Source organism: Vibrio sp. La 4.2.2, assembly GCF_027586995.1.
GTDB lineage: Bacteria > Pseudomonadota > Gammaproteobacteria > Enterobacterales > Vibrionaceae > Vibrio > Vibrio mediterranei.
In genome coordinates, this window is record NZ_JAPPTJ010000003.1 from 115,344 (window position 1) to 576,716 (window position 461,373).

Here is a 461,373-nt window from a genome sequence, read left to right on the forward strand (position 1 = left end):
AAACTCAATCAAGATGGGCATTCTACCGTATATTGTGAAGGACACTTATCGCTAGGCAGCGAAGTTATCGAAGTTGAAAACCAATTCGACCAAAATCATGATGATTCCACCGCCATCATTATGCTTGCTAATGGCACTCGAATATCCGGAGTCAAAGTCGTCGAATAAGATAAACAAAAAGTAAAAAGGAGGCATGCTTGCCTCCTTTTTAACATCCTCACTCCGTGAGTCACGAACTCGCGTTAGCGTATCTCGCTTGCTGTATCCAAGCTCTTACCTCATTAGGCGACATAATGGCAGGATCACCCAACGATTTGTCATCGGCTTCAGCAAGCTGTTTTGGTAAAATATCAATAAGCAGTTCTAGATCTTTGTGGGAATGAATCTCCTCATCAAAGACCTTTGCCATATCACGACTGTACGACGCATGACGAGCCCTTGCCGCTTTGACTAACCCTTCTAACAGCGTATACCAAGTTGTCATAGGACCTTGCACGATCGAGGCAGACTCTGCTGCTGAATCAATAAAGGCAAATGGCACGGTAGTAATCGGCTTGTTGTATTCCATCGCGGCCAAGATCCAATCGGTATCAAATGAAAAATCATACACTGTTGGATTACGAAGGATAACTTGCAGCGCATCACGGGAATAAAGCTTAAATGCCGCCTGAGTATCTTTAATACCTTGAGAGAATATTTGCTCCCCTATCATTCGCTGCATATGGCGTAGAGTCTTAATGCCGATGCCCCAACGCTCTTCTTGTTTGACCAAAATCGACTCTGGATGTTTGCGATTACCTAAAACCACTTGTTTGGCCTGTTCTAAGTAAGGTTCTAGCAGCAATCCTATTTGCCCTAAATGAACTGAGTTGTCAGCATCGGTATAAACAACGACATCTGCGCCCTCATCTATGGCCTTTTGGCAACCAAGTACAATCGCTCCACCTTTACGAGAGTCGTCAGCACTATTCAGATTAGCTAACGGTCCTTCATCCGTATCCAAATGTTCCGACAGTTTAAATACTGTGACTTTATCGGGCTGCTCTGTGGTCTTAACGATACCTTTCGCAATATCAGCACTATCATGAGGGCATCCATCATCTACTGGGTAAAGATGCCAATCGATGCAACTTCCCGAAGTGATCCAAGCTAGCTGTTCTACCTTCATTCTCAACGAATCTTCACCGTTGGGGTTTTGTTCTGTTTTAGGGTTTAATCGATTGTGCTCTCCCCACATCGCAAACACCACACCAATGCGCAATGGTGTTTGGATTTTTCTTACATAGCGCTTTGAGGCAACCAATTTAACAGCTAAGCGGTATTCCAGTGGCGCTTGGTCTTCTATCGCTAATTGCTTTAAGTCGCCAACAGATAGGCTGCTCAACGCATCTAGTTGCTCTGCTAATTGCAACAAGCCCCTTTGTTGGTGATTATCGGTAAGGTCGAAATGTACGTTCGAGTTTTGGAGAAGCGTAGATGCTTGCTTGAGATCTTGATTGCTAGCCATGGTCCCTGCCCTAGTTAGTGGAAACAAAAGCAGACTAGGATTTATGGGCGTGAGTTCAAATAATTGTCTTCAATATATCTAGCAGGTAATTCTAAACAAACAATATGAAATCGTGTTGTTTACTTACTGGTTTTCTTGCTCTACCGGAACTGGAGCAAAGCTCCTTCGTTGCACAGCCTCGACACCCGAGCTACTCTCTGCGCCAATATTGGCTCTTGGTACTTGCCTCTCTGTGCTGAGGGTACTGTCTAAGCCCCCCAAATCAGCTTCATTTGCCAGAGCATTTATCTCATCTCGTTCTGCGGCTTCGTAATCGAATTCATCAATTGGCGTCGCGATTATCGTAACCTCGTTTTCAGCTGGCGCTGGTGAAGTTTGAATCAAGTGACGATTAGTCACCACTGCTCTAGCTGGGGCGGAGGTTGGAGCTGCATTATTAATACCTTCGGGCGTTTCGTTAGGTTGTGATGCTGGTTTCGGCACAAAGCCTTGAGATTGAGAAAAATTCGATTCAATGCCTTTTAGTTTTTTTTGTCCAGGAACAGTTTGCGTAGCCACTGGTGGTGGCGTGCTCGATGGTAAGCTTGTCTGTGTGCGAGTAGATTTTAGGCCAATCTTGGGACCAGAGAATGCAAAAAGATTGAGTTTTTCCTGCCAAACTTGCAAAACTGCCGCATCATTTTCCCACGATTGGTCATAGCCACCAGCAACATCAAAAGTCTGCATTTGCGTCAGCAGTTGAGTATTTGCTTGTTCGTTTTTTTGATGAAGATACTGCTGCATTTGAGACCATTCCGTCCCTCCAGTCAGTAAATAACGCACACTATTAGCCCAATACTCATACGCTTTCGGGTCATTGTCTAAGTTGGCACACACCGTGGCTAGAGCTTCAGCAAGACCTGCGTATTGCCACATTTTTTCCGTACCCAGTTTTGCTTCCGAGGCTAGTATTTGCAGACTCAGTCTATGGTATTGTTCCGCTGCTTGTTTAAATCTTCCGTTACCAGCCAGTAAGGTTGGCTGACTAAATACCCTTAATTCGACGTCCTGAACCTGTGCACTAGTAGACGTGGCAAAGGAAAACAGGAATAACAACAGCAGAAATCTAATTGTAGTCATCAAACGTCTCCACTAAACACTTACCAGGATGATAGAAACGTGAGTCAAACTGTACATCTCGGTATTCTCGTGTTCCCGATGGTTGATAGAGCTTACCATTCTGCTTGTATAGCAAGGCTTCTAGAACCCCAGCGTTGGTCTTAAGCGTAATACTCTTTTCGTACTTACTGTTTCTTTCATAGCGGCCTTCATACCAACCTCGTTGCGGATCGTAGAGTTCACGCACTAGTACCATCAAGCGGTCGGTATAATCGGTCTTCCACAGCGCCCACATTTGAAAAGCCACACGAGTCGATACCAAAGCAAGCAAATCATGGGAACTTCCATCTTCGGCTAACGTTATCCATGGAGTACCCAAGGCATAGACCGCGTCATAAACAAAATAAGGATCGCCTGCTACTACATGATCACCTCGCGCGGTATAGATTCTATCTACATCCCAACGCGCTTCTTGCACTAAATAAAGAGAATCTGCCATCGCGGACATTACCGGGTCAGAGTGATTCGCATCGTTGGAACTGGAATCCGAAATCTTGTCCCAGTTAAACTCTAACCCCATCCATAAATAAGGAGTGCTGTAGACAGGTCTTAGGACGTCAAAGTCTCTGGGATCTCTGCCATCGAAAAGCAGGTCGATGCCATAAATAGTCGCAACGTCATACGGGTCTATTCGCATCGCTTTGTAAGGTACAACTTGCCAATCTAAGTAACCATAAGAGGTATATTCTTCGACGCCTAAACGCCCCTCTTTGTAACGGGTCACATTGCCGCCATATATTGCACCGCCGAACAACTCACCATCTTCATTGATAAGTTCACAGAAGTTCCAGCGTAATACTGCTTTATCAATGTATTCGGTAAATTCAGGAGAGAATTGCTTAACGATGGCTAGCGCAATAAGTAAACGCCCAGTATCTAACGAGGACCATCCAATATCACTAGGTTGCAAACCATAATCCACTTTCTGTCCCGTCTGGGTGTGATAGACCTTGTGCGGAACTTGTCCCATACTCAAGTTCATGTCATTGAGAAAAGTCAGTACTAAGGTGAGTCGTTCGTCGTATTGTTTGGTTGAGATAAACTCGAACTCTTTCGCTGCGAGCAAGGCGAATAGATAATCGGCAATCCCTGACATATTGGTTGATGGGTAGTTGTCGATGCCATTAACTAATCCAGTTTGAAGCTGGGTGTTGTTCTCAATGTATTTCCAGGCAGTACTTGCCCAAGCCAACTCTTGTTCAGTTAGCTTACCGTAACGTCCCTGACGAAATGTCTGAGAAGTATTGATTGCTTCAACACCAGAACTTACACCTTGGACAATGGTTCCACAGGCATAAAGTAGAGGCAGAGCTAAAAGCAAAACAACCAGCCTTTGCATTCGACGCGCCCCTAAGACTTATTTTTCTTCTTTTTATAGTTCTCGCGTGGCAAGCACTGACCTTCATAACCAAAAGGCGATTCCAATGCTTTTTCCCACAAGCTCGGTGCTATATCGTCATGATACTTGAGTAACTTCCCTTGTTGTTTGTAGAGCAGAATTTCTAAGGTGATACCATTATTGTTCGATGTAAAGGTGTTGATACGACCGGTACCATTCTCAAAAATACCCTCGTAAAACCCTTTATCTCTATCGTAAAGGTGAGAAATATGATCGAATAGTAGATCGGTATACTCTGTATCCCATAAAACCCACATCCCCATCGCGCCCTTTACTGCAACAGCTGAAAACTGCGGTAGATATTCGCCATTCTCAGAAATAGTATTCCAAGCAAAGCCATCGGTATAAATGGTGTCATAAACGAAGTATGGAGGCCCTGCTAATTGGTGCTCGGTACGCGCAGTGATAATACCGGTTTGCTTGTATCGTTCCTCTTGTACACGATAAATTTGTAACGCGAACTCAGCCATCCATTCATTAGTATAACTGTAGTTGTGTCCTGTCCTATCGTCGGTCAAGTCCCACCCTAACTCAATACCATCTAAAACATAACTTTCAGTTACAACGTAACTATGTGCTTTAAGCTTTCTAGGATCTCGGGTATCGTAAGGGACATCATAACCGTACAAATTGATGGTGGCATAAGGCTCTGGATCAGAGGCTTGACTAGTGTCAAACCCCCAGAGTTGGAATCCTTTGGCTGCATACTCTTCGTAACCCAATCTGCCCTCTTGCAGATACTGAACAGGCTTGTCTTTCTCCAGCAACGCACCAAACATAGTGCCGTTCTCGTCAACGACATTACAGAAATTCCATCTCAAAATCGCTTGGTCGATACCGGTCGCATACTCTGGATAACGATGTTTGACGATATATAGCCAGATGAGCAATCGGCCTAAATCGAGAGCAGAATAACCGATTTCCCCTGGTTGGTTACCGTAGTCCACTTTGGCAGCAGTTTGTGTGTTATAAGCCTTGTTAGGTAACTCGCCACGGAATAGGTCCAATCGATTTAACGTCCCTATAAAGGCAATCAAGCGACGGTCCATTTCCTCTTTCTCAATGATTCCTAACTCGTACGCACTCACCATACCTGCTAGGTAAGACGCCGCATCCCACCACGTGACCGATGGGTAGTTATTTACCGCATTAACCAGACCTGTTGGCTCTTGATAATTATTCTCGAAGTACTTCCAAGCAATACGAGCCATATCCATTTCTTTTTCGGTAAGCTCACCTTGTCGAGCCTGCGGAATGCTCCAATGACTTTTACGTTCGACAATATCGTCGGAAAACTGATTATATTTATTACCACAGCCAGCCACTGCAAGCGCAACACATAACGTTGTCAAATAGCGCATGTTATTCTCCCTAATACAACCTTGTCCTTATTTTGCGCCTACGCTTAATAATGGTCCGTTTTCTATGTAGGCCAGCGACTCTAAAACAATGCCATTGGTGTTCGCGGTAATTGCTCTATTAGGTCGTCCATCAACTTCATAGCGACCCGAATACCACCCTTTGGTTTCTGAGAACAGAGGCGATACTTCACTAATTAACAAATCCGTGTATTCATTCTCATACAAGGCGTACCAACCAAACGCAGCCTTGGTAGATAGGGTTTTTAGGTGTGACTGGTCTTTACCATCATCTGAAATTGCGTTCCATTCTTTACCGTCAGAAAAAACCGTGTTGTAAACGAAATAAGGTGGCTCATCGACGTTATCTTCACTTACTGCAGTAACCACGCCAGTATCATCATATCTGCGCTCTTGAGCACTAAACACACGGTGCGCGAAGATTTTCGAGACGCTGTCAGAACCAAACTCTAGCCCATCAAGAATATAAGATTCACTAACCACGTAATTGTGAGCATGGAACTTAGCTGGGTCGCGTTTATCGGTTGGAATTTCAATGCCGTAAATATCAATCAGGTCTAGATAATCAATATATTTCATTGAATTAAATACATCTCGTCCCATCAGGAACAGAGATTTAGACGCGTATTCTTCATAACCAATACGTCCTTCTTGCACTAACTCAAAACCGCCTTGTTCACTTGGTCTAGAACCGTATAGATATCCATCGATTAGCATTTCGCTAATCTTCCAGTGATTAAGAATGTTGTTTACATCTGCGTTGAAATTAGGATATTGCCAGATCAATATATTGAGTGGCACTAGTATTCTACCGATATCAATGGCTGACCATCCTATCCCTTCAGGAGTCGGGTTGTTTTGGTAATCCACCATTTCTAACGTTTGTGTATTGTAAGCTTTATTTGGCAACTTACCTTCAACCAGAGGAAGTCTAGCAAGTGAACGCAACGCTTTCTGCATTCGCATTTCAAACACTTCATCAGTGATCACATTGATTTTTTCCGCAGCAATGAGGCCCATTAAATAAGAGGCGGTATCCCACATAGTCGTCGACGGATAGCCATCAACGGAATTCACCAATCCCGTGTTATCTTGGTAATTGTTTTCAAAGTAGCGCCACGCCGTATTCGCCCAAGTAAACTCTTCATGAGATAACACTCGATTTTCTTTAAGTGGGATCTCTTCGTGAGCTTCAAAGGTGATATTGCCTAACACCTTTCCGTAGTCTCGCGTCTCTATATTGAAAGCGATGACCAATGCAGTACACAGACCAAGAATGAAAACAACGTGGTGCCTTGCAGCCAATAATGCGTCTTTAAACTTCATACTTTAAATCCTCTGTGCTGGTGACTTCTTCTTTGTTTTTCTCTTCTTTTGGAGGCTCCCAAAAAGCGGCAGCTATCATTCCCCACATAGCTAGCATGTTATTGAGAATCCAGAATGTGTTGAACACTAGACCGCCACCGGAATATTCACCCCAAGAGCCCGTGTAGTAACCGACCCAAGCATAAAAAATAGCGAAGAGACTTAAGCCAAACACCACCATTTGAGGCAATACAAGTTTGGCAAAATTACCTGTTTGTCTTTCTTTTGGTGTGGTTGGGAAGCTAATTTTGCGTCCTCTAAGCACTGTCCAAAGCGCACGCAAATTAACTGGGAAAAATGACAAGAAATTTGTCTTACCTTTGTAGCCAGCCACACCCCAAGTGCCCACCATCATCGCGATTTCCGCAGTTAAGATGTACGGCAAGAAATGTAAATAAAAGGTCACATCATAAGCACTAACAGGAGCGATTGAGGTAAGAAAATAGATTATTGGGCAAGCAAGGAAAATGATATTCCAGACTGCCGATAAGTTAGACCAGAAGCTCGCGCCATACATGAGTTTTTGTTTAAAGCTCAAGCCCTTCCGGAAAATCGGATTGTCATTCATAAAGATGTCGATGGAACCACCAGAGTACTTAAAGCGCTGAACCGTCCAAGTTTGCAAGTCTTGCGGTGACAGCATTTTACTTTCTACTCTCGGATGCATTACCGAACGCCAGTTTCGCTCTGTATCTGAATGAAGAACAATCGAAGTGTACAAATCCTCTGATACATGGAATTTATATGGTGTAAATTCCGTATCAAACAAAATCTCATTTCTAAGGTTGTCTGAAATCGACTTATCAACCTCTTTTTCCTTGGTCAGTTTTCGTATCTGCTTTTCAACATCTTGCTGCTCTTTGGTGATCTGTTCAGCGTATGCTCTTAGCGCTGCTTCCATTACCGCCTCGCGTCTATGAATCGAGCCTGCACCACAACAAAATGACGCGTTTACCCAGTTACGACGACGTTGAATAACGTCATAGAACATTTGCGGATCATTGACAAAAGGATCCTGGCCAAAGGTCACTGGCCCGTAAAACTTTTCGACTCCTTTGCCAAGAGCGGCGGCAGCTTTACCAAATTTACGCTCCAGCCAGACCGGAAGACGAACTCCTTCTGGTAAATCAAAGAACCATTGTGGTGTCTGGACCCAAGCCACATTTGGGTCTCGGAAATAACCTAGCGTATTCTCTAGAATCGTAGGTAGTGGCCTAGTGTCAGCATCACAGATAACCACGAAATCACCATAAGTCTGTTCCATGGCATTTCTCAGATTACCGGCTTTGAACCCCACATTTCCCTCGCGAGTGATGTATCCAACATTCATCTCCTCTGCAAGTGCCTTCATCGACTCCCGCTTGCCATCATCAAGAATGAAAATTTTCATCTCGATGTCATGGGGATAAGTAATTCGTTGGGCGTCTTCAATACTCAGTCTGACGAGGTCAGGCTCTTCGTCATAGCTCGGGAAAAAGACATCGACCGCTAACGGCCTGTCCTCGGCGGAGTCTTTAACACATTGATTGATATTTGATGGTGGCTCTTTCTTAGGTTCATCTTTAGTTTTCCATAAGTTAAACGTAAACAATATAGAGCCGATAAATGCACAAGATTCTGCAAAAGCCAATGGAAGTGAAAACCACAATGCATCCATGTTCAGAGCGTAAGTCCAACGCCACCACAGGTACCAAACACCTAACGTTAAATTACACGTCGCTAAATATTGATACAGCAACTCTCTCGGTATACTGTGAGGTACAGGTTCCGGCGGCACTCGATGTTCATACTTTTGAAAATAGTTGTCCATTTGCCTAGCTTCCCTATAGAAAATGAAATTTCCTACTTATTAACCCTAATGTGTCGATTTAAAAACACCTATCATTTAACGCTCTGCACATTAGTAATCTCCTTTGGAATAGTGATTACTGGATATCACTTCTCCATCCCTTGACTTAATATCAATCACAAACTCTGAACCCACCATATTTAGCGGAACTGAAGCAATGTCAGAAATCGAATTTGAAGCGATAATTACGTCGTTTTGTTCCCAACACAGATTGAGTTCATTGTTATTATCGAAACATTCGAGCGACACGGTTGCTTTTGAAAACTCGCTTCTTGAGTCATTGATTACACTGATATTTATAATCTTAGACGACTTGTCATTATTTACACTGGCAATCGCTAAAATAGGCTGAAATGATTCTTTAACTGCAAAATAGGCAGGTTTAGGATTTCGTTCTGCATCAAGAATTGCCCAAGTTACGGCTTGCCAACTATCCACAAACATAAATTGATATATTGCAGCGATGCCTTTATTTTTTTTCAATCTAAGTTGCTCAGCGGCGTATTTATTCACTTGCCTTTGATATTGCTGTGTATTAGCAATATAGTCATTAAGAGAGTTCCCTACTTCCACCCTTGCAATATTGAGCGTTTCATGATGCTGATAATTATGATACGAAAGCTTCTTAAGCTGTGCTTTATTGAGTGGCCAATTAGACTCCCCATTCAATATTGTTTCCACAACATCAACATCAGGGAAAGACTGTGCCCCAAATTCACTGATGATTGGCGGGCCTGCGATTTTACGGTAGTCCTTATAATGACCCGAATACCAACCAAACCATGGATGCTCATGGGTGTAAGACGCTTCTCTTGCAATACGATGGTCGCCCGTTGCTTTTAAAGCCTGATAAACGGCTTTAGTAAGTTCCAAATTATGGTCAGGTTGATAACTTTGGTACTTATATTTCATCCACGTTGCATCCCACGGCGGTTCATTGTGCGCGCTCCAAAATGCGATAGAAGGATGGTTGTATAGCATATCGGTCATATCTCTGGCCTGAGATTCTGCTTCAGAGACCAAACCAATTGAGTCCTCATAACCCCATTGCAATGGGAAGTCTTGCCAAACAATTAGACCGAGCTCATCTGCTTTATCATAAAAACGCTTACCTGCAACATGAGCATGTACTCGAACACTATTGATGTTGGCTTCTCGCATCAACATCAAATCACGTTCATATTCTTCATTCCCCATTTCACCTAGCCACTGACTACCAATGTAATTAGTCCCACGAATAAAATACGGTTGGAAGTTTACGTAGAAATGTTGGTTGTCCTCTGAATATTCAAAATGTCGAAAGCCTATTTTTTCAGAGCGTTGATGAGACAAAATTCTTTCACCTTCGAATACTTCAACACTAAGGTCGTATAAAGTTGGCGTTCCCCAATCATATGGCCACCACAGTTCCCTCTTCATACTAGGAATGGTCCAAAGGATGTCCGATTTTCCTTTATTCACCGAACGAGTAAATTCGTAGCGCTCAATCGTCGCTTCAGATCGATCGGTGTTATGACGTTGCAGTGCGATAACAATGGTTGCGTCAACGGTAATACTGCTATCCAAAGTCAGTTTAAGTTGCCCAGTCGTCTCTCCATCACGACTTATCTCAGGGACAAATTTAAATGCTTTTATCGCTATCGGGCCAGTTCTCTCGAGAGCTACGCTTCCCCATATTCCTCCAGAATTTGCTTCTTGTCCTCTATCGGACCAAGCTCCTCCAGGTCGAGTGTCATGGTGATTTAGAACGCCTTTAATCTCTTTTTTGTTGAGAGACCAATCTTCTACTTTCTGGTCATTTTCGCTCGTTACCACCACAGAGAGTTGATTGTCGTTGGTTTTGATAACATTTGTGACTTCGTAATCAAAGGGGGCGAAATATCCGCTATGAGGCGTGAAAGGAAAATTGTTGAGTGCAACTCGTGCTTGATAATCGACAGCATCAAACTTGAGCCAGTAACGCTTCGATGAGTCATAATTACTGACATCGAAGTTGGTCTGGTACAAAGCACTACCTGAATACTCTACGCCTGAACTGTACCAATTTGATGGAACTGCGATGCTCGTTTGCTCTGCATTTTCGGAACTAAGCTTTTTGAAATCCCAATAGCCATCCAATGACTGGGTGGCATCAGTGTGAGCTAGTTCGGTAGACGTACAGCCTACCAATAGTATTCCAATACTTAACTTTGCAATCCAACGCCACATCCCAGCCACCTATACCACCGCGTCATATGACTTAATTAAATGGAAAGTATTGCGGTTGTCATCGAATGTTAGTTCGACTTTATCAACTAAAGCCGCAAGAATAATAAAGCCTCTGCCTGACGTTACCCACGTGTCGGGATCGTCCGCGTCCGGTTCAATAAAATCGGCCTCAAGCGCAGACGCAAAATCATCTTGAGACATTCCTTCTCCGAAATTGGTGATATCAACGGTGATCGTCGAATCTGTCAACGTACTTACAATTTCTATAACCTCACCCTCACGCTCTTTATAAGCATGCTCAAAAGCATTATTTACCAACTCAACCACGCACAGCTCTAGTTCATCAATAACACTGTTTTTGACCGCTTGTTGAGACCAAAATGCCTTCAGGTCATCGGCAACATTTCTTGATGTAATCAGTGAGCTTTCATAAGTGTGAGTAAATACATTGCTATCAACCATGCTTTCTCCCATCACATTTTATTAATCACATCGGCTAAACGATTTAAAGCTGGGTGTGGGCGCAGGTTAGTCCATTGAGTTTTATCCTCAACCTCACCGTCATGTCCTATGCCAAAATCACCAAAGATAGTCTGTTCCTCGACAACAGCATTGGTATGAATTTGTGTGTAATCAAACACCAGAGAATGTTTTATTGTCGCATTGGCGTCCACTTGACAGTTTGCGCCAATCAAAGCGGGACCAGTGATGGTCGCACCCTCCTTAATTTGACATCCACTACCAATAACAACTGGCGGAACAATATTGCATTTTTCAAGATCGACTTGGGTGTTAATCCCGAGCCAAATACCCGCTTTCACTTGCGTGCCCGGCACTCTATAACCTGGAACTTTTCCGCTCAATACATCCTCGGTAACACCCCAAATATCCTTGATGTTACCGACATCCAGCCACTGAAAGTTCATTTCAACAGCGTAAAACGGTACATGTTGCTCTACGAGTTTAGGGAATAACTCACTACCAATATCAAACTCTTGGTCGCTAGGTATATAGTCGAAAATAGCGGGTTCAAAGATGTAAATACCTGTATTGGCAAGATTAGACAACGCATCTTCGCGAGCGGGCTTTTCCTGAAAACTTTGCACCAAACCTTTATCGCCCGTTACCACAACACCGTATTTTTCGACTTCTTCTTCAAGCACTCGTTTGGTTATAATGGTCGCAATACCTCCGCATTTTTTATGCTTGCGAACCGCCTCTTTCAAATCAAGGTCAATCCACGCATCACCACAAACCACGACAAACGTCTCATCAAAGAATCCTGAAAACTCTTGAATGCGTTTCATCCCCCCAGCCGAACCTAGGGCTTTGCTTTCAAACTTGCCGTCTTTAAGCTCTCCTTCACAAGAATAAGAAAGCTGAACATCAAAATGGTGACCATCGCCGAAATAGTCTTCTATTACCTCAGCCAAGTGACTTGTATTAATGACAATCTTAGTAATATTGTGTTGAGCGAATAACTCAATCATCGACTCCATTACAGGTTTACCCAATATCGGAATCATAGGTTTAGGTATCTGCTGAGTGATGGGTCTAACTCGAGTCCCCTTACCTGCCGCCAATATCATTCCTTTCATTGCCTATCCCCTAGCCTAAATTAGAATTACCACTTAAACCGACGCCGTCATTGCATCTTCAATCGTGTCATAGGTTTTTACTAGCCTATCCATTCGGGTCAACTTCAATAGATCTCTAACAGGTTGTTTAGCGCCAACAATAGCAATTTGCCTATCTCGAAGGAGCTTATAAACCGCCATTACAGCTCCTAGGCCACTGCTATCCATGAAATTTACATTCGATAGATCAAGCAACAAATTAGGTTTAATATCGCCCTGAATATCTTCCATAGATTGCCTAAACGTTGGAGCCAACTTAGCGTCAAAACGCGATTCTTGTACTTCCACAACGGTAAATAGGTCGTTGTTCGACACTTCATAATTCATAGTAATTTTCCTATTGGTTTGGTGCCCATTTACAAACTAAAATACTGATATCATCATCAAAAACGTCACTCTTTTGCCACTCTCTCACCTCTGACACAATGGCATTCGGTTTGTTTTCAAAGTCTGTAGAGGCATGGTGTTGTATCCTCTCTTTTAACCTTTCTTCGGTGTAAAACTCGCCTTCAAATCTAGCTTCAGTGATGCCATCGGTATAAATCCAAACCTCATCGCTAGGACCAAGCGTCACCGACTTTTGCTTGTAGTCTGCAAAATCAAACATACCGACAACAAAGTTATCCTCTCCAAGAAATTCCGTAGACTGCGTTTCATGCTGATACCACACAATTGGTGGATGACCAGCAACGCAATAATCGAGCTGCCCAGTTGCCTGGTTCAATACGGCATATACCATAGTAAAATAAAGGGGGTTCGAATCATCTTGGCTATATATATCATTTAGTTTCGCCACTACCTCATCAGTTCGGCGAATTACTTTTCCTGAGGACGATTCCTTATAAACCACTGAGTTTGGACCACTTGCGATAGACAGCGTTTGTTGAACGGAGAAGGACAACAATGCAGAAGATACCCCATGTCCCGACACGTCTAATAAATAGAAACCAATATGCTGCTCGTCGAGTTCGAAATAACCCAAAATATCACCACCAATCTGCGCACTCGGAATTGATGTGTAATTCATCAACACGTTGTTGAATTCAACTTTCGTTGGTAGCAATTGACGAATAAAATCGCCTGCCGCGTCTAAGTCTTGTCGGATGGTGGCATACGCATTATCAAGCGCCTGATTCTTTTTGAGTAATTCGTTATGAAGATTTAAATTTCTAAAACCAGCTCGAATACGCGCATCTAGTTCGTCTATAGCTGTATTTTTGGCAACAAAATCATCAGCACCTGCATTAATCCCACTGACAATCGAGTCATTATCATCTTTAGCAGATAATAAAACGAAGAATATATAGCGATTGTAATCTGTCGATTTTAGAGCTTGGCACAATTGAACCCCATCCATTTTAGGCATAACCCAATCACTCAATACGAATTGAATATGTTCGCTTTTCTGCAGTATTTCTAAGGCTTCATAACCATGACTGGCTACAGTGACACTATACCCCTTCTTCTTAAGAAGTGAGCTCATTAGAATCTGCGTGGTTTTATTGTCTTCCACCAATAAAACCTCTTTAGATTCTGCTGCGTCTTTGAACTCTTTTTGTGTCATTTACGAGATTCCGTCTCACTTATGAAGCATTATTTACTAGAATAGAAACTGAGAACGAAAAAACAAAAAAATATTTTGCTTTTCTTTACCTTAGAGCAAGGTTGTATATCTGAAGTTAGGACTACGGCTTGCAAGGACGCAATAATAAATGAAGAAATACGTCATTATTGGCTTATCAACCATCACATTTTCCTCGTTGTGTTTTGGTGATGAATATCTATCAAATACTCGCGAGCATGCGCCTGCGCCTATTTCCCCAAACCTGACCAATAGTGACAACTCCATCAATAATAAAGATGAAGACAGTGAATTAGACTTAATTTGGCGAGGCGTAGAAAGCTCCTTCGAACTGCCATTTGGTGAACTAAAAGACCGAGAAGGGTTATCGGGGCTAAGTGGTAACTTTTCACTTAACTTGCCATTAATTCAAACCCAAGATGCCAACTTGCCTTCCGGCGCAACAAATGGCCCTTCCAATGTCAATTACACAGCAAATTTATCGTTGAAATATGTATTAATCGGCAACTGGTTTGCCTCTGGCACTCTTTATTACTATTTCGATAAAGATCAGCAACAAACATGGAACCCAGACTTTACCTATGTTTTTGGTTATAGCGATTGGCGTCCTTACACTTTTAGTCTTTTGTATTCCAATTACGGTGGGAATCGTTTTTCACCTGAACCAGGCGGCTCAAGAACCAATTTTGATGAGGGTACAGTATCGCTTGGATGGAAGTTTCCAATTACCGGAAAGCTACTAGAGTGGACTCGAGTTTCCGAAGACGGGAGCATTGGGTGTCAAGTCGACTACAATTGGACACCCTCTTACTTCGACCTTGCGTCCTCCAGTTACAAGGCTCATCACCGAACCGCATCTCTAGGGTGTAAGTACGCTATTTTCGGGAACTGGTACGTTAACGCCACCGCATTCTATTACTTTGATAAGTCCCAACAACAACCCTGGAATCCCGACTATACCTATGGGTTTGGGTATTTCGATTGGCGGCCAGGAACAATCACTTTGCAATATAACAACTACTCCGGTAACCGTTGGAACCCTAGTAACGCGGCTGAAGGCACTGGCCGTTTCCTAGATGGCTCCATCACCATTGCATATTCATTTGCATTTTGAGTCTCTTAACTTTTTCGTGCAAATTGCGTCGCATATTGGCTTCCACGTAAATCTCAAAATGACACAGAACATCTGCTAAGAATTTTTATTCTAGTTTTCAGATTGTTATAGCCATGAGCAAATTGGCACATATTCTGCTCTACTCCGGTTGCGACGGTTTTGTGGAAAACAGTTCAAAACCTCCTAATTCATATGTTAACGCATCAACGAAATTGGCTAGAGAGAGAATCCCATGGACGGAACAAAAAACGACGACCTGATTACAGGTACTGACCAAGCCGACAATCTAAACGCTAAGTCCGGTAATGATGAAATTCATGCTAAGCAAGGTAATGATTTCGTGGCGGGTGGCGAAGGTTCTGATCATATTCAAGCCGGTGAAGGTGCGGACACGGTGCTAGGTGATGTGGAATACGATTCCTCGTCAAACAGTGAAACTTCAGATAGTAGCAGTGGCGATGATAGTTGGGGAACCACGACAACCGTCTATAGCTATTCTGGTTCAGAGTCGAATTCATCAGAAGAAACCATTGTACATGGTGTACGTCTAGGCAATTACATCATAGAGCAAACGGGCAACCTCACTGCAAACTTCAATGTAAGTGGCACCTACGAGACGGTCATAGTCACAATCAAAGATGACCAAGGTGTCGTCATCCACTCTCAAGAAGCCATTGTTGACGAAAACGGTGATGTCGTCATCGATTTTGAGTTTACTGAATCTCAAGTGTCTGCTGATACACCTGTCTTTTTTTCGTTAGAAAGCGTTGATGGTACTCCCATTGATGACGATCTTGAGAGCGTCAATATCGCCGTTCACAACATCTTTAACGACCAAATTTATGGTGGCGCCGGAGACGACATTCTCAAGGGGCAACAAGGTAACGACACCATTTATGGTGGAACGGGTGACGATTTCTTAGATGGTGATATCAATGACGACCGTTTGTTCGGCGAAGAAGGCAATGACGTTTTAGTTGGTGGTAACGGAGACGACTATTTATCCGGCGGCACCGGAAATGACACCCTACTTGGCAGCGACGGAAACGATACGTTACATGGAGATGAAGGTGACGATACGCTGTTAGGTGAACTTGGTGACGACACTATTCACGGCGGCGACGGTGCAGATATTATCATTGGGGACGACGGCACCGACACCCTATACGGTGATGCAGGTGATGACAAAATCTTTGGTGGCAAAGGTGATGATCTCCTAGAGGGTGGCGAAGGCGCGGACGAGTTACAAGGCGAAGAAGGTAACGATAATATTCTTGGTGGTTCAGGTGCAGATTTTGTTATCGGTGGTGCTGGTAATGACACTATTTCCGGAGGCGACGACAATGATCTCTTGCTCGGCGGCGATGGCGATGACGTAATGCAAGGTGACGCTGGAAATGACGTTCTTGTTGGCGAATTTGGTAACGATACACTCTCCGGCGGTGACGGCAATGACGTGCTTATCGGTGATTCAGGTAATGATGTGCTTGTCGGAGGTCTTGGTAACGATGAGCTCTATGGTGGCGAAGGCAGTGACACAATAGACGCAGGCGATGGTGACGACATAGTGCATTCGAATGAAGGAGCCGATGTTATCGCTACAGGCGCAGGCAACGATCAAGTATATGCAGGTGAAGGCAATGACGTCATCAATACAGGCTCAGGCGATGACATTGTATTTGGACAAAGCGGTAGTAATGTCATTGATACAGGAACGGGGGACGACACTATTTACACCGAATCTGGTGACGATGTCATTTCTTCGGGTGCCGATAACGATACCATTTTTGCCGGCTCCGGACTCAATCAAATAGATTCAGGAGATGGCGACGATACTATCTATGCGGATGATGGCGCAGATAACGTCATTTCTGGGCTTGGAGACGATGTCATCTATGCTGGCGACGGTAACAATACCGTTAAGGCTGGGATTGGTGACGACAAAGTTTACGCGGGGTCAGGTGACGACGATATTGATGCGGGTGACGGACACGATGAAGTTTTTGCGGGCGGCGGCAATGACACCATCAATGCAGGACTAGGAAACGACTCTATTTTTGCAGGCGGTGGCGACGATGTTGTTTTGGGGCAACAAGGGGCCAACAAACTTTTTGGTGAGGCAGGCAATGACACCTTAACTGCGGGCAGCAATGCCAGTGAACTCTTTGGTGGTTCTGGCAATGATGTACTAACAGGTTCTGACGAAAACGATCTACTCGCTGGTGGTTCAGACGACGACCAACTATTTTCTGGCAAAGGTGATGACACCATATTTGCCGGCTCAGGTGCCGATAACGTGGTCACGGGTGAAGGTAATGATACCGTGTTTGGCGAAGCGGGTAGCAACACCATCAGTACTGGTACAGGAGATGATGCAGTTTACGGCGGTACTGGGGCTGATACCGTTGATGCAGGCGAAGGTAATGACGCTATTTATGCCGACCGAGGCAATGATGTTGTGCACGCAGGCTTAGGCGATGACCACATTGATGGTGGTGACGGTGATGACAAGCTCTACGGTCAAGACGGAAACGACGCTATTTTTGGTGGCGACGGTAACGATGAGTTAGTGGGTGGTGACGGCTATGATTTCCTCGCTGGTGGCGCAGGCGATGATGTCATGACCGATGATGGACAAGACACATTATTAGGTGAAGCAGGCAACGATACCCTCACAGCGGCAGCGACTGGCTCACACAATATCTACGGTGGCACGGGTGATGATACGCTGATTGGTAGTGATGCCGCGGACACACTTTACGGAGGAGCCGACAACGACACCATTACTGGCGGCGGCGGCAACGATACCCTATTCGCGGGAGACGGTGCGGACACTGTCACTGCTGGTACTGGGGATGACACGGTTTATGGCGAAGCGGGTAACAATACTGTCGACCTTGGTGAAGGCAACGATACGTTATTCGGCGGTTCTGGAAGTGACCATGCTGTTGGCGGGCTTGGTAACGATAGCCTCTCCGGTGGAGGTGGCGCAGATGTTCTATCAGGAGACGCTGGTGAAGATACGCTGGATGGCGGGGATGGTAATGATGAACTATCCGGCGGGGAAGCAACAGACGTACTTCTTGGTGGCGCAGGCAATGACACCTTAAGTGGTGATGCTGGAAACGACTTTATTTACGCAGGAAGCGGCGACGATACCCTGCTTGGGGGCGATGGTACCGACCAACTATTTGGTGAGTCAGGAGATAACCTGATTGATGGTGGTAGCGGTGACGACATTCTAATGGGTGGCACGGGAAACGACACCATTTTAGGCGGTGACGGTGATGATTTCATCAAAACGGGCGCCGGTAACGACACGGTTTCTGGTGGTGTTGGTAATGACAATATCAGCGCTGAGTCTGGTAGTAATGTGCTATCCGGTAACGCAGGTGACGACACTATCACTTCAGCGGATGGTAATGATACTTTGGATGGGGGCGAAGGTAATGACGCGCTTACTTCCGGAGGGGGACATGACACGGTTCGCGGTGGATTAGGCAACGATACTATCGTCGCTTCGGCAGGTAATAATACCCTTTACGGTGATGAAGGAAATGACACGATTAGTTCCGGTGCAGGTGACGATACCTTGTATGGGGGAAGCGACAACGACTCGCTCATTTCAGGTGCTGGTCATGACAAACTGTATGGAGGCGACGGCAACGACACGCTCAATGCCGGCTCTGGCCATGACGTCTTAGAAGGTAACGAAGGGGATGACAGACTCTACGGCTACGGCGACAACGACCAACTCGACGGCGGTTCCGGTAATGATCAGTTGTTTGGTGGTGATGGCGATGACCAGCTAATTGGTGGTATTGGTAACGACAAGCTCAAGGGTGATAGTGGTGTCGACCTACTCTACGGTGACGAAGGCAATGACCGTTTAGAAGGCGGGTCAGGAAACGATACCCTATTTGGGCAAGATGGTAATGATACTCTCTATGGTCAATCCGGTGACGACCAAATGTTTGGTGAGTTGGGCGATGACAAACTCTTCGGCGGTAGCGGTAACGACAATCTCTCCGGTAAGGAAGGGAACGATACGCTCGATGGCGGAGGTGGTAGTGACTATGTAGATGGCGGTGTGGGTAACGACACCTTACGCGGCGGTAGCGGTGATGATCTTGTCTTTGGTCAAGAGGGCAATGACTCTCTAGATGGAGGGTCGGGTCTTGATCAACTGTTTGCAGGAAGCGGTGACGATACTTTGACATTTGATAGTGAAGAAATGACCTCTGGTGATGCGAACACCGTATATTTTAGCGGGGGTGAAGGGTTTGATGTCCTTGTCGTGGGCAGCGACGGTGACAACCAAACTATAGATATGTCTAAAACTGCATTCCAAGAAATAGAAGGGGTAAGAGTCAACTCTTCCGATACTGACATATCCATTGCATTAGACAAAATAGTAGTTAACGACACCGCTGGAGAGGCGAATGGACAATTCGTGTGTACTGGCGCCAACTCCATCGACCTCACAGGTTGGGGTTGGGAGCTAAAAGGTACGACGACAGACATGGCTCAAGGTTTGAAAGATGCCTACGAAGCACAAAATCTTGATACATCTAACCTATACGGCTACAAGCTCGAAAGCTCCGACGGTAAAGAGGTCACGATTTGGAGCGACCTCGACCAAGACAATATCAACTTCCCAACAGATATTGCTTAACCTTTATCCTTGTGAGTTCCTGACTGTTTGCCCTTCGAAAGAAGGGCTTTTTTTATGCTGCCATTTAAGAGTAAAGCTGGAGTAAATTTAGAGATAGGATCTTGGTTTTAAGAATGGAGATAACCGTATACTTTTTCGTTGCAGTGCTGGCAGTGGTAAGAGTGATGGTGGGTTTTCTGACCACAATGCGGACAAGGAATCATACGTTGATCTTTACTAAGTAGCATAACAACTAACCCTATGGGTCCTAAGACATAACCAAGTAAAATCCCAGCAATTAGTCGACCTTTGAGTGCCCCTACTACCCCACTCGCAATAAAAAACGCGCCATAAAAGCTTAGCCAAAAAAGCATGTCTGAATCCATCTATACTTCCCTCATCGCCCGATAATAGCTAACCGTTAGCGGTGCTGTTAGGTAATCCCAAAGTGTTCGCTGTTCCAAAACAATAAATACTTCAGTTTGCATGCCAGGGTATAGCTCGATGTTTTCTAACTGATGCAGCGCTTCGGCGTTTAACCTCACTTGTACTTTGTAGCCAACGACATTGTCATCAGCATCATCACCCAAACGGTCTGCAGCGACATAAGTCACCTCACCATCCACAGGCGGTGTCTTTCGAATGTTATAAGCGCTTAATCTGACTTTGGCTTCAAGACCGACTCGCACCACATCAATATCTTGTGGAGGTACCAAAGCTTCAATAATCAACTCATCACTGTCAGGGACGATTTGCATTAAGATATCACCAGGATTCACCACTGCACCTACTCCAGCAATATTAACACCAACAACCGTTCCTTGATGTTCACTGCGTATTGTTACCCGTTCGCGCACATCCGACGCCGCTTTCAAGGCTTCTTTGACGTCGCGCGCTTCTTTTTGAGTCGAGGCTAGCTCAGCAGCATAGCTTTGCTGTTGTTCTAGGCGCTGCGCTTTATGGGTTTGCTCTAAAGCGTTTAGCTGCCTGAGTCCAACCTCAATATCGGCATTCACCTCTGCAAGCTCTGCGTCAATTCTTGCCAATGCTCTTTGTAGTTCCAACATTCGAGTCTTTGAGACATAACCTTTATCCACCAGCCCCTTGGTCATATCAATTTCTTGTTTAACTAAGGAGAGTTGTCGTTCCACTGCTCGCTTTTGAAACTGCCCTCCTCGTACTTGCTCATCTAATAAGGCTTTACGCTGTAAGTACTGCCCTTGTGAGAGCTCTGATTTCAAAAGAGCCTGTTGAAACTGGACTTGCTCGTTACTCACGATATTGCTCAATATCTGCGTACGTTCAATGGTGTTAGTGGCTAGTTCAGTCCTATCTCCCATACTCCAATCAACAACACTGCGCTCTTCGAGCAGTGCTTTTAATCGGCGTTTTTGAAACTCTAACGACATAAGCTTGAGATCTAAGCGCTGAAAATCTGCTTCTGCCCTCGAGTTCGATAACTCTACTAGAATTTCGCCGACTTCCACATGCTGACCCTCACGCACAAAAATCTGTTTTACGTATCCACCTTCCAGATGTTGTACAGGTTTACGTTTGCTCTCTACTACCACGACACCTTTTGCGATAGATGCGGAGCTAAGCTCTACACTCGTACTCCACCAGACAAAACCAAACACCGTTAGTAAGGTAAGTACTATCCCTGATTTAATGACTTTCGATGTATCAAAAACCATAAGTCCTCCTACCCTGCTGTTCGCGCTGTTGATGCTGCTGGTTCTGGAGTAGTATCCACACTCGAAGATAAACCGAGGAACTGCTCACTCTTACCAGCTTTCTCGACCTTCCCATCTTTTAAGAGCACAACCCAATCCATTTGACGCAGAAAACCAGGGCGATGACTGATCATCACAACGGTGATTTCGTTCTCTTTACAATGTTGGAGCACAATAGCGAGCGCGACTTCACCTTCTGGGTCAAGGTTTGAGTTGGGTTCATCAAGTACTAGCACTTTAGGGTTGGAGAAAATCGCTCTAGCAAGACCAATTCTCTGCATCTGACCACCAGACAGCTGCAAACCACCTTCACCGCAGTAGGTTTGATACCCTTCAGGAAGCGAGATAATCAGTTCATGTATGCACGCTAATTTTGCCGCTCTAACTACATCCTCATCATCAGCGTCACTGAAACGACAAATGTTGTCTCTCACCGTCCCAGCCAGCAAACCAACATGTTGTGGTAAATAACCAATGTGTTCCCCGAATTGTATATCCGACCATTGGCCTATAGCCGCCCCATCCACTTCTATCATTCCAACACTTGGCTGATAGATCCCCATAATGAGTTTCGCTAAGGTAGACTTTCCGGAGCCTGAATTACCCAGTATGGCAAGTGCTTGACCGGCCCCAAGTTTAAAACTAATGTTCTGCAATATTGGCTCCTGCACATTAGGTAACTTCAGCCCTACATTCTTGAAATGCACTTGCCCTTTAGGATCCGGTAGTTTAATTTTCTGCGTTGCATCTTCGGTGCTTTGTAACACGCTTAAACGTCGCCAAGACTTATACGCAACGTACCAAGATTTCCAACTACCCACCGCCTGTTCAAATGGGGACAACACGCGCCCCATGATAATGGAGCTCGCAATGATCGCTCCTGTACCAAGCTGTTGATTGAGAACTAAATACACGCCTAACGACAGAACTACCACTTGCAGTAAGGTTCTAAAGTATCGACTAAGTGCCAGTAGCTTTCCCGCTTTCGAATTAACTAACCACTGATAGGCAAGCATCTTTTCACTTTTATGTTCCCATACACGGCCAATATTCTCTGACATTCCCATCGCTTTAAGCATTGGGGCATTGCGCAAATAGTCGTTTAGCTCCATGTTGGTGCGATTTGAAAACTGAACAGACTCTTCATTAGTGGTTCTTGACTGAACCAACATGATCATTGCTAACAAGACAAAAGTAACAGTGCCAAATAGAGCAACTAAGCCAATGTATGGGTGAAGCATAAAGAGAATAATGAGGAAAAACGGTGACCAAGGAATATCGAAGATTGCAGACGTCGATGGCGTCACCAGAAAATTACGGATCTCCGATAGATCCTGCAAACCTTGCTTTTCAATTCTGTTGGTTTGGGAGGATTGAGATATGCTTCGAGACAACAATAAGCCGCTTAAAGAAGCATCCAGTTTAAGTCCCGATTTTTGAAGAAGCTCTGTTCGAATATGCTCTAGTAGGAACTGCGCGGTAATAAGAAACAGCACAATCCCCATCAGCGCAAACATGGTTTCCATGCTATAACTCGACAAGACTCGATCGAATAACTGCAAACCATAAATAGGTAAAGACAGAACTAAGAAATTAATCGCAAGACTGAACCAAGCGGCTACCCACAATTCCTTGCGAGCCTGAGAAAACGCTGTTCTGATACGTTCCATGTGTTCTCTATACTGTTGTAATTGCTTCGTACTGGGCAGTATAGGAACTACGTTGGGTATTTCGAGATTATTTGATGATCAAACTCTCTTTAGAAACAAATCCTTAGTATAACGCTCACATCGTTTAGGCAAGTTGTAAAAGACGGCTGATTTCTTGCCCAGTCACAAACTGTCTTTGGCTTTCTTTTAACACCCAATTAATTGGATTTCTCACCCATGGCTGTGGGTCATTTTGCGGAAAGCGGTCTACCGTTCTTAATCCAACCACGTTCAAACCTACTTCCTGACACGTCTCTATACATCGTTTGGCGTGCCATGCTTGCGCAACCACTATCACGTTACGGCCCACGGATTTATCTAACGCTTTTCTTGCTACGTCAGTCGTGGTTTGGTAGTTGTCATCAGCAATTACATGTGCATTGGGCAAAGCCGTAATGTGCTCTGCTACTTCTTGTTGTATATGCGCGTCAAGAAATCCGTTTTCACGAACCAAATCAGTGGCTACATTGGCAAGTCGTTTGTTGACATCTTCGCTATCACCGAAAGAAAATGCCACTACGCTATGTGCATTGAGTGGTGAACCAAAGTTTTCGCTAACGAGCGTTGTAGTTTCTAAATACTGAGCAAGCCTTTGTTTCTGAACGGTATCTAGCTGATAGTCGAGTTGTTCAGATTTAAGAAAATTAGCCAAGATACTGGCTGACTGGCGAACGAGAGAAGCGTTAGATTGAGTGAGTAAGTCGATGAATTTTCGCATAGGAGCACCTTAATTTCAGCTCGCCTATCCGTTGACTTTTGAAGAGTCCTTTGACGCAGAACATATTAACAGAATTATCGAAAAAGAACAGAAAAACGTTCAATTATTATACAAATTACTTCTAATTTAAAACCTCCTGATAAGTATCGTAAAAACTAGATTAGAAAAACATTATTCATGTCTTATCATTTAGTTAAGTATGGAATCTAGAGTAAGGGAGCAATATAAGTGCAAAAGTTGATGGCAAAGCTAGCTCTCTACGTTGCTTTCATTCCCGTGCTCACTTTTGCGTCCGATGAAATAGAAGCACCCAGTTTTTATGGCGGAAGAGGCGTCTCTCAGGGTGATACCTCTGAGGCACCTTCCACTATCGAATACCAAAGAAGGGCGCTCGCTCCCCCAATTATTGTCGAAACGATAATTGATGTCCCTTCAAATGTTGAGCTTAACAAACCATCATTGTCACCAACTAATTCAAGTCAAACTGTTGAACTAGATTTGTCTCGTTTAACGCGCAACGATTGGCTACTTGCAAAAAAATCCATGTACTACTTTGATTTAAATTATCATCCTGAAACTGGGTTCTGGGATTCCGTACAAGGTTATCATCACGCGACCATGTGGGACATTGCGAGTGGAATTTCAGCAACGCTAGCAAGTTATGAACTTCAACTCATTTCCAGAGAAGAAGTAAGAGATAAGCTTGGTCTTACTTTAGATACTCTCGCTACTCTAGCTTTGTATAAAAATACCCTCCCGAATAGGGAATACAGCACCAAACATGGAAAACCATCAGGCAGTTACAGCGACACCCAAAGTAATGGCAATGGTTGGTCGGCGCTTGATATAGGTCGATTACTTATTTGGCTACGCATCACCGAACAAATGCTGCCCGAACTGGCTAGTAAAGTCGCCATCATAGAAAAAAACTGGAAACTGGCATCAGCAGTTCACAAAGGTACCCTTTATGGCACCAAACTATATAAAAACAAAGAACACTACCGACAAGAAGGACGCTTAGGCTATCTGCAATACGCCGCACAAGGGTTTGAGTTATTCGGTTATAACTTAGCGCAGAGCTTTACCAAACAGCACGTAGAAAAAGTGTCGGTCGATGGTATGTCTGTATATGTGGATAATCGAAACGTCCCCTATTTCACTACTGATCCCTATGTACTAACAGCCATAGAAATAGGGGCAAAGAACGTATGGTGGAATCAACTTGATCAACTTTACCAACTGCATAAAAAACGTTCCAAACAGTTAGGACAACCTCAAGTATTTGCTGAAGACGCGATGAGTAAAAGTCCTTGGTTTGCCTATAACAATATTTACTATTATGGCAAACCTTGGCTGAGCGTGAGCCCCGGGGGTAAACCGATCGAGAACCCACAGACGTTCAGTTCAAAGATAGGATTCGGACTAAGTGTTTTATATGCCGACGATTTCTCACAACAACTCTACAACACGGTTGTTAAAACAAGTCTAAGCTCTCGAAGTATCCCAACTGGTCGTTATAAAAATGGCGGCACTAACACCGCCTATAACATCAATACCAACTCTCTTGTGCTTACAGCACTATGGTATAAAGCTCTTGGTAATCATGCTCTCTACCCTTATGCATTAGAGCAGTCAAATTCCGCCAAATAGCCTGCAAGTTCGCCAATGTTGTCACCTAGAGTGTTCTTACGTTAAACACATGCTCTACATTGCTGATAGCTGAAAGGAGTTCATCGTTAGGCTCTTGCTCAATATCGAGAATGGTATACGCGACCTCCTCTCGGCTTTTATTCAGCATATCGAGCACGTTAATATTCAAGTCAGCCAACAGAGACAATACGCTACCCAAGACCCTAGGGACATTATCGTTAGCAAACGTAATTCGGTAGCCCTCTGCCCTTTCTAAACGAATCGTAGGAAAGTTAACTGAATTAGTAATGTTGCCATTTTCCAAGAAATCAATGAGCTGCTCCGCCCCCATGATGGCGCAATTTTCCTCTGCTTCGGACGTCGAAGCGCCAATATGAGGCATGAGGATCACGCCATCACGCCCAATAAGAGAGGGCGTTGGAAAGTCAGTCACATACTGATCAATTTGGTGATTCTCGAGCGCGGTTATTACTGCGTCTGTATCGACAATTTCTTTACGAGCAAAATTCAGCAACACCATACCAGGTTTAGCTGAAGACAATAAATCGTGGTTAATCAATCCTATAGTTGAAGGCAGTGCAGGAACGTGAACGGTCACGAAATCACATTTTGCAATCACCGACACTAAATTCTCCGCTCGCTTAATACGACTTGATAACCGCCAAGCCGCTTCAACACTCAGCGCTGAATCGTAACCAATCACGTTCATACCAAGATCAATAGCGGTGTTAGCGACAGAGGCACCAATTGCGCCTAAACCAATTACACCAAGTGTTTTGCCTTTGATTTCAGAGCCAGAAAAACGCTTCTTTTCCTTCTCTAATAGCTTATCCATCGCCATAGCATCAGTCATATCCGAAAGGGTATGGGAGTAACGAATCCCACCCACGACATCTCTTGCCGATAACAAAAGCCCGGTTAATACCAACTCTTTCACTGCATTGGCATTAGCACCCGGCGTATTAAACACGACAATTCCATTTTCCGTGCAAGATTTTATCGGGATGTTGTTTACCCCTGCTCCGCATCGTGCAATAGCTTTAACGCTTGAAGCAATGGACTCATCAAGGAGTTTATGACTGCGAAGCAAAATTGCATCAGGCTCACCAAACTCACTACATACTTCATATTTGTCGCGTGAAAACTTATCCAATCCTTGATTCGAAATAGCGTTGTAGGTCTTTATTTTCTTCATTGTCGCTTCACCTTAAGTTGAAATTCCATTTCTACTCATCAGCGTACTGTTATTGTCCCAAAGCTGGCTTTTTTCTGTTGTGCCAGAGACAACAAAGCACCTGACCAGCAGGTGCTTTGTAATTATTGTGTGACTTCAGCATAAGCCCAATCTAGCCATGGCAGTAACGCTTCCAAGTCGCTAGATTCAACGGTAGCCCCTGCCCAAATTCTGAGTCCCGCTGGCGCGTCCCGATAAGCGCCGATATCAAACGCGACACCTTCATCATCCAACAATTTAATCATCGCTTTAACTTGCTGCTCCGATGCATCAAGCGTGAGGCATACACTGGTGTTAGAACGTTGTGTTGGTTCTTTAGCTAAGAAGTGTATCCACTCTCGTGATTCAACGAAGTTTGTTAGTACAGCAAGGTTGGATTCCGATTTCTCAATCGCCGCACCTACACCGCCAATATCTGCCACCCAATCTAGAGCGTCAATATAGTCCACTACGCATAACATAGAGGGCGTATTAATCGTCGCACCCTTGAAAATGCCTTCTATGAGCTTTCCACCCTTTGTCAGGCGGAAAATCTTCGGCAGTGGCCACGGCGGTATATAAGTCTCTAATCGCTCGACCGCTTTAGGGCTCAACACAATGACCCCATGAGCCCCTTCTCCACCTAACACCTTCTGCCAGCTGAAAGTGACCACATCCAGTTTTTCCCAAGGCATAGGCATCGCAAACACAGCGGAGGTTGCATCACAAATAGTCACCCCTTCTCTATCATCGCTAATCCAATCACCATTCGGGACTTTCACTCCAGAGGTCGTGCCATTCCATGTAAAGATGGTATCGTGCTGCTGATTAGCCTGTGTTAGATCTGGTAGCGACCCATAATCAGCTAAATAACTATTTACTTGTTCAAGTTTCAACTGTTTGGTGATGTCCGCTAACCAACCTGAGCCAAACGACTCCCAATGGAAAACATCGATTGGACGATGACCTAACATCGACCACATCACCATCTCCATAGCTCCAGTATCGGATGCCGGAACTATGCCAACTCGATAGTCTTCAGGGATACCCAGTATCGCTTTGGTTTTTTCTATCGATTCAGCCAGTACGGCTTTACCTAGAGATGAACGGTGACTACGACCTAATGTGGAAGCATCCAGTTGAGTGAGATCATACCCCGGACGCTTGCTACATGGTCCAGAAGAGAAGTTAGGGTTTTGCGGTTTGAGTTGAGGTTTCATAAGCCTCCCTGCTTGTGAATATTGAATAACTATTCATCACATTGTCGTAAAACAGACGCTAAGGCAAGAGGGTTATGCTGATCGACAATAAATATTTGTATTTACTGTGTGAAATGAGCCGTTTTCTCTGCAAAAACAACAAAAGAATGCTTTGGATTTTTGAGACAACCCAAAATTAAAAAGGCAGTGCTTTTACGCACTGCCTTGAACGGGATACTGTTTGTTTCTTATCCCACAACACCAACAGCAGCTTGCATGATGATACCGCAGATGTAAGCTCCGTACGTCCCTAGCGCATAGCCAAGTACTGCCATCAAAATACCTACTGGTGCTAATGATGGGTGGAAGGCAGCGGCGACAACAGGCGCTGATGCTGCACCACCAACGTTGGCTTGGCTACCTACAGCCATGAAGAATAGCGGAGCACGAATCAGCTTAGCCACAAAGATCATCAGCAATGCGTGAATCGTCAGCCATGTAATACCGATAAAGAAGTAGCCCGGATTATCTAGAATCGCAGTCACGTCCATTTGCATACCGATAGTCGCCACTAGAATATAGATAAACGCTGAACCGATTTTAGAAGCCCCAGCATGTTCTAGTGTGCGCGCGGGTTTGAACATGGAAGCAATCAATGCAAATGTCGTAACAAGAACGATGAGCCAGAAGAATCCTGACGTCAGACTGTATTTCTCTAACTCTGGCGCATTGGTTGCGATCCAAGGAGCAATCAAATCAGAGCCAAAATGTGCGAGACCCGTTAAGCCAAAGGCGATCGCCACGACTTTCATCATATCTGTCGTTGTGATTGGACGAGAGTTTTCCTCTTCGTACTTCGCAACGGTTTCTTTTAGTTCATCGATAGAAGAGGTGTCAGCTTTAAGCCATGCATCCATTTTCTTTTGACGACCAGCCATGATAAGCAAGATAGCCATCCAAATGTTGGCACAAATAACATCAACCGTAATCATCGCAGAAAATAGTTGGTCGCCTACACCGAACACTTCTTTCATCGCAGCTTGGTTAGCACCGCCACCAATCCACGAACCTGCAACTGTTGTTAGGCCACGCCATACATCACCAGAAACGAGGTCTGGATTGATAAAATCTAAAATTACGATTGCGGCTGGTCCACCAATGATGATACCCAATGTACCCGTTAAGAACATAATTACCGCTTTCGAACCTAAGCCGAAGATCTTCTTCAAATCTGCAGAAACGATCAACAGAACCAAAGCGCCCGGCAGTAAGTATCGGCTAGCAACAAAATATAGCTTAGAGTCAGAACCGTCGATAATGCCCGTTGTATTAAGTAAAGACGGGAGGAAATAGCACAGCAACAGACCTGGGACAAAAGAGTAGAATTTTCTCCAGAAAGGATTTTTGCTGCTCTCGGTGATAAATACTCCACCAAGAATGGCAGCAAGTAAGCCCATTATGACTGCGTCATTCGTGATCATTATTGTTAGTCTCCTTAACTTGCATCCATTGAAACATATGGACACATTTGGTCAGTGGCCAGAGACTATACATACATCTCTTTATTGTCACAAATTTTAACAATTTTTACCCAATCGAAATGAATAAATAGAAATTCATCTTTGCCAAAAATCGTTTAGCCTACGCGTTTTGAGTCTGTCGATTGCGTATAGCCATTCACTAGAATTAAGTAAAAACGCTATATTATCAGCAAGTTGTAATACGAACTTTATGTTGTTCAGTAATCATTTCGGCAACAATTCCTTCACCACTAATCATCAACTCCGCAATACAACTAGACGCATAAAAATTGTTAAATCGTACAAATATCAAACAAACATCTATTGATTGTTATTTGATACAAATCACATTTGAGAACATAAAAGTGTTGAATTTTAACGGTGATTTTCACGAAACTTGACACCATGTATCACATTTTCAGCACTATTTGCCGCAACTGAACCAAAAAGAGGAGCAAAGCTCCTCTTTCGTTTACTCGGTAACATTGAGTATAGGTCATTCCATCGTCGGCATTGAGAATGAGCTTGTATGCTGTTCTAATCGAACACTAGCAGGCCAACGACTAGTCACGGTTTTCATCTTGGTATAGAAACGTACGCCATCATTTCCATGAACGTTTAAAGGTCCAAAGATAGAACGCTTCCACCCTCCAAAGCTATGAAATGCCATTGGAACAGGAATTGGCACATTCACACCTACCATGCCAGCTTGAACATCCTCACTAAACTGACGTGCGGTTTCCCCATCACGAGTGAAAATAGCGGTCCCGTTACCATAATCATGTTGATTGATTAATGATAAAGCCGTTTCGTAGTCACTAACACGAACCACGGCTAACACCGGTCCAAAAATCTCTTCCTTATACACTGTCATTTCTGGCGTAACGTTATCAATCAGAGTTGGGCCAACAAAGTACCCTGTTTCATTTCCCGTCACGGTAAAGTCGCGACCATCAACAACAATTTCGGCACCTTGTTCTTCGCCGCTAGTGATGTAGTCGCAAATGGTTTGTTTGTGAAGCGCAGATATCACTGGGCCCATATCGTTTTCAGTACCCTCCACAATACCTGGGCCTACTTTCATTTGTGAAATTTGCTCTATGAGCTTCTCAATCAAACGGTTTGCGGTCTCATCGCCGACTGCCACTGCGACGGACAGTGCCATACAACGCTCACCTGCAGCACCATATGCCGCCCCCATAATGGCGTTGGTCGCCATATCCATATCGGCATCTGGCATCAAGATGCAGTGGTTCTTCGCCCCGCCAAGGGCTTGGCAGCGTTTCCCATGAGCAGAGGCTGTGGCATAAATGTATTCAGCGATTGGCGTAGAACCTACAAAACTAACCGCCTCTACTTTAGGTGACGTAAGCAAGGCGTCTACAACTTCTTTATCACCATTAACTACATTAAAGACACCATCAGGTAATCCCGCTTGTTTTAACAATTCAGCAAGAATCAAAGCCGTTGACGGATCTTTCTCAGACGGTTTCAACACAAAAGTATTACCCGTCGCTATGGCAACTGGAAACATCCACATTGGAACCATGGCTGGGAAATTAAACGGAGTAATACCAACACAAACACCGAGAGGTTGCATTAAAGAGTGGCTGTCAACGCCAGTACCGACATTAGCTGAGTGCTCACCTTTCTGTAAGTGAGGGATACCACAGGCAAACTCCACCACTTCTAACCCACGAGTCACCTCCCCTATCGCATCGGAGTATACCTTGCCATGCTCATTTGAAATGGTGCGAGCTATCCGATCCATATTTGCTTCAAGTAACGCCTTGAATTGAAACATCACTCGCGCACGTTTGAGCGGTGACGTCTTAGACCAAGCTTTAAAGGCTGTACTCGCCGCTTCAACCGCTTGCTCAGCTTCATGAGCGTAACTCAATACCACTTGTTTTGTTTGTTCTCCGGTTGCAGGGTTATAGACCGCACCAAAGCGCTCACTTTCACTGTTAACAATCGCCCCTGCGACATAGTTTTGAATGGTTTCCATAGTATCTCCACAATTCTAATAAATACTCAGGCATCAAATATCACAGCGATGTACTCGGCCTGAGTGCATGTAGTTACATTCGATTTTTCCACGCTGAAACAAGCGTTAGATAGTTCGCCTTTATATTCGCTTTGAATGTGTCGTCATCTAATTGGTTAGCAAGCCACGCTTTCGAAGGCTCACCAAAGATAGTCCGCCCTACAGCAAACCCTTTAACAAGCTTACTGGCTTGAGCGTGTTTAAACCCTTCAGCCAGCGCCTCTTTCGAGGCATCTAATCCAAGTAAGACAACGCCATAGCAATGGCTGTCATTGCTTGACACTAGATCTTCAACCGCTCTCCAGCCTTCAGGTAATAGAGGAGGCAACTTCCACCAATCCGGTTTGATTCCTAACTGATAGAGTCGCTGTATCGTTTCGATATAATAGTTATCACCTTGAGGCATCGAGCTTGGCAGAATGACTTCAATCAGTAATTCATGCCCTGATTGGCAGCATGCAAGATAAACATCACTTAGTAGGCGCTCTTGTTGCTTTTTGAGTTCAAGAGCATCGTCAGGATGATAGAAGACTAAGCACTTCACAATGTGTTCTTTAGGCCAAGACACAAGTTGCGAACCAATATTGCCATGTTCAAGCTCCAAAGGACGAGAGCCTGGCAGCTCGATTGGTCTTCCAATCCACCAACCTTTACCTGTAGCTTCATTGAGTGCAGCTTGTCCATAAGTACTATCACATAACAAACCGGCTCCGCCTTGTAGCCCCTGCTCACGCACTGTTTCTGAATACGCTTCTAGTATCAGCTTCTTGAGCTTGGGCAACTGACTCAATGACGCACCGACATCTTGAGCCATTTGCTCCAATTGAATTCGATGGTCAAAGGCAAGTATGCAAAGGTCGTCCCACTCTTTATCTCGAGTAGTCACACGATGTAAGTGATTCAATCTTGCATCTAAGTCTGGCCTTGGGACTTGCTCTGCACGTGATAAGTAATCGTCCAGCTCCTCTTTCGAAGGCATCGCCGGAGCGCAACCGTGACGAGAGACAACTAGTGCTCCACAAGCATTCGCATAATCACACGCTTGTTGCCAGCTTTCATCATTGAGGTAGCCTCGCAATAGTCCAGACATAAAGGCATCGCCAGCGCCGAGCACATTAAGCACATTAACTCGTACACCCGTTGCGTTAATTGCACCATCAAGGTGGTCTGGAATTTGCGAATCGTAGACCGAACAACCTAAAGCACCTCGTTTGCAAACCAATGTCGCATCAGTGACTTTGCGCACCCCATTAAGTGCTTGTAACGTCACGGTTGAACCACCTGCAATATGGAACTCCTCTTCTGTCCCGACGATCAAATCGAACAGGCCGAGTACCTCTTGTAATTGTTCAGTGACAGCTCCTGATTCAATAAAGCGAGTCTCACCATCACCCAGTGAAGTTAGTCCCCAAAGCACCGGACGATAATCGATATCCAACGCCGTTCTTACGCCGTGCTTTCTTGCATAGCGAAGTGCAGTAAGCACGGCATCTCGGGTCTTAGGATTCGACAAATGCGTGCCCGTGATAGCGAGGCAGCGTGCTGACGCAATATAGTCTTCGTCTATATCGTCAGACGTAATGGCCATATCGGCACAGTTGTCACGGTAGAAGATCAGCGGGAAAGTATCTTCATCTTTGATACCCAATATGACTAAGGCAGTTAGACGTTCTTTATCAGTAATTAAGAAACTGGTGTCTACACCAAGTCTTTCAAGCTCTTCACGAAGAAATCGCCCCATATGTTCATCGCCCACACGAGCCAGCATTGACGACTTTAACCCTTGTCTCGCTGTGCCATACGCGACATTACCAGATGAGCCACCTAGGTATTTCGAGAAGCTGCTCATGTCTTCTAGCCGTGAACCAATTTGCTGACCATAAAAATCGACGGCCACCCTGCCCATGCAAATCACATCAAACTTCTTATCCTTCTGCCTCATTACCTCATCTCCTCCAAGATTAATGAAATGTTTATTTCATTTTATTATAAATTGGAATTATCGATAAAAACCGTGATCGGCCGCCAGTTTTTATGTCCAATCTAATCAACAAACCTAAAAAACGATCGAAATCGAAAATTATTTTTCATTTAACTGAGATCGTTTATCAAATCACCCCACCATGCTCCGATCCATTTATAACTTTTAAAAAACACACGTTACAGATTATTTATTCCATTTAAAAACATATACTTAAAAAGAACATCACCAATAGGCAAGAAAATCAAGTGAGATCGAGATAACACTTTTAACAATTACGACACATTAACAGTGGTGATATTTTGAACATCACCTTATAGTTAAAAACCAACGGATAGTAGAAAATATTTTTCAATCAAGTTTACTGCCACCGTTAGTAAAAAGTCAGAGTGAATACTGAATAAATGCTCTACAGATTTCATCTAATAACGAAATGAAATATTCATATTTATCGATAGATAAGTGTGATGGATACCAAGGAGGCATTTATGCCAACTAAGAAACAAGGGATTACTATGTTGCTGGACAGAATGTTAATACTCGCATCAAACACCAAAGCACTGCTTAAAGGAACGCTATTAGTTCTTGGACTTATTGTTCTTACCGCTTGTGGTCAGGAAGAGAAAAAAGACGATGTAACACGCATTGGAGTAGCGATACCAAACTTCGATGACACCTTCATGGTTTATATGAAAGATGCCATGGATAAATACGCTAAGCAGTTTGATGGCAAAGTCGAACTCACATTTGTGGACGCCAAAGAAGACGCAGCCAAGCAATTAGGCCAAGTAGAGAACTTCATCGTTCAGCAAATGGACGCCATTATTTTGGTTCCAGTTAACACTGATGCCACGCAACCTCTTACAGACCGAATCATCAAGGCAGGGATTCAACTTGTTTATCTGAACCGTCGTCCTGACTATCTGCCCGATAGTGTGTTCTACGTTGGTTCTGAAGAGCTGAAATTTGGCGAAACACAAGCTCAATACATCACAGATTCAGTGGACGGCGGTAATGTTGCCATTCTTATGGGTATGCTGACTCATGAAGCCGCAATCATGCGCACTAAAGGTGTCGAAGACTACTTGTCTAAAAATCCAAACTTCCACGTTGTCAGAAAACAAACCGGTCTATGGCAGCGCTCACAAGGCATGACGGTTATGGAAAACTGGCTCAATTCAGGAGACAAGCTTGATGTCATCGTTGCAAACAATGACGACATGGCTCTAGGAGCAATTCAAGCATTGCGTGCAGCAGGCAAGCTTGATGACACCTTAGTCGTTGGCGTTGACGCAACACCTGATGGTTTGGTTGCGGTAAAAGATGGAGCCCTAAGCGCTACTGTATTCCAAGATGGCGCGGGCCAAGCACGAGGTGCTATCGATGCTGCGGTAGATGCTGTTAAAGGCAAAAAACATCAACAGGTCACTTGGATCCCCGCTGAGCTTGTGACTCAAAGTAATTTAGCAGCATTCGAAGCGAAGCAAAAAGGTTAACCACCCACGCTCCGTGTTCTCCCCCTCTTTAGAATACGGAGCTTTTTTCGGAGTAGTAATAGTATGAGCCAAGTCTTACTAGAAATGCGTGGAATCACCAAAACCTTTCCTGGTGTAAAAGCGCTCGATAATGTGCAGCTCACTTTGAAACAAGGCCGAGTTATGGCGTTGATGGGTGAAAATGGTGCGGGTAAATCAACCCTAATGAAAGTGATGTTTGGTATTTACCAAAGGGACAGCGGTACCATTCGCTACAAGGGAGAAAATGTTGAGTTTCAAGGCGCCAAAGAAGCGTTAGAAGCGGGTATTTCAATGATACACCAAGAGCTATCTCCTATCCTGCATCGAAGCATCGCAGAAAATATCTGGCTGGGTAGAGAACCGCTAAAAGGGCCACTACGCCTTGTAGACCACGCTAAGATGTACAGCGACACCACAGAGTTATTGAGTAAATTGGACTTAAAACTCGACCCCAAAACTCCAATGAGTGAACTGACCGTCGCAACTATGCAAATGGTGGAGATTGCAAAAGCTATCTCCTATCAATCAGAGATCATCATAATGGATGAACCAACTTCCGCACTCACGGATAAAGAAGTTGACCATCTGTTCGAAATCATCGAAATGCTGAAGTCTCGTGGTTGTGCGATTGTTTACATCAGTCACAAGATGGATGAGATATTCAGGATCTGTGACGATATTACTGTCTTTCGTGACGGCTGTTTTGTTGGCGAGCGCGAAGCGAAGCTTACCAACAATGACGAATTGGTACAGATGATGGTAGGTCGAGATTTGGGAGAAGTATTCCCTCCCCCAACCGCCAAACCGGGTAAAACTCGCTTGGAGGTTGAAAACCTCACCGTTGAAGGCGCATTCAGCGATATCAACTTCAAATTACACGAAGGAGAAATTCTTGGTATCGCGGGTCTAGTAGGCGCAGGTAGAACCGAGTTAATTGAAACGCTTTTCGGCGTTAGGCAAAAAGACGCAGGCACTATTCGAATCAATGGTGATTACGTCGAAATTAACACACCACAAGATGCTATCCGACACAAAATGGCATTCCTAACCGAAGATCGACGACATTCAGGGCTTTATCTGATGCTCGATATTTTCGCCAACACCTCTATTGCTCATTTGGACGCCTACCGAAACAAAGTCGTCAACGTGCTCGATGTGAGAAAGATGAAGCAAGACAGCCAAACCCACTGTGAAAAGCTAAAAGTAAAAACGCCGGGAATGTACGAAATGATCGACAATCTGAGCGGCGGTAATCAACAAAAAGTATTGTTGGCTCGCTGGATGCTGACTAAACCTGACATCTTATTCCTAGACGAACCCACAAGAGGAATCGACGTTGGAGCGAAGTCAGAAATCTATAAGCTAATGCGTCTGCTAACCGGCATGGGTAAAAGCTTGGTCATGATCTCATCAGAACTTCCAGAAGTCATGGGAATGAGCGACCGCATCTTAGTTATGCATGAAGGCAAACTCAAAGGTCTTATCGACGGCCCTGATGCGACGCAACAGAAAATCATGTCGATGGCACTCAATTAAACATTGAGACACCCCCAATTTAAAACACCACGAGTCTTTCAAACTAGGACTTGAGGCCAGAGTAGTAACTCAAGGAATGCAGTTATGATTGCTAAACTGATTAAAGCGACCTCACCTGAAGGTCAAGCTCAAACTAATTTCAAGCGCATGGTATCTAAATATGCGATATACGTAGTATTTGTCTTCATGTGTGTTGTAATGTCCATCCTATCGCCCGTTTTCCTATCGGTCGCTAACTTATTGAATGTAATGACTCAAATGGCAAGTATTGGTCTTCTTGCGCTTGGCGTTACTATCATCATCATTACCCGAGGCATTGACTTATCTTCTGGTTCAGTACTTGCGGTAGCGGCCGTAGTCTCAGCCAGTATGGCGCAAACCATCGACTGGTCAATGCGTATGTACCCTGCGATGCCAGAACTACCTATCATCGTTCCTATTCTAGCGGCATTAGCTGTTGGCGCATTATGCGGTTATATCAATGGAGCACTCATTGCTTACACTGGTATTCCTCCATTCATTGCGACTCTAGGTATGATGATCGTTGCCCGTGGCGCTGCCCTGCTTTACTCAGATGGCCGCCCTGTAAGTAGCCTCATTGATTCTTATCAATGGATTGGCCAAGGCAGCATCGTGGGTATTCCTGTTCCTGTTATCATTTTCGCTGTGATGGCTTTCGTGTCATATGTACTACTGAACTACACCCGATTTGGTAAATACGCTTATGCCATCGGTGGTAACGAAACCGCCGCGTACGTCTCTGGCATCAATGTAAAGCGCTATAAGATCTTGGTTTATACCTACGCGGGTTTGTTAGCGGGTATATCTGCGCTGATTTTGGCGGCTCGAATCAACTCTGGTCAACCGGGCCTGGGGATCATGTACGAGCTAGATGCAATCGCAGCAGCGACTGTCGGCGGCGTATCGCACGCTGGGGGCATTGGTACGATACAAGGAACTATTATCGGTACCATGATTATGGGTGTACTTCAAAATGGTCTCGACCTTCTCAACGTTTCGGCCTACTGGCAGCAAGTAGTAAAAGGCTTAGTCATTATCTTTGCCGTTATGTTTGATATGAAGCGCCATAAGAAGAGTAAATAGTGCAACTACAGAATAACTTTGAGTAGGGTACGAGGCGGCTCTTATCTAGGATACCTTGGATGCCTCGGTATAGTCGCTCTCGGTTTGGCTCATCGCGCCTTTTTACAAGGCGCGTTTTTCTTCCTCGTTACACACTCAATGAAACAAATATTTCAAACCACTATAAAATGAGGTATTTTGTACGTCTATCCTTTGATTTTGGCTTTCGGAGAACTCTATGATAGCGGCTGCTACATTAAGTGAACTACAAGAACAAATACGTTTAGAATATTCCGGCTTAAGTAAACGACTTCAACAAGTAGCAAAATATGTGCTTGATAACCCAAATGATATCGCACTGGAAACTGTTGCTATCATTGCGCAGAAAGCCGAAGTTCCACCTTCCACCTTAATTCGATTTGCCAGCGCCTTTGGTTTTAGTGGCTTCAATGAGATGAAACAGTTATTTCGTAACAAAATCGTTGAAGAGACCTCAAGCTATACCGATCGAGCAAGAATCCACAAGCAGCTACACACTGAACCATTAGCACCTGAAAGCCCAAAACAGATACTTCAAGAGTTTGCCAACGCCAACTCACAAGCCATGAATTTCCTAGCAAACCAAACCTCAGAGCACGATCTTAATAGTGCTATCGATATTCTACAGAGCTGTGAAAACATCTATCTAATTGGCTTACGCCGCTCTTTTAGCGTGGCTTCCTACTTCACTTATGCACTACGTCATTTAAACAAACGTGCATTTCTGATTGATGGCCTCGGAGGAATGTATGAAGAACAACTGAGCATGATTGGTCCAAACGATGCCATTGTTGCCATCAGCTTTAGTCCTTATGCCAATGAAACCGTCGCCCTAAGTGAAGTGGCTTCCAAAGCAGGCGCGAAGCAGATAGTGATAACAGATAGTCAGGTAAGCCCCCTCGCTGCTTTTAGCGATGTCAGTTTCGTCATCAAAGAAGCCAAAGTGGACGCCTTTCGCTCTCAATCCGCTTCGCTATGTTTGGTTCAGAGTATTGCCGTTGCCATGGCGATTAATAATGAACACGAATAAAAACAGCGCCCTAAATTGGGCGCTGTTTTTATGACATCGTCAAGAACTAGATAAAGACCGTTCGCTTGCTATTCATTGACTCAATTGCGGCGTCTGCTAAACGCAGTGCAAACTCGCCATCGATACCGGAACAATTAGGCTTACCACCATTAAGAATGTCTACGAAGTGTTGCCACTCCGCAATGTACGCCTCTTTATATCTCTCTAAGAAGAAGTGTAGTGGTTTCGCGCATTCTACTCCTTGAGCAGAAGTCATACTTATCAGGTTCTCACGGACGTTTTCCGCTTGAAGCATGCCTTTCTCGCCGTGCAGTTCAATACGCTGATCGTAGCCGTAACCAGACTTACGACTATTCTGAATCGTAGCGATTGCACCAGACGCAAAGTTCAATACAATCACTCCGGTATCAATGTCACCTGCCTTTCCGATCTCAGGGTCTATTTTACAACTGCCATGAGCAGTGACCGAGACCGGGTCTTCACCCAAAATGAATCTCGCCATATCAAGATCATGGATAGTCATATCACGGAACATGCCACCAGATACTTTACTGTATTCCGCAGGTGGCGGCTCTGGGTCGCGAGAGGTAATCGTTAGTGTCGCTGGCTCACCTACTTCACCTTCAACCACGCGTTGTTTCAGATTAGCAAAGTGAGGGTCAAAACGGCGATTAAAACCGACAAGTAAAGGCACCTTATATTGTTCAACAACACCCAAGCAATCGCGAACTCGGCTTGAGTCGAGATCGATCGGCTTTTCGCAGAAGATCGTTTTACCTGCTTTCGCGCCCAGTTCAATCAAATCAGCGTGAGTATCGGTAGCGGAGCAAATACATACCGCATCAACACTTGAGTCGGCCATTGCTTCTTCAATAGATTGACGTTTAGCACCATATTGGTCGCATAAAAGATTGGCATTGACATCATAAGGGTCAATCACCGAATACAAGTTAGTTTCAGGGTGATTGGCAATGTTCACAGCATGAACTTGCCCAATGCGCCCTGCTCCAAACAGCGCGATATTATACATTCTGCACTCCTTCCTTTGCTTGTCGTTTGTCCAACTCGATGGTGAGTCAAACCAGAATAAGTTGCTCATGAGCGGCATGGTTTCGGTAGGTAGCCATATGACACTCATCGCGATTACATGTAGTCCTCAGAATTAATCCATGCATGAGGACCCTCCCAACTGAACAGCCATTTGCGCTTAGGTCCGGCCATTACATTCAGGTAATAGTTGTCATAACCGGCCATAGTAGCTACAGGGTGGTAACCTTTTGGCACCATGACCACATCTTTGTCATACACCGCCATGCACTCATCTATTTCCCTATCATCGGTGTACACGCGCTGCATACAAAATCCTTGAGACGGGTCTAAGCGATGATAATAAGTTTCTTCTAAATAGGTTTCTTGGCCGTCGATATCTTGGTCGTGTTTATGGCTAGGATAAGAGCTCGTACAGCCCTCTTCAGTAAAGACCTCGACGACGAGCAGGCTGTCCGCGAGTTTGTTATCTGGGAGAATATTGTGTACGTACCTTTGGTTCTGTCGCTTACCTCGGTGCTCAGCATCAACATCTTGAGGGGTGATATGACGAGTCGGAAAAGTACCTTCACTGGGCGCTTCGCAAACCGCCAGTTCCAAATCCGTTTCAGCCAGAATCTGAACACTCTGCAGGGGTGCGACATACACTGAGTGTGGCCTAATACGCTGTTGGTTTTCATCTTTTTCAAATGGCGACATACGTTCACCAATATTACTAAACACCTGATTATTAACCGTCACAGTTGCTCTTCCCGACACCAAGACTAAACACTTCTCGGTAGCCGTTTGATCAAGCATTAACACCTCCCCTTTTGCGATCTCATAAACTGAAAAGCCAACGTATTGCCAATTTGCACTCTCAGGCGTAATCGATTGAACACGGGAATCAACAGATGATTGAGAGTACTTAGAAAGCAGATAAGACATAGGGAGCGCTCCGTTGCCAGTGAGGCTTTGTGAAACATTTAATTCAATTATATTTATATGAAATATTTATTTCGTGACATAGACAGCAAAGTCCACTTAATACGGAGAATATTTAACCGTTAAGTGGACATATCATTTGCTTAGAACAGAGCTTTCATACCTTTAAGCATCTTAGTAGCGACATCGTAATAATCTTGCTCCCACATTTGATCATTTAGATATTCGCCCGAATAGAAGCCTTGGTAACCCGTAGACTGGATGGCATCAACCCACTCAGACAAAGGAATATCGCCTTGCCCAATAAAGTGACCACGTAACTCTCTTTCATCTGGCCAAACTGCTCCTTCTTCAGGGCGAGTACCATCTGAAATATGGACGTTGTAGATAAGGGAGGGATCAATGTTGGCGATTTGCTCGAGACTTGCGCCTCGGCATGCCCAAAAATGCCAGGTATCGAGAACAAAGCCAAAGTTGTCGCGCCCTACAGCATCTAACAAACGATAGTAATCGTCGAGCGAAGCAATGGGAGTCCATGCTGCACCCTCATATTGAAAGCGAATGCCATAATCTTTACCTATATCCGCAATCGAACGTATATTTTGAGCTGTCAGCTCAATGTTTTGCTCTAAAGTGAGTCCGTTCAATGCTTCAAAGGCATTAAGTTGAATGGTAGGTGCACCTATTTGCTGAGCGAACTGACATAACACTTCCGCATCTTGGAACAATTGAGCTTTCGACGCTTTATCCGTCACTTCGATGGCGCCAATAATATCAATCGCTGTAGGCTCTATGTTGAAATGATCTAAACGCTGTTTAAATTGCTCTGCGGATAGGCCGGCTTTAATGTAGCGCCAGAGTTTTTCAGTGTGGATTTCTAACCCTTGATACCCAGTATCATGAGCTAAACGAATGTCAGAAATAACATTGCTGTGGAGTGAACACATTCCATGTAAAGCATAACGCATAGTGGATCTCCTTGAATTTTGGCAACAAGAAGCTAAGCCTTGATGCATTTGCTTTACAAGGCTTACTCTTTAAAAGTCTGGATGTTCATTAATTGTGATTAATTTACTTCGCGGCACATTAAGCTAACCGCTAATGTCTGAGCTAGGTACATTGAACTACTCAACGAGCGGAACCCCATTACCTCGCCTTCTTGCACTTCAAAACACACTTCCATCTTACTGCCTTGAGGTGTCATCTGATTGTCGGTAATGGCGATAATAGGTACGTTCTTTTTGTATGCTTCGTCAATTAGGTCACTGGTTTCTTGCGCGTAAGGGTTGAATGTCACCGTGAACAGCACATCATTTTCGTTCATACGACGCGTCATGGGCGACAACATACCACCATGATCATCTAAGAGCACAACGTTGTTATCCGATTTCATTAACGCATACCAGAGGTAGAACGCTACAGGGTAAGCTCGGCGCATCCCTTGAATGTAGATGGTTTCAGCCCCTTCAAGCATGGCCACAGCACGTTCCAATTTCTGTGGCGACACCATAACTTGAAGTTGTTCAAGCGCCTCAATATTGGCATCACCAAAATCTTGAAAGATGGCTTGTGGAGAATCGTGTGGTACATCTTCCATCTCACGTGCTTTACGAACACGTTCTTTGTAGTCTCTAGGACGATTCAAATACTGATCTCTAAACAATATTTGCATAGACGTGAAGCCATCAAAGCCCATCGCATTGGAGAATCGACTTAGTGTCGACAACGGTACATTGGCTTGTTGCGCGATGGTTGCCATGGTTTCTACGGCGACCAGCATTGGCTGTTCCATGACAAAGTCGGCTACCTGCTGCAGCCTACTGCTCAGGCCGTCATAGCGTTTCACGATAAGCTCGCGTAACGAATCTAAATCAGCGGGTACTTTTACTTCTACATCCATAGTGATAACGCTCTCCTATTCGAACGCAATAAATAGTCAACCGGTCCCCTTCCCAAATTAGGTTGGGGACTCTATTTTATGATAATAATTCAAAGTTGCGAATCGCTTCTTGCTTAACATACGGCATTGCTTTCTGCATAAAGTAGATTCGATCAAATTTCTGCGGTTCATCATTCATATAACCGCGCAAGTTATGACCAAGAGCTTGACGCAAGCAGGTACCAATATTGAATTTTGATACGCGACTCTGTTTCAACTTAAGCATGTCTTCATCGCGAATACCGCTCGTTCCGTGAATGACTAAAGGTACCGTGACCTCATTGGCAATACGATCTAAACGCCCAAAGTCGATAGTACAAGTTGGCTCGGTCAAACGATGAATATTGCCTACCGAGATTGCTACACAGTCAACGCCACTTTCTTGGGCAAATCTAGCAGCATCCTCAGGCTCAGTATAGATAGATTTGATATGGTCGCGTCCCTCTTCGTAAGGTACTGAGCCAATCTCACCTTCTACAGAAGCACCCAGTGCGTGAGCCACTTCGACCACTTTTTTTGTGCGAGCGATGTTTTCATCCAGAGTCAGTTGAGAGCCATCAAACATAACCGAGCTGAAACCCGCTTTAAGCGCACGATAGACAATGTCTTCTTCATAAGTATGGTCCAAATGTAGGCAGACCGGTACGCTGCTCTTGTGAGCGAGGTTGAGGAACATCGCCGCAGCGGTTTCCACACCGTAGAAATCGACAACGTCTTTATTACAAGCCAGAATGACAGGCTTACCAACTTCTTCCGCCGCTTCTACCACTGCTCTTGCGTCTTCGAAACCGAAAATATTAAAGCAAGGTACTGAATAATCAGAAGCCGCCGCATCAGGTAATAGATCATTAAGATTCACTAACATGCATTGTCTCCTATTTGAACTTCGCAATCATATCTTTGATACCTGGAATGGTATTCACTTGATATTCATGGTGAGGGTCAAAATGTTGAATCAGAGACTTGTCAGTCTTCCCAACAATAATGGTGAAGTAATACATCTCATAGCCCGGCGCCGCCACACTTGGGTGGTAACCTTTGTCGATAGCGATTACTGAGCCTGTTTTAACGTGATAAACCGGACCATGGTCATCTTCATGTTCATACAAGAACTGAGCACCAAAACCGAAATCAGGGTTAAAACGGAACTGATACACTTCTTCGTACAGTGTTTCTCGACTGCCATCTTCTTTCACACGATCTTCATCATGCTTATGTGGAGGGAAACCTGACCAACCACCAGCGCCAACCGTAAACAATTCGCTGACTAACAAACGACCGCGTTTGTCAGCATTTGATTGACCAAGAACATGTTTGATTTTACGGTGCGTTTTGGTGTCGTCTGAGCCGTATTGAACGATATCGACATTCTCTTCACGAACGCAGAACGGTTCTAGTGACGCTTCAAACTTACCGCCAGCAATCATGATGTCGGCATTCTCGCTGACACACTCTATTTGCGCTGTGTAACCAAGTGGTACATAAACCGCTTCTGGATTGCCGTCCCACACTGACGCACGTTTACCAATGTTGTCGAACACTTGGGTGTCTTGCCCATTAGTCACTGAAACACTACAAGTGCCACCAGCTAACACGATAACAGACTCATACCCTTCAACCTCATGGTTGAATGTGCCGCCTTGAGTCAAACAAACTTGGTTGAAATAACACAAAGGTGTGACTTCATCATTAATACCTACAATGGGTTCATTTTTATTATCGTAGGGTGGTATGTGTTTACCCATATTCTTTCTCCTCACTGCTCTTTTCTTTGAGCGCAGTTTCAATTCCCTAAACTTGTTCATTAATAAAAAAACCGGGCCACGATGGTGTGTATTTTCGCGAGTATCTGAGGTCGAAATACCGGCCCGGGAGACTAAATACTGTCTTCAATCACATCAGTCGATGCCACTAAACACCTTGGTTTCTTGTCTCAATAAAATCAAAAAGCTGCTCTTTCGTTGGCATAGCTTCGGTACAGCTATCCCCACTGACATTAATCGCAGCCGCAGCGGAGCCATTTCTCACGCCTTCTTGCAGTGTGCCACCATTCACTAAGGTCCAAATCAAACCACCTGCAAAGGAGTCACCAGAGCCAAATGGCTTATTCACTTCAACTCGGAAGATGCCTTGCTGGAACTTAGAGCCATCACGGCAATACACTTTCGAACCAAACTCACCAGCCTTAATCACCACAATCTGGGTGTTGTCGCGCATAAAGCGTTCTGCTGTGGCATCGTCATCCTTATTGCCCGGTGCAATCACCGTTTCCATCATGTCGAACTCTTCACGATTACCGATCACGATATCGGACAGGCTAGAGGCAATCCCGTAATAGATAGAAGCATCAGTATCGGTGCGCCATGAATAAGGACGGTAGTCCACATCCAAGACAACTAAAGTGTTACTGCGACGCGCATGTTGCATCGCGATCAACGTAGCTTCACGACTTGGGCTCTCAGAAAGTGCCGTGCCTGTCACCACCAAAACCTTTGAACTTGCTATATATTCAGGGTCGATTTGCTCTGGCTTTATCGTCAGATCAGAAGCGTTATTTCGATAGATAAGGACCGTACAGTCACTTGGTTTCATCTCAGTGAAAGCGACCGAAGTACGAGAGCCAGAGTTGTCAGTCATCATGCCGTCTAGGTTGATCCCCTGTCCTGACATGTAACCTTTTACATAGCCACCAAACGCATCATCAGCAACACAACCAATGAAACCCACTTTGCCACCTAGTTTGCTCACAGCGACCGCAATATTGGCCGCTGAACCACCAACAAACTTGTTGAAGCCCGACAAATCCGCCATATCGGTTTTTGATTCGCGGGCGTATAGATCCACACCCGCGCGTCCTAAAACGATGGCATCCAACGGTCTGTCATGTTGAAATGCAATTTTTGTCATCGTCGTTCCTATTATTTGTAGCTAACCCAAGCCGCGCCTTGGTCCGCAGACTCAACGCACTTCTCACACAAACGAACCCCTTCGATGCCCGCATCAATACCAGGGAACCAAATACCCGCTAGGGCTTCTTGGTCATCGCGGTCAGCTGCATCAAATGCCATGGCGAAGCGGTGATATAGGTTAGCCCAAGACTCAAAGTAACCTTCAGCATGACCACCACCAACACGGTTAGAGGCAACACCTTCTGCGTCTTGATACAAGTAACCCATGCCACGCTCTAGTACGCGAGGTGCTTCACCTTGTACTTCGTAACGAAGTTGGTTTGGATACTCATCCCACCATTCGATCGATGCTTTAGAGCCGACAATACGGATCTTCTGTTGATGCATCGAACCAGAGTTCACAGCCGATGCCCAAAGCGTACCAACTGCGCCGCCTTTGAACTTGATCATCACATGTGCGTTATCTTCAAGTGGCGCACGAGATTCGATAAAGCTTTGGCGCATACATGCCAAGCTATCAACTTCTAGTCCGGTCATTACCTCGTTGAGATAAAACGCATGGGTACCAATGTCACCTAACACATAAGTTGGACCTGATACTTCAGGGCTCACACGCCATTTCAAACCTGGGTCATTTTTCTCGTATTCTTCATTATGGAAGCCGTGAGCGAACTGCATATTGATGACACGAACCTCACCAAGGTCACCACGTTGCACCATTTCACGCGCCTGTTGGACCATAGGGAAACCTGTATAACCATACATCACACCGATAACACGATTGTTTTGCGCCGCGATAGTTTTTAGCTCTTCCGCTTCTTCCGTCGTAAAGGTGATTGGCTTTTCGCACACCACATGAAGCTTGGCTTCTAGTGCCGCTTTACAGATTTCGTAGTGAGTAGAGTTTGGCGTAGCAATAGAGACAGCTTGAATGCCATCTTCACGCTGTGCTTCTTGAGCAAACAACTCTTTATAGCTTGAGTAACAACGCTCTGGGTCTAGGCCAAGATTGACGCCAAAATCGCGGCAACGATCAGCATCTAGGTCAAACGCACCCGCAACCAACTTAAACAATCCATCACGCTGTGCTGCATTGCGGTGAGAGTAACCAATTTGGCTACCACGACCACCACCTACCATTGCCCAACGAATTGGCTGTTCAAAATGACGCTCTTCATTAAACATGCTTGACTCCTTGTGTGGCTCCTAGTGTCTAGGAGCCGAGATTAAGTGTTAGAAAATTAAATAGAAATCTGAACTAGACACCGCGGCGCTGTGTAGCGCGGCCTTCTTCCCAACTCACCACTTTCTCTGCGACGTGGTCGTTGCGTGTTACTTCTGGTAGACCGACTTCCCACCAGCAATCGCACTTAGACCATGCTGCTGGCGATACTGGGTCAATATCAACCACGATAACGTAAGTACGATCGGCTTCTTTAGCGCGTTGGAATGCTGCATCGAACTCATCTACCGACGTCAGCTTCTCACTGATCGCCCCTTGAGCTTCAGCGTGTTTAGCGAAGTCGACACGAGCCACTTCACCATCAGGACGACGACAGTCTTCAAGTAGGTTGTTAAAAGAGTCGTTACCCGTGTTGTTCTGAAGCTTGTTGATAACAGCAAAGCCACCGTTATCGCACACTACGACTATCATCTTGTGACCAGTAAGGACAGATGAGTAAATGTCTGAGTTTTGAATCAGGTATGAGCCGTCACCGACAAGCACAACCACATCGTTTTCTGGGTTCGCCACTTTAGCGCCCCAACCGCCGGCAATTTCATAGCCCATGCATGAGAATCCAAACTCGATATCAAACTTGCCGATTTGGTAGTTTTGCCAGTTCATCGCTAGTTCAGCAGGCAGGCCACCTGCGGCTGTCAGCACGGTATCACCCGGCTGCATGGATTTGTTCAGCTTACCAATCACTTCTGCGTATGAAGACAGTCCAGGTAACAGGTCGCCCTCTTGAGGGTTGGTACGACGATGAACGACCGCTTTCCACTCATCGGCCTGCTCTTTCGCAGTTTGAGCCCAGGCATTATCACCCTGCCAATCACCAAGTAACTTCGATAACTCAACCAAGCCACGTTTGGCATCACATTTGACTGGCAGCGCGCGGTGTTTTATCGCATCAAAACGGCCAACGTTAATAGTGATAAGTTTCATGTCTGGGTTCTTGAATACACTCCACGAACCTGTAGTAAAGTCTTGCAAACGAGTACCAATTGCGACGACTACATCCGCATGCGCCGCCATGTAGTTGGCCGAATCAGCGCCTGTCACACCAATAGGCCCTGCATTGAGCGGGTTGTCTTGCAACATCGTGGCACGACCCGCGATAGTCTCTACAACCGGAATATTGTGCTGTTTTGCGAATGCCGCGAGCTCATCAGTTGCAAGTGAGTAATGCACTCCACCACCAGATACGATCAGTGGTTTTTCCGCTTTCATCAGTACTGCTTTTGCATCCTCAAGGTCAGCAATTTCTGGCTCTGGTCGACGAATACGGTGAACTTTTTCTTCGAAGAACACTTCAGGGAAATCGTAAGCAACGCCTTGAATATCTTGAGGAAGGCCGATAAATGCAGGTCCACAGGTCTCTGGATCAAGCATGGTGTCAATCGCTTGAGGCAATGAGTGCATCAGCTGTGAAGGCGAGATAATACGATCCCAGTAACGAGTTAGTGGTTTGAAAGCATCGTTACAAGTAATAGATGGGTCGTAGAAATTCTCCGGCTGTTGTAATACTGGGTCAGGTAAACGGCTTACGTATGCGTCCCCTGAAATCAATAGCACAGGAAGTCGGTTAGTGTGAGCAATACCCGCTGCGGTCACCATATTGGTTGCACCCGGACCAATTGAACTTGTCGCGATACCAATACGTCTGCGCTGGTTTGCTTTTGCATAAGCAATCGCCGCCGTCGCCATCGACTGTTCATTTTGACCACGCCAAGTCGGAATTTTGTCTTCAATGTTCTTAAGTTGCTGTCCAAAGCACGTCACGTTGCCGTGACCGAATATGGCAAAAGCGGTGCCGAAAAGTTGCTCTTTTTTTCCATCTATTTCGATCATTTGAGCAGCTAAGTATTGTGCAAGCGCTTCTGCGACAGTTAGGCGTACAGTTTTCATTCTATTCCTCGGTAGTCTCAACTTTGTCCATTCCATGAGTAAGCTACGTTTTGCATCCCTAACCCCGTAGCTTTGTGATGGGGAGCGTGGCTCCCCATCATCCAGAGCTCAATTACAAGCCGTATTTCTTCGCGTAACCTGTGATGTTCTCGTAAGCAGTTTTTGCGTAAGTTAGTGGGTGAGCTTTTGCTGGGTCTTGTTCAGCTTCAACCAATAACCAACCTTGATAGTTACGAGCTTTAAGCGCAGCAAACACGTCGTCATAGTCCACATCGCCCGTACCAGGGACAGTGAATACACCGTCAAGAACAGCATTTAAGAAGGATTTATCAGCTTCGCGAGCCGCTTTCATGACATCAAGACGAAGGTCTTTGAAATGCATGTGACCGATGCGATGACCCCAACGCTCAATCATAGTCACTGGGTTACCGCCACCGTATGTGATGTGGCCAGTGTCCAATGTTAGGAATACAGACTCACCCGTGAATTCCATCATAAGGTTGATGTCATCTTCTGTTTCACAGATAGTGCCAACATGATGGTGGAAAGAGAGCTTAATATCGTGTTCGTTTAGCAGATAGTCAGCGACTTTGGTCAACTTCTCGCAGTACATTTTCCACTCACCCATTGATAAGATGACGCGCTGTGAAAGTGGTGTGTTGATGTCGCCATGGACAGTGTTGCTCACTTCACCATATACCATTGCTTTACAGCCTGCTGCCTTAAGAAGCTTGATGTGGTCTTGCATCGCTGCAATCTCTTCATCAGCCGTCATCGTCATTAGGTTGCCGCTATACCAACCTGACGCGAGTACAAGGCCATGTTCTTTAAGTAGTGGTACTAATACTTCTGGCTCACGTGGATACTTGGTGCCTAGCTCTGTGCCTGTGAATCCAGCTTCAGCCATTTCACTTAAACACGTTTCCAAAGGGATCTCGCCACCAAGCTCTGGCATATCATCGTTGGTCCAAGTCAGTGGGCTAATTCCATATTGCACGTTGCTCATTTTTATTCTCCGACAATGTTTTAAAGATTTTCCAAGTGATTCAAAGCGCTCATGTTGATCAATTCATCGCATTAGCAAACTTTGAACATCTCCTGTTGTTTCACTGAGGACTACTTTAGCCAAAAAAAACACCAATGAAAAATATTTTTCATACCATCCAGTGAGATTTTCAAAACAAGATGAAATTGGAAAAAACCTATATAGCACGCGGCTTACCACTGTTTTTGATCTAGATCTCACTTTTATTAAACATATATTTTTCAGACACTTATAACATTTGTAGGATTTGAAAAAGATTTTTCATAGTTTGATGAAGATAACATTTTTGGACAAAATGACAGTTTAACGGTAGTCGAAACAGAAAAGAGTCAATATGATTAAAACACCAGCAAAATGAAAAATAATTTTCAAATTACACAACTATAACATCTGCTGGACTTATAGAATGCCAATACTCGTACCCTACAAACCGAAGTATTGGGCGTTACCCAACTGGAACTGGTTCGATGGTAAAGGGACAGCTTTGGGGAATCTCAATAAGGAAAATAAAATGGAAGCAACATCCAAGGCAGAAGCACGAAAACACAATATTGCCTATATTGTTCGAATCTGCTGTATTGCAGCACTAGGCGGGATACTACTAGGATATGATACCGCGGTAATTTCAGGCGCCATTGGCCCTATTAGAGAACACTTTGGTTTAACCCCAGCACAAACTGGCTGGGCCGTATCCAGTGTCGTACTAGGCAGTATTATCGGCGCAGTCAGTGCCGGTTGGGCTGCTCTTAAGTATGGCCGTCGCAACACCCTATTCATCGCAGCCGTGCTCTTTATGATTTCGGCCATTGGTTCAGCTTTAGCCGCCACATTTAGCTTCTATGTCATCTTAAGAATTGTCGGTGGTGTTGCCGTCGGTCTGGCATGTGTTGTTTCCCCAATGTATATGTCTGAAGTCGCTCCTAAAGACTTTCGAGGGCGCGCCGTCAGTATGTTCCAACAGTCTGCCGTTATTGGTCAAACAGGTGTTTTCTACGTCAATTATCTTATCGCTAAAGGTATGTCAGAAGCTTGGTTAGTGGATCTAGGCTGGCGTTGGATGCTGGGCTCCGAAGTGATTCCGGCGGCACTGTTTGCAGTGTTACTGTTTATTATTCCAGAGTCCCCTCGTTGGTTGGTACTCAAAGGAAGAATCGATGAAGCGAAAACCACTCTGTCTAAAATCTCTAACCCAAAACATGCAGAACAACTTATTCTGGAAATCCAAGACTCCCTTAAAGACAGTTTAAGCACTGCTAAGAACAAAGTGAGTTTACGCTCTCCTCTCTTATTCGCTATTCTTGTCATCGGTACCTTTGTTGCTGCGGCGCAACAGTTAACGGGTATCAACGTCATCATGTATTACACCCCTGAGATCCTGAAACCGATTACGGGCTCTACAGAAAACGCTCTATTCCAAACTACCTTCGTTGGCGTGGTATTCATTCTAGGTAATGCGCTTGGCATGTATCTTATCGACAAAGTCGGACGTCTACCGCTAATGAAATACGGTACCTTCGGCTGTGCACTTGGTATGTTTGTTGTGGGCTATGTTTTGTATCAACAAACGGAAGGTTATGCCGCCTTGTTCGCGCTATGTCTATACGTTGTTTCCTATGCCACTTCATGGGGCTGCGCATGTTGGACCATGATTTCTGAAATTTTCCCGAACAGCATCCGCTCTAGAGCGATGGCGATCGCCGTCGGTGCTCAATGGTTTACTGGCTTTATCGTCACTCAATCCTTCCCTATGCTCAACGAAAATGCCTATCTAAAAGAGAACTTTAATGGTGCATTTGCGTTCTGGTTATTTGCGATTCTTTCTATCATCTGTATGTACGTTGTTGTTAAGTATGTACCTGAAACCAAAGGCGTCAGTCTGGAAAAAATGGAAGAAGCCATGGCGAAAAAATTGGGCAAAAAAGTGCCACAGTCCACATCTGAAGCACGTGCTTAATCAATAAGACTCCACAACAAAACGGGAACAGGCTAACTTAAGGTCTGTTCCTTTTTTGTTTTTAACCTGGCCAACACAATGAGGCGTTTATGCTCGATAAAATGGCGTTTTTTGTTTACGTGATTCGCTCTGGCTCCATTTCTTCTGCGGCACGACGATTCAATATTTCAGTTTCGGCTGGCAGCCGCTGGTTACAGGAACTTGAAAACCACTTTGGAACCACTTTGTGTCGTCGTTCAAATCGACTTTTGGAAGCCACTCAGGCCGGTCAAACTCTATTCGAAGAATTCTCCCCCCTAGTCGATAGCGCAGAACGCATCAGCAGAAAGCTAGAAGATTACCAGACACAAGAAAAAGGCCATGTCGACATCGTCTGCACGCCTGTCTATGCCAATCATTATTTGATGGATATGATTGCCCAATACTCCAAGGCTCACCCAGACGTGACATTTAATATCAACGTCACGCCTTGGGCGTTAGACCATGCAAGTACCTCTGACTTAATGATCAGCGCCAATGCCAGCTTCCAAGGTTATCGCGAAAAAGATTTACTGCTGGTGAAGCGAGAATTGATGCAATGTCCGTTTATTGTCGTCGCCTCTCCACAATATCTTGAATCGCACAACCTACCTTCTCACCCTAGTGACTTGGCTCAACACCCTTGTTTGATCGCCACCACGCTCACCGGAAGTAACGATTGGATCTTTCGTCAGCAAGCGGAAAATATCATTTTAAAGGTACCGAAAACCGTTGAGGTTAATGATAGTGATTTGTTGCTAAGAGGGGCTTTGAATGGAATTGGTATTGCGTACCTGCCTGAGTTTGTCGCGAGAAGTTACATTGATAATGGTAAGCTAATCGCACTACTGCCCGACTATCAAACCAGTATTTGGAGTTTAAATCTGTATTATCATTCGCCGCAGACCGCCTCTCCCACGGCGACAAAATTTAAGGATTTTTTGCTTGCCAGCAAAGAAGAACGGCATAGCTGACTTATACCATTACGAAGCTTTGTATCGCGTCGTAACATAGCTTCGCACCAGATAAAAATAAGAACGCGTAGCAAAGCTGATAGATTCGCTCCTGACTAACTTTATGAAGTAGCATTACACCAAGTTTCACTCCCACCGGAGCGAACGGAATAAGTAACAATGCGGTGAATAAATTGGTTTCATCAAACTCCCCCAGCGCCACATATGGGACTACTTTTACCACATTGATAATGGCAAACAGCAGCGCCATAGTTGCGATAAGTGTGACTTTCTCTAAGCGCAGTGGCAGCAAGTAAATACTTGCTGGGCCACCACCTGCATGGATAGCCGTACTGGAAAACCCGCCCAATGCACTCCAAAACCACGCGCTCAATTTCCCTGGAGTCGATGACGACTGTTTACCACCAAACCAGTGCTGAAAACAAAAAGCCAAAGACAGCAAACCTATGGTGAGTTTTAGGCCAGTTTCAGGTGTCACACTTAAGAATAACCCCGCGAGCACCACACCTAGAATCGACCCAGGAAGCATTTGCTTTAAAATCCGATAATCAGCGTTCTTGTAATGGTGACGAACGGCGAACGCGTCCATAACAATAAGAATGGGCAGTAAAATTGCCGCTGCCTGAGTAGGAGAGATAATGAGTGCCATTAACGGAACCGCGATGATCCCCAATGCCCCTCCTAGCCCACCTTTACCTATGCCATAAATCAACACAGCAGGTATTGCCATTATGTAAAACCAAGGATCGCTGACTATCGGCATGGTTAGACTCCTAATGAAGCGAGGTAGTTGCGGCTGCGCTGAAGGTCAACTTTTACCTGTTGCGACTGTTTAACGTTGTGCTCGTGTTCCACAACTAACCACCCTTGATAGTCAATTGATTTTAAACTCGCTATGACTTGATTGAGTTTGATATCGCCGTCTCCAAGTGGAGTAACAAGCCCGTCAGAATAGGCATCAAACCACGGCTGTTTGTCTCTAATTGCTACACGTAACTTGTCGATAGATACATCTTTCAAATGAACATGCTCAATTCTATTCGCATACTGTCTGATCAGGCTCAAAGGGTCCATTCCATCTAAAAACGTATGACCAATATCGAGACATAATCCAAGTTCGGAATCGGAAAATTGATGCAATACAAACTCTATCTCATCTTTAAACCCAATATACCCACCAACACCGGGATGCAGTAAACAACGCAATCCATGCTCCTGAGCTAGACTAATGATTTGTCTCATGTTGTTGATGAGGTGATGTTTCTGTTCTGAGGTTAATCGAGGTGCTGTTGCACTTTGACCGAGACTGCCAAAGCGCTCAGGATGATTACCTTCTATAAGCAGTAGCGTACCCACTCCTAGCGCCTTTAAACGAGCGCACGTTTTCTCAGTTTGTTTGAGAATTGCTGGCATTTTTTCGCTGTCACTAAAGGGTTGTTGCAGCTTACCAGCACATATTTCTAGTCCTCGCGTTCGGCACGCACTTTTGGTCAGCATCGACTCCTCTGGAAAGTAGCCGTCTGGCCCCAGTTCAATACCACGATATCCGCAGTCACTTGCCTCCATTAGCACTTTACCCCAACTTGGGTTTAGCCCATTGTCTGGCTCTTCGATACCCCAACAGCAAGGGGCGCAAGCTATTCGATTATGCATAACGTTTTCTCCAATTATCCTGATACCAAGATAAAAGTGTTAATAATGAAAAGACGTGATCAACCACCAATTTGGTATTTGCATTTATGCAAAGCCGCTTTGAATTCTTGTCTATAACACATAGTCGCTGCTCCCTTTTAGACTGAAACAAAGCGCTCAAACAGACGCATCATTTAAGGTATTGGGAGACAGAGATGGAACGAATTTTTATTGTCGCAGCAAAACGTACCCCTATAGGGAGCTTCAATGGTTCACTTAGCTCACTATCCGCAGTTGAGCTTGGTGCACACGCTATTCAAGCCACAATCGAGCAGGCTGATATTGCGCCAGACCTGATCGATGAAGTGATCGTAGGCAATGTGTTAACCGGAGGTTCTGGTATGGGTCCTGCCCGCCAAGCGGCTATTAAAGCGGGGATCCCAGATTCCGTTCCTGCCTACACCCTTAACATGATCTGTGGCAGTGGAATGAAAGTCGTAATGGATGGCGCAAGCCACATTCGAGCAGGCGATGCCGACATCGTCATGGCTTGTGGAATGGAAAGTATGTCCAACGCGCCCTTTATCGCCAACGGTCAAATCCGACGCGGATATAAAATGGGCCATCAAAACCTTGAAGACAGCATCATTAAGGATGGGCTGACTGATGCGTTCCACCAATACCATATGGGTATCACGGCAGAAAACATCGCCAAGAAATTTGAACTAACACGTGAAGAGCAAGATGCTTTTGCACTGGCGAGTCAAAAGAAAGCTGTCCACGCCTTAGAAAGCGGTGATTTCACCAACGAAGTTGCCCCACTCACTATTATAAGCCGCCGGCGTCAAACTGAAGTAAAAAGTGACGAATACCCAAAACCCGATTGCACCTACGAAGCTCTACAAAAACTCAGACCTGCATTCACCGCCGAAGGGACGGTTACCGCAGGTAATGCATCTGGCATCAATGACGGTGGTTCAGCCATTCTATTGGCCTCTGAATCCGCAGTACAACGTCATGGTTTAATACCACTTGCAGAGCTTATTGAATACGGACAAGGGGCTATCGCGCCCGAGGTTATGGGACTTGGTCCAGTTCCCGCGATTGCCAACGCACTAAATAAAGCCAATTTGTCGATAACTGATATTGATGTGTTCGAGCTTAACGAAGCCTTCGCGGCCCAAGCTCTTGGCGTTGCTCATTCATTAGCGGAACAACACAACATTGATGTGCCATGGCTATTAGAGCGAACCAATTTAAGTGGTGGAGCGATCGCACTCGGCCACCCTATCGGGGCGTCAGGTAACCGGATTCTTACCACTCTTGTCTATCAATTGCATCGAACTCAGAGTGATTTGGGTTTGGCTTCATTGTGTATCGGTGGCGGCATGGGCACAGCCGTCATTATCAAACGTTGTTAAAGAGGAAACGACCATGAAAAAAGCAGCATCACCTCAACAACTCAAAGACATTCTTCATGACGGCATGACCATCATGGTAGGCGGTTTTATGGCAACCGGTGCGCCAGAAAAACTTATCGACCTACTAATCGAATTCGACATCAAAGACATCACACTCATTACTACCGATACGGCATCACCCGGTAGAGGTACGAGTCGACTGATTGCTGAAAAGCGAGTCAAAAAGCTTTATGCATCACACATCGGCCTTAACCCAGAAACCGGGACACAAATGAACGAGGGAATCTTGGATGTCGAACTCGTCCCTCAAGGCACTCTTGCCGAACGAATTCGCAGCGGAGGAGCCGGACTCGGTGGTGTTTTGACGCCTACTGGCCTGGGCACTATTGTCGCCGAAGGCAAACAAGTTATTAATGTTCAAGGAAAAGACTACTTGCTAGAAACCCCTTTGAGGGCAGACATCGCACTTATTCGCGGCTCCATCGTCGACCGTCGTGGCAATGTGTTTTACAGCAAAACCACACAAAATTTTAACCCCTTGATGGCAACCGCTGCTGACACAGTAATTGTTGAAGCGGAGTCTCTGGTAGACATAGGCAACATTCAACCTGAAGCCGTGCACACCCCTAGCCTATATGTGGACTATATCTTAACGGAGGACGCGTAATGAGCACTCAACTAGACAAACATACTATTCGCCGTCGCATCGCCTGGCGTGTCGCTCAAGAAATGCGTGACGGAGATATCGTCAATCTAGGCATTGGTCTACCTACTCTAGTGGCTAACGAAGTCGACAAAGATGTCGAAATCCTTCTTCAAGCAGAGAATGGACTGCTTGGTATTGATAATTTAGCTGAAGAACATGAAATAGACGCTGACTTGGTTAACGCAGGCGCACAACCAATTACCGCAATCGAAGGAAGTTGCTATTTCAATAGCGCGGATTCGTTCGCCATTATTCGCGGCGGCCATGTCGATTCCACCGTGTTGGGCGCATTGCAAGTGGATGAAAAAGGTAATCTCGCGAACTGGATTATTCCAGGAAAAATGGTGCCCGGCATGGGTGGCGCGATGGATCTCGTGGTTGGAGCAAAGAAGGTGATCGTTGCGATGGAGCACACTGTCAAAGGCAAAGCGAAGCTATTACGCGACTGTACTTTGCCACTCACGGCTGTAAATCAAGTGGATTTGATTGTCACGGAAATGGGCGTCATAGAACTGACTGAACAAGGGATGCTGCTCACTGAATTAGCTCCAGAGTTTTCTGTTGAAGACGTTCAGCAAGCAACAGAAGCTGAACTTCGTATTTCCCCTGCATTAAAACCAATGCCCATCCCTACCTAATTCTGGTCTTAGAACTCTGAACATAAACCAGACGCCTAGTTGAGTTTAATCACTCACCTAGGCGTTATTTTTACCCTCAACACAAAATACTGGATATTCATACAGCACAAGTCTATACTGGTTGTACATACAGCAATTCATGAGGTGTAGTTATGTTGCAAGAAAAACTAGAACGCATCAATGAGCTTCGCAAACAAGCGATGTCTGATCCTGAATTCATGAAGTCTGCGCAAGCACACGCTGATGCGATTAAACACGAATATCATCCCACTCCAAGCAAACGTAGCAAGAAACCCAAAACATTGTCCGATATCTACCAAGGCTACGATTTTGGAATTTAACTCATAGACAAATACAAAAAAGGAGAGCATAAGCTCTCCTTTTTGATGGTTTGAATAGCCTTAGCACACTGATACCAGTCTTTAAATACAGGACCCTGACTAGGCTATCGTCCCCACTCTAAACGGACGAATTTTTCTGATAGTCATTGGATTTTGACCACCTTGCACAGACAACCTTTTAGCTTGAGTGCGTTTTAATTGAATGTGACAAAGTTCCAATATCAAACCAAACGCCATCGCAAAGTATACGTAACCTTTGTTGATATGAATTGCGAAGCCTTCTGCCATCAACAAGCCACCTAACAACACCAAGAACAATAACGCTAGGGTTTTGAAGCCTGGGTACTGGGTGACAAGGTTATTGATTTTCTCTGCCGTCAACACCATGACCACCGCCGACGCTAATATCGCAGCAACCATGATTGGCACTTCACTTGTTAAACCAACCGCCGTAATGACAGAGTCCATAGAAAAGACCGCATCCACCGCGACAATCTGCAATAACACCACTGCCAAGCCTGCACTTACTCGTGTCGAATGCATACTTTCATCGTGAGTCAGCCAGCTCCAAAGCTCTTTCAGACTCTTGGCCAACAAAAACGCACCACCCAAGATCATAATGACATCTCGTCCGGTGAAGGCGAATTTAGCGATTTCGAATAACGGTTGCGTCAATGACATGACCCAAGTGATCGAAAAAACTAACACGATACGCGCCATAACGGCCAAGCCAATACCCAGGTTTCGAGCCAGTTTACGTTGATATAGTGGAAGGCGCTCACAAAGTACGGAGATAAACACGACGTTATCAACACCGAGTACGATTTCTAAGGCAAATAGTGTAGCAAAAATAGCCCATGCTTCAGGCTGAAGGAAAAGTTCTAACATGATTGCGGCTCCAGGAAAATGGAACCAATGGAATTGTAAAGTCGACTATAGGGGTCGTCCATTTAGGGTTAATACCTCTGTTACTTAGGGATCGCAAGTAAATCACCAAACCCTCTAACGAGCAATATGCCAGAATGTAACCAAACATGTCGTTGATTCATAAATTGATACATGCAACCCCAAACAGTGAATACGCGCCAATATTGCTTAGTTCGTCACAATTCCATCTTTGTATAGCCACTTGTATACAAACTGAAGTATTATTGTTTTATTAGGGACATAAATCATGAGAGTGCTGTAATCAGATGGGAAGCCTGAAAAACTCTGTAAGTAAAAGCGTAAAGACCAAAGTCGCTGGTCAGACGCAAGATGACGTCGTTTATTGTCATATTTTTGATGCCATATTAGAACAACGCCTTCCTCCCGCAACCAAACTAAATGAAGAAGCTTTAGCGGAAATTTTTGGTGTGAGTCGTACCATTATTCGTCGTGCACTGCTTCGATTATCGCTTGAAAAAGTCGTCGATATTCGACCGAATCGTGGCGCTATTGTTTCCGCGCCTTCGGTTGAAGAAGCACAACAGATTTTCAAAGCTAGAGAAGTGCTTGAGCTCGCCATTACTGAACTCGCGGTTGTAAGCGCAACCAAGGCGCAAATTGCTGAGTGCCGTAAATTAGTCGAAGAGGAAAACGCCGCCTTTGCCAAAGACGATTACGGCAGTGGCCTGCGTTTATCTGGTGAGTTTCATATCAAGCTCGCCGAAATGGCAGACAACGCACCTTTGCTAGCATTCCAACGCAGTATTGTCTCGCAGTCGTCACTGCTCATTGCTATGTACGAAACGGGCAACCACTCCAACTGTTCTCAAGATGAACACACCATGTTGCTTGATGCCATTGAGAACGGCGATGAAGAAGTCGCACTTGAGCTTATGAAAGAACACTTAGAACACATTCGTTCTAAATTGAATCTCGATGGAAACAACGCCTCCAACGATCTTCATGTGGTGTTCTCAGACGTGCTTAAGAATAAAGCGAGCTAAGTTGAATAACACGTTATAAGCCAACCAAATACGGTTGGCTTTTTTGATCCTGCTTGTTCCCTCGAAATTTCCGCAGCTTATCGTATTAAACAACGAAATAATCATGACTGATTTTTTGTAACACAGAATCGACGTCTGACTCCACATTTTATTAAATAAAATCATACACATACAATGCCTACTTCATTCTAAAATCGATTAAGAGCCTTAGTTTTGTTGCTATTTTGTAAAATTTTAGTTGACCTCTTGGTCAAATTATCCAATTATTGACCCAAAGGTCAGAAAATTATAAAAACGAACTATCACGGAACAAGGAGGTCTCTTGATTACTTTTCTACTCAATCAAGAAATCAAGCAGGAAGTAAATGTCTCCCCCAACATGACTGTGCTGAACTATCTACGCACTCATGTAAAGAAAACTGGAACAAAGGAAGGTTGTGGTTCTGGTGACTGTGGGGCATGTACTGTCGTATTAGGTGAGCTCGTCGACGGGCAGCTGAAGTACCGCAGCGTCAACTCGTGTCTAACGTTTATTTCTGCTCTACACGGAAAACAGCTCATTACGGTGGAAGACTTACAAGAAAAAGGTCAATCACTCCACCCGGTACAAGAGGCAATAGTCGAGTTTCACGGCTCACAATGTGGTTATTGTACACCTGGTTTTATCATGTCGATGTTTGCATTGACCAAAAATAAACCTAACGCAAGCAAGCCCGATGTTATGGAGTCTCTTGCGGGTAACCTATGCCGTTGTACGGGTTATCGTCCTATCGTCGACTCGGCTTTATCACTTTGCTCAGAAGAACGTATTGTTGACCAATTCTCTGAATTAGAGCGTGCAACCATTCAGAAGCTTGAGAGTATTCAAAATGAAGATGCAAGCTTACGCCTTGGTCATCTCACTGCTTTTTCACCAAAAACTACTGACGAATTGGCCAAGCTTTACAAAGCACATCCCCAAGCCAAATTAGTCGCTGGCGGCACCGATTTAGCGCTTGAAGTAACTCAATTCCATCGTGAAATCGAAACGTTAATCAGTGTGAATCTGGTTGAAGAAATGAAAGTGTGTGAAGAGACGGACCAAACGTTAGAAATTGGTGCTAATCTGCCTATTTCCGATGCGTATCAACTGCTGACTAAGCACTACCCTGATTTCGGAGAACTTCTACATCGCTTCGCCTCACTGCAAGTGCGTAACCAAGGCACGATTGGCGGCAACATTGCCAATGCTTCCCCTATCGGTGACACCCCGCCGCTACTGATAGCGCTTGATGCTAGCATTCAGCTTCGTTGTGGTGATGAAACGCGTGTGATTCCGGTGGAAGAATATTTCATTAGCTACAAAGTGACAGCGCAGCAAGAGAGTGAATTCATCGAAAAGATCATCATTCCAAAACCAAGTAACGACAGCTTCCGAGCGTATAAATTGTCAAAACGTTTAGATGATGACATTTCAGCAGTATGCGGCGCTTTCGCCATTACTGTGGAAGATAACGTCGTGACAGACGCACGAGTCGCTTTCGGCGGCATGGCAGCAACACCGAAGCGCGCCACACTTTGCGAACAAGCGCTTATCGGTCAAGCATGGAATGAAGAGACCATTGCCACCGCGATGGAAGCGGTGAAAAACGATTTCGAGCCGCTTTCCGATTTCCGAGCAAGCCAAGAGTACCGCACTATTTCAGCTGCCAATATGCTTAAGCGCTATTACATTGAAACCAATAACACCAGTAATCTGATCGAAACGAGGGTAACGTCTTATGTCTAACGTGAATCATCAGCAACTGACTCACGAAGAGATGGTTGCCATTGTCAAACAAGATTTGAAAACCGGCGTGGGTAAGAGCGTTAAGCACGACAGTGCACCTAAACAGGTAACCGGTGAAGCGGTCTACATTGACGATCGTCTTGAGTTTCCAAATCAGCTGCATGTGTATGCTCTTTTAAGCACACAAGCGCACGCGAAAATCACCAAATTGGACGTATCGCCTTGTTATGAATTCGATGGCGTTGCCATCGCAATTACGTCCAAAGATGTGCCCGGTCAATTAGATATCGGCGCGATTCTACCTGGTGACCCTCTGTTAGCCGATGGCGTTGTGGAGTATTACGGCCAGCCTGTCATCGCAGTAGCCGCAAACGACCTAGAAACGGCCCGTAAAGCCGCTCATGCCGCCATCGTCGAATATGAAGCACTACCTGCTATCCTTAATGTCAAAGAAGCCCTTGCCAAAGAGCACTTTGTTACTGAAAGCCACCAGCAAAAGCGTGGTGACTCTCAAAAAGCACTCGCAAAGGCCAAACACATCATTGAAGGCGAGCTTGAGATCGGCGGGCAAGAGCACTTCTATCTAGAAACCCAAGTCAGTAGTGTTATGCCAACCGAAGATGGTGGCATGATTGTCTATACCTCAACCCAAAACCCGACTGAGGTTCAAAAGCTTGTCTCGGAAGTGCTCGGCGTTGCCATGCACAAGGTCGTTATCGACATGCGCCGCATGGGTGGTGGCTTTGGTGGTAAAGAGACTCAAGCGGCTGGACCTGCCTGTATGGCAGCGGTTATTGCACACCTAACAGGTCGTCCAACCAAAATGCGCTTGCTGCGTAATGAAGATATGACCATGACGGGTAAACGTCACCCATTCTACAACCAATACAAGATTGGTTTTAACGATGATGGTGTGATTGAGGGAGCTGAAATCATTGTCGCAGGTAACTGTGGTTACTCCCCTGACCTATCGAGCTCTATTGTCGACCGCGCCATGTTCCACTCGGACAACGCCTACTATTTAGGCGATGCAACCGTAACAGGCCATCGTTGTAAAACCAACACGGCATCGAATACTGCATACCGCGGGTTTGGTGGTCCACAAGGCATGATGACTATCGAACACATCATGGACGAGATCGCTCGTTACTTGAAAAAAGATCCCCTCGAAGTGCGCAAAGCCAACTACTACGGTGAAGAAGGTCGTGATGTTACCCACTACTATCAAACCGTAGAAGATAACTTCTTGCCGGAAATTACTGAGCAACTCGAACAAAGCAGTGATTACCACGCACGACGTAAAGAAATTGCCGAGTTCAACCGCAACAGCCCGATTTTGAAAAAAGGCTTATCCATTACTCCAGTGAAATTCGGGATCTCGTTTACCGCGACTTTCCTAAACCAAGCTGGAGCACTAATTCACATATACACCGATGGCAGTATTCATTTGAATCACGGTGGTACTGAAATGGGCCAAGGCTTGAATATCAAGGTGGCTCAAATCGTAGCAGAGGAGTTTCAAGTAGATGTTGACCGTATCCAAATCACTGCAACTAACACCGACAAGGTGCCGAACACCTCGCCCACTGCGGCCTCATCGGGCGCCGACCTCAACGGTAAAGCCGCGCAAAACGCTGCAATAACCATCAAACAGCGCCTCATAGAATTTGCATCGTCACACTTTAAAGTCACGCCAGAGGAAGTGATTTTTAAGAATGGTATGGTACAGATTCGTGAAGAAATTATGACGTTTGCGGACTTTGCTCAGCTGGCATGGATGAACCAAATTTCATTGTCAAGCACCGGCTTTTACCGCACGCCAAAAATCTATTATGACCATGAGAAAGCGCGCGGTCGCCCTTTCTACTACTTCGCTTACGGAGCATCGTGCTCAGAAGTAATTATTGATACGCTGACTGGTGAGTACAAAATCCTGCGCGTCGACATTTTGCACGATGTTGGTGCATCACTAAACCCTGCGATCGATATTGGTCAGGTTGAAGGCGGATTTGTACAGGGTGTGGGCTGGCTAACAACCGAAGAGCTGGTTTGGAATGAACAGGGCCGCCTAATGACTAACGGACCTGCAAGTTACAAGATCCCAGCGATTGCGGATATGCCTATCGACTTTAGAACCCACCTTCTGGAGAACCGCAGCAACCCAGAGGATACGGTGTTTAATTCAAAAGCCGTTGGTGAACCACCATTTATGCTAGGTATGTCAGTGTGGAGTGCGCTCAAAGACGCGATCTCGTATGTCGCTGTGGACGGTGCAATTCCTAAACTCGACACACCAGCAACACCTGAACGTGTATTAATGGCGGTACAAGCCGTCACACAAGGGCAGAAAAATACAACCACTACCACAACGGAAGCAAACTAATAAGAGAGGTCACTATGTTTAAGGACAATTGGATTCATGAACTCGCGAAGCTTGAAGAAAACCACGAGCCTTGTGTCATGGTGACCGTTTTGGAAGACCGAGGCTCTGTGCCGCGTGACGCGGGCACGAAGATGCTGGTAACACGAGACAAGATTATCGCCACTATCGGCGGTGGTCATCTCGAACATGTAGCATCAAAAATGGCACGAGAGATGCTTATTTCAGGAGAGAGCGCACTAAAAGTAGAGCGTTTTAATCTTGGAGCCCGCCTCGGTCAATGCTGTGGCGGAATGGCGACGTTAAGCTTCGAACCTATTGGAACAGCGCAGAAACACTTGGTGTTATTCGGCGCTGGTCATGTCGCAAAAGCACTACTGCACATAGTGTCGACATTACCATTTAGAGTGACCTGGATTGATGAACGAGAGGCAGAGTTCCCAGAAGTACTCCCAGATGGCGTGAAGAAATTGGTGTCAGATGACCCTGTTGGTGAAGTCAAACACATGCCACCGAATAGCTACTATTTGGTCATGACTCATAATCATCAACTCGACTTCGACCTGTCAAAAGCCATCATTGATCGTAATGACAGTGCGTACTTTGGAATGATCGGTTCATTGACCAAACGTAAGAAGTTCGACTTTAGGTTATCTCAGCGCGGCTATACACAAGAGCAGATCAACACTATGACCTGCCCTATCGGTATAGGCGCAATTACCGGCAAACACCCTGCAGAAATCGCTGTATCTGTCGCAGGGGAACTGATCTCACTCTATCAAGGCAATCCAGTAGAGCAAAAACGTCCGGATCCGTCGCAAGCACTGCATGAAGTAAGTTAAATGCTTACTTAAAGGACTCAGAATTTGAAGGCCAATTTGTGAGGAGTTGGCTAAAAGGAAGTACCATGACATCACAGCGTAAGGCCTACAGAGCCAGTATTTTACACAGCATTGCTGACCCGAAAGACGTCGGGTTAGAAAACTCGTATGAGTTTTTTGAAGACGGCATGATTGTCGTTGAACACGGTCATATCATCGATATTGGCTCAGCTACAGACGTACTAGCAAGACACCCAAAGCCACTAAAAGTCACCACCTATAAAGACAAGCTGATTACGTCAGGTTTTATTGATACTCATATCCACTATCCACAAACAGGCATGATTGCCTCTTACGGCGAACAGCTATTGGATTGGTTGGAAAACTATACCTTCCCAGAAGAAAGACGATTCAAAAACCCGGTTTACGCACACAAAGTCGCGAAACTGTTTTTGGATGAACTGGCGAGTAACGGAACCACTACAGCCCTAGTGTTCGGTACTGTACACAAAGAATCGGTCGATGTTTTCTTTGAAGAGGCAGAGAAACGTAAGCTTCGTATGATAGCAGGTAAAGTGCTCATGGACCGCAATGCACCAGACTATCTAACCGACACGCCAGAATCAGGATACCAAGCGTCTAGAGAGCTAATCGAAAAGTGGCATAATCGCGGCCGTTTACTCTATGCCGTCACGCCGAGATTTGCGCCAACCAGCACGCCAGAGCAACTTGCAACCGTAGGCAAGCTGCTTGAAGAATACCCAGACGTTTACATGCATACGCATTTATCGGAAAACAAGAAAGAGATTGAGTGGGTACTTGACCTCTTTCCAGAACGTGAAAGCTATCTTGATGTATACGATCATTACGGACTGCTTCACAAGCGTTCGGTGTTCGCTCATGGCATTCACTTATCTGATTGCGAATGTCAAAGGTTGGCGGATACAGAATCTGCTATCGCTTTCTGCCCTACTTCCAACTTGTTCCTTGGTTCAGGCCTATTTAAGTTGAATAAGCTTGAGGAACATGGCGTGCGTGTTGGTATGGGCACCGATGTGGGTGCGGGAACCAGCTTTTCGATTCTACAAACAATGAGTGAAGCGTACAAAATCATGCAGCTCCAACAAGAAAAGCTGCACCCATTGAAATCGCTCTACTTAGCAACACTAGGCGGCGCTAAGTCTCTTCATTTAGAAGACAAGATTGGTAACTTAGCCGTTGGCAAAGAAGCCGATTTCGTGGTGTTAGATCTTCACGCAACTCAATTGATGCGTTTTAGAATGAAGCAAGCCACTACTCTAGAAGAGAAACTGTTTGTATTGATGAGCCTTGGTGACGATAGAACGGTCTGCGAGACGTATATCTTTGGCGACAAAGCTTATGACGTTCAAGGCGAGCGTGATAAGCGCTTAGTCAGTTAACAAAACATAGCAATAAATCGAAGGCCCTTAGTGGGCCTTTTGTTTTATCTAGATAAACAATTTCGAGAAATAATTTAAAAAAAAGCGCATTTTTTTGTTAGATGAACGAATTCTGAATATTAACTTCAAATCTCGTTAAGATTGACTCAGGCATAGTAGCACCATCAAATGAACACAACGCCTACTTTGAGGTTTTTATGAAAAAAGTAATCATCACTACAGCACTTATCCTTACTTCTGGTTTTGCAGCTGCGAAATCTATGCCTGAGCAAGGTGGTTTTAACGGCCCTATCAAAGGCGCACAAACAACAGTCGCTCAAGCGCTAAGTGCCAATGATGACGCTCCGGTTCAAATCACAGGTAACATCACTCACTCTTTGGGTGACGAGAAATACCAATTTACTGACGGCGCGAACACCATTGTGATTGAAATCGATCGTGAAGATTGGCGCGGTGTAGACGTTACACCAAATGACCGTGTAACAATTACTGGTAGTGTAGACAAAGACACGTTGGAAGATGCAACCGTTGACGTTAAACGCGTTGTCATCGCGGGTTAATAGCCAACAATACTCATCCCATTTTCAAAAGCGGCTGTCATTCAGCCGCTTTTGTTTGGTTGATAGGTTACCAACATCACACCCAATATGATCAATAACGCTCCGCCAATTCGTTGTGGCGTCATTTCAATTGTCGGATATCCCAATAACCCATACTGATCATAGAAAATCGACGCGATAACCTGACCACAGACGATAGAAATCGCCAACGCCAACGCACCAAGTTGCGGTGCTAAGTAGATCGACATAGCGATATTAAAAGCCCCTAAAAGCCCACCTATCCATGCCCACCAAGGTAGCGATGATATAGAACCTTGAGGAAACCAAGGTTTGCCTTCAATCACGACCAGCATGCCTAGCACAGCTGTTCCAACCACAAACGAAACAAACGCCGCTTGTAACGATGAACTCATACCAATTTTCAATTGCGCGTTTACGCCAGCTTGAGACACTAAACCAACCCCAACAACAACGCTGAGTATCACCAGTACGACACTTGTTACGTTCACATCAGTCTCCCGTCAAAACACACTCTTACAAGCGTAGCACTTCATTCATAATAAAATTCATGTACATTAGTACGATAACAACATTGATTTAGGGATATGACATGAGCAAAAAGGTATTCGCAGTTATTGGCACAGGCGCTATTGGAGGTTATTACGGAGCAAGACTCCATCACGGCGGCAATGATGTGCACTTTCTCTTCAACAGCGATTATCAACATGTCATCAAAAACGGCTTAAAAGTCGACTCCCATTATGGTGATTATTCAATTTCAGCTGAAAGCTTAAATGCTTATAATGCAACGCGTGATATGCCCAAAGCCGATGTCGTTCTTGTCGCGCTAAAAACCACCCAAAACCACCTTCTCGAAGCACTGCTTCGCCCTTTATTAAAACCCAATACACTTGTTATGTTGCTTCAAAATGGCATTGGTGCGGAGCGAGAGGTAGCTGAACAATTTAACCTTCCTTTTGTCGGAGGCGGATTGTGCTTTATTTGCTCAAATAAAGTGGCACCTGGACATATTGACCATATTGATTACGGCCGTATCACTATCGGCACTTATGGCGATGCCTGCATTGAAGCACTCGAAGACTTTGCCAATCACCTGACTCAAAGCGGCGTAGAAGTCGATGTCGATCAACGTATCATAGACGCAAGATGGAAGAAGCTGTTGTGGAATGTCCCTTTCAATGGACTGTCGACCGTACTCAACACCGATACTGCTGAAATGATGAGCTGCGAGGAGCTGGTTAATCTCTCAAAAGAAATCATGATTGAAGTTCAACATGCCGCAAAAACCACGGACACTGACATTTCAGACACTTTGATTGATACCATGCTATCAAACACCGCTAAGATGAAGCCTTACCTCACTAGCATGTTACTCGACAGGCGCAACCATCGAGAACTTGAGATTCAATACATGTATAAAAACGCGATTGATTTAGCGAAAGATCAAGGTGTCGCTATGCCAAAAACTCAGATGCTTTATGAACAGCTATGTTTTATCAATAACCAGATAAAAAGCGTGAAATAATCATGGCAAATCCTGAATTTAAAGAAGACTTAGATGCACTGGATAAGCTCAGTGTCTGTCTTTATCGGTTGGGTATATCACTATTTTCCATCGGCTGTTTGCTGGCAGCCGCATTAAGCTACGAAGGTATCACACTCGCCAGTGTCACATCTCCATTTGATCAATGGATATTCTGGATGCTGCTTACATCCACGGTTTTATCCGCCGCCAACATCCACGTTTACGACAAAACGGTAAGAACGGTGATAATGTGGAGTGGCTGGTTAGCACTCCTATTTGTGGTCACAGACCTCCCAACGTGGGTATCCCTTGGCTTTTGCTTTGTGGTGTTTTCCGGCATTGCACTCAAAGAATCATTCTGCTTCAAAGTACCCGGACTCAAACTGATACCTGTTCTTCTCGTTATTGCAGTACTTTGCACTGCCCTGAACAAACTACCAGTTTTAGTTGCGCTCTACATCGCTGTCGGCGGAATTATGGGTTACTTATCATTTAAGAAATGGCAAATGCCGCTTCACTTCGATATTGGCATTAAAGCGAATTATCAGATTTAGTAATTAAATCTCTGCTACACCCTCCCTTGATTAGTGATAATATCTCCGCATCAGAATTATCGAGATACACTATGTTTATCCATCACGTTAACGGCATCGACTGGCTGGTGATTACAGCCTTTGAAGAACTAAAAACCATGTTTATCGAAGATGCAGGAGCGATCCCCTCTTGCTTCTCTAACACCAGCGAATTAAGCCTGATTGACCAAGCCAAACGTACTCATGGATATTTGCCTTCACTCGACGGCGAAATCACCGATACCGGCACATTTCAACGTCAAAATAACGAAGAAGATTTGAACCCACAGCTTGCCTGTCTAGTTGAAGGACGTGGTCGGGTGTTTATCTATCACGGCGGCTTTGTGGCTTTTGTGGATGGTGAACAAACCTTTATTACCCAGATGGACTAAATACTTAGACTACATTCCTGAACGACATTCTTTATGAGGAGCCTACCGTGAATGAATTCCGCTCTTCGAATAGAAGATAAATATTCATTTCGAAAAACGACACAGTGTTCATTTACTACTAAAACACAATTCGTTCGCGGTCTCGAAAGAAGCCACCAGTTGGTCCGTTCACCGGCAGATTTGCGGCCCATACTATTCCTTCGGCCCCTATCGCTATTGGGCGCCCTCCGTTTCCCCCCATGTCAGTAGCTACCCATCCCGGACAGACTGAGTTTACAAGAATACCTCTGCTTTTCAGTTGATTGGCAAACATTAACGTCAATGAATTAAGCGCGATCTTGGACATGCTGTAGGCAGGTGTGCTGCCAGTCTGATTATCAAGCGCACCCGCACCACTGCTGATATTAACAATACGTGCTTGCTGACTGCTTTGGAGTAAAGGTAAAAGTGCTTGTGTCATTCGCCACGCTCCAAACACATTGGTATCCATCGCTTCTTTGACAGTAGTGAGATTAGCATTTGTCACATTTTGCCAAGTGTCATAGTGAATCGCGGCATTGTTGATTAACACATCGACAACGGAAAACCGCTGCTTAACACGCTCAACAAAATGAGTAATGCTACCCTCATCCGTAATATCAAGCTGTGCCGCTAACAAGTTGTCCCAACCTAACTCTTTTACAGCTTGCTGTGCATCACTCATCTGGCGAGCTGTAACAATGACAATGTCACCTTGCGCTGCCAGTTGGCGACTAACTTCTTTACCAAGACCACGGTTTGCCCCCGTAACAATGGCGATTCGCGGTGTTTTACTTCTCATGTCGAGTTCCTTATAAAATCTCTACTGCATCAACGCGGAATTTGGTCACGATGATAGTTTTTACCTTTGCCACCTAAAATCTAGGCAGAGCAAGCTCTAGCAAACGATCAAGTATCCACTTGCTAGGCAATATTGCTCTGACGTATTTATTGGTATATCACTTTAAGCGCTTCGCGAGATTTTAAGTTTTGCGCTGCATAGTTAGGCACCTCTGCCAAGATATCTCGACTACCTTGCTCTGCTTTTCGATTCAATTTCACTGAGGTGATTTGCCAGTTATCGCTTGCCCGTTGCAACTCAAACTCGTATTCACCTGAAACCGCCCAAAAACCTACTGCACCGAGCCAATGACTTGCTGTGAAGTCCACTGTCGCATTCGCTTTATCGCCATCAATAGAGACGTTTAAATTGCTCAAGTCATGGAATGTTGCATCAAACCCGGGAAGGAACCCTGCCCATTGCTTGATCAAGTCTTGGCGTTTGACTAGTTGAGCCTCTCCGCCAAACAGTGTGGTGTAATCCACCGTCAATTCTGGAGCGAATAATCGACCTAAGTATTCAAATGCACCCTGGTCTGCCAAAGCCGAGAAGCTGTTAATGTTGCTACGAATTTTCGCTTCGTCCAAAGGCATGGTTTGAGCATTCACATTCATGGTAATCGCCCCGATAAACAGTAACCACAGTTGTTTAAGTTTCATGGCACGACTCCTTATAGGTTCGCTTCGAAGTGCTCTACCACTTCATCAACAGCCAGTTTTACCGCTTCTGGTTGGTCGTAAAAATCGAACTGGTTAATGTCGTATAACCATACTGCGTTAACGTTGCTACCAGCATTCTCTATGTAACGATGCGCACCTGCAGGCAGAGCCATGGCTTCAGAGGCCACCATAAGAACTGGTTTATCTTGCGTTGCTGCGCTTGCTTGAGCATCGTAGTTCAACCAGCCAGTCCATGATGCAACGTTGTATTGGTTGTCATATTCAGGAATCAATCCACGATCGACTTCGGTGTAGTAAGGTGCTTGATACATCAGTGCACTCTCGTTGGTTGTGCTTGCCGCTTCTATGTAAACCGGAGTCGCTGAACGCGCTGCTTCTTCCGCTGCTACGAGTAGGTATTTCGCGCTTTCTTCTCCGCCATAAATTTCAGTCGCCATCGCTTTGTCGTGCAACCAAGGAGCAACCACTGCTGCTGCGTTTACTTTGGCGTTACCAGCAACCGCATCCAACATGTAACCCGCCGACGCACAAATACCCAGGCCACCAATGCGTGATGCATCAATGCCGTCTAACTGACTCACCGCTTCAATCACTGCGCGAATGTCCGCTGTTTTACGTGAAGGATCTTCTAGGTACATCACCTGGTCTTTGCTTTTACCCCAACCACGGAAATCAAACGTTAATGCCGCATATCCTCGCTCTGCTAATGCTTGAGCGTAAACCGCTGGCATCTGCTCTTTCACCGTTGTCCACGCACCCGTTACGATAACTACTGGGGCATTTTCCGCACCTTTTGGTAGGTAAAGGTTTGCAGCTAGTTGACCAACTTGAGTATTAAGTTCGATGTGTTTCATGGTGGTGTCCTCTATAGCTAGGTTAGTATTGTTATCATCTGCAGAAACTGAGTGAGCAAAGGTGGTGAACGGCAAACTGCTTACTAGTAGTAAAAGCGATTTCTTTAACATGGCATCCTCTCTGTCTCATGTTTTGCCTGAAGCGTCCGGCTAACTTGGGTATAGATTAGCGCTGTGACGCTAGAGAAGATTGAACATTCCTGCCCAAGTTTTTGTACTTTATTGCCCGCTCTAAAAGTTGACGAAATGTACAAAACTCCGCTAACTTCAGCGAGCAAGTGAATGACAACAAAGGAAAGAAAATGAAGTCCGAGCTTAAGTTTTATGACTCTGAATCTAATGTGCTATCAAGCTGTGGCGACGTGCTGGATATTGAGTTTTCAAACCATGGATTAGATTGGTCGGGCGTATTGGTAGAAAAGGGCACGTCCCCTTATTTCTATCCGAAGAATGTCTACACACCCTACTTCTACTTTGCACTGGCACTAGAAAAAGATTTGAATTGGAGCGTCGAAAAAGATGGTACGTTCGCCGATCTAAAAACCAGCCCGGGCAACATCTGGATTAACCCGCCTAAAACTCCGTTTACCCATGATGTGGCAGAGCCTTGCTACTTCGTCATCTTAGCGATTGAAGAGCAGGAGTTTTTCTCACATTGCCCGCTAAATATAGACGGAATTGAGCTGCAATTTTTGAACAACTACAATGTGTTGGATGAAACCATCAAAGGCATCATTGAACTGTTTATGTTAGAAGCAAAAGGCAAAGGGCGAAATGGCAAAGTCTACCTCAATAACCTGGTTTCGTTGCTTGCAACCCACTACATCCAAAACTATTCCAACTACTTTGACCTTAAGAACAACCAACTTGCTGCCTCTAAGTTCGACCAACACCAAGTTAGTAAGATTGACCAATACATCGAAGAAAACATGGGTAACAACATAGCGGTCGATGATTTAGCAGAATTGCTCGGTTGTAGTAAGTTTTATTTCCTGAGAGAGTTCAAAAAGCTCATCGGTGTAACACCTTATCAATACCTGATGAATAAGCGTTTGGAGCAAGCACGAGTGGCACTCTCCTCTGCTCCAGTAAATATAGCTTTAACGGCACACGAGCTTGGCTTTAATGACCAATCCCACTTTACTCGTGCGTTCAAAAACCATTTCGGCATCACACCGGGGCAATACATAAAAAACAATGAAAACTGATAGTTAATTGGAAAAAATCACTTTCGGACTTCATGCCCGTCATAGCTTCTTAGGCATAAATGAGTTGGGAGTCATAAAACCATTCTGAGATTTCGGACTGCTTCCCGTACTGCAACAGCTCGACCAAAATACATCTAGCTAGCCCAATCCGTTTAAACTCTTTAATGACCAATTATTTGGCTGTTAAGTGAAGAAACTGAGTTTGCTCTTACGCTAAGTAAAAAAATGGAGCGATTTCTCGCCCCATCTAGTTCTAGTTACTTGTGGCCGATAACCAGTGCCATCTCATCACCATCCGCAAATACGCTTCCTTTGAGATCGCTATATTTCGCTTTGATCTCTAAACCGTGTGGCTCTAGTTCACTGGCTAGCATTTCCAAGTTGAAGTGCTGTAGCCAGTTATACACTGTCCACTCTCGGGCATCTTCGAAGATGACGTATTTGTCTAGGGTCACCATCTCCGTTTCGTATTTGAAGTTTGATTGCAAACACCAGTAATTATATGCGCTCCAGAAACCACCCATCGCGTTCTTCTCAAGGTTTCTAGATTCAGTTTGAGCCGCAAAGCGAGTCGTAGTGTAAACATCCAGTGCAATCGAGCCACTAGGCGCTAACAGGGATTTGAACTTACCTAACAAGGTCGCACGCTGATCTGGATTTAGAGCGCAAAGGTCACACATCACCAGAGTGATCAAGTCGAATTTGCGAACGTCACCGTACTCAAGATAATTCCCATAGTGATACTCGATATCAAGCTGTGATTTCTTGGCTTGGCTTCTAGCGTATTCAAGCGAGTTATGTGAAAAATCCAGACCAACAACGGTACCAACACCTTTGGATTTTAAGCGCTGGGTATATAGGCCAGGCCCACAACCGAAGTCAATGGTCTTAGAATCTGCACTTAGGCTAAACTCAGAAACTAGCCAGCTAGTAGACGCATCAATAAACTCCGCAGTACGAGATGCAAGGCTAAGTTCTGGGTTTAGATGAAATGCCAGCATCTGCTTTGCGATATGACTATCAGTCCACAATACATCAGCAGTATATGCAGACCATACAACAGGCTTTGCACTAGCCTCGTCGATTTTATTGTACATTTTTTAGTTCCGACAATAAGTTAGATTTATCGTCCTTACTTTCAGATGAAGTTATTTCGTTGAATCCCGTAAGGACGCTTGATAGATAATGTTTGTATAAAATAAGTCATTGCTGGTGCCTCCTTAGTAATGAGTTTAATTCGCCGACAAGTTATCAGCTCTTACAAAGACAAGCAACAAAGAGGGAATTTGGAGAAAAAACAGGATCTGGTAAGGTCTGACGGCTATGACACATACGATTTGGATAAACTCCCAAACAAGCTCTAAATGGATTGGTAGTGGTATTGTAATAAGGCTGAAGAAAGGCACTTCTCAACTACAAAGTGTTAGCTATCATGGTTCTGTACAGAACCTTGTTAGAGTAACTACTTAAATTAGAAAACAAGGATAAGTTTAGGTATCGGAAGGTCGCTTAATATGATGTCCAGTCTTGCTGGAGAAGACCAACTTATATATGGATTTTATCACTCACACCTTCAATATTTTCACAGTAACGGTTATATTTATAAATGATCCATATTGGCATCATTAAACTCAAACCAATTACAACTATGATTGCTACTCCCTTGGATGCATATGAGGTAGTTGCAACTAAAATACAAAAAATATAGTAGTTAAACTATGTATTTTTGATTGACCCAGAAATACCCGAACGACCTTATTTAAAGACAATCCCAGACACAAAAAACTTACTGAGACACTTAAAAAAACCTCCCAATGAGGAAGTAAAAAAATGCAAAAAACATTAACAAAGGAGAGGATATAATTAACTGAGCTCTCCCCCACTTATTTGAGAATATATCAATTTTTTCCAAGTTCATTTCCTTTATTAGTATTTATAGCATCTTCAGCGAACGTTGAAGATACCGTAGAGTATATTCCATTAAGAGTTTTGCCAATGTAGCGAGCTTTTGCATTAGGAAGAGAGTCAATTTGATAATTGATACCCTCACCAATAGTACTTAGGGCAACTTTTCCAAGCCCAAATTCAACAGCAGTTTTGTTATTATCTTCATAAGAATTATATACGTTTACGACATCTGCTCCCAACGATATCGTGCCTGAAATACTAGCACAAGCGCCCAAGCTTACAACTGTACAAACTAGGGGAATTGAACTTGCAGTTTGATCGAGAAACTCTTGATCAGCCTGTCTTAAACTTCCATCAGGGTCACCCAATACTACCGCAATACTCTCTCTTTCTTGCCCGATAGCAATAGATTCATCATGTTTAATGTTACCATCATACGAATCATAATTTGCCTGCGCTAGCGCTAATTGTGATTCACATTCACTAACAGAACCGACTGGGCATGCCACTTGTAATTTTAATGACCAGAATTTGTGATATTCACCCCAGCATCTAATCGGCTCTAATGTAATGAACCATCCCTTTATTGATCTTCCGGGTACTCAAAGTTAGTTATTGCTTTACCATCTTCGGTCATGGTTAAAACCAAAGCCGTCCAGTCTCCGCCTGTATGTGCATTCATTTCTTTATGTAGATCAAGAACCAAATCCATAACAACCCAATCTGGGTCTTCTAGCAAACCATTCTTTGTCTGGTTATCTTTATTGATATAAGAAAATTTCTGACCATAGCTGATCTAAAATGTTAGTTTGTGATTCAATAGGGTTTGACAACTTAACCTCCTGGTTGATTTTTAAAATCTCGTCGGATGGCTTCACCATTGATCGAGTATTCTACTCTTAGAGCATCAGGTCGAGCAGCATTAGGAGCTGAACGTCTAAACCTAACAGTCACAGCCCCCACATCATCTCCCCTTTTAAGAGCATCGCGAATTTCATTTTCCCACTTTTTATATTCACCATTATTGAAGTTTTTATTTTGCGGGAAAAGATTAAAGCGATCACAGGTTCCACCCATTGAACAAGCTTGTATGTGCCCTCCTACATCATCTGGCAAACCTTCTTTACCGACTTGGGTTTGACGACTGTCTCGAGGGGTTTTATTGAGATTTGGTGTGTATGTAACTTCTTCGACACGGCCACCACTATTGGTTCTAAAGGTTGTACCGTTATCTAACTCATAGCGAGTGTTGGGTGGATGCGTCTACTAACGGACCGTTGATATCGATGTTCTGTTTGGTCATTAACTGATAGAAGTCGAGCGCGGACTCACTGTCACCAATGATGTCATAGTGACTATCCGCATTATCAGGCAATGTCGCGTTATTAATCACCAACCCATGGGGTGCACACCCTGCACGGCTCTCACTGCAATCTGATAAGGCTAATTCATCGTTTTCAGCACTTAGCGCAAGGGTTTCTTTAACAACCTTTTGCTCGCAACTCGGTTCTCCTTCACAGCTCGTAAACCGCTCCAGTGCTAACTGGATATCAGTGTGTGCGAGATAGTTATTCTGATGAACACTGCTCCCTGCCATTTGACCGGTGTACGCGCCTTCGGCATCGCCTGTTACGGCTACACCGGCTACTGCCCCCGCTAAACCTGCGACGCCCACTTGTGTGGTCTCTTCTAGTTCAGAGCCACCCAGCGCATCACCAATCAGCTCAGAGGCAGCACCTAAGTCGCCAATGGTATTCGCAGCGACTTCCCCTAAGTTATTGGCGAGTGCGCCGCGAAGACTTTGTGTCAGTCCATCGGCAAAATCCGAACCATGATGGCGTGTAGATATTAGAGTTACCTGAGGCCAGTTGCGTGTTACTCACACTCGGCATCTTGTTGGCTACCGGAAAAACTCAAGTTGAAATAGTACTTCGTTAAATTCCCTTACTATTTCTACACACTTTTATAATTTCACTCCTTTCTTTCTCTGTGACATTTTCTCCGTTATTTTTATACATCGCCTTAAACTCTTCTATAGCTACGAGTTCGTTGTAAAAATCTATCACTTTCCTAGTTAGGTAGATCGAAAGCAACGGAAGGCAGATAATGCTTAGTGGTATGTATATCAATATAATTAGAGCTGATGCTAGTACTGATTTTACTACTAGTTTTCGATACTCTACACATTCCACTAATGTATATCTCATCTCACTTGACTTCAAAAACAATAACGCTCCTAACAGCGCATACACTAATAACATTGGTGAAGGAGTTTTAATCAATAAACCTAGACTTAAAATGCATAAAGAAACACCAATAGAAGTTGAATAAATACCAAAAATCCGTCCACGATCAGATGATAGTATTCGCGTTAGTTTTTTATTCCTTCTCATTATCTACTACCTTGTCTATTACGATACCGAACCCTGCGTTCGCTCCTTGTAAGAGCATCTCTGCCCTTGGTGGTAACGGCAGTTTACTTATTTCATTCGAGATATTTTCATTCAAGACTCCGATGATAGGCTTTCCTCCTAAAGGAGAATCTGTACTTATTTTACCATCTTCTAATCCGGAAAAATAATCTAAAACTTCCATACTTATCTCTCCAGCTCCAGCTACAGTAGCACACCCACCGAGGAGTAAAACAGAGCAACCAGCTCCAACAACCATTGCTGTATTGGCAGGTAAATCATCTAGAAATTGTTGATCTTTTAGTCTTTTGCTTCCATCAGGGTCACCCAATACTACCGCAATACTCTCTCTTTCTTGACCAATAGCAATAGATTCATCATGTTTAATGTTACCATCATACGAATCATAATTTGCCTGTGCTAGCGCTAACTGTGATTCACACTCACTAGCAGACCCGACTGAGCAAGCCACTTGTAAGGATTGATCTCGCTCATAATCCAAGCGATTCAATTCATTTCTTTTTTCACAGGACGCATTGTCCCCATTTGCACATCGAGATTTTGCCATCTCTAGTTCTGTTTTTTCAGTATGGTTCAAGTGGTTATTCTGATGGACACTGCTTCCTGCTGTTTGACCAGTGTACGCCCCCTCGGCATCGCCTGTTACCGCTACACCGGCTACTGCCCCAGCTAAACCTGCCATGCCTACTTGTGTGGTCTCTCCTAGTCCTGAGCTGCCCAGCGCATCACCAATCAGCTCAGAGGCAGCGCCCGCTGCCGCACCCGCCGCAAACTCTCCACCTGCAAGCTCAGCTGCTGCGCCCTGAGTAACGGCATGAAGCGCCGTCTTTGTTAGACTGCCATTCTCAAAGCTCACCCCCTCAATCACATTGCCAGCACCTAAGTCACCAATGGTATCCGCCGCGACAGCTCCCAAGTTATTGGCGAGTGCGCCACGAAGGCTTTGTGTCAGTCCATCGGCAAAATCCGAACCATTAATGGCAGAGTCCACACCGGCTTGGACCGTTGAGCGTCCCGCTTGTCGTAACAACGATTCCGGGGTGAAGACCGGAGATGGCGTGTAGATATTAGAGTTACCTGAGGCCAGTTGCGTGTTACTCACACTCGGCATGTTATCCGTTGGGAAAGTACCATCACTAAAGCCGGTCACCACATCAAAGCCTGCTAACGCACCTGCGGTCACCATGGCCGTCGCAAGATGTCTGAGTTTATCAGAGGAGCCGAGCTCTTTAAGCGCTGCCCCAATATCGCCTTGATTGTTGGCGAGCGCGAGCGCGCCTTGTGTCATTAAGGTCGAGGAGGCGGCAGTGCCAACCGCTGCCACAGTGGTGCCAGCGGCGGTGGTGGCAGTCCCTGTAGCGCTGACCAAGGCCGCCCCTGCTGAGCTCGCTGCGCCTGCACTGACCACGGTGACAACGATCGCAATAATCGCTGCCGCGGGGGCACTGAGATTACTCTCACTGTACTCCCAGCTATCAAAGGCCTCATTCACTTCATTCCAGTTCACCTTTGGATTATCTTTAAGTGCGGTCATCCATGCGGTCTGCGAATTCGCTGGAATGTCATTAAGGGCTTTCGCGAGGTCATTATCCGTTCTGACGTAATCGACATTCATGCCAAGGGCGCTGGCGAGGGTAATGTCACCATCACTCTGCATCTGCGTCACCACTTGGATGGTCTTGGTGTGACCTTTCCCTTCCATGGTGACCATCAAGCCGCTACTGACGCTTTCTTGGCGTACGTTTTCATACTCCGTCGCTGAGGTAAAGTTGAGCGTACCATCCTCTGAGTTCAGTGCAATGTCATCTCCCGCATGAAAGATGGACGCTTGGTGGGTTTGGTTACCTTGACTGTTAAGGGTGAGTGAGCCTCCGGCACTTAAGTCTGTGCCATTCACTGTTTGGTGAGTACGTTCCACATCATTGGAGTCGGTGCCCCAAAATCCACTGCTCTCTCGGTATTGACGGCTATAGTGACTGTCGATGGCCGCCAGTGTGGAAAGCGCACCCCCCGCACCAACGCTTAACGCATCATTGGCACTTAGCTCGGAAGCGATAAGCGTGGTGTCACCGCCACTTTGCAGCCCAATATCTTGGGCCCAAAGGGTAGTACCTTGATGGGTAGTGGTTTGCGTTATGTCTTTACGCTTTGATGATTCCTGTCGGTCTAATTGCACAGTCTCATCGGTTAACAATGCAATATCCCCTAACGCGTTGAGGCTCGCCGTTTTTTTCGCGCTTAATGCCGCGCCAATGGCGGTGATGTCATTCCCTGCGCTTAGCGTTACGTTACCGCCACTCTCTAGAACACTTTGTGTCGCGTGGCTATCGAGCGTTTCAAAGACGGTGCCCACTTTATTCATGGTTTGGTATTGAACGCTGTCAACGCTGCCAAGCGTGATGTCGTCCATCGCGGCTAAAGTCATGTCGCCAGCGCTCTCCAGCGTTGCCCCAATATTGGAAAGGTTGCCGCCCGCCTGCAGGGTCAGATTGCCTGTGGCAGTAATCTCAGCAAAATCATCCAAAACCGTTTGTGTTAGCGTAATATTGCTCGCGTCACTGTCCACAAATCGGCCATTGGCATCAATACTAAACTGATTCTTGAGGGTTTCGTTAACAATGTCACCCTCTTGACTTATCAACGTGACATTGTCTCCGGCAAGTTGACCACTATGATTGACGATATCCCCAGTGGCCAATACGGTTAAATCTCCACCCGCTAACAGTTCGCCGTGACGATTGACAATGCTTTGTTCACTGACCAAGGTTAACGCGTCATCGGCCGCTATTTGACCAGAGTTTTGAATGGCACCTGCGGTAATCAACACATTTTCACCAGAGATGACCCCGCCTTGATGTAGGTCTCGAGTATCAAGATTGGCAAGGTAGAGTTTGGGAGCCAGGACCTCTTCCCCGTTGATGATGACGCGCTCATACCAGAGAATGTCTTGTGAGAGTCCTGCAATTTGTTCAGCGCTTAATGCGATGCCCGCTTCTAGGCTTAGAGCTTGCTGCTCATTGGCCGCTGCGTCCATCAGGGCGCGCATTTGCGCCAAATCGGTGCCAATATCTTGACTTAAATATCGCTGCCCGGTTTGTGCCATGATGGCTTGGGTAATCACTTTGGTGTCGTAATACGCATCCCCCAAGAACGTGATGTCGTTTTCAGGGTGGTAGTTCAAACTATCAAGAAAATAACCAGAACCTAAGAACTGGTCTTTTTGTGTCAACAGCGGATTGGTTTCAATCACATACTCACTGCTTGGCCCATCACTGTAGATAAATAAACCGTTAGGGCTGGTTGGCAGCCGGTAATCGGGGAAGTCCACCTCATTGTAGGTCGGCGTTTCAAGTGTGACTGTGCCTATTGATGGGCGCTCAGGCCCAGTCACACTGGCAGTGCGACTGGTTTCCCGCGTTTTATCAGCTATGGTCACGTCCGTTGTTAGCGTCACGTCCTCTAACTGGGCCATCGAGACGTTGCTCGGCCCCGTCAATGCCGCGCTGTCGTTGCTTAGGGCTGTTACGGATTGAGGTTGCGAGCCAATGGCGGCATGGCTTACCTGTAACGTATCATTGTTCACCGTATTGGCCACATTCATCGTCAGGTTGTGAGTGGCGGTAATACTGGAGGTTAAACGACCTTCGTTAGTGAATGTGGTGCGCGAATCTTGAAGATAGAAGATATACCCTCGTCCCCCGCTTGAATTAAACCCAAAGCCCGCGCGCGGTAGTTCGTAATCCAGTGTCGTTGTGGTCGTCCCAAATTCATATCCCGTATTGGTTAATGAGTTCGCTTGAATGTGAACATTTGAGGCGGCGATATGGCTGGCATGGTTGTTCACATTATCAGCCTCAATGTGAACATTGTTGCCTGCCAGTAGGCTGGACGCCTGGGAAGCGCTATTTAGCCTTAGCGTTTCGTTAAAGACCTCAACAGAAAAATGGTCTGGGGTTAACAACTCATAATGAGTGATTCGATGGTTACCATGCCCTTTAGAATTTTGACGATGTTCAACCCAGGTATCGTACTCAGGTTGATACTGCGTTCCTCTGGCATCAAACTCGGTGGAAAATTGACCGCGCTGGTCTTGGTGTGTCGTGTGCGTCACATCCAGCGTGGTACGCTCGTTGGTCAACGTTTGCGTTGCTATCGTCATATTGCCATGGGTCGCTTCGATGTGACCTGAGCGATTGGTGATGGCGCTGTTTTTCTCAAGCGCGGCGTTTTTGGCCAGTATCATATGGCGACCAGCTAAGAGGTCCCCTTGGTTATCCAGAGAGTGGCTGTAAAGCATGGCATTGTTGGCGGCGTACATCAGTGCCATGTTGGTGAGTGCGCCCGATAGCTGAGCCGTTAAGTCTCCAAACGAGGCGAGGGCACCTTGGTTGTGTAGGGTATCGGCATTTAAGCCTAATGATGAAAGTGCCTGAATGGTGCCCTGATTGGTTAAGGTCTTTGCGGTCAACGTCGTGTGATTGCCCACAATATCCGAACGATTGGTCAGTGTTGTGGTGGCGCTCAGACTCAGGTTTTCCTTAGCACTGAGACTCGCTCGGTTATCAATACGGCTCGCAGACACCGATAAGTCACCACCTGCGGTGATGTCATGCGTATTGACCCAATCACTTGTTATGGTTAGCGCAATGTCGTCATTGGCCGCCAGGATGCCTTGATGGTTCAAGGTGTCTGTATTGAGCGTCATGCCTTGTAGGCTATTGAGGGTACCTTGGTTGGTCACCGTTTGCGCTTGGATAGCACTGTTTCCACCACTTAACCAATCCCCCTGATGATGCAACGTTCCAGCATTCACCGTCAGCTCTTGATGACTGGTGAGATTGGCGGTATTGGTGATGGTTAATGCTTCTTTGGTGTCAATGGTGAGGCTCCCAACCGACTGTACCTGTCCTTGCAAATTGGCCTCACGAGTATCGAGTGACAAAGCATCCAGTACGAGCATATCGCCAGTTTGGGTCAGCGAATCACTTTGTACGTCCAGCGTGCCATTACTCACGGCAACACCTGACAGAGCGAGATGGCCATCAGCGCGTAATGTCATGGCCTGTCCAGAGACCAGTTTTTGTGTGCTACTTAGTGTGCCCGCTTGAATATCGAGCATCTTGTCGGCTTGAATGTCGCCATCAATTCGAGTGTGAGCGCGCTGGCGCAGCGTCACATTCTGACCTTGCAGCGAACCTTGCTGCGAGAGAGAATCGCTGATTAGGGTAATATCGCCATGACTGGCCATCTGACCGGATTGATTTAGCGATGTCGCAGTGACGGTCACCGCGTCTTTCGCCATCACGCGGCCGTCAAGATGTATTGAATCGGCTAAGAGTGTCAGGTTTTGCTGTGAGGTGATGGCCCCATCTTGGGTCATTGAAAGCGCATCGCTGGACGTCACAGATAGCGTCCCTGCACTTTGAATGTGGTCACTGATGGCTATCTCTTGACCATCAAGTGTCATATTGTCTGTACTGACCACACTGCCATCTAGAGTTTGCTCTTGTGCGTCAAGGGTTAACGTTCCTTGGCTGGCAAGTGAGCCAGAGTGAGTGAGGGTATCGGAGGTCAGCGACAGCTGTCCGTCGCCGCTCTCGGCCATAACCGCAATCAACCCCTGGTTATCGAGGACGTCGTCTGCCCTTAACCATGCTTGGCTAAAACTGAGCACCTCGCCATGGTTAGTTAGATCCTCTGTCGTGAGGCTTAGTGTCTTCAGTGCCTGCAAAGTAGCCGTAGCCGTATTTGAGAGCGTTGTCGTTTCTAAGGTGACGTGTTGTCCGGATAAGAGCGCCTGGTTGGTCAGCACATTCGCCGTCAGCGTTAATGTATGGCCTGCCGATAATTCACCTTGGTTCGTCACACTATCTCCGGTGAGCGACAAGTGACGACCTGCGACCATATCACCTTGAAGGACAGTGGGGGTGTTCACCTCGAAGGTTAAGTCACTGCCCGCCTCTAATAGACCGTGATGCTCCAGTGATGCACTTTGTCCCTTAAGGTGATTGGCAGCCTGCACGCTTCCTTCGTTAGTCCATGACGCCGCGTCAATCGACACATCGTTGGCGCTGAGCACTCGCCCTTTATGATGCCAGTCGTCGCTGTCTATTTGAACGTGGTTTTGTGCCAGTAGTGCGCTGCTGGCGGTGGTATCAAGCGCCGCTGACGACACCATCAGGTCGCGACCGGCATAGGTTTGTCCGTCGAGCGTACTGTGATTCGCCGCTAGGCTCACATCGCGACTGGCGGTGAGCGCTCCCTGTTGTGTGAGCGTCTTTGTTGTCAGCGACATGTCCTTGGTACTCAACGAACCCGCTAATGCCATCGTGTCAGCGGTTAGCGTTATTGATTCGTTCGCGTTTAACTCGCCCGACGAGGTCAGCGTTTTTGTCTCTGCGGTGATGGAAGAGGCACCCTGGACTTGCCCATCCAGAATAGCAGATTCAGATTGAGTGAGCGTGATGTCACCATTGGAAGCTAGGCGACCTTGCTGTAATAACGTATCACTAACAATAGAGATATCGTTTTGACTCAAGATTTGACCGGTAAGTTGAACCGTTGTGCCCTGTAGCGTCAGTGCCGGGGTGTTAGCCATCACGCTGTCTTGTCCTGCAACGTGGCTCGTGACATTCACAGCGCCCCCTAAATCCACGGTGTTTCCCGTGATGGCCATGACGTTGGCATCGCTGCGCCCCGTCTGAGTCACAGATTGATGACCCGTCATGTTGAGCGTGCTTGCCTGAACGTGGCCAGATTGCGTGATGTCCTCCGCCGTAAGGCGAGCCGACTGACTAACTTGGACAGGAGTGGTGTCGGTAATGGTAAGCGTCTCTTGAGCCGTTACGACAACGTCATCAGCTTGCACGGCACCGTCTAACGTGACGTGACGTCCTGAGACACTCAAGGTAGGGGTAGTGAGTGTCCCACTCCCGGTAAGCATCACGGTATCGCCTGACAACGCGGCATCGGACGAGATGCTTATGTCACCTTGATTGGATAAGGTATTGAGTGAGGTTAGGGTCGCAGTGTCAGCCGTCAGAGTACTGCCTTGGCCTAGATGCAACGAGGTTATTTCACCACTGAGTGTCGGCGCTTCAACAGACGACTCAGTCAACGAAACGTGGCGCGCTTGCACGCTGACCTCTTCACCGCTCACCCATTGACTGTGATGCGCATCCACAGTTTCTGCCTCAAGCGTCAGTGACTGTCCGGCTACTTGCTGACCTTGAGTGCGAATACCTTCACGACTGGTCACCGTTAAGGCCTGCGTGGCACTGGCACTGCCCAGTTCAATGCGGCCATCGGCCGTTAATGACACACTTTGCCCTGACAGGTTGCCTACATTGACGCCTACACCAGACTCTGTCGCTACAAGCGCGATTCGACCGGCATACATGCCGCCTAACGCAGAAGAGTCAATGGCGACGCGAGGTGCGTCTGCTTGTCCTGTCTTTGTCTCCAGTACGTTATTATCGCCATACCGAACGCGGTTTGGTCCTGTCACGACATTAAGCGCTTCGCCGTGAAGCTCGCCGTTAACACGTGCTGCTCGGCTGATAATGTCAAAATAATCCTGATTCGTGGCATCAAGCCCCGCTTCGCCAATCAGCACATTACCTTGAGACACATCAAACCCGGTCAACACCCCATGGCTTATCTCAGGGCTGCCCGTCGAAAGCGTGACCCTCGGGGTGTTAATAAAACCGCAGCCATTACAGGTAATGCCATACGGGTTGGTCAGGATGACCGGAGCGCTATCCCCAAACACTTCGGTGTAACCTTGAAGCTCACTTCGAGAAGCGCCAGTCACTTCATTTAAGATGACACTCGCGGCGCCATTGGTGAGGTTGGGATTGTTGGATAAATAGCCGCCAAGCTCAGACACCTCAAGCTGCTCGGTGGAGTTATTCAAAATAAGTCCGGTGCTGTCCACATCAAATTGCTGATAGCGATTGTGCGACAATCCTTTTTCATTGGGCGTGGCAATATTGACCACTTCCACGCCGTTACCCGCGTTAATCACTTTGGTATTGCCTGAACTGACCACCACACTGGCGAGCGCTGGCTGTACATTGATAAGCACGCAAAGACCATACGTCAGCGTGCGCTGCCAAGTTGTGAGGGGAGTGAGGCGTTCTTCCATGAAAACCGTCCTTAATTACAGCAATACAGTGAGTTGATAATAGGCGACGTAGTCATCCGCCTTTAGGCGCTCTGGGTAATACAAAGGGGCGGCGAACATCAGCTGGCTTTGAAAATAACGATGATGGGTACGAAGACTCACCCCCATTCCTGCCAATGTCCCACCTTCCAAAGCGTCGCGGGCGTCGTCGACTATATGACCCGCATCTAGCGCCATACGCGCACTAAACTGACCAAAATACGGGGCACTTCCTAAAGGCCACTCGGCCTCATTACGCCAATAGAACCCTTGGTCACCCGACAATGAGGCGCCTTTAAAGCCTCGGACCGAGTACTCCCCACCGATACTCAATCTTTCAGTGCCATACAGCTCGTCGTGAGTCCATTGACCAAACAGCGTACTGGTGAGGCTGCCTTGGGTGGGCAGTAAATAGGTCACACTCCCTGTTAATGAGCCTTTGATATACTGTGCCTTTGGCTCATGTAGCGCTTTTTGCCCATCATCTTCGCCCCCAAACCAATCCACACCCAAACCAAGGGAAGGCGACAACGTCCAGAAACTTCGGCCGACTCGCTGACTGTGGTCTGCCGTCAATGACACTCCAGACAGGTTGCGAGAGTTGCCTTCCAATAGGCTGCCTAGTAAATAATTCTTCTCTCGGCGGTGTGTCAGCCCTAGATTCAGTGACGTCTTACTTACCGAGTCTCGAAGCGCTAGCCAACGAAGGTTAAAGGTGTGTGTATTGGTTTGCCCTGAGGAGTCAAACAGATAATGTTGATGAGTAAATTCCCGGTAATACCGACTGTAACTGGTCCGAAAATTGGCGCTCCAATAGCCAAAGGGAACCCCAAGCGACAACGTCAAGTTTTCAGAGTCGAAGCTGCTTGCAAACGCGCTGCTTTTGTTACCAGATAAAGACCATTGTTCTAACCAATCCAAAAGGTTATCCGCACGCACACTGGCGCTAAGCTGCGTTTCTCCTGTGGAGGGCTGACCGCCATTATTAAAACCGAGACTGGCGTTCACTGCCCGGCCTTCACGGGTTTGGATATTCACGATGGTGTGACCTTGAGTTTGACCGGGGAGCAGTTCAATCTGTGCGTTATAACGAGACAGTCGATTGATTTGGTCCAGTCCTTGCTCGATATCTCTAAGGTTTAGCACTTGACCTACTGCATTGGGAAACGCATGCCTAAGAAAAAGCTCAGGCTGACCATTCATTAATAGTGCCTCTAATCGCCCTTCGACTATCACCACTTCGAGCACGCCCGAGGTTAAATCTTGAGGCACTAGATAGGCTCTAGAGGTGACATACCCTGCCTCCAGATAATGATTACTGACACGGCGAAGTAAGGCATTCATCTCCCCTAAATTGAGGCAGGACGGGGTAAAGCCCGATACATCGAGCAGTTTCTCATCATCAAAAACCGTGTTGCCTGACCATACGATAGTATGGAGCTCAAAACAGACGCCGCTCTTAGCCGCGTCATTTGGTGGCAAAGTTGGAATGGGGGTTAGCGTCAGGGCGCTGTCTTTGGCTTGCTCGATGCGTTGTAGACGTTCCGCTTGGGCTTGCTCGATATCAGACTGAGTTGCTGGAGACGTTAAGTCGTTCGCCCAAGCGCTTCCAACAGATAGCCACAAACACCCCAACAACGCCAATCGCACTGTAAATTCCTTACTTCAATAATGCCACTCATGACCCTTTGGGTAGGTTGTCACGCCTAAAACCTTATCATTAGTGTGCTCAATATGTCATGCGATTGATATTAAATGAATTTAATATAAAGACAATTTTATAAAATGATTGACTGAACATTTTGTGAGTGGCATTCCAGAAAATCCCGTTTCACACCCATCAAGGAATTTGATGATTAAAATTTCCAATATACAAGGCAACTTTATCCTCTCTGTCTCTTTTTTCAACTCAAAGAAAACAGGGCGAAGAAATAGCTCAAGACCAATTGCTATTTGTCTATGTGCAATACTCAGAGCTGCTTCTTTTATTTTCTGATCCTCAAAGCACTTTTTGCAAAGTTCATTCGCTTTTACGTCAAATTTAAAAGTAGATTGCAGTCTTGGTATTGAATGTTATTAATACAAGTGCGCAGCTGCACTTTATGAACGTATAAGCTTCAGCATCAAGTCATTATGTTAGCTCGGTCAGCAGAGCGCCTTGTTTTGCTGGATTTGGATAACTTTTAATAGGGCAAACGCACGCCTACTAAATGACAAAGAGTGTTTGCTCTAAATGATCTTGGGGCACTTTTGAGTTCCAAAAGTGCCAACTGTGAAGACTCTGGACAAATGGGGTTAATGTAAGGCTCTATCGAGTTGTTAATTGAGCCCCGTTTTATCGCTGTTCAAGCACTTATCTCAGCGTTAAGGAAGCGTTCTAGTATAAGAATAATAAAGCGCTTTCTTGAGTGATTATTTGTTAAAAAAACTAGCCACTGCATTTGCTGAAAGCGTTACTGCTTCTGGTTTGTAGTAAAAATCAACGTGGCTAAACTTACCTAAAGCCAGTACTTCATGCTCATTGGTTAACTTTTCAATAAACGCTGTTGAGCAAATTGCGGTTGGCGCATCCTGACCATAAACAACTAGCGTTGGCTGTACTATTTTGTCAGCGTAGTGCTCACAAAGAGAGAATAAGGATTGCATTGGTTGATCTGCCACATGTATGTTGGTGAAATTCTCGACTGCTACAGGACCTCGATAGCCATCACGACCATAGTAATCATATGTTTCACCTGCCATTTCCGGAAAGGCAGCTTCTCCAACAAACTCCTCTTTTGACTGTTCGTCATTTAAGCCAAATGGGGCCACATAGTCAGCTTTACCGGTTTCAAACATTTTCTGCTTAGAATCGTTTGCAGCTGCAATCATTTGATGAACGGTTGCTTTATCTGTCCATTGGAATGCATCCGCTGCCATCATGCCTGAAACAAGCGCCATCTTATTAATACGATGGTCCGTCACCGCTGAAGAAGCCATAATTGAACCGCCCTGACAGACACCCAGACCGTAGATTTCATCGACATACGGTAGCGAGCTTAAGAATGAAACCGCATCCCACGTATTTTCTATTAAACGGAACATGTAACGAGACTGCATATACTCACCAGGAAGTGACGGAGAGTCACCCATACCTAGGTAATCAAATGCAAGGAAGATAAAACCACGCTCTGCCATTTCAGCACCATAAGTTGCTAGCACTTGCTCTTTCACTTGTGGAAACGGGCTTGCACCTAGGATAGCTTTGTACTTCTTGTTTACGTCAAATCCCGCAGGTACATAGAGATTACCAACCAGATCTACACCAAATGATTTGAAAGTTACTTGTTTAATATTCATATTCCTACCTTTTGTTTCTGCTACTTTATTGAATTTGCATTATTCGCTTTCAAACACTGGAATTAATTCTAGTGTTGCCGCTTCGTGCTTTTTTGTGTCAAACGTTAGACGCATTATTGGATATAGAAGCCCCAGTAACTTCCGATAAGCTGAGTTGACTCGGGACGTCACCATCGATAGGTCATTAGGAACTTTGCCATTGACTAACACCTCTAGGTCACCGACTCTCATCGCTCCATTGGGTTCGCCGTCCAAGCTTGGATTATTGATAAATGCGTCATACCAACTCCGCTCGTTGAACTTATACTGTCTGACAAAAAAACGGCCTTCGGTTTGTACAATGGTGATATCTATAAAACGGTGATCACCACATCTAATCTGATGAACTTTTTTCCTGTCAACGGCTTGAATCAATTGACTTAATTGTTCTTCCTTTTGTCGTATAGTTATCACCTCATAAGCTGTCTGGTAATTGATAAGGCTATCTTAGGTGGTACGCTTCGATATAGCAGTGCACAAAACTGCAAGACTTGTATACAGAATAACGAGGCAGAGTTAATACATCTGGTGATGCGGGAAGTGTTAATATTCAGCACTTGCTATTTCGAGCATAGCCTTCTCAAGGCTTTGATAGTATGGGTTCCAAGTCAATCGAGCATGCACCTTACCCTCCTCTTCATAACCCCAAGCCGACAACCACACTTCACCTCCTTTCTCGCAATAGGCTAGCGCGTCACTGTCCATGCTATTCATACACATCGTGTAGGTTGCATCTTGTCCGTAATAAGCATTGCTTGGAGCAAATAAAGGACTCATGTGAGATGCCGTACTAATCCTCAACCCATCCAACTTCATACTCGATACCGTCACGGTTTCCTGCCCAATATTAGACTCACCATACCAAAGCAGTTGATTACTCGGATGTGTAAAGCGTTGTTGATATAGAGCATTTACCGCTTCTGGGTCGATAATACTGTCCGCCTCACTCAACACAATTAGAGTGGGGATCTCCACTTGATTCTCTTTCAATAACTCTCTTAGCTTTGCTGCACTTTGTGAGTATGCTATTGCTCCATTTAGCGGTGCAGAGTTATAGCGAGCAAAGTTGTCCTCATCAGTGGTGTAGCCATCAAAAAAGATGGAAGCGATAGGTGCTAACTTTTCAAGATATGGCGTTTGAGACTGAAAGCCTGGAGAGAACAGTAACAAGCCATCAATACCTCCATTTTCGATAGCATGAATTGTGACGAGGTTGCCTCCTGTAGAAAAACCGCCCAACCAGACCTCTTCGTATTGTTGTTTCAATAAACCAGCGTAATGATCAACGATAGTTTGCCAATCGTTATAGCTTGGCAGGGTTAAGTCACTTGGCTTGCTCCCATGACCTGGAAGTAGCAACACTTCCACATGAAACCCTTGTACACGCAACGAAGGAGCAATGTCCGAAAAGCTATATGGTGAATCACCCAAACCGTGTACCAGTAAAACGGCCTTGTTTGTCTTGTGTTTCGGTGTCAATTCGAATGGCATGTTCATAGTGATTTCCTTATCGTGGTCATCACTGATGTAACTACGATTTTCCGCTAGCCACTTCTCTGTCACCATTAAATAATCGGAAAATGACGGCTGAATATAATCATAATAATCCTGAGACTGACTTAGCGAAGTTGAAGAACCAGAAATACAACCGGCTAATGAAAAAACAACGCTAAGTAACAGCAACTTGTATAGATTTGCAGACATACCTTTGGAAAACCTCTCTTGTCAGAGCGCAATTGCTCCGTCGATTAGAAGGTCATAATAAGTGGTGGCTATAATTTAAGCAGTGCACAAAACCACGAGAGTTGTATACAAATCCCCGAAATTGATCATTTCGTTGTTTTGTATACATATTACGGAGTTTTATATACTGTATTTCTGCTTAGACTGACGCATAGTAGTTATCGCAATGATCAACCTTATCGTCAGCCATTGTTTATGACATATGCCAGCATTGCGTTACACCATGAGGTTCAATAATGAAAAAATTCCACTTTGAAACGATTGCAGAACAAAATGCGGCACTTGGTTTACGTCCACCAGAGCATCCTCTTGTTGATGTAATAAAAATGAGCTCAAACAATGATGATAACCAGCTCAATTGTGAACAAGAGTTGGCGCTATCCACCAGTTTCTATTCGATATCGCTCAAACACATTATTTCTGGTGAACTCATGTATGGCCGCACAAAGTACGACTGCTCCAATGGTACTATGCTGTTTTTTGCACCTAATCAAGAAGTATCAGCAAGTGGGATTAAAGTTGATGCAGTAGCTCGAACAATCTGTTTCCATCCGGACTACATTCGTGGCCACAAACTACAAGATGAACTGAAGCAATATCAGTTCTTCAATTATTCCGTCAATGAAGCGCTGCACCTTTCTCCAAAGGAAGAGCGACATATGGCAAATATGTTTGATACGCTTGAGATTGAAAACAGCAATTGCTTAGATGCCTTCAGTAAAGACCTAATTCTCTCGCAAATCAGTACGTTATTGATGTATGCCAATCGTTACTATCACCGACAGTTCTTGATGCGCAAAGAAACAGATACATCGGTATACGATAGGTTTTCAAATCTATTGGAGGCTCGATTAGAAGCTGTTATTAGTCAATCGGAAACTATTCCTGAAGTTGAAGATATGGCGCGAGATATGAATATGACGAGTCGCTACTTAAGTGATGCCCTTAAGGCAGAAACCGGAAAGACAACCAAAGACTGGATTCATTACGCTTTGATTGAAAAGTCAAAGGATCGCTTGCTTTCAAGTAAGGATTCTGTCGCGACTATTGCATATAGTCTTGGCTTTGAATATCCACAGTATTTTTCGCGTTTATTCAAAAACAAAGTAGGAATGACACCATCTGAATATCGAGCAGAGAACATTCGTCATTAATCGGAATTTTGGATGACGAATGTCCTAAGGTAGATACGAAACACGAAAAGGGACATAAACTCGTTAATCTTTCACAAAACCACGATAGGTGATTGGCTGATATAGCTTAAAAGCACTAAGAACTCTTTATTGTTTCCATCTATTATCAACAAAATCTATAAAGTATTTCCTTAACAATGTGACTTGTCGAAGAGTCCGGCTAACATTACAGTGACCAAATCGATTGGGCAGTTTGTTGTTATGTGCCAGTCCATGACAAGAATTTATCTGTTGTTATTCAGATAAAAATCTATTGAATAACTAGGAGCTTAGAATGAGCAAAGTGATCTTAATTACTGGAGCAACCGATGGTATTGGGTTAGCAACTGCCAAGGATTTAATAAAGCTAAATCATACAGTTATCATTCACGGTCGAACCCCAGCCAAAGTTTCAGACGTCGTTGATCAGTTACTGGAATTGAATTCAGATGCGAAAGTAGAAACGATCATTGCTGATTTATCTGATCTCAACCAAATAAACAAAATGGCTGATGAGGTTTCTCAGCGATTCTCTCAAATCGATGTCCTCATTAATAATGCCGGCGTATTTACAGCTCCCGCAACTAAGACTGAAGATAATCTCGACATTCGTTTTGTCGTCAATACTATTGCCCCTTATCGTCTTACACAGGCTTTAATTCCATTGCTTGCTGCTAACGGACGTGTGGTTAACTTATCTTCGGCAGCACAAGCCACTGTCAACTTGGATGCATTGCGAGGAAACAAGCCACTCGGTGATTCAGATGCATACGCGCAAAGTAAACTCGCTCTTACTATGTGGTCTCGCGCGTTGGGATTACGCTATGAGCAAACAGGACCAATGATTGTGTCTGTTAATCCGAAGTCGTTTTTGGGAAGTAAAATGGTGAAAGATGCATATGGTATTGCAGGAAATGACTTAGCTCTCGGTGCTGATATTCTAGTTCGAGCATCGCTGTCCGATGAATTCGCGCATGCACATGGCAAGTATTTTGATAATGATTTAGAAAGCTTTGCCGCACCGCATCCTGATGCATTAAATGAAACGAAAACTGAACAAGTATTATCCGTTATTGAAATGTTATCTGCTAGATAGACTCATATAGGAATAAAAAGGTTAGCCAACAATATCGTGTCGAAAGGTTAACCTTTTCTATTATTAATATTCAGGATAGGCAGCAACTATAAAAATAGAGCAATAGACCTAGCCATTATCGCAATTCTTGACAAAACCATGACAAAACATCGACTGTGGTAACCAGCTGATTCCTATAACCTTCCCGCTCCGTTCAAACCCAAAATAAAAACTATGATTATATTTACCATTGATTCTTTTAAAGAGGTTTTTCATATTCATACCTCAATGAAGAATAACCAGTTTAGTACTCAATATTTCAACGATGGCAACAAGCTTCATAAGTTGAAAGGAATAAGTATTAAAAAAGACGTGTTTGATGTATCGGGAATGTACCATGAGGTTATTACTGGCTGCACATTTGAGTTTTACAGTCGATCTGACATCAAAGTTAAAATCGTCGAAGGTGAGTTTCACGTCGAAGACATAGAGCTTTCACGACAAACTACGACAGATTATGGTGTCTGTACCTCAGCATCTGAGTTCTGCTTTTAGCTAAACCATAAAAAAACTGACTAGCAGTGCTAGTCAGTTTAAACGTATTAAAGATGACTTCATCAGTTATTGAATCTGAGCACCTTGTTCTACCCATTCTCCAATTAACATACGTTCCTCATCTGTCATCTGAGTTAGATTACCTAACGGCATTACCTTCGTCGTCACGGTTTGCGCGACAATGCGTGGTACATTCACTTTGATCTCTTCAGGCGTATCCAGAATCACGCCAGCTGGAGCGGTTTGGAATGCAGCATGTGTTGGCGTTGCAGAGTGACATACCGAACAGCGCTCTTGAATGACATCATTAATTTGTGCAAAGGCAATTGTGCCATCATCTGCTTGAGCCGCAATATCGGCTGAGGCTTGCATGTCTGCATGATGATCACCAGCTTCAACCACAGGTGCTTTTGCGACAGGGGCTGCTGGTTTGTTGGCATAAGGCGATGTAACAAAGGCTAGCGTTACCATACCCAAAGCAGCAGCAGGTATTGTCCATGCGAACTTCTGGCTACCATGACGTGTATTAAAGTAGTGACGGACCAAGATACTAAATACTGATAGCGCAGCCAAAATTGCCCAGTTGTATTCAGAACCATATGTGCTTGGGAAATGGTTGCTGATCATGATGAACAACACTGGCAAAGTCAGATAGTTATTGTGTCGTGAACGTAACAGGCCTTTTGCTGGCAATGTAGGGTCCGGCTCTTGATTGTTTTCAATCGCTTTCACTAAAGCACGTTGCGCAGGCATGATGACGAAGAACACGTTACCAACCATGATGGTACCAATGATAGCGCCTACGTGGATGTAAGCACCACGTCCACTGAACACCTGCGACAAACCATAGGCTGCACCTACCAACCCTAGGAACAACACGATACCTAACAGTACCGGCGTTTTGCCCAAAGGCGAGTTACACAGTAGGTTGTAGATTACCCAACCAGAGATAAGCGCAGCAATACCGATCATAATCGCTGTTGTTGAGTCGATGCCCGAACCTGGAGCTACTAGATAGATTTCAGCATTGAGGTAATACACTACGCCCAATAGCAGTACACCCGTAATCCACGTAAAGTAAGCTTCCCACTTAAACCAGTGAAGGTTTTCTGGCATTTTTGGTGGTGCCAGTTTGTATTTCTCAAGATGGTAAATACCACCGCCGTGAATCGCCCACAAATCGCCAGATAGGCCGTCTCTAGGGTTAGTACGGTTGAGATTGTTCTCAAGCCAAACGAAGTAGAAAGACGCTCCAATCCATGCGATACCTACAATCATATGGGCCCAACGAATCATCAGGTTGAGCCATTCTGTCATGTGCGGATCCATAACACACTCCTCAAAAGCAGCTTAGACAGTCGCTTGCTGCTTGTCCTTATCTTGTTTCGTCTTATCGATGTCTTGCGGCAAATCCTTCAAGTCCAACTGTACAAGGTTCTCTTCAAAGAACACTTCATCACAGTTATGCCCTTCCCCAGCTCTATCGACGATCAGAAATTTATCTTGGTCGGTCAGAGCCAGAACCGGATGGTGCCAAACTCCTTTGTGATAGTTGACCCCTTGTCGACCGTTACTATAGAAAGCTCGGCAGTCAGTCAAAGAAGGATTGTCGCCTTTTGGTGCGACAACGATAAGATACGGTTGACCAAGCAATGGTATAAACGCCTGTGACCCCAGCGGGTGTCGCTCTAACATCGAAATGGTGAGCGGATACTGAAGCGGGGTCGCTTGGAAGATACTCATGATCGCACGCCCCCCATGCTCTTCAACATCGGCTTCAGCTAGCTTATGGTAGCGACGAGTTGACCCATTATTGATCATAAAATAGTCACTATTTTCAACTTCAATCACATCACCAAACTGCTCAAATGCGGCCTTGGTGAGTGGCTCAATAGTTAGATGACGAATACCATTACTCATAAAAATTCCCTCTATTAAGTTTAGTCTGCTTTTGTACCAAATAGGCGTAAGCGACTAATACCACCATCAGGGAAAATGTTTAGTCTTACATGGGTAACTGGGCCAATCTCATTAACCTCAGAGACAAACTCGTGAATATCGTGCGCGTTTAGTTTTTGAGAAGGAAGTAGCTCCTTCCAAAACAAACTCTGAGTGGCGACTTGATCATCTGTTCCACCTTTCACGTAAGCGGCTTGAATTGAGCAGCTATCTGGGTAGTTACCTTTGAAGTGCGCTGTATCAACAACAACACGACCAACATTACCCGCATGTCCAAGTGCCACAATCACCCAGTCGTTACCCGGTGTTCTGCGTCGAGCGGTCTCCCAACCATCACCCATGTTTTCACCACGACCAGGGCCAAGGATATTTGACTTGTTGCCATAGTGCTCATCACTACAAGCCAACGCACGACCACCATTTTCTACGGCCGCCAAGTCAACTTGTTGCAACTCGTCGATAGCATTCCAATCTACACTAGGGCTTCCGTAGACACGAAGACGCGCTACACCACCGTCTGGATAGATGTTAAGACGAACATGGGTATATACTTTGTCGCTGTCAATTTCGTTTAGATGGTGCTTGTCACCTTCTAGACTTTGTGATGGTAGAATTTCTTCCCAGCCTTCCGCATGAGTGGGATCAGCATCTGGGCTATAAATGGCGTCAACAGACGCTGACGGAGGGAAGTTACCTGTGAAAAATGAGGTATCGATATCAAGGCCTGCAATCGTTCCTGCTAAACCGAGCTTAACCACACAGAAGTCATAACCTTCGCCACGTTTACGGCGGCTTTCCCAGCCGTCCATCCATTTGCCATTGTCATCATAAAGGTCGTCTTTCCACTCTGGTGCTTCTCGACGAAGTAAACGACTCTTGTCAGCAAAAAAGTCATCGGTAGCGTATAGCGCTTCTGCGCCTAGTTTGTCATCTGCAAGGTTGATGTATTGTTCAATATTCAAAGACATTTCCTGTCATCCAGTTCAATTAATCCAATTAATAATAAAATGAGTACCTGCTTGCTCGTCGCCATTATCGGCCTCTGCCGACGCGCTCATTGCTTAGATTTTCCAGCTTAGGCTTTCGAGCTTAGGTTAATAAAAGAGATAGTCGCCTTTCCTTTGACTTACATATCTCTCAAGCGAAATAACGCTATCTTGTTGATTTCGTTAAGCGCAGTAGCAAACTCAGTTTCACTATCATTGCCTAATCGCATCTCGAACGATTCAAGAATTTGGTAACGATTGGCCCCTTTAACCGCCATGATAAAGGGAAAGTTGAAGCGATTTTTGTAGCTGTTGTTGTAAGTAGTAAATTTGGCAAATTCCTCTTCGGAGCACTGGTCAATACCAGCACCAGCCTGCTCGGCTGTAGATGCCGCGGTAAGTTCTCCATTGACCGCTGCTCTACCGGCTAAATCTGGGTGAGCGTTGATCAAGTCGAGTTGTTTTTGCTCAGACGCATTAAGCAGCGTCATCGACATTTTCAAATGTAAACTTTCTATATGGTTGTCATCTGCATCCAGTCCAGCGTCAAAAACGGACTCAGCCACCCAAGGACTGTGCTCATAAATGTCAGCAAAGCTTGAGACAAACTCATCACGTACCATAGTTGTCGGTGTGCATGATTTGAATTGTGTCATTATTGAGCTCCTTGCTGTTCATCGGGTTGATATGGGTGGTGTTCATGCCAGTGTTTGGCAATATCGATGCGGCGACATAGCCACACATCTTCATGTTGACTGACGTAATCTAAAAAGCGTTTTAGCGAGGCGATACGTCCCGGACGTCCAATTAATCGGCAATGTAAGCCTACAGACATCATTTTTGGTGCAGTTTCACCTTCTTCATACAGAGTATCGAAGGTATCTTTTAGGTATTGGAAGAACTGCTCACCGGAGTTGAATCCTTGGGCGGTAGCAAATCTCATATCATTTACGTCAAGCGTGTACGGTATAACTAACTGAGGTCTCCCCGCCTCTGTGTGCCAGTAAGGAAGATCATCATCATAGGCATCAGAGTCGTAAAGGAATCCGCCTTCTTCTGCCACAATACGTCGTGTATTTGGACCGGTTCTTCCGGTATACCAACCAAGCGGACGTTCACCCGTCACCTGCTTAATAATCTCTATCGCCTTGATCATATGATCGCGCTCTTGCGATTCATCAGTATATTGGTAGTCGATCCAACGATAGCCGTGACTGCATATCTCATGCCCCGCTTCTTTCATTGCCACAGCGACTTCAGGATAGCGCTCAACCGCCATCGCAACCGCGAAAATGGTTAGTGGAATATCATACTGCTCGAACAACCTAAGCACACGCCATACACCTGCACGGCTTCCGTATTCGTAAATCGATTCCATACTGATGTGACGCTCACCTTTTATTGGCATAGCACCCGGAATTTCCGATAGGAATGATTCCGATTCATCATCTCCGTGCAGTAAGCAACGCTCACCGCCTTCTTCATAATTCAATACAAAGGAAACCGCGATTCGTGCGTTATTTGGCCACTTAGGGTGAGGGGGATTCGCTCCGTAGCCGATGAGATTGCGCGAATAATCCTTATTCATCCACAGACTCCTTCTTGGTTCTTTTCTGCACTCTCTTTGGAGTGCGCTTTCACTCTTTGGTTTACTTAATTGTATACAATAATTTATCTCAATGTAAAGATTTTGTTTATCAAATTACATTTTGGAAACATAATGCTATTTTTCAACAAGTTATAATTGAATGATTTTTAACCATCACTATTTTAGTGCATGTTCCGCTCATATTTAGCACTGTTTTGATGCAACATTTTCATAACATAAACCTTTACTAATGGCGTAAATTGTGTACATATTAATATCAATAGAATTAAACAGACCTGATTTTTGTATACAGAATTACAAGATGACATTAAAGGAGCGTGTTTAAGCACGAAGCAATTATGGGACGACTAACAACGCATGTACTAGACACCGCAAATGGTGTGCCTGGGTCAGAGATCCAAGTGGATCTTTTCCGTATTGAAGGTGAAGAAAGTCAGTTTATTAAGAGCGTAATGACGAACTTCGATGGCCGAACTGATTCTCCTATTCTTGAAGGCGATGACTTTGTCGCTGGAAAATATCAACTCATTTTTCATGTCGCTCCTTACTTTGAACGTAAAGGTGTCGAGCTAGACCAAGTTCCTTTCCTTGACGATATCGTAATTCGCTTTGGATTGAATGATGAGGATGCGCATTATCATGTGCCTCTGCTCGCCTCCCCTTACAGTTTTTCAACCTACAGAGGCAGTTGATCGCTGTAGCAACCTTCTCCTAGCAAGTGCAAGACAACAACAGGCAGCCTTGCACTTCTAAGAGCTCGCTCTTTTGCGAAAGAGCAATAAGTAAATTGGAATGAACCTACTCTCTTTGGAGAATGGCACTAGTGCTGGAGTGACTCTGCAGCAAGGTGTCATGGGTACTGCTGTTTTCAATTTAAGGAAAAGCAACAAACTTTATACCCAATTTCTACATTAAGGGTATTGTGTAAAGGACTTACTCAAATGAATGAAAGCAAAGCAGAAGTGCTCAACGAATCGGCTGGAAATGGCGTGCTTGAACGCTTTTTCAAGATAAAGCAACACGGTTCGAGCGTTAAAAATGAGCTCGTCGGAGGTGTAACGACCTTTGCTACTATGGCGTACATTATTTTCGTCAACCCAAGCATTATGGCGGCCTCTGGAATGGATCAGGGAGCGGTCTTCGTCGCCACCTGTATTGGTGCAGCCATTGGCTGTTTACTCATGGGGCTGTTTGCTAACTGGCCCGTTGGACTCGCGCCCGGTATGGGTCTTAACGCTTTCTTCTCTTTCACTGTCGTCAGTGAAATGGGATACAGCTGGGAAGTGGCACTCGGAGCGGTATTTATCTCCGGTATTCTCTTTGTCGGTATGAGCTTCTATAAGATACGACAGTGGATCATTGAGAGTATTCCTGAAAGTTTACGTTACTCGATGACGGCAGGTGTCGGTCTCTTCTTGGGTCTTATCGGCCTGAAAACCGCAGGTATTGTTGTTGAAAACCCAGCAACGTTGGTCTCTCTAGGTGACTTCACTAAACCAGATGCGCTTTTGGCTGCTATTGCCTTCTTGATCATTGCGGTGCTCAGTGAGCGTCGCGTGTTCGGTGCGGTATTAATCGGTATTCTGAGCGTTACTATTGTTGGCATGATGTTGGGTCTTGTTCAATACAATGGCTTCTTCTCTGCACCACCAAGCATTGCCCCAACCTTTATGGCGATGGACATTTCAGGCGCACTTAACGTTTCTATGGTCAGTGTGATTCTTGCTTTCCTTTTTGTGAACATGTTCGACACAGCAGGTACGCTAATGGGTGTCGCTGAGCGAGCTCACCTAATCAACAAAGAAACAGGCAAAATTGAAGGGCTAAGCAAGGCACTTAAAGCCGATAGTATTTCTAGTGTTGCTGGTGCATGTGTGGGTTGTCCACCAGTGACCAGTTATGTAGAAAGTGCCGCAGGTGTAGCTGCAGGCGCTAGAACTGGTCTATCCGCGATTGTCGTTGCCGCTCTTTTCCTAGCAGCAATTTTCCTTTCTCCATTAGCCGGTATGATTCCTTCTTATGCTACAGCTGGCGCTCTTATTTATGTCGCGTTCGTCATGATGAGTAGTATGCAGCATGTTGATTGGAAAGACTTTACCAATGGTGCTCCAGCAGCCATAACAGCGCTAATGATGCCACTTACTTTCTCTATCGCTAATGGTATCGCTCTTGGTTTTATCACTTACACCGTTCTTAAAGTAGCAACGGGCAAAACCAAAGATGTCTCTATTTCAATGTACCTATTAAGCGCCATTTTCGTTGCCAAACTGGTATTCATTGGCTAACCCAAAATCAAGCGGTAATCGTGCCTTAAGGGTTACCGCTTGTTTTTAACCCTGCCGTTTAGGTCAGCACAAAGGACGAGCAGGATTACTATCACTACGCAGTTTGTAGAAGTCACCATGTCACCACCAAGGAAGAGTCGATTCATCGCTCTCTAAAGGAATAAGTATGAAACTTCTGTACACCCTGAACCAAAAACCGCCTCACGGCATGACCTTTTTACTGGCCGTCCAACATATGCTGGCCTCTATTGGTGGTATCGTCGCTGTACCATTAATTGTTGGCGCTTCCATTGGCCTACCTAACGACGAAATTGTCTCCCTCATTAACGCCGCCTTACTGGCATCTGGTATCGTCACCATCGCACAATGTGTCGGTTTCGGCCCTATCGGAATTAAGCTACCAGTTGTTATGGGTTCAAGCTTTGCCTTTCTTGGTGTTGCCATCTCCATAGGTAAAGATTCTGGCGTATCCGGCATTATGGGTGCAGCGTTGGTTGGCTCGTTTGTCGTCATATTAGCTAGCTTCTATATGGACAAAGTTCGTAAGCTCTTCCCAACTGTTGTAAGTGGAGTCGTGGTCACCCTAATCGGGCTCACCATACTCCCCGTTGCCATGAACTGGGTCGGAGACGCCCCCGCCGTTAGCAGTGAATTTGCTACCTTGCCTAAGCTGTTTCTTGCCGCTGTGTCACTTGGTATTGTGATTGCGGTATCGGTTTATTGTAAAGGTGCGGTTGCGGCTTCAGCTATTGTTATCGGCCTTGCCGGTGGTTACATCGTAGCGCTGTCCATGGGAATGGTTGATCTCGACCAAATAAGCACCGCTGAATGGGTAGGTGGTCCAGAACCGTTTAAATATGGTCTTACGTTCTCAGCCAGCGCCATTGTTAGTATGAGTTTGGTTTATATAGTTGTCATCGCCGAAGCGACTGGTGACTTTATGGCACTCGCAAACAACTGTCACACCAAGATTGATGGTAAAGACCTTAAGCGCGGATTGCTTGGCGATGGTCTGGGCAGCACACTTGCGTCATGCTTAACAGCTATGCCACTGGCATCATTCAGTCAAAACGTAGGTATTGTTGGCATTACAGGTGTTGCAAGCCGTTACGTTGTTGCAGCAACAGGTGGACTGCTCATCTTGGGTGGTTTGTTCCCGAAACTGGCAGCGATTGCAGTAACGATTCCAAAACCGGTGCTAGGCGGTGTGGGTTTTGTCATGTTTGGCATGATAGCTTACGCGGGTATTCGCATGCTTATTAAAGCGGCTGATACTAAACGTAATGCCCTTGTCATCTGCGTTGGTTTAGCATCAGGACTGGCAGTCACGTTTGAGCCACGCTTACTTCAACATTTCCCTCATGAACTTTCAAACTTCCTTCACTCAGGGATTACAACTGGTACGATCGTCACCGTACTTTTGCATCAGTTCTTGCCAAAATCAAGCAAGCGCGAAGAGCAAGAAGCACACGAAGAAAGCCGTGCTATGGTTAAGCAAGAGATTCATGAACTTCAGCAACAAGAAGAAAACCAAGAAATATCACAGACAGAGCTGTCTGCAAAAGGTAATAATTAAGAACAGCTAACAATACAGTGGCTACAACTGTCGTGCTCTAAGACATGGCTTAATCAATGACATAGAGCACCTTACATCAACTAAAAACTTAAAAAAGACCCTCTTCCCTGAAAAGGCTGAGATGGCTAAGGATTACTATGAATGGAAACCGTATGGATTAAGAATCCACTTGCTATTTACACTGGCACTACAGAAGACTCTGGCGGCGGTATCGTTGTACAAGGCAGTCGAATTGTCGAGCTAGTAGCAAGCAACCAAGAACCCACCACAACCATTACGGCGGTTATCGACGCATCACAACATGTCGTCACTCCAGGGCTCGTGAATGCCCACCATCATTTTTATCAAACGCTAACTAGAGCTTACCCCGATGCGCTCAACAAAGAGCTGTTTCATTGGCTAAAAAGCTTGTATCCAGTATGGGCAAATCTCGACGAAGAGATGATGAGTGTCGCTACAGAATTGGCACTTGTTGAGCTATTGCTCTCTGGCTGTACAACAGCCTCGGATCACCACTATTTAATCCCGACTGGCCTTGAACATGCGATAGATTTGCAAGTTGAAGCCGCGCAAAAGCTCGGAATAAGAGCCATATTTACTCGCGGTTCGATGAGTTTAGGGGAAGATGATGGCGGACTACCACCGCGTCACACAATACAAACTGAACAGACCATCGTTGATGACAGCTTGCGCTTGATCAATAGCTATCATCAACGTGATGATGGAGCGATGACTCAAATCGCGCTCGCACCTTGTTCGCCATTTTCTGTGACCACTGATTTAATGAAAGAAACGGCACGAATCGCCAAAAATGAATCGGTGATGACACATACGCATCTCTGCGAAACATTGGACGAAGAAGATTTCTGTCTTGAGAAGTTTGGTATGCGTCCGGTAGATTACCTTGAGGACGTAGGTTGGCTTAATGAGCGCACTTGGTTAGCTCACGGTATCCATTTTAACAGTGAAGAGATTCGCAGACTTGGTAAAGCAGAGGTAGGAATAAGTCACTGCCCTACTTCTAATATGATGTTAGCGTCCGGTATCTGTAAAAATAACGAGCTTGAGAAAGCTGGCGTGAAAGTAGGCTTGGGTGTAGATGGTTCAGCCTCCAACGACGGTTCAAACCTAATAGCTGAGGTTCGTATGGCGATGTATTTGCAACGCCTTCGCTATGGCTCTAACAACGTAACACACTTTGACGCGCTTCGCTGGGCAACATCAGGATCAGCGCGCGCCATGGGTCGCACAGATATAGGCGAACTCTCCGTCGGCAAACAAGCAGATATTGCCATGTTTAAGCTCGATGACATTCGCTTCTCTGGCAGCCACGATCCACTCGCTGCTCTACTATTGTGCGGAGCTCAACAGGCAGACCGTGTGATGGTGGCTGGTCAATGGCGAGTTCACGATGGTGCTGTTATGGGCGTGGATATGCCACAGCTCATTGAGCGACATAAAGCCGCCGCACTTCGCTTAAGACAAGCAGCATTAAGTATGTAGCTTATTCATTGAGTTATCACGATAGCAAAGGGGCTCACTATTAGTGAGACCCTTTTTATTCACATCAATAACTTCTAACGAGATGTGATGCGTTAAATTTCTTGCATCAACTGAATATAGTTACCGCAGGTATCATCAAGTACTGCAATCATCACAGTGCCTGTTTCTCTTGGCGCAATGGAGAACTCAACACCAAGGGCAGACATTCTTTCGTATTCCGCAGCAATATCGTCAACAACAAACGACGTCCAAGGGATACCTGCCTCTTTAAGAGATTGTTGATACAACTTGGCAGGTTCAAATGCCATGGGTTCAAGTAGTAGTTCAACACCCGATTGTTCCTGTGGAGATACTACGGTTAACCATTTGTGCTCACCTACAGGTACGTCCGTCTTCTTCACAAAGCCCAACATGTTGGTGTAGAAGTCTAATGCTTTGTCCTGATCGTTGACAGGAACACTCGTTAAAGCAATTTTAATCATTCATATTTACCTTAGATGTAATGGAATAACTAAAAGATAGCCAAGAAGTCATAGGAAAACTTATTCTAGATTGCTTTTATTGCGCTTTTGAAACTCCCTTGGTGAATAACCCGTACACTTTTTAAACACCGAGGAAAACGTCGCTACGCTTTCGTACCCCACTTCAAAGCAGGTATAGGTAATCTGGTGCCCCTCTCGCAACAGTGCTTTCGCTTTGGCAATGCGCATATCCCTGAGATAGCTTCGGGGTGTGACACCATAAAGCTTTTTAAAAATGCGCACATAGTGAAAGCGCGACATCAACGCCGCTTTAGCTAAGTCGTTCAACTCAATATTCTCTGAGTGAAATTTTTCCATGAAGGCTTTGGATTGGCGAATGAGTAAATACTGCTTGGCCTTTATGGGAGATTTACTGTAGAGACGGTCAATCTCTTGTTCATAGAATGTTTTGTTAGAAGGTGCCACTTGGACTCTGTCCCTTTCCAAAATACTCATCAAAGTCTAACACACGACTTGGCCTTAATTGCTAGGCAAACAAATCTCAATCGGTATGATTTATGAGTACGAGCAAGTGTGTATAATCGTCGGCAGACTCTTGCTGTCAGCATGAGAAAGACAGCGAACTAAAATGGATGGAAGATGAAATTACAAACTATCGATAAGCAGTTATACCGATCTCGTTTAAACATAGTCATAATCGCTTGTATCGCGACCTTAGCAATTTCAAGTTTAGCGATTTCACAAACCCTGATTTATCTCTTCCCTTCTCCTTCTGGCTCTCACTTTCACTGGAACCTTCTAGGCGTCATAGTTAGTGCTATTGGGCTTGTTATTGTTCTTCTAAAACTCAAAGCCCAACCCAAGATGAAAGAGGTCGTTTATGTTTGGGAACTGAAACAAGCACTGAACCTCATTTATCGCAAAAATCGCAAGCTGCTAGCCGCCGCCGAACAAGGCAACGCTGATGCGATGTTAGCGCTGCAGTTCAGCTACGAAGGGTCGCGCCAACTTTGGCAACTTGATGACAACACCATCACCATAAGTAGCTTAAACACTGCACAGGAAAATCTTGACGAATGGATACAAAGGTACGGCGTAACAATCAATGTCAGCGACTATGACTCAGCAATATTGAAGCAATTTTAATATTCACCTAGCCACATACAATTATCATCATCAATTAAAAATCGCCTTTAAATAATATATTTAATAGGCGATACTTTCTAAAGAAACACTCTGTTTCAATCACAAACAAATCCTCAGACTTTTATTAAAACCCCCATAGAACAGTGCCAACCAACTAACACACAGGTCATTTTGAAATATAATCTAACTAATTAATACACAATGACCAATATATTAAATAAGTCATTGATTTATATATGACATACTTAATTTTACTTTGATTTAACCTTCAGGAAACATCTATTTTTAATTTATCCACTTCATTGGCACTTTGAAAGTAAATCCAACCCAGTACCCACAAAGAAACTATGGGATATATTAGTTTCAATATTAAAAGTTCCGTTAATTAGTTTCTAGCTGTGTGACTGTTTGTATCAATAGATTTCTGGCACATTGATATAACGAACTTATATAACTATATTCACAAACCATAATAACTATATAAATATTTGTGCACTGGTTAATAACCTTTGTTGAAGTCAAAGTCGTTATAATACTCAAGGAAATCTCATGATTGAAATCCATTGGTCGGTCGCGCTCGCAATGAGCTTTTGCAGCTTTCTAGGCATTCTAAGAGTGTATGGAAGGCGTGTTGATCGATTTATGAAGCGTGTTTCTGCTCAGATGTTAAAAATTCTCAATGGCTCTATGAAAGCCTCTAACTACGCTCAACAACGAACAGAAACAGAGTTGTATCAAATTGGTAGTCAGGAACGTAAATACGAATTTGGTGACTATATTCGCCAGCAAACCACCCGAAATAAAGACCTTTAGCATATCTATTAGACACAGCTGCTTCTATTCCGCTCTATATCGATGGAGCAGCTGTACGTCATCTCTACCTTGTAAAAGTGCACTTATACCCGACTCTTAACACCACAACCTTGTATAACTAAATTGGTGAGAAACGTCGCCGCCTGTTCATAATCTGCGTCGTCTAATTCGGGTTTATCCAATACACTGCAAATCTGCCAATTAAAATCAGCGTAGGTCTGAGTCGCAGACCAAATCGCAAACATAAGATGATGCGGTGGTACTTCATCCATAAAGCCTTGTTTCGACCAAGTAGCAAACTTGGAAATGATCATCTGCGATTGTTCAAACAGCTTGTCTCGAATGGATTCTGGCAACACCTTTGCCCCGGACATTACTTCACTAGCGAACACACGAGAAGCATGAGGATAATCACGGGAAATCGTCAGTTTGGTACGAATGTATTGAGTCAACGCTTCGACGGGATCATCTAACTGTTCGATAGGTAATGACGCAGCAAGCAATGGCTGAGTGACGGTTTCGAGCACGGCATAGTAAAGTTTGTCTTTGGAGCTAAAGTAGTAAAAGACGTTAGGCTTGGGAATATCTGCCGCTTTTGCTATATCGGCCATCTTGGTGGCAGCGTAACCATGCATAGCAAACTGTTCACTGGCAACCTCGATAATAAGGTCTTGGTTCTTTCGTCTGATTCGCGACATACTCTTCCCTGATCTCATGTGCTACTTAGTTAATCTTAATGAAAACAAAGAATAAGTCCAAAACTTATGGGGAATACTGAGAGGTAAAAAATCCCAAAACCGATACAAACAGCGCCTGTTAATGTTGAAGTTAGAAGCCCTTTAACTCCAATAACTGCCTGCACGATTTCGGGAACGCGTATAAAAGGAGACAAAACTACGCGATTTATGCGGAAATCATGGCCCTAAGTAATCATTATTCGTTACGGATTGAATGATTAGAGCGAGCCTCTATTGCTTTAATTAGTGCAGAGTGGTCCCAGTTTTCACCACCTAAGTCGGCACACTCACCAAACAGTGCTTGCGCGTTTTCAGTGTTGGGTAACGCGACTTCAAGTTCTTGAGCTCCAGTTAGCGCAAGGTTTAGATCTTTTTGGTGAAGCGCAATCTTAAAGCCAGGGTCAAATGTGCCTTCTACCATACGCTCGCCATGCACTTCTAAAATCTTAGAACTCGCAAAGCCTCCCAATAGCGCCTGTCTCACACGCGCTGGATCCGCACCGGCTTTCGATGCAAAAACAAGGGCTTCCGACACTGCCTCAATATTAAGTGCAACAATGATTTGGTTAGCGACTTTACATGTTTGGCCTGCGCCACTATCACCAACAAGCGTGATGTTTTTGCCTAGTTTCTCAAACAGTGGGCGAGCTTGATCAAATGCTTCTTGGTCGCCGCCTACCATAATGCTCAGTGTTGCATTAACAGCACCCACTTCACCACCTGACACCGGAGCATCTAGATACTGTGCACCACTTTCTTTAATGCGTTTAGCAAATGACTTAGTCGCGATTGGCGAAATTGAACTCATATCAATCACTAACTTATGAGACGTGCTTGCCGCTAACCCCTCTTCCACTCCGCTTGCTCCGAACAATACGTCTTCAACTTGTGGTGTATTTGGCACCATTAGAATGATAACGTCAGCGAGCTCAGTCGCTTCTTTCGGTGAGTGACATACTGTTGCGCCGCGAGTAACCAGTTCAGCCGGTGGAGCATTGAAGTGATCCGACAATACCAATTCGTAACCTGCCGCTTGCAGGTTTTTAGCCATTGGCTGACCCATAATTCCGGTACCGATGAATGCAATTTTCATGATGTGTTCTCCTTAACGTATCGAATTATTGAAAAGCGTTTAACCAAGAAAGACCTTCTTCAGTGGTCGTCTTCGGTTTGTATTCACAGCCCACCCAACCTTGGTAGCCCATTGCGTCAAGTTCTCTCAATACAAAGTCATAATTGATTTCACCGGTACCTGGCTCATGACGCCCCGGGTTGTCAGCCAGTTGAATGTGAGAAATTTGCGATAAGTTATTGGTGATGGTCGGAATTAAGTCGCCTTCCATAATTTGCATGTGATAGATGTCGTATTGAACCGATAGGTTCGCACTACCGACTTCTTCAATAATGGATTTCGCTTGTTCTGTGGTGTTCAAGAAGAAGCCTGGAATATCACGTGTATTAATCGCTTCAATCACCAACTTGATGCCTGCCGCTTCCAGTTGCTGAGCAGCATAACGAAGGTTGATTACGAACGTTGTTCTCGCGTCTTGCTCAGTCACACTTGCCGGAACAATGCCTGCCAAGCAGTTGATTTGCTTACAGCCCAAAGTCTGGGCGTAGCTTATCGCTTGGCTCACCCCTTGTTGGAACTCTTCGATGCGACTTGGGTCGACCGCAATACCACGATCTCCCGCATTCCAGTCACCAGCAGGAAGGTTAAACAAAACCTGCTCTAGATTATTGTCATCCAACACCGACTTAATAGTTTCTGCTGTGAAATCGTAAGGAAACAGATACTCTACTCCGTGAAACCCTGCATTAGCCGCTTTTTCAAATCGACTCAGAAAGTCAACTTCATTAAACAGCATCGATAGGTTAGCTGCGAATTTTGGCATAATTTTCTCCTTAAGACTGTGAGTTTGACGAATCTAGTGACGACAGTGCAGTTGGTGCATCCGTTGCATTTTCAGCTAGTGGTTCAAATTCATTGATAGCGTTGATTTCGACACCCATTGAGATGTTAGTGACACGCTCTAGAATTATTTCAACCACAACAGGGACCTTGTGTTTCGCCATCAGCTCTCTTGCCTGAACGAACGCATCTTGGATGTCTTCTGGCTGTGTTACACGAATCGCTTTACAGCCTAACCCTTCCACCACTTTCACATGGTCAACACCATACCCTTCAAGTTCTGGAGAGTTCTGATTGTCGAACGCAAGCTGCACGCAATAATCGATGTCAAACTGACGTTGTGCCTGACGAATTAGGCCAAGATACGAGTTGTTAACGACTACGTGGATATACGGAAGATTAAACTGCGCACCCACAGCTAACTCTTCAATCATAAATTGGAAGTCATAGTCACCTGATATTGCGACAACATCACGGTTTGGATCCGCGGCTTTCACACCCAGCGCAGCGGGAGCAGTCCAGCCTAAAGGACCCGCTTGGCCACAGTTAATCCAATGGCGTGGCTTGTATACATGAAGGAACTGAGCCGCCGCGATTTGCGATAGACCAATCGTGCTGACGTAACAAGTCTCACGACCAAATGCTTTGTTCATCTCTTCATAAACACGCATTGGTTTAATTGGCGTTTCCGTGAAGTGCGTTTTACGCAACATACTGGATTTGCGCTGCTGGCATTCACCAACCCAAGACGCACGATTAGGTAAAGTACCTTTTGATGAACGTTCGCGAGCAACATCGACTAATAGCTCCAATGCAGATTTGGCATCCGACACAATACCAAGATCCGGGCAGAATACGCGTCCAATTTGAGTCGGCTCAATGTCTACGTGGACAAACTTGCGGCCTTCGGTATACACATCCAATGAACCGGTGTGACGGTTAGCAAAGCGGTTACCAATTCCGAATACAAAATCAGAGTTCAAAAGCGTTTCGTTACCATAGCGGTGTGCTGTCTGAAGACCCACCATACCTGCCATCAACTCGTGATCATCAGGGATAGTACCCCAGCCCATCAGCGTTGGAATCACTGGCACACCAGTCAGTTCCGCAAACTGTTGTAGCAATTCTGATGCGCCTGCGTTGATAACACCGCCACCTGAAACAATGACCGGTTTTTCGGCAGCACACAGCATATCGAGTGCTTTTTCTGCCTGCTCGCGAGTTGCGGTTGGTTTGTATGCCGCAAGTGGCTCGTAGGTATCGATATCAAATTCGATTTCAGCTAGCTGTACGTCTAGTGGCAAATCGATAAGAACCGGGCCAGGCCTACCTGAACGCATTAAATGAAATGCTTTTTGAAATGCGCGTGGCACTTGAGCGGGTTCCAGTACTGTGGTCGCCCACTTCGTTACTGGTTTGGCAATAGATTCTATATCTACCGCCTGAAAATCTTCTTTATGCAGTCTTGCTCGAGGGGCTTGCCCAGTAATACATAGAATCGGAATCGAGTCCGCCGACGCAGAATAGAGTCCCGTGATCATATCCGTTCCAGCGGGTCCCGATGTACCAATACAAACACCAATATTACCTTGGTTAGTTCGTGTGTAGCCTTCTGCCATGTGTGATGCGCCTTCAACGTGGCGGGCTAACACATGGTCAATACCACCTAGGTGTTTCATCGCCGCATACATGGGGTTGATTGCTGCGCCCGGAACACCAAACGCAATGTCTACTCCCTCTTTCTTTAGTACGGCTACAGCTGCTTCAATTGCCTTCATTTTCGCCATTCTAATATCCCTCTCAGATTGTATACAATTCAAATCTATATTGTGTACTATGAACCATATCCAGAGAATCGCAACCCCAAAATCAACATTTTTGCAACATAGAGTTAAAGCACTAAGTAACCACTTACGCCGTAGTTCCTAACAGATAATGTTTTATATAAAATATCTTTACGTAAAAATATTTTCAGAAAAATTCGATGATAAATTAATGTTAAATACCCTTTGATCATTTGTTTGTTTTCCAATATAAGTAAATACACGGATACAGTTTTGTATACAAAATAAGAAAGTATTGTTTAAAGGAGACGAACAATGGCACTTAATGAAGTTATGGACGCAGCACAAGCAGATTGTCTTAAGGTAATTGGAGATACCCAGTCCACAGCTTATCAAGCGATCCTAAATTCCGACGCCCTAACCTTCCTAGAGACGTTAGTGGCGCACTTTGGCAGTCGACGCACTCAACTGCTACAAGACCGTGAAACCAAACAAGCCGCCTTTGATGCGGGCGAGCTGCCAGATTTTCGCAAGGACACCAAATCAATAAGAGATGACAAGAGTTGGAAGGTTAGCCCGCCGCCAGCTCCGCTATTAGATCGTCGCGTTGAAATTACAGGTCCTGTTGATAGAAAGATGGTCATTAATGCACTGAACTCCGGCGCAAAAGTATTTATGTGTTGCTTTGAGGATGCTTCCTCCCCGACCTGGCAAAACATGGTAGAGGGACAGATCAACTTACGCGACGCCAACCTTGGAACCATCAGTTATTACGACGACACCAAAGACAAGCAATACTCATTGAATAGTGATCCAGCACTATTAATTGCTCGACCTCGCGGACTTCATTTACCAGAAAAATCTATTCAATATCAGGGCCAGCCGATTGGCGGGTGCTTAATGGATTTTGCGTTGTATTTCTTCCACAACTATCAGTCTCGTGCAGACAAAGGCTTAGGTGTTTATTACTACATTCCAAAGTTGGAAAGCATGGAAGAAGCGAAATGGTGGGATGACGTATTTGCCTTTACTGAACGCTACTTCGGGGTACCAACAGGAACAATTCGAGCGACCGTGCTTATCGAAACACTACCTGCTGTATTCCAAATGGAAGAGATGTTGTATGCAATGAAGGACCACATTGTGGCCATGAACTGTGGTCGATGGGACTATATATTCAGCTACATTAAGACGTTGAAGAACCACAAAGACCGAATTTTACCAGACCGACACGGCATCGGTATGGACCAAGAGTTCCTAAACGCCTACAGCCAATTACTGGTTAAAACCTGTCATGCACGAGGTGCACTTGCGATGGGCGGGATGTCTGCCTTCATTCCGGCAAAAGATCCTGAAGAAATGGAACGTGTAACAGCGAAAGTCATTGAAGATAAAAAACGCGAGTCGAATAACGGTCACGACGGCACGTGGGTCGCGCACCCTGCATTGGTTGATCTTGCGATGTCGGTGTTTGACGAGCAGCTTCAGGGGAAAACAAATCAACTTGATTATGTTAGTCCATCGGAAGACATTACTGCCGAGACGCTATTAAAACCTTGCGAAGGTACGCGTGATGAAGCGGGTGTGCGCAAGAATATTCGTATTGCTCTCTACTACATTGAAGCATGGATACAGGGGCACGGTTGCGTACCAATTTATGGACTGATGGAGGATGCCGCAACGGCTGAGATCTCTCGTGCCAACATTTGGCAGTGGATCCACCACGGTGTCACTCTGGATGATGGCCAAGTATTTACATCATCACTCTTTCACACTTGGCTCTACCAAGAGCTAAAAACGATTAAACAGGAAGTTGGCGATGCACGTTATGCTGCAGGACGCTTTGATGAAACAGCTGACCTTTTTTATGAGCTTTCTACAGCAAAACAGTTCGCTAACTTCCTGACCCTTCCAAGCTATTCGTTACTTTAACCAAACTGTTGGCAAAGTACGCCTAAATCCTGCTGACTTAATCCGAATAAGTGCTTAAGGCAGCAGGTACGAATAGCGCAAGCTATGAGACGAGGAGATAACATGGGAAGTTTAACTCTACAACAAGCACTGACCATTATTGATGGCACATTTGAAGCTGGACTGTCTGACGACTGTGCGCCTTTGACTGTTGCCGTTCTTGATAATGGAGGAAAACTGATTTCTTTGCAGCGACAAGATGGGTCTAGCATGATGCGACCTGACATTGCAATTGCCAAAGCATGGGGCGCATTGGCGCTAGGTTGTTCCTCCCGAAAACTAGCGCAAGACGCTGATTCTCGTCCTGCATTTATCTCCGCGGTTAACGTACTTGCCCACGGTAACATGGTTCCCGTTCCGGGCGGACTGCTTATTCGAGACGAAGAGAAAAACGTGATTGGCGCTATTGGCGTGAGTGGCGATCTCTCTGATATTGATGAGCGCTGCGCTATTCAAGGGATTAACTGTGCCAACTTATACAGCGATGAGGTAGCCGCTTAACGTATAAGGCCCTAACGAATTAGGGCCTTAATGCTTATTCATATTGGCTTAACCAAGTTTTAAACAACTGATTTGCCTGTTTTTTCTGAGAAGCCGAAAGAGATTTCACCAGTCCATCTTGCACTTCGACGTGTTCTTCGATCATTTTATCAATCAGCACTAAGCCATCTTGAGTCAATTGCACCGTAACGCTTCGACGGTCCGCCTTGCTGTGCTCTCTCGAAATTAATCCTTTGGACTCCAACTTATCCAATCTATTGGTCATCGCTCCTGACGTAAGCATCATCGTGTTAATTAGCTCTGACGGCGTTAAACGATAAGGCTTACCACTACGTCGCAAGGTTGCCAAGACATCAAATTCACCAAGTTTTAAGCCGTATTTTTTATGTAAATCCGCCACTTTGGTTTCCATATATTTGGCAATGCGCATTAGCCGCCCCATCATGGCCATAGGTTCTGTGTCCAGCTCAGGCTTCTGTTTTGCCCACTGCTCTACTACGCGATCAATCGCATCCATGTCTTATTCATCCACTGGTTAATCATCAAGAAAAATTAGTTTAACATAAAGATACTTTACAGGCAGCCAATTTGTCGTTAGAGTGTGCGCAAATATCTTAACGTAAAGATAAATTAAATGAACATACTTTTGGCAATGATCCCCGCCTTTTTCTGGGGTACAACTTATGCCGTAACCAAATTTACGCTACCAGACTGGCCGCCGATTTTGTTAGGGGCTCTGCGAGCGCTACCAGCAGGTTTATTATTACTGTTGGTTAAGCCGACTTTACCTAAAAAAGGTGAATGGCAAGTATTACTAACGCTTGGTCTTATCAACATCGCCACCTTCTTTGGTTTGATATTTGTGATGGCGCAAACCTTGCCGTCTGCCATTTCAGGCGTAGGTATGGTTTCGGTGCCTGTTTTCGCAATGTTATATCAATGGCTGGTAAAAAAACACCGTCCGAGCTGGTCACAAGCATTGAGTGGTCTAGCACTGGTATCACTGGCATTTTTCTTGTTTTCGCCAGGTTCGATCAGCCTTAACCCAATAGGTTTAGGCGCAATGCTTGCAGCGATTATGTGTATTGTCGCGGGTAGTAGTATCACTAAGTCATTGGGCACTAGAATTCACTGGTGGACAATATTAACTTGGCAGCTAATCTTAGGCGGCGCAATCTTAGCGATTGCTTCTGGCTTTCACGCCGCAATTGCACCGGAAACTTATGTCTCGGTCATCGAGAACTTTGATGGTCGAAACCTGTTTGGTTTAAGTTGGGTCGTTGGTCTCAATACCGCACTAAGTTACGGCATGTACGTATGGCTGTTACAGCGGATGACAGTGGTAGATTTCACTTTCGGTGGTATCGCAAACCCAATAGCAGGCATTGTTTGTGGCCTAATGCTACTTGGTGAGTCGTTCACGCATACTCAATACATTCTGATGATGGGTATGATAATAACCTCACTGATTCCACAAATGATCATGGCGATAAAACAGCATCGTGTGACGCGACTAGCCAACCGATAATTACAAGATACCGTTTTCCCAAAAGCGTTTAATACAATGCTCGGCACCTTCTACCGAGCATTGTTGTTTCCGAGGCTAACACTTTACAAACATAGTCAGAACCGTACTATAGGCGGCTGTTTTTACCAAAAGAGAATCCTTGTGAAACGATTAGTACTGTATGTCTCAGACAAATGCCCTCACTGTAAAGATGCTCAGCGTTATTTGGACAGCAAGGGTTATAAATACCGCCTGACCAATGCAAAGATGCAGCGTGGTCGCAAAGAGTTAGATGCGATTGGAGCTCGTTCTCTTCCTGTACTGAAAATTGGTGACCAATATATGGTTGGTTGGAACCCGAAGAATTTCGAACGTATGTACAAAAGCAATTAATCCTTCATTTCCTATACTGCTTCTGTCAATGTCGAGAGGCAGTATAGTATGAACAATTGGTGGACATTTTTAATTGGATTCGTTACCGCTTTCAGCCATGCGGACAGTTTAGAAATCTTGGATGAAGCGAGGATCATTAATCAACGACTGTATTTAGTTCATATTGGCAGTCAGCCTTCGCCGATACACACTTGTTTCGCCACCCAAATTGCCAACCAAACGTTAATCACACCGGCTCATTGTATCTACGATTATACCTCTCGCAGTTTCTACCCACTTAGAGATATTCGGCTAACCGCGCTATTTGGCCAAGATGAACGTTATGACTTTGCTCACGCGACTTCAGTAAAGACCGATCACCAGAACGTCGAAAAGATGACGGCGCGAGATGACTGGGCCATTCTTGAAGTGGGTTCTCAGTTAGGCTGTCATCAGGATATCGCCGCTCTTGTCGACACCTCTACCGTTCAATGGGAGAACGAGCCGATTCAATTGTTGGTTTATGATCAAGCTCGTGCAGCACTTGCCATTGAAACCTGTTTTGTTGACTCATCTAATCTGAGCGACATGACCATAAGTCAATGCAGTGATATGACTCAGGTGTTTTCTGGCACACCTATTTACGTCCAAATAGGTGTGAATATGGCTTTGATTGGTATGGTCACCAATAAACAACAAGACATAAACCATTCTGTTTATTCCGCAACGTCTATCGGGCAAGTGCTCACTCGGCTACCTACTTCGAGTACTTGCATCAAAGATGCTTCTTAACAAAGTCTATAAAAGTCCTATCAGCGCGCGATAAGTACCCATCTTTACGCCAAGCTAGAGCAAGGTCGACGAATACTGGCGGCTCAAACGACAACCCCTTAAGTTCTGGTTCATGCCCTGTGACCAACTCCAATAATGCCGTAATAGCAAACTCACGCTTTACTATAGATAAAATCATTGGGAGAAGATTAGTTTCAAACGAGAACTTCGCTTCGATATTACGGCGTTCACACTCCTCATCAATAAAGTCGCGGTGGAAATATCCGGGTTTAAACATCACCAGTTCTTCATCGAAAAACTCGTCAAAATCTAATGATTGTTTATTTGCAAATGGGTGGTTTTGACTGACTACCGCGACCATTTCAGAGCGAAAGATCTGGTCGACTTCTAGATCACCGGGCACGTCCGTATTGCGAATAACACCGAGGTCAATATCTCCATGGAGTAACATCTTTCTGATGTCTTGTGTCCCTGCCTCAATAACCGTCATTTTGAGATTGGGATAGGCACTCTTAAATGCCATGACTATTTCTGGAAAAAAATAGGACCCCATCATACTTGGTGTCCCCAAACGAACTTCGCCCTTTAATAACCCTTTCATCTCATCAATGGCTAGGCTGGCATCATCAATTTGCCGCAGAACCTTCTGAGCATGAGGCAGTAATACTCGACCTTCCTGTGTCAACATAACTTGTTTATCGACGCGAGAAAAAAGCTGTACACCGAGCTGCTGCTCAAACTTCTTGATAGAAATGCTCAGTGCAGGCTGAGCAATGGCCACCGCTTGGGCTGCTCGGGTAAAGTTTTGGTGTTCTGCGACGGCAAGAAAGTGCTTAAGTTGTTTAATATCCATATTAATAAAATATATCGAAGTTATAGCTTTAATATATTTCATCAATCCATATTTGAGTGCTAACTTGGTCACATAAACATCGTTTAGTTATAGAGAATCAGGTTGTGATAGAGCTGCATACGAAACAATACCAACAGATAACTTGGGCATTAGCCCTCGGCTCCTTTTTGGTGTTTTGTAATCTATATATCTTCCAACCAATCCTACCGCAGCTTGCTATACACTTTTCAGTCTCAGAAACTGAAATAAACTGGGTGTTCGCTGCTTCTACGCTAGGGCTGTCGGTATGTCTAGTACCTTGGGCTATTACTTCGGAGAGCTTAGGCCGACGGTTCGTTATGCTCGCAGGTTTATTTGCGATTCCTGTTATCGGTTATTTGATGTTGTTAACCGATAACTTATCGACACTCGTGTTTCTGCGAGCTTGTATGGGAGTATCCTTAGCAGCATTTGCCTCAGTAGCCGTCGCCTATATGGTAGAGGAATTATCCAGTGAAGCCTTTACTCGAGCTATCGGCGGCTATATCGCTGCCAACTCACTAGGTGGTATTGCAGGGCGTGTTGCTGGCGGTATACTCACAGGCTACTTTGATTGGCATACCGCGGTGCTAATTATCTCCAGCTTTACATTAGTTTGCGTCATCATTGTCGCCTTGCTATTGCCGAAGCAGCAACATTTCAAACCGACGCGTGGCCTTTTCTTTCACCACAACCGAGCCCTGTTAACTCATCTTTCTACACCGATAGTTTGGGTTGCAATGATTATCGGCGGTATTAATTTTGCACTCTTTGTCAATTTATACTCTGTTATGGGGTTTAGATTGGTGGCGGATCCGCACTATCTACCAGTCACGTTATCTGCGTTGATCTTCCTTTGCTACTTAGCGGGGACGGTTTCTTCCAAATGGACTGGCAAATGGCGCGCTCACTTCTCGCCAATTCTTGGAATGGCGCTAGGCACGACACTCAGCTTACTCGGTATGCTAGTCGCAATAATAGAGAGCATTCCTGCTATGTTGGTCGGGCTACTTCTCATCAGCGGCGGCGCGTTTTTTACTCATACATTGGCATACGCATGGGTAAGTCAGAAAGCGACTACCGCCAAAGCAACGGCTACCGCACTTTATCTTGTGCATTATTACGTAGGCGGAAGTATTGGTGGTTTCTTCTTACTATATTGCTGGCAACACGGTAAATGGACTTCTGTGGTTGAAGGTGGATTAGTCTTATACCTTGTCCTGTTTGCATTATGTTGGAAACTTTCCAAGCTAGATCGAGCAGAGCAAACTACGGCACTTGTCGCAGACTCTCGTTAAATCCTCTCCTAAACTTTCCTTTACCGTTGGGCACATACTAACCAACGGTAATCAATATTAATGTAAGTAACAAATAACGTTAATAACTTTTCTCGTTACAAACCTTAACTAATTGTTTAAGGTTTATTTACTTTGTGGCTATCCAACAACTCACAGAGTTATTAACGAACTACACCGTTAATATTAATGCTAACATTCTACACGAATCCGTGTATTAGCCCTCTAACAAACTTCCATGAAAAAATTGTTAGAGGGTTCTTTTTAAAATATGAAATCACAAGATCGCCCAATTGAAGGTCATGTATAACAAGGACTATTAAAACCATTAGCCAAATAAGTTAAAAATCGTTTAATAATATAATCAAAATAACAGTAAAAATAGTTAATTAATCAACAAACCATGTCAGCCTATATAATCAAAATTAACATAAAACGAAGATTTTATGAGAGGTAAACAATGGGACGCGCTACAGCACAACGCAAACCTTTCCAAATTCTTACCAACCCTGATATAGAGAACTTATTGGGTGAGAACGCCCCACCTCTCTTCCCCGACGGGACACTATTCATAAACCGAAAAGTGAGCAAAGTGTATTGGTGTGTCGTATCTAACGGTGATTTGATGTCATTTGGAGGGCATGTTGGACGAAGTAAAAAAGCCTCGTCGCATAAGCTGCTGACAAGGCTAAGCGGGGATTTTATCGGTGGTTGGTTCTTGTGTCATGACATTAAGGTCATCTATACCGGGAATATCTCTCAACACCAATCTATCACTGAAGTAATTAAACATCGCAAGGTCTTTCGCAAAAGGCAAATTCCCGTAATGGAACCGACGATAAGAACCTTGAAAGATGTTAGATGTGCAAAAGATCTATGAGCATCAATAATGAAGAAACCAAACATGACCAATAACAATATTCAAGTATTCTCTTTTTTCTCGTTATGTTTAGTTAACAATTGGCTAATGCGAGATCTGCTATCTTATTTTTCTCTCAAAAGAACATCTAGGTATTAGTTATGAACACACTAACAATAAATGAACTATATGACCGTTTGAAAGAAAAGAAAGTCGAATCTGTCTGTTCTCAATGTGGCTCTGAATATTGGCGAACACCAAAGATCAATAGTCGCTATTCCAATATTTCGGCTCTACCAGATACTATCTATACGGTGACGATGGGCAACATTGAATATGTACATCTCTGTTGCGATAAATGCGGTTTCACTCGTTTTTTCTCAAAAGCGCTACTTTTTAGTCAGTAGCGGCATAAGAAGATGGATAAAGAAACGCTCGCTCTCATCCTACTTTTATTTTCTGCCTGCGCTGTCGCAACGACAACGTATTACTTGCTCAATGCTTGTTGATATGGCGCGTATAGTTAAGTTTTTAGACCACCCGCTCACAAAGACCCTACTCAAGGTCTGCACTACTGACTGTGTTGAGCGTCTGGCCATTGCGATGATGTGGCTCTGCTTTCTTCTTTTGATAGCTCCAGCGTTTCTCACTCTCATGGAATTGCTCACTTAAGGATTTTTTGTTTTTAAGCGATTACAACTGTCAATCAAACAAAGACAAACAAGGAGGAAGTACCTATGAAAAAACTGATATTTCTAGCGCTATCACTAGCTGCTCCGCTAGCCTTCGCTTACACAGTCAAGTACGACTATGAGTTTAAGAATGGTGATCATCGTATTTGCCATTACGATGACAACGGTCGTGACTACGTCGTTGAAGTCCCACTGACGAAGTCTTGTCCTGCGGAGGTAGAAAGAAAATCCGATTAACGATAAAAGCCATCTTATACAAGATGGCTTTCTACTTTGTTGACTCAAAGAAATACTTCGAATTCTATGCTGTAAGTGTTAATTACGCTCTTTGGTGACATCTAGGTGTAAGCCCAATTGGTTAGCCATACTAAGTTCGTTTCGTTCAACAATCTCTTCGATTATTTTGCCTTCATTATTGAAGCGGAAATAGGTAAGGCTAGTCCATGTCACATCTTTTCCTGACACATCAAAACCCATCCACGTGTTTGAATTTTCAGCCTTATGCGTTAACGCCACGACTACTTCGCCCTCAGTCTCGATGACTCTTTGAAACGTTGTTTTCACACTTTCGTACCGTTCAGTAACACAAGATTTGAGCTTAGCTTCAAACTCTTCAAGCCCTCGTAATGTTGTTCCGCAATCCGGTCTATGGATCAAAGCATCAGCCGCAAAATATTCGCCCACACGCTCTGTTGCCTTTCCATCAACACAAAATTCAAAATAGTCTTTAATTGTTTGAACTTGTTTACTTGTCATCTTTATTCTCCTTTTACTTTACCTTTGTTTTTATTGTTATTTTATTGGCATCAGTAGATTTGAATAGACTTTAAAAGGTGGATAGGATGTCAACAATTAGTACACAATAAGAAGAACCATGAATCTACTTACACTTATGCGCTCGTTTATCAGTACCGTTGAAGAAGGCAGCTTCACTGGTGCTTCAAAGCAATTAGGCGTATCCAAATCTCTGGTTAGCCGCAACATTCGAGATCTAGAGAATCATCTAGGTACGCGGTTAATGAATCGTTCAACGAAAACACTGTCTTTAACTGATGCAGGTAAACACTACTACCTTGAGTCAAATATTTTAGTGACTAAGTTGGATACGCTGAACGACAGCATTAAGCACGATAGCGTTGCAATGTCGGGTACGTTGAACGTTCTCGCACCGAATGGTCTTACCGAGATCATGTTAATGCCATTCATCTGCGAATTTTGTACTAGGTATCCAGAAGTTAAAGTTAACCTACTCCTTGATGACGGAGTAAACGATATCTCTTCGCAAGGCTATGACGTCGCCATCCGCTCGGGTAACTTAGTCAAACAAGACCTAGATCTTGTTGCTACGAAACTCACTGAAAACCAATGCATTGTCTGTGCGTCACCACAATATTTGCAAAATCATGAGCCGATTCTACATCCAACAGACTTATTGTCTCATCGGGTAGTTGAAGACCCAAATCTTAAAAACTATTCTCTATGGCGTTTTCGCAAGGGCATAGAAGAACACGACATTGAGGTTTCGCCTTCGATTTCGGTCAATAGTGTTCAAGCCATTAAAGTGGCGCTGCTCAACCACTTTGGTGTCGCTATGCTCCCAAGACAATTGGCTAAAAAAGAAATCATTGATGGTAAACTCATCGAAGTGCTCAGCCACTACCAATTACAAAACCGGGCAGTGTACGCACTCTATCGAGAACGAGTTAATACACCTCGAAAAGTCAGAACGTTTATTGAGGAACTTAGAGCTTTCTTGATGCTTTGACTATTATTGACTGTGACCCAAAAGAGTTTCAAATTAGCCTCAACTGCATTAGCATGTGGCTAACTGACGCTTTAATCCAATGGGTTCGAGTATCATTTCACTTCAGCTGATGGATTTTTGGTGCCTCAGCTTAAGCAACTGAATAGCAACAATGCGTTGATTACAAAAATATATGAAAGAAATTAGACCCTTACGTGAAGAAGTAGTAAAGATCGAGCAGCAAGTTCAACAGTGGTTGAAAGATGTGGTTATTGGTTTAAACCTTTGCCCTTTTGCCGCTAAACCAGAAAGAAACAAGCAAATCAAAACTTTTGTTAGTCTGGCCAATAATGAAGAAGGTCTTTTAGAAGATATTCTGGGTGAACTGATGTTATTGGAACAAACCGAAGTGAGTGATCTCGAGACCACGTTGGTTGTAGTTCCGAACATGCTTGAAGACTTTATGGACTATAACTTCTTTATTGATTGGGTCGAAGCGCTTATCAAACAAAATGATTGGGAAGGTATTTACCAAGTCGCGACATTCCACCCAGATTACTGCTTTGGTGGTGCAGAGCCAGAAGACCCAGAAAATCTGACCAATCGTTCTCCCTACCCTATCTTCCACCTTATTCGAGAAGAAAGTATGGAGCGAGTGCTAAAGCACTACCCGAATCCGGAAGCGATCCCAGATAATAATATTGATCGCGTCAGCGCTCTAAATGAATCGGAAAGAAAACAATTGTTCCCATATCTATTTGGTCACTGATCAAATTCAAGCTCTGCTCAAGTCAACCTTACATTGCGATTTTAGTCGTATCGAAACCGTTAACTCAGTGGTAGTTTCACCTTAATTGATTTGATGAGACTACCACCATGAAACCTTGGATTAAATTTATCCCTTTGATTCTGCTTGTCACCTATTTTGTGACCTACGACATCATGGATCAAATGGGACATGACAACGCAGCCCAAACTACGGCTCAAATAGAGTCAACGAAGTGATTAGTCTGCCCACTATGCTGTTAGTTTAGTGGGCGAACTTTTCCACGTATAAATGCCATACAATTCTGACAAGTCTTTGCTTTGTAGTATTCATGCCTACTGATACACTACAGCCATCCTTAAGACTCTATTCATTCAGCATTTTAATATGAGTTTATCTCTAACTATCTACAATACTGTTGGAGAAACAGGCATCGAACTTGCCACTTTTTCTAACGCTTGCTCCGATAGCATTCTCGCCCAATGGAATGCCATATCAACAGCAAACCAAGTCACGCCTCACTACCTCGTGCTTTTAGATGGCAAAGATCATGTGAATAGTAAGTTTATTAATCAAAAAGAGGTGTATCAGTTACTAGAACTATGGGGCAATTTCGATGACTTTTATACTGAACTGCCAACTGACAGATGACACTTCCAACACAAACTTGTGTCTAGTTAACGCCCATTTTACTGCGCTATTGAGTACAAGATGTTAAAAGGCCACCTCGAAAGGTGGCCTTTAAGTACGACGACTCGGGACCCTAATTCCGAAACGACGTTTTCCAAAAAGTACGTGTACTTTCTGAAACTGTAGACCAACCCGTTCTCGTATACATGACACCGATTGGTCGAAATTCACAGCTTGTTTTGGGGATCGAAATAATTCTAATAACAATCATGATCTTATTCAATCTTACAGTGATTAGATCGTGAACAAAGTGTACACACAAATTAGCAATAGTGATAATTCAATCACACTTATATCTACAATACGCATATATCGCATTGCTAGCGAAAAGCTATGGTGTTTGATAGGATCGTAAAACCTATACCAAAAGACAGAAATCGATGAAATTAACCAAACTTACCCAAGAGATTTTCGATCACCTTTATCGTGATATCACTGAGTTCCGTACTACATTTGACCTACCAGTAAATGACTCTAATTCTCTAGATGATGCAGCGGATACTTTGCATAGCTCTCTTGCTATCGAAGAAATGACTGAGTTGGCCGAAGCTGACAGCAAAGTCGAACAAGCGGACGCGATCATCGATTCTGTTTATGTCTTAATGGGTCGCTTAGTGCACCTTGGCGACAGCAAAGTAGAAGATAACGTGGCTATCAGTTACCTTATTGAGCTTCTACTGCATGTAGCAGCCAACCGCGACATCGACTTCATCAAATGCTGGGATGAAATCCACTCTAGTAACATGAGCAAAGTATGCCGTAACGAGCAAGAGTATGCGGAAACTGAAGCGCACTACGCGAAGCAAGGCATTGCCCTAATGGCCGTTCAAAAAGGCGAATACATCATCGCAAAATGTGCTGAAGATTTCGTTTCTGAAGCAAAAACAATTCGTAAAGGCAAAGTACTTAAATCCGTCTATTACCGCCCAGCAGATCTAACGCCTTTGGTATAGACCGAGCGACTTGCTTTAAAATGGCTATCCTTGTGATAGCCATTTTTGTTTCCCTTAGAATCATTCACCCCTTCGCTTTATTTCTACCTATCAAAACTGCAAGTTATGATTGAGCATCTATGCACATAACGAGATGAGCGTACAATGCCAGCCATTCGATACCAAGGCAAAAAACCTAATGCAAGTTTATAAAAACTGGCGCTAGTTTAATACCTTATTGCTATCGAATAACTCTTGTCGGCGCTCTCCCAAGCGTCACAGCTATACGCAGACTGATTGAGGCATCTTTGCCTTCTTGAGGTCAACACAGCATTGGTCACGGCATGTAAGTAATTACACGATTACTCACTGCGATTAGGTATCGTCCCAGATATCTGGTTGTGACTACAAAATCCCAAAAATGAACGCTCGGCGACAGCCGAAACAAAAAGAACTTAGGTTCTAAACGACAAATTCGTACTTGCGCTCGCGCGAAACGAAGTTGGCTTTTTACAATTTGATAATTAGGACAGAACTCATTTATATGGCAGTTTTTAGTAAAGAAGAGTGGTTTAGTAACATCAGCAACGATCTCTTAGCAGGTATTGTCGTTGCCCTAGCATTGATTCCAGAGGCTATTGCCTTTTCGATTATTGCAGGATTAGATCCTAAAGTAGGCTTGTATGCCTCGTTTAGTATCTGTGTCGTCATTGCTTTTACTGGCGCAAGACCTGGCATGGTCTCAGCGGCTACTGGAGCCATGGCTTTATTGATGACCTCTTTGGTTAAAAACCACGGATTGGATTACCTTTTGGCAGCAACCCTGTTAACCGGAGTGATTCAATATGTGATCGGTTGGCTTAAACTGGGCAATCTGATGCGATTTATCGCCAAATCGATCATTACTGGGTTTATCAATGCGCTAGCCATTTTGATCTTCATGGCACAATTGCCTGAGTTGACCGATGTGACATGGCACGTGTACGCACTAACACTAGCAGGATTAGGCATCATTTATTTGCTTCCTTTAATCCCTAAAATTGGTAAGGTTTTACCCTCTCCTTTGGTGTGTATTGTCGCGATTACCCTAATCAGTACCTACCTGGGTTTTGACGTCAGAACCGTTGGTGATATGGGTGAACTGCCTAATACTTTACCAGTGTTCCTTTTACCTGATATTCCATTCAATTTAGAAACGCTGCAAATCATCTTCCCTTATTCACTTGCCTTAGCAGTTGTTGGCGTGTTGGAGTCACTAATGACGGCGACCATCATTGATGACTACACCGATTCAACCAGTGATAAGAACAAAGAGTGCAAAGGTCAAGGTGTTGCTAATATTGTTGCAGGATTACTGGGCGGCATGGCTGGTTGTGCCATGATTGGTCAGTCTATGGTTAACATGAAATCAGGAGGAAGAACTCGACTGTCCACCTTATTTGCCGGCGTAGCATTGCTGGTAATGGTAGTTTTTCTTGGCGACTTCTTAAAGCAAATCCCAATGGCTGCACTTGTCGCTGTGATGATTATGGTTTCCATCTCCACCTTCTCTTGGAAATCGCTGGTCGAGATAAAACATCACCCACTCCAATCCAATGTCATCATGCTAGCAACGGTGGTATCCGTGGTTATGACACATAATCTCGCCATCGGCGTGCTAGTTGGCGTACTTTTGGCGTCCGTATTTTACGCCAATGCCAGTATCTCTATCATGGATGTGGTCGACGAAGTTATTGTTGATGGAGAGCATGTTACTCATAAGGTTCATGGGCAGATTTTCTTTGCATCAGCCTACGACTTCGTTGATATGTTTATCTATGACAATGAGCACCCTGTGGTCACAATCGATTTATCAGATGCTCACTTTTGGGATATTACCGCGGTTGATGCCTTAGATAGAGTGGTATTACGTTTTTCCAAACTTGGTAATCAAGTTGAAGTCATCGGGATGAATCCTCAAACCGAAGCTCTGGTCAAAAAATACGGTAAATATGACAACCCTAACTTCTTAACTATGACATTCGGTCACTAATCACCATTGGGAGAACCAACAATGAGCTTACGTTATGACGAAGAACTCGCTACCTATTTTGGTGATGAAGATATGAAGTTAGATCGGCTTTTGTATCTACTGGAGCAAACGCGGAGATATGAATCAAGATTATATTGGATGAAATTGAAAGTGATGATTTTTGGGATCGCAATTCCATCCATTTTATCTGTTATTGCGATTTTCGTGGCTCTCAACCACTAATGTTAATTCTTCAGTTCAATCATTAAGCTAAGCATAGGTTAGCTGTACAAAGCTAACCTATTACGACGATGAGGCTGTTCGCCCAAATGCGCTGATCATTCTATTAACGGCATCATTAATCTTCAAAAATAAGATAGGCTCTGCCGTTATGTTCGAGCTTTTGCACATTGGTCCTGTAAACCGAGTTGATGTTCTCAACTGTCAGAACATGCTGGCTACTCCCTACCGCTTCGAGTACACCATTGCTTAATAGCACAACATTGTCCGCCCTTCTCAAAGTCACGTTAAGATCGTGATTCGCCACAACGACGGTTGTACCCTGTCCAGTGACAAGCTCTATAAGTCTATGGAGGTATTTTTCCTGGCCAATATCAAGTGGAGCCGCTGGCTCGTCCAGAATTAGATATTTGGCTAATGGGTTGATGGGTTTCCAAACTTGAAGACAACAAGCCGCTAACCGCACTCGCTGCCACTCCCCACCAGATAAATGATGGACGGTACGACTCAACATGGTATCCAGATTAAGCAGTTCGACAATAGATAGAATGGCTTGATTTACCTCTTCGCTGTCATCTCTGCAATTTGCAGGAATGGATAACGAAAGAAACTGGTAAACAGGCATATTGAACGCTGGGCGAGCGGATTGACTGAGATACGCTCGCGTTAATGCAATATCTGGAAGAGATAAGGTCGACAGTGCCGTACCTTCAATAACAATGTCACCTTGATAGTCAATCACACCAGCTAAAGCTGCTAGTAAGGTGCTTTTGCCACTACCGTTCGGACCAATAACATGCGTTAGTTGTCCCGTTGGGATATCGATCGTCAATGGCAGTAACCTAGTGCCAATAGTTAGGTTATGAACTTGAATCATGACTCTTCACCAGCATCCAAATAAAGATCGGCGCTCCTATTGTCGTGGTCATCACTCCAACGGGTAGCTCAGCAGAATCCAATACTAGTCGCGCAAGTATGTCAGAGATCACCAACAATGTTGCTCCCGTTACCGCAGACAATGGCAACAGATAACGGTTTTCAGTACCGAAAGCCAAGCGAAGTAGATGCGGGACAACTAATCCAACGAAGCTAATCACACCACCTAAAGCAACCGAGCCACCTACCAACAGCGATACACAAAGGATAAGTTGCCAACGGACGCGGTTTACATCCACACCCAATTGCTTAGCGTGAACTTCTCCTACCATCAACTTATCCAAAACCTTACCTTGAAGGCATAGCCAGATGCCTATTGGAATCATTAACACCGTGAGAACATGCTGATACCAACTTACGCCACCGACGCTTCCCATCAACCAGTACATTAACTGGCGAAGACTAAGCTCGTCACTGAAGTAGAACGCCCAAGTCACCACAGCGCTAGATAGTATTCCCAGCGCGACCCCCACTAACAGCAGTCGAGTTGTTGTCAATCTCATGGTTTTGGCCATACTCACCAATATCAAGGTGAAGCCAAGTGCCCCAACCACCCCGGATAACATAAAACCCAGTGGCGTCGCAGCCGCGGGAAAAGCAAACAAAATGATCACCATTCCCAAACTGGCACCGCCTGAAATACCCAGGACACCAGGTTCTGCGAGTACATTACCTAACAACACTTGCAGCGAAGCACCAGAGAGCGCGAGCGCGGCTCCAATCGCAGCGGCAGCAAGCAGTCTTGGTAAACGCAAATCATAGAGAAGACGAGACTCAAGTGCGGTCTGAGGTGAGAACGGATTAATAAAAAGCTCTCCAACCGATAGGTGGAGTAACGCGAAAATAACTAAGACGCCAGTCATCGCAATAATCAATTTGCGCCAGCGTCTTTGGTTTTGATTCAGTAACTGATTGAATTCCATTTGAGAAGCATAACAGCGGCGATGCAGAACGCCACTGTTTTTCGATCAATCGTAGACCAGTTGGTCATCCTCATAGCGGGTTGCCACTTTAACCACCATCAAGGCAGCGCGTTGCCCAACCACCACTTTGCGGTTCGGAAAAACAATGGCTTCATGATCGTTCTTTGCCATTAATGGTTTATCACCGTCATGGCCAAAGACTTCACCGTGTTTAAACTCTGTGAAATTCTCGACATCATCGTCAAACAAGAAGCCAAAATCATCATGGTGACGAACCACAGTGCGTGACACACGATAAATGACTGGCTGCTTCGCTAAATGCTCTGGTGTTTCTTCAGACAACAGATCTCGAGTAGCAATATCAAACGCAAGCAGTTTTTCCAGATCGTTTTCGCCAATTCGCGCTACACGCCCAAGCTCCATTGTTAACGCTTGTGCGCCATAATTCTCGGCGGAGAACCAACTAAACGTACTCGACGGCGCATTAGATAACAGCACCGCATCCATATGCGCGCTCGCAACGTAATCAAACAGAGCCTTGCTTCTTACCGCATGTCGTGCACGAGGGCTAACGACAAAAGAATAGTGTTTTGATTCACGAATCGCACAGTGCAAATCCAAATGCCAGCGACTTGCCTCTTCTGTTCCTTGATAAAACTTGTCGACTAACAATCTCAAGTGCTTAGCAATCGCCACCTCACGGTTTACGGCGTGCTCTTTACTACCGAATAATCGATTTAGATTCTCATCAATAAAACGCGTATGTCGGTTGGTAGCCTCTGGATGAGCAATGATAAACAGACAACGAGCATTCAGCTTTAAAAAGCCCGATTCTATGTCTTCCACCATTTTGCTGACCAGTTCCATCGGTGCTGTTTCGTCACCGTGAATGCCACATGAAATTATGATGTGTTTACTGTCTTTATCTAGATGTTTTGGGGTAACTTCTAGTACCCCACGATAACTCAGTTCCATTTTCACTCCATCTGGAGTGTTCAGCGATTTTGCAGTGAACTCAGTTTCGGTTTCCAATGTATCTTTCAGAAATGACTGGCGAAAAAGCGATTTCGTCATGCGCTGCTCCCTATCTAACAGCGGTATGGTAATGAAACATTCAATAAATTTATACGGATATGATCGCGTTTATCGAAGTAAGTCTCGTAACTTTAAGGCAAAACACCTATTTTACCGAAAAATCAATGTTGAGCACTACGCATGTGGTGACATAACTACCCTATCACCACAGACGTTTCAGGCTTTCTTAACTTTCTAGGCTATCAAGCAAAGATTCAAATTCATCCACTTTCAACGCCAACTTAGCCATTCCTTCATTCCAAAATGAGGCTTGAGTTAGGTCTTTACCCATGTGCTTCAACACCACCTCTTCAGCTAAATAAGATCCTGTATCTCGTAACAAGGAAACATAGTCAGGGAAGAATTCCTCTCCTTTGGTTGTACGCTGTGCATAAACACCCTGGCTAAATAGATAACCAAATAAATATGGATAGTTGTAGAAACTCAGTTCAGAGATGCTGAAATGCAGCTTGCTCGCCCAGAAATATGGATCGGTTCCTGACATGGAATCACCATACCAATCACTCCATGTTGTCGACATAAGTTCGCATAGCTGTTTGGCGTCCAACTCACTTGTTTCTCGGGCTTCATAGAAGGCTTTTTCAAACTCATAGCGCACTGGAATATTTATCGTCAGAGCGTAGGCAGAAGATAACTCCTCCCACAGCATTTCTAGCTTCTCTTCCGTGGTTTGCGCTTGATCTAACAAGTAATCTCGAACGATATTTTCAGCAAAAATGGAGGCCGTTTCTGCCAAAGTCATCGGGTAATGAGTGCGACACAGAGGCAAGTCACGCATCACCCAGTTGTGAAAAGCATGTCCTAGCTCGTGGGCTAACGTTAGCAAATCCGAGCGGCTACCACCCCAAGTCATAAAGACCAATGGCGTGCGTGTCGCGGCAAGCTTGGTACAATACGCGCCTAAACGGCGGTTGTTTGACGGCTCCGCATCAATCCAACCATTATCAACCATGGTTTGAACAAACTCCGCCATGGATGGGTCGACCTGTTCAAATGCGGCTTTAATGACCGCGATGCCTTCTTCAAAAGAATAGACTTGTGCTTCGCCACTGTTTAATGGTGGCATCGCAGCGAGGTGGTTCCAAGGTGTCATCGCATCAAGTCCATGAACGCGAGCCATTAATCTTCCCGCTTTCTGACCTATTGCTTTACTCTCATTAGCAGCAGACATCATCGCATCCAGTGTTTCTCGTTGAATACGATTCTCGCGCAAGCTAGAGTCTAAGAAATGTTCTTGCTTCGCTTTTGAACGCTTTTTACCTTCATTGTGTCGCCAACCGGCTAAGGCATTCACGATGGCAGCAAACGACGTTTCATTGGCTTTCATGGCTGATTGAATGCCTTCCCAAGCAGCTTGCTGCTTAGCAAATTCACCACCATACAAGAGACTCGCCGCTGTTGAGAATCCTACGGTTTCAGAGCCGGAATCCGTTTTGATATCAATGGTCAGTGAGCCAGTAATATTATCGTATAACCTGCCCCATGCATCGCGTCCGTCCACTTGCATCGCTGAAAGCAGTTGCTCTTCCTCAATGCTCAGCTGAGTTTCGGCTTTGCGCTGCAATAACTCAATTTGAAAACCTTGCCCGGAGACTGAAGGATTATCATGATTTAAAACTTGTTCTATGAATGACACTTCCGCCAACGCTAGGGTATTTTCATACGGCGTAAACGCCTGCTCCAGCTCTGAGTTGAGCTGAGCAATACGTCCAATTAACTGTTTGGCTTGTGTATTTTGCGCATCTGTAGAGGCATAGCAATTTGCCAAGGTATTTACGGTCGCCAACAAAGTGCCAGCCGCCTCCATGGTTTGAATCGCATTTTGCATCGCTGACACGTTTTGACGTTCACCACTATGGCTATTCAACAATTCAATAGAACGTTGAATCAAAGCAATGTCTTGCTCTACTTTTGGATCATCAAGGTTTTGATAAGCTATTGATAGATCCCAAACGGCTTTGTTCATTGCGATATTTCCTTGTATTAGTGTTTCGCGAAACCTAAACATCATTGATTCCACGATACCTAGATAACGGTTGCTGACAGCCTTCGAAGAGGCACAGCTGCCGTAACTCACTGTTATAACTTAAAAGAATGTAGAGAGGCCCCGACCGTTTTCACTTTTACATGCGCAGGGAACTCGGAATTAAACTGTAAATGAGTGATAGAGGCATTGCCAATATCAAGCGTTGAGTAGAGCTTTGGATTGGCCCAATCTAAACCAACAACTTCCGCTAAAATCAATCGAATTACACCACCATGAGCAACTACCAATGTTGTTTTATTGGGCTGACTAAGTAACGCAAGAAGGCTGTGCCAACCGTGAAGAACACGAGCTCTAAATTGACTCAGTGACTCGGCTTGTGGAAGAGGATGGTTCACCGGGTCACTCCAAAACGGCTCGACGCTCAACCAATCTTGTTTGCTCATCTTATCAAATGGGACACCATCAAAGGTGCCAAAGTTCATTTCAGCCAATTCATCGACGTGCGCTACATCGATATTCATCGTTTGACTTACCATTTGCGCTAGCGTGGCACAGCGCTTTAAAGGAGAAGAGTAGATGTTTTGAATATCAATTTGTGTGGCGGCCAAAGCTGAGACAATGTCTAGGTTGGTATTCTTAGCAACTTCAACATCGGTTACGCCGTATAAAGCTGGAGGCGCCGATACTTTGCCGTGACGCATCAGTAAAATGTTCTGCATTACCTTCCCTTGTTACTCCGCTCCGCAGTTACTTCAAAACTAACGGTAAACCAGCGGCGACAAACACAACTTTCTCTGCAATCTTTGCGATTTGTTGGTTCATACGCCCCCCATTATCCACAAAAAGGCGAGACACTTCGCCCATAGGTACAACCCCTAAGCCGACCTCGTTCGACACGACAATTACATGCGCATCGCATTGTGCTAAGGCCTTGACTAAGGTTTCAATTTCCCTCATTAAACCCAGATCATCACAGTCGTCACCTAAATGGAAAATGTGGTTGTTCAGCCACAACGTGAGGCAGTCAATAAGTACGACATCCGACGATGAGAAGGTCGATAATTGCTCCGACAGCGCCAATGGGCACTCCCACTCTCGCCAGCCAAGTCCACGTTGGCGACGGTGGTGCTCAATACGAGCGCGCATTTCGTTATCAATCGGCTCAGAGGTTGCTACATAATGCTTGGTAAGCCCCTCGCTAGCGTCAATTAATTCCGACACTCTATTTTCTGCAAAGCTTGATTTGCCTGAGCGAGCACCGCCTATTATCAATTCTACTGGCACAGACTTCTCCTATGGCACAGTGTATGCGAGCAAGATAAGGTAAACCGACAGCTCCACGATTTGTTGCGCAGCGCCAAGGCAGTCACCTGTGAATCCACCTAATCTCGCCATAAGCCAACGTTTAAATCCTATTCGAAATAACAATGCCCAAATCACTAAAGTAATAGTGATTTGCATACCCCAATAAACCGCTGGAAGCAGTGCACACACAGCGAGAAAAATAAGCTCTTTTTGTGTTTGTTGATTAGCTAGCGGTTTGCTTTTGCTACCCTCTGGATCAGACACATACGGCATCGTCGATATCAACGACGCCGCGACGGCTCGACTAAAAACATACGCCAGAATAATAGCGGCAATGAACTGGTTGTGGTTAGCAAGCTCTACAAGGGTGACGAACTTTAACAGTAACACCATCACGAGCGTGCTGACGCCGTATGTTCCAAGTCGGCTGTCTTTCATGATAAGCAGTCGTTTTTCGACCGTCATTCCACCCCCAATGCCGTCTGCCATATCTGCCAGGCCATCCTCATGAAACGCCCCCGTTAATAGCAAACTAAACACCATTGTTATAACGACGGCGACAGAGACAGGAAGAACAGTACTCGCAGCAACAAATACCAGAGCGCACAGTACCGCTATCACAAAGCCCACTACCGCAAAATAACGACCAGAGCGATTCATCCGCTCAGTGGAATATGGCGTGTTTTTAGGTATCGGCAAACGTGAAAAAAAACTCAATGCGAGACAAAACAGTTGCCATTGATAACGCCACCAACTGCGAGATTTTTCGTTACTCACACTGTTACTCCAGCACTCTCGAAGCTTGCCATTGAGTTATAGAACTCAGCCGCACATTTAATAAGTGGATACGCAAGTGCCGCTCCAGTCCCTTCACCTAATCTTAGCGACAAGTCTAAAAGCGGCTTCGCGTTAAATTGTTCCAATACATAACGATGCGCTGCTTCTTGAGAGGTATGAGAAAACAGTAAAACATCTTCTACGCTTGGTTCTAACTTAGCAGCGATAAGCGCTGCAACGGAAACGATAAAGCCATCCACCAATACTGGAACGCGTCGTTTTGCGGCTTCTAGAAAACCACCCACCATATGAACAATTTCAAAACCACCCAGCTCGGATAAGATCTCCATGACTGATTTGCTCTGCACTCTATCGACACCTTGCTGAACCAACGCCAGCTTTAACGCAAGCTGCTCGGCATTAATTCCAGTCCCAAGCCCTACGCTCTGGGCCACTGGTAGCTCGGTGATAGCAGAAAGCAACGCTGATGCTGAGCTAGTATTACCAATACCCATTTCGCCAAACATGAGTATGTTTGCGCCGCTTTCTATCTTTGATGCGACGATATTCCGTCCCGCTTCGATACCTTGTGTAGCTTGTTCTAGTGTCATTGCAGGATGTGCGGAGAAATCATCCGTTCCACATCCTAAACGACTCAAAACTAAGGTACCTGAACTATCTGAAACTGGCTCAAGCATTCCGCAATCTACAACGGAGAACGCTATCTCGTTAGCACGGCAGAAACAGTTAATTGCAGCGCCACCGGCAAGAAAGTTCATCACCATTTGCTGAGTTACCGCACTTGGCGCAATGCTCACTCCTCGCTCGGCCACACCATGGTCGCCAGCAAATACTATGACATGCGGATTTGATACATCGATACTAGTTGCTAAATAACCTAAAGAGAGGCTTTGAATCTTTGCCAACTGGAAAGCGATGCCCTCAAGCTTTCCTAATGCACCTAATGGCTTGGTCTTTTGGTCTATTCGGTTTTGAATAGATTGATCAAATGTATTCGCTAGCATGACGTCCTTTCTTTATGGTTCCACTTACTCTAACTCCCTGCAAAACGGTCAAAATTTGCATTAGAGCTTATGAGCTATACTTAGGGTTCACCTAGTGTACTTATTACGAGATCACAAACCAACTTTAGATCTCACCCAAATCTTGGAAGCATAACGTGAAGGACAGCCTTGTATTGCCAAGATCGTATCAACAAACGTACATTGAGAAGAAGGAATTGAGTTAAATCGGACTAGGTGTTGAAAATAACAACATAACAAAAAAGTGAGGAGGCAATTATGCTTACCAATCAAAGAGCTCCGTCTAAAAAAGGACCGCAAAATAGTAACAAGAAACGTTCTAATGTCCCTTTATCGCTGACGTGACCAAATCACTTAACTGTAAGTAAAATAGTAAAGCCCCCTACAATGCTGTAGAGGGCTTTTTAGTGTCCGTCATTTTAGAGGGAAAGTTGGCTTGCTAAGTGTCAATCGGCTGCTGAAGTTCAGAAAATAGTTGTGCAAGGCCATCGTCTGAGATCACTGGTGTAGTTTTGTGGCAAGTAGAACAATTACTCGGCTTTCCATCGCACATTTGGCGCATCATAATATCATCTAAATTGCGCGTACCTTGCTTGCAATCATGCTCAATAGTTTTAAATACGTGACATTTATCTGAGTTAGGTATATCCGCTAACCCAACGATAGAAACTCCTTGCATCCTCGCAAGCACAAGAAGCTCTTCTATCTTCTGTTTTAATTCTTGATTCATATTATTATCCCGACTCTGGCGGTCTTTACCTGTCTATTTATACTAAAGTCTAATGTACTTATTAAATCCAACAACCTTGATCACTTAAATTGATACATTTGTCATATTTCTAAACTATCGTCCTATTTTTATAAAACGCTTCGCAAACGACAGCACTTTGTAACATGCCGGTAAATATATAGCTTCCAAGAATATAAAATGGGTTAAATATCACACAATTAAACGGCCAAATGCAATACGATGCATGATACTAAACCACCCAAGAAAGGCCAATTATTACACCAGCATCCACCCTTATAATCGCACTTTTATCTACAAAGCAATCAACAATAAAGAATTTTCACAACGTAACGAGCATGATTTATACAACTGTAAACGCAGCCACTTCAATTTAGGTATACATTAGAAGTGTTGAGTAAAATCGTTCTGAACAACAGAAAAACCTTATGATTTATATCATATAAATCATAAGGTTAAATTGGCGGTGTAATGGCGCACATACTCAGGAACATTGATACAAATGATGCTTATTCTCAAACAGGTGGTGGCAACAAATGAAACAAAGGATAAATGTTGCCGCTATGTATCCATTTTATTAAATGAACATTGTATTCCGATTTTAAAATATAGTAATTTATGACAGAGAAACCAATTTCATAGCTGAACAATATAATCAGAAGAAGAAAGACACATTTATTACAAGCAGTTGGGAAGGGATGAATATGAGAGCAGTCAAGGAAAAGAGCAGTCATACAACTTCAGGCAAAGATGAATCCCTAAATATTGGTGCAACGTATTTCAAAGAAGTCGCAGGACACGATCTTCTTAGCGCCGAAGATGAAAGACACATTGCAAGAAAAGCGCGAGCTGGAGATACATTAGCGCGACAGCACTTAATCAACTCCAACCTTAGATTAGTGATTAGAACAGCGAAGCGCTATTCAAACAGAGGGCTTGATTTCTATGATCTAATCAATGAGGGAAACATAGGGCTCATTCAAGCGGTTGATAAGTTTGATCCAGAGTTAGGTTATCGCTTTTCAACGTATGCAGTTTGGTGGATTCAGCAAGCGATTGACCGAGCGATCATGAACCAAGGCCGAACCATTCGTGTTCCTGTCCACGTTACAAAGCAAATACGTGAATGTAGCAAAGCAGCTCATGAGCTTCGCAAAGAAGGTAATCATGAGCCTACGTCTTCAGAAATAGCAGAGCGTACAGGCCGTGCACCTGAAGAAGTAAGCAAACTACTTAAGCTCTCTGAACAGTCCTTATCACTAGATAATGGCTGGGATGAAGAAGGCGATAAGAAAGATCACTTGCAAACCATCGATGATGACGATGTATTTGAGCTTCCAGAACAAGATATCGTGACCCAGAATCTAAATAAAGCTCTCATTGATTTGGTGGACAGTTTACCCGACAAACAACGCGTTATTCTACATCACCGTTTTGGATTACTTGACGATGATCCCAAGACATTAGAACAAGTGGGAGAAATTGTCGGCGTCACCCGAGAAAGAGTGCGTCAGATACAAAAAAGTGCCATGGAGACGCTTCGAGATAAACTTAAACGACAAAATCTAACTCGAGCAGAAATTGATTAATTTCGCTTCTATCACAGCACGTTAGCTCAACATTTACTATAGTCCCACTTACCATCGGTTAGTGGGACTTTTCTTTATGTCATCAAGTTACAATGCCATCATCGCTGGCGCATCTGGGTTAGTGGGAAGCAAACTGCTCACACTGTTAGAGCAAACCGATCACATTGAAACGGTTTACGCGCTATGTCGCTCGCCTCTAGATACACACGCATCAAAAACGATCCAACTAATGGATGGGGCGCTCAGAGTTACAAACTGGGAAGACTCCTCGCCTACCCCTACTCTTGGATTTATCTGTCTCGGTACTACCCTTAAACAGGCTGGCAGCAAAGCGGCGTTGGAAAAAGTAGATTACGACCTTGTCTGTGATGTTGCTCAAACCATGAAGATGATTGGTGTAACGCGTATTGCGGTAGTTTCAAGCTTAGGAGCCTCTCCAAGATCTCTTTCCCATTATCTCAAGTGCAAAGGGCGCGTTGAACGTCGTATCGAAGGCATGGGATTCGACCAAGTTGTCTTTGTTCGACCTGGACCACTCGCAGGTAGAGAAAAACAGATCCGATCAGATGAAGTGGCTGTTCAAAAAATATTCAGCCTCCTATCACCTCTCATGATCGGCCCACTTAGATCATACGCCCCTATCCCCGCAGAGTCTGTTGCTCAAGCGATGCTCTATAGCGTAATTGAACATCATGATGCGAATTGCGTCGCATATAATTCTGCAAATATGTTGGATATTCTTTCTAGTTATCAAAACTAGCTCGAATATATATTAAACAGCATATAACAAATTGCTCTAACTAATGACATTAATTTATTGTTAACGATTACAACAGATCGGTACTTTAGCCATCTACACTTCTAATTACCTTATGCTAAATAAGGTTTATACGTCAGATGGATAAAAGGATACTTCAATGTCAATTGCGGTTGTCGCAGCGCTAGCGATATTTTTAGGCATACTCTATTTTTTGTATGGACAGCAACAAAAGAAACACGCCCTTTCACGTCTTGTTTTATTCGGTTTGGTTTTAGGGAGTGCTTTCGGACTCGGACTACAATTACTACTAGGTGAAGGTCACGCAGCAATTTCCGAAACCCTTGAATGGGTTAACGTTGTGGGCAGAGGCTATGTCGGTCTTTTAAAAATGATCATCATGCCTTTAGTCTTAGTTTCTATGATTGCCGCGGTGGTAAAACTGGAAAAAGGCGGCTCTTTAGGCAAAATTAGTGGCCTGACTATTTCTGTACTACTTGCTACGACTGCCGTATCCGCACTTATCGGTATTGCAGTCACTCAAGCATTTGGTTTAAGTGCTGAAGGGCTCACTGAAGGTGCACGTGAAACGGCTCGTATCGCGGTACTAGAAAGTCGCGTTGACCGTGTAAGCGATCTCACAATTCCACAAATGCTGGTTAGCTTCATTCCAACCAATCCATTTGCTGACCTAACCGGTGCCCGCTCTACTTCTATTATCGCTGTAGTTATTTTTGGTGTCCTTACTGGTATAGCTGCACGAAAAGTGATGGCCGAGAAAGAAGAGCTTGAGTCACCGATCCGCACTTTTGTCGATGCAACGCAATCTGTTGTTATGCGCCTGGTAAAAATGATTATGGCATTAACGCCTTATGGCATTGCGGCTCTGATGGCGAAAGTTGTCGCGACTTCAAGTGCAGGTGACATCTTAAATCTACTTGGTTTTATCGTTGCGTCTTACTTAGCCATTTTCTTAATGTTCTTGGTTCACGGTTTCTTGGTCTCACTTGTTGGCGTAAGTCCGAAAGAATATTTCCAGAAGATTTGGCCAGTACTAACTTTTGCGTTCTCATCTCGAAGCTCTGCTGCGACCATTCCATTGAACGTAGAAGCACAGGTTACCAAACTCAACGTACCACCAGCTATTGCTAACTTATCAGCATCATTTGGGGCGACAATTGGACAAAACGGTTGTGCCGGTATCTATCCTGCAATGTTAGCCGTAATGGTTGCACCAACTGTCGGTATTGACCCAATGGACTTTAACTTCATCCTGTCGTTAGTTGCCATTATTACTATTAGCTCTTTTGGTATCGCGGGTGTCGGTGGCGGCGCAACATTTGCTGCTCTTATCGTACTGCCAGCAATGGGGTTGCCGGTCACTATCGCTGCGCTACTTATCTCCATTGAACCTTTAATCGACATGGCGCGTACCGCACTGAATGTCTCTGGCGCGATGACCGCAGGTACTATTACTAGTCGTTTGCTCAAGAAGAAACAACCTGAGCTCGAGCAAGCTAACGCACAATAACTAGCTCAAGTCATTCTAGCGAAGCGGCCTTCATGGCCGCTTTTTTTATTATTAATTTCAGTGCTTTAAAATTTATTTCGATATTTATCGAAATATTTATTGATCTCAATCCAAATAGTTCTATAATTCCAAACATATCGAATCATTAGGACTAACTAATATGAACGCTGAATTTTTAGAAATGGCTAAAGAAACTGCAAACATGTTTGCCTTTCTAGCCACTGAACTTATCATTCTTTTCTTAGCAATAAGTTACATTGTTGGGGTATTGCAGGAGTTCCTAACACCTGAAAAAATCCAATCTATTCTGAGTTCCAAAAATGGCAAAGGTTACTTTATCGCTGCCCTTCTTGGCTCAATTACACCGTTTTGCTCATGCTCAACCATCCCTTTCTTAAAAGGTTTGCTGAGAGCGAGAGCGGGGTTTGGCCCAATGATGGTTTTCTTGTTCGCTAGCCCATTACTTAACCCTGTAATCATCGGCTTGTTCGTGGTGACATTTGGTATCAAAGTCGCAGTGTTCTATTTCTCTATCGCGATGTTCGTTGCCGTCACTGCTGGCTATGTTCTAGAGAAACTTGGATTTGAACGCTACGTAAAACCTGAAGCATACCAAACCAACTCAGCAGCGAGCTCATGTGGTACATCATGTGGTGATACTGAACCTGCAAAAGTTGAAACTTCTTCTTGCGGCACATCTAGCGGCTGTGGCACTTCTGCAAAACCGGTTGTAACGCAGGCAAAAGAGTCGTCATGCTGTGCACCTGTAGCTGCGAAAACAAGCTGCTGCTCTAGCGAGGAACCAACCATTACCGACATCAACACCGATGGTAGTGCATGCTGTGGCACCACTTCAGCAGTAACAAAAGAAGATAGCCGCTGGCTACGTATTTGGAAATCGACTTGGAGCGACTTCAAACAAGTATTCCCATATCTAATGATTGGTATCTTGTTAGGTTCATTTATTTACGGGTTTATACCAACTGACCTTATCGCAGAATATGCTGGTGAAGGAGTATGGTATGCGATTCCGATTGCAGCTGTTATTGGTATTCCACTATACATTCGTGCAGAGGCCGTTATTCCGCTAAGTGCAGCTTTGGTTCAAAAAGGTATGGCTTTAGGATCTGTGATGGCACTTATCATTGGCAGTGCTGGTGCCAGCTTAACAGAGGTTATCTTGTTGAAATCTATTTTCAAGAACCAAATGATTGCCGCTTTCTTAGTCGTTATCTTAGGCATGGCAATTAGCGCGGGCTACCTCTACAGCTACCTATTTGGTTAATACAACTTAGTAAACTTCAAAGCGCTGCTCGGCAGCGCTTTTTTCTTTAATTTTCAATAGTTATCGTCAAAATTACCACGCAAAACTTCATTTAATGTCTATAGTTTCTTATGAGTTGGTATCTTCAACGTAAGGGATTATGAACGACAAGGCCAAATTCGCGACAAAGGTAGCACTCAGTCTTACCCTCGCTTACCTCATTCCATTTGCATTAGGTTGGCCTCAGGCTTCTACTGCGGCTACCACTGTTATGCTCATCGCATCAACAGGAAGCCAACGTGAATCATTAGAGAAAGGAACCTTAAGAGTACTTGGAACCATAGTTGGTGCCATTATTGGATTGTTGCTAGTCGGTATGTTCGCCCAAGATCGACTGCTATACATGCTAAGTGTTTCTGTTGTGGCATCCTTTATTTTCTATTTTAAAAATGCCTATCTAAAAGATCCGACGTTATTCATGTTGACAGGCGTCATGACCTTAATGATGTCAAACGGAGGAGATGCAGAAGGTGCATTCTTATATGGCGTAGACCGTGCTCACATGACCGTGTTTGGCGTCATTATTTACACTTTGGTAGGCACCTATCTGTTCCCAAGCAAAACAGAACAGAATCTTCGCCGTATGACCCACGACGTCGTTTCGCTCCAAAAACAGATCCTCGAACGCCTCTCGCCACCAATCTATACAACATCTCATATAACAGATTCGGAAAAGGCGTCTGAAACATCGTCAGACGATAATCAGTCCCCCAGTCTAAATGACTTAATTGAGAAGTTGTACGCGAGTCAAACCGCCTTAGAAACTCGCTTTTCTACCGAGAGTAAAGAATGCAGCGATGTGTCCGCTTACCTTCAAGAGTGGCAGCTCACGCTTCACTACACCAAACAGATAACCAATCTGCTGATAGCAACTTCTAGTTCGAACTTTCTGCAGGGTGAGCCTCAGAAATTTATCACCAATTACGATGAGTTTGTCGCCGATATTCAGCAATTATTCGAACAGTGTGAACACTACCTCCAAGCATCAGACGAGGGGTTAGAGTATCGTTGGCAAGAGCGAAAAGTCGCCTTAGACCTAGACTCTCTCAGTAATCATCCTCATCTATCTAAGAGTTCTGCCATTACCTTGGGGTATGTGCTCAACCGCCTTCATACCAGTATTTCGAGGCTGAACGAAACTGTTAGTTGTATCGATTCCGTTACCAAATCAGTGTCATTTGACGAAAAGCCTCGGAAAAGTGCCGGAGCTTTCCTATGGTGGGACGCAGAAAACTTTAAGACATCGATTAAAGTCTTTGTGACCTACTGGGTAGCCGCTTTTATCTGGATCTTTTTCAATCCTCCGGGTGGGTATAGCTTCGTCATTTTCTCCACCATTTTTGTTTCTTTACTCTCTTTCCTACCCGTGCATCCTAAATTACTCGGCTTTCTATTTACGTTCGGGTTTATCTTTGCCGTTCCCGCTTACGTTTTTGTTCTTCCCACATTGGAACTTGGCATCGAACTCGCCCTTTTCCTTTTTGCGTATACCTTTATTGGCTTCTATCTATTTAAAGGCCCCATCACAATCTTCTTTATGATCGGCCTTTTTATTCTCGGTATCGACAACGTCATGAATTACCATTTTGGCATTCTCCTTACCATCATGATGTTGTTCTATCTTGTGGTTTTAATGCTTGTGTTCGCCCATTACTTCCCTTTCTCAAGTAAAGCCGAACGCCTATTCTTGTTGGTAAGACAAAGACTTTTCACTCATGTTTATCAATTAGTTGTTAAGCTTCAAATGCTAAACCGCTCAACCCTGGCTAACTTTACAATTCAATTACATCTAAAAACGGCCAATGTTGCAGCTAAGAAACTTGCATTGTGGGCAAGTAAGATCGATCTCAACTACTTTGACAAGAACGATCACCAATCACTGACTGCCTACACAAAGCAGTGTCGTAATTTAATAAATCATTTAAATACACTCGTCATCGCACAAACTCATCTGAAAAATAACCCATTGATTACTAAGCTTAGAAACGAGTACACGGACGAAAGCTTACTAACGTTAATCCGTACTCATAACCGTGATCAAAGAGAGCGTGTACAAACGCTTGAAGACGTGCAATGCGAATACGCTAAAACAGAGGCTATTCTCGATGTGTTTTTTCAGCAGCTAGATCCTGAGCAGTACGCTCAAAAAGACATTGCAGAGTTCTATATCTTCCTCAGCTTAAAACGAAGTGTTTTTGAGTCTCTGATAAAAGTGGAAGAAGCGGTTCAGAATGTCGACCTCAATAATCTCAAAATGCATCGATTTTAGGAAAGGTAGTAATGATCTCTCATCTCACAAAGTCCTGTTTTATCGCGTTAGCCACGTTGTCTATGACAGCGTGTACTACGCTTGGTCCAGATTTTACACCGAGTCAAGAAACCCAACTTCCGTCATCGTGGAACGATTCAGACACTCAAGCTAGCATGGACTCAACCGTAAAATGGTGGGAACAGTTTAACGACCCGACTTTGAACAAACTGGTTGATATTGCCTCTCAACAGAATTTAGATGTGGAAGCCGCCGGTTTTAGAATCTTGCAAGCGCGTTCAGTTCTGGGTATCGCCGATGGATTGCAATATCCTCAGCTACAATCCATATCTGGCAACCTAGCCAAAGCTTACGCCAATGAAAGTTCATTCAACAATGCAACCTTGAGCTTTGATGCGGGTTGGGAAATGGATGTTTGGGGAAAATATGCACGCGGAATAGAATCAGCCCAAGCGGGTTATTACGCCTCCATCGCTTCCTACAACGATATTTTGGTGACCATCACCTCTGAAGTGGCAAGAAACTATATTAATTACCGAACATTCCAAGAACGCATACTGCTTTCACAGCGCAATATCGAGATTCAAGAGCGAGTAGTCAACATTACGCGAGTGCAGTTTGAGTCAGGCAATGTCACCGAACTCGACGTTCAACAGGCGCGCAATCAACTATTCACCACCAAAGCTGCCCTACCGGCGCTAACTGTAGCGATGTTGCAAGCCAAAAATGCGTTGGCGGTCCTGCTGGGCACATTGCCTGAAGAAATAGAGCCCATTCTTAAGTCAGACATGGAGCAGAAACTGGTTCAATTTGAGCAGCGTTTTAAAGCTTCCGGATCAAAAAGCGCTATTTCGGAAAAGGGAGATGGCTCTATCGTTCCAGAAACCCCAGTATTAGCCAATCTTGTTGACGCTAGTTTGGTTATGCGCAGACCAGACTTACAAGTCGCAGAGCTTCAAGCTCATGCCCAAAGCGCTCAAATCGGTGTCGCTGAAACGGCGTTGTACCCAAGCTTCTCCCTCTTTGGATCCATAGGCATTAACAGCTCTGTACCTTCAGGCAGTAGTTTCAGCTTCAACGATTCGCTGACTTTGGTGGCCGGACCCGCAATGAGCTGGAACATTTTTCAATATGGGCGAGTGAAGAACAATATCCGTTTTGAAGACGCGAAATTCCAAGAAACCCTGACCAATTACAACAAAAAAGTACTGCAAGCGGTTCAAGAGGTGACGAATGCAATGGAAGCCTACGATTTGTATCGAGAACAAAAATCCCTGCGCTTAGAGTCAGTAAACGCCTCAGTTCGCGCGTTTAATATCTCGCTCACCCAGTATGAGAACGGACAAATCTCATTTGAGCGTTTATTGAACTCCGTCGAAAAAATGACTCGAAGCGAAGACAGTTACGCTCAAATTAAAGGAAACGTCGCTAACCAAGTTGTCGCCTTGTACAAGTCACTAGGTGGCGGTTGGCAAATTAACTCAGGAAAAGCGTTTGTGTCTCCAGAGCATGTCGAACAGATGAACAAGCGCACCGATTGGAGTGACCAATTACAGCAAGAAAATGTTGCTCTACCTTCATTAACGCTACGCACAGGTGCCAAACCACCAGCAACGGACAAGGAGGATAAATAGATGCCACATGAAATGTCGTGGGGAGATATTTACTTTTCTCCATTGGTGTTAGTCCTGATTCTCGCACTCATTGCGACTTGGATAACCGTCGTGATGCTAAACAAAGTGAAGCTATCAAGATTCATCGCCTTCCCTTCGCTCACGTTCTTAGCAATCCTAGTGTTGTATGTCATTGCTATCGACCATTTCTATTTAAGGTTTTAGGAGCTCGTCACTATGCAAAAATCTCTCATTATCATCCTAAACCTGATTATCCTTGGTGGCGCTGGGTGGTTTGGGTATCAGAAATACCAAGACTACTTCAACAACCCTTGGACACGCGATGGACAAGTTAGAGCGAATATCATCAAGGTTGCCCCAAGAGTCTCAGGTCCCATTGTCAACGTGACTATTGTTGACAACCAACAAGTCAAACGAGGCGACTTGTTATTTGAAATCGACCCTGAAACCTATCAAGTTGCCCTCACCCAAGCCGAAGTGGCTTTGCAACGCGCCATCATCAGCTCCAAGGGAAAGAAAATCGAGTACGACCGTTTGCTCGACATTCGTAAAAAAGACAAAGGAGCAGTCTCTCATAAGGACCTCATTCGACGCGAAATTGCCTATCAAGAGTCACTGCTGCAAATCAAAGCCTCAGAGGAACAATTAAAGTCCGCTCGCCTCAATCTTAGCTATACGCGCGTTGTTGCCTCGGTGGATGGCTATGTCTCCAACCTTGATATCAGAGAAGGAACACAGGCCGTCGCTAACCAACCTCTTGTCGCCCTGATTGATGAAAACAGTTTCTGGGTATTTGGCTTCTTTAGAGAGAACCAACTACCAAGAATACACCCTGGTAGCCAAGCAAGAGTGACTTTGATGTCACATCCAGATGAACCTATTCATGCCACTGTCGATTCTATCGGCTGGGGTATCGCGCCCAAAGATGGCACAGTTGGCTATAACCTTTTGCCCAACGTCAATCCTGTTTTCCAATGGATTCGCCTCGCTCAGAGAATCCCAGTTCGAGTGTCGTTACATGAACTCCCTGAAGGAGTACATCTGCGTTTTGGATTATCAGCGTCAATTATGGTGATGGAACAAAGTGAAGACTAGGGAGAAACGATGATGGGAATGGGGAATCGGTTAAGAAAAATCAATGAAGACAATAATTTCTTCTATCTTACTGTAGCGTTAATCGCGTTACTTATCAGCTCAGCATTGGCCGAAATCGTTGGGCAAGGTGTAATAGATCATGTTCTTCAACTGTTTATCATCGTCACTTTCATTGTTTGCTTGGCCAGTCTGCGATTCGATAAAGGATGGACGCGATTTTTGATAACGCTGGTATGCCTATGGATCTTAGCGACGTTGGCAAAAATTGTTTTCGAGATCCGTGAAATGGACTTCGTTATGCTCGCTCTCACCTTCTCATTCTTCTTTGGCACCTTTAAGTCGACTGCTAAACAGGTGCTCTTCCACGGCAAGGTCAACACCAACAAAGTCATTGGTTCAGTAGCATTATTTTTACTACTCGGCTTAATGTGGGCTATCGTTTACTTAATTATTATCGAATATTCCCCACAAGCCTTTACGGGGCTCGAAGCCATTACGTGGGGAGAGAATTTCTCTAACGCAGCGTATTTCAGCTTCGTTACTTTAACAACGTTAGGTTATGGCGACATCAGTCCAATTACTCCGCTAGCACAAGTTGTCGTGTATTTGGAAGCCATTGTCGGAGTGTTCTATATGGCAATAGTCGTATCAAGTTTGGTAAGTGCAAATATCGAAAACAGGGAAAACAACAATGGATAGACAGACTGAACAGCGTCAAAGCAAGCTCTTTGTCAATAATATGGTGGAATCGGCCATTCGAATTGGTTTATTGGTGATATTGCTGACCTTCACCTACGATATCATCAAACCTTTTATCATCCCCGTCCTCTGGGGCTCAATCATAGCCGTCGCCTTGTTGCCACTGACCAAAAAATTAGAGAGCTCATTAGGTGGCAAACGGGGATTAGCCGCTACTCTGGTCTCCTTAATCGGTATTTCTTTGTTGGTGATCCCTTTCGTCATGGTTTCTGGTTCAATTTACGAGGGCGTCGCTCATACCACTGAAGTAATACAAAGTGGCGAGATAAAAATCCCGGGGCCCACCTCTAAGGTCGCCGACATCCCTGTCATTGGTGACAAGCTGTATAGCATTTGGAACCTGTTCGCCACTAACATGGAAAAAGCTATACAGCAGTTTTTGCCTGAGATTAAAGGCTTTCTCGGTACTGTCGCCTCCATATTAGGCGGTGCATTAACAAGCTTGATTATGTTCATCATTTCCCTCGCAATTGCCGGTGGATTTATGGCACATGCAGAGAAAATTTCAGGAGCGTTAGAAACCGTCGCAGTAAGAGCTGTTGGGAAAAAAGCTGAACAGTGGGCTAACTTGATGGCAGCAACTATTCGCAGTGTATTACTAGGTGTTGTTGGTGTGGCGTTTATTCAAGCGGCAATCATCGGTGCTGCGATGTTTGTGTTTAAAGTTCCGGCTGCTGGTTTGCTGACACTCGCAACATTGATCCTTTGTATCGCTCAGTTACCTGCTCTACTTATCGTTGCACCGGTAATTTTCTACGTTTATTCCACAGGAGACGGAACTAGTACGACACTGTTTACTATTTGGGCATTAGCGGGTGGATTATCTGATAACATTCTCAAGCCTATGTTGATGGGACGTGGCGTTGATGTGCCGATGCCTATTATCTTAATCGGTGCCATCGGTGGGATGTTATTCGCAGGAATTATTGGTCTGTTCCTCGGCGCTATTATTCTCGCCATTTGGTATGAATTGTTCTTATTCTGGATTAATTACGAAGAGCAGACCGAGTTATCAGAAGACGACGTTGAGGCATCATCTGAAAGTAATACGAAAGCCGAAAACAGCTAATACAATGGACAACGGATAAAAAACAGCCGATAAAGTCACTAAGCTTTATCGGCTGCGTTATTTAAGAGGCTGCGGAACGTTACTGGTGTTCGCTTAGGACATTTGCGAGCACATCCACTGCTTTTACAAGCTCTTCAGGCGTTGAGTTAGTGAAGTTCAAGCGAAGTGCCGAAGGCTGCCCGTTTGCCTCTGGATAAAATACAGGGCTAGGAACCACGGCAACACCTTTTGACAACAGTGCCTTAGCTAATTCAAACGTATCGCACGAAGGAATCCCAACCCAAATAAACATACCGCCATCAACAGAGTTCAACGTACAACTCTCAGGTAACTTAGCTTCTAATGCTTCAAATAGCGTTTGATAACGCGCCTTATAAATCCCTTTTACTGTATCTAGGTGGGCGTCAAAGTCATCATGTTTTAGCAAGCCCAGTAGCGCAGCTTGCATTGGAATGCTGGAGTGCAGATCGGCACCTTGTTTGATCTTAATAATCGGCTCAATATAGCTCTTCTTGCCAGTGACCACACCAATGCGAAGGCCTGGAGAAGCAATTTTAGAGAACGAACGAAATACAATGGAGTTATCTGGACAAAAGGTCGAGACCATTGGCAACGCCTCTCCGGTAAATCGGAGTTCGCGGTACGGAGCATCTTCAATAAATGCCACATTGTATTGAATGCAAAGCTCCGCGACTTTTTGACGCGTTTCCAGTGTCCAACAAACACCTGTCGGATTGTGGAAATCTGGCACTGCATAAAACATTTTTGGCGAGTTGATTTTAAAGCACGTTTCAAGTTGTTCTAGATTAGGGCCGGAAGCTACTTGTGACACCGTCACGATATTCGCCCCAACTAAGCCGAACACTTGCATAGCCCCCAGATAACTAGGCGCTTCCATTACGACCGTATCACCCGGATTAATGTAAGCTCTTGCCACCAAATCCAGACCTTGCTGAGATCCTGTACAAACAACCGCACTGTGATTGCTTGGTAGTTGGTAATAGTCCGATAGGAAATCGAGTAACGGCGTATACCCTGCCGTGGTTCCGTACTGGAATACCTCAGGCTTATCACATAACCCTTCAAACGTGGAGCGCATTAGCTCGATGGGGAATGTATCCGGATCTGGCAATCCTCCAGCCAGTGAAATGACGCTTGGATCGCTAGCTGCACTCAGAATTTCACGAATATAAGACGAAGGGACATTTTGAAGAGAGCGAGCGATTTCCATATATTTCCTTACCAATACAACTAATAGCGGGGCATTATTTTAGATTAAGAACAATTAATGATGTGTATAGAGAGATTTAAACTACCCCGCCATAACGAAAAATCAGCTTACACGCTATTGCAAGCTTCATGTTGTCCATTTATGCTTATAAACATGTCCATTTATGCGATTTTGATTGTGAATGCCCGTCATCTAACTCGAATCAACGACGTCCTGTTCTATATCCACAGTGATATAAGTAAAGAGCTTTCCGGAAAAGAGCTCGCTGCTATTGGGGCCTATTCCGAACAGCATTTCCATCGAGTATTTAAGGAAGTCGTTGGTGAATCACTGCATCAATATATCCGCCGCACTAGAATGGAATACGCTGCAAATCAATTAATGTTCGATACCAAATCTAGCATTCAGCAGATAGCAAATAAGAGTGGTTTTAGCTCAATATCATCATTTTCGCGTGCGTTCAAAGACGTGTTCAGGCTCTCACCCGGTCAGTGGCGAAAACACGATCCTCAAGTATCACACAAGCCTTATTTAGCGGACCCCGACGTTGCTGCGGGTTATGCCCGAGCTGTGGATCGTCCTATTCCCGCCCCCAAAATTATCGACGCGCCGCCACGTCGCGTCGCATATATCCGTCACATTGGTTACAATCGCTCTATAGGTAAGCCATGGCAAATGCTCAAAGCATGGGCAAGCGCTGAAAAACGAGATTTTTCGGTACAGTTTGGATTACATCATTCGAACCCCGCTTGGGTTGAACTAGATAAGTGTCGCTATGTCGCATGCCTAGAAATTGATGCTCCGATCAAACTTCGAGGTACCGTAAACCAAATGACCATTCCGGGTGGTTTACACGCCGTCTTCCGTCTTCAAGGTGTTTACGGTGAGTTGCTTCCGCAAATAAGTCGAATCCAAGAGAAATGGTTACCGCAGTCTGGCTTCAAAGCCAGTGCAACCCCAGCTTACGTACATTATCATCGCAATCATTTCTTGGCGCCTGACGAAGTTTTTGAACTGGATTTTTATCTGCCTATCAGTTTTTATTGACCAGTTGCCTCTCCCTTTGCATTTGTTTTGTAACAAAGCACAAACGTGTGCCCTGTTTTCATTAATTGGTACGGTAATTTACTCGTGTCCACGGTAAGCTTGTGCCACTATCCAACCTACTCAACGTCTTATCAATTTGGAGCTCTGGCGATGAAAACAATCTTGGTAACTGGTGCAACAAGTGGTATCGGCTATGAACTAGCAAAAGAACTTAGCCATAAAGGCCACCAAGTAGTAGCAACGGGCCGTAATCCTGAAAAACTGGCACAGTTAGAGCAAGAAGCGAACTGTCATACCATCGCTGCCGACTTAACCGACCCCAACCAGACTGTCGAACTATTCCAAAAGACGCTCGATAAACTAGGTAAGTTGGACGTTCTAATTAATAACGCGGGTATGAACTCGCGCAAATGCGCTATTGAAGAGTTCACCTTAGAAGAGTTTGACCAACAGTATGCCGTCAACCTTCGTGCACCTGCGTTGTTGTGTAGAGAAGCCTTAAAGGTCATGAAACCGGCTAAATCAGGACAAATTATTAATGTGGTAAGCACAGTTGCTAAACGCTCTAATGAAACCATGAGTGTCTACACGGCGATGAAACAGGGCTTTGCGGGCTTTAGTGCAATCTTGATGAAAGAAGCTCAGCCTCATGGAATAAAAGTGACTTCTTTGTTCCCTGGCGGCGCAGACACCAGCTTTAGAGAAGCAGACCGCCCTGAGTATATGCACCCAGCAAGCGTTGCATCCACCATTTCTCTATTACTTGAACTGCCTAGTGATGTCGTCATGCATGAGATGACGTTTAGACCGCCGGTTGAAATTGAGTAGACATCTCCTTTGTAACAGTTGGTATGGGTGCTTGTTGAACGCCACAAAAGTGGTTAATTTAGGAACAGTACCCATTTCAAACACTACACAGAGGGAGCGATGAATGTGTCGTTGGCTAGCTTATCAGGGAACCGCAACTTATCTAGATGAACTAATTTATGTACCTGAACACTCACTGATTAACCAGAGTTTAGAGGCAAGAAAAGGTGCCACTCGAATAAACGCTGACGGTTTTGGGTTAGGTTGGTACACGCAACGTGATATCCCTGGTCAATTCCACGAAGTCATGCCTGCCTGGAGTGACGATAATCTTCGTTCTCTGACGCATCACATTCGCTCCCATCGATTTATGGCACATGTTCGCTCTTCAACGGGAACGAGCGTATCACGCTCTAACTGCCATCCTTTCGTAGTCGACAATTGGATGTTCATGCATAACGGACAAATCGATGAATTTGAGAAGCTGCGCTTCCAACTAGAACGTCTGCTGCCTGAATCGCTTTATCACTATCGAAAAGGAACGACCGACAGTGAGCTTATCTTCTTATTGATGATGAAAAATGGCCTGTCGAGCAATGTAAACAACGCCATTATTGAAACCATCAAAGATATCGAAAACGCCAAATCGGAAAGAGAGGTAGCCTTGCCATTTAAAGCCTCTATTTGCCTCTCTGACGGCGAACAGTTTTGGGTCGTACGATACAGTAGTGACCAAGAGCCACCAACTGTTTTTATTAAAGCAGAAGGAGAAAATGTCAGTGTTGCGTCCGAACCTCTCGAAAAAAGCAAAGAATGGAAACTACTCAAACCACAAACAATTACCCATATACATGGTTTGAGCCTTACGACGACGCAAATACGTCTCGATATATAACGGCTGAGTTCTATCCTGAAGCTCTCGGCCTATAAACCCTGTTGAATGACACTAAAGTTGTTGAACTATTAGAGTGGTACTCGCAAGCATACGAGAAACGTACGCGTCAAAATACGAGTAATTAATAAAGCACAACATACTCGCGTAACAAGTTTAAAAGGGTCCATACCTAGCATGGACCTTTTCTGGGTTGCTTCAATCGCTAATCGATCAATCTACCCTGTTCATCGAAAAATGGATGAGGACCATCACTGTCTTCAATGTAGCTAATATGGGACACCACCGAATCATTCTCAAATTTGAGCAGTTGAATGGCTCTTGGCTCTAATGAAAAAGATGACGGTGCGTTAGGATCGAGGTCAAGCGTCACCGAATGGCTGTGTGACGGTCCAACCCAAACAGGAATTGAACGCCAAGTCGCGGTGATAGGACGGTGTAAGTGGCCAGCGCAAAGTCCGCGTACGTTATCAAACTGACTTAACACTTCATATAAGCTGTCTGCATTTGTCAGGTTTTGCACATCCATATGCCCTAATCCGACATGCATTGGCGGATGGTGTAGAAAAATAAGCACAGACTTATTAGATAAACGGGCTAACTGACTTTGCAACCACTCAAGTGTTTGTGAAGATAAAAAGCCATAAGGTTTGCCAATGACAGACGAGTCTAAACCCAATAAAACTTGTTCATCCTGCTCAACGACAAAGTTGCAAAACTCTGGGTGGTCAAAATCGACTAACTGTTGCAGTCCCACTCGCAAATTATCACGGTGATCGTGGTTACCCGGAACGACCCGAAGTGGTATTTGCAGTTTCTCTAGTTCTTGCCTGATGATTTGGTATTCCTGTTCCGTACCAAAGTCACCAAGATCACCGGTAATAACGACATAATCTGGTCTGGGGTTAAGGTGGTTGATATGTTGTACAGCATTCTGTAGGCATCGCAACGTATCCACCTTGCGATACGCGGGTTTGCCATCTTGTTTGATATGCAAATCGGTAAGTTGGGCAATTAACATAACTTTACTTCTTCAAAGGAATTAAACGACTAGGTTCAAAGGACACAGTCACAACTTGACCCGCCTGATATTCAGTGCGCTCAAAACAGTCAACCATGAGTTGAGACTCCTTTTGTACTCCAGACAAAGTGACACGGGTTCTGTCCCCTAAAAACACCGTACTCACTACGACACCGGTTAAAGCATCACAATCATCGCTAATGTCCTTCAAGATAATATCTTCTGGTCTTAGCATGACGCTCAATGAGTCATTTTTAGCAGAGATATTCGTGTCTATATGCTCTGGCAGTTTTAGGTACTTACCGGTGTCCAACAGCAACTTCCCTGCTTCTACCGCTCCTTCAAATCGATTCATTTGCCCGATAAAATCAGCTACAAAGCTGTTACTTGGCTGCAGATAGATATCCTTTGCTGAACCAATCTGGGCAATTTCACCATGGTCGAGAACGGCAATTCTGTCGCCCATCGCCATAGCTTCTTCTTGGTCATGAGTTACATACACTGCAGTGATGCCTAATTCTTTTAACAACGAGCGAATATCACTTCTCAAACGTTGTTTTAGCAAAGCATCCAAAGCTGAAAGCGGCTCATCAAGCAGCAACACATCTGGTTCGGTTATTATGGCGCGAGCTAACGCCACACGTTGACGTTGGCCACCAGATAATTGATGGACGCCTCTTTGGGCATACTTTTCTAGGTCGAACATAGTCAGCATCTGCTTAAGCTTTTGAGCTCGTACCGAAGGATCCACGCCACGAACTTTCAGGCCATAAGTGATATTTTCGCTAACGTTCATATTGGGAAACAGCGCATATGATTGGAACACCATCCCGACTTTTCTTTGCTCAATAGGTAGCGCGGTAACCTCTTGATCACCAAAAGTTATTTGTCCGCCATTTTCATCAGCAAACTCCAATCCAGCAATAAGACGCAAGGTTGTCGTTTTCCCGCAACCAGAAGGGCCCAGTAATACTAAAATCTCTCCCGCTTCTATTTTTAGGTCAGTCGGTTTTAGTGCCAAGGTTCCATCTGGGAAAGTCTTAGTAATATTTTTCAGCGTGATTTCTACGCCAGTCATTGTTTGTTCTAACATTGAGTTCAATCTTAATTGCTTGTAACCGGTTTTCTGTTCAGCATCTGAGCCAGAACCAGCAACGGTAAAATGAGACAAAGGAAAATTAAGGTATAAGCAGAGCTAATCTCTAAACGCATGGAGGCGTACGAGTCAGCCAAACCAACAGGCAAGGTTTTGGTTAATGGCGTGTGAAGCATCCAAGTCAGGTTAAACTCGCCAATAGAGAGAGTGAGGGTCATCAACATACCCGCAACAATACCTGCCCTGCAATTAGGGACAATGACATCAAAGAAACGCTGCCAAAAGCTTGCTCCCAAACTCGCCGCTCCCTCTTCCAACACATTGAAATTAATACTTTGCAGTACCGCCAACACTGACTTAACCATAAACGGCAAAGTGAAGATAACGTGACCCACTAAGATAAACGTCCAGTTAGAACGGAAATCACTAAAGTCACCGTAAGCGAGGATTAAACCAAGCGAAATTGCCATACCGGGAATGGCAATCGGCAAGGTTAAGATCTCATCAAACAACGATGCCCAACGGCTTTTGCTTTTCGCCAGCACATAAGCACAAGGTACGCCCACCAACACATTAATAATGGTGGTCGCGATAGCAATTTGTAGTGTTAGCCAAATCGTGTCTGAATAGAGTGCCCATACTTGTTCAACCCAACGAAGGGTCAATCCACTTTTCACACCAACAAAATAGTTGTTCGTTAGTCCAGCAACAATCGACATAAAAACAGGAACAATTAGAAATGCACAGACCAATAAAGTGAACCCAAGCTGGATATAAAAGTACTTATCTTTCTTCATTGATTAGCCTCCCATTGCCATAGACGAATTACCCTGACGCTTCGCTAACATCAAACACAACCAAGTCACTAGACCAAGGATTAAGCTCAAAGCAGCCGCCATAGCGAAGTTAGCATTGAGTGTGAACTCTGTGTAAATCGTCATTGGTAACACGTTAATGTTGGTTGCCAGAGTGAAGGCCGTGCCAAACGCGCCCATTGAGGTAGCGAAACAGATCGAACCCGATGAGATTAATCCTGGTTTTAACGCAGGTAGCGTTACGTCTTTGAAAATTTGCCAACGATTTGCGCCTAATGAACGCCCCGCTTCAAGTAGGTTTTGATCGAGTTTTTCTGCGGCCCCCATGACCGTGAGTACCACTCGAGGTATTGAGAAGTACAAGTAACCCAAAAACAATCCCGCGATTGAGTAAGCAAACATCCAACGTTCCCCAGTAAGCAATAACCCTGCTTGGGCAAACAGACCTTGACGTCCTGCAAGCATAATGACGAAGAAACCAATCACCACTCCGGGAAATGCAAGCGGAAAGCTCAACATAGCAACCAGCAACTGCTTCCCCTTAAACTCATAACGCGTCAAAAACAGCCCACTGATCGTAGCCACCGCTAAACTCACAACTGTGACTAGGACAGAAAGCGTTACGGTTGAAAAAAGACTCTTCAAGTACAAAGGTCGGGTTAGAATTTGTATGTAGCTCTGCGCACCGCCATCAACTAACGAGACCTGCAACAGTTGCACCACTGGTAACAAGAAAAATGCGCAGCTCACTATTACAGCAGGCAGAATAAGCAAAATAGATAGATGATTCTTTTTCATAAAAACAATGGCGGAAATCTTGTCCGCCATCCATGGTCCGGTGAGGTTTAGTTGACTTCTCTTAGATACAGGTCAGCGAATGCGGCTTGGTTTTCAGACATCTTTGCAAAGTTAACTGAACCAACGCGCTGATATTCAGAGTCAGGTAGGAACTTACTCTTCGCATCCTCATCCATCACCCCATCAATAACTGGTCGTAAATACGCCTTTGCCCAAACTTGTTGGCCTTTTTCGGATAACACAAAATCCAAGATTTTTTTTGCGTTGTCAGGGTGTGGCGAGTCTTTCACCATGCTCATTACATAAGGAACAGCAATAGAGCCTTCCTTCGGAATGACAAATTCCACATTAGAGAAGTCGTTATATTTGGCACGATACGCATTAAAGTCATAATCCAATAAGATTGGAATCTCACCCGAAATTACACGTGCATACGAGGTTTGTTTTGGGACAATCGGGCGATTTTTCGCAAGTTTGCGGAAGTACTCAATAGCAGGTGTGAAGTCATTGATATCGCCACCCATTGCCTCATTTACCGCTACCGCACTTGCGTAGCCCACAAACGCACTGGTTGGGTCAAGATAACCGACCATGCCACGATATTCTGGTTTAAGAAGATCTTCCCAACTCTGCGGGACCGGCGCTCCATCTAAAGCATCAACGTTAACGAAGAAGCCAATGGTTCCCGAATGAATTGCGAACCAATTACCGTTTGGATCTTTCATCCCCTCTGGAATTTGGTCCCAATTCTTCGGTTTGTATGGTTCTACCACCCCTTGGTTAGTCGCGTTGATGCCAAATGACACGCCATAATAAACAACGTCTGCTACTGGATTGTTTTTCTCCGCAACTAACTGAGACAAAGACTGACCGGAATTTTTGTTGTCCATCGGAACTCGAATTCCAAGTTCTTTATTTATCAGCTGTAATTGCCCTCCCCAGTTCGCCCACTCTGGAGGGCAGTTATAGCAAATTGCGCTAGATGCCTGCGCTTGAAATGAAGCGCAAGCCAAACCAAATAGCATTCCCGCTAGTTTTTTTGTTTTAGAGCCTAGTGTAAAAGTCATTATATTCTCCAATATGTGACTATTCGTTGTTTTGTAAGTGCGGCACCACGTCAAGTGAGCCATTCATTTGCAATTGATAATCCAGAGCAAGTTGAGTCGATACGCTCGCTCCTGCTTTGGCGTTAAATAAAATATCTACAGCGACTTGCCCCATTTTTAGATGTGGTACCGCAACCGTTGCGAGAGTCGGGGTGATAAGCTGAGCTAAACTCATGCCGTCAAAACCGATAATTGAGATGTCCGAAGGTACATGTAGACCGTTGGCTTTCACGGCATTTATCGCCTTCAATGCCAGCAAATCGTTACTACAAAACCACACTGTAGGCGCCTGTTCTCTCTGGATAACACTCATCTCTTGGTCACCAAATGGATCAAGCTTGTTTTGGTCTACTTCTAGTAGCTCAGTTAATTCCAATCCATTGTCATTAAGACCTTTTTTAAACCCTTTATAGCGCTGCTCAGCACGATCAGATGAGACAAATCGCCCCGTTAACATGCCAACTCTTCGGTGTCCTAATTCCACGACTCGCTGAGCTACATCAATACCGGCTTGATAGTTATCAACAAAAACGCAAGGTTCTTGCTCATCTGAACGGTTGTGCAATAAACAGTAGGGAAACTTAAAGTCTCTCAGAAGCTTCAATGCCTCATTTTCAGAGGTATCTGCAATCGTCAAAATGACACCTTCGACACGCTGCCTTATCAGGTCGATAACCGCTTGCTGCTCTTGGCCACTGTCATATTGAGTGTCAACAACCACAACCGAGTACCCAAAGTGCCTCGCTCTTTGCTGGATGCCGGTAACTACCTCTGAAAACACAGGGTTAATTAAACTTGGAATCACCACTCCGAGAGTTGGATTTTTATTGAATTCAATTTGGTCATGTCGTTGCTCAACACTGTATCCAGTGAGAGTAATGACCTTCTCAATTCTCTTGCTCGTGGCATGCGCTACAGATTGAGGCTGATTTAGATAACGAGAGATAGTTGCAGGTGACACTCCTGCAAGTTCTGCTACATCTTTGATATTCATCGCCTCTCCTCCGTTGTTGAACGCAAGATTAAAGAGGACACATTACAGTTTTATTAAGGAGAAAATGAAGAAGCGTCAATTTAGCCACCATATCGATGCATTTTTGCGACATATATCGACAACATAATTCATGAAACACTTTCATTTCATTGAATTTAACGGAAGCAAATTAAATTGTAGAGTAATGTGAAATAACGATTAATGTCACAGAAACAAGGGGAAATATGAGTGGTCGCCGAAAGGATCACGATAATTAAGCTGAAATGCAGCGAAAGAGATTAAGCGCTCTGGCTCATTTCTCATACTAAATGCTAATCGCCATCCTTTCGGAAGAATTTACTGAGTTGTGTGGCTATTGGCCTTTGTAAGTGTTATCGCTCTCATTGAGATTCTTAATCAACCTAGCGGGTGTTCCACCATATAACGAGTCGGGCGGTACGTCACTGTTCACAACGGAATTAGCGGCAATCACGGAACGCCCTCCAATGGTAACACCTTGATTGATCACCACATTACCTCCAATCCATACATCGTCTTCCACCGTAATCGGTCCACAGATCGTTTCCCAGTTGCGACGCTTGAGGTAGTTTAAGTCGTGGCTAGCGCAATAGAACTGCGTATTTGGCCCTATCAACACGTTGTTACCAATCATGATTTTGGCACCATCTAGCATGGTGACATTCATATTAATAAAGGTCTTTTCACCAATCGAAATCGTCTTACCAAACTCACAATAGAATGGAGAACGTACAATACTTGAATCTGCAATATTCCCCATTAACTGTTGAAACAGCTCACCACGTTGAATGTCATCAGTATTTTTATTTATTGCCTGTAACAGAAGGGAGGCGTTTTCGCGGATTTGGTTAATGCTTTCGGCGCCGCCATCGAACTCTTCACCAGCAAGCATTTTTTCGAACTCAGTCATGTTGTCTCTCAACTCGGATCTTTTTTGCTGCTGAATTGTATCACCAACGCGTCATTCGGGCAGTGGATTAGTGCTTATACCTAAAAGTATTACTATCATCGATAATCGCAATTTTTACCGGTGCTATCCCTTTACTAATGTCGCCAATTTGTTCAAATGACTTGCGAGATAAGTCAATAATTCGACCTTTTACAAACGGGCCTCTATCGTTGATTTTGACGTCCACTGTTTTACCATTAGCGGTATTTGTCACTCTGACGATCGTTCCAAAAGGTAACGTTTTATGAGCTGCGGTATAAGCCCTCATGTTATAGCGCTCACCACTCGCAGTGCGTCGTCCGTGGTATTTATTCCCATACCAAGACGCTTGACCTACAAGTTCATGGGATTTTGCATAACTTCGAGTTTTGGAACTATCAATTGAAGCGGTTGAGGAGCAACCAGCTAGAAAAGAGAACATTAATGCAACAAAGATGAAATTGATCTTCTTGATATTATTTGGAAATTGAAATTTATTCATGTCGTGTTTATCTATTCTTGAACTGTTGACGCTTTAGCAATAAAGCTCATAAAAACAACCGAATGGGACAAAAGCCAACATTCGATATCAATGGCCGATTTTTCCACGACCTCGATGCCACTCGGTCATGCTCAAGAAAGATTTTAGACATGAAAATACCAAAGTTCACTGCCTTTGAGATCCGTGCCAAATTACATCGTTATTTTGACTTCATAAACGTATCATAAGGCTTTTCACCAAACAGCTTTTGGTACCGCTCAGAATATCGACTCCACCCATCAACCCCTGATAATACCGTAGCTTCTAATACTGAAGAGCACTTCCCTTGAATCAAAATATTTCGAAATTTAAATAGATTAACGAGCAAATAGAATCGCTTGGGTGCAATGAACAAATACTCTTTGAAAAAGAGGTTGATGCTTTTGGTGCTAATATCTAATTCATTAGCTATCTGCTTCAGCGACATCACTCGCGTCGTTTTCTGTTCCATCATTTTCACTATTTTTGTCATCAGATGCTTTCTAGGCCTGCGACTTGGTCCATGCAGCGATTGGGGGCGCAGTGGAGGGAGTTCATCCAAAAGAACGGTGATCAAATCAAGGACAGCTTTCGTCCCACCATGCCCTTGTTTCTCAGTCGGCTGTTCAAAGACAAACTTACCTACCGCCTTAAACTTGTCTAAGTTCCTTTTCGAAACAGTAACTGGGACAAGGGAATCACTGAAACTTTTCAATTTTCTAGAGGGCTCAGCTATTTCACTTAAGATAACCGTGGTGTTCTGGGGAATAAATAATGCAAAGGGAACTTCAGAACGACTTGAGACTATCGCAACTTGGTCAGTGTTAATCCAACTACCATTAAAACACACGGACTGACTTTCCATTGTGGTGATCATCAGGGTAATTTCTGGTGAATGTAATCGAGTTTGCAAAGCACACTCAGGCTTAAACAGAGCGGAGTAAAGTATCAGTGCATGAGGAGTTGTGAATGCTGTATAACGAATCGTTGGACGATTAATTTGTAAAAATCCATACTGACGCTCGATAACATGATTTGGTTCATTGGGAAAATCAAACAGGACCTTGCAGTTTGCTATCGCGGTTATCTCACTAGATAACTGCTCGAAAGTGAGTATTTTTTTACTATTAGTGACTGCCATTCAGCCCTCTTACCTTCACTTATACCCTTAAAGGCTAGCAACCACCGCAATGCTTTCTAGTGACCCCAAACGCATTGCGGGTTCCAAATCACTGCGCTATCAATTTGGGTATATCACTTTCCAATCATTCTTCATATCTGCGATAGTCCAACCTTCTTTCTTGGCTTCGTCTAGTCCCTTATCTAGGCGGCCAACCGAAGAATTACGATCATATTTCCACTCTCGCCCTTCATCAGTATGATGCACATAAAGGCCGAACGTGACACCTTCTTGTTGGGTCGTCCACTGCATCATCTGCAAATCACCGTCAGAGTTACCAAAAGCCGCAATAGGTTGGCGACCTAGTCTCTTGTGAATACCAATGACCTTACCCGCTTTATCATTAATATGAGCGACGTTTGGCAAGCGTTGGATTTCAATACCATTACTAGTGTAAGCGAACTCTGTCTCTATTTCGCTGCCAATAACGTACTCCGGAGAAATACCATACACCTCCTCTGTCCAAGGACGCATAAAGTCTGCTCCTCCACCCGAAACTATGTAGGTTTTGAAATCATTATCACGAAGAAAGTCGAGCACTTCCAACATCGGTTGATAAATCATCTCCGTTAGAGGCCTTTTAGTGATTGGGTGTTTAGCGTTCTTCACCCAAGCTTGCACCATTTCCTCAAATTCCACAGAGTTCATACCGGCATGCGTTGCCATAACCATTTTCAGCAATCCTTCCTCACCATGAGACAGGGCTGCTTTTATGTCGCCTTTCAAAACAGACGCAAACGGCTCTTCGGTTATCCACTCAGGGTGCTTCGGAGCAAGATCTTTAATACGGTCCAAGGTAAAGAATAATTGAAAATACATCGGCTTCTCGGCCCATAACGTACCATCGTTATCAAATACTGCGATACGCTCTTCGGCTGGGACGTAATTATCAGAGCCTTTTGTGGTGACAGTTTCAACAAATTCAACAATAGCAGATTTAGTAGCGCCATCGTTCCAAGAAGGTAGAGGATCAGGATGTTGCGCTGCAAAAACAGGAGTAGATAGAACAGCTAAGCAGACAAGGCTTTTGAAATGCATTTTCATAATTTGCTCTCAGTATTGTAAGTGTATTCATTGACGTTTGGCGTCAGTAAGATGGCTAACCAGAACTGAGAGAATTATGCATTGCACGATCTAAAAATAATCTGCAAAAACGGAAAAGTTAAAAAAACGCTATGCCTAAAAGACATAGCGTTCAATACACTATCGAATGGTGATTTCCTATCGCCCTTCAATGTTACTCATTTAAATCCAATTCATTATGAATCAGAGTTACGCATTGAGAAGCAAACAACATCTTAGGACCAAGGCTGATTTTCTCAGTACCTAGACGCTTTAAACTATTAAAGCTCTTCTTCGGCATTGGAATATGGTCGGTAAGAAGAAAACAAGAATTACCGACAAACTGTTGTTCTCGAATGAAGGTGCCTTTCTTATCCATCATGTAGAGCTGATAATCTTCAGCCAGTTCTTGAACCAGCTTTTCGAAGCTAATGGTTCGTACAGTAATACCCGCTTCAACTTCACGTTCTTGCTCTTTACCCATACCTTGGGATACGTCTAATGCTCTGGCAACTTTATCGAGTAGCACTTTCTCATGAAAGCCACCAACGTTACTGATGTCGTTTGAGCTAAAGCGTATAGTGCGAGAGTAATCTTTAGTACTTTCTAGGACGAGGTAAACCACCACATCTTCACGATGAGACTGCGCAACAAAGATCGTGTTCATCAACGTGTGAGCTAAAATTTCGGTATGAGCCTCCTGACCAACGGAAGCGAGAAGTTGCTGGCTTTCGGTAGGGGCGGAACGAGCTCGAAGTACAAAGGCGCGCATAGATGTAAAATCCTACTTAATGAATATAACGAATAACTTAACCAAGATGCTCTATCGCCAATAAGGCAATAGTCACTGTGGGTCGCCATTATCACAGTTTTGCTTGATGAAGTAACGGCAATAATTTAGCTATTTACAGAAATAGTCTTCAGCAGGGTGTGCTTTGAACAAAAGTATTTAAGTCAAACTGATAACTTGTTGAGGTTGCCAGACGTTTCACTGATTTGAACTAATCGCTTATGGTAGCATCGACAATCATCGACACGGATCCACACTATCATCATGCACTCACGTCTTTTTGCCCTACCCTCTGCTGAACGAGAATACATAAATCGCTTGTGCGACGTGCTTCAGTTAGTCGCAAGTACTAATATCGTTGGTATCTACTTACTTGGCTCAGCAAGTCAGGGGAGTTATGTTGCGGATGAAAGTGATTTAGACGTCCAAATGGTGGTAGCGCAACCCCTTTGCGACGCTCAAAAGCAGGCTATCATAGAGGCGCTATCGCACTCTCACCTACCCTGCCCAGCAACCAAATTGGAGTTCGTGGTATATCACAAAGCCCAACTGCGCACAGCACAATCGCTGCACTACGCTATTAATTTCAATACGGGTCGCACCTTAAAGAAAGACTACGTTTCGTTTGACCATAATAATGACCCCAGGCATTGGTTCCTACTCGACATTGCAATGGCCGGCGATTGGGCGATAACGTTATTCGGTGAATCGTTTAATCGCATATTTCCCAGCATTGAACCATATCTTTTGTTGCAAGCAATGCACGAGTGTCTTACTTGGTTTAACAAACATTATCCGGACAGCAAAGATTGCTATCAGTGCGCTTGCCGCATTCATAGCTATCTATTACGGGGAGTGATGGTCAGCAAACGGCAGTCATTATCAGAGGTGGGGTTAACGGAACAATGGAAGAGTTTACCTGCTCAGGAGTTTGTGGAATCAGTGCTTCAGCAGTTAGATGCGAAGATTGCACACCAATAACCAAGTTGGAAGTGGCACGACGCTATTATGTTCGCGCCACATACTCAAACTTATTGACACCTATTTATGAAGCACGACTAGTCACAGGACCTGCTTGTGGAATATGTCGTTCTACATTATAAGATGAACAGTTAAGCTTATTTCCCTATTACTAGACTCACTAGAAATAAAGTACTAGTAATAATAAGCAATATCATTTCTTTTTTACGCATATATTATTCTCCTTCGATTTTTAACGAACGACTAAACTTCAGAACACTTAAAATGGAACTTATAATTTAATGAGCTATCAAAAAGAGGAGTATTGACTCTATAAACTATATTACCTTCCACTCTAATTAAGGTAAATATGAAAATAACATCAAATATAAATTTATCTCGATAGTTAAAGCCATACCACAAAAATACAATTAACAATCAAATATAACGCTGAATTACAAAACGAAATATGTCGAAATACTTTCCTTTCCATGAAAAGTAGACTCAATGGACGATGATCGTTACAGGTTATTTTTCTCTTCGCCACATCTTATAACCACTAGCGTGCATACTTTTTCCCAACAAGTGCGTCGCAACCGGTGCCGTCAGCAAAATAAATAACATGGTGCCTAGTACACGTGAGGTTACTGTAATATCCGGAATCCCCACCGCTACAGCAGCCAACAACGCTGTTAATCCCATAGTATTAGCTTTGGTTGATGCATGCATTCGGGTATAAAGATCCGGCATTCTTACCACACCAATACTAGCAACGATAACAAAAAAGGTACCGATACAGAGCAAAATTCCCGTTATGATTTCCATTACTCTTCCTCCTCTAATGTTCTCTTCGCTATAAAGCTTGAGAAAGCAATCGTGCCCAAAAATGCTACCAGGCCTAGCGTTATCGCAACGTCTAATAATGATTTTTGCCCACTATCTAAAGTATGTACTGCAATAAATCCAACGGTAATGAATGCAATCAAATCGAGTGCAACCACTCTATCCGCCAAGGTCGGTCCTAATATTAACCTGATCAACACCATCACCAAGCTAAATAATAATCCAGCGTAAGAAATGGTAATAGTAAACTGTAACCAACTATCCACGAGTCACCTCCAAAATACGCTTTTCCATCCCTTGCTTAATAGTTTGAATAACCTCTTCATGTTTAGGTGCGAACATAGCGTGAACGACCAAGTGTTTTTTATCTTCTGTGACATCCAAACTTAAACTGCCTGGCGTTAGTGACACCATATTAGCCAGTAGCGTAATTTCTAAGTCTGTCGTCACATCCAGAGGCACATAAACAATATCCGGGTCACTCAAGTGTGTTGGCGTCACCACATCCCAAACCACTTGAGCTGCGGAAATCACCATCTCATAGCAGAAGCACAGAAACAGCTTAATCACCGCACTGAAACGTGTGAAATAAGTAGATTTCATTCCAAATGGTTGACTTAGTCTCAAAGCAAAGAAGCCAACCGTAAACCCAACCACGAAATTTAGACCACTGTATTCGCCGTTGATCAGCATCCAAGCACCTGCTAGGAAAACATTGAGGAAAAAGTAGTTCATGCTCCACCTCCTAAGACCGCATTGATGTAGGCACTCGGGTCTAGTAACTGCTCTGCTGCTCCCATGGCTAGCTGGAAAAAAGGCTCTGCAATGAATCCAAACAACAGCGCCATTGATGTCAGGCTGATGATAGGTGCGTAATACAACACCTTGGTTTTCTTACACAGTTTTTTCGCCGGCTTATTTTCTGGTTGTGGCTTCCAAAACGCTTCGCTCCAAATTTTGGTCATCGAAAACAGTGTCAGTAGCCCAACAAATAGAGCTGTACCCGCTAGCCAATAATACTCAACGTGTAGACTGTCTCGAATAACCAGAAACTTACCCCAGAAACCTGACAGAGGAGGAAAGCCTGCAAGTGAAAACGCTGGGATAAGGAACAGAAACGCCAGCAATGGTGTCGATTTGTATACCCCGCCTAAGTGGCGCAATTCACTCGTGCCATACTTGCGTTCTAATACCCCACCAATCAGAAACAGGTTCGACTTCACGATAATATGGTGGACGATGTAGAAGATCGTTCCAGCAAGCGCTAACGGTGTCGCAATGGCTAGACCCATTGCCATATAACCAAGCTGGCTAATACTGTGGAACGACAAGATCTTCTTTACGTTGAACTGACTCGCCGCACCTAAAACGCCAGCCAACATAGTTAACCCAGCAATCCATAACATTAATGGTTGCCAACCACTGTCCGACAAAGGAAACACAAGGGTGAACATCCGCATAAGCGCATAGATGCCAACTTTAGTCAGTAGTGCAGCAAACAGAGCAACAACACCACTCGGTAACGTATGGTATGACGCTGGTAACCAGGCAAACAGTGGAAAGAATGCCGACTTAATGGCGAACGCAAACAAAAATAGCACCGCCACCGTTGACTGAGTTTGCGGGTGAATGGATGCGACTTTCCCATGCAAGTCAGCAAGATTCAAAGTGCCCGTTGCCCCATAAAGCAAACCAATCGCCAGCAAGAACATTAGCGTTGAGATCAAATTCAACATTACGTACTTAACGGCTCCATCTACCTGTTCACGAGTGGCATCCAGTACCATTAATCCGAACGAGGCAATCAGCATCACTTCAAACCAGACATATAGGTTGAATATATCCCCCGTTAAGAACGCCCCGTAAACACCTGCCAATAGAATATGGATTAATGAATGGAACAAGCTATACGATGGTTTAGGTCGTAAATCTGCCATGGCATAGAATACGATGATTACCCCAATGAAAGCAGTCATGACTACCATGCCTGCACTCAGCATATCGGCGACAAATACGATACCAAATGGCGCCGCCCACTGACCAAACGCGACCGCTTGTGGGCCCAAAGTAGTGACATCGGCAAACAGCATTACGCTGGCGAGCAAGGTGATTAGCGCACTAACACCACTAATCCACTCAACGTATCTCACATGATTGCGACTAAAGAAAACTAAAGCCGAAGTAAGCACTGAGAGAACGACAGGTAACGTTAACCAAAGCGACATTACTGCTCCTCCTCTGAATACGTCATTTGATCAATATCCGCTGTTAAGGACTCTTGATAGGCTCGATAAAACAGCACAAGCGTGAACACCAATAAACCAAACCCAATAACAATCGCCGTTAAAATCAATGCTTGAGGTAATGGGTTTGCAGCACCTATAGGCGGCACAACTGCATTAGCATCAATCAATGGTGGCTCACCTACTGTCAGCCTACCCGCTGTAAAGATCGCCATATTGACAGCACTACTCAGCATAATTAAGCCAAATAGAACGCGTAACAAATGGCGCTCGAGCATCAAATAGATCCCAGCGGCAACAAACACCCCTACGACCACACTCCATAAAATTTCCATTAGTTAAGCTCCTCACTGACGTGCAGTACCATTCCCATAACACCACCAATAACACCCAGATAAATACCAATATCAAAGATCAATGGTGTGCCGAGCGGAAGTACATCTTTCCACCACAACCCAGTCAAGAAAGGTAAGTTGAATAACAAGCTGATAACGCCTGCGATAAAGCTCAGCAATACGCCAAACATAGCAATACTGAATGGCGCGAAGTGCAATCGCTCACGCACATACTTGGGAGACTCTGCAAACATCAGTAGTGATAAACCAATCACTGCGATAAGCGCACCGATAAAGCCACCACCAGGCGAGTTGTGTCCTCGCATCAGGAGATAGAGTGAGAACACCAACATCAAAGCAGCAACGATATGCGAAGCAGTACCAAAGATCAGCGACTGAATGTTCTTGTAGGTCACACTACCCGGCTTCAGTAGACTGACCGCACATAGCCCAGCCATTACCACCACAACCACTTCACCAAAGGTATCGAACGCACGGAAGTCCACTAGAATTACGTTCACAATATTGCGCCCGTGACCGCCAGGAACGCTGTTGTTAGAAAAGAACTCTGCCACACTGGTATCCATCGGCTGTGAAGTAATGTTGATAAGCAGCATAGTGATGGCAAAACCAATCACACTAGCAACCACTGCGTGGAGCGTTTTTCTTTTTATTGAATGTTGACGAACCGTGGCCAGCTTAGGCACATGACGCATCAGCAAGACCAAAAACACCACCATTAGCGTTTCTACCAAAAGTTGCGTCTTAGCCACATCAGGAGCGCTGTAGATCATAAACACCAAAGTTGTCATGAAGCCGATCATTCCTAACGCCGCAACCGCAAGAAGTTTCGTCTTAGAAACAATGACGACAACCGTAGAGACAATAAGCAGTAATGCTACTGCAAACTCGTAGAACTTAACGTCAACAAGTTGGTTAATCATAACGTCCGAAGAAATATGAACTTGAGATACCAGTAGTACTGCTAACGCTGAAAATGAAATCAACCCATAAAAACTCATGCGCTTTCGCTGCATCAGATTAGTTTGCCAAGACGCAAATGCCATCATTCCTTTTAGCAAACCATCAAACACCTTGTTCGCATTAGGCAAAGTGATAGATAACCGTGTCCACTGAGCGAGTAGCCAAGGGTAAATCTTATACACTGAGACACCTAGCAAGAGCGTCACCGCACTTAACACCAGAGGCAGATTAATGCCATGCCATAACTTGAGTGGCTCTGGCTCCGATATCGGAGCAATCGAGGTCACGCCGGGCAAAATAACTTGTTCATTAAGCCAGCCAAGCCCCAGTACCGTCGCGAGTACACTAACTAGCGCAAGCGTAATTGGAGGAAGCCACAGCCCCTTATTTACCTCAATAGGTTTGGCTGGTGTTGGTTCACCCTGGTATTTCCGTGAGAAGGGCTTTATTAGAAGAGCAAGCACCAACGTAACGGTCAGTGCATTGACCACCAGCATTAACAGTACCGCTAACGAGCTCACTTCCAAACCAGCTTTGTACATGTACTCTTTACTCAAAAAACCTGGTAGTGGCGGAACGCCCGATGTAGATAGCGCCGCGATAAATGCAGCCACAAAGCTAATTTGTAATACCGGACGTAATCCACGAAGCACCCCAACCTCACGAGTCCCTGTCGCCTTATCGATGTTGCCAATCACCATGAACAAGCCCGCTTTATACATCGAGTGAGCAACGATCAACATTAATGCAGACTTAAGCGCCAAATCGGTACCAATACCTAACAAAAACGTCAGCTTGCCGAGAACGACTGTTGTACTGTAGGCAAGCATTAGTTTTAGGTCGGTCTGTTTTAAAGCTAAAACAGCACACCAAAGCGCCGTGAAACCACCCATTGTTGTTAGTGTATAAAACCAAACCTCACTGTGGGCGTAAATGGGCGAAAGCAGAGCTAATAAAAAGATCCCGGCTTTCACCATCGTTGCCGAGTGCAGATAAGCACTCACAGGTGTTGGTGCTGCCATCGCATTAGGTAACCAAAAATGAAACGGGAACTGCGCCGATTTCGTAAATGCACCCAATATAATGAGCACCAATGATGGAACAAACAGTGCGTGCTCATGAATGACCGACGCCTGCTGTAAAATAGTCGTCAATTGATAGCTTTCGGCCATGTTCCCTAAAAGAATCAGACCCGCTAGCATCGCTAAACCACCAGCGCCAGTAATAAGTAAAGATTGCAGTGCATTCTTTCTAGAAGTTGGGTTCTCGTGGTTAAAACCAATCAGCAAATAAGACGTAATGGTTGTTAGTTCCCAAAAAACAAATAGTAACAACACGTTATTACTGAGCACTACTCCCAGCATCGCTAACATAAATGCCGTTAAGTAAAAGTGAAATTTGAGACGGTTTGGATATTCACGCAAATAAGCCAACGCGTATATTTGCACTAAAGTACCTATACCGCTAATCAAACAGGCAAATAGAAATGATAAACCGTCGAGCCTAAAGCTGAGATCTAAGCCTAAGCTTGGAACCCACGATGCAGTCCACGCCACGCCTTCAGGGCGATACAAGTATAAGATTGAAAGAAATATCGACAGAGGAAACACAGCAAACAACGCGAATAGCTGTGAGCTATGCAGGTTTACACGCTCACCTTGTTTGCCGAGTTTATTGGACGTCAATGCAGCCTTTTCGATGTTCAAGTTAATACTCACCTTTATCTACTATATCCAAGTGAATTCACGCTAAATACCAAATTGCAGAAATAGCAAAACGGTCACTTACCATTGCAGCAACCTTATTCGATTAGTTCCATATACCCGAAGCAGTGCTTGTTTTAGATGAAGAGCTTTCTGATAGCCAACATGAAGAAATGAATAGCTAATTTAATACCAGAACAATCATTGAGCCGATTTATTAATCAATCTTTACATCCTAAACGATATAAATTCTATCCTTGGCGAGTATTTTAGTACCAGAATACAATTGTAAAGAGTCGTTGATTAGTCGTAATTCTAATTTCTGAATGTATAAGAAAGCCAATTTTTTAATATATTTATTAAAAATATCTGGAATAGATGACAGTTTGTAACGAATAGTGTCAGAAGGGATAAGTAGGATTAATGGTATTGAGATTTAAAAATAACTTTTAATTATCAGTAGCTTATAGTAAAAAACAAATCACCAACACATTAAAGAGGGTTATCAATATGATATTAGTCCTCCTTTAGTAAAAATGGTTCAACACCAGAAACTCGAAAATACCGAATAATAACTTTTGTTTTTTCAAACGATATATCAGATAGAATTAAAAGCAAGTAATAAATTGCAATTATTCCTTTCAAGATCACGTTTATAACTTAAGCAAATTCAAGTTTACTTTAGTCATTTACTAAACTTAGGAATTGGATAGTTGATTAACCTAAGAGACCAGTATGACACCACAACATTCGGTATGGTCACCCCTTTTATGGTGTAAAGACATCGATAAAAGGTCTGCTTGGGTGACGATACGAATGATAGAGGGGTGTCTATTGCTACTTTGCGCCTTTCTGTTCGCGCATTTCTTCTAATCCACCTGCGTTGTGGACATTACTAAAACCAACAGAGGTCAAATAGTCCATTGCTTTACCTGAACGATTACCACTTCGGCAATACACAACGATCGGTGTAGACTTATCGACATTAGCAAAGTACTTATCAATATCAGATAACGGATAGTTCACTGCATTTGCCAAATGACCATCAGCGAACTCATCAGGAGTGCGCACGTCCACAACCATTGCACCTTGTTCTATCATTTGCCAACCTTGTTCTGCGCGTTCAGATGCCATCACGCTAGCACTAGTCAATGCGACACAAAGTACCGACAAGGACAGTATTTTCTTCATAAATCCTCCTAAGTAATAAGGTGTTATATTAATCAAGGAGCTAGCGCAGCCTTTCAAACACTATCGTCTGATCTAACTCTTCATGATAAGGTTGGTAGTCAAAGCCTTTATCGAAAATATAGCTGGTTACAAGAGAACGTACACACGCAATGAGCTCTTCAGCATTCCAAGGCTTCTCAAAATAGTGACTAACGCCTGCCGTATTTATCGCCGTAATAGTATCGGAATGCGTGGCCTGCCCTGTTAGCAACACTTTTTTGGTTTCTTTAAATCGGCTATCTCTGGAGACTTCCGTCAGCAATTCAACCCCCGTCATCCCCGGCATGACATGGTCAGACACGATAACTGCAACGCACTCCCCGTCAGCGTCAAGATCTTCCATTAAGTCGAGAACCTCTTCTCCTGATTCGCAATCTTCAATGTTTAACCAATTCGCTAAAGGCTCCAAATCTTGAATAACCGCGCTCAAGACTTCGCGCTGGTCATCGACACAAATGACGTTAAGCTTCTCCATATGCTTCTCCTACAGGTAATTTGACTCGGAAAATGGTGCTCTCCTTATCGCTTTTTACGACAATCGTGCCACCATTTTCACTAACGATTCGTTTAACGATGGATAACCCTAGCCCTAAGCCAAACGATAGACCGCCCTTCTTAGTCGTGAAATTGGGCTGGAATATTTTTCGGCGGGTAGGTTCATCGATTTCCGGCCCATTGTTGGCAATGGTGACCAAAATTCTTTGATTCGATAACTTTGTTTGAATATCAATTTGAGGTGATTCAGTTTGCAACATGGCATCGCAAGCATTTTTAACGATATTACTCCATATCTGTACATACTCAGTGGATGCCCCTTTGATTAAAGGCAGCGTTGCGGGACGCAGTCGAACAAAAACGCGTCGTAAATCACTTTGTAATAGAGCAAGGGCTTTATTGATGGTGTCGTTGATATCAAGTAATTCATCAGGCTCCCCGTCAGTACGTCCCAGTTGCTTCACAGATTTGACGATACCCACTGTATGTTTGGCCGCGACTCGTAAATCATGAAGATCGCGCCCCATTCCCCAGTACTTTAGTGCTTGCTCAGGGTCTGCTAACCAAGAATCAGGAATCGTGTGGCTTGCAGTGGCTCTAGCTAGACGTTTCGCGAGACTTCGTTCCAATCGATATTGTGACTGTATTTGCTTGGTAAGCTGTCTTACTTCACTTGATGACGCACTTTGTCCTTGCATCAGCCCCACATCGAAGAACTGACTTGCTTCTGGATGCACCTCTTCTAGAAGTTGAATTAAATCTTGCTGTAACCGTTCTGTTTTACTGCTCACCACACCAATAGCGTTGTTAAGTTCATGCGCAATGCCGGCAGCGAGTTGTCCAAGCGTCGTCATTTGCTCCGCTGTGTGTAGACGCTGCAGGGCTTTCTCTTTTGCTAATGCTTCTTGAGTCGCACGACGCTGACGTCGCGACAGTTCGTTGACCATTACTGGCATAAACTGCGCATTGAGTGGCCCTAACGTTTCCGGCGAAACGGCAGGCGTATGCCTATCAATCCACGCTAATGTGACTTCGGTTTTTGCTATGACTGTTGACGACGCAGTCCAAGTCCCTGAAAAGAAACTATGGACCCCAATAAATGCACCAGCCGACGCAGTGAAAAGTTTGGTAAGCTTGCCGTCTTCATCACTTTCAAAGTAACCTTCCAGCTCACCTCGCAATACAAGATAAAGACGGTCATTTTGACCACTTTGACGCAGCACGACTTCATCGGCAGACAAGGTTACCTGCCGATCACTTTGCGAGAAATAATGTCGTACTAATTGCTCCATAAACTCTACCCAATATGTCCCACGGCATGTAATAGCCAAACCAATACAAAGCTAAGCAATACACCAACCACACCAAGAATCACGCCCACTTTGGCCATCTGGTTACTTTGCACATGTCCCGTTGCGTGTGCCAGTGCGTTAGGTGGCGTACTGATTGGCAGCGACATACCCAATGATGCAGCGAACGTGACGACGAGTATCAGCGTAATTTCGCCGCCCAATGGTGTCAGCGACGCCATAGACGTGCCTAACGCCGCCATAATTGGCATCAATAAGTTAGCGGTTGCGGTGTGCGACATAAAGTTTGCCATCACCAAACACAAGAAAGCAGCCCCAAACAGCACCACATATGGTGAAAAAGCATCAAATGGAATGCTATGTACAACAAGTCTTGCAAGGCCCGTTTTGTCCAAAGCTAGCCCAAGGGCGATACCACCTGACACCAGCCACAACACGTCCCAAGAGATCTTCTTGAGATCTTCTTTGTTGATAATGCCTGTAAGCGAGAAGATTGCGACTGGAATCAGTGCGACGGTGTACGAGTTCATTCCGTGGCTGGAACCCATCAGCCAAAGTACGATAGTCAATGTGAACGTAATGTAGACCATGATGGCTTTCGGCGTTTTAAGAAACTTACCTTTGATTGAAAGCTCAATTTTCTTTTGATCGGCACTATAAAGGAAGTTAATTAGCATCCAAGCTAACGCCATCATGACCACTACAAACGGCACACCAAACGCCATCCATTCACCAAAACTGATGTAGTTATCACCCACGAGATATTTAAGAGCAATAGCGTTGGGAGGCGTACCAATTGGCGTACCGATCCCTCCGATATTAGCCGCGACAGGGATACATAATGCAAACGCAATTCGTCCAGGATCTTTGGGACCAAAAACAGCGATAACAGGCGTTAAGATAGAGAGCATCATCGCCGTAGTGGCGGTATTCGACATAAACATGGAGAAGATGCCGGTTATTAACATCAAGCCTAACATGACGAATTTTGGGTCACTGCCAAATGGCTTGAGTAACACTCGCGCTAAGTTAACATCAAGGCGATATTTTGTTGCAGCCATAGCCAGAAAGAAACCACCAAGAAAAAGCATGATGATCGGACTGGCAAAAGTTGCCATGATTTCGTTATAACTAAGTAGCTCACCAAAATGGGGCTGTCCTTCATTCAGCCTGAACAGGTAAAGCCCTTTATTCGATACCAGTAACAGCTCAAGCACAATAATCACCACAGAGGTGGCGTAGATAGGGATAGGTTCGAACACCCAACACAAGGCGGCGAGAAGGAAAATCGCGATAACGCGCTGCTGGATAATGGTCAATCCGTCGAAAGGAAATGCCGATAGTGGCAAGAGCAAAACGATTAATGGGATAGATATCGGAATGATATACTTTAAATATTTTTGCATGGTACTGCTCGTCCTGAGAAATATTATACTGTGAGCAGTATCACGCCGCTATGTGTGGAGCTACTTAGCGTAGGATCAAAGTTTTTGCATATTTATCATGAAGTTTCTTGGAGTGTGAATTGGGTAACAATTTGTTATTGTTACTCACATCAGTGATTACACTTATATAAATAACACCATAACGGTTTAGCTGTAGGAAACCAGACAATGAATCCACTCACCATTCTAGATGGCGGTATGGGAAGAGAACTCAAGCGCATGGGCGCACCATTTTCTCAACCCTACTGGAGCGCACAAGCCTTAATAGAAGCGCCGCATTTTGTAGAACAGGCTCATCAGCAGTTTATTGATTCGGGTGCCGATATCATCACGACCAACAGCTATGCCTGTGTACCTTTCCATTTGGGTGATGTTCTCTATCATGAGCGAGGAACAGAGCTCGCAGGTTTGGCAGCGAAGCTGGCTAAAAATGCGGTATCACACAGTAACCGCGCAGTCACTATCGCAGGCTCCCTGCCTCCGGCATTTGGTTCTTACCGTCCAGACCTGTTCATGGCAGAGCGAGGGGCGCAGGTTTGGCAAGACTTAATGCAGGCTCAGGATGCGTATGTCGATATTTGGTTGGTCGAAACACTCTCCAGTATTGAAGAAGCACAGGTGGTATCTCAGGTACTTGCTGAGTCGACAAAGCCTAAATATTACGCGTACACCTTGTTAGATGATGTTAGCCAACTGGGTAAGCTGCGCTCAGGTGAAACAGTAGTCGATGCGGTGCAGTCTCTGCTAAAACACAACCCAGATGGCATCTTATTCAACTGCTCTATTCCAGAAGTTATTGAAGCAGCTTTAGCAGCAACGGCAAAGGTGTTAGAAAGTCACCACTCTTCAATTTGCTTGGGAGCATTCGCCAATAGCTTTACGCCAATTCAGTCTGGGCATAAAGCAAATGATGCAGTACAAGAGTTACGAGAAGTCTCTCCACAAGAGTATTTGCAGTTTGCCAAGAAATGGCAGCAGCACGGAGCGAATATTATTGGAGGTTGTTGCGGTATTGGGCCAGAACACATTGAAGTGTTGGCTAAGTGGAAAGCAAGCGTGAAATAACGCCAAGTCAATAATACAGATATGAAAAAGCCAGACGATGAATTATCTGGCTTTTAAGTCGGTTACTTGCGATGGCCTAATCGCACGGTTCCCTGAGTCGAAAACCAAAGCGCTTCCGAGCGGCGGCGGCCTAATAAGATAGGACCATCATCGTAAAACAGGAAGTTCTTCCAATACTTTTTAAACACCGACCATTTAGTTTCAATCACGTTGTACTTCTCATAACAGAAATACACTGTGACGTCGTCTTGCCAATCGATAAACTGATTCACGGCTTCAGGAAGCTCGTTCTCATCTGCTTCCCACGCAGCCATCCAATCAACATCATCTTGCCAATTGCTGTCTTTCATTGGCCAATCTTGTGAGCTTAGACGTTCTGCATCTGGGCTTTGGGCGCTGATATTTTCTTTCCAAAACTGCGCCGCACGCGCTTGAGTCATGGGTTTAATCTGTGGCCAATCTTGCTCAGGAACAGGCATTGATTGATGAGTAAAAATCCATTTTCTTTGGTATTCATCCAAAGTTGTGTAAGACATTCAGTCTCCTAATTTCTTAACCAGCCATTTTCTGTGGCTTCTTCTATCAGCAATTTTGCTTTATCCCAAAGCACTTGTGAACCTTTTTCTATACGTTGGTTCACTTGCATCACTTGTTGTTTGCTAACATTGTTTTCGATCCAGCTTTGACCATCATTATGGTAGTTCAATAACATCGGGATAAGTCTATCTAACGCCTTAGCAAATCTGGCCTCTGCCGATTCTGCTGCCTCAAACTCGCGCCAAACCGAAAATAATGCCTCTCCTTGGTCATCGGGCAACATACCAAACAAACGCTTGGCGGCTTCAAGTTCAGTTTGCTGCTGCGTTTCATATGCGGCGGTGTCGTAAACAAAAGTATCGCCAGCGTCGATTTCAACCATGTCGTGTAACAAAAGCATTTTGACGACTTTTGCAATATCGACAGGTTCGTTAGCATGCTCTTGCAACAGCAACGCCATCATGGCGACGTGCCAACTGTGCTCGGCACTATTTTCGAAACGACCATCCGCACATCGAACTCGAGTTCGGCGCAAAACGGCTTTTAACTTATCAAGCTCCATCAATAAGTTGAGTTGCTGCTCAAGTCTAGTCATTAGGATGGCTTCCAATTAGGGTTAATCAACGACGTTAACACGTGATCTTCCCATTTATCATCGATTAAAAGATAGTCTTTAGCAAAACCTTCCCGTGTGAAGCCCATCGCGTTTAATACCGCTTCACTGCGAACATTTCTAGGCATATATGATGCGGCAATACGATGCATGTTTTGCACATCGAACATATACGGTATCGCTAACTTCAACGCACGGCGCATATAGCCATGGCCTTGTGCATTTTCTGCTAAAGAGTAACCGAGGTTGCATGAGTGAAATGGAAAACGTATCAAGCTGCTAAACGAGATCGTCCCCTGCATCTGGTTCGTTTCCGCATCAAAAATTAAGCAGTAATACGCCAGCCCCAAACGGTGCAACTCTTCTAACTTCACCAATTTGGCTGCCCACGAGTCGACTTTATAAAAGTCGGCATCTCGTTTTGGTTCCCAAGGTTTGAGAAAGGTCTTGTTATCCCGAAAATACTGAGCAATCGTGTAAGCATCAGAGGGCTTAGCCGTTCTCACTAGAACATTCCCTTCGCGACGGTGCAGCTGCACCGCCGAGCTAAGATCTTCCATTAATTCTTCCTGATATTGTAATCACGTAGCTTATTGGCAATGGAGGTATGTGACACATTAAGACGCTTAGCTAACTTACGACTTGATGGGAAGGACTGATAGAGTTTTTCAAGTACACGTGATTCATAGTCCTTCATGATGTCATCGAGAGAACCATCGATGTTTAGATTAACAGAGCCGGAGTTCACACTTTCCAACTTAGGCAAATTAAAGTCTTCTAGCTCCAATGTTGACCCCGTTACCTGTGTCAACGCACGCAACACCATATTGTCTAGCTGACGCATATTGCCTGGCCATGGATAGTTGCTGAGAGACTTCACGAGTTCCTCATCAATATCAGGCTTGGCGATGCCTAGCTTATTGCTATGTTTTGCGACAAACAAATCCAATAGCGGTGCGATATCACTAGCTCTCTCGCGCAGGGGAGGAATAGTAAGCGTCAAAACATTTAATCGGTAATAGAGATCTTCTCGGAATGCACCTTGCTCTGCCAGATCCGCCAGATTATAGCGAGTCGATGCAATAATACGCACATCAACGTGTACTTCGTGCTCTTCCCCTACGCGTCTAAAGGTGCCATCTTGTAAGAAACGCAGCAATTTGATTTGTAAGTGAGGGCTCATTTCACCGATTTCATCCAATAGCACCGTACCGCCATTAGCTTGCTCGAAAATACCTTTGTGACCATGTTCATGATTAAATGAACCAGGAGCGTGACCAAACAGTTCCGTTTCTGCAACATCATCAGGCATCGATGCGCAGCTCAATACCAAAAAGGGATTAGAAGCACGATTAGAACGATTATGGCAAGCTTTCGCTAGCATTTCTTTACCGGTACCCGTTTCGCCTTCAATCAGCAGCGGTTGGTCTAACATAGCTAGCTTTTTCGCTTGACTCATCAGAGCTTTGTGACGGTTCGATACGCCAACAAAGTGCTCAAACCCTAGCGAATTGCTGTCGGCAAGTACCTCGGGCGCACTTGAGGTTGTAGTTGGGTGGATACTCATAACCGCACTGGCTAATAAAGTTTCATTCGACTCGCCAGTAATGTAAACCGGTAGGATTTCCATGGTGTAATCTAAACCATCAATAACAATGGCTTGTTTCTGTCGGGAGATCTCTCCTTCAATCCACTTGGTGAAGTTAAAGCTTGGTAATAGATGAGAGATTAACTGACCAATGGCTTCTTCTTCGCTTTTCGCAAGTAATTTCAAAGCTGCATGGTTAGCCATATCAATCGCCCCTTTAAGGTCAATTGACAATACCGGATAAGGTAAATTGGTGAGCAGTGACACGAGTTCTGTATTGTGTCGTTCGCTAGGCATAAACTGGATCTTTCGGACGTCTTTCACTCCGGAAATTCGGCGAATTTCGGCCATTAAGTCCCTAAACGTCTCGAAATCAATATCTGGACAGTTCAAGTAGATAATCCCAGATATATCGATTTCAATGCCACGCAAATCAATACTATTGGACGCAAGAATGTCCAATAGCTCGCGCGTGAGCCCCAGTCTATCTTCGCAAAAAACCTCTAAACGCACTTTGTCTTCCTATAGAAAGTGTCACGAAATGTTGACAGTAAGTGTGTATGACAAGCGGTTTCGCGTCAACAAAAACAATATGTTGGCCCTACGATTTGACTTATTTTTGTACGTTATGCAAGCAAAGTGATAACTAGTTCGCAGTTATCGCTTGTTCAAGGTCGGGATAGACGGTAACTAACTGATCTACTTTGGTAACTTTTAACAATTGGAGAACAGGTACACTCTCAGTGATAAGGCATATGGTGTCACATTGATGGGTTTTTCGCAGCGCCATCAGCGCTCCTAACGCACTGCTGTCCATAAACGTCACACTGGTTAAGTCCAATAACATGCACCGATTTAATGAATCATCTAAACCATCGATACATTGTCGAAAACTCGGGACAGTTTTAGCATCAAAGTGCGGCGCGTCAACTTCGATAACGGTGTGAGTTTCATTACTATAGGCAATGAACGACATCACTTTCTCCTTTTCGGATATTACTTACTCTAGATATGAATATAGTAGCATTTGTAAACTAATCCCAAATATTGCTGCAAACGTTAAGGGTGAAGGCAATCACCATCAAATTAGTAATTCTATTTATCAGATATATCAATAATTCCGCTCGGTTCTACTATGGTCTATCCGGCAAAAATAGCGCAGAATGAGCAAAAAAAAGAGTCCACTTTATGCACGTCAAATATCGCGCTGAATTTATTCTGGTCTTTACCACATTGCTTGCAGGGGCTGGTTGGGTGTTTTCGAAAGAAGCCATTCAGGGTCTTCCGCCATTCGGCTTTATTGGTTTGCGGTTTATCTTTGCGTCGTTAATTTTACTTCCATTCTGTATGCGAGCGCTTAAAGCAGCCTCATTAGGAGACTGTCTTCGAGCGATGAGTGTAGGTTGTTTCTTAGGAAGCGCTATCTTTTGCTGGATTCATGCAATTTCTATCAGTGATACCTTAGGCGAAGGCGCATTCATCATGAGCCTGTCGATGCTGTTTGTCCCAATAGTCGCTTGGGTACTATTTAAAACAAAGCCAATCCGTGCTTTTTGGCTGTCACTTCCGATTGCGGCCGCAGGATTGTTTCTGTTGTCTTGGAAAGGAAGTTGGCAAACCGACCCTAGCCAGCTTTGGTTTTTGGCGTCCGCTGTTGGATTGGCGCTCCACTTTAACTTCAATAGCAAGTATTCAGCACAGTTGTCACCTATGCTGCTGACAACCTTGCAACTGTTTTCAACTGGTTGTATAGGTATTATTCTTTCACTCAGTGTCGAAACTTGGCCTGAACATATTTCGTTGATCACTTGGAAGTGGTTTGCACTGAGCGTTTTACTTGCAACTAGCTTACGGTACTTAATGCAAACAACGGGTCAGAAACTAGCTAATCCGACAAATGCAGCACTATTGATGCTTCTAGAACCAGTGTGGACGTTAATTCTAAGTGTGCTTATCTATTCCGAGCCGATGCCCATTAACAAAGTATTCGGCTGTTTATTGTTACTTGCTTCATTAGTTTTTTATCGCCTAAGTTCGATGGTTTCGTTTCGAAAGGCCAAACGACTTAACCAATAACGGAACAGCGCCCTTACTCAAGGGCGCTGTTCGTTTAGAACGATCAATGGTGAATCTTATAAAAGACTAGCTAACACGTTTAAGATTCACACCATTCTTTTTTGCAAGTGATGCGCCGAGATAATCGCTAAGTTGTTCGACTTGCTCCACTTCAAACTCTAAACCGAGCTTGCTTCGCCTCCAAAGAACATCGTCTACTGATACAGCCCATTCTTGCTGCACTAAGTAATCAACCTCTGCTTGATACAGGCCGTGTCCAAAATCCGTACCCAGCTCATCAACACTAGATTTACCTTCAAGGAACTGACTAATACGTGTACCGTATGCTCTGACCCATCGCTTTATAATGCCACTGTCTAGCCATGAGTACTGAGAAGCGAGCTGCTGCTCTAAATGATCACGATTAGAGAAATTACCACCAGGTAGAATTGCTTCACGAGTCCAAGCCTGTCCCATATGAGGGAAGAATGGAGCAAGTTTATCCACCGCTGCCTGACCAAGTTTGCGATACGTTGTCAGCTTGCCACCAAAAATAGATAAGAGCGGAGCATCGTCCATTTGATCATCAAGCTCGATCGTATAATCACGTGTTACTGCTTGCGGGTCGTCTGATTCATCATCACATAGCGGACGAACACCAGACCAATCAGAAATCACATCTTCAGGTGAAATTTTAGTCGTAAAGTGTTGGTTAACGATATCGCACAAGTAAGCAATTTCGTTATCATCAATTTTAACTTTGCTTGGGTCACCTTGATACTCTACATCTGTGGTACCTACCACTGAGTAGTTATCCATGTAAGGAATCACAAACACAATTCGTTTATCTTCGTTTTGCAGAATAAATGCATGATTACCATCGTACATCTTAGGAACCACTATATGGCTTCCTTTTACTAGACGAATACCTCTCGGCGATGGCATAGCCAATTGACTGCCGAAGAAACGGTCAACCCAAGGACCTGCGGCATTTACAAGTGCTTTGGTTTGTATTGAATTCACTTCACCTGTCAGCGTGTTCTCGATATCCACACGCCATGCTTCACCAGAGCGTTCGGCTTTAACACATTTTGAGCGAGTGAAAATATCCGCACCTTTCTCTTCAGCTAACTTGGCATTAGTGACAACCAAGCGCGCATCGTCAACGGCACAATCCGAATACTCGAAGCCTACTTTCATTTCTGGTAATAACGGACTTTGCTCGCCCTTAAACTTCACACTATGACTACCAGGCAAAGAAACACGTTTGCCCAAGTTATCGTATAGGAACAACCCAGTTCTTATCATCCAAGCTGGACGCAAATGAGGTCGGTGGGGTAATTGGAAACGAAGTGGAGAAACAAGGTGCGGTGCATTTTTGAGCAAGACTTCACGCTCTGCAAGAGCTTCCGAAACTAAACGAAACTCATAATGCTCAAGATACCGTAAGCCACCATGAATGAGTTTACTACTTGCCGAAGACGTAGCCGAAGCCAAATCGTTCATTTCATAAAGTGCGACTTTCAAGCCACGCCCTGCTGCATCAGCTGCAACTGCGACGCCGTTAATGCCGCCTCCTATTACGACTAAATCATACACTTTATTGGTTACACTCATAGTTTCCTCGTCCAGCTCTTTATTCGCAAATGCGCGTTTATGTTCGTTTAGATACAATATAATCATCATAAACGAAAAGATCGAGTATTTTTTACACCTTTCACGAAAGTTTCATTAAACCAAGATAAATCAAGGAATGAGAACTCAACCTTTGCAATACGCCGGAATGTTCATTAACATTAATTTCATGTATATTTGACATTTCGAACACTACAGTGTGCGGAAACGAACATTTCGCGATGACAGCGAAAAAGCATAAAGAAATAACGAGAAAGATATGGAAAGTAAGAAGAAAGTCGTCGTCGCACTAGATCAAGGAACGACTAGCTCCCGAGCTATTATTTTTGATCATGACGCGAATACGATCAGTGCTGCTCAGCGCGAATTCACTCAAATTTATCCTAAGCCCGGTTGGGTAGAACATGACCCGATGGAAATCTGGGCCACACAGCGCTCTTCCCTTACTGAAGTATTAGCTCAGTCTGACATTGCTAACGAAGAAGTCGCTGCGATTGGTATCACCAACCAGCGTGAGACCACCATTGTATGGGAAAAAGAGACGGGGCATCCTGTCTACAATGCTATTGTCTGGCAGTGCCGCCGTACGGCCGATTTTTGTGAAAAGTTAAAAGCCGACGGCCATGAAGACTACATTCGTGACACGACAGGTTTAGTGGTAGATGCTTATTTTTCTGGTTCTAAGATTGCATGGATTCTCGACAATGTTGAAGGTGCACGAGAACGCGCGGAGAAAGGCGAATTACTATTCGGTACTGTGGATACTTGGTTAATCTGGAAACTGACCCACGGTAAGTCTCACGTTACAGACGTAAGTAACGCATCACGCAGTATGCTGTTCAATATCCATACCCTAAAATGGGATGAGAAACTACTCGATATCTTCAACATTCCAAAATCCATGTTACCTGAAGTTAAATCGAGCAGCGAAGTCTATGGTTACGCCCATATTGGCGGAGGGACTGAAGACATTCCTATCAGTGGTATCGCAGGAGACCAACAAGCCGCCCTATTTGGTCAGCAGTGCTTTAAGAAAGGCATGGTCAAAAACACCTATGGCACTGGCTGTTTCTTACTTATGAACACTGGCGACAAGCCCATCGCTTCGAAACACGGTTTGCTCACTACCATTGGATATAAAGTTGGCAATGAGATCACTTATGCGCTCGAAGGTAGTGTGTTCATGGGTGGCGCAACGATTCAATGGCTGCGTGATGAGCTAGGACTCATCCAAGATGCTCAAGATACTCAGTACTTTGCAGAGAAAGTCGATGACTCCAACGGCGTGTATCTTGTACCTGCATTTGTTGGTCTAGGTGCGCCTTATTGGGACCCACACGCACGTGGCACTTTGACGGGATTAACACGCGGCACGAACCGCAACCACATTATCCGCGCAGCTCTTGAGTCCATCGCTTATCAAAGTCGGGATGTCTTACTTGCCATGGAAGAGGACTCAGGTATCAAGCTAAGCCAAATTCGCGTTGACGGCGGCGCCGTTGCTAACGATTTCCTGATGCAGTTCCAGTCCGATATTATGGGTAGCAAAGTCGTTCGTCCGGTTGTCAGAGAATCAACCGCTTTAGGTGCGGCAATGCTAGCTGGTCTCGCAGTTGGTTTTTGGCAAAACCAAGACGAGCTTGCTGACAAGAAAGAAATCGAGCGTACCTTTAGTCCGCAAATAGAGCGAAATGAAAGAGAAGCGTTGTACGCCGGTTGGTTAGACGCGATCAAGCGAACTAAATCACACTAAGGTATAGTTCTTCATGAACTTATTAAACCCGTACTCGAATAAACGAGTGCGGGTTTTTATTAGGCGTGACGCGTAAAGCGGCTATAAATCAACCCTACTGCTAAGCCAAGCAAGGTTGAGCTAATGCCTAAGAAACTAACGCCCGAAAGGGTCATCAAGAAAGTTAATAATGCCGCCTCTCGGTACTCTTCAGTCATAAATGCCGAGTGTAAACACATCAATAACGTTCCCAACAAGGCAAAACTGGCTAACATACTGGTAATATCAGCTGGCAGTGCGATAAAAAGAGCAACCACAGACGTCGCGAACAAACCGGCAGCGAGATAAAACACACCGGCCCATATTACCGCTTTATACCGCTGATTCTTGTCGGCATCCACTGAGTCGTTCATGCAGATAGCCGCTGAAATCGCTGCCAAGTTAGCACTAAAACCACCGAAAGGAGCGAAAATCATATTTGCAACACCAGTGGTAATTAACGACGACTTCACTGGTGTTTGATAGTGATAACTCTTCATCATCGCAACACCAGGCAAGTTTTGAGAAATCATAGTGATAAGATAAAGCGGTAGCGCAAGATTGAGTAACGCGGATACATCAAAAGTTACCGGCATCCAAACAGGCTTAGCCATCGCTATTTGAAACTCGACAGCGTCATGCGGCGTAACAAACCATGCACAGATTAATGCTACCGAAAGAAGGAGCAGCATGGCATACCTGGGAACAAAGTGCTTTGCCAGCAGATACGTCAGGAACATGATGATAAACAAGATTGGTGACGTCTGAAGTGGTTCAAAGCCTTTAAGACAGAAAGGTAACAGAATGGCCGCCAACATTGCAGTGCCAAGTGATGAAGGAATTCGCTTTAAGGCTTCACTAAGGGGACCAATCAGCCCTGTCACGGTAATCATTAAACCAGAAACCACAAAGGCACCTATCGCCTCACTTAACTGGTACTCCCCTGCTGACACAACTAACATCGCCGCCCCTGGTGTCGACCACGCGGTGAGAATAGGCATTTTGTAAAACCATGACAGACCTATTGAGGTTAGCCCCATCATTACGCCTAGAACCAACAGCCAGCTTTCGATTTGAACTGGGCTTGCGCCAGATTGCGTCGCAGCTTGAATGATGATGACCACAGAACTGGTATAGCCAACTAATACCGCAGTAAAGCCCGCAGAGACATGACTCAAACTAAAGATTCCTTTCATGTTAGTTCCTTATTTCATCAATAGTGCTATTCTTGTGCGTGATAACGCACAAACCTAAGAGTACCACTGTGCGTTATAACGCACAATAAGAGAACCCTATGAACGACACCGTTTTTAAATCGCAAATCGCGGCGCACTTAAAGCAAATCAGAAAACACAAAGGATTGAGCTTAGACGCAACTGCCAAGCTAACTGGCGTCTCCAAAGCTATGCTGGGACAGATAGAAAGGGGGGAATCAAGCCCCACAATTTCGACACTATGGAAAATTTCTAGTGGTTTGGAGGCGTCCTTTTCTGGGTTCTTCGCAAACGACCCTGTGCTACGTGACAGCGAAATGACGTTCCCAGAAGATGAAAACATGCTGGTCAATACCCTATTTCCCTATACCAGCGACACCAACATGGAAATGTTTGAAATTACGCTAGCGCAGCACCATTGCCAACTGTCTTCACCTCACAGCGTAGGCGTCATTGAGCATATCATTGTGTTGGAAGGCAACCTCGAGGTTTTTTTTGAAGATAGGTGGCATGCTGTCGCACAGGGTGAAAGTTTACGCTTTTATAGCGATCAGCCACACGGTTATAAAGCCGTAACCGAGAGGGCGGTGTTTCAGAATATTGTCTGCTATCCAAACTAGCCCGACGCATTGTGATAGGAACTGATAGTTAAATCTAGGCTATCAGTTACCCTTCGAACATTCCCTATTCTCGATAATTGCGTCTAACAATAAGGTCGTTGCCGACGCTACATGCACTCGAATTTCACTTTCGTCCATATCTTGTCGGCCAAGTAAAATGCTCATTCTTGGCGCAAGTAGCATACCCGTCCACAAGTCCACTAACGTTCCAGCATTCTGCACGCCAAAGCGCGTCTCGAAGAACTGTTTCAACTGTTCATCAGATTCGTCTGAACCAAGTGCAAAGAAACGGTCAACGATCTCTGGCGCTTGTGCTTGCTCTGCAATAAGGAGTCGCAGCGTTGCAAGATGATCATTTGAAAAATGAAATCGAACAAATGCGTAGCCAAATTCTAACAATGCATGGGTTGTATCAGGCTCTTTGAGATAGTAAGAAAACTGAGCGTTGTTACTTTCACCAATGAATCGCAACGTCGCATCAAACAAGTCCATCTTTGAAGGGAAGTAACGATACAAGGTTTGTTTAGTCACTCCCGCCTTACTGGCTACCGCATCCATACTTGCCATGCTGTAACCCTCTGACAGAAAAATGCTTTGCGCACCTTCCATAATAGCGCGACGTTTCTTCTCGCGATTTTGTTCAATCTTACTCATGCCCTACTCTCAGCTGTGAAATACCAATCATACTCTAGAGTATGATCACTATTGACACAAGATAATTTAAAAATCATACTAATCAGTATGATTTTTAAATTAGAGGTTTTCATGTCCAATATCACCAGAAATTCATCCTTGCCGGTATCCAAACGCGCCAAAGGTTTCGCCCTTGCTGTCGCAGGAGCAATGCTTATGAGTCTTGACCCGATATTTATTCGTTACGCCCAAGTCAGTAGTTTCGACACCGCATTTCTGTTTGGGCTATTTAGTGCAGTGTCTATGCCACTTGTATTGAAACTGAATGACAATCGGGGAATAAAAAAAGCGGTCCAATCCAGCGGATGGCCACTATTAGTTGCAGGTTTACTTATGGTAGGCAGTGCTTCAGGCCTCATCTTTAGTGTTAAAAATACATCTATTGCCAATACCTTTATTATTCTTAGTACCACTCCAGCAATAGCCGCGATATTCAGTCGATTATGGCTTAAAGAACACATTAGCAAAGCTACCATGGTCGCGATCTTTGGTGTAATGATAGGAATCGCAACCGTCGTCTCTGGTTCTATGAGCACAGGAACTTGGTTTGGCGACCTGCTCGCCATGTTTTCAGTGATTTGCTTGTCATTCATGTTTACGTTGCTTCGCAAATACCAAAACGTCAGTCGTCTCGCTGCGGTAGGCATAGGAGGAATGCTACTCGCGCTGGTAATGCTGCCGTTTACTGTTCCTTCCGCATATAGCATGGAAACTTGGTTAATTATGGCACTAATGGGACTAATTACTGCACCAGCAGGCCGAGTACTCTCCATGGTATCTACCCGATATATCACGGCACCAGAAGTATCTATGACACTAATGTTAGAAACAGTATTGGCCCCCATCTGGGCATTAACTTTCTTTCACGAAATACCGGCTAACGCCAGCATTGCTGGCGGAGCGATTATCCTTGCAACCATTTTCCTTTACACAAAGTTCGCGCTTAGCAATCATCAATAGGAATATTAACAATGAAGCCAACCTTAGATTCTATCGGGCATATTACTACGCCTTATCAACATATAAGCGACTGTCCCAACAACATTCAGCCAACAGATGGTCCAATGTGTACTATTCATATCAATCCGGCCTACAATGAGGGGATAAAAGGTCTATACAAAGGTGATTCGATACTGGTGCTTTATTGGTTGAACGAAGCCCAGAGATCATGCGATGTCTATGGAGATGACACCAATCACCCCAAAGGGACATTTGCGCTACGTACACCACATAGACCAAACCCTATCGGTGCTGCGATAGTTGAGATCGAAGGAATTAAAACGAATCAAATTTTCGTCCGCGGACTAGACTGTCTGAACAGTACACCACTTCTTGATATCAAACCTGCTATTTACAAAGAGCTGCCAAGTTTTAGTCATATCACTATTACATAACTAAATTTCAGAAAGTTATCTATCGTCGCTCATATCTCTAACATCCGAGACTATTATTTATTTACACAGCAATTATTGCAATAGCAACAATTGCCATGTAAGCTTTGCGTAATTCATACGATGACCACTCGAGGCTGACCACTATGCGACCTATCATTCCTGCTCTACACCGAACTGCAGCGATCATTGCTTTTGCTTTGATTTTGTCATTCTTCACCAGCAGCGTTTTAGTCGAGCTGTTTGGAAGTGAGCAAGCTGTGATTACCGTGAAAACTGCCATTTTCTTTGCCGTATGGGTTTTGATCCCTTGTATGGCAATCGCTGGTATCACTGGTTCAAAGCTCGCGCCAAAAGCAAATAAGGGAGTGCTTGGAGCAAAGAAAAAGCGGATGCCATTTATTGCAGCTAATGGCATGTTGGTGCTGCTACCTTGTGCGATCTATCTTCACACCCTTGCCTCTAAAGGCCAATTTGACCACCCCTTTTATTGGATTCAAGGCATAGAGTTTGTCGCAGGTTTTATCAACTTAACGCTTATGGGATTAAATATTCGCGATGGCCTGAGTTTGAAAAATAAACGATCACCGCGTTTAAGTACCGAAAACTAATACCTGTACGTCCTTACTTTGTATTTGTTCGATTCTCACTAGCGTTTTCATTACAAAAACGTTAACGTCGGTGCTACTTCACTGCTGTTTCTTCGCATAGCGATTACCTCATTTTCTGACATTGCAGAAATAGCAGTTTCCCTATTCATCACGGAAGTTCGAATATGACAGTCAACACCGCCTCTTTCATCGACTCAGGTTTACGTTTTACCCCTCACAACTTTATTGTTCCATTAGATTATCAACACCCAGATAAAGGTAATATCAATGTCTTTGCGCGAGAAGTAACTCTTGTCGATGACACGGCAGACAAGCCGTGGCTAGTCTACTTTCAGGGAGGTCCCGGGTTCCCTTCACCCCGTCCGAATGGCAATAATGGTTGGTTAAAACGCGCTTTACAGGATTACAAAGTACTTCTATTGGACCAAAGAGGCACCGGAAACAGCACTGTAATCAGCCATCAAACCTTGGCAAGTCAAACACCACAGCAGCAAGCAGATTACCTCAGCCATTTTAGAGCGGACAATATTGTTCGCGATGCAGAGTCTATTCGTAAACAGTTTGGTGTTAAGCAATGGGCAATTCTCGGTCAAAGCTTTGGTGGTTTTTGTTCATTAACCTACCTCTCTTTATTTCCAGAAAGCTTATCGCGTTCATTTATCACAGGTGGTGTACCATCAATTTCGCGTCATCCAGACGACGTCTATCAAGCGACATTTAAGCGTACCAGAGAGAAAAATCAGGCATTCTTTCGTCAGTTCCCTCATGCACAAACGCTCTGTAAGAACATTGCCAATCACCTAATGAATAATGACGTCTACTTGCCTAATGGCCAGCGTTTCACCGTTGAGCAATTTCAACAGATTGGCATTAATTTTGGTATGAGTGATACCTTCTTACCGACTTATTACAACTTAGAAAACGCTCTGGTTGAGGTCAACGGTGAGACTATTATGCGTTATGAGTTCCTTAATGAAATGTTGATGCAACAGGGTTTTCAAACTAACCCTATCTACGCCTTGCTGCACGAATCCATTTATTGCCAAGGCTTTAGCTCGAATTGGTCTGCACATCGAGTACGTCAAGAGCATAGTGAGTTCAATTACTCTGGCGAAGAAAGCGAATTCTACTTTACTGGAGAAATGGTCTTCCCTTGGATGTTTGAACAATACGAGTGCTTAAAACCACTGAAAGAAGCCGCAGATCTGCTGGCAGAGAAATCAGACTGGGGCAAACTGTATGATGCCGAAACACTCGCCAATAACTCAGTTCCAGTAAGTTGCGCTGTTTATGCCGACGATATGTTCGTAGAAATGGATATCAGCCGCGAGACCCTTGCACTGATGCCAAATGCTAAAGCTTGGATTACCAATGAATACGAACACAATGGACTGCGGGCGGATGGTGAGCGCATTCTTAACAACCTGATTACCATGGGTAATCATACTTATCATTGCCAACAGGCTTAATGCTCTTGCTCACCTCAGCTGCGCACGGTGAGGTGAGCCTTTTATCTCACTTTACTGTACTTGTTCTTGCAGCCAACTCTTAAACAGTCGCGTATAAGGATTGTCAGTATGGGTGATGACGAAATATCCGGCATTCGCCGCCATCTTATCAAATGGTGCAACTAGCCTCCCTTGCGCGACTTCTTCTCCTAGCAAGGCTGTCCGAGCCAGAGCAATACCAACTCCGGCCTCGGCAGCCGACATCGCCATATCTGTACGATTGAAGAAATGCCCTTGGTTGGTGTCAAAATCCAGACTCTGTTGAGATGCCCAGTACAGCCATTCATAATCTTTAGGTGCACCTTCCCACGGCATAAGATCATGCAATAGTGTCACTTGTTCCCACGCTCTATTGCTAGTTGCCAAATCTGGGTAACGCTGCCAGTAGTCATGACTCATTACCGGAATCAGTGATTCTTCTAACAGTAATTCTGCATCGGAGCGTTTATATGGAATCGGTCCATAATCTATCGCAACATCAAAATCGCGGCTGTCACTATCAACGAGCGCGCCTTCAGCGAACGTGTGTATCTGAACATCAGGATAACGGCGATAGAAGTCCTCCAAGCGAGGTACTAACCACTTAAAGGCAAACGACGGGGTGAGTTTTAATCGTATCTGTTTGCGCTCAGACACCCGTGTTAGTTGAAACACCGCTTCTTCAATGGACAATAGATGGTGACCCGCCGCTTCTACCAGTTTGTTGCCACGTTCGGTAAGCCGAATTCCCCGAGCATGGCGTTCAAATACAGTAAAACCTAAGCGTTGTTCAATCTGATGTAGTTGCTGACTCACCGCACCGACCGTCAAATTCAGCTCCTTTGCCGCACTGGTAATACTGGTGTGGCGCGCGACGATACAAATTAGATTGATACCATGAAGTACAGCAGATTTCATACCCAGCCTTTAGTTTTACTAAAATCTATTGTCAATTTATATCGATTGTTAATCATATGTAAACCGTTCATTGTTGCTGAAAATAAAAAATGTGAGAGTTGAATGTGAAAGTCGTCGTATTAGGAAGTGGAGTCATTGGATTAACCAGTGCATGGTATCTGTCTCAAGCTGGCTTTGAGGTGACTGTCGTCGACCGTCAATCCAGAGCTGCAGAAGAGACAAGCTTCGCCAATGCGGGACAAATTTCCTACGGCTACTCCTCTCCATGGGCAGCACCAGGAATTCCCACAAAAGCACTCAAATGGCTTTTTGAGCAGCACGCACCGTTAAAAATAAAGCCTAGCTTAAGCCCTGAACTGATTCACTGGGCGAGCCAGATGATGTTGAATTGCCAACTTAGTCATTACAAAACCAATAAAGCTCGCATGTTGACCATTGCTAATCGCAGTAGAGACTGTTTAGCCCAGCTTAATAGACAATACCAACTGCAATATCAAGGACGGAGGCAAGGTACACTGCAGATTTTTCGTAAACACGAGCAATTGAATTCTGTAGAAAAAGATATGGCGCTACTCAGAGAAAGTGGTACTCAGTTTCAACTACTCGATAGACAGCAGTGCTTACAACAAGAGCCTGGACTAGAAAATATGAACGGTAAACTAGTCGGCGGCCTTTATCTACCGGATGATGAGACCGGTGACTGCTATTTGTTTTGCCAGCAACTACAAACCTTGGCGGAGCAAGCAGGTGTCAAGTTCCTATTTGATACCAATATCAATGAACTAGAGGTTGATAAGCAGTGCATCAGGGGGGTTAACACGCCACAAGGCACAATAACAGGTGATAGATTCGTCGTCGCACTAGGAAGCTACTCCAAATCTTTGTTAGCGCCTCTTGGTATTGACCTACCGATTTATCCGGTAAAAGGCTATTCATTAACACTTCCGGTGATCGATGATGAGCAAGCACCTACCTCTACCATTATGGACGAAACCTACAAAGTCGCGGTGACTCGATTTGATGAGCGCATCCGCGTCGCTGGAACAGCGGAGCTCGCAGGGTTTGATGCAACACTTCCTGACAAGAGACTTGCCACACTCAATCATGTCGTCAGCAACCTCTTTCCTAAGGGCGCAGACCTTACTCAAGCGGAATACTGGAGCGGGTTTAGACCAATGACACCAGATGGCACGCCGATTATTGGCAAGACGCCGATCAAAAACCTTTACACCAATACAGGGCACGGCACCTTAGGCTGGACGATGGCATGTGGTTCGGCGGATATTCTAACCGAGTTAATGGCTTCAGATGGTCGTCTAGAACTAGCAGAACTGAGCGTTGAGAGGTACCAGTAGAAGTACTGAAAATGTACGGCAGGTGTGTTTAACACACCTGCAAATCAACCTCATTATGTTCAAGAATATCTACTAATTCTTGAGGGGGCATCGCGTCAGTGTAAAATGCATCTACTTGAGAAATATGACCAAGGTTGACCATAGCACCTCGGTTAATTTTGGTGCTATCTGCCGCAAGTATAGTTTGCCCTGAACAAGCAATTATCGCTTGCGCAATACGAACTTCAGAAAAATCAAAATCGAGAAGACTGCCATCTTCGTGTATACCAGAGATACCGATGATGCCGTAATCGAGTCGGAACTGCTCGATGAACTCTTTCGCCGCCTCTCCGATAATACCGCCGTCTTTATTACGAATCTGTCCACCAGCAACGATCACTGTGAAGTCATCTTTGACTCGTAATATGTTGGCAACGTTAATATTGTTGGTAACAATCTTAAGATCTTTATGCTCAAGCAGTGCCGTCGCTACCGCTTCTGTTGTCGTGCCGATGTCAATAAACAAAGAGGATGAGTTTGGTATACGCTTTACCAGTTCGTTGGCAATGCGGTTTTTTTCGTCTTGATACCGCACTTTACGTGAAGAGTAGGCTTCGTTTTCAGTACTAGAGTGAAGCGATGCGCCCCCGTGATGACGAGTGACAAGCCCTTGCTTCGCCAAATCATTTAAATCTCGGCGAATGGTTTGTGGGCTTACGCCAAACACATCCACGAACTCTTCAGTGTTCAAAAAGCCCTTTTCTGAAAGCATGGCAAGTATTTGTCTGTGGCGTTGGGTTTGCTTCAAAACATCACTCCAGTTCGAGTTCTTTTAAAATCTACTTAATAGTATAACTATCTGAAAGTTCACGGTATACCTCAAATAACGAAGTTCTAGTTTTCGCATTCAGAGCTTTCACATCTTCACAAGGCGAGACGAGATCGGGAATTTGGTAAGTATGCATAGAGGCCGCAACAGCAGCTTTGACGCCGTTGTTCGAATCTTCAAATGCTAAACATTTCTCTGATTCAACCCCAAGTCTTTGCGCCGCCAAATGATAAATCTCTGGGTCAGGCTTGCCTCTAGTCACCTCACAACCCGTTGCTAGACAGTCGAAGTACTTATCTAAGCCTGCCAATTTCAGTTTAGCTTCAGCGACATTTCGGTGAGTCGATGTCGCCACAGCGAGAGGAATATTTTTTGATTTCAAGAAATCCAGTAGTTCAATTACACCATGCTTTTTCGGAATAGCTTGATGGAACACGACCGAATCATAGCTTTTTCGCCACTCATCATTAATTACCTTGTAATCAATAATATCCTGATACGCCTCACCGAGTTTGCTATGAATGGTCTTTGAATTGCATCCAATAATAGATAAATAGCTCTGCTCTAAGAAAGGTACACCGAGCGTTTGGCATGCCTTTTCAAAAATGCCTTTACAGACATTTTCTGTATCGAGAAGCAATCCATCCATATCGAAAACTGCTGCTTTAAAGTTCATGAACTACCTTACTTACCTTCAAAAAACGCCGAGTATAGCAGATTCCCGACTAAGAAAGGTCGAGCAGCCCTTTAATAGCCTATCCTTTTATTTTCCACCTAATGACGCTTTGTATGCTTGAAGGATAGCGCTCATCTTCTCAAAGTCATAATGTCCTAGCGCCACTTTTAAATCATTAATTACGTCCTCCGCGAGTCCGGCTTGAGACAAATAATCAACATCGCTCAATAACTCTGATACTTGCATATCAAAGTCCTCTGACAGAGCAATCAACTCATTAATTCGCTGCAGTTGCGGTTCGCTAAATGGAATCTCGAACTCTTGGGGTTCAGGGACACTTATTGATAAAGTGTTTTGGATTAAGCTCTCAACTGTACGTTCAAGTTGAGTGTTGAGCATTGTAACTTCTTGTTCAACCGAACCTCCTTGCTTTAGCTGTTTTTCTATTTGGTCACAAATTTCAGCAATATCAGCCAACCCCAAGTTGCCAGCAGCGCCTTTTAAAGTATGAACCTCAAACATTGTAGCTTCGCTGGTCTGTTCTTCTGAAGTACCTATTCTCATTCCGGAGTATTGTTCGATAAATCGTTGAATGAGTTTTTGATGCAGTGCCTCATTACCACCAGCTAAGCGCAGGCCTATTTCAGATCCAGCCAGTCTTTCAATGTCGAGATGATCAACTGAAGACTGTTTGCTTGGCTGAATCCATTTGGCCATCACTTGGAACATTTCTTCAAGAATAATCGGCTTACCAATCACATCATTCATTCCACAGGCCAACGCCTTTTCTTTATCATCGATCATCACACTAGCTGTCATAGCTATTACAGGAAGCTCAACTAGACCAAGTTCTTTTCGAATATTCCTCGTGGCTTCATAACCGTCCATGATGGGCATTTGACAGTCCATCAGTACTCCATCATAGATTTCCGATTGCAAGGAGGTCACGGCCTCTTGTCCGTTTTCCACCACATCAACGGAAAGTCCTTTCGATTGCAGTAACTCTCTTGCTACCTCCTGATTGATCGTATTATCTTCTACCAATAGAACTTTAGCGCCTTGTAATGATGCTAGTGCTCGCTTTAGTTCTTCGCTATGGCTTCGATAATGGCCTACACGTGGCGACTCATTCAATGCGGCAGCAATCAAAGCATCGTGCAATGTAGAAGCAGTAAACGGCTTTTCCAAAACACTGGCGACTTGAATATCAGTCTCTTCTAACGCTTCAATGATATCTTGTCGAGAATCAGAGCACAGAATGATCAGCTTTGCGGTTAAGACTTGGGGCGCACGTTCTCGCATGGACAAGATCGTTTCTATGTTATCGGACACTTCATTTCGCCATCCATAAAGAACAACATTGGGAATAGTTTTCCCCTGATTAAGCGCTGACTCAAGTTGATCTAAGTCGCGATAGCTGTCCACCTTGCATTGGATTCTTTCCAGCTGACTTAGCACCACTTGTTCTGATTCTTTCGAGCTATCTATCAGTGCTAATTTCTGACTCTGCAACTGAGCTGGATAAAACACCGTTGCGTTACTCTCTGAAACACCTAGCACCAGTGAAAAGCTAAAGCGAGCACCTTCGCCTAACCGACTCTCAACACTGACTTTACCTCCCATCAGCTCAACTAGATTTTTGGTAATGGAAAGACCCAACCCCGTCCCACCATATTTGCGAGTCGTGGATGAGTCTGCTTGAGAAAATGACTGGAACAGTGAGTCTATCTGCTCGCGAGTCATTCCAATGCCCGTATCTTTAACCGCGAAATTAATTTTGCACTCTCGCTCCCTCATCATCGCAGTTGATACCTTAACGCGTACTTCACCTGTCTCAGTAAATTTCACAGCATTGGAAGTCAAGTTCGTTAACACTTGTTTAATTCGCAATGGGTCGCCGATGAGTTGGTCAGGCACATCCGAAGCGACATCAATAATAAGTGATAGCTTTTTCTGTTTAGCACTGTCATCAATCAGGCTAATCACCTCCTCCAACACACTGTCTAAAGAGAAATTAATTGATTCAATTTCCACTTTTCCTGCTTCGATCTTCGAGAAATCAAGAATATCATTAATGATACCTAACAAGGCTTGAGCGGAGCTATTAACCTTGCTGATGTAATGACGCTGTTTGTTATCAAGTTTGGTCTCTAAAGCAAGGTGACTCATACCAATAATGGCATTCATCGGTGTGCGAATCTCATGACTCATATTGGCCAAGAAGTCGGATTTTGCCTGGCTTGCATTTTGAGTTTGGATATTACTTTCTTCCAACTCTTCGGTGACGATATGAAGCTCACGCTGTGATTTTCGAATCAGATAAGCAAGAAGAAGAATGGCCAAAGCAAACAAAATGCCGCCATAGGTTGTCATATTGGCAAGGCCCCTAGCTTCAGACATCTCATTAAATCGGCGATTTCTTATATCCAGAATGGCACCGTCGATATCAATAGCGGAATCCACCATCTGCTGTGCGATAGTACCTATATGACTCGACACTATTCGCAATTCTCCAAATCGCTCAAGGTAATTTTTAATTGCTGGTTCAAGTTCCTCAAACAGCACTTTTTCATCTAACTCTATTAATGAACCACGCAGTATGGAGGTGGTTTGCAGTCCCCTTTCTAAAACCATCACCACATTTTGAGCATGAATGGTTTTTGCTTCGGAAGACAAGGCCAGCGAAAAATCTCTATCGGTTTGCCTAGCACTGTCTAATTCTTGTATTAATTCAGTCACACTCTTCGATAGGTCCAGTCGTCGAGCCATCAAATTTTGAATGGCCGCTACTTTTGACTGAGCTCGCTCAAACACCAAGGTCTCGTTATTCCGTAGGTCCAACGCAGATTGTGCTAGGTCGAACGCAACACGACTTAAATCTGCCAAAGCGGGGTCATCTAGTCGAATTCCTTTCTTAACCTTATCACTTCGAAACACAGTCAAATTCTCATAATAAGCGCGCTCTAGTTGCTCCAACTCAACCAATAACTCCCGACTACGAGTGTCTTTGATTCGATCTTCCAAAAAATCCAAATAGCGCGATATTTTCTTCAATTCTCCTTTGCTAAGGTGATATTCCTTTAAATTTCCTGATACCAGAAAGTCCTTCGCATGGTTGCGTGCTGACTCAACAGCAACGGAGAGCTGGAAAGAGGCCGTTGAGTTACGGGAAATATCACTCATTGATTGGCGCAAGCTATCCACCAAGCGTTTATCTTTCTCAATATATTTTATCTGTAAGCTATGAAGAGCATCGGCGATAGAACTCGCTCGTTGAGCCGCCTCAACCATCTGTTCTCTTTTTTCGACTGACTCCCAAGACAACGCCACGTATCTTTGAAAATCTGCTCGATATTGAGTAATTTGACTGACTAGTTCTTTGGTCCCTGAACTATCTTCATGCCTTTCTAAATGAAACGTTTCGGACAGTTTCAGTGCTTCTGTCATATGAGAAAGCGCGACTTCCGACTCTCTCTCCGATAAGTCTCGGGTAAAGGAAAGCTCATGCAGTCTTGCTCTATCTAATGTAAGAAGCAGCTGCCCCGCACCTTCATACCGATCGACAGAACGAAACAACTTGTCTAGGCTGAACCACGCTGCTAAGCCGACACTGAGGAGCAGTACCAACACCACGAGAAAGCCAGCTGCAATTTTGTTAGAAGTTACGATGGAATGTTTAACGCTTTCAGAATTCATGTTTGTTGGTTACATCCTGTAATAGTGACTAGCGAAATTAATCAGCAAATGCACGTTTGATTTGTTCTATCTCAGGCTCCATACCAACAAAAGCCGCAACTAAGTCTGGCTGAAAATGAGAACCTGATTCTTTGCGCAGGTATTCGAAGGCATCCTCAGTCTTCCATGCTTGTTTGTAAGGGCGCTCGCTAGTTAACGCATCAAACACGTCAGCTATAGCAACGATTCTGGCGCTAAGAGGAATATCCTCTCCAGAAAGTCCTGACGGATAACCGCTACCATCCCATTTTTCATGATGACATTGAGCTATCTCTTTCGCTAAATCCAACAATGGTGACCGGTATGGACCCAGAATTGCGACACCATATTCCACATGCCGCTGCATCTCTTTCCATTCATGTTCGTCTAGTTTTTCAGGCTTCAACAACACATCATCAGCAATACCAATTTTGCCAATATCGTGCATAGGCGCCGCTTCAAACAATAACTCGACCCATTTAGGATCAGCGCCAATGTGCGTCGCTAACATTCGGCTGTAATGACTCATTCGTACAACGTGCATTCCGGTTTCGTTATCTTTAAATTCCGCCGCTCTTCCCAAACAGCTAATAATTTCTCTTTGAGTATCTTTGATGACTTGGGTGCGTTTCTGAACTAGCTTCTCAAGCTGTCGTTTTTGATGATGAAGTGATAAATGTGTTGCAACACGTGCTCTCACGATAGGAGGACTAACGGGTTTGATAATGTAATCCACAGCACCAAGCTCAAACCCTTTTGTTTCATCAGAAACTTCTCCTTTTGCCGTCACAAATATCACAGGAATATCACTGGTTAAAGGATTTGCTTTGAGCTGCTCGCACACTTGATAGCCATCCATCTCTGGCATCATTACATCAAGCAAAACAATGTCTGGCCTGGGGACTTTTTGCGCAATTTTCAGGGCGATTCTGCCGCTAATCGCAACCTTTACTTTATAGGAATCTGTTAGAATCCCGTTCAGTACATCTAGGTTTTCTGGTGTGTCATCGACGACCAACACCGTAAACGGCTCTGTACTTTGCTCTACCTTACTCATCTCAGTCCAACCACTATTATTATTATCAATAAAGTATTGTTTAGTTTGGATATATTGCAAATCTGAGTAGCATCAAATTCTGTAAATAGATGTCTTGAATTCCTGAAATCGCGTACAATCGTGTGAATTCATTTATCTGGTATGTTGTACATGGAAGTATTAAGAACCATCTTGGTAGGACTTATCGGGTCACTTCTTGGCGGTGTGTTACCGATACCGCTCGGTGAGCTATTTTCCGCGGCTCTCTTTGTTGTAATGTATCTGCGCTTAACCAAAACAGACGTAAGATTACCCAGTGCGATCCTCACTACGATTCAGATTATTCTTGGCCTGAGTATTGGTATCACTGTGCATACAAGTGAACTTATTGACTCTTTTTCACTGCCTTTATTTATGGGCTTGATTCTATGCATGTTGTCACAAACCACCGTGAATTTTTTCTGGCTCTATAAGCAAGAAAAATGGACGCCTTTTGAGTCCTTACTTGGCGCTATTCCCGGAGCAATGGCAGCAATTCTGGTAATCAGTGAAGAACAAGAAAAACCATCTCCCAAAATCATCTTTTCGCATTCAATCCGCTTACTTCTGCTAGTTGTCTTGGCGGGAATTGTTGCAACAACCGGGGAAGGAACGTCTCAACTCAGCCAAACGGTTTCATTAGCACAAATCCCTTATCTTATTCTGCTTACTGTGCTGAGTTTTGTGTTTGGTAAGATCGTTGGAAAGATCGGTATCCCAGCCCCTTACCTGTTAACCAGTCTGATTGTTGCTGCAATGTTTAACGCTCAATTTTCGTCACTTCATTTGGTAGTACCTGAGCTATTTATTATGTTTGCAACAGCAATTCTAGGCGTGCTAATTGGCACCCGTTTGGCTCCGACATCATTAAAAGACGCCGTTGAATATTCTAGAGCTGGATTTATTGTAACTGCGCTGGGCGTCACCGTAACCGTAGTCTACGCCCTGATATTTAGTTACTTGACCAGCACAGATTGGGAAGTGTTATTGCTTGCTTGGGTCCCTGGCAGCGTTGAAGCGATGACCGCAGTAGCTCTATTATTGGGTTTGGAACCCGCATTTGTTGCGATAAATCATGTGATGCGATTAATGATGTTGTATATGATGCCTGTGGTATTAAAATCACCACTGCAAAGACTAAGTAGGATGTAAACAATGGCTAGGCCTAAAAAACAGCGTCGTATCTGCGGCCGTGCTCCCTTTGAATGTTTCAAACCTAATGGTGTACCACTTTCTGAGCTCGATAAGATGGCATTGTTACCCGATGAATTAGAGGCATTAAGACTGGCAGATCTCAATGGTATGAACCAGATTGATGCAGCGAAAGAGATGCAAGTATCGAGGCAGACTTTTGCCAACATAGTAAAGTCTGCCCGTTTGAAAGTCGCGACTTGCCTAATTAACGGTCAAGCACTCGTTATTGAATAAGAACCCGTTAAAGATTAGTGCTTTCTAGGCTCTTGTATTTGATACAAGGTTTTATGAGTTGTCGGACACTTATCTTTGCAGTCACATTCGCCATCGATGCCAGCACTCGCAAGTCCACCACAACTACCTTGAATGGCTTTTCGCTTAAACATCACACCAATAGCCATTAACGCAATTGCCGCCAAAAACGCAATAATAGCGAACAGTACTTCCATAATGTTACCCCGTCACTTAATCGATTTGAGATTCATTCTAATATGATGGACCGTACTAGGCGCGAGTTTATTTCGTTTCGGTTCGTGGCCAGAACAGCAAGTATTGTGTTTTGGCTTATTCACCCGGCCATAATCAAGTGATTCCACCTTATTTAGGGTATCAAAGTCGATATCGTCAATATGTGTTCTGACAGGTGCAGACCTGACATTGACGCCTGAATTGAACAAAGCTCCAAGCATTTTTTTGCCTATATTTCGAACCACGACGGTCTCTACGTCATATTGTTTGATGATGTCGAGCCAGTGTTTTTTGTTCCCGCAGCCACCTTGAGAAGCGTCAGGTAAGGTCAACCTATGCTGACTATTTTTCGAAGTATCAACCAACAAAATTTGAGGTGCTTTGGCGAAATGAGACGATATAGAATCATTATTGAATGGGATAGCAACGATCATAAGAGTTCCTCCATTTGAACAATGGTACTTAAATTACTCCTATAATTAGCATATGCCAATAACTAAATTTGCAATATTAACATCTGTAAAATGAGAAACAGCGTTTTCCCAAGATCAAAAAGCCCCACCCTAGCAAATGAGCCTAACTAGGGCGGGGCTTGAATATAGAGACGAAGCTAGAAACTATTAAGCTTCACAATACGACTTAGCAATAGCGGCACCAAGACGAGCATTGTTTAAGACCAACTGAATGTTTGAATCAAGGCTGTTCCCACCTGTTAGTTCACAAACTCGAGCTAACAAGAATGGTGTCGATTCTTTACCAGCGATACCTTGCTCATCTGCTTCTGCCAACGCTTGCTCGATCGCAGAGTTGATAGTTTCCACTGGCATCGCGTATTCTACAGGAATTGGGTTGGCAATCACTGCACCACCAGCAAGTTGCATCTCCCACTTCGCTTTCAGCGCAATTGCGATCTCTTGTGCTGAGTCTAGGCGGTAGTCGATGCCATGCTCACTTTCACGGGTATAGAACGCTGGTAGACTATCGGTTTGATAACCAATAACAGGTACACCTTGCGTTTCCAAGTATTCACGAGTAAGTGCTAAGTCTAGAATTGACTTCGCGCCTGCACACACTACAGCAACATCTGTATTTGCAAGCTCTTGAAGGTCAGCAGAGATATCAAATGTTTCTTGAGCACCACGATGAACACCACCGATGCCACCTGTAGCAAATACACGAATCCCTGCCATTTCTGCCAAAATCATTGTCGCTGCTACTGTTGTCGCACCGTCTTTTTCGCCTGCCACCATAAAAGGAATGTCACGGCGGCTGACTTTGGTCACGCTAGTACCGGCTTTACCTAAATATTCGATCTGTTCTTTATCTAAACCAACTTTTAGGCGGCCTTTTATGATAGCAATAGTCGCTGGAATAGCGCCTGATTCACGGATTGTTTCTTCAACTAAAAGCGCGGTCTCTACATTGCGTGGATAAGGCATACCGTGAGAAATGATCGTTGATTCCAGTGCCACGACAGGTTTGTTTTCAGCCAATGCTTGCGCAACTTCAGGTTGAATATCTAGATACTTCTCTAACATGTTGATTCCTCTATTAAACGAGAGACTGCCTTTTCAGACATAATTGAATTAATTGTTGAACTGGATTGGAGTGCTAATCGGGCTGCACCAAGTGCAAACTCCACGCTCTGCTGCCAATCCCAGTTTTGTAGATAACCATGAGCAAGACCCGCCATCAGCGCATCACCCGCTCCGGTGACATTGTTTACTAGTGTTTTCGAAGCCGGAATAAACTCACCTTGACCCTCAACACTCGAATAGGCGCCCTCTTTACCAAGGCTAATTAGCAGACGCTTAACACCCAATGCGTGCAATTTGTTAGCAACGTCTGGCAACTGATCCGGATGCTCAATCTTACAATCCGCCAAAAGTTCGGCTTCAGAAAGGTTTGGTTTTAAGGTGTGCACATATTCCAAATAAGGCTTTATTTTTCCTGCTTTAACTGATGACACAGGATCAACGAAAATTGCTTTATCCGCATGTGCGTGGAATAAATAATCCAGTGCCGACTCACTTAAGTTTGCGTCGAGCACAATGGCCGATGAGCGATTAAATACTGCAGCGCGTTTAGAAAGTTGCTCAACATTAAGCTCATCAATTAACGCCATATCGTTTAGTGCAAGCTGAAGCTCACCGCTCTGGTCGTGAATCGACAAATAAGTGCTGGTCGCTTTACCTGGAACGGTTAAACAATGGTCAACACCAACGCCTGCGTTTCGGCAAGAATCTAACAGCTGCTCGCCCCAAAGATCATCACCGATTGCACCAATAAACTGCACCTTACTGCCTAGTCGAGACAAGTTATCAGCAATGTTACGTGCAACACCTCCAGCTCCTGAAGTTAGTACACCAGGGTTAGAATCCCCCATCACCAAATCAGAACTTGAACGGCCACAAAGATCCATATTGGCACCGCCTATGACAGCGCTGAATCGTTCTGGAGCAATGACATAACCTTTGCCCTCAATGAAGCCTTTTTTAGTCAGGTTCATTATGTGGCCTGCAACGGCACTTCGACTTAAATCCAACATATCCGCAAGAGTATGCTGGGCTATCATTGGGTCTTGTTTGATTAACTCTAAAATCTGCTGCTCACGCTCAGTCATAAACACTTGTCCGGTTGTTCAAACTTTTGTTTGGATAATAATTTGTCAAATTACTCGAAGCAAACGTTTTCCACGCTCAAAGATTCAACTTGATAACGTGATCACAGATCATTGCCACTAGGCGCATATTCACTCCTTTACACTTTCAATCGTGAAATCCGTCACTTGAAGAAGTCTCCTAGTAGTGGCTAATATTACAATAACCATATAAAAACTAATGATAAGAAACGTATGGATTATATTGATTGTATTGCCAGCACCAACCGAGCGTTAAGTTGTCGAAACGGCATTGATGAGCTCTTCAAAAGCCTCAGAAAAAAACACCCTTTTCTGTCGAGATTGTGTGTGTCCGTTACCAGTCACGACCATCTCGAAAACTTCCATGTCATTGACCATCAAGACAACAGCGATTACTTCGATGTCATTTCTATCCATGCAGAGCATTGCCAACCACTGACAAAAATCATAGATAATCAAGAAATTCGCGTAGTTGCAGACCTCAACGAGCTTAGCCCAAACACGAGAAATGAGCGGCTAAGGAAACTAGGACACCGAAGTAGCTTCACGATGGGATTAAAAATAGATGAGCGCCATGGGGCGGTGCTCTTCTTTAATGCTACTAAAGCCGACTATTTTAGCGACGGCGAGCTGCATGCGGACTTATTGTTTGTAAAAGAGGTGATCACAAGCTTACTTTGTCATGATAGGTACAAACATCAAATGTTTTTGCAGGCGTTGCAATTGGCACTTCGCATTAGTCATAAACGCGACCCCGAAACTGCGGACCATCTGCAGCGTATGAGCCTTTACAGCAAGCTGCTGGCCGAATTATTAGCAGTAAAGTTACCTGTCGATCACCGTTTTATTCAATGGATTGAGCTCTATTCCCCTTTTCATGATATCGGCAAATACCGTATTCCTGACCATATTTTGTTTAGCCCTCATCGTTACACCCCTGAAGAAAAAGCCATCATGGATAAACACGTCGATTATGGTGTCGATATTATTGATGAAGTATTGAACAACATTGATGTCATGACCGCCTCCAGCGCGGAGGTCGCATTTCTTAAGAATATTATTTACTGCCACCACGAACGATTCGATGGCAATGGTTATCCTTGCAAAATTATGGGGAATGACATTCCACTCGAAGCTCGCATCATCACTATCGCAGACGTGTTTGACGCCTTATTAAGCAAGCGTAGTTATAAGCACGCTTGGACAATGGACGATACTCAAAACTATATTCGCCAAGAAGCAGGAAGCTTGTTTGACCCTATCATTGTGCAAATGTTAATGGATAACATCGATAAGTTTAGAGCTATCTATGAGCGATTTCCGCCAGAGCCTTTGACATCAGGTCAAGTGGCTTAACTTACTCCTGAAGCCGAACCGAATATACGGTCAAAATAGCTAAGTGGCGCAACGCGGGCTCCGGCCTTCCGTTGCCATTTAGTACTGTTAGCCACTAGCCATTTTTGCTGCGAGCCGGCAATAATCGCTTGGCTGACAGACGCTTCACGAAGCTGATGTTCCATGGCGTACTCTTCTTGTTTTAACTCTAGTGGTGAAATGTCGGCGCTCAATGAGACACTGGATGCGAGACTCACCGACGCACAACTCACTATCCCGATATCCGCGGAAAATTGGCCAAAGAAATGACCGATACTGTCACCCACAACATCACCATCGTTGGTTCTCAGTCGACCGCCTGGTATCCAAGTCTCTATATGGTCGTACTGAGACAATATATGAGCAGCCTGGAAGTTATTGGTCACAACTCTTAGCTCTTTCTGATTACCTAACTTTTCCGCGATGGCGGCTATGGTGGTGCCAATGCCAAGAAACAAAGTACAGCCGTCCGGTATTAACTCAGCCACTTGTTTTGCAATAATCTGTTTTTCACTCAAATTCGTTGCGCTGCGAGAGGCAAAGCTTCGGTTCGTTAATGTTGTGGGTAAACTGACGCCACCGTGATGACGTCTTGCCAGACCTAACGCACAAAGTTCGTTGATATCACGCCGAATGGTTTGTGTCGTGACATTAAAGTGAGCCGAAAGCTCTTCAATTGTGCAATATTCCTGATGCTGAATAAGTTCGATAACGTTTTGCTGCCGCAGGCTTAAATTATGCATTGTTTTTGGTTCTACTTTTTCAATATGTGTTATTCGATTTTAACAACTGAGTGTTAGCTACCACTACGAGAAAACCGTTTCAGCTTGCATCAAATAAGAATGAGGTTCGTCAGTGATCATCATATCAACCCCCCATTTCCAGTGCGCTTCCACCAATTCAGGGAAATTAGGGGTGTAACAATACAATTGGTATCCGGCAGTTTTTACATGTTTGGCGAGCTTTTCCGTCAAAAAACGATAATCACAATGCACACTAAACGCCTCTAGTTCATTTAATACACTTAAAGCATTCTCTGGGATTGATTGCCACAACTGTCCACGGCGAATACTAGGTATTTTAGCTTTCATTTCCATAAGTGCTTGGGTATTAAAGCTAGAAAACAACAATTGCTCATAGGAAACGCCAACCTCCGCTACGACTGCAGCTATCTGTTGACATAGCAATTCAATATCATCACCTGAGTAGACCTTTAACTCGATATTTAAGCTAATGTTATGTTGCTGTACAAAACACAATGTCTCTGACAAGGAAGGAATACGTTCATTTCTATATTGTTCTCCGAACCATAACCCAGCGTCCAACTCTTGCAGCTTTTTCAGTGACAGATCAGCTACCTTGCCACTGCCGTCAGTACAGCGGTTTACCGTTTGGTCATGAATAACCACAGGCACTTTGTCAGCACTCAATTGAACATCAATTTCAATCCACTCGACACCCTGTTGAGCAGCAAGTTGAAATGCTACTAATGTGTTTTCTGGTGCCAGACTCGATACACCGCGATGCGCTGTTGTTTTCATGTTTACCTCATATGTTCATTTATTTTCACATGCAGCATCCCAGCCCTTTATGACAAGCGTATTGCAGTTAAAACCATCTTTGGTGAAAACAAAACCTTTCAAATAAGTTCATTTAACTGTCACCTAAGCGTCATTTTCGTCGTTTAACTTTCACTTGAACAAATGGAGCAGATAAAACAACACAAGCGAACATTTGCTCTTGTCTTGTTGAACAGATACTTAAAATCATAAGGGAAAAGATATGTCTATTAAGCACCTCACGGCAATTGCGGCAACAATGGCAGTTATCAGTGTTCAAGCACACGCGAAAACCGAGGTTGAATGGTGGCACGCCATGGGTGGCGCTTTAGGTCAAAAGGTCAATGAAATTGCCGCCGACTTTAACGCTAGCCAATCCGAATACGAGATTAAGCCAGTGTACAAAGGTAGCTACGCAGAAACCATGACCAGTGCCATTGCTGCTTTCAGAGCAAAAGAGCAACCAGCAATCGTACAGGTATTCGAAGTAGGTACCGCAACCATGATGGGTGCTAAGCAAGCTATCTACCCTGTTTATGAGCTAATGGCTGATACTAAAGAACCATTTAACGCAGATAACTACCTTGCCGCGGTAACGGGCTATTACACTACGAACGATGGACAGATGCTGTCTATGCCGTTTAACAGCTCAACACCTGTGATGTACTACAACAAAGACATGTTTAAAAAAGCGGGTATCAAAGAAGCACCAAAAACCTGGAAGGAAATGGAAGCGGTCTCGCGTAAGCTGTTAGCGTCAGGAGCGAAATGTGGCTTCACAACCACATGGCAATCTTGGACTCAAATAGAGAACTTCGGTGCACGTAACAACATTCCTGTGGCGACTGAGAATAATGGCTTCGGTGGTTTTGATACTGAGTTTAAATTCAATGACGCGCCTTATGTAAAACACATCCAACAACTGGGCGATTGGTCAAAAGAAGGCATCTTCAAATATGGCGGCCGTCAATCAGATGGCATGCCTCTTTTTTACACACAAGAGTGTGCGATGACTATGGGCTCTTCTGCTGGTCTAGCGGGGATTAAAGAGAACATGAAGGGCATTGATGTAGGCGTTGCGCAGCTTCCGTACGATGATGACCTAATTGCAAAGCCACAAAATACCATCATTGGCGGTGCATCACTTTGGGTACTTAGAGGCCATACGTCAGAAGAATACAAAGGTGTAGCTAAGTTCTTCACGTATTTGTCGAGCCCTGAAGTTCAAGCAGATTGGCACCAGTTCACTGGCTACCTACCTATCACCAAACAAGCCTACGAGCTGACTAAACAACAAGGCTTCTACCAAGCAAATCCAGGAACGGATACTGCGGTATTGCAAATGACATCAACAACACCAACAGCGAACTCAAAAGGCATTCGCTTTGGTAATTTCCTACAAACCCGCGACATCATTAATGAAGAGTTAGAAGCCGTGTGGGCAGGTAAAGCGTCCGCTAAGTCTGCACTTAACAATGCCGTTCGTCGTGGTGACGAGCAGTTGCGCCGCTTTGAACGCACACAAAAATAATTGTCTTTGTCTTTTCGCCGTCATTTTCTAATTGAGAATGACGGCTCTTTGGTACACCGTATGTCATCACAAGTTGTTTTTAAAAATAAATGGCTGCCCTATGCGTTAATTGCACCTCAGCTAATTATTACCCTTGTCTTCTTTATTTGGCCCGCAGGTCAGGCTGTATTTCAGTCTTCTCAGTTGGAGGATGCGTTTGGCATCAGCCGTGAGTTTGTTGGTCTAGAGAACTTTACTAAGCTTCTCAACGATAGCTATTACCTTGATTCCTTTTTCACTACGATCCAATTTAGTATCAGCGTTGCACTGCTGGCATTAGTCAGTGCGCTCATTCTCTCTGCTTTTGCTGAGCATATCGTTAGAGGTGCCACGGTATATCGTACATTTCTCATCTGGCCATACGCGGTAGCACCCGTTGTTGCAGGATCTCTATGGCTATTTTTGTTTGACCCAACCATTGGGGTTGTTACCGATATTTTGAATTGGTTTGGGGTTAATTGGAATCCAACATTAAACGGAAGTCATGCCATGTGGATGGTAGTAATAACTTCAACCTGGAAACAGATCAGTTACAACTTCCTCTTCTTCTTAGCTGCCTTGCAATCGGTTCCTAAATCGTTGCACGAAGCTGCTGCAATTGATGGTAGTGGTCCGGTGAAACGCTTTCTAACGATTAGCTTTCCGCTTATTTCCCCAACCAGCTTCTTCTTACTCGTGGTTAACTTTGTTTACGCTTTCTTCGACACCTTCGCCATTATTCATGCAATGACACAAGGCGGTCCAAGTAACAGTACATCGACGCTGGTATACAAAGTGTATAACGATGGCTTTATCGGACTCGATCTTGGTTCATCAGCAGCACAGTCGGTAATTCTTATGGTTTTGGTAGCAATGCTGACCGTTATTCAATTCAAATACGTTGAGAAAAAGGTAGCGTACTAATGGTAGAAAGAAGACCTCTTTTCAATGTGTTTTGCCACATTATTCTTGTACTAGGCATTGTTTCTATTGCTTTACCGGTGTGGATCGCTTTGGTAGCGACGACACATGAGAACACTGAGTTTGCAACAGGCACACCGTTATGGTTTGGCGATCTGGGATTTAGTGTGTTCTCAGACCTGCTGAGCAATGAAAGTACATTTAATAACAACGCGCTTCCAATCACACACATGCTGACCAACTCTCTTATCATGGCGCTGTGTATCACCATAGGAAAACTGACTATTTCAATAACATCGGCTTATGCTGTGGTCTTTTTCCGCTTTCCTGGACGAATGATTGCGTTTTGGATGATCTTTTTCACGTTAATGTTACCGGTCGAAGTGAGAATCATGCCGACGTTCGAAGTCATCACTAATTTGAACATGCTTAACTCGTTTTCGGGATTAACCATTCCTCTCATCGCGAGTGCAACGGCAACATTCTTATTCAGGCAGTTTTTTATGACCGTGCCGAATGAGCTAGTCGAAGCGGCACGCATTGATGGCGCAGGTCCGATTAAGTTCTTTTTCGATATTCTGCTTCCTCTCTCACGCACCAATATTGCAGCGCTATTCGTGATCACTTTCATTTATGGTTGGAATCAATACCTCTGGCCATTACTCATTACCACTGATGCCCAGTACTACACCATAGTGATGGGTATTAAACAAATGCTTGGCGTCGTCGATGGCGTGATCGAGTGGAACAAGATTATGGCCACCACCATCATCGCCATGTTACCGCCAGTCATCGTGGTTATCGCTATGCAAAAAGTATTCGTCAAAGGCTTGGTAGATTCGGAGAAATAAATGTCAACGCTTACTCTTTCAAATATCGCTAAATGCTACCCAAATGGTTACCAAGCGATCCCTAATATCAACCTCGACATCGATGACGGTGAGATGGTTGTCCTTGTTGGCCCAAGTGGCTGTGGCAAATCCACCCTGCTACGTATGCTAGCCGGATTGGAAGAAATCAGTTCAGGTACTCTGCGTATCGACGACAACATCGTGAACGAGCTAGAACCCGGTGAACGCGATATTGCAATGGTATTCCAAAACTATGCGTTATACCCGCATATGACGGTATACGACAATATGGCCTATGGACTACGCAATCGCAAAATGCCAAAAGCGGAAATACAGCGCCTTGTCGGCCAAGCTGCGGAAATGCTCGAGCTCGATGATTTATTAGACCGAAAACCAAAGCAGCTTTCCGGAGGTCAGCGTCAGAGGGTGGCTATGGGCCGCGCCATTGTGCGCGAACCAAAAGTCTTTTTATTTGACGAGCCCTTATCCAACTTGGATGCCAAGCTAAGAGTTCAAATGCGGCTTGAGATAAAACGCCTACAGCGTCGCCTTGGCACTACATCGGTATATGTTACGCACGACCAAGTCGAAGCCATGACACTAGCCGATAAGTTAGTGGTACTCAATAAAGGTAATATTGAGCAAGTGGGCACTCCTTTAGATATTTATGACTATCCAGAATCTCTGTTTGTGGCAACCTTTATTGGTTCACCATCCATGAACATTCTCGACGCCAAAATATCCGCTGAAGGTATAGAACTAGGTTCATCGCTATTCAAAATGGATACCAAAGCTCTAAACCTTGGCTCAGTCAAACTAGGGCTAAGGCCTGAACATTTGACGCTAAACGACATTGACCCTTGGTTTCATGTAGAAGTTGAGCTCATCGAAGCATTAGGGGCTGATCTATTGCTCTATTGCATAACATCCGGAAGTGAGCCTCAAAAACTGGTCGTCCGTGTCGAAGGTCACTCTAAAATAGCCATTGGTGACCAACTTGGTATTGATGTTGATCGACAGCATCTTCATCTTTTCAGCAGTGAAACCTCAAAGCGCCTTCATTTCAACGATCACACTACTCTTCAGCAAGAGGTCATTAATGCCTAAGTCGTTATCTGCGTTATCGCCACATCAAGCGAGAAAGATCGAATGGCTATTCACCGATGTGGACGATACATTGACTTGGGAAGGAGCATTGCCTCCCGAGACATTACTCGCCCTCAATAAACTAAGGTCGAGTGGGGTTAAAGTCGTTGCTGTCACTGGCGCTTGCGCTGGGTGGTGTGACCAAATTGCCAAGCTGTGGCCAGTTCATGGTGTCATTGGGGAAAATGGTGCATTTTGGATGATGAAAAACCAACAAGGATTTCACGTCCACTCACTACAACCGATGGACGAGATGAGAAGCAACCAGAAAATACTGTTACAGCGTCTAGAAACGTTACTTGTTCACTACCCTGGGATCGAGTTTGCTAATGACCAAAGTTATAGATTTTGCGATGTTGCTATTAACCTCGGACAAGACCGTGAACCTGTCGCAGACGATGTTAGCACACGACTACTCAATGAGATTCGCTCGCTAGTCGTTAACGGACAAAAAGTGAAAGCCACTCAGAGTTCCATTCACATCAATGTTTGGCTAGGTGAACACAGTAAGCGATTCAGCAGCGAAGAGTACCTTAAAGTAAGCGGTAACCAGAACGTATTTGCATTGGAAACACTGACCTACATTGGTGATTCACTCAATGACGAGTCGATGTTTGATTGGCTACCCATTACATTTGGCGTAAATAACCTAACGCCTTTGCTGTCAAAGCTGCGGGCGAAACCCAGTTATATAACTAGTGCTAATGGTGGATACGGATTTGCTGAATTGGCTCAGCAACTGGTCGAAGCTCGTCACAGTGCTTAATTTAACGATAACCAAAAGGCCGTCTATTAACGACGGCCTTTCTATCTCGACTAAATACCTGATTATGTTCGTTGCAGAAAGGTATTACGCCTCAGGTAAAGACTGAGATTTCAACACAGTCTCTTGCGGCTTGTCTTTCACCAATGACAGCAATCCAGTAATCACTAACGCCGCGATGCCCGACATTGTCACTGGTGACCCCAATATAGTTTGTACCAGTTTGGGGGCTTCTTTTAGCAAATCCGGTACCAGCATAACGCCTAACCCTAGCCCCAGTGAAATAGCGATAGTCATAATTCGGCGTCTATCTAGTGTTTCGCTTGCGATGATTTTGATGCCTGCTGCAGCCACAGTACCAAACATTACCAAGGTTGCCCCGCCTAACACAGGCTTCGGTATCGTCATCAAGATAGCTCCAAGTATTGGAAACAGACCAAGTAAGAATAAGATGCCAGCAATGAAGTATCCAATGTAACGACTGGCAATTCCAGTCAGGTGAATCACCCCATTGTTTTGACTAAAGGTGGTATTCGGGAAGGTATTAAACACCGCTGCAATCATTGAATTTATGCCATCTGCCAACACGCCCGCTTTTACTCGTTTTATGTACTGCTTACCTTCAATCTTCTGCCTTGAAAACAGACAGTTGGCAGTTAGGTCACCCGTCGATTCAATAGCGGTAATCAGATAGATAAAAGCAATCGGTAGAAAAGCTTGCCAATCAAACGCGAATCCGTACTTGAAAGGGATAGGAATACTCAGAAATGGTTGCGATGAAAAGTCTGGCATGGTGACTTTTCCCAACATCATCGCCACTAACCACCCTATCAATAACCCAACTAGAATCGAAGATAATCTCACCATGGTATTGCGGCTCAAATTTAAAATCACTATGGTTGCCAAAACTACACCGCCTAGTGCTAAGTTAGATGCAGAGCCAAAGTCCTCGGCGCCGAAACCACCAGCGATGTCAGTAATACCCACTTTGATCAGCGAAATACCAATAGTCGTAATCACAATGCCCGTGACAACAGGAGTGATGACCGCTTTAAGTTTATCGATTAATCTCGACAAGATAATTTCAACAAAAGCACCGAAAAAACACACACCAAAAATGGTCGCGAGCATTTCATCCGGTCCTCCTCCGTTAGCCTTAACAAGAAAGCCTGCCCCCAAGACAGAGCCTAAAAAAGCAAAGCTTGTCCCTTGAACGCAAATCATGCCAGCACCAATTGGGCCAATTCGCTTCGCTTGTATAAAAGTGCCTACTCCTGAGACCATCAACGCCATACCAATAAGGTATGGGATATGGTCACCAAGTCCTAACACTCCTCCAATAATTAATGTCGGGGTAATAATGCCGACAAAACTCGCCAAAACATGTTGAAGTGCGGCGTAACTCGCGGCTTTGACCGAAGGTTTATCATCCAGTCCGTAGATTAAGTCACTGCTATGTTGCTGTTCCATGTGATTCCCTATGTATTTTTGATTGTATACAACTAAGACCACAAAGGTTAAAGCAATATGCATACCATTAACTAACCTTCTGTTTTCAAAAGATTTAGTCAAATTACATGCATCATATCGCACCACTTTCACCCGTCGATAGCTAGTATTGGTGCAATTTTCCGTTAAACACTGTAACAACTTATTCTTTGACTTACACGTGTACGCTGATATTCTAGCGAACACGTGTAAGCTTAAATGGAGTTATTGTATGAACACGGCTCACAAGCCCCCGATAATTTGGTTAAACGTCACGATTTTTCTTGGCACTTTTATCCTAGCCACAGTAGGCACCACATGGTATGGCGTGACACACGGTTATACCCTTGCACACTGGGTTTGGTTACTCATTGCCTTTGTATTTTGTGGTATGTCCATTACAGCGGGCTATCACAGGCTGTGGTCACACAAGGCATACGAAGCACACAATTCACTGAAATACCTATTTGCTATTGGTGGTGCCTTTGCTCTTCAAAATAGCGCATTGCACTGGTCTTCAGACCATCGTGTTCATCACAAACACGTCGACAATAACGACAAAGACCCATACTCAGCGAAGCGAGGCTTTTGGTACTCACATATCGGATGGATGCTTAGGGAGTATCAAGCCGCACGATACGATGATTATCGTAACTGCCGAGATCTTCAAAAAGACAAGGTGGTGATGTGGCAACACAAACATTATGTCGCCCTTGCCCTACTCACCAATTTCGGTATCCCAATTGCTCTGGGAGCAATTTATGGCGATCTGATCGGTTTCATACTAATTGTTGGTGCACTACGATTGGTACTCAGTCATCACACGACCTTTTTTATTAACTCATTAGCTCATGTTTGGGGCTCTCAGCCGTACACCAGCAAAAACACGGCACGGGACAACGGGATTTTAGCGTTTGTTACGTTTGGTGAGGGTTACCACAACTTCCACCATATCTTTGAGCATGACTATCGAAATGGCATTCGTTGGTGGCAGTTTGATCCGACTAAATGGTTAATACGCTCTTGCGCTTATCTTGGGCTAGCTAAGGGACTAAAACGCGTGTCACCTTATCGCATTGAGAAAGCGCGTCTGTTGCAAACCATGCAAACGGCCAAGGGCAAAATCTTCCAACTTCCCAACGCAGAGCAAATTCATTCGGTGATTGAACAAGAATTGCAACATTTGATCAGCAAACTGAATGAATGCGACGAACTAAAGACTCAACTTATCAAGTCGGCAAAATCCAATGTCAAAGAAAAGTATGAGCAAGCTTTATTGCGAGTGCGAATAGAGCAATTAGATTTAACGTTAAAAGAACAAAGACGTCGTTGGTACAGTATGGTTAATAACCCTAGGCTAGCGATCAGCTAATGTGGTAGTCAATTAAGTTGACACTGGGCGAGCATCATTGATGCTCGTTTTTTTTTATACTTTCTGCCGTATTTATCACATGGTTTTGCTATGAAAAAAAGCAACTTATGGCAGCTAAGCCAAGCGTCAATGGGCATTGTTCAATGGATAGGTCTCGCGATCATTGTTGCCCCTCTCATCCTATCCCGGACCAACAGCGCGCTACTCGTTGGTCAAGTGATGTTGATTTTAGGTTTAAGTGGCTTAACTGCTCCTTTGCTTGGTTCTATCGCCGATAAATACATGCTTCATAAACCTATGCACCTACTAGCACTCATATGTCATGCCAGCGCATTACTGCTATTACTTTTCGTTTCTACAACTCAATGGCATTACTGGGGTATTGCCTGTTTGATTGGTCTTGGCAGTAACCTCCTGCTTATTCTCAATCCAACGCTTGCTTTACGCTTAAATAGTTCGCCAAAAAGCCAGTCAAACGCACTGAAACACCTTTTCCAAATTCAAATGCTTGGGGTAGCCGTGACTGGCGTAACCATTGCTTGTCTTGACTATTTGCAGCTATCCGTGAATATACAGTTGGGCACACTCTTTGCCTTCGACCTGTTGTTGATCGTCGTTACAGTTCTTTATCCACCCAAGACCCAGGTCTTTATTACTGAACCTCATGAATTAAACACGAATTCCGATCGTAGCCATTCTAAAGTTGTTTGGTTTGGATTCGTCGTTTGCGTATTGATGTCTATGTTTGTGGGTTCAAATATGGTGGAGATGGGACCAGTCATTATTGATAAAGGGTTTGGCGTTAACGTATCGAGTTCCGCATTCGGAATGGCTATCGCAGCACTTGTCACCCTCGTCGCACTTACACCCGCAGGAACTTGGATGGCAACTCATGGAGCCCACTCTCTTTGGTTCATCACCGTGATAGTAAACCTAATTGTAGGCATCAGTATCTGGTTTATGTTCGGCCACAATATTATGGCGCTTTTACCGCTCTCTCTGATATTAATCTCCATTATCAATGGTGCGTGGAACGACATTTCTATTGCCGCTCTTGCGGACGAAATTAGCCCTTATCGACCTGCAACAACGCAAGGGTTTATGGCAGCCGCCGTATCCTTAGGGTTCTCTATTGGTACTTACATCGTGGGGGTTCTGTTAGATCACGATAAGATTGCCAACGTGGTGGGCTTTTTGGCGTTAAGCGGTCTTGTTGTTGCCATGCTTGCAAGTTGGGTACTAGTTAAACTGCCAAAAACCAAAACGCTGCCTATTGAACAGCAGCGCTTTGAATTAAAAGATAAACAGTGCTAGAGGATGGACGTGGCGTTACGACCAGCTTCTTTGGATTGGTAAAGGGCTTTATCCGCGCGCTTTAGCCAATCTACATGATTATTATCTTCAGCGCTGCACTCGGTGATACCTAAGCTAATGGTGTATTGGAGTGACTGACCATCGAACTCTAAACAGAGCTCCTCTACTCGTTTACGCAACCTTTCTGCAAAATACGACGCTTGATCTGCTGTCGTGTCGGTGAGTAAAACGGCAAATTCCTCTCCGCCGTAGCGACCACACACATCACTACCTCTCGCAGCCTTTAACAGCTGCTGAGCTGTCTCTTTGATCACGTTATCGCCAGTGGCGTGGCCATAGTTGTCATTGACACGTTTAAAATGATCAATATCGAACATTACCAGCGTTGACGTACGTCCCGTGGTCTGTACCGAATTAAATTCCTCAATAAACTGTGATTCCCAGTAAGCCCGGTTAAACAGTCCAGTAAGTCCATCTGTGCGACCTAACTCCGTCAACTTTTCATTGGAGCGCTTGAGGTGCATTTTACTCTTAGCAATGTCCGACACATCTTGCAGCATAATAGCAAAATGCGTGACATCTCCTTGGGGAGACTTAAGTGGCGTAATCACCATGTTCTGGTACATGTTGAGCAAGCCTTGTGAAACAGGTGAGAAGTTTTTGAATTCAAAGATAATTGGACGATCTTCCCAGTTTGAAAAGCCCCGAGTTTTTAGAGTTCCAGTCGATTCCAGTTTCGCTCTTAACCACTTTTCAGGAAGATTGGGATAACTTTCAAACAAGCACTTGCCCATAATGCTGTCTGCATTAATACCGCTATAGTTTTGCATGAAACTATTCCATGCACAGACATTGTATTCACGATCTACCACAATAAGACCCGCATCTAGCGTATCCAGCAACTGCATCGTCCAATGAAAGTCGGAAAGCTCGAGTGTCATAGTGGTCATTGTAAAAGCTCCATTTGACGGTGGATAATCTCCACGGATTCCACATCAAACATAAACAACACGGAGCAGAATAAGTCTAATGCTTCTGCATCATAGGTATATTCAATCGTAAATACGTTTTCATTAGCATTGAGCATCGAGTTTTCGGGACTGAAATCTTCTATTCTTAACGGTTCACGTAACGAGAACTCTAACCCTAGTTGCTCCGATAACGATACTAAGAAAGAAGAAACGAGGACATTCACTAAATTGACAACAATTTCATCGTGGGAAATTTCACCATCGTCATACCCTAAACGTCGTCCCACTTGTGCAACCGACTCACCCTCGATACAAACTAGTGCCTCACCATGTAAACCTCCACCTACAAACCGCTGTGCCGCAGCGCAGCTATTGTCACGGTTTAGGGTATCTTGAATCATCATGGTGAGCTCACTAAACGTCAGCTCGCCGACTCTAGGAACCGGGAGTAGAATGAACTCTTTAAGCTGTTCTGAAATCGTTGCAGCACCTGCCCCCAAAGCGATATTCGACGTTTCTTGGAAACGTTCAAACATCTGCTGTTTGCTAAATGACTGCTTTGAAGAATGCGCATGATGAATTGGGATCTGCAGATCATGAAATAGAGGGACTGCCGATTCTGCTTTTAACGGCTTCTCTATGAATGCATAAGCACCAAGATCGAAACAGCGTTGTTGAGCAATTTCTTGGATGTCGCCAGACACTACGACCACTTTGGTCTGATGGCTGAATTCTTGAAGAGCTGTGAGTACTTCAAAGCCATCCATTTCAGGCATCGTTAAATCAAGAAATAAAATATCAATGGTATCGCACTGCATTGTTTCAAGTGCTTGGCGGCCATTTTCCGCAAATATGATCTCACCATCAAAAGAGCTTGCGATAAAACTCGCTAGACTTCTTCTTGCTACCTTTGAATCGTCACATATAAGTATCCGCATGAATCCATTAATATTATTGATAATTGACTAACCTATAATAAACAGAATTCCATCTGGGATACCAGTATCAATTTGAACTAAGATCACATTTTCATTTTAAATACATCATACTGTTAAAGCATACAAAAACTAACTGAGCCAATGCGGAAGGTGCTGCGGTTTAGAGTTGGTCAACAGGGGAATATAATTAATCACGAGCATCAACAGTTATTAAAACAAATCTTGTTGAGGGCTGTCGTCGTCTTCCAGTATTGCGTTTGTCACCGGTATTTTGCCTTGCATTAGCTTGCGGCGATAACGTTGACGACATAATTTAATGATATGAAGTTGCTGTGCGGTGGTAAAGCTCAACCAATTAAAACGCTCATCACGCTTACGCATGCATCCTTGACAATACCCTTTCTCATCAACTGTGCATACACGTACGCATGGACTTGGTACGGTGAAAAACTCTAGTTGCTCCATCGACATCCTTTATTCATATATTTGGACTACACTCTTTGAGCGAAAACAAACTTGGATAGTAAGAATAGTCTGATTTATGTGGCTTTTGCGAATCCAATATCACTGTTACGCAATGGTTTACACTTATCCAATTAAAAAACCACTATACTAAACATAACCTACTCCTGACAAAAAACAGTGTTTTATTAGTTAGGCTTGTCAATAATTTCATTCAGTTGGAGCAAATTATATGAAGATTTTTTCTAAGAAGTTACTTGCCGCAGTTGCACTTCCAGTATTAATGACGGCTTGTGCCGCAAACGACACTAAAGAGGAAGCGATGAAAGCTGTAACCGCACAAGATCTTCAACACCACAATTGGAACTTGGTTCAAATTGACGGCAACGCTATTCAAGTTGATGAACAGAACCAAACACCTCGCCTAGAGATCGGTGAAAAGATGACGGCAAACGGCAATGCTGGTTGTAACAACTTCTTCGGTCAAGGTGAGCTTAAAGATGGTCAATTCCGCATCGAAAAAATGGGGATGACTATGAAGATGTGTGCCGGCACAGCGATGGATATTGAACAAACGATGTCTAAGACGTTGTCAGATTGGAGCGATATCACCGTCACTAAAAACGGTCTTGAGCTAAAAGGCGCGGAGCACACACTTACGTTCGAATTGAAAGATTGGATGAACTAATTCCAATTACTTCCTACAGAAAACGGCACGCAACGTGCCGTTTTTTATTTTAAGTTTATTTAGCGAAAGAGTAATACCTTCAAACTGGCATCGTCATCTTTATCAGCAAACTCTGATGGATTAGCTAATCGCTCAATATAAGCAAGTGTTGGTGCTTCTTCTTTCATGCTGTCAATCAGAAAGCTTGGTGTAACACTAGGAGAGTTCACACACGCCATCACCTCACCTTGCTTATTCAACAGTTCAGGCAAACGTCGTAAGATCTTTTTGTAATCCTTAGTCAAGGCAAAACTCCCTTTTTGGAACGACGGAGGATCGATAACAATGATGTCATAGGGTCCGTGCTTTTTGATCTTCCCCCACGACTTAAAGATATCGTGCGCCATAAAGGTTACTTTAGACGTGTCATGGTCATTTAATCGGTGATTATCGCGTCCTTTATTTAACGACGCGCGCGCCATATCAACGTTAACCACATGTTCTGCCCCACCTTCAATTGCTGCAACGGAGAATCCACATGTGTAGGCAAAAAGGTTAAGGACTCGCTTTCCAGCAGCACGGTCTTTGACCCACTCCCGACCATTTCTCATATCAAGGAAAAGTCCAAAGTTTTGGTTGCGACCAATATCGAGTTGATATTTACAACCTAGCTCTGAGACAACTGGTCTTTGGTCAAGCTCACCCCATAAGACTTCTGTTGGTGCGCCATCACTGTACCGGTGCTGTAAGACAATCGACTTGCCTTGCACTTGTTGCCAAAGTTCGCTAGTTGATAAATCCTCAAGCCCTTGCGTGAGCACAGCCATAAACGTCTCATCAACGGGCTTGAACAAATTCACCAGCAACTGATTAGATGCCCAATCACAAGTTAATTGCTCCAAACCTAGCCAGCACTTTCCTCTACCGTGAAAAAGACGTCTTACCTCTGCATTGGATTGAGACAGCCCAATTGAGATTTGCTCAAAGAATACACCTAACTGGCTAGCTTGCATCGCCTCGTTTTCGCTGTTTGTCTGTTCTATTTTTTCGGCCATGCTAACTCCCACGGTTGTGACCATTTATCGATAGCGTCCTCAACTTCTGCTGAGCGCCATTTTTCCCCAAGAGAACCCTCTCGCGGGTCACACCTAAACTGAAACAACTCGCCACTTAGCTCAAAGCGCAGCGCATAGGCATGTAAATAGCCACGATCAGAACTGTCACTCGTGTTATAGATAGCATCGCCTTTAATTGGAGAACCAATCGACTTCAATGCAACACGAATTTGGTGTGTTTTGCCGGACAGCGGCTTACACAAAAAGACCCGTTCACCGTTTTCTGCTGCAGCAGAAAAAAACTGTGTCACCGCTGGATTATTCTTTGAATTAACCAACTTCCAAGACGAGCGTCTTGAGCGCTCCATATCGCCAATTATCGTCCCTTGCTTTTTCTTTGGCTTTTTACTGCCTATAGCTAGGTAATACTTGTCTATGTCGCGTTGCTCAAATAAGCGTGAAAACTGTGCCGCGACTTTAGCTCGTTTGGCTAATATCAGTAATCCCGATGTCATTTTATCGAGTCGATGGACCAGATGAAGTGACGATGCGCCAATAGCAATTGCAACGTCCGACACCAACATAGTGTCGCCATCATCTTTATGAACGCTCACTCCTGGATATTTGTTGATGACAACAAAGTCCTCATTTTCATAATGAATATCGAACATACGATGCCTTATCGCTAAGGAATAATGGGCAGGGATAATACACAAAAGCTGCTCAATGAGCAGCTTCTAGTTTGCGATAATGTGTAGATTGCTTACAAGAATGGGTAAGCAAACACCATTATGATGGCGATAGGACAAACCACTTTGACGTAAATAGGCCAAATACGCCAAAACCAAGTTTTCTCGATCTCTGGGTTGCCTTGTTGAATTTCTTTAAGCAGAGCATTCCGACTCCAAACCCAACCAATAACCACAGCCCAAACCACTCCCAACAATGGCTGCATATACATGGTTGACGCTGTAGCTACCCAATCAAATAGCGTATCGAAATTCGCAGCGATGAGTACGCTGAACAAAAGAATAGCAGCACCCAGAATAATGGCTGACTTCTCTCGCTTGATTTTTAATTCTTCTTGCAAACACGATACTGGTACTTCCAACATAGCAATAGATGACGTCAATGCAGCGATCACCATTAAAGCGAAGAAGGCGACACCAACCACCTCTCCCACTAATCCCATTGAGTCAAACAAACTTGGTAAGACCGTAAATACAAGATTTCCTGAACTGATCAGCTGACCTGTTTCACTAAAGATCTGCACACCATTTGCTTTTGCAACGAACATTGCTGGAAGAATTAGTAAACCAGCAAAAAACGCTACACCAGTATCAATTATGGCGACTTGACCCGCCGTCTTGGGAATATTGACATCTTTACTTAGATAAGAACCATAAACCATCATCGCACCAACGCCGAGCGACAGGGAGAAAAATGCTTGCCCCATAGCGTTAACGACCAATCCCCCATTTACATGCTCCCAGTTAGGAACGAGGTACATTCTTAACCCATCGAGAGCACCGTCTTGAGTGAAAATGTAGATAATGAGAACCAAAAACAGTGCAAACAAAACTGGCATCAATCGTGATGACCATTTTTCGATACCATCTGCGACACCACGGCGTACCACAAACACTGTCATCAACATAAATATGACGGTCAAGAGGACGTTGCGTCCTGTTCCAAAGGTGATTAACCATTCAGAAAACTGCTGTAAGCCAATTAACTTCATAATTGGAGAGATTCCAAAGCCAACTAACCAGCCAGCTAAGATGGCGTAAAAGCTCAAGATCATTGATGCAGTTAGCATAGCAGTGGTACCAAAAAACACCGCTAATAAACGATTATTTGTCCAAATCTTTCGTAGTGATCCGATGGGGTTAGATTGCCCATATCGACCAATTGTAAGCTCAGCGACAAGCATTGGGAAAGCAAGTAGAGCCATCATCAAAAGATAGATAAGGAGGAATGCGGCCCCGCCATTACTGGCTGTTTGTGTCGGGAACCCCCAAACATTACCTAAACCCACTGCTGAACCAGCAGCAGCCATAATAAAACCAAAGCGAGAAGAGAATTGGCCTCTATCGGAACTTGCCATCAGTATGTACCATATGTGTCTATTAACTAGACGAGTTTGCGGCTGTCCATGAGATGATTTTGGCGCACAAAAAAGCTGCCTTTGATTGGCAGCCTATCCCTGTGCTCACGATCTTTTGCTTTTAAATATATGAAGTGTAATCTTTAGTTTACACTTCATATGAAATTTATATCCAAGAGCGATATAGCAAGTAAAACAGCTTATCTTTAAAATTGGAAGCGCCAAACTTCCAACTGGCCATTTTCCATTCGCTTTGCCGATAGTTTGCGGTTTATTCCATCAACTGTAAACCCCTCAACTAAGCAACTCTCCTATTCTCTTAAGACTTGGTATGCCGTGCTTCGATACTAATAACATCGTCATCAAAACAACGCCGATTTGTATAGAAATTACCTATTTCATTAATTTTTATGGCTTGTGTAACAGGTTGTATTTGACAGGCAACTAACTATTCCAAATACTTGATTCTGAGCTTATTATTTGCGAAAGCGTCTTTCTATCGAGGCATAATGGACAAGGTATACCACTTTCTTACTCTCGCAGGCATCGGACTTTATTGGGTCCTAGTGGCTGGTGTCACTTTGCGCGTTGTACTAAAACGCCGCGCCGTCAGCGTTTCTCTCGCTTGGTTAATGGTGATATACATCATCCCAGTCGTTGGGGTCTTATGTTACTTCATGTTTGGTGAACTTAACCTAGGAAGAAAGCGAGCAGATCGAGCTAGGGAAATGTTCCATCCATTTGGTGACTGGTTTTATCAACTGAATGACTGCAACGCACATGTTACCGATGGGTTAGGCACTCATATTTCGAAAATCGACCATCTGTGTAACAACAGAATGGGCATTCCAGCTCTATGTGGTAATCAACTTCAGCTACAAACTACACCACAAGAGATCCTGTTATCAGTGATCAAAGATATTGAGCAAGCCAAAGAGAGCATTCGTATGGTGTTCTACATTTGGTATCCAGGTGGATTGGCGGATTCGGTTGCATCAGCGCTCATACAAGCCGCCAAACGCGGTGTAGACGTTAAAGTCCTTCTTGACTCCGCCGGTAGCCCCACGTTCTTCAAAAAGAGTCATTGGGCACAAATGATGCGTGATGCGGGTATTGAACTGGTCGAAGGGCTAGAAGTGTCTCCTTGGCGTATTTTCCTACGTCGCTTAGATCTCCGTCAGCACAGAAAAATCATCGTTATAGACGATGAAGTCGCTTACACCGGCTCAATGAACATGGTCGACCCCGCTTACTTCAAGCAAAACTCCGGCGTGGGCCAATGGATTGATATTATGGTCCGTATCGAAGGTCCTACAGTCAATGTGCTGTCTGCAATACATTGTTGGGACTGGGAAGTAGAAACAGGCGATCGACAGCTACCAGCTCAACCCGAATGCGCTATAGAGATCCCTAAAGACTCTAAACCAGTTCAGGTCGTACCGTCTGGGCCAGGTATGCCAGACCAGTTAATTGGGCAAGTCCTCACCCTCGCAATGCATCAGGCAGAAGAGTCGGTAAGAATCACCACACCTTATTTTGTACCTAGTGCTGATTTGTTGGAAACGATCAAAACAACCGCACAACGAGGGGTCAACGTTGAGCTCATTATCCCGAAGAATAACGACTCGATTATGGTGAAATGGGCATCACGCGCATTTTACACTGACTTACTTTCCGCTGGTGTCAAAATCTACGAGTTTGATGGCGGTTTACTACATACTAAGTCGGTTGTTATCGACGAGCTCTTTTGCTTAGTGGGAACCGTCAATATGGACATGCGCAGCTTGTGGCTTAACTTTGAAGTGACCCTTGCTGTGGAAGATCCAAGCTTCACCAAAGAGATGCACCAGCTACAATCGAGCTATATTCAGCGCTCGGAGTTAGTCGACTACAGCGTGTGGAAGCAAAGAAGTATTTATCATAGATTTTTTGAAAGACTATTTTATCTCTTCAACCCACTGCTCTGACCTTAGATTTCACTCCTACCCGACAACGTTTTATGAAGGCTAAAGACTTGAAACTCTTTAGCCTTCGTGTTTTATTGCGTCTATCCTCTTTTAAAAACTCGCCTTCCTACACGAAAGTTCAAGGCTAAGACAGGGAATCTAAATGTCAGAAAGCAAGACCACCAAATTTGTAACTGCTGGCCGCAGTAAGAAATGGACTAACGGCGTAGTTAACCCGCCTGTACAACGAGCTTCTACCGTTGTCTTTGACACCGTGGCGGAAAAAAAGCACGCCACCATCAACCGAGCCAACAAGACACTGTTCTACGGACGCAGAGGCACTAACACACACTTTGCCTTTCAAGATGCTATGACTGAAATTGAAGGTGGTGTTGGATGCGCGCTCTACCCATGTGGCACGGCCGCTATTTCTAACGCCATTTTGTCGTTTGTTGAGACTGGTGATCATATCCTGATGGTGGATACTTGCTACGAACCAACGCGCGATTTTTGTGATTCAATCATGAAGAAAATGGGGGTAGAAACGACCTACTATGATCCGATGATTGGTGAAGGCATTCGTGAACTAATTCAGCCCAATACCAAAATTCTATTTTTGGAATCACCTGGCTCTATCACAATGGAAGTTCAAGATGTTCCTTTGATGGCTAAGATCGCACACGAAACCGGTATTATCGTCATGCTTGATAATACTTGGGGCGCTGGTGTGAATTTCTCACCTTTTGAACACGGGGTCGATGTTTCTATTCAAGCAGCTACTAAATACATCGTTGGTCACTCCGACGTTATGCTGGGTACGGCAGTGACTCACGAAAAGTACTGGGATCAATTGCGTGAACAAAGCTATCTGATGGGACAATGTGTTTCTCCAGATGATGCCTACTTAGGACTTCGTGGCATTCGTACGCTTGATGTGCGGCTGCGCCAACATGCAGAGAACAGTTTGCAAGTTGCGAAGTGGTTAGCAACGCGTGCCGAAGTCGACCATGTGCGTCACCCTGCCCTAGATACATGCCCTGGCAGTGAATATTTCCACCGAGATTTCACCGGCGGCAATGGGCTATTTAGCTTTATCCTTAAGACCAGTAATACCAAAGCAACAACGGCATTTTTGGATGGTATGAAGCACTTTAGTATGGGTTATTCTTGGGGTGGATTCGAAAGCTTAGTGTTGGCAAATGAACCAAGTAGCTTCAATTCATTACGAACGGTAGCCAACCCTAATTTTGAAGGGACGCTAATTAGACTTCACATTGGGCTGGAAAGCATTGATGATCTGATTAACGATCTCAAGCAGGGCTTTGAGCGCTATAATTCCGTTATACAAGAACAAACTCTTACCCAATAAACCTCAAATGGCTTTCAGTGTTGAAAGCCATATTTAATTTACGATAAGGTACTCTTATGAGATTACGAGCAGATGTCGCTATCTTTGACATTCTGGGCCACTTACTCATCTGGTTAATTCTCAGCATTGTCACGTTTGGCATCGCGCTGTTTTTCTTCCCTTATTCATTTTCCAAGTTCATCATTAATCGCACTTACGTCATTGATGAATCCGGCAGAGAGCGAAGAATGGACTGTGATATCGATCTATTTAGCGACTTAGGTCATGTATTGCTCTGGTTTGTTATTTCAATACTGACATTAGGGATCGGCTATGTATTTTACTTTTATCGTGTTTGGAATTACGCACTCAATCACACCCGAGTAGAGTAGCATTACAGATAATCAATGAAGCTCATCGACATGTTGATGAGCCTCGTGTATTTCTGTAGAAAATTTCCTTTAGTTATAATTCACCGTCGGATCAACACACTGGTATATCTGACCAATTGACGCCTCGTTCAACAAAATTTGATGTGCAAGGCGAGCGACTTCACTTCGAGTGATCGCACCATGTACTTCAACTCCTTGCGATAACTCCCCACAATTTGTCACTTCCCCGTCTTTCAATCCACCAGGTCTCAATACTGTGTATTCCAGTTGACTGCTGGCTAACCAAGCTTCAGCTAAGGACTTCTCCCTTACCGCTGCCCCAAAGCCTGCTTTCGCTCGCTCCGAAAGAAACTTCCATGAATCTCCACATCCTAATGAAGTAACCAACAGGAAACGTTCAATACCTTTTGTCTCCAGTGCGTCTATCAAGTGACGGTGTCCGAGATAATCGACAGGTACTTCGGCTCTAAAGCTGCCCATGGTTGACAACACTACGGTGTCTTTCGGAAGACATTCCACCGCTGCCTCGACATCCGGCTGTTTAGTTGCATCACAAGCAATTAATTGAACGCACAAGCTGGCCAGTTCGTCGGTCTTTTTCGGGTCTCTTGCAACACCAATAACTTCCACTCCTTGACTTGCAAAATAGCGAACGGCAGCCAAGCCAAGGCCACTGCTTGCACCAAAAATAGTAATACTCTTCATTTCAACACCCCACATTGATAATGATAATAATTTACACTATCAAAAATACCAGTCTAGGTGTTAAATCAAACAAGTGTGGGTTATAAGACAATTTTTCATGATAAGGTGAACCATTACACTCTTCGTTTAGCGAGAGACAAGGATGATCTTATGAGTAAAGCTGCGAAACTGTATTATGTTTATGACCCGATGTGCTCATGGTGCTGGGGTTATGCACCTACTTGGAATTTGATTAAGACACAGTTGGATGACCAACTAGACATTCAATACGTACTCGGAGGCTTAGCCCCCGACTCCAACGTACCAATGCCATCAGAAATGCAAACTCAAATCGCCTCTTATTGGCGCAAAATCGAAAGTTATTTAGGCACTGAGTTTAATCATGATTTTTGGACCTTAAATACGCCTAAACGCTCCACTTACCCAGCCTGCCGCGCGGTGCTGGCTGCACGTAGGCAGCAGTCCGAACAAGACATGTATCGTGCTATACAGCAGGCGTATTATCTTGAAGCAAAGAATCCGAGTGAGTCAGAAGTACTTTTCGACTTAGCTATACAGGTTGGACTAGATATTGAAGCATTTAGACATGACTTTCTTTCAGCTGAGATCAGTCAGCAGCTTTCGGAAGAGATAAGATTTGCTCGTAGCATTGGCGGTAACAGCTTTCCTTCTTTATTTTTAGCCCATGATGACATCCTTGTTGAGCTACCCATTGATTATAAAAATCCCAACACAACAATCGATTTAGTCAAACAACAACTCTGAACGTTCTAGAGACGAAAAAAAACCTGTCTCATTGAGACAGGTTTTTCACTACAAATGTTGATTAGTCTTCAGTAGCAGAATCGTCAGCCGCTGAGTCGTCAGCCGCTAAATCTCCAGATTCTGGCGCTTGAGTCTCTGCATTTGCTTCAACTTCTTCGCCCTCTGGCAACTCTAACTCTTCGACTTCATCAATACGCTGCAAACCAACGACTGACTCGTCAGACGCGGTGCGGATAAGCGTAACACCTTGAGTATTACGACCAACCTGACTCACTTCAGCAACACGAGTACGAACTAGCGTCCCTGCGTCGGTGATCATCATCATTTCGTCGCCTTCTTCAACTTGAATCGCGCCAACTACTGGACCGTTTCGCTCAGAAACTTTGATAGATACAACACCTTGTGTTGCACGACCTTTCGTTGGGTATTCTTCAAGCTCAGTACGCTTGCCGTAACCATTTTGTGTCACGGTTAGAATGTCACCTTGGTTAGAAGGAACAATCAACGACACCACTTGGTCTTCATCTGCCAGTTTCATACCACGGACACCTGCCGCAGTACGACCCATAGCACGTACTTTGTCTTCGCTGAATCGAACTACTTTACCTTGCTTCGAGAACAGCATGATGTCACTTTGACCATCGGTAATATCAACGCCGATTAGCGAATCATCATCACGTAGGTTTACAGCAATTAGGCCGTTTGCACGAACGTTAGAGAATTGGTCTAGAGAAGTCTTCTTAACGGTACCGTCACCAGTCGCCATAAAGATAAATTTCTCTGGGCTAAATTCACTTACAGGAAGAATCGCCGTAATACGCTCACCTTCTTCTAGTGGAAGAATGTTAACGATAGGCTTACCACGAGCAGTACGACTTGCGAGTGGCAATTGATACACTTTCAGACGGTAAGTCTTACCGCGCGTAGAGAAGCACAAGATATTGTCGTGAGTATTTGCAACAAGCAGACGCTCGATGTAATCCTCTTCCTTCATCTTAGTCGCACTCTTACCTTTACCACCACGACGCTGCGCTTCGTAGTCGCTTAGGATTTGATACTTCACATAACCTTCGTGAGACAAAGTGACTACTACGTCTTCACGAGCGATTAGCTCTTCCATATCAATGTCGTGAACCGCCGCTGTGATTTCACTACGACGCTCATCACCATAAGTTGCTTGAACTAGTTCAAGTTCTTCGGTGATCACTTCCATCAAGCGCTCTGTGCTTGCAAGAATGTGCATCAGTTCTGCAATTTCTTCTAGAAGTGCTTTGTACTCATCAAGAATCTTCTCATGCTCTAGACCAGTTAAACGGTGTAGGCGAAGTTCAAGAATCGCTTGAGCTTGTTGTTCCGTTAGGTAGTACAGACCGTCACGAATACCGTATTGGTCTTCTAGCCAATCTGGACGAGCTGCATCGGTACCAGCGCGCTCTAGCATAGAAGCTACGCTACCTAGCTCCCAACCACGAGAAACCAGGCCTACTTTTGCTTCAGCTGGTGTTGGTGCGTTCTTGATAAGTTCAATAACTTCATCGATGTTCGCAAGTGCTAGAGATAGCGCTTCTAGAATGTGAGCACGGTCTCTTGCTTTACGAAGTTCGAAGATAGTACGGCGCGTCACAACCTCACGGCGGTGATCAACAAAGCACTTCAGCATGTCCTTAAGGTTGAACAGCTGTGGCTGACCATTGTTTAGGGCAACCATGTTGATGCCGAATGTTGTTTGCAGCTGAGTCTGTGAGTACAGGTTGTTTAGAACCACTTCACCTACTGCGTCACGCTTACATTCGATAACAATGCGCATACCGTCTTTATCAGACTCATCACGTAGTGCGCTAATGCCTTCTACTTTCTTATCTTTAACTAGCTCTGCAATCTTTTCGATTAAGCGAGCTTTGTTCACCTGATAAGGGATCTCGGTAACAATGATGGTTTCTTTACCATTCTTGTCTTCTTCGATCTCTGCTTTAGAACGCATGTAGACCTTACCACGACCCGTCTTGTAAGCATCGATGATGCCTTTACGACCACTGATCAGTGCCGCTGTCGGGAAATCTGGGCCCGGGATGTAATCCATGAGCTCGTCAATCGTGATGTCTTCATTCTTTATGTATGCCAAACAGCCATCAATAACTTCGTTTAAGTTATGTGGTGGAATGTTTGTCGCCATACCTACAGCGATACCTGACGCACCATTAACCAAAAGGTTTGGAATTTTTGTCGGTAGTACGGCTGGAATTTGTTCAGTTCCATCATAGTTAGGAACGTAGTCAACCGTCTCTTTGTCTAGATCCGCTAGCAACTCATGAGCGATTTTCGCCATGCGGACTTCGGTATAACGCATTGCCGCCGCAGAGTCGCCATCAATCGAGCCGAAGTTACCTTGACCATCGACCAACATGTAGCGAAGTGAGAAAGGCTGCGCCATACGAACGATGGTGTCGTATACCGCACTATCACCGTGTGGGTGATACTTACCGATTACATCGCCGACCACACGGGCAGACTTTTTATATGGTTTATTCCAATCATTACCTAGAACATTCATCGCGAACAAAACGCGGCGGTGAACAGGTTTTAGACCATCACGCACATCTGGAAGAGCACGACCCACGATAACTGACATCGCGTAGTCGAGATAAGAGCCTCTCAGCTCATCTTCAATGTTTACGGGCGTGATCTCTTTAGCTAGATCGCTCATAGAGCCAATATCCCTCTATATTTTGATCGTATACTCGATACGTATAAGGTGACAAAATATAACACATTAATACCGTGTTCGGCATCACTTTCCCTTCGCTTTTATCATGTTGTGACCTTGGTTGCGATTCAAACGTCCACAATTTGCACATTTCCAATCTATGACTCTGAAAATCGGCGAAAAAACCGTCAATTAATCAGATAAATAGTGTGCTGGATAAAGATTTCTGAGGATTCTGCCTACGAGAAGATATTTCCCAAACCAATTTGCGGTATACTGCGTCGCAACCTTGGAACAAAACTCTTGGCATATATGGATAAGCAACAAAACGTAGACCTCAACGAAATTAAGAAATTTGAAGAGATGGCAAGTCGCTGGTGGGATCTTGAAGGTGAGTTCAAACCACTACATCAAATCAACCCTCTCAGACTCAATTATGTTTTAGAAAAGGCCAATGGCTTGTTTGGTAAAACCGTTCTTGATGTAGGTTGTGGCGGCGGTATCCTTGCAGAAAGCATGGCGAAACAAGGTGCTGAGGTTACAGGGTTAGACATGGGTAAAGAGCCGCTTGAAGTCGCCAGGTTGCATGCATTAGAAACAGGCACCAAACTGACCTATGTGCAAAGTACAGTAGAACAGCACGCCGCTGAAAACGCAGGCAAATATGATGTCGTAACATGTATGGAAATGCTAGAACACGTGCCAGATCCTGCATCAGTCATCGCATCATGTTCAAAACTGGTTAAGCCTGGTGGCCAAGTGTTCTTCTCCACCCTTAACCGCAACTTGCAGTCTTACTTATTTGCTATCGTTGGTGCAGAGAAGCTGCTTAAAATAGTTCCAGATGGCACACACTCACATGACAAATTCATCAAGCCTTCAGAACTTATCAAGATGATCGATAAAACTGACCTTACGGAGAAAGGGATTACAGGACTTCTCTATAATCCACTAACCGATACCTATAAACTGGGTAATCGTGTCGATGTGAACTACATCGTGTTCACCGAAAAGTCGCTTTAAGTTCCTCTATATCTAGTGCCAATTTCCTTCGGTTAATTGGCACTCAGCTTCGTTAATTTTCACACACAAATCATTTACAAAAACAAGACACTTTCGCCGATTTTGTGTGCCGATATCGCAGTTTTATTGAGCTAAAGAATAACAACCAAAAATTGGCAAAGATCAAGGAATTTTTTTTCGTCTTTGTTTAAAACAAAACCAATCTGCTAGCACGCAAATTTCACTACTAAGTCAGGTCTATCTTCAGTGGTAAGTATCTACTAACTGAAATTTTTCTTTCCCCTAGTTATCCACAAGACATTCAATTTCTCAAACTTGAAAATCTCCCGCTATAGCACTATCTTGTAACTCGTAGTTAAGATGACCCCTATATCTTGTGTTGGAAGCCGAAACGTATAGGGTGACATTGATCACGAAGCTATCGCTAAGACTCAACAAAATTTCATAAAAGCGAAGCTTCATATTGTTTTGTTAGGGAACACCTCAGAATGAACCAACAACTTACCGTTACTAAGCGTAATGGCCGCAAAGAAAGTATCGATCTCGAAAAAATCCATCGCGTCATCGCATGGGCTGCAGAAGGGCTTAACAACGTTTCTGTATCTCAGGTAGAACTCAAGGCTCACATCCAGTTTTATGATGGTATTACTACGTCAGATATCCACGAAACTATCATCAAGTCTGCTGCAGATTTGATTTCAGAAGATGCACCAGACTATCAATATCTAGCTGCGCGTTTAGCTATCTTCCACCTTCGTAAAAAAGCTTATGGCCAATATGAGCCACCAGCGCTATTTGACCATGTTTCTAAAATGGTAGAGATGGGCAAGTACGATGCACATCTATTGGAAGATTACACTAAGTCTGAATTAGATGAGTTGGATAGCTATATCGACCACACTCGAGATCACGACTTCTCATATGCTGCCGTAAAACAGCTTGAAGGTAAGTACTTCGTTCAAAACCGTGTTTCTGGTCAGATTTACGAAAGTGCACAGTTCCTCTACATCCTGGTAGCGGCTTGCCTATTCGCTAAGTATCCAAAAGCGACTCGTCTTGACTATATCAAGCGCTTTTATGATGCAACATCAACATTCAAGATTTCTCTACCAACACCAATTATGTCAGGTGTACGTACTCCTACGCGCCAATTTAGCTCGTGCGTACTGATTGAATGTGGCGATAGCCTAGATTCTATTAACGCAACAGCAAGCTCAATTGTTCGTTACGTTTCGCAACGTGCTGGTATCGGCATCAATGCCGGTCGTATTCGCGCGCTGGGCTCTGAAATCCGTGGAGGCGAAGCATTCCATACTGGTTGTATCCCATTCTACAAGTACTTCCAAACAGCGGTTAAATGCTGCTCGCAAGGTGGTGTTCGTGGTGGCGCAGCAACTGTGTTCTACCCTATGTGGCATGGCGAAGTACAATCACTACTTATTCTTAAGAACAACCGTGGTGTAGAAGAAAACCGTGTACGTCACATGGATTACGGCGTTCAGCTGAACAAACTCATGTATGCTCGCCTAGTTCAAGGTGGCAACATCACTCTATTCTCGCCTTCAGACGTACCAGGTCTATATGACGCGTTCTTTGAAGATCAAGATGAGTTTGAGCGTCTATACGTTAAGTACGAAAACGATCCATCAATTAAGAAAGAAACCGTTAAAGCGGTAGAGCTATTCTCTCTACTGATGCAAGAGCGTGCTTCTACAGGTCGTATCTACATTCAAAACGTAGACCATTGTAATACGCACAGCCCATTCGACTCAAAAGTTGCGCCAGTTCGCCAATCTAACCTATGTTTAGAAATCGCACTGCCAACTAAGCCATTGTCAAACGTAGAAGACGACTCAGGTGAAATCGCGCTATGTACACTTTCGGCATTTAACCTTGGTGCAATCAACGAGCTCGATGACCTAAAAGATCTATCGGACCTAGTGGTTCGTGCTCTTGATGCTCTACTTGATTATCAAGACTATCCATTACCAGCTGCTTATAAGTCTACGATGAATCGTCGTACGCTGGGTGTCGGTGTCATTAACTATGCCTACTACCTTGCGAAAAATGGTGTTAAGTACTCTGACGGTTCTGCAAATAACCTTACTCACCGTACATTTGAAGCGATTCAATACCACTTGCTAAAAGCGTCTGTCGAACTGGCGAAAGAGCAAGGTCGTTGCCCATCGTTCCATGAGACAAACTATGCGAAAGGTCTATTACCTATCGACACTTACAAGAATGATGTCGATTTAGTATGTGACGAGCCACTGCACTATGATTGGGATGCACTACGTTCTGAAATCATGGAATTTGGTCTACGTAACTCAACACTGACAGCGCTAATGCCATCTGAGACTTCCTCTCAGATTTCTAACGCGACTAATGGTATTGAACCACCTCGTGGCTACGTTTCAGTGAAAGCATCAAAAGACGGTATCCTGAAACAGGTTGTTCCAGACTTCGCTAATCTAAAAGAGAACTACGAACTACTTTGGAACATCGGCAACAACGACGGTTACTTGCATCTAGTAGGTATCATGCAGAAATTCGTTGACCAAGCGATCTCAGCAAATACTAACTATGACCCAAGCGTTTACGAAAGCGGCAAAGTGCCGATGAAGAAATTGCTCCAAGACCTGCTTACTGCGTATAAATATGGCGTGAAGACACTTTACTACCATAACACTCGCGACGGTGCGAAAGACGACCAAAGCGACAAATCTGTAGTAGTAGTTGAGCAAGATGACGATTGCGCAGGCGGCGGCTGTAAGATTTAATATCTCGCAGTAAACAAGTTAAGATTTTCTCGCCCTTCCCTTAAACGGAGGGGCTTAAAAAGGATTGCAGCACAATGGCTTACAGTACTTTTACCCAAACAAAGAATAACGCATTAAAAGAACCAATGTTCCTAGGTCAACCAGTGAACGTTGCGCGTTATGACCAACAAAAATTTGAGATTTTTGAAAAGCTGATTGAAAAACAGCTTTCCTTCTTTTGGCGTCCAGAAGAAGTCGATGTATCAAGCGATCGAATTGACTACAACAAATTGCCAGAGCATGAAAAACACATTTTCATCAGTAACCTGAAGTACCAAACGCTTCTAGACTCGATTCAAGGTCGTAGTCCGAACGTTGCTCTGCTACCGCTCGTGTCACTTCCAGAGCTAGAAACATGGATCGAGACATGGTCATTCTCTGAGACTATCCACTCTCGTTCTTACACGCACATCATCCGTAACATCGTGAACGATCCGGGTGTGGTTTTTGACGATATCGTTGAAAACGAACACATCCTAAAGCGTGCGAAGGACATCGCACACTACTACGATGATCTGATTCAAGCGACAAACGACTACCACCGCTTCGGTGAAGGTACGCACAACATCAAAGGCGAAGAAGTTAAAGTTAACTTGTACGACCTGAAGAAGAAGCTGTACCTATGTCTGATGTCAGTAAACGCACTAGAAGCGATTCGTTTCTACGTGAGTTTCGCTTGTTCGTTTGCGTTCGCAGAGCGTGAACTGATGGAAGGTAACGCGAAAATCATCAAGCTGATTGCTCGTGATGAAGCGCTGCACCTAACCGGTACTCAGCACATGATTAACCTGCTTCGTAACGGTCAAGACGATTTCTCATTCATGCAAATCGCTGAAGAATGTAAGCAAGACTGTTTCGACCTATTCAAAGAAGCGGCAGAGCAAGAAAAAGAGTGGGCAGAATACCTATTCAAAGACGGCTCTATGATCGGTCTTAACAAAGATATCCTGTGCCAATACGTTGAATATATCTCGAACGTTCGTATGCAGGCAGTTGGTCTTGATGCAGCTTATCCAGAAGCTACATCGAATCCAATTCCTTGGATTAACGCTTGGTTATCATCTGATAATGTACAGGTTGCACCACAAGAAGCAGAGATCAGTTCTTACCTTGTCGGTCAAATCGACAATGAAGTAAACGCAGACGACTTCGAGGGCTTCGAACTTTAATGCCAACCATTAAGATAAACTCTATCACCACTATAGAGTCTAACCCTTCAAACACAGTCTTAGAGACTATGGAGCAAGCAGGGTTAGAACCTGAATACAACTGTCGAGACGGGCACTGTGGCGCTTGCCGCTGTACACTGGTTTCGGGAGAAGTGGAATATGTAGGGTTTGCAATGGCATATACACAAGGTAATGAAATCCTGCCTTGTATTTGTCGAGCGAAAACTGATATCGAGCTCGACAATATTGCGCATCAAGTTAAGAAGCGAGCATAGCTCAAGTCATTCCCAAAACGGCTCTCCAGAGCCGTTTTTTATTGCTGCGGGTTTGAGCAGGTGTAGTCAGCGAGTGTGCAATTCCCTTCACTAAATCGTACAACATTAAAAATAACCCTTTACAAGGTGTTTTATAAGCCCCATACTGGCGCCGCTCTGTTGTTCAGAGTTATTAAATGAAATATCCAGTTGTAAAAGTAAAACTCTCAGAATCTCTTCGTTATTGTCGTCATCCTCAGTGTTTCCCTAAGCTTCATCGATACATTAAATAATTCCAGCCCATCAGCGCATCGCAACAATTTTAAATTTATATAAGGGACACATCATGTCTAACAAAGTAAACGGCACAGTAAAATGGTTTAACGAAGAGAAAGGCTTCGGCTTCCTAGCTCAAGAAAATGGCGGTGCTGACGTATTCGTTCATTTCCGTGCTATCGCATCTGAAGGTTTCAAAACTCTAGCAGAAGGCCAAAAAGTGTCTTTTGAAGTAGAGCAAGGCCAGAAAGGCCTTCAAGCTGCAAACGTTGTAGCTCTATAAGATTTTATTGATGAAAGCGGCATCATTAACCGCTTTCATCTTATCTTTTCACTTTGGATTTTAGAAAAAACTAGCAATAACCTCTCCTCTCAACGTTCTCGCTATACATTTCTCTATCAAGCAACACGCTCAAACATCCATCACTCTCTGATGGTATTAAATCTACAATTAGCATCATTATATTTAGGTAAATTATGTCTCGATCTATCGGCAGAAAACGCTTTTGGTTTTACCAAAACCGTGAATCCACTAAAAACACACAAAAATCCAAATAGGAGAAATATGAAAGTAACGTTTAAATCAATCAAAGATAATGTAACTTGGGTCTCTGAACCGCACCAACTAAACAGCGATATTTTGCTTAGACACTTTCTCACCAGAGCAAAAACCAAAGACCTAAATTTGGCGTTTAGTTACTGTGAATCTACTCATACTGGCACCATTACCAACGTCCATGACGAGCTAATCGGAAAGTTCTCACTACAGGCTTGATAATCAGTACCTTCACTACTAAGGCCAGTATCCATTGACCATCACTATAACTAATCATAAACACTATCCATCAACGTGCTTACCGCCTTCAGCACCTTGATAATATTGCGACTTTTATAGTGACTCTCTCGCCTTACTCACTCTCGTCACAACACTCAACCTTTATCACAGCAGTAATTTGATCAATCTTAGGTTAATGCGTATCCGTTGGCGGAGATAAAATCATTTTGATTTTCGCCCTTAACGTCAGATCTTTGCGTGATAAGTCATTTAGCATATCTTTCCATTCGGCAAAAGTAACCGTGATTGGATTGAAGCTATTAACTGGCTTACTGATTCCATAACGAACTTCTTCTACTTCAGGCTCAAAAGTCCCAAACATTCGATCCCAGATAATCAGAATTCCCGCGTAGTTTTTGTCTATGTATTGCGCGTTGACACCATGATGAACCCGATGGTGCGATGGGGTATTAATCACCCATTCAAGGGGCCCTAATCGACGTATCCATTGTGTATGAACAAAGAACTGTAGACCTAGATTCAGCAGCACTACAAATACCACCCATTTAGGGTCGAAACCTATAATGACCAGTGGCATCCAAAACAGCCACATTCCCGCTAGCGGGTACATTAAGCTCTGTCTAAATGCGGTACTGAAGTTCATATTCTCGGAACTATGGTGGACAACGTGAGCAGCCCACATCCAGCGAATGCGATGACTCGCTCGATGGAACCAATAGTAGAAAAAGTCTTGTAATACCATTAACGCCAAAAACATGCCTAATGACATCTTGATATCAAAAAGTTTCCAGCCAAACACTAGCAGGTATAGTTTGGCGATAAACAGCCCCGCAACGAGATCGGTAAGTTGATGAAGCCCAGCCAACGAGAAGTTACATGCCAATTCCTTTAGAGAGTACTGCGCAGAGCTTGGCAGGCGGTTTCCCCGTTGACCAAGCCAATACTCGAGCACCATCATAATGACAAATAAAGGAGCTAATACAATTAACAACCACTCCGGGTTTTGAACAAGTTTATCCATCATATTCCATTGATTCTTTGTTTGTATTTACCACTTTGCAAAGTGGTCTTCGGTTAATCCCATTACTTGCGAAAGTTGATACTCGCGACCTTCTTCATCCTTTACAACACCAGAAAAGTGGCCAATGAACTGGCGAAAATTACTTTTAAGTACCCAAAGATTGAGTTTTTCTTTACGAGCATTAAGCGGTTGAAAGGTCAAATCGACTCGCCCTTGGTCATCATAAATGCGCCAGTCAGAATCTGGTACTTGTCGGTCAAAATCAAACATTACACCCGCTAATAGACTACGCTTACCATTAACCCAAAGTACATTTTCAGTTACCCCCGTCTCGTTTACTCCAGCCGCGAGATTAAGACCAATTGTCACACCTTGAGCTTTACCGTTAATACTCGCCCAGCGCCAACTTGTTTCACGCCTCATAAAACCTGCTGAAAAGTCATACCCCCCTAGACAACTTTCCATCGGTTGCGTTTGACCACCTACCTTGAACTCTCCCCTCACATTCAATGCATTATGCTTTTGCGTATAAGTCCATCCGTTGTAGCCTGTAGGCGATGAAACCATTAGCGGTGTACTTTCTGCATCTCCGGCATCAAGCAATACGTCCAATTCGAACGCTTTACACTTAGCTCGAACCCGCCACTCTCCCTCTTCAATATCAAAACAAATCTGCCCTTGATTGAACTGTGCTTTCCCTTTCCAAGGCGACGCTGTGAGTGAATACCCTAATCCCACGGGACGCATCCAACTCTCTTCAACGAGTTGTTTTTTTTCAATGTCATAGAGATAGCAAAAACTGGTTCCAAGGTAGCGAATATCAGCGATCGCTATGCCTAAAACGTATTTTGAAGTAAAAATACTGACAAACTGAAACTGCTTGTAATGGAAATATTTAGCGAGTGAACTGCGTTCTCTATCCATTGTGGAATAGTAGCGAAAGCTGGCAATGTCTAGTGCTTCAGGAATGGATAAAAGATGACCGTAGTTAGGTTTACCATCTACTCCCATTAGCGATTTAATTTGTTGAACAGAAGGCGTATTCATTCTAGTACTTTCTCTTCTCATAGCCTTATTTAGGCCTTATTTTTGTTGGTTCACAAAGTGTGGGTTCGCAAAGTATGAGACAAGAATCGGCAACTGTGGACAAATTAGAGCAAAAGCACAAAATGGATCACAGAATCGTACAAATAAACATCAGAAAAAGAAAAGGCTGATCAAATTGATCAGCCTAAAGTAACTTGAATTGGGTCTCAGTCGACAGTCGACAATATTGAGTCTGCTGTACCCATAGAAACATGTTTGTCTGCAATGCGACGTCCACCATCATCGTAGAGCGAGATTCTAAAACCGTCATCAGACAGGATCTCTTCCATAGGAGCCTTCAACCACATAGCCGCTATATCACCGCATTTTTTGCTGAGTGCTTCGCCAAGCATAATCTGCTCATTGGCGATCTGATAAAACACTCTTATTCTTGATTGCTGGATCATATTTACCCCTCCTACACACCACCATTTTCAGGGTGAACATTGATTTTAATCAAATAAAAAGAAAGGGCTACTCTCAAAAATGAGAATTTGAAATTCCTGTTAGAGATCAGCTTATTGTGAGCTAGATCTAATTTTCATATATACATAACAAAATAGAATATAGGCACTATGTTGAATATTTATCTTAGTAGGATCAAGTTAACTGATCCGTTGGTAGAAATATCTCTTCGGTACGAGTAAGAAAGCCATAATCAGGGAACATTGGCTTATTATCTAGGTAACGTCTAAGCATATCTCCCGCCACCGTACTAATGACAGTTTTTACACTTTGAGAGCTGTAGCTTCGTTGCAGTTTTAGCGTCTGCCCCCATTCACCTTTGGGCGTTGAAAGCGCCACGGAGAACTCTCCACCTTCAAGCTTTCCTGTGGACAAGGCAATATCTGAACTGCAGTTGCTTTTTGTCGCTCCTGCTAGCGCTAGAGTGGCCCCCAACCTTTCACTGTCTCTATCAAGCGGCGATGCCGTTTTAGAGCCAAGTACCCATGTTGCCCCGCAATATTGCTCAATCTGTTCATTGTCTTGAAGCCAAGAGGCTAGGTAACCCTTGGTACCATGTTCAGATATAGCAATGGTTGGTTTGTGTAACTCAACCAAATGACCAATTCTGTCCAGCATAGGTTGATCGACACTGACAACATTACTATGCAAGAGCTTCTCTATCATCGAGAGCACTCTTGACCCTATTTCTAAATCGTCTGAAGGACCAAACAGTTTGACTTCGATAAAAGGAAGATAAGAACGATAGCCCAACTCATATTCCGGCGGTAGATTAAGACTTGAAAGCGTGTCTGCAATACCAGATTCCGATAGGCCAAACGTATATAAACGTCGGCATACCCTACCTTGTTGATTAGGGAATTCATGTTTTAAGTCAGGCAAAATCTGCTCAAGCGTCATTTTTTTGAATTCGCTTGGGACACCTGGAGTGAAGTAAAACAAGCAATCATTGATCATCATTTTGAAACCACATGCGGTGCCAATTGGGTTATCGACCACCACCGCGCCCTCTGGCAACATTGCTTGTTTGATATTGCTGTCAGGCATGGATTTACCGCGTTGAGCATAGAAGGCTTGAAGTGTTTTCAACCAACCTTGGTTCAAGACCAAAGATTGATCCGCGGCTTCCGCAGCTACTTCAGCAGTGAGATCATCAGACGTAGGCCCCAAGCCACCATTGACGATCACCACATCCAGATTCAAACTTAGCATGATCATTTCTTGTAGCAACTCAGCTCGCTGGTCACCTACTGTAGAGCGCTTCGACATGGAAAACCCATGCTCATAAAATACACGGCTGAGCCACGCGGCATTAGTATCAACAATATCGCCATACAATACCTCTTCACCAGTACTCAACATTGCAATTTTAGGCATGATCTCTCCTTGTAGGTTTTTTCATAAGGATGACATGAGTTATTGAAATAGCAATAGCGATTTCGTGGCAAATCATCCGATTAACGATGTTAACGCTGCTAGACTGTACGGTCTGTTTGTTCAGAGTTACAATAGTCGCCGATTTCAACAAATGGCGGACTTATGGCTGATTTAAAACAAACACTTCTCGACGCTGGGTTTGACCTCATTAGCGAACATGGATTCGCTGGCATTGGTATTATGAAGATCATTCAGCAAGCGAACGCAACGAAGGGCTCTTTTTACCATCATTTCAAATCGAAGGAAGATTTCGGCCGCCAGTTATTAGAAGACTATTTTGAAGACCATCTAAACACGCTCAGTCAATATCTAGAAGACAGCTCCATTGCCTTTGAACAGCGCGCGTTACATTACTTCGAGTTTTGGTCAGATTCAAAGGTGACAGAAGATTTTCGGATTAAATGTTTAGTCGTGAAATTGTCTGGTGAAATATCTGGGACATCATCAAGTATGCAAGTCGAACTGGATAACGGCGCTGAAAAAGTCATTAATCGCATGGCGGATTATTTCGCATCTGGTAACGAGCAAGGTCTGCTAGCTATAGAAAATCCATACATGGTCTCGCGAACGCTTTATGCCAAGTGGTTAGGTGCCACATTACTTTGCGCGATGCAAAAAGACCGAACGCATTTAGAGCAAGCCATGATGGAAACCAAGTTACTGATAAAATAAGGGCTGCAAGCAGCCCTTTAGTAAATTGAGTTAATGAACCACCATTTAGCGCCCTATTCCGGACGCATCCACCGCATCCGGCTCAAAAGTGACAGGAGGCCACTCTTTAAAGGTTTCTAAGTGTTGTTGTACCGCTGCCTGAGCTGGGCCAAATGCCCACATTTTCTTGCCCATCCAGTTGATGTACATACCAGACTCCTCGGCAGCACGCTCATAAGGATCCCGGCGTAGGTTGAAGAGCAGCGGTGCATTAAGCTCTTCCTTCGGTCCACTCCAGCCATGATTTTGCACCACAAAATGAGCTTTCCAATCACCAACGCGAACCGCTTGAAGTCTGTCACGTTCGTAGTAAATGATTTCTTTACGATTTGACGGTGCTAGTTCAGTGAGCATCGATATTTGATTGTAACCATCTAAATGCGCTTTAAAGCCTTCATACCCTGTCAGCATTTGTTGTTTGAGATCGCTTGGTCCACCTGCGGCTTCAACCAGCGTAGGTAACCAGTCCATACCATCAAACATCCCGTTGTGTATTTTTCCTGCTGGAATTTTACCTGGCCAGCTCACCAACAGAGGCGCACGGACACCACCTTCCCAAGTTGAGCCTTTTTCACCATGGAAAGGCGTCATTCCGCCATCAGGCCAAGTCATGATTTCTGGCCCATTATCCGCCGTAAAGATCACAATCGTGTTATCCGCTACACCCAACTCTTCTAATTTGGCAAGCATCTCACCGACATGATCATCGAGGTCTTTCATCACGACTTCTTGCAAGCCCCAACCGTTTTGTCCGAGCATAGCTTCGTACTCTGGAGACAAGTGAGTCCAAACATGGCCTCTTGAAGGGCAATACCAGGTGAAGAAAGGCTTGTCTTGTTTCACCGCATTTTCGATGAAGTTGATGGCATGTTTATTAACCTCATCATCTAAAGTACGCATGCGTTCGATGGTCAAAGGCCCGTCATCTTTGATGGTTTGTCCACCCTTGCCATCTGACTTGGAATGAATCACATTTCTTGGTGCGAATTTCTGGAACGCTTCGCCTTTTGGCCAATCAGGATCTTCAGTGTATTCCATCGCATTAAGATGGTATAACCAACCCCAATATTCATCGAAACCATTCATTGTTGGTAGCACTTCATCTCGGTCACCTAAATGGTTCTTACCAAACTGGCCAGTTGTATAACCTAAGGTTTTCAGTATTTCCGGTAGTGTCGGTGTTTCAGCATTCAGTCCTACTGGGCTACCTGGAAGACCAACAGTATGCATGCCGGTACGAACGGGGAACTGTCCGGTAATAAACGCAGAGCGTCCTGCTGTGCAAGAAGGCTGTGCATAATAGTCCGTCAGCAACATTCCTTTTTCAGCAATACTATCAATATTGGGCGTCTCACTACTCATTAACCCTCGATGGTAAGCACTTAGGTTAGAGATACCAATATCATCAGTAAAAATAACAAAAATGTTTGGTGGCTTTTCATTCGCATTCGCAAGTGAACTCAAGCCTAATAAACTCAGCACTAACCATTTCATTAATATACGGTGCATCCTGCCTCCTAATATATTCACGCGACTCGTTTGGTTTCAAAATCATCTTTTTTGAGAAGCACAATCCCTACTACTCCAAACCCTATTTCGAGGAGAAGATAAACGACTAACAGCCCATTTGGTATCCCATCGACGACCATGCTAATAGCACGACCTAAACCCAGCCCCCACATAAACACAATCAGACTTTGTAGTGCAGAACGCGCCATTTGCTGCGTCCCGAAAGCCCCCATAAGCCAATAAACCGCCAATGCAAGATAAAGCCCCATTACAGCGCGAAAGATATGACTCACATTAATCGGTGATGCATCAATATCAAACAGGAAAGGTAAGGTAATGCTAGGAACCAAGCCATACATTAAGGCAATAGGGATTAATCCAAGGACCGCCAATAACAAGAACTTTTGTGTATGCGTCATGTTGCTTCTCCTGTTTATTCTTACAGACTAGTTGCTGGTATCTATAAAGCAAATTTTCAGATTTAATAGAGTAAGTTAGCTCAAAGCCCTATCTGACTAAGTAAGCCTTGTAAATTGAGATGTGTACTAAGATTTAATGCATTGACTAGGCAATAACTCAAACCGCTCCAACACAAAATAGACAATGAAAGTAAAATAAAGGTAGTAATGTGACTTTGTCTGAGGCGCCTAGCGATTAAGGTGTAGAGTGGAATGCCAACCAGAACAGGAGCAAGTGTGGCCATAGTCTTATTACCATACCTTTTCCATGCGGTTACGAATCGCCTCAACTTAGGCCTGTAGGGCTGAAAATTCTTTCTCGCATAAAGGTAAAAGGAATATCGTCCTATAAACCAGCCGAAATAGCCTGCAATTAATGCCGGAACCACATTAAACAGCAACATCTCTGGATAACTAAAACCAACAAAACCTGCTAATGCGGGACCAGAATAGGTTTTCCAAATACTGAGCAGCGCCATGACCAAGCCGAGTAGTAAATAACTATCCATATTCTCACCCAATAGCTTTACATGTTGTTTTCGCAATTCCATTTAGCTCAAGTATATGCGTAATCACTGGGTCAACATGATGAAATATTTGTTGCCAACCTTGGCATAAGTAATTAAGTCCAGGGTTACCGTACTTATCTTTTATGATTCGGTTCTTTGGACACTCACCATGACAAGCAAACCTCACCTTGCACTCCAAACATTGTTTGGGCAACGCTCTTTGTTTCGCAAAACCAAAGGTCATTTGCTGTTTTGATAAAGCGATTGCCGCCAATGGCGTCTGCTCAATATTGCCAATTTTGTGTTCAGGATGAACATAGTGATCGCAGGCGTAAACATCGCCATTAGGTTCGACAGCAATGCCCTTGCCGCATATATCGCTTAGCGTACACATCGAACTCGGTTTACCCATCCAAATTCCGAAAAAGTTTTCAAAGTAAGGAATATGAACTTTGCCAAAATCTTGCTTCATCCATTCATCAAAAATGGTCGTTAAGAAGTCTCCCCATTGAGTCGGAGCGACACTCCAGCTTGTTGTTTGAGCGGATACAGGGATGATTGCAGCTTCAGAACACTGAGCCCATTTTATCTCTTCATCTCGGTCAACAACTGGGATAAATTGAATTTGTGATGGTTGAATCTCATCTCTTAAGAAGCGATACACCTCTAAAGGGTAATTTCCATTGACGTTGTTGACACATGTCAGCGTCGCAAAGTGTATACCATGACGCTTTAGATGTTCGGCGGCTTCAATCACCTTGCTAAACGTCCCCTGCCCGCAGCGGTTCTTGCGATATGTATTGTGAAGCTGTTCTGGGCCATCAATACTCAAACCTACGCTAAATGCGTGTTTCGCCAAAAATTGACACCATTTGTCATTGATTAACAGCCCATTGGTCTGAATATCATTCACTATCTTCACATAGGGTTTAGCGTATTTCGTTTGAAGCTCTACTATTCGTTCAAAATAACTAAGACCTAGCATCGTTGGCTCGCCACCATGCCAAGAGAAGACGATCTCTGGCGTGTTTTGACCTTGAATGTACTGGCGAATATAACGCTCTAGCATCTCATCACTCATCTTGTACGAGCGATTCTTGGGATACTCTAGTAGCTGTTGTTTATCCAGATAATAGCAATAGTCACAGTTAATATTACACACCGCTCCAATTGGTTTCGCCAACGCCTGAAACTTAGCATGAGGCTGACCTTGGTACTGAGGTACATTAAGATGATAGTGGGACATGGTGTGTTCCTCTTAAGAAAGTATCCAAACTGTTCAACATTTTTAAATGGATGAACTCGCCTCAATACAAACCGGTCAGTTTGCATTGAGGCGAAATTTTTTACTTCACGTTTTCAAATGGATTCCATTGTTCATCCACTGGTACGATACCCATTGTTTTTTCGTACTCTTTGTAAGCAGCTAACATTTGTTGGAACTGCTCAGGACGTTGGTGTTTCAGGTCTATCATTTCAGCAGGGTCTAACTTGGTGTTGTACATATGCCACTCACTGTCCCCTCCCATCCCTTTCGAAATTCGAATGATCTTAAAGTCCCCTTGAAGAAGAATGCCGCTGCCGAATAACTCGAACGCGATAGCATTGTCTTCGCTATGGACAGTCTCTTGCTCACCTTGTAGGTAAGGCATAATGCTTTGACCGCTCATTGGGGCCACTTTTCTGCCTTTATATTTACCGCCAGCGGGTTCAACATCGGCCACATCCAATATTGTGGCAGCGAGGTCTTTTACTTGAGCCAATTCATTAGTTTGAGTTCCGGCCTCCAGTGACTCCTTCTCTCCAAGGACACCTTTGGCAGGTTTGATGATCAGAGGAACACGTACTCCCCCTTCTGCTGTATACGCTTTAAACCAAGACAATCCACCAGTCGATGCACTTGCCCATTCTGGGCCCAATGAGACACTTGAGTCTGCGTTACCCAGATTTTCGGTACTATTGTCAAAGTGATAATCGGTCCAAGTACGAATCAGATCACTTACATTTTTCCCCGTAATATCCGTCGCTTCCGGACCGTTGTCTGCGAGATAGATAATATACGTATTGTCGTACTCACCTATCTTCTTCAAATAATCAGTTACCTGACCTATCTGCTGGTCTTGAAGCTCCATCATTCCCATAGCAATGGCCATTTTTTTGCCATACCATTGCTTTTGTTCATCTGACAGATCATCCCATGGTCTACTCAGTGAATTTCTATCGGACATCGTAGCGCTCTTTGGAATTACGCCCATCTGTTGCATTCGTTTAAAGCGGTCTTCTCGAACAGAGTCCCATCCGTGCTCTACGTAATAAGCAATCTTATCTTCAAACGATGCTTTAGGTGCTTGTAGTGGCAAGTGAATCGCTGTGAATGGTAAATAGGCAAAAAAAGGTTTTCCGGAGTCCTTATTACTATCAATCATGCTGATTAACTCTTCGGTATAACCTTGGTCTGAATACTCTCCCGGATACTTATCTTTTACTTGTTGACCATTTTGATAAGTCGGCTCGACCTCTACGCCGGGCATTTCACCTTTTTGCAACGCTTTTGCTGTTGCTTCATTTTTCGCCGGGAACATCATATCTCTATTGAAATGATTCGAACCGCCAGCCAAAATCCCGTAGCTCTGTTCAAAGCCACGATCATCCGGCAGGAAACCATCATCATGACCCAAGTGCCATTTCCCAGAAAGGTAAGTATGATAGCCATTATCACGAAGTAACGTCGCTACGGTTACGCCATCTTTAGTGAGGTAGCCTTCATAACCTGGCTTGCCAATAGCTGGCGGATAGACGGCATAGTCGAACGTGCCTAGCCCAACCTCATGACTGTTGGCACCCGTTAACATCATAGAGCGAGTGACAGATGACGTGGGTGAAGCGTGGAAGTTGGTAAATTTCACCCCCTCTTCAGCCAGTTGCATCAGGTTTGGTGTTGACACTTCAGAGCCATAAGGTTGCGTATCAGCAAATCCGACATCATCACCAACGATGAGTAAAATATTAGGTTTTTCCTGCGTAGCAAATGCATTTGGTGCACAAGAGGCTGCTATGGCCGTGCATAGGATAGTTTTGGAATTATTCATGGTTCACCCTTGTTTAGTGAGCACTTTGTGACATCCAATGGAGCATATCCAGTGCTCTAGGATGATTCTGTTCAGCGGCTTTGCCTATCCAGCTAACCGCTAGAGAATGATCTTTCTCGCCACCAGTCCCTGCTGCGTACATAAGACCAAGCTGTAATTGAGCGTCTGCATTCCCCTGAGTCGCTGCTCGTAATATCCATTTGCGTGCTTTTTCTTGAGTAGATTCAAGATATTCACCCTCAGATTCGACACCTTGCAGATAAAACATACCAATCTCGTACTGCGCCGCAGCGTCACCCGCATAACCGTTTTGAAACGCAGTACCAACATCACTAGATAAGGTATTTGGTGTGTCTGTTACGTACCCCAGGCATGCCGTCCCAATAAAAAGCAAACAGAGAAAGCTAAGCGACCAATTTTGAATGCGTTTATTCATAGTTTGACGCTAGTGTTGCAAGGTTGAGGCTTGTAAACGTATGGTTTTCTGCTCTTTCCAGTATGCTAACGTCCAAATCACAACGAACGTATCCATGGCTCCTGCAAGTAAAAAACCGGTAATATGAGGGCTGTTGTAGTTAAGCAGAAGAAGAATCACCATAAAGCCTTTCTCAACCGCAGAATAAAGCATGATGCTCTCTCTCCACTGAGGTTTGAAAGCCGCACCCACCATCATCACTCCCATCATGCCTACCATGACACCCCAGTGTTGATAGAACACAAAATCCTGCTCCAAATAAGGTAATTGCCCGATGTGAGTAATGGCCCATTGTGGGAAAAATGCATAAGCGAAAGCCGCCGCGGTCCCAATACCGGTAACCAATAGCATCTTGTTGACGTGTTGAGTAAAAAACATAGTTGCCTCCTAGTATTCAAAAAGTGAGGCACATCCCTATGCCGCAATGAGTAAGTTGGAAAATTAACAAGTAGTCTCGAGTATTGCGGTGACCTTTTCTTGAGCAATCGGGTAGAACTGGAAACTGATGTCTTTTTCTATCCCAGAGACAATCTGCGCTTTTTTGTTGTCATCTAGGTTCCATTTGGCAAAGCTCTGCGTCGCATTCACTAACGCCTGGAAAGCACGTAATGAATGTACAACCTCTTGGTGTTTTTCAGCGTCTGTTAAGCTAGGTGATATACCAAATACCGCTGCTAATTTGTTAATGCTTGGGAGGTAAAACTCTGGAAGCGCCTCAATCACCACTGGTAGTAAGACACTATTGGCATCACCATGTGGGATATGCGCTACCGCGCCAAATGCGTGCGCGCAGTTATGGATCGGTATGCCACCTAAAGACGAATAGAAAGCAGAAATAGCCATGGTACTTGCTTGCAGGAGCTCACAACGAGCCGCTACATTTTGCGGAGACTGAAGTACTTGCGGTAGGTTATTCAGTATCAAGCGACACGCCTGCGTCGCATAAGCATCAGTGAAGGTATTACTTAAAGGCGATGCCAGTGCTTCAATAGCATGGGTCAATGCGTCCATACCTGTAGATACTGTTAACGCTGCTGGCAAATTCACTGTCAGCTCAGGGTCTAAAACCGCAATATCGCACTCAAGTCCAGAGACGACTAAACTCGCTTTAACCTGCTCTCTGTCATTATAAAAAACCGCGATAGGCGATGCTTCTGCACCTGTCCCCGCCGTTGTCGGTACGCCTATATGAGGAATTGAAAACGGTTTTACATCAGGACCAACTTCAAGACGCCCACCACCTTGAATCGCATCACGGATATCATCAAGCTTATGTTCTAAACCATATTTGATACCTTTTGATGCATCGATAACGCTCCCCCCGCCAAGCGCCAAAATACTGTCTGCATTCACCTGTTTTGCAAATTCCAGAGCGCGATCAATATCCAAACAGCTCGCGTCCGCTTCAATATCGGTGTAAATCCCCGCAAGCTTCACCTTCTCTTCTGTCGAAAACAGCGATGCCAAACGCTCTACGAATCCCAATGACTCAAGGCCTTTATCGCTGACCAACAACACTCGCTGCGCCCCTTTCGCTTTAAACAGGGTTGGGATCGCTTCTATGGATGATGCACCAGAGTGAACGACGGTTCTAAGGTTGAAAGTAAAGTTATTCATAGTTGAATCTCCAATTAGTCAGTTATGCGCACAGTGTTTTTAGTACTGCACGTTTGAATTCGTTATCTTCAGGACCAAGTAATAAGCTGACATTGTGTTGCTCTGCATCGGTCGTCATCACCGTCTTGGCGTGAGAGAAAGTTAGGAAGCCTTCTTTACCGTGGTAAGCCCCTTTTCCAGACTCACCAATACCTCCAAATGGCGCATCATCGACCGCTAGGTGGAAAACGCAGTCATTAATACACATACCACCAGAGTGCACCTGATTAGCAACTTTGCGTTGCAATGAGTCATCTTCGCTCATCAGATAAAGTGCTAGGGGCCTCGGTCTCTCAGTAATAAAGTTAATTGCACCATCAATGGTGGAATAGGTGATGATCGGCAATAAGGGACCAAAAATTTCTTGAGTCATAACCGGTGATTGGAGAGATGGATTAACAATTAAGTGTGTCGCCATCAGTTGTCTTTCCACATCGAGCGCTTCTTTATGACAGGCAGTAACAAGAGACTCTGCCGCCAATTCACTGGAGAGCAAATCATGAAGACGTTGGAATTGACGCTGATTAATCAGACTAGTCATCGAGTCGCTGTTTACCCCTTGGGGAAACAGTTTTTGATAATGCTCGACATATGCCTTAACAAAAGCGTGCTGCTTGCCGTCGGGAATCAATACATAATCAGGAGCTACACATACCTGACCATTATTCAAACTCTTGCCATAAATAATGCGTTCCACAGCCATCTCAATATCAGCGTCATCCGCGACAAGAACTGGCGACTTGCCGCCAAGTTCTAAGGTGACTGGCGTTAGGTTTTCTGACGCAGCTTTCATGACCTTACGACCAACTTCTGTCGAGCCAGTAAAGAGCAAATGGTCGAATGGTAAAGAGGTGAACTGAGCAGCAATATCGGCCTCACCTTCAATGACGACAACCTCAGTATCGCTAAAGCAGCTTGCAAGCATTTCACGAATGACCGAATTGGTGGCAGGGGTGAACTCACTCAGTTTGATCATCGCCCTGTTACCCGCAGCAATCGCAGATATCAAAGGACCAATAGAAAGCATGACAGGGAAGTTCCAAGGAGTAACGATGCCGACAACTCCTTTAGGTTGATACACCACCTCTACAGTTGAGCTTGAAAGTAATGGGCCCGCGTCTCTCGGACATGGACTCATCCATTGCGCTAACTGGGATAAGGTGTGGTCAATATTACCAATACATGGCAAGACGTCGGCAACTAATGTGTCCTGTCGGCTTCTCTTTCCATAGTCTTTATCCAGAGCATCACAAAGCGCGTCACTGAATTGTTGCAACGACACTTTTAACGACGTAAGCACGGCAACACGAGCCTCATAGCTTGGCATTGGTTCACTTTGATAGTGCTTTTTTAATCGCTTGTGAATGAGTTTCAAATCATCAAAAGTCGTGTTTTGCATGGTTGTCCTCCTAAGAAAGTGATCACACAATAATCAAAACAAACCGGTCGGTCTAGCAATTAAATGTCAGAGAACTGTAAATTAGATCTGCGAAAGGGAGAGGTATTATGGCTAACTCTTTGTTGACCAAATAAAAACCATGAAAATTGTGCGCCTAACTACAGTTCAATAATCTTGTTTTGTTTTTAGAGTGAATACTTGACGTTCATCATGCGACCGACCTTTTTTAGATCTAAACTGGAGTTAACTATTCAAATAGTTGTTGGTTTTAAACCTGTGGAGGGAATCGTATGAGCAGCAGTACTTTCATTGTCAACTTTGTTGGCCAAGCTAGCCCAGCCACCATTAAAAACCTTGCATCAGTTACCCACGAAAACGGCGGTAAATGGCTGGTGAGCAAAGTGAATTTTATCGAAGACCATGTGGCCGCCGTCATAAAGGTCGAACTTCCTACGGACAATGTTCAAGCAGTCAAAAGCGCTTTCAGTGAACAGCAAGGATTATTAGTTCAAATCACCGATACCGAAGAGCATCGTCATGATCAAGAAAAGGTATTCCAGTTACGATTAGATGCTAACGACCGAGCCGGTATCGTTAACGAAATTACCCAGTTCTTAGATGGGCAAGATATCCGTATTCTAGATATGGACTGCCAGCGTGTATTTATCGCGGGGGGCGGTGGTATTGGTTCAAGCCTATTTACAGCAACAATGGCGCTCAAAATACCTGCAGCAATGCAAATTAAAGATGTGGCAAGTGAGTTAGAATCGTTGAGTGAAGATACGCGAGTGATTCTGGAATCATAAATAGATTTACTTAAGAGTTTGCCCTACTAAATCTTCCCCCTGCGCAGCAGGGGGAACTTATGTCTAAAAGACATTGGAAGAGAAAGTCTCCCTTACCTAGCTAAACTCGATTATCGCCAAAACCATAAGCAATGATTTGGCTGATTTCTGAAAGTGACCTACCCGACTCTTGGTGCCATTCCATAAATGCTTTGTTTGCAGCATTCATCGCACGTTTTGTGCCTCTACCCGAGTCAATGATATTGGTATTACGTAAATAACCTTCTACATCATTTGATAAAATAAAGGTGTCTACACCCAATTGTCTTAGCGCATAAGGTCCAGTATTTCCGCCAAGCCTTGCACCATGTTTTTTAAGGTGTGCCCAGAGTTCGACAATCGATTCTTTCGGCCAATCGGCAACCATTTGCGAAAAGGATTCGTGCTCGTAGCGAGCAGATTGGATCATCGAGGCATTAACTGGTATCGACATGACTTTAGTCATGTGACGAATGATTTTTGGGTCTTGGGCTTTTTGTTCCCACTGTTCTTCAGACAGCATCAGTAGCGGATCGATTCTGAATTGGAAAAAATGTTCTTCGAAGTTTGGCCATTTGTTTCTTACCACTTTCCACGATATTCCACTTTGGAACACTTTCATTGAAAACGCAGACAACCAACGATCTTCAGGAATAGCTGCCACTTCATCTCGGCTCAGAGGTTTGGAGACAATCGACTCAAGTCCTTGCTCACCACCTTTTCTATCTGCCGCTCTGGCGTAAATCGAATCGAATTTTTCCATATCTTTCCACTACCTACTAAGTTCTATTGAACCAGACATCTATTTTCACGTAATTAATAACTCAACACTATACTCTGTTGAACACACTTTCATAGATGTATTCAGGAACCTATTCTAGGACGGCGGCAATGAGACTCTAACTGTTACTGACTTTTCTACCATTTCAATCGCTAGCGGCGCAATATGGACTCGTCGAGTATCAAAACAAACAACACTGGATACGCGTCTCACAACAAAACCCAAGCCACTATGATCTGTTGTCTTCAAGACCATTTGATAATCCTTCTACCGTAAAAGTCATCACAGCCGATGAAGCAACGTTACTAGCCCCTATTACTCACGGTAGCGTTTACGCTGTCGGCCTCAATTTTCGCAGTCATGCAGGCAACTCTGGAGCTGCAAAGCCGGAGATTTTCTTCAAGTCTATCGACGCTGTTAGGTTGAGCGGTGCATTGTCATTTCCCGATGAGGCAAATAATGTTCATTTTGAGGGAGAGCTTGTCATTGTGATCGGCAAGACATGTCACGACACAAGCAATCAAAATGCGTTGAGTTGCGTGTTTGGGTACTTAGCGGGCAACGATTTGACGGAACGCAGTTGGCAAGGTCAAGATCTGCAGTGGTGGCGTGCTAAAGGTGCAACAGGTTTTGGTCCTGTATCTAACTTCATTACAACTAATGTCGATATCGGCAACCAAGAAATCGTTACGCGTCTTAATGGCAAAATCATGCAACAAGAAACACTGGCAAACATGATTCACAATGTCCCAACAATCGTTAGTTATATCAGTAAATACATTACGCTACGACCTGGTGATATGATTTTTGCTGGTACACCAGGTCGAACAAGAGCACTTAGGTCGGGTGATAACGTGTCGGTCACAATTGAAGGGATCGGACAGGTTTCCAACACCATAGAGTAGTCTTTAAACTAACTGGTATTCTAGGCCAAGCTTCTGATAGCTATCGATAACCTCTTGGCGTCGATAGCAAGAAACACTGTGATCATTGATTAGCCCTGCCGCTTGAAGGTGGGCGTAGATAATAGTCGACCCAACAAACTTAAAGCCGCGTTTCTTAAGGTCTTTACTTAACCGATCAGAGACCTCCGACGTGGCTGGATAATCTTCTAGCGTCTTAGGACAAGTTACTAATACCTTATTGTCGACAAACGACCAGATATAATTACAAAAGCTACCAAACTCTTTTTGTATCTCAATGAAATGCTGAGCGTTGGTGATAGTTGAGCTGATTTTCAATTTATTGCGAATAATCCCACTATCCTCCCGTAAACGACGTTCATCCTCTTCGGTAAAACGGGCTACTTTCTCTACATCAAAGTTAGCAAATGCGTTTCGATACCCTTCGCGACGTTTTAAGATGGTATACCAACTCAATCCTGCCTGAGCGGATTCCAACACTAGATACTCAAACATAGTTTGATCGTCTAGTACGGGGACACCCCACTCTTTATCGTGATATTCCACATAATCTTGCTTGGTTTCATCAAGCCATGGGCATCGTTTGCACATCGAATTCATCTCTCCTTAATGGATAAAGGTATTTGGGAGCATTACGCTGCTCCCAAATATCTAGATTGGTTTAACTCTGTGGAAGATACGATACAGCACTGGAACGACAATTAACGTCAATACAGTCGCAAATCCTAAACCAAACATAATTGTTACCGCCATCGGCTTGAAAAAGATATCCGGTAATAACGGAATCATCCCCAAGATAGTAGTGATCGCTGCCATACACACTGGTCTCACTCGACTTAACGCCGCATCAACAACCGCTAAATACGGCTCTTTTCCGGTTTTAATTTCTATCTCAATCTGGTCAAGTAAAACGATACCGTTTTTTAATAACATCCCTGATAGACTTAGAAAACCCAATAATGCCATAAAACCAAATGGAGTATTTAAGGCAAGTAGTCCAGTGGTAACACCAATGACGGCCAGAGGCACAGTTAGCCAGACGATAAGTGCTTCCTTCACCGCATTAAACAAGAAGATAGTAATTAAGAACATGAACAGATATCCCATAGGCATTGTTTGGAACAGAGACTCTTGCGCGTCCCCAGAAGACTCATATTCTCCCCCCCACTCTAATGAATAACCTGGCGGTAGGTCTATCGCCTCAATTTTAGACTGGATACGCTTTTGGAGCGTAGCAGCAGTTTCTTCGCCCAGTAGATCTGGATCTGCCATCACCGTCAGCATCCGTTTGCGATTCTTGCGGACAATGATCGGGTCTTCCCAGCGAGTATCATATCCCTGTGTGACCTGTTGGAATGGAATAAACTCACTCAGTGCGGGACTCCAAATCATCATCCCTTCTATGTTACGAATATCCACTCGCTCTTCGTCTGGTAGCCTTGCCACAATAGGCATCAAGGTTGTTCCATCTCGGTACAAACCAACAGACTTACCGGAGAAGGACATCATTAGCACATCATCCACATCAGATTTTGTAATACCGTAACGTCTAGCCTGACTCTCATTAAACACAGGCTCAAGAACTTTAGTGCGTTCGCGCCAATCGTGTCGAATGTTGTAAGCACCTGGGTCGGCATACAAAATATCCATAACTTGCGACGCTATACTTCTAAGTACCGTCGGGTCAGAGCCAATGATTCTCGCCTCAATCTTTGCACCACCTCCAGGACCGAGTTCAATTTGCTTAAGCTTGTAGTTGATCTCAGGGAAAGTTGCGTCTAGATAATCTCGGAACCGAGCCATTAGTGGCTGCAATGCCTCATAGCTAGTGACCCTAGTGGTAATTTCTCCATAAGCGGCATAACTCTTTTCCGGTGCATAAGTCAGCATAAATCGCTGCAACCCTTTACCCGCCGTTGTCGTGATATGGTCAGCTTCTGGTTGCTCAGAGATCCAAGTTTCAATTGCTTTAAGCTTGGTATTGGTCGCTCTAATGTCGGTTCCTTCTGGTAGCCAAACATCCACTTGGAACATCGGCGTTGTAGAGGCTGGAAAGAATGACTGTTTAACTTGAGTAAATCCATATAAGGCCGCCACTAGTGCCATAATTAATACGACCACCGTCGACCAAGCTCGATGCATACAAAACTCAAGGAACTTTCGGTAAGCAACAAAAACAAATCCGTTATAAGGATCATTGCCTTCCTCTCCCTCCTTCACCTTCATACCTCGGAAAAACAGATCGGCGAAGAAAGGCGTAAGAGATATAGCAGTAAACCAACTTAGCATGAGTGAAATTAATAGTACGGAAAATAATGTGCCGCAATATTCGCCTGTTGAGTCTTCGGACAAGCCAATGGGCGCAAAAGCAGTAACCGCAATCACAGTCGCCCCCAGCAACGGCCATTTCGTTTGCGTCACAATATCGGTTGCGGCTTGAAGCCGAGTCCTCCCTTTTTGTGTTCCTATTAATATCCCTTCAACGACCACGATGGCATTATCCACCAGCATCCCCAACGCTATGACTAGGGCTCCCAGAGAAATCCTTTGAAGATCGATAGCCATGTACTGCATGAAAATAAAAGTCCCGAGGACCGTAAGCAGTAAAATCAGTCCAATCAATAAGCCCGAGCGTAGTCCCATAAAGAACAACAACACCACTATTACAATGGCAACGGCTTGCCCCAAGCTAACTACGAACCCACGAACTGATTTATCCACTTCCTTTGGTTGACTATAAACTTCGTTAATTTCGACACCAACTGGCTGTTGATATTTTAGCTCCGCTAATCGTCTGTATAACCTGTCACCAACTTCGACTACATTGACGCCACTAGCAAACGAGATTCCTACGTTGAGTGCAGTATCGCCATTATAAGTAATGATGTTCGATGGGACTTCGATAAACCCTCGCTTTATCTCTGCGACATCTTTCAAGAAGATCAAACCTTGAGCTCCACCTTCCGTAAGGATAAGGTCTCCGAGCTCCGACACATCCGTAAACTCTCCGGTTGGTTGAATACGAATGTATTCATCACCAATTCGGGTTGCACCTGCGTTAGAAACAATGTTCTGAGTTTGAAGCAAATTGAAAATCGTGCTTGGCGCGATACCAAGAGCGCTGATCCGTTTTATCGAAATCTCAATAAATACTTGTTCTTGTTGGTCACCTGTTACCGAGACCTTACTGACTCCGTCTACCAGTTCTAATTCACGTCGCAGATAGTCGACATAATCTAGAAGTTCTTTGTAGTTGTACCCTTCTCCCGTTAAGGCAAACAACACACCATATACATCACCAAAGTCATCAATTACCGATGGCTCATTCACCCCTGGAGGCAACGAGCCTTTCACGTCATTTACTTTACGACGCAGTTCGTCCCATATTTGAGGTAAGTCATCAGGACCATAGTTGTTTTTCATAGTCACAGTTATCTGAGACAAACCACGGCTCGATATGGAGTTGATCTCATCCACATAAGTGAGCTGCTGAATAGCTTTCTCTATCGGATACGTAACTTCCTCTTCCACTTGTTGAGGCGTCGCACCAGGGTACGAGGTCACTACCATCGCATCTTTTATCGTAAATGCAGGGTCTTCCAATCGACCCAGTCCAAAGAATGCCGAAACACCACCTATCAGGAATATTAACGACACCATCCAACTGATGACTTTATTGCGAATAAAATACGCGGCAACGCCAGTAACCTCGTCATCCGATTGAGGCAATGATTGTTGTTTTTCTTGGTTCATCACTTCGCCTCCTGCGAGAGTACTTCCACTTTAATGCCGTCTCTGAGCCTTGCAATACCAGCAATCACTATCTGTTGCGTTTGCTCCAAACCATCGACTATTTGAATTGTGGTTTGAGAAACTTTACCCGTCGTCACTTTCTGTTTAGTTACCGTACTGTCTTCGTTTAGCAGCCAAACGAACTTCTCATTGTCATTGAGCGAATCGCCATCTTGATTAAAGACAGCCTCTATTGGAACACTCACTCCTCTGGTCAAATTCAGACCAACATCTTTAGCTTTGGATGTCACGTCCACCGCCATACCATCTAGAATGTATTCGTTTTTCGGCATGGGCAGCACTAATGTAGCGGTAAAAGTACCCAGGGATGGGTCAGGCTCGGTGGTAAACTCTTTCAGCCGTGCGGTATATTCATTACCAGAAGGCACGCGGACGAGAGTTTCAATGCTAGCTAGATCGCGATTCGTAGGTTGGTTTAGTGAAAAGCTGTCAGGGAGTTGAACAATCACCTCTACTTCATCAACGCTATGGATATTGACCACTTGCTGACCGATTTGAACGTTCTCAAATTGTTCTGCTGACACTCGCGATATTACACCATCCACAGGAGCAAGAAGCTCTGTAAAAGATAGTCGTAACTTAGCAAGCTCTAGTTCCGCTTTTGCATAGGCTCTTTGTGCTGCAATTTCATCGAATTGTGATTGCGCTAATAGTCCCTTTTTAACCAAAGGGCTTGAGCGACGAAATTGACTGTCAATGACGCCAAACCGTGCTTGCGCATTATCTACCGCCAATTGGTAATCTGTGGGTTCAAGCACTGCCAACACATCACCTTTTTTCACAAAATCACCTTCTTTAAGATCGATAGAGCTGATTTCTCCTGCGACTCTAAAGCTGAGGTGAGAGCGGTCCGCCGCCATAGCAAGAGCAGGAAAATAAAGACTATTTTTCAGCTCGGTTTTGCCAATCTCCGTGACTCTCACCTTAGGAACTTCCTCTCTCGTTCCCACTTCGGGTTTGCTACATCCTGATATTATTGCAGCAAGAACTAGAATACTTACTAAGCGACTATGCATATCAAAGCCCTCTTTCCTTGACCCACTCACGGACCTTAATACCTGATTCAATCCCTTGCACCCCAGAAACTACTATTTGATCGCCATCGTTTAGCCCACTAATAACCTGTCGCTTGTCGTTAAGCTCTACTGCTACTTTCTCGACAATTCCTTGTTCACTAACCCGCCAAACACACTTAGTATCCCCTTCCATAAACAGTGCTGACTGAGGGATTACCGTAGCGCCAGTGCTACGAGTGACTACGCTTACCTGACCAGCCATTCCAGGTAGGATCCCCACGTCTGTCGGTCTCTCCATGATCATGGTCACTTTGTAACTGCCCGTCTTTGGGTCAGCCTCAGTATCAATTTCTTGAAAAGTTAGTTCGAAAGCACGTGATGGATAAGCATCAAAGACCATGGAAGCATCTACTTGATTTTTCGATTGGAATCGATTCAACAATAGATCAGGCAGCTGAAAAATAACCTTAATAAGTTGATTCGATTGGATATTCATAACCCCTTCTTTGGCTTGAATGTACTCGTAATTGTCTGCAGGGATTATGGAAATAGTACCGTCATACGGGGCAAGCAATTTGGTATAGCGTAAATTGGCCTTAGCTTGAGACCAATTGGCTTGAGCGGAATTCATGTTTGCCTTTGCTTGGTCAAAGTCTTGTTCGGACACGACTTTATCCTTGCGTAACTTAAGAGCCCTTTGATATTGAACATCCGCCAATTGGAAATTCGCCTTGGCTTGCTTCTCTAATAATTGATATTCGTCGGGGTTGAGCTGAGCAAGTAATTGTCCCTTAGAAACGGGTTGGCCTGCGCGGACTACTATTTGCTCTAATTGCCCGGGAACACGGAAAGCGAGAACGGCTTTATCACCCGCTTCTGAAGTAGCAGGGAATGTGCGCTCAAATTTACTATTGCCGACAGCGACGTTAAACAGTTTGGCTGGACGAGAGTCCGGTTCAGGAATTGGCGGTGGTTCTTGTCCACAGCCACTTATAAGACTGGCGACTATCGCCAAAAAGGAAAGCTTGCTCTTCATTCTCAACTGCCTTGTTCTTAATGTACTTTAAAACATAGTCGAGAGAATCGTGCCTTGCCAGCAACTCATTAATTAATAATAGATTTATGCTAATTCTCTTAAATTTCACAAGCTAATGAGCAAGGTGAATATCCTCACCTTGCTCTATTGAATTTTCGTAAATGATTTTATACGTTCAATGCATCAAAGCCGACACACTCAATTCCTTGTTGCTGCAACCACAATGACATCTCTAAGTTGGTGAGAATTCGCCATTCTTCAACCCTTGAGTCGGTGTAACTTGAGAGTGCGACAAGCTCCTCACTAACCTTTCGAGCGGGATGGCACATGAGCTCTATCGTACCGCTCGGCTTTTGCTCTTGGTAAGCAAGAAGCATCGCTTTTAAGTGTTCGATCGTCGCTCCCTCAGCATAGAACCCCATGTCAAATACATCCGGTGTAGGGACAGCTAACAACTCTTGCCCTTGGATGATGTTATCGATTCTCCGCACAGGAAGTCCAACCTTGTTCACCGCTTGAGTAAAACCTTGTTTTAGGGGTCGATAGACGCCTCCAAAATGATGACTATCGATGTGATTAATATTGAATCCCATATCTAACGCAGCGCGGTACTGAGCCTTCAGCTCAACTTCTACCTCGTCACTCGAAACATCTGATTTGTTAAACAGTATCGTCTTATCAAAGAATTCTCCGTCATCATTCACCAAGCTAGGGATAAGATCAGGATCTGAGATCGGTCTACCTGCGGTAACTGTAAAGTGTAAGCCAACCTCCGATATAAGCCCTCGTCGATACAATTCAGCGGCATGCTCTACAGCAGGCTGATTCATCATAATCGTCGTCGACTTCACCATTCCAGCATGGAAGCAATCTGCTATCGCTAAGTTCACCGATTCAGTCAGCCCAAAGTCATCTGCGTTCAAAATGAGTTTCATAACTACTAACCTTGATTATTCTTATAAGAAGTGCGTAAACGCTGGCATAAAGTCTATATTCTCTCGAATCGTTTCTCTTAGCGCTTCGTCAATGTGTTGGCCACTATCAACAATTGGGTTAAGCATGAGCGCACGCTTGGCAAGATCAATATCGCCCGTGATTGCAGCTTCCACCGTTAACGTTTCGAACTCTTTCATCAGTTGAATTAGCCGTAATGTTCCGGTTTCAAATGGCGCGACATTTAGCGGAATAATCTCACTACTGGTAATAATAGAGCTCACCTCAACCGCACAGTCATCAGGCAAGCCTTGAATCGCACCATTATTACGAGTATTCACATGCATGATTGAGCGTTTGTTGTTGTGAATGCTGCTCATCAGTTCACAGGCTGCTTCGGAGTAGTAAGCACCACCGCGCTCTTCAAGCAGTTTAGGCTTGGTATCCAACGTAGGATCTTTGTAGATTTCCAACAGCTCGGCTTCTACTTTTGCCACTAGATCAGCTCGATTACTCTTACTCGCTGAAGCAGCATACTCTTTATCAAGGATGTCACGCGATTGATAGTAGTAGCGAAGGTATGCGCAAGGCACCATACCTAAACTTTTAATGATACCTTCATCCCATTTAAAAGGAGGGATGTTCTTAGGCGTCATTCGGTCGTTACCAGCAAGTAGTTCATTGATGACCTGCTCACGCTTATCTTTGCCATCATGAAGAATTTTTCGAGCCCACACCAAGTGATTCAGTCCAGCGATTTGCATAGTGATGTCTTTACGATCAACACCCAGCATTTCAGCAGCACCTCGCTCCATGTTCACAGGGACGTTACACAGTCCGACGGTTTTTATTGTCGAGTACTTTGTCAACGCTTCAGTAACCATACCCGAAGGGTTGGTGAAATTAAGCAACCATGCGTTAGGACATAGCGCTTCCATCTCCTTCGCAATTTCCAACGCGATAGGGATCGTTCGACACGCATTGGAGAACCCCCCAAGGCCATTAGTCTCTTGCCCAATAACTCGATATTTTAACGCTATTCTCTCATCACGTAGTCGGGCTTCAATCCGGCCAGCCCGAAATTGAGAACAAACGAAATCCGCATCAACTAGAGCTTGTTGACGATTTGTCGTCAGGTGCACAGTAATGTCGCACTCGGCTTTGGCGATCATTCTTTTGGTCAGATCAGCAATCACCGTTGCTTTTTCCATTCCTTCGTCAATATCTACTAACCAAAGATCCGATATTGGTAGCTCTTGGTGTCGAGCCAACAATCCTTCTACCAACTCTGGCGTATAGCTCGAACCACCACCAATTACGACTACTTTTAGCTTTTTAGTCTGCTTCATCACGTTTGCCCTTCCGATTTAAGATTACGTGATGTAATTTATAGTCAAGAAAAACGTTAAACAAACCAATAAATCGAACCAACGCATTAGCTGGAGTAATCCATGAATCTAAACCACAATCGACAGCAGTTGTTATCACTCTTGCATACGTTTAATGTGGCGGCTCGACATCTTAGTTTCACTCACGCCGCACAAGAATTATTTCTTACTCAAGGAGGCGTAAGCCAACGCATTAAAAAGCTTGAAACACTGCTTAACTTTAACTTGTTCATTAGGAAAACGAGGAAACTCGAACTTACCCCAGAAGGACAGCGGGTTTTCAGTATTCTGAATACCTCATTTGAATCTATATTTTCCGAACTGTCAGACATTCAAACAGGTGAGTTAACGGGTGAGCTGTACATCGCGACCTCCCCCTATTTCGCATCATCGTGGTTAATGCCAAGACTGCCGGATTTTCGTCATCAATATCCGAATCTAAGCATCAAACTGGACACCAAACAGAATCAAAGTGAATTTCAGTTCGAACCATACGATGCTGCTATTTTTTACAGCGAAGGTCTTTATCCTAACCACTTCAGCCGGCGACTCTTTGCTGGTCAGCGTATACCGGTTTGCAGCCCAGAGTACGCTGAAAAACACCAACTTCACCTTAATGATGCTCGACTAAAAGAGGTGCGTTTTATTCACAACAGTGACAGCGTCGCTTGGCAGAACTGGCTCAATGAGATGCAGCTCGACATCAACTGCCAGGTTAAGTGTGACTATTATAGCGATAACAGGATTGCCATTGATGCGGCCCAGCTCTCCTTGGGAGTCGCTCTCGGCAGAAAGGAGTTTATTGCACCGTTAATTAAGCAGGGAAAGTTAGTAGCTCCATTTGCCAGCGTGGAATCAGGTAAAGGCTATGATTTAGTCTGTCCAAAAGGAATGGAACAGCGGGCAAAATTTCAAGCGTTGTCAAACTGGTTAACAGAACAACTGCGCGACACGCATTAACAACAACTGTTTCTCATCTATTCTCCAGCAAATATAAAAAAGAGGTGCCACTGCACCTCTTTATTCATTACGCTATAAGATATTAAAGCTTGCTGAACTCTCGATTCACTTTGTATGCCTCTGACGTGACATACGCTTCCATATCTCTCACTTTATGCTCCATCGAGTCAAAATCGCGCTCTAACGTATTCAGCAAGTCTTTCGCGTTTTGCCCTTGTTGCCAAGGTTTACTCTTCAATGAGTGTTCTTTCTTGGTTTTCATGGCTTCAACAAAGTTGTCAGGCTGCTTTTCTAGCATCAAGCTCATTGCTACGTACGCCAACAAGACTAAAAAGCTCCCCCCTAACAGCGCCGCCGAAATTACAAGAATTCGTATCAGCCAAACCTCAACACCGAAATAATTGGCTAAACCTGCGCACACCCCTGTCAACTTACCATTGACCGGATCTTTATACAGCTCTCTATGAGTCATAGGTTTGCCTCCAGTTTGGGGATTCCGCATCCAGAATTCGCTCTAGGTTATCCACACGTAGCTGCATTTTTTCTGCACGTTGAGACAGCGATTGCAGCTTTTGGAAGTCTTGCTGCGACAGACCACTCTCTGATTTACGCTTGCTGCGGTAGTGGAGAAAAAGCCACAGCGGTGCAACAAAAATCAAAAAGACAATTAATGGACCCGCAATTAAAAATGACGACATACTTTTCTCCTAATCCGCATTATTTTTCGTTATTCATTTGCTCTTTAAGCTTAGCGAGCTCTTTATCAATTTCGTCCTGTGCTTGCAGCTCAGCAAACTCTTGATCTAAAGACTTCGCGTTACCTGTTTTCGAATACAGATCCGCTTCCGCTTCTAGTTCATCAATTTTGCGAGAGTATTGTTCAAACTTCGCCATCGCTTCATGAGTGCGGCTGGTATGCAAGTGCTTCTGCACATCACGACGATTACTTGCTGCTTCCGAACGAATGATCAGTGCCTGCTGTTTCGCACGAGTCTCGGTAATTTTGGCTTCTAATTTAGCAATTTCATTAGTGAGCTTGTCGATGGTTTCTTCCACCAAAGTTTGCTCATCGTGCAGCCCTTTCACCACATTTTCAAGCTTCTGCTTTTCAATCAGTGCTGCTCGCGCTAAATCTTCACGCTGTTTTGTTAACGCGAGTGTCGCTTTTTGCTGCCACTCTATAATTTGCTCTTCAATCGCTTTCACTTTGCGAGCTAACTCTTTTTTGTCGGCAATCGCTTTTGCTGAGTTAGTGCGAACTTCAACTAATGTATCTTCCATTTCTTGAATGATCAGACGAATCATTTTCTCTGGATCTTCTGCCTTATCAAGTAAAGCGCTCACGTTTGAATTTACAATATCTGCAAAACGAGAAAAAATACCCATACTACTTCTCCTAATTGGATGAGCTCGTCAATGAACTCTGAATCGTTGCTACAGCTAATCCAATTACCGTGCCAATTTGTTAAACCCATAATATTCAATAAGATAGATATTACACTCGCTTAATCAGATTGACATGTTATGATGACTCTAGCCAACTATTGGTAATATTTACCAACCTAGAGGACTCACTATGGCGCAAAACTTAATTGGCGAATCTCCAGCTTTTCTAGCTGTACTCGATAAAGTATCTCGGCTCGCTCCCATTGACCGTCCTGTACTGGTTATCGGTGAGCGTGGTACAGGTAAAGAACTGATTGCTCAGCGTTTACACTACTTGTCTAAACGTTGGGATCAACCTTTGGTTTCTCTTAATTGTTCAACCTTGAGTGAAGGGCTAATCGACTCTGAGCTGTTCGGGCATGAATCTGGCGCTTTTACCGGTGCAAAAGGTCGTCACCAAGGACGATTCGAGCGAGCAGAAAATGGCACACTGTTCTTAGATGAGCTCGCTACTACCCCTTTATCTGTGCAAGAGAAGCTCCTTAGAGTGATTGAATACGGGCAGTATGAGCGTGTAGGCGGAGCAAAAGCCTTGGAAGCAGACGTTCGACTGGTTTGTGCCACCAACGAAGATTTACCAAAACTCGCAGAGCAAGGAAAGTTCCGTCCTGACCTTCTTGATAGGCTGGCATTTGACGTGATCCATCTGCCGCCTCTGCGCCATCGTCCCGAAGATATTCCACTATTAGCCGAGTTCTTTGCGATAAAAATGTGTCGAGAGTTGGGTCTACCGTTCTTTGTTGGGTTCACCGAACAAGCTTGGCAAAGCATAGCTGACTACCCTTGGCCAGGTAACATTCGTGAATTAAAAAACGTAGTTGAGCGTGCTGTGTATCAACAAGGGACCAATGAACAGCCCATTGAGTCATTAATATTCAATCCATTTGAAGGTCAATTCGGTGCACTCCCATCAATGAGAGCGGAACATAGTGAGAAGCCTTCTGAACAAGAGTCTCAGTCCTCTCAACCTTCAACTGAAGAAGCGTTTACCTTTCCACTCGATTTTAAAACATGGCAGGATGAACAAAATATAAAGTTGATTAATGAAGCACTTAAGCAAGCTCAATACAATCAACGCGGTGCTGCTAAGCTGCTAAGCTTGAGCTATGATCAGCTAAGAGGTTTAGTGCGAAAGTATAAACTGGTTTGAGCAGGGTCAGACAGTTGCCACACTTTTTAACCAATTGCACGATAAGTACTTGTGATTATTGGTTTAGCTGACGATTTAGTGGTAAATTACCCTGATCTCAATACAGATATTACGTTCGCTAAAATGAATGTAGCGTGTTTATGAAGGCATTAATCAATTTATCGCTTGGACTTTGCGGTCTCATCCTATTGACAGGTTGCGAAGAAAAAGTCGATCACTCGAAAGTTAGACAAGACGGATTCGTCTATTGCGACCAAGGTCGTCCTAGTACTTTTAACCCGCAATTAGTAGACGGTGGCATCACTGTCGAATCTATTGCGCCGCAGTTATTCGATACGCTACTGACGCTAAACCCGGGCACTCACCAACCCGTTCCAAACTTAGCGAAATCCTGGCAAGTTAACGAAGAAGGCACAGAGTACACGTTCACTCTGCGCAAAGGTGTAGAGTTCCAAACCACTGAATGGTTTACTCCCACACGTCCGATGAATGCGGACGATGTTGTATTTAGCTTCACGCGTATTATCGACCCTAACAATCCGTTCCACGACGTAGGCGGCAGTGTCTATCCGTGGTTCGCAGGCATTGACTTCGCAAATTTGGTCGAGAAAGTTGAAGCATTGGATGACAATACGGTCAAGTTTACTCTATCGAGGCCAGACAACTCGTTCCTTTCCAACATTTCGACGGCACACGCACCAATCTATTCTGCTGAATATGCTGATCAACTCGTCTTTTCCGATCATAAACTCGATATTGATATTTACCCTGTTGGTACTGGGCCTTTCTACCTAGACGAATACCAAGTCGCAGATTTAGTTCGCCTAAAGCGTCACGAAAACTACTGGCGTGGCAAAGTAGATATGGAACAAGTCGTATTTGATATCTCTCATCGCGGAGCTGGCGCCTTAGCTAAACTATTAAGAAATGAGTGCGATGTCCTGAACTCGCCTATTTCGAGCCAAATCCCTGTGATATTGAATGAAGAGTCCATCGTTCTACAAGCCAAACCAGCCATGAACGTGGCTTTTGTGGCTATCAATACTCAGCATAAAGCACTTAGTGACTCTAGAGTTCGTAAAGCCCTGAATCTCGCGATAAACCGCGACAACATTCTCGAAGCGGTTTATTTTGGCACCGGAGAGAAAGCTTATAGCCTTCTTCCACCAAGTTCTTGGGCACACCAGAAAGATGCTACTCAAATTCGCTACGACCGTAATTATTCAATGGCGCTGCTAAAAGAGGCTGGCTATGAGAAAGGTCTAGAGCTCACTATGGCGGTACCTCTTGAGCCACGAGTCTACAACCCGAGTCCACGTAAAACGGCAGAACTTATCCAAGCTAACTTAGCCGATGTGGGGATTACTCTTAACCTACTCACCGATGATCGAGTCGATCGCCAAGAGCTATCGAATATTGAGTCCGTTGATCTACTGCTCACAGGTTGGGTGGGAAATACTGGCGACCCAGATAACTACTTACGTCCTTTGTTATCTTGCACGTCAAAACGTGAAGGTTTGAATCTATCTATGTGGTGTAATGATGACTTTGACTTTCTGTTAGATCTGGCGCTTGAAGTGAGTCAACCAAGATATCGACTCAATCTATATCGACAAGCACAAAACATTTTGAATGAGGAAGTTCCTGTGTTGCCTATTGCACACGGTCAAAAATATCAAGCACATAGCGATAGCCTGACAGGTTTTAGAACCAGTCCATTCAACGCCCAACCGTTTGATCAAGTTGTGAGGTTGAAGTAGATGTTTTGGTATTCTGTCCGCAGACTAAATCTATTTGTCATTACGTTATTGATCCTGACTTTCGTCGGCTATAGCTTAGTCAGACTTGACCCTGATTCTTTCTGGACTACTCAAGCGTTTTTCCCTGGCTGGCTTGATTATGTCGCTCAATTGTCTCGTCTAGATTTTGGACTGACTAAAGCTGGTGTACCCATTACCCAAGAGCTTTCAGCTGTACTTCCTGCAACTCTAGAGCTGTGTTTTGCCGCGTTTATGATATCTGTGTTTGTGGGTATTCCAGCTGGCACCATCGCGGGTATGAGACAGGGTAAATGGTTGGATAACATCATTTCGTTCTCATCCATGGTGGGTTATGCCGCCCCCTTATTCTGGATTGCGTTATTGATGATTATGTACTTCTCGCTGAATTATCAATGGTTCCCTGTTGCAGGACGCTATGACCTACTTTATGAAATTGATCATGTCACAGGGTTTGCACTCATTGATGCTCTGCTGTCGGACGCACCTTATCGCAAAGAGGCGTTACAAAGCGTTATTGAACATATGATTTTGCCGTGTTTAGTGCTCGCACTCTCACCAACAATGCAAGTTATCCGTATGATGCGTACTTCAGTAACCGAAGTAATGGGACAAAACTACATTCGAGCTGCTCGAATTAAAGGTTTGTCGAATTATGAAATCGTCATTGAGCATGTGCTACGTAATGCCATTCCACCTATTATTCCTAAACTTGGAGTTCAGCTCTCAAGTATGATCACACTTGCCATTATGACCGAGTCTATTTTTAACTGGCCGGGTATTGGACGTTGGCTGCTGGATGCGCTCTCCAATCAGGATTACGCATCAATTCAAGCAGGCGTCTTGGTCGTGGCTTCTATCGTCTTAGCAGCAAGCATTTTGTCAGATTTGTTGGGTGCGATGGTCAACCCTCTAGTAAGGAAGGAATGGTATGCTGTCAGATAACGTCTACCAAGAAGAGCGCATTCCTACTCAGCTTGAGCGATTCTGGCGTAGTTACCGCTCGAATAGCCTATCAATGTTTGGCCTTTGGTGTTTGGTCTTTGTCATTATCATCACTATTGCATCGCCATTTATCACTCCCTACGACCCAATGGCGCAGAGCTCCTATTTGTTGATTCCACCATCTTGGGATCCTCAAGGTACCGTCGATTTCTTCTTTGGAACTGACGACTTAGGTCGCGATATTTTGTCGCGCATTATCGATGGCTCTCGCCTCTCTTTTGGCGCAGCAATTATCATTACCGCGATTGCAGCAGCAGTAGGATGCTTGATTGGTATATTAGCAGGAATGACACGTGGCCTGCTCTCGAGTACGCTGAACCACCTTCTCGATACCGTAATGTCTATCCCATCGCTACTACTAGCGATCATTTTCGTAGCATTTTTAGGTCCCGGTGAATTCAACATTCTATTAGCGATATGTTTAGCGCTCATTCCTAGATTCATTCGCTCAATCTATGTTGCGGTTCATACCGAAGTTGAAAAAGACTACATCATGGCTGCTCGTTTAGACGGTGCGAACGACTTTTATCTGCTGTGGAACTCTATATTGCCTAATATACTAACGGTCATTGCAGCCGAAGTAACATTTGCATTATCCATCGCCATTTTAGACATTACCGCACTTGGTTTCCTTGGCCTTGGCGCACAAGCCCCAAGCAGCGAATGGGGAGCAGTGTTAGGTGATGCCGCCGAGTTGCTCTATTTAGCACCATGGACCGTTATCCTTCCGGGTTTAGCTATTCTGTTTACCGTTGTCGTGGTGAATATTGTTGGTGAAGGTGTGCGCAGCGCACTAAACGCGGGGATCGAATAATGCCAGTTTTAGATATTCGACACTTAACCATCGAAATCGAGACTCCACAAGGTCTCGTCAAAGCGGTGGATCGCATGAGCTTCACCATTAATGAAGGTGAAATTCGAGGTTTAGTTGGCGAATCCGGTTCAGGAAAAAGTCTTGTTGCCAAAGCCATTGTTGGTGTCTGTAAGGACAACTGGCGCGTGACTGCCGATAGAATGCGGTTAGGTAATATCGATCTACTACAACTCACGCCTCGTGAACGCAGACGTGTTATTGCTCGCGATGTGGCAATGATCTTCCAGGAACCTTCAACCTGTCTAGACCCGTCTGACGAAGTGGGCAAGCAACTTATAGAGTCGATCCCTTCTCGTTCCTTTGAAGGTAAATGGTGGGAGCGATTTAAGTGGCGTAAAAAGCAAGCTATCGCGTTACTTCACAAGGTTGGCATTAAAGACCATACCCGTATCATGAACAGCTACCCCTACGAGCTCACTGATGGCGAATGTCAGAAAATCATGATCGCTATGGCAATTGCAACCAAGCCAAAGCTGCTGATTGCCGATGAACCAACCAACGACTTGGATCCAATTACTCAATCGCAAATATTGCGTCTTTTAAGTCGTATGAATCAGTTAAATAACACCACCATCATTCTGATTGGTCACGACTTAACAACTATTACTCAGTGGGCGACTCGAATTACAGTGATGTACTGTGGTCAATCTGTTGAATCGGCAGATACCGCAAAACTACTCGCGAAACCCAAGCATCCCTATACAGTGGCGCTGCTCAAGGCAATGCCGGATTTTGGCGATTGGATTCCGCACAAAGAGAAGCTGCAATCTTTACCAGGTTCTATTCCACCATTGCAGCACTTACCGATTGGTTGCCGCCTTGGGCCTCGTTGCCCCTATGCGCAAAGACAATGCGTGGAAATCCCTAGCGCTAAACGCATTAAGAATCATAAATACAGTTGTCACTTCCCTCTTAATACGGAGAAAAAAGCATGAGTGCGTTGTTAGAAGTCTCCGGATTAAAAAAGGACTTTGTAACTCGATCTAAGCTATTTAAGAAGAAAGTTCAGCACGCAGTTAAACCGGTGAGTTTTGACCTAGAGGCTGGGCAAACTATCGGCTTTATTGGCAAGAATGGCTCTGGTAAATCCACACTAGCTCGTATGCTTGCGGGTGTAGTTGAACCAACCGCGGGAGAAATTCGAGTCAATGGCGATTTACTTGAACACGAAGATTACTCAACCCGTTGCAAACTGATTCGCATGATCTTTCAAGACCCAAACACGTCTTTGAATCCAAGAATTCAGATTGGTCGTATTTTGGAAGGCCCGCTAAAACGGAATACGAATATGCCTCCAGAAGCGCGTATGCGACGAGTAAAAGATACTTTGGTTCGCGTCGGTTTACTTCCAGAGCACGCCTACTTCTACCCTCAGATGCTGGCAACCGGTCAAAAGCAGCGTGTCTGCCTTGCTCGTGCTTTGATTCTTCAACCTTCCATTATTGTCGCAGATGAAGCACTTAACGGGCTTGATATGGCGATGCGCTCGCAAATTATTAACCTATTCTTAGAGCTTCAAGAAGAGATGGGGGTTGCGTTCGTTTACGTGTCACAACACTTAGGCATCATCAAACATATTACCGACAAGGTCATGGTGATGCACGAAGGCGATGTAGTGGAATATGGCAACACGAACGAGATCATGACCAACCCACAACATATTGTGACTCAGCGTATGGTGGAAAGCCATTTCCGTAAAACTCCAATGCACAGGTAGAAATTGTGTAGGTAAGACTTTGCACCGTTATAAGATACGAGTTCTTAAGACGAAAAAAAGCCAGCTGTTTGAGCTGGCTTTTTGCTAACTGGAACGCTTAGCGTCGAGTCTTAGAACGAGCGCTTTGCTCGCCAGCAGACTTTTTGTTACGACGCTGCTGGTTGCTGCGACCTTTAGGTGCATTAGCACGTTCTTCATGACGACGTACCGCACGACGAATTTTCTGGCTACGAGAACGTTCACGTTGACGTGACGTGTTCTGGCTAAGGTCTAGCATGGTTTCTTTTTCAGGACGTAATTCAACGAGCTCACGAAGATAGTTCACCTCTTTCAGTGTCAGCTCCATCCATCCGCCACGTGGCAGTTTCTTATCAAGATAGATGTCACCATAGCGAACACGTTTCAAGCGGCTAACTGTCGTTTCTTGTGATTCCCAAAGGCGACGAACTTCACGGTTACGACCTTCGTTGATAACTACGTAGAAAGTATGGTTCATACCTTCACCACCGGCATAAACTACATCTTCGAAACGAGCCATACCGTCTTCAAGTTCTACGCCGTTTACCACATTGCGAACTTTCTTCTCGTTAATTTCACCAAATACACGTACCAAGTACTCACGTTCAACTTGACGGCTTGGGTGCATTAGACGGTTTGCTAGCTCACCATCAGTAGTGAAAAGAAGTAGACCTGATGTGTTGGCATCAAGACGACCAACAGAAATCCAGCGCGAACCACGGATCTTAGGTAGGCGATCAAATACTGTGCGACGACCCTCAGGATCGTGACGAGTACACAACTCACCTTCCGGCTTATAATAGGCCAGCACTCGACAAACCACTTCTTCTTGTGCTTTGGCGGAAACAGTATGACCATCAATACGGATAACCGCATTTTCGTCTTCTAGACGTTCACCCAGTCTTGCTACCTGACCATTAACACTCACGCGCCCAGATTTAATTAGGGCTTCAAGTTCACGGCGTGAACCATGGCCTGCGCGAGCAAGCACCTTTTGTAATTTTTCGCTCATTTACCTACCTATAATGTCGTCTTCACAGACGTCGAAACCAGATAATGCGACCTTAAAAATCGCGGTCGCACATTATTGCAAAGAATTCTGTTAGACGCACCAAGTTTCTTACCTTTATTAGTAAGAAAACATTGACCTATTATTGGAATGGCGTTGGGTCACCAGCCCCGGTTCTTAGGACCTTCGCGTCATCATCACTGAAGTCGATTACTGTGGTTGGTTGTTCACCCAAATAACCACCATTCAATATACAGTCAACCGCATGTTCCAGTTGGTCGCGAATCTCTTCTGGATCCGATTCTGTTACTTCGTTGCCCGGTAAAATCAATGACGTTGACATTAAAGGCTCGCCTAAAGCTTCTAACAGATCCAAAGCGATTTGGTTGTCAGGAACACGAATACCTATTGTCTTACGTTTAGGATTCATCAAACGACGAGGAACTTCTTTAGTCCCTTTAAAAATAAAAGTATAAGGGCCAGGAGTATTGTTCTTCAACAAACGGAAAGCGGTGTTGTCTACTCGAGCATAGAGAGATAGCTCAGACAAATCTCGACATAATAATGTGAAGTTGTGTTTATCATCCAAACGACGAATTTGACAGATACGCTCTAGCGCCTGTTTGTTCTCAAGCTGACACCCCAATGCATAACCAGAATCGGTTGGATAAATAATCACACCACCATTTCGAACAATGGCAACCGCCTGATTGATCAAGCGTGCTTGTGGGTTTTCTGGGTGTACGTAAAAAAATTGACTCATTGTTATTCCTTCAAGCTTTTAGGATGCTCTCGGTACAACCTTCCATGTTGTTCGACTTCAAGAGCGATCTCTTAACTACTGCATGCAGCATCCCCACTATCTAGTGTAGCGTTGTCCAGAGAGGTTGCTGTCTTTAATGATAATTGGTCCCATACTGGTTCTACTCCAGATGGAAGCCATAAATTCCTGCCTAACTCCATCCAAGGTGACGGGTAATGGAAATCCGACCCTTGTGAAGCTAATAGATTGTATTGTATCGCATAATCGGCAAGGTTGCGTCTTTCTTGAAGACTTTGTTGTGGCTGTGCTACTTCCATGGCATCGCCGTTAGCCTCACAAAATGCAGCGATCAGTCGCTTGAGCCACTTTGCGGTTAATTGGTAGCGCCCTGGATGAGCGAGAACTGCCACTCCTCCCGCACTATGAATCGCCGCAACAGCTTCTTGCATTGAACACCAGTTGGGCGGCACATAACCGGTATTATTGCGCGTCATATATTTCTTAAACACTTGTTGCATGGTTTTAGCATAGCCATTATCCACCAACCACTTTGCAAAGTGTGCTCGAGTGATTGGGGCATCTCCCGCGATAAGCTTTACTTCTTCGAGAACACCTTCACGAGTAGCCTTTTCTAACCTATGTGCAATGAGTTCGGAGCGCTCAACACGTCTTGCTTGCTGAGCTTCAATAAGCGCTAACAGTTCAGGAGAATCAAGTGACACACCCAGCCCCACAATATGAATGTCTTTGTTCTGCCAGACGGTCGAGATTTCAATGCCATTAACCAACTCAATCGGCAGTGACTGTTGCTCAATAAGTTCAAGCGCTTCGGGAATCGCATCCAAAGTATCATGGTCAGTAATAGCAAGAACCTTGACATCAAAACCAATTGCTCTGTCTAAAAGTTCGGCAACCGATAGTCGGCCATCTGAGGCTGTGGTATGGCTATGTAAATCTATCTTCATTTTTTCACAATTTCGGTTGACTTTCGCACCACGAACTAGTTAACTAGTACGCAGATACATTATTTGAGTTAAGCACGTATGTTACTAGATATTCATACAATCAAAAAACCTTTAAACCGTATGGTTAATTCTCTACAAGGTTGGTGGCGCACTTGGACACAATCCGAGTGGGCTTTTTTGCGTGCATAATCAAAACCTAATTTGATTAAAGCCCACTCAAACGAGTGGGCTTTTTTGTTTTTCGATTTAACTGATTAATTAAGCAACAAATTGAACCTATTCAACGTTGGGCAAACGTTTTAATTATGCGAGTATGTATCAAGATTGTTGCAAAAGCAGATTCAAAGAATTTAGAGGAGGTTTTGTGAACAAAGCCATTACCATCAAAAAGCAAGGTCGTTTGGAAGTACTGTCATTGCAAGTACCTTATACCCAAGATCCGACTCGACTGTTTCATACGCTATGTGAAAACAAAACAGACAGTCTGTTGCTTGAGTCTGCTGAGATTGACTCTAAACAAGATCTCCAAAGTCTGCTTATCGTTGATTCAGCGGTAAGAATTGTTTGTGAGGGTCACAAAGTTCGCTACGAAGCCCTAACCACAAACGGCGTTAACTTGCTCAATATCATTGCTCAGAATCTTGCTGAAGGCATTGAATTTACCCTACAAGAACGTGAGTTGGTCGTTCAGTTTGAGATGCCTGATGATACGCTTGACGAAGATTCTAGACTTCGTGAAGCCTCTTCTTTTGATGCACTTCGTCTTGTACAACACAGTTTCGACCTGACAGGCCAAGATAAAAATGCATTATTTATGGGTGGGCTTTTCGCTTATGACATCGTTGCCAACTTCGAACCACTAGGTGATGCTAAACAATCAAACCAATGTCCAGACTTCGTATTTTACGTTGCAGAGAGCCTACTTGTTGTTGACCACCAAAAAGAATCCTGCGACTTGCATACAACGTTGTTCAATCATGATGAAGATGAATTAGCTCGTATCCGAGGAAGGATTCTACAAATCAGTCAGCAATGCGATGACCTAAAACTTGTTCCAGAGGCGAAGAAAGTTGAAGGTATCGAAGAGAGCGTTAGTATCTCTGATGAAGATTTCTGCCAGATAGTAAGAGATTTAAAAGAGTACGTCGTTCGTGGCGACATTTTCCAAGTCGTTCCATCACGCCGTTTCACGCTGCCATGCCCTTCTCCGCTTGCAGCATACAAAGAGCTGAAGCAAAGCAACCCAAGTCCATACATGTTCTATATGCAGGACGAGTTGTTCACCCTCTTTGGTGCATCACCAGAAAGTGCACTCAAATACGGTTCTGACTCCAATCAAATTGAAATCTACCCTATTGCCGGCACACGACGTCGCGGTAAAAACGCCGATGGCTCCATCAACAAAGATCTCGACAGCCGCATTGAACTTGAACTGCGTAGCGACATGAAAGAGAACGCTGAGCACATGATGCTGGTCGACTTAGCTCGTAACGATGTTGCGCGTATCGCAGAACCCGGCACTAGGCATGTCGCCGATCTGCTTCAAACAGACCGTTATAGTCACGTCATGCATTTGGTGTCCCGTGTTGTTGGTCAGCTCCGTGGTGATCTCGATGCCCTTCATGGCTACCAAGCATGTATGAACATGGGAACACTTACAGGCGCACCAAAGATTCGTGCGATGCAGCTCATTCGTCAATTTGAAGGACAAACACGTGGTAGCTATGGTGGAGCAGTTGGTTACATGAATGGTGCTGGTGATCTTGATACGTGTATCGTAATACGCTCCGCCTATGTGGAGGATGGTATTGCTCAGGTTCAAGCCGGCGCAGGTGTTGTATTTGATTCCGACCCGCAGTCTGAGGCAGACGAAACACGAGGCAAAGCACAAGCTGTTATTTCTGCAATCAAAACGGCGCACAAGGGGTAATCACGATGTCTACTACTATTTCCAGCAAAGCCAACATTGTGTTTGTCGACAACTTCGATTCATTTACCTACAACCTTGTCGACCAATTCCGTAGTTTAGGCCACAACGTAAAAATCTATCGTAATCATATTGCCGCAAACGTCATAGCTAACGCGGTGCTTGAATTGGACAATCCGGTGGTTGTACTTTCTCCTGGCCCAGGCGCGCCAGCAGATGCCGGGTGCATGCCAGAACTCATCAAAACACTGCGTGGCAAAGTCCCCATGATCGGTATTTGTCTAGGTCACCAAGCGATCGTAGAAGCTTACGGTGGTGTGGTAGCTGGTGCTGGAGAAATCATTCACGGCAAAGTCTCGATGATGGCTCACGATAACCACAGCATTTATCAAGGACTGCCGTCACCAATGGCCATCGCACGTTATCACTCCTTGGTCGCAACAACAGTGCCTGACAGCCTAAATATCACTGCAGAGGTCGATGGTTTGGTTATGTCTGTAGCGCATGAACAAGACCGCGTCTGCGGTTTTCAGTATCACCCAGAGTCGATCATGACGACGTATGGTGCAACGCTGTTAAGTAACGCTATTGCGTGGGCAACGAAACAGCTTTAATCATTCAAACAACTGAACCAAATTCAAGGAATCGTAATCATGGAAACTATTATTAATAAACTTTACGACCAACAAGACCTGTCTCAACAAGAGAGCCAGCAGTTGTTTGACACTATCATTAAAGGGGAACTTGACCCTATTTTGATGTCTGCCGCGTTGACCGCTCTGAAAATCAAAGGTGAAACCCCAGAGGAGATCGCTGGTGCAGCCAAAGCGCTATTAGCCAATGCCAACCCCTTTCCCCGTCCTGACTATGACTTCGCAGATATCGTGGGTACTGGCGGCGATGGAGCCAACACTATCAACATTTCCACAACCGCGGCATTTGTTGCCGCAGCTTGTGGTCTAAAAATAGCGAAGCATGGTAACCGCGGTGTGTCGAGCAAATCTGGTTCTTCTGACCTGCTCGACTCTTTTGGTATCAACCTAGCGATGTCTGCCGAGGACACACGCAAAGCCGTTGATGATATTGGTGTTGCGTTCCTATTTGCACCGCAATATCACGGTGGTGTTCGTCATGCAATGCCGGTTCGCCAAACCATGAAAACTCGTACTATCTTCAATATTTTGGGTCCACTGATTAACCCAGCAAGACCAAACATCGAATTGATGGGCGTTTATGACGCGAAACTGGTTCGTCCTATCGCAGAAACCATGCTACAAATGGGGATGAAGCGTGCAGCTGTAGTACACGGTAGCGGTCTAGACGAAGTAGCAATTCATGGCGAAACGCTAGTAGCAGAAATCAAAGACGGGAAAATTACCGAGTACACGTTAACACCAGAAGATTTCGGCTTAGATGCTCATCCACTTGAGGCTATCAAAGGTGGTGAGCCAGAAGAAAACCGCGCAATCATCACCAATATGTTGACCGGAAAAGGGACTGACGCTCAACTTGGCGCTGTTGCTGTCAACGTTGCATTATTGATGAAACTGTTTGGGCATGACGACCTTAAGTCCAATGCTCAACAAGCGATAGACGCAATGAATTCAGGTAAAGCGTATCAGCTCGTTCAGCAACTCGCTGAGCGCGGATAAACCATCGACGACAACATAGGAAAAGAAAATGGAAACGGTATTAGCAAAAATCGTCGAAGACAAAAAAATCTGGGTTGCGGCTCGTAAAGAGTCTCAACCGCTAGAAAGCTTTAAGGCCGATCTAGTGCCATCAGATCGCAGCTTTTATGGAGCGCTGTCTACAGGAAAAGCTGCCTTCATTCTTGAGTGCAAAAAAGCGTCCCCATCTAAAGGGTTAATCCGCGACGATTTCGACTTGGACTACATAGCCTCGGTATACAACAACCACGCAAGCGCGATCTCTGTTTTGACCGATGAGAAGTATTTCCAAGGTAACTTTGACTTCCTACCCCAAGTTCGTCGTCAGGTTAAACAGCCAGTGCTGTGTAAAGACTTTATGATTGACACTTATCAGGTCTATCTTGCTCGCCACTACAATGCTGACGCTATTCTTTTGATGCTTTCAGTACTCAATGATGACGAATATCGTGAGCTTGCAGCCGTTGCAGAGTCTCTCAACCTTGGTATTCTCACCGAAGTAAGTAACGAAGAAGAACTAGAGCGAGCTATTGCACTTAAGGCGAAAGTTGTCGGTATCAACAATCGCAACCTTCGTGACCTGTCGGTGAATCTTGAACGCACTAAGGAGCTTGCTCCAAAACTTCCTGAAGGAACCATCATCATCTCTGAATCTGGTATTTATAACCACCAGCAAGTTCGAGATCTTTGTCCGTTTGCTAATGGCTTCCTAATCGGTAGTTCGCTCATGGCAGAAGACAACTTAGAACTTGCCGTTCGTAAAGTGCTGTTCGGAGAAAACAAAGTGTGTGGCCTGACCCAAGCAGACGATGCGGCAAAAGCTTACCAGGCTGGCGCCGTAAAAGGTGGTTTGATTTTCGTAGAAAAGTCTCCGCGCTACGTCGATTTAGAATCAGCTCGCATGGTCATGAGTGGCGCTCCACTTGAGTTTGTTGGCGTATTTCAAAACCATAACCCGGAGTTTGTCGCAGGTACAGCAAATCAACTGAAACTGTCTGCGGTACAGCTGCACGGTAACGAAGACCAAGCCTACGTAGATACACTCAAACCTCTTCTTAATGAAGATATAAAAGTGTGGAAAGCACACGGTGTCACCGATGAGCTGCCAGACCTAAACAGCATCAATGTTGACCGCCACTTATTAGATGCCAAGGTGGGTGAACAATCAGGCGGTACCGGAAAGAGCTTTGATTGGCAATTATTAAATAACACCACTGACATTATGCTAGCTGGAGGACTGTCTCCTGAGAATGTTAAGCAAGCTAGTGAGCTTGGATGTATCGGCTTAGATCTCAATTCGGGCGTTGAGTCCGCACCGGGTAAGAAAGATGCCGAAAAACTCAACCAAGCCTTCGCATTAATTCGAGATTACTAAAACTTGCTCTAGTACGAGTAACAAGTTTCAACTTAAGGAATTTACCATGTCTAAATTAGATGCCTATTTTGGCGAATACGGTGGACAATTTGTTCCACAGATCCTTGTCCCAGCACTGGATCAACTAGAGCAAGCCTTTATCGACGCTCAGGATGACCCTGAATTTCGTTCAGAGTTTATGTCCCTACTGCAAGAATACGCAGGGCGTCCAACGGCGCTAACACTAACTCGCAACCTCACCAAAGGCACCAAGACGAAGCTTTACCTTAAACGTGAAGATTTACTTCACGGTGGAGCTCACAAAACCAACCAAGTACTTGGCCAAGCTTTGCTTGCCAAACGTATGGGTAAAAACGAAATTATTGCCGAAACAGGCGCTGGTCAGCATGGGGTTGCAACAGCACTTGCTTGTGCGTTGCTTGGACTAAAATGCCGAGTATATATGGGTGCAAAAGACGTAGAACGTCAAAGCCCTAACGTTTTCCGCATGCGTCTGATGGGTGCTGAGGTAATTCCTGTTCATTCTGGTTCAGCAACACTAAAAGATGCCTGTAATGAAGCTCTACGTGACTGGTCAGCCAGCTACGAAGATGCGCACTACTTACTAGGTACAGCGGCAGGCCCTCACCCGTTCCCAACCATTGTACGTGAATTCCAACGTATGATTGGTGAAGAGACCAAAAATCAAATCCTAGCACGTGAAGGGGTTCTTCCTGACGCTGTTATTGCCTGTGTCGGCGGAGGCTCAAATGCCATTGGCATGTTTGCAGACTTTATTGAAGAAGAGAGCGTTCGCTTAATCGGTGTAGAGCCTGCTGGACTAGGGATTGATACAGACCAACACGGCGCGCCATTAAAGCATGGTACTACTGGTATCTTCTTCGGCATGAAAGCACCACTTATGCAAGATCCACATGGCCAAATAGAAGAGTCTTATTCCGTATCTGCAGGTCTCGATTTCCCATCCGTTGGACCACAGCACGCTTATCTAAATAGTATTGGTCGAGCAGAATACGAGTCTATTTCTGACGACGAAGCGCTCGAATCATTCCAAGAGCTAGCGCGCGGAGAAGGTATTATCCCAGCTCTTGAGTCTTCACACGCACTGGCTTACGCGTTAAAGATGGCACGCGAAAACCCAGAGAAGGAACAACTTCTCGTTGTTAACCTATCAGGGCGCGGAGACAAAGATATATTCACCGTTCACGATATCTTAAAAGAAAAAGGAGTTATGTAATGAGCCTGAATCAAGATCGCTACAAAGAAATGTTTCAACGCCTAGGCGAGAAGAATCAAGGCGCTTTCGTTCCTTTCGTGACAATGGGAGATCCGAATCCAGAGCTGTCTCTGAAAATCATCGAAACCTTAGTTGAGTCTGGCGCTGATGCGCTAGAGCTTGGCATGCCGTTTTCAGACCCTCAAGCTGACGGTCCTACTATTCAAGGCGCAAACATTCGTGCCTTGGACTCAAAAACCACACCGACTATATGTTTTGAGCTACTGGCAAAAATACGCTCAAAATACCCAGAGCTTCCAATTGGATTGCTCATGTACGCAAACCTCGTCTATTCAGGTGGCGTTGACACTTTCTATAAGAAATGCGCGGAAGTGGGCGTCGACTCAGTACTAATCGCTGACGTTCCAACTAACGAAAGCAAAGAGTTTGTTGAAGCGGCTCATAAGCACGGTATTCACCCTATCTTTATTGCGCCACCAACAGCGAGTGAAGAAACCATTCAGCAAGTGGCAAAACTAGGCGGCGGCTATACCTACCTGCTTTCGAGAGCTGGGGTAACTGGTACTGAAACTAAAGCTAATATGCCTATGAATACTCAGCTAGATAAACTCACTAAACATGATGCTCCGCCATCATTACTTGGTTTTGGTATTTCTGAGCCGAAGCAAGTCTCTGAAGCATTGGCTGCTGGTGCTGCAGGAGCTATCTCTGGCTCTGCGGTCGTTAAAATCATCGAAAACAACTTGGCAGAGCCCGAAAAAATGCTAAACAAACTTTCTGAATTTGTTAAAGCGATGAAAGCAGCGACACAAAAATAGGCGTTTTTTTAGACAGTTCATTTTGCCCTTTCATAACAAAAAAGTTGCGCCAATTGCGCAACTTTTTTTTTACATCTCAACCTTCATAACTATTATCAATATCTTTCAATCCGTAAGTAATTATTAACCAAATTCAAAGCAAACGTTTGCTATCGGTCAATAGAACAGCATTCCTTCTAATATTCTTATCTAAATCACCTCTAATTGATTTCTATCTATTGCTAACAGTGCTAATAAAGTGTAAAAACTCCAACGAACATTAGTCTGACATTTGCCGTTCATCTGGAAGACTATGCTAGGATTTTATAATTTATTAGCACAGGAGTTAAGGAAGTGTTAAAAGAAAAGTTGATGCTAAACAATATTGGCGTCCAAGTCGTGATTGCAATGATCCTAGGTACCCTAATCGGGGCCGTAATGGGTGAATCTGCGTCTATGTTTGCCCCATTGGGTACTATCTTTATTAATTTAATTAAGATGTTAGTCATTCCTTTGGTTGCTGTAGCTCTGATTTCAGGTGCTGCTGGTCTTGGCAACAGTAGTAACGCAGGTAAAGTTGGTGTCACCACACTAGCTTATTTTGGTTTAACTTCAGCTCTAGCAGTGGCGTTAGCGCTTGTTATGGGTGAAGTGTTCCAACCAGGTATTAATATCGATACAGCAGGCATCGAGGGCATGTTCTCTGCTGAATACGCTTCTAAGGGCGACCTACCTTCTTTCTGGGCAACCATTACAGGTATGATCCCGACCAACGTTTTTCAGTCCTTAAATGAAGCAAACATCCTACAGATCTTGGTGTTCTGCCTATTCTTTGGTATCGGCCTTTCTAAACTAGAAGAAACCCGTCGCAACCCTCTTCTTAATGGCGTGAACGCAATTGTTGATGTTATGGTGTGGATGATCAACAAAGTGATGATCATCGCTCCTATCGGCGTATTCGGCCTAATGGCAGAAGCCGTTGGCACCTTCGGTTTTGGTGCGCTAATGGTTGTGTTCAAGCTGTTCGTCGTCTACATCGCAGCCATTCTTATCTTCGGCTTTGTTGTATACCCTCTAATGATTCAAGTGTTTACAAAGACCTCAGCGAAGAAGTTCATTAGTGCCATGAAAAAGCCTCAAGCAGTTGCGCTTTCGACGGCTTCTTCAATGGCGACACTGCCTGTGACTATGGACACAGTAGAAAAAGAGTTAGGTGTTAAGAACTCGACAGCATCGTTCGTACTGCCACTTGGTGCGACCATCAATATGTCTGGTAACGCAATTTACTATGGTTTGGTAGCTATCTTCTTTGCACAGTTATTCAATATCGATCTTTCAATGGGCGCATACATTGCTATCATCGTGACATCGACATTGGGTGCGGTTGGTCAAGCCGGTGTTCCTGGTCCGTCATTCCTTGTCGTAGCGGTACTACTGGCGGCAGGCATTCCTATTGAAGGCCTACCTCTGTTATTCGCTCTAGACCGTATCTTCGACATGATTCGTACTGCTCTAAACATCACTGGTGATGCAGCTTGTGCGGTCATCGTAGATGCTCTGGTTGAAGAAGAAACACAAGAGGCTGAGTTACAAAAACAACAAGCGTAACTTTAGTCATTAAACAGATTTCAAGGGTTGTCACTTTATAGTGACAACCCTTTTTTATATAAAACTGTTTTAATATGTGTTTTTCTACTAGGTTATTTATGGTTACAAACAAAAGGAGTTTGACGTACCCATGGGAAAGATAATCTTTTATATGCCGACACCAACCTCTGACGCTCGAGCTTGGATGGAGTATGGTGAAATGACCGACGAGGATGGCAATTTCTCTGACAACATAATGCATCGCAAAAACCATCGCTGGATACAACATCTTGCTACGACCAAAGATAAAGAAGCCATTCAGATCTGGTATCAAAAAGGCGTTACCATTAACGAGCTAGTCAATATTTCTAATGATGATCAAATATATATCCGTGGACATGGATTCCCGGGGAAAGAACATATCACCATGGCTAAATGCTGGGGCACTGTCGTAGGTCACAGGTTTGTCGTCGACCGACTAAAAGAAAATGGCCTTCCAAAGACTTTTACAGGCAAAATCAAATGCTATAACTGTAACAGTGCCTCCTGGGTAAATGGTCAGCGAAGCTTCGCTCAAGCTCTTGCTGATTATATGTATGGCTGGGGCTACGATAAATGTACTTACTACGGTTACAGAGGAAAGCTCGACTCCTACTATAAAAACGGATTTGATGGCATACACAAGTACATCCGTGGCGGCAATTTCACCGATGGTGTGTGCCGAGCCAGTGATGCCAGGGTGCAAATAAAACCGCAGGATCTTAATCCCCCTCAGTACGCATCGATCTCTGGTTTAAAAAAACCTATCACCGAATAGTGTATTAGGAATAGAAGATTAACAAAGGCCCGACTTTTCGGGTCTTTCTAACTCGTCTCGTCACTGGCACACCTCCCTTGGTCCCGAGCATCTTCATCACCAATTTGTTCAAATTGTTTTGTATTGGCAAAGTTTTGGTTACACTGTCGTGAATCATCACTGAAAGGTTTGCGATAAACATGAAGCAACTACTTGATTTTATTCCACTGATTATCTTTTTCGTTCTATATAAAATGCAAGATATCTACGTGGCAACGGGCGCATTAATCGTCGCAACCGCAGTTCAAATCGTCATCACCTATTTCCTATATAAGAAAGTCGAGAAAATGCAGGTCATTACATTCTTAATGGTCGCTGTGTTTGGTGGCATGACGATATTCTTGCACGATGACAACTTCATAAAATGGAAAGTAACTATTGTTTACGTGATATTTGCGATAGGTCTAGCGGTTAGTCATGCGATGGGGCGAAGCGCTATTAAAGGTATGCTGGGTAAAGAAATCACCTTACCTGACGCGGTTTGGACCAAAGTAAACTATGCGTGGGTCGGCTTCTTTTCTTTCTGCGCGGGTTTGAACATTTACGTCGCTTACTCCCTTCCACTCGACGTTTGGGTCAACTTTAAAGTCTTCGGCCTATTGGCAGCTACCCTGCTCTTCACCATTCTCACTGGCGTGTATATCTACAAACACATTCCGAAAGATGAAGAAGGCAAACCTGCCAAAAATGAGAACCAAGATCATACATCTTGATTCAAGGCGGAAGTTTTGTATACTCCGCAGATAATTGAAAACAGCGACCTACGGGTCGCTGTCTTGTTTCAGGAAGACTATAACCATGACCAATACAACATCAAACACACCTAAAGGCCAACCTATAATTCGCACTCTGGCTATGCCTGAGAATACCAACGCGAATGGCGATATATTTGGTGGTTGGATTATGTCTCAATTGGACTTAGCCGGCGGTATCCTGGCGAAAGAGATCTCTCATGGCCGTATCGTAACGGTTTCAGTTTCAGGAATCACGTTCAAGCACCCCGTAAAAGTTGGCGATGTGGTTTGCTGCTACGGTGAATGCACCAAAATTGGTAACACCTCAATGACTATCAATCTAGAAGTATGGGTTAAACCAGTAAGTCTAGAGGGTGTCGGTGACCGTTACCAAGTATGTGAAGCTACCTTCCATTACGTTGCCATTGATGCAAATGGACGCCCTCGTCCAATTAATCCAAATTAAAGCGGTTCTAGCGATGACTTTTCCGTGAAAAAATGACATCTTAAGAGGACATGACTATTTGAAGGAAACAAATATGTGGTACGTTATTTTTTCACAAGACGTTGAGAACTCGCTAGAAAAACGTCTCAGCGTTCGCCCACAACATCTGGAAAGACTTCAAACACTCCAAGATGAAGGTCGATTGCTCACCGCAGGCCCAATGCCAGCCATTGACAGTGATAATCCGGGAGATGCTGGGTTTACAGGCTCAACCGTTATTGCTGAGTTCAAGTCGTTAGCGGCAGCGCAACAATGGGCAGATGCCGACCCGTACATTGAAGCTGGTGTTTATGCTAACGTTGTCGTTAAACCATTTAAGAAAGTATTCTAAAGGCGAACGATGAAAAAATCTCTTTGGATGGCTCTCACGGCAGTGACCGTGTTAGCGGGCTGTTCTAGCGCCAATGATGACCAACAGCGTCAGATAGAAATGCTAGCTCAAAGCCGCGCTAGCGTGTTGTCTTCTGGTTTGCCTATTGAGCAAGGCCCGTTGTCCATAATGAAGGCCTCAACCAACAAAGGCACGGTTGAAATTATGATGATCTACAATACCGATGCCAAAGGCGCTAAACCGCTTGATACGGTATTGCGTAACAGCATGAACTATTACTGTACCGATCGTGAAGTGAAATCAAACCTGGATATGGGTTTGGCCTACCGGATCAAAATTCGCAACTCGCGCGGTCAACTTATGGTAGACCAGCTTGTCACCAAAGACTATTGCGACAAGCCGCCTGCCAACTAATTCGAATCATCGAAAAAAAGGCTTGCATCTGCAAGCCTTTTCTATTTTTCTACCGATTAACTTAGCTTTTTACGCAAATTACTCGCAGCTTTCACCAAGTTGTTTAATGATGCTTCCGTTTCTTCCCAGTTACGTGTTTTTAAACCGCAGTCTGGGTTCACCCATAGTCTCTCTACAGGAATGCGCTCAGCCGCTTTCTCAATCAACTGCTCAATCCATTCAACGGTCGGGATGTTTGGAGAGTGAATATCGTAAACCCCCGGCCCAATCTCATTTGGATAGTTAAACTCTTCAAACGCATTTAGCAGTTCCATATTTGAACGAGAAGTTTCAATGGTAATCACGTCTGCATCTAACGCAGCCACAGATTCAATGATTTCATTGAACTCGCTGTAACACATATGAGTGTGTATTTGAGTTTCTGGTTTAGCACTTGCCGCGGACACTTTGAACGCTTTCACCGCCCACTCTAAATATGCTTTATGGTCACGCTGTTTTAACGGTAAACCCTCGCGAATTGCAGGTTCGTCAATCTGAATGATATTAATTCCAGCGTTCTGCAAATCATTAACTTCATCTTGAAGTGCTAATGCAAGCTGATTGGCTATCGTTTCTCGCGTCACATCCTCACGAGGGAACGTCCAGCATAAGATGGTCACAGGCCCCGTTAACATACCTTTCATTGGTTTTGAGGTTAACGACTGAGCATAGGTTGACCACTCGACTGTCATTGGCTTGTCACGTTCGATATCAGCAACCACGATGGCAGGTTTAACACAGCGCGATCCATAACTCTGTACCCAACCAAATTGAGTAGTTTGAAAGCCTGAAAGATTCTCTGCAAAATACTCCACCATATCATTACGTTCAGCTTCACCGTGCACCAAAACATCTAATCCGGTGGCTTCCTGTCGCTCTACCGTATCTTTGATAAACGCATGCATAGCAGTTTGATAACTTGGGAAATCAATGTCATTACGTTTGTACGCCGCACGTGTTTGTCGAACTTCAGAGGTTTGCGGGAACGAACCTATCGTCGTAGTTGGCAATAAAGGAAGCTTCAATACTTCTTTCTGATGATGGGCTCGCTCATCATAAGGTGCGCAGCGATCACCGTTGGTTTGGCCCAAAGCGGCAACACGCTTTTGAACCTCAGGCTTATTTACCCAAGTCGATAGCTCACGCTCTATAATGGGTTGACTGTATTGAGCACAATACTGTTTTGCATCTTCATCGCCATCTAATGCCTTAGCCAACCATTGCACTTCACTAACCTTCTGTTTGGCAAAAGAGAACCAGTTTTTTGTCCCTTCTGGAAGTTTGGTTTCCAGTTCTAAATCAACCGGGCTGTGTAGCAAAGAGCATGAGGTGGCCACCCACAAGCGTTCACCAAGCTTTTCTTTTACTGGCTGCAATTGTTGGAGCTTACTGTGTAAATTTGCGCGCCATACATTTCGACCATTGATAGTACCGACCGATAACACCCAATCTTCTGGTAATTGATCAACCACGATATCTAGCTGTTCAGGAGCCGCAGCCACATCAATGTGCAGGCCATCAACACTTAGTTGCTTAATCACATCTAACGATTCAACAACCGAGTCAAAATAGGTTGTCAGTAGCACCTTCACATCACTTCTAATTACCTGATAAGCCAGCTTAAAACTACTTAGCCATGGCTTTGGAAGCTCAAGAGATAGTATTGGCTCATCAATTTGTACCCACTCTACACCCAGTTTTTCTAGCTTCGCTAAGATAGCTTGGTAGGCTGTCAAAAGACGTGGCAACAGCGTGAGTCTATCAAAACCGTCTTCGACTTCTTTACCAAGGTAAAGGTAACTCAACGGGCCTAGAAGCACAGGTTTCACATTACTGCTGTTTTGCTGAGCTTCATTTATTTCATCAAATAACTGGGTCCAACTTACTTGAAAACTATCTTGAGAGGAAAACTCAGGAACAATGTAGTGATAGTTTGTGTTAAACCACTTCGTCATGTCTGACGCTGCTTCGCCACTGCAACCGCACTGAGCCTGTGACTGACCTCGCCCTACACGAAAAAGCGTATCAAGGTCAGGAAAGCCTTTAGCATGTCGCTTTGGCACATGGCCTAGTAGTAGGCTGGTACTAAGTACATGGTCATACCAAGCAAAATCACCCGCTGTCACGAAAGATAGTTCATTGTCGCGTTGCAGCGCCCAGTTATTCTGTTTGATGTTACTTGCAGTTTGCTTGAGAGCAGCTTGGTCGCTCTCCCCTTTCCAGTATTTTTCTAGAGCAAATTTGAGTTCGCGTTTTTCACCGATGCGTGGATAGCCAAGAATGTGCGTTACTGTCATGTTGATGTCCTTTATCTGAAGCAGTCTGGATGGCTAAACTATCCCCCAGCCAATAAATATGAACAATCTCAAATTATTCACATTGAATATGAAATTAATTCAACAACAGATAGAAAACACTTTTGGACGTCTAGATGTTTACACATCTTATGAATCACGTTAAGTTAATAGTTAAGGGAACAGGATGAGGGATATTCATGATAGAGCTAAAGCACTTAAAAACATTGGCATCGCTACGAGATACAGGATCACTAACTGCGACCGCCACATCGCTACACCTAACTCAGTCCGCCCTCTCTCATCAACTAAAGGACTTAGAAGCGCGTATCGGCTCACCGTTGTTTATTCGCAAGACACGCCCAGTTCGATTTACCTCAGAAGGTGAGATACTGCTCAACCTCGCGAACGAAATTCTTCCACGCATCGCGCAAGCAGAAGGTGATTTAGCGGGTCTCAAGGAAGACATCAACGGTCGTTTACACATGGCCATAGACTGTCATTCTTGCTTTCAGTGGCTGATGCCCGCTTTGAAAGAGTACCAACTCGCTTGGCCACATGTAGAGCTTGATTTTTCCTCTGGCTTTGGCTTTGAGCCTATTCCTGCTTTGGTTGCTGGAGAGCTAGATCTGGTGATTACCTCTGATATTCAGCCGCGATCTGAAATTCATTATGAACCCCTGTTCGATTTCGAGATGCGTTTAGTCACGTCCATCTCTCACCCATTAGCAGAAAAATCTGTAATTGAACCCGAAGATCTATCAGAGCAGACCTTATTGACGTATCCGGTTCAAAAGCAACGTCTTGATATAGTCAAACATTTCTTAACCCCAGCAGGGATAGAACCAAAGAAATGGAAGCAAGCTGACAACACCTTAATGTTGGTACAAATGGTTTCGGCGGGTTTAGGGGTCGCTGCTTTACCTAACTGGGCAGTGAGTGAGTTTTCTCGTCAAGGATTAATTACCAGCAAGCCACTGGGACAAGGGCTTTGGCGAAGACTCTTTGCTGCGGTGAGAAATGGAGAAAAGGATAAACACTATCTGCAGGCATTTTTCGGCACAGCAAGAACGCAATGTCAGCAACATCTGGAAGGTATCAAGATAGCTTAAGTTCTATTGTAATAGTCCATTCAAAAAGTAAGCCCTCCATAGTGGAGGGCTTACTTCGTTATAACGCAGTACTGCTTAAGAACGTGGACTCACGATTCCCAAACATACTGCTTGCTGTTTGTCCTGAGGAGACTCTTGATAAATCACTTCTTGCTGGATATCTGGTACAAACTGCGGCCATTCATTAGTAAAGCGAGCAAATACCCCTTCTTTACATCCTGCCCCCACATTACCCATCAACAACACACCTTGCTGCTCAATCGCCTCGGCTGTGATATGGCGGTTGTAAACATTGGGTAGCGTCTCATTGCTCCACTGATTCGTCATTTTTGGATGAGGTGCAATATAGAAGGTAAACCATTGAGAAAGCGGTGTGCCACCAACTAATGTCAACGGCTTGTCATTATGTTGATACCAAAACTGCTCTGCTTCGCTGCTTAACGTCTTAATCCCGCTAAAGTTCTGTCCCGCATTACGAACGTTAAAGAGCATAACCGAGGCATAGCCAGCAATCATAACCAATGCCATGACTGACAACACTTTAAATGGTCTCGATAGTTTACCTACCACATCTTTTGCTAGATAAGCGACCAACACAGCTGGCGCAGGCATGAAGAACGGGTGCAACCATTCTACAAGGCGATTACCTTTATGGAAGGTAAACCAAGCCATGATAAGTACCAGAGGAGCCAATAAAACAAACGTTGTTAGCCATACTTTTTCAGGCACATCTTTAGTCAGTTTCAGCGCTCGTTTTCCCAGCAGCGCCGCTAACAAAACAAACGGATAGAATACCGACAACAGCGCTAACCAACTACCAGGACTCAACTGCGCCGATACTTGACCACTCACCCACTTCACTGACGAGAAGTTGTTGGCGAACATCCAAAAGAAATTTGGCGTTACTAAAGCTAAAAATGCAACAATACCGGCATAGAAATACGGTTCTTTCCAAAAGCGACGCACGCTTGGCACCGTAAGGCTAAGTATAAATACCATCGCAACTGGTGCGAAGGTCGTGTATTTAGCCATTGCAGAGCAACCAGCTAACACACCAAACGGCAACCACCACTTCGCGTTTTCATAAACAGCTTTGACAAAAAACAATAAAATCCATGACCAAGAACCGAACAACAAATAGTTGTCGTTATATGGAATGGCTTCAAAGTTGATAACGCCTGATAAGTTCAGAGTTAGCAGCCCCAACCAAGCTAAGGCTATTGAGTCTGTGAGTTTGTAAGCGAGTCTGTAGCAACCCAGCATACCCAATGCGATAACAGAGAAGTGTCCTACGTACCAAAATGCTGACGCAAACTCTGTGGTATCTGAGACCAGTAAAATACGAGCAAAAAAGCCTACAAACCACGGATTGTTCGGACTTCCCCATTCACCATTACTGGCCCAGTTCAACGCTTCCACTGCGTCATAAGGTACGGTTGGATCTAGGTGATAAGACACCAAAGACCAAGCGACGGCATAGAAAAAACACCACATAAATGCAAAGCGATGCGAACGCTGCACATCTGTTGAACTCGTGGATGCTCGGTCAAAACTGAGAATAGTTGAAAACATTGGCTAAAAAGGGCTCCCCTAAAAAGTCAAAATAGAAGGTTTTGGCGATAGACTTTACTCACTTGAAGTGCATCACAAAATGGCTTCAAGTCATTTTTCTGTAAATATCTTAGTTATTAATAAGTTATATAAATTAATGATACTTATAATATGAATAGTCTATATGGATAGATAGTCAAGAGCTGTAATGAAATGTCAGCATCGAAGGGACAGAAGAGTACCTTCAGATCGGAAGAGTAAAACGAGAAGTGACTGATTCTATTTATGAATCACACCATTCAATACATTCTGTACAAACTGCATTAAACCGTGTGATTCATAATAATTAGAGAGATGTTGAATTATTGCGCGTTAACCGTTTGAGGTTCCACCTGTTCGATGTGCTTAACCGCACTCTCAGAAAACCCGTCGTGCAGATGATAATAGCGTTTGTAAACAATGCCACTAATCGCCATTAAGATTGCAGGTAAGCCCACCATCATGAACTCAATGCCAAAAATTGTATCCGCAGTTTGTTCTACGTTCGGTACATAGCCGACTAATGACAGCCCCACACCAACGATGAAGCCACCAGCTGCACCCGCGAATTTTACCAACATGGTTTGAACTGAGAAAATAACGCTCTCGCTGCGACGACCAGTTTTATATTCACCATAGTCCACAACATCAGCAAGCATTACTGTTTGTAGTGCATTCGCAATACCAATACCAAATTTGATAGCTGCACCTGATAGACCGATAAGCACCACGTTACCCGGAGCCAAGCCACTCATCGCAAGTAACAGGCCACATGAGAGTATCGGGAAACCACAGGCGATAAACCACAAGTTCTTTCTAGGCAACTTAGCAGCAATGCGTGGGAACAAGAAAACACCCGCGACTTCCGCAGCACCAGCAACCATCATATAGATTGGGAAAAGTTCAGGATTTCCTAGTGCATAAGAAAAGTAGTAGATAGCAAATCCGCCCACTAACAAGTTAGCGATTTGGAAAGATAATACCGTGCCAATCAGTGCTTTTAGTTGGTCATTTTGACCAATAATTACCATGACATCTTTGAAATTAAACTTCTCCGCTGCATTTGCTTTGATGTTGGTATCTTCTTTTACGTTGCGAGCTACCAAGAAAGCACTTAACACAAATAGAATCGCGATTAGGATTGATAGATTGAAGAAACCGTCTCCTTGATTACCGTCTCCTAACGTACCAACAATATGCAAGCCGTAAGTACCGATGATAAACCATGCCAAGCTAGCGAATAGACGAGGCCATACGACCAACTTCTCTCGTTCTTGTCTAGAGCTAGACAGCGCTGGAATCATTGACCAATAAGGAATATCCATAATGGTATAGGTCAGTCCCCATAAGATGTACGCTGCCGCAGCATATACATATAAGGTTGTACCCTCAAACATATGAGTACTAAACAACGCAATCAGCACAACCGCATTTAGAATCGTCCCAACAACAATCCACGGACGAAACTTACCCATTTTTGAACGAGTGTTGTCAACGATCACGCCCATAAGAGGGTCAGTCACAGCATCGAAAATTCGGGCCACAAGGAAGATTGAACCGACAAACGCAGCGGACAATCCTGCGACGTCTGTAAAGTAGAACATAAGGAAGATGTAGATAGGCGCACAGGCAAAGTCTTTACCTAAAGCACCTAGGCCATATGAGAGTTTGGTTTTAAGAGTCAGTTGTTCAGACATAGGTTACACTTAGTTTCTTTAATTTATTGGTCTGAGCGCAATCCTACTGACAGAAGCGTCGCCTTTCTGTGATCCACAACCACAACTGGAAACGTTTACACTATCATATTTAAAAATGAGATCTAAAACAGTAAAAAATAACAATATGTAAATTAAATGTGATCAAATGCATCTATTATTAGTTTTAAGGAGTGAAAATAATCCGGAAACGATTACAACCAAACCAATAAAAAAGGCTGCAAGATAAAGTCATGCAGCCTTATTGCAATCAGTACAGTTTAGAGTCGCTGTAACACCACTAGAACCGCAGATTCTGAGTCTAGTATCGGCATCGTCAGCCCAATCTCTTTGCACCATTCTCCGGTTAACTCACATCCTTCTTCCATCCAAGGCGGTTGGTAGTTAACGATGTCATCAAACAAAGCAGGTTTATCAATCACGGAAACTTTGTACCTTGCTTTAGGATCCAATCCTGGTATCCGTAGATGCCCACTTAACGAATTCGTTGGCATGGCCAACTGAGCGATCTGGATAACCGCTTGAGACTGGTCCTTGGCAATAACAGCTGAGATCTGATGAGCGTTATCATCGGTTTCAAGACGCCATGAATTCCCGCTGTGTAGCAACGATCGCAATGATTTATGCAACTTGATGTAGCGCTCAAATCCTTGCTTTTCAATATCACTTTCTTTGACTGGATCAAGTTCGATTCCCATATGACCGAACAAGGCGGTGAGGCCCCTAAATTCAATAGAGTGACGGCGTCTGGTACTATGGCAATGGCTCGCTCCGATATGGCTCCCCATGACTTCCGGTGGGAAGAAATAGCTCATACCTCGTTGTATAGATTGTCGCTCCAGCGCATCATTATTATCTGATGCCCAGAAGCGATGGGTACGCTTCAACACTTCAAAATCGATTCTCCCACCGCCTGCTGCACACGATTCAATTTCTACGTTAGGATGTTTTTCTCGCACTTTATCAACCAGCTGATAATAGCGAACCACTTGTTGATGACCGGCCGCTTTACCTCTGTGTCCGGGTTGCACCACTTCACGATTCATATCCCACTTGATATAGCCGATATTGTATGTGGATAGGAAATAATCCAAGCGCTCAAACAAGAATTCAAACGCTGCATCATTTTGAAGATCGATGACATATTGGTTGCGCCCAGTAGGCTGTTGATAGCCATCAACTGCCAGCAGCCAGTCAGGGTGACTACGATAAAGATCAGAATTCTTGTTGATCATTTCCGGCTCAAACCATAGGCCAAACTCCATTCCGAGACTGTTTACATGCTCAACAACAGGCTGCAAACCTTTAGGATATTTCGATTCATCTAAAAACCAATCCCCTAACGCAGCCTTGTCACCATCGCGGCCCTTAAACCACCCGTCGTCGATAATAAAGCGCTCAACACCCATCTGTGCTGCTTGTGTCGCCATAGACATAATGTAGTCAGGATCGTGGTCGAAATAGATACCTTCCCATGTATTTAGGTGAATTGGACGAGGTTTATTCACAAACTCAGAAGGTAAAATTGAGTGACGGACGTGTTCATGGAATTGCTGGCTCATGCCATTCAACCCTTTATCGCTGTAACTGGCATACAGCCAAGGAGTAGTTAGACTTTCACCTTGTTCAAGAGTCACTTCCCCAGGCAGGTAGATAACTTCAGCCTGAGCATAACGGCGGCCATCAGCTTTCACATCAACTCTTAACCTGTGGTTCCCACTCCACGCAAAATGGAAACCCCACACATCACCAGACATTTCATCAAAATGGCTGGTACCCGCAATAATTGCTGGATAATGCTCATGAGAGGTCCGCCCACGACGGTTCTCTTGTTGGAAGCCTCCTTGCAATAATGGCTGGCGTACCGTTTGGAATTCATGGACCCAGCGCCCGAAGAAGCTCATCAACTCTTTGGCTCGTTCTGGCAACATCAAAGTATTGGCTAATCGGTTTACTTGATACGCACCCGCCTTGTTATTCGTGAGTGTATGGCGAACCTTAACCACATCGTACTTATCCAGATGCAGTTCACTGGTTAACGTTAGCCCCGCCGATGCATCTTCACTGACCAAAGTAAGCTGACCACCTTTGTGGAGTGTCTCTGAAATGGTAAAAACCGGAGCCCAATCTAAGCCATTGCGGTGTCCTTCTATCGCCGGACTGCTAAATAACCCGCGAGCCAATTCCGGAGTTAAAGACATAGCAATATCATCATCCAAGCGCCCATAAGGAACTGGACGATGCAACGCCAACCGTGATTGAGGGTGAGATACATCGATGTTCTTACCCCAGTGCAAAATCTCGGCTAACTCCCCGACTTCAAGAAGCATCTGTGTGCTGGTGCCCTTAAGTTCAATCAGCGTTTTATTTGTCATTCACTCTAACCTCAGAAACGATTTGCTCTACATAATAGCTTCAAATCATAGAAATTCTGTGAGGCACTGCATAATCATGGAAACGTTTACAATTATAGTATATTCAAAGCTCGTTTTCTGAGCGTAGGAGGATAAAGCGACGAAACGTAAAATTGTGTTCAAACAAGACGGTCAGATAGAGTTAAACTTTATTCACAGTGACATTTTTGGAAACGATTACTCTAATCGTTAAAAATGGGGGTTCACGCACACTAATAGCGTTTGTCATATTTGCTTAAGCATTGTTTAATAAAATGATTAATAAGATGTAGAGAGCGTCATGGCCACAATCAAAGAAGTCGCAAAAGAAGCTGGCGTTTCAATCGCGACCACATCCCGAGTCATAAACAACGCGCCCCACACCAGTGAGGCCGCTATCGTTGCAGTTCAAGCTGCTATGAAAAAACTTGGCTATCGACCAAATGCAAACGCGCGCGCGCTGGTTAGCAAATCGTCCAATACTGTAGGGATTCTGGTACACGACGTATCTGCTCCGTTCTTTGGGGCTATGGTTAAAGCCATAGATACCATTGCTGCAGAACAAGGCAAACAAATTCTTATTGGTAGCGGATACCACGATCCAGTCAAAGAGCGAAATGCCATCAACCTGCTCATTAGCAGTCGCTGTGAGTCACTTGTCATCCACAGTAAAGGACTGTCAGATGAAGAGCTCACCGAACTGGCCGACGAAATACCCGGAATGATGCTCATTAATCGCTCTGTTCCGGCAATCGCAGATCGCTGCATTGCACTCGATAATTTCAAAGGTTCGTATTTGGCCACTGAGTTTTTGATTAAAAACGGCCACGAGAAAATAGGTTATATCGCCTCAAGCCACGACATCGATGATGCTCATGATCGTAGAGATGGTTACCTCGCGGCACTCAAAGATCACAACATCGAGCCCAATGAAGAATTTATTGAGTATGGTGAGCCGGATGAGATTGGCGGTGAACAGGCCATGGTGAACCTACTCGCCAAGAATCTATCGATTACAGCCGTTGCTACTTATAACGATGATATGGCGGCAGGCTGCTTAGCATTAATCCAAGAAAATGGTATTCGAATTCCGGAAGATATGTCGGTTATTGGATTCGATGATGGATTGATCGCTCGTTTTATCTACCCTCGACTGACAACTATTCGTTACCCAATTCAGGTGATGGCTAAACAAGCTGTATTAGAAGCATTACAAAGAGCTAGCGGGAAAGACGTTGAAAGAGCACAAAACCTCTTTGCGCCAATATTAGTAAAACGCTCTTCGGTAAGCAGAAGATAACTAGAGTTAGCTCGGTGCTGCGCTACTCAAGAGCGCAGCAATCCGTAGACAGCGTGGTCAACAACCCTGCCATTTAAGTTCTCGTTGCGCGTAATTATCCCTTCCAGCGAGAAGCCCAAACGCTCCGCCACATTTCTACTAGCCGTATTTTCCGTCGCAGCACACAGCTGAACCTTTTCCATACCAAGCTCGTTAAATGCATAATCGATAAGCTTACCGACGCTGCGCGTTACAATCCCGTTACCTTGTGCCTTTGATGACAGCCAGTAACCTAACTCCACCTTCTTTAGCGACAGGTTGATAGCGTTAAAACTAATGTTTCCTACCAACTCGCTACGATAGATCATGGCACACACCAAAGATTTACCATCCGCGTAATCGTGCAGTGACTGGCTAATAAATCGCTGGAAAAAAGCTTCTGAGTCGGCATGAGGTGGCCACGCTAACCATTGCGCCAAGTAGTCACGTTGCTCGTTAACTATCTCCAGATACTGTCCTGCAAAAGAAGGTTGTACCAACGCAAGCTCAATTTCGTTATCAACTTTTAGAGTGAACACCACAAGTCTCCCTTAAACGTCTAACTAACGGATTAATCAGAATCTTTTCTTTTAGTCGTGGTCTAGTTATACCTGATTAATGAGATTTCACAATTATCAGATTTTTGCGCGACTGATATTTCCACAGAATCACTTGGTTTACACCGCATAACCTGAGACAATCCGCCGGTAATTCTTATATCAAATGGCTCATTATGAAAATCTTAGTTCGAAACCTTGACCGTGACACAATTGAACACGACGTACGAAAACTGTTTCTAGGCTACGGCCGCGTTGTTGAATGTACACTGGTGTTGGATAAGGAAACGGGTAAGTCCAAAGGCTTTGCGTTCGTAGATATGCCAAACGAAGATGAAGCGAAAGTGGCGATCAAAGAACTGAACCTTACCATGTTCAATGGCAGCAAGATTCGCGTGAAATTTGCAGGTCACTAATGTGCAGGTCACCAAGACCAATTAGGCCAGTCTATGACTGGCCTTAACATTTTCTAGCAAAACGTTTCAATATACAGACGCTCTACTTTGTCTCTTGCCCATTGCGTTTTACGTAGAAACTTGAGCGATGATTTAATAGAAGGGTCATTCGCAAAACAGTTCACTCGAATGATATCGTGTAGCCCAGACCACCCGTAATGTTCCACCAATTGAGTAAGAATTTTCTCTAGCTTTAGGCCATGTAACGGGTTGTTTGGTTGTTCAGTGCTCATTAAAAGTTCCAAATAGTGTGTGGGTGGAATGCGGCGCTATTTCATCATAGGCTCTAACCAGAAAGCAATCGCATTTACTGTTGTCGCTCAATACATCGTCTTATGCCACTACTAGACTCAGTATTACAGCTACATTATCAATAGCAAACTTCTTACTTTTTAGAATGAAAACTCAGGACTTAACCATGACTACTATTACTTTGGAAACGAACGTCGGTAATATCGACATTGAGCTCAATATCGAAAAAGCCCCTGTTAGTGCCAAAAATTTTCTTAAATATTGCCAAGAAGGTTTTTACCAAGGAACAGTATTTCATCGTGTCATTGACGGGTTCATGATACAAGCTGGCGGTTACAACCAAAATCTCGAAGAAAAGCCGGGGCGCGCACCTATCGTCAACGAGGCCAATCGAGGACTTAAAAATGTGACAGGATCTATAGCGATGGCTCGTACCGAAGCTCCTCATTCTGCAACATCGGAATTTTTCATTAATTTAGCCGACAACGACTTCCTTAATCACACTGCCACCACAAACCGTGGCTGGGGCTATTCGGTTTTCGGCAAAGTGACCGCTGGCATGGATGTGGTCAACGCCATTGGAAAAGTAGCAACGCATTCCTACAAAGGGCATGATGACGTACCTTGTAAGTCAATTATAATTACTGATGTAGTAGTGAAATAACTACTGACGATTCAGTTTTTTTGAATGGAAAGATTACTAGAGCGCCAACCAGTTTCAGCTCTCAAGCACACTTCATCTATACCACTTCAATCAAACGGCTTAAGCAATTCAATAAACGATTCTCCGCTTTCGGGTAAATCTGCCCCGAAATACTCCGCGACACTCGCCCCTATGTCGGCGAGCGTCGCACGCTCACTCAAACACGCGCCATTGATGCCGTTTTTATGAAGCAATAACGGCACTTTTTCCCTAGTGTGTTGCCCATGACCAATATAAGGGTCATTCCCGTGGTCGGCCGTGACCACCAAAACATCCTCATCGTTCATCAATTGCATAATTTTAGCGATTCCAACGTCGCTTTTTTCCAACACTTTCCAATATAAATCTGGATCTTGTCGATGCCCTGACAAATCGGTTTCCTGTACATTGATACAAATAAACCCATGTTTTCGCTTATCAACTTCCTGATAAGCAATAGATAAGATCTGCTCCGTATCCACTAATCCTTTGAAACTCACACCATGGTTGTTTTCTACAATGTCGGCCACCTTACCAACCAAAACAGTTTCGCAATCAACATTGGCGAGCAAATGGGGAACTTGCACTAAATGGTTAACCCCGTACCCTAAGTGAGCGACCTGAAACCCTCTTTCATACACTTTAGATTTAGGCGCATTAACTCCAACGCACTCTCCACGGACTTCTATCGAATTAATAAGCTGTTCGGTCGCATCAAGTCGCCCTCCAAATACAATGTTTCTTGCTACATCATTATTTGCACGAACAATTCGACCGATATTCAATAAACTATCAAATTCAATACGATTTAAATCCGCAGCAACGTTATACACCTCACCTAATTCAGCTTCCAGATTGTCGCCAATCACTACAGATTGCTCGACCAAAAGTACAGCAAGCTCTCCTCTCTTTACCCGCTCAACGAAATACCCAGCCTCTTCAAGGGACTCTTGAATCGTATCAATGGAGTTATGAAATGGATTTACCCTTGGTAATTTAGGTAGCGTTCCCATAAGCTCTTGATGTCCAGCAAATGTGTCGCATCCTTGGTGTCGCAGTTTGATGGTACCGGTGTTGGCGTTAGGGTTTTGTCTAAGGCGCGATACGTTGCAATCAACAACATTATTAAGTCCCAATAACGCTAGAGTTGGTAAATCTCGATTGGGATAAGAGGCCAGTAGTTTGTATGCGGTATTCGCTCCAATATCTTTGGTTCGGCTTTCATAGACATCATCCATGGCACCAACACCGAATCCGTCCAAGACAATAACGATAAATCTACCCATCTATCGCCCCTCCCAATGAATCATAGCGCCCGATAACCCTTGGGTTCCCAGATTGAATACCATCAACTAAAACCACATCGGAACGAGTGACAAAGACCTGAGTTCGAAATGCCATGATTATCGGTGTACCTATTTTATGGATCCCAGATACTTTTAGGTGATAATCGATAGCGTTCACATCCTCATTGCTAACAGGGAACACCGAACCATCAATCAATGCATGTTCAAGTTGACCACGACGGTAGTAACCACCGCCATAACAATACGATGCACCTTGAAACTGATGAGAAATCTCTGATAAATACAGCATCGCAACTTTTTCAGGCTGACTGCCATCAATGTTAGCTGGGAATGTACCAGTCAAAGCATGACCCGGTTCACCATGAGTTCCCCCTAGCCGTTTAATCATGGTTAAAGTGTTAAAACATGTCGCTGACGGCATATTGACTTGGTAAGGCCCCCCCTCCTTTGGCCAATGTTCGATGACTTGATGCAGCGTGTCGACATTCTCTGTTGCTGCAAGCTGCTCACCATCAAACAAAAAGCAAGGGAAATGAGTCACTCCTTCTAGGCGAATCCCCTTCATTTGACCAAGTGCCTCTAACACAGCGTCGACTTCAGCAATCGGAAATCCTGCCTCTTGGTTGACATAAAGCCTGTCCTCGTCACCATAAAACTTCACTAGCACAGGTTGCACTCTGCCGCACTTGCAGGCTGCATCTGAGATTTGACGTGCTTTATCTAGCGAATAGACGGTCATAACTTCTGGCTTCATCTCTGCCACGATTTGTTCCACCATAGCCGACGGAGGCTGGACTAAATGACCCACGTGTTGAACCTTGACTCCCGCTAAATGCAGAGCTCGCGCTTCTTTGAAATCCACAGCAACAATACCGTCAAAGCCTAATTCGAGAAGAAGCTGTGCTAAATATGGGTTACGCCCAAGTTGTTTGGTCATGCCATACAGCTTTAACCCAAGGTCGCTAGCACGCTGCCTTATGACTTTGGCGTTTGCTGTAAATTGTTCGACATCAATGACGTACGAATCCGGTAACAGGTTCCCCTGCTCATAAAGAGCAAGGGTAGCCTGAATCAGTGCGTCGTTTTGATGTTGCAAAGCATTTAAATACATATACTTTTCAATCCACTCAATTTATTTTCATTTTTTTGAAGATTAATTTCCAAAAAAATCCAGTTACGACACACTCAGTTTGATTGCGTACAGATTGCTCAAAAGAAAACTGATTTCCGTCTCAGGCATCTCTGGTACGCCAGACGCCGAACATAACTGATTGTTCATACTGACAATGTCTGAAAATACGTCGTCATCTTGCATTTCTTTTAGAATCTCAGAGTCCAAGCCTTCTACAATAGGATTGCTTTGTAGTACTCGATCAATAGCACGTGCAAAATGAGTCATCGCCATCTGAAATTGTTCTGAATCCTCTTTCACATTCCATTCAATCATCAAGATTCCGACAGCCCTCATGGTCGCATCAAACGCGATTTGGCTGATTACGTTATGCTCCAAAAGAAGAGACATTCGTTGTTTCATAATTTCTCCAAATCTCTGTACAGATAGGTATGAATAAAGCTGTACACGTATTTATGCAGGAACAAAAAGCCCAAAGACGTAAAGTAGGTTTAACACCACACCGGTAAGTATTGCCGCTACTGCAGGCGCTGCAATCTTCAAAATTGGACGACCCATTACTTCGTTCAAGTAATACAACATTGCAAAGATCGTGAACCCTGTCGTGCTACCCATTTTCATCACTGCAAGCACCCCCCCAATAAGCAAAGCAAATTCCATTAGCGTGTTCATGCTATTACGAATATTGTCCGAAGCATTTCGAATTGAAGGGAACTGCTCTAAGAAGCGACCAATACCACGAAGCAAGAAAATCTCGATGCAAATTGTAATCGCGCCAAGTACTGCTGCCACAGGTACATTTGGTGAGAGATAACCCACTACAAACACAAACGTAAAGCCAACAACGCCATAAACCCCAGTAGCAAGTGCCGTAGTGGCAATCAGTGGAATAAAGCCTAAACCACGCATCATTTCAGACAAAGCGACTTGGTTTAACGCTTCTTTTTGAGCAACAGGGTCTTCTATTTTGTAGGCATCTGCTAACGAGTAAATAGAGACTTCTGAACCCGCAAAGATCCCCGACGCAGCGGCGGCGGCTATCAGTGCACCGACAACAGCTAAGTAAGGCATGTTCTTGAAAATTCGCTTAGTTCGCTCTTCAAACAAGCTTCGCATACCACTCATATCTGGAGGGGTAATACCGTTCGCTTTATCTTGAACATCTTTACGAATCGCTATAGCCACAAGCATCACCATACCAACAAAGATCTGAATCGACTCAGGATAGATACCCGTAAACTTCATAACAAACAGTCGTGATAGAAGTATCACAACACCTGCAACAGCCCCTGCTTTCCATCCAAACTGGTAGAAAATAGCTAACAGTGGGAATAACGCAAACGCCGACATGACAGGTGTACCCAACTCACCCAAAGCACCCAGCGCATCAATTGGAAGACCTGTCAGAACCGCATTAACACCAGCCAGACTGGTAACCACTAATACGCCCCAAATGCCGCCCCCAAGCACCGCCATAATGCGGCTCGTTGCCATAACACCTATGATGTCCGTCGGTAAGAAAAGCAGCCACGGGTTAAGAAGGCCTGTCGATAAGGTAAAAGAAATACCCACAGACGCGACAAAACCGATAGACAAACCAAAAGCAACGGAACCAGCATCTCGGCGTGTCATGTTGCCTTCAATCAACTGCGGCAATATGGGTCGTATCCCGTCGTGAAATACGGCGGCCGACATATGTGCGACTAAAGCAGTCATTGCACACAAGGTCGCAATTAGAGCAATGTTGGTGATATCCATAACTACACCTCTCTCGCTAGCAATGTCGCTAACATAGGAACGGCGTGGTCTACGTGCTCAATTGATAATCCAAATGCCTTTTTGCCTTCGGTAATAAATTGAGCAATTTGCTCTTCCTTAGCTTGAATAGCAGGCTTCGCAATCGTGCACGACTCATTGAAGCCAATAATAGCAATAGCCATGCTAAGTGCAGCGCCCGCACCTGTATTGCAAGCCCCGACGTAGTAATCAAGTTCTCCTGCTTTTACTTTCATCGCGGCATCCATGTCGTTGAGAATGTGGCACTCAAACTTTCCTGGTGCCGCCTCTTCTATCTGCGCTTTAATTTGTTCGCGTTGTAAACCCGCGATTGCGATCGTTTTCATTCTGCTTTCCTTTTATGTTTATCCGTTATTGAAAAATCGGTTTGGATTGTGTTTGAGCATAATTTCGACATCATTTTCGCTTACACCAGAAGCGGACAGTCGAGGAACAAACTCCTCCATCAAGTAGCTAAAACCTAACCCGCCATTCGCTTTTAAATGCGAACGTCGAGTTATATCCATCGACAACATAAGTTGCTCGACGTATCCCCTATCGATCAGGGTATTAATCACTTCAATTCTCTTTTCATCTGGGTAGTAACTGTTCTTACCAATTGTATCGAGCTGCACGTAACACCCGTGATCCAACAAGTAGAGCAAGTCATCAAGGTTATCTCGAAGGTCGCAGTGTCCTATCGTCACCTTCCTAAGGTCGATACCTTCACCACCAAGTAACTGGATCTGTTGCTTCGCCATCGTGCTAAATGAGGTGTGCGTTGAAATAGGCGCGCCTGTTTCTTTGTGAGCAATGGCCGCAGCCAAGAAGACGTTCTTTTCTAGTGGGGAGAATTGGTTTTCGCTGCTCCCAATCTCACCAATCACAGACGCCTTTAGAGAGGTGCCATCCAGAGGCTGTTCAATTTCGTCAATCATGGTTTGGGCAATATCTCGAATCGACAGATTCGCTAAGAAATCCGGAAAGAAACCCTCGATGTAATAGCCAGTCGACAAAACAACATTCATCTCTGACGCCTTAATTAAATCCTCAATAAATTGAGGATTTCTACCCATAAAACGATTAGTCACCTCAACGATATTCCGTACTCCAAGTTTCCTAAGCGAGATAAGCTCCTGTTTAATCAATTCAAATTGATCAAGTTTGCAATCAATATCTCCCTTCTCAGGAGATAAATCGATATGCAGATGCTCATGGCAATAGGTAAAGCCGGTTGTGTCGAATGACATCTCATTTTCTCCTTGTTAGCTAGAACCTAATAAGTTGGAATCACTTTACCGGATATCACGTCCGTTTGATGCGCTAGTAACTTCTCGTTATTGACGAATTTCTTTAGCATAGCCTTTAGATAGTCCGAACCTTTTCTAACCATCAACACTGCAATCGACGCCTTTTCAAAATCCGGAATAGACGTGAGCGGCTCTTCGCTAAGGCCCATCGCCTCAATAGAATCTTCTCGTGAGGCATACCAGATTGCAGCATCGATCTCCCCTTTGACAATCTGTTTGAGACATTCGTTATAAGGTACTGGAACCACCTCAATTTCTTGATCTTTAAAGTAGATTTCAGTAAGCAGTTTTTGGTCTGGCGATTCAGCATCAACACCGATACGTTTAATGTTATTACGCTCCGACTGCCTGTAAATCAATCGATGTTCTGGTACATAACTGTGCGCATCCAACTCTACTGCAATCTCCAAGTCGCCTTCTGCAACATACTTTTCTGACGCCAGTTTGGACATGATAGCGATATCGTAGATACCGTCACTAAGACATTCCGCCCTAACCCCTGCGCCTCTCATATGAGCAAAATACAGGGGCACGTTGTCTATCTGTTGCTTAAGACCAGAGGCCAATCCCTCGTAATGCTTTGTATACGGCAGCGGCATCGCACAAACGATATTACCAATCTCGGAAATACCCACCAGCTTATTGAAATTTAGTGAAGAGATAATGGTGCCATTACGCCCTTGTCGGCTTAGGTAGACCGCCTCTTCCTTTTCGATAAATTTAATCGCGTTTGCTACATATCCAACGGAACAACCGATGTCGATCGACAGCTCATCAATCGTCTTGAGTCTATCTCCAGCCTCAGTCGTTAATAAGTAACGGGCGATATGAATAATGGCCGCTCCGTTTTTCTTTATATAGTTTTGACTACTCATTTTTTATTCTTCATTTTTTTGAGGATTTAATTTAACCATACCAGAACAATAAAAAAAGCAAAGCGCGTCACACTCTTATTAACTACTGACAAAAAGCATTAAAACTGGATTGCCAGTCACCAAACATGAAAAAAGTGCCGGATTACTCGGCACTTTCATCTATTGCTAACCTTATAAGATCAGTGTGGGCTTGATTATCACTCCACCAATTCACCCGCTCCTTGCAGTGAGCGCTGACTGTTTTCTACTAAGAATATCGTTGCCGTCTGCTTTAACATTGCCCACTCGGCATCATCAACAAAAATGCCTTCTACCCAAGCGGCTTGCTGCGAGCTAGAAAGTTCAGTGCTATCGATATGGGTGTTGTATTGACCCGCTAATTCTGTCTGGTTAAAGTCCTCAATCGACAGTTCAATCGTCATCGAGTGAAGGTCGTCTTCAACAAGATCGGTGTCAGAAAAATAGAGCTCAGGTGCAACACATCCTCGGTTGAGTACATAAAGAGTGCGTTTGGGCTGACTACCATTGCTCCAATATGCTCTACAAGCAATACCCTTCGCTGCCAGTTTTACCAATTCACTATACGCCAGCCAGCGATTGTGACAGTTCAATAATGTCATTTTGAGCTGCTTCTGCCCAACCATCGACTCGAGTGCGAAATCTAAGATCACAGGCAGATGGCACGCTACGCTATTTTGGTGGAGGTCCACCTCCAGTAAACCTGGTTCAACCTTATTGATTTGAACTGCGCAGTCTTGTTCAAGACCTAGGTAGTTACATGCATTGTTAAAATGGCGAATCCCATTAAGCCCAACCATTTGCAAGTCCGCAACCATATTAGCAATCACGTCCGCTTCGCCACAGGAGCGTTTCATTCCCAAAAAAGCTTTGTTTACAGCAGCGACTAATTCATTGTGAGATACGATCATACCAACGTCCTTATGGCGTAATAGAGTTAATGGAAGTCATAGATTGCTCACTAGGCAACAATGGAAAGATCCAATTATCTTGGTAATTCTCATCGCCGATTTCGTCTAGCAATGGGGCACCTTGGAAAAAGGTGACTCGGACCCAGCGGTCAGATCGAGGATCAAACTTCGTCGCCCCAAAGATGGCGAGTTTGCAACGCAATAAATGCATAGGTAGTGACTGTTTATGGAGAACATTCATTTGAATGTCTCCCATCACGCGATTACCTAGCGTCCATACCCTTCTTGCAATAGATCGATATTGAGGAGAATGCAGCAGAAATTGCGCAATCGACATCTCTTGAGATTGTTGCTCTAACGCTCTGTACAGGTAATACGCTTGTCTACCAATATCAAGCGGTAGTTCTTTATCTGCACCTTGTTCTTCCTCACGAACACCTAAGCGTGGCTCTTCTTTGTCCTGTGACCGATACCAGAACCAATAGTTGTTTTCTGGCATCGAAAAGTCAGTACTAACTGCCCACTGATAACGAGTTTCCAATAACCAAATCAAATCACTGACTTTTTTACCCGTTGGCAGGTACAGCGTTTCATCCGTATTCATCTGATCTGCAAATACATCAACTTGTTCTGGGTAGAGCTCCATCAGACACGCAATGAGGATTTCTTGGGCCTCCATATTCATTAACTGATTTTGTTCGAGCAAATCACCCCAAGTTGAGGCATTTTCAAGATGTGTAGCTAGGTCGTCTACTAGTAAAGACAATTCATCAAGCGCCTGCTGATTTAAGCTGTTTTGCACCTCATTAATCGTTATTACTTGCGCCAAGTGCATAGTCGCTTTGCTAAGCAGAACTTTAAGTTGCGGCAACTTATCTTTATTAGTTTGCTGCGCCAACACCATCGCGAGTGCTTTTTCTCGTGACGTCATCCACTGGTCAACGATGCATGGGTGATTAATCAAATATGGCGCCATACCAAGCCCAGTCGCATTCCCAACGCCCAAGTATCGCTGCAAACCGCGATCTAATGATATCGCCTTATCACCGCCTTGTTGCGTCGCCAAGTAATGCACCCAATCCAAACTGAATTCGCGTAGCAGATACACCGCGCACATTTGGGCGCTGAATGACTGACTAAAGTCATCGTTATCTTCCAGTAACTTAAAGTCAGCAATGCCGAACTTACCATTACCGTAAACTGCCGTTGTACGCAGAATATAACCAACCTCAGCAAGCTCTTTCGCGTCTGGTTGAGTGCCCTTGGCAAGGTGAGAAACAATATGTTCGAAGACTCGAACACTCTTATTGGCGCGAGCCAATACAAGAACATCGTTGGTATTGCGCCCTGCTTCTTGAAGCGGCACATTGGCACGCAGCTTTTCCAACAGAGACACATCAACATCTCCATACACTAGGGCGAATGTCACATCCCATTTCTCTGCAATCACGCGATCATTGCGCTCTTCATCAGCAATCTGGTCACAAAATACCACTAGATGATAAACGTGCTTAGGTGTTGCGAGACGGTAAATGACGTGTCCATACCCTTGCGGCGACAGCTGCCATTCATGCTTACTCACCTGCCAATTTTGCTGTGCCATTTTGCGGATTAAGCTGCGCACAAAACTGATTCGATTTTGATGCATAGCGCCAAGTCGTTGTGGATTCATTACCACATCAACGCTACGAAGCGGAGTCTCAGTGTAAGTTGAACGATGTACATCCATTTTGCTCACCTGTTTTAATTATAAGAATGATTGGAGCTGCGTGGGGTGTGAACCTAAGCCCACACAGCATTCACGTTATTGAAGAACTATTGTTGTGTTTATAAGCCTTGTTCTTTTGCCAGTTTCATCGCGATTTGCGGAGCATTCCATAGTGAGGGCAACAGTACTAAGGATACTGGTACCGCGGTTATCACGATAAAGGACTGCAGTGCCGAAATACCGCCCGATCCCAGTGATATTAAGATGATTGCCGTCACCCCCATCATTACTCCCCAAAAGGTACGGACGATGGCATTTGGCTCCGTTTCACCACTGATGACAACACTGATGGTGTAAGTCATCGAATCTCCCGTAGTGACGATGAATATGGTGGTAAGCACTAAGAACAAAATGGAAACTAGCATTGGCATAGGTAGCTGCTGTGTTACTGCGAGTAACGCTCCCGGAAGGTTAAACCCTTCGAATGCTTTACTAACACTACCAGGGTCGGCAATCTCGAACGCAAGTCCAGTCCCACCAACGATGGTGAACCAGAAACAAGTCGCGAATGGCGCCGCAATACTAATAATAGAAATGATTTGGCGAATGCTTCGACCACGTGAGATACGAGCAATAAAAATCGCCATTAGTGGTCCATAACCTAAGAACCAGCCCCAGAAGAATACCGTCCACCAGCTCAGCCACCCTTCATCGCCTCGATATGTCGCCATTGGAATAAAGTTATCCAACATGGTACCCATACCCTGGATATAGCCATTGAAGATAAAGTTAGTTGGACCAAACAGTAGGATATAAACCATCAGCGCAATAGCTAAGATGACGTTATAACGGCTCAACATCTGCATTCCGCGATTAAGGCCGCTGAGTGCTGATAGCGTGTATAGCACTATCGCGAACAGAATAATGATCAGCTGAGTGGTAAAGCCATCTGGAATATCAAACAGTGCGTTCAATGCATAGCTCACTTGCAGCCCCAGAAAACCAATAGGTCCGATGGTTCCTGCAGCAACTGCTACAATACAACATGCGTCAATCAGAGCACCGGTATGACCTTTCAACGCACGCTCTCCCAACACTGGATACAGTAAGGTTCGAGGTTTTAAAGGTAAGCCTTTGTCATAGTGCAAATGCATCATAACAATAGAGGTTAAGCTACCTACAATTGCCCATGACAAGAAGCTCCAGTGCATAAATGACTGCGATAAAGCATTAATCGCTGTTTGCATAACGCTGTCTTGGGGACCGTACAGAGGAGGAGGACTCACATAGTGCGCAATAGGCTCAGCTGCTGCCCAAAATACACCGCCCCCTGCCAGTAAGGTACAGAATAGAATAGCCATCCAGCGAAATGAGTCTAGCTCTGGTTTCACGTTACCGCCCAAAATCACTTTGCCTGTTCGCCCTGCTGCGAGACCAAGACCAATAAGAAAAGTGAGTAGTAGTAATATTTGCCAGTAAGGACCAAAAACTTTTACTGACCAGCTAAAACCAGCATTGACTAGAGATGAAAGCAGCTCGCCATCATAAAGCGCAAGTGCAACAAACAGAGCGATAAAGCCGCCACTGTACCAAAATGCAGGGTTACTCAACCCCAACTTATCCGATGAAGAGAGTTTGCTTTGATGTTCTATCTCCGCGCTTGCAGAAGACGGTGGTGCTGTGTTCATGCTATTGGTTAGATCAGACATACTCTGACTCCAGAAGTTTGTGTTGCTCGCCTTGGGGAAAGCAACCTATGTTGTGTTTAACGCTCACCTATTGTTTTTGTATTGGCGAGCTCTTCCATGTTCGGGTGTACGCTATAGATTTGGCTCCAATCCTTGTTGTAAGAAGTCAAACCAATTACCACCCATAATTTTCCCCGCCTCGACTTCACTAAAGCCATGACGGACTAATCCGTTGTAGATGTTTTCCATTCCTTTGCTGCCGCTGAACCAAGGAAGAGCATCAGGCCAACCTGAGTTAGCAGCCGAGCCTTCGCCATAATCCATGGTTTTTGACCAGCGTCCGTTGCGCATCCACTCCAAAACTTGTTGAGGCTGATTCAGGCAAAGGTCGCTACCGATACCAATGTGGTCGATGCCTGCAATATCCGCCGTTTTCTCTACCATTTGGCAGAAATCCTCTAATGAACACTCACTGCCATTGGGTAGATGAAATGGATAAAGGCTAAATCCAATCAGGCCGCCACGCTCGGTAAGGGATTTGATCACCGTGTTCGACTTGTTTCGCAGTGCATCATGAGCGAACGTTGGATTGGCATGACTGATACAAATTGGACGAGCAGAAAGGTCTATCGCCTCCAGCGTTGAACGTTCGGCGCTGTGTGACATATCGATGATCATGCCGACACGGTTCATCTCTTCGATGACTTGCTTACCAAAACGGGTGATGCCTGTGTCGTGCTTTTCGTAACACCCTGTCGCTAATAGGCTTTGGTTGTTGTAGGTCAGTTGCATGATGAGCAGCCCTTGACGGCGCATGACTTCAATTAAGCCAATTTCGTCATCAATCGGAGAACAGTTCTGCGCCCCCATAAAGATGCCAACCTTGCCCGATGCCTTTGCAAGCTCGACATCTGCCATGGAATAAACCGGCATAATGAGGTCGTCGTTTTGCTCGAAACGAAGGTTCCATTCGGCAAATCGAGTCAGTGTCTCACGTGCATTCTCGTGATAAGCGATAGTAACGTGAACAGCGGTAATGCCGCTGGCTTTGAGCGTTTGAAAATACTCTCTGTCCCAATTGCAGTATTGCAATCCGTCTATGACAATCCCTTGCTGGTACATACCCCACCTCTTGCTGTACTCATTGAATTGGTGTTCAAAATGAGTGACGTCACAACGTCACTCTCTCGGCGTCGTGTGATAATTAGTAAGGGCGTTGGTACGCTGTTTTTACTACGGTATAGAACTCCTTTGCATATTGACCTTGCTCACGAGGACCAAAGCTAGACTCTTTACGACCACCAAACGGTACGTGGTAATCTGTGCCTGCTGTTGGCAAGTTCACCATGGCACAACCGGTTTGGATCTGTTGTTTGAAGATGGCGCTGTTTCGCAGGCTTTGTGTGATGATGCCACCCGTTAATCCAAATCGTGTGTCGTTCGCTGTTGCGATTGCTTCGTCAAGGTCGGCAACTCGAATAACGCTCGCCATAGGCGCAAACACCTCTTCTTGGTTCACTTCCCACTCATTCTTAGTGTTCAAGAACAGAGTTGGTGACATGTAGTAACCCTCATGCGCAAGATTCAGACGTTCTCCGCCAAATGCGAGCTCTGCTCCACTTTGACGAGCTTTTTCAATCCACCCAAAGTTTGCCTCTAACTGGTTACCATCGACGACAGGTCCCATAAAGATGCCTTCTTCAAGTGCGTGACCTACTTTTAGTTCGCTCATGCGCTTAATGAGTGCTTCAACATATTGGTCGTGAATGCCATCCATCACCACAAGGCGAGAAGACGCAGTACACTTTTGGCCTGCGCCAGAGAAAGATCCAGCAATCGTCGCCTCTACTGCAATCTGGATATCAGCATCATCGGCAATGACCAGAGCATTTTTGCTACCCATTTCCAACTGGCAACGAACAAAATTCGGGGCGGTTGCGGCGGCCACTTTACGTCCCGTTTCAACAGAACCCGTGAAGCTGACGCCGTTCACATCTGTAGAATTGATCAAAGTGTTACCCACTTCAGAACCACTACCTAACACCAAGTTAAACGTACCAGCAGGTATGCCTTGACGATGGATAATTTCCGTTAAAGCCACCGCACTCGCTGGAGTAAGATTCGCAGGTTTCCAAATGACGCTGTTACCAAAAGCCAATGCAGGTGCAATCTTCCAAGCCGCCGTTGCTGTTGGGAAGTTCCAAGGGGAAATAATAGCAATCACACCAACAGCTTCACGAGTCACTTCCACTGAAACGCCCGGACGCACTGAGTCGGCACTGTCACCTATCTGACGTAACACCTCAGCCGCGAAGTATTGGAAGAATTGACCAGCTCGATAGATTTCACCACGACCTTCTAAAAATGGCTTACCCTCCTCGCGAGAAAGCAAGGTACCAAGTTCATCGCAGCGCGCTATCAGTTCGTCTCCAATTGCTTGAAGTACCGCTTGCTTGCGTTCAATAGACGTTTTTTCCCACTCTGGCTGTGCATGTTTAGCTGCGGATATGGCTTGCTGAACTTGCACTTGGCTTGCCTGAGCAAAGTGACCTAGATTTTCAGAAATATCTGATGGGTTAATGTTGGCGATGGTGCTCACACCAGACTGCCACTCCCCTGCGATGTACAAGGCATTTTCAGTTGGAATAGTAAGTTGTTGAGTCATTTGTGCTTTCCTTGTTCTGTAGCTCGCTAGATGAGATCTAGCCGCCAATATTCTGCTTAGTTGATTAGTAAACTGTCGTTACTCTGGTTGCGGCGCGGCTGCGTACACAACAAACTCCACCAACATTTCTTCTCTCGCTAACCCCGCCACGACCATAGCTGCGCGATTTGGATAAGGTGCTTCAAAATACTCTGCATAAACTTCATTGACGGTTTTGAGGTACTCTCGGTCTGTCACGTAGATCAACACTTGTAGAACTGAATCTAGAGACGAACCTGCACATTCCAGTGTGTGAGAAAGGTTGTTAAATGTCTGACGGGTTTGTGCTTCAATGCCACCATCAACAACAGCTCCAGTATCATCGATAGGGATCTGCGCGGTATATAATGTGCCATTGTTGACGATCGCCCATTCAAGTGGCGCCTTTGAAGCAAATAGAGAAGTTTTAACTGGAGACTTTTGGGTTTTAAAATTCACGAGCAATCCACCATTTGTAACAACTATGTTTCTTGATGGTTAAATAATGCTACTTGATATTTGATAAATCTAACGGTAAATTTTTTACATTTGATAAGTAAAATCTATCACCTTACAAAAGGTACGGTGACAAAAGGGCTTAAGGAAGTGGTCTAATGAGTATCAAACTTCAACAATTGCGGCATTTTGTGATGGTGGTCGAAGAAGGTGGATTCAGAGCAGCCTCAAATAGAGCCAACCGCTCGCAAGCAGCATTATCCACATCAATAAAAGAACTTGAAAAGAACTTAGGTCAGGCGCTGTTTGAATCCGGGAACAAATCCAAACTCACACCATTTGGCGAGATATGTCTGCCCAAAGTAATCCAGTTCCTTAACGTCTATAGTGCATTAGATAATGATTTACGAGCCGCTGCTGCGGGACAACAGGGACGAGTCAGAATCGCCAGTGTCCCCTCCGTCGCTGCTAAGCTGATTCCCAGTGTATTGGGTGCTTTTTGCGAACAATTTCCCAATGTGGAGGTAAGTCTGATTGATGATAACGCCGCTGGTGTCGAAGCACGGCTATTGTCAGGGGAAGTCGACTTGGCCCTAGGTAACAGCTCACACCTTGAGGATGGCGCCATCGAGTTTACGCCGCTTATCTCAGATCCTATTGGTGTCGTCTGTTTGAAAGACAACCCTATTGCTTCTCAAAGCGAAGGCATCGAATGGCAAACTCTGTTACAACAGCCGTTTATCAGAAATGGTACTTGTAAACTCCTAGACCCAACACCAGCCAGAGCCCTCAGCGAGCAAGCTTTGTATTCCGTCGAAAATATCACCTCTCTTTTCTCTGTATTGGAGCTTGGTATTGGCATTACCACACTGCCAAAACTTGCCTTTCCCACTAATGAAACTCGATTAGTCTGGCTTCCTCTGATCGACCCACCTTTACAAAGGCAAATCGGGATATTTCGCCTTACTGAGCGAACGATTTCCCCACAAGCGCAGGCATTCCATGACTTATGTGTGACTTATTTGAATTATGACGATTAGCGGACATCAAGTACCTACACAACATTCAAAAGGATGTTCAGAAAAACCTAGCATTGCGCTAGGTTTTTCATTACGTTACATAGCTTGAGCAAATAGCTTAAGGATTTCTTCTCGCGTCGGAACTCTAGGGTTGCCTCCAAGACATGGGTCAGCCAGAGTCTTATCTAACCAAAGAGCAAAATCACTTTCTTGAATGCCTAGCTCTGCTAAGCCATTTGGAATTTGCACGCGCTGTGAAAGCTGACGAATTCTCGCTATCGCAGCTTTCGCCGCAGATTCATCATCTAAGTCCGCAGTACTCGAACCCATAGCTTCGGCAATCGCTCTAAACGGTTGCGGACGTGTTTGAGCATTGAACTCACACACTTCCGGTAACAAGATAGCATTACAAACACCATGAGGAAGGTTATGTGTAGCACCTGGTTGATGAGCCATGGCATGAACCAAACCTAAACCTGCGCTGTTAAACGCCATACCTGCAAGAAACTGAGCACAAGCTAATTGTTCACGCGCCTCTAGATTCTGGCCATCATCTACCGCAACAGGTAACCATTTATTGATGAGGCGAATTGCTTCTAAAGCCGTCGGTTTAGTTAGTGTATGTGCACCGGGTGTAACATAAGCTTCAATGGCATGGGTGAGCGCATCCATACCCGTGCTAGCGGTTACGCTGCTTGGTAATCCCAACATAAGCTCAGGGTCATTAACCGCCAAATCAGGGATCTGTTTGGCATCGATAATCACCATTTTTACTTGCCGTTCTTCGTCAGTAATCACCGAATTAGAGGTCATTTCTGCCGCTGTCCCTGCTGTCGTATTAACCGCGACAAAGTAGTCACCTACAACTCGCACTTTGCCTACACCTTCATAATCACAGATGTCACCGCCATTTGAGGTCACTATGCGTATAGCTTTAGCACAATCTACAGGGCTACCTCCACCTACAGCAATGAAACAGTCACACTGTTCCTTTTGGTACAGCTCGACCCCTTCTCTTACTAGTGCAGCCGTTGGGTTTGGTGTCACTTTATCGAACAACACATAATCAATGCTGAGCTGCTCCAATTGAGCCAGTAATGAATCAAGAATTCCCAGTTTAACCAGATTCGCATCTGTCACAATAAGCGCAGTGTTAATCGATTGAGCTTGGATCTCTTGTACCGCATCATTAATAGCGCCAGCCCCAGCTAAACTCAACTTGGGTAAATTTAAAGAAAAAGCCATGGTCATTTCCCTCTACATCTTCAATTAGGTTATTGGTAACTACTGCTCAACTCTCAGTCCATATGACTTGAACTTGCCCAAGACCTTTTGCATTTCAGCATCGTCAAGCACAGGGACATCTGGTGTAATCGCCATTGTTTTCAGATAGAGGTCAGCCAATACTTCGACTTCATGTGCTAGCCACAGTGCTTTTTCTAAATTAGCCTCACCCGCAATAAGTCCATGGTGTTGCAGCAAAATGGCTTTGCTGTTTGCCATCCCTTCTTTGACATAATCGGCTAGTTCGTGACTGCCAAAAGTAGCGTAAGGGACACAAGGGATCTCTGTCGCACCCGACGCAGCAACCATATAATGAATCGCTGGGATTGGTTTGTTCAGAATGGATACCGCCGCACAATTAATGGCGTGATTGTGAACTACCGCGTTAACGTCTTCACGAGTTTGATAACAAGTCAGATGGAAGTGCCACTCTGATGACGGTAACTTGCCTTCCTCAAAGAACCCATCATGAGTGACATACACAATATGATCGGGGGTGAGTTTGTCGTATGCGATGCCCGTTGGTGTGATCAACATACCGTTATCAAAACGAACACTGACATTTCCAGCAGTGCCTTGGTTCAACCCAAGTCTTGTCATTTCAAGGCAAGTGTCGATGATTTGTTGCGAAAGTTGTTGTCTGTTCATGCTTATAGTTCCTTAAATTCTGTTACGCCTTTCTTAAGAATGATGTTGCCGTATTTTGCCGTTTCGCCAGTAACGACGACGGCGGCGCAACTTCTCACGCGTTCATAAAAAGCAAATCGTTCGATACGCTCAATCATGGTTGCATCAATGTTGTTAGTGTTTATCGCGGTTAGATAGCGATCCTCAACCGAAGGATCTAACGTATCGCCTTCAACAGCCTGCATCATCGCCAAGGGCTGCTGAACATATTGGTCCAATTCAAATAGTGGGATGATGCCGCTTAGTAGCGTGCTAACTCGAATACCATCAGCCCTAATAACGTTGGAATTAAAGCTCGCAGCCGGAAAATGTGCGTCTGCAAGTAAGATTTCGTCTCCGTGTCCCATGCCTGCTAATGTTGCAATTAACTGCGGAGATAGCGCCGGATGAATTCCTTTAAGCATATTCTGGCTCCTTCTTTGTGCTCATTACGTGATTACGTGGTTCGACTCTCGTTGTCGGCGATTTCATGGCATTTTGAGCCTCAGATAACGAGTTAAAATGACCAACACCGTAAAACGCCACCATTGCAGCTCCAGTTACCGTCGCCTCTGCTTGGTCGACGATTAATAGTGGCTTTTGAATGGCATCGGCACGCAATTGGTTCCAGAGCGTATTCTTTGTCCCTCCACCTACGGCAATAACGGGTAAACTTCCTAAATGGCAACGCTCTGCAAGGTAATCAAAGTTACGTTTGAACTGCAGACTTAATCCTTCAAAAACAGCTCGGGTAATTTGTCCTCTCGTGGTGTGAATAGACAAACCTTCAATGGCACCGTTACCTTGCCCTCCAGCGTCGACAGAAAAATCTGGATTAAAGCGAACATTCCCTGCTCCAGGGCCGGCGGACTCAGCTTCTGAAATCATGATCTGATAAAGTTCGCTGCTGTCTTTTTCCGCTTGATAAAAGTGGTTAACAACCCACTCAATAACAGCGCTGGACAACCATTGGATAGCCGGGTTGTATACCCCTTGAACCGCATCCAATTCGACTGTTAATCCTTTTTCAAGAGAGTCTCTATCCACCTTGGGCTTCGACGAACGAGCCATGAGAATTTCCCATGTACCTGAGCTTAAAAACGCTTGGTCTTGTTCAGCACCAGAACCAATTAACGCAAACTGAGTATCATGTCCGGTAGAAACGACTGGAGTCGACTTTGGTAATCCCAACAGCTCAGCCACCTCATCGAGTACCAATCCAACCTGACAACCGGCATCTATTAGGTTCGGAAAGTGCTCAGCACTTAAATCTAGGTATGACAATGTCTTATCATCCCAATTACCATCACCTAGACTTGTTAGCATTGAGGTACCAGCCATGGTTCGATCTGTGGTCAGTTCTCCGGTTAACTTGTGAGTTAGCATCGAGGAAATGAACACAAACTTGTCCATCGATTGATAGATCTTCGGCTCGTTATCTTTAAGCCAACGAAGCTTGTAGAGCGTATTGAAGCTGTAGTCGCCAACCCCATTACTTTGGTAGAGGGCGAGTCTGTCGGTCTCTGTCTCTACTTGCGACATCACAGGTACCGTTCTCGGACATTTCCAAGAAATAATTGGATAGATTTGTTGAGCGCTTTTCGAATACGGTGCACCATCAACCCCGAACGTGGTTACTGTCACCGCCACTATCTGCTCTGCATTCAGTTGGCTAGTAACCGCGGCGCAGCACCTGACCAGCTTGCTCCATATCTCTGCAAAATCCCACACATGGTATTGGTTTTCAGAACCCGATAACTGAGTGTTATTTTTGATGTAGTGCGACGCGAGTATTTGTCCGTTATCGGAGACGGCAATGGCTCTAATATTGGTAGCGCCACAATCCAAAACTATTACTACTGACATAACGCGATCCTATAGGCGGGTTTCCCCGCCTTACCTAGTTACTTATATAGAGGGCCAAAGTTGGCACAAGCTCGGTAGTCTTGACCTTCCGCATCCTGACCAAATGCGCTCCAAGTATGCGGGCGGAAAATCTCGCTCGACTCAACGTTATGCATAGACACCGGAATACGTAGCATGGAAGCTAAGGTAATGAGATCCGCCCCGATATGACCATGAGTGATAACGCAGTGGTTCGCACCCCAATTAGCCATGACCGAGTACACGTCTCTAAATGCACCAGTGCCAGTGAGTCTTGGAACAAACCACGTCGTTGGCCATGTTGGGTTGGTACGCTCATTCAACGTATTGTGAACATTTTCAGGAAGCGTGATGGAGTGCCCTTCAGCAATTTGTAACACAGGGCCAACACCCTTAATGAGATTGATTCTGTGCATAGTGAATGGCATGTCACCATGTGTTAGGAAGTTCGAAGAGAAACCGCCTCCACGGAAGTATTCACTTATTGCAGGTGGCCATTGAGTAGCATCTAGGCATTGTTGCGCATCTTCAACCGTCATATCCCAATGAGGTTTGATAACAGGTTTGCCTTGCTCATCTTTTGCTTCGCCACTGCCGTCTAACGCAGCGGAACCGGAGTTAACAAGGTGAATGAAACCAGATTCTGGTTTGTAGCCACTCACTCGTTCTACCGCACTATCAGACCAATAGGTTCGAACATCGCAAAAAACCTGAGCTTGTCCGGTAAGCATCTTGCCAAACAGCATGTTTACGCCGTTCAAACTGTCGTTCTCTGTAGCTAGAGCAAACGGTTCACGAAGTCCATTCCAGTCAAAAGACGAGTTAAGGATCGCTTCGCTAAAGTCACCGTTTGGCAAATGATCAGTCCAGTGGCGTTGACCTTGGAAGCCGCCCACTACGGCGTTGTGTCCCATTGCTTCTTCGCCAAAGCCTAACTGCGCTAGTTTAGGGTTACCTATCATGAGATCGCGCATGATCATCGTCATCTTAACGACGGTTTCCCAATCTTGCTGCTTTTGCTCTTCAAGCAACGCTTCGCCGTTATAGTCTTTGCCTTCTTTACAGTTTTCTTTTGTCCATGCTAATGCCAACTCAAATTCATCTTTATCGTAGACTTCACGATCCAAGCGTCGCTTAATTTCAGTCATGTCGACATATTCATTTCTCATTCCCAAATAACGTTGGAAGAAATCTGGATCGACCACCGAACCTGCAATACCCATCGAGACCGAGCCCATGGACAGGTATGACTTGCCTTTGATGGCTGCTACTGTTAAGCCAGCACGGCAGAAACGTAAAATCTTATCCTGAACATCTTGAGGAATAGATGTGTCATCAGCGTCTTGCACCTCTTGCCCATAGATAGAAAAAGCGGGTAAACCAAGCTGAGAATGTCCAGCCATGGCCGCGGCTAAGTACACTGCTCCTGGGCGTTCTGTGCCATTAAAGCCCCAAATCGCTTTTGGCATATGTGGGTCCATATCAATAGTTTCTGTACCATAGCACCAGCAAGGTGTAACAGTAATTGAAACCCCTACATTCTCGCGACGAAACTTATCTGCACACGCCGCTGCTTCCGCAACACCGCCTATCGTGCTGTCAGCGATAACACATTCAACCGCAGTGCCACATACATGCTTAATGTTTTCTTCAATGAAAGCAGCGAGGTTCTTCGCCATATTCATAGTTTGAACTTCTAGAGACTCGCGAACGCCCATTTGGCGACCATCAATGGTTGGACGAATACCAATTCTTGTTAGGGTTGTAGTCATAATTTTGTTCTCGTTTCCGTTAAATTGAATTACTGCTTAATTTTGTAGCCGTTAAGGCCGAAGTAGATAAGGTATGCAAAGCCAATTAGAGGGATAATGAAGGCAGCTTGAATACCCATCGAATCTGAAATCTGTCCCATAATGGCGGTGAGTACTGCGCCACCTAAGATAGCCATAATCAGACAGCTACCTCCGAATTTTGAATCACTGCCAAGGTCACGAAGTGATAGACCGAAGATTGTTGGGAACATCAATGACATACATGCTGAGATACCAACTAAAGCATAAGCACCAACCACGCCACCAACAGTCATCAGCATTAGCACTAGAACAGAGGCTACCAATGCGAGTGCTGCTAATAGTTTCTCCGGTGCGATGTACTTCATTAAACCAACGCATACGAATCTAAAGACACTAAAAGTAATGATTGATACCAACAGGTAAGTGGATGCTTCCGCTTCAGTGCCGCCGACTTGAGTCATCACATAACGAATCGTCCACGACCAACAGCCAATCTGACAACCAACATAAAAGAACTGACCGATCACGCCTTTGACAAAGTGTTTTTTCTGCATCAGGCGACCAAATGTGGCGCGGATAGACATGTCTAAGTCGCTCTCAGCAACCGTGTCTTTTGCTGCCGGCATCTTAGTGAACGCAATCGCTAACCAAACAAAGACAATCACCGCCGCCACCATGAGATATGGCATCATTACTGCGTTCAGCTCAGATGTTTGAATCGCAGACAACTCTGCTGAACTCATAGCGGCGCGTTCAACATCCGTTGCCGGGTTCAATTGAGATAAGATATACACCTTACCGATCACTACCCCAGTAATAGAGCCCACAGGGTTAAAGGCTTGAGCAATGTTTAAACGTCGTGTTGCCGTCTCTTCCGGTCCCATCGCGATAATGTAAGGATTGGCACTGGTCTCAAGGATGGATAGACCACCCGCAAGCACAAACAGCGCCATTAGAAATGGTAGGTATTGCATTGCTTGGGCTGCCGGGTAGAACAGGATAGCTCCGCAAGCGAATAGACCTAATCCCAGTAGCACTCCCGCTTTATAACTATAACGTTGAATAAAAAGAGCAGCAGGAAGAGCCAGTACAAAATAGGCTCCGTAAAAGGCGGTTTGTACCAAGCCTGATTGCATATCGGTTAATGTAAAGACCTTTCTAAATTGAGCGATCAATACGTCGGTCATATTGTTTGCCAGTCCCCATAAAGCAAAACATGAGGTAAGCAAGATAAACGGTATTAAAATACTCTTAGGTATGACTTCAGAGTTTCCTTTCTTTGATCCACGGTCCGTGGTGGATATTAGTACGTCGGTCATTTTCTTTTCCTTTAGATATACTGTACCCTCCAAATTAATGTTGGATACTGTTTCACGTTATTGGATTAAACTAATTATTTTATATTGGTGTTATCGTGTGTTTATTTGGATTTGAAATTGAATTCATATCACCATGAATATCATTTTCAATTTCCGCATTGGAAATCAATATATCGATTTCACAAAAATCACATATTTTTAATAAACTTCGTTTCTTGTATTTATTTTTATCCGCAATAAGAATATTCTTGCTCGACACTTGGATGAGCGTCTTTTTTATCTCGTAATTGTATTCATTCGAATCCCACACACCACTATGTTCATCAAAGCCCACACACGAGATTACACTCAGGTCAAGCGCCATTTCCTGCAAAGTATTTTTGGCAATCAAACCATAGAATGATTTATATTTTTCTGAGTAGTGACCACCTAAGCTAATAATCGTTATATTCTTTTTCCCAGATAGGACACTAATATTATTCAACGAGTTGGTTACAATCGTACAACGAATATCAGGTAATGCTTGAGCAACTAGCCAACTTGAAGAACTAGCGTCTAAACCGATAACGGCACCTTCATAAATATGCTCAATAACCTGTTTAGCCAAATCTTGTTTGTCTTGCATATTGCTTGAGGCTCGATTAGTAAACGACGTTCCTTCATCAATATAACGCTTACTTATAGCGCCACCATGAGTACGAATTAATTCACCTTTTTTATCTAGCGTTTTAAGGTCTCGACGAATTGTTTCCACCGACACATTTAATTCCGATGCCAAGTCTTGAACTGAAACTTGACCAACCTTTGAAATTAAACCCAAGATAAAATTCGCTCTGGTAATTGCTTGCATCGTTTCCTACTACCAACTGCTTTGCTGTTATTAACAGATTAATCGAAAAGGCCAAAAAAACTACGACCCAGCTCACACTAGATTTTTCAGTGACCACTTTTGCCCGATTGTTTGGTTTACCACACAAAAAAACGGGCATTGACTGTGGGAAACGGGCATAAGCGGCGGAAACCAGACATACATTGTGACATTTGAGTGTGTTCCAACGCTTCAAACGTCATATAGGCATAGCTAAATCTACCTACGTCACTGCATAATTTTGCCGTTTTGGTACTATTGAAAACACGATAAAAAGTACAATTGAGAATAGAAAGTATGACCAATCCACTCTCTTCAGAATGGAAGCAGATCAACTGGGTTCTGACCGATGTTGATGACACCTTAACGTGGGATGGCTCCTTGCCTCCTGACACTCTCATCGCCCTACAGTCTCTGCGAGATAATGGCATCAAAGTGGTGGCGGTGACTGGTGCTTGTGCAGGATGGTGTGACCATATTGCTCAGTTGTGGCCAGTGGATGCGGTACTCGGTGAAAATGGTGCATTCTTGTTGGAAAAGAAAGATGGCGCGTTGCAAATAACCACCGAGCGACCTTTGAATCAGATTCGCGCAGATCAAGCCAAACTCAAACAGCAAGTGCTGGATATATTGAGCGGCTTTCCTGATTTAGCGTTAACTCTCGACCAATCCTATCGACTATGCGAAGTTGCCATTGATATTGGTCAGAACCGTGAGTCTGTGGATCCGAACATTGTTCAACAGGTACTGGCTCGGATCCATGCTTTAGGTGCGCATGCTACTGCAAGTTCTATTCATATTAATGCTTGGTATGGTGACCACTCTAAACGCCACTCATCTCTTAGCTTCCTGAAAGGCAAAGGCATTGAGGGCCATAAAGTTGACGAACATTGCTGCTACGTAGGGGACTCTCTTAATGATCAATTGATGTTTGAGCGCTTACCTCTCACCGTGGGTGTGGCCAACATTACGCACTACTGGGATAAGCTAGAACACAAGCCTAGCCTTGTGATGACTAAGCCGGGTGGCTTCGGATTTGCTGAGTTTGCCGAGAAACTGATTGCGCTCAAGCAAAGTTAATAGCAATAAAAAACGGCCATAATGGCCGTTTTTTATTGGGTATAAATCAACTAGATTAACTTGTTTCGAATGTGAATGACTAAGGCTTCAGCAATAATAACGACTGCGAAAATCGTCACTAATACCATTGAGACTTTCTGCCATTCGAATAAGTTTTGAGCATCATTAAGAACCACGCCGATCCCTCCAGCACCAACTAAACCAAGTACTGCAGATTCACGTACGTTGATGTCCCAGCGGAACAACACAATCGAATAAAAAGCGGGCATTACTTGAGGCCAATAACCTTTGACAATCACGCTCATCCAAGACGCCCCCGTCGCTCGTAATGCCTCGATAGGCCCCATGTTCACTTCAGCAATGGCTTCCGAGAGCAGTTTCCCTACAAAACCGACGCTGCGGATCGCAATCGCCATAATCCCAGCCAGAACACCGGGGCCAAACAGTGCAATAAACAATAACGCCCAAACCAATGAATTCACCGAGCGCGAAGATACCAAGAAGAACTGAGCAATCCAGTTTAATGTTTTGCTTGGTGTAATATTCGGTGCATTAAGCAGCGCGAGAGGTATTGCAAAAATCAAAGTAAATAGTGTACCCAGTGTTGCGATATGCAGCGTTTCTATCATCGCTCCATGAATGGTTTGCGGGTAGAAAGCGTAATCCAAAGGCACCATGCGCTGAAACATGTCAGCAAATTGCGCTGGCGCGTCATACAAAAATTCGGGAATCACTTCCACCGTTTGCCATGACCAAACGATGGCAGAGACCAGACACAAATACACAGCGAAGCGGGCAATTCGTTCGTTGGGAGTAAAGCGTTGCCACTCTTTATCAATAGCTGCTGTAGTCATTAGAAGATTCTCCTCACGATATTAGACAAGAACTCGCCAACCAAAATGAGTGCAATAATGGTGATGAGAATGGCAGCGACAAAATCATAGTCAAAGCGTTGGAATGCAGAGAACAAGGTGCCGCCAAGTCCACCAGCACCAACGATCCCCACCATGGTTGAGTTACGCAAGTTAGAGTCAAGCTGATAACTGGCAAAGCCGATGAAGCGGGTAAACACTTGTGGCATCACCGCGTATAAAATCACGCTGACAAAACTTGCTCCTGTTGCTCGAATTGCCTCTACTGGCTTAAAGGAGATCTCTTCTATCGCCTCAGCAAAGAGCTTGGCAATGAACCCGATGGACGCGAACACCAGCGTCAAAATACCCGCCAATGCGCCAAACCCAACCGCTTTAACAAACAAGATGGCAATAATGACTGGGTGAAACGAACGACATAATGCGATAAAGCCTCGCACCGGAGTAGACACAATCAAAGGCATTAAGTTTCTTGCAGCGAGTAAACCCAAAAAGAGCGAAATAACGATGCCGAAAAAGCTTGAAATGATCGCTATCTGCAAGCTCTCCGCTAAACCACTCAATAACAGGTTAGTGCGAGAAAAATCAGGTGGAATCATACGAGAGATCAGTCGTTCACTCTCACCAAAACCTATGATTAATCGGTCAAATGTCAGACCCAATGTCGACACGCTGTAAAACAGATACGCCACAACCGCAACAACAATCGCGCGACTTGTCCACGACGGTTTGAATGGGTTTTCAACATTGATTTTTGCGCTCGGAGTTAGTCCAACCATGACTCACCTCCATAAATGATTTTCAGATCTTCTTCGGTAATTCCCTCAGGGCTGCCGTCGTAATGTACCTTGCCGTTGCACATGCCGATGATGCGTTTTGCAAATCGCTTCGCTAGATTCACATCGTGGATATTAACCAGAACGGGAATATTCTTCTGCTCAGCAAAGGTCTCCATCAGCTCCATGATTTCTACAGCGGTTTTGGGGTCCAAAGACGAAGTCGGTTCATCGGCAAGCAGAATATAAGGGTCTTGCATCACAGCTCTTGCAATACCAACGCGCTGGCGCTGACCACCAGACAGGCTATCAGCTCGCTGGTTAGCAAAATCTTGTAAACCAACAAAATTGAGCAGTTCAAATGCTTTAGCAAGATCTTCTGAAGAGTATTTACGTCGCCACGCATTCCAAGCACTCATATAACCCAAACGGCCGCTTAGTACGTTCTCAATCACCGTTAAACGTTCCACCAAATTGTACTCTTGGAACACCATACCTATGTGTCGGCGCTGCTTTCTCAACTCTTGCCCCTTTAGCTTGGTTAGGTCTTCTCCTTCAAACAGGATTTCACCGGATGTTGGGTCGTTGAGACGATTGATGCATCGAAGTAAGGTACTTTTACCAGTACCAGATGGGCCAATGATCGCGATAATCCCCGGTTCATCGATATCGATATCGATCCCTTTTAGGATTGGCTTACCTGCGACATATTCATGGAATAGGTTATTGATTTTGATTCCGTCGTAGCTTGCTACAGCCATACTGCTTTCCTTGTGTTTACCCTAATTCGCTCTCGATTGTTCAGCGTCTTAGGCAAATTTTGAATGAACTATGCCCTACCCTTGAGGGCATAGTTAACAAAGATCTCATGGTTTAAATTAGGGGGAGTTATTGAGTGCTAGCTTGCTTTGCTAGTTCCGCAGCTTTCTTCTTAGCACGCTTCGCCGCATCTTTCTCAGCCAACTTCTTCAGACCCGCCTTGGTGTAAGCCGTACCCGTCGCATGTGCGATATCCCGAATCACGCCCCACTCCTCTTGATAAGTGATTGGTGAGAAACGGTCAGCGCCTTTAAACGAAGCGCTCATTTCTGGGGTAAAACGGTAACTAAAGAATGCTTCTTTTATTTTCTCAACCAACTCTGGCTTCAGGTTATAAGAGTACCCAAATGCTGAAGTTGGGAAGCGAGGACTGCGGTAGATGATTTTCAGTTCTGAATCGTCAACACGACCCGCTGCAACCATACGGTCATAGACGTCTGACGCGACTGGCGCGGCATCATAGTCGCCGTTGTAGACGCCAAGAATAGATTGGTCATGTTTACCTGAATAAAGCACTTTGTAGTCTTGGTCAGGTACAAGTCCTTCAGCAGGGAAAAGTGCGCGTGGTGCTAGGTTACCAGAGTTAGATGAAGCAGAAGTGTGAGCAACCTTTTTACCCTTTAAGTCAGACATGTCGTTAATACCGCTGTCTTTGCGAACAATAGTAATCAGGTTGTAGCCTTGGAAGCCAGCTTCGTCACCTTTTACTGCAATCGGGACATAGCCTGCCAAGTTTACTGCATAACCTGTAGGACCTGTCGAAAAGCCTGCGACGTGAAGTCGGCCAGAACGCATCGCTTCAACCTGAGCAGAGTTTGAGTGCACCGTGTAGTAAATTACGCGTTTACCAGTAATCTTGCTCAAATGTGCTTGGAAGTCAGCAAACGCATCTTTGTACAATGCCGGATCTTCTACTGGAGTGTAGGTAAATACTAAGGTACTTGGGTCAATCCACTCATCGGGATTTTTCGGAGAGTCAGCGACCAAATCGTTGTTTTCATCACAGTATCTATCGTCAAGTACGCCGCGGCTAGAGCATTCATTTGCTAGAGCGAGGGAAGGTGCAAGCAGCGAGGTGGCGATTAACAGTCCTTTAACACTGATTTTCATATTCAAACCTTATTTTCACGTTGTTGTTGTAATCAAGTCACGTATTGCATGTGACGTGCCAACAATTTTATTTTTATTATTCAATTAGTTAAATCACACCACTCAAACACGTTAGCTAAATGGGTCAAAAGTGTCCATTAAACAAACCGTCATTTGAGTCAGTTTTGTCCCAACTTTTTTTGCAAAGATTAACGCCACTAAAAAAGGGCCCGAAGGCCCTTACTCTACCTTCAAAAATCTACGATTCGATGTCCATACAGTTAGCGTAATAGGTCACTGTTGCCGGCCAATCACTAAACACACCCAACACACCTACATCTTTGGCTAGCACATCTAGCATGACCATCATGTCACCATCTTTTGTGATAGCTGGTTTGACTGATTGATAGTACCATCCGCCGCCATTGTTCAATGGTCCAGAACGTTCTAGCGTCCAAGCGATAATGTCTAAATCAGCTTGCTTGGCCAGTTTCGCATAATCAGATGCCACTATTTGTCCTTTATCATCAAGTTGCACTAACGCGAACAACGGTGGGGCGATAATATTGACGCCCTGCTTATGCAGATCTTTCATGTTCTCTAGAGAAGCAACAAAGTCTTTCTGCTCATAAACACGGTCATCAAGATACACTGCTTGCTCGCCAAACTCCGGTGTCTCGGCAATCCAATATTTCACGTCATCTAGGTTAAATGACTGAACGTAAGTATCGGAAGGCGCAAAACCCGCGGCTTTGAGTTCATCAATCAATTTTTGCGCGTACATTTCTTGACTAAAGCCATCAAACGGCATTTCAACCGCTGCCGATTTTAGCTCCGGCGTCACTTTGACCCCATGCTTCTTAAACAGAGCAGCGCTCTCTGCATGGGTCATTAACGTACCACTTTGTGCATACAGATCCGTTCTCCAACTTGGCGTTCCCTGCATGTATTCTTCGATAGTGGTCGCTTTCGGGTTAGCGCCATCCATTTTGCCTTTCAAACGCTTAAACTCCGCCAGAGTAAAGTCTGATGTGCGGCACTCAACTTGTGCGTCTTTACCGGTAGATGGATCGGCTGGCTGGAAAGGTATGGTGCATTTTTTTGCAAGATCTGGGTGTGCCAATACATCGGTTGTTGTGTGCAAATCACTTTGAGAGTGACGACAAACCAGTTGCTTGTCTTTGGTGAAGGTAACATCACACTCCAGTACACCCGCTCCCATCTCAATTGCAGCTAGATAAGACTCTTTAGTATGTTCAGGAAACTGCATCGCAGCACCACGGTGTCCGATAGAGAAATCACTGCGCTCAAACGCGCCATTACTGCAACTCAGTAGCTTATCTTTAAGAGGGCTATCATCCATGCTATTCACCAGATAAGCCGGTCTTGGCCCCAAATTGGCGGGTTCATCAGCCCAAACACTTGCTGAGCTTACTGCCATCAGGACGCCTGCCACTGCTGTGAGTATGTGCTTCATTTAGTTCTCCTTTCATCTCGTTACTCTACGAGAATCAATCCTTGTTAGTGGTCACGGTTTATCGTTTATAGGAACGAAAACGTTGGTTTTCTACACCCTATTTTACCGTGAAGGATGTGACAAAATTATCACAAGTACGTGATTTGCACCCTTCATGCCAAAACAATAAAACTTTTAATTTCAGTTAATTAGAACTTCCACTTACAAAGAACACTGGCTATTGGGTCACTATTGTCCTTCACCATTCACTAAGCGACTTGCCATTATCTCCGTCACTCTTCAAGCCTTAGGTCACTTTAAAATCGTCCTTATCCAAGTGGTGCTTTTTCATTTTCCGATAGAGCGTCTTACGCGGTAAGTTCAATTTGCTAGAGACGTCATTTATGTTGCCAGCCGATTCAATTAACGCCTCAGTCAATACATTGCGTTCGTATTGTTCCATCTGTTTTTCAAACGCAAACTCGGTCTCACTGGCGTCTTGTATTGGCGTTTGTAAATCAAAGCCATCACCAACGATGCCTAATACAAAACGATCCGCAACGTTACGTAGTTCCCTCACGTTACCCGGCCACTCATGACGCGATAGCTGTTGAATCTGTTCCGAATAAATCGTGGAAGGTCGAGTCTTGTATTTCTGACTCGCCTGGCCAACAAAATGCCTAAATAGACTCTGGATATCTTCTTTACGTTGACGCAATGGCGGCAGATTAAGACTGGCGATATTAAGGCGATAGAAAAGATCCGAGCGGAACTCGCCAGTATCACTTAATGCTGCAAGATCTGCCTTACTGGCCGCTACGACAACAATGTCCACTGGTATTAACTCATTCCCACCCACACGCTCAATGACTCGCTCTTGAATAACACGCAGTAGTTTTATCTGTACCGCTATGGGCATACTCTCTATTTCATCAAGAAACAACGTCCCCCCATTAGCCTGCTCAATTTTGCCAATGCGCTTTTTGTTGGCACTGGTAAATGACCCCGCTTCATGACCAAACAGCTCACTTTCAATAATACTCTCGGTCATTCCACCACAGTTGATAGCGACAAATGGTTTGGCTTGTCGGCGACTAAACTGGTGAAGTGCTCTTGCTACGACTTCTTTTCCTGTTCCTGTCTCGCCATTAATAATGGTATCCACCCCTGTGTTAGCGAGCGCGAGCACTTGCTTACGTATAGTTTCCATCGCTTTAGATTGACCAATAATCACGGATTCAATCGCTTCGCTGTCGGTCGACTCCAGAGATGGGGTACTAGCGAGAGTTTGTTGCGCTTGTAACTGAGCTAAATCGAGCTTGGCGATCACCTCATCGGCATTAAGCGGCTTTTCGATAAAGTCGAACGCCCCCAACTTCATTGCTTCGATAGCCATCGGAATATCCCCATGACCACTCATCAATAAAACCGGAACTTGTGGCGCGCGATGTTGAATTGAGCTTAACAATGTTAGGCCGTCAACCGAGGGCATCCTGACATCACACAACACAACCGAGCGACTGTTATTGGTAAGTGATCGTAGCGCTTTTTTTGGGTCAGTGAACGCCGTAACTGCGAAACCTTCAAGTTCTAGCATTTCACTTACTGCTTCTACTACGTCGTGTTCGTCGTCAATGAGGACGATGTGTTTTTGTTGTGTCATGATGGATTGCCTTGTTGCAGAGTCACAATAAACTCAGTGCCCTGATCAATCTCGGATTGGACGTGAATCGTCCCTCCAAAATCTTGAATAATGTTGTATGCAATAGAGAGCCCAAGCCCGAGCCCCTTGCCTGAACGCTTAGTGGAGTAAAATGGGTCAAAAAGATAGGGTAACTCATCGGCAGGTATGCCTTTCCCATTGTCCTGGACGGAAACTGAAACTGTTTTGGTGTCGCTCCAAATGGAAACCACCAATAGTGGTTCAGCGTTCCCTTCCACAGCGTCTAAGGCGTTGCTGACCAAATTCACCAAAACTTGTTCCAATCTAATGCTGTTGGCTCGAACCAAACAGTCCGGCTGCTGTTCGAACACAATCGATACCCCCTCTCTTCGGTTATCAAAGAGTTCAAGAGCATCTTCCACCACCTTGTTTAGCGGTACGTTTTCAAGCCTACCGTCACTTTTCCCAGCAAATGCTTTAAGGTGTCTGGTGATTGCTGCCACTTTCTCCAATAGCACTTCGATTTTTTGAAGGTTGGTTATAGCTTTATCGGGGCGCTCTTTTTCAAGCCACCGCTGTGCACTTCGGACATGGCTATTAACCGCAGTTAATGGCTGATTGATTTCATGAGTAATCCCGACACTGAGCTGCCCCAACGCCGCGAGTTTCCCCGCTTGAATCAATTCGTTTTGGGTAATACGTAATTTTTCCTCTGCGGCCGTACGCTCCACCACTTCCGCTTCCAAGCGTCGGTTGGTCTGCTTCACCACTTTCGCCGTTGACTGAAACACTTTGAGGTATTTCGCCATTTGCGTCACTTCGTCATTACCACGAATCGCCACTTCAGTATCTAAATGACCTGTCGAGATAGCGAACATGTTGTGTTTCAGCTGTGTAAGTCGTTCAAGAATGTTCTTACGTACATAAAACCATGAGATACCCACCGCCGCTAACACACTAAACAGAGACAGCGCTAACGATAACTGTTGATTTGAAAGCAATGACTGTTGAACTACAGCAATGGAGTTGTCGATGTTGCGATTAACCTTATTGGTATTAGATTCAATTTGCACCGTTAACTGGTTCAAATGGTCGCGGCTGTTCTGCAAGAAATACTGCTCTTGATATCGGTGATCCAGTGCTTTGTTTTTAAGGGTATACAGGCGACTCGAGCTAGAAGACAAGTCGTAAATAATCGAGAGTTTTTGGTCGATCTCAGGAAACTGTAACTTCACGCCACTTTGTTGCCATAACGTCCACCACTCTTGACCAATTTGCTCAATTCGGTAAGTGGTGTAATCGAGCTCGTTAAAGCTGGCATCGCTATAGAGCTTTTCCACCAGCCCAAGTTGGTAGTACAGCAACGACTTCATCTGTGTGTATTGAATTTGAGCTTTGGCTGCAGTTGGCAACTGGTCCAGTGACTGAGTAGCTTGTTTCAATAGCGGGTAGAAGCCTTCCAGCAGATCTCTCAGCTCTAGATTGAGTTGTTGTGATTCGTTTTCGCTTTGATGCAATAAGCTCAAGCTATTACTGACCTGAGCAATCATTTCTTTGTAATACGAGTGATAATCCGGAAACTGGATCATAATCTGATCCATCTCATCAATGGCACGCTCTATCTTCTGCATGGCCTGTTTTCGCTCTAAATTCGAGTCCGCTTCACTAAGCTGAGAAGAGGTGGTAATGATCAATCGAACTTTGTCATTGAGCAGAGCGGCCTGCTCCAACGCTGGGATCTTGTTCTCTTTCAGAACAATAAGACGTTGGTTAAGGTCATTGAACGTATAAGTGGTAACCACAGAGAGGATTAACGTTGTGAACGCGAGCATAGCGAGTGCCAGAATGAGGCGCAGTTCTATACCTCGCAATCTCATCCAGCGTTGTTGGCGCATCAAAGAAACCACACGACGAAATCTCGCCGCCACGCTTTGGTTAGAGTGTTCACGTAACTCACGTATCATTTCCATTGACTGATTTGCCCTCTACACCACCAAATCATTAACAAGCCATATAAAACACCATAACAATAATTAAATAAAGGACATAGTCCGCTTTTTGAGAGAATGGTTGATAGGCACAATTAGCTAACATCTTATGAACTAACCATTTTTTACAAGCACTCTAGATTGATAGACGAGGAAAATTGCGATATTAGTTAGCTATAACTTAAATTTTTGGTAACACTCGTGGCAGATAACTCTATCGAAAAAACCGTTTCATTCGCCTCTGTCATTGATTTGGTAAATGCCTACCCATTGTTGCCAGCCGCTTTGCGCGAACAGGTAGAAACATCGAGTCACCTTGACGGTATAATGCTAAAGGTTATCCAAAATAGCGCTAAGCTATCGCCATCGGATCGGCTTCCAGAAAGCCAAATGGTTGCCTTGTGGTCACTGCTCGAACAGCACCATCCATCGCCCGACATTGGACTCATCATTGGGCGAACCATATCCCCTGAATCAAAAGGTGTACTAGCAAGTTGGGTGAGCCAATGCGCGACGTTGAGAGATGCCTTTAACACATTCCAAAGTAATATTTTGCTGATGAATGCTTCGGAGTGTTGGCGAGTAGAAGACGATGGGCAGCAGTGCCGCTTAACCCTCTCCATTGAATCACTGCATAACTACCCTCGAGCCGCCATCGAACGTAGTATGAGTGCGATGGTGACGTGGGCGAGAATGCTGAGTGCTCAATCCTTCCCGCTAACCAAAGCTAAGTTTGGGTATTTGGCTCCGACCTATGTGGATAAATATCAGCCAATCTTTGGAGAAGTCATTGAATTTAACTGTTCTGATCACCAGCTGATATTTGAATCGAAATGGCTCAACCTTCCCATTGTGACAAGTAGTGAGTATCTGAAAACGATGATGGCAAAAACCGCACAAAGTCATCTTGAGACGCTAACGAAAACTCAACCTGTCCAGCAGCAAGTCAGGACCATAGTAGTTAACGGACTAGAAAATGGAGAACTACTCAGCGTAGACAAGGTTGCACAGCAATTACACACCAGCCGACAAACCCTCTACCGCAAACTGGAAAAAGAGCATACCTCCTTCCAGAGTATTCTTGATGATACTAGAAAGCAGTTTGCAGTTCGTTGGCTAACTCAAACCCCGCCTCCAAGCGTGACCGAGTTGAGCTATCGTCTTGGTTTTAAAGATACCAGCAGCTTCTATAAAGCCTTCAAGCGCTGGTATCAGGTTAGTCCTAAGGCTTACCTTTCGAGATAAACTGTTTAAATGCCTCTGCTGATCGTTCTGGGACCTCTTCCATCGGTAAATGTCCCACATCGTCATACACCACAGCATAAGAGCCCCGAATATCACGCTCAAACTTTCGTGCATTTTCAGCTGGAAAGTAACGGTCTTCCTTCCCCCACAGAATAAGAGTCGGCTTAGCAACTTGCGTTATCTTATCCGAGTCCTCATCCAGCGATGCCTTGACCCGACGTGTAAATCCCTGTCGATTTTGTTGGTAGGTGGTCAGTTCGTAGTATCGATCAATCAACGCCGCATCCACGAGTTGCGGGTCGAAGTAAACCTCTTTAAGCCCATCCTCGAACATAAACCTTGGAGTGACATGTTCCATTATTTTATCGATGACTGGCCACTGGGCCATCTCAATGCCTGGCGGCCACGATTGTTGCGGATACCCTAACGCGTTTATCAACGTAAGGGTTTTAACCTGCTCTGGATGTTGCAAACTGTACTCCCACACGATGCGCCCTCCTAAAGAACTACCAACAAAATGTGCCTGTTCGATGTCGAGTTCTCTAATAAAAGCGCTCAAAAAAGCAATATCGTCAGCGATTTCGTACTGGTTCTGAGGCAGATGCCCGGTCAAGCCAAAACCCGGTAAGTCCATACGTACGACGCGATAGTCCTGTTTGAGGATTTGCGTCCATTGTTCCCACGCGTGAAGTGACGATGAAGTGCCATGCAGTAAAATCACCACCTCACCCTGTCCTTCATCTCGATAATGCACTCGTTTACCTTCCACAGTGGTAAATTTCGAGGCGTGATTTGTGTATTTCTGTTCAATGGCTTGTGAGCTATTTTGTGCGCCACATCCTTGCAGCAACATGACCAAAGCCATCATTGGTGCCACATTCCAATTCATACTTCCTTCTCCCTGCTTACTGCGCTTTCCATTCTAGAAGCTTGAGTGTAGAGACTATGGTGGTGAGAAATAGGTCGTAAGGTTGCAACATCGCGTTCTTAGGACTCATTTGACTTTAGTGAGGGAACAACAACGAAGGAGGTCAAGGGAAAGAGCGATTTATACATAGACCAAGCCATGACGGCTTGGTCTTTGCTCGCTGGTTAGCTGACTTTTGAAGCATCAGCAGGATGACAAATCGAGTATTTTGCTTTGATCACGTCAGCAATTTTCTCGGCGATCATGATAGTCGGTGCATTGGTATTGCCACCCACCAACGTCGGCATCACAGATGCGTCGACCACCCGCAGATTATCCATCCCGTATACAGACAGTTCACTATTTACGACCGCTTCAGGGTCATCCGAAGTCCCCATCTTACAGGTGCCAATCGGGTGATACTGAGTATCGGCGCGATTGCGGATATCTTGCTCAATCGCGGCGTCATCGTCCGGGTCAACCGGATAGAAACTTGCCCCGCGAACGTCATCAAACGCCTCACTTTGCAGCATCTGATACTGTTTTTTCCAACCTTTGATCATCACTCTCATGTCATCAGGTTCTTGGAAGAAAGCAGGGTCAATGCTTGGAACGTCGTAAGGATCGGCGCTATTTAGGGTTACCGTGCCGGTACTTTTCGGTCTAAGTAGCGTTACGTGAGAACTGAATCCATGGCTCATGTGGATTTTTCGAGCATGATCGTCCACCACCGCTACGACGAAGACAAACTCTAAGTCAGGCACATCGACGTCATCATCAGAGTACAAAAACCCGATACCTTCGGCGAAATTACTACTCAGCTTGCCTTGACGCTGTTTGAACCATTGAGGCACTGCTTTACTGGCCTCCGACGCCATTTTTAGTGATACACCAAAGGTGTCACGTTTGGCCGTAGTTCGGTATGAGTGCACCAAGTCGATATGGTCTTGCAGGTTCTTACCTACTCCCGCCAAGTCATGCACTTGGTCGATACCATGTTTGTCTAGCTCTTGCTTAGGACCGACTCCTGATAGCAACAGCACTTGCGGAGTACCAAACGCACCAGCGCTTAGAATGACTTCTTTATTGCAGTAAATTTGGAAACGCTGCCCTTTCATTCCATACTCTACACCAATCGCTCGCTTTCCATCGAACAACACCTTATGCGTGGTGGCTTTGGTGAGCACGGTTAAGTTAGGACGATTAAGGTTTGGCGTTAAGTAAGCTTTTGCCGCACTGCACCTCTCACCGTTTAATTGTGTCACCTGCGTTTGCATAGCACCGAACTGTTCAGCACCGTTCACGTCATGGTTGGTCGGCACGCCAATTGACTCGCACGCTGATAGGTATCTTTCCACCATTGGGCTAGGTGATCGCAAGTCAGCGACGTTCAGCGGCCCACCTTGGCCATGAAATTCATCGTGATGAACTTCATTGTTTTCTGCTTTTTTGAAATACGGTAGACACTCATCGTAGCTCCAGCCTTCATTCCCTAATGATGCCCAAAGATCATAGTCATAACGGTGACCACGTGCATACATCATGGCATTGATTGAGCTCGAACCACCCAAGGTCTTCCCTCTGGGTTGATAACCCTTACGACCATTGAGTCCAGGCTGAGGAACGGTTTCAAACCCCCAGTTGTTGATTTTGGTTGGCATCATCACAACACAGCCAACGGGCGTATGAATAAACGGACTGGTATCTTTACCTCCGGCTTCTAGCAAACAAACATTCACAGTAGGGTCTTCTGATAGCCTTGAAGCAAGCACGCAACCTGCTGAACCACCACCGACAATAATGAAATCATAGCTGTCCATCGACTGCCTCCATCACATCCAATGGATGCAGTTCGCGTTTCAAGATCTTTCCTGTTGCCGTCATTGGCAGTGATGCTCGAATAAATACACGGCGTGGATATTTGTAATCAGCAAGTTGACTACGGCACCACGCTACCAAGGTTTCGCCATCACTGGTGCAGTTTTCATGCAACACTACGTGAGCATGAATTTCCTCACCAAGTCGCTCATCATGCTCACCGACAACAGCCACCATTTCTACATCCGGATGACACATCAGTACTTCTTCAATCTCACGTGGATAGACGTTATAGCCACCGCGAATGATCATATCTTTCACTCTATCGACAATGAATAAGTTGCCGTGCTCATCAAGTCGTCCAATATCACCACTCCAGAACCAACCATCACGTAACGCTTCTGCACTGGCTTCGGCTCTGCCGTAATAGCCTTTCATAACACTCGGGCTCTTAATGCACACTTCACCCAACTCGCCAACAGGCAGCGCATTACCTTGAACATCAGATATCTTAATCATATGACCGCATAACGGCTGACCTACACTACCTGGTAAGCGGTCACCGTCGATATGATTGAAAGTAGCAACGGGCGCCGTTTCCGATAAGCCATAGCCTTCCAAGACAGGTAACTCAAAGCGCGATTCGAACTGACGAATCACCTCTACTGGCATGGACGCCCCACCAGAAACGCCCAGTCTCAAGCTATGTTTAACCTGTTCAGATTGCTCTGGTAATTGCTCGCCCACCGTCAACAGAGCGATATACATGGTGGGTACCCCCGCAAAGACACTGACTTTGTGGTCGATGATTTGTTGAATAACCAACTTAGGGTCAAAGCGAGGAATGAGCACAATCGACGAGCCCGTAAGCACACTGGCGTTCATCATGACGGTTTGACCAAAACTGTGAAATAAAGGTAGGGTCGCCATCGTGGTATCGCTGTACTCTAGTCGCATTAAATACTGAGAGGACATTGCGTTTGCCAGCATATTTGAGTGAGAAAGCTCTGCGCCTTTCGGTTGTCCTGTCGTACCCGACGTATAAAGAATGACTGCAGTATCGTCCCCTTGCATTGCTGCAGATTCAAACACTTGCGGCGGTTGTTGCAACCACTGCTCTAATGAGTGTTCACTCTCATCAACTGTCATCATGGGTATGAAGTGTTCACAGCTGTCCACTTGAGAAAAGCCCAAACGTCCGTATTGCTCACTTGGATCCATGTCTTGATTTTCAAAACAGAAATACGCTTTAGCATCAGAGTCTTGCAGATGGTAGGCGATCTCCCGGTTCTTAAACAGCGTGTTGAGCGGCACGACCACGCAGCCTGCCTTTAAAATTCCGTAATAAGCGATGGGGAAGTAGGTAACATTTGGACACGAAAGCGCCACTTTGTCCCCTTGTTCCAAACCAAGTTGCTTGAGGTTGTGAGCAACAGTGCTAGCCGCACTCTCCAGTTGTTGATAGCTGATCTCCTCTGCGCACATTCTGAGAGCAGTTTTGTCCGGGAAGAGCGCAGCACTGCGCTCAAGATTAACAGCAAGGTTATGCATCCTAGGTCTCCTTGTAGGTGTACCACGCCAGTAAATACTGGCGCGCCGAAGATTCTTAAAATGGTCCGTTGTTAGTGGATTAGGTTATTAGTGTTATTTTGAGGAATGGGTTTTGAGGTCTGGGTCTGGCTTACCAACAAATACGCGCAGCACCAACTTCTGAACAAGATTACCGTAAGGCGGAGAAAAGAGCTGGATAGGAAACCACTCTCTCATTTGCAACACTGTGCGTGCATGACTCAACTCACGAAAACCTTCTTCGCCGTGGTAGTTACCAATACCAGAGTTACCCACACCACCAAATGGCACCGAATGGTTAAGTACATGCCAGCCCCAATCGTTTATGGTGACACCGCCACTATGAGTTTGATTTAGCAGCGCTTCTCGTTGCTGCTTGTTGTGACTAAACAGGTAACAAGCTAACGGCCTTGGGCGCTCAGTAATGTATTGCACCACATCGTCAATTGACCGATAACTATGAACTGGCAATAACGGCCCAAAGATTTCTTCCTGGCAAATTCGCATACTCGGTTTTAGATTAGTGGCGATAAAGAGCGGCATTTTTCGACCTTCGCCTTGAGACAAACATTGAGTGATCGTCGCCCCTTTAATTCGCGCATCTTCGACTAGAGCAGCAAACCTTTGATACTGTGCATCATCCACCAGAGATGTGTAATCAGCGTTACCCTCGATCTCCTCGTACATCTTGATGTGAGCTTTTTTGAGCGCTTCTACAAATGCATCGACCTTGCCTTCTGGAACAAACGCATAATCCGGAGCGATACAAATCTGTCCTGAGTTAAAGCCTTTGCCATGAGCAATACGGCTTGCTGCTTTCTCAATATCGTAGTCATCAAAAACCACCACCGGAGACTTTCCGCCCAGCTCCAACGTCACAGGCGTTAGGTTAGCCGCCGCATTGGCCATTATGGTTTTGCCGCTATTTGGTGACCCGGTAAAGACCAGATGGTCAAACGGCAAGTGAGAGATTTCCATCGCTTCTGGATGCGTACCATCAACAATTCTGACTAGATCTGGCGCGTATATCTCGGCCAACATTTTTCGCAGAGCCTTTGTGGTTGCCGGACAGTTAGGCGGCATCTTAATCATGCAGCGATTACCTGCTGCCAACGCGGTAATCATCGGGCCAATAGAAAGATAAAGCGGAAAGTTCCAAGGACAGATAATCCCCACCACACCTTTTGGTTGATAGCGAACCTGTAACTTATTGCCTTTAAACAACCATTCCGTTGGGCGACTTTTCGATTTCATCCAGCTTTTCAAGTGGCGATTGACATGGTTGATATCGAGAATAGGTGCTAACACGTCAGCCATTAATGACTCGGTATGGCTGCGCCCGCCAAAGTCATCACTCATTGCCTTCGCTAGCACCGATTGATATCGCGTTAGCTGTGTTTTAAGAGCCTGCAATCGCTGTTTTCGCACGGCAAGTGAAGGGTTGGTCTCTTGTTGGTATGCGGTTTGAAGCTCAGAAAACCAAGTATTAAGCTCGCTCACTTCGACACTTTCGCATTCAGAACTTACATCTTTTACCCAATCAATCATTTCGCTCATTTATTAATCTCGCATTGAAATTTGCCTCATTACAACATTCTGATAACATTGAGCACAGGTTACATTGAGACAAAAAGCGGTGAAATTCGGACATTGTTCAGACATTGAGATCCCACAATCACGTTAACTTATTGAAAGTCGCCTATTAACCTTTTTGGAGAAGTTGGATGCAATACACGGCAGTTTATGAGCCAGATACTCAAGCTTGCGGGATTTTAGATCTTCAGCTTATGGCGCGTTATCTCGACAGTCGCTTTGCCACCGAATCATTATTTGAAGGTACGACCGTCACTTCTTCCCAACTCTATCAGCCAGATACACAGCTCACTTTTGCTCAAAAGATGGCTATCTTCAGCAACGCACTCACTCAGACAAATGAAGCGGGTTTAGGGCTCCAAGTGGGTAAGCAAGCAAGGTTCAGTGATTTTGGAGTGTTGGGCTATGCGGTGTTCAGCAGCAACACCATGCTTGATGCTCTTATGATGGGGTTTAAATACCTTCGTCTGGCCGGCCCGGTGCTTAAAAAGAAGATGTGGGTCGAAGGTAATCTCGGTTATTTTCGCGCCGAGCAACTTATCGATTTAGACGAACTGCTGCCGTTTTGCTCCGAGTACTGGTTCACTGCCATTCAAAATTTGTGTGAAGAGGTGATGCAACAGCCGTTCCCTTCAACACTGATTAAGTTTCCCTTCCCTGAGCCAGAATATGGTCATCTATACAAACAGGTTTTTCATTGCCCCATTGAGTTCGATAGTGATTGTTTGGAATGGCAGTTTGACGCTACGGTACTCTACGAGCCTCTACCCGCCGCCAATGCAATGACGCTGAAAATGTGTTTGAAGTCTTGTGATGAAATGCTAGAAAAAGCCGAAGGCGGTACCAGTTTGCAAGAAAAAATCAGTCAGATATTTATCGAACGTCTGGGCAACTATCCATCCATTGAAGTCTTGTCTTCCGAGTTGGGCATGTCATCACGTACGCTGCGCCGTCATTTGAAAGCAGAAGGGACCAGCTATCAACAGGTGCTTGATAATGTGCGCTATCGACTGGCCCGCCACTACCTGCTTACTACACAAATCACCATGGAAGAGATTTCAGAGCGAATTGGTTTTTCTGACAGTGCCAATTTTCGGCACGCATTTAGGAAATGGAGCGGGTGTTCGCCGAAGGAGTTTCGTAAGGCAGGTGAGCAATAGGTGCTCTACTGTTGTTCGTCTTATTACAACCCGTCATTTCCTTGAAAAAGGAAATCTCCTGCCACAAGTGACTCCCCTACCTTATTCTCAAAAAGAAAACGAATGTTTGAGCTGTGCTGAAACTGTTTGAATGGAGTAAAACGGTGACGTCGGTGTGCGCTGGGAGTAGATTCCTGCTCGGAGGCAGGAATGACGTGCACTTGAAGCAATTTCTAGTATGAAAAACACCCTCATTAATGCCTTCTAGACCACCAAACCTCTAATTAAGCATGTTGTTATTAACAATGTGATACCGGTTTCAATTTTAACTAAATGGCATTGCGTAAAAAAGAATCAGCACGTAAATTGAAACTAGTTTCAATTAGAAGGAGCTTCCGTGTTTGATATCTCGATAATGTATCGATACTTAGACTCGTTTATAGAAGGATTTGCGATAACCGCTAGTATTAGCGTCGCTTCTATTATTGGTAGTTTTTGTATTGGTTTGCTGGTGATGTTTGCGTGTATTAGTCAGTCAAGAGTACTGTCTAAGACAGGCTATACCTACATAAATATATTTAGGAACATTCCTTTTATTGTGCAGGTGTTCTTTATTTTTTATGGCTTACCTGAATTACGCATTTTCATTGATCCCTACACCACGGGAGTGCTGGCGCTTTCTATTGCCGTTGGTGCTTATTGTGCTGACGTGCTGCGCGCAGCCGTTCAGCAGGTCGATCGAGACGTGATCGAAGCCGCTCAATCTTTCGGCTTAAAACGCTTAACTATCTATAGAAAGATCATTCTTCCTATCGCGTTGCGCAACTCGATCAAACCGTTAGGTTCGATCTTCGTGAACCTAATTTTGACCACCTCTATTTTATCGACAGTAACACTTAACGAACTCACAGGAACCGCAAAAATCATTGCGGCGGAAACATTTAGACCATTTGAAGTCTACTTCTTCTTATTACTGTTCTACTGCGTGCTGACGTACATCTTATCCATTCTTATCACTTTAGCGCACAAGCGACTAAATCGATTTTCTGAAGCGGGAGCATAGCAATGTCTAGTAATGAATTTGTCCCCTATGACCTTATTGTTCTGCTTAGTGGCATCAGCGTTTCGTTAAAGGTGTTCTTGGTTTCTAGCTTGTTTGGCGGTTTGTTGGGTTTGGGGCTCGCGCTCTTTCGTCACTATCGATTCCCTCTATTGAGCCAGATTTCTGTTTTTGTGAGCGAGTTTCTTAAAAACTCCCCAGTTTTGGTTCAGCTGTTCTTGATCTACTTCGGCCTGCCGATTTTCCTCTCCATGGACATGTCGGCGGAACTAGCCGCCACAATCACGCTGACAGGCAATACGGCTGCATTTGTCTCCGTCATTATTGTTACCGCAATGGCAGCGGTTGATAAAGGTCAGATTGAAGCTGCACGCTCGTTTGGCATCTCAGAGATGGTAATTTTGAAGAAAATCATCACGCCTCAAGCACTGCTAGTTGCCATTGCACCGCTCGTCGGTCTTGCGGTCAACCAGCTTCAGGTAACATCACTGGTCTCCGTTATCGGGGTTATGGACATTACTAAAGTCGGCGCCATTTTGAACCAACGTACGTGGCAGCCATTTATTGTTTGGCCTGTCATCGGGCTGACCTATTTCGCCATGTCGATGGCCATCTCCAAGCTGGGCAGAAAGCTCGAGCTCTACTTACGAAAACATCAAACTTGGTCTTTAGCATAAGGTGATCCCCATGATTTCAATTAACAACGTAAAGAAGTCGTTTGGAAGCAACGACATATTAAAAGGGGTTAGCCTAAATATTGAGCAAGGCGATGTGGTCTCTATTTTAGGTGCAAGTGGCTCTGGAAAATCTACCCTGCTGCGCTGTATCAACGGGCTAGAAGCGATTAATGATGGTGACATCACTTTCCGCGACCTCTCTGTCTCCAACAAAGCGGAATTACAAAAGATCCGCACGTCAGTGTCGACGGTGTTCCAGCACTTTAACCTTTACCCGCATTTGAGCATTTTAGACAACATCACCCTCGCACCTATTGAAGTGCTAGGGCAAAGCAAAGAGCAAGCTGAAAGCACCGCGCGAGAACTGTTGCAGCTTGTTGATTTAGCGGACAAAGAGACCAGCTTCCCAGCTCAACTCTCTGGCGGACAAAAACAGCGTATCGGTATTTGTCGCGCTCTAGCGATGAAGCCGGAGTGTTTGCTACTAGACGAAGTAACCAGTGCACTTGATCCAGAGATGACCTCAGAGGTGCTTGACGTGCTCGCTGACCTTGCCAAATCAGGCACAACATTAATCTTTGTCACTCACGAAATTGCCTTCGCGAAAAAGATCTCCAATCGCATTGTTTTCCTCGACGAAGGGGTAGTAAGAGCTGACATGGACAAAGATGCTTTCTTCTCCGATGAGGGCGGTAAGCAAGACGAAAGAATTAGACGATTTTTAGAGAAAATGGATAGCAAGTAATGATTGTATTATCAAATTCAGAAGCCTGGCCGGGAATCGACGACACGGTAAATATGCTTAATAACGGCGACAATGGTCTTGATGCGATCATTTGTGGTATTGAAAAAGTCGAAGCAGAACCAAGAATTCGCAGTGTTGGTTACGGTGGCTGGCCTAACCTATTGGGTGATATGGAATTTGACGGTGCGGTAATGGACGGCAACACGCTTCGAACCGGTGCCGTTGGGGCCGTCAAAGATCATTTTCATGTCACGCGCATTGCCAAAAAGGTGATGGAAGAGCTGAACCACGAGATCCTCGTAGGTGAAGGTGCGACACGCTTTGCCTATGAAATGGGTTTTGAGTGCCCTAACCCTCTACTAGAAGACTCTAAAGAGGTGTGGTTTAAGAAGCTTCAAGAAATCACTGGCGAAGATAACCCTGATATGTCGACTCGTCCGCTTGCACACCTCAACTCAATGATCACTGACCCAGAGAAAGTCCGTGATACCACCGTCTTTCTCACCAAAGACAGTACAGACAGTATTTATGCAGCCACTAGCACCTCGGGGTGGGCATGGAAATACCCGGGACGCCTTGGCGATTCACCTATTGTCGGCGCTGGCTTTTATGCCGATAGCCGATATGGCGCGGCGGCCTGTACTCATACTGGCGAAATGACCATCAGAGCCAATACCTCCTACTCCATCGTAATGGCGATGCGTCTTGGCTTTTCGCTCGATCAAGCGGTGGATATGGCCATTGAAGAACTAAATTCGCTTAGAACAGGCTTTTTGGCTGGCGTTGTCATTCATGCGATCGACAAAGATGACAACTACCGAGTAATCAATTTTGGATGTGAAGAGGACATCAAATACTGGGTTTACAAATCTGGAATGAGTAAACCTGAACAAAGAATAGCGGAAAGACGCTATATGGATAAACGAAATGAAATGGAGAACCACAATGAAATTTAAGGCATTGGTTGCCACCATATTGGCAAGTGCACTCGCAATCAGCTCCACCTCAGCGTTTGCTGGCAAACTCGAAGACATTCGAGAGCGCGGCTACATCAAAATCGGTGTATCACTTGGTGGCGAACCTATCGGATTCCGTGATCAAAAGAATAACCCAGCAGGTTATGACGTTGATCTAGCGAAACGCCTAGCAGAAAAGCTTGGCGTTGAGGCACGCTTCACTGATGTACATGGTGACGCTCGTGTTTCAATGCTGTTTTCTGACCAACTAGATGCGGTCATTGGTAACATGTCAGCGACATTAGAACGTGCTAAATCGGTGAATTTCTCCATTCCTTATGCACGTGCTGGTCTTCGTATTGTTCATCAAAAAGACCAAGATATTAATTCACTGCAGGATCTTGCAGGCAAACGCGTTGTTGTAGGACGCGGTTCTACAGGCGAAGCTTTTTTGAAACGTGAAGTGCCAGAAGCTGAATTAGTTTATACCGATAACTTCGCACCAGACGGTGTATTGTTGCTTCGTCAAGGCCGTGTAGATGCGGGTATCGAAGACAGCTCTCTGATTGATTACCTAGCCACCAACAACCCAAATCTTGTGACTCTGCCAGGCTTACACTCTAATGACCCTATCGCCATTGGAGTTAGAAAAGGCGACGCCGAGTACTTACGCTGGATGGATATGTTTGTCTCTGACTACATTAACTCTGGTGCTTATGAAGCCTCTTACCACAAATGGTGGGGTGCGGATGCTAACCCACCTAAACTAGCGGGTACTTGGTAAACCGATAACTCAAAGGCCCTTTCCCCCGGGCCTTTTTTTCCTCTCTATCTTTCCATAAGTTTCAATGAGCGAGCTGTATGAAAATTGAAGTCTGTATCGATAATATTGAATCACTGCACACTGCCATCGAGGCAGGCGCCGACCGAATCGAATTGTGTAGCGCTCTGTCACTGGGCGGCCTAACGCCTTCATTAGGGTTAATAACTCAGGCTGTCGCGGTTTCCTCCATTCCTATTTACGTGATGATTCGCCCTCGTGATGGTGACTTTGTCTTCAGTGAAGAAGAAATCCACTTTATGGATCAGGAAATACTCAGCTACAAGTTGCTTGGCGTTGATGGCGTAGTTATTGGTGCACTGAATCCCGACGCTACCATCAACGAAGATGCCCTGCGTCGATGGACAACCGCCGCTCAAGGTATCGGAATCACTTTTCATCGCGCATTTGATTTAGTCGCCAACCCGATAGAGAGTTTAGAGCTCCTCTGCCATTACCCGATTGAAAGAATTTTAACTTCAGGTCTCCAGCCGACTGCGCCAGAAGGTAAAGCGATGATTAAACAGTTAGTCGACACCGCTCAGGGTCGCCTATCCATTATGGCGGGCTCAGGAGTAAACGACAGCAATGCGCTTTCACTGGCTGATACAGGCATCACCGAGCTGCACCTTTCTGGTAAAGGTCAGCGCCCTAGTAATATGATTCAACAGTCCTCACAAATCTCCATGGGAACAGAAAGTTGCGATGATTGGGTCTCGGTAACAGACTATGATAAAGTGAAGAAAATCGTGAGGTTATTTGTGAATGAGTACTAAAACGCTACCTACATTACAGGATGTAGCAGACCGAGCAGGCGTATCAAAAGCGGTTGCTTCTCGGGCTTTTTCGAAAGAGAAAAAACCCATATCTGAAGTAAAAAAGCAGCGCGTATTGCAAGCCGCCGAAGAACTCGGTTACGTCATGAATCCCTTCGCGCAAAGTTTGAATAGTAATACCACTGGACTCGTCGCCATTGTGGTCAACCACATTAGTGATTTGAGCGACCTTGAGCTATTTGATCATTTACTACGAGGACTGCAATCAATAGGCAAGCTGCCGATCTTCATCCGCATTAAAACCGAGCAGGATATTGCATCAATTACCGACAACGCGTTCGTTCATCGCGTAGACGCGGCGATCATTTTCTCGGATCTCATTGAACCTAAAGACATGCCAAAGCTGTTTCTTACTCCGCGAGTGATTAACCTTAACGGGCAAAACTGGGACAATACATGGTCGGTGTTACTCGACGAAGAACAGGCCATTCAGGATGCAGTGAATTATGCAGTTCAATCCGGCGTTAAAGAAGTTCATTTACTTGCCGGACGACAAAGCTCTGCCGTTGAAGAACGTCGACTTGCTCTCTACCAAGACAATCTCGAACGCCACAATATCTCCCTGAAAAACATCGCCTATTGCAACTACAAGTACAATGAGGCGAAGCAGTATCTCATCGGCAATTCAAACGACATTGTTCAACCAAACAACGGTGTGATTTGTACCTCTGATGCCATGGCGATGGCAGCGGTGGACAGCTTTGGTAACCAAGATGACCGTCCAGTAATTATTGGGTTTGATAATACTTTCTTCTCTCATTTTGGCTCTTACCAATTCCCAAGTATTGGTTATTCAAAGGAAGAGCTGATTGATATTGTGTTGGAGTTGATTTCCTTATCGTCGGATAAGGAGAATCTCTCTGGTGAAAAGTACATTCGTAACTTTTTTAATTGTCATTGAGATTGGGATTGAATGCCACACTTGAGGGCGGTAAGCGCTTTGAGTAGATTCCTGCTCGGGGGCAGGAACGACGGGTGCCTTTGAAGACGATATATTAGAAGGCAAAGTGTTTGAGGGCGCGGTTATTGGCTGCGCCCTTTTGTTTGAGTATTACTAACTAGTAGTTAGAACCAATCAAAACAGGTTCTCCGTATTTGCCTGCTTGCGGCATAGGGACGTAGGTTGACTGTTCGTTGCGAAGGAAACGGATTGCTTTGATGCCCACATGCATTGAGCTAGTGATATCGGAATCTGAGTCACCGTAGTACTGCTCAACACCAGCTTGTTTGAGTTGTTTCTCTTTTTCTAAGCCACCAGCGAAGACCACAGGTTTGATTTGGTCACGGCGATCTTTAGGGAACAAATGGCGGATGGTGCTGGTTAATGTTTCTTTGCCTTCTGGAGCGTTACGACCGGTGATGAAGTAAATAGTGTCACCGTGCGCTAGGTGCATGTTTACTAAGGCAAGCGCTGAATGCTTAGGTAGTGAGAAATCATCCCAGCCTGTGCTTGCTTCGTTCCAGAAGTCTTGGTTCTTAAGATACGCATTCGAGCCCGGAGAGTATTTTTGCTGGCCGCGATAGAACACCGGTGAAGAGAACAGCATGGTGTCGTCGATATCCAAACCGACAGTAATTGGATGGTCAGGAAGCTGCTTCTGAATGTCAGATACTGACACCCAATTGATGTCTTTATAGACTTCCATTTGTGGCGCTTGATGGCTGACAGCCTGCATATCGGTGGTGGTGTAGACTTTAGCGAATGACAGTGGAGAGGCAAGAAGTACAGAGAGAGTAATAAGCTTCAGCGAACTTTTAATGTTCATCTTAGGGTCCTTGATACTTGGATTAAACAAACGAAAAACCCAACTACGGTACACCCGCCGCTATCGTTCTGAAAGTTAAAGATAATTCACAGTTTCCAAGCAAGTACAGACCCAAAATCAACACACAAAACAAGATTAAGAAAGCAAGGTAAAGAGACAACAGCCTATCGTTCAAAGATAGACTGCGATAGAAATGGATTACCAACTATTGATCTTGATGCGCTCCGATCTGGCGCGAAGATATTCAATGGTAAACAACAAGATAGCCGACAAGACGACCAACAAGGTAGCAACGGCCAGTATGGTCGGATTGATTTGCTCTCTTAGTCCCGAGAACATCTGTCTCGGAATTGTTTTTTGCTCCGGTCCTGCCAAGAACAACGCGACTACAACTTCATCAAACGAGGTAACAAAAGCGAACAACGCCCCCGAAATCACTCCTGGCCTGATTAGCGGCATAATGATCTTAACGAAGGTATAAACCGGTCTTGCGCCCATTCCCAGCGAGGCTTGCACAAGCGAATAATCAAAGCCAGCTAATGCCGCGTTCACAGTGATGATAACGAATGGCGTCCCTAGAGCTGCGTGTGCAATCACCACACCCCAGAACGTGCCCGCTAAGTTGAGTTGGGTATAGAAGAAAAACATACCCGCAGCGGTAATAATCAAAGGCACAATCATCGGAGACAACAAGATAGCCATTATGATGCGCTGCATTGGCATCGCTGAATTACTTAGCCCTATTGCGGCTAATGTCCCTAATACTGTGGCGATAATCGTGGCGCAAATACCAATCAAAAAGCTGTTTTTGATGGCGAGCAACCAGTTATCGTCGTGCCAAATCTCAGCGTACCATTCGAGCGAATAGGCTTCTTTTTCAAATGCCAGCATCCCTGGCGTAAAACTAAAATAAGGCTCGGCATTGAAAGAGAGTGGAATGATCACCAAGATCGGCATCATCAAAAAAAACAGAGTCAAATACGCACTACCAGAAAGAGACAGTGAGCCCAGTTTTTGCAAAGGCGTAAAATAGCTTGGAAATCTCTTCATACTGTTAACCTAACTTAATGTTGTTCACGCCTACCCAGCGGTCATATAACCAATAGAGCGCTAAAATCAGAACCAGTAGCAAGCTGCCTAATGCCGCCGCTAATTCCCAGTTATTGGATGACTGCATATGGAACGCAATAATATTACTGATCATTTGCCCGTCCGTGCCCCCGACAAGTGCGGGTGTAATGTAGTAACCAATGGAGATAATAAACACCAGTAGCGCCCCTGCACTTAAACCAGGTAATGTCATGGGGAAATAGATTTTAAAGAACGCAGGCATGGGTTTAGAACCCAGAGACAGCGCCGCACGATAATAGCTTGGGTCGATGTTCTTCATGACGCTGTATAGCGGCAAAATCATGAAAGGCAGCAAAATATGAGTCATTGAAATGATGGTCGAAAACTCGGTGTACAGTAGGTCAAGAGGCTCATCAATAATACCTATCGCCTTTAGGGCGCTGTTCACTACCCCGTTGGTTTGCAAAAGCGCAATCCATGATGTGGTTCGAACCAATAATGAGGTCCAAAAAGGCAGCAATACAAACACCAACAGCTTATTGGCTTTGCTCGGCGAGGCTGTAGATAGATAGTACGACAATGGAAACGCAATAATCGCGGTAAGCAAAGTAATGTACAGGGCGATTTTCAAGCTTTTCCAATATAGTTTGATGTAGATTTTTGTGTCTCTGGTTTCGATATCACCTTGCAAGGACTTTTTCAGATCCAATGCCGTTAGATAATAACGCTCTGTCCATTTGTTACCCGATACTTTAATCGCTACCCACACATCGGGGGAGCGCCACTTTTTATGTTTATCTAATAGAATATCGGTGCCTTCGAGACGCAGCTCTTCGATCGGCATTCTTTTGATTTTTCGTGCAGTGGATTTGATAAGACTTGAAGAGCCCGGCAATGAGCGGTTGATTTCCTCGGCCAATTTTCCGGATCGGCGTTCCTGTGCCAGTTCATGAAGCTCTAACGTGAACACCTGAATAACCTCATCAGGCGGCATGGCTCCGGTTGACTCATCCCAAGATGCCATCGCCTCTAAGGTGTTTGGTACCAATTGAGCAACCGTCGGATGATAAACACTGCGATAAAGCATGGTGGTGATCGGCGCTAAAAAGGAAAGAAACACAAACAGCAGCAGTGGCAAAGTAAACAAAAACAGCATTAACTGTTTGCTGCGATGCTTCTTTTTACTCTCAGAAAGCTCTGTCAGTGTTAGCGTATTTTCACTCGCCATTCTGTTTTCATCCTTGAATCTAAACGCTTAAAAACTCGATTAAATGGGCTATCTAATACTTTTAGATAGCCCAACTTTTGCTTATAGGATTGAGGCTATTGAAGTAACCACTCGTTAAACTTCTCACCCAGTGTTTCACCGTAATCAGCCCAGAAATCACCCGATGCTTTCACTCCTTCATCTAGGTGAGACGATGGCAGTTTTGGAATAACCGCAGGATCCACATACTGGTAAGCGGACTTACGAGTTGGACCATACGCCACTTCAGGCATGCCACTCAATGGTTTTGAACCCGTTGCAAAGCGAATGAACTCTTCCGCTAACGCTTTCTTCTTGGTGCCTTTTACAATCGCCCAAACATCGAGATCGTAAACGTGCGAATCCCAGACCATTTCAAACGGTTTACCTTCACGTTGAATGGCATCGAAGAAGCGACCGTTCGCCGACTGAACCATGACTGCGCCACCATCGTTAAGCAGTTGAGGCGCCTGCGACCAGCTGTCGAACCAGACAATGTCATCTTTGATAGTATCGAGTTTAGCGAACGCGCGTTTTTGGCCTTCATCGGTACTTAGCACGTCATACACATCTTCTTTAGCAACGCCATCAGCCAGTAATGCCCACTCTAAGTTCACTTGAGGACGCTTACGAAAAGCACGTTTACCTGGATACGTTTTGGTGTCGAAAAGATCTTGAATCGAGCTTGGTTTGCCACCCTGAATGGTGTCGTGGTTGTAGGCGAAAAGGACAGTCCAAACGATGTTACCTACCCCACACTCATTAGCGAGCGCCTCTTTGCTGAAGTCATCTTTGGCTGGCGTACCGTCATCACCAGGAGGCAAGGTATCCATTGGGAATACTTCTAGCAAACCTTCTGAACAGGCTCGCTCAAGGTCGATAACCTCAACGTCAATCACGTCCCAAAGCACGTTGCCACTCTCTACTTGGGCTTTAAGCTCTGCGATACCGCCTGAATAGTTTTCAGACAGCACCTTGTGTCCGGTACTCTCAGTAAACGGATCAAGCATGTGTTTCTTTTGGGCATCGCCGTAAGCACCACCAAACGACACTGCCGTTAGTTGGTCGGCCATTGCTGCGTTGCTCAGTCCAAGCGCAAGAGCAATAGGAAGCCACTTTTTCATTTTCGTCATCATATATCCTTTCTTTCCTTGACTAAGGGTGATCAAGCGCTAACCCATCAGAAATGGACCACGTTAGGCTGGCTACATCACCGGCCTTGAAGGTCGGTGCTTGTTGGTCATTGAGGAGCTTCACCATCACGTCTCTGCCGTCTTGCAACTTAAAGAAGTAACGAATGAAGTCACCAACGTACAATCGGGTGACAAAGGTAGCGGAGACTTGGTTACTGTTCACTTCGTCTTTGTCTCCGATAAAGAAGTTTTCTGGGCGCACTGCCAACATACAGCGCTCTCCAATTTCAGGAACATTGATCGCAGTCGCCACGACTTGAGTCCCATCGCTCAATTCAACATGAGCGTGGTCGCCGTCAATTTTGGTTAAAGTCCCCGGAAGATGGTTATTCTCGCCGAGAAAATCGGCGACGAACGCATTGGCTGGACGCTCGTACAGCGTAGAAGGGTCCGCACACTGCTGAACTACGCCGTCCTCAAACACTGCAATACGGTCGGACATAGTAAGTGCTTCGGTCTGATCATGGGTAACATAGATGGCGGTAAAACCTAACTGTTCGTGCAAGCGCTTAATTTCAAATTGCATCTGCTCGCGAAGGTTTTTATCCAATGCACCTAAAGGTTCATCCATAAGAACAATCGAAGGCTCAAAAATCAGCGAACGCGCCAGTGCCACACGCTGCTTTTGACCGCCGGAGAGCTGACCCGGATAGCGGTCACCAAAGTGTTCGAGCTCCACCAGTTTTAAAAACTCTTGAACCTTCTGTTTGATTTGCTCTTTGGGTAGTTTGCGAACATTAAGGGGATAAGCTAGGTTTTCTGCCACCGTCATATGAGGGAATAATGCGTAGTGCTGAAATACCATGCCAATATTGCGATGATAAGGCGCAACGTTAGTGATTAGTTCTCCGTTGACTTCTATCCCACCGCTGGTCACATCTTCAAACCCAGCGAGCATCATTAAGCATGTGGTTTTGCCAGAGCCAGAAGGCCCCAACAGTGTTACAAATTCCCCTTTAGCGATGTCGAGGCTAAAGTCTTTCACCACAAAATTGTGTCGGTCATAACTCTTTTTTACATTCTTGAATTGTACGTAACGACTGTCCATTTCTACTGCCTATCCCTCTGCTTCAAGCTCAACCTCAAAAACTGAGCGCTATTCAAAAACCTAGTTTTGATTAACAACTGAGCAACATTTGATTTTAGAAAGTGTGATTTATCCTTTGTTTTTCAGACATAAAGAGGGATTACGAAATGTTGCAACTTGTACGAAAATTAAGCTCAGCTCGAATGAAGGTTTGAATTAGGAAGATCTACTAGATAAAAATATCAGTATCATAGAAATATATGGAAGGAACTGCTTATTTGATAAATCAGTCGTTAAATTTGATCTTCGTATCAACACGCCCTCTTAGAACAAATTTAGCAATATCAACGTGCTACAAGCGCTGTTACATTGTGATACTTAGATGGAATATGGGCCTAATCAGTATGCTATTTGACTTCATAAAATCGTTAACCTACTAAAATAACAGCGTTATTCTGGTTAAAACCGTCGATGTCTACTGCCCGCGCATCTCTCAGAGGAAACGTTCCTACGGCAATCAAACAAAAAAACCGAAGCAAACGCTCCGGCTTTCAACTCATCTCAAGACGGGTCATCACACCATCGATTAAACGATACGCAGACCACCTTGAGCGATAGCAAAACGACGAGCACGAGTAAACGATAACGCGTTAGTAATACCCTCACCCGTTGGACCCGCGATAGTGAACGTAGACGTTCCTTCTGCGTTATAACCCACACCAGACAGCGTTGGTCCGTTGTGCGCAAAGATAGTGGTGTTGATGCGAGCACCAAACTTAGTCACGTTCTCGATGTTACCCGAGTAGATACATGCCGAGTGCTTATTGGCCCGCTCAGCCGCCACTGCGCGGTCGATGGCTTCATCGATATCTTTACAGATAACCACAGGAAGCACTGGCATCATTTGCTCTACGTGAACCAATGGGTGGTCGTTTTCTACCAGCATTACGGCAAGGCGAGTATCAGACTCAACACCGATTGATTTTAGGATTTCACCTGCATCTTGACCGACGTGTTTTTTCACCGGGTGCCAAACACGAGCAATCTCATGGGCTGTGCACGGCTTCGCGCCTTCAAACTCATCTAGCGTCAAAATTTGCTCAGTTAACTGCTCTGCTTCTTCTGCTGTTAACACGCAAGCGCCAACTTCTTCTAGCTTATCAAGGAATGCATCTGCTACGGCCTCTTCAACGAAGACTTCCTTCTCGCCAATACACAGCAGGTTGTTATCAAAAGAAGCACCGCCGTACACGCCCGCCGCTGCGAGATCTAGGTTAGCAGAAGCGTCCACGATTACTGGCGGATTACCAGCGCCTGCGCCAACACCTTTCTTACCAGATTGTAGGATAGCCTTAACAAGGCCAGGGCCACCTGTACCCACAAGCATATTAATCAGTGGTGACTGAGCAATTTCGTTTAGTGTTTCTAGTGTTGGCTCTTTTACCATAGTTACTAGGTTCTCTGGGCCGCCTGCTTCTACGATGGTTTTGTTTAACAAGTCAATCATCACCGCAGAAACCACTTTAGACGATGGGTGAACGTTAAACGTAACCGCGTTACCACCAGCAAGCATCGAAATTGCATTGTTCACTATGGTTTCTGTTGGGTTAGTCACAGGCGTCACCGCGCCGATAACACCATAAGGTGCGCGCTCACCAAGAGAAATACCGTTGTCACCAGACCATACTTTAGTATCCAGTACTTCCGTACCCGGCGTTTTCATTGCCGTAAGGTGGTGCTTAGCGATTTTGTCTTCCACGCGGCCCAGTTTTGTCTCTTCACGAACCATTTTTGCGAAGTCTTCTGCTCGCGCTAATACTGCTTCACGAATAGCAGTTAGGATGGCTTCACGACCTTCTTTGGTACAGTTTACGTAGAACTCTCGTTGAGCTTTATGAGTAGCTTCAATCGCAGCGTCCACTGTCGCGAATACACCTTTAGCGTTGTTAATATCAAAAGACATAGTGATTACCTCGTAAAATTGGGTATTGTGAAGACCTAGGCGTTATGCCAGTTCTTTTCGACATGTTTAGTAAGGCTAATTCCTCACCTAATATGGCTATAATTTAACCCAGACACTCATCAACTCGATGTCACTGGGTGTCAGCTTATTTGACCCATTAACGCAAATAACCCACAGCGATAACTTGACTCATTACGTAGCCCCTCACTATCTCTCGCCTCTTAGCAAACAATACGTTAGTTCACCCACAACCGTAGTTTGTTAACCTATCCGCCCAACCCCAACATCTGCTTTCTGACAAAAGCAACATTAATTCAATACATTAACACTAGGTGTAAAATAAATTGACCCTCAGTGACATGCTGCATTTTTGACCTCCAGATAGACTAGCGTTCATCAAATCGATACCCAATTACGAACACTTCGTGAGGAATGAATATGAAAAATCAAGCGCTTTTAGAAGAGTCTGTAAAGCAACTGAGCACTATTTTAGAGACACAGCAACAGCTTCTAGCCGAGCACAAAGCTAACCAGAACTATGCTGAGCGTCTTGAAAACATTCTGACTCCAACCGATGAGCTAACCACTCAAGGTGACAACTTATTAATTGGTGGTTGCAAAGCCACTGATCTTATCGAGCAATACGGTAGCCCGCTGTTCGTATTGAGCGAAGACACGCTTCGTAACAACCTGCGCCGTGTGAAAAACGCGTTTGGCAACTACTGGCCAAAACCAGTCAACGTAATGTTTGCTATCAAGTCGAATACCAACTTCGCGGTTCGAGCTATCTGTAACGAAGAAGGCGTGGGCGGTGATTGCTTTGGTCCAGGTGAAGTTGAAGCGACATACATTGCTGGCGCAGACCCAAAAACCATCGCACTGAACGGTACCGTTAAGCCTGAACTTGCTATCCGTAAAGCAATTGAATACGGTTACGCGATTCACCTAGATTCTTACGAAGAGATTGAAATCGTTGAGCGTATCGCTCGCGAGGTGAAACCAGCGGAAAAAGTACGCATTGCGGTTCGTCTAAAAGTTATCCCTGAAGATTTCTTCAATGACTTCGAACCAGATGCTTACCCGTTCCCTAACTTTATCGGCGCGATGAAGTGGATCAAATTCGGCTTGCTAAGAGAAGAAGCGAAGAAAATCATCAACCGCGTAAAAGAAATCGACATCTTCGAATTCTACGGTTTCCACACTCACCTAGGCCGCTTCTCTAAACAGCCTGAAGGTTGGGATGCGCTATACCGCGAATACGCACGCAACATTATCGAAATATCTCGTGAGTGTGGCGTTCAACCTTTCCAAGTAGACCTAGGTGGCGGCTGGCCACGTGAGCGTGAGCCTGAGTGTCGTAGCAAAGAACACATGATGAACCCGAACACCATCGAAGACTACGCAAAAGTAGTGTGTGCGGGCATGCTAGAAGAGTTCACTAAAGAAGGCTTCGAAGTACCACAACTATGGCTAGAACCAGGCCGTTATATCGCGGGTAACATCGGCACGCTACTTACCTCGGTATACGTTGTGAAAGACGATCAAGAGATGGATTACACCTACACCATGGTTGATGCATCGACTTACCTAGCTACATTGGTCGAGTCTCAAGAGTCGAAGAACCCAGTTCTTCCAGCAAACAAAATGACCCAACCATTGGTAGAGAGAACCACTGAAATCGCGGGCCCTATCTGTATCCCATCTATCTGGGAAAGCGGCGCACGCATGCCAGCTCTACAACCAAAAGATGTGCTAGCGATTATGGATGTCGGTCACTACGCTGAATCTCAAGCGAGCCAGTTCAACTCACTACCACGCCCAGCAACAGTGTTAGTGAAAGACGGCGAAGCGGAACTCATCAAACGCGCTGAAACGGTTGAAGATGTATTCGCAACGCAAATTCTTCCAGAGCGCTTTGTAAAAGCAAAAGCTGAAATTGAGAAGAAAATGGCGAAGCCAGCTGGTAAAAAAGCAGCAACTAAACGCCGCGTGGCAAGAACGCCGAGTTATTCGAAATAAGCAGGTTGCTGAGCTTTAGGCTTGGTGGTTTGAATTGAGAATTGGTGATTGGAAAGCTCCCGTTGGGAGCTTTTTTTGTGTTTGGTCACTCACTACCATTCATTGATAAGCAGACGACTCTTCACACCCCGAATCTGTAGTCCCATCGCATCAAAAACTTCTTCAAAATCCTGACATCTAGGAGGAAGGTTAGGTAGCGACAGAGTGGCCTCAGTGAAAAAACGCTGTCTATGTTGGTCTTGTTCTCCCCAAGCAAGATGCCACCAGTTCACGATACGATTTCTAGATTCGACTAACCGCTTCTTGCTTGGCAAACGGTCACTTTTACTAGTATTTTCGTTTTCGGTCGTGGGGAGCCAGTTCCACATATCATTGTTTGGCCAATAAGCGAAAGGCAAACAATGATCAACATGAAACGACTTCGTTAGTTTGGTATTGCTCCAAACGCTCGACACGCGATGTTTCTCTCGCTGCAACTCACCCACCCTTTTCCGCACTTCTCGTGTATCGTGCTCCTTATCCAACCAAACCAGACAGTCATGGTAGCTTTGCAGCGATATATTGTTTTTCCGGTTCAACTCAAAACGCTGCATTTGCATCACCCACTGATTGACTACCAACGGTTCTATCCAAGAATTATAGAGCCTGAAGCACTCACAAAGGCTCTGCTTAAGAACAAAGAAACCATAACTTTCGAAAAACTGAGTATCTAGATACACATTACTTTGTGTTCTACGCCGTTTGGCTGGCGCTAAGGTTGAGAACTCGTGTTTCTTGTCTTGTTTTGTTCCGGTAGAGATATGGGCGATTGGCCCTTCTTTCATGGCTTTAATCGACGCCTGAATTGTTTTCTGCAACGCTTTCGCTTCGTCTACCCAAAACAGGCTACCAACAGCAAGATCATCCGCTGATAAATGTTTGAGCTGATGCCAACCCTCTTCTGTCACAAAACTCAATCCACTATTGGGGTTGCTATTCTGCTGTAATTTTCCGATATCGATTAGACGCTTAAAGGCTTTAACCCAATATAACGCCACCAATCCCAAAGGAATGGCAACTTCACCGCCAGTTCTATCTGACACGCATCCAGGGTGAGCATCGGCTATACGTAAAAGTACTCGCAGTAGCGCCAATTTATAGGTTGCGCTCTTACTGTCATTGACGATGATATGTCGTACCTTACTTAGGTCGCCAGAGCCATCGTCGGGTAAGCTTAAGACCACGGTTTGCCAAGATACACGGCTACGCCCTAATGAGTCACCCGAATCACTCACAGCTTTAACAAGTAAAGCCGTGTCTTTGGCAAATTGCTCCAATTCTGATGCTGAAACTGGGTAGCCAATTCGCTCATCGTCAAAGGGGCCATGACGTAGAGTGATGATCAGTCTTCCATTAGGAGCAAGGAGGTTTGATAGCTTACGAAACGCTCGACTTCTTTGACTCGGCGGGACATGCATCCAAACAGCACTCACCAAAATTAAGTCAAACCGAATTCCAAGGCTCTGTGCAGCTTTTAAACTAGGTAATTCATCTTGTAACCACGTTACGTCATCACCAGTGTTCGCCTTACCTATTTCTCTCATTGCTAGCGACAGTCGAACGCAAAAACCTCCGCTCCTTGTTGCGTCATCCATTTTGCATCTCGGCCCGATGACGCACCTACATCCAAAACCGTATCCCCTTCAATAGGCCAATATGGTTTCCAAGAGGAGTGCACTTCCTCAAACTTTAGTGAGTTATATTGTTTAGCCAACGAGTCTGCATTTTTGTCGTAGAAAGAGGATGTTATGGACATTGTGAGAGCCTGTTATTGGGTTGGTCCCATAATATAAGGCAGAGTTGCATAATGCTAGGAGGTCTTAGAATAGTATTAGATGGTTTGAGGTGAATCACGGTTAGAGGATTTAGGTCTTACTAGTCCTAATCTTTCGCTCAATTAGATGAAATGAAAAAGCCCCAGCATTTCTGCTGGGGCTTAGAATGTGGCGGTGAGTGAGGACTCCGCACTAATGATATAACACAATGATTAATATAATTTCTCCACATAACCCAATAGCAAAACATTACATTAAATATACATTTCAATTACTAACACATCCCTAGCAATTGAACTCTTAATTGCATTAGCACTACAACTATACTTTAACATGTTTGAAACTCGTGTGATACGCTCATAAAAGTGAGCATCTGTTACCATTCATAACGAGTTAATATCTTTTGGTGATTAAAACATGCTAGACCCTAGACTCATCAACTGGCACTTGAAAGAACATTCCGTATTTACTGGTGGCAACAAACCATCAAGCAGTTCATACCAACAACTAGTTCTGTTACATATGGGTATATTAGAACCTTTAAGTCAACTTGGTGAAGTGTCTATTACCTACGGCTTCACTAGCCATACATTACTTCGTTACCTGCTCTCTAACAGCTCCGGAGATATGGCGCCAAACATCGATCAACATGCGTCCATGGAACTCAACAGCAAAGGAAATCGAATTTGCAAGCGAGATGGCGCTGCCTGTGACTTCTATGTACAAGGTTATGAGCAGCGAATGGATGAAATCGCAAAGTACATTTGCATGAACCTCGAATTCGATCGTCTCTACTTCTACGGAAAAGACCGCCCTATTCACATCAGTGTCGGCCCTGAAAACGCACGCTATGCACTGATTCGAGAAAAACGCAGTGATGGACTTCGCGTAAACAAGAAAAGTGCAAAAGGCAGCGCCACACAAACCTTATTCGATAACTTATAATCGATAAAACATCATCGAGGACATGGAATGAATGAAGAACAGTTTGCTGAGCTTATTGCGCAGATAAAAGTAGGGAAACAGTTGCCGGACGCTATCTACCTTCATAAAGATGCCTTTAGCGCCCTACCGACAGTCCTCAGTCAATTCATACCTGCGGTAGCAAAAGCCGTTAGCCTAGATGATGAACACTGGAATCTAGTGAAATTGTTTAAAAAGGAATTCCGTTTATCTTTGCTTTACTACCCTGACTTTTATACTGCCTCTTACCCTGCGCTAAGACAGAGCTTAAACGTCAACCTATCTATGTTAAGCCATAAAATCACAAGCTACTCGGATTCTGACAACCCACCGATCCTTCATCGCAAAGAGACCATGATCTTGCCGGAATGTGAGCACTTTGATCATTTCACTTCACTCACTCAAGAAGGTGAAAACGCGGGGCTGTATGAGAATAGCCGACTAATTGGGTTTAAGCGTTCTTGGGAAAACCTCATTGCGCGTCATGGCTATGAACTTGTCGACGGGCGTTTGTTCCGCAGCTCTGCTGTCACTCAAGTCGAAGAAATCGGAATTGATAGGCACAAAACGGCACTCGTTCGCCATGAACTATCTGCACCTATGAAAACACTGGTAAAGCATGGTTACCTAGAAGGCTCTCATTCCATTTTTGATTATGGCTGCGGACGTGGTGATGACTTGCGAGAGCTGGAGGCACATGGGCTAGACGCGCTTGGCTGGGATCCTAACTTTCAGCCTGATAACGATAAAGTGAGCTCAGACATCGTCAACCTTGGCTTTGTTCTAAACGTGATTGAAGACCAAGATGAACGTCTAGATGCTTTGTTAGGTGCTTGGGAGCTGGCGGATAAGCTTCTCGTTGTTTCTGTAATGCTTGCTAACGAGAGCTACATCGCACAGTTCAAACCCTACAAAGATGGTGTAATTACCTCTCGTAACACCTTTCAAAAGTATTACGCTCAGTCTGAGATAAAAGCTTATATTGAACGCAGTTTGCAAGAGGATGTCATTACCGTTGCACCCGGCATTTTTTACATCTTCAAAGATAAACTCGAAGAGCAGCAGTACTTACAAAGCAAATACAAGCGCAACCATAAATGGCAGCAGCTCACCTCTCCAGAGCCTGTCGAAGCAAAAGATAAAACCAAGCTCCTCATCACCCAAAACCAGGAACTGTTCGACGCATTTTGGAACACATGCTTAACGCTCGGCCGTATTCCTGCTAACGAAGAATTTGAGCAATCAGACAAAGTAAGAGCCCTTATCGGCTCGCACAAAAAAGTGTTTGGTCTGTTGCAAGAAATGTTCGACACCAAAGAGTTCGAAAAAGCAGAGAAGCGCCGTAAAGAAGACCTGTTACTTTACTTTGCGATGGGACTGTTTGAGAAGAGAAAGCCTCACACGCAGCAATCAGAAACACTCAAGCGCGATATCAAAGCTCTGTTTGATGACTATAAAACCGCACTTAACCTAGCTGCGGAGTTACTGTTTGCGATAGCCGATACAGACTTAATCAATACACAATGTGAAAAGGGCCACAAGCAATTACCTGCAAGTTTATTGAATGAGGGGCATTCTCTTATCCTACACCGTGACTATATCAATGACTTACCACTCTTACTGCGCACATACGTAGGGGCGGGTTTACAAATATATGGCGAACTGGATGAAGAAATCGATTTAATCAAAATCCATATCACGTCAAGCAAGCTAACCTTAACCGCTTACGACAACTTCGAGCACTCTGTACCATTTCTGATCGAACGGATTAAAATAAAAATGGCAGAACAAGATATCGACTTCTTTGATTATGTAGATGAGAAGCGCAGACCGCCACTGCTCAACAAGCACCTTTATATGCTATCCGAACAAGAGAACTACAAAAAACAGCTGAGCTTTGATAAGCGATTAGGAAAGTTGATGGAGTTTGAACCAACTGAAGAGAGTCAGATGGTTCGAGCAGAGTTTGAGGTGCTTTTAGGCAAACACAATAAGGAAATCAGAGGGTTTAAGTTAAACACGAAAGCATCCACTTAAACCTTGAGAAAAAACCTGCCCTGCCATAGAAATCTAGCCTGCATCCTTGTAAAATGTCACACTTACTTTGGCATACCTATGTAATAATTCGCATAGACAACACCAACAAATAACAAACTCCAAGATTAGTTTGTCAAAAAATGACATACCAGCTATATTTTATGTCACAGACAAATAACATAACCTTAGAGCCGACTATGCAAAATCAAGATTCAGGCTATTGCTACTCCTTTCCTGCTGTCAGAGGTATTCAAGCAGGACGTCCCTTTTACATTGCGACGTGCCCTCTTAGGATCATTCCTAAAATTTTCAGTTACAACGAAGACGATGTTCCGCCTGAGCTAAGAGCTCAACGAACGTTGAATAAAACTCGTATTCCTGAAATGGTTAAGTACCTACTTGACAACCCTAAAGATTATGTTTTCTCTGCGCTAACTGTATCTGTGGGTGTCGATATATCATTTGAAGATCATGATGGTGCTCCTAATTTAGGAACTCTAAAAGTTCCTATGGATGCACAAATCCTGATCAATGACGGACAACATCGTCGTAAAGCAATCGAAGAAGCCTTAAGGGAAAACCCAGACTTAGGTCAAGACAATATCCCAGTGTTGTTCTTCATTGATGAAGGACTTACACGCAGCCAACAGATGTTTGCTGATCTCAACAAATACGCGGTAAAACCTAGCCCGTCTCTGGGTACGCTGTATGACCATAGAGATGAAAGCTCCGAGCTTGCTCGCGAATTGGCAACTAAGGTTAAGCCTTTCATCGGTTTAACTGAAATGGAGAAATCCAATATCAGCCCTAAGTCGAACAAGCTATTTACTTTGAGTAGCATCAAACAATCGACTCGCGCACTCTTGAGCAAAGGCCCTAAAGACGGCTTTAGCAAAGAAGAAAAGCAACTTGCTGCTGAATTTTGGGAAGAAGTTACTCGCCACATCAAAGATTGGCAACTAGTCATTGATAAAGAATTATCCCCAGCACAACTTCGCCAAGAATATATACATGCGCATGGAGTTGGGTTGCATGCTATAGGCGTATTAGGGAAACACCTACTGTGCCAAGAACCAAAACAATGGAAAGAAAAGCTTCAGCAGTTGAGCAAGGTTAACTGGTTAAAAACCAATCCGGACTGGATCAAGCGAAGTATGAACCACGGAAAACTAAGTAAGTCGACACAGAATATTCAACTTACTGCTAACGCACTAAAAATTGAACTTGGGTTACCACTAACCCCAGAAGAGAAAGCTCTAGAGAAGAAGTTATCATGATACACGAGCTAAAACTGGCAGAAGACCTAGCCGAATACGAAGACTTTATCAATGCAGAAGACTTCGCAAATAACAAACTAAGCCACTACATTGCAGATGTGCAGCGTGTCTACTGTGCTGACAAACGCCCATGGGTAATTGGCTACAGCGGTGGTAAAGACTCATCAGCAGTCATGTCGTTAGTTTACTTGGCATTACTTGGCTTAGAACCAAAAGACCGCCAAAAACCGGTTTTTGTTGTATCTTCAGACACACTTGTTGAAACACCTGTTGTTGTTAACCACATAAAAGACTCGTTGGCCGCTATCGAGAAAGGCGCAAAGCGCGATGACTTACCGATTACTTGTCATACTGTAGTGCCGAAAGACAATCAAACTTTCTGGGCAAACTTACTTGGTAAAGGCTACCCTGCACCGACTCGTTCATTTCGATGGTGTACAGAGCGAATGAAAATTGACCCTGTGAGCGACTTTATTAAATCTAAAGTCTCTCAATTTGAAGAGGTTATTGTTGTTTTAGGCTCACGCAGCCAAGAGAGTGCATCGCGTGCACAGGTCATCGCTAAACATAAGATTGATGGGTCTCGTTTAGCAATTCACACGACACTTGCGAATGCATTCATTTATACCCCTATTGACACTTGGGGTGTTGATGATGTTTGGAAACTACTGCGTCTTTGCCACCTAGAAACTAAGCAAACTCCGTACGGACCTAAGAACATTTGGATCGATAAATACGATTTGGAATGGGAAAACCCATGGGGTGGTAAAAACCTCGTACTCTGGAACCTTTATAAAGATTCATCTGGCCAAGGTGAGTGCCCGATGGTGATTGATGAAACAACACCTTCTTGTGGTAACTCTCGTTTTGGTTGCTGGACATGTACAGTTGTAACCAAAGACCGCGCAATGGAAAGCCTTATTCAAAACGGTGAAGAGTGGATGGCGCCTCTTCTCGAGTTCAGAGAAGAACTAGCTAGAACTAATATCCCAGAAAACAAAAATATTTACCGAAACTTCAAACGTAGAACAGGAAAAATCCATACCCAAACAAAGAAACTACCAAATAATATAACGAATAAATTTGAGCATAGAGAAAAGGTTTATTCCTACATTAAAAATAATTATCCTCAAGAACATGACTACCCAGTATTTTTTAAGGAAGAAGGCAACGACTTAATTCAGATCTACCATCAGGAGAGTAGTGAAAATGTTGGTACACTCGTCTTTAAAAAAGACAAAAAGAGTGGTATGGAGCGTTGGTTTTGGAGAATAAACGAACACTCCCCAGGTCCGTATTGGTTGAAGTATCGTCGCCAATGGCTAAAAGAGTTGCTCGAACTTAATAGAAAGTTCAAATCTGATGGCCATGAAGTAGAACTAATATCAGCTCCCGAACTCCATGCAATACGACAAGAATGGTTACATGATCCAAATGAACCTGACTGGAATGACTCACTGCCAACAATTTTCAGGGAAGTATATGGTTATGACCTTGATTGGGTATACGACGACAATGCAAGCTTTGGTAAAGGTGATGCACAGCTTCTTGTGGAACTCAGCAATGACTATGATATCACTCCAGAAATGATCATGAAGTTAATTGAATTGGAAGTTTCAATGGAAGGCTTGAGCCGTCGCAGCGGAATTTCAAAAAAAATTGAATCATTATTAAAACTGGACTGGGGTAGCCTAGAAGAGATTAAGACCAAGCATATTTCTCGTCAAAGCATCGCTGAATTCGATATGTATCGAAAGGACATAGAACGCTATAACGAGCAATTGACAGAACTAAATACACTACTCAAGAAAGAGTTTTAAATACTGAAATGTTAATTACAAAACTAACTCTCAATAACTTTCGAGTGTTCCGTGGCGTACATGAAATTGACTTGCGCCCTGCTCCTGCTCGTCTGAGTAAAAATGGCCCTATTGAAGGAACCGATCGACCAATCATTCTGTTTGGTGGCCTTAACGGAGCTGGTAAAACATCGATTCTGACAGCTGTACGACTCGCTCTTTTTGGCCGTCAATCATTTAGCCAAGTGTTGTCAAATAGTGAGTACGTTGATGCCCTTTCCGAACTTATCCATAAAGGCGTCGGCCATGGTGGAGTTCAAGACAACGCATCGATTGAGCTTGAGTTTAAATACAGTCAAAACGGCGAAGAAAACACTTATAAAGTGATTCGCGGCTGGAAACGCGGTAAGAAAGATAGCCTATGTCTTGAGAAAGATGGCATCCAAATCTCAGAGCTCAACTACGAGCAGTGCCAAGGCTTCCTTAATGAACTGATCCCAACAGGTATTGCTGACCTGTTCTTCTTCGATGGCGAGAAAATCGCAGAACTTGCGGAAGATGAGTCTGGCACGGTATTAAAAACCGCAGTTCGTAGACTATTAGGCTTGGATGTAATCGCAAAGCTTAAGAGTGACTTAAATATCTTTTTGAAGAAACAAGGTTCTAGCGCACTAAGCCAATCGTTAAAAGAGGAAATGGATTCTCTAGATGAGCAACGTATCAGCCACGAACGCAATGCAGAGAAACGTCGTGGTGAAGCGGACATCGTTGATGCACAAATTGAGCTCGTATCACGTGATATTCTTAATCTAGAAAATAAGTTATCTCAAAACGGCGGCGCTTGGGCTAAAACTCGAGAAGATGAGCAACAAAAAGTAGATAGCTTGCTTAAAGAAAAAGTAGAGCTTGAAAAGCAAATCCGCATGGAGATGGAGACAAGCCTTCCATTCGCACTCGCACCTAATGCCATGCAACGCCTTCAAACTCAGATCAAGCAAGAACAACAGATTAAGAAGAAACAGAACTTTGGCAACGAGCTAGACTCATTCTTAGAAACACTGCGTTCAAAGTACCCGAGTTTTGATACCGAGATGGCTCAAAGTGCGATTGCTGATAGCTTTAAAGTACATGTGGGTGAATTTGATTCCGCCGAGCTGCTTTTAGATATCTCTGACCGTCAAGCAAATACGATTGACTATCAACTCTCTGAACTATCTCAAGAGTCCTTTTCACGCTTCGATGAAGCACGAATTCGCCTGAAAAACGTAGAGGAAGAGATCGACAACGCCTCAAATAATATTGCGCGAGCGCCTGAACAAGAGCAGGTGCAGGAGTTATTTGCTGATGTACGTGCTTTAGATAAGAAGAAAGAAAAGCTGATCATCGAATATCATGCTTTGCTTGAAGAAGCAAAACGTGAATTGCGCCAAGCACTAGAGACAGCTCGTCAAATTCAGAAGCTACACGATAAGCACAAAGATCAATCCAATAAAGACCAGAGTATTAGCAATGCTCAAAACTCAATCTTATTACTTGAGAAGTTTGGTGAGCAGCTAACTAAAGCTCGCGTCAACCAATTAGAGAACGAGTTCGTCCAGTCTTACAAGAAGCTAGCTCGTAAAGAAGATTTGCAGCTATCAGCTTCAATTAACCCCGCATCGTTTGATGTTGAACTAGTCGATGAACACGGTATTAAGATCAATCGCAAAGCAATGTCTGCGGGCGAAAAACAGATCTACGCAATCTCGATTCTGGAAGCACTAGGCCGAACATCTGGTCGTAAGCTGCCAGTTATTATTGATACACCACTAGGGCGCTTAGACTCGCACCACCGTGATAAACTGGTAGAAAATTACTTCCCTACCGCCAGCCACCAAGTTGTGATTCTATCAACGGATACCGAGATCGATAGAAACTACACCAGCCTTATCCAAGATGATATTGCTCGCACTTACGAAATCTGTTTTGATGGTACAACTAAGTCTTCAACCTTGAAGGAAGGTTACTTCTGGAGAGAAACAACTAAGGAGGCCGTGTAATGCTACCTAATCGTATGAACCTGACCCGTTCGACTGAAGAGCAGCTTAAAAAGTTGAAGGGCTATACTGGCATCACTCCAAACGTATCGGCACGTATTGCTTTCTTCCGTTCAATTGAAAGTGATTTTCGATACCAAGGTCAGGAAGCCAAGTTAGATGGCTCACTTGTACTAGATAAGTACACTTGGCTTGGTGAGACTAGTGATGTTACTGAGTTAGTATTGAAAATGTACTACCCAGAGCTTGATACCAAAGCATATCAGCAAGCTTGGGCAGCACACGTTGAAGATGGAGCCGCATCTTTGCGCAATTATAGGCAACTCACACAACTTTCTTCTTCTTTACATAACAACGACTAAACTTTCCTAAAAAGTAAGGGAACAAACAATACGTCATTTGTATTGTTTGTTCTGTTCTTCGCGCTTAACCTAATAATATTTCTTCATATTTTTTACGATCGCTAGGTTTAATTGGTAGCTGATTTATAGTTTTAACGCCTGAAGCTAGTAGTAAAGTATTTCTCATCCTTGTCCGTAACTTAGTCTGTACACCAAAAAATTCGCTATCGAAATCTATATTCTTAGTTTTATATAAAACACGATAAAAATACTCCCTCGTCAAGTTATCAACTGATTCAACTTCGCAAAGCTCCTTAAGAAAATCAAAACTTGCACTAATACCTAGTGTTTTTTTAAATGACTCATAGTGCCAATGAGTCTCTGTTAACACTGATAAATAGTTAAAAATAATTTCATAAAGAGTTTTATCTTTTTCACTCAAGTATAAGTTCCGTAAAGGGGATTTAGAATGAATATTTAGGAGCATACTTCTATCTCGTCCGTCTTTAATTGATTTGGTATGCAGTAATTCTCTATCATTTTTGGGGTTACTAGTAATTAAAGAAAGGATCCCATCAATTATCGATGCCATTGATATGGTTGTACTAGCGCTACTATTTAATGTACCTAATTTTATTTTTCCTTTCAGTGGTGAACCATTATCACTAGAAAGAACTCGTACAAAGTATACAGCCAGCGTTTCAGGAGACCAACTATTAGGTTCACCTTGTTCCATATCAAACTGGAATAAATTGTATGCTAAGTTCTTATCCACTCTTCTTTGATTCATATTTATATTAGTGAAAATCCTTGCATGATATGCAAGTGGAAGATCTAAGTATACAGAACATACTAGTTCTGTACTCTTAGCGCTTGATTCCTCAAATCCAAATACTCGATGCTGCCCATCAATAATTGAAGCTATCTTATTCATGGATGGTATTACGAGATAGTAGAATTCATCAGAAATCTTTTCTACCTCCCAGCGCTCATCAATATTTGTTATTAAACGCCCATCCGGATCATAATTTGCACCAAGAATGATTGAGTTAGGGAAGCTAGCATCAACAGTTTCAGTATAACGCTTAATTTCTTTTAACCGAGAAGGTGCTCTATCTCGCTGATTTCCCACTAAACCACTCACAAACTTCCCAAAATGAGTAACAGAGTTACTTTCATCGTTGTCTTGAAGTATCTCCGCTTTGATTGTGTAACAAGTTTTCAACAAAAATTCAGCACTAAGAGATACAACAAAAAAGTCACCTAAAGGTTGACTTACTTTTATAGCCGGTACTTTAATTGGTAACTTCATTACTTTTTATCCTTAATCAAATCTTTATCTGCTTCTTCATAGCCAGTTGCATCAGAAATTATTTCCTCATGTACATCAAACTTTTCATCATTTACCGTCGAAAAAAGAAATATCGTTAACGTTATAAATGCACCTAAATTTATTTGCCAAACAGAGCCTGTAGGATAATTGTAATAACCATAAATACCCAAGATAAGTGATATAACACCAATAATAAGACCTAGAGCTGCCAAATCAGTATTTTTACTTTTTGATATAACCCCTTCAATAGAAAGCGTCCCTAATATAGCCAAGTAAAAGGTAAGAACATTCTGAGCTTCAAAGAACACCTTATCTGAAGTACCATCAAGGCCGTACGGAAGCCACACTCCTATACCACCTATAACAATCACACCAATAAGAAAAAAAGCAATAAAAGTAATACTCTTTAGCGCATTACCCAACCGAGAATATAAATCCTTAACTATTCTAGGCCACGAGTTTTTCCGAACCTTAACCATTAGACACACCCAAAAATTTTATTAACACTAATCATATTGCAGAAAACTAATCTATACATGTTGCCCGTATTAAATTTGTTTAAATACTTCCCGAAGATGCCAACTAATAGCATCTTCAGATGGATATAGGGAAGCATCCCTCGGTAGAGCTATTTGCTTACTTTCATAGTCCCAAATCAATTGTTCAACCATAGTTCCACCAGTAGCAGCTGGAGATACCTGTACTTTGAAATCACCATTGAAAGTAATAACCCCTCGATCGAGGGCTTTATGATGAATGCTACATAGAGCAATACCATTTGAAACTTCGCATGGACCAAAAAACTGCTTCCACTTTATATGCGCTGCTTCAATGCCCACTGAAGCAGTATCAAGAGCCAAATCAAAACCACAAACTGCACATCGATAGTTGTAAGCGCGAAGAACATTTGTCCGGAAATTGGGGTCTCGTTGCTTAGTTGAAGTATCAACCTCAAAACCAAAACGAACAAACAACTCTTCTTGCAACGTATCAGGGAAGTTGTCTTGAATTAGCTTAGAAGCAATCTTTTCTATCATTTCTGGATTAGAAATTAAGCTCTGATATGAGGAAGCGTTAAAGCCTCCCATTACGTTATATTTAATGAGTTCAGACTTTTTAGGATCGGTATTACTCTTACGGGGAATACACTCTTCACCATTTTTGATTTCCCAGAATGGAGCTTGCTCGTTGGCTAATCGCCAAAAAGGGTACTCAGGGTGATATGCCTTTCGTGAAGGACCGTACTGAACCAGCAGCTCTTTAACCTGGCTATCTACTTCACTCTCAAACTGGAACAAGCGCTCGTGACCTTGCTTATATTGAGACAGTGCGTATAACAACATCAAAGGCTTATGAGGGGCCCTTTGGTCCCCTCGCCGCCAGCGTGAAATTAACTGAATTTTTTCAGAAAGCTCCATTGACTTACCTAGTTTCAAGCTTCAGAGCGGTTCAGACGGGATGACATGGAAGAAACCTTCACTTTCTTAACACTCATCTTCAACTGACCATTATCCAAATGGTAGCCAACTGATAAACATTGCCCTTTTGATAGGTCCCCTAGTTGCTTTTCCCACTCTGCTTGCTTCGTTCCTGGTATGCTCAGTTCAAGAATTTTCGCGTACGTCTTTGTCTCTGTTTTAGCTGGAGCAAAAAATAGCTTGTGAGACGCCTGGAACAAGCGATCTTGCTCATCTTTGCGCAGCATACTTAGCGTTTGAGTCGCCAGAATCAGAGATACCCCAAACTTGCGCCCTTCCGTAAGCATTTTTCCTAACGGGCTCTCAAGACGATGATCAAGGTTTTGCACTTCATCTAACACGATAGGTAGCGGGTTTTCCTTACTACCGTAACTACATGCGTAGGAGTATAGGTCCCAAAGCAAAAACTCAGTACAAAGCATTGAAATATCGTGGTTAAGCGACGCGAGCTGCATGATTGTTGAACTATGTTCTTTACTCTCAAATACCTCACTCCAACTTTTATCACTGTCAGATGAGAAGAGATTGGACTTAACGAGAGGTGCAAGTTTACTGGCTAGCGCGGGACCTGCGGTTTCTTCTTCGTTTAAATCATCCAGCATGTTCTGCAAGCTGTAAGCACTGCCATACCGCTGGACACCAAACTCAATCACTTCATTAAGCACTGCGATCTGTCGCTCGCCAATTGTTGAATAAACCTTGTTGAACACAGAGGCGACGCGCCCCGCTACTGTATGAGGCTTTTCTTCGATTAAAATCCCGCCAAAATCCTGTGTTTGAGCTCTGAATGGCGACATGCCGAATGGCTCATTACAGAGGATGTTGGACTTAGGGTTCAATCTTTCAATGAACTCCGGCTCAAGGTGATTCGGCAAGAAGCCGTTTGTATAATCAATCACCAGCGATCGAATTTGAGCATCGGCCAAGCTCATTAACAAACCTTGGATACAGTAGGTTTTACCCTGCCCTGAGCTACCAAAAATGATCAGGTGGCGATTTGCTAGATCTTTATGCCCGTACTCCCAGAAAACTTTTTCGCCGGTAAGTGTATTCTGACCAATCTCCACTCGGCATTCGCTCGCATAATCTGGGGTTGGCTCTGCAGCTAACTTTGACGGAACCTCAGTTTGGAGGTTCGGTTTTAAATTCTCTGGCTTATCGACCACAACGTCTAATGGGACGAGTGACTCTTCTTTTTTCAACGCTGTCTGCCTCACCAACATATACTCCGCTGGCACATGGCAGATCTGCGCGATGTCCTTTTCGTTCATTAGCACTTGAAGCGGGTGTTGCACCAGTGAAGGCAGCAAAGACATCGGAAGGTCAACCTTCAACACGCCCTCTTGCATGTTGTAGCCAGGCTCGAAGCAGCTTCCGCTTTCAAGATGGCTAACCACTAGACCTGCCGGGTAGTTCTCAAGCTCGGTGATTGTGTAGTTGCCGCGCAGCCACTCTTCTTTCTCTGCAAGCAGGGCTCCGAAATAGTCATTGCTGAATACGTTGTAGAGACGGTATTTGTCGATTTGCATCAACACCTGGCGGATAAACAAGCCTCGGTACAGCTTCGACGCCAGTGTCTCGTCGCTCAAAAGCTCTGTTAGATAGCGGCGAAGCTCATTCGCTTGCTGTACTGCTTTTTTGTAGTCTGGCGTGGAGCCAGCTTTCACTTCGACAGGAAGCAGATAAAGGTTGCCATCTTTAAAACCCACCAGCAATACATCATCTGAAATCGCGCCTTTTTTATATCCCTGCACATTGCGTGAGAAATCACTGTCCGTCATTTTCAGGCCGATGTTGCCTGATACGCGGATCATCTCACCGACAGATAGCGGCACCCAAATGATATCAGATTTATGCACAAGGCAGGTCGCAAACTTGTAGGCACCGATAATGCCAGTGCGCTCTTTGCGAATGGTGTCGTTACAGGTCATCATCTTCAGCAGCCAATCACCGTTAAAGGCATTGAACTCGTTGATTTGACCACCGCCACTTTGCGCCACCACCCTTTCGAACAATCCGCGCTGGGCGGTTACCGTAATGGCATCGTAACTGGCAGAGCTGGTGTACTGATCGGAATAATGGATAAGCACAACATCTTGATTGGTGTGGAAGAAGTCCAGCGTCACTTTAGGGTCGATGATGGTGGTCCAAATCGAGCTGTCATAAGAGCGATCTAGCAGCGATTTAAAGTCTTCACTGACCGCAAGCGCAGGAGCATTGGCCCCCGTGTATTGCGTGCTTGGCTTTAATGCTGGCTCCATTAACGAACCAACATACTTCGCCATCTCCAGGTGCGGTTGGTTACGGTATTGAACGTTTTGCAAACCAAATGCAGTGAAGTACGAGCCTTCATCACTTTTGGAGGCGTCGCCCGTTAGCAGACCATCACACGCAATACCGCTCGGCATGTCGTCAACGCTCAAGGTCGTTAACTTCACGTTGTCGTTGTTTCTGAAGAATGACAGGTGCGAGTAAGCTTGCCCTTCGCGTTCGCTGTGGGCATTAGTGAACTTGCTGTAAGTCAGGCGGGTGCGAAGAATATCGATAATGGTGTCTGCGTTTTCACGTACTTTTCCGCGGTCCAACTCCAGCCAAGACTTTAACTCTTCGTAGTTAGACGTTTCTGCAAACTGATCAAATGCGTTGAAAACCAGCGCATCATCGTAGAGGTTGACATGGATTGACGCCGCTTTATCCAGATTGTCTTTTACATAATCGACCAAACCGAGGAATAGCTCCTCTGCACGATCTTGATTGATGGCATTCACCAGCACACTTTTCTCTGAGCCGGTAAACAAGTGGCGAAACGCTTTCTGGAACTCGTTGATCTTCTCTGTAACCAGCTTGCGAACGAACTTCAGACAACTTTTCTGATGAGGGACGCTTTTTACCCAGAATCTGTTTTCGGTGACTGGCTGGTTGTAGGCAAACTCATGTTTGGGGTGATAAACATACGGCAGCAAGCCGCTTGGACCCAAACGACTGAATGTCACCGTTGGCAAGTCAGCAAAGCTGTCATCTTTTTGCATTTCATTAGAAAGGTTTAAGTAGTACGCCAGCACCAGCGGGTGAAAAGGCGAGTAGTATTCCTCGCCATTCTCGCGAACCAAACCGATTTGCATCACCAACTTTTGCTCTTTGGTTAACATGCCGTCAGCTTTGATCGCATTGAAATAATCAAGGAATGCATCCACGGTAGCTTTCACAAGTGCGGTAAATTGAAGCCCCCACGACACCAGCGAAATCGTTGTCTTTCGGCTTGCTAGATAGTGAAACAGTGCTTGGTATGCAGAGTGGAGATTGTCATCAATAGACCTTAACTCTTCCAACGATATGCTATTGGATTCAGCCAAATAGACTTGCTTTTGCTGAACGAAACGTTCTTCCCAACGAATTAAGCTAATGCGCGGCTCCATAACGCGAAATTCGCTATTATCAATCACGACAACATCTTTACTCGGGTAAAGTTCGCCAAACACGTCATCATCAAACAACTTATGGAAGCGCGATTGGTTAAGCAGCAGTGGGAAGGACAAGCTGCTTTCTACCGTCTCACCCTCTATGCGAAATGCCAGTGCGTTATCACCTGATTTCACCGCAAAGCCGATATCTTCTGACTCGTTAGCCAAAGATTCAAAATCGACAACACCAAATTCTGCGCGGTCAACCACCTCACCAACATCATCTAGGCTTCGGCTTACAGTTAGCACGGGGTTGATAACTAGGCTGTTATCTTCTGTTTTCAAGGTAAGGCGTTTTTTAGAAGGCTCAACGGCGAAAATGTTTTTAAATGCCTCGAGGTCAAACTCGCCTTTTCTGACGATCAAGCAACGGAAGTTATGATTTTCAGAGGTGTTGTCACGCTTCAATGCTAGTGTGAAAAACAGAGGCTCATTGGCATAACTGGCCGCTAGAGTGGCGTTTGCTCCTTTACTGGTTAGGCGCGTACTGATGACCTCTTGCTTGCCTAGTGCATTCGCTGGCGAGACTTTAAACTGTTCTTTGCTTAAATCGCTGGTGCCAGAAAAGCTCAGTTTAAGTTCAAACTCACTTTGTCCTTCCTCGAGGGCAATGATCAGGTGACGGTCACGCAAGCCCGCTTTGGTTTCTTTTGGGTAGCGACCAATGACTTGCGCATCATTGGTCTCTTCTTCACCTTCATGCTTAAGGTGCTGAATCTTGTTCTTTTTGATCTCTTCTCGATAAGTTTCAAACTCCACATCTTTCCAACCATCGTCAGAAAAATGTTCTTTGATAAACTTGCTGCTAAAGCCTTTCAGTCTTTCTTCGAGTTGCTGACCAAAGTGCTCGACTTCAAACGACAACTCCTGGTAAAGCGCGCGGTTCTCTTCCAGCCGTTGTTTGATCTGCTTTCGATTGCCAGATAACTCCGCGACAAAAGGATCATCGAACATTCCGAGTTCGCTAAAACAAAGCTCGCCATCTTCGACCGCTTTGTATAGTGATTCGAAGCCAAACATGGTAGCGCCATCTTCTAGAATCGCGTCAAACTGGTCATCCAGCAGACAAAGTGACACATCTCGGGATTTGTCAGTTTGTTCAATCAAACCGCTAAGTGCGACTTTGATGTTTTCAGGGCTCCAAACTTGTCCAGGCCGCCCCAAGTCTTCCGCTGAGTTGATAAGGGTATCAAGGCGGCTGTTGTGAATGACCACCAGCGCACAGCCCTTCAGAGCACCTTCTTGGCTTGCGATTTCATCGCGTAGGTGAGAAATATAGTTCTCGGTAAACCCGGTTTCTCCGTCTTCTTCGCCATGAAGCACAGGAACCACTTTGCAGCCTTGGACGCTCACGTAGCTCAACGCCACCTTGTTACTAACTATAATCTCACCGTCCTTACGACGGAGTAACGCATCAAACAAACGCTGGCTGTTACCGTGATCAGGTGAGTTAAACTGGTAGCGATAACCTGCGCGTATGTTTCCTTCCGCATGCAGTAAAAACTGCTCAACCAGAAACGATTCAAATTGTTTTGCGCACATACACTGCATCTCCACTATCACTCATGCGTTCAACGTTACCAATTCGTTCATAGAACTTGATAAGCTCTTGCTCTGTCTGCTTATCAACAAATATTCCCCTATCCTGAAAGCCGAGAATTAGCTCATGGAAGCGGAGCTTCTCTTCTTTGCCCACCACCAGGTTGGTAAGCAAAATAATATGGTCCTGCGTAAGGACAAGCACTCGACCTGAGCGACCGCGAGCCTGCACAAAGTCAGCAGCCATATTCTTCTCAACCTCAGTCATGTACTTTTTGATAATGGCTGGTCGGTCTGTTTTCGGGTCCCGGAACTGCTCTTCTGCTAGCTTTAAAGCGTATTCCAGCCAATCAATGGGCGTTACTGCGTCCCTAGGAATATCAGTGTCCAGTTTGCGGTTGGCTCGGAACATCAGCGCATAGTTTTTTATTTGATCAGCCAGGTCGCTTCTTTGCGAGTTTTCGATATCTCTCGCCAGCTGCCATAAAGGCTTCTTCGTTTCGTCCGGATTGGGCTGGATGTTTTCCAACATAGAAAGGACGGGAAACAGCTTGAAAGAAGACTTACTAAAGAGCTTGTAGCCGTGCTTTTTCACATGAACTCGCTCACCGCTGGCGCGTTCATGATCCATGATGAAATAGAGCGGTTTTGCTTTGGGGGCTTCACCGGTTTTCCAATCAGATAGCGATAGACTGAGCTGAGCCGTGTAAGCAAACCCGTAAAATGCCAAGAATTGTTCAAACTCATCCAGCAGGTATTTGGGATAAGTGGTTAAAAATTCGAGATCACGTTTAAATGCCTCGGCCATGTATGGCAAATAGGGCGCTTCAGAAGCACGTAGTGATTTGTCGGTATCTGGTTTGGTTTTGGAACGCAGGGTTTCTAACAGCTCTTGTTCGATGAAGTTCAAGTTGGCATCAAACTGCTCAATCTGTCGACCATTTAACAGGTTGATAAAGAGAGATGCCACACGTAGGTCGCCTGCTTCGCACTCACTTTTCTGGCTCTTAAACAACAAAAACTCTGGGCTTACCGAGAAGATGTCTTGGTTGATAAAATACATATCTTCCAGTACTTTCCAAAAACCTTCTTCGCCCAGTTTGCTTTGTAAGTTGGCTTTACAGTCCGCAGCGAAATCTAGGTAGGTATACTTTTCGATTTTTTTACGAAGTAAACCGCGAAGCACCAACCCTACAACAGCAGACCAATCAAAGTCGTTGCCTTTGGTTCGAATCGGAATGTAACTGTTCAGGGTATTCTTGTTTGGGAACTTATCAGCGGCAGTTTGTGGCAAACCGGTCTTTATCGGTAGTGTTAAATTGTCGGTCTTCATTAGCGCATACCACTCACTTCAAAATAGTCACTTTCTTCTTTCACGATTTTGTAGCGTTTATCCCTCCTCAGGATAAACAAGGTCTCTTTTTGTTTAGCGACTGTCAGCATCTGCTCCAGTGCTTCATCAAGCAAAAGAACAGCATTTTTGTCATGCTTGTTGGGGCGGTACCCCTGACCAATTCTCACTAGCAGCTCAAATAGCCTGATGCTAATCGGCATTGGCTTAAGCGATTGGTCATCGACTTTCAAGTACGCATTGAAGGTGCCTATTTTTTCGAGTACGTTGTTTTGAATTGCTGAAAAATCTGGTTTAACTTCAAGAGACACTGCCGTTTTGTAGCCATTAAGCTCAGAGACTAAATACTCATCTTTGTCGAGTGTTGGGGCATGACGGTTACAGTAGCGGTGAAGCGCTGCGATCAGAGTTTCCTTATAGAAACTGCCAAGCTCTTTACGCATCTTTCCTGAACCATCGAAATCACGATGTAGAATCCAAACAGATGCATAGGTTTCTACCAGATTGTTTGTAAACTCGTTTTGGATCGCCGTTACAAACTCATTGCTGAGCTCGTTGTCACCCCGAAGCAAATAGAAAAGGCGAAGGAAAGACGTTGCTTCGTTTAACTCGTAAAAACCAAGCTCATTAATTTTTGACCTAAATGCACTGAACCGCTCATCTTCAATGCCCAGCCCATGCTGAAGCACAAACTCATCGACTTTACGCGTGTGCAAATTGCTTGGGTCAAAACCCTGAATGCGGGATAGCAGCTCGTTATCGCTGCCTGCAAACAAGTTGTCGAACAAGTAGCCATCAGCTGCAAGCAACTGGAAAGTGAAATCCAGCAACGCTCGAGCCGTAAGGAACTGATCTTTGATAAGGCGAGCTTTGAGTAGTAATCCAATCAGGGACTCCTGAACTGCGGGCCGACTCAGCAGCGCATAATTAGCGGTCAGGCGAGTATGTCCTCGAGATTTACGCTCATTGTCGTAAAGCACATAAAATGGGTTATCAAGCGTCTGCGCAGTTAGTCTTTTCAGAAACTGCTCAGCAAAGTCTGATGCGCTGCCCTCTGCATCGAAGGTGAATTTTGGATAGTCTTCAAAATCCAAGAACACATACTGCTCTGGAATTTTCGAAAGCTTGCGGGAGAGAAAGTTTCTAATCACCTTTTTGATGTCGCTATGTTCTTCAGAGCCTTCTTCTGCGTAGTTACCCAACATGCCGACGTTAATACCCACAACGAGTGGCTTGTTGCTCTGCTTGAATTCGGAGAAACGTTTATCGAGAGCTTGAATAGCTGTCTGACTTGGATTGAAGCTGTGCGTCGCATCTAGATGAAAGTCATGAGTTTCTTTATGCCTTTGGCTATATTGCGTCAAGATCTCAGATTTACCATCACCGCTACTTCCGCAAAGGAAGATGATTTGATTGGGCTTGGCTGATAGAAGCTTTTTCTTAAAATCTGCTTCAATGTTGGTTTTGATATAGATGTAGTTTTTATACGTTACTAAAAAATCTTGATTTTTTTCTCTTTCGGTACTTACTGCATAAGGCGAAGATTTAGAAAGAATGCTGAGGGCTTGTGCTAAGTTCAATGGCTATGCCACCTACCAAATAATCAATAAGTTACATAATACAAAAAAAGCTTGGAATGTTTCAATCGAACACCAGCTTTTTTTATGTTACTTACGTCACGAAGAATTCACGATAGCCGGCACTCGAATGAAAAAACAAATGGAAGCGCGCAATAGTCATAAATCACCTCAGCACCGAGAGCGACACCACGCCAAGAAAGCTCTAATAGTTTTAGAGGGGTATGCCTTCCTTACTCGTTGTGGCTTGACTGTTCAAGCCACAGCAAAGTTGCAACCGCAAAGCGACAATAGTTTGGGCTTCTACTCTTAGCCCTTACATTAGCGATACTGTACCGCCTCACACAGAAGCTCCTTCGCCGAGCACTCTAAAGCAAAATAGTATCGTTAGACGTCTGATGTGAACCCTCTGTCTTTGGATGCACAACTTTGGCTGTTTAAATGAAGCTAGCTTTGCCATCAGCAAATGGTTTGAGTTCTCCAACAAAGAACATCCACATTAGGCTCTTGAGATAAAAACGCGTGTTGAGGTACATGCTTTAGCCGTTTAGGTTGTCCAATTTATACTGCGCCATTTCATTATACAACCAGCCACCCATACATTTAACAAACAATAGAAGCCATTGCACTATCTCATCCAGTTTAAAACCTGTTAGAGCAGTGGTACGCGGCAAATAATGCCCGTTTATTCATATAGTTAACCTTCGTACTGTAAGTTGAATATGTTTATCAAGCAAACCTTCGGCACGACGTTTAGCCTGGTTCAGTTCATTGATATCGCTGAAGTCATCAAGTGACAAGAACATGGACGTAGAAAGGGTAGGAGACGCTGCATGTAAATAAGCTCGAGCATCGGTGAAATATGGCAAGACGTTACTAAGCTGTTTAATCTCAAGCACTTCTGCAAGGCCTAGATAATACGCCTCGATACGCTGGCTCGCATCTGAGTGGGTAATCTTACCGAGTTCCATATAAGCTAGCCAAAGAAGGATGTTTTCCTGGACAGCTTCAATAAGTTCATCATTCATCTTCTGCTCTTGTTCACCTTAAACACCCTTATATTCTGGACAGTTCACATCAAACTATCAATTGAACAGGAGATTCATATTTCAATTTATGGTAATAACCGAAGCCAGACTACCCACGATAGTTTATATTGAACTTATGATTCAACTAGGCACCAGTCAACGGTCAGAGCTCTGGTTAAAGTTTTACTTTGACACCTGAAACCGATACGACAGACAGATGCCGGTCATGACTCAGATCGGTTGAATTATATGTAGAATTCCCGCTCGATAAACGTCCCTATAACTTTGTCATGCATTTCTTCTGATTTTGAAAAGCCTATCGTTCTGCGTACAAGCCGCTTTAATCTCGAACGTAACGTCAGATTGGTTCGCTCAATTCGCTGAGTGTATCTTTTACCTACAATATGTTTTTCTCTTGGTAACTCTTTCGTGTAGACGCTGAAGTCATCTGTGCAAAAGAAACTGATATCGAAAGGCTTCAGTAAAGCAAGAAGCGACCGTAGTGCATCAGTATTACGTTTGCCAAATGCGTGAGCAATGATGCGTTTGTAACGTGGCTCCCATGCATACCAGAGCCATCGACGGTTTTTCTTATTACCTACAAACGACCATTGTTCGTCCACTTCACAAATCAGAGTGATGTTAGCTCTATCGAAAGAAATCGAGGTCACTTGTCTTGGCGAGAGTTTTTTAAAGTGCTCAATACCGTGTTGTACGCGACATTTAACACTCGAGCCGTCTCCCTGACGCCAGAGCTATTCATCGCCATATCAACAATTTTCTCTTTCACATCTGGCTTACGAGCTTCGTAGACGTAATCGAGTTGGAAGCTTTTCCTACAGTCAAGACACCTGAAACGAGGAAAGCCAGAATGACCCTTTCCATGCTTGCGGACAGGGTCAGTTTTATTGCAGAAACGACATTGGACTTGGGTGGTAGCCATGAATACAAAAACAATCATAAATCGGCTGTGTAGATTAACATAATTCTACAGATTTGAGTCACGACCGATAAATAAGTGCACCTTCCGTCATTACTGACTCTCCTACTCCGATGAGTTTTTCAGATTGACCTTCACTACATTAGCCGCTTGGTTACCTGTTCTTCAAAAAATTCACCTGCCCAGGGTAAGCAATCGTGCCGTCTATTGAAAATGAAATTCAGCGCCTTTTACCAAATTATAGTTCAAGCAACGTAAAGTCCAACATCACTGAAGCCTGTTACAAACACATCTTAAAAGGCAGTTCAGCGAAACATAAGACCGGTTGAGTACACATAGTGTATCTCGACAACACTCAATAGGCCAAAGCTCTCACAAAGACGTTACAGCATACCTTGGGACTGAACAGCTGATCAGTATCAAAGTTTTCAAGAGAATAGGAGTGGTGGAAGTGTCGCAAAGTAATACTTGGAGTTTAGTGACTCCTTCGGTTCCTCACAAAAAGCAAAGTATTACTTTTTCGATAAAAAGCATTTAAATACAAAAAGTTAAAAGTGAATGCATGACCGTAACACGACGAGTTATTCTCTAAATGTTACTTCTCAACTATGCTGTTCACTAATATTCAATCTAGTTTGAAGTAATACCTTCGCTTATAGCATTACTTACTTTGTTCGATATAAGAAGACGATATCGAACTAGAATATACAGTAACTAGCTGATTTTGCTGATTAACAAGCACAAAAAAAGACGTCCTAAGACGTCTTTTTTCAAGAATTTGGCGGTGAGTGAGAGATTCGAACTCTCGATACGTTGCCGTATACACACTTTCCAGGCGTGCTCCTTCAGCCACTCGGACAACTCACCGTATTGTTTGTTAACGCTGTTGGCTAACGAGGCGCTAATTTAATGATTATCCTTGATGGGGTCAAGTGCAAATCGGGAAAAAAGCGCTCTTTTTTAATTGTTTGCTTACTTTGTGATTAATTCGATCAAATGATCGGCAAATCAGACGCTTTGGTAGTAACCCGGTACTCGAAACCAGCGGCGACATAGGTCTAGGAAGTAGCCGTAAAGTACGCCCATTCCGCATGATACTACTGCGTTACTCGATACTGCCGTGATGATTTGGTCAGTCGATGCGCCTACAGTAAATAGAATCGCTGCGTATACTGGCGACTGAAATGCTACATAGGCGATTAGGTCTGAAATGGCCTTCATGGTGCCCGAACCTGATACTTTCGCGCCTTGTCTTAGTGCCCAGTCACGGAAAACGCCATATGGCCATGCAATTGCAATATTAACGGGGATCGACAGTAAACGTGATGCCAGTGACTGTTCGAACGTCATGCCAGATACTAATACTTCGATTAGCATGCCAGAGACGAAACAGAAGACGACCATAGCAAAAGTGTCTGCTGCGGCGTTACGAATACAAAAAGGAGCTTTAGGTTTCAATTCAGGAATCTCGCGGAATAATAAACTATCAAAAAATGCTTTTGGCAATTCATATAACTAGATATCTTTTACTATCTAGATTTCGTCGCTATTAGAACACCAATTTGGTAGTTTTACATACCGTATTTAAAGTCACTTGGTAAATTAATCACCAATTTTAAAGTTCAAACTAGATAAACTCGCTATTTGTTGTAATTTGATTACATTTATTGACTATACCACTGATATTCAGTGAGTTAGTGGCACGTTATGTACAATAGTTACAGCTCTAAACAATTAGATGCTCTTGGCTAAGCAGAGTTTACTCAGGCTTATGGGGTGGATGGTGCCGTAATGGGTGTTTTATGAAATCTAATGAGTTGAATAACAAGCTAGGACGGTGCAGTGACGCCAATAACAGCGTCACTACGAAGGTTTAACGCAGAGGCTCTACGTTCGAACGGCGTTTGCTTGAGAACTGGAATAGCTTGTTGGCGTATTGATACAGAGCGTCGTCTAATACTCTTTCATCAATGGGCTTACCAACAATAAAGTCGGCGCCAGCGCCTAACATGCGCTCTCGAGTCTCTTTAAAGACATCGGCGGTACAACCAAAGATCAAGGTATCTTTTTCACGGCCGAGCATATTACGGATACCCGCGATAGCCTCTACCCCATCCATAACCGGCATATGGTTATCCATTAAGATAAGATCAAACTGTTGGGTGGAGACAGCTTTTAGCGCCAGTTCGCCGTTTTCTACCGAGGAAGTGATAAAGCCTTTGCGCTTCATAAAAGTCTCGATGATGATGGTGTTGGTACGATTATCTTCGACGATAAGCGCTTTGAGCCCACGATAGTCGAGGTGACGTTCAATATGAACATCTAACGCTTTCGGTTTGCATGGTTCAAGTTGGACGCGAACCGTAAACTCAGATCCCATCCCTTCCTGACTGGTTAGCGTGATGTTGCCCCCCATACAGTGTGTAATCTCTTGCACTATCGCAAGACCAAGTCCAGTACCACCAAAGCGGCGTGTGGTGCTCGATTCGGCTTGCTCAAATGGCTTAAACACTCTTGCTTGCGCGTCGGGTGAGATTCCTATTCCGGTGTCTTTGACTCGGATAACGAGCGCCGTCACTCCATCATTCACTTCTTCAGACAAATAAACTTCAACCATTCCTTGCGAAGTAAACTTAACCGCGTTGTTGAGCAAGTTAAATAGGATTTGACGCAGGCGCGCTTTATCGCCGGAATACCAGCGAGTTTCATCAACTTCCGAGAAGACGCTAAAACGTAGCCCTTTCTCATTGCATAAGGTGTGATAAACGCTGTGCATACTGCCAATAATGGAGCTCAGCGGGAATGGGCGATTTTCAAGCTCAAGGTGCCCTTGCTCAATCTTCGAGTAATCCAATATCTCGTTCAACAGAGACATCATATGATCACCTGAATCATAAAGGGTTTTGAGTAGTTTACGCTGCTCTAGGTTAAGGTCGGTTTTAAGTAAGATTTGAGCGGTGCCCAATACGCCGTTCATCGGTGTTCGGATTTCATGAGAGAGCGTGGCTAGGAACGCCGTTTTTGCTTTAGTGGAAGCCTGCGCTTTGACGCGTTCTTGGTCTAAATAAATGGTTTTTTCATTGAAGGTGTCGATTAGGTAGCGAATCTCGTCCGGGCTTTGATAGTTAATATCGATACTGCCGCCCTCTTTGGACTCATCGACTTTCTTAGCAATATCAGTAATCGGCTTAATGAGATATTGGCTAATAAGGTAATAGCCAAACATCAAACAAAGCAGCATGACCGGCACGATACCCAACTCGACTGCCATTACGATGTCTGACACTTGATCAGATACCAGTCGTCTCGCATTGACGACTTCTAGACTCCAATCAAAATCACCAAATTGACGTTGACTGACGTAAATATCACGCCCTACTCGGAAGTTGTGCTCGGTAATCACATGATTGTTCGTATCGCGCACGATCACTCCAAGATCGTGCTCTCTTGCTTTACTTTTGACGAATTTCACTAGGTTTTCCAATGAAAGATCGACGGTAGCAACTCCGGCAAATTGACCATTTAAGTAATAAGGCGCTGAAGCCGTGATCATTTGCACGTGGGTATAAGGATCGATGTACACCTCAGACCATGTAATAGTATTCACAGGCTGATTTTTTACTGAGGTGTACCATGGCTCTAGGTGATAGCCGTCGGCTTCGGGGTTGTTCCAAAGATCAATTTTATCCACCGTTCCATCACTGGTACGGTTATAGAACAGGCTGGTGAGTTTAATGTTGGGGTCTACAGAATACGGTTCGGGCCAAATGCCACCACTCACGGCGATTCCATCATTGAGCTTAAATACCTGACAGAGTGCTTCATCGAGTGCGGTGCGGTTTTCAATGGACTGCGCCATAGCGACGATACTTTTCAATACACCCACAGAGCTGGAAAGTGGCGCAGAGATCTCGGCGGCGAGAAACTCGTTTTTGATATCGAGGTTTTCTTCTAGCTTGGCACGAACTGGAGACTCCACCACCATATAGGTGATGCTTCCGAATACCGCGATAAACAGAGCTAGGTACAGCGCTAGCGCGACGACACTTTTCTTTTTGAGAGACTCGTTGATAACCATAACTAGAGAAGCGATCCTTTTCTTCTTGTTCGACTCAGATAAATTCGTCTATTTTATTCGTCTGTAGCTTGTTACTATTAAGCATCATTTTCGCCTTTACGGTAAAGCATTTTGACATTAAAAGACATACTTTCCCTTCCTGAGTTAGAAGGTAAACTTCTTAACGAAGCGCAAACACAAGGCTTTGTCACCTCGATGGCCGCTGCGCCACATACGTTACCACCTGAAGAGTGGCTACCGTTTCTGTGGGGTGGTGAGGAAGTAGCACCATTCACATCCGGTGAGCAGTTAGAAACTTACGCACAAGCAATTATTGGCTTGTGGAACGACTTCCGCCCTGCTCTATTAGACGGCGAATGGCAGTGGCCAGAAGGTTGTGAACTAGACGAAGAAGAGATCGTGACGTTGGCAACCAAAGACTTCTGCGAAGGTGTTCTTCAAGGTTGGCAATTGGCTAGAGATGACTGGGAAACCATCATGCCAGAGCACAGTGAAGACAACGCTCTGTTAGGCGGCGTGCTACTGTCATTGAGCATGCTTTACGACCCAGAGACATCTATCGCAACGCTACAAGCACAAGGTATTGAAGGTTTGGAGCAGTTTGCTGAAATCTATAATGCCATGCCAATGATGCTTTGTGGCATTACGCAAAAAGGCGCGGTACTAGCTGAGCAGCAGTAATGCAAAAAGCTCCTCATAATGAGGAGCTTTTTATTATTTTTAGAAACGGTAACCCATCGACACAATCAGCTGATTCCAGTTCAGGAAGCTGTATTCCGCCATTAAGTTCCACTCTTTCTCATAGCCAAAGTCGTAGACTGCTGCGAGTGACATGTTGGATGTTTCTTTGCTTTTTAGGTTTACGTCAAAGCGCAGTTCATCAGCAAGGTTCAAACCACCAACTTGCAAGTCGGTTAAGCTACCTGTCACGTTCTGCTCAATGCTCTGATACTGATAACCCAATAACATCGTTAGCTTACCGTAAGGTACGTCATAACGCTGACCAACTCGCACCGCACCGATTTTGGTTAAAATGGTACTGTCTGTCGTGGTGGTCCAAGCATTGGTTACAGCACCCGCTGCCGTGACAATAATTGGGTTGAATCCATCGATCACTTCAAACTGCGTCGCAAGTACCGCACCAATACCTAAGTTGTAGGCTTCATATTCGATGTTGATTGGTATGGTCGCTGGTACAGGAAACGGTTTGCCATTACGTGTTGCATTGGAAAGATCGGCGCTGATCTCCTTATTTCCTTCGGTATAGCCTGCTAAACCATAAACATTTAGGAATGGAAATACCCATGCGTCAAGTCTAAGCTGAACACTCTTATCAGACCCTTTAATCGATACATCATCTGCTGGTACGACATAGTGATTAGGCTTGTTACGACCGCCAAGTAGCCCACCTGTTGCGTCAATTTTGAAATCATCCGTCGCCACATACTCAACATCTTGAGAGTTCATATAGATGCCAAAACCAACGGGAATCGGTAACTCATAACCTAGGTCACGAGCCTGCTCACCCCAAACCGGTAGACCACTCCAGTGCGCTTGGTTCTTCTCTCTTTCTACTTGTTGTTTCAGTTCATCACTCGCTGCATATACAGTATTTAATACCATATAAAAGGATGTAAGAACGAGTATGGTTAGTAATCTAATCAAAACGGTTTACCTAAAAAGCTTCAGTAAAGTTGAAATAAAATGCCGAGCCATGTTTACCCATCCCTAAATCAAGGCGGATATTCATGCGCGGTTGAAGTTCATAGCGATAGCCAATGCCATAAGACAAAATAGCGTGTCCCGATAAATCTTCGACAGACTCTCCCACCGAGCCCACGCCCGTCCATGCGGTAATGCCATGGTTAGATAGCGCGCCTGAGCTACGACGGAATGTATGTCGGTATTCAGCGGTTACTTCTGCCGTCACCTTGTCACGATATTGGCCTTGATAGTAACCGCGCATCGAGTTTGCGCCGCCTAGTTCAGGCATGTCGTAATAGGGCGTATCGCCAAAAGCTTGTTGGAATCGACCTAGCACTGCCAACACTCGACCCTTCTGGAAACTGTGGAAAGTTCGATATTCCACGTCCAGTTTCTGGTACTCAGCTTGACTGCCTAGTGCTTCGCTATACAGCAGCACCTCTGTTCTAAACAAAGAGCCACTCCAAGGGTTAACAGCAACGTCACGAGAATCGTATTGAATGCTGCCACCTAGACCCCATGTAAAAGGTTTATCTTTGAACTCGTTAAAATTCTCATCCAATATCGCCGAATCAGGTTCGGTGGTTGGACTGAAGTAATTCAGCTTTATTGCGGGGCCCGCAAACCAGTTGTCGACCATTCGAAAGATCAAATTGCCTTTATAATTGTTGGTGTTGGCTTTGTATTGAGTGACATCGCCAAAATCAAACTGCTGCGCGGCATCATAGCCGATGCCCCAATAGTGTTTGCCTTGAGTACCTGCGTTCCATGCGCCTTGGAATTGAATATCATCGTTATTCCAAAACAGGTCATGTTTAGCTCGTAGACCATAGCCTACTTCCGAATCAACATAGTTACCGATGATAAATGCCGAGACACTTGAGCGTTGCAGTTGTTGCTGTTCACGGTCGGTTTTGAATGAATACAAACCACCTACCGCAACAAGTACACCTTGTTCCGGAGTAAATGCAGGTCCACCTAGGAAGCTGAACATGGGTAACCCATTCACTTCACGGTAGTATTTTTTTGCGTACTTTAGATCTGAGATGGTCTCTGAATAGCGGCTATCGGTATTGTCGTCTTTTAGTTTTGAGATAGCGTCATCGTATTCGTCTACCTTAGTGTCTGCTTTAGTAACGTCGTGTTCGAACACCATGTCTTCTTTCTTGGTTTCAAGTTGAGCATAGTTAGGTATAACGACATCTTCTGTCGCGGCCACAATAGATGGTGCGATAGCAGAAAGGACAAGTAGCGACAGCAAATTTACGCGCATGAATTGTAAGGTTCCCATAATCAATGAATGAACGTTCATTCATTTTTTCAAAAAAGCGCGCGCATAATAAACAGAACACATTTCCGTATCAAGATATTTTTCTTTCTCAAATTATTCACATTCCGAATATCGATGAACAATTTGATGACATAGGCTTGTGGCTAGAGGTTTTTCCAAGAAAAATTGTCAATTCGCTCGTCGGCGATATAGAACAATTTATTGCCTGCGGAAATGGATTGTTCGAGATCTGGGTTAAGAATGATGCCATTTCCTACATCCACTGCGATTAAAGTCGCTTGGTACTCTACTTTCATCCAGTTGAACAAGGCTTCGACCGATGAGTCTGGAGCATCGCTTGGGTAGTGAACCGAGTATTGCGTCATGCCTCGTGTTGAGCTTAATAGCTCTTGATGTAAGGCACTTGAACCAGGATCAACCGCAGCCTTAGCAAGCATTTCCGCTCCTACAGCTGGGATACATTCAGAGTTTGGACAGTGTTGATGTAGAAGGTCGCTCAGCGCTTCGTCTTTGAAATAAACCAGCAGGTGAGCATTAGGGTTGCGGTTTGAGCAATAAAGGGCCGCAGAGAGGGTTATATCGTCTTCGGGATTATCAATAAGAATACAACTAGCGGTTTCGATGTTGGTTTTTTCCATTTCTCGTCCGTCGGTATAGCTGTTCACTTTGACAAAAGAAATCTCACCGGGAAGCGGGTTTTCGATATCCGAACGACTGCACAACACTATAGGTCTGCGACCTGTTTCTTCATGTTGCAACATACGAATAAGATGAATAGTACGCTGACCATTCCAACCCAACATTAGAATATGATTTTCCACAGTTACTTTCCTTTTACCGAGTTGTCCAGAACGCCAAGAATCGAGCCCGAGTGCTGCTAAACGGCCAAGTAACGCCGCAAACAACATTAGTCCCCCAGGGATGACAAATAAGATAGCCACCCAACGACCTGCTTCCGTCGTTGGAGATAAGTCGCCATAACCAACCGTTGAAGCGGTAACGACGATAAAATAGATGAACTGAGAAATAGGAACCGTCAGGTCTGTTTCGCCACTGGCTCTGAGTAATACCCATGATAAGCCAGCATAAAGCAAAATGGCGGCCGCTAAGCTTTTAAACCTGAGTTCGAACAGATGAGAATGAAACCATTTTCTGAGTTGTAACCAAATCGCCACTGACTTCCCTATTCGTAGACGGATTATGTGTTAAGCATATATGAAAATGGCGAACAACATATACGAAAAAACCAGTCCGAAGACTGGTTTTTTGAGAACGGCGTTAACTTTGGTGGTTACGCGTTGCCTTTCACTTTAATTTGCAGTTGCTCAGCAAAGTCCAACATGCGATTTAAAGGAATCAGCGACTTAACGCGTAGCTCGTCATCTACAAAGATTTCGTGCTCTTCACCGCCGTCTTTCAGTGCTTTTTCAATGGCACGTAGACCATTCATCGCCATCCAAGGACAGTGTGCACAGCTGCGGCATGTTGCGCCAGCGCCTGCTGTTGGTGCTTCGATCAGTTCTTTCTCTGGCACCATTTGCTGCATTTTGAAGAAAATGCCTTTGTCGGTCGCAACAATCATCTGCTTGTGCGGTAGCTCTTTGGCTGCTTTGATTAGCTGGCTGGTAGAACCAACAGAATCCGCCAGTTCAACTACGCTAGCCGGAGACTCCGGGTGTACTAGAATTGCTGCATCTGGATAAACTGACTTCATGTCTTTCAATGCTTTGGCAGAGAACTCGTCATGGACGATACACTCACCTTGCCATAAAAGCATGTCTGCACCAGTTTGGTTCGCGATGTACGAACCTAGGTGACGATCTGGCCCCCAAATAATTGGTTTATCTTCAGCGTCTAGGTGCTCAACGATTTCAAGGGCGATACTTGATGTCACAACCCAGTCAGCTCGTGCTTTTACGGCTGCAGAGGTGTTGGCGTAAACCACAACCGTGTGGTCAGGATGCGCATCGCAGAATTCAGTGAACTTGTCCGCAGGACAGCCAAGGTCTAAAGAACATTCCGCTTCTAGAGTTGGCATCAGAATGCGTTTTTCTGGCGTTAGGATCTTTGCTGATTCGCCCATAAAGCGAACGCCAGCAATGATCAGCGTCGACGCATCGTGGCGGTTACCGAACTTCGCCATTTCAAGAGAATCACCCACGAAACCACCCGTCTCTTCTGCAAGAGCTTGGATTTCAGGATCGGTGTAATAGTGTGCAATCAAAACCGCGTCTTTTTGTTTTAATAGCGTTTTGATGTTGGCAATGTATTGCTGTTTCTCGTCATCACTTAGAGGAACAGGCTTAGGGGGAAACGGATATACCGTATCAATAGTGTCTAAGATGTGGCTCATAGCGCATGCTCTATGCTACTTCCAAATAGTCCGAGCATTGTACACGGATATTCCTACAAGGACAAAGGCAGGCCAGATGTAATCGACCAAAGTTGAATAGAAAGTGGCCGCATCGGGCTAAGAGTGTGATGGGTTATAAAGAAGCGTTGAGGTTGGTAGAGAAAACAATTGCATCCACAACTCGCACAGCAGCTACTTTAAACGTCACCCCTGCGGAGGCAGGGATCTTATTCCAGCGAGTACTGAACGCGCTTTTAGTAGATTCCTGCCTACGCAGGAATGACTAGCCTTGTGTGGTTGGGATCGCTTTAGGTGAACGCCCGCCAATGCAGGCGCCCGGCTATAAAAGCGACAACGCACTTGTCTGATTATTACTTCAAATTAGACTGAGCAACTTTCGCAGAAGAACTACCTGGGTACTCAGCAATTACTTGCTCGTAGTACTTTTTCGCTTCTGCTGCTTTGTTGCCACGCTTCGCTAGATCGCCCAATTTAACCAGTGCATCTGCACGTTTGTTGGATTCTTTAAAGCCTAATACCGCTTTAAAGCTCTTTTCTGCTTCTGAATCTTGGCGTTTAGCAAAGTAAAGCTGACCTAACCAGTAATGCGTGTTCGGCATAAAGGTTGAGTTTGGATAGTCTTTTTGGAATTGCTTGAATGCTTCGATAGCACCTGCGTAGTCACGTTTTTTCAGGATAAGGTCTACAGCATTTTGATAGGCAGTTTGCTCATCAGCGTCTGTGCTGAATTTGCCTTGAGGTGCTGTGCTGTCTTTTGCTACAGGAACTGGGACTGCGGACGTGCTTGCTTGAGAGCGAAGTTTGTCGATCTCAATGAATAGTTCTCTCTGACGCTGCAACATTTGCTCCATATCGTAACTGTTGCGTTCTAACTGACCACGTAGAGTTGCGATTTCTTGCGTCATTTCATCGAGCTGTTGCTGCATTTGCAACTGAACTCGGTTTCGGTTTTGAAGCAGGCGTTCTAAGCGTTGAACGTCAGTTTCATTGGTTGCAGCATGGGCTGCTGAAATAGAGGCAGCAGTTGCCGAGGAAGATGTTGCGCTCAAGTCGGTAACCGGTGCTTTTGTCGCGTAAGCTGTGCTTGCTGCGCCGGCTAGTAACGTAAGCGTAACAACGCGCTTAATGTTACTGTTCATAAAGGTTATTACCTCAATTGCCGTGGCTTAAAACAATGAGTCGCAGCGCAAGGGCTGCGACTCAACAATCTTAAGCAGATTGAATTAGTAAACTAGAACTGCGCGACGGTTTTTCGCGTACGCGTCTTCAGATTGACCTAGTACTAGTGGTTTCTCTTCACCGTAGCTTACGATAGAGATTTGGTCAGCTTGTACGCCAAGAGCTTGGATGTACTTAGCTACAGCTTGTGCACGACGCTCGCCTAGTGCGATGTTGTACTCAGGTGTACCGCGCTCATCAGCGTGACCTTCGATAGTCACTTTTAGTGATGGGTCTTTGCTTAGGTATGCTGCGTGTGCTGCAAGCATATCTTCGTAGTCACCAGCAATTGTAGAGTTATCGAACGCAAAGTAGATAGTTTGGTTTTCACGAAGCGCTTTTTCTTTTAGCTCTTGCTCAGAAAGTTGTGCATTCTCATCGATTGGAGTAGCAACAACAGTTTCTTGCTGTTGTTGGTTAGAAGTTTCTGCACCTGTTGATGACGCAGCGTCATCAGTTGAGCTACATGCTGTCATCGCAAGAACTGGCAGTGCGATTAGCAACCCCTTAAAAACTTTGTTTAATTGCATTGTTATTTCCTTAACCTAAAAATTTAATTGCTATAAAAACGGTGACCATGCTGGGGCTCTTACACGCCCATTTGTAGCCGGTAATCTAGCTTTAAATCGTCCATCAATGGAGACCATAGAAAGGACGTTAGTTTTGTTATAAATAGAGCTGTATATCACCATGCCACCATTTGGTGCGATGCTTGGTGACTCATCTAGCAGTGTTTTCGTGAGGATTTGCACTGAACCTGTCTCTAAGTCTTGTTTTGCAAGGTTAAATCCAGAGTTCGAGCGATTTACCATCACGAGGTAGCGACCGTCAGGGGTGATCTGCCCACCGAGGTTTTGTCTACCCTGCCATGTGATACGTTTGGTTTTACCGTCGGACAAATTTACTTCATAAATCTGAGGGTTACCACCCCTATCCGACGTAAAAATAAGGGATTTGCCGTCTGGTTTCCAGAACGGTTCTGTATTATTTGACCTACCGCTAGTAATTTGACGTAGTTTTCTTGTTTCAAGATTTAACGTATATACATGCAGTTGCCCAGTCTTTGATAGTGTTAACGCTAACGTCTTGCCATCAGGAGAAAATCTTGGCGCACCATTATGACGTGGGAATGACGTAATTTTTTCACGCTTACCGGTGTAGATGTTCATGATGAAGATTTCAGCTTGCCCGTTTTGGAAACTTACATAGGCAAGTTTTTTCCCATCTGGAGACCAAGCCGGAGACATTAGTGGCTGCTTAGAACGTAGAACAAGCTTCTCGTTATAGCCATCATAGTCAGCAATACGCATTTGATACGGGTACTGATCTTTGTCATTAACAACGACATAAGCAATTCGAGTTAAGAATGCGCCACGCTCACCAGTTAGTTCTTCATAAACAAGGTCAGAAATGCGGTGAGCATATTCACGTAGGCGATTACCTGGAACGGTTGCTTTCTTCTTGAATAGGACGTGATCGTTCGACAGAACCAGTTGGCCATCATCACTTAGAGCCTTTGATTTGCCCCCAGTCAATTGACCGCGTACTACATCAACCAGTTGGTAGCTTACTTCGTAGTTACCTTCTGCGTTTTTCACGATGGTACCCGTTAGCAACGAATCAACACCAATTGATGTCCACGCCTCGAAGTTTATGTCTGACGCATCGTAAGGCGTTTGCGGCATTTTGCTGGTTGCTACAGGACTAAACTTACCACTTCGTTGTAAGTCTGATGCAATCACGGCCGAAACATCATGAGGAAGTTTTCCCTCACCTTCCCACTTAAATGGGACAATGGCGATAGGTCTTGCGGAATCAATACCGTCGGTAATGACAAGTTCTAAAGCGGCATTTGCAGTCTGAGCAGCGAAGCTCAGCACTAATGCCATTCCTAATAGTATTCGCTTAATCACGAGGTCTTCCTTTTTACTCTGGAACTACGGTCAGATTAATATTTTTAAGTTGTTGGTTCACATCCGCTTCTTTTGAAAGCGGGAAGGTTCCAACCTGAGCTATCGCACGCTTAGTCGCGGCACAAAGTCTGCTATCTCCATCGAGTACTGCAACTTGACCAGCGATAGCGCCGTTACCCGCAGGTATCAGTTTCAAGTTAACTCGACATTGCTTTCCCCGAAAGCTGTCCTCAAGAAGCAGCTTTTGTTGAATTAGCTGAGTGTAGATTGCGCCCATACGTTGTACTTCTGATGCAACGTGTTTAGAGCGCGCACTAGTATTCAGAGCCGCTTCACTTTCAAGACCAGAGAAAATGTTATCTAGAGCGGCTTCTTGCTCCTTGCGCTCACGCTCAAGTTGCTGCAAACGCTCCTTCTCTATCCTGGCTTTTTCTGCTGCTTCTTTGGCGGCTTTCTCTTTAGCAATACGTTCTTTTTCGGCACGCTCAGCAGCTTCTTTCTCACGCTGGGCTTTTTGTTGTGCTTCTTTGATCGCTCGTTCTTTTTCTAAACGTTCTTTCTCTGCCTTAGCTATCGCCGCCTCTTTAGCGACTCGTTGTTGCTCAGCAACACGAACAGCTTCTTCTTTGGCTTTACGTTCAGCTTCAGCTTTTGCAGCGCGCTGCCTTTCCACTTCGCGGCGTTTCTCCGCCTCACGCGCTGCTTGAGCATCTTTCGCTTGTTGCTGTTTTAACTTGCGAATGCGCTCTTCTTCTGCTTTGCGATTACGCTCCAGTTGCTCACTTTCACGGCGTAACTTATCAAGGCGGTCTTGTTCTTTTTTAGCTGCGGTTTCGCGCTGCTTGCGAATCTCTTGCGCTTGTTGACGCACTCTAGCAGGGTCGATGACCACTGCTTGCACCATACCTGTTGGCTCCGCTTTATTCATCGTGAAGTCTGTCCCCCACAATAAAGCGACAACCAGCATCAAGTGAGCAAACAAAGAGATCGCTATTGGCTTTCCGTAGCTAGAATTATTCTTCTTATTGCTTTTCATACCGTTGCGATGACTATTCCCTGATATCGGTTAGTAGGCCCACTTTTGGGATACCTGCCTGACTTAACTCATCTAACAACAACACTACCTCTGCGTAAGGGGTAGCTGCATCACCGCCTACTGCCACTGGCGAGTTTGGATTGATCGACAGCTCAGCTCGAACGCGAACAATAATGTCTTGTAAGCTAAGGCCTCTTTGCATGTCTTCGTTATTAACGCTCAAACCAAAATTACCATCACGGTCGACTTCAACAATGATAAAACTTGCGTCGCTGTCACCTGCTAGTTCTGTTGCTGGCTTAGCGGTGGACGTTTTTGGTAGTTCTACATCCACACCTTGAGTGACGAAGGGTGATGTCACCATAAAAATGATAAGTAGAACTAGCATGACGTCGATATACGGAACGACGTTAATTTCACATGTCAGCTTGCGTTTCTTTGGTTGGTAGCCAGCCATTACTGCTCCCTACCCGCCATTGCTTGTCTATGCAGGATACTGTGGAACTCTTCTGAGAATGTCGCGTAGTTGTGCTCCAACTTGCCTACTTTATTACTGAGTCGGTTGTACGCCATTACTGCTGGGATAGCTGCGAATAGGCCCATTGCTGTTGCGATCAGTGCTTCTGCGATACCAGGTGCTACCATCGCTAGTGTGGCTTGTTTTACTTCACCCAGTGCGATGAACGCATGCATTATGCCCCAAACGGTACCAAAGAGACCGATATATGGAGAGATAGAACCAACGGTTGCTAAAAATGGTAGGTTTGTCTCTAGATCTTCTACTTCGCGAGAAACCGCAACACGCATCGAACGCCCCGTTCCTTCCATAATGAAAGCTGGTGATTCAGCGTTAGATTTACGAAGTCTTAAAAACTCAGTGAAGCCGCTATAGAAAATCTCTTCCGTACCAGAAAGGTCGTCTTTTCTTTTTTTCACATCTTGGTAGATCTGCGAAAGATCGGCACCTGACCAGAACTTATCTTCAAACTCGTCGGAGTCTTTAGTAGCCTGTTTTAGTACCTTGCTGCGTTTGATGATCATCGCCCAAGATACGACTGACATCCCAAGCAGAATCAACATTACCAATTGAACCAGTAGACTTGCCTCTAGAATGAGGTCCACAAACGAAATATCAGCCGTCACTGTTTTTTAACTCCAATAAGATAGTCGAAGGGATAGCCTTCGGCTTCATTTTTATATTATCGATACATGCCACTTTAACGAGAGCCTTTGCAATTGTCACATTTTGCTCATCAACAATTTCTTGTTGAAATGTTAATGACGCTCGTTTGAATTCAGAAATATGTGTCTTCACTGTGAGGTGGTCGTCTAGCCGTGCACCGCGGATAAAATCAATATCGATATGACGAACGACAAAACCTACTTGTTGGTCAAGCAACTGACGTTGGTGTACGTTTCTGCTACGAAGCAACTCGGTTCTGGCGCGTTCAAAGAAATTGAGATAATTCGAATGGTAGACCACACCGCCTGCGTCGGTGTCTTCATAATAGACGGTGATGGGGAATTCGAAATACGGTGATAACTGAGACAAACTGGTAACTTCCTAATGAATACTGCGCTCTAATATAACGCAAGTGATTGTGTTTGTTATAAGAGCTGACAAAAAATTTTGAATAAAGTGCCAAAATTTACACTCAACTGATGAAGTTATTAGCAGTTTCGAAAGTTTGTTTGTTTCAAAAGGTAAAAAACCCGAGCATAGCTCGGGTTTTCTTTAGATAACGTACATTAACGTTAAGTAACTCAACACAGTTAGTGACAAGTACGGACTGAACACCGCTTGCCAGAGCCAGAACCTCGGTCGGAATCCGACTCCAAACACCATGCTGGCACAAACAGACAATACAAATAGCAATCCTAAGAATGGCGAGAAGCCACCAATGGCGTCAGCGTATTGGTCTGGACTCCACATAAACAAACCGACATTAACAAAGCCGAGTATCAGAGATAAGACGCGCAATAGCGTCTTATCTACAGGTTTGTGGAGTTGCTCTAACTGTTGGTTAAGATTACTCACTGTCTTCGTCCATCATCTCACTGTGCTCTAACCAAAGAGCGTTGATGATGCCGAATGCACACGCAAGTAATACACCTAAAATCCAAGCGAAATACCACATATCAAATACTCCTTAGTAAAGTGAATTTTTGTTTTCTTCGATGAACTTGTCATCAAGACGACCAAACATCTTGTAGTAAGTCCAAGCTGTGTAGCTAAGAATTACTGGAACCATTACGAACGCTACCGCTGTCATTAGGTTCAGAGTCAACTCACTTGAAGTCGCATCCCACATAGTCAAACTATGGTTAGGGTTTAGGCTACTTGGCATTACGAATGGGAACATTGCAAAACCAGCCGTAAAGATGATGCCGCCGTTCGCTAGAGAAGAAGCAATGAACGACACTGCACATTTCTCTAGACGCGAAGCCAGTACTGCTAGTAGAGGCATCACCACACCTAGTGCTGGAGCAATCCAAAGTAGTGGGTACTTCTCAAAGTTCGCCATCCACGCACCTGCTTCACGAACCACTTCTTTATTAAGTGGGTTCGATGCTGCATTGCCGTCAATTGCGCTTACGATTGAGTAGCCATCGATGTTTTGAATCCAGAAACCTGCTGCTACAAAAGCTGCAACAACCAATAGACCCATTAGCTGTGCTGTGTTGCGAGCACGAGTATGGATATCACCTGTTGTCTTCATTTGTAGCCAAGTTGAGCCTTGTAGCAAGATCATGAACAAGCTTACTAGACCGCAAAGTAGCGCAAATGGGTTTAGTAGACCAAAGAACGAACCATGATACGTTGGCATCATGAATTCACTCAGTTGGAACGGTACACCTTGTAGCAAGTTACCAAATGCCACACCAAAGATGATTGGTGGAACAAAACCACTGATTGAAATAGCGATATCCCAAACGTTACGCCATTTGGTGTCTTCTAGCTTTGAACGGTAGTCCAAACCGATTGGACGTAGCCATAGCGCTGCTAGCGTCACAATCATTGCAAAGTAGAAACCGGAGAACGACGTTGCATAAACAAGTGGCCATGCAGCGAATAACGCACCACCAGCAGTGATCAACCATACTTGGTTACCATCCCAGTGAGGGGCAATCGAGTTGATCATTACACGGCGTTGGCTGTCCGTTTTACCTAGGATAGGCACTAGAGCACCTACCCCCATATCAAATCCATCGGTGATTGCGAAACCAGCCAATAGTACGCCGATCAGAATCCACCAGATGAGTCGTAAGACTTCGTAATCAAACATTCTTTTTCTCCTTGCTTACGCTTCTACTTGGCGACTAACTTTGTTCTCTACCGTTTCGTCATTTTGTTCGAAATGGTAACGACCAGTCTTCAAGCTACTTGGACCTTTACGTGCGAATTTCACCATCAAGTAAACTTCAGCAATTAGGAACACAGTATAGAGGGCAATGATTGCGAACAGTGAAGACCATAACTGGCCTACCGTTAACGCTGACGCGGCTACGTGAGTCGGTAGAATTTCACCAACAGCCCACGGTTGACGTCCGTATTCAGCAACAAACCAACCTGCCTCGATAGCGATCCAAGGAAGTGGAATACTGAATAGCGTTGCTTTGAGAATCCATTTCTTCTGCTCGATTTTTTGACGACATGTTTGTACAAACGCTGCGCCGAATACGAATAGCATGACAAAGCCACACGCAACCATTATACGGAATGACCAGAATAGCGGCCAAACTTTAGGGATAGAGTCATCCGCTGCTGCTTGGATTTGATCTTCTGTCGCATCAACAACTTTGTCTGTGTAGCGTTTAAGTAGTAGACCGTAACCTAGGTCATCTTTCACTTCATCAAACGCGGCAACGTTAGCTTCGCTGCGGTCACCTGCACGAAGTTTTTCTAGCAGCTCGTAAGCGTACATACCGTTACGAATACGATCGACGTGCTCTTCGCGTAGGTCACGAAGGCCAGTTACAGGAGTATCTAGAGAACGCGTTGCGATAATACCCATTACATATGGGATCTTAACCGCGAAGTCGGTGTGCATTTCTTCTTGGTTTGGTAAGCCAAACAGAGTAAATGCTGCCGGTGCTGGCTCAGTGTGCCACTCTGCTTCAATAGCCGCGAGTTTCACTTTTTGAACATCACCCAGCTCGTAACCTGATTCATCACCAAGTACGATTACCGATAGAATAGATGCCATACCGAACGAAGCCGCGATAGCAAACGAACGACGAGCAAATGCAACATCACGACCTTTAAGTAGGTAGTAAGAGCTGATACCTAGGATGAACATTGCACCCGTTGTATAGCCTGATGCTACTGTGTGAACAAACTTAACCTGAGCTACTGGGTTGAGTACTACCTCAGCGAAGCTCACCATTTCCATACGCATTGTTTCAAAGTTGAACTCAGCGCCTACTGGGTGTTGCATCCAACCGTTTGCAACAAGAATCCAGAGTGCAGAGAAGTTCGAACCAAGCGCAACTAACCATGTAACGGCTAAGTGCTGACGTTTTGAGAGCCTATCCCATCCGAAGAAGAAAAGTCCGACAAAAGTGGATTCGAGGAAGAAGGCTACGAGGGCTTCGATAGCAAGAGGGGCACCGAATATGTCGCCAACATAATGGGAATAGTAAGACCAGTTGGTACCAAACTGGAATTCCATAGTAAGACCGGTGGCAACACCTAGAGCGAAGTTAATACCAAATAGCTTACCCCAGAACTTTGTCATGTCCTTGTAGATTTGCTTATTGGTCATTACGTAGAGGGACTCCATGATGGCTAGCAGGAACGCCATACCGAGAGTCAATGGAACGAACAAGAAGTGATACATTGCCGTGAGTGCAAATTGCAGTCTCGACAGATCAACAACGTCTATCATGGTAACTCCTTTTGTGTCAGCTGAACGACACTTTCTACATTTAGCTTCAAGGACTTTGTTTAATAGACATTAAACTTGTTGAGCAAATCATCATCCTTGTTGCAAAAATGTACCTCAATGGTTAGTTAATTGTTAAGCTTGCGCTAATATAGCTGGCGCTAATATTACTGTTAAATTGACTCGGTTTCAAAAGGTTTATTTGTAGAGTTGCTTTGATTTACATCAATAAACACAAAGAGTTGATTGTACGATCTTTAATCACATTGATGCAGATCAATTTCAATGAATTTATGTAAGCAAATTAAGGGAAGTGTGAAGGGGAGGAAGAATTGGGAATACCCCTTTAGTAGCAAGGGATTATAGCGTGAAGTGTTAGCTATATGAAACAGAATTGGACTTCAAATCACACAAAACGATAGATATGACAAATAAAACAAAGCCGCATATTTGCAATATAAATTTACAATAATGCGGCTTAATAATTATTCACAAAAAGGAACTATTTGGATGAAATCTGACAATTATCAATGTTTATCGATACCGAAGTGTAAATAAGCTCGGTCAGACGCGATACGGCCACGAGGTGTGCGTTGTAAATAGCCTTGTTGTATCAAATAAGGCTCAATCACATCTTCGATGGTGTCTTTCTCTTCACCAATGGCTGCTGCTAGGTTGTCGAGACCTACAGGACCACCTGCGAACTTCTCCATAATTGCTAGCAAGAGCTTTCTATCCATGTAGTCAAAACCTTGATGATCGACATCAAGCATATTCAGTGCTTTGTCTGCGATATCCGCACAAATATGACCATTGCCTTTCACTTCCGCATAATCTCGAACGCGGCGCAGTAGACGGTTGGCAATGCGAGGTGTACCACGAGCACGACGAGCAATCTCCAACGCGCCTTCTGGTTCCATTGACAAGCCAAGACAAGACGCGCTGCGCTGCACGATCTTTTGCAGATCAGCAATTTTGTAATATTCCAAACGCTGAACAATACCGAAACGGTCGCGAAGTGGTGAAGTCAGTGAACCTGCTCTGGTTGTCGCGCCAATCAAAGTGAACGGAGGCAAGTCAATCTTAATAGAGCGTGCAGCAGGGCCTTCGCCAATCATGATATCCAGTTGGTAGTCTTCCATCGCGGGATATAAAACTTCTTCAACCATTGGACTTAAACGGTGAATCTCGTCAATGAACAAGACGTCATTTTCTTCGAGGTTGGTCAACAGCGCAGCCAAGTCTCCTGCCTTCTCAAGCACCGGACCGGACGTGGTGCGAATGTTCACTTCCATTTCATTGGCGACGATATTGGCTAAGGTTGTCTTACCTAGACCCGGAGGACCAAATATCAACAAGTGATCAAGCGCCTCATTACGCAGTTGTGCCGCTTTGATGAAAATTTCCATCTGGTCACTAACATGCTCTTGGCCTTCATAATCGGCCAGTTTTTTAGGACGTATTGCTCGGTCAATCACGTCCTCATCTTTGAAAACAGGATTTTCAGGCGCTATTAAGCGATCGGCTTCAATCATGTCACGCTGTCTCTTTGCTATTCATTCAGCTTATTTAATAAAGGTGAGATTTAATTTCTCACAACTTAAACCATAGCACGCAGTGCTTCACGAATCAGCGCTTCGCTGGTCATATCTGGTTTCGCAACTTGAGAAACTACTTTTGATGCCTGTGTAGGTTTATAGCCCAACGCAAGCAGTGCACTGACCGCCTCTTCTTCCGCGTTGTCGGCATTCATAGCACCAACACTATCAACTGGTGCAGCGTCAGTCGCAGGCGTAAACAAGTCACCCGCGCCCCAACCTTTCAAACGATCTTTCATTTCAACAACTAGACGCTCAGCAGTCTTTTTGCCGACGCCAGGTAGCTTAACAAGAGTAGAAATGTCTTCACGTTCTACACACGCAACAAACTGAGTAGCCGACATGCCGGATAGGATACCAAGACCAAGTTTTGGACCAACACCATTGGCTTTGATGACCTCTCTGAACAGTGCACGTTCACGGACGGTATTAAAGCCATAAAGTAATTGCGCATCTTCACGCACTACAAAGTGAGTGTAAATGATCGCCTCTTGGCCAATTTCAGGTAGTTCGTAGAAACAGCTCATCGGCATTTGAATTTCGTAGCCAACGCCGCCCACTTCAATTAACAGTTCTGGCGGTTGCTTTTCGATTAGAGTTCCACGTAATCGTCCTATCACAGTTCAATGTCTCATGTTAGTTGCAATAGGGCTTAGGATATAGAATAACTGGATAGGTATCCAGTTATTCTAAGTAAAATTTAAGGCATAACAGAGCGTAGGCGCTCGGAGAGTTCAGTGCCCTCATGGATTTGCTGACCAAGCTGATCACTAATCGTCTGAATGTCTTCGGCAATCGCTTTACTGCCGACGACAGACTCCGCCACATCACTGCTTGCCTGGTCTAATTCGCCGATGGCTAAATTCTGCTGAGTGACCAACTCACTGAGCTCGGTAATTTCTGAAGAAATGGTTTGCACCTGTTCTATCATCATACTCAACTCAGAGACTGTGGTTTGAATGGTTTTTTGTCCGGAGTTGATTTCTTGCTGACTGTTGTTGATAAGAGTGCGAATCTCATCCACTGAATTACTGGTTTTAGACGACAGTTCTCTGACCTGCTCAGCAACGACGGCGAAGCCACGACCATGTTCACCTGCCCTTGCTGCTTCAATAGCAGCGTTTAACGCAAGCAAGTTAGTTTGCTCTGCCACGGAAGTAATCAGCTCAATAACCGACACCACTTTCTGATTACTGTTATCGATATTGGTGATGGCCTGCGTCGAAGCATTCAGCATTTCCGAGCTGCTCTCTGCTTGCTGCTTTATTGAGTCGGTTTGGGTAATCACTTGCTCCATAAAATTGACCGACTCTTGGGTGAACGACGACAGCTGTTCCAATTGCTGACTCATTTCCTCTGCGGCACTGGCTTGAGAAGCGCTGTTGAGACTCAGTGACTGTACGTTACTTGTCAGTTGTGTAGATTGCGTGTTCACTTGATGAATCACTTCATCTAACTCTTGAACACTTTCGTTAACAGCGAGCAGCATGCTATCAAGTTTCTTCTCACCTTCTGACGCTTTTTCTGCTTGTAACGCACTCTCTTTTTGCGCTTTTTCAGCGCGTGAAATCGCACTTTCTTTCTGTTTTGAAGTAAAACTTTGCGCGAAGCAAATGACAAATAGCGGCAGTAACATGCCAGACCAAATCTCTATATTCTGCTTAGATGCCGACAAGTTAATCGTTGGGAATTGATAGCCGGAAGTATGCAAATAGGTCATCACAGCGGATACCGCTAGAATCCCGACGCTCCACGTTAATGCCATAATACGAGATGCGGAAAGATAGAAGGCTACGATCAACAGCGGGGCCCAGAACGCTTGCGTCGAATCAACGATGCCACCGCTTTGGAAGATAATATTCACCGCATGCAGCACCATACCAAAGAAACCGATGTTCAGTGCAAGTGTGATCATCTTACTAAAACGAAGCACTGCTAAAGCAATAACTTCGACCAAGATCAACGCGATAGAAGTGAGAAATAGAGACGCGTGGCCATTGGATTGCCACTTAATCGCGCTGTATAAACCAACCACCAAAGCCACAACTGAGAAGACCGCGGTGATTTCCGCTTTACGAAGGGTGTCGCGAGTAAGGCTATCCGAATTATTGATAAAATAATGCCACATGCCGTTGGAGTTCCTTGTTATTTGATTATTCGGACATTTGGTCCTTTGAATTGACTCATCGGACCAATATTAGAAAGTTAACAAATAATTAACAAGGTGAATTAGGCGAAAAGCTCTAAAAGTGTGGACTGGCTATCGTTAAAATTATCGGTATGGCGTTTATATCGCCACACTTCCTTGATGGCTTCATGCGATTAATTTGATTAGCGATAACGCCCTTTTTTTGCGCCTGTTGCTTTACCCGCTAAAGCGACAAGTGTTTTGTTGGTGTTTGCATGACAGATTGCGACACCTAAGGCGTCAGCCGCATCAGCTTGAGGTTTGGACGGCAATTTCAGCATCGCCATAACCATGTGCTGAACCTGTGCTTTATCTGCTCCACCCGTACCTACTACCGCTTGCTTGATTAAGCGTGCTGCGTATTCGTAGACAGGCAAGTCATTATTCACGGCAGCAACAATTGCGCTGCCTCTGGCCTGTCCTAACTTAAGCGCTGAATCAGCGTTTTTAGCCATAAACACCTGTTCAATAGCAAACACGTCTGGCTGAAATTGAGTAATGATCTCACTCACACCTGCGTAGATTTGTTTGAGTCTGCCTGGTAACTCTGCTTCTGATGTACGGATACACCCGCTACCGAGGTATTGCAAATGGCGACCCTGCTGACGAATTACACCATATCCGGTGATACGCGAGCCAGGGTCGATTCCTAGTATTATTGACATGATTTCTCGTTAATTACTCAAGGCTTGCTGCGACTTCGTCAGAGATATCACCGTTGTGATAGACCTCTTGCACATCGTCAAGGTCTTCCAGTGCGTCAATCAAGCGCAGCAATTTTGGTGCTGTCGTCTCATCAAGCTCTGCTTTAGTTGACGGCACAAGCGTCACTTCTGCATTGGCGGCTTGGTACCCAGCGCCATCTAGCGCATCTTTCACCGCACCAAAGTCGGCAGGCGTGGTGTAAACATCAATAGCACCATCGTCTCCGGTTTCAATATCATCAGCACCACCTTCTAGTGCGACTTCCATCACTTCGTCTTCGTCCAGACCTGGAGCATAAGAAATGACGCCCTTTTTATCGAATAGATAGTTCACACTCCCGTCAGTACCGAGGTTGCCCCCTGCTTTAGAAAATGCGTGGCGAACGCCAGATACGGTTCGATTACGATTGTCGGTCATGCATTCCACCATGACTGCCGTTCCACCGGGACCGTAACCCTCGTAGATAACCGTTTCCATGTTGTCATCGCCTTCCCCACCAGCCCCACGACTCACGGCACGATTTACCGTATCACGAGTCATATTGTTGGAGAGTGCTTTATCAATAGCGGCACGAAGACGAGGGTTGTTTTCAGGTTCACCACCACCTTCTTTAGCGGCAACGACAATTTCGCGAATTAATTTAGTGAAGATTTTGCCGCGCTTGGCATCTTGCGCAGCTTTACGGTGACGAATATTCGCCCATTTACTATGACCTGCCATAACAAATCCTTTGAGTTCTATGAAGTTGGATTACTTTTTATGTTGGTATAACTATACAGATTTTGGAAACAAAAACTCCCGCTGTTGCGGGAGTTTTGGGTATGTTGTGATCTTGGCTTTTAGTTTTGGTGCTCGCGGTTAGAAGGTCCCTGCATACGCAGGGATGACAACAGCTTGAGCACACCAAAGGTTGATGTGTTATTCCTGCGCAGGCAGGAATCTACCCAAGGCGTGCGACCTAACTAAAAAACCACGTCGTACCTTAAGAGTCTTTCTTCTCTTTCGCCGCCGTTACTGCAATCGCTAGCTCTTCAAGTGCTGCTGGGTTTGCTGCACTTGGTGCATCTGTCAGTAGACAAGCTGCTGCGGTCGTTTTCGGGAATGCGATTACGTCACGGATGTTTTCCGTACCGCAAAGTAGCATCACAAGACGGTCAAGACCGAATGCAAGGCCTGCGTGCGGTGGCGTGCCAAATTTTAGTGCATCTAGTAGGAAACCAAACTTCTCACGTTGCTCTTCTGCATCAATACCAAGGATCTCGAATACTGCTGCTTGCATTTCTGCGTTATGGATACGAACAGAACCGCCACCTACTTCATAGCCGTTTAGAACCATATCATACGCGTTTGAGTTTGCTGCCGCTGGGTTCGCTTTTAGCTCTTCCGCAGTCATGCCTAAAGGAGACGTGAATGGGTGGTGCATCGCGTGTAGGTTACCCTCGTCATCTTCTTCGAACATTGGGAAGTCAACAACCCAAAGTGGTGCCCACTTAGACTCATCGGTAAGCTCAAGATCCTTACCAATCTTAAGACGAAGTGCGCCCATTGCTTCAGCAACCGTGTTCGCTTTGTCTGCACCAAATAGGATGATGTCGCCAGACTCAGCTTCAGTGCGTTCAAGAATACCGTTGATCACTTCTTCGTTTAGGAACTTCGCTACTGGAGACTGGATACCTTCCATACCTGCGGCACGGTCGTTAACCTTCATCCACGCAAGACCTTTCGCGCCGTAAATACCAACGTACTCTGCGTAACCATCAATCTGCTTACGAGTTAGAGAAGCACCGCCTGGTACACGGATAACAGCTACGCGACCTTTTTCGTCGTTAGCTGGGCCTGAGAACACTTTGAATTCAACGTCTTTTAGTAGATCAGCAATGTCTACTAACTCAAGCGGGTTGCGTAGATCTGGCTTATCTGAACCAAAACGACGAATCGCTTCAGAGAAAGGCATAACTGGGAACTGACCTAGGTCTACGTTCAATAGCTCTTGCCACATATCGCGAACCATTTTTTCTGTCACTTCACGAACTTGATCCGCAGACATAAAAGAAGTTTCGATATCGATTTGAGTAAATTCAGGTTGACGGTCAGCACGCAAGTCTTCATCACGGAAGCACTTAACGATTTGGTAGTAACGGTCGAAACCAGACATCATCAGCAGCTGCTTAAATAGCTGTGGTGATTGAGGTAGTGCGTAGAACGAGCCTTTGTGAACACGGCTAGGCACTAAGTAGTCACGTGCACCTTCTGGTGTCGCTTTAGTTAGTACTGGTGTTTCGATGTCTAGGAAGCCATTGTCGTCAAGGAAACGACGAACAAAGCTTGATGCTTTAGCGCGCAGCTTAATACGATCGCTCATTTCTGGACGACGAAGATCGATGTAACGATACTTGAGGCGCTGCTCTTCAGTATTGGTTTGGTTGAAGTCTAGTGGCAATACATCACTGCGGTTGATGATTTCAAGGCCAGTAGCCAAGATCTCAACCTCGCCAGTTGCCATGTCTTTGTTAACTTGGCTTTCTGGACGAACACGAACTTCACCAGTCAGCTTGATGCAGAATTCGTTGCGAAGTTGGTTTGCCACTTCGTAAGCATCAGCCATGTCTGGATCAACAACTACCTGAACGATACCTTCACGATCTCGCATATCGATAAAGATAAGACCGCCTAAATCTCGGCGACGGTTTACCCAGCCGCACAGTTCTACAGTTTGTCCTGCAAGGGACTTGTTCAGGTGACCACAGTAATGGCTACGCATAGTGAATTTCCCAATTTCCAATAGTGATAATGAAACGTATAGTATGGGCAAGTGACTATTATCTAGCCAACTTACATTACACCCATAAAATCAAAGGTTCATTTATACTCGGAAAATCGTCTAAAATCGACCTAATTTGACAGAATTGTTGTGTTTAATTGCCAGTTGCGGCACTAGAACTCTTGAAATGGATAAAATATCAACAAATCCTGTTGATACGATCTAAGCCAGAACATTACAGTCAATACACGAGATGCCATAGATGGAAACGAAAGCAAGGGAAGATGATGAGCGAGCTTAAGTTAAGATTGGGTTTAACCATGTGGTCACACAGTGATTGGCAGCACTCATTCTATGGTAAAGGTACCAAGCCAAATGAGCGCTTGGAGCGTTATGCATCTGTTTTTCACACTGTGGAAGGCAATACCACCTTTTACGCTACACCGAATAATTCTACTGTCGATAGCTGGAATCGTGCGACTCCTGAAGATTTCCGCTTTACCTTCAAGCTCCCAAAACAGATCACCCACGAGCAAATGCTCACTCAATGCCGAGCAGAGCTAAACAACTTCCTCAAAGTTATGGAACCGCTGCACTCGAAAATTGGTATGTGGACGATTCAGCTTCCGAGCAGTTTTGCTCCCGAACACCTCGCATCACTGCAATCTTTTTGCCAGTGGTTCCCTAGCGACATGCCGTTGGGGGTTGAGGTTCGCCATTTGGGATTTTTCAATAAATCTGATGACGAACGACGGTTTAACCAATGGTTAATGGAGCAAAATATCGACCGCATTATTATGGATAGTCGTCCTGTTTTCGCGGCCAAGCCGGATACCCCTGCCGTCATCGATGCTCATGAAAAGAAACCAAAAGTACCTGTTCACGCTATTGCAACCGCAGAACATCCAATGATCCGCTTTATTGGTCACCCAGATATGGAACAAAATCTTCGCTTCTTTAAGCCTTGGGAAAACAAACTTGCCGAGTGGGTTCAACAAGGTAAGCAGCCTTACGTTATGATTCATACTCCTGACAATGTCGAAGCGCCTGAGCTTGCCATTAAGCTTTATGAAGTGCTAAGCCAGCATTTGGCGACGCTACAAACAACGCTTTCCCCACTCAACGCAATTCCAGCATTGCGCGACGATCATCAAATTTCAATGTTCTAATTCATTACTGCGTGTCTATCTCTCACTGATTTGACCTAACACAAGTTGCGATACAGTTACGTAGGATGACTTTTCTTGATGAATAACGTAAAATGCGCGCCTTTTTTATTGCCTCTGAACTTGTACTTAGCAAAGCGCTGAACCAAGTTTAGGACTGAGTGAGACCGCATGGGGAACAATGATATGCAGAACAAAGATACGATATTCTCTGCACCTATCGACAAAATTGGTGACTTTACCTTCGACGAACGCGTAGCGGAAGTCTTCCCAGATATGATTCAACGCAGTGTGCCGGGTTACAGCAATATTATTTCTGCTATTGGCATGCTGGCTGAACGCTTTGCAAAGCCTCACTCCACTATTTATGACTTAGGCTGTTCCTTAGGCGCTGCTACGCTATCTATGCGTCGTAACATTACTCAAGAAGGTTGCCAAATCATTGCGGTCGATAACTCTCCAGCTATGGTTGAGCGTTGCAAACTTCATGTGAATGCTTACCGCTCTGATACTCCAGTTAGTGTCGTTGAGGCTGATATTCGTGATATTGATATCACCGACGCATCCGTTGTGGTGCTTAACTTTACGCTTCAATTTTTATCTCCAGAGGATCGCCGAACTCTGCTTGAAAAGATCTACGCGGGTTTGCGCCCGGGCGGTATTTTGATCTTATCTGAGAAATATGTGTTCGAAGACGAAAGCGCCAATGAACTATTGATCGATTTGCATCATGACTTCAAACGCGCCAATGGCTACAGCGAGCTCGAAATTAGCCAAAAGCGCAGCGCCATTGAGAACGTCATGCGCCCAGACTCAATTGCAATGCACAAAGCACGCTTTGAAGAGATCGGTTTTAGTAGCTGTGAAGTTTGGTTCCAGTGTTTCAACTTCGGCTCTATGTTTGCTATTAAATAGCGTATTACGACCATTACCTAGATATACCATTAGCGAGATATCGCTAAGTTTAAAATTAGAGAATCCAATGTTTAATTTTGCAGACTTCTACCAACTTATTGCTCAAGATACACGCCTACAGCCATGGCTTAATGTGTTGCCTCAACAGCTGACTGACTGGCAAAACGCTCAGCATGGCGATTTTGATCGTTGGTTAAGAGCCCTAGCAAAGATTGATGTAGGTCAGCCTGATAACGTAGAGCTGAAAGATAGTGTAACTATTTCAAACTCTGAGCCACTGCCCACTGGCGAGATGAAAAAGCTTGAGAGCTTACTTCGTACTTTCCACCCTTGGCGTAAGGGTCCGTACCATGTTCATGACATTCATATTGATACTGAGTGGCGCTCTGATTGGAAATGGGATCGTGTGCTTCCACATATCTCACCGTTAAAGAATCGCTCTGTGCTGGATGTTGGCTGTGGTAACGGCTATCACATGTGGCGCATGCTAGGTGAAGGTGCACGTCTATGCGTGGGCATTGACCCATCACACCTATTCTTGGTTCAATTTGAAGCGATTCGCAAAATGATGGGCAACGATCAACGCGCTCATTTACTGCCATTGGGTATTGAACAGCTTCCTGAACTGCAAGCGTTTGATACGGTATTCAGCATGGGTGTGTTATATCACCGCCGCTCGCCGCTCGATCATCTTATTCAACTAAAGAACCAGTTGGTACCGGGTGGCGAGCTGATTTTAGAAACCTTGGTGATTGAAGGTGATGAGAATGCAGTCCTAGTACCGCACGATCGCTACGCTCAAATGCGCAATGTTTACTTTTTCCCGTCAGCACGTGCACTGAAAGTTTGGCTCGAGAAAGTTGGCTTTGAAAATGTACGTATCGTTGATGAGAACGTGACGACAATCGGTGAGCAACGCACTACCGAATGGATGACACATAACTCGTTGCCTGAGTATCTAGATCAGAACGATCCTAGCAAAACTGTCGAGGGCTACCCTGCTCCTCGTCGCGCTATCTTAATTGCTGATAATCCAAGCAATTAATTAATCGCAAGTGTTGTATACGTCTCACTTTATCGAGTTTTGACATGACGTTTATAACTCTAACGGAGCTCTGACAATAGGGAGTATCAAACTCCCTTATTGATCAGCTAAAATCCATACCACTTCCTGTTCCATTATTTACTGTTTTAGGGTTTAAGATGTACAAACGCTTGGCACCACTTGTCGCCATCGGTTTACTTTCCGGCTGTTCCACTATTAATCACCAAGAACTTCACCAAAGTACACTCAATGCAATCGAGCAATCCGAGCAACGCCTCGAGAATCGCCTCACCAATATCGACCTGCAGTTGAGCAACCAAACTGACTACATCGATAGTTTGGAATCTGAAATAATCGCACTTAATGAACAAATTAAGGTACTAGAAAACAATCAAGTAGAAGGATTGGAGAAAATTGATGACTCCAAGCCTCTGCCAGCAATCGTTGCTGTGCCTTCAATTTCAAGCCCTGTAATCTTAGGCTCAGTTGAAAAAGTAAAACTCGATGTTTTAAAACAAACCTTCGATGCGCGTGTCGATACTGGAGCAGCAACCTCTTCATTAAATGCTGCCGATATTCAAGCGTTTGAGAGAGATGGGAAGCAATGGGTGAAATTTCACCTCGTTAATGACAAGGTTAAAGAGCAGGAAAAACGTTGGATTGAAGCCCCTGTACTCCGATATGTTAAAATACGCCAATCTACCAGCGATGAAATGGAACGTAGAGCTGTAGTTGAATTGTGGATCCGTGTAGGAAAAATCCATGAAAAAGCGCAATTTACACTGGCGGATCGCTCGCAAATGACCCACCCTATACTACTAGGAAGAGAATTTATCAAAGATATTGCTTTAGTGGATGTAAGTCAGCAATATATACTTTCATCTAACAAATAAATCTCTTTTGAATAACACTTTCAGGGAAAGCAATTACAATAATAAGGTTGTTTATGACTTCACGTATTCCATTTTACCTATCAGTAGGCTTACTGATTGCCGCAGGTATTGCGCTTAGTGTCATCAGACACGAGACGTACGGCGTTCCATGGACTCCAGGTGAAACTCGCCAAGTCTGGGATATCGAAGCTAGAGTTGAATTTAACGCCATTGGCAAGCCGGCCAAAGTTTCTTTAGCGGCACCTTATACTCAAGAAGGCTTTACACTCATTGGAGAGTCAGCATCTTCACCAGGCTACGGTGTTTCGTATGTTGATTCTGATGCAGGACGCCGAGCGGAGTGGTCAATCCGCCAAGCCCAAGGTCCTCAAACCATCTACTACAAAACTCAATTTCTTGTTGATGACCAAGCGCTCGCTAACTCGACACCTCCTACAGAAGAAATCATTAAACCGACCTTTGATGGTCCAGAAGAAGCCGCTGCTATTGCCCTTGTAGAACGCGCCACCTCTCGCTCTTCCGACAATATCACTTTCACTCGAGAACTTATCAAAGCACTGAACGATGGTGATAGCCAAAACTCGGCGCTCATTCTGAACAGCATGACTAAGTTGCAAGCAGCCTCTAAGCTTCTAGCGTATGCTGATGTTCCCAGCAAAGTTGTCGGTGTTATTGAATTAGAAGATGGTCGTCGCCGTCAATCAAGCCAACAAATGTTGCAAGTATGGGATGGCAAAAAATGGCAAATTTTCTCTCCGGAAACAACCGAAGGTAAAAAACAACAAAACCTATTGGTTTGGGACGAGTCTAATGTCTCTTTGCTTGATGTCGTCGGTGGTAAGGACAGTAAAGTTCATTTCACCATGATTTCACAAGAGGTATCCCCTCAAGAAGCAACAAACAGTAAAGTTGATGCTGACGGTCTTCTTAACTTCTCTATTCATAGCCTGCCTCTCGAAGAGCAAGCCATGTTTAAGACCATCATGCTAATACCAATTGGTGCCTTGATTGTTGTATTCCTGAGAATACTGATTGGCCTGAAGACCTCAGGTACTTTCATGCCAGTACTGATTGCCGTAGCATTCGTTCAAACACAGTTAGTCACCGGTATTGTCGGCTTCTTGCTGATAGTGGGTACTGGTCTGGTGATCCGTAGCTATCTATCTAAACTCAACTTACTATTAGTTGCCAGGATATCAGCGGTTATCATCACCGTTATTTTGATTATTTCAGTCTTTACCGTCGTTGCCTTCAAGATTGGTCTCACCGAAGGTCTGTCGATTACCTTCTTCCCAATGATCATCCTGTCTTGGACAATCGAACGTATGTCGATTCTATGGGAAGAGGAAGGCGCGAAAGAGGTTGTACTGCAGGGTGGTGGCTCACTACTCACAGCGGTTCTGGTTTATCTTGCGATGACCAACCCATATGTACAGCATCTGACGTTTAACTTTATCGGTCTGCAATTGGTTATCCTTGGCGGTATCCTAATGCTAGGTACTTACACAGGCTACCGTCTGACTGAGCTACGCCGTTTCAAACCTCTAACGGAGGACTAATTTATGCTACGAAAGCTAACCAGTCCTTTTAAGTTACGTGAACGCGGTATCATGGGTATGAACCAGCGTAACCATAGTTACATTGGTCGCTACAATGATCGTTCTAAATACCCGTTGGTTGATGACAAACTTAAAACCAAAATCATCGCAGAGAAAGCTGGCGCAACCACGCCAGCCTTGATTGGCGTTATTCGAAGCCAAGTTGAAGTTAAAACCATCCATGAGATGGTCAAAGACTGGCCAGGATTCGTAATTAAGCCTGCTCAAGGCAGTGGTGGTAAAGGTATCTTGGTAGTCACAGAGCACAAAGATGGGGTCTACACCAAACCATCTGGTTCTACCATTAACAAAGAAGACGTTGAACGCCATATCAGTAACGCGCTAGCGGGACTGTTCTCATTAGGTGGTAAGAACGATGTAGCGGTAGTCGAAAACCTCATCAAGTTTGATGATTGCTTTGAAGGCTTTAGTTACGAAGGGGTTCCTGACGTTCGAATCATCGTATTCCAAGGTTATCCAGTGATGGCGATGATGCGTCTTTCTACATCTGCATCCGACGGCAAGGCCAACCTTCACCAAGGTGCAGTAGGTGTTGGTATCGATATCGCTACCGGTAAAGCGGTTAGAGCGGTTCAGTTTGACCAACCTGTAACTCACCATCCAGACACTGGCAAAGAGCTTGCAACGCTCGCAGTACCTCACTGGGAACGACTCCTCACTCTTGCCTCTAGTGCTTATGAGATGACAGGCCTTGGCTACATGGGTACGGATATGGTGTTAGATAAGGAAGAAGGGCCAATGGTGTTGGAGCTTAATGCTCGTCCTGGTCTTGCGATTCAAATCGCCAATGGAAGTGGCATCTTACCGAGACTGCAGCACATCGAATCGTTAGGCGAACCAAACCCGTTCACCTACCCTTCTCCAGAAGAGCGCGTTGCCTATGCGGCTAAGATGTTTGGGCACGTTAATGGGGTAGAAACGTCATAACTTTTCCTTGATGATGTCTTTTCTGCACTGACTTCTGTCTTCGCTGAATTGTTAAAGTAAAACGCGACCCATTAGGTCGCGTTTTTTGTTATTACCGTTATGTTCAGTTGGAGCAGTTACACCTTGAATTGGCTCATCAACCCTTGTTGCTCGCTAGAAAGCTGGTTAATTTCTTTGCCCACTTTTTCTGAGTCTCCCGCCTTCTCTAAGATTTGAGCACTTAAATCACGAATGTTACTTACGTTTTGATTAACTTCCGCCGATACAGATTGCTGCTCTTCTGCTGCCTTAACAATCTGGCTATTCATATCGTTAATCGCAGAGATAGACTCGAAGATGCTACTCAGTGCTGCCACGGCTTGCTGAACATGCGTCGCCGTAGAATCTGCAAGTTGTGACCCTTCTTGAATCGCGCTCACCACATCGCGAGTTCCCTTCTGGACACGCTCAATAACTTCTTGGATTTCGCCGACCGAATCATGAGTACGACTTGCTAGACTTCTAACCTCATCTGCAACTACCGCGAACCCACGACCTTGCTCCCCTGCTCGCGCTGCTTCAATGGCAGCATTGAGTGCCAGTAAGTTAGTCTGCTCGGAAATGCCTTCAATTACCGCGAGGATCTCTGTGATATTAGTGTTGTTCTTCGCTAGCTCTTCTACCACCGGAACGGTAGCTTTCATCTGTTCAACTAAACGAACCATTTCACTGGCTGACAGTTCAACGACTTCCTGACCTTGGCTAGCGGACTCATTTGCTGAAGCCGCAGCTTGCACCGCAACCTCAGCATTTTGCACCACGAGTGATGCCGTTTGTGTCATCTCTTCTGACGCAGTGGCAACGAGGTCAACTTCTCTAAATTGAGCTTCACTACTCTCTCGTGTCGCAACCGCTGTGGCATTGGCACTTTCAGCTGTACCAGCAATGCGTTCAGTGGTTACGGCAACTTGTTGGATCGTCGTTTGCAATTTTGCTAAAAATGCATTGAACTGCTCTGCAAGCTGACCTATCTCATCGCCCGATTTGACTTCCAAACGCTGCGTTAGGTCCCCCTCTCCACTGGCAATATCCTCTAAGCGAGTAACTACCTCTCTAATTGGCTTAACTAGACGTAGCGACATTAGAGCAATGATGACGAGCCCTACAATGACAAAGCCAGCACCCACTAAGACTTCAAATACAATTCCTTCTTCTAACTGCTTAGAGATAATGCTATCAAGCTCAATAGCATCACTGAGAACGCTGCTACGAGGCATATCAAAGAATACGCCCCATGTCTGATTAGCAATAGTGACTGGATTAAATACCGTTAACCACTGACCATCTGCACTCCATTGAGCGCTAGCTTCTTCTCCAAACATCAGGTCTGTAATCTGCTCTGACGATAAAATGGCACTTTGATAAGGAGAACCAACTTTAATACTCGAATCGTCACTGGCAATTACACTTTCATCGAGGCTGATGATGTTCACGTGTCCACTGCCATTAAAGAGGCTGGCATCTGACTCCATAACGGTATTGGCGAGCTCAGTCAGTTTAAGGTCGATACCTAAAAAACCAATTAACATGTTATCGACTTCAATTGGAATTGATAGCGATGAAGTGAGGTGTTGCTGATCACCAATGGCACTGAGTCGTGGGGTACTGACACACGATGCTTCGGTAGCGAGAGGACAATAGAAGCGTTCCCCATCTTCTAAAGCGTCAAGCTTACGCTTAGTTAGAACCGTGCGGACGGCATTCTCTCCCGTCTCAGTGATTTGCCAATAAGTCGCAAATTGTCCAAGCTCATTAGAACCAACATAGTCGGCTCCCTCATAGTTTGAATCTTCTCCATCAAGCATATTTGGCTTGAAGACTAAGTATGCGCCTTGGATAGAAGGAAACTCGATAACGGCCTGTCGAATCATTTCATCCAGTGCCGTTCGCAGATCCTCACTGGGGACGAAATTTTCTTCTGCGTTATACTTTTGAAACTTAGCGTTGGCGATCAACATTTCCGCACGGTAAATCGCTTCATTGAAATAATCTTTGACTTCTCGTGCGTTAATATCCGCACGAGCTTCAAGTAACGCCTGTGATTTTTCAACCACCGATTCGGAACTGAGTGTCTGAATTGCTTTTTGGCTGTTGATGGCGTTATAGAGTGAAAAGCCTATCAAAGCTATGGAAGTAAATAGCAAGCAACAGCCTGCTAACACCGTGATTTTCCACTGCACGGAAAGAGTTCGCATAGTACATCCTTTTTGCAAACGTGAGCCAGTATGTTTTTTTATCGACGTATTGTCGTTTTTATTTAGCGATTTATTACATCATTTTTACATCTTCACCTCAACTGAAGCGTTGTACGTTCAGGATGCTCAATGCTAGTATTTTGACCCTGATATAAAAATCACAGGATTAGTGAGAAATGAAAGTCATCAGTTTTAATATCAATGGCCTACGCGCTCGACTTCATCAACTTCAAGCTTTGATTGATAAGCACCAGCCAGACGTCATTGGTTTGCAAGAAATCAAAGTTCATAACGATGCCTTCCCAGTAGAAGCGGTAGAGGCTATGGGCTATAAAGTCTATTTCCACGGCCAAAAGGCACACTATGGTGTTGCTATACTTTGCAAGCAGGAGCCTATCTCGGTCCAAAAAGGGTTCCCTACCGACAACGAAGATCATCAAAAACGTATGATCATGGCAACATTCGAAGATGCTAATGGCGACAAAGTGACCGTGTTAAATGGCTACTTCCCTCAAGGGGATAACATTAGCCATGAGACCAAGTTTCCTTATAAAGAAGCTTTCTACAAAGATCTGATGACCTACTTGAATGAGCACCATAGTAATGATGAGAAGCTTATCGTTATGGGTGACATCAATATCAGTCCAATCGACCGAGATATCGGCATCGGTGAACCAAATCGTAAGCGCTGGCTCAAGACTGGTAAGTGTTCCTTCCAACCAATTGAACGTGAGTGGTTACAGACCCTACTCGACTGGGGCTTCGTAGATACATTCCGTCAGCTGCATCCAAACGTCGATAATCAATTCTCATGGTTTGATTACCGCTCTCGCGGTTTCGATGATAATCGCGGCCTACGAATTGACGTGGTATTGGCTACGAAGAGTCTTGCTGAAACGTGTTCAGAAGCAGGTATTGATTACGAACTACGTGGCATTGAGAAGCCATCTGATCACGCGCCAATTTGGTCTGTGTTTGGCTAAACCAAGCTCTGGTTTGCGCTAATATAACGTCATTCCTGCCTAGAACAGGAATCTGCCCAAAGCGTAGTGCAAAAACAAAATCCCCGATCATCACTTTCGTAACAATCGGGGATCATAATTCTAATTATTCTTTCTTAAGGAATAACTACATCACTGTGACTCAAGTGGTCTCATATACGCTAGGAATCGCTTCTCTGCTTTCTTAAATACCCAAAGAATAATGAAGGTCAGTCCCATATAGAACAAACCTGCGGTCAGGAATGATTCAAATGGCGCATAGTAACGAGAGTTCACTAAGCGAGCAGCACCGGTCAAATCCATAATAGTGACGATACCAGCTACCGCCGAACCGTGAAGCATGAAGATAACTTCGTTACTGTACGCGGGTAAGGCTCTGCGTAATGCGCTTGGCAAAATAATGCGACGATAAGTCTTCCAAGGACTCATTCCATAAGCTTTTGCAGCTTCGACTTCACCTTTTGGTAAGCCATTTATCGCACCGCGGATAATTTCTGCCGTATACGCTGATGTGTTAAGTACAAACGCGACTAACGCACAGAACCATGCGTTTTCCCACAACGTATCTTTGACTGGGAAGAATTGGTCCATGCCGTAGTAAATCAAATAAAGTTGAACCAACAGTGGCGTACCACGGAAGAAATAGATAAAACCCCACGATGGTAAACTGAATAAATAATTTGTGCTGTTTCTAGCTACCGCTAAAGGTATTGCCACACACAAACCAATCACAAGGGCTAGCGACACCAACCATGCGGTAGTCCAAAGGCCGTCCAGATAGACTGGGAAACTTTCTACTATCAATGAAAAGTCCATATCTACCTCACATGAATACTAAATTTACGCTCCACCAGCTTTAAGAAACCGGTTGAGATGCTGGTGAACAGTAAGAAGATAATCGCCACCGACATATAGAAGGTAAATGGCATCTTGGTTGAACCCGCCGCTAATGAACTCACGCGTACCATGTCTTCTAGTCCAATGATGGAGACTAGTGCAGTTGTCTTAAGAAGTACCAGCCAGTTATTGCCAAACCCCGGTAGAGCATGTCGAATCATTTGGGGTAGAAGTATACGTCTAAATGCTAAGACAGAGCTCATGCCATAGGCCTTCGCTGCTTCCATTTCACCTTTATCAACGGCCATGATTGCACCGCGGAAAGTTTCGGCCATGTAAGCACCAAAGATAAATCCGATAGTTAATACCCCTGCAACGAATGGAGATACATCAATATAGTCAGGTAAGTATGAAGTCCACTCATGATTCGGGTCACTGGACATAAACCAGTTGTTGAGCCATTCGTTGACGGCGTACAAACTGTTATTGAGCAGTATTTGTCCGCCAAAGAAGATTAGCATCATCAAAACGAGATCTGGGATGCCTCGAATAATGGTAGTGTAAAGTGTCGCTATCGCACGTGCCCACTTATAGGGAGCAAGCTTAGCGAGCGCGCCTAACATACCTAAGAGCATAGCAAGCAATAGCGAAAGTATTGCCACTTCTATGGTCAGTACGGCCCCTTTTAATATTGAGGCTTCATATCCTTGTAAATCGAGCATAGTTCCTTCCAACAGCACAGCAAATTTGTTGGTAAGTCATACTAAAAAACAACTGTGACACGCTTTTTAGTAAAAGGGCCTGAGACTAGCTCAAGCCCTTATCGTTATTTAAGCTAAGTGATTAGTCGCCGTATACATCGTAGTTGAAGTATTTAGCTGCAATCTCTTGATACTTACCTTTCTCACGTAGAGATTTGATAGCCGCATCAAGTTGCTTAGTTAAGTCTTTGTCTTGTTTACGAACTGCGATACCCATACCTTCACCAAACCACTTAGGATCTGTCAAAGAAGGGCCAACGAACTCGTACGCGTCACCGCCATCTTTATTGATTACACCTTCTTCAAGTGCTGATGCATCACCAAGAACAGCAACGATACGACCGTTTGCTAGATCTAAGTATGCTTCATCGAAAGAGCCGTAACGAACGATTTCCACTTGGTCACCGTAGTTATCTGTTAGGTACTTGTCGTGCGTAGTTGCACGCTGTACACCAATTTTCGCACCATTTAGGTTATCAAAGTCCAAGCCAGCGCCTTTCTTAGCGATAAACTTGTTAGGGATTTGTGCGTATTTACCAGTAAAGTCAACTTTCTTCTTACGCTCTTCCGTGATAGACATTGCTGCGATAATTGCGTCATATTTACGCGCCAATAGTGAAGGAATGATGCCATCCCAATCTTGAGGGACGATCACACACTTCGCCTTAAGCTCTTCACATAATGCGTTTGCCATATCAACGTCAAAACCTTTTAGTGAACCGTCAGCTTCAGTCCAGCTAAATGGAGGGTAAGCACCTTCAATACCGAAGCGCACAGTTTTCCATTCCTTAGCTTGTGCTACTCCAGTTGCTGCCGTTGCAGCAAGTGCTGCTACCATTAACCACTTTTTCATTTCCATACTCCTGTGATTGAGATTTTTGTTATTAATGTTGTGTTTGTTTGATTGTTCTCGGAACCTAGGTTCCGACATGCCACCCTCTATATTAGTAGATGGATGAGATAAATTGTTGTAAACGTTCAGATTCAGGGTTAGTGAACAGTTTGGCAGGATCACCCTGCTCTTCAACTAGACCTTGGTGTAAGAACATCACATGATTTGAAACGTCACGGGCAAACGCCATCTCGTGAGTCACTACCAACATGGTGCGGCCTTCTTCCGCGAGATCTTGCATTACACCCAGAACTTCACCTACCAGTTCTGGGTCCAAAGCAGACGTTGGCTCATCGAAAAGCATAACTTCAGGTTCAACTGCCAGTGCGCGAGCGATAGCAGCACGCTGCTGCTGACCACCAGAAAGGTGCCCTGGGTAATAATCTTTACGCTCATACAAGCCTACTTTTTTAAGAAGCAGTTCTGCATTTTCAATAGCTTGAGCTTTCGGCACGCCCAGAACATGAACGGGTGCTTCAATAATATTTTCCAGCACCGTCATATGAGACCACAAGTTGAAACCTTGAAATACCATAGCCAAGCGAGAACGGATTCGCTGAACTTGTTTTTCATTGGCAGGAAGAGACTCACCCGAACGATTGCGCTTCATTTCGATTAACTCACCGTTAACCCAAATTTCGCCCTCTGTGGGTGTTTCAAGAAGGTTGATACAACGAAGAAATGTACTTTTTCCAGAACCAGATGAGCCAATAATCGAGATGACATCACCTTTGTGTGCAGAAAGGGAAATCCCCTTTAAAACTTCATTTTGACCAAAGGTCTTGTGCAGTTCTTTTATGTCCAGCGCTGGTACATCATTCATGCGCTTGTGCTCCCTGTATATTATTGACTGCTATGCCTATTATTAGAGGCGAGAGGTACTCCGACCTTTTATTCGTTCGATACAAGCTAGCACTACAATGTACAGTTTGCAACAAACTATTAACCTGTTTTTATTCTTAACACAGCGATTGTATCTGACGATTTATGCAATTTAAAGAGTTTATAACTTATAATTGTGAATAATCTTTACTGAATGCTGCACATTTAGTCATTGGTGATTTTTTATTCTCCATGTGAATTTATTGCACAAATGTTACACAAAACAATCATAATTTAGCCCTTATCTCTGCCATACATCAAAATATCGGAATATAAGTCTGCCTAATGACGCATTAGCTAAGATAATGAGCTAGTTGAGTGTTTTGATAGTTAGATCAAAATACTGAGCACAAGCACTGGTATTGATTACTCTTGGCTTACTTCGCCCTCCACAGCCCCTAATGGTTGTTTTATAAGCAAACCCACTTCGTCAACATCTGAGTTTCGTCACCACAATCAAATAAACTTCGTCAATCTCACTGCCGACTCCGTTAACTGGGGGAGCAGCCAATACTTATTGATAAAAATGATGTTGTTCATAAAATTTTCATATTGAAAGTCGCTTACGCTCACTGTTAATAAAGTGCGCTGATTCAAACAACTGTTGTAGTTTTCTTTCACATTTTTTCTTAAAGTGATCAAGATCAATCAAGGTCTTAGTGTTGCTTGTTAGACTCGGCTCCATTGATATAGCACGAATTATTCACCCCATTTTTAGGAATCTCGTCTATTCTTAGCACGTCGTTAACGTGCAGCAGCCTAGCCAAGTCGGTGTGAACCAGTTCGTTTATCAAGCCAAACGACTAACTTTTTATATATATGAGGAATCTATGTCAGACGCAGTTAACAAAGCGCATTCTGATTCGGATATCGAGACTAAGAGCTATCAAGAGCTTCACCGTCCGGCATCTGAGTTTGCCAGCCGCTCTGAATACCTAGACCACGAACTTCAAATCATGAAACCGCGCCGCTTTGGTTTAAACCTACCAGGCCGTGACTTCCGCTTTGAACTAGAAGATTTAGTACCTGCTCTTGCTGGTACCATCGGCATTATTGCAATGTACTCTGCAGTAATGATGTCATGGGCTGACGGTCTAACCGCTGCTTGGGATCACGTAAACCTTGGGAAAGAGTTTGCGATCGAAGTTGCACGTGTAGAAATGCTAATCCCAGCACTTCTTTTCTGTGTTCTTGCATCAGGTTTCATCAACCCAAGAGCTAACCTTGCTGGTAACCACGGTCCGATGATCCCACTTATCGGTTCTATCGCGCTTGCTGGTGCTCACCCTCTTGCTCTTGCAATCCTTCTTGGTGTGTTCGGCCTATTGCTAAGTTACTTCAAAGGTGGCTCAAAGCTTGTAAACCTCACCTCCCAAGGCACGGCGGGGGGCTTATTAATCTTCCTCGGCTTCACCGGTACGATGAGCCAAATCGGTTCCATTCAAGAATGGGCAGTAGGTCTGCAATCTGCGAGTGTTGAAGCAGGCAGCATGGGTTATGTTGGCTTGGTCGTACTGGGCATCAACATCGCTGTGTACGCCTACCTCGCTAAGATCAACATGCGTTGGCTTGCTATTCCGGTTTGTGCAGTTACAGGTCTTCTACTAGCCCTTGGTCTAGGTGCTGGTTTCGACTTAACGTTCGAAACTGAAATGGGTCTTCCTAACCTAAATCCAGTTTACTGGTGGGGCAGTACAGAAGAAGGTTGGATGCTAGGTCTTCCAAACCTACAACACTTTATTGCTTCTCTACCATTTGCGATTCTAGCGGTTGCGATGTGGTCACCTGACTTCCTTGGTCACCGTATTTTCCAAGAACTTAACTACCCACGTAAGACTGAAAAAGTACTCATGGATGTAGATGACACAATGACTATGTGTTCTATCCGTCAAATGGTAGGTACTGCGGTTGGTGGTGGTAACATCACTTCTTCTTGGGGTACTTACATGATCCCAGCTGCGATCGCTAAGCGTCCAATTCCAGCAGGTGCGATTCTACTTGGTTCTCTATGTATCATTGTTGCTATTCTTGGTTTCCCAATGGACGTAGCAGTATGGCCTCCAGTAATGCGCGTTGCGCTACTAGTGGGTGTATTCCTTCCTCTACTTGAAGCTGGTATGCAGATGGTAAAAGAGACTAAGGATTCACAAGCGGCAGGTATCTGTATCTTTGCATCAGTCGTTGCTAACCCAGTGTTGGCATGGGCGCTAACCATGTTCCTAGATAATAATGGTCTAATTGGTGACAAAGAACGTGCTTCTCGTCTATCTTTTGTAGATAAGATTGTCATCCCTGTGGGTGTGTTCGTTATCTGCTTAGTAGCGATGCTAGCTGTAGGTATGCTAGAAGGCCAGTACGGCATTCCAGCTTTCCTATAATATCTAGTTGATTATTTGGGCAGTGACATTCACTGCCCATATTTTTATCAAACTTTTTTAACTTTTATTGATTTAGTTTAAGTTTTACAAATTATTTTTAGTGTAAGCTTGATTTTAACGTAGGGAATGACAATATCTATATCCATACTAACCCTAAGTGGTTATAGATATTTTTATTCAAGTGTACTGGTTCATCCTCCGGTGAACATGCGTAAAAGCGTACAGTACGTGTTTTTTCTACTAAAAAGGTAGGTATGTCATGGCAGAGCAATTTGCTAAAGCTTGGGAAGGTTTTGCAGCAGGTGAGTGGCAAAACGAAGTTAACGTTCGTGATTTCATCCAAAAGAACTACACTCCATACGAGGGTGACGAGTCTTTCCTAGTTTCTGAAGGTACTGAAGCAACTAACAAGCTTTGGGCTAAGGTAATGGAAGGTATCAAACTAGAAAACTCAACTCACGCACCAGTTGATTTTGATACTTCAGTTATCTCTACCATCACTGCTCACGATGCAGGTTACATCGAAAAAGATCTTGAAACTATCGTAGGTCTTCAAACTGAAGCGCCGCTTAAGCGTGCAATCATCCCTAACGGTGGTATCCGTATGGTTGAAGGTTCATGCAAAGCATACAACCGCGAACTAGACCCACAAGTTAAGAAAATCTTCACTGAATATCGTAAAACTCACAACGCTGGTGTTTTCGATATCTACACTCCAGACATCATGAAATGCCGTAAGTCAGGCGTTCTAACTGGTCTTCCAGATGCATACGGTCGTGGTCGTATCATCGGTGATTACCGTCGTGTGGCTCTTTACGGTATTGACCGTCTAATGCAAGACAAGCTAGCTCAATTCGCTTCTCTACAAGAGCGTTTCGAGAACGGCGAAGATCTTCAAATGACTATGCAGCTTCGCGAAGAAATCGCAGAGCAACACCGTGCACTTGGCCAAATGAAAGTTATGGCTGAGAAATACGGTTGCGACATCTCTCGCCCAGCTGAAACAGCTCAAGAAGCTATTCAGTGGACTTACTTCGGCTACCTAGCTGCTGTTAAGTCTCAAAACGGTGCTGCAATGTCTCTAGGTCGTACTTCTACTTTCTTAGATATCTACATTGAGCGTGACATCGCTGAAGGTAAGATTACTGAAGTTGAAGCTCAGGAAATGATCGACCACTTCGTAATGAAGCTACGTATGGTTCGTTTCCTACGTACTCCTGAGTACGATGATCTGTTCTCTGGTGACCCAATCTGGGCTACTGAGTCTATGGGTGGTATGGGTCTTGACGGTCGTACGCTTGTTACGCGTTCAAACTTCCGTTTCCTAAACTCTCTATACACTATGGGTCCTTCTCCAGAGCCAAACATCACTGTACTTTGGTCTGAGCAGCTACCTGAAGGCTTCAAGAAGTTCTGTGCAAAAGTATCTATCGATACTTCTTCTATCCAGTACGAGAACGATGACCTAATGCGTCCAGACTTCGAGTCTGATGACTATGCAATCGCATGTTGTGTATCTCCAATGGTTATTGGTAAGCACATGCAATTCTTCGGCGCTCGTGCGAACCTAGCTAAGACTCTTCTATACGTTATCAACGGCGGTGTGGACGAGAAGCTTAAGATTCAAGTTGGCCCAGAAATGCCTAAGATCACTGACGAAGTTCTAGACTTTGACGATGTATGGGGCAAACTAGACCACTTCATGGATTGGCTAGCTAAGCAGTACGTAACTGCACTAAACAGCATCCACTTCATGCACGACAAGTACAGCTACGAAGCTGCACTAATGGCTCTACACGACCGTGACGTTCGTCGTACTATGGCTTGTGGTATCGCTGGTCTTTCTGTTGCTGCTGACTCTCTAGCTGCTATCAAGTACGCTAAAGTTAAGCCAGTACGTGACGAAGACGGTGTTGCAATCGACTTCGAAATCGAAGGCGACTATCCTAAGTTCGGTAACAACGATGCTCGCGTAGATGACATTGCTTGTGAACTAGTAGAAGTATTCATGAACAAGATCCGTTCACTGAAAACTTACCGCGACGCTGTGCCTACTCAGTCTATCCTAACTATCACTTCTAACGTGGTATATGGTAAGAAAACTGGTAACACTCCAGATGGTCGTCGCGCAGGCGCTCCTTTCGCACCAGGTGCTAACCCAATGCACGGCCGTGACGAGAAAGGTGCTGTAGCTTCACTTACTTCTGTAGGTAAACTACCGTTTGCACACGCTAAAGATGGTATCTCTTATACTTTCTCTATCGTTCCAAACGCTCTAGGTAAAGAAGAAGACAGCCAACGCGCTAACCTTGCTGGTCTGATGGATGGTTACTTCCACCACGAAGCTGGCATTGAGGGTGGTCAACACCTGAACGTGAACGTTCTTAACCGTGAAACTCTAGAAGACGCTGTTAAGCACCCTGAGAAATACCCTCAGCTAACAATCCGTGTATCTGGTTACGCTGTTCGCTTCAACTCTCTAACTGCAGAGCAACAAGCTGACGTAATCGCACGTACGTTCACTGAATCTCTATAATCTGAGATTATACTGATTGAGATAAAAACCTCGCTTCGGCGAGGTTTTTTTATTTCTATCTATTTTTAATTTCTACCTAATTTTGATTCCTATCTACAAAAAAGTACTTAGTTCTCACTGGTTAAGGATTGTTTACAATTTCGCTACGATAGAGATACTTTTTCATCTATAGATCACTGACTAACCTTTTTCTTTCGTGTCACACTCAACTTAATAATAAAACATCTCTACTAGCCGTATTTGAAGAGAGTGACACATATGAAAGCAGCCGCCATTTTACCTTTGATTTTTGTCAGCAGTGTTGTCTTAGCCTCTGAGCGCTCTACCGTCTCATTTTCACTCGATAATGACGGTATCTTTGGCACAGACGAAGACTATACCAACGGTATTTTTCTTTCTTATACCAGCAGCGCCATCACCCCTTGGGCTTTATTCAAACCGCTTAGTCTGTCTTATTGGGGAAGCGCTTCTCTTGATAAGTTTGAATTTCAGCTTGGACATAAGATGTGGACCCCTTCGGATATTGAAGCCACTGTACCTCTGGCTAATGACCGCCCCTATGCAGGTTATTTCCATGGCGAATTGAATTACATTAGTTTGCACCCTCAACAGGCACAGCGTTTCAATCTCACGTTAGGTAGCACTGGTGAAGGGTCATTTGCCGATAAAGCGCAGCAGTTGGTGCACTCGATTGTGGGTTCAGCAGACCCAAAAGGCTGGGAATATCAGATTGAGGATCAAGTCGCAGGCAGTATTGGTTACTTAACTCATCTAAATTGGAAGCGCGAGCCACTTTTTGGCAATACCGGATGGGAAGTCTCAAACGTCACCGAAGCAAACCTAGGGAATTTTAGAAGTGATGTTTCCACGGGGATGATGTTTCGCTTTGGTTCAGAACTTGGAGGTAACTTCGGTTCTGCAAACATCAGTACAGAAAACCCGTTTAAGGCCGGGATGATCGGCGCCTCTAATAAGGGCTGGTTTACTTATTTTGGCTTAAAAGCTCGCTACCGATTTAATGATCTTACTATTCAAGGAGAGAGACCCGGAATACCAGAGCCAAGTGATGCTTACGACGTCACTTTACAGCCGTGGCAAGGTGAGGCAGTTCTTGGTGTGACGTGGTATAACGCCTATGTTGGTATTAGTGCCTTTGCCGGTTCTAAGTCCGCAGAATATAAAGAAGCGTCAAAGTCTATCTATGGCAATGGAGGAATTTCGCTTTTTGCTTTCTTCTAAAATGAAATAGGCACCTTCCTAGGTGCCTATTTCATCGACATATTCCTTTACCGTAGCGTTTATTATACCGTCTTAAATCTCTCACATTCTTGATAGAGCTCCGTAGAACGCTTATCTACCCCATCACTGGTTTCTTTCAGACTCTGACTACTCGCCTCAAGTTCACCCATAGAGTCACTGATTTGCGCCATGTTGCTGGCCATCGATTGCGAGGTTGTCGCAAGTTCCTTAACAGAGGCAAAAATCACTTCAGTTTGAGAACTAGCTTCTTGTGCCTTATTCATGATCTCTTCAAGTGCGGTTTTCGCTTGATTCCCTTGCTCTCGACCAGACTGCATGGAACTGTCAGATTGAGCAATAAACTGAATAACTTGCGTGCTTTCCTGTTTCATTGTGTCTATCGTACCAGAGATTTCCTCTACCGCTTGTACTGTCCTTACTGCGAGACTTCGCACTTCATCTGCCACCACAGCAAAACCTCGACCTTGCTCTCCTGCCCTCGCCGCTTCAATCGCGGCATTCAGTGCCAATAAGTTGGTTTGCTCAGCAATACCATTAATGATTTCCATCACTGAGTCTATCTTTTGGGAAGCTTGCTCCAGCTGTTCGATATGGGTAGCGGCTTCTTCCAGAATAGTGCCAACTTGTTCAAAAGCAGCGATGGTATCTACAATAACTTCACCACCCGCTTGCGCAGACTCTGCTGAGGTTTTACTAATGGTTGCCACATACTCTAAAGAACCAGAAATTTCTTGTGTGGTAACACTCACCTCTTCAGTCGCGGACGCCAATAACTGCGTTTGTTCAATAACTTGACTTTGGTGCTGTCTTAGTTGATTGATTCCGCTGTCTAGCTCACCAGAACTGTTCGATAGTTGCTGACTGTTGGTTTTCACACCGTCAACCAAAGTCCCTAAGTTTTCGCAACTCACATTGATGGCTTGCTTAAGTTGGTTGAACTCATCACGATGATTGTTACTCACGGCAAGACGCGTCGAAAGATCACCTTGTTCTATTAGTTTAAGTGCCGACAGTGTTTGCTTTAACGAGCGAGCCAGAGAGACATTTAATGTGAGGAAGATAGCTGTAGTAAATAGCGCTAATAAAGCACAAGCGATACCGACGGAAGCCTTAGTCATGCTCGATACATCGGCGGCTTGATTACCTAGTGAAAGTGCTTGTTGATTCAGTGCTAGAGCGGCTTTATCAAAGGCCTCTAAAGTAATCGCCTGAGCTTGGTCTAACTTCTTCTCTAAACCAACTAAAGTACCTGACAGCTCAACCACTCGCGCGAAGCCGAGTTCCAATGCTTTGACTTCATTCTCATAAAGCTCCAACATGGCATAGGTATTTGATGCATTAACAAATCCTGCAAGAGCTCGCTTAAAGCCTTTTTCGTTTTGTTCGTTGGGCTGAATTAAGTATTCCTGCAAACTGGTCACTACTTTCTGAAAATCTGAAGTCAGCGTCACCATACCTGTTTCTTTGATAGCGGCATCGATCTTGGCGTTATTCTGCTGTAGCTGCTGTAGCAATCCGTCATTCACGGAGAAACCCAACTCTGATTTGATGGTCAGCCAAGGGCTCAAATTAAAGATAAACGACTCTAACGTATTGGAAACATTATCACTCTCAGTAGTCAAACCGGCTTGCTTTAAGAACGCTAGGTCTTGCTCCGCACTGGTTTCCAATCGGTCCATGCTATCTTCAAACGCATCCATGCCACCAGCTACTAATGTGGTTCGTCGATTAACGGTATCCATCAGCAACACTTGAGTAGAGGCTAAATGTGCGCTGGCTCGCTCCATGTCACTACTGCTGGTGAATTTCTCGCTTAAACTGGAAAGTGAGTTAAAAATAAAAAACACCAAAATGATGAACCCTGACCAAAGAGTGAGCATCGAAAAGGCAGTTTTTTGTTTTTGTGATAAGGCTACTTCCATGTATTTCCCCTTGTGACGATAAGCATGTCGATCTCCTGACCGATATTATCTACAACAGACGCAACCAGTTGATACTGGTTTAAAGTAAGCAAACTAGCAATCTATGTACCATGTATTAATAATATAATTAACAACGCTATAACATTATTTCACTATGGGCAACAGAAGTCGGTTTTTGATCGATACAGACTATGAATGGGGTACCACTTTTCCTGTCGTAGGGGGCCATTTTGTAATAAAATGACGCGTAAAAATAAGTAAGTAGAGAAGAGCATATGTCAACAACTGGTCGCATTCACTCATTCGAATCCTGCGGTACGGTCGATGGACCTGGGATCCGTTTTATTGTCTTTCTTCAAGGCTGTCTCATGCGTTGTATGTATTGCCACAACCGTGATACTTGGGATACTCATGGCGGCAAAGAAGTGTCCGTCGACGAGTTGATTGCCGAGGCAAAATCCTACCGTCACTTTATGAATGCATCTGGTGGTGGTATTACTTGTTCAGGCGGTGAGGCCATGCTCCAACCTGAGTTTGTCCGTGACTTCTTTCGCGCCGCTCAAGCGGAAGGCATTCATACCTGCTTGGACACTAACGGCTACATCCGTAAGCATACTGATGTTATCGATGAAGTTTTGGATGCTACCGACTTAGTGATGCTCGATATAAAGCACATGAAAGATGAAATTCATCAGGACTTCATCGGTGTATCTAATCGCCGCACATTAGATTTCGCTCGTTATCTACACAAAATTGGCCAAAAGACATGGATTCGCTATGTTGTCGTCCCGGGTTATACTGACGATCCAGAAGCGGCTCACATGCTTGGCGAGTTTATTAAGGATATGGACAACATCGAAAAAGTCGAACTGTTGCCATACCACAAGTTAGGCGCACATAAGTGGGAAGCGCTCGGTTTTGAGTACCCTCTTGAAGGGACACAACCGCCGACCAAAGAAGTCATGGATAACATCCAAAATATTCTTCTGCAATATACTGATACCGTTAAATACTAACAGTAGATTCGGAAATCTTTTGACACGAAAAAAACGCGCTAGAAAGCGCGTTTTTTTGTAATAAATACGTGTTGAGATCATGTTACACAATATCGAGAAGCTGATAACCTGTCGGTATAGCGAATTCATTCGTAAACTTATAATGATGACTTTTTAGTGAGGCTTTTCACCATGGAAATGACAAATGCTCAACGTCTAATCCTATCTAATCAATATTACCTAATGGCTAAGCTAACGCCGGAAAATGCAGAAAAGTACAAGCGCCTACAAACAATTGTAGAGCGTGGCTATGAACTGCAAATGCGTGAAATGAACAAAGAGTATGGCTGTTTAGTTGAAGACGAGTGTCGTGAAGTAATCGACATCATGGAAATGTACCACGCAATGCAAGAATCCAATAAGATGCTTTCAGATGAAGAGCGTAACGATGTAGACCAGCGTCGCTTGCAGTTCTTAGGGTTTGATATCGCAGCTGAAGCACAATTGGTTAATTATGTTCGATTTCTAATCGATTCTGAAGGGCTTTACCCACAATTCGACAAAGGCGATCATCACTTCAATAGCCATGTGCCTATGCTTGAGAAATATCGTCGTATGTTAGTGACATGGCGAAATTGCCCACGTCAATACCACTTATCAGCAGCAGAATTCAGACAGATTTTTAACGCTTAACTTTAACGCGTTAAAACAATCAGTTATCAAAAAGCCCTCTTCCTCCCTAGGCAGAGGGCTTTTTTTGAGCAACTTTTCTTACTCTCAACCGGTCTAATCTAATAATCGGGACTCACGTATAAAAGTTGAGACTGGGGGATAATCACCAGACTAAATTGAGGAAGTTTTGTAAATAAATGCATAATTGATAAGCATAAATCTGAAAACCCTACTAGTCTTAAAAATGACATGGAGTCGCATTGTATATCTGTCAATGGTCAGCTTTGCAGGTTTAAGGGGAATCAGCTATGAGTATTTTCGATCATTATCAAGCGCGCTACGAAGCCGCAAAAGATGAAGAATTGTCTATCAAGGAATTCTTATCTCTATGTAAAGACGACAAGAGTGCTTACGCCAATGCAGCAGAACGTCTTTTACTCGCAATCGGTGAACCTGAGGTTATTGATACCGCTCAGGATCCTCGCTTAAGTCGTATTTTTTCAAACCGCATTATTTCTCGCTACAAAACGTTCGAAGATTTCTACGGCATGGAAGATGCCATCGAACAAATTGTGTCTTATCTCAAGCATGCCGCTCAAGGTCTAGAAGAAAGAAAACAAATACTATACCTTCTAGGTCCAGTAGGTGGCGGTAAATCTTCGCTTGCAGAGAAGCTTAAAGCATTAATGCAGAAAATGCCTATTTACGTGTTATCTGCCAACGGCGAGCGCAGTCCGGTCAACGATCACCCGTTCTGTTTGTTCGATGTTTCAGAAGACGGAGACCTACTGAAAAGTGAATATGGTATTGAGAAACGCTACCTACGCTCAATCATGTCACCTTGGGCAGCGAAACGCTTACACGAGTTTGGCGGCGACATTACTAAGTTTAAGGTTGTTAAAGTCAGGCCATCTATTTTAGACCAAGTCGCGATAGCTAAAACTGAACCCGGTGATGAGAACAACCAAGACATTTCCGCTCTAGTTGGTAAAGTTGACATTCGCCAACTTGAGCACTTCTCACAAGACGATCCAGATGCGTATAGCTATTCAGGTGCGTTGTGCCGCGCAAACCAAGGTTTGATGGAATTCGTGGAAATGTTCAAGGCACCAATTAAAGTCTTGCACCCACTCCTAACCGCAACACAGGAAGGTAACTACAACGGTACTGAAGGACTTTCAGCCTTGCCGTTCGATGGTATGATATTGGCGCACTCGAACGAATCAGAATGGCAAACCTTCCGCAATAACAAGAACAACGAAGCGTTCTTGGACCGTGTCTACATTGTTAAGGTGCCATACTGCTTGCGCGTCTCTGAAGAAGTTAAAATTTACCAGAAACTTCTTGATCATAGTGAGCTCTCAAAAGCACCTTGTTCACCAAGTACCCTAGAGCTTCTAGGTCAATTCAGCGTACTATCGCGCCTAAAAGAGCCAGAAAACTCATCTCTGTTCTCGAAAATGCGTGTTTATGACGGTGAGACATTGAAAGACACCGATCCTAAAGCGAAGAGCTATCAAGAATACCGCGACTATGCCGGCGTCGATGAGGGCATGTCTGGCCTGTCTACTCGTTTCGCCTTTAAGATCCTGTCACGAGTCTTCAACTTCGACCAATCTGAAGTCGCAGCAAACCCAGTGCACCTGTTCTATGTCATTGAACAGCAAATTGAACGTGAACAGTTCCCTCAAGAAGTGGGCGAGAAGTATTTAGAATTCCTTAAAGGTTATCTAGTACCTCGCTATGTGGAATTCATTGGTAAAGAAATTCAAACCGCTTACTTGGAGTCATACTCAGAGTACGGACAAAATATCTTCGACCGATACGTCACCTATGCGGACTTCTGGATTCAAGACCAAGAGTATCGTGACCCGGAAACAGGTCAGTTATTCGACCGAGCTTCACTTAACGAAGAGCTAGAAAAAATCGAAAAAACCGCGGGTATTAGTAATCCTAAAGATTTCCGAAACGAGATCGTTAACTTTGTGCTTCGTGCTCGTGCTAATAACAATGGTTCAAACCCCGTTTGGACAAGTTACGAAAAACTTCGCACGGTTATCGAGAAGAAAATGTTCTCCAATACGGAAGAGCTACTACCTGTTATTTCATTTAATGCGAAAACATCATCCGAAGACCAACGTAAGCACGACGACTTTGTCAATCGTATGATGGAGAAAGGCTACACCGAGAAACAAGTACGATTGCTGTCTGAGTGGTACTTGAGAGTTCGTAAATCCTCATAAGTACACCTGACTGTTTATCTCAGCCCCGAGCGAAAGCTCGGTGGCTGTTTGGTGAGAGGAATACAGGGAGTAACTCATGGCACAATTTATCGATAGACGCTTGAACGGCAAGAACAAAAGTGCCGTTAACAGGCAGCGTTTCATACGCAGACATAAACAGAAAATCAAAGAATCGGTTACCGATGCCGTCAATCGCCGCTCCATTACCAACACTGAGACTGGCGAAGATGTTTCGATTCCTGCAAAAGACCTTAGCGAACCAATTTTCCATCAAGGTCAAGGAGGCGTAAAAGAGCGCGTCCATCCTGGTAACGACCAATTCATCACCGGGGACAAAATTGAACGTCCGCCAAAAGGCGGGCAAGGTGGTGGTTCTGGTCAGGGGGAAGCTAGTCCTGACGGTGAAGGTGAAGACGAGTTCGTGTTTCAGATTTCGAAAGACGAATACCTTGATATTCTGTTTGAAGATCTCGCACTACCGAACCTCAAAAAGAATCAAATCAACAAAATTAAAGAATGGAAAACGCATCGTGCAGGTTATCAAACTGCTGGTATGCCTTCTAACATTGCCATCGTTCGTTCCTTACAACAGTCGTTAGCGCGACGTACCGCGATGACAGCGGGCAAACGTCGTATGCTCGATGAACTATGTAAAGAACTTGATGACGTCCAAATGAGCGAGCCAGCTAAACCAATTGAGGAAAACCGACTCAAAGAAGAGATCGCTGAGCTTCGCAAAAAAATCGACAGCGTGCCTTTTATCGACACCTTCGATCTTCGTTTTAAAAACTATGAAAAACGTCCAGTTCCTTCAAGCCAAGCCGTAATGTTTTGTTTGATGGATGTATCTGGTTCAATGGACCAAGCAACCAAAGATATCGCTAAGCGCTTCTATGTGCTGCTGTATTTATTCTTAACACGCACCTATGAGAATGTTGAAGTGGTGTTTATTCGACATCATACTCAGGCGAAAGAGGTTGATGAGCACGAATTCTTCTATTCTCAAGAAACTGGTGGCACCATCGTTTCAAGTGCTCTCAAATTGATGAAGGAAATTGTAGAAGACCGTTATCCTCTCGGAGAGTGGAACATCTACGCAGCGCAAGCTTCAGATGGCGATAACTGGGCTGATGATTCGCCTCGTTGTCGCGAATTACTCGTCAATAAACTGTTACCAGCTTGCCAGTATTACTCTTACATCGAAATCACTCGTAGGACGCACCAAACACTGTGGCATGAATATGAAAAGTTAGAGAATGAATTCGACAACTTTGCAATGAAGAACATTCGTTCTGTTGAAGACATATTCCCAGTGTTTAGGGAGTTGTTTCAAAAAGAGACCGCATAGGGAGACGTGCATATGACGACAGATACTAAAGTTAAGTCAAAGGTACTTCCAGACGGTCCTGATTGGACTTTCGACATGTTGGAACGCTACCACAAAGAAATAAAGCGTGTCGCAGAGCATTACCGTCTCGACACCTACCCTAACCAAATCGAAGTTATTACGTCAGAACAGATGATGGATGCCTATTCGAGTATAGGGATGCCCATTAACTATAATCACTGGTCATTTGGTAAGAAGTTCATCCAGACAGAACAGGGGTATAAACATGGTCAAATGGGTTTGGCCTATGAAATCGTAATCAATTCCAACCCATGTATTGCGTATCTCATGGAGGAGAATTCAGTCACCATGCAGGCGCTGGTTATGGCTCATGCCTGTTACGGTCACAACTCCTTCTTTAAAGGCAACTATCTATTTCAAACATGGACGGACGCTAGTTCTATTATTGATTACCTGCTTTTCGCTAAGAAATACATTGCTGACTGCGAGCAAAAGTATGGTGAAGAGGAGGTAGAGCAAATTCTAGACTCGTGCCATGCCTTAATGAATTACGGTGTGGACCGTTATAAACGTCCAGAAAAAATCTCAATTGCAGAAGAGAAAATTCGCCAAGAGGAACGCGAAACCTATTTGCAATCACAGGTCAACGACTTATGGCGCACCGTACCTAAAAATCGAACACCTGAAGAAGACCAAAAGGTACGCTTCCCTAGTGAACCTCAGGAAAACATCCTCTACTTCATTGAAAAGAACGCGCCATTACTTGAACCGTGGCAACGTGAAATCGTCAGGATCGTGCGCAAAGTAAGCCAATATTTTTATCCTCAAAAACAGACACAGGTAATGAATGAAGGTTGGGCAACCTTCTGGCACTACACAATTCTTAATCATTTGTATGATGAAGGTCTGGTATCTGACAAATTCATACTCGAGTTCTTGCACAGCCACACCAGTGTCGTTGCTCAACCCGCTTATAACAGCCCTTATTTTAGTGGCATAAACCCTTATGCTTTAGGTTTTGCAATGTTTAGGGATATTAAGCGAATCTGTGAAGAACCAACGGACGAGGACAGAGAATGGTTCCCAGAGTTGGCCGACAGTGATTGGCTGGATGCTATGCATTTTGCTATGCACAACTTCAAAGATGAGAGCTTTATTAGCCAATATTTATCTCCACATTTAATGCGTGAGTTTAAGTTTTTCTCCATTCTCGATGATGACCGAAAGAACTTCGTTGAAGTCTCAGCTATTCATGATGAAATGGGATATCGTCAGATACGTGAAAAACTCGCAGCGCAGTACAACCTGAGTAATCTCGAGCCGAACATCCAAGTTTACAATGTGGATGTTCGAGGAGACCGCTCGCTTACATTACAACATGTTCCACATAATCGCATTCCTCTGGATAAAGGCCATGACGAAGTTTTGAAGCACCTTTATCGACTTTGGGGGTTCGATGTTATTTTAGAAGAAGTGAAGGAGTCTGGACGAAGGGAAATTCTTGGGACGTGCCCTAAACGGGAACCTTATAATTCTACTATCTAACCTTTCTACTGGTCGTGGGTCCCTACCTGCGACCAGATAATTTTTCGCACTACCTTTCCTTCAATGGTAAGCTTGTCATTGGTTCTTTATCCTTCGTTTCAACTCGTATCTTATGAACAAATTACTCTTAGCTTTCGGTGTGGTCTTACTTGCCATCATCGCAACCCTCTCATGGGTGTTTATACCTACCCACGAAACAATGGGTAAACAAACTCTCAGCACCCCTTTGAGCGATGAATTCAAGCTCGTCGCGCACCGAATTCATTCTACCGACCCCGATGCTGGTCCTAAATACGCCTACTTTGTCTTGTCTGACGCAACGCCAATAGATAACAGTGAGCCTTTTCTGGTCACTTCCGACCAATTCACAAAATTAGAAAGCGTCAAAGAAAATGGATTCACCCTCACCGTAAATGGTCGCATCTACGAATATCATAATGATCTATGGATAGAGAAAACTAACGGACAACTGCATCGTTGGCACGTAAGCATCAACGCAAGGTACATTCGTTAAGCTGGATTCTCTATCCAACGAGACAACTTTCTGGCCTGTAACAGCGCGTTGAACTTTACTTGAACGCGCTCATGCGCCAATCGCCCCATCATCACTCTTTGGCTAAAGCTGAGCTGAGAAAACGCCACAATGCTCGCCCTAAGCGCAGTGACATCTTTTTCATGGACAACGAAGCCCGTCTCTGGAGTCACAATTTCTTTACACCCCATGATGTCTGTCGTGATTACGGGTGTGCCTACTGCCATTGCTTCCTTAAGGACGAGGGGACCCGTATCTACATTACCCGTAGAGGCCATACAAAACGGCGCGACTAAGCAATCATAATTTGGCAGAGACTTTTTCACCCAATCGTGAGATTTTGCACCACAAAAGTTTACTCTATCGGATAAATCAAGCCGTTGTACTTGATGCTTCAGCTCGGCTTCCAACTCTCCGGTACCAACAATATCAAGGAAAATGTTGAGCTTTTCGGCTACCGGAGCCATCGCTTCCAACAAATGTTGAACACCTTTCTGCTCCACTAGGCGGCCTAAAAAGACAAGTGAGATTTCAGGGCGAGGCAATTTAGGCGAGTACGTAAACTGCTCGGTTTTCACTCCACAGTGTAACAGTTTGATATTTTTTCCTGCCATGTCTTTAAAATCATCCAGCATGTCACGACAAACAGCGACTGCGAAGTCACAGGCGGCAAGTTTCTCTCCGACGTCGAAAGGAGACTCATAAACATCGTGTCCATGTGCAACAAAAGAGCTACTTATTCCGAGAAGCTTTGCTGCAACAATGGCGTGTGCCGTGGTGTGCTGGCAAAAGTGAGCGTGAACGTGCTCAACATCAAGTTCTGCGAGTTGAGTTGCTAATTTGGCGCCATAAACGAGCAACGAACGCTTAGGAAGTGAGCTCTGATTACGAACAAACTTCACCGCCGCTAGCAAATTTTTGTACTTAAACTGGACCAGTGCAGACAAACAGAAATTTTCACCGATTTTAATAACATCATAATCAAAAGTTGATTGCGTTTGTTCCAGTTCAAATGCAAACACGCAGACGGGGTGCCCACATGCTCTAATCGAATCTACTTCTGTTTGAATAAAAGTCTCACTCAACACCGGGTATGTAGGCGCAATGAACGCGGTTTTTTTCATTCTTCCGTCCCAAAAGCTAACTATGTCTTTTGTTCTAAGCAAGATACGCACCAAAGGCTTAAAGCTTGTTAAGCAATCATTTATCGCTTAAATAACGCTCTATTCGCATTTCGATAATCAATTTGCCTAATCTGACACTTGTTAGCCAACTGAAAACAATCAATTTGCGACAAATAGTCATAAGTACATGTTTTAAAACAATATCGGTCTTGGCATGTATAGTGCTACTTGTGGTATACCGCTGCAGATAAGAGAGCTAAGGATATGGCTAAAATCTCGATCATCATTCCAACCTATAACTGCGTTGAGTACTTACCTAAAGCAGTTGAAAGTGTGTTCTCTCAAACACATCAGGACATTGAAGTTATTGTTGTCGATGACAATAGTACTGACAACACCTCAAGTTACCTTAACAGCATCAGTGATTCTCGAATGCAGATAATTACAACGTCAGGCCTTGGTGCTTCGGGTGCAAGAAACTTGGGAATTAACAGAGCTAGCGGAGACTATATTGCTTTTCTTGATGCTGACGACTATTGGATGCCTAATAAGTTAGAAAGGCAGCTCCACTTTCATCAATGCCACCCTGAGCTTGCAGGTACCTTTACTAACTACCAACACGTTACCGAACAGTACGAAGAAATAATTGATTGCTTTGGTTATTGGAATCAGTTTCAGTCTGACAGTCGTCAATATATCGTGATGAACGATGCCTTGGAGTTTGTCCTTCAAAATAACGTGATTGGTACTTCAACGGTAATGATTAAGGCTGAGATTTTTCGAGACATCGCACCCTTCGATTCTAATTTAGAATATGGAGAAGACCTCGATTTGTGGCTACGCATTTGCGAGCAACACCCGTTCGGTGCGGTGAACTCTATTGAAGCAGGCTATGTCATGAGACAAGGTTCAACTACTCAAACAGACGATAATCGGTTGCGCAACTTAAAATCTTTAGAAGCTATCTTGCACAGGTACACATCTGCTCACCTTTATTGGAACATTTCCTCATCTGCTTTAAGAAGTTCAAAAGCACGCATTCTTGAAGGATACGCCGACTACCACCGTTGTCTTAACCAACCTTTATCGGCGATCTTACTTGGCCTACGCTCACTATCCTTGGCTCCAGAAAAACGACGTTTACGCAGTCTACTTGGAGACTGCAAAAGCATTATCCTTCTACCAAGTAGATCGGTATCATGAACTCACTAAAGCAATCCGCTTATTATGCTATCGGCATCTTGATGATGAAAGGGGTATCCCTCGTCATGATTCCCTATATCACGCATAAGTTGTCGCTCGCCGAGTATGGTTCACTTGAAGCTTTAGTGTTACTCGCTGATATTGGCACTATCCTATTCAGTTTTGGCATAGTCGATGCGATGTATCGATATATTGGTACCGCAAAAGGTACAGAGAAGCAGCAGCTTATTTCAAACTGCTTTACCTTAAGTATCATCGTTTGTGTCATTGGCGGTAGCCTCATTGGAATATCCCTCCCCTGGTTGATTCACGCTTTGCCTGTTACCTTCGAAAGCTACCAAATTGTGTTACTGCTCATTCCAACCATGATCGACGGTGCAATATCCATCCCGTTAACATTAATGCGTATGAATGCCATGGCGAAACGCTTCTGCATTCTTAATGTCATAAAAGCGCTCGTTCAAGCGATGATGACCTTTGTTCTACTCGAAGCAGGGTTTGGTATCGATGGTGTATTAATATCAGCAGCCTGTTCTAGCTTGCTTCTGCTAATGTGCTTGCTCAAGTATCAATGGAGTCAAATGGGGAGTTTTGGTTATTTGGGCTCCTCTCGTCTTATTTTGAGTTTTGGTTTGCCTGTGCTCGTAGGAAGCGCATCAGTCTATATGATTAATGGACTTGATCGTTGGTTTCTTGCGAGTTTTGTTGGTGTGGAACAACTCGCTATCTATGCGGTCAGTGCTAAATTCACACTAATACTTGGACTTGCTCTCCAACCCTACGCACTGTGGTGGTTTCCAAATCGAGTAGCGATACTAAACGGTATTAATGGTAAACAAGAGTGTGCTGATAAGGCGGTTCTGGGGGTTAACATTGCAATCTTGCTTGCTACTGTAATGATTCTAACCGCACCAAGCTTCGTTACTTTGATACTACCAACCACCTATCAATCCGCAAGCACGCTTGTTGTTGCACTTCTTGTCATAGGAGTAATTAAAAACGCCGGAGATTATTTAAATTTGGGCTGCTACAGTGGCAATTCCAGTAAGGCACAAATGTGGATTCAAGGCATCTGTGCCACTATCGCGGTTATTGGGTATTTTGTGTTGGTACCTATTTGGGGATTACTGGGGGTTATTGCAGTGCTTACTATCGCTTATACAGCGAGACTTATTATGCTCTACAAGGCAAGTCAGTTTCTTGAGTTTCTACCTTATTGCCACATGGCTTTGCTCTCTGCCCTTACGATCTCAGCATTGGCAATTTCAACTCACTGGCTATTAACCGAGTCGATGAGTGCAGCTTTTCAATTCGCAACAGGTATTATTTTCAGCATTCTCACTATGGCTGGTTTTGCAAAGTTTTCAATAATCCCATTACCTCTCGACGTGCTTCGCAAGTTTAAATTGATTAGGCACTCAACTATTTAGAAAGCAGCAAAAAAAAAGCCAACAAGGTCAAACCTTATTGGCTTCTAAATTAGAGATCGCGTTTTATTTATGGCGCTCTTTCAGCTTATTAACCACATCATTCATCGATAGGCCTTGGTCCTGAAGTAGCACCATTAGGTGATAAATTAAGTCAGCTGATTCACATACTAGCTCCGCCTTGTCACCCGACGTTGCCGCAAGCGCGACTTCAACGCCCTCTTCGCCCACTTTCTGCGAAATACGTTTGGTACCACGGGCATAGAGGCTCGCGGTATAAGAAGATTGCGGATCCGCATCTTTTCGAGCGGCAAGCAATTGCTCAAGCTGATGAAGCCACACCATTTGAGACTCTTCTTGTGGGTCACCATCGAAACACGTAGTCGTACCTGTGTGACACGTTGGTCCAATTGGGTCTACTTTGACAAGTACTGTATCATTGTCACAATCTAGAGCGATATTACGAAGTTGGAGTACGTTGCCTGACGTTTCTCCTTTCGTCCACAATCGGGATTTCGTGCGAGAAAAAAAGGTCACTTGCTCAGTTTCTAAGGTCTTTTCCAACGCTTCAGGATTCATATATCCCATCATTAGAACTTGGCTAGATTGAAAGTCCTGAATAATAGCAGGTACAAGACCATCTACTTTTTCCCAGTCGATACGCTCGGTGAGCGCTACTGCTGCTTCACTCATAGTCTGATCTCCACACCTTGTTGTTTTAGATATTGCTTAAGCTCACCGATATTGATGATCTGCTTGTGGAATACGGAAGCGGCCAAAGCACCATCAACATTGGTTTTGTTGTACGCTTCTGCAAAGTGCTCCATCGCACCCGCACCGCCAGAAGCAATGAGAGGCACCTTACACACTTCGCGAACCATATTAAGCTGCTCGATATCATAGCCATTTCGCACCCCATCTTGGTTCATCATATTAAGTACGATCTCCCCTGCACCGCGCTTTTGCACTTCTTGAACCCAGTCACGGGTCTCCCACTTAGTGGCTTTAGTACGTGATTCGTCACCGGTGAATTGATACACCTGATACTTACCCGTTTCTTTATCAAAGTAGGAGTCGATACCGACGACAATACATTGAACACCAAACTTGTCGGCAAGCTCGGTAATCAATTCAGGGTTAGCCAAAGCTGGCGAGTTGATTGATACTTTATCAGCACCAAATTCTAAGATACGTGCCGCATCTTCAGCAGACTTAATACCACCAGCGACACAGAATGGAATATCAATCACTTCTGCCACTCGTGCTACCCAACTTTTGTCCACTACACGGCCATCGCTTGAGGCAGTGATATCATAAAAGACTAACTCATCTGCACCTTCTTCTGCATAACGTGCAGCTAACGGAACGATATCACCAATAATCTCGTGGTTTCGAAACTGAACGCCTTTCACCACTTGACCGTCACGGACATCCAAACAAGGAATTATTCGCTTTGCCAACATTGGAATGCCTCCTCTGCGGTAAATTTACCATCTAATAACGCTCGGCCAACAATCACGCCCGATACGCCCGTGCCTTTTAGTGCTTCAATATCGGCAAGGCTACCGATACCACCTGAAGACTGAAACTGCACTTGTGGGTACTGCTTGCACAGGTCTACATAGAGTTCGACATTACTACCTGCTAATGTGCCGTCACGTGAAATATCAGTGCACAGCACATGCTTTAAGCCCACTGTTAGATAATCATTAATTAACGCTTCAATGGTGACGCCAGAGTCTTCTTGCCAACCTGAGATGGCGACTTTGCGTGTACCGGTTTCATCGATGTTAATATCGAGTGCTAGCACAATTTTCTCCGCGCCATATTTTTCCATCCACCCTTTAACCAACTCTGGTTGCTTAACCGCTGTCGAACCAACGACAACACGTTGAGCACCAGCCTCAAGCAGATCAACTACATCTTGCTCAGTGCGCACACCACCACCAATCTGTATGTTTGCTGGTGTTCCTGCTAGTAGTTTGGCAATTAAATCAAGCTGGCGCGCTGATGTGTCTTTCGCGCCAGTCAGATCGACAAGGTGTAGCCAATTTGCTCCGGCTTGATGGTAGAGGTTGAACTGCTCAATCGGATCGACCTTATATTCAGTAACCTGGCCATAATCGCCTTGATATAGGCGAACCACTTGTCCTTCAATTAAATCTAATGCTGGAATAATCACAATCATTTCCTTCAAAGCCTCACGACCGTGTGAAGCTGATAAATTCTATCGATAACTTCTTGTTAGTGAGGAATTACACTAACTCTAGGAAGTTCTGAATCAGTTTTGAGCCTGCTTTGGACGAGCGCTCTGGGTGAAACTGTACACCGTAGTAGTTACCACTTTGTATCGCAGCACTAAACGGTTTGCCATACTCGCATTCAGCAATGGTGTAGTCGCCGACGGGCATCCCAAAACTGTGCACGAAATAGAAGTATTCACCCTCTTCAATCCCTTGAAACAGCGGATTACCAGCCACAGCCTTCACGGTATTCCACCCCATATGAGGAAGAGGTAAGTCTCCTGTTTCAAGACGTTTTACTTCACCTTCACAAAGGCCCAAACATTCAACAAGCTCGTCCGCCTTTTGGCCTTTCTCTTGTGAAAGCTTGCTCAACAGCTGCATACCCAAGCAAATACCAAGTACTGGTTTCTCAACCTGCTTGACCAGTTCGATAAGATCGCGCTCTTGAAGGTTTTTCATCGCTTCACTTGCCGTACCTACACCTGGCAGAAACAGCTTGTCAGCACCCAGAACCACTTGAGGCTCCTTAGAAATAACAACATCGTAGCCAAGACGCTGAATAGCAAACTTTACTGACGAGACGTTAGCACAACCGGTATCAATAATGACTACATTCTGTTTGCTGCTGGCCATTACAAGACTCCCTTACTACTTGGTAACTCGTTACCCTCTACCTTAATGGCTTGACGCAGTGTACGGCCGAAGGCCTTAAACAAACTCTCAATGATGTGATGATCATTATCGCCAGAAGAAGATAAGTGAAGTGTACATGCGAGCGTGTCAGTCAAAGATCGGAAGAAGTGAACGACCATTTCTGTAGACAAGTCCCCCACCTGCTCACGAGAGAACTTGGCATCAAATTTAAGATATGGGCGACCAGATAGATCTAAGGCACATTGCGCCAAGCACTCATCCATTGGCAAGCTAAAGCCAAATCGACCGATACCGCGCTTATCACCCAGCGCTTCTTTCAAAGCTTGCCCAAGAGCCAAAGCGGTATCTTCAATAGTGTGGTGGTCATCAATGTGCAGATCGCCATCCACAATGCACTTCATCTGGAAACCGCCATGAGTGGCAATTTGATCAAGCATGTGGTCGAAAAAGCCCATGCCAGTTGAGATTTCATTACCACCCGATTCATCAAGGTTTACAGATACCTTGATATCCGTTTCTTTGGTAGTACGAATTACTTCCGCTGTACGTGCTTTTACCGTTAAGTCTTTTAAGATTCTTGGCCAACCCATGGTCTCCGGATTGTACTGAATTCCACGAATCGCCATATTTTCAGCTAGCTGAAGATCAGTTTGTCGGTCACCAATCACAGCAGAGGTTTTGAAATCCACTTTGCCACTTTGAAGATACTCTTTAACCAAACCAAGTTTTGGTTTACGGCATGAACAGTTGTCTTCATCAAAGTGCGGGCAAATTAAAACATCATCAAATTTAACGCCTTGAGACTCAAAGATTTCCATCATCATATTATGAGGAGCGTCAAAGTCTTCCTGAGGATAGCTAGCAGTACCTAAACCGTCTTGGTTAGTCACCATCACAAGGCGGTACCCTGCGTCTTGCAGAGCCAATAAACTTGGAATAACAAACGGCTCGAGTTTGAGTTTATCCAAACGGTCAACTTGAAAATCCACTGGAGGCTCAACAATTAACGTACCATCACGGTCTATAAATAATATTTTCTGTTGGTTGCTCACTTTATAAATCCTTTTCTTGATGGCTAGCTTATGCCGCTGTTTGTTCTAGTTGATTGCGAATAAATGACAATGTCTTCTCACATTCGTCACGATTACCAACACTGATTCTTACGCAGTTTTCAATCGGTGAATTTCTAAGAATAATTCCCGTATTCCACGCTGCTTTAAATAGCTCATCGCCATTAGCAAATTCAACGAGTAGATAATTACCCCAACCTTCATATACGGTAACACCTGGTAAGGTCGATAAACCTGCTTGTAGGTAGGCACGATTGGCATTGAGATCCAGCACCTGGAACTTAGCGCGCGCTAACCCTTGTTCCGATAAGGCTTGCACCGCAATTTCCGCGACAGGGATTGGTACCGGATATGGTGCAATCACTTTAAGCAGTACGTTGATTAGCTCTTCATTGGCAAGTGTAAATCCGCAACGAAGACCAGCCAAAGCGAAGGCTTTTGATAATGTACGTAAGATGGCTAAGTTCGGATATTGGGCCAACAAATCAACGGTTGACGCTTCCGGACAAAAGTCGATATACGCTTCATCCATGACAACAATAGCTTTATCTTTGGTCATCTCCAATAAAGCGATAATGTCTTCACGCTTAACCAAGTTACCCGTTGGGTTGTTTGGGCTACAAACGAACAGTACTTTGACGCCATCTAAATTGGCTTCAATTTCCGGCAGATTGAGTTGCCAATCAGAAGTCAAGGGTACCGTTTTACGGTTAACACCAATGGTTTCAGCACTGATGGCGTACATGCCATAGGTCGGCGGACAGAATAAGATGCTATCTTCACCCGGCTCACAAAAAGCACGAATAAGTAATTCAATGCCTTCGTCAGCACCACGAGAAGCCAGTGTTTGTTCTGGTTTGACACCAGCATATGCCGCATAGGCTTCGATTAGCGCTTTAGGCTGACATTCGCTGTAGCGATTAAGACGTGCAAAGTCTGTTTTATATTCATTATTAAATGGTGATTCATTAGCATTGAGCCAAATATCACCGCTACCGCCAATACGTCGTGCTGACATATATGGCGTTAGCTGTTGAACTTGTTTACGAGCGAGCTTTTCCATTAGTTACTCTCCTGCGCAAGCTTCTCGACACGAATGGTCACGGCACGTTTGTGCGCATCCAGCCCTTCTGCCTCGGCCATAGTGACAACCGTCGGAGCCAGATTTCGTAACCCATCGGCAGTTAATTCTTGTACCGTCATTCGCTTCGAAAAGTCAGCTAAGCCCAAGCTTGAATAAGTACGAGTGTAGCCATAAGTCGGCAGTACGTGGTTAGTACCTGAAGCGTAATCGCCCGCAGACTCTGGTGACCAATCGCCCAAGAAGATAGAACCCGCGTTATCAAGTAGCGGTAACAGTTCACGTGGTGCTTTAGTCTGAACAATCAAGTGCTCAGGGCCATAGTAGTTTGAAATAGATACACACTGAGTGATCGACTCAGCGATAATAATGAGACTTGAGCCTAATGCTTGCTGCGCGATATCAGCACGCGACAGTTGCTTAAGCTGTTTATTCACCGCCTCTGTTACTTGGTCTGCAATCACTGGAGATGGAGTGACAAGCACTACTTGAGAATCTGGACCATGTTCAGCTTGGCTTAGTAGATCGGCCGCGACAAAGTCAGCATCCGCTGTTTCGTCGGCAATAACCAACACTTCAGATGGGCCAGCAGGCATATCGATCGCTGCTCCACGGAAATCATTACTCACTTGACGCTTGGCTTCGGTAACATAGGCATTGCCCGGACCGAAGATCTTATCTACTTTTGAAACGCTCTCTGTGCCATACGCCATCGCCGCTACGGCTTGACCACCACCGACGTTATATACTTCATCGATTTTACATAGCTTGGCAACATAAAGGATTTCATCCGCAATAGGCGGTGGGGAACATAATACCACCTTACGACAACCAGCAATCTGAGCTGGAACCCCTAGCATAAGCACGGTTGATGGTAATGGTGCGCTACCGCCCGGAATATACAGTCCAACCGTATTTATAGGACGAGTCACTTGTTCACAGACAACGCCTGGTTGAGTTTCTACTCGCAGTAGTTCCGGACGCTGAGCTTTGTGAAACTTAGCGATATTAGAATACGCTTGCTCCAGCGCTTGTTTCATTGTTTCAGAGAGACGCGATGATGCAGCTTCAATCTCTTCGTTAGAGACTCGAATTGAGTCAGGTCGAACTCGATCAAACTTTTCTGTAAGATCTAGCAGCGCTTTATCACCTTCGCTACGTACTTGCTCGATAACCGCCGATACCGCAGAAGTAATATTTGCGCCTTCAGTAATCGCAGGACGCTCAAGAATAGACTCTTGTTGCGACTGACTTAATGATTGCCAAACTACAGTTCTCATGGACTTACCCCATCATTTTCTCAATCGGAAGCACAAGAATAGAACTCGCTCCAAGTTCTTTCAGCTGTTCCATAGTTTCCCAGAACAAGTTCTCTGTACTAACTAGGTGAACCGCCACACGCTCTTTATCCGAAGATAGAGGTAATACTGTCGGATCTTCTGCACCCGGTAAAAGCGCTTTGATTTGCTCAAGTTTTGCGACTGGTGCGTGCAGCATAATGTATTTAGACTCTTTCGCTTGCTGAACGCCTTGCATACGAGTTAGTAGCTTCTCTATAAGTGCCTCTTTATCGGCATCAAACTCGCCTTTGCGCTGAATCAGCGTTGCTTTAGAACGGAAGATAACTTCTGCTTCTTTTAATCCGTTGGCCTCCAGTGTCGCCCCTGTAGAAACAAGGTCGGCAATAGCGTCCGCTAAACCAGCTCGCGGCGCGACCTCGACCGACCCTGTAAGCATACAAGTACTGAAGTCTACACCTTGCTCATCCATATAAGCTTTCAGTAATTGTGGGTAAGTGGTCGCTATTCGTTTGCCTGCTAGATCTTGTGGGCCGTTGTACGTTTCATCTTTGTCGATGGCGATAGATAAACGACAACCACCGAAATCAAGACGGCGAAGCGTTACGAACTCATTTGGTTCACCAAGTGCTTTGCGGTCTAAGCGAACTTCTTCTAGCTCATTCTCACCAATAAAGCCAAGATCGACGACACCATCCATGATCAAACCAGGGATATCGTCATCACGTACCAACAGTAGATCGATTGGCATATTTAACGAGTGAACAACAAGACGCTCACCCATTACGTTGAACTTAACTCCGCATTTTTTTAGTAGGTCTTGGCTTTCTCTGCTAAGACGACCTTTCTTTTGTATTGCGATTCTTAGGCGTTGTGTTTGCATTGCTGTATCCCTGTACAAGATATTGATTTTAAATTATAAAACGAAAAAACCCTCGGGAGCTTTGGTCTCCCGAGGGTTTAATTCTTTAAATCTTAAATCGAACCTCCGAGAGTTTTACCTATCTCTCGGGTATGCGTTCATCTCCCGAAAGATTAAGCTGGGTGATGATGGTGATGATGAATGTTCATATCAAAATTTAGCATACTTATGTTTAGGTCCTTTGTGTCTGTACCTTCACACTAACGAAGCTCATTATGATTTTCAACCACTATTTTACAGATCAGCGAATTTTTTTTCGTACTCGCCAACAAGTATGATTTGTTATTACGAATAACGGCAAAAGTAGGCCAAAAGGCATAAAAAAAGGAGCCTTGGTAGGCTCCTTGATATTAAAGCAATTTATTTACGCATTCGCTTCTTTAGCCATTCTTGCTTTAGATAGAGCAGAAAGAATGAAACAGACAAGTATAAACGTCACTGTTGCAGCACCGAATGACAGTGCTACCGACGTTGTCATACCCAATGTAATAAAGCCGATACAAGAAACAAATGCCACTGACAATGCATATGGCAACTGGGTAGACACGTGGTCAATATGGTTGCAGCGTGCACCTGTCGATGACAAGATGGTCGTATCTGAGATTGGTGAACAGTGATCACCAAATACTGAACCCGCTAATACCGCACCAAGCATTGGAAGCATCATTGCGATATCCGTTGCACCCGCCATATCACCTGCGATTGGTAACATAATTCCGAATGTACCCCATGATGTACCGGTCGAAAATGCCATAAGACCAGAAAGCATGAACAGAATAACTGGTAGCCAATGGACATCAATATTACCTTGTACAGTTGACGATAGGTAAGCGCCTGTTTTCATGTCGCCAATGACAGAACCGATAGACCATGCAAAGAACAGAATCAAGATTGCGCCGAACATCGACTTAGCACCAATCCACATGGTTGTTGCAATATCAGCCGCAGAAAGCTTCTGTTTCACGACGGTATAGACCGCTGTTAATAAACCAGCAGAACCACCGTAAATTAAAGAAGTACCAACATCCGTATTCTCAAATGCACCAAGAACATTAAATGCAACGCCATCTGCCGCCAGAGCTTGACCACCAGTAAAGATCATCGCTGCTACCATCGCTCCTATAAGGACAACAATAGGTAGAATCAGATCTGAAACTGAACCAAAGTCGCTTTCTTTAATATCCAACTCTTCATTCAGTTCATGAGCTTCAGCAGAATCGTTCTCTTTATCTTTGTCAAAACCAAGACCTTGTTTTGCACGAAGCTCATGCTTACGCATTGGGCCGACATCTAATTGGAACCAAGCAACAGCGAACACCATTAATAGTGCAAATACTGCGTAAAAGTTCATTGGAATTAGGCGAACATACGCGCCAATCGCTGAGTATTCAGTAATACCATGTGAGATAAGAATACCGCTGACGATAGTCATAATGTATGCACCCCAGCTCGAAGCTGGCATAAGCACACACATAGGAGCAGCCGTTGAATCTAGAATATAAGCAAGCTTAGCGCGCGATACGTAAAAGCGGTCAGTAACAGGACGAGAAATCGCGCCAACTGCTAAGCTATTGAAGTAATCATCAACAAAAATGAACACACCAAGGAATGCAGCAAGAAGCTTTGAGCCACGTTTACTTTTCACGCGTGCTTGTGCCCATTCAGCAAACGCCTTGGTACCACCTGACAACGTTAATAACGCCGTCATCATACCGAGTAGCAATAGGAAGCCAACGATACTCATGTTCCAGGTGTTTAGACCACCATCTTCAATAACAACGCCAGATACTGTGTCATAGACATAGCCTGCAGCATTCATTACCGAGTAATCGTTGAGTAGAAAAGCGCCTAATACAATACCTACACCTAGGGAAAGCAAAACGCGACGTGTGATAATCGCCAAACTCAAAGCTACGATCGGCGGTAGCAGTGATAATGGTGACGAAGCAAAATCGATTAAATTCATGATCTTCAAAAACCAGTTTTAATTATGGTTAGAGATCTACTGCAGACATGCGTATCTATAAGTTCATACGCAAACGTTGAACTAAGCGAAAGGGAAGTGAACACTTCTCCCAACCCTACAGTAGCGCTCCATAGTTTAACAATATAATAGACTATGGCAGTGTTGTTCGTTTCGGATACAACCCCAGCGAGAGTGCTTGATATTCAACTCTCACTTCGGCGACAGCGCCTTTTTTTGTCGTTCATTGGCATCACCCCAACGACAAGGACTTTTCGCAGTCGCGCCTCTACATCAAAAGAAAAATCATTCACTACTATGCGTTAGCATGTTGAAAGAATGTTCTTACTTTTGCATTAGGTGGACGTCATTGTACTTACCAAAGCATCAATTGCAACATGAATGTTGCTATCACCTTGTAAACAGTGTTGCGGTTTAGTTATAACGCAGGGTTCAAATCACCCATTAACTACTCAGAGATAAACATTTTTTGAACGACCATCACTAACAACTTAATTTTATAGAAGTTCATTTATATCGAACTCAATCAATTTCGTAATACTTACAAATAAACTATATGTCTAACTAACCACACTTAGTACAATATGCAACAAAATCCACTCAAAGTCCGACTTTTGTGTAGTTCATACTAAGGTTTAGTAATTATTAATGTTCTAATTTCACCTGCTATATACACCACTATGTATTTCTATCGTCGTCTATTATCAGGTTTTTGTAAGAATTATTATATTTCTTCTCTTATCCACTAAGAAAATATTGTCAATTCAATATTTGCTGTTTATTATTAATCCGAACCAAATAATAATCTCATGGGAACTGTCATGTCTGAATTAACCAAAACTCTACTAAATATTCGTAGCCTACGTGCATTTGCTCGTGAGCTAACTTTAGAACAACTAGAAGAAGCACTAGAAAAACTGACTACTGTTGTTGGTGAAAGACAAGAAGCGGAAGCAGAAGAAAGAGCAGCGAAAGAAGCACGCGAAGCTAAATTAAGCGAGTACGCTCAAATGATTGCTCAAGACGGTATTGACGTTGAAGATCTTATCGCTGCGCTATCTGGTGAATCTAAAGGTAAAGCGAAGAGTAAACGTGCTCCTCGTCCAGCAAAATACAAATATGTAGACGCTAGTGGCGCTGAAAAGACTTGGACTGGTCAAGGTCGTACGCCTTCTGCAATCCAAACTGCTCTAGATGCAGGTAAATCTCTAGAAGAATTCGAAATCTAATATCTTTAAGTAATATTAGATTTATAAAAAAAGCGCCTTTCGGCGCTTTTTTATTATCGTTCCCAATATGCCTCTTCAAGGCTATCTTCTTTCTCTGGCAGACCACGAGAAAGACGTGGAGAATGTTGAACCAGCACTTCATAGCTTGCTCGATTTGAGTATTTACATACTTGTGAGAAAGAAGAGTAAGTAAGGTATGGGTGTTGGTGCTTACTTGAGTTTGGCACATTTTCTTTATGGTATTTATTCGCTGCCATATCGTGCAGTAATGCAGATAAAGCTGCGTCGCCCGCACCATTGGTATTCTTGATTTTTTCTGGCCCACCCATATAAGGAGCAATATGTGAATAAACTTTTGTAGGATTTTCACATGCAGATTTTATAGCAGGTCGGCTAAATTCATATCGGTTAAATTCAGCAATACACCCTGGTAATAATGGCAACGAAGTTTCTCTTTTGGCAGCATCCTCTGTATAACCAGCCATAAATAAACCGATTGGTCCAGCAGTACATAAAACAAGATCAACCCAATCAAGTGCTTTATCCGCAGCAGCCAATGGATCTTTTTCACCTGTTAATGCTTCAGCTTCATCCTCATTCATAGCGACAACCGAAACATGCTGTTTCAAAAAGTCTTGCCAATATTCCGGATCATCTTGAATAACGAAGCGAGTTCCCAATGTTAATACCACAGGTACGTCGTATTTCTTCGCATATTCTATTGCCTGCATGGTTGCTTCCGGCATTGGGTCGCCATCTTTACAACGAACTAAATAGGCTGTTAATACCAACGCTGAGGCTTTCTTAAAAATTTTCTCAGGAATACTCTCAGCACGAAGTTGATTCATTTGACCTTCGCTAATTGCAAAAGTTCGCTCGCCGTCTTCAGTAATTAACGTAAAACAACGTCCAATGGCACCATCAACGCCTTGTAAATAGTTTAAGTCCATACGGCTAGAAGTATTACATAGATATCGATAGCCATAACTACCGATTCGGATATCAGCACTCATTACACCTAACAATACCGATTTGTCATCTGCCAACACGGAAAAGTTATGTAATGTATTCCCTATTGTGCCCCCAGCAAATTCATTGGTAATAAGCTCTTGCTCTTTCAGTTCGTTATACAGATTTTCAGCTGCTTGGTCATCAATAACCAAAGAGTGCCCTTTGCTCAGTCCAAATTTCTCAATAACACTGCTATCCACGCGCGCTTCTATATCAACTAGTGTTTGGTCAATACCGATAATATGGGTTCTCGACATTTTTTTGCTAGTTTGAGATTGGCTGACTAATGGGTCACGAGCGTGAACCGGAAAGTAATGCTTCGATTTTCTTTGGCCGGGGAATTTCATAAGGATATCTTCGTAACAGGAATGTAAGGGCGACAATTCTAACTCTGTATAGTTTACCTCGGCAACATAGGCAACCTTAGCAAACGTTTACGCTACAATTTTTTTTATCACTGACCTTGTTTTTCACTCTATTTGTACAAACATTCATGCTCCTAGAAAGTGTGATTTAGTTCGCGGATCTGTATTGCGCCTTCGGTTTCTGCTAGAATCTGCGTCCAATTGATATAGGTGGTATTTTAACATGTCTGATAACAGCCAAAAGAAAGTGATTGTCGGTATGTCCGGCGGTGTAGACTCCTCTGTTTCTGCCTACCTTCTGAAACAGCAAGGCTACCAAGTAGAAGGCCTGTTCATGAAGAACTGGGAAGAAGATGATAATGAGGAATATTGTACTGCAGCGGAAGATTTAGCCGACGCACAAGCGGTCTGTGATAAGTTAGGTATCCACCTACATACGATCAACTTTGCAGCAGAATACTGGGATAATGTATTCGAGTATTTCTTAGCAGAATACAAAGCAGGTCGTACACCAAACCCAGATATTCTTTGTAACAAAGAAATCAAATTCAAGGCATTTTTAGAATTTGCAGACGAAGTTCTCGATGCGGACTATATTGCTATGGGTCACTACGTTAGCCGTACCTTCCCTGAAAACGGTGAAAAGCCGCAAATGCTTCGCGGTTTAGACAGCAACAAAGACCAGAGTTACTTCCTTTATACATTAAGTCACGACCAGGTGGCTCGTAGCTTGTTCCCTGTAGGTGAGTTAGAAAAACCAGAAGTGCGTCGCATTGCTGAAGAGCAAGGCTTAATTACCGCGAAGAAAAAGGACTCGACAGGTATTTGTTTTATTGGTGAGCGCAAATTTACAGACTTCTTGTCTCGCTATTTGCCAGCACAACCGGGTAAAATTGAAACACCGGAAGGTAAAGTCATTGGTGAACACCAAGGTCTGATGTACCACACATTGGGTCAACGTAAAGGGTTACATATTGGGGGCCAAAAAGGTGGCGGCGGTAATGAAGATCCATGGTATGTTGCTGAAAAAGATCTTGAACGTAATGTATTGATTGCGGTTCAAGGTGCTGATCATCCATTACTTAAATCAAACGGACTGCGTGCATCTCAACTTCATTGGGTGAGTCGCGAAGCGATTCAAGAACCAATGCAATGCACAGTGAAAACGCGCTACCGTCAACAAGATATCCCTTGTACGATTATCCCAATTGACGATGACAACATTAAGGTTATCTTTGATGAACCACAAGTAGCTGTCACTCCGGGACAGTCTGCTGTCTTCTATAGCGACAATGTTTGCTTGGGCGGCGGCATCATCGAAGAGCGTATCTAACATTTATTCGTTTATTATCTTAGGAGAGCTACGTGGCTAATACACTTTATGACCGTACAATAGCATTTGCAGGAATTTGCCAAGCCGTTGCCCTTGTTCAACGAGTTGCTAAAGACGGTTACTGTGATTCAGACGCGTTCGAAACTTCTATCAAAGCTATTACCAATATGAACCCATCCAGTACGTTAGATGTATTTGGTGTTGAATCCGACCTTAAAGTTGGACTCGAGTGTTTGGTAAAAGGCATTGATAGCACACCAAGCGGAAGTGAGATTACTCGTTACATCATCAGCTTAATGGCACTAGAGCGCAAACTAAATGGGCGTAATGATGCCATGTCTCAACTTGGTGACAGATTACAAATGGTCAGTCGTCAACTTGAGCACTATGAGCTTCTTGACGAGCAGATGATCAGTAATTTAGCTAGCGTGTATTTAGATGTCATTAGTCCGATTGGTCCTAGAATTCAAGTCACAGGCACTCCGGCAGTACTTCAACTAACCGGCACCCAGCAAAAGGTGCGCGCGCTTCTATTGTCAGGTATCCGCAGCGCAGTGCTTTGGCGACAGGTAGGTGGCAAACGACGCCACCTCGTGTTTGGTCGTAAGAAAATGATCGAACAAGCTCAGATTCTACTCGCTAGAATGTAATCATCGACTCGCGACCTTGTCGCGAGTTATTTTTTCCTACCAAAATAAATTTAGCGCAAACGTTTGCGCAATATTCGTGACAAATGCCGCAGTTATTGGTATAAAGCTCACGAAATTTAGAAACTCAATTCAGGAGAACATCATGGAACTGTCAGCATTGACTGCTGTTTCACCAGTAGACGGCCGTTACGGTAGTAAGACAACTGCACTTCGCAGCATCTTTAGTGAGTTTGGCCTACTAAAGTACCGCTCTATCGTTGAAATTCGTTGGTTGCAAAAACTAGCAGCAACGGATGCGATCAAAGAAGTTCCAGCATTCAGTGCCGAAGCTAACCAGTTTCTTGATGAGCTAGCCGCTAACTTTAGCGAAGAAGATGCGGCGCGTATTAAAGAGATCGAGCGTACTACTAACCACGATGTAAAAGCGGTTGAGTACTTCCTAAAAGAGAAAGTCGCTGGCGTTCCTGAACTGCACGCAGTAAACGAGTTCATCCACTTTGCATGTACTTCTGAAGATATCAACAACACGTCTCATGCTCTTATGCTTAAAGAAGCACGCGATACTGTGGTTCTTCCTGAGATCCGCAATATCATCGATGCGATCAGCAAACTAGCTGAAGAGTACCGTGACATTCCTTTGCTTTCACGTACCCACGGCCAACCTGCCTCACCTACTACTATGGGTAAAGAGATGGCAAACGTTGCTTACCGTATGGAGCGTCAATACAAGCAAATCGAAGCTGTAGAGATCCTAGGTAAGATTAATGGTGCGGTTGGTAACTACAACGCTCACCTATCTGCTTACCCAGAGCTAGACTGGCACAAGTTCAGCGAAGAGTTCATCACTGAGTCTCTTGGCGTAACTTGGAACCCATACACAACTCAGATCGAACCGCACGACTACATCGCCGAGCTATTCGATGCGATTGCACGTTTCAACACGATTCTAATCGACTTTGACCGTGACGTATGGGGATACATTGCTCTAGGTCACTTCAAGCAAAAAACTATCGCTGGTGAAATCGGTTCTTCAACGATGCCACACAAAGTTAACCCAATCGACTTTGAAAACTCAGAAGGTAACCTAGGTCTAGCAAATGCTGTATTTGCTCATCTAGCACAAAAACTACCTATCTCTCGCTGGCAGCGTGACCTAACAGATTCAACGGTTCTTCGTAACCTAGGTGTTGGCTGTGGCTACGCTATCATTGCTTACACTTCAACGCTTAAGGGTATCAGCAAACTAGAAGTGAACCGTGAAGCGCTTCTTGCTGAGCTAGACAAAAACTGGGAAGTACTTGCAGAGCCAGTACAAACCGTTATGCGTCGTTACGGTATCGAAAAGCCTTATGAGAAACTAAAAGAGTTAACTCGTGGTAAACGTGTAGATGGCGAAGCAATGCGCAGCTTCATCGATGGCTTGAAATTGCCAGAAGAAGAGAAAGCACGCTTGAAGTTAATGACGCCAGCTAACTACATCGGTCAAGCAATCGAGCTCACCGATAAGCTGTAATTATTAATCAGTACATAAACTCAAAAAGGCTGCTTATTTTGCAGCCTTTTTTGTGGATATCATCAACGATAAATGTTCTAGATCACCTCCTACTGTTTTTGGAAAAACAGTGTGATCTTTCCTACTTCGATACCAAACTTTCGGATGCTCGTTAGGTTAAAAACGTGTTTATCATCTTGTCGATACAACCAATCATCGAAAGCCACAGTATAGGTTGAGCCATCAACCTTGAGTTCGAAGTCGTACTGCCATTGTAAAGCGTTACCCTCTTCCTTGCCGGTTGCCGCGCCAATGATATCGTCGGCCACCCCACGATAAGAACCATCTTGGAGCTTCTCAATGGTCCAAATCCTTTGGTCAATTTCCCCGTCATCAAAAACGAAGTCTTCAACCAGGACAAGCTTGTTGTCCTGCACTGTGCCGACAATAGTGACGTCAAAACGTCGGTTCTGTTTATTGGTATAGTCTTGAACCATTCCCCAAGCTTTTGTCTCTCCTTCAAAGTACCCGAACAAGTCAAATCTAGGTTCACTGTTTTTATAATCTGACAGGTCTGCACTACATGCACCTAACATGAGTACAAGAGGCAGTATAAGCCAACGAAATAACGTCATCTATTCATCCCTATAAGTTGGGCTCTAAGTTTCGGATACTGGCTATTTGGAGCTAGCCAAATACCAAGGAAGCCATCGTTCAACGACTCATCATCAATAGACCCTACGAGCTGCAGCGGCTTCTGATTCGTAAGATAATAGAACTTGCCCGATGTCCCATCACTGACATAAATGAGCTGCTGTCCATCTGATACACTCGGAAAAATATCGTATAACTTGGCAATCCATTGATTTCTTGTCACTTTATCGACACCCATTTTTTGCCATTGGTCAAGCGTCGCATCTAAAAGTTGTTGTCGGCTGATGTCCCTTTGATACTGAATTCTTAATGCTATGGGATGGGGAGAAACGTCTTCTGACACTTCGTAAATGCCTTGAGGTGCAAGCAATTGGGAACGATAAACGTCAAAGAACAACCAACTGAGTTGCGCCTCACCAACGACTTGCCACTGGCCCCACGCTTGATAACTGACGGGGGAATCTTTGGAGGCGACTGCGTTATGAGAACTCAGTAACAAGCTCAGTAAGGTCGCCAAAATTATCCTATGTCTCATGAGTCCACTTTCTCTCGTTTGGTCTTGGATATCGCACGATTAAGTAAACGATTAAGACCCATTCAATAAAAAGGATTCCGAGAGTGACCAACATCGAGTACTGCGTAGTTACAGCTCCAAGCTTAAAACCCGCCAAGTAACTAATCGCTCCACCGAATCCACCAATTATTGATACGAGGAGAATTGGGTAAGACGTCAAAAAAGTTTTCAAATAAAACGCATACCAAGAAAAAATTAACCAAAGCGCCATAAGCCATACCGGCAAAACATGAGTGTCGAACACAAGTAGACTAGCTAACATGTTCAGACTATCAATAACTAGGCCAGCGACAACCAACAGCGACAGTTGCAATAAACGAAGGTTTAGCGTTCGATACGAAACCAAAATGGTCACAATACTCAATGTCAACGCTAGCCACTGAAACCTTGTTTGACCAATGACTGACAGTAACCAGATCACCTGAAACCAACTACTGATAATGAGAAGTTTCCACCCTGGTGCCATATTGTGACCTCCATTATTAGCATCAAACGTTTTATTAACGACCACGCTGGAAGGTAATATGAACGGTACTGATACTTTTCGCCCTAAACCCGCCTTCGCAATAACAAAAATAGTAGCGCCACATACGAATAAATCGCTCGTCGTAGCCTAAGGTTCTGACTCTCTCTAAAGATGCTTCAAACCTTAGACGCCAATCCACCAATGTCTTCGCGTAATCCAAACCAATATCAAACAGATCTCTCACGATGAGATCCGTGTGTTTAGTACTGTTAGTGGTAAGCGCTGTGATGGAAGGCAAGAAGCCCCCAGGGAAAATGTACTTCTGTATAAAATCGACATTATCGGCATAGTAATCGTATCGCTGGTCAGCAATAGTAATAGCCTGAATCGCCATCAAACCTTGAGGTTTTAATAAAGACTGGCACTTTTGCAGATAGGAAACTAAGTATTGCTTACCAACTGCTTCAATCATTTCGATGGAAACAAGCTTATCGAATTCTCCCTCGAGTAAGCGATAGTCTTGCTTCAAAAGAGTAATCTTATCTTCGAGTCCTGCTTTTTCGACCTGCTGTTTTGCGTAATCAAACTGCTCATCCGAAATAGTAGTTGTGGTAACGTGACATCCATAATTTTTGGCCATATAAATCGCCATGCCGCCCCAACCTGTACCTATTTCTATTACGTGATCTTCCGGTACTAACTGCAATTGTTGACAAAGCCGCTCCATTTTATTGAGTTGGGCTTGCTCTAGCGTGTCTGTCGGGCTTACATAAATGCCCGAAGAGTACAGCATTCTCTCATCGAGAAATGTCTCATATAGACTGTTACCCAAGTCATAATGAGCTTGAATATTCTCTTTTGACTTAGTAACCGTATTGCGGTTCACCCAGTGTCCAAGTTTATACATCACTTTCGTGAGCAGACTTGATTGATCTTCAATAGAGTCAAGAGCGGCTAGGTTGACCGCCATCAACTCCATTAACGCGGATAAATCAGGACTATCCCACCAATCATCCATGTACGCTTCACCCGCTGCGATACTGCCTCCTTGAATTAGTCGACGGTAAAACTCTGGGTGTTTCACTTCGATAATCGCTGTCGGTTCCCCATCTTTGTGTTTACCAAAGCGTTCACCAACATGTTTGCCGACGCTTCCTTCTTCTTGAAAGCTCTCTATGATGGTCAAACAACCAATCTCAAGTTTGTATAAACATTTGAATGCAATACTTTTCGCGGTTTTTTGTAAACCAGTTAGGGCTCTAGGCGCCTCTATTGAGGTCGTATTTAACATGTTGAATTCTCCCTAATTCTTTGAGTTCGTATGCTGCGAAAATTCGTCAGAAGGTGCAGGATGAGCCGAAGCCTTCTTGGGTTTAGAATGGTCGTAGATGGGTGTTCCTTTAAGCCATAACTTTAAGGCGTGCCAATATATCCCCACCACGACTTTCACCGTCATAATTGGGGTCGTGACCAATTGTCGGATTAAATTCTTCGAGGTAAATGCACGCCCTTTCATTGACAAAGTGGCATCAAATACTTTTTCTGACTTGTGACACGCTAAGTACACAAACAAGCGCTGCCCTAACGGCTTCAGACGCCACTGATACTGCTGATCTAAAGGATTAAACGGAGAGACGTGGAATGCCTTGTCATGGCGCCAATTTTGATGATTTACACCTTTGTCTGCCTCTATAGCGTAATAATGTCTTTCATTCCAAGGGGTGTTACTTACTTCTGCCAACAGATAACGCCAGTTATTCTCTTCATCATATAGGTAATAGAAGTTGACCGGACTAAAATACAGACCAAGGTATCTCAGATGGCAAACCGCAACCACTCTACCCTCGATTCTTTCACCAGTGAGCTCCTCAACTTTATCTTGCACCGCTAACTTCAAATCGCCTTCACCTAGATAGTCTTCTCGGCGAAATCGAGCCCAGTGCCACCAACGTTCCCCAAAACCCCAAACTTTTTGCTTTAGAGAATCAAGCTCATCTAAATCGATAGCAGGCATGAATAACGGATAATCTAAATGGTGTTTGGTAGGCGTATAGCGACGATGCGCTACGTGTCCAACCATAAGTTGGCTGTTGGAAACCATCACGCAGCTCCTCGTACAGAAGCGGAAGCATTGTTAACACTGGCTAAAATACCTTCAACAACATCCAACGCACTCTTCACTCCATCTTCATGGAATCCGTTATACCAATAGGCTCCGCAGAACCACGTGTTATTTTGTCCCCACAGTTTTTCTCTATGTTGCTGTGCCTCGATACTTTGGGTCGAGAACACCGGGTGGCTATAAGTGAAGGTCCTGAGTATTTTCGATCGGTCAATCACGTTAGATGAATTGAGTGACACGCAAAATGTCGTATCAGATTCAATATGCTGAAGAATGTTCATGTCATAGGTCAATGTCGGCAATCGAGATTGTTCATCTTCCGAGCCATCTAACGCGTAGTTCCACGACGCCCATGCAGACCTTCTCACTGGAAGTAGACTTTCATCGCAATGCAACACTACTTCATTTGATTGATACTCCATAGCACCAAGAATCGATAATTCGGATTGTGTCGGCTCAGCAAGCATCGCTAGTGCTTGGTCGCTATGACAAGCAAAAATCACTCTGTCAAAACGCTCTGAGTTGCCATTAGACATCACCGTAACTCCAGCAGAATCTCGAGACACCGAGGTAACAGGAGAGTTCAACCGGATCTGATCGGCAAAGCCCTGCGTAAGCGGACCGATATAGCTGCGTGATCCACCTTCAATCACATACCACTGCGGTCTATTAACAACATCAAGCAAACCATGATTTAGGAAAAAGCGCAGAAAGAATCCAAGCGGGAATGCTCTCATATCGGCTAGAGTCGAAGACCAAATTGCTGCGCCCATTGGTAGGATGTAGTTTTGAGTGAAATAGTCAGAGAAGCGATGATGACTTAAAAAGTCGCCTAGCGTTTGAGTTGCTAGCAGGGATTTGTCTGACTCTGCAGACGATTTAGCAAGCTTATTGAACCTTAAAATTTCAAAGATAAAGCGGTAAAAGGTTGGATTGAGTAGGTTGCGTTTTTGGGCGAACAAGGTTGATAACGTATGACCGTTGTACTCTAAGCCCGTGGCTGCGTTCTTGACACTAAAACTCATTTGTGTAGGAACACCCTTTACTCCAACCTCTTTCATCATTCTCATGAAATTGGGATAAGTTCTATCGTTATAAACGATAAATCCAGTATCAATGGCATAGGACTTTCCCTTTACCTCAACGTCCACTGTGGCGGTATGACCACCAATATAATCATTGGCTTCAAACAGGGTTACATCGTGATGCTTATGTAAATAGTAACCACACGTTAAGCCTGAAATTCCTGTACCGATAATTGCTATTTTCATAGAAAGAAAGTCCTTTATCTATCACGATTGATTTAGCAAGCGTGTTACTAATTTAGTTTGTAAGCCATAAGGTATGATACCGACGAGGCGAAGAATCCATGTGAAGCGCTTGGGGAAATAGATGTAAGCTGCCCGTTTATCTATTCCCGTTTGAATCGCGTTTGAAGCTTCTTCTACCGATACCATCATCGGCATATCAAAATCGTTTTTATCCGTAAGTGGGGTTTTCACAAATCCAGGGAAAACACAGCTGATGGCAACCCCTTTTTTTTTCCAATCGAGCTGTAGAGTGCGCACTAAATAGGTGATAGCGGCTTTCGAAGCACCGTAAGCTTCAGCACGAGGCAGAGCCAACTCACCCGCTATTGAACTGACGACCACAACATGATGATCCGATGACAATCTTGTCTGCATTTGTTCCAGTACATTCACGGTCCCCATCACATTGACGGTCATCACTCGCTCTATCAACGCTGCGTCAATCACCCCTTCATCGATGTATTCGCAGTCACCAGCATTGACTATCCACAGCGTTGGAACTAGTTCAATCTTGCTAAATGCCTGTGCTACCGCTTCCCTATCGGTTACGTCAAACGAAAGTGGAACGATGTTCTCTCTGCCCGCTTGTAACGAATGAAGTTTCGCCTCTGAACGCCCGCAGGCGTAGACAAGATAACCTTTTTCAGCATAATCATTAGCCAACTGCCATCCTATGCCAGATGACGCGCCGGTAATGAAGATGGATTGGTGCGAGTGCGTCATTACTTACCCAACCTCTGTTTAATATTCTTAATAACAAAACCGAGTAGAGGAATGTTCTCGTAAAGCATTTCCCCTAAGTCGAAGTAATCTCGATGAAAGATGACTCGATCTCCGCTGAAACGAATGTGACTAACTCCATTTACTTTTACGGCTTCTCCCCCATTAAGCTTGGGATGCTGTAACTGCATGGTCCAAGTCAGAAAACCTGAATCTTCTACCTGTTGATGATGACGAATGTCAAAATCACATTTGATGACGTTGGTATACAAAGAGTCAAAATAAGCGGACAGTTGATCCCACCCCTCTAAGCGATGAGCTGAGTCCTCAAACACCACATCCTTGTGATAAATCTGTTCAAGAAGATGCAGGTTGTTCTTGTTTAGCTTCTGATACACCTCGCTAACCATTTCTATATTCATAACAACCCTTAATTCGTTTTTTCAAAAGTCTCTAAAGTACAAGCTAGTACAGCCTGAAAGTTATACAAGATCTGGAAAGTACAACTTTTTGTATAAGTGTTACGGTGGGGAGGTTTGAAAGGATCAAAAAAAAAGCTTGGAAATTTTTCCAAGCTTTTTAACAAGTTCTAAGAATTAGTATTGCTGATTTCTTAACGCATCAATACGCTTTTCTAGTGGTGGGTGGCTCATTAGAAGTTCGGTCATGGATCGCTTACCGTTGATGCCGAATGCCATCATGGAACCTTCAAGATGAGACTCTTGGCTCATTTTCAATCTTTCTAGTGCTGCAATCATCTTTTGTTTGCCAACAAGACTTGCTGCTCCCGCATCCGCATGAAACTCACGATGGCGGCTATACCACATAGTAATAAAGCTCGCTAGGAAGCCAAACACCAGTTCAAGCACCATAGAAACACCGAAGTACACCATCATGTTAGTGCCGCCTTCGCCTTCATCGCTGTTATTGTTTGACGCAACAATATTTGCAATAAAGCGAGACAGGAAGATAACGAACGTATTCACGACACCTTGCATTAGCGTCATGGTAACCATGTCGCCATTCGCGATATGACTAACTTCGTGGGCAAGTACCGCTTCTGCTTCGTCTCGTGTCATATTGTGTAATAGGCCGCTAGATACAGCCACCAACGAGTCATCTCTCTTTGCACCCGTCGCAAATGCGTTTATATCTGGAGAATCATAAATCGCAACGGTTGGCATACCGATGCCCGCCTGCTGAGATTGTCGACCAACGGTTTCTAGTAACCAATGCTCTGTTTCATTACGAGGGCTTTCGATCACCATTCCACCAACTGAACGTAGCGCCATTTTCTTTGACATCATCAAAGAGATGAATGAACCGCCAAATCCAAATACTGCCGCCATGACTAATAAACCCGACAAACTGCCTGGTTGCATGCCAGTAACTGCATAGACAATGTTAAGAACAACACTTAACACTAGAACCACAGCAAGGTTAGTTGCTAGGAAGAGTAATACTCGCTTCATTCACATTTCTCCAAATTAAGAAGCTTGATTATGACGAAAATGCCATTTTGCTTATAGTTTTAGTCAAAGTTCTACGGCCCAAGTTTGAGATCCGTGTGGCATTTTTCGATTTCACTATATACATATAGTCTTAGATTTAAAAATCAAGGTTAAGCTTTAAATTGAAACAAACAGTTAATATCTTGATTACTTCATAAACTATAAGCCCATGAAATAACAGAAAAGCACATCAACTACCGATGATTGCAATTATACGCATATAAAATATGGAGCTAAGATTTCATTGTGATTGATGAAAAGGTCTTAGACTTTGGTCGTATTGTGAGTGATAAGTGTGCGAGTTAAAGTCCAGTGAGATTGAACACTCCATGTAGAAAAGGAAAATACCATGGTAGAGAACAACAACTTTCAGATGGCAATTGATTTGCTTTGCTGCCACCTCGGTATCAGCGAAGACGAAGCTCGTGAGCAACTAGGTATTCAAGACACTACTGAGCTAGACATTCATCTTATGGAAACTCAGTCTGCACTTATGGGCCTATCGGAAGATAAGTAACTTCCTACATGTTATCCAATTAAAAAGGGCTGTCATAATGACAGCCCTTTGCATTTATATGCTTTCGAGTACATCTAACTTGATATATTTGCCTAAGTCTCGCTTCTTACAGCCAGGAACGTAAGGCACCTCCCCTAACTTGGGTGCATCAATTTTGTTTTCTAGCATCTCTATAATTTCAGCGTAATGCTCCACACCAGGGTTTACGCGGTTAGCTACCCACCCGACTAATTCAAGACCATCCGCTTTAATCGCTTCAGCAGTAAGCATAGCGTGGCTCAAACAGCCCAATTTAATACCTACGACCAAGACAACTGGCAACTTTTCTTGTTGAACCCAAGTCGACAGACAATCGTCTTTCGAAACTGGTACGCGCCAACCACCAGCGCCTTCAACTAACACAAAGTCACTGTTTTCTTTATGCTGGTGTAAGGTTGTAGAGAGCTTGTCGTAACTAATTACTTCATCATCGGCTATCGCAGCAATATGCGGCGACGCAGGTAACGAAAGCGCATAAGGATTGACTAAGTCGTAGTCGATATCTTGATTCGCAGCCGCTTGAAGATGTAACGCATCTGAATTTCTCAGACCGTGTTCTGTAATTTCGCATCCTGCTGCGACAGGCTTATACCCTATCGTTGATTTTCCTTGTGCACCTACAGCACTTAATATCGCTTTTGATACAACGGTTTTCCCAACTTCAGTATCCGTACCGGCAATAAATAGTGCTTTCATCATAATGCAACTGACCCCAAACAAATTTGATAACTAGCAGGTAGCAACCCATCTTGGTTTGCGTATTTTTGATATTCCATTTCAAGTGCCTTGAGAGCCTGTTTACCAGTAAACCCTTTTGACCGACCTTCTACGTGATTGGCTCCTATGCCTTTCAAGTCCTTCATCAAACCAAGTGCGGTGCGATACCACATAACCATTTCCGGCAAGTCTAGTTGATGGTCACGACATCCAGATTGCGCTAACGCAATTTTTACCTGATTCAACGTCGTAAAGTCGTTTACATGTTGATATGCATCAATTTTACCCCATGACCTCTTGAGTTCTTTAAGAGAGCCATCGACAAGAGATGAGAAGAATACAGCGCCTCCAGTTTTGGTCACGCGTTTCATCTCTCGCAGTGGTATCGACAAATCCGCACACCACTGTAATGCCAAACTGGAGACTACATAGTCAAATTCAGCTGACGTAAAAGGTAGCTGCTCAGCGTCTGCCAATTGATAAGTCACATTTTCGATACCACAACGACGTTGAGCCTCTGCTAGCATCTCAGCAGAGAGATCAGCGCAGACCACGTTAGCGCCTCTGCGCAGTAACTGCTGCGCGCAGTATCCCGTTCCACAGCCAAGATCGAGCACTCGGCATCCAGATAAGTCATTGGGCAGTTTGTCCAGCAAACGGTCCGCCACTTTTCGTTGCAGTTCAGCATGCTGGTCATAATGCTCCGCAGCGCGTCCAAACGCTGCGGAAATTGCATCTTTATTTGGTAATGGAGTATGTAAATGAGCTAACACTTCGGTCATTTATCCTGCCTCCGAAAAACGTGTCAAATGGGTGGCAAGCATTAGCACATCTTGATGCTGATGCGACGCAGAGAGAGTAATACGCAGCCTTGCACTTTCTCTGGGTACCGTTGGAGGACGAATAGCCGTGGTCCACACACCTTTTTCTTTTAAAGAAGAACAAAGCGCTAAAGCGCGAACTGAGTCACCGACAACCCAAGGCTTAATTGGCGTAGAGGTGGAAACATATTCTGGGCAATCGCTTAACAGCTCCTCAAACATGGTAGACAATTCCATCCATTTTTCTCTGCGCCAATGTTGCGTTTGAATCATTGACAGAGCCTTTAACAGAGCACGGGCATGAGCTGCTGAAAATGCCGTTGAATAAATGTAGTGACGAGCAAATTGGGTTAGATATTGGCCCATTTCTTCTGAGCAAAGTATTGCAGCACCATTAAGACCAAACGCTTTGCCAAACGTCACGACTAATATCTCTGGCTTGAGTTCACTGATCCCACAGGCTCCCGATCCATTGTCGCCAATTACCCCAATGCCATGAGCATCGTCGACCATCGACAACATACCGCGCGTTTGGCAAATTCCGACAAACGCTTCGATATCGGATAGATCGCCATCCATACTAAACACACTTTCGGTGACCGCGAGTGTTGAACGCTCGGCTCTAGCCAATGACTCCAGATGGGCAAGATCGTTATGACGAAAGCGCTTCATATCTGCGCCACAAAGCATACCCGCTTCCATCAGTGAGGCATGATTGAGTCTATCTTGAAGTAACAAATCCCCCTTAGTTAATAGCGTGAGCAGCAGCGCTTGATTGGCAGCATAACCTGACGAAAAAAACAGTGCAGTATCAAAACTCAACCATTCAGTAAGCGCAGATTTCAATGACTCATGCTGTGCGGAATAACCCGTCACTAAAGGAGAGGCTCCACTACCCACTCCAAGCTCTGAGATGGCTTGCTGATAGCTGTCTTTTAGCTCAGAACTTGACGCTAGACCTAAGTAGTCATTGGAAGAGAAGTTAAGGAATGACTGACCGTCTTTATGAAAAACAGATTGATTCCCTGACTCCAATGTTTGGACAGAGCGAAGCAAGTTGCTCCGCTCCCTTTCCATTAGAGCATCCGAGATGCGCTGGTTAAACGCTCGCGTCATAGAACAAATCGTCTTTTGTTGGACGCGCAGCAACACGCTCTACTACTCTATCTAGTAACTCGCTTTCTTGGATTTCATCTGGCTTTTGCGATGTCTCTTCGCGATTAATACCCAACTTCTTAAACAATTGAAGATCGGTATCTTCATCTGGATTAGGGGTCGTCAGCAACTTACAACCATAGAACACTGAGTTTGCTCCGGCCATGAAACACAGGGCCTGCATTTGCTCATTCATATTTTCTCGCCCAGCAGACAAGCGCACTGCTGACTTTGGCATCATAATACGGGCAATCGCAATTAGACGGATGAAGTCGAACGGTTCTACATCGTCCACTTCTTCTAACGGCGTGCCTTTTACTTTGACCAACATATTGATAGGCACGCTTTCTGGTTGCACTGGTAAGTTGGCTAACTCCATCAGCAGACCTGCGCGGTCATTAGCACTCTCACCCATGCCAATAATGCCACCTGAGCAAATCTTCATACCAGCATCACGAACATGGCTAAGAGTGTCTAAGCGGTCTTGGTAAGTTCTTGTGGTAATGATGTTGCCGTAAAATTCAGGTGAGGTATCAAGGTTGTGGTTATAGTAGTCAAGTCCAGCCTCAGCTAAGTGACTTGCTTGATCTGGCGTTAGCATGCCTAAGGTCATACAGGTTTCTAAACCCATATCTTTTACGCCTTTAATCATATCTGTTAGCAAAGGCATATCGCGCTCTTTGGGGTTTTTCCATGCAGCCCCCATACAGAATCGCGTTGAGCCTGCATTTTTCGCTTTTTTAGCAGCATCTAGTACACGCTCCACTTCCATCAAGCGTTCAGATTCTACGTCTGTTTTATAACGTGCACTTTGGGGACAGTATTTACAGTCCTCTGGGCACGCACCGGTTTTAATCGACAGCAAAGTGCTAACTTGGACGTGATTTGTTTGTTGAAACTGCCTGTGCACCAACTGCGCCTCAAACAGCAGATCCATAAAGGGTTTGTTCATCAACGCTTGCACTTCGGCATGGGTCCAATCGTGTCGTACTTCCACTGGTTTATCCTTTGCTCACTTATAATTAGTCTTGGCTAGTGTACTGACAAGCGGTACACTGTCAACACCGACCACCCCAACAAGTTTACACTTGGTTGATTTTTAATCAGAGCTTATTTCATGGATTTAGAGTTTGATAAACAGCATATCTGGCACCCTTACACTTCTACCCTTAACCCTTTAACTTGTTATCCCGTCATCTCTGCTAATGACGTACTTCTTAAACTAGAAAATGGCCTTGAACTCGTAGACGGCATGTCTTCTTGGTGGTCTGCGATACATGGGTATAACCACCCAAAGCTCAATCAAGCGTTGATTCAACAAAGTGAAAAGATGGCTCACGTCATGTTTGGTGGCATTACTCATCAACCGGCAATCGACGTCAGCAAACGGTTGTTAGCACTGGCACCTGATAATCTGGAACACATTTTCTTAGCTGACTCTGGTTCGGTCTCTGTTGAAGTAAGTCTAAAGATGGCTCTGCAATATTGGCATGCAAAGGGAGAGAGCCGACCTAAGTTCCTGACGTTAAGTCACGGTTATCATGGTGACACCTTTGCGGCCATGTCGGTAACCGATCCCAACAACTCGATGCACAGTTTGTATAAAGGGTTTCTTCCGGAGCATATTTTTGCGAAATCGCCAACGATCGGTTTTGACGAAGAGTGGGAAGAGGCTGATATTGCCGACTTTAAAGCAAAGATTGACCTACACCACCGCGAGATCGCTGCAGTAATCCTTGAACCTATTGTCCAAGGCGCTGGTGGGATGCGAATTTACCACCCCAAATTTCTTTCCCGAGTGCGTGAGCTTTGCGACCAATACGGTATTTTGCTGATTTTGGATGAAATCGCTACGGGTTTTGGAAGAACAGGAAAACTGTTTGCTTGCCAGCACGCCAATGTCCAGCCAGACATTATGTGCGTTGGCAAAGCATTAACTGGCGGCTATATGACTTTGTCCGCTACACTCACGTCGAAGCATGTCGCTGATACTGTATGTGGCGGGGAAGCTGGCTGTTTTATGCACGGGCCTACTTTTATGGGGAACCCTTTAGCTTGCGCTGTTGCTTCAGCCAGCTTAGAACTCATTGCCGAGAACCACTGGCAGCAACAAGTCAGCAGTATCGAAGCACTGTTTGCTGAGCTACTCCCTGCCTTAACTCGCCACCAACAAGTTGAGAACGTGCGTTGGCTTGGCGCAATTGGTGTGGTTGAAACCAAACACCCCGTAAATATGGAAGTGATTCAGAAGCATTTCGTCGAACAAGGGGTTTGGATTCGACCTTTCGGCAAGTTGATCTATATGATGCCACCTTACATAAGCCAGCCGAAACATATTGACGCCTTAGTTAAAGCGATTGATTTAGCGTTGGAAAATGAAGCTTGCTTCGTTGAATCAAGCGCAGGATAACGTGTACTGAAAAGCGGTTTGACGCTTGGTTTCAAACCGCTTTGTATATCGATGATAATTAACGTAGTTGGCTATCTTTACTCGCCCGACGATTAAACAACGCCTGACGTTGAGTTAAGTGCTCTAGCGATTGCTGACATTGAATACAAAATCTCACACCCTTTATCGCTATGCGTCTCGCTTCAGGAATCAACTCCCCACACTCATCACAATAAAGCGCACTTTCTCCGCGACTCGCCGCGCTTCTTACCCGTGAAATCTCATCGTCAATGGTATTTTGAATTTGTTGGCTGACACTATCGTCATTTGCCCACCCTACGGCCATATGCCCTCCTCAGTTAGGTCGAGAAATGAATACTTACCGTGGTAAGGCGGACATTATAACTATTGGGGTTAGGTTAATAATCAGTCGAAATCAGGAAAGACTATTACATTGTTGTAATAGTTAAATCAGACGTCGCATACCTACACAAGGGGAAAGTTGACTTCTAGATATAAAAAAGCCCGGCAATGCTGGGCTTAATAATTAGTAGGTTATCATTAACCGATATGTGTTGCGCCACTCATGTACTTTTGAAGTACAGCTGGAATCGCGATACGACCATCTGCTTCTTGGTTGTTCTCTAGAATAGCAACCATAGTACGGCCAACCGCTAGGCCAGAACCGTTTAGAGTGTGCACCAGCTCAGGCTTCTTTTCACCTTTACGGCGGAAGCGAGCTTGCATGCGACGAGCTTGGAAATCCCACATGTTTGAGCAAGAAGAGATCTCACGATACGTCTCTTGCGCAGGAACCCAAACTTCAAGATCGTAAGTTTTACGAGCACCAAAGCCCATATCACCAGTACAAAGTACCACTTTACGGTATGGAAGTTCTAGCAACTGAAGTACTTTCTCAGCATGACCTGTTAGCTCTTCAAGCGCGTTCATTGAATCTTCTGGCTTCGTGATTTGTACCAATTCAACTTTATCGAACTGGTGCATACGAATAAGACCACGAGTGTCACGACCATAAGAACCCGCTTCAGAGCGGAAACAAGGCGTGTGCGCCGTCATCTTAAGTGGCAAGTCCGCCTCTTCAGAAATAGTGTCACGAACTAAGTTCGTCACTGGCACTTCTGCTGTCGGGATAAGAGACAGTTTACGTGGCTCTTCATCGCTCGCTTTTTCAGTTAGTGGCTCAGTGTGGAAAAGATCTTTACCAAACTTAGGTAACTGACCAGTACCAAACAGGCTGTCCGCATTCACTAGATAAGGAACATACATTTCTGTATAGCCGTGTTCTTCCGTGTGAAGATCCAGCATAAACTGAGCGATTGCACGGTGAAGGCGAGCGAATTGGCCTTTCATAACGATAAAGCGTGCACCAGTAATCTTCGTTGCGCTAGCAAAGTCTAGACCATCACCCATCTCACCAAGATCAACGTGATCCTTAACTTCAAAGTCGTAAGACTTAGGCTCACCCCAACGTGAGATTTCTACGTTGTCGTTTTCATCTTTACCTTGAGGAACGTCGTCCGCTGGCAAGTTAGGAACAGACAGTGTGATGTCTTCAAGTTGAGCCATTACCGCAGTGAGCTCTTCTTTCTTCGCTTCAAGATCGCTACCTAGTGTACCGATCTGCTTTTTGATCTCTTCAGCGCCTTCTTTGTCGCCTGCAGCCATTTTCTGGCCGATCTGCTTGGAAATGGAGTTACGCGTGGATTGTAAATTCTCAACTTCTACTTGAATGGACTTACGTTGTTCTTCAAGTTTACGGATAGTCTCTACGTCTAGCTTGAAGCCGCGACGTGCTAATTTTTCAGCTGTTTCATCCAGCTCTGTACGAAGTAATTTAGAATCCAGCATTGCCAATCCTATGCTTTTTAGTTGTGAATACCTCTACAACTGATTACTTTCCAACCAGTTGTAGATATTGATTTGTTAACCGGATAAAGATAACTAAAAGCCACTACTTTTCATAGCGCTTTTGTGGGCTTTTTGCGTCTAAATCCGCCAGATAATCTAACTTTTCGCCAATTTTGGTTTCGAGACCACGATTTGTTGGCTGATAATAGCGAGTTCCTTCCATTTCGGGCGGAAGATATCGTTCACCAGCCGCATACGCACCCGGCTCGTCGTGAGCGTACCGATACTCTGCTCCATACCCCATATCTTTCATCAGTGAAGTCGGTGCATTTCTAAGATGATGCGGGACTTCATATTCTGGTAGGTTATGGGCGTCAGTTAAAGCCTGTTTCCACGCGGTATACACGGCATTACTTTTTGGAGCACATGCCAAATAGACAATCGCTTGAGCGATGGCCCTCTCACCCTCTGCGGGTCCGACACGAGTGAAACAGTCCCATGCAGAAAGTGCAACTTGCATCGCTCTAGGATCAGCGTTGCCTACATCCTCTGACGCAATGGCTAATAGGCGGCGTGCGATATAGAGAGGGTCACAACCCGCCGCTATCATGCGTGCAGACCAATACAGCGCCGCATCTGGGTTTGACCCCCTAATGGACTTATGTACCGCAGAAATCAAGTCGTACCAGATATCGCCTTTATTATCGAAGCGATTGACTTTCTCACCTGCCACTTCCGCTAACAGAGCTAACGTAATGTCCTTCTCACCTTGAGCATTATCTTCGGCCATATCGTAGAGTAGCTCTAGGTAGTTCAGCGACATACGCGCGTCGCCATTAACCAGCTCCGCTAAACGCTCCAGAACGTTGTCATGGAAATTTGCCGCGATAGTTCCCAAGCCTCGCTTTTCATCATCTCTTGCTTGCTCCAGTACCAATAAAATATCGGCTTTGTCCAAAGACGTCAGTTTGTAGACTCGAGCTCGAGACAATAGTGCATTATTAAGCTCAAATGACGGGTTTTCGGTGGTCGCACCAATAAAGGTTACTGTGCCGTCTTCAATATGAGGTAGAAACGCATCTTGCTGGCTTTTGTTAAAACGATGGACCTCGTCCACAAACAGAATCGTTCGTTTACCAGCCAGCTTGTTCTCGCGAGCTCTTTCGATAGCCGCACGGATATCTTTAACACCTGACGTCACTGCCGAGACTCTTTCTACCTCTGCATCCGCATAATTTGCAGCCACTTCAGCAAGCGTCGTTTTACCTGTACCTGGTGGGCCCCAGAGAATCATTGAGTGCAATTGACCCGCTTCAAGCGCACGTCGAAGCGGTTTTCCCACACCCAGAATGTGCTGCTGACCAATATATTGCTCAACATTTTCTGGGCGCATTCTAGCAGCAAGGGGACGAAAGTCTTCGTCCCCTGAAA

413 protein-coding genes, 1 tRNA gene, 2 pseudogenes, 1 riboswitch and 2 other annotated features (1 of these 419 cut by a window edge) are annotated in these 461,373 nt (G+C 44.5%); of the genes and pseudogenes, 161 read left to right on the forward strand and 255 right to left on the reverse strand.

Annotated elements, in window-relative coordinates; all coding sequences use genetic code 11:
• Positions 1-168, forward strand: the 3' portion of a protein-coding gene (locus OH456_RS06885) for a hypothetical protein (protein WP_124941089.1). The gene continues 24 nt to the left of window position 1, outside the view; 168 of the gene's 192 nt are visible here — the last part of the coding sequence; the start codon falls outside the window, past its left edge; it ends in the stop codon at positions 166-168.
• Positions 169-229: 61 nt separating this feature from the next.
• Here OH456_RS06885 and OH456_RS06890 read toward each other — a convergent pair whose 3' ends face one another.
• From OH456_RS06890 to OH456_RS06940, 11 genes are all read right to left on the reverse strand, one after another.
• Entirely contained in the window at positions 230-1,507 is a 1,278-nt protein-coding gene (locus tag OH456_RS06890; protein ID WP_006070680.1) for a glycosyltransferase, read from the reverse strand.
• Positions 1,508-1,630: 123 nt separating this feature from the next.
• Positions 1,631-2,626 carry a hypothetical protein gene (locus tag OH456_RS06895; protein WP_270033157.1) on the reverse strand — a complete coding sequence of 332 codons (996 nt, stop codon included), beginning with the start codon at positions 2,624-2,626 and terminating at the stop codon, positions 1,631-1,633.
• Positions 2,613-4,004, reverse strand: coding sequence for a DUF3131 domain-containing protein (locus OH456_RS06900; protein WP_236112005.1), 1,392 nt, complete (start codon positions 4,002-4,004; stop codon positions 2,613-2,615). The genes OH456_RS06895 and OH456_RS06900 overlap by 14 nt, the downstream gene beginning before the upstream one ends.
• 11 nt (positions 4,005-4,015) lie before the next feature.
• Positions 4,016-5,425: a DUF3131 domain-containing protein gene (locus tag OH456_RS06905; protein ID WP_006070677.1), complete on the reverse strand. Its 1,410-nt coding sequence runs from the start codon at positions 5,423-5,425 to the stop codon at positions 4,016-4,018.
• A 27-nt stretch (positions 5,426-5,452) separates the two neighbouring features.
• Complete coding sequence (locus OH456_RS06910; protein WP_124941086.1) at positions 5,453-6,769, reverse strand: DUF3131 domain-containing protein; 1,317 nt, start codon at positions 6,767-6,769, stop codon at positions 5,453-5,455.
• Positions 6,759-8,618: a glycosyltransferase family 2 protein gene (locus OH456_RS06915; RefSeq protein ID WP_270033158.1), complete on the reverse strand. Its 1,860-nt coding sequence runs from the start codon at positions 8,616-8,618 to the stop codon at positions 6,759-6,761. The genes OH456_RS06910 and OH456_RS06915 overlap by 11 nt, the downstream gene beginning before the upstream one ends.
• Positions 8,619-8,708: 90 nt before the next feature.
• Entirely contained in the window at positions 8,709-10,865 is a 2,157-nt protein-coding gene (locus tag OH456_RS06920) for a glycoside hydrolase family 2 protein (RefSeq protein ID WP_270033159.1), read from the reverse strand.
• A gap of 9 nt (positions 10,866-10,874) precedes the next feature.
• A complete protein-coding gene (locus tag OH456_RS06925) occupies positions 10,875-11,327 on the reverse strand; it encodes an ATP-binding protein (protein WP_031496075.1) in 453 nt (150 codons plus the stop codon).
• Between the two features lie 11 nt (positions 11,328-11,338).
• Entirely contained in the window at positions 11,339-12,463 is a 1,125-nt protein-coding gene (locus OH456_RS06930) for a sugar phosphate nucleotidyltransferase (protein ID WP_124941083.1), read from the reverse strand.
• 33 nt (positions 12,464-12,496) lie between these two features.
• On the reverse strand, positions 12,497-12,829 hold the full coding sequence (locus OH456_RS06935) for an STAS domain-containing protein (RefSeq protein WP_270033160.1): 333 nt from the start codon (positions 12,827-12,829) through the stop codon (positions 12,497-12,499).
• Between the two features lie 10 nt (positions 12,830-12,839).
• Positions 12,840-14,066, reverse strand: coding sequence for a PP2C family protein-serine/threonine phosphatase (locus OH456_RS06940; protein ID WP_270033161.1), 1,227 nt, complete (start codon positions 14,064-14,066; stop codon positions 12,840-12,842).
• 148 nt (positions 14,067-14,214) lie between these two features.
• On the opposite strand from OH456_RS06940, the gene OH456_RS06945 reads away from it, so the two are divergent.
• Both OH456_RS06945 and OH456_RS06950 read left to right on the forward strand, forming a co-directional pair.
• Entirely contained in the window at positions 14,215-15,198 is a 984-nt protein-coding gene (locus OH456_RS06945) for a hypothetical protein (protein ID WP_270033162.1), read from the forward strand.
• Between the two features lie 232 nt (positions 15,199-15,430).
• Positions 15,431-19,873 (forward strand): beta strand repeat-containing protein, encoded by a 4,443-nt coding sequence (locus OH456_RS06950; RefSeq protein ID WP_270033163.1) that lies wholly within the window; start codon positions 15,431-15,433, stop codon positions 19,871-19,873.
• 107 nt (positions 19,874-19,980) lie between these two features.
• Here the strand turns inward: OH456_RS06950 and OH456_RS06955 are convergent, their stop codons facing one another.
• From OH456_RS06955 to OH456_RS06970, 4 genes are all read right to left on the reverse strand, one after another.
• Complete coding sequence (locus tag OH456_RS06955) at positions 19,981-20,238, reverse strand: membrane protein (RefSeq protein ID WP_006070667.1); 258 nt, start codon at positions 20,236-20,238, stop codon at positions 19,981-19,983.
• Positions 20,239-21,546 (reverse strand): HlyD family type I secretion periplasmic adaptor subunit, encoded by a 1,308-nt coding sequence (locus OH456_RS06960; protein ID WP_270033164.1) that lies wholly within the window; start codon positions 21,544-21,546, stop codon positions 20,239-20,241. It abuts the gene before it with no gap.
• Positions 21,547-21,554: 8 nt separating this feature from the next.
• Positions 21,555-23,255, reverse strand: a complete 1,701-nt coding sequence (locus tag OH456_RS06965; protein WP_252038997.1) for a type I secretion system permease/ATPase — start codon at positions 23,253-23,255, stop codon at positions 21,555-21,557.
• Positions 23,256-23,379: 124 nt separating this feature from the next.
• A complete protein-coding gene (locus OH456_RS06970) occupies positions 23,380-24,012 on the reverse strand; it encodes a hypothetical protein (protein ID WP_236111876.1) in 633 nt (210 codons plus the stop codon).
• A gap of 228 nt (positions 24,013-24,240) precedes the next feature.
• On the opposite strand from OH456_RS06970, the gene OH456_RS06975 reads away from it, so the two are divergent.
• Positions 24,241-25,662, forward strand: coding sequence for a DUF3131 domain-containing protein (locus tag OH456_RS06975; RefSeq protein ID WP_270033165.1), 1,422 nt, complete (start codon positions 24,241-24,243; stop codon positions 25,660-25,662).
• 25 nt (positions 25,663-25,687) lie between these two features.
• On the opposite strand, the gene OH456_RS06980 is transcribed toward OH456_RS06975, so the two are convergent.
• The 5 genes from OH456_RS06980 to OH456_RS07000 form a co-directional block, all read right to left on the reverse strand.
• Positions 25,688-26,857: a phosphoglycerate dehydrogenase gene (locus OH456_RS06980; RefSeq protein ID WP_124941075.1), complete on the reverse strand. Its 1,170-nt coding sequence runs from the start codon at positions 26,855-26,857 to the stop codon at positions 25,688-25,690.
• Positions 26,858-26,979: 122 nt separating this feature from the next.
• Entirely contained in the window at positions 26,980-28,095 is a 1,116-nt protein-coding gene (locus OH456_RS06985) for a phosphoserine transaminase (protein WP_270033166.1), read from the reverse strand.
• A gap of 227 nt (positions 28,096-28,322) precedes the next feature.
• Positions 28,323-29,555: a DUF819 family protein gene (locus tag OH456_RS06990; RefSeq protein WP_006070660.1), complete on the reverse strand. Its 1,233-nt coding sequence runs from the start codon at positions 29,553-29,555 to the stop codon at positions 28,323-28,325.
• Between the two features lie 535 nt (positions 29,556-30,090).
• Positions 30,091-31,602, reverse strand: a complete 1,512-nt coding sequence (locus OH456_RS06995; protein ID WP_270033167.1) for a CoA-acylating methylmalonate-semialdehyde dehydrogenase — start codon at positions 31,600-31,602, stop codon at positions 30,091-30,093.
• A gap of 73 nt (positions 31,603-31,675) precedes the next feature.
• On the reverse strand, positions 31,676-33,583 hold the full coding sequence (locus tag OH456_RS07000) for a bifunctional 5-dehydro-2-deoxygluconokinase/5-dehydro-2-deoxyphosphogluconate aldolase (RefSeq protein WP_270033168.1): 1,908 nt from the start codon (positions 33,581-33,583) through the stop codon (positions 31,676-31,678).
• Between the two features lie 527 nt (positions 33,584-34,110).
• Here OH456_RS07000 and OH456_RS07005 point away from each other — a divergent pair.
• The 4 genes from OH456_RS07005 to OH456_RS07020 all read left to right on the forward strand — a co-directional run bounded on the left by OH456_RS07005 (position 34,111) and on the right by OH456_RS07020 (position 38,827).
• Complete coding sequence (locus OH456_RS07005) at positions 34,111-35,118, forward strand: sugar ABC transporter substrate-binding protein (RefSeq protein WP_006070657.1); 1,008 nt, start codon at positions 34,111-34,113, stop codon at positions 35,116-35,118.
• A 63-nt stretch (positions 35,119-35,181) separates the two neighbouring features.
• A complete protein-coding gene (locus OH456_RS07010; protein WP_006070656.1) occupies positions 35,182-36,675 on the forward strand; it encodes a sugar ABC transporter ATP-binding protein in 1,494 nt (497 codons plus the stop codon).
• Positions 36,676-36,759: 84 nt separating this feature from the next.
• A complete protein-coding gene (locus OH456_RS07015; protein WP_006070655.1) occupies positions 36,760-37,779 on the forward strand; it encodes an ABC transporter permease in 1,020 nt (339 codons plus the stop codon).
• A 217-nt stretch (positions 37,780-37,996) separates the two neighbouring features.
• On the forward strand, positions 37,997-38,827 hold the full coding sequence (locus tag OH456_RS07020; RefSeq protein WP_006070654.1) for a MurR/RpiR family transcriptional regulator: 831 nt from the start codon (positions 37,997-37,999) through the stop codon (positions 38,825-38,827).
• Between the two features lie 46 nt (positions 38,828-38,873).
• On the opposite strand, the gene iolG is transcribed toward OH456_RS07020, so the two are convergent.
• The 10 genes from iolG to iolE form a co-directional block, all read right to left on the reverse strand.
• The gene (iolG, locus tag OH456_RS07025) at positions 38,874-39,857 is read right to left on the reverse strand and encodes an inositol 2-dehydrogenase (protein ID WP_252038993.1); all 984 of its coding nucleotides are present in this window, start codon (positions 39,855-39,857) and stop codon (positions 38,874-38,876) included.
• 113 nt (positions 39,858-39,970) lie between these two features.
• Complete coding sequence (iolB, locus tag OH456_RS07030; protein WP_270033169.1) at positions 39,971-40,801, reverse strand: 5-deoxy-glucuronate isomerase; 831 nt, start codon at positions 40,799-40,801, stop codon at positions 39,971-39,973.
• A 140-nt stretch (positions 40,802-40,941) separates the two neighbouring features.
• Positions 40,942-41,766, reverse strand: coding sequence for a sugar phosphate isomerase/epimerase family protein (locus OH456_RS07035; protein WP_270033170.1), 825 nt, complete (start codon positions 41,764-41,766; stop codon positions 40,942-40,944).
• Positions 41,767-41,864: 98 nt separating this feature from the next.
• Positions 41,865-42,698: a MurR/RpiR family transcriptional regulator gene (locus OH456_RS07040; RefSeq protein ID WP_006070650.1), complete on the reverse strand. Its 834-nt coding sequence runs from the start codon at positions 42,696-42,698 to the stop codon at positions 41,865-41,867.
• 76 nt (positions 42,699-42,774) lie between these two features.
• Entirely contained in the window at positions 42,775-43,602 is an 828-nt protein-coding gene (locus OH456_RS07045; protein WP_006070649.1) for a class II fructose-bisphosphate aldolase, read from the reverse strand.
• A gap of 10 nt (positions 43,603-43,612) precedes the next feature.
• On the reverse strand, positions 43,613-44,482 hold the full coding sequence (locus OH456_RS07050) for a 5-deoxy-glucuronate isomerase (protein WP_006070648.1): 870 nt from the start codon (positions 44,480-44,482) through the stop codon (positions 43,613-43,615).
• A 166-nt stretch (positions 44,483-44,648) separates the two neighbouring features.
• Positions 44,649-45,644: a 5-dehydro-2-deoxygluconokinase gene (gene iolC, locus OH456_RS07055; protein WP_006070647.1), complete on the reverse strand. Its 996-nt coding sequence runs from the start codon at positions 45,642-45,644 to the stop codon at positions 44,649-44,651.
• A gap of 11 nt (positions 45,645-45,655) precedes the next feature.
• Entirely contained in the window at positions 45,656-46,831 is a 1,176-nt protein-coding gene (locus OH456_RS07060; protein WP_088877186.1) for a Gfo/Idh/MocA family protein, read from the reverse strand.
• Positions 46,832-46,904: 73 nt separating this feature from the next.
• Positions 46,905-48,776, reverse strand: coding sequence for a 3D-(3,5/4)-trihydroxycyclohexane-1,2-dione acylhydrolase (decyclizing) (gene iolD / locus OH456_RS07065; RefSeq protein WP_270033171.1), 1,872 nt, complete (start codon positions 48,774-48,776; stop codon positions 46,905-46,907).
• A 112-nt stretch (positions 48,777-48,888) separates the two neighbouring features.
• A complete protein-coding gene (gene iolE, locus OH456_RS07070; RefSeq protein ID WP_270033172.1) occupies positions 48,889-49,782 on the reverse strand; it encodes a myo-inosose-2 dehydratase in 894 nt (297 codons plus the stop codon).
• A 550-nt stretch (positions 49,783-50,332) separates the two neighbouring features.
• Between iolE and OH456_RS07075 the strand changes: the two genes are divergently transcribed.
• Entirely contained in the window at positions 50,333-51,775 is a 1,443-nt protein-coding gene (locus tag OH456_RS07075) for a sugar porter family MFS transporter (protein ID WP_006070643.1), read from the forward strand.
• Between the two features lie 89 nt (positions 51,776-51,864).
• On the forward strand, positions 51,865-52,767 hold the full coding sequence (locus tag OH456_RS07080; protein ID WP_270033173.1) for a LysR family transcriptional regulator: 903 nt from the start codon (positions 51,865-51,867) through the stop codon (positions 52,765-52,767).
• 1 nt (position 52,768) lies between these two features.
• On the opposite strand, the gene OH456_RS07085 is transcribed toward OH456_RS07080, so the two are convergent.
• Complete coding sequence (locus tag OH456_RS07085) at positions 52,769-53,530, reverse strand: sulfite exporter TauE/SafE family protein (protein WP_270033174.1); 762 nt, start codon at positions 53,528-53,530, stop codon at positions 52,769-52,771.
• A 2-nt stretch (positions 53,531-53,532) separates the two neighbouring features.
• Complete coding sequence (locus OH456_RS07090) at positions 53,533-54,420, reverse strand: sugar phosphate isomerase/epimerase family protein (protein ID WP_270033175.1); 888 nt, start codon at positions 54,418-54,420, stop codon at positions 53,533-53,535.
• Between the two features lie 194 nt (positions 54,421-54,614).
• Here OH456_RS07090 and OH456_RS07095 point away from each other — a divergent pair, with 194 nt between their 5' ends.
• The 4 genes from OH456_RS07095 to OH456_RS07110 all read left to right on the forward strand — a co-directional run bounded on the left by OH456_RS07095 (position 54,615) and on the right by OH456_RS07110 (position 57,505).
• A complete protein-coding gene (locus tag OH456_RS07095; RefSeq protein ID WP_062460153.1) occupies positions 54,615-55,820 on the forward strand; it encodes an acetyl-CoA C-acetyltransferase in 1,206 nt (401 codons plus the stop codon).
• A 13-nt stretch (positions 55,821-55,833) separates the two neighbouring features.
• Positions 55,834-56,487: a CoA transferase subunit A gene (locus tag OH456_RS07100; protein ID WP_236111865.1), complete on the forward strand. Its 654-nt coding sequence runs from the start codon at positions 55,834-55,836 to the stop codon at positions 56,485-56,487.
• Complete coding sequence (locus tag OH456_RS07105; RefSeq protein ID WP_006070637.1) at positions 56,487-57,164, forward strand: 3-oxoacid CoA-transferase subunit B; 678 nt, start codon at positions 56,487-56,489, stop codon at positions 57,162-57,164. Before OH456_RS07100 ends, OH456_RS07105 begins: the two co-directional genes overlap by 1 nt.
• 152 nt (positions 57,165-57,316) lie before the next feature.
• Positions 57,317-57,505, forward strand: a complete 189-nt coding sequence (locus OH456_RS07110) for a hypothetical protein (RefSeq protein WP_006070636.1) — start codon at positions 57,317-57,319, stop codon at positions 57,503-57,505.
• Between the two features lie 99 nt (positions 57,506-57,604).
• Here the strand turns inward: OH456_RS07110 and OH456_RS07115 are convergent, their stop codons facing one another.
• Positions 57,605-58,393, reverse strand: coding sequence for a TerC family protein (locus OH456_RS07115; protein WP_270033176.1), 789 nt, complete (start codon positions 58,391-58,393; stop codon positions 57,605-57,607).
• Positions 58,394-58,698: 305 nt separating this feature from the next.
• Here OH456_RS07115 and OH456_RS07120 point away from each other — a divergent pair, with 305 nt between their 5' ends.
• The 6 genes from OH456_RS07120 to OH456_RS07145 all read left to right on the forward strand — a co-directional run bounded on the left by OH456_RS07120 (position 58,699) and on the right by OH456_RS07145 (position 66,386).
• Positions 58,699-59,436: a GntR family transcriptional regulator gene (locus OH456_RS07120; protein ID WP_006070634.1), complete on the forward strand. Its 738-nt coding sequence runs from the start codon at positions 58,699-58,701 to the stop codon at positions 59,434-59,436.
• Between the two features lie 322 nt (positions 59,437-59,758).
• The gene (gene xdhA / locus OH456_RS07125) at positions 59,759-61,204 is read left to right on the forward strand and encodes a xanthine dehydrogenase small subunit (protein WP_270033177.1); all 1,446 of its coding nucleotides are present in this window, start codon (positions 59,759-59,761) and stop codon (positions 61,202-61,204) included.
• Positions 61,197-63,587, forward strand: a complete 2,391-nt coding sequence (xdhB, locus tag OH456_RS07130) for a xanthine dehydrogenase molybdopterin binding subunit (RefSeq protein WP_270033178.1) — start codon at positions 61,197-61,199, stop codon at positions 63,585-63,587. The genes xdhA and xdhB overlap by 8 nt, the downstream gene beginning before the upstream one ends.
• Before the next feature lie 14 nt (positions 63,588-63,601).
• Complete coding sequence (xdhC, locus tag OH456_RS07135) at positions 63,602-64,426, forward strand: xanthine dehydrogenase accessory protein XdhC (protein WP_006070631.1); 825 nt, start codon at positions 63,602-63,604, stop codon at positions 64,424-64,426.
• Between the two features lie 65 nt (positions 64,427-64,491).
• Positions 64,492-65,826, forward strand: coding sequence for a guanine deaminase (gene guaD / locus OH456_RS07140; RefSeq protein WP_124941064.1), 1,335 nt, complete (start codon positions 64,492-64,494; stop codon positions 65,824-65,826).
• A 197-nt stretch (positions 65,827-66,023) separates the two neighbouring features.
• Positions 66,024-66,386 (forward strand): YgiW/YdeI family stress tolerance OB fold protein, encoded by a 363-nt coding sequence (locus OH456_RS07145; RefSeq protein WP_006070629.1) that lies wholly within the window; start codon positions 66,024-66,026, stop codon positions 66,384-66,386.
• Positions 66,387-66,427: 41 nt separating this feature from the next.
• On the opposite strand, the gene OH456_RS07150 is transcribed toward OH456_RS07145, so the two are convergent.
• Positions 66,428-66,895, reverse strand: coding sequence for a DMT family transporter (locus OH456_RS07150; protein WP_063605382.1), 468 nt, complete (start codon positions 66,893-66,895; stop codon positions 66,428-66,430).
• 101 nt (positions 66,896-66,996) lie between these two features.
• Between OH456_RS07150 and OH456_RS07155 the strand changes: the two genes are divergently transcribed.
• From OH456_RS07155 to OH456_RS07165, 3 genes are all read left to right on the forward strand, one after another.
• The gene (locus OH456_RS07155) at positions 66,997-67,932 is read left to right on the forward strand and encodes a 2-dehydropantoate 2-reductase (RefSeq protein WP_270033179.1); all 936 of its coding nucleotides are present in this window, start codon (positions 66,997-66,999) and stop codon (positions 67,930-67,932) included.
• A 2-nt stretch (positions 67,933-67,934) separates the two neighbouring features.
• Complete coding sequence (locus OH456_RS07160) at positions 67,935-68,486, forward strand: DUF2301 domain-containing membrane protein (RefSeq protein WP_270033180.1); 552 nt, start codon at positions 67,935-67,937, stop codon at positions 68,484-68,486.
• A gap of 71 nt (positions 68,487-68,557) precedes the next feature.
• Positions 68,558-68,896, forward strand: coding sequence for a cytosolic protein (locus OH456_RS07165; RefSeq protein ID WP_252038983.1), 339 nt, complete (start codon positions 68,558-68,560; stop codon positions 68,894-68,896).
• Positions 68,897-69,014: 118 nt separating this feature from the next.
• Here OH456_RS07165 and OH456_RS07170 read toward each other — a convergent pair whose 3' ends face one another.
• The 3 genes from OH456_RS07170 to OH456_RS07180 form a co-directional block, all read right to left on the reverse strand.
• Positions 69,015-69,716, reverse strand: a complete 702-nt coding sequence (locus tag OH456_RS07170) for an SDR family NAD(P)-dependent oxidoreductase (RefSeq protein ID WP_270033181.1) — start codon at positions 69,714-69,716, stop codon at positions 69,015-69,017.
• A 146-nt stretch (positions 69,717-69,862) separates the two neighbouring features.
• On the reverse strand, positions 69,863-70,414 hold the full coding sequence (locus OH456_RS07175; RefSeq protein ID WP_270033182.1) for a nuclear transport factor 2 family protein: 552 nt from the start codon (positions 70,412-70,414) through the stop codon (positions 69,863-69,865).
• Positions 70,415-70,425: 11 nt separating this feature from the next.
• Complete coding sequence (locus tag OH456_RS07180) at positions 70,426-71,289, reverse strand: alpha/beta hydrolase (protein WP_333482761.1); 864 nt, start codon at positions 71,287-71,289, stop codon at positions 70,426-70,428.
• 302 nt (positions 71,290-71,591) lie between these two features.
• Between OH456_RS07180 and OH456_RS07185 the strand changes: the two genes are divergently transcribed.
• Complete coding sequence (locus tag OH456_RS07185; protein ID WP_270033184.1) at positions 71,592-72,497, forward strand: helix-turn-helix transcriptional regulator; 906 nt, start codon at positions 71,592-71,594, stop codon at positions 72,495-72,497.
• 257 nt (positions 72,498-72,754) lie between these two features.
• On the opposite strand, the gene OH456_RS07190 is transcribed toward OH456_RS07185, so the two are convergent.
• From OH456_RS07190 to OH456_RS07235, 10 genes and pseudogenes are all read right to left on the reverse strand, one after another.
• Positions 72,755-73,594 (reverse strand): class I SAM-dependent methyltransferase, encoded by an 840-nt coding sequence (locus OH456_RS07190; RefSeq protein WP_270033185.1) that lies wholly within the window; start codon positions 73,592-73,594, stop codon positions 72,755-72,757.
• Positions 73,595-74,395: 801 nt separating this feature from the next.
• Entirely contained in the window at positions 74,396-74,914 is a 519-nt protein-coding gene (locus tag OH456_RS07195; protein ID WP_270033186.1) for a hypothetical protein, read from the reverse strand.
• A 74-nt stretch (positions 74,915-74,988) separates the two neighbouring features.
• Positions 74,989-75,144 carry a hypothetical protein gene (locus OH456_RS07200; RefSeq protein ID WP_270033187.1) on the reverse strand — a complete coding sequence of 52 codons (156 nt, stop codon included), beginning with the start codon at positions 75,142-75,144 and terminating at the stop codon, positions 74,989-74,991.
• Between the two features lie 95 nt (positions 75,145-75,239).
• A pseudogene (locus tag OH456_RS07205) lies at positions 75,240-75,599 on the reverse strand (DNA/RNA non-specific endonuclease); the annotation flags it as partial.
• Between the two features lie 43 nt (positions 75,600-75,642).
• The gene (locus OH456_RS07210; RefSeq protein ID WP_270033188.1) at positions 75,643-76,080 is read right to left on the reverse strand and encodes a hypothetical protein; all 438 of its coding nucleotides are present in this window, start codon (positions 76,078-76,080) and stop codon (positions 75,643-75,645) included.
• A gap of 704 nt (positions 76,081-76,784) precedes the next feature.
• Entirely contained in the window at positions 76,785-84,983 is an 8,199-nt protein-coding gene (locus tag OH456_RS07215) for a two-partner secretion domain-containing protein (RefSeq protein ID WP_270033189.1), read from the reverse strand.
• A 15-nt stretch (positions 84,984-84,998) separates the two neighbouring features.
• Complete coding sequence (locus OH456_RS07220) at positions 84,999-86,651, reverse strand: ShlB/FhaC/HecB family hemolysin secretion/activation protein (protein WP_270033190.1); 1,653 nt, start codon at positions 86,649-86,651, stop codon at positions 84,999-85,001.
• Positions 86,652-87,413: 762 nt separating this feature from the next.
• Positions 87,414-88,340 carry an alpha/beta hydrolase gene (locus tag OH456_RS07225; RefSeq protein WP_270033191.1) on the reverse strand — a complete coding sequence of 309 codons (927 nt, stop codon included), beginning with the start codon at positions 88,338-88,340 and terminating at the stop codon, positions 87,414-87,416.
• A 39-nt stretch (positions 88,341-88,379) separates the two neighbouring features.
• Positions 88,380-88,793 (reverse strand): hypothetical protein, encoded by a 414-nt coding sequence (locus tag OH456_RS07230; protein WP_270033192.1) that lies wholly within the window; start codon positions 88,791-88,793, stop codon positions 88,380-88,382.
• A 129-nt stretch (positions 88,794-88,922) separates the two neighbouring features.
• On the reverse strand, positions 88,923-90,083 hold the full coding sequence (locus tag OH456_RS07235; protein ID WP_270033193.1) for an alpha/beta hydrolase: 1,161 nt from the start codon (positions 90,081-90,083) through the stop codon (positions 88,923-88,925).
• A 275-nt stretch (positions 90,084-90,358) separates the two neighbouring features.
• Here OH456_RS07235 and OH456_RS07240 point away from each other — a divergent pair, with 275 nt between their 5' ends.
• The 3 genes from OH456_RS07240 (at position 90,359) to OH456_RS07250 (ending at position 92,924) form a co-directional block, all read left to right on the forward strand.
• On the forward strand, positions 90,359-91,276 hold the full coding sequence (locus OH456_RS07240; protein ID WP_270033194.1) for a helix-turn-helix domain-containing protein: 918 nt from the start codon (positions 90,359-90,361) through the stop codon (positions 91,274-91,276).
• A gap of 313 nt (positions 91,277-91,589) precedes the next feature.
• Positions 91,590-92,390 carry an SDR family NAD(P)-dependent oxidoreductase gene (locus OH456_RS07245; protein ID WP_270033195.1) on the forward strand — a complete coding sequence of 267 codons (801 nt, stop codon included), beginning with the start codon at positions 91,590-91,592 and terminating at the stop codon, positions 92,388-92,390.
• Between the two features lie 213 nt (positions 92,391-92,603).
• Positions 92,604-92,924 carry a hypothetical protein gene (locus OH456_RS07250; RefSeq protein WP_124941036.1) on the forward strand — a complete coding sequence of 107 codons (321 nt, stop codon included), beginning with the start codon at positions 92,604-92,606 and terminating at the stop codon, positions 92,922-92,924.
• A 66-nt stretch (positions 92,925-92,990) separates the two neighbouring features.
• Here OH456_RS07250 and OH456_RS07255 read toward each other — a convergent pair whose 3' ends face one another.
• The 5 genes from OH456_RS07255 to puuE all read right to left on the reverse strand — a co-directional run bounded on the left by OH456_RS07255 (position 92,991) and on the right by puuE (position 97,457).
• Complete coding sequence (locus OH456_RS07255; protein ID WP_062460126.1) at positions 92,991-94,253, reverse strand: urate hydroxylase PuuD; 1,263 nt, start codon at positions 94,251-94,253, stop codon at positions 92,991-92,993.
• Between the two features lie 21 nt (positions 94,254-94,274).
• Entirely contained in the window at positions 94,275-94,844 is a 570-nt protein-coding gene (locus OH456_RS07260) for an ureidoglycolate lyase (protein WP_270033196.1), read from the reverse strand.
• Positions 94,845-94,864: 20 nt separating this feature from the next.
• The gene (alc, locus tag OH456_RS07265; protein WP_006070609.1) at positions 94,865-95,851 is read right to left on the reverse strand and encodes an allantoicase; all 987 of its coding nucleotides are present in this window, start codon (positions 95,849-95,851) and stop codon (positions 94,865-94,867) included.
• Positions 95,852-96,009: 158 nt separating this feature from the next.
• Positions 96,010-96,525, reverse strand: a complete 516-nt coding sequence (gene uraD / locus OH456_RS07270) for a 2-oxo-4-hydroxy-4-carboxy-5-ureidoimidazoline decarboxylase (protein WP_006070608.1) — start codon at positions 96,523-96,525, stop codon at positions 96,010-96,012.
• Positions 96,525-97,457, reverse strand: coding sequence for an allantoinase PuuE (puuE, locus tag OH456_RS07275; RefSeq protein WP_088877161.1), 933 nt, complete (start codon positions 97,455-97,457; stop codon positions 96,525-96,527). Before puuE ends, uraD begins: the two co-directional genes overlap by 1 nt.
• Positions 97,458-97,816: 359 nt before the next feature.
• Between puuE and uraH the strand changes: the two genes are divergently transcribed.
• The 4 genes from uraH to OH456_RS07295 all read left to right on the forward strand — a co-directional run bounded on the left by uraH (position 97,817) and on the right by OH456_RS07295 (position 102,842).
• Positions 97,817-98,170 carry a hydroxyisourate hydrolase gene (gene uraH / locus OH456_RS07280; RefSeq protein WP_006070606.1) on the forward strand — a complete coding sequence of 118 codons (354 nt, stop codon included), beginning with the start codon at positions 97,817-97,819 and terminating at the stop codon, positions 98,168-98,170.
• Between the two features lie 249 nt (positions 98,171-98,419).
• A complete protein-coding gene (locus tag OH456_RS07285; RefSeq protein WP_006070605.1) occupies positions 98,420-99,763 on the forward strand; it encodes an NCS2 family permease in 1,344 nt (447 codons plus the stop codon).
• A 166-nt stretch (positions 99,764-99,929) separates the two neighbouring features.
• Complete coding sequence (locus OH456_RS07290) at positions 99,930-101,339, forward strand: nucleobase:cation symporter-2 family protein (RefSeq protein WP_107306696.1); 1,410 nt, start codon at positions 99,930-99,932, stop codon at positions 101,337-101,339.
• A gap of 141 nt (positions 101,340-101,480) precedes the next feature.
• Positions 101,481-102,842 (forward strand): 8-oxoguanine deaminase, encoded by a 1,362-nt coding sequence (locus tag OH456_RS07295; RefSeq protein WP_270033197.1) that lies wholly within the window; start codon positions 101,481-101,483, stop codon positions 102,840-102,842.
• A gap of 92 nt (positions 102,843-102,934) precedes the next feature.
• On the opposite strand, the gene OH456_RS07300 is transcribed toward OH456_RS07295, so the two are convergent.
• Entirely contained in the window at positions 102,935-103,324 is a 390-nt protein-coding gene (locus OH456_RS07300; RefSeq protein WP_270033198.1) for a VOC family protein, read from the reverse strand.
• A gap of 60 nt (positions 103,325-103,384) precedes the next feature.
• Entirely contained in the window at positions 103,385-103,789 is a 405-nt protein-coding gene (locus OH456_RS07305) for a helix-turn-helix transcriptional regulator (RefSeq protein ID WP_270033199.1), read from the reverse strand.
• A 174-nt stretch (positions 103,790-103,963) separates the two neighbouring features.
• Between OH456_RS07305 and OH456_RS07310 the strand changes: the two genes are divergently transcribed.
• Together OH456_RS07310 and OH456_RS07315 are read left to right on the forward strand one after the other, a co-directional pair.
• Complete coding sequence (locus tag OH456_RS07310) at positions 103,964-104,470, forward strand: DUF3087 domain-containing protein (RefSeq protein WP_270033200.1); 507 nt, start codon at positions 103,964-103,966, stop codon at positions 104,468-104,470.
• Between the two features lie 549 nt (positions 104,471-105,019).
• Positions 105,020-105,283: a hypothetical protein gene (locus OH456_RS07315; protein ID WP_038228374.1), complete on the forward strand. Its 264-nt coding sequence runs from the start codon at positions 105,020-105,022 to the stop codon at positions 105,281-105,283.
• 83 nt (positions 105,284-105,366) lie between these two features.
• Here OH456_RS07315 and OH456_RS07320 read toward each other — a convergent pair whose 3' ends face one another.
• From OH456_RS07320 to gcl, 4 genes are all read right to left on the reverse strand, one after another.
• Complete coding sequence (locus OH456_RS07320; RefSeq protein WP_270033201.1) at positions 105,367-105,981, reverse strand: TetR/AcrR family transcriptional regulator; 615 nt, start codon at positions 105,979-105,981, stop codon at positions 105,367-105,369.
• A gap of 235 nt (positions 105,982-106,216) precedes the next feature.
• Complete coding sequence (locus OH456_RS07325; protein WP_172427839.1) at positions 106,217-107,116, reverse strand: 2-hydroxy-3-oxopropionate reductase; 900 nt, start codon at positions 107,114-107,116, stop codon at positions 106,217-106,219.
• A 22-nt stretch (positions 107,117-107,138) separates the two neighbouring features.
• A complete protein-coding gene (gene hyi / locus OH456_RS07330) occupies positions 107,139-107,915 on the reverse strand; it encodes a hydroxypyruvate isomerase (RefSeq protein WP_038228368.1) in 777 nt (258 codons plus the stop codon).
• A 10-nt stretch (positions 107,916-107,925) separates the two neighbouring features.
• A complete protein-coding gene (gene gcl, locus OH456_RS07335; RefSeq protein ID WP_236109674.1) occupies positions 107,926-109,719 on the reverse strand; it encodes a glyoxylate carboligase in 1,794 nt (597 codons plus the stop codon).
• Between the two features lie 330 nt (positions 109,720-110,049).
• On the opposite strand from gcl, the gene aceB reads away from it, so the two are divergent.
• Positions 110,050-111,648 (forward strand): malate synthase A, encoded by a 1,599-nt coding sequence (gene aceB, locus OH456_RS07340; RefSeq protein WP_412104872.1) that lies wholly within the window; start codon positions 110,050-110,052, stop codon positions 111,646-111,648.
• 102 nt (positions 111,649-111,750) lie between these two features.
• Entirely contained in the window at positions 111,751-112,188 is a 438-nt protein-coding gene (locus tag OH456_RS07345) for a GlcG/HbpS family heme-binding protein (RefSeq protein ID WP_006070593.1), read from the forward strand.
• A 34-nt stretch (positions 112,189-112,222) separates the two neighbouring features.
• Here OH456_RS07345 and OH456_RS07350 read toward each other — a convergent pair whose 3' ends face one another.
• The gene (locus tag OH456_RS07350; protein WP_270033202.1) at positions 112,223-112,705 is read right to left on the reverse strand and encodes a MarR family winged helix-turn-helix transcriptional regulator; all 483 of its coding nucleotides are present in this window, start codon (positions 112,703-112,705) and stop codon (positions 112,223-112,225) included.
• Between the two features lie 117 nt (positions 112,706-112,822).
• On the opposite strand from OH456_RS07350, the gene OH456_RS07355 reads away from it, so the two are divergent.
• The 3 genes from OH456_RS07355 to OH456_RS07365 all read left to right on the forward strand — a co-directional run bounded on the left by OH456_RS07355 (position 112,823) and on the right by OH456_RS07365 (position 114,859).
• Positions 112,823-113,716 (forward strand): DMT family transporter, encoded by an 894-nt coding sequence (locus tag OH456_RS07355; protein ID WP_088877153.1) that lies wholly within the window; start codon positions 112,823-112,825, stop codon positions 113,714-113,716.
• 141 nt (positions 113,717-113,857) lie between these two features.
• Positions 113,858-114,088 (forward strand): glutaredoxin family protein, encoded by a 231-nt coding sequence (locus tag OH456_RS07360; protein ID WP_006070589.1) that lies wholly within the window; start codon positions 113,858-113,860, stop codon positions 114,086-114,088.
• A gap of 48 nt (positions 114,089-114,136) precedes the next feature.
• On the forward strand, positions 114,137-114,859 hold the full coding sequence (locus tag OH456_RS07365; RefSeq protein ID WP_270033203.1) for a hypothetical protein: 723 nt from the start codon (positions 114,137-114,139) through the stop codon (positions 114,857-114,859).
• Here the strand turns inward: OH456_RS07365 and OH456_RS07370 are convergent.
• Positions 114,843-115,712, reverse strand: a complete 870-nt coding sequence (locus OH456_RS07370; RefSeq protein WP_006070587.1) for a LysR family transcriptional regulator — start codon at positions 115,710-115,712, stop codon at positions 114,843-114,845. The genes OH456_RS07365 and OH456_RS07370 overlap by 17 nt on opposite strands.
• Positions 115,713-115,816: 104 nt before the next feature.
• On the opposite strand from OH456_RS07370, the gene OH456_RS07375 reads away from it, so the two are divergent.
• The 4 genes from OH456_RS07375 to OH456_RS07390 all read left to right on the forward strand — a co-directional run bounded on the left by OH456_RS07375 (position 115,817) and on the right by OH456_RS07390 (position 118,813).
• Positions 115,817-117,028 (forward strand): MFS transporter, encoded by a 1,212-nt coding sequence (locus OH456_RS07375; RefSeq protein WP_270033204.1) that lies wholly within the window; start codon positions 115,817-115,819, stop codon positions 117,026-117,028.
• Positions 117,029-117,485: 457 nt separating this feature from the next.
• Entirely contained in the window at positions 117,486-117,905 is a 420-nt protein-coding gene (locus OH456_RS07380; protein WP_006070585.1) for a hypothetical protein, read from the forward strand.
• Positions 117,906-118,045: 140 nt separating this feature from the next.
• The gene (locus OH456_RS07385; RefSeq protein WP_038222115.1) at positions 118,046-118,291 is read left to right on the forward strand and encodes a hypothetical protein; all 246 of its coding nucleotides are present in this window, start codon (positions 118,046-118,048) and stop codon (positions 118,289-118,291) included.
• A gap of 330 nt (positions 118,292-118,621) precedes the next feature.
• On the forward strand, positions 118,622-118,813 hold the full coding sequence (locus OH456_RS07390) for a hypothetical protein (RefSeq protein ID WP_270033205.1): 192 nt from the start codon (positions 118,622-118,624) through the stop codon (positions 118,811-118,813).
• A 78-nt stretch (positions 118,814-118,891) separates the two neighbouring features.
• On the opposite strand, the gene OH456_RS07395 is transcribed toward OH456_RS07390, so the two are convergent.
• Complete coding sequence (locus OH456_RS07395; protein WP_006070583.1) at positions 118,892-119,332, reverse strand: ester cyclase; 441 nt, start codon at positions 119,330-119,332, stop codon at positions 118,892-118,894.
• 118 nt (positions 119,333-119,450) lie between these two features.
• On the opposite strand from OH456_RS07395, the gene OH456_RS07400 reads away from it, so the two are divergent.
• The 6 genes from OH456_RS07400 (at position 119,451) to OH456_RS07425 (ending at position 124,962) form a co-directional block, all read left to right on the forward strand.
• On the forward strand, positions 119,451-120,341 hold the full coding sequence (locus OH456_RS07400; RefSeq protein WP_198557705.1) for a LysR family transcriptional regulator: 891 nt from the start codon (positions 119,451-119,453) through the stop codon (positions 120,339-120,341).
• A 172-nt stretch (positions 120,342-120,513) separates the two neighbouring features.
• Positions 120,514-121,089, forward strand: coding sequence for a DUF1415 domain-containing protein (locus OH456_RS07405; RefSeq protein ID WP_006070581.1), 576 nt, complete (start codon positions 120,514-120,516; stop codon positions 121,087-121,089).
• A gap of 384 nt (positions 121,090-121,473) precedes the next feature.
• Positions 121,474-121,737: a hypothetical protein gene (locus OH456_RS07410; protein WP_006070579.1), complete on the forward strand. Its 264-nt coding sequence runs from the start codon at positions 121,474-121,476 to the stop codon at positions 121,735-121,737.
• Positions 121,738-122,156: 419 nt separating this feature from the next.
• On the forward strand, positions 122,157-122,729 hold the full coding sequence (locus OH456_RS07415; protein WP_006070578.1) for a nucleoside triphosphate pyrophosphohydrolase family protein: 573 nt from the start codon (positions 122,157-122,159) through the stop codon (positions 122,727-122,729).
• A 523-nt stretch (positions 122,730-123,252) separates the two neighbouring features.
• A complete protein-coding gene (locus OH456_RS07420) occupies positions 123,253-124,740 on the forward strand; it encodes a SulP family inorganic anion transporter (RefSeq protein WP_270033206.1) in 1,488 nt (495 codons plus the stop codon).
• A gap of 21 nt (positions 124,741-124,761) precedes the next feature.
• On the forward strand, positions 124,762-124,962 hold the full coding sequence (locus OH456_RS07425) for a hypothetical protein (protein ID WP_006070576.1): 201 nt from the start codon (positions 124,762-124,764) through the stop codon (positions 124,960-124,962).
• Between the two features lie 115 nt (positions 124,963-125,077).
• Here OH456_RS07425 and btuD read toward each other — a convergent pair whose 3' ends face one another.
• The 9 genes from btuD to OH456_RS07470 all read right to left on the reverse strand — a co-directional run bounded on the left by btuD (position 125,078) and on the right by OH456_RS07470 (position 133,755).
• The gene (gene btuD, locus OH456_RS07430) at positions 125,078-125,836 is read right to left on the reverse strand and encodes a vitamin B12 ABC transporter ATP-binding protein BtuD (protein WP_270033207.1); all 759 of its coding nucleotides are present in this window, start codon (positions 125,834-125,836) and stop codon (positions 125,078-125,080) included.
• The gene (btuC, locus tag OH456_RS07435; RefSeq protein ID WP_006070574.1) at positions 125,820-126,818 is read right to left on the reverse strand and encodes a vitamin B12 ABC transporter permease BtuC; all 999 of its coding nucleotides are present in this window, start codon (positions 126,816-126,818) and stop codon (positions 125,820-125,822) included. Before btuC ends, btuD begins: the two co-directional genes overlap by 17 nt.
• Positions 126,819-126,863: 45 nt before the next feature.
• Positions 126,864-127,892, reverse strand: coding sequence for a succinylglutamate desuccinylase (locus tag OH456_RS07440; RefSeq protein WP_038228341.1), 1,029 nt, complete (start codon positions 127,890-127,892; stop codon positions 126,864-126,866).
• A gap of 187 nt (positions 127,893-128,079) precedes the next feature.
• The gene (locus OH456_RS07445; RefSeq protein ID WP_270033208.1) at positions 128,080-129,879 is read right to left on the reverse strand and encodes a M3 family oligoendopeptidase; all 1,800 of its coding nucleotides are present in this window, start codon (positions 129,877-129,879) and stop codon (positions 128,080-128,082) included.
• A gap of 113 nt (positions 129,880-129,992) precedes the next feature.
• The gene (locus tag OH456_RS07450; protein WP_006070571.1) at positions 129,993-130,619 is read right to left on the reverse strand and encodes a histidine phosphatase family protein; all 627 of its coding nucleotides are present in this window, start codon (positions 130,617-130,619) and stop codon (positions 129,993-129,995) included.
• A 28-nt stretch (positions 130,620-130,647) separates the two neighbouring features.
• The gene (gene cobU / locus OH456_RS07455; protein ID WP_124941021.1) at positions 130,648-131,184 is read right to left on the reverse strand and encodes a bifunctional adenosylcobinamide kinase/adenosylcobinamide-phosphate guanylyltransferase; all 537 of its coding nucleotides are present in this window, start codon (positions 131,182-131,184) and stop codon (positions 130,648-130,650) included.
• Between the two features lie 9 nt (positions 131,185-131,193).
• Positions 131,194-131,982: an adenosylcobinamide-GDP ribazoletransferase gene (locus tag OH456_RS07460; RefSeq protein WP_124941020.1), complete on the reverse strand. Its 789-nt coding sequence runs from the start codon at positions 131,980-131,982 to the stop codon at positions 131,194-131,196.
• Positions 131,979-133,007, reverse strand: a complete 1,029-nt coding sequence (gene cobT / locus OH456_RS07465) for a nicotinate-nucleotide--dimethylbenzimidazole phosphoribosyltransferase (protein ID WP_124941019.1) — start codon at positions 133,005-133,007, stop codon at positions 131,979-131,981. Before cobT ends, OH456_RS07460 begins: the two co-directional genes overlap by 4 nt.
• A 457-nt stretch (positions 133,008-133,464) precedes the next feature.
• Positions 133,465-133,755 carry a hypothetical protein gene (locus tag OH456_RS07470; protein WP_006070567.1) on the reverse strand — a complete coding sequence of 97 codons (291 nt, stop codon included), beginning with the start codon at positions 133,753-133,755 and terminating at the stop codon, positions 133,465-133,467.
• A gap of 722 nt (positions 133,756-134,477) precedes the next feature.
• Between OH456_RS07470 and OH456_RS07475 the strand changes: the two genes are divergently transcribed.
• The 10 genes from OH456_RS07475 to OH456_RS07520 all read left to right on the forward strand — a co-directional run bounded on the left by OH456_RS07475 (position 134,478) and on the right by OH456_RS07520 (position 145,800).
• Complete coding sequence (locus OH456_RS07475; protein WP_038222111.1) at positions 134,478-135,362, forward strand: sigma-70 family RNA polymerase sigma factor; 885 nt, start codon at positions 134,478-134,480, stop codon at positions 135,360-135,362.
• 76 nt (positions 135,363-135,438) lie between these two features.
• On the forward strand, positions 135,439-136,122 hold the full coding sequence (locus OH456_RS07480) for an NAD(P)H-binding protein (protein ID WP_124941018.1): 684 nt from the start codon (positions 135,439-135,441) through the stop codon (positions 136,120-136,122).
• Positions 136,123-136,279: 157 nt separating this feature from the next.
• Positions 136,280-137,650, forward strand: a complete 1,371-nt coding sequence (locus tag OH456_RS07485) for an L-cystine transporter (protein ID WP_124941017.1) — start codon at positions 136,280-136,282, stop codon at positions 137,648-137,650.
• A gap of 160 nt (positions 137,651-137,810) precedes the next feature.
• Positions 137,811-138,935, forward strand: coding sequence for a permease (locus OH456_RS07490; RefSeq protein ID WP_038228320.1), 1,125 nt, complete (start codon positions 137,811-137,813; stop codon positions 138,933-138,935).
• Positions 138,936-139,074: 139 nt separating this feature from the next.
• Entirely contained in the window at positions 139,075-141,243 is a 2,169-nt protein-coding gene (locus OH456_RS07495) for an FUSC family protein (RefSeq protein ID WP_124941016.1), read from the forward strand.
• 11 nt (positions 141,244-141,254) lie between these two features.
• Positions 141,255-142,877, forward strand: a complete 1,623-nt coding sequence (locus tag OH456_RS07500; RefSeq protein ID WP_124941015.1) for a TolC family protein — start codon at positions 141,255-141,257, stop codon at positions 142,875-142,877.
• On the forward strand, positions 142,878-143,081 hold the full coding sequence (locus tag OH456_RS07505; protein ID WP_006072343.1) for a DUF1656 domain-containing protein: 204 nt from the start codon (positions 142,878-142,880) through the stop codon (positions 143,079-143,081). It abuts the gene before it with no gap.
• A gap of 12 nt (positions 143,082-143,093) precedes the next feature.
• Positions 143,094-143,972, forward strand: a complete 879-nt coding sequence (locus OH456_RS07510; protein WP_124941014.1) for an HlyD family secretion protein — start codon at positions 143,094-143,096, stop codon at positions 143,970-143,972.
• Between the two features lie 12 nt (positions 143,973-143,984).
• Positions 143,985-144,671 (forward strand): potassium channel family protein, encoded by a 687-nt coding sequence (locus OH456_RS07515; protein WP_006072341.1) that lies wholly within the window; start codon positions 143,985-143,987, stop codon positions 144,669-144,671.
• Positions 144,664-145,800, forward strand: a complete 1,137-nt coding sequence (locus OH456_RS07520; RefSeq protein WP_124941013.1) for an AI-2E family transporter — start codon at positions 144,664-144,666, stop codon at positions 145,798-145,800. Before OH456_RS07515 ends, OH456_RS07520 begins: the two co-directional genes overlap by 8 nt.
• Before the next feature lie 79 nt (positions 145,801-145,879).
• On the opposite strand, the gene OH456_RS07525 is transcribed toward OH456_RS07520, so the two are convergent.
• On the reverse strand, positions 145,880-147,031 hold the full coding sequence (locus OH456_RS07525; RefSeq protein ID WP_062460058.1) for an aminotransferase-like domain-containing protein: 1,152 nt from the start codon (positions 147,029-147,031) through the stop codon (positions 145,880-145,882).
• 141 nt (positions 147,032-147,172) lie between these two features.
• Between OH456_RS07525 and OH456_RS07530 the strand changes: the two genes are divergently transcribed.
• From OH456_RS07530 to OH456_RS07540, 3 genes are all read left to right on the forward strand, one after another.
• Positions 147,173-148,078: an AraC family transcriptional regulator gene (locus OH456_RS07530; protein WP_006072336.1), complete on the forward strand. Its 906-nt coding sequence runs from the start codon at positions 147,173-147,175 to the stop codon at positions 148,076-148,078.
• Between the two features lie 150 nt (positions 148,079-148,228).
• On the forward strand, positions 148,229-148,906 hold the full coding sequence (locus tag OH456_RS07535) for an SDR family oxidoreductase (RefSeq protein ID WP_006072334.1): 678 nt from the start codon (positions 148,229-148,231) through the stop codon (positions 148,904-148,906).
• A gap of 103 nt (positions 148,907-149,009) precedes the next feature.
• A complete protein-coding gene (locus OH456_RS07540) occupies positions 149,010-149,780 on the forward strand; it encodes a class II glutamine amidotransferase (RefSeq protein ID WP_006072333.1) in 771 nt (256 codons plus the stop codon).
• A 202-nt stretch (positions 149,781-149,982) separates the two neighbouring features.
• On the opposite strand, the gene OH456_RS07545 is transcribed toward OH456_RS07540, so the two are convergent.
• From OH456_RS07545 to trmY, 11 genes are all read right to left on the reverse strand, one after another.
• The gene (locus OH456_RS07545; protein ID WP_124941011.1) at positions 149,983-150,798 is read right to left on the reverse strand and encodes a phosphodiesterase; all 816 of its coding nucleotides are present in this window, start codon (positions 150,796-150,798) and stop codon (positions 149,983-149,985) included.
• A 4-nt stretch (positions 150,799-150,802) separates the two neighbouring features.
• The gene (locus OH456_RS07550) at positions 150,803-151,891 is read right to left on the reverse strand and encodes an ABC transporter ATP-binding protein (protein WP_124941010.1); all 1,089 of its coding nucleotides are present in this window, start codon (positions 151,889-151,891) and stop codon (positions 150,803-150,805) included.
• A gap of 11 nt (positions 151,892-151,902) precedes the next feature.
• Positions 151,903-152,691 carry an ABC transporter permease gene (locus OH456_RS07555; protein WP_124941009.1) on the reverse strand — a complete coding sequence of 263 codons (789 nt, stop codon included), beginning with the start codon at positions 152,689-152,691 and terminating at the stop codon, positions 151,903-151,905.
• Between the two features lie 3 nt (positions 152,692-152,694).
• Complete coding sequence (locus tag OH456_RS07560; protein WP_006072327.1) at positions 152,695-153,537, reverse strand: ABC transporter permease; 843 nt, start codon at positions 153,535-153,537, stop codon at positions 152,695-152,697.
• Between the two features lie 17 nt (positions 153,538-153,554).
• Complete coding sequence (locus OH456_RS07565; protein ID WP_063605437.1) at positions 153,555-154,574, reverse strand: ABC transporter substrate-binding protein; 1,020 nt, start codon at positions 154,572-154,574, stop codon at positions 153,555-153,557.
• Positions 154,575-154,593: 19 nt separating this feature from the next.
• On the reverse strand, positions 154,594-155,607 hold the full coding sequence (locus OH456_RS07570; protein WP_031495695.1) for a substrate-binding domain-containing protein: 1,014 nt from the start codon (positions 155,605-155,607) through the stop codon (positions 154,594-154,596).
• A 352-nt stretch (positions 155,608-155,959) separates the two neighbouring features.
• A complete protein-coding gene (locus OH456_RS07575; protein ID WP_270033209.1) occupies positions 155,960-156,535 on the reverse strand; it encodes a sugar O-acetyltransferase in 576 nt (191 codons plus the stop codon).
• Between the two features lie 67 nt (positions 156,536-156,602).
• On the reverse strand, positions 156,603-157,055 hold the full coding sequence (locus OH456_RS07580; protein WP_270033210.1) for a septal ring lytic transglycosylase RlpA family protein: 453 nt from the start codon (positions 157,053-157,055) through the stop codon (positions 156,603-156,605).
• 199 nt (positions 157,056-157,254) lie between these two features.
• The gene (locus OH456_RS07585; protein WP_270033211.1) at positions 157,255-158,214 is read right to left on the reverse strand and encodes a hypothetical protein; all 960 of its coding nucleotides are present in this window, start codon (positions 158,212-158,214) and stop codon (positions 157,255-157,257) included.
• Positions 158,215-158,313: 99 nt separating this feature from the next.
• Positions 158,314-159,297: an HAD family hydrolase gene (locus OH456_RS07590; RefSeq protein ID WP_268666709.1), complete on the reverse strand. Its 984-nt coding sequence runs from the start codon at positions 159,295-159,297 to the stop codon at positions 158,314-158,316.
• A gap of 193 nt (positions 159,298-159,490) precedes the next feature.
• Positions 159,491-160,087, reverse strand: coding sequence for a tRNA (pseudouridine(54)-N(1))-methyltransferase TrmY (trmY, locus tag OH456_RS07595; protein ID WP_006072313.1), 597 nt, complete (start codon positions 160,085-160,087; stop codon positions 159,491-159,493).
• Between the two features lie 282 nt (positions 160,088-160,369).
• Here trmY and OH456_RS07600 point away from each other — a divergent pair, with 282 nt between their 5' ends.
• On the forward strand, positions 160,370-161,086 hold the full coding sequence (locus OH456_RS07600; RefSeq protein ID WP_270033212.1) for a hypothetical protein: 717 nt from the start codon (positions 160,370-160,372) through the stop codon (positions 161,084-161,086).
• A 507-nt stretch (positions 161,087-161,593) separates the two neighbouring features.
• Here the strand turns inward: OH456_RS07600 and mnhG are convergent.
• The 10 genes from mnhG to OH456_RS07650 form a co-directional block, all read right to left on the reverse strand.
• Complete coding sequence (mnhG, locus tag OH456_RS07605; RefSeq protein WP_031494385.1) at positions 161,594-161,890, reverse strand: monovalent cation/H(+) antiporter subunit G; 297 nt, start codon at positions 161,888-161,890, stop codon at positions 161,594-161,596.
• On the reverse strand, positions 161,890-162,174 hold the full coding sequence (locus tag OH456_RS07610) for a cation:proton antiporter (protein ID WP_038228278.1): 285 nt from the start codon (positions 162,172-162,174) through the stop codon (positions 161,890-161,892). The genes mnhG and OH456_RS07610 overlap by 1 nt, the downstream gene beginning before the upstream one ends.
• Entirely contained in the window at positions 162,167-162,643 is a 477-nt protein-coding gene (locus OH456_RS07615) for a Na+/H+ antiporter subunit E (RefSeq protein ID WP_006072307.1), read from the reverse strand. Before OH456_RS07615 ends, OH456_RS07610 begins: the two co-directional genes overlap by 8 nt.
• Positions 162,640-164,133 carry a proton-conducting transporter transmembrane domain-containing protein gene (locus tag OH456_RS07620; protein ID WP_270033213.1) on the reverse strand — a complete coding sequence of 498 codons (1,494 nt, stop codon included), beginning with the start codon at positions 164,131-164,133 and terminating at the stop codon, positions 162,640-162,642. Before OH456_RS07620 ends, OH456_RS07615 begins: the two co-directional genes overlap by 4 nt.
• Positions 164,133-164,486, reverse strand: coding sequence for a Na+/H+ antiporter subunit C (locus OH456_RS07625; protein ID WP_006072303.1), 354 nt, complete (start codon positions 164,484-164,486; stop codon positions 164,133-164,135). The genes OH456_RS07620 and OH456_RS07625 overlap by 1 nt, the downstream gene beginning before the upstream one ends.
• Entirely contained in the window at positions 164,486-167,113 is a 2,628-nt protein-coding gene (gene mbhE, locus OH456_RS07630) for a hydrogen gas-evolving membrane-bound hydrogenase subunit E (RefSeq protein WP_270033330.1), read from the reverse strand. Before mbhE ends, OH456_RS07625 begins: the two co-directional genes overlap by 1 nt.
• An 897-nt stretch (positions 167,114-168,010) precedes the next feature.
• Complete coding sequence (locus OH456_RS07635; protein ID WP_006072300.1) at positions 168,011-168,364, reverse strand: rhodanese-like domain-containing protein; 354 nt, start codon at positions 168,362-168,364, stop codon at positions 168,011-168,013.
• A gap of 40 nt (positions 168,365-168,404) precedes the next feature.
• Positions 168,405-168,878: a response regulator gene (locus tag OH456_RS07640; protein WP_031494351.1), complete on the reverse strand. Its 474-nt coding sequence runs from the start codon at positions 168,876-168,878 to the stop codon at positions 168,405-168,407.
• On the reverse strand, positions 168,865-170,190 hold the full coding sequence (locus OH456_RS07645; protein WP_270033214.1) for an ATP-binding protein: 1,326 nt from the start codon (positions 170,188-170,190) through the stop codon (positions 168,865-168,867). The genes OH456_RS07640 and OH456_RS07645 overlap by 14 nt, the downstream gene beginning before the upstream one ends.
• Before the next feature lie 5 nt (positions 170,191-170,195).
• The gene (locus OH456_RS07650; RefSeq protein WP_006072295.1) at positions 170,196-171,614 is read right to left on the reverse strand and encodes an SLC13 family permease; all 1,419 of its coding nucleotides are present in this window, start codon (positions 171,612-171,614) and stop codon (positions 170,196-170,198) included.
• 207 nt (positions 171,615-171,821) lie between these two features.
• On the opposite strand from OH456_RS07650, the gene OH456_RS07655 reads away from it, so the two are divergent.
• On the forward strand, positions 171,822-172,718 hold the full coding sequence (locus OH456_RS07655) for a homocysteine S-methyltransferase family protein (RefSeq protein WP_038228272.1): 897 nt from the start codon (positions 171,822-171,824) through the stop codon (positions 172,716-172,718).
• Between the two features lie 62 nt (positions 172,719-172,780).
• Here OH456_RS07655 and OH456_RS07660 read toward each other — a convergent pair whose 3' ends face one another.
• The 5 genes from OH456_RS07660 to OH456_RS07680 all read right to left on the reverse strand — a co-directional run bounded on the left by OH456_RS07660 (position 172,781) and on the right by OH456_RS07680 (position 176,432).
• A complete protein-coding gene (locus OH456_RS07660; protein WP_006072292.1) occupies positions 172,781-173,254 on the reverse strand; it encodes a DUF2947 domain-containing protein in 474 nt (157 codons plus the stop codon).
• An 8-nt stretch (positions 173,255-173,262) separates the two neighbouring features.
• The gene (locus tag OH456_RS07665) at positions 173,263-173,850 is read right to left on the reverse strand and encodes an HD domain-containing protein (protein WP_062460027.1); all 588 of its coding nucleotides are present in this window, start codon (positions 173,848-173,850) and stop codon (positions 173,263-173,265) included.
• Positions 173,850-174,428 (reverse strand): ribosomal protein S5-alanine N-acetyltransferase, encoded by a 579-nt coding sequence (gene rimJ, locus OH456_RS07670; RefSeq protein WP_006072288.1) that lies wholly within the window; start codon positions 174,426-174,428, stop codon positions 173,850-173,852. The genes OH456_RS07665 and rimJ overlap by 1 nt, the downstream gene beginning before the upstream one ends.
• Positions 174,428-175,969, reverse strand: coding sequence for a transcriptional regulator TyrR (tyrR, locus tag OH456_RS07675; RefSeq protein WP_038228270.1), 1,542 nt, complete (start codon positions 175,967-175,969; stop codon positions 174,428-174,430). Before tyrR ends, rimJ begins: the two co-directional genes overlap by 1 nt.
• Before the next feature lie 133 nt (positions 175,970-176,102).
• Positions 176,103-176,432, reverse strand: a complete 330-nt coding sequence (locus OH456_RS07680) for an STAS domain-containing protein (protein ID WP_006072285.1) — start codon at positions 176,430-176,432, stop codon at positions 176,103-176,105.
• Positions 176,433-176,644: 212 nt separating this feature from the next.
• On the opposite strand from OH456_RS07680, the gene OH456_RS07685 reads away from it, so the two are divergent.
• Positions 176,645-177,532, forward strand: a complete 888-nt coding sequence (locus OH456_RS07685; RefSeq protein ID WP_006072283.1) for a DMT family transporter — start codon at positions 176,645-176,647, stop codon at positions 177,530-177,532.
• A gap of 66 nt (positions 177,533-177,598) precedes the next feature.
• Here OH456_RS07685 and glpD read toward each other — a convergent pair whose 3' ends face one another.
• Positions 177,599-179,128 (reverse strand): glycerol-3-phosphate dehydrogenase, encoded by a 1,530-nt coding sequence (glpD, locus tag OH456_RS07690; protein WP_171388694.1) that lies wholly within the window; start codon positions 179,126-179,128, stop codon positions 177,599-177,601.
• 277 nt (positions 179,129-179,405) lie between these two features.
• On the opposite strand from glpD, the gene glpK reads away from it, so the two are divergent.
• A complete protein-coding gene (glpK, locus tag OH456_RS07695; RefSeq protein ID WP_198557687.1) occupies positions 179,406-180,899 on the forward strand; it encodes a glycerol kinase GlpK in 1,494 nt (497 codons plus the stop codon).
• A 59-nt stretch (positions 180,900-180,958) separates the two neighbouring features.
• Here glpK and OH456_RS07700 read toward each other — a convergent pair whose 3' ends face one another.
• Positions 180,959-182,113 carry a benzoate/H(+) symporter BenE family transporter gene (locus OH456_RS07700; RefSeq protein WP_124941001.1) on the reverse strand — a complete coding sequence of 385 codons (1,155 nt, stop codon included), beginning with the start codon at positions 182,111-182,113 and terminating at the stop codon, positions 180,959-180,961.
• Positions 182,114-182,211: 98 nt separating this feature from the next.
• On the opposite strand from OH456_RS07700, the gene OH456_RS07705 reads away from it, so the two are divergent.
• Positions 182,212-182,751 carry a helix-turn-helix domain-containing protein gene (locus tag OH456_RS07705; protein ID WP_006072277.1) on the forward strand — a complete coding sequence of 180 codons (540 nt, stop codon included), beginning with the start codon at positions 182,212-182,214 and terminating at the stop codon, positions 182,749-182,751.
• A 42-nt stretch (positions 182,752-182,793) separates the two neighbouring features.
• Here the strand turns inward: OH456_RS07705 and OH456_RS07710 are convergent, their stop codons facing one another.
• Positions 182,794-183,405, reverse strand: coding sequence for a TetR/AcrR family transcriptional regulator (locus tag OH456_RS07710; RefSeq protein ID WP_124940999.1), 612 nt, complete (start codon positions 183,403-183,405; stop codon positions 182,794-182,796).
• Positions 183,406-183,516: 111 nt separating this feature from the next.
• Between OH456_RS07710 and OH456_RS07715 the strand changes: the two genes are divergently transcribed.
• The 4 genes from OH456_RS07715 (at position 183,517) to OH456_RS07730 (ending at position 186,915) form a co-directional block, all read left to right on the forward strand.
• Positions 183,517-184,404 carry a DMT family transporter gene (locus OH456_RS07715; RefSeq protein WP_124940998.1) on the forward strand — a complete coding sequence of 296 codons (888 nt, stop codon included), beginning with the start codon at positions 183,517-183,519 and terminating at the stop codon, positions 184,402-184,404.
• Between the two features lie 11 nt (positions 184,405-184,415).
• Entirely contained in the window at positions 184,416-184,838 is a 423-nt protein-coding gene (gene tsaA, locus OH456_RS07720; protein WP_006072273.1) for a tRNA (N6-threonylcarbamoyladenosine(37)-N6)-methyltransferase TrmO, read from the forward strand.
• A gap of 143 nt (positions 184,839-184,981) precedes the next feature.
• Positions 184,982-185,446 carry a hypothetical protein gene (locus OH456_RS07725; protein ID WP_124940997.1) on the forward strand — a complete coding sequence of 155 codons (465 nt, stop codon included), beginning with the start codon at positions 184,982-184,984 and terminating at the stop codon, positions 185,444-185,446.
• A 164-nt stretch (positions 185,447-185,610) separates the two neighbouring features.
• Positions 185,611-186,915 carry an alpha/beta fold hydrolase gene (locus tag OH456_RS07730; RefSeq protein ID WP_270033215.1) on the forward strand — a complete coding sequence of 435 codons (1,305 nt, stop codon included), beginning with the start codon at positions 185,611-185,613 and terminating at the stop codon, positions 186,913-186,915.
• Between the two features lie 51 nt (positions 186,916-186,966).
• Here OH456_RS07730 and OH456_RS07735 read toward each other — a convergent pair whose 3' ends face one another.
• Positions 186,967-187,851: a LysR substrate-binding domain-containing protein gene (locus OH456_RS07735; protein ID WP_124940995.1), complete on the reverse strand. Its 885-nt coding sequence runs from the start codon at positions 187,849-187,851 to the stop codon at positions 186,967-186,969.
• A 104-nt stretch (positions 187,852-187,955) separates the two neighbouring features.
• On the opposite strand from OH456_RS07735, the gene OH456_RS07740 reads away from it, so the two are divergent.
• Positions 187,956-189,206, forward strand: a complete 1,251-nt coding sequence (locus tag OH456_RS07740; RefSeq protein WP_107306738.1) for a D-amino acid dehydrogenase — start codon at positions 187,956-187,958, stop codon at positions 189,204-189,206.
• A gap of 28 nt (positions 189,207-189,234) precedes the next feature.
• On the opposite strand, the gene OH456_RS07745 is transcribed toward OH456_RS07740, so the two are convergent.
• The 4 genes from OH456_RS07745 to OH456_RS07760 form a co-directional block, all read right to left on the reverse strand.
• Positions 189,235-189,993, reverse strand: a complete 759-nt coding sequence (locus OH456_RS07745) for a DeoR/GlpR family transcriptional regulator (RefSeq protein ID WP_038222536.1) — start codon at positions 189,991-189,993, stop codon at positions 189,235-189,237.
• 31 nt (positions 189,994-190,024) lie between these two features.
• The gene (locus tag OH456_RS07750) at positions 190,025-190,690 is read right to left on the reverse strand and encodes an HAD family hydrolase (protein ID WP_270033216.1); all 666 of its coding nucleotides are present in this window, start codon (positions 190,688-190,690) and stop codon (positions 190,025-190,027) included.
• An 87-nt stretch (positions 190,691-190,777) separates the two neighbouring features.
• Positions 190,778-194,386 (reverse strand): ATP-binding protein, encoded by a 3,609-nt coding sequence (locus tag OH456_RS07755; protein WP_270033217.1) that lies wholly within the window; start codon positions 194,384-194,386, stop codon positions 190,778-190,780.
• Positions 194,387-194,423: 37 nt separating this feature from the next.
• On the reverse strand, positions 194,424-195,461 hold the full coding sequence (locus OH456_RS07760; protein ID WP_031494127.1) for an HD-GYP domain-containing protein: 1,038 nt from the start codon (positions 195,459-195,461) through the stop codon (positions 194,424-194,426).
• A 150-nt stretch (positions 195,462-195,611) separates the two neighbouring features.
• Between OH456_RS07760 and OH456_RS07765 the strand changes: the two genes are divergently transcribed.
• A complete protein-coding gene (locus tag OH456_RS07765) occupies positions 195,612-196,631 on the forward strand; it encodes an AbrB family transcriptional regulator (protein ID WP_239941163.1) in 1,020 nt (339 codons plus the stop codon).
• 3 nt (positions 196,632-196,634) lie between these two features.
• Complete coding sequence (locus OH456_RS07770) at positions 196,635-196,907, forward strand: DUF134 domain-containing protein (protein WP_006072255.1); 273 nt, start codon at positions 196,635-196,637, stop codon at positions 196,905-196,907.
• Between the two features lie 14 nt (positions 196,908-196,921).
• Here the strand turns inward: OH456_RS07770 and nqrM are convergent, their stop codons facing one another.
• From nqrM to OH456_RS07790, 4 genes are all read right to left on the reverse strand, one after another.
• Positions 196,922-197,122, reverse strand: a complete 201-nt coding sequence (gene nqrM, locus OH456_RS07775) for a (Na+)-NQR maturation NqrM (protein ID WP_252038938.1) — start codon at positions 197,120-197,122, stop codon at positions 196,922-196,924.
• A gap of 12 nt (positions 197,123-197,134) precedes the next feature.
• On the reverse strand, positions 197,135-197,575 hold the full coding sequence (locus tag OH456_RS07780) for a NifB/NifX family molybdenum-iron cluster-binding protein (RefSeq protein WP_006072252.1): 441 nt from the start codon (positions 197,573-197,575) through the stop codon (positions 197,135-197,137).
• Positions 197,576-197,761: 186 nt separating this feature from the next.
• Positions 197,762-198,679 (reverse strand): pseudouridine-5'-phosphate glycosidase, encoded by a 918-nt coding sequence (locus OH456_RS07785; RefSeq protein ID WP_006072250.1) that lies wholly within the window; start codon positions 198,677-198,679, stop codon positions 197,762-197,764.
• Complete coding sequence (locus OH456_RS07790; protein ID WP_088877095.1) at positions 198,673-199,764, reverse strand: PfkB family carbohydrate kinase; 1,092 nt, start codon at positions 199,762-199,764, stop codon at positions 198,673-198,675. The genes OH456_RS07785 and OH456_RS07790 overlap by 7 nt, the downstream gene beginning before the upstream one ends.
• Positions 199,765-199,995: 231 nt before the next feature.
• On the opposite strand from OH456_RS07790, the gene OH456_RS07795 reads away from it, so the two are divergent.
• On the forward strand, positions 199,996-201,138 hold the full coding sequence (locus OH456_RS07795) for an HD-GYP domain-containing protein (RefSeq protein ID WP_252038937.1): 1,143 nt from the start codon (positions 199,996-199,998) through the stop codon (positions 201,136-201,138).
• Here OH456_RS07795 and OH456_RS07800 read toward each other — a convergent pair.
• Together OH456_RS07800 and OH456_RS07805 are read right to left on the reverse strand one after the other, a co-directional pair.
• A complete protein-coding gene (locus OH456_RS07800; protein WP_252038936.1) occupies positions 201,135-201,899 on the reverse strand; it encodes a DeoR/GlpR family DNA-binding transcription regulator in 765 nt (254 codons plus the stop codon). The two genes, OH456_RS07795 and OH456_RS07800, sit on opposite strands and share 4 nt — an antisense overlap.
• Positions 201,900-201,962: 63 nt before the next feature.
• Complete coding sequence (locus tag OH456_RS07805) at positions 201,963-202,697, reverse strand: glycerophosphoryl diester phosphodiesterase (protein WP_062461069.1); 735 nt, start codon at positions 202,695-202,697, stop codon at positions 201,963-201,965.
• Positions 202,698-202,938: 241 nt separating this feature from the next.
• Here OH456_RS07805 and ugpB point away from each other — a divergent pair, with 241 nt between their 5' ends.
• The 5 genes from ugpB to OH456_RS07830 are packed head-to-tail and all read left to right on the forward strand — an operon-like array spanning position 202,939 to position 207,948.
• Positions 202,939-204,246 (forward strand): sn-glycerol-3-phosphate ABC transporter substrate-binding protein UgpB, encoded by a 1,308-nt coding sequence (ugpB, locus tag OH456_RS07810; protein WP_270033218.1) that lies wholly within the window; start codon positions 202,939-202,941, stop codon positions 204,244-204,246.
• Between the two features lie 60 nt (positions 204,247-204,306).
• Positions 204,307-205,188 (forward strand): sn-glycerol-3-phosphate ABC transporter permease UgpA, encoded by an 882-nt coding sequence (gene ugpA, locus OH456_RS07815; RefSeq protein WP_006072238.1) that lies wholly within the window; start codon positions 204,307-204,309, stop codon positions 205,186-205,188.
• Positions 205,188-206,036: a sn-glycerol-3-phosphate ABC transporter permease UgpE gene (gene ugpE / locus OH456_RS07820; protein ID WP_006072237.1), complete on the forward strand. Its 849-nt coding sequence runs from the start codon at positions 205,188-205,190 to the stop codon at positions 206,034-206,036. Before ugpA ends, ugpE begins: the two co-directional genes overlap by 1 nt.
• Positions 206,037-207,143, forward strand: coding sequence for a sn-glycerol-3-phosphate import ATP-binding protein UgpC (locus tag OH456_RS07825; protein ID WP_270033219.1), 1,107 nt, complete (start codon positions 206,037-206,039; stop codon positions 207,141-207,143).
• On the forward strand, positions 207,136-207,948 hold the full coding sequence (locus tag OH456_RS07830) for an HAD-IIB family hydrolase (RefSeq protein WP_270033220.1): 813 nt from the start codon (positions 207,136-207,138) through the stop codon (positions 207,946-207,948). Before OH456_RS07825 ends, OH456_RS07830 begins: the two co-directional genes overlap by 8 nt.
• 84 nt (positions 207,949-208,032) lie before the next feature.
• Here OH456_RS07830 and OH456_RS07835 read toward each other — a convergent pair whose 3' ends face one another.
• A complete protein-coding gene (locus tag OH456_RS07835) occupies positions 208,033-209,415 on the reverse strand; it encodes a nucleobase:cation symporter-2 family protein (protein WP_270033221.1) in 1,383 nt (460 codons plus the stop codon).
• A gap of 250 nt (positions 209,416-209,665) precedes the next feature.
• Between OH456_RS07835 and OH456_RS07840 the strand changes: the two genes are divergently transcribed.
• The gene (locus tag OH456_RS07840) at positions 209,666-210,805 is read left to right on the forward strand and encodes an acyl-CoA desaturase (RefSeq protein WP_236109716.1); all 1,140 of its coding nucleotides are present in this window, start codon (positions 209,666-209,668) and stop codon (positions 210,803-210,805) included.
• A gap of 90 nt (positions 210,806-210,895) precedes the next feature.
• Positions 210,896-212,119, forward strand: a complete 1,224-nt coding sequence (locus OH456_RS07845) for an MFS transporter (protein WP_270033222.1) — start codon at positions 210,896-210,898, stop codon at positions 212,117-212,119.
• Here OH456_RS07845 and OH456_RS07850 read toward each other — a convergent pair.
• From OH456_RS07850 to OH456_RS07860, 3 genes are all read right to left on the reverse strand, one after another.
• On the reverse strand, positions 212,116-213,069 hold the full coding sequence (locus OH456_RS07850) for a sensor domain-containing diguanylate cyclase (protein WP_006072227.1): 954 nt from the start codon (positions 213,067-213,069) through the stop codon (positions 212,116-212,118). The two genes, OH456_RS07845 and OH456_RS07850, sit on opposite strands and share 4 nt — an antisense overlap.
• Positions 213,066-214,028, reverse strand: coding sequence for a response regulator (locus OH456_RS07855; protein WP_268666683.1), 963 nt, complete (start codon positions 214,026-214,028; stop codon positions 213,066-213,068). Before OH456_RS07855 ends, OH456_RS07850 begins: the two co-directional genes overlap by 4 nt.
• Before the next feature lie 210 nt (positions 214,029-214,238).
• On the reverse strand, positions 214,239-214,493 hold the full coding sequence (locus tag OH456_RS07860) for a DUF1289 domain-containing protein (protein WP_006072224.1): 255 nt from the start codon (positions 214,491-214,493) through the stop codon (positions 214,239-214,241).
• A gap of 229 nt (positions 214,494-214,722) precedes the next feature.
• Between OH456_RS07860 and OH456_RS07865 the strand changes: the two genes are divergently transcribed.
• Entirely contained in the window at positions 214,723-215,178 is a 456-nt protein-coding gene (locus OH456_RS07865; protein WP_006072222.1) for an META domain-containing protein, read from the forward strand.
• 59 nt (positions 215,179-215,237) lie between these two features.
• Here the strand turns inward: OH456_RS07865 and OH456_RS07870 are convergent, their stop codons facing one another.
• The 3 genes from OH456_RS07870 to OH456_RS07880 all read right to left on the reverse strand — a co-directional run bounded on the left by OH456_RS07870 (position 215,238) and on the right by OH456_RS07880 (position 218,319).
• Positions 215,238-216,170 carry a class I SAM-dependent methyltransferase gene (locus OH456_RS07870; protein WP_270033331.1) on the reverse strand — a complete coding sequence of 311 codons (933 nt, stop codon included), beginning with the start codon at positions 216,168-216,170 and terminating at the stop codon, positions 215,238-215,240.
• 26 nt (positions 216,171-216,196) lie between these two features.
• A complete protein-coding gene (locus OH456_RS07875) occupies positions 216,197-216,883 on the reverse strand; it encodes a TIGR01621 family pseudouridine synthase (RefSeq protein WP_270033223.1) in 687 nt (228 codons plus the stop codon).
• A 92-nt stretch (positions 216,884-216,975) separates the two neighbouring features.
• Entirely contained in the window at positions 216,976-218,319 is a 1,344-nt protein-coding gene (locus OH456_RS07880; protein WP_270033224.1) for a sodium-dependent transporter, read from the reverse strand.
• A gap of 509 nt (positions 218,320-218,828) precedes the next feature.
• On the opposite strand from OH456_RS07880, the gene cls reads away from it, so the two are divergent.
• The 3 genes from cls to OH456_RS07895 all read left to right on the forward strand — a co-directional run bounded on the left by cls (position 218,829) and on the right by OH456_RS07895 (position 222,005).
• The gene (cls, locus tag OH456_RS07885) at positions 218,829-220,286 is read left to right on the forward strand and encodes a cardiolipin synthase (RefSeq protein ID WP_038228207.1); all 1,458 of its coding nucleotides are present in this window, start codon (positions 218,829-218,831) and stop codon (positions 220,284-220,286) included.
• 142 nt (positions 220,287-220,428) lie between these two features.
• Complete coding sequence (locus tag OH456_RS07890; protein WP_006072215.1) at positions 220,429-221,634, forward strand: cystathionine beta-lyase; 1,206 nt, start codon at positions 220,429-220,431, stop codon at positions 221,632-221,634.
• Between the two features lie 56 nt (positions 221,635-221,690).
• Positions 221,691-222,005, forward strand: coding sequence for a DUF6693 family protein (locus tag OH456_RS07895; RefSeq protein WP_006072214.1), 315 nt, complete (start codon positions 221,691-221,693; stop codon positions 222,003-222,005).
• Positions 222,006-222,074: 69 nt separating this feature from the next.
• Here the strand turns inward: OH456_RS07895 and OH456_RS07900 are convergent, their stop codons facing one another.
• Positions 222,075-222,710 carry an SDR family NAD(P)-dependent oxidoreductase gene (locus OH456_RS07900; protein ID WP_240206671.1) on the reverse strand — a complete coding sequence of 212 codons (636 nt, stop codon included), beginning with the start codon at positions 222,708-222,710 and terminating at the stop codon, positions 222,075-222,077.
• A gap of 150 nt (positions 222,711-222,860) precedes the next feature.
• Here OH456_RS07900 and OH456_RS07905 point away from each other — a divergent pair, with 150 nt between their 5' ends.
• A complete protein-coding gene (locus OH456_RS07905) occupies positions 222,861-223,475 on the forward strand; it encodes a DsbA family protein (protein WP_270033225.1) in 615 nt (204 codons plus the stop codon).
• A 61-nt stretch (positions 223,476-223,536) separates the two neighbouring features.
• Here the strand turns inward: OH456_RS07905 and gyrA are convergent, their stop codons facing one another.
• Entirely contained in the window at positions 223,537-226,179 is a 2,643-nt protein-coding gene (gene gyrA, locus OH456_RS07910; protein ID WP_240206670.1) for a DNA topoisomerase (ATP-hydrolyzing) subunit A, read from the reverse strand.
• A 312-nt stretch (positions 226,180-226,491) separates the two neighbouring features.
• Here gyrA and ubiG point away from each other — a divergent pair, with 312 nt between their 5' ends.
• The 6 genes from ubiG (at position 226,492) to OH456_RS07940 (ending at position 232,495) form a co-directional block, all read left to right on the forward strand.
• Entirely contained in the window at positions 226,492-227,202 is a 711-nt protein-coding gene (gene ubiG, locus OH456_RS07915) for a bifunctional 2-polyprenyl-6-hydroxyphenol methylase/3-demethylubiquinol 3-O-methyltransferase UbiG (RefSeq protein ID WP_038228201.1), read from the forward strand.
• Positions 227,203-227,690: 488 nt separating this feature from the next.
• The gene (gene nrdA / locus OH456_RS07920; RefSeq protein ID WP_270033226.1) at positions 227,691-229,982 is read left to right on the forward strand and encodes a class 1a ribonucleoside-diphosphate reductase subunit alpha; all 2,292 of its coding nucleotides are present in this window, start codon (positions 227,691-227,693) and stop codon (positions 229,980-229,982) included.
• A gap of 74 nt (positions 229,983-230,056) precedes the next feature.
• On the forward strand, positions 230,057-231,190 hold the full coding sequence (nrdB, locus tag OH456_RS07925) for a class Ia ribonucleoside-diphosphate reductase subunit beta (protein WP_006073932.1): 1,134 nt from the start codon (positions 230,057-230,059) through the stop codon (positions 231,188-231,190).
• Entirely contained in the window at positions 231,190-231,465 is a 276-nt protein-coding gene (yfaE, locus tag OH456_RS07930; protein WP_006073928.1) for a class I ribonucleotide reductase maintenance protein YfaE, read from the forward strand. The genes nrdB and yfaE overlap by 1 nt, the downstream gene beginning before the upstream one ends.
• A gap of 325 nt (positions 231,466-231,790) precedes the next feature.
• Positions 231,791-232,003, forward strand: coding sequence for a transcription antiterminator/RNA stability regulator CspE (cspE, locus tag OH456_RS07935; protein WP_006073927.1), 213 nt, complete (start codon positions 231,791-231,793; stop codon positions 232,001-232,003).
• Between the two features lie 282 nt (positions 232,004-232,285).
• Positions 232,286-232,495 carry a hypothetical protein gene (locus tag OH456_RS07940; RefSeq protein ID WP_038222859.1) on the forward strand — a complete coding sequence of 70 codons (210 nt, stop codon included), beginning with the start codon at positions 232,286-232,288 and terminating at the stop codon, positions 232,493-232,495.
• Between the two features lie 193 nt (positions 232,496-232,688).
• On the opposite strand, the gene OH456_RS07945 is transcribed toward OH456_RS07940, so the two are convergent.
• The 4 genes from OH456_RS07945 to OH456_RS07960 form a co-directional block, all read right to left on the reverse strand.
• The gene (locus OH456_RS07945; protein ID WP_443088384.1) at positions 232,689-233,540 is read right to left on the reverse strand and encodes a sterol desaturase family protein; all 852 of its coding nucleotides are present in this window, start codon (positions 233,538-233,540) and stop codon (positions 232,689-232,691) included.
• 24 nt (positions 233,541-233,564) lie between these two features.
• The gene (locus OH456_RS07950) at positions 233,565-234,584 is read right to left on the reverse strand and encodes a DUF2804 domain-containing protein (RefSeq protein WP_240206668.1); all 1,020 of its coding nucleotides are present in this window, start codon (positions 234,582-234,584) and stop codon (positions 233,565-233,567) included.
• Between the two features lie 206 nt (positions 234,585-234,790).
• Positions 234,791-235,030 (reverse strand): hypothetical protein, encoded by a 240-nt coding sequence (locus OH456_RS07955; protein ID WP_006073920.1) that lies wholly within the window; start codon positions 235,028-235,030, stop codon positions 234,791-234,793.
• Positions 235,031-235,223: 193 nt separating this feature from the next.
• Positions 235,224-236,465, reverse strand: coding sequence for a CinA family nicotinamide mononucleotide deamidase-related protein (locus OH456_RS07960; protein WP_270033227.1), 1,242 nt, complete (start codon positions 236,463-236,465; stop codon positions 235,224-235,226).
• Positions 236,466-236,627: 162 nt separating this feature from the next.
• Between OH456_RS07960 and OH456_RS07965 the strand changes: the two genes are divergently transcribed.
• The gene (locus OH456_RS07965; protein WP_006073917.1) at positions 236,628-237,197 is read left to right on the forward strand and encodes a TetR/AcrR family transcriptional regulator; all 570 of its coding nucleotides are present in this window, start codon (positions 236,628-236,630) and stop codon (positions 237,195-237,197) included.
• Positions 237,198-237,242: 45 nt separating this feature from the next.
• Here the strand turns inward: OH456_RS07965 and OH456_RS07970 are convergent, their stop codons facing one another.
• The 9 genes from OH456_RS07970 to OH456_RS08010 all read right to left on the reverse strand — a co-directional run bounded on the left by OH456_RS07970 (position 237,243) and on the right by OH456_RS08010 (position 246,331).
• Positions 237,243-238,745, reverse strand: coding sequence for an arylsulfatase (locus OH456_RS07970; protein WP_423250082.1), 1,503 nt, complete (start codon positions 238,743-238,745; stop codon positions 237,243-237,245).
• Between the two features lie 17 nt (positions 238,746-238,762).
• On the reverse strand, positions 238,763-239,164 hold the full coding sequence (locus OH456_RS07975) for a DUF4345 domain-containing protein (protein ID WP_124940974.1): 402 nt from the start codon (positions 239,162-239,164) through the stop codon (positions 238,763-238,765).
• Between the two features lie 80 nt (positions 239,165-239,244).
• Positions 239,245-239,712: a hypothetical protein gene (locus OH456_RS07980; RefSeq protein WP_270033228.1), complete on the reverse strand. Its 468-nt coding sequence runs from the start codon at positions 239,710-239,712 to the stop codon at positions 239,245-239,247.
• A 4-nt stretch (positions 239,713-239,716) separates the two neighbouring features.
• Complete coding sequence (locus OH456_RS07985; RefSeq protein ID WP_006073910.1) at positions 239,717-240,958, reverse strand: anaerobic sulfatase maturase; 1,242 nt, start codon at positions 240,956-240,958, stop codon at positions 239,717-239,719.
• Positions 240,959-241,058: 100 nt separating this feature from the next.
• The gene (locus OH456_RS07990; protein ID WP_236109728.1) at positions 241,059-242,801 is read right to left on the reverse strand and encodes an arylsulfatase; all 1,743 of its coding nucleotides are present in this window, start codon (positions 242,799-242,801) and stop codon (positions 241,059-241,061) included.
• Between the two features lie 13 nt (positions 242,802-242,814).
• Positions 242,815-243,237, reverse strand: coding sequence for a tetratricopeptide repeat protein (locus tag OH456_RS07995; protein ID WP_270033229.1), 423 nt, complete (start codon positions 243,235-243,237; stop codon positions 242,815-242,817).
• A 9-nt stretch (positions 243,238-243,246) separates the two neighbouring features.
• Positions 243,247-243,654 (reverse strand): hypothetical protein, encoded by a 408-nt coding sequence (locus OH456_RS08000; RefSeq protein WP_088877063.1) that lies wholly within the window; start codon positions 243,652-243,654, stop codon positions 243,247-243,249.
• Positions 243,655-243,717: 63 nt separating this feature from the next.
• Positions 243,718-244,893: an iron-containing alcohol dehydrogenase gene (locus OH456_RS08005; RefSeq protein WP_270033230.1), complete on the reverse strand. Its 1,176-nt coding sequence runs from the start codon at positions 244,891-244,893 to the stop codon at positions 243,718-243,720.
• Positions 244,894-244,915: 22 nt separating this feature from the next.
• A complete protein-coding gene (locus OH456_RS08010; RefSeq protein ID WP_270033231.1) occupies positions 244,916-246,331 on the reverse strand; it encodes a coniferyl aldehyde dehydrogenase in 1,416 nt (471 codons plus the stop codon).
• Positions 246,332-246,621: 290 nt separating this feature from the next.
• Here OH456_RS08010 and OH456_RS08015 point away from each other — a divergent pair, with 290 nt between their 5' ends.
• Complete coding sequence (locus tag OH456_RS08015) at positions 246,622-247,137, forward strand: glycine cleavage system protein R (protein ID WP_006073901.1); 516 nt, start codon at positions 246,622-246,624, stop codon at positions 247,135-247,137.
• A 100-nt stretch (positions 247,138-247,237) separates the two neighbouring features.
• Here the strand turns inward: OH456_RS08015 and OH456_RS08020 are convergent, their stop codons facing one another.
• Positions 247,238-247,918: a DNA-3-methyladenine glycosylase I gene (locus OH456_RS08020; protein ID WP_031493125.1), complete on the reverse strand. Its 681-nt coding sequence runs from the start codon at positions 247,916-247,918 to the stop codon at positions 247,238-247,240.
• A gap of 257 nt (positions 247,919-248,175) precedes the next feature.
• Between OH456_RS08020 and OH456_RS08025 the strand changes: the two genes are divergently transcribed.
• Positions 248,176-248,841, forward strand: a complete 666-nt coding sequence (locus OH456_RS08025; RefSeq protein WP_270033232.1) for a fumarylacetoacetate hydrolase family protein — start codon at positions 248,176-248,178, stop codon at positions 248,839-248,841.
• Positions 248,842-248,844: 3 nt separating this feature from the next.
• Here the strand turns inward: OH456_RS08025 and OH456_RS08030 are convergent, their stop codons facing one another.
• From OH456_RS08030 to OH456_RS08055, 6 genes are all read right to left on the reverse strand, one after another.
• Complete coding sequence (locus OH456_RS08030) at positions 248,845-249,450, reverse strand: DNA-3-methyladenine glycosylase I (protein WP_006073897.1); 606 nt, start codon at positions 249,448-249,450, stop codon at positions 248,845-248,847.
• A 60-nt stretch (positions 249,451-249,510) separates the two neighbouring features.
• Positions 249,511-252,612 (reverse strand): efflux RND transporter permease subunit, encoded by a 3,102-nt coding sequence (locus OH456_RS08035; RefSeq protein ID WP_270033233.1) that lies wholly within the window; start codon positions 252,610-252,612, stop codon positions 249,511-249,513.
• Positions 252,612-253,688, reverse strand: a complete 1,077-nt coding sequence (locus OH456_RS08040; RefSeq protein ID WP_038222853.1) for an efflux RND transporter periplasmic adaptor subunit — start codon at positions 253,686-253,688, stop codon at positions 252,612-252,614. Before OH456_RS08040 ends, OH456_RS08035 begins: the two co-directional genes overlap by 1 nt.
• A gap of 1 nt (position 253,689) precedes the next feature.
• Entirely contained in the window at positions 253,690-254,724 is a 1,035-nt protein-coding gene (locus tag OH456_RS08045) for an efflux RND transporter periplasmic adaptor subunit (protein WP_006073890.1), read from the reverse strand.
• 167 nt (positions 254,725-254,891) lie between these two features.
• The gene (locus OH456_RS08050; protein ID WP_062460967.1) at positions 254,892-255,659 is read right to left on the reverse strand and encodes a carbohydrate deacetylase; all 768 of its coding nucleotides are present in this window, start codon (positions 255,657-255,659) and stop codon (positions 254,892-254,894) included.
• Positions 255,660-255,680: 21 nt separating this feature from the next.
• Entirely contained in the window at positions 255,681-257,006 is a 1,326-nt protein-coding gene (locus OH456_RS08055; protein ID WP_124940962.1) for a 6-phospho-beta-glucosidase, read from the reverse strand.
• Between the two features lie 102 nt (positions 257,007-257,108).
• On the opposite strand from OH456_RS08055, the gene OH456_RS08060 reads away from it, so the two are divergent.
• Entirely contained in the window at positions 257,109-258,005 is an 897-nt protein-coding gene (locus OH456_RS08060; protein WP_270033234.1) for a LysR substrate-binding domain-containing protein, read from the forward strand.
• A gap of 82 nt (positions 258,006-258,087) precedes the next feature.
• Here the strand turns inward: OH456_RS08060 and pspC are convergent, their stop codons facing one another.
• The 3 genes from pspC to pspA are packed head-to-tail and all read right to left on the reverse strand — an operon-like array spanning position 258,088 to position 259,391.
• Positions 258,088-258,507, reverse strand: coding sequence for an envelope stress response membrane protein PspC (gene pspC, locus OH456_RS08065; RefSeq protein WP_198557657.1), 420 nt, complete (start codon positions 258,505-258,507; stop codon positions 258,088-258,090).
• Positions 258,467-258,703, reverse strand: coding sequence for an envelope stress response membrane protein PspB (gene pspB / locus OH456_RS08070; protein ID WP_063605518.1), 237 nt, complete (start codon positions 258,701-258,703; stop codon positions 258,467-258,469). Before pspB ends, pspC begins: the two co-directional genes overlap by 41 nt.
• A 19-nt stretch (positions 258,704-258,722) precedes the next feature.
• A complete protein-coding gene (pspA, locus tag OH456_RS08075) occupies positions 258,723-259,391 on the reverse strand; it encodes a phage shock protein PspA (RefSeq protein ID WP_006073881.1) in 669 nt (222 codons plus the stop codon).
• A 190-nt stretch (positions 259,392-259,581) separates the two neighbouring features.
• On the opposite strand from pspA, the gene pspF reads away from it, so the two are divergent.
• The 6 genes from pspF to OH456_RS08105 all read left to right on the forward strand — a co-directional run bounded on the left by pspF (position 259,582) and on the right by OH456_RS08105 (position 265,975).
• On the forward strand, positions 259,582-260,601 hold the full coding sequence (gene pspF / locus OH456_RS08080) for a phage shock protein operon transcriptional activator (RefSeq protein WP_270033235.1): 1,020 nt from the start codon (positions 259,582-259,584) through the stop codon (positions 260,599-260,601).
• Positions 260,602-260,741: 140 nt separating this feature from the next.
• Positions 260,742-262,361 (forward strand): ABC transporter substrate-binding protein, encoded by a 1,620-nt coding sequence (locus OH456_RS08085; protein WP_270033236.1) that lies wholly within the window; start codon positions 260,742-260,744, stop codon positions 262,359-262,361.
• Positions 262,362-263,324, forward strand: coding sequence for an ABC transporter permease (locus tag OH456_RS08090; RefSeq protein ID WP_038228144.1), 963 nt, complete (start codon positions 262,362-262,364; stop codon positions 263,322-263,324).
• Positions 263,311-264,198 (forward strand): ABC transporter permease subunit, encoded by an 888-nt coding sequence (locus tag OH456_RS08095; protein WP_006073874.1) that lies wholly within the window; start codon positions 263,311-263,313, stop codon positions 264,196-264,198. The genes OH456_RS08090 and OH456_RS08095 overlap by 14 nt, the downstream gene beginning before the upstream one ends.
• The gene (locus OH456_RS08100; protein WP_006073871.1) at positions 264,198-265,193 is read left to right on the forward strand and encodes a peptide ABC transporter ATP-binding protein; all 996 of its coding nucleotides are present in this window, start codon (positions 264,198-264,200) and stop codon (positions 265,191-265,193) included. The genes OH456_RS08095 and OH456_RS08100 overlap by 1 nt, the downstream gene beginning before the upstream one ends.
• Complete coding sequence (locus tag OH456_RS08105; RefSeq protein WP_006073870.1) at positions 265,190-265,975, forward strand: peptide ABC transporter ATP-binding protein; 786 nt, start codon at positions 265,190-265,192, stop codon at positions 265,973-265,975. Before OH456_RS08100 ends, OH456_RS08105 begins: the two co-directional genes overlap by 4 nt.
• Before the next feature lie 97 nt (positions 265,976-266,072).
• Here the strand turns inward: OH456_RS08105 and rluB are convergent, their stop codons facing one another.
• From rluB to rnm, 3 genes are all read right to left on the reverse strand, one after another.
• Complete coding sequence (rluB, locus tag OH456_RS08110; protein WP_006073868.1) at positions 266,073-267,005, reverse strand: 23S rRNA pseudouridine(2605) synthase RluB; 933 nt, start codon at positions 267,003-267,005, stop codon at positions 266,073-266,075.
• A gap of 139 nt (positions 267,006-267,144) precedes the next feature.
• Positions 267,145-267,765, reverse strand: a complete 621-nt coding sequence (locus OH456_RS08115) for an L-threonylcarbamoyladenylate synthase (RefSeq protein WP_062460921.1) — start codon at positions 267,763-267,765, stop codon at positions 267,145-267,147.
• Between the two features lie 71 nt (positions 267,766-267,836).
• Complete coding sequence (gene rnm / locus OH456_RS08120; protein WP_252038917.1) at positions 267,837-268,730, reverse strand: RNase RNM; 894 nt, start codon at positions 268,728-268,730, stop codon at positions 267,837-267,839.
• Between the two features lie 135 nt (positions 268,731-268,865).
• Positions 268,866-268,968: a sequence feature (Trp leader region), on the forward strand.
• A gap of 126 nt (positions 268,969-269,094) precedes the next feature.
• Here rnm and OH456_RS08125 point away from each other — a divergent pair.
• The 12 genes from OH456_RS08125 to gspS2 all read left to right on the forward strand — a co-directional run bounded on the left by OH456_RS08125 (position 269,095) and on the right by gspS2 (position 280,163).
• A complete protein-coding gene (locus tag OH456_RS08125) occupies positions 269,095-270,660 on the forward strand; it encodes an anthranilate synthase component 1 (RefSeq protein WP_107306758.1) in 1,566 nt (521 codons plus the stop codon).
• A gap of 5 nt (positions 270,661-270,665) precedes the next feature.
• Positions 270,666-271,271, forward strand: coding sequence for an aminodeoxychorismate/anthranilate synthase component II (locus OH456_RS08130; RefSeq protein WP_270033237.1), 606 nt, complete (start codon positions 270,666-270,668; stop codon positions 271,269-271,271).
• 39 nt (positions 271,272-271,310) lie between these two features.
• The gene (gene trpD / locus OH456_RS08135) at positions 271,311-272,309 is read left to right on the forward strand and encodes an anthranilate phosphoribosyltransferase (protein ID WP_239941983.1); all 999 of its coding nucleotides are present in this window, start codon (positions 271,311-271,313) and stop codon (positions 272,307-272,309) included.
• Positions 272,310-272,337: 28 nt separating this feature from the next.
• Positions 272,338-273,702: a bifunctional indole-3-glycerol-phosphate synthase TrpC/phosphoribosylanthranilate isomerase TrpF gene (gene trpCF, locus OH456_RS08140; protein WP_270033238.1), complete on the forward strand. Its 1,365-nt coding sequence runs from the start codon at positions 272,338-272,340 to the stop codon at positions 273,700-273,702.
• A 46-nt stretch (positions 273,703-273,748) separates the two neighbouring features.
• The gene (gene trpB, locus OH456_RS08145; protein ID WP_006073854.1) at positions 273,749-274,939 is read left to right on the forward strand and encodes a tryptophan synthase subunit beta; all 1,191 of its coding nucleotides are present in this window, start codon (positions 273,749-273,751) and stop codon (positions 274,937-274,939) included.
• Positions 274,939-275,757, forward strand: coding sequence for a tryptophan synthase subunit alpha (gene trpA, locus OH456_RS08150; protein ID WP_240206650.1), 819 nt, complete (start codon positions 274,939-274,941; stop codon positions 275,755-275,757). Before trpB ends, trpA begins: the two co-directional genes overlap by 1 nt.
• Positions 275,758-276,108: 351 nt before the next feature.
• A complete protein-coding gene (locus OH456_RS08155; RefSeq protein WP_124941237.1) occupies positions 276,109-277,344 on the forward strand; it encodes a dicarboxylate/amino acid:cation symporter in 1,236 nt (411 codons plus the stop codon).
• 130 nt (positions 277,345-277,474) lie between these two features.
• Positions 277,475-278,140: a hypothetical protein gene (locus OH456_RS08160; protein ID WP_051647683.1), complete on the forward strand. Its 666-nt coding sequence runs from the start codon at positions 277,475-277,477 to the stop codon at positions 278,138-278,140.
• A 179-nt stretch (positions 278,141-278,319) separates the two neighbouring features.
• Complete coding sequence (locus OH456_RS08165) at positions 278,320-278,892, forward strand: septation protein A (protein ID WP_240206648.1); 573 nt, start codon at positions 278,320-278,322, stop codon at positions 278,890-278,892.
• 85 nt (positions 278,893-278,977) lie between these two features.
• A complete protein-coding gene (gene yciA, locus OH456_RS08170) occupies positions 278,978-279,379 on the forward strand; it encodes an acyl-CoA thioester hydrolase YciA (RefSeq protein ID WP_006071599.1) in 402 nt (133 codons plus the stop codon).
• A 73-nt stretch (positions 279,380-279,452) separates the two neighbouring features.
• Entirely contained in the window at positions 279,453-279,749 is a 297-nt protein-coding gene (locus OH456_RS08175; protein ID WP_270033239.1) for a YciI family protein, read from the forward strand.
• A 9-nt stretch (positions 279,750-279,758) separates the two neighbouring features.
• Positions 279,759-280,163, forward strand: coding sequence for a GspS/AspS pilotin family protein (gene gspS2 / locus OH456_RS08180; protein ID WP_270033240.1), 405 nt, complete (start codon positions 279,759-279,761; stop codon positions 280,161-280,163).
• A gap of 56 nt (positions 280,164-280,219) precedes the next feature.
• On the opposite strand, the gene metE is transcribed toward gspS2, so the two are convergent.
• Positions 280,220-282,499 carry a 5-methyltetrahydropteroyltriglutamate--homocysteine S-methyltransferase gene (metE, locus tag OH456_RS08185; RefSeq protein WP_006071595.1) on the reverse strand — a complete coding sequence of 760 codons (2,280 nt, stop codon included), beginning with the start codon at positions 282,497-282,499 and terminating at the stop codon, positions 280,220-280,222.
• A gap of 197 nt (positions 282,500-282,696) precedes the next feature.
• On the opposite strand from metE, the gene metR reads away from it, so the two are divergent.
• Positions 282,697-283,608: an HTH-type transcriptional regulator MetR gene (metR, locus tag OH456_RS08190; protein ID WP_006071594.1), complete on the forward strand. Its 912-nt coding sequence runs from the start codon at positions 282,697-282,699 to the stop codon at positions 283,606-283,608.
• 75 nt (positions 283,609-283,683) lie between these two features.
• Here the strand turns inward: metR and OH456_RS08195 are convergent, their stop codons facing one another.
• The 3 genes from OH456_RS08195 to OH456_RS08205 form a co-directional block, all read right to left on the reverse strand.
• A complete protein-coding gene (locus OH456_RS08195; RefSeq protein WP_124940954.1) occupies positions 283,684-285,180 on the reverse strand; it encodes an ArnT family glycosyltransferase in 1,497 nt (498 codons plus the stop codon).
• Between the two features lie 341 nt (positions 285,181-285,521).
• Positions 285,522-286,895, reverse strand: a complete 1,374-nt coding sequence (melB, locus tag OH456_RS08200) for a melibiose:sodium transporter MelB (protein ID WP_006071592.1) — start codon at positions 286,893-286,895, stop codon at positions 285,522-285,524.
• A gap of 278 nt (positions 286,896-287,173) precedes the next feature.
• Positions 287,174-289,288, reverse strand: a complete 2,115-nt coding sequence (locus tag OH456_RS08205; RefSeq protein WP_270033241.1) for an alpha-galactosidase — start codon at positions 289,286-289,288, stop codon at positions 287,174-287,176.
• Between the two features lie 319 nt (positions 289,289-289,607).
• Between OH456_RS08205 and OH456_RS08210 the strand changes: the two genes are divergently transcribed.
• The gene (locus OH456_RS08210; RefSeq protein WP_006071589.1) at positions 289,608-290,606 is read left to right on the forward strand and encodes a substrate-binding domain-containing protein; all 999 of its coding nucleotides are present in this window, start codon (positions 289,608-289,610) and stop codon (positions 290,604-290,606) included.
• A gap of 26 nt (positions 290,607-290,632) precedes the next feature.
• Here the strand turns inward: OH456_RS08210 and OH456_RS08215 are convergent, their stop codons facing one another.
• Positions 290,633-291,163 carry a GNAT family N-acetyltransferase gene (locus tag OH456_RS08215; protein ID WP_124940952.1) on the reverse strand — a complete coding sequence of 177 codons (531 nt, stop codon included), beginning with the start codon at positions 291,161-291,163 and terminating at the stop codon, positions 290,633-290,635.
• Between the two features lie 194 nt (positions 291,164-291,357).
• On the opposite strand from OH456_RS08215, the gene OH456_RS08220 reads away from it, so the two are divergent.
• Positions 291,358-291,597: an RNA recognition motif domain-containing protein gene (locus OH456_RS08220; protein ID WP_031495002.1), complete on the forward strand. Its 240-nt coding sequence runs from the start codon at positions 291,358-291,360 to the stop codon at positions 291,595-291,597.
• A 53-nt stretch (positions 291,598-291,650) separates the two neighbouring features.
• Here the strand turns inward: OH456_RS08220 and OH456_RS08225 are convergent, their stop codons facing one another.
• A complete protein-coding gene (locus OH456_RS08225; RefSeq protein ID WP_006071586.1) occupies positions 291,651-291,869 on the reverse strand; it encodes a VF530 family DNA-binding protein in 219 nt (72 codons plus the stop codon).
• 185 nt (positions 291,870-292,054) lie between these two features.
• Here OH456_RS08225 and OH456_RS08230 point away from each other — a divergent pair, with 185 nt between their 5' ends.
• Positions 292,055-292,552, forward strand: a complete 498-nt coding sequence (locus OH456_RS08230; RefSeq protein WP_124940951.1) for a peptidylprolyl isomerase — start codon at positions 292,055-292,057, stop codon at positions 292,550-292,552.
• A gap of 86 nt (positions 292,553-292,638) precedes the next feature.
• On the opposite strand, the gene OH456_RS08235 is transcribed toward OH456_RS08230, so the two are convergent.
• The 13 genes from OH456_RS08235 to OH456_RS08295 all read right to left on the reverse strand — a co-directional run bounded on the left by OH456_RS08235 (position 292,639) and on the right by OH456_RS08295 (position 306,437).
• Positions 292,639-293,856, reverse strand: coding sequence for a phosphopentomutase (locus OH456_RS08235; protein WP_270033242.1), 1,218 nt, complete (start codon positions 293,854-293,856; stop codon positions 292,639-292,641).
• Positions 293,849-294,988, reverse strand: coding sequence for a YhfX family PLP-dependent enzyme (locus OH456_RS08240; protein WP_270033243.1), 1,140 nt, complete (start codon positions 294,986-294,988; stop codon positions 293,849-293,851). Before OH456_RS08240 ends, OH456_RS08235 begins: the two co-directional genes overlap by 8 nt.
• Positions 294,989-295,051: 63 nt before the next feature.
• Positions 295,052-295,411 (reverse strand): hypothetical protein, encoded by a 360-nt coding sequence (locus OH456_RS08245; protein WP_006071582.1) that lies wholly within the window; start codon positions 295,409-295,411, stop codon positions 295,052-295,054.
• Between the two features lie 51 nt (positions 295,412-295,462).
• Complete coding sequence (locus tag OH456_RS08250; protein WP_006071581.1) at positions 295,463-296,767, reverse strand: YhfT family protein; 1,305 nt, start codon at positions 296,765-296,767, stop codon at positions 295,463-295,465.
• A gap of 2 nt (positions 296,768-296,769) precedes the next feature.
• Positions 296,770-297,132: a DUF2620 domain-containing protein gene (locus OH456_RS08255; RefSeq protein WP_031494231.1), complete on the reverse strand. Its 363-nt coding sequence runs from the start codon at positions 297,130-297,132 to the stop codon at positions 296,770-296,772.
• 18 nt (positions 297,133-297,150) lie between these two features.
• Complete coding sequence (locus tag OH456_RS08260; RefSeq protein ID WP_270033244.1) at positions 297,151-298,035, reverse strand: phosphotriesterase-related protein; 885 nt, start codon at positions 298,033-298,035, stop codon at positions 297,151-297,153.
• A gap of 26 nt (positions 298,036-298,061) precedes the next feature.
• Positions 298,062-298,970, reverse strand: a complete 909-nt coding sequence (gene yhfZ, locus OH456_RS08265; RefSeq protein WP_006071578.1) for a GntR family transcriptional regulator YhfZ — start codon at positions 298,968-298,970, stop codon at positions 298,062-298,064.
• A 197-nt stretch (positions 298,971-299,167) separates the two neighbouring features.
• Positions 299,168-299,899, reverse strand: coding sequence for a DUF3726 domain-containing protein (locus OH456_RS08270; protein ID WP_006071577.1), 732 nt, complete (start codon positions 299,897-299,899; stop codon positions 299,168-299,170).
• Positions 299,900-299,909: 10 nt separating this feature from the next.
• The gene (locus OH456_RS08275) at positions 299,910-301,628 is read right to left on the reverse strand and encodes a hypothetical protein (RefSeq protein WP_270033245.1); all 1,719 of its coding nucleotides are present in this window, start codon (positions 301,626-301,628) and stop codon (positions 299,910-299,912) included.
• Between the two features lie 98 nt (positions 301,629-301,726).
• Positions 301,727-303,295 carry a BCCT family transporter gene (locus tag OH456_RS08280; RefSeq protein WP_423250089.1) on the reverse strand — a complete coding sequence of 523 codons (1,569 nt, stop codon included), beginning with the start codon at positions 303,293-303,295 and terminating at the stop codon, positions 301,727-301,729.
• 132 nt (positions 303,296-303,427) lie between these two features.
• Positions 303,428-304,417, reverse strand: a complete 990-nt coding sequence (locus tag OH456_RS08285; protein ID WP_088877029.1) for a membrane dipeptidase — start codon at positions 304,415-304,417, stop codon at positions 303,428-303,430.
• 82 nt (positions 304,418-304,499) lie between these two features.
• Positions 304,500-305,960: an aldehyde dehydrogenase family protein gene (locus OH456_RS08290; protein ID WP_270033247.1), complete on the reverse strand. Its 1,461-nt coding sequence runs from the start codon at positions 305,958-305,960 to the stop codon at positions 304,500-304,502.
• A 78-nt stretch (positions 305,961-306,038) separates the two neighbouring features.
• Positions 306,039-306,437 (reverse strand): RidA family protein, encoded by a 399-nt coding sequence (locus OH456_RS08295; protein WP_270033248.1) that lies wholly within the window; start codon positions 306,435-306,437, stop codon positions 306,039-306,041.
• 155 nt (positions 306,438-306,592) lie between these two features.
• On the opposite strand from OH456_RS08295, the gene OH456_RS08300 reads away from it, so the two are divergent.
• Positions 306,593-307,474: a LysR family transcriptional regulator gene (locus tag OH456_RS08300; RefSeq protein ID WP_006071571.1), complete on the forward strand. Its 882-nt coding sequence runs from the start codon at positions 306,593-306,595 to the stop codon at positions 307,472-307,474.
• Between the two features lie 75 nt (positions 307,475-307,549).
• On the opposite strand, the gene fucO is transcribed toward OH456_RS08300, so the two are convergent.
• The 7 genes from fucO to OH456_RS08335 form a co-directional block, all read right to left on the reverse strand.
• Positions 307,550-308,698 (reverse strand): lactaldehyde reductase, encoded by a 1,149-nt coding sequence (fucO, locus tag OH456_RS08305; protein ID WP_006071570.1) that lies wholly within the window; start codon positions 308,696-308,698, stop codon positions 307,550-307,552.
• 39 nt (positions 308,699-308,737) lie between these two features.
• Positions 308,738-309,385, reverse strand: coding sequence for an L-fuculose-phosphate aldolase (gene fucA / locus OH456_RS08310; protein ID WP_006071569.1), 648 nt, complete (start codon positions 309,383-309,385; stop codon positions 308,738-308,740).
• A 2-nt stretch (positions 309,386-309,387) separates the two neighbouring features.
• The gene (fucU, locus tag OH456_RS08315) at positions 309,388-309,828 is read right to left on the reverse strand and encodes an L-fucose mutarotase (RefSeq protein ID WP_006071568.1); all 441 of its coding nucleotides are present in this window, start codon (positions 309,826-309,828) and stop codon (positions 309,388-309,390) included.
• The gene (fucK, locus tag OH456_RS08320) at positions 309,821-311,269 is read right to left on the reverse strand and encodes an L-fuculokinase (protein WP_198557641.1); all 1,449 of its coding nucleotides are present in this window, start codon (positions 311,267-311,269) and stop codon (positions 309,821-309,823) included. Before fucK ends, fucU begins: the two co-directional genes overlap by 8 nt.
• 38 nt (positions 311,270-311,307) lie before the next feature.
• Positions 311,308-313,059 carry an L-fucose isomerase gene (gene fucI / locus OH456_RS08325; protein WP_062460847.1) on the reverse strand — a complete coding sequence of 584 codons (1,752 nt, stop codon included), beginning with the start codon at positions 313,057-313,059 and terminating at the stop codon, positions 311,308-311,310.
• 29 nt (positions 313,060-313,088) lie between these two features.
• Positions 313,089-314,399: an L-fucose:H+ symporter permease gene (gene fucP, locus OH456_RS08330; protein WP_006071565.1), complete on the reverse strand. Its 1,311-nt coding sequence runs from the start codon at positions 314,397-314,399 to the stop codon at positions 313,089-313,091.
• A gap of 79 nt (positions 314,400-314,478) precedes the next feature.
• Positions 314,479-315,249 carry a DeoR/GlpR family DNA-binding transcription regulator gene (locus tag OH456_RS08335; protein ID WP_198557639.1) on the reverse strand — a complete coding sequence of 257 codons (771 nt, stop codon included), beginning with the start codon at positions 315,247-315,249 and terminating at the stop codon, positions 314,479-314,481.
• A 306-nt stretch (positions 315,250-315,555) separates the two neighbouring features.
• On the opposite strand from OH456_RS08335, the gene OH456_RS08340 reads away from it, so the two are divergent.
• On the forward strand, positions 315,556-316,347 hold the full coding sequence (locus OH456_RS08340) for an HAD-IIB family hydrolase (protein ID WP_198558260.1): 792 nt from the start codon (positions 315,556-315,558) through the stop codon (positions 316,345-316,347).
• A gap of 50 nt (positions 316,348-316,397) precedes the next feature.
• On the opposite strand, the gene phnE (OH456_RS08345) is transcribed toward OH456_RS08340, so the two are convergent.
• The 7 genes from phnE (OH456_RS08345) to OH456_RS08375 all read right to left on the reverse strand — a co-directional run bounded on the left by phnE (OH456_RS08345) (position 316,398) and on the right by OH456_RS08375 (position 324,992).
• On the reverse strand, positions 316,398-317,201 hold the full coding sequence (gene phnE, locus OH456_RS08345; RefSeq protein WP_270033249.1) for a phosphonate ABC transporter, permease protein PhnE: 804 nt from the start codon (positions 317,199-317,201) through the stop codon (positions 316,398-316,400).
• Positions 317,201-317,998 carry a phosphonate ABC transporter, permease protein PhnE gene (gene phnE, locus OH456_RS08350; RefSeq protein WP_270033250.1) on the reverse strand — a complete coding sequence of 266 codons (798 nt, stop codon included), beginning with the start codon at positions 317,996-317,998 and terminating at the stop codon, positions 317,201-317,203. Before phnE (OH456_RS08350) ends, phnE (OH456_RS08345) begins: the two co-directional genes overlap by 1 nt.
• The gene (gene phnC, locus OH456_RS08355; RefSeq protein ID WP_006071560.1) at positions 317,986-318,756 is read right to left on the reverse strand and encodes a phosphonate ABC transporter ATP-binding protein; all 771 of its coding nucleotides are present in this window, start codon (positions 318,754-318,756) and stop codon (positions 317,986-317,988) included. The genes phnE (OH456_RS08350) and phnC overlap by 13 nt, the downstream gene beginning before the upstream one ends.
• A gap of 127 nt (positions 318,757-318,883) precedes the next feature.
• Positions 318,884-319,924 carry a phosphate/phosphite/phosphonate ABC transporter substrate-binding protein gene (gene phnD, locus OH456_RS08360; protein ID WP_270033251.1) on the reverse strand — a complete coding sequence of 347 codons (1,041 nt, stop codon included), beginning with the start codon at positions 319,922-319,924 and terminating at the stop codon, positions 318,884-318,886.
• Between the two features lie 238 nt (positions 319,925-320,162).
• Positions 320,163-321,380, reverse strand: a complete 1,218-nt coding sequence (locus OH456_RS08365) for a glycerophosphodiester phosphodiesterase family protein (protein ID WP_240206626.1) — start codon at positions 321,378-321,380, stop codon at positions 320,163-320,165.
• A gap of 286 nt (positions 321,381-321,666) precedes the next feature.
• The gene (locus OH456_RS08370; protein ID WP_038228059.1) at positions 321,667-323,022 is read right to left on the reverse strand and encodes a sigma-54-dependent transcriptional regulator; all 1,356 of its coding nucleotides are present in this window, start codon (positions 323,020-323,022) and stop codon (positions 321,667-321,669) included.
• Positions 323,019-324,992: a sensor histidine kinase gene (locus OH456_RS08375; protein ID WP_270033252.1), complete on the reverse strand. Its 1,974-nt coding sequence runs from the start codon at positions 324,990-324,992 to the stop codon at positions 323,019-323,021. Before OH456_RS08375 ends, OH456_RS08370 begins: the two co-directional genes overlap by 4 nt.
• 219 nt (positions 324,993-325,211) lie before the next feature.
• On the opposite strand from OH456_RS08375, the gene OH456_RS08380 reads away from it, so the two are divergent.
• Positions 325,212-326,255, forward strand: coding sequence for an AraC family transcriptional regulator (locus tag OH456_RS08380; RefSeq protein WP_270033253.1), 1,044 nt, complete (start codon positions 325,212-325,214; stop codon positions 326,253-326,255).
• On the opposite strand, the gene OH456_RS08385 is transcribed toward OH456_RS08380, so the two are convergent.
• From OH456_RS08385 to OH456_RS08400, 4 genes are all read right to left on the reverse strand, one after another.
• Positions 326,233-327,144 (reverse strand): alpha/beta fold hydrolase, encoded by a 912-nt coding sequence (locus OH456_RS08385; RefSeq protein WP_268667129.1) that lies wholly within the window; start codon positions 327,142-327,144, stop codon positions 326,233-326,235. The two genes, OH456_RS08380 and OH456_RS08385, sit on opposite strands and share 23 nt — an antisense overlap.
• A 203-nt stretch (positions 327,145-327,347) precedes the next feature.
• Positions 327,348-328,982: a GMC family oxidoreductase gene (locus OH456_RS08390; RefSeq protein WP_063605568.1), complete on the reverse strand. Its 1,635-nt coding sequence runs from the start codon at positions 328,980-328,982 to the stop codon at positions 327,348-327,350.
• Positions 328,969-330,531 (reverse strand): long-chain-fatty-acid--CoA ligase, encoded by a 1,563-nt coding sequence (locus tag OH456_RS08395; RefSeq protein WP_270033254.1) that lies wholly within the window; start codon positions 330,529-330,531, stop codon positions 328,969-328,971. The genes OH456_RS08390 and OH456_RS08395 overlap by 14 nt, the downstream gene beginning before the upstream one ends.
• Positions 330,532-330,624: 93 nt before the next feature.
• Positions 330,625-332,106 (reverse strand): coniferyl aldehyde dehydrogenase, encoded by a 1,482-nt coding sequence (locus OH456_RS08400; RefSeq protein WP_270033255.1) that lies wholly within the window; start codon positions 332,104-332,106, stop codon positions 330,625-330,627.
• A 167-nt stretch (positions 332,107-332,273) separates the two neighbouring features.
• Here OH456_RS08400 and OH456_RS08405 point away from each other — a divergent pair, with 167 nt between their 5' ends.
• From OH456_RS08405 to OH456_RS08440, 8 genes are all read left to right on the forward strand, one after another.
• Positions 332,274-333,302 (forward strand): AraC family transcriptional regulator, encoded by a 1,029-nt coding sequence (locus tag OH456_RS08405; RefSeq protein WP_270033256.1) that lies wholly within the window; start codon positions 332,274-332,276, stop codon positions 333,300-333,302.
• A gap of 376 nt (positions 333,303-333,678) precedes the next feature.
• A complete protein-coding gene (locus OH456_RS08410; protein WP_239914254.1) occupies positions 333,679-334,344 on the forward strand; it encodes an amino acid ABC transporter permease in 666 nt (221 codons plus the stop codon).
• Positions 334,345-334,346: 2 nt separating this feature from the next.
• A complete protein-coding gene (locus OH456_RS08415) occupies positions 334,347-335,018 on the forward strand; it encodes an amino acid ABC transporter permease (RefSeq protein ID WP_239941568.1) in 672 nt (223 codons plus the stop codon).
• Positions 335,019-335,028: 10 nt separating this feature from the next.
• On the forward strand, positions 335,029-335,763 hold the full coding sequence (locus tag OH456_RS08420; RefSeq protein ID WP_006071547.1) for an amino acid ABC transporter ATP-binding protein: 735 nt from the start codon (positions 335,029-335,031) through the stop codon (positions 335,761-335,763).
• On the forward strand, positions 335,763-336,719 hold the full coding sequence (locus OH456_RS08425) for a N(4)-(beta-N-acetylglucosaminyl)-L-asparaginase (RefSeq protein ID WP_124940932.1): 957 nt from the start codon (positions 335,763-335,765) through the stop codon (positions 336,717-336,719). Before OH456_RS08420 ends, OH456_RS08425 begins: the two co-directional genes overlap by 1 nt.
• Positions 336,709-337,503: a transporter substrate-binding domain-containing protein gene (locus OH456_RS08430; RefSeq protein ID WP_006071545.1), complete on the forward strand. Its 795-nt coding sequence runs from the start codon at positions 336,709-336,711 to the stop codon at positions 337,501-337,503. Before OH456_RS08425 ends, OH456_RS08430 begins: the two co-directional genes overlap by 11 nt.
• 77 nt (positions 337,504-337,580) lie before the next feature.
• Entirely contained in the window at positions 337,581-338,315 is a 735-nt protein-coding gene (locus OH456_RS08435) for a copper homeostasis protein CutC (RefSeq protein ID WP_270033257.1), read from the forward strand.
• A complete protein-coding gene (locus OH456_RS08440) occupies positions 338,305-339,276 on the forward strand; it encodes a LacI family DNA-binding transcriptional regulator (protein ID WP_270033258.1) in 972 nt (323 codons plus the stop codon). Before OH456_RS08435 ends, OH456_RS08440 begins: the two co-directional genes overlap by 11 nt.
• A 157-nt stretch (positions 339,277-339,433) precedes the next feature.
• On the opposite strand, the gene aphA is transcribed toward OH456_RS08440, so the two are convergent.
• The 6 genes from aphA to OH456_RS08470 all read right to left on the reverse strand — a co-directional run bounded on the left by aphA (position 339,434) and on the right by OH456_RS08470 (position 346,641).
• Positions 339,434-340,141, reverse strand: a complete 708-nt coding sequence (gene aphA, locus OH456_RS08445; RefSeq protein WP_006071542.1) for an acid phosphatase AphA — start codon at positions 340,139-340,141, stop codon at positions 339,434-339,436.
• A gap of 198 nt (positions 340,142-340,339) precedes the next feature.
• A complete protein-coding gene (locus OH456_RS08450; RefSeq protein WP_270033259.1) occupies positions 340,340-341,191 on the reverse strand; it encodes an ABC transporter permease in 852 nt (283 codons plus the stop codon).
• Between the two features lie 4 nt (positions 341,192-341,195).
• Positions 341,196-342,440: an ABC transporter permease gene (locus tag OH456_RS08455; protein ID WP_270033260.1), complete on the reverse strand. Its 1,245-nt coding sequence runs from the start codon at positions 342,438-342,440 to the stop codon at positions 341,196-341,198.
• A gap of 95 nt (positions 342,441-342,535) precedes the next feature.
• The gene (locus OH456_RS08460; protein ID WP_206379135.1) at positions 342,536-343,591 is read right to left on the reverse strand and encodes an ABC transporter substrate-binding protein; all 1,056 of its coding nucleotides are present in this window, start codon (positions 343,589-343,591) and stop codon (positions 342,536-342,538) included.
• 22 nt (positions 343,592-343,613) lie between these two features.
• On the reverse strand, positions 343,614-344,699 hold the full coding sequence (locus OH456_RS08465; RefSeq protein WP_006071538.1) for an ABC transporter ATP-binding protein: 1,086 nt from the start codon (positions 344,697-344,699) through the stop codon (positions 343,614-343,616).
• A gap of 565 nt (positions 344,700-345,264) precedes the next feature.
• Entirely contained in the window at positions 345,265-346,641 is a 1,377-nt protein-coding gene (locus OH456_RS08470) for an aldehyde dehydrogenase EutE (protein ID WP_270033261.1), read from the reverse strand.
• A gap of 438 nt (positions 346,642-347,079) precedes the next feature.
• On the opposite strand from OH456_RS08470, the gene OH456_RS08475 reads away from it, so the two are divergent.
• The gene (locus OH456_RS08475; protein ID WP_270033262.1) at positions 347,080-348,660 is read left to right on the forward strand and encodes a diaminopimelate decarboxylase family protein; all 1,581 of its coding nucleotides are present in this window, start codon (positions 347,080-347,082) and stop codon (positions 348,658-348,660) included.
• Between the two features lie 92 nt (positions 348,661-348,752).
• Here the strand turns inward: OH456_RS08475 and OH456_RS08480 are convergent.
• Positions 348,753-350,455: pseudogene (locus OH456_RS08480) on the reverse strand (class I SAM-dependent methyltransferase).
• Between the two features lie 436 nt (positions 350,456-350,891).
• Between OH456_RS08480 and OH456_RS08485 the strand changes: the two are divergent.
• From OH456_RS08485 to dndE, 6 genes are all read left to right on the forward strand, one after another.
• On the forward strand, positions 350,892-351,419 hold the full coding sequence (locus tag OH456_RS08485; RefSeq protein WP_270033263.1) for a hypothetical protein: 528 nt from the start codon (positions 350,892-350,894) through the stop codon (positions 351,417-351,419).
• A gap of 27 nt (positions 351,420-351,446) precedes the next feature.
• Positions 351,447-353,474: a DNA phosphorothioation-associated putative methyltransferase gene (locus tag OH456_RS08490; RefSeq protein WP_270033264.1), complete on the forward strand. Its 2,028-nt coding sequence runs from the start codon at positions 351,447-351,449 to the stop codon at positions 353,472-353,474.
• 197 nt (positions 353,475-353,671) lie between these two features.
• Positions 353,672-354,751: a DNA sulfur modification protein DndB gene (gene dndB, locus OH456_RS08495; RefSeq protein WP_270033265.1), complete on the forward strand. Its 1,080-nt coding sequence runs from the start codon at positions 353,672-353,674 to the stop codon at positions 354,749-354,751.
• Positions 354,748-356,571 carry a DNA phosphorothioation system sulfurtransferase DndC gene (locus tag OH456_RS08500; protein ID WP_270033266.1) on the forward strand — a complete coding sequence of 608 codons (1,824 nt, stop codon included), beginning with the start codon at positions 354,748-354,750 and terminating at the stop codon, positions 356,569-356,571. Before dndB ends, OH456_RS08500 begins: the two co-directional genes overlap by 4 nt.
• A gap of 8 nt (positions 356,572-356,579) precedes the next feature.
• On the forward strand, positions 356,580-358,589 hold the full coding sequence (gene dndD / locus OH456_RS08505; RefSeq protein ID WP_270033267.1) for a DNA sulfur modification protein DndD: 2,010 nt from the start codon (positions 356,580-356,582) through the stop codon (positions 358,587-358,589).
• Positions 358,589-358,948, forward strand: coding sequence for a DNA sulfur modification protein DndE (gene dndE, locus OH456_RS08510; RefSeq protein WP_074374007.1), 360 nt, complete (start codon positions 358,589-358,591; stop codon positions 358,946-358,948). The genes dndD and dndE overlap by 1 nt, the downstream gene beginning before the upstream one ends.
• A 64-nt stretch (positions 358,949-359,012) precedes the next feature.
• On the opposite strand, the gene OH456_RS08515 is transcribed toward dndE, so the two are convergent.
• The 11 genes from OH456_RS08515 to OH456_RS08565 form a co-directional block, all read right to left on the reverse strand.
• Positions 359,013-360,239, reverse strand: a complete 1,227-nt coding sequence (locus OH456_RS08515) for a DGQHR domain-containing protein (RefSeq protein WP_270033268.1) — start codon at positions 360,237-360,239, stop codon at positions 359,013-359,015.
• Complete coding sequence (locus tag OH456_RS08520) at positions 360,239-360,739, reverse strand: hypothetical protein (RefSeq protein ID WP_270033269.1); 501 nt, start codon at positions 360,737-360,739, stop codon at positions 360,239-360,241. The genes OH456_RS08515 and OH456_RS08520 overlap by 1 nt, the downstream gene beginning before the upstream one ends.
• A 69-nt stretch (positions 360,740-360,808) precedes the next feature.
• The gene (locus tag OH456_RS08525) at positions 360,809-361,678 is read right to left on the reverse strand and encodes a phosphorothioated DNA-binding restriction endonuclease (protein ID WP_270033270.1); all 870 of its coding nucleotides are present in this window, start codon (positions 361,676-361,678) and stop codon (positions 360,809-360,811) included.
• A 14-nt stretch (positions 361,679-361,692) separates the two neighbouring features.
• Complete coding sequence (gene dptH, locus OH456_RS08530; RefSeq protein ID WP_270033271.1) at positions 361,693-366,741, reverse strand: DNA phosphorothioation-dependent restriction protein DptH; 5,049 nt, start codon at positions 366,739-366,741, stop codon at positions 361,693-361,695.
• Positions 366,722-368,071, reverse strand: a complete 1,350-nt coding sequence (gene dptG, locus OH456_RS08535) for a DNA phosphorothioation-dependent restriction protein DptG (protein WP_270033272.1) — start codon at positions 368,069-368,071, stop codon at positions 366,722-366,724. The genes dptH and dptG overlap by 20 nt, the downstream gene beginning before the upstream one ends.
• Positions 368,071-369,669: a DNA phosphorothioation-dependent restriction protein DptF gene (dptF, locus tag OH456_RS08540; RefSeq protein ID WP_270033273.1), complete on the reverse strand. Its 1,599-nt coding sequence runs from the start codon at positions 369,667-369,669 to the stop codon at positions 368,071-368,073. The genes dptG and dptF overlap by 1 nt, the downstream gene beginning before the upstream one ends.
• A 686-nt stretch (positions 369,670-370,355) precedes the next feature.
• Complete coding sequence (locus OH456_RS08545) at positions 370,356-370,694, reverse strand: hypothetical protein (protein ID WP_270033274.1); 339 nt, start codon at positions 370,692-370,694, stop codon at positions 370,356-370,358.
• 245 nt (positions 370,695-370,939) lie between these two features.
• A protein-coding gene (locus tag OH456_RS08550) for an IS1 family transposase (RefSeq protein ID WP_270033275.1) occupies positions 370,940-371,637 on the reverse strand; the annotation gives its coding sequence in 2 pieces (ribosomal slippage) (positions 370,940-371,388 and positions 371,388-371,637; 699 coding nt in all).
• 776 nt (positions 371,638-372,413) lie between these two features.
• Positions 372,414-372,501, reverse strand: a tRNA-Ser gene (locus OH456_RS08555).
• Positions 372,502-372,642: 141 nt separating this feature from the next.
• Positions 372,643-373,092 carry an L-alanine exporter AlaE gene (locus OH456_RS08560; protein WP_038223284.1) on the reverse strand — a complete coding sequence of 150 codons (450 nt, stop codon included), beginning with the start codon at positions 373,090-373,092 and terminating at the stop codon, positions 372,643-372,645.
• A gap of 415 nt (positions 373,093-373,507) precedes the next feature.
• The gene (locus tag OH456_RS08565) at positions 373,508-375,712 is read right to left on the reverse strand and encodes a hybrid sensor histidine kinase/response regulator (RefSeq protein WP_107306183.1); all 2,205 of its coding nucleotides are present in this window, start codon (positions 375,710-375,712) and stop codon (positions 373,508-373,510) included.
• Between the two features lie 111 nt (positions 375,713-375,823).
• Here OH456_RS08565 and OH456_RS08570 point away from each other — a divergent pair, with 111 nt between their 5' ends.
• Positions 375,824-376,393, forward strand: a complete 570-nt coding sequence (locus OH456_RS08570; RefSeq protein WP_038230123.1) for a UPF0149 family protein — start codon at positions 375,824-375,826, stop codon at positions 376,391-376,393.
• Between the two features lie 39 nt (positions 376,394-376,432).
• On the opposite strand, the gene OH456_RS08575 is transcribed toward OH456_RS08570, so the two are convergent.
• From OH456_RS08575 to aspS, 21 genes are all read right to left on the reverse strand, one after another.
• Positions 376,433-377,377: a hypothetical protein gene (locus OH456_RS08575; RefSeq protein ID WP_270033277.1), complete on the reverse strand. Its 945-nt coding sequence runs from the start codon at positions 377,375-377,377 to the stop codon at positions 376,433-376,435.
• A gap of 10 nt (positions 377,378-377,387) precedes the next feature.
• Positions 377,388-378,689: a BamA/TamA family outer membrane protein gene (locus OH456_RS08580; RefSeq protein ID WP_270033278.1), complete on the reverse strand. Its 1,302-nt coding sequence runs from the start codon at positions 378,687-378,689 to the stop codon at positions 377,388-377,390.
• Between the two features lie 161 nt (positions 378,690-378,850).
• Positions 378,851-379,882 (reverse strand): potassium channel protein, encoded by a 1,032-nt coding sequence (locus OH456_RS08585; RefSeq protein ID WP_062463651.1) that lies wholly within the window; start codon positions 379,880-379,882, stop codon positions 378,851-378,853.
• A gap of 116 nt (positions 379,883-379,998) precedes the next feature.
• Entirely contained in the window at positions 379,999-381,060 is a 1,062-nt protein-coding gene (nadA, locus tag OH456_RS08590) for a quinolinate synthase NadA (protein ID WP_006075300.1), read from the reverse strand.
• A 371-nt stretch (positions 381,061-381,431) separates the two neighbouring features.
• Positions 381,432-382,220, reverse strand: a complete 789-nt coding sequence (ybgF, locus tag OH456_RS08595; RefSeq protein WP_107306187.1) for a tol-pal system protein YbgF — start codon at positions 382,218-382,220, stop codon at positions 381,432-381,434.
• Between the two features lie 84 nt (positions 382,221-382,304).
• Entirely contained in the window at positions 382,305-382,829 is a 525-nt protein-coding gene (pal, locus tag OH456_RS08600; protein ID WP_006075298.1) for a peptidoglycan-associated lipoprotein Pal, read from the reverse strand.
• 30 nt (positions 382,830-382,859) lie between these two features.
• On the reverse strand, positions 382,860-384,188 hold the full coding sequence (gene tolB / locus OH456_RS08605; RefSeq protein WP_006075297.1) for a Tol-Pal system beta propeller repeat protein TolB: 1,329 nt from the start codon (positions 384,186-384,188) through the stop codon (positions 382,860-382,862).
• 37 nt (positions 384,189-384,225) lie between these two features.
• On the reverse strand, positions 384,226-385,248 hold the full coding sequence (tolA, locus tag OH456_RS08610) for a cell envelope integrity protein TolA (RefSeq protein WP_006075296.1): 1,023 nt from the start codon (positions 385,246-385,248) through the stop codon (positions 384,226-384,228).
• A 13-nt stretch (positions 385,249-385,261) separates the two neighbouring features.
• Entirely contained in the window at positions 385,262-385,705 is a 444-nt protein-coding gene (locus OH456_RS08615; protein WP_006075295.1) for an ExbD/TolR family protein, read from the reverse strand.
• Entirely contained in the window at positions 385,705-386,391 is a 687-nt protein-coding gene (tolQ, locus tag OH456_RS08620; RefSeq protein WP_006075294.1) for a protein TolQ, read from the reverse strand. Before tolQ ends, OH456_RS08615 begins: the two co-directional genes overlap by 1 nt.
• Positions 386,381-386,800, reverse strand: a complete 420-nt coding sequence (ybgC, locus tag OH456_RS08625; RefSeq protein WP_006075293.1) for a tol-pal system-associated acyl-CoA thioesterase — start codon at positions 386,798-386,800, stop codon at positions 386,381-386,383. Before ybgC ends, tolQ begins: the two co-directional genes overlap by 11 nt.
• A gap of 183 nt (positions 386,801-386,983) precedes the next feature.
• Positions 386,984-387,286 (reverse strand): cyd operon protein YbgE, encoded by a 303-nt coding sequence (gene ybgE, locus OH456_RS08630; protein WP_006075292.1) that lies wholly within the window; start codon positions 387,284-387,286, stop codon positions 386,984-386,986.
• Positions 387,279-387,386 (reverse strand): cytochrome bd-I oxidase subunit CydX, encoded by a 108-nt coding sequence (gene cydX, locus OH456_RS08635; protein ID WP_006075291.1) that lies wholly within the window; start codon positions 387,384-387,386, stop codon positions 387,279-387,281. Before cydX ends, ybgE begins: the two co-directional genes overlap by 8 nt.
• Before the next feature lie 12 nt (positions 387,387-387,398).
• A complete protein-coding gene (cydB, locus tag OH456_RS08640) occupies positions 387,399-388,535 on the reverse strand; it encodes a cytochrome d ubiquinol oxidase subunit II (protein WP_031495488.1) in 1,137 nt (378 codons plus the stop codon).
• A 15-nt stretch (positions 388,536-388,550) separates the two neighbouring features.
• Complete coding sequence (gene cydA, locus OH456_RS08645) at positions 388,551-390,137, reverse strand: cytochrome ubiquinol oxidase subunit I (RefSeq protein ID WP_006075046.1); 1,587 nt, start codon at positions 390,135-390,137, stop codon at positions 388,551-388,553.
• 524 nt (positions 390,138-390,661) lie between these two features.
• A complete protein-coding gene (gene ruvB, locus OH456_RS08650; protein WP_006075045.1) occupies positions 390,662-391,669 on the reverse strand; it encodes a Holliday junction branch migration DNA helicase RuvB in 1,008 nt (335 codons plus the stop codon).
• Positions 391,670-391,734: 65 nt separating this feature from the next.
• The gene (gene ruvA / locus OH456_RS08655) at positions 391,735-392,352 is read right to left on the reverse strand and encodes a Holliday junction branch migration protein RuvA (RefSeq protein ID WP_006075044.1); all 618 of its coding nucleotides are present in this window, start codon (positions 392,350-392,352) and stop codon (positions 391,735-391,737) included.
• Between the two features lie 80 nt (positions 392,353-392,432).
• Positions 392,433-393,860 (reverse strand): methyl-accepting chemotaxis protein, encoded by a 1,428-nt coding sequence (locus OH456_RS08660; RefSeq protein WP_270033279.1) that lies wholly within the window; start codon positions 393,858-393,860, stop codon positions 392,433-392,435.
• A gap of 203 nt (positions 393,861-394,063) precedes the next feature.
• Entirely contained in the window at positions 394,064-394,585 is a 522-nt protein-coding gene (gene ruvC / locus OH456_RS08665) for a crossover junction endodeoxyribonuclease RuvC (protein WP_006075042.1), read from the reverse strand.
• Positions 394,586-394,598: 13 nt separating this feature from the next.
• Positions 394,599-395,345, reverse strand: coding sequence for a YebC/PmpR family DNA-binding transcriptional regulator (locus OH456_RS08670; protein ID WP_038230107.1), 747 nt, complete (start codon positions 395,343-395,345; stop codon positions 394,599-394,601).
• A gap of 262 nt (positions 395,346-395,607) precedes the next feature.
• The gene (aspS, locus tag OH456_RS08675) at positions 395,608-397,386 is read right to left on the reverse strand and encodes an aspartate--tRNA ligase (RefSeq protein WP_124940907.1); all 1,779 of its coding nucleotides are present in this window, start codon (positions 397,384-397,386) and stop codon (positions 395,608-395,610) included.
• A 287-nt stretch (positions 397,387-397,673) separates the two neighbouring features.
• On the opposite strand from aspS, the gene OH456_RS08680 reads away from it, so the two are divergent.
• The 6 genes from OH456_RS08680 (at position 397,674) to OH456_RS08705 (ending at position 403,951) form a co-directional block, all read left to right on the forward strand.
• Entirely contained in the window at positions 397,674-398,555 is an 882-nt protein-coding gene (locus OH456_RS08680) for a DUF72 domain-containing protein (protein WP_038223187.1), read from the forward strand.
• Between the two features lie 183 nt (positions 398,556-398,738).
• On the forward strand, positions 398,739-399,467 hold the full coding sequence (gene cmoA / locus OH456_RS08685) for a carboxy-S-adenosyl-L-methionine synthase CmoA (RefSeq protein ID WP_006075038.1): 729 nt from the start codon (positions 398,739-398,741) through the stop codon (positions 399,465-399,467).
• Between the two features lie 67 nt (positions 399,468-399,534).
• Positions 399,535-400,512, forward strand: a complete 978-nt coding sequence (gene cmoB, locus OH456_RS08690; protein WP_088876991.1) for a tRNA 5-methoxyuridine(34)/uridine 5-oxyacetic acid(34) synthase CmoB — start codon at positions 399,535-399,537, stop codon at positions 400,510-400,512.
• Between the two features lie 158 nt (positions 400,513-400,670).
• Positions 400,671-401,405 carry an ATP-dependent zinc protease family protein gene (locus OH456_RS08695; RefSeq protein WP_006075035.1) on the forward strand — a complete coding sequence of 245 codons (735 nt, stop codon included), beginning with the start codon at positions 400,671-400,673 and terminating at the stop codon, positions 401,403-401,405.
• Between the two features lie 53 nt (positions 401,406-401,458).
• Positions 401,459-402,964, forward strand: a complete 1,506-nt coding sequence (locus OH456_RS08700; protein WP_006075034.1) for an inactive transglutaminase family protein — start codon at positions 401,459-401,461, stop codon at positions 402,962-402,964.
• Positions 402,965-402,967: 3 nt separating this feature from the next.
• Positions 402,968-403,951 carry an alpha-L-glutamate ligase-like protein gene (locus OH456_RS08705; RefSeq protein ID WP_252038864.1) on the forward strand — a complete coding sequence of 328 codons (984 nt, stop codon included), beginning with the start codon at positions 402,968-402,970 and terminating at the stop codon, positions 403,949-403,951.
• A gap of 116 nt (positions 403,952-404,067) precedes the next feature.
• Here the strand turns inward: OH456_RS08705 and OH456_RS08710 are convergent, their stop codons facing one another.
• Positions 404,068-406,185, reverse strand: coding sequence for a methyl-accepting chemotaxis protein (locus OH456_RS08710; RefSeq protein ID WP_252038863.1), 2,118 nt, complete (start codon positions 406,183-406,185; stop codon positions 404,068-404,070).
• A gap of 176 nt (positions 406,186-406,361) precedes the next feature.
• Here OH456_RS08710 and xthA point away from each other — a divergent pair, with 176 nt between their 5' ends.
• Positions 406,362-407,168, forward strand: a complete 807-nt coding sequence (xthA, locus tag OH456_RS08715; RefSeq protein WP_270033280.1) for an exodeoxyribonuclease III — start codon at positions 406,362-406,364, stop codon at positions 407,166-407,168.
• Positions 407,169-407,318: 150 nt separating this feature from the next.
• Here the strand turns inward: xthA and OH456_RS08720 are convergent, their stop codons facing one another.
• From OH456_RS08720 to OH456_RS08735, 4 genes are all read right to left on the reverse strand, one after another.
• The gene (locus tag OH456_RS08720) at positions 407,319-408,002 is read right to left on the reverse strand and encodes an ABC transporter permease (protein ID WP_006075030.1); all 684 of its coding nucleotides are present in this window, start codon (positions 408,000-408,002) and stop codon (positions 407,319-407,321) included.
• 2 nt (positions 408,003-408,004) lie between these two features.
• Positions 408,005-408,745 carry an ABC transporter permease gene (locus OH456_RS08725; RefSeq protein WP_038230091.1) on the reverse strand — a complete coding sequence of 247 codons (741 nt, stop codon included), beginning with the start codon at positions 408,743-408,745 and terminating at the stop codon, positions 408,005-408,007.
• A 121-nt stretch (positions 408,746-408,866) separates the two neighbouring features.
• Entirely contained in the window at positions 408,867-409,637 is a 771-nt protein-coding gene (locus OH456_RS08730) for an ABC transporter substrate-binding protein (RefSeq protein WP_031494603.1), read from the reverse strand.
• A gap of 91 nt (positions 409,638-409,728) precedes the next feature.
• Positions 409,729-410,499: an ABC transporter ATP-binding protein gene (locus OH456_RS08735; RefSeq protein WP_006075027.1), complete on the reverse strand. Its 771-nt coding sequence runs from the start codon at positions 410,497-410,499 to the stop codon at positions 409,729-409,731.
• 889 nt (positions 410,500-411,388) lie between these two features.
• On the opposite strand from OH456_RS08735, the gene OH456_RS08740 reads away from it, so the two are divergent.
• The 3 genes from OH456_RS08740 (at position 411,389) to OH456_RS08750 (ending at position 416,711) form a co-directional block, all read left to right on the forward strand.
• Positions 411,389-412,936, forward strand: coding sequence for a DUF3360 family protein (locus OH456_RS08740; RefSeq protein WP_031494604.1), 1,548 nt, complete (start codon positions 411,389-411,391; stop codon positions 412,934-412,936).
• 259 nt (positions 412,937-413,195) lie between these two features.
• Positions 413,196-415,472, forward strand: a complete 2,277-nt coding sequence (gene pflB / locus OH456_RS08745; RefSeq protein ID WP_124940904.1) for a formate C-acetyltransferase — start codon at positions 413,196-413,198, stop codon at positions 415,470-415,472.
• 258 nt (positions 415,473-415,730) lie between these two features.
• The gene (locus tag OH456_RS08750; RefSeq protein WP_006074145.1) at positions 415,731-416,711 is read left to right on the forward strand and encodes a lipid A deacylase LpxR family protein; all 981 of its coding nucleotides are present in this window, start codon (positions 415,731-415,733) and stop codon (positions 416,709-416,711) included.
• Positions 416,712-416,773: 62 nt separating this feature from the next.
• Here the strand turns inward: OH456_RS08750 and OH456_RS08755 are convergent, their stop codons facing one another.
• A complete protein-coding gene (locus OH456_RS08755; RefSeq protein ID WP_270033281.1) occupies positions 416,774-418,654 on the reverse strand; it encodes a methyl-accepting chemotaxis protein in 1,881 nt (626 codons plus the stop codon).
• Between the two features lie 275 nt (positions 418,655-418,929).
• On the opposite strand from OH456_RS08755, the gene pflA reads away from it, so the two are divergent.
• The 6 genes from pflA to OH456_RS08785 all read left to right on the forward strand — a co-directional run bounded on the left by pflA (position 418,930) and on the right by OH456_RS08785 (position 425,971).
• Entirely contained in the window at positions 418,930-419,670 is a 741-nt protein-coding gene (pflA, locus tag OH456_RS08760; protein ID WP_006074139.1) for a pyruvate formate lyase 1-activating protein, read from the forward strand.
• 171 nt (positions 419,671-419,841) lie between these two features.
• Entirely contained in the window at positions 419,842-420,342 is a 501-nt protein-coding gene (locus OH456_RS08765) for a YfbU family protein (RefSeq protein WP_006074138.1), read from the forward strand.
• Between the two features lie 287 nt (positions 420,343-420,629).
• Positions 420,630-422,564, forward strand: coding sequence for a PrkA family serine protein kinase (locus OH456_RS08770; protein ID WP_006074135.1), 1,935 nt, complete (start codon positions 420,630-420,632; stop codon positions 422,562-422,564).
• A gap of 76 nt (positions 422,565-422,640) precedes the next feature.
• Positions 422,641-423,912 (forward strand): YeaH/YhbH family protein, encoded by a 1,272-nt coding sequence (locus OH456_RS08775; RefSeq protein ID WP_006074131.1) that lies wholly within the window; start codon positions 422,641-422,643, stop codon positions 423,910-423,912.
• Between the two features lie 12 nt (positions 423,913-423,924).
• Complete coding sequence (locus tag OH456_RS08780) at positions 423,925-425,457, forward strand: SpoVR family protein (RefSeq protein ID WP_006074130.1); 1,533 nt, start codon at positions 423,925-423,927, stop codon at positions 425,455-425,457.
• Positions 425,458-425,569: 112 nt separating this feature from the next.
• The gene (locus OH456_RS08785; protein ID WP_270033282.1) at positions 425,570-425,971 is read left to right on the forward strand and encodes a hypothetical protein; all 402 of its coding nucleotides are present in this window, start codon (positions 425,570-425,572) and stop codon (positions 425,969-425,971) included.
• Here the strand turns inward: OH456_RS08785 and OH456_RS08790 are convergent.
• Positions 425,968-427,113 carry a glycosyltransferase gene (locus OH456_RS08790; RefSeq protein ID WP_270033283.1) on the reverse strand — a complete coding sequence of 382 codons (1,146 nt, stop codon included), beginning with the start codon at positions 427,111-427,113 and terminating at the stop codon, positions 425,968-425,970. The genes OH456_RS08785 and OH456_RS08790 overlap by 4 nt on opposite strands.
• Before the next feature lie 264 nt (positions 427,114-427,377).
• Between OH456_RS08790 and OH456_RS08795 the strand changes: the two genes are divergently transcribed.
• The gene (locus OH456_RS08795; protein ID WP_270033284.1) at positions 427,378-428,316 is read left to right on the forward strand and encodes a glycosyltransferase family 2 protein; all 939 of its coding nucleotides are present in this window, start codon (positions 427,378-427,380) and stop codon (positions 428,314-428,316) included.
• Positions 428,313-429,746, forward strand: coding sequence for a lipopolysaccharide biosynthesis protein (locus tag OH456_RS08800; protein WP_270033285.1), 1,434 nt, complete (start codon positions 428,313-428,315; stop codon positions 429,744-429,746). Before OH456_RS08795 ends, OH456_RS08800 begins: the two co-directional genes overlap by 4 nt.
• 63 nt (positions 429,747-429,809) lie before the next feature.
• Here OH456_RS08800 and hisIE read toward each other — a convergent pair whose 3' ends face one another.
• From hisIE to OH456_RS08845, 9 genes are all read right to left on the reverse strand, one after another.
• Positions 429,810-430,436: a bifunctional phosphoribosyl-AMP cyclohydrolase/phosphoribosyl-ATP diphosphatase HisIE gene (gene hisIE / locus OH456_RS08805; protein ID WP_006074118.1), complete on the reverse strand. Its 627-nt coding sequence runs from the start codon at positions 430,434-430,436 to the stop codon at positions 429,810-429,812.
• On the reverse strand, positions 430,433-431,206 hold the full coding sequence (hisF, locus tag OH456_RS08810) for an imidazole glycerol phosphate synthase subunit HisF (RefSeq protein WP_006074116.1): 774 nt from the start codon (positions 431,204-431,206) through the stop codon (positions 430,433-430,435). The genes hisIE and hisF overlap by 4 nt, the downstream gene beginning before the upstream one ends.
• Positions 431,188-431,925 (reverse strand): 1-(5-phosphoribosyl)-5-[(5-phosphoribosylamino)methylideneamino]imidazole-4-carboxamide isomerase, encoded by a 738-nt coding sequence (hisA, locus tag OH456_RS08815; protein ID WP_006074114.1) that lies wholly within the window; start codon positions 431,923-431,925, stop codon positions 431,188-431,190. The genes hisF and hisA overlap by 19 nt, the downstream gene beginning before the upstream one ends.
• 73 nt (positions 431,926-431,998) lie before the next feature.
• Positions 431,999-432,622, reverse strand: coding sequence for an imidazole glycerol phosphate synthase subunit HisH (gene hisH / locus OH456_RS08820; protein WP_270033286.1), 624 nt, complete (start codon positions 432,620-432,622; stop codon positions 431,999-432,001).
• A complete protein-coding gene (hisB, locus tag OH456_RS08825; protein WP_270033287.1) occupies positions 432,622-433,695 on the reverse strand; it encodes a bifunctional histidinol-phosphatase/imidazoleglycerol-phosphate dehydratase HisB in 1,074 nt (357 codons plus the stop codon). The genes hisH and hisB overlap by 1 nt, the downstream gene beginning before the upstream one ends.
• A 28-nt stretch (positions 433,696-433,723) precedes the next feature.
• The gene (gene hisC, locus OH456_RS08830; RefSeq protein ID WP_270033288.1) at positions 433,724-434,776 is read right to left on the reverse strand and encodes a histidinol-phosphate transaminase; all 1,053 of its coding nucleotides are present in this window, start codon (positions 434,774-434,776) and stop codon (positions 433,724-433,726) included.
• A complete protein-coding gene (hisD, locus tag OH456_RS08835; RefSeq protein ID WP_031493478.1) occupies positions 434,776-436,074 on the reverse strand; it encodes a histidinol dehydrogenase in 1,299 nt (432 codons plus the stop codon). The genes hisC and hisD overlap by 1 nt, the downstream gene beginning before the upstream one ends.
• A gap of 4 nt (positions 436,075-436,078) precedes the next feature.
• Positions 436,079-436,975, reverse strand: coding sequence for an ATP phosphoribosyltransferase (gene hisG, locus OH456_RS08840; protein WP_006074105.1), 897 nt, complete (start codon positions 436,973-436,975; stop codon positions 436,079-436,081).
• 40 nt (positions 436,976-437,015) lie between these two features.
• Positions 437,016-437,152: a sequence feature (His leader region), on the reverse strand.
• 226 nt (positions 437,153-437,378) lie between these two features.
• Positions 437,379-438,980: a Na+/H+ antiporter NhaC family protein gene (locus OH456_RS08845; RefSeq protein WP_006074104.1), complete on the reverse strand. Its 1,602-nt coding sequence runs from the start codon at positions 438,978-438,980 to the stop codon at positions 437,379-437,381.
• A gap of 113 nt (positions 438,981-439,093) precedes the next feature.
• Positions 439,094-439,277: riboswitch (Lysine riboswitch) on the reverse strand.
• A 542-nt stretch (positions 439,278-439,819) separates the two neighbouring features.
• Between OH456_RS08845 and OH456_RS08850 the strand changes: the two genes are divergently transcribed.
• The gene (locus OH456_RS08850) at positions 439,820-440,227 is read left to right on the forward strand and encodes an H-NS family histone-like protein (RefSeq protein WP_038222895.1); all 408 of its coding nucleotides are present in this window, start codon (positions 439,820-439,822) and stop codon (positions 440,225-440,227) included.
• 53 nt (positions 440,228-440,280) lie between these two features.
• Here OH456_RS08850 and OH456_RS08855 read toward each other — a convergent pair whose 3' ends face one another.
• A complete protein-coding gene (locus OH456_RS08855; protein ID WP_006074101.1) occupies positions 440,281-441,585 on the reverse strand; it encodes an inosine/guanosine kinase in 1,305 nt (434 codons plus the stop codon).
• Between the two features lie 241 nt (positions 441,586-441,826).
• Between OH456_RS08855 and mnmA the strand changes: the two genes are divergently transcribed.
• The 3 genes from mnmA to purB all read left to right on the forward strand — a co-directional run bounded on the left by mnmA (position 441,827) and on the right by purB (position 445,099).
• Positions 441,827-442,936, forward strand: coding sequence for a tRNA 2-thiouridine(34) synthase MnmA (mnmA, locus tag OH456_RS08860; RefSeq protein WP_270033289.1), 1,110 nt, complete (start codon positions 441,827-441,829; stop codon positions 442,934-442,936).
• Positions 442,937-442,968: 32 nt separating this feature from the next.
• Positions 442,969-443,586, forward strand: coding sequence for a high frequency lysogenization protein HflD (gene hflD / locus OH456_RS08865; RefSeq protein ID WP_270033290.1), 618 nt, complete (start codon positions 442,969-442,971; stop codon positions 443,584-443,586).
• Between the two features lie 142 nt (positions 443,587-443,728).
• Complete coding sequence (gene purB, locus OH456_RS08870) at positions 443,729-445,099, forward strand: adenylosuccinate lyase (protein WP_270033291.1); 1,371 nt, start codon at positions 443,729-443,731, stop codon at positions 445,097-445,099.
• Positions 445,100-445,188: 89 nt separating this feature from the next.
• Here the strand turns inward: purB and OH456_RS08875 are convergent, their stop codons facing one another.
• From OH456_RS08875 to htpX, 9 genes are all read right to left on the reverse strand, one after another.
• Positions 445,189-445,713, reverse strand: coding sequence for a DUF3833 domain-containing protein (locus tag OH456_RS08875; RefSeq protein ID WP_006074093.1), 525 nt, complete (start codon positions 445,711-445,713; stop codon positions 445,189-445,191).
• Positions 445,710-446,267, reverse strand: coding sequence for a chalcone isomerase family protein (locus OH456_RS08880; protein ID WP_006074091.1), 558 nt, complete (start codon positions 446,265-446,267; stop codon positions 445,710-445,712). The genes OH456_RS08875 and OH456_RS08880 overlap by 4 nt, the downstream gene beginning before the upstream one ends.
• A complete protein-coding gene (locus OH456_RS08885) occupies positions 446,257-446,772 on the reverse strand; it encodes a DUF2878 domain-containing protein (protein ID WP_270033292.1) in 516 nt (171 codons plus the stop codon). Before OH456_RS08885 ends, OH456_RS08880 begins: the two co-directional genes overlap by 11 nt.
• A 34-nt stretch (positions 446,773-446,806) precedes the next feature.
• Positions 446,807-448,063, reverse strand: a complete 1,257-nt coding sequence (locus tag OH456_RS08890; RefSeq protein ID WP_124940895.1) for an SAM-dependent methyltransferase — start codon at positions 448,061-448,063, stop codon at positions 446,807-446,809.
• Positions 448,064-448,075: 12 nt separating this feature from the next.
• Positions 448,076-448,873, reverse strand: a complete 798-nt coding sequence (locus tag OH456_RS08895; RefSeq protein ID WP_006074084.1) for a DUF1365 domain-containing protein — start codon at positions 448,871-448,873, stop codon at positions 448,076-448,078.
• The gene (locus OH456_RS08900; RefSeq protein WP_270033293.1) at positions 448,873-450,165 is read right to left on the reverse strand and encodes an NAD(P)/FAD-dependent oxidoreductase; all 1,293 of its coding nucleotides are present in this window, start codon (positions 450,163-450,165) and stop codon (positions 448,873-448,875) included. The genes OH456_RS08895 and OH456_RS08900 overlap by 1 nt, the downstream gene beginning before the upstream one ends.
• Positions 450,166-450,186: 21 nt before the next feature.
• Positions 450,187-450,927 carry an SDR family NAD(P)-dependent oxidoreductase gene (locus OH456_RS08905; RefSeq protein ID WP_270033294.1) on the reverse strand — a complete coding sequence of 247 codons (741 nt, stop codon included), beginning with the start codon at positions 450,925-450,927 and terminating at the stop codon, positions 450,187-450,189.
• Positions 450,927-451,346: a nuclear transport factor 2 family protein gene (locus OH456_RS08910; RefSeq protein WP_006074077.1), complete on the reverse strand. Its 420-nt coding sequence runs from the start codon at positions 451,344-451,346 to the stop codon at positions 450,927-450,929. Before OH456_RS08910 ends, OH456_RS08905 begins: the two co-directional genes overlap by 1 nt.
• Before the next feature lie 174 nt (positions 451,347-451,520).
• Positions 451,521-452,396: a protease HtpX gene (gene htpX / locus OH456_RS08915; protein ID WP_240207025.1), complete on the reverse strand. Its 876-nt coding sequence runs from the start codon at positions 452,394-452,396 to the stop codon at positions 451,521-451,523.
• 388 nt (positions 452,397-452,784) lie between these two features.
• Between htpX and OH456_RS08920 the strand changes: the two genes are divergently transcribed.
• Positions 452,785-452,952 (forward strand): hypothetical protein, encoded by a 168-nt coding sequence (locus OH456_RS08920; protein WP_006074074.1) that lies wholly within the window; start codon positions 452,785-452,787, stop codon positions 452,950-452,952.
• Positions 452,953-453,006: 54 nt separating this feature from the next.
• On the opposite strand, the gene bioD is transcribed toward OH456_RS08920, so the two are convergent.
• Genes bioD through bioB form a run of 4 tightly spaced genes read right to left on the reverse strand, consistent with a single transcriptional unit; the run spans position 453,007 to position 456,681 of the window.
• Positions 453,007-453,690 carry a dethiobiotin synthase gene (bioD, locus tag OH456_RS08925; protein WP_006074073.1) on the reverse strand — a complete coding sequence of 228 codons (684 nt, stop codon included), beginning with the start codon at positions 453,688-453,690 and terminating at the stop codon, positions 453,007-453,009.
• Entirely contained in the window at positions 453,687-454,490 is an 804-nt protein-coding gene (bioC, locus tag OH456_RS08930) for a malonyl-ACP O-methyltransferase BioC (protein WP_031494197.1), read from the reverse strand. The genes bioD and bioC overlap by 4 nt, the downstream gene beginning before the upstream one ends.
• Entirely contained in the window at positions 454,491-455,645 is a 1,155-nt protein-coding gene (locus tag OH456_RS08935; protein WP_270033295.1) for an 8-amino-7-oxononanoate synthase, read from the reverse strand. It abuts the gene before it with no gap.
• Entirely contained in the window at positions 455,629-456,681 is a 1,053-nt protein-coding gene (gene bioB / locus OH456_RS08940; RefSeq protein ID WP_006074067.1) for a biotin synthase BioB, read from the reverse strand. Before bioB ends, OH456_RS08935 begins: the two co-directional genes overlap by 17 nt.
• 120 nt (positions 456,682-456,801) lie before the next feature.
• On the opposite strand from bioB, the gene bioA reads away from it, so the two are divergent.
• The gene (gene bioA / locus OH456_RS08945) at positions 456,802-458,094 is read left to right on the forward strand and encodes an adenosylmethionine--8-amino-7-oxononanoate transaminase (protein ID WP_270033296.1); all 1,293 of its coding nucleotides are present in this window, start codon (positions 456,802-456,804) and stop codon (positions 458,092-458,094) included.
• Between the two features lie 58 nt (positions 458,095-458,152).
• Here the strand turns inward: bioA and OH456_RS08950 are convergent, their stop codons facing one another.
• The 3 genes from OH456_RS08950 to OH456_RS08960 all read right to left on the reverse strand — a co-directional run bounded on the left by OH456_RS08950 (position 458,153) and on the right by OH456_RS08960 (position 461,335).
• Positions 458,153-458,419 (reverse strand): DksA/TraR family C4-type zinc finger protein, encoded by a 267-nt coding sequence (locus OH456_RS08950; RefSeq protein WP_171389250.1) that lies wholly within the window; start codon positions 458,417-458,419, stop codon positions 458,153-458,155.
• Positions 458,420-458,634: 215 nt separating this feature from the next.
• A complete protein-coding gene (gene serS, locus OH456_RS08955; protein ID WP_006074062.1) occupies positions 458,635-459,942 on the reverse strand; it encodes a serine--tRNA ligase in 1,308 nt (435 codons plus the stop codon).
• Between the two features lie 103 nt (positions 459,943-460,045).
• Positions 460,046-461,335: a replication-associated recombination protein A gene (locus OH456_RS08960; RefSeq protein WP_216613685.1), complete on the reverse strand. Its 1,290-nt coding sequence runs from the start codon at positions 461,333-461,335 to the stop codon at positions 460,046-460,048.
• Between the last annotated feature and the right edge of the window lie 38 nt (positions 461,336-461,373).

What these genes read in the sequence shown, in the direction of transcription:
- OH456_RS06890 (WP_006070680.1), bottom strand. Translation starts at nt 1,507, where the DNA reads ATGGCTAGCAATCAAGATCTCAAGCAAGCATCTACGCTTCTCCAAAAC.
- OH456_RS06895 (WP_270033157.1), bottom strand. Translation starts at nt 2,626, where the DNA reads ATGACTACAATTAGATTTCTGCTGTTGTTATTCCTGTTTTCCTTTGCC.
- OH456_RS06900 (WP_236112005.1), bottom strand. Translation starts at nt 4,004, where the DNA reads ATGCAAAGGCTGGTTGTTTTGCTTTTAGCTCTGCCTCTACTTTATGCC.
- OH456_RS06905 (WP_006070677.1), bottom strand. Translation starts at nt 5,425, where the DNA reads ATGCGCTATTTGACAACGTTATGTGTTGCGCTTGCAGTGGCTGGCTGT.
- OH456_RS06910 (WP_124941086.1), bottom strand. Translation starts at nt 6,769, where the DNA reads ATGAAGTTTAAAGACGCATTATTGGCTGCAAGGCACCACGTTGTTTTC.
- OH456_RS06915 (WP_270033158.1), bottom strand. Translation starts at nt 8,618, where the DNA reads ATGGACAACTATTTTCAAAAGTATGAACATCGAGTGCCGCCGGAACCT.
- OH456_RS06920 (WP_270033159.1), bottom strand. Translation starts at nt 10,865, where the DNA reads ATGTGGCGTTGGATTGCAAAGTTAAGTATTGGAATACTATTGGTAGGC.
- OH456_RS06925 (WP_031496075.1), bottom strand. Translation starts at nt 11,327, where the DNA reads ATGGTTGATAGCAATGTATTTACTCACACTTATGAAAGCTCACTGATT.
- OH456_RS06930 (WP_124941083.1), bottom strand. Translation starts at nt 12,463, where the DNA reads ATGAAAGGAATGATATTGGCGGCAGGTAAGGGGACTCGAGTTAGACCC.
- OH456_RS06935 (WP_270033160.1), bottom strand. Translation starts at nt 12,829, where the DNA reads ATGAATTATGAAGTGTCGAACAACGACCTATTTACCGTTGTGGAAGTA.
- OH456_RS06940 (WP_270033161.1), bottom strand. Translation starts at nt 14,066, where the DNA reads ATGACACAAAAAGAGTTCAAAGACGCAGCAGAATCTAAAGAGGTTTTA.
- OH456_RS06945 (WP_270033162.1), top strand. Translation starts at nt 14,215, where the DNA reads ATGAAGAAATACGTCATTATTGGCTTATCAACCATCACATTTTCCTCG.
- OH456_RS06950 (WP_270033163.1), top strand. Translation starts at nt 15,431, where the DNA reads ATGGACGGAACAAAAAACGACGACCTGATTACAGGTACTGACCAAGCC.
- OH456_RS06955 (WP_006070667.1), bottom strand. Translation starts at nt 20,238, where the DNA reads ATGGATTCAGACATGCTTTTTTGGCTAAGCTTTTATGGCGCGTTTTTT.
- OH456_RS06960 (WP_270033164.1), bottom strand. Translation starts at nt 21,546, where the DNA reads ATGGTTTTTGATACATCGAAAGTCATTAAATCAGGGATAGTACTTACC.
- OH456_RS06965 (WP_252038997.1), bottom strand. Translation starts at nt 23,255, where the DNA reads ATGGAACGTATCAGAACAGCGTTTTCTCAGGCTCGCAAGGAATTGTGG.
- OH456_RS06970 (WP_236111876.1), bottom strand. Translation starts at nt 24,012, where the DNA reads ATGCGAAAATTCATCGACTTACTCACTCAATCTAACGCTTCTCTCGTT.
- OH456_RS06980 (WP_124941075.1), bottom strand. Translation starts at nt 26,857, where the DNA reads ATGAAGAAAATAAAGACCTACAACGCTATTTCGAATCAAGGATTGGAT.
- OH456_RS06985 (WP_270033166.1), bottom strand. Translation starts at nt 28,095, where the DNA reads ATGAAACCTCAACTCAAACCGCAAAACCCTAACTTCTCTTCTGGACCA.
- OH456_RS06990 (WP_006070660.1), bottom strand. Translation starts at nt 29,555, where the DNA reads ATGATCACGAATGACGCAGTCATAATGGGCTTACTTGCTGCCATTCTT.
- OH456_RS06995 (WP_270033167.1), bottom strand. Translation starts at nt 31,602, where the DNA reads ATGGAAACCATTCAAAACTATGTCGCAGGGGCGATTGTTAACAGTGAA.
- OH456_RS07000 (WP_270033168.1), bottom strand. Translation starts at nt 33,583, where the DNA reads ATGAGGCAGAAGGATAAGAAGTTTGATGTGATTTGCATGGGCAGGGTG.
- OH456_RS07005 (WP_006070657.1), top strand. Translation starts at nt 34,111, where the DNA reads ATGCCAACTAAGAAACAAGGGATTACTATGTTGCTGGACAGAATGTTA.
- OH456_RS07010 (WP_006070656.1), top strand. Translation starts at nt 35,182, where the DNA reads ATGAGCCAAGTCTTACTAGAAATGCGTGGAATCACCAAAACCTTTCCT.
- OH456_RS07015 (WP_006070655.1), top strand. Translation starts at nt 36,760, where the DNA reads ATGATTGCTAAACTGATTAAAGCGACCTCACCTGAAGGTCAAGCTCAA.
- OH456_RS07020 (WP_006070654.1), top strand. Translation starts at nt 37,997, where the DNA reads ATGATAGCGGCTGCTACATTAAGTGAACTACAAGAACAAATACGTTTA.
- iolG (WP_252038993.1), bottom strand. Translation starts at nt 39,857, where the DNA reads ATGTATAATATCGCGCTGTTTGGAGCAGGGCGCATTGGGCAAGTTCAT.
- iolB (WP_270033169.1), bottom strand. Translation starts at nt 40,801, where the DNA reads ATGTCTTATCTGCTTTCTAAGTACTCTCAATCATCTGTTGATTCCCGT.
- OH456_RS07035 (WP_270033170.1), bottom strand. Translation starts at nt 41,766, where the DNA reads ATGCGTTATGCTTTACATGGAATGTGTTCACTCCACAGCAATGTTATT.
- OH456_RS07040 (WP_006070650.1), bottom strand. Translation starts at nt 42,698, where the DNA reads ATGGATGTAGAAGTAAAAGTACCCGCTGATTTAGATTCGTTACGCGAG.
- OH456_RS07045 (WP_006070649.1), bottom strand. Translation starts at nt 43,602, where the DNA reads ATGTTAGTGAATCTTAATGATCTATTACCTGATGCGGCGGCTTCTGAT.
- OH456_RS07050 (WP_006070648.1), bottom strand. Translation starts at nt 44,482, where the DNA reads ATGGGTAAACACATACCACCCTACGATAATAAAAATGAACCCATTGTA.
- iolC (WP_006070647.1), bottom strand. Translation starts at nt 45,644, where the DNA reads ATGACAAAAATTGCATTTCAACATGACAGACCGTTGGATGCCATCGTT.
- OH456_RS07060 (WP_088877186.1), bottom strand. Translation starts at nt 46,831, where the DNA reads ATGTTTAATGAAGAGCGTCATTTTGAACAGCCAATTCGTTGGGCAATG.
- iolD (WP_270033171.1), bottom strand. Translation starts at nt 48,776, where the DNA reads ATGAAAACTGTACGCCTAACTGTCGCAGAAGCGCTTGCACAATACTTA.
- iolE (WP_270033172.1), bottom strand. Translation starts at nt 49,782, where the DNA reads ATGAGCAACGTGCAATATGGAATTAGCCCACTGACTTGGACCAACGAT.
- OH456_RS07075 (WP_006070643.1), top strand. Translation starts at nt 50,333, where the DNA reads ATGGAAGCAACATCCAAGGCAGAAGCACGAAAACACAATATTGCCTAT.
- OH456_RS07080 (WP_270033173.1), top strand. Translation starts at nt 51,865, where the DNA reads ATGCTCGATAAAATGGCGTTTTTTGTTTACGTGATTCGCTCTGGCTCC.
- OH456_RS07085 (WP_270033174.1), bottom strand. Translation starts at nt 53,530, where the DNA reads ATGCCGATAGTCAGCGATCCTTGGTTTTACATAATGGCAATACCTGCT.
- OH456_RS07090 (WP_270033175.1), bottom strand. Translation starts at nt 54,420, where the DNA reads ATGCATAATCGAATAGCTTGCGCCCCTTGCTGTTGGGGTATCGAAGAG.
- OH456_RS07095 (WP_062460153.1), top strand. Translation starts at nt 54,615, where the DNA reads ATGGAACGAATTTTTATTGTCGCAGCAAAACGTACCCCTATAGGGAGC.
- OH456_RS07100 (WP_236111865.1), top strand. Translation starts at nt 55,834, where the DNA reads ATGAAAAAAGCAGCATCACCTCAACAACTCAAAGACATTCTTCATGAC.
- OH456_RS07105 (WP_006070637.1), top strand. Translation starts at nt 56,487, where the DNA reads ATGAGCACTCAACTAGACAAACATACTATTCGCCGTCGCATCGCCTGG.
- OH456_RS07110 (WP_006070636.1), top strand. Translation starts at nt 57,317, where the DNA reads ATGTTGCAAGAAAAACTAGAACGCATCAATGAGCTTCGCAAACAAGCG.
- OH456_RS07115 (WP_270033176.1), bottom strand. Translation starts at nt 58,393, where the DNA reads ATGTTAGAACTTTTCCTTCAGCCTGAAGCATGGGCTATTTTTGCTACA.
- OH456_RS07120 (WP_006070634.1), top strand. Translation starts at nt 58,699, where the DNA reads ATGGGAAGCCTGAAAAACTCTGTAAGTAAAAGCGTAAAGACCAAAGTC.
- xdhB (WP_270033178.1), top strand. Translation starts at nt 61,197, where the DNA reads ATGTCTAACGTGAATCATCAGCAACTGACTCACGAAGAGATGGTTGCC.
- xdhC (WP_006070631.1), top strand. Translation starts at nt 63,602, where the DNA reads ATGTTTAAGGACAATTGGATTCATGAACTCGCGAAGCTTGAAGAAAAC.
- guaD (WP_124941064.1), top strand. Translation starts at nt 64,492, where the DNA reads ATGACATCACAGCGTAAGGCCTACAGAGCCAGTATTTTACACAGCATT.
- OH456_RS07145 (WP_006070629.1), top strand. Translation starts at nt 66,024, where the DNA reads ATGAAAAAAGTAATCATCACTACAGCACTTATCCTTACTTCTGGTTTT.
- OH456_RS07155 (WP_270033179.1), top strand. Translation starts at nt 66,997, where the DNA reads ATGAGCAAAAAGGTATTCGCAGTTATTGGCACAGGCGCTATTGGAGGT.
- OH456_RS07160 (WP_270033180.1), top strand. Translation starts at nt 67,935, where the DNA reads ATGGCAAATCCTGAATTTAAAGAAGACTTAGATGCACTGGATAAGCTC.
- OH456_RS07165 (WP_252038983.1), top strand. Translation starts at nt 68,558, where the DNA reads ATGTTTATCCATCACGTTAACGGCATCGACTGGCTGGTGATTACAGCC.
- OH456_RS07170 (WP_270033181.1), bottom strand. Translation starts at nt 69,716, where the DNA reads ATGAGAAGTAAAACACCGCGAATCGCCATTGTTACGGGGGCAAACCGT.
- OH456_RS07175 (WP_270033182.1), bottom strand. Translation starts at nt 70,414, where the DNA reads ATGAAACTTAAACAACTGTGGTTACTGTTTATCGGGGCGATTACCATG.
- OH456_RS07180 (WP_333482761.1), bottom strand. Translation starts at nt 71,289, where the DNA reads ATGAAACACATCGAACTTAATACTCAAGTTGGTCAACTAGCTGCAAAC.
- OH456_RS07185 (WP_270033184.1), top strand. Translation starts at nt 71,592, where the DNA reads ATGAAGTCCGAGCTTAAGTTTTATGACTCTGAATCTAATGTGCTATCA.
- OH456_RS07190 (WP_270033185.1), bottom strand. Translation starts at nt 73,594, where the DNA reads ATGTACAATAAAATCGACGAGGCTAGTGCAAAGCCTGTTGTATGGTCT.
- OH456_RS07215 (WP_270033189.1), bottom strand. Translation starts at nt 84,983, where the DNA reads ATGGAAGAACGCCTCACTCCCCTCACAACTTGGCAGCGCACGCTGACG.
- OH456_RS07225 (WP_270033191.1), bottom strand. Translation starts at nt 88,340, where the DNA reads ATGAATATTAAACAAGTAACTTTCAAATCATTTGGTGTAGATCTGGTT.
- OH456_RS07235 (WP_270033193.1), bottom strand. Translation starts at nt 90,083, where the DNA reads ATGTCTGCAAATCTATACAAGTTGCTGTTACTTAGCGTTGTTTTTTCA.
- OH456_RS07240 (WP_270033194.1), top strand. Translation starts at nt 90,359, where the DNA reads ATGAAAAAATTCCACTTTGAAACGATTGCAGAACAAAATGCGGCACTT.
- OH456_RS07245 (WP_270033195.1), top strand. Translation starts at nt 91,590, where the DNA reads ATGAGCAAAGTGATCTTAATTACTGGAGCAACCGATGGTATTGGGTTA.
- OH456_RS07250 (WP_124941036.1), top strand. Translation starts at nt 92,604, where the DNA reads ATGATTATATTTACCATTGATTCTTTTAAAGAGGTTTTTCATATTCAT.
- OH456_RS07255 (WP_062460126.1), bottom strand. Translation starts at nt 94,253, where the DNA reads ATGGATCCGCACATGACAGAATGGCTCAACCTGATGATTCGTTGGGCC.
- OH456_RS07260 (WP_270033196.1), bottom strand. Translation starts at nt 94,844, where the DNA reads ATGAGTAATGGTATTCGTCATCTAACTATTGAGCCACTCACCAAGGCC.
- alc (WP_006070609.1), bottom strand. Translation starts at nt 95,851, where the DNA reads ATGTCTTTGAATATTGAACAATACATCAACCTTGCAGATGACAAACTA.
- uraD (WP_006070608.1), bottom strand. Translation starts at nt 96,525, where the DNA reads ATGACACAATTCAAATCATGCACACCGACAACTATGGTACGTGATGAG.
- puuE (WP_088877161.1), bottom strand. Translation starts at nt 97,457, where the DNA reads ATGAATAAGGATTATTCGCGCAATCTCATCGGCTACGGAGCGAATCCC.
- uraH (WP_006070606.1), top strand. Translation starts at nt 97,817, where the DNA reads ATGGGACGACTAACAACGCATGTACTAGACACCGCAAATGGTGTGCCT.
- OH456_RS07285 (WP_006070605.1), top strand. Translation starts at nt 98,420, where the DNA reads ATGAATGAAAGCAAAGCAGAAGTGCTCAACGAATCGGCTGGAAATGGC.
- OH456_RS07290 (WP_107306696.1), top strand. Translation starts at nt 99,930, where the DNA reads ATGAAACTTCTGTACACCCTGAACCAAAAACCGCCTCACGGCATGACC.
- OH456_RS07295 (WP_270033197.1), top strand. Translation starts at nt 101,481, where the DNA reads ATGGAAACCGTATGGATTAAGAATCCACTTGCTATTTACACTGGCACT.
- OH456_RS07300 (WP_270033198.1), bottom strand. Translation starts at nt 103,324, where the DNA reads ATGATTAAAATTGCTTTAACGAGTGTTCCTGTCAACGATCAGGACAAA.
- OH456_RS07310 (WP_270033200.1), top strand. Translation starts at nt 103,964, where the DNA reads ATGAAATTACAAACTATCGATAAGCAGTTATACCGATCTCGTTTAAAC.
- OH456_RS07315 (WP_038228374.1), top strand. Translation starts at nt 105,020, where the DNA reads ATGATTGAAATCCATTGGTCGGTCGCGCTCGCAATGAGCTTTTGCAGC.
- OH456_RS07320 (WP_270033201.1), bottom strand. Translation starts at nt 105,981, where the DNA reads ATGTCGCGAATCAGACGAAAGAACCAAGACCTTATTATCGAGGTTGCC.
- hyi (WP_038228368.1), bottom strand. Translation starts at nt 107,915, where the DNA reads ATGCCAAAATTCGCAGCTAACCTATCGATGCTGTTTAATGAAGTTGAC.
- gcl (WP_236109674.1), bottom strand. Translation starts at nt 109,719, where the DNA reads ATGGCGAAAATGAAGGCAATTGAAGCAGCTGTAGCCGTACTAAAGAAA.
- aceB (WP_412104872.1), top strand. Translation starts at nt 110,050, where the DNA reads ATGGACGCAGCACAAGCAGATTGTCTTAAGGTAATTGGAGATACCCAG.
- OH456_RS07345 (WP_006070593.1), top strand. Translation starts at nt 111,751, where the DNA reads ATGGGAAGTTTAACTCTACAACAAGCACTGACCATTATTGATGGCACA.
- OH456_RS07350 (WP_270033202.1), bottom strand. Translation starts at nt 112,705, where the DNA reads ATGGATGCGATTGATCGCGTAGTAGAGCAGTGGGCAAAACAGAAGCCT.
- OH456_RS07355 (WP_088877153.1), top strand. Translation starts at nt 112,823, where the DNA reads ATGAACATACTTTTGGCAATGATCCCCGCCTTTTTCTGGGGTACAACT.
- OH456_RS07365 (WP_270033203.1), top strand. Translation starts at nt 114,137, where the DNA reads ATGAACAATTGGTGGACATTTTTAATTGGATTCGTTACCGCTTTCAGC.
- OH456_RS07370 (WP_006070587.1), bottom strand. Translation starts at nt 115,712, where the DNA reads ATGGATATTAAACAACTTAAGCACTTTCTTGCCGTCGCAGAACACCAA.
- OH456_RS07380 (WP_006070585.1), top strand. Translation starts at nt 117,486, where the DNA reads ATGGGACGCGCTACAGCACAACGCAAACCTTTCCAAATTCTTACCAAC.
- OH456_RS07385 (WP_038222115.1), top strand. Translation starts at nt 118,046, where the DNA reads ATGAACACACTAACAATAAATGAACTATATGACCGTTTGAAAGAAAAG.
- OH456_RS07390 (WP_270033205.1), top strand. Translation starts at nt 118,622, where the DNA reads ATGAAAAAACTGATATTTCTAGCGCTATCACTAGCTGCTCCGCTAGCC.
- OH456_RS07395 (WP_006070583.1), bottom strand. Translation starts at nt 119,332, where the DNA reads ATGACAAGTAAACAAGTTCAAACAATTAAAGACTATTTTGAATTTTGT.
- OH456_RS07400 (WP_198557705.1), top strand. Translation starts at nt 119,451, where the DNA reads ATGAATCTACTTACACTTATGCGCTCGTTTATCAGTACCGTTGAAGAA.
- OH456_RS07405 (WP_006070581.1), top strand. Translation starts at nt 120,514, where the DNA reads ATGAAAGAAATTAGACCCTTACGTGAAGAAGTAGTAAAGATCGAGCAG.
- OH456_RS07410 (WP_006070579.1), top strand. Translation starts at nt 121,474, where the DNA reads ATGAGTTTATCTCTAACTATCTACAATACTGTTGGAGAAACAGGCATC.
- OH456_RS07415 (WP_006070578.1), top strand. Translation starts at nt 122,157, where the DNA reads ATGAAATTAACCAAACTTACCCAAGAGATTTTCGATCACCTTTATCGT.
- OH456_RS07420 (WP_270033206.1), top strand. Translation starts at nt 123,253, where the DNA reads ATGGCAGTTTTTAGTAAAGAAGAGTGGTTTAGTAACATCAGCAACGAT.
- OH456_RS07425 (WP_006070576.1), top strand. Translation starts at nt 124,762, where the DNA reads ATGAGCTTACGTTATGACGAAGAACTCGCTACCTATTTTGGTGATGAA.
- btuD (WP_270033207.1), bottom strand. Translation starts at nt 125,836, where the DNA reads ATGATTCAAGTTCATAACCTAACTATTGGCACTAGGTTACTGCCATTG.
- btuC (WP_006070574.1), bottom strand. Translation starts at nt 126,818, where the DNA reads ATGGAATTCAATCAGTTACTGAATCAAAACCAAAGACGCTGGCGCAAA.
- OH456_RS07440 (WP_038228341.1), bottom strand. Translation starts at nt 127,892, where the DNA reads ATGACGAAATCGCTTTTTCGCCAGTCATTTCTGAAAGATACATTGGAA.
- OH456_RS07445 (WP_270033208.1), bottom strand. Translation starts at nt 129,879, where the DNA reads ATGAACAAAGCCGTTTGGGATCTATCAATAGCTTATCAAAACCTTGAT.
- OH456_RS07450 (WP_006070571.1), bottom strand. Translation starts at nt 130,619, where the DNA reads ATGCAGAACATTTTACTGATGCGTCACGGCAAAGTATCGGCGCCTCCA.
- cobT (WP_124941019.1), bottom strand. Translation starts at nt 133,007, where the DNA reads ATGCTAGCGAATACATTTGATCAATCTATTCAAAACCGAATAGACCAA.
- OH456_RS07470 (WP_006070567.1), bottom strand. Translation starts at nt 133,755, where the DNA reads ATGAATCAAGAATTAAAACAGAAGATAGAAGAGCTTCTTGTGCTTGCG.
- OH456_RS07475 (WP_038222111.1), top strand. Translation starts at nt 134,478, where the DNA reads ATGAGAGCAGTCAAGGAAAAGAGCAGTCATACAACTTCAGGCAAAGAT.
- OH456_RS07480 (WP_124941018.1), top strand. Translation starts at nt 135,439, where the DNA reads ATGTCATCAAGTTACAATGCCATCATCGCTGGCGCATCTGGGTTAGTG.
- OH456_RS07485 (WP_124941017.1), top strand. Translation starts at nt 136,280, where the DNA reads ATGTCAATTGCGGTTGTCGCAGCGCTAGCGATATTTTTAGGCATACTC.
- OH456_RS07490 (WP_038228320.1), top strand. Translation starts at nt 137,811, where the DNA reads ATGAACGCTGAATTTTTAGAAATGGCTAAAGAAACTGCAAACATGTTT.
- OH456_RS07495 (WP_124941016.1), top strand. Translation starts at nt 139,075, where the DNA reads ATGAACGACAAGGCCAAATTCGCGACAAAGGTAGCACTCAGTCTTACC.
- OH456_RS07500 (WP_124941015.1), top strand. Translation starts at nt 141,255, where the DNA reads ATGATCTCTCATCTCACAAAGTCCTGTTTTATCGCGTTAGCCACGTTG.
- OH456_RS07505 (WP_006072343.1), top strand. Translation starts at nt 142,878, where the DNA reads ATGCCACATGAAATGTCGTGGGGAGATATTTACTTTTCTCCATTGGTG.
- OH456_RS07510 (WP_124941014.1), top strand. Translation starts at nt 143,094, where the DNA reads ATGCAAAAATCTCTCATTATCATCCTAAACCTGATTATCCTTGGTGGC.
- OH456_RS07515 (WP_006072341.1), top strand. Translation starts at nt 143,985, where the DNA reads ATGGGAATGGGGAATCGGTTAAGAAAAATCAATGAAGACAATAATTTC.
- OH456_RS07520 (WP_124941013.1), top strand. Translation starts at nt 144,664, where the DNA reads ATGGATAGACAGACTGAACAGCGTCAAAGCAAGCTCTTTGTCAATAAT.
- OH456_RS07525 (WP_062460058.1), bottom strand. Translation starts at nt 147,031, where the DNA reads ATGGAAATCGCTCGCTCTCTTCAAAATGTCCCTTCGTCTTATATTCGT.
- OH456_RS07530 (WP_006072336.1), top strand. Translation starts at nt 147,173, where the DNA reads ATGCTTATAAACATGTCCATTTATGCGATTTTGATTGTGAATGCCCGT.
- OH456_RS07535 (WP_006072334.1), top strand. Translation starts at nt 148,229, where the DNA reads ATGAAAACAATCTTGGTAACTGGTGCAACAAGTGGTATCGGCTATGAA.
- OH456_RS07540 (WP_006072333.1), top strand. Translation starts at nt 149,010, where the DNA reads ATGTGTCGTTGGCTAGCTTATCAGGGAACCGCAACTTATCTAGATGAA.
- OH456_RS07545 (WP_124941011.1), bottom strand. Translation starts at nt 150,798, where the DNA reads ATGTTAATTGCCCAACTTACCGATTTGCATATCAAACAAGATGGCAAA.
- OH456_RS07550 (WP_124941010.1), bottom strand. Translation starts at nt 151,891, where the DNA reads ATGTTAGAACAAACAATGACTGGCGTAGAAATCACGCTGAAAAATATT.
- OH456_RS07555 (WP_124941009.1), bottom strand. Translation starts at nt 152,691, where the DNA reads ATGAAGAAAGATAAGTACTTTTATATCCAGCTTGGGTTCACTTTATTG.
- OH456_RS07560 (WP_006072327.1), bottom strand. Translation starts at nt 153,537, where the DNA reads ATGGCGGACAAGATTTCCGCCATTGTTTTTATGAAAAAGAATCATCTA.
- OH456_RS07565 (WP_063605437.1), bottom strand. Translation starts at nt 154,574, where the DNA reads ATGACTTTTACACTAGGCTCTAAAACAAAAAAACTAGCGGGAATGCTA.
- OH456_RS07570 (WP_031495695.1), bottom strand. Translation starts at nt 155,607, where the DNA reads ATGAATATCAAAGATGTAGCAGAACTTGCAGGAGTGTCACCTGCAACT.
- OH456_RS07575 (WP_270033209.1), bottom strand. Translation starts at nt 156,535, where the DNA reads ATGACTGAGTTCGAAAAAATGCTTGCTGGTGAAGAGTTCGATGGCGGC.
- OH456_RS07580 (WP_270033210.1), bottom strand. Translation starts at nt 157,055, where the DNA reads ATGAATAAATTTCAATTTCCAAATAATATCAAGAAGATCAATTTCATC.
- OH456_RS07585 (WP_270033211.1), bottom strand. Translation starts at nt 158,214, where the DNA reads ATGGCAGTCACTAATAGTAAAAAAATACTCACTTTCGAGCAGTTATCT.
- OH456_RS07590 (WP_268666709.1), bottom strand. Translation starts at nt 159,297, where the DNA reads ATGAAAATGCATTTCAAAAGCCTTGTCTGCTTAGCTGTTCTATCTACT.
- trmY (WP_006072313.1), bottom strand. Translation starts at nt 160,087, where the DNA reads ATGCGCGCCTTTGTACTTCGAGCTCGTTCCGCCCCTACCGAAAGCCAG.
- OH456_RS07600 (WP_270033212.1), top strand. Translation starts at nt 160,370, where the DNA reads ATGCACTCACGTCTTTTTGCCCTACCCTCTGCTGAACGAGAATACATA.
- mnhG (WP_031494385.1), bottom strand. Translation starts at nt 161,890, where the DNA reads ATGGAAATCATAACGGGAATTTTGCTCTGTATCGGTACCTTTTTTGTT.
- OH456_RS07615 (WP_006072307.1), bottom strand. Translation starts at nt 162,643, where the DNA reads ATGAACTACTTTTTCCTCAATGTTTTCCTAGCAGGTGCTTGGATGCTG.
- OH456_RS07620 (WP_270033213.1), bottom strand. Translation starts at nt 164,133, where the DNA reads ATGTCGCTTTGGTTAACGTTACCTGTCGTTCTCTCAGTGCTTACTTCG.
- OH456_RS07625 (WP_006072303.1), bottom strand. Translation starts at nt 164,486, where the DNA reads ATGGAAATTTTATGGAGTGTGGTCGTAGGGGTGTTTGTTGCCGCTGGG.
- OH456_RS07635 (WP_006072300.1), bottom strand. Translation starts at nt 168,364, where the DNA reads ATGAAGAAAATACTGTCCTTGTCGGTACTTTGTGTCGCATTGACTAGT.
- OH456_RS07640 (WP_031494351.1), bottom strand. Translation starts at nt 168,878, where the DNA reads ATGGAGAAGCTTAACGTCATTTGTGTCGATGACCAGCGCGAAGTCTTG.
- OH456_RS07645 (WP_270033214.1), bottom strand. Translation starts at nt 170,190, where the DNA reads ATGGAGCAATTAGTACGACATTATTTCTCGCAAAGTGATCGGCAGGTA.
- OH456_RS07650 (WP_006072295.1), bottom strand. Translation starts at nt 171,614, where the DNA reads ATGCAAAAATATTTAAAGTATATCATTCCGATATCTATCCCATTAATC.
- OH456_RS07655 (WP_038228272.1), top strand. Translation starts at nt 171,822, where the DNA reads ATGAATCCACTCACCATTCTAGATGGCGGTATGGGAAGAGAACTCAAG.
- OH456_RS07660 (WP_006072292.1), bottom strand. Translation starts at nt 173,254, where the DNA reads ATGTCTTACACAACTTTGGATGAATACCAAAGAAAATGGATTTTTACT.
- OH456_RS07665 (WP_062460027.1), bottom strand. Translation starts at nt 173,850, where the DNA reads ATGACTAGACTTGAGCAGCAACTCAACTTATTGATGGAGCTTGATAAG.
- rimJ (WP_006072288.1), bottom strand. Translation starts at nt 174,428, where the DNA reads ATGGAAGATCTTAGCTCGGCGGTGCAGCTGCACCGTCGCGAAGGGAAT.
- OH456_RS07680 (WP_006072285.1), bottom strand. Translation starts at nt 176,432, where the DNA reads ATGTCGTTCATTGCCTATAGTAATGAAACTCACACCGTTATCGAAGTT.
- OH456_RS07685 (WP_006072283.1), top strand. Translation starts at nt 176,645, where the DNA reads ATGCACGTCAAATATCGCGCTGAATTTATTCTGGTCTTTACCACATTG.
- glpD (WP_171388694.1), bottom strand. Translation starts at nt 179,128, where the DNA reads ATGAGTGTAACCAATAAAGTGTATGATTTAGTCGTAATAGGAGGCGGC.
- glpK (WP_198557687.1), top strand. Translation starts at nt 179,406, where the DNA reads ATGGAAAGTAAGAAGAAAGTCGTCGTCGCACTAGATCAAGGAACGACT.
- OH456_RS07700 (WP_124941001.1), bottom strand. Translation starts at nt 182,113, where the DNA reads ATGAAAGGAATCTTTAGTTTGAGTCATGTCTCTGCGGGCTTTACTGCG.
- OH456_RS07705 (WP_006072277.1), top strand. Translation starts at nt 182,212, where the DNA reads ATGAACGACACCGTTTTTAAATCGCAAATCGCGGCGCACTTAAAGCAA.
- OH456_RS07710 (WP_124940999.1), bottom strand. Translation starts at nt 183,405, where the DNA reads ATGAGTAAGATTGAACAAAATCGCGAGAAGAAACGTCGCGCTATTATG.
- OH456_RS07715 (WP_124940998.1), top strand. Translation starts at nt 183,517, where the DNA reads ATGTCCAATATCACCAGAAATTCATCCTTGCCGGTATCCAAACGCGCC.
- tsaA (WP_006072273.1), top strand. Translation starts at nt 184,416, where the DNA reads ATGAAGCCAACCTTAGATTCTATCGGGCATATTACTACGCCTTATCAA.
- OH456_RS07725 (WP_124940997.1), top strand. Translation starts at nt 184,982, where the DNA reads ATGCGACCTATCATTCCTGCTCTACACCGAACTGCAGCGATCATTGCT.
- OH456_RS07730 (WP_270033215.1), top strand. Translation starts at nt 185,611, where the DNA reads ATGACAGTCAACACCGCCTCTTTCATCGACTCAGGTTTACGTTTTACC.
- OH456_RS07735 (WP_124940995.1), bottom strand. Translation starts at nt 187,851, where the DNA reads ATGAAATCTGCTGTACTTCATGGTATCAATCTAATTTGTATCGTCGCG.
- OH456_RS07750 (WP_270033216.1), bottom strand. Translation starts at nt 190,690, where the DNA reads ATGAACTTTAAAGCAGCAGTTTTCGATATGGATGGATTGCTTCTCGAT.
- OH456_RS07755 (WP_270033217.1), bottom strand. Translation starts at nt 194,386, where the DNA reads ATGAATTCTGAAAGCGTTAAACATTCCATCGTAACTTCTAACAAAATT.
- OH456_RS07760 (WP_031494127.1), bottom strand. Translation starts at nt 195,461, where the DNA reads ATGAGTAAGGTAGAGCAAAGTACAGAGCCGTTTACGGTGTTGGTCGTC.
- OH456_RS07765 (WP_239941163.1), top strand. Translation starts at nt 195,612, where the DNA reads ATGGAAGTATTAAGAACCATCTTGGTAGGACTTATCGGGTCACTTCTT.
- OH456_RS07770 (WP_006072255.1), top strand. Translation starts at nt 196,635, where the DNA reads ATGGCTAGGCCTAAAAAACAGCGTCGTATCTGCGGCCGTGCTCCCTTT.
- nqrM (WP_252038938.1), bottom strand. Translation starts at nt 197,122, where the DNA reads ATGGAAGTACTGTTCGCTATTATTGCGTTTTTGGCGGCAATTGCGTTA.
- OH456_RS07780 (WP_006072252.1), bottom strand. Translation starts at nt 197,575, where the DNA reads ATGATCGTTGCTATCCCATTCAATAATGATTCTATATCGTCTCATTTC.
- OH456_RS07785 (WP_006072250.1), bottom strand. Translation starts at nt 198,679, where the DNA reads ATGTTAGAGAAGTATCTAGATATTCAACCTGAAGTTGCGCAAGCATTG.
- OH456_RS07790 (WP_088877095.1), bottom strand. Translation starts at nt 199,764, where the DNA reads ATGACTGAGCGTGAGCAGCAGATTTTAGAGTTAATCAAACAAGACCCA.
- OH456_RS07795 (WP_252038937.1), top strand. Translation starts at nt 199,996, where the DNA reads ATGGATTATATTGATTGTATTGCCAGCACCAACCGAGCGTTAAGTTGT.
- OH456_RS07800 (WP_252038936.1), bottom strand. Translation starts at nt 201,899, where the DNA reads ATGCATAATTTAAGCCTGCGGCAGCAAAACGTTATCGAACTTATTCAG.
- OH456_RS07805 (WP_062461069.1), bottom strand. Translation starts at nt 202,697, where the DNA reads ATGAAAACAACAGCGCATCGCGGTGTATCGAGTCTGGCACCAGAAAAC.
- ugpB (WP_270033218.1), top strand. Translation starts at nt 202,939, where the DNA reads ATGTCTATTAAGCACCTCACGGCAATTGCGGCAACAATGGCAGTTATC.
- ugpA (WP_006072238.1), top strand. Translation starts at nt 204,307, where the DNA reads ATGTCATCACAAGTTGTTTTTAAAAATAAATGGCTGCCCTATGCGTTA.
- ugpE (WP_006072237.1), top strand. Translation starts at nt 205,188, where the DNA reads ATGGTAGAAAGAAGACCTCTTTTCAATGTGTTTTGCCACATTATTCTT.
- OH456_RS07825 (WP_270033219.1), top strand. Translation starts at nt 206,037, where the DNA reads ATGTCAACGCTTACTCTTTCAAATATCGCTAAATGCTACCCAAATGGT.
- OH456_RS07830 (WP_270033220.1), top strand. Translation starts at nt 207,136, where the DNA reads ATGCCTAAGTCGTTATCTGCGTTATCGCCACATCAAGCGAGAAAGATC.
- OH456_RS07835 (WP_270033221.1), bottom strand. Translation starts at nt 209,415, where the DNA reads ATGGAACAGCAACATAGCAGTGACTTAATCTACGGACTGGATGATAAA.
- OH456_RS07840 (WP_236109716.1), top strand. Translation starts at nt 209,666, where the DNA reads ATGAACACGGCTCACAAGCCCCCGATAATTTGGTTAAACGTCACGATT.
- OH456_RS07845 (WP_270033222.1), top strand. Translation starts at nt 210,896, where the DNA reads ATGAAAAAAAGCAACTTATGGCAGCTAAGCCAAGCGTCAATGGGCATT.
- OH456_RS07850 (WP_006072227.1), bottom strand. Translation starts at nt 213,069, where the DNA reads ATGACCACTATGACACTCGAGCTTTCCGACTTTCATTGGACGATGCAG.
- OH456_RS07855 (WP_268666683.1), bottom strand. Translation starts at nt 214,028, where the DNA reads ATGCGGATACTTATATGTGACGATTCAAAGGTAGCAAGAAGAAGTCTA.
- OH456_RS07860 (WP_006072224.1), bottom strand. Translation starts at nt 214,493, where the DNA reads ATGGAGCAACTAGAGTTTTTCACCGTACCAAGTCCATGCGTACGTGTA.
- OH456_RS07865 (WP_006072222.1), top strand. Translation starts at nt 214,723, where the DNA reads ATGAAGATTTTTTCTAAGAAGTTACTTGCCGCAGTTGCACTTCCAGTA.
- OH456_RS07870 (WP_270033331.1), bottom strand. Translation starts at nt 216,170, where the DNA reads ATGCAAGCTAGCCAGTTAGGTGTATTCTTTGAGCAAATCTCAATTGGG.
- OH456_RS07875 (WP_270033223.1), bottom strand. Translation starts at nt 216,883, where the DNA reads ATGTTCGATATTCATTATGAAAATGAGGACTTTGTTGTCATCAACAAA.
- OH456_RS07880 (WP_270033224.1), bottom strand. Translation starts at nt 218,319, where the DNA reads ATGGCAAGTTCCGATAGAGGCCAATTCTCTTCTCGCTTTGGTTTTATT.
- cls (WP_038228207.1), top strand. Translation starts at nt 218,829, where the DNA reads ATGGACAAGGTATACCACTTTCTTACTCTCGCAGGCATCGGACTTTAT.
- OH456_RS07890 (WP_006072215.1), top strand. Translation starts at nt 220,429, where the DNA reads ATGTCAGAAAGCAAGACCACCAAATTTGTAACTGCTGGCCGCAGTAAG.
- OH456_RS07895 (WP_006072214.1), top strand. Translation starts at nt 221,691, where the DNA reads ATGAGATTACGAGCAGATGTCGCTATCTTTGACATTCTGGGCCACTTA.
- OH456_RS07900 (WP_240206671.1), bottom strand. Translation starts at nt 222,710, where the DNA reads ATGAAGAGTATTACTATTTTTGGTGCAAGCAGTGGCCTTGGCTTGGCT.
- OH456_RS07905 (WP_270033225.1), top strand. Translation starts at nt 222,861, where the DNA reads ATGAGTAAAGCTGCGAAACTGTATTATGTTTATGACCCGATGTGCTCA.
- gyrA (WP_240206670.1), bottom strand. Translation starts at nt 226,179, where the DNA reads ATGAGCGATCTAGCTAAAGAGATCACGCCCGTAAACATTGAAGATGAG.
- ubiG (WP_038228201.1), top strand. Translation starts at nt 226,492, where the DNA reads ATGGATAAGCAACAAAACGTAGACCTCAACGAAATTAAGAAATTTGAA.
- nrdA (WP_270033226.1), top strand. Translation starts at nt 227,691, where the DNA reads ATGAACCAACAACTTACCGTTACTAAGCGTAATGGCCGCAAAGAAAGT.
- nrdB (WP_006073932.1), top strand. Translation starts at nt 230,057, where the DNA reads ATGGCTTACAGTACTTTTACCCAAACAAAGAATAACGCATTAAAAGAA.
- yfaE (WP_006073928.1), top strand. Translation starts at nt 231,190, where the DNA reads ATGCCAACCATTAAGATAAACTCTATCACCACTATAGAGTCTAACCCT.
- cspE (WP_006073927.1), top strand. Translation starts at nt 231,791, where the DNA reads ATGTCTAACAAAGTAAACGGCACAGTAAAATGGTTTAACGAAGAGAAA.
- OH456_RS07940 (WP_038222859.1), top strand. Translation starts at nt 232,286, where the DNA reads ATGAAAGTAACGTTTAAATCAATCAAAGATAATGTAACTTGGGTCTCT.
- OH456_RS07945 (WP_443088384.1), bottom strand. Translation starts at nt 233,540, where the DNA reads ATGATGGATAAACTTGTTCAAAACCCGGAGTGGTTGTTAATTGTATTA.
- OH456_RS07950 (WP_240206668.1), bottom strand. Translation starts at nt 234,584, where the DNA reads ATGAATACGCCTTCTGTTCAACAAATTAAATCGCTAATGGGAGTAGAT.
- OH456_RS07955 (WP_006073920.1), bottom strand. Translation starts at nt 235,030, where the DNA reads ATGATCCAGCAATCAAGAATAAGAGTGTTTTATCAGATCGCCAATGAG.
- OH456_RS07960 (WP_270033227.1), bottom strand. Translation starts at nt 236,465, where the DNA reads ATGCCTAAAATTGCAATGTTGAGTACTGGTGAAGAGGTATTGTATGGC.
- OH456_RS07965 (WP_006073917.1), top strand. Translation starts at nt 236,628, where the DNA reads ATGGCTGATTTAAAACAAACACTTCTCGACGCTGGGTTTGACCTCATT.
- OH456_RS07970 (WP_423250082.1), bottom strand. Translation starts at nt 238,745, where the DNA reads ATGCACCGTATATTAATGAAATGGTTAGTGCTGAGTTTATTAGGCTTG.
- OH456_RS07975 (WP_124940974.1), bottom strand. Translation starts at nt 239,164, where the DNA reads ATGACGCATACACAAAAGTTCTTGTTATTGGCGGTCCTTGGATTAATC.
- OH456_RS07980 (WP_270033228.1), bottom strand. Translation starts at nt 239,712, where the DNA reads ATGGATAGTTATTTACTACTCGGCTTGGTCATGGCGCTGCTCAGTATT.
- OH456_RS07985 (WP_006073910.1), bottom strand. Translation starts at nt 240,958, where the DNA reads ATGTCCCACTATCATCTTAATGTACCTCAGTACCAAGGTCAGCCTCAT.
- OH456_RS07990 (WP_236109728.1), bottom strand. Translation starts at nt 242,801, where the DNA reads ATGAATAATTCCAAAACTATCCTATGCACGGCCATAGCAGCCTCTTGT.
- OH456_RS07995 (WP_270033229.1), bottom strand. Translation starts at nt 243,237, where the DNA reads ATGAATAAACGCATTCAAAATTGGTCGCTTAGCTTTCTCTGTTTGCTT.
- OH456_RS08000 (WP_088877063.1), bottom strand. Translation starts at nt 243,654, where the DNA reads ATGTTTTTTACTCAACACGTCAACAAGATGCTATTGGTTACCGGTATT.
- OH456_RS08005 (WP_270033230.1), bottom strand. Translation starts at nt 244,893, where the DNA reads ATGAATAACTTTACTTTCAACCTTAGAACCGTCGTTCACTCTGGTGCA.
- OH456_RS08010 (WP_270033231.1), bottom strand. Translation starts at nt 246,331, where the DNA reads ATGCAAAACACGACTTTTGATGATTTGAAACTCATTCACAAGCGATTA.
- OH456_RS08015 (WP_006073901.1), top strand. Translation starts at nt 246,622, where the DNA reads ATGAGCAGCAGTACTTTCATTGTCAACTTTGTTGGCCAAGCTAGCCCA.
- OH456_RS08020 (WP_031493125.1), bottom strand. Translation starts at nt 247,918, where the DNA reads ATGGAAAAATTCGATTCGATTTACGCCAGAGCGGCAGATAGAAAAGGT.
- OH456_RS08030 (WP_006073897.1), bottom strand. Translation starts at nt 249,450, where the DNA reads ATGTGCAAACGATGCCCATGGCTTGATGAAACCAAGCAAGATTATGTG.
- OH456_RS08035 (WP_270033233.1), bottom strand. Translation starts at nt 252,612, where the DNA reads ATGAACCAAGAAAAACAACAATCATTGCCTCAATCGGATGACGAGGTT.
- OH456_RS08040 (WP_038222853.1), bottom strand. Translation starts at nt 253,688, where the DNA reads ATGCATAGTCGCTTAGTAAGTATTCTAGTTCTTGCTGCAATAATATCA.
- OH456_RS08045 (WP_006073890.1), bottom strand. Translation starts at nt 254,724, where the DNA reads ATGAAGAGCAAGCTTTCCTTTTTGGCGATAGTCGCCAGTCTTATAAGT.
- OH456_RS08050 (WP_062460967.1), bottom strand. Translation starts at nt 255,659, where the DNA reads ATGAAACTCATTTTGAACGCAGATGACTTTGGGCTGACTGAATCGGTG.
- OH456_RS08055 (WP_124940962.1), bottom strand. Translation starts at nt 257,006, where the DNA reads ATGAAGCAGACTAAAAAGCTAAAAGTAGTCGTAATTGGTGGTGGTTCG.
- OH456_RS08060 (WP_270033234.1), top strand. Translation starts at nt 257,109, where the DNA reads ATGAATCTAAACCACAATCGACAGCAGTTGTTATCACTCTTGCATACG.
- pspC (WP_198557657.1), bottom strand. Translation starts at nt 258,507, where the DNA reads ATGCGGAATCCCCAAACTGGAGGCAAACCTATGACTCATAGAGAGCTG.
- pspB (WP_063605518.1), bottom strand. Translation starts at nt 258,703, where the DNA reads ATGTCGTCATTTTTAATTGCGGGTCCATTAATTGTCTTTTTGATTTTT.
- pspA (WP_006073881.1), bottom strand. Translation starts at nt 259,391, where the DNA reads ATGGGTATTTTTTCTCGTTTTGCAGATATTGTAAATTCAAACGTGAGC.
- pspF (WP_270033235.1), top strand. Translation starts at nt 259,582, where the DNA reads ATGGCGCAAAACTTAATTGGCGAATCTCCAGCTTTTCTAGCTGTACTC.
- OH456_RS08085 (WP_270033236.1), top strand. Translation starts at nt 260,742, where the DNA reads ATGAAGGCATTAATCAATTTATCGCTTGGACTTTGCGGTCTCATCCTA.
- OH456_RS08090 (WP_038228144.1), top strand. Translation starts at nt 262,362, where the DNA reads ATGTTTTGGTATTCTGTCCGCAGACTAAATCTATTTGTCATTACGTTA.
- OH456_RS08095 (WP_006073874.1), top strand. Translation starts at nt 263,311, where the DNA reads ATGCTGTCAGATAACGTCTACCAAGAAGAGCGCATTCCTACTCAGCTT.
- OH456_RS08100 (WP_006073871.1), top strand. Translation starts at nt 264,198, where the DNA reads ATGCCAGTTTTAGATATTCGACACTTAACCATCGAAATCGAGACTCCA.
- OH456_RS08105 (WP_006073870.1), top strand. Translation starts at nt 265,190, where the DNA reads ATGAGTGCGTTGTTAGAAGTCTCCGGATTAAAAAAGGACTTTGTAACT.
- rluB (WP_006073868.1), bottom strand. Translation starts at nt 267,005, where the DNA reads ATGAGCGAAAAATTACAAAAGGTGCTTGCTCGCGCAGGCCATGGTTCA.
- OH456_RS08115 (WP_062460921.1), bottom strand. Translation starts at nt 267,765, where the DNA reads ATGAGTCAATTTTTTTACGTACACCCAGAAAACCCACAAGCACGCTTG.
- rnm (WP_252038917.1), bottom strand. Translation starts at nt 268,730, where the DNA reads ATGAAGATAGATTTACATAGCCATACCACAGCCTCAGATGGCCGACTA.
- OH456_RS08130 (WP_270033237.1), top strand. Translation starts at nt 270,666, where the DNA reads ATGTCTACTACTATTTCCAGCAAAGCCAACATTGTGTTTGTCGACAAC.
- trpD (WP_239941983.1), top strand. Translation starts at nt 271,311, where the DNA reads ATGGAAACTATTATTAATAAACTTTACGACCAACAAGACCTGTCTCAA.
- trpCF (WP_270033238.1), top strand. Translation starts at nt 272,338, where the DNA reads ATGGAAACGGTATTAGCAAAAATCGTCGAAGACAAAAAAATCTGGGTT.
- trpB (WP_006073854.1), top strand. Translation starts at nt 273,749, where the DNA reads ATGTCTAAATTAGATGCCTATTTTGGCGAATACGGTGGACAATTTGTT.
- trpA (WP_240206650.1), top strand. Translation starts at nt 274,939, where the DNA reads ATGAGCCTGAATCAAGATCGCTACAAAGAAATGTTTCAACGCCTAGGC.
- OH456_RS08155 (WP_124941237.1), top strand. Translation starts at nt 276,109, where the DNA reads ATGCTAAACAATATTGGCGTCCAAGTCGTGATTGCAATGATCCTAGGT.
- OH456_RS08160 (WP_051647683.1), top strand. Translation starts at nt 277,475, where the DNA reads ATGGGAAAGATAATCTTTTATATGCCGACACCAACCTCTGACGCTCGA.
- OH456_RS08165 (WP_240206648.1), top strand. Translation starts at nt 278,320, where the DNA reads ATGAAGCAACTACTTGATTTTATTCCACTGATTATCTTTTTCGTTCTA.
- yciA (WP_006071599.1), top strand. Translation starts at nt 278,978, where the DNA reads ATGACCAATACAACATCAAACACACCTAAAGGCCAACCTATAATTCGC.
- OH456_RS08175 (WP_270033239.1), top strand. Translation starts at nt 279,453, where the DNA reads ATGTGGTACGTTATTTTTTCACAAGACGTTGAGAACTCGCTAGAAAAA.
- gspS2 (WP_270033240.1), top strand. Translation starts at nt 279,759, where the DNA reads ATGAAAAAATCTCTTTGGATGGCTCTCACGGCAGTGACCGTGTTAGCG.
- metE (WP_006071595.1), bottom strand. Translation starts at nt 282,499, where the DNA reads ATGACAGTAACGCACATTCTTGGCTATCCACGCATCGGTGAAAAACGC.
- metR (WP_006071594.1), top strand. Translation starts at nt 282,697, where the DNA reads ATGATAGAGCTAAAGCACTTAAAAACATTGGCATCGCTACGAGATACA.
- OH456_RS08195 (WP_124940954.1), bottom strand. Translation starts at nt 285,180, where the DNA reads ATGTTTTCAACTATTCTCAGTTTTGACCGAGCATCCACGAGTTCAACA.
- melB (WP_006071592.1), bottom strand. Translation starts at nt 286,895, where the DNA reads ATGTCTGAACAACTGACTCTTAAAACCAAACTCTCATATGGCCTAGGT.
- OH456_RS08205 (WP_270033241.1), bottom strand. Translation starts at nt 289,288, where the DNA reads ATGACAAATAAAACGCTGATTGAACTTAAGGGCACCAGCACACAGATG.
- OH456_RS08210 (WP_006071589.1), top strand. Translation starts at nt 289,608, where the DNA reads ATGGCCACAATCAAAGAAGTCGCAAAAGAAGCTGGCGTTTCAATCGCG.
- OH456_RS08220 (WP_031495002.1), top strand. Translation starts at nt 291,358, where the DNA reads ATGAAAATCTTAGTTCGAAACCTTGACCGTGACACAATTGAACACGAC.
- OH456_RS08225 (WP_006071586.1), bottom strand. Translation starts at nt 291,869, where the DNA reads ATGAGCACTGAACAACCAAACAACCCGTTACATGGCCTAAAGCTAGAG.
- OH456_RS08230 (WP_124940951.1), top strand. Translation starts at nt 292,055, where the DNA reads ATGACTACTATTACTTTGGAAACGAACGTCGGTAATATCGACATTGAG.
- OH456_RS08235 (WP_270033242.1), bottom strand. Translation starts at nt 293,856, where the DNA reads ATGGGTAGATTTATCGTTATTGTCTTGGACGGATTCGGTGTTGGTGCC.
- OH456_RS08240 (WP_270033243.1), bottom strand. Translation starts at nt 294,988, where the DNA reads ATGTATTTAAATGCTTTGCAACATCAAAACGACGCACTGATTCAGGCT.
- OH456_RS08245 (WP_006071582.1), bottom strand. Translation starts at nt 295,411, where the DNA reads ATGAAACAACGAATGTCTCTTCTTTTGGAGCATAACGTAATCAGCCAA.
- OH456_RS08250 (WP_006071581.1), bottom strand. Translation starts at nt 296,767, where the DNA reads ATGGATATCACCAACATTGCTCTAATTGCGACCTTGTGTGCAATGACT.
- OH456_RS08255 (WP_031494231.1), bottom strand. Translation starts at nt 297,132, where the DNA reads ATGAAAACGATCGCAATCGCGGGTTTACAACGCGAACAAATTAAAGCG.
- OH456_RS08260 (WP_270033244.1), bottom strand. Translation starts at nt 298,035, where the DNA reads ATGTCATTCGACACAACCGGCTTTACCTATTGCCATGAGCATCTGCAT.
- yhfZ (WP_006071578.1), bottom strand. Translation starts at nt 298,970, where the DNA reads ATGAGTAGTCAAAACTATATAAAGAAAAACGGAGCGGCCATTATTCAT.
- OH456_RS08270 (WP_006071577.1), bottom strand. Translation starts at nt 299,899, where the DNA reads ATGATCGTATCTCACAATGAATTAGTCGCTGCTGTAAACAAAGCTTTT.
- OH456_RS08275 (WP_270033245.1), bottom strand. Translation starts at nt 301,628, where the DNA reads ATGGATGTACATCGTTCAACTTACACTGAGACTCCGCTTCGTAGCGTT.
- OH456_RS08280 (WP_423250089.1), bottom strand. Translation starts at nt 303,295, where the DNA reads ATGAACACAGCACCACCGTCTTCTGCAAGCGCGGAGATAGAACATCAA.
- OH456_RS08285 (WP_088877029.1), bottom strand. Translation starts at nt 304,417, where the DNA reads ATGTACCAGCAAGGGATTGTCATAGACGGATTGCAATACTGCAATTGG.
- OH456_RS08290 (WP_270033247.1), bottom strand. Translation starts at nt 305,960, where the DNA reads ATGACTCAACAACTTACTATTCCAACTGAAAATGCCTTGTACATCGCA.
- OH456_RS08300 (WP_006071571.1), top strand. Translation starts at nt 306,593, where the DNA reads ATGAGTATCAAACTTCAACAATTGCGGCATTTTGTGATGGTGGTCGAA.
- fucO (WP_006071570.1), bottom strand. Translation starts at nt 308,698, where the DNA reads ATGGCTTTTTCTTTAAATTTACCCAAGTTGAGTTTAGCTGGGGCTGGC.
- fucA (WP_006071569.1), bottom strand. Translation starts at nt 309,385, where the DNA reads ATGAACAGACAACAACTTTCGCAACAAATCATCGACACTTGCCTTGAA.
- fucU (WP_006071568.1), bottom strand. Translation starts at nt 309,828, where the DNA reads ATGCTTAAAGGAATTCATCCGGCGCTATCTCCGCAGTTAATTGCAACA.
- fucK (WP_198557641.1), bottom strand. Translation starts at nt 311,269, where the DNA reads ATGTCAGTAGTAATAGTTTTGGATTGTGGCGCTACCAATATTAGAGCC.
- fucI (WP_062460847.1), bottom strand. Translation starts at nt 313,059, where the DNA reads ATGACTACAACCCTAACAAGAATTGGTATTCGTCCAACCATTGATGGT.
- fucP (WP_006071565.1), bottom strand. Translation starts at nt 314,399, where the DNA reads ATGACCGACGTACTAATATCCACCACGGACCGTGGATCAAAGAAAGGA.
- OH456_RS08335 (WP_198557639.1), bottom strand. Translation starts at nt 315,249, where the DNA reads ATGCAAGCAATTACCAGAGCGAATTTTATCTTGGGTTTAATTTCAAAG.
- phnE (WP_270033249.1), bottom strand. Translation starts at nt 317,201, where the DNA reads ATGACTACAGCAGCTATTGATAAAGAGTGGCAACGCTTTACTCCCAAC.
- phnE (WP_270033250.1), bottom strand. Translation starts at nt 317,998, where the DNA reads ATGGTTGGACTAACTCCGAGCGCAAAAATCAATGTTGAAAACCCATTC.
- phnC (WP_006071560.1), bottom strand. Translation starts at nt 318,756, where the DNA reads ATGGCTGTAGCAAGCTACGACGGAATCAAAATCAATAACCTATTCCAT.
- phnD (WP_270033251.1), bottom strand. Translation starts at nt 319,924, where the DNA reads ATGAAAATCAGTGTTAAAGGACTGTTAATCGCCACCTCGCTGCTTGCA.
- OH456_RS08365 (WP_240206626.1), bottom strand. Translation starts at nt 321,380, where the DNA reads ATGAAGCACATACTCACAGCAGTGGCAGGCGTCCTGATGGCAGTAAGC.
- OH456_RS08370 (WP_038228059.1), bottom strand. Translation starts at nt 323,022, where the DNA reads ATGACACAACAAAAACACATCGTCCTCATTGACGACGAACACGACGTA.
- OH456_RS08375 (WP_270033252.1), bottom strand. Translation starts at nt 324,992, where the DNA reads ATGGAAATGATACGTGAGTTACGTGAACACTCTAACCAAAGCGTGGCG.
- OH456_RS08385 (WP_268667129.1), bottom strand. Translation starts at nt 327,144, where the DNA reads ATGAATTGGAATGTGGCACCAATGATGGCTTTGGTCATGTTGCTGCAA.
- OH456_RS08390 (WP_063605568.1), bottom strand. Translation starts at nt 328,982, where the DNA reads ATGGACAGCTATGATTTCATTATTGTCGGTGGTGGTTCAGCAGGTTGC.
- OH456_RS08395 (WP_270033254.1), bottom strand. Translation starts at nt 330,531, where the DNA reads ATGCATAACCTTGCTGTTAATCTTGAGCGCAGTGCTGCGCTCTTCCCG.
- OH456_RS08400 (WP_270033255.1), bottom strand. Translation starts at nt 332,106, where the DNA reads ATGAGCGAAATGATTGATTGGGTAAAAGATGTAAGTTCTGAATGCGAA.
- OH456_RS08405 (WP_270033256.1), top strand. Translation starts at nt 332,274, where the DNA reads ATGCAATACACGGCAGTTTATGAGCCAGATACTCAAGCTTGCGGGATT.
- OH456_RS08415 (WP_239941568.1), top strand. Translation starts at nt 334,347, where the DNA reads ATGTCTAGTAATGAATTTGTCCCCTATGACCTTATTGTTCTGCTTAGT.
- OH456_RS08420 (WP_006071547.1), top strand. Translation starts at nt 335,029, where the DNA reads ATGATTTCAATTAACAACGTAAAGAAGTCGTTTGGAAGCAACGACATA.
- OH456_RS08425 (WP_124940932.1), top strand. Translation starts at nt 335,763, where the DNA reads ATGATTGTATTATCAAATTCAGAAGCCTGGCCGGGAATCGACGACACG.
- OH456_RS08430 (WP_006071545.1), top strand. Translation starts at nt 336,709, where the DNA reads ATGAAATTTAAGGCATTGGTTGCCACCATATTGGCAAGTGCACTCGCA.
- OH456_RS08435 (WP_270033257.1), top strand. Translation starts at nt 337,581, where the DNA reads ATGAAAATTGAAGTCTGTATCGATAATATTGAATCACTGCACACTGCC.
- OH456_RS08440 (WP_270033258.1), top strand. Translation starts at nt 338,305, where the DNA reads ATGAGTACTAAAACGCTACCTACATTACAGGATGTAGCAGACCGAGCA.
- aphA (WP_006071542.1), bottom strand. Translation starts at nt 340,141, where the DNA reads ATGAACATTAAAAGTTCGCTGAAGCTTATTACTCTCTCTGTACTTCTT.
- OH456_RS08450 (WP_270033259.1), bottom strand. Translation starts at nt 341,191, where the DNA reads ATGAAGAGATTTCCAAGCTATTTTACGCCTTTGCAAAAACTGGGCTCA.
- OH456_RS08455 (WP_270033260.1), bottom strand. Translation starts at nt 342,440, where the DNA reads ATGGCGAGTGAAAATACGCTAACACTGACAGAGCTTTCTGAGAGTAAA.
- OH456_RS08460 (WP_206379135.1), bottom strand. Translation starts at nt 343,591, where the DNA reads ATGACGAAAATGAAAAAGTGGCTTCCTATTGCTCTTGCGCTTGGACTG.
- OH456_RS08465 (WP_006071538.1), bottom strand. Translation starts at nt 344,699, where the DNA reads ATGGACAGTCGTTACGTACAATTCAAGAATGTAAAAAAGAGTTATGAC.
- OH456_RS08470 (WP_270033261.1), bottom strand. Translation starts at nt 346,641, where the DNA reads ATGTCTTTTGATATTAACAACGCTAAAGGTGTATTCGCGACAGTGGAC.
- OH456_RS08475 (WP_270033262.1), top strand. Translation starts at nt 347,080, where the DNA reads ATGAAAAATCAAGCGCTTTTAGAAGAGTCTGTAAAGCAACTGAGCACT.
- OH456_RS08485 (WP_270033263.1), top strand. Translation starts at nt 350,892, where the DNA reads ATGCTAGACCCTAGACTCATCAACTGGCACTTGAAAGAACATTCCGTA.
- OH456_RS08490 (WP_270033264.1), top strand. Translation starts at nt 351,447, where the DNA reads ATGAATGAAGAACAGTTTGCTGAGCTTATTGCGCAGATAAAAGTAGGG.
- dndB (WP_270033265.1), top strand. Translation starts at nt 353,672, where the DNA reads ATGCAAAATCAAGATTCAGGCTATTGCTACTCCTTTCCTGCTGTCAGA.
- OH456_RS08500 (WP_270033266.1), top strand. Translation starts at nt 354,748, where the DNA reads ATGATACACGAGCTAAAACTGGCAGAAGACCTAGCCGAATACGAAGAC.
- dndD (WP_270033267.1), top strand. Translation starts at nt 356,580, where the DNA reads ATGTTAATTACAAAACTAACTCTCAATAACTTTCGAGTGTTCCGTGGC.
- dndE (WP_074374007.1), top strand. Translation starts at nt 358,589, where the DNA reads ATGCTACCTAATCGTATGAACCTGACCCGTTCGACTGAAGAGCAGCTT.
- OH456_RS08515 (WP_270033268.1), bottom strand. Translation starts at nt 360,239, where the DNA reads ATGAAGTTACCAATTAAAGTACCGGCTATAAAAGTAAGTCAACCTTTA.
- OH456_RS08520 (WP_270033269.1), bottom strand. Translation starts at nt 360,739, where the DNA reads ATGGTTAAGGTTCGGAAAAACTCGTGGCCTAGAATAGTTAAGGATTTA.
- OH456_RS08525 (WP_270033270.1), bottom strand. Translation starts at nt 361,678, where the DNA reads ATGGAGCTTTCTGAAAAAATTCAGTTAATTTCACGCTGGCGGCGAGGG.
- dptH (WP_270033271.1), bottom strand. Translation starts at nt 366,741, where the DNA reads ATGTGCGCAAAACAATTTGAATCGTTTCTGGTTGAGCAGTTTTTACTG.
- dptG (WP_270033272.1), bottom strand. Translation starts at nt 368,071, where the DNA reads ATGAAGACCGACAATTTAACACTACCGATAAAGACCGGTTTGCCACAA.
- OH456_RS08545 (WP_270033274.1), bottom strand. Translation starts at nt 370,694, where the DNA reads ATGAATGATGAACTTATTGAAGCTGTCCAGGAAAACATCCTTCTTTGG.
- OH456_RS08565 (WP_107306183.1), bottom strand. Translation starts at nt 375,712, where the DNA reads ATGGTTATCAACGAGTCTCTCAAAAAGAAAAGTGTCGTCGCGCTAGCG.
- OH456_RS08580 (WP_270033278.1), bottom strand. Translation starts at nt 378,689, where the DNA reads ATGCGCGTAAATTTGCTGTCGCTACTTGTCCTTTCTGCTATCGCACCA.
- nadA (WP_006075300.1), bottom strand. Translation starts at nt 381,060, where the DNA reads ATGAGCCACATCTTAGACACTATTGATACGGTATATCCGTTTCCCCCT.
- ybgF (WP_107306187.1), bottom strand. Translation starts at nt 382,220, where the DNA reads ATGAACAGTAACATTAAGCGCGTTGTTACGCTTACGTTACTAGCCGGC.
- pal (WP_006075298.1), bottom strand. Translation starts at nt 382,829, where the DNA reads ATGCAATTAAACAAAGTTTTTAAGGGGTTGCTAATCGCACTGCCAGTT.
- tolB (WP_006075297.1), bottom strand. Translation starts at nt 384,188, where the DNA reads ATGGCATTAGTGCTGAGCTTCGCTGCTCAGACTGCAAATGCCGCTTTA.
- tolA (WP_006075296.1), bottom strand. Translation starts at nt 385,248, where the DNA reads ATGAAAAGCAATAAGAAGAATAATTCTAGCTACGGAAAGCCAATAGCG.
- OH456_RS08615 (WP_006075295.1), bottom strand. Translation starts at nt 385,705, where the DNA reads ATGGCTGGCTACCAACCAAAGAAACGCAAGCTGACATGTGAAATTAAC.
- cydX (WP_006075291.1), bottom strand. Translation starts at nt 387,386, where the DNA reads ATGTGGTATTTCGCTTGGATTTTAGGTGTATTACTTGCGTGTGCATTC.
- cydB (WP_031495488.1), bottom strand. Translation starts at nt 388,535, where the DNA reads ATGTTTGATTACGAAGTCTTACGACTCATCTGGTGGATTCTGATCGGC.
- cydA (WP_006075046.1), bottom strand. Translation starts at nt 390,137, where the DNA reads ATGATAGACGTTGTTGATCTGTCGAGACTGCAATTTGCACTCACGGCA.
- ruvB (WP_006075045.1), bottom strand. Translation starts at nt 391,669, where the DNA reads ATGATTGAAGCCGATCGCTTAATAGCGCCTGAAAATCCTGTTTTCAAA.
- OH456_RS08660 (WP_270033279.1), bottom strand. Translation starts at nt 393,860, where the DNA reads ATGTGGCATTATTTTATCAATAATTCGGATAGCCTTACTCGCGACACC.
- ruvC (WP_006075042.1), bottom strand. Translation starts at nt 394,585, where the DNA reads ATGTCAATAATACTAGGAATCGACCCTGGCTCGCGTATCACCGGATAT.
- OH456_RS08670 (WP_038230107.1), bottom strand. Translation starts at nt 395,345, where the DNA reads ATGGCAGGTCATAGTAAATGGGCGAATATTCGTCACCGTAAAGCTGCG.
- aspS (WP_124940907.1), bottom strand. Translation starts at nt 397,386, where the DNA reads ATGCGTAGCCATTACTGTGGTCACCTGAACAAGTCCCTTGCAGGACAA.
- OH456_RS08680 (WP_038223187.1), top strand. Translation starts at nt 397,674, where the DNA reads ATGAGCGAGCTTAAGTTAAGATTGGGTTTAACCATGTGGTCACACAGT.
- cmoA (WP_006075038.1), top strand. Translation starts at nt 398,739, where the DNA reads ATGCAGAACAAAGATACGATATTCTCTGCACCTATCGACAAAATTGGT.
- cmoB (WP_088876991.1), top strand. Translation starts at nt 399,535, where the DNA reads ATGTTTAATTTTGCAGACTTCTACCAACTTATTGCTCAAGATACACGC.
- OH456_RS08695 (WP_006075035.1), top strand. Translation starts at nt 400,671, where the DNA reads ATGTACAAACGCTTGGCACCACTTGTCGCCATCGGTTTACTTTCCGGC.
- OH456_RS08700 (WP_006075034.1), top strand. Translation starts at nt 401,459, where the DNA reads ATGACTTCACGTATTCCATTTTACCTATCAGTAGGCTTACTGATTGCC.
- OH456_RS08705 (WP_252038864.1), top strand. Translation starts at nt 402,968, where the DNA reads ATGCTACGAAAGCTAACCAGTCCTTTTAAGTTACGTGAACGCGGTATC.
- OH456_RS08710 (WP_252038863.1), bottom strand. Translation starts at nt 406,185, where the DNA reads ATGCGAACTCTTTCCGTGCAGTGGAAAATCACGGTGTTAGCAGGCTGT.
- xthA (WP_270033280.1), top strand. Translation starts at nt 406,362, where the DNA reads ATGAAAGTCATCAGTTTTAATATCAATGGCCTACGCGCTCGACTTCAT.
- OH456_RS08720 (WP_006075030.1), bottom strand. Translation starts at nt 408,002, where the DNA reads ATGGACTTTTCATTGATAGTAGAAAGTTTCCCAGTCTATCTGGACGGC.
- OH456_RS08725 (WP_038230091.1), bottom strand. Translation starts at nt 408,745, where the DNA reads ATGCTCGATTTACAAGGATATGAAGCCTCAATATTAAAAGGGGCCGTA.
- OH456_RS08730 (WP_031494603.1), bottom strand. Translation starts at nt 409,637, where the DNA reads ATGAAAAAGTGGTTAATGGTAGCAGCACTTGCTGCAACGGCAGCAACT.
- OH456_RS08735 (WP_006075027.1), bottom strand. Translation starts at nt 410,499, where the DNA reads ATGAATGATGTACCAGCGCTGGACATAAAAGAACTGCACAAGACCTTT.
- OH456_RS08740 (WP_031494604.1), top strand. Translation starts at nt 411,389, where the DNA reads ATGTCAGACGCAGTTAACAAAGCGCATTCTGATTCGGATATCGAGACT.
- pflB (WP_124940904.1), top strand. Translation starts at nt 413,196, where the DNA reads ATGGCAGAGCAATTTGCTAAAGCTTGGGAAGGTTTTGCAGCAGGTGAG.
- OH456_RS08750 (WP_006074145.1), top strand. Translation starts at nt 415,731, where the DNA reads ATGAAAGCAGCCGCCATTTTACCTTTGATTTTTGTCAGCAGTGTTGTC.
- OH456_RS08755 (WP_270033281.1), bottom strand. Translation starts at nt 418,654, where the DNA reads ATGGAAGTAGCCTTATCACAAAAACAAAAAACTGCCTTTTCGATGCTC.
- pflA (WP_006074139.1), top strand. Translation starts at nt 418,930, where the DNA reads ATGTCAACAACTGGTCGCATTCACTCATTCGAATCCTGCGGTACGGTC.
- OH456_RS08765 (WP_006074138.1), top strand. Translation starts at nt 419,842, where the DNA reads ATGGAAATGACAAATGCTCAACGTCTAATCCTATCTAATCAATATTAC.
- OH456_RS08770 (WP_006074135.1), top strand. Translation starts at nt 420,630, where the DNA reads ATGAGTATTTTCGATCATTATCAAGCGCGCTACGAAGCCGCAAAAGAT.
- OH456_RS08775 (WP_006074131.1), top strand. Translation starts at nt 422,641, where the DNA reads ATGGCACAATTTATCGATAGACGCTTGAACGGCAAGAACAAAAGTGCC.
- OH456_RS08780 (WP_006074130.1), top strand. Translation starts at nt 423,925, where the DNA reads ATGACGACAGATACTAAAGTTAAGTCAAAGGTACTTCCAGACGGTCCT.
- OH456_RS08785 (WP_270033282.1), top strand. Translation starts at nt 425,570, where the DNA reads ATGAACAAATTACTCTTAGCTTTCGGTGTGGTCTTACTTGCCATCATC.
- OH456_RS08790 (WP_270033283.1), bottom strand. Translation starts at nt 427,113, where the DNA reads ATGAAAAAAACCGCGTTCATTGCGCCTACATACCCGGTGTTGAGTGAG.
- OH456_RS08795 (WP_270033284.1), top strand. Translation starts at nt 427,378, where the DNA reads ATGGCTAAAATCTCGATCATCATTCCAACCTATAACTGCGTTGAGTAC.
- OH456_RS08800 (WP_270033285.1), top strand. Translation starts at nt 428,313, where the DNA reads ATGAACTCACTAAAGCAATCCGCTTATTATGCTATCGGCATCTTGATG.
- hisIE (WP_006074118.1), bottom strand. Translation starts at nt 430,436, where the DNA reads ATGAGTGAAGCAGCAGTAGCGCTCACCGAGCGTATCGACTGGGAAAAA.
- hisF (WP_006074116.1), bottom strand. Translation starts at nt 431,206, where the DNA reads ATGTTGGCAAAGCGAATAATTCCTTGTTTGGATGTCCGTGACGGTCAA.
- hisH (WP_270033286.1), bottom strand. Translation starts at nt 432,622, where the DNA reads ATGGCCAGCAGCAAACAGAATGTAGTCATTATTGATACCGGTTGTGCT.
- hisC (WP_270033288.1), bottom strand. Translation starts at nt 434,776, where the DNA reads ATGGAAAAGCTCGCTCGTAAACAAGTTCAACAGCTAACGCCATATATG.
- hisD (WP_031493478.1), bottom strand. Translation starts at nt 436,074, where the DNA reads ATGAGAACTGTAGTTTGGCAATCATTAAGTCAGTCGCAACAAGAGTCT.
- hisG (WP_006074105.1), bottom strand. Translation starts at nt 436,975, where the DNA reads ATGCAAACACAACGCCTAAGAATCGCAATACAAAAGAAAGGTCGTCTT.
- OH456_RS08845 (WP_006074104.1), bottom strand. Translation starts at nt 438,980, where the DNA reads ATGAATTTAATCGATTTTGCTTCGTCACCATTATCACTGCTACCGCCG.
- OH456_RS08850 (WP_038222895.1), top strand. Translation starts at nt 439,820, where the DNA reads ATGTCTGAATTAACCAAAACTCTACTAAATATTCGTAGCCTACGTGCA.
- OH456_RS08855 (WP_006074101.1), bottom strand. Translation starts at nt 441,585, where the DNA reads ATGAAATTCCCCGGCCAAAGAAAATCGAAGCATTACTTTCCGGTTCAC.
- mnmA (WP_270033289.1), top strand. Translation starts at nt 441,827, where the DNA reads ATGTCTGATAACAGCCAAAAGAAAGTGATTGTCGGTATGTCCGGCGGT.
- purB (WP_270033291.1), top strand. Translation starts at nt 443,729, where the DNA reads ATGGAACTGTCAGCATTGACTGCTGTTTCACCAGTAGACGGCCGTTAC.
- OH456_RS08875 (WP_006074093.1), bottom strand. Translation starts at nt 445,713, where the DNA reads ATGACGTTATTTCGTTGGCTTATACTGCCTCTTGTACTCATGTTAGGT.
- OH456_RS08880 (WP_006074091.1), bottom strand. Translation starts at nt 446,267, where the DNA reads ATGAGACATAGGATAATTTTGGCGACCTTACTGAGCTTGTTACTGAGT.
- OH456_RS08885 (WP_270033292.1), bottom strand. Translation starts at nt 446,772, where the DNA reads ATGGCACCAGGGTGGAAACTTCTCATTATCAGTAGTTGGTTTCAGGTG.
- OH456_RS08890 (WP_124940895.1), bottom strand. Translation starts at nt 448,063, where the DNA reads ATGTTAAATACGACCTCAATAGAGGCGCCTAGAGCCCTAACTGGTTTA.
- OH456_RS08895 (WP_006074084.1), bottom strand. Translation starts at nt 448,873, where the DNA reads ATGGTTTCCAACAGCCAACTTATGGTTGGACACGTAGCGCATCGTCGC.
- OH456_RS08900 (WP_270033293.1), bottom strand. Translation starts at nt 450,165, where the DNA reads ATGAAAATAGCAATTATCGGTACAGGAATTTCAGGCTTAACGTGTGGT.
- OH456_RS08905 (WP_270033294.1), bottom strand. Translation starts at nt 450,927, where the DNA reads ATGACGCACTCGCACCAATCCATCTTCATTACCGGCGCGTCATCTGGC.
- OH456_RS08910 (WP_006074077.1), bottom strand. Translation starts at nt 451,346, where the DNA reads ATGAATATAGAAATGGTTAGCGAGGTGTATCAGAAGCTAAACAAGAAC.
- htpX (WP_240207025.1), bottom strand. Translation starts at nt 452,396, where the DNA reads ATGAAGCGAGTATTACTCTTCCTAGCAACTAACCTTGCTGTGGTTCTA.
- OH456_RS08920 (WP_006074074.1), top strand. Translation starts at nt 452,785, where the DNA reads ATGGTAGAGAACAACAACTTTCAGATGGCAATTGATTTGCTTTGCTGC.
- bioD (WP_006074073.1), bottom strand. Translation starts at nt 453,690, where the DNA reads ATGATGAAAGCACTATTTATTGCCGGTACGGATACTGAAGTTGGGAAA.
- bioC (WP_031494197.1), bottom strand. Translation starts at nt 454,490, where the DNA reads ATGACCGAAGTGTTAGCTCATTTACATACTCCATTACCAAATAAAGAT.
- OH456_RS08935 (WP_270033295.1), bottom strand. Translation starts at nt 455,645, where the DNA reads ATGACGCGAGCGTTTAACCAGCGCATCTCGGATGCTCTAATGGAAAGG.
- bioA (WP_270033296.1), top strand. Translation starts at nt 456,802, where the DNA reads ATGGATTTAGAGTTTGATAAACAGCATATCTGGCACCCTTACACTTCT.
- OH456_RS08950 (WP_171389250.1), bottom strand. Translation starts at nt 458,419, where the DNA reads ATGGCCGTAGGGTGGGCAAATGACGATAGTGTCAGCCAACAAATTCAA.
- serS (WP_006074062.1), bottom strand. Translation starts at nt 459,942, where the DNA reads ATGCTGGATTCTAAATTACTTCGTACAGAGCTGGATGAAACAGCTGAA.
- OH456_RS08960 (WP_216613685.1), bottom strand. Translation starts at nt 461,335, where the DNA reads ATGCGCCCAGAAAATGTTGAGCAATATATTGGTCAGCAGCACATTCTG.